The following is a 461,373-nucleotide window of genomic DNA, read 5'->3' as shown; positions in this document are numbered from 1 at the left end:
GTCTGGTACCCCGGCTTCGGTTCGGCGACATCGTGCGGGTTCGGCCGGGCGAAATGCACAGTGCGGGCGATGAATTCGAACTCCAGCGCACCTGGTCTTCCGGGATCCTCGATACCGCACTGGTGCGGTACACCGTGTGGACCAACCCGGCCGGTGACGTGTCCGGCCTCGACGTGCATGCGCACCACATCGTCGTCGACGGTGGCGCCACTGCGATCATCGAAGCCGACCTGGCCCGCCACCTCGCGGCCGGCGGCGCCGCGGAACTGCCCTTGCTGGCCAACGGTTTGACGAAGCTGGCGCAGGCGCATCGTCGTGAACTGGCGAAGACCGATGAGACGCTGCACCGCGCCGGTGCCGCCGTGCAGCGCGAGCTCGCCGAGGATGCGCGCCTCGCCGGGCCCGCTCAGAGCCCGCACGCCGCCGGGTCCGCCGCCAAGGGGGTCCTGCAGGAATCCGTGACGATCGCCGGGCAGGCCTTCGACGCGCTCCTGCGGCTCTCGGAAACCGAGCAGGTCCCGCTCAACGTCCTGGTGGCCACGGCGGCACTGGCGGTGGACGCAGGCCTGCGACACGACACCGGGGGCCTTCTCGTCCACGCCGTCGACAACAGGTTCGGTGATCCGGAACTCAATGTCGCCACGTGCCTGGTGAATTCGGTGGCGCACCCGGTCAGGTTCGCGCCGTTCGCCTCGGTCCGCGACGTCGTGCGGGCGGTCGACCGGGGATACGTCAGGGCGGTGCGACGCCGCTGGCTGCGTGAGGAGCAGTACCGGCGAATGTATCTGGCGACCAACCGGACCTCCCGCGTCGACGCGCTGACACTGAACTTCATCCGCGAGACATGCGCGCCCAGCCTTCGCCCCTACCTGAGCCAGGCGCCGATCGCGACGGATATCGGCCCGATCGAGGGCAGGACCGTAGCCAGCGTGCTGGACGAAGATCAGCGCGTCCTCAACGTGGCCATCTGGGACCGGTCGGACCAGCCGGAATCCCCTATCCCCGTTGCCAACCGGATCGCCGCGGCACTCGGGTCGATGGTGAGCCTGTGGGATCAACCGATCGCGAAGGCCGTTGAGGAATGGTTCGAACTCGGCCCGGACGGGTCCATCGGCTCAGACGCCACAGATATCGACACGCCCCGGCAGCGTGCCTGGTTTGTGGACGGGGCCGTAGCGGTCCGCGCGGCCCTCGCGGACCGGCCCGCGGTCCACCAATGGATCGGCTATCTGGTGCGCAGCGGCATCGCGCCCGGTGACGTCGTGGTGCTCACCGACGACGACACCGGCAACACCATTGACTGCATCATCGCGACCCATCTTGCCGGCTGCGGATACAGCATCTGCGATACGCCCGAACAACTTTCGGCGCGCGCACAGGCCATAGCCGAGCACCTGGAGGGCGCGACCGCGCAGGTGCTCGACGTGCGCGGTGTGGACCTGCCGGTGGCCTCGGATGAGGACGGCGGCGCGCTTGTCGCAGAACGTCTTACTCAAGTGGCACAGGACATGTCACTCGGAACCAGGACGGCCTACATCATGCCGACCTCAGGTTCCACCGGCCAGCCCAAGCTGGTGAGAGTCACCCATGAATCGCTCGCGCTGTTCTGTGCCGCGGCGTCCGCAGCCTACGGTTGGGGACCGCAGGACACCATGCTGCAGTGCGCGCCGCTGACCTCCGACATCAGCGTCGAGGAGATCTTTGGTGCCGCCGTCAGCGGAGCGGAGTTGGTGCGAACCACGGCAATGAAAGCGGGCGACCTCAACGGACTCGTCAAGGATCTGGTAGCCGGCGGCGCGACGCTCCTCGACGTACCCACCGCGGTGTGGCATCTGCTGTGCGAAGACGGTGACGCGGTGGACGCGATCCGGCGTTCGCGTCTTCGGCAGATCGTGGTCGGCGGCGAAGCGCTTCGCCCGGCCGCTGTCGACAGATGGCTGAGCTCGGTTGCGGGACAACGAGTCGAGCTGGTGTCGAGCTATGGGCCCACCGAGACCACCGTCGTTGCAACGTATTTGCCGATCGTTTCGGACGGCGCGGTCGAGGCACGGCGACGGCTTGGGCGACCGATAGTGCCAGGCACGGTGTGTATCGCCTTCGGTGAGGTTGTGATTGTCGGGGACCTGGTCTCCGCCGGATACCTCGGGACGGATGACCGCAGCTTCGGTACCGTCACCGCCGCTGACGGTACGCAACACCGCGCATTCGCCACCGCGGACCGGATGATCCTGGACGCCGAGGGATTCCCGCTCTTCGCCGGCCGCAAAGACGATGTCGTCAAGGTGGCCGGAAAGCGCGTCGACATCGCGGACATCGCCAGGCGCATATCCGCGGACCCCGCGATAGCCGATGTCGCGGTCGAATTGCACGACGGCCGCCTCGGCGTGTGGTTTCAAACCCTGCAGACCAGCGAAGCCGACGGCGACCCGGCCGGGCGGATCCGAAACATACTGGTGAGCAACGGGGTATCCGCGTTCTTCGTGGTCGCAGCGTCGACCATTCCGCGCAAACCCGGCGGGAAGGTCGACAGCGCCAACCTGCGAACGATGCCCGAGTTCGTGGATACGATGGACGACGACACCAACGAAACCGCCGAAATCGCAGCCGGTCTGGCGCGGCTGTGGAGCCGGCACCTGGGGACAGCCATTGAGCCCGACACGTCGCTGCTCGCCGCCGGCATCGGTTCGCTGGACCTCATCAGAATCCTTCCGGACACCAGACGGGTTCTCCAGCAACAGGTTTCGGTCCTGGACCTGATCAGTGCCGACACCGCCGCGAACCTCGTCACCGACCTGGCCGGTGCCGTGACGACCGGGTGGATGGACCTGGCGACCACCATCGAGATACAACGCGACCTCGAGGACCTGCGGTCACCCCGCGCCGGCAGTTGCGCCTCGCCCCACGCCGGCGGTGCGATCCTGGTGCTGGGTGCGTCAGGCATCCTGGGCACCGGATTCGCCGGTGCGATCCTCGACCTCAAGCGGTCCGGAGTCCGGTGCCCCGATGTGGTCCTCGCGAGCCGATCTCAACCGGAGCACGGCCCGTGGTCCGACCTTCACGATGTCGAAGGCGTTCGGATCAAACGGCTTTCGCCTGATTTCGGGCCGGCGGAACTGGACGCGCTGATCCGCGACACCGGCGCCGGAACCGTCATCAACTGCATCGGCAATACCAACGTGCTCATTCCCTACCGCGAACTTCGGACGGCGAACGTGGATCTGGTTTCCTCGATCGTCGGCGTATGCGCGGACCGCGGTGTCAGGTTGGTGCATCTGTCGACGTTCGTCGTCGATGCCGAGGTCACCGCGGCCCGCGTCACCGATCCGCGGACTGCGCCCTACCCGTACGCGGCGTCCAAGTCGCTCGCGGAACTGGCCGTGGCCGGCGCGCCAAATGGACTCGACTTCACGATCGTCCGGTTGCCCCGGGTACTGGGCGAGGACAGTCAGCTGCGGGACTCCGCGGACATCCTGGTATCGGTCGTGGATGCCTGCGTCGCGCTGGGTGCATACCCTGCCCTGACGCTGGTCGAGGAGGTCACCACCGGTCGTGCTGCCGCGGCCGCGATCCTGGGCCTGCTACCGGAGATTTCGGGTGCGCGGGAGCTGGGACGGGGCATCACCGTGGCGCGTGGCGAGGCCGTGGACTATGCAGACTTGCTCGGCGGGTTTGCGCTCGACGAACTCGACGTGGCCCAGTGGAAGCAGCGGCTCGATGACAGCGAGTGGGCGACGGCCAACCCGCGCCGGTGGTCGGTGGTGGATGCGTGGGTGAGCCTGGGCATGCGCCTGGGGGCGCGGTCGTACGCCGAGTACCTCGCGGAGTACCCGACCATCGCCCTCGACCTCGAATCCGTGACCGAACTCCCCGCACCACCTCCGTCGGTCCACACCCTGCTGGCGCGAGAATTCCAGGGTGTCTGATCGGCTCAGGCCTGAAAAATCATGATGCAGAACATGATTGCCATGCCTGCGGCCGTGGTCGCCTGAACCAGGGCGCCCAGTCTCGCACGCCACACCGGGCCCTCGCGGCGGCGGCGCAGCGTCATGAAGAGGTAGCTCCACACGAAGGCGGCCAGCACGAACACGGCGGCCCAGATCCAGTTCACCGTGGTGATCCAACCGTGCGAAGTGTCCGCCGACGCTGCCTGCATTTCCGGCATGGCGGGCATGCTCGGCATCGATGGGCGTTCGGGTGTCAGATGTCCACCCATTGCGGCGTACATCCATGCCATCGCCACCATCTTCAGCGCGTGGTAGCCGAGCGCCAGGCGTGCGCCGATCATCCGGGCGGCGAGGACGGCGACGATCAGGAACCACAACGCCGCGGCCAGAAAGAACGCCTCCGCGGGTGTCGGCGGCAGCCCGAGTGCCTCCGGCCAGGCCATCGCCGCCATGGCGATCGCCATCGTGACGTGCAGTGCGTGGCTGATCACCGAGGTCCAGGATTTCCGGTCGGTGACCAGGGCGAAGCCCACGGCGCTGAACAGGAACAGGCCCGTGACCACCCACCGCAGCGGCAGATCGTCGATCATGCCCGGTGTTCCTCGGCGATAAGCCCCACAGTGACCGAACCTTATGCGCTGCGGGCGGCCGGTGCTACGACGCACGGTCGTAAGCTGCAAGGGTGGATAGCGACGTTGCCCGCACGTCCCCGGCGAGGACGGCGGTACTGGCCGGCGGGTTTGTGGCGGTGGCCGTCGCGCTGGGTGCCTACGGCCTGGTCTCCGGGCCGCGCCGCTACGCCGAGGCCGGCAACCCTTATCCGGGCGCCTTCGCCGGCGCCGCCGAACCCGTCGGGTACTTCGTCGCGTCCTTGCTGGGCGCACTGTGCCTGGGCGCATTGCTCCTGGTCGTGGTGACGGCGCAGCCGGAATCCGACGGGCTGATCGATGCGGCGGCATTCCGGATTCACCTGTTGGCCGAGCGTGTGTCGCTCGCCTGGGTGCTGGCGGCCGCAGCGATGGTGGTGATCCAGGCGTCGCATGACACGGGTGTGCGGCCGGGGGCGCTGGTGAGCAACGGCGCGATATTCGACGCCATCGGCGTCTCCGAGGTTGCCCGGGCCTGGATCGTGGTGGCCGTTTTCGCCCTTCCGGTCGCGGTGACGTTGCGGTTGAACACCCGGTGGCTCGGCCACGCGGTGCTGCTGGTGCCCACCGTGATCGGCGTCGTGGCCACCGCGGTGACCGGCAATGCGGGTCAGGGTCCCGACCACGATTACGCGACCAGCGCTGCGATCGTCTTCGCGGTCGCCATGGCCGGGCTGACCGGGCTCAAGGTGGTCGCCGCGCTGACCGGGACCAGCCCCAACCGCGCCGTACAGGGACTGCAGGTGGGCTTCGGCGCCTTGGCGGTGACCTACGGCGCCGTACTGCTGTACCTGCTGATTCCGGCCTTGACGTTCGGGTCCGATTTCGCGCGCCTGGGGCTCCTCGCGGGTGCGCTGGTGACCCTGGTGTGGGCATCCGACTGCTGGGCGTTGCGTGGTGCGCTGCCCCGGTTCGCCGCCACGGCCGCCGCGCTGGCCGCGGCCGCCGCGTTGGCAGCGATCTCGGCGATGGCCGCTCAGATCGCGCCCCGGTTCCTCGCGCACCAGTTCACCGGTTGGGATGTGTTTCTCGGCTATCAGTTGCCGCACCCGCCGACCGTTGCCAGCGTGCTGACCCTGTGGCGTTTCGACAGCTTTTTGGGGACGGCCGGGCTGGTGCTGGGCGCCGCTTATGTGGCGGGCTACGTCCGGTTACGGCGCAACGGAAACGCTTGGCCGGTGGGCAGATTGGTGGCCTGGCTGGCCGGATGTCTGTCGCTGGTGTTCACCACCAGTTCGGGTGTGCGTGCTTACGGATCAGCCGTGTTCAGCATGCATATGACCGAACACATGATCCTGAACATGTTCATCCCGGTGCTGCTGGTGATGGGCGGTCCGGTAACCCTGGCGCTGCGGGTACTGCCGTCGGCCGGCAAGGGGCAGCCGCCCGGGCCGCGCGAATGGCTGACCTGGCTCCTGCATTCCCGGGTGACTGCCTTCCTGTCCAACCCGATCGTCGCCTTCGTCCTGTTCGTCGGCTCGCCGTACATCGTCTACTTCACGCCGCTGTTCAACACGCTGGTCCGCTACCACTGGGGCCACGAGTTCATGGCGGTCCACTTCCTGCTCGTCGGGTATCTCTTCTACTGGGCGATCATCGGCATCGACCCGGGCCCGCGCCGGCTGCCCTACCCGGGCCGTATCGGTCTGCTGTTCGCGGTGATGCCGTTCCATGCCTTCTTCGGCGTCGCGCTCATGACGATGGCCGAGCCGGTCGGGAACACCTTCTACCGTTCGGTGAACCTGCCGTGGCTGCCCAGCATCATTGCCGACCAGCATCTCGGCGGCGGAATCGCGTGGAGTCTGACCGAAGTGCCGGTCATCATCGTCATCGTGGCGTTGGTCACCCAGTGGGCACGGCAGGACCGCAAGGACGCGTCCCGCGGCGATCGGCACGCCGACAGCGACTACGCTGACGACGATCTGGAGGCATACAACGCGATGCTGCGGGAGTTGTCCCGGATGCGGCGCTAACCGACGACGGTGAAGTTGCCCTCACCCTTGAGTGCGGCCTGAACCTGTTCCGCGGTCAGCTCGGTGTTGGCCGAAACCCGCACCGCGGACGTGCCTTCGGTGTTCAGGTCGATACTGACCGCGGTCACCGGCTTCAGTGCGGTCAGCGCGGTGGTGATGGTCGCCACGCACCCTTCGCAGTGCAACCCGGTGACGGAGAATGTCTGTTCGGCCATGCGGGCCATCCTACCGGCGGTCGCATGGCCCGCCGACTGTGATTTCGGCGACGGTCAATCTGTGTGTCGTGTCGGGTGATTCACCCTCGGCGAAGAGGTCTGGGTGCCAAAGTTGCGTAGCCGCAGGCTGTTTGACACCACGAAGAATGACGAGAAGGCCATCGCGGCGCCGGCGATCAGCGGATTGAGCAGGCCGGCAGCGGCGATCGGAATCGCCGCCACGTTGTAGCCGAAGGCCCACACCATGTTCATCCGGATCGTCCGCATGGTCGCGCGCGCCAGGTCCAGCGACTGCGGGACGATGTTCAGGTCGTCGCGCACCAGGATGATGTCGGCAGCCCCGATCGCGACGTCGGTGCCCCGGCCGATCGCCAATCCCAGATCGGCACAAGCCAGTGCGGGTCCGTCGTTGATGCCGTCGCCGACCATCGCCACCGTCCGGCCTTCGGCGCGCAACCGCTCGATCGTCTCCACCTTGCCTTGCGGCAGGACCTCGGCGATCACCGTCTCGATGCCGACCCGGTTCGCGACGGCGCCGGCGGCGGCTTTGTTGTCGCCGGTGAGCAGGATCGTGCGCAGGCCGCGCTGGTGCAGCGCGGCGACCGCGTCCGGAGCCGAGTCCTTTACCGTGTCAGCGATCGCGACCGCCGCGCACGGCAGTCCATCGACGGCGATGAAAACCACGGTCTCACCGCGGGATTCGCCATCCTGCCGGGCCGATTCGAGAATGACGTCGCCCGGCGCATCCCGGGTGATCCAGGACGGCTTGCCGACCTCGACGCGCCGGCCGTCGACGAATCCCGCGACGCCGCAGCCGGCGACCGCGACAAAGTCCTTGACCGGCAACGGATCTGGTGATGACGACACGATCGCCGCGGCCACCGCGTGCTCGGAGGCCGCCTCCACCGCCGACGCGAGGCGCAACACCTGCTCGTCGTCGTGCCCGCCGGTGGTCGTCACCGTGCTCACGCTCAGTTGACCGACGGTCAGCGTGCCGGTCTTGTCGAAGACGACCGTGTCGATGCCGTGCACGGTCTCCAGGGCGCGGTAGCCCTTGATAAAGATTCCCAGCTGGGCACCCCGGCCGGAGGCGACCATCATGGCGGTCGGCGTCGCCAGCCCGAGCGCGCACGGGCAGGCGATCACCAGCACTCCCAGCGTCACCGAGAAGGCGCGCTCGGCACCCGCGCCGCTGATCAGCCACGCCGAACCGGCCAACAGCGCGATAGCGAAGACCGCCGGGACGAACACCGCCGAGATGCGGTCGGCGAGGCGCTGGGCGCGTGCCTTCTGCGCCTGGGCCTCCTCGACCAGGCGGACCATGGCGGCGAACTGGGTGTCGGCGCCGACGGCGGTGGCCTGGATGATGAGCCGGCCGTCCAGCACCACGGTGCCCCCGACCACCGCGGCGTCCGGAGACGCCCGCACGGGTCGGGATTCGCCGGTCATGGCGCTGGTGTCGATCGCGGCGGAGCCTTCCAGGACAACCCCGTCCGCCGCGATGGTCTCGCCCGGCCGCGTCACGAAACGCTGACGCTTCTTGAGTTCGCCGGCCGGGATGACCAACTCCGAACCGTCGTCGAGCAGTACGGTCACGTTCCTGGCGCCGAGGGCGGCCAGAGCGCGCAGCGCGCCGCCGGCCTTCGACTTGGCGCGCGCCTCGAAGTAACGGCCCGCCAGCACGAAGACCGTCACGCCGGCCGCGACTTCGAGGTAGATCGCGTCACTGTGCAGGATCGCCTGCCAGACGCCGTGCGTCTCGCGGGGCTGCCTGGGGACGAAGACCGTCGCCAGCGACCAGACGGTGGCGGCGACGATGCCCACCGAGATCAGCGTCTCCATCGACGCCGTCCGGTGCCGCGCATTGCGCAGCGCGACGGAGTGGAAAGGCCACGCCGCCCAGGTCACGATCGGGGCCGCCAGCGCGGCCAGCACGTAGCCCCAGCCGGGGAACCGGGCGCTTGGCACTATCGCGAGCATGCTCGACAGGTCGGCCAGCGGCACGAACAACACCGCGGCGATCAGCAGCCGGCGCAGCAGGCTGCGGGCATGCCGGGCGTCGGGATCATCCCCTTCGGACGGCGCGGAGGAGTCGGTGTGCGGAACCGCCTGGTAACCGGCCTGGTTGACCACCTCGCACAGTTCGTCGACGTTGGCGTCGACGGTGTCGATGGTGGCCACCCGGGTAGCGAAGTTGACCGATGCGCGCACACCGGGGACCTTGTTCAGCTTCGTCTCGACCCGGCTCGCACACGCCGCGCAGGACATCCCGGAAACGTCGAGCCGGACACGCTGCCGCTCGGAGTTCTCCACAAGCGGCGTCGCCACGGTTCTCCTCGGTGCTCGGTGCAATCGGTAAGCCCAGCGTACAAGCGGTATCAGGAGCTGACGGTGGCGTGCTCGCGGATGAGCGCGCACACCTGCCACTGCCCCGGCACGCCCTTGAGCTCGCGCTCACCGCGGCCGACGAACCGGTGCCGCGAACCGGTGACGATGTCGCGCACGGTCGAGGACACCAGCACCTCGCTGGGTCCGGCCAGGGCGCCCACGCGTGCGGCGATGTGCACGGCCATCCCGGCGACATCCGCGCCGCGCACTTCGACCTCGCCGGCGTGGATGCCCACCCGGATCTCGATGCCCAGCACGCGCACCGCCTCGATCACGGCGTCGCCGCAGGCCAGGGCGGCACTGGGGCTGGTGAACGTGGCGACGAAACCATCGCCGGCGGTGTTGACCTCCCGCCCGCCGAACCGCTGGATCTCGTGGCGGACGATGGTGTCGTGGTTGTCGAGCAGGTCGCGCCACCGGTAGTCGCCGAGCGCCGCGGCCCGCTGCGTCGAGCCGACGATGTCGGTGAACACGATGGTCGTCAGCACGCGTTCGGCATCCCCGCCACCGCGCACGCCGGTGACGAATTCCTCGATCTCATCGAGCATGGCGGCGGCGTCGCCCACCCAGTACAGCGTGTCCTCGCCGGGCAGCTCGATCAGGCGCGCTCCGGCGATCTGATCGGCGAGGTACCGGCCATGCTCGATCGGGCTGAAGCCACGGTTGTCGCGGTGCAACACCAGCGTCGGCGCGGTGACGCGGGGCAGGGTGTCGCGGACGTCGGAGTGCCGGACGGCGGTGATGATCGCCCGGGCCATGCTCGGCGAAGCAGCCCGGTTGCCGGCCATGTCCCACCATGAGCGGAACGCGTTGTCGGCGGCCACCGATGGAGCGATGATGCTCAAAATGTCGAAGCCCTGCTCGACGGCGTCGGGTTCGATGGCGACTGTGGTGAAGGGGTCCGCGGCATCGATCTCATGGCCTATCGGGTAGTCGGGCGCGCGTAGCGTCCGGGCCGCGCCGTTGATGCACACCAGGCTGCTGACCCGTTCGGGATAGTCGGCCGCAAGGACCAGGCCGGTCATCGTGGTGAAGCCAGGAGCCAGGATCGTCGCGCGCTCACAGCCGACGGCATTCATCACCGCGATGGCGTCCTTGGCCCAGTGCTTCGGGCCGATCATGTCCGGCGACGACACCCGCGACGACAGCCCGATGCCGCGCTGGTCATAGCGGATCACCCGGGCGAACGACGCCAGGCGCCGGTGGAACCGGTACATCGACGGCTCGGCGTCGACGGTGTCGATCGGGATGGACGGGCCGGGCAGCACCAACAGGTCGAGGGGGCCATCGCCGAACACCTGATAGGCGATGTCCACCTCGCCACAGGTCGCATAGCGAGTCCGGGGAGCCTGCGCCACAAATACAGGTTAGTAATCCGGGCCGACACTTTCACCTGAGGTCCCCGGGCGGACGCGAGACGAGGGGCCTCAGGTTCGGTCGGTCTTCTCGCCCGGCAGGTACTGCTGCACCTGCTGCTTGATCCCCTGCTTGATGAACCCGGCCGCATCCTCGTCACCACCGACCACCGCCTGGACCAGCGACTTGGCCTGCTCGAAGGTGGCGTGCGGTGGGATGGGCGGAACGTCCGGATCGCAACGCACATCGAGCACCGTGGGGCGGTCGGCGGCCAGAGCACGCTCCCACGCGGAACCCAATTGCCCTGCCTCATTCAGGTTTTCACCATGCAGACCCAGGCTGCGCGCGAATGCGGCGTAGTCCACGTCCGGAAGCGTCTGGGACGCCTCGAATTTGGGCGAGCCTTCCATGGCCCGCATTTCCCAGGTGACCTGGTTGAGGTCGTTGTTGTGCAGAACCGCGATGATCAATCGGGGGTCGGTCCACTGCCGCCAGTACTTGGCAATCGTGATCAGTTCGGCCATGTTGTTCATCTGCATCGCCCCGTCTCCGACGAAAGCGATGCCCGGCCGGTCGGGATGAGCCCACTTCGCCCCGATGACATACGGCACCCCAGGGCCCATGGTCGCCAGCGTTCCCGACAGCGACCCACGGACGCCCGCGGTGAACTTGAGGTGGCGGGCATACCAGTTCGCCGCGGACCCGGAGTCAGCCGTGACGATCGCGTTGGTCGGCAACCGCGTCGACAATTCGTGGAAGATCCGCATCGGATTGACGGGGTCGGCGTCGGTCATCGCCTGCCGCTGCGCGGTGTTCCACCATTTCGCAACGTGCTTCTCGACGGTCTCCCGCCACTCTCGGTCGGATTTGCGCTGAAGCAACGGAATCAATTGCTGTAGAGTCGTTTTGGCGTCGCCCACCAAGTTCAGCTCGTACGGGTAGCGCATGCCGATCCACTTGCCCGACCGGTCGATCTGCACCGCGCGAGCCTGGTCCAGTTTCGGCAGAAATTGGGTATAGGGAAAGTTCGATCCGACGGTGAGCAGGGTGTCGCAGCCCATCATCAGGTGCCAGCTGGCGGTGGTGCCCAACAACCCGATCGCACCCGTCACCCAGGGCAGATCATCGGGCAGCACGTCCTTTCCCAGCAGGGCTTTCGCGGCGCCGGCCCCCAACAGGTCGGCGACCTGGGTCAACTCGTCCACGCAATCGCGAGCTCCCTGCCCGACCAGCATGGCGACCTTCTCGCCGGCATTGAGCAGATCGGCGGCCGCGCGCACCGCTGCGTCATCCGGGCTCATGCGGGCGGGGCTCAGTCCGAGACTGGACGGAACCTGCTTGAATGCGTGCGTCGGCGGTTCGTACTTCAGCTCGAACACATCGGACGGGACGATGATGCAGGTCGGGCATCCTTCGCTCACCGCGATACGGATCGCCCGGTCAATGAGATTCGGCAATTGTTGTGGCACGGTGCACATTTGGACGTAATCACTGCAAACGTCCTTGAACAGGCTGAGTAGGTCCACTTCCTGCTGGTAGGCGCCACCCATCGCGGACCGCTCGGTCTGCCCGACGATGGCGACCACTGGGACGTGGTCAAGCTTGGCGTCGTAGAGCCCGTTGAGTAGGTGAATTGCGCCAGGACCACTGGTGGCCACGCATACGCCGACTCCGCCGGAAAACTTTGCGAAGCCGACCGCCTGGAAGGCGGACATCTCCTCGTGCCGGGCCTGCACGAACTGTGGCCGGTCCCCGGCTCGCTGCCAGGCAGCGAGTAAACCGTTGATCCCATCACCGGGATAACCGAAGACCTGTTTGACATTCCATTCGCGGAGCCGGGACAACAACACGTCGGCCACCGTCTGGGACACAGTCACTCTCCTACCTGCCGGAAAATTCGGCGACAACATTCGGGCGAGCATCGGAAGGAAAGAATCTGGCTCGCAGCCGATGCTGACGCCTTACCCGCTCAGGCCTGCCCGAAACGTCCGTCGTCTCGGGTACCAACCACCCCGGCCGCGGACTTACGCGCTGATGATCGGAACCAGGTAGCGCGCGGCGTAGTCGCGGACCGCTGCCTGATCGGAGGTGTCGAGCCGGTCGGTGGGAAACACGATGATGCCCACGGCGACCCGTAGCAGGATGTCCGCGACGTTGGCGAGATCCGCGTCCGGGATGGCGACGCCACAGCGCCGGAGGGTGTGGGCGATGCCGTCGGCGAACTGGCCGATCGGAAAGACGTCCGAACGCGAGAACATTCCGAACAGTTCGGGCTCACTCTCGGCGATGCGCGAGTACAACGGTGAGTCTTCGATCAGGCGGACCCCGAGGGTGAACGCCTCGATGACCGCTTCCTGCGGGCTGCAGCCGGTGGTGGCCTGGTCCAGCGTGGTGAAGAACAACGCCGCCTCGCGCCGCACCACGGCTTCGAACAGCTCGTCTTTAGTGGGGAAGCGCCGGTAGATGGTGCTGCGGCTCACCCCGGCCCGGACAGCGACATCTTCGATGTTCGCGCGTCGCACGCCGTAGGTCTCGAAGACCGAGCGTGCGGTGTCCAGGATGGTGTCCTCGACGGACGCGGTGCTGGTACCCGTAGCCCTCGTCGCCATGCTCAACTACTTTCCCCGCCCGGCAGTGATGCCGGGGATTTCCCGCTTCGAATGGTATCGTGAAACAAAAGTACGTTTTTGTGTCTCTGCTTCAACGGCGCTGGGGGGTGCCGGAGGGGGTTGTGATGAGTACGAGTTTCGAGGTCGGCGTCCGGGAAGCGACGCCGGTGGTGCGCGACGAGATCGACGACGCGGCGCCCGTGCTGGGCCCGGACTCGTTGATCTGGAAGTTCTACGGCGATTATCGGACCCAGTTGTTCGGATTCCAGCGCGTCGCGGGCACCGAGAACTGCATAGAACAGCTTGCCCAGGGCGTGCTTGACCATTCGGTGGTGTTCAGCGACACGCTGGGCCGGGCGAAGCGGACAGCGCCGCCGCTGATGAAAACCGTCTATTCCGAAGACCCGCACAAGTGGGGTCGTACCGTGCGGGACTTCCACAAGCCGATCAAAGGGACCGTCAGCGACGGTTCGCGCTATCACGCCCTGAACCCGGAGTTGTTCTACTGGGCGCACGCCACGTTCGTCGACCAGGTTCTCTACAACGCCGACACGTTCATCCGGCGCCTGTCGCACGCGGAGAAGGAACAGATCTTCGCCGAGAGCAAGGTCTGGTACTCCCTGTACGGCGTCAGCGACCGGGGTCAGCCGCAGACCTACGACGAGTTCGTCGAATACTGGGACGGCATGCTCGACCGGTTCGTGCCACACAAGACCGTTCTGTATGGGACGGGCTACATCCGCAAAGGGCTCCCGGGCCCGCGCCGAATTCCCCGCCCGATCTGGCGGATCCTGTCCGCGCCCGTGAACGCCTACGCCCGGTTGGTGATCGCGGGGACCTGCCCGCCGCAGATGCGCGCGGTATGCGATCTCGCCTGGGATGGCAAGAAGGAGAAGCGATTTCAGCGCTTCGCGGCCATCATGCGGGCGCTGAATCCGTTGATCAACCGGTTGCCCCTACGGTTCGTCTACGCATCCTGGGCGGCCGACGCGTGGCAGCGCGAGGGTGTCGACCCGCGCCGGATCAACAATTAGCGCGCAGCGACATACGGCAGCAGTGCCATCTCGCGTGCGTTCTTGATCGCATTGGCCACCTGGCGTTGTTGTTGGACGGTCAGCCCGGTGACGCGGCGAGACCTGATCTTTCCGCGTTCGGACAGGAAGAGTCGCAAGGTGTTTGTGTCTTTGTAGTCGACGGTCGCCATGCCGAGACTTGTCAGCAGGTTCTTCTTCGCCATCGGCTGCGCAGCGGTGCGCAGTTGCCTGTTGGGACGCTGCGCCATCACCAGCTCGACTTGCGCACGCCGGGAAGCTGGCCCCGGTGGGCGAGTTCGCGCGCGCGCACCCGGGATAACGCGAACTTGCGGAGATGTCCGCGTGGGCGGCCGTCGATCGAATCACGATTGCGCACCCGGACGGCACTGGCATCACGAGGCTGGCGTGCGAGCTCCCGTTGTGCGTCGACTCGCTGTTCGGGCGTGCTTTGCAGAGACCGGATGATCCGTTTGAGTTCGGCGCGCCGCTCGGCGTAGCGCGCCACCACCACGCGGCGCTGCTGGTTCTTGACGATCTTGGACTTCTTGGCCATTCAGCGTTCCTCCCGGAAGTTCACGTGCCGTCTGATCACCGGGTCGTACTTCCGCAGTGTCATCCGGTCCGGATCGTTGCGTCGGTTCTTGCGGGTGACGTAGGTGTAACCGGTGCCGGCCGTCGAGCGGAGCTTGACGATCGGGCGAATCTCATTGCGCGCCATCAGAAGTGCTCGCCCATGCGGCGCAACCGGACCACGACCGCTTCGATGCCGTCCCGGTCGATGACTTTGATGCCCTTGGCGCTGACCCGCAATGTGATGCGGCGGCCCTCGGACGGTAGGTAGTAGGTCTTACGCTGCAGGTTCGGTGACCAGCGGCGCCGGGTGCGCCGGTGCGAGTGTGACACCGCATTGCCGAAACCCACTGTGCGCCCGGTGACTTGGCATCGCGCTGACATGTCGGCCTCCCCTCGTGTTTAGACAAGCGACGCATCGGACTGTAGCCTTAATGAAAATGATTTTCAATAAGGAGCGGGTATGCGAACTCCGGTAGTGCTGGTCGTCGGTCAGGGAGCCACCGACGAGGTGACGGGGACGCTCCTGCGGCAGCCGGGCACTGCCGTGGTCGAGCACCGGTTCGACGGGCACGTGGTCCGCCGCACGGTCATCACCCTGGATCGTGGTGAGTTGCGCACCACCGAGGAGGCGCTGGAGTTGGCGCACGGTTGCCTTTCCTGCACCATCCGGAACGACCTGCTGGTGTTGCTGCGGAAGCTGCATCGACGCTCCAATGTGGCCCGCGTCGTCGTGCACGTGGCGTCGTGGCTGGAACCCGAACCGATCTGCTGGGCGGTCAATCACGTCCGGGTGCGGGTCGGTCCCGGCTATCCGGACGGACCGGCCGCTCTCGACGTGCAGATAGCCGCCGTGGTGACCTGCGTGGACTCCGTCAACTGGTTGTCGCAGGCGCTCGGGGAGGACCTGCTGCCCGACGGGCGCACGGTGGCCCAGGCGGCCGTCGGGCAAGCCGAGTTCGGCGACCTGCTGGTGCTGACTCAGCCGGAGCCGGTGACGCTGGCCGTCCTGCGACGCCTGGCGCCGCGGGCGCGGATCACGGTCGGATGCGATCGTGTCGAGCTGGCGTTGGCGAACCTCGACGGGCGTTCGCGGCGCGGCCGGACCGACCACCCGCACGCGCCGCTGTTGACGGGCCTACCGCCGCTGGACGCCGATCGCGGCGTGGTCATCCTCGAGTTCAACGCCCGCCGCCCGTTTCACCCCGAACGCCTGCACGACGCCGTGGACCTGCTCCTGGACGGAGTGGTGCGCACCCGCGGGCGGTTGTGGCTGGCCAACCGGCCCGAACAGGTGATGTGGCTGGAATCGGCCGGCGGGGGGTTGCGGGTCGCTTCGGCAGGAAAGTGGCTGGCGGCCATGTCCCCCTCGGAGCTCGCCTATGTCGACCCGGAGCGCCGGTTGTTCGCCGAACTGATGTGGGAGTTCCACCACGGCGACCGGCACACCGCGATGACCATGCTGGTCTGCGGCGCCGACCCGGTCGACATCACGAACGCTCTGAACGCGGCGCTGCTCACCGATTTGGAGATGGCCGATCCGGATTCCTGGACCGGGTATCGCGACCCCTTCGGCGACTGGCATCAGGATCCGTGTCACGAGACACCGGACGCGGCGGGCGAGTTCTCGGCGCACCGCAACGATGGTCAGCGCGGATGAAGCCCGGCACCCATCCCGACTATCGCCCGGTCGTGTTCCAGGACGCCAACACCGGCACGATGTTTATCACACGATCGACGATCCACAGCACCCGCACCATCGAGTGGGAAACCCCGGCTGGGCGGCACACGTACCCACTGGTCGTCGTCGAGGTGTCGGCGGATTCGCACCCTTTCTGGACTGGGACGCAGCGCACGCTCGACGCCGCCGGCAGGGTGGACCTCTTCCACCGCAGATACGGCCCTAGAACTCGATAGCGGCGGTACCCCGACGCGCCAGGGCTTCAGGTGGCGTTGTGACCGTGGGTCACACCTGTGTTTCGATAGGTGAAGACGGGTCGACAGCGATCGAGGGATACAGCCGATGAATCTTGTCTTGCAGGCGATTGATTCGGCTGCCAGCAGGTTGGCAAACCCGGCGCGGGAATCCGACCCGGACAGGTTGCGCGATGTCGTCACGGGCAAAACGGTGCTGGTCACCGGCGCGTCCTATGGGATCGGCGAGGCTACCGCCCGCAAGCTGGCGGCGGCCGGAGCGAAGGTGTTGATCGTGGCCCGTTCGGCCGATCGCCTGGAAGATGTCGCAGCCTCCATCAATACTGGTGGGGGACAGGCGGTCGTCTATCCGACCGATCTCAGCGATGAGGCCGCCGTCAGCGAGCTGACCAAGCAGATCACCGAGAATCACGGCCCGCTGGACATCATCGTGAGCAACGCCGGCAAGTCGTTGCGCCGGTCGCTGCACGAGCAGTACGACCGCCCTCACGACTTCCAGCGCACGATCGACGTCAACTATCTGGGACCGATCTGGCTGTTGCTCGGGTTGCTGCCGGCGATGCGCGACAACGGCCGCGGGCACCTGGTCAATGTGTCGAGCGTCGGCGTGAGGGTGGTCCCGGGGCCACAGTGGGGCGCCTACCAGGCGTCCAAGGGAGCCTTCGACCGCTGGCTGCGCAGTGTCGCGCCGGAACTGCACGCAGACGGCATCGACGTTTCGACGATCTACTTCGCGCTGGTCCGCACCCGGATGATCGAACCGACGCCGCTGCTCGGCCGACTGCCGGGCCTAACGCCCGACGAGGCCGCCGACGCCGTCGCGAAGGTCATCATCGAGCGGCCCCGAACCAACGAGCCGCCCTGGGTCTGGCCGGCCGAAATCGCTTCGGTGCTGCTGGCCGGACCCGCCGAGCGCGCTGCCCGGCTGTGGTACAGCCGGTTCTTCGCCGAATCCGGCTTGCCGCCGGTCACAAAGGAAGCCCGGTCGTGACGGACAGCGTGGTGGGTACGACGGCGCGCGCGGTGCTGTCATCGGGACTGCTCGGCCCGCCCGGTCCCGCCGGGGCGTTGCGTCTGGCCCGCGAATTATGCCGGGGTGGGACCAATCTTTTCACCCTGCTGGCTGTGTCGGCGGCACGCTGGCCGCAGCGGACCGCGATCGTCGACGAAGACGGTGCACTCAGTTACCACGACTTGCTGTCGATGACCGAGTCAATGGCCGTGGAGCTGCTCGATGCCGGTGTGCGCGCCGGGCAGCCGGTCGGCGTGATGTGCCGCAACGGGCGCAACTTCGTCTCCGCGGTTTTCGCCACGGCGCTGATCGGCGCCGATGTGGTGTTGGTGAACACCGAGTTTCGCTCCGACGCCCTCGCGGGCGCCCTTGCGGCACACCAGATCCGGACGATGTTCTGCGACGACGAGTTCACCCCTCAGATCGTCGCGACCGAGGAGCCGATCCGGATCATCGATCCGGCCGGCGTCGAACCGCGACTGGATGTTCCGCGGCCCAAGGTCGCCCCGTCGGGGCGGATGGTCTTGCTGACCTCAGGCACCACCGGAATCCCGAAAGGGGTGCCACGCACGCCCCACCTCAGTTCGGGGGTGGGCGTCAGCATGACCATACTGGCGCGTACCGGATTACGCGTCGGCACGCGAATCTCTCTGGCGGCTCCGATGTTTCATGGTCTCGGTTTCGGCATCCTGATGATGGCGATCGCACTGGGCGGCACGGTGCTGACCCGCCGCCGCTTCGATGCCGAGGGCGCCCTGGCCCAGGCTTCCCTGCACCGGGCCGAGGCGATGAGCGCGGTGCCCATCATGTTGGCCCGCATGTTGGATCTGCCGCAACGGGTGCGAGCGCGAAACCCCTTGTCCTGCTTGCGTGTTGTCATATCCAGCGGCGACCGCCTGGACCCGGGCCTGGCCCGCCGGTTCATGGACGCCTACGGTGACGTCCTCTACAACCTCTACGGTTCTACCGAGGTTGGTATCGGATCCCTGGCCACACCGCAGGAACTGCGCCGCTACCCCGAGACGGTGGGCAGGCCGGTCGCCGGTTGCCCGGTGCGTATCTACAACCGCAACGGGCGGCCCGTCGGGCCACGGGTCACCGGGCGCATCTTCGTCGGTGGCGGACTGGCCTCCGACGGATACACCGGTGGTGGCGGCAAAGCGGTCATCGACGGCATGACGAGCACCGGGGATATGGGTTACCTCGACGAGGACGGCCGCCTGTATATCGTTGGCCGCGAAGACGACATGATCGTCTCCGGCGGTGAGAACGTCTACCCGCGCGCGCTGGAGAACGCGTTGGCCGGGCACCCGGAAGTGGCCGAGAATGCGGTCGTCGGGGTGGCCGACGAGCAGTTCGGCAAGCGCTTGGCCGCGTTCGTCGTATTGCGGGAGGACAGCGCCGCCGATGAGCTCGCGCTGCGAGAATACTTGCGGGGCAGAGTTTCTCGCTTCGAGCAGCCCAGGGATATCAACATCGTCGAAAGCATCCCGCGCAATCCGGCGGGCAAGGTGGTGCGCCGGGAACTGTCCGGCTAGCGAACTGACCTGGCGTCAATCTGGTTCGCTGTCAACGTCATCGGTTTTCGGTGGTCGCACCGGGTGATGCATGCAGTTGGTGCGGGGCCGCCCGAAGTCTAGGTGCTTGGGTGCTATCCATTCGGTGTGGCCGCGGGCATTTCGGCGGGTGGTGTATTTGTGGAGTTCGACCAATCTGTTGTCTGGTGCACAGGCCAGGGCGAGTTCGTCGATGTGGGTGCGACGCTTGGCCATCCATCCCTCAAGGTGATGCACCTGGGTCCAGTAGCCCGGCACCCTGCAGCCCGGGCGGGTGCAGCCGCCGTCTCTGGCCAGCAGGGCCAGGCGTTGCTCGGGCGAGGCCAGGCGCTTGCTGTGGTAGAGCGCCAGTGTTTTGTCCTTGTCGAAGATCGCCAAATAGTGATGGGCCGGCGAGGCCAGTCGGATAACCTCCGACATGGGCAGCAGGGTGCCCCCGGCGGTCAGGGCTCGCCCGGCCCCGGCTTCGAGTTCGGCCAGGGTGGTGGTGACCACGATGGTAGTCGGCAGCCCGTGGTGGCGGCCTAACTCTTTGGAGCCCAGCAGCATCCGCAGTCCGGCCGCGATGGCGTCGTGGCTGCGCTGGGCGTGGTTGCGGGCGTCACGGTCGACCGCGTCCTCGGGTGCCTTGCCCGCGGTGACGGGGTGCTCGTCGTCGGGGTTGCACATGCCCGGGGCGCCGAGTTTGGCGACCACCGGTTCCAGGGTGGCCCGGAATTCGGGGGTGATCAGCCCACGGATCTCCGACATCCCGTCGGCCTGTTGTTCGCCCAGGGTGATGCCGCGTCTGCGGGCCCGCTCGGGTTCGTCGGGGCCGTCACCGTCGGGCATCAGGTAGTTCTGTAGCAGCTTGGCGTAGTCGGCCACTTCATCGGGCCGACATCCGGCGGCGACCTTGCCGGCCAGGTCAGCCTCGGCGAAGTCGCGGTCGGCCGCGGCGATGGTGTTGGGCAGTTTCTTGAAGAATCTGCGGATCACCTTGATGTGCCCGGCCCCGACCAGGCCTTGACGTTGTGCGGCAGCGGTGGCCGGCAGCAGCGGTGCCAACGGTTCTCCGGTCAGTGCGCGGCGCGGTCCCAGGTCGGCGGCGTCCGCGATGCGGCGGTCAGCCTCGTCCTTGACCACCCGCAGCCGATCGGCCAGCGCATGGCCGAGTGTGCCGCCCAGATCTGCCGGAGTCGCTTGGCTGGCAAGCTGATTGATCAACACGTTCCCGGCCACCGGCAGGCGCCGGCACTGCACTTCCAGCTCACCGAGCGTCGTCAGCAACTCGGGGCAACTCAACGTCTCCGCGGTGAGCTCCAACAGCCGCGACACCGACCCGCAAAGCGCGCCCAGCGCCTCGGCCCAGTCCTCACGCGTGCTGCAACTCACACCCCAATTCTATTGCGGGGCACCGACAAGCCGGATTTCGCGCGCTACTGGGAGTCCCCGTTCGGCGCCGGCTGCACCGCACCGACCGCCTTATTCAGCCAATGAGGCGCCAGCCACGAGATCGCGGTCGTTCCCGCCGTGGCGCCGATAACACCCGACCAGGCCACCGGCCCCAGTGGTGTGCAACCGAAAAACTGGCTCAATACCGGTGTTTGGATGATCCCGACCAGGACTCCCGCGCTGCCCAGTGCGGTTGCCACCACCAGCGGGCTGTGGCTGCGGGTCATTAGAGTCTGAGCCAGCTGCGTCGTCACCAGAGCGGTCAGACCCATTGTCGCCGTGCGCCTTTCGGTGCCCGGGGTCCACCGGCCGATGGTCCAGGCGGTGGTTGCGCCGGCCGCGGTGATGATGCCGCGGTTGACGATCTGACGCATCAGCGGCTCGTCCAGGGAGGGGGCGGGCTGGATCAGCAGGTCGCGTTGCAGGGTCCGGCGGGCCTCCTCGATCTGCTCGGCGGTCAGTTCCTCGTCGTCCTCGGGGTCGTCGTACTGGGAGGTGACGGCGACCGCGAGCGCGGGGAACATGTCGGTGAGCAGGTTCACCAGCAGCAGTTGCCGGGTGCCCACCGGCGCCCGTCCCTGCCCGAACGCCGTCCCCAGAATGGTGAACAGCACTTCGCCGACGTTTCCCCCGACCAGGATGGTGACCGCGTCGCGCACACCGGCCCACATGTTGCGGCCCTCGACCAGCGCGTCGATCAGCACGCCCAGATCGTCGTCGGTCAACACGATGTCGGCCGCGCCCCGGGCGGCCGAGGAACCGCGACCGCTGACCCCGATCCCCACGTCGGCCATCCGGATGGCGGCGGCGTCGTTGGCGCCGTCGCCGACCATGGCGGTCACTCGGCCCGCGCGCTGCAGCGCCGCGACGATCTGCACCTTCTGCTCCGGGCTGACCCGCGCGAACACCTGGACATCGGCCGCCAGCTTGGTGTGCCCCTCGGCGTCGATGCCGGCGAACTCGGCTCCGGTCACCACGCGAACATCCTCAGGCAGGCCCAGTTGCCGGGCGATCGCGCGGGCGGTGATGGGGTGGTCACCGGTGATCAGCACCACGTTGCGCTCGGCTTCCACCAGCGCCTCGATGAGCGGCCGCGCGGACGCCCGGGCCGTGTCGGCCAGTCCGACATAACCGATCAGTTCCAGGTCGTGCGCGGCGGCGTCGACGGAGTCGGAATCGGTGTCGCCGTCGGAGGTGGCGAGCTCCCAGGGGCGCTGCGCGACGGCGAGCACCCGCAACCCTTGTGCCGCAAGGCTGTCCACCAGTGCCTCGGCCTCGGAGTCGACCGATCGGCAGCGCGGCAGGATCGTCTCCGGCGCGCCCTTGAGCATCAGCACCGGCGTGGCACCGTCGAGCTCCGCGCCGATGGACGCGGCGTAGCCGCGGCTGGACTCGAAGGGCACCTCGGCCAGCACCGTCCACGGTGAATCGCCTTCGCCGTCAAGCGAATTGGCGGCAATGATGATCGCCTCATCGGTTGCGTGCGCGTGTCCCTCGCCATCGTGCGGCTGCGTCGATGCGCGGGCGGCGGCCCGCAACACCGCGATCGCCTCCGGGGCGCCGGACTCGGGGAACGGTCCATTCGGACCGATGCCCTTCGGCACCGCACGCACGACGCGCAGCTTGTTCTCGGTGAGGGTGCCGGTCTTGTCGAAGCAGACGGTGTCGACGCGGCCCAGGGCCTCGATGGCGCGCGGTGAGCGCACCAGCACCCCGCGGGTCGTCAGGCGCTGCGCGGCGGCCAGCTGGGACAGCGTCGCCACCAGCGGCAGACCTTCCGGAACCGCCGCGACCGCGATGGCGACGCCGTCGGCCACCGCCTGCCGCAAAGAGGTGCGGCGCAGCAGCGACAGGCCGGTCACCGTCGCGCCGCCGGCCAGGGTGAGCGGCAGCACCTTGCTGGTCAGCTCCCGCAGCCGCGCCTGTACGCCGGCCGAGGTCTCGACATTGGCCACCGCCGAGATCGCCCGCTGTGCGGCGGTGCCGACTCCGGTGGCGACGACGATCGCCCGCGCACGGCCCGCGACGATCGTGCTGCCCTCGAACAGCATGCTGGCCCGCTCCGGGTCGTTGACGGCGACGGGATCAACCTGCTTGTCGACCGGCAGCGACTCGCCGGTGAGGAAGGACTCGTCGACCTCGAGGTCATCGGCAACCAAGATCCGCGCGTCGGCGGGCACCACTTCGGGAGCGGCCAGGTCGATGACGTCCCCGGGCCGCAGCTTCTTGGCCGACACGGTGGCGGTGCGGGTGGCATGCTGGGCGGCCTCCAGCCGGCGCCGCGTGGTCGCGACCGCGGGCACCACCACGCGACGCACCAGCTGATCCTGCTCGGCGAACAGCTCTGCAGCCGCTGCCTCGGCCCGCAGCCGCTGTACGCCACCGGTTACCGCGTTGACCGCCATGACGCCGGCGACCAGCAGCGCGTCGACATTGCTGCCCACGATCGCCGACGCCGCCGCACCCACCGCCAGGATCGGAGTCAGCGGATCGCGCAACTCGACGCGGGTGGCGGCCGCCAACCGTCCCAGCGTATGGGCCGGACCGCGCAGCGGGGCCACGACCGGCTCGTAGGACAGGTCGTCGAGCCGCCGCCGCCAGGTCGGGGTGTCGGATTGGACCGCCAGCGGACGCGATCCGCCGGCCAGGCGCGAGTAGACGATCTCGGGGTCCAGTGCGTGCCAGGCGGTCAGCGGCTGCGGCGTGGGGTCGGGCTGCCGGAGCACCCGTGCGGCCGAGAGGGACCCGCCCAGCAGGGCGGTCAGCGCGGCGGCGTTGACCGGGTTGAGCCAGCGACGGAAGGAAGCCGGATTGCTGGTCCGGCCGTCTTCCCCGGTGACGAGCAGCAGCCCGGCCAATGTGGTCCCGCCCTGGGCCAGGTGCACGGCGGATTCGCTGGCAGCGCGCGCCACCGGGAGCGCGGACAGAATTCGCACCGCAGCGGCCAGGTCGGTCCCGGTGATGATGTCGGCGGTCCACGGCGTGGCCGCGCGTGGGTCGTCCAGGGCGACGCCGACGTCCGCGATGGCCAGCGCGGCCAGCGTGTCGGTCGATGCGAAGTCACGGTGCAGGGCGGTGATCAGCAGGACCGGTCCCCGGTCCGCCCGCAGTTCCCGGACCAGCTTCAGCAGCGGCGTGCCCGGGGGATGTGTGGAACCGACGCTGGCGGACAGGTCTTCTGTGCCGGCCACGTGACGCAGCACCACCCGGGCGCCGGTGCGGTGCGCGGTCTGCATCAGCGGGATCGCGAACGGGTCGACTTCCCACCCGACGTCCACACTGCCCACCCGGTCGCCGTCGTTGATCAGGTCCGCGTGTTCGAGGCCCTGCGCCGGCGTCGCCGACGGTCCCTGCGATCGAATCCATTTCAGCCGCGCACCGATGGCCGGCAGCTCGTCGGGGTCGGGCTCGGGTGCCTCCTCCCCGTGCAACAGAGCGTCGGCAACCTCGTAGACACGGTCGTCGTCCCAGCCGGGCTCGTCGCCCTGCGCGCGCAGCACCGCGCGGTGGTCGCCCCGCAGGGCGGCACCGTCGATGACGACCACCTGCACCCGGTCCAGGCGACGCAACGCACCCGGGTCGAGCAGCAGCAATCCGGCGTTGGCCAGACCGCGACCGAGGGTGGTGGCGAACGCCTCGCGACCCACGTGCGCGGCCTTGGGCACTCCGGCCAGGATCGCCTCGGCGGCCTCGGCGGAACCGCCACCTGCGAACAACGCGCCGGCCGCGGCAACTACCGAGCCGCTCGCGGCCTGATCCACGTAGTGCTCGATCGGGCCTTTCATGGAGCCCTTGCCGGTGTCGATCGCGGCGTCGATGGCACCGTCCACCACGACGTGCGAGGCTTCGCCCGCGGCGGCCGCGGCCCAGTTGTGCCGGGGCGTGTGCTCGTCCGCAGCGGAGGAGAGGATCGGCACCACCGGTGCTTGTGGCCGGGTAGGGGAGGCGAGTTCGGGTTCCCGCTCCCGCCACCGCTGCCGGTGCGCCGCGGCCTCGGACAGCTGCAGCCCGCGTTGCGTGAGGTTCAGCAGTGGCGTGCCGACCGACTGGCTCAGCCCGTACGCCAGCGCCGTGGAACCGCTGAGCGCGATGTCGGTTCCGACGCGGCCGAGCCTGGACTCCAGCACGGCGACCACCCGCGGCTGGTAGTTCATCAGCGCCGCGGCGGCCCGCGCGCTGCGCGGCGCTACGGGCAGCCGGGTGAACCAGCCCGTGACGGCGGCGCCGACCGCGACGGCGTCCATCGCCGCGGCGGTGAGCGGCACCAGAATCGCCAACGGGTTGCCCGGGTCGGCGAACGGCGCGGAATGCGGTGTGGGGCCGGTTTCGGCGGCAGCGAGGTCGGCGGCCACCGCCGCCGCCGTGTCGCGCACCTCGTCGAGGACGTCGTCGGCGTCGGCATCCGCGGTGATCTCGATGACCAACCGGCCCAGCGCGCCTTCGACGTGGGCTTTGTCGACTCCGGCAATCCGGCGGACCGGCTCCTCGATCACCGGGGCATATTCATGCCAGCGGGGGAAGGGCAGCAGCGGATCGAGGTCCAGGTGGAACCGCCGGCCGCTGTGCCAGCGCACCGGCGGCGTGACGGTTTCCGGCGCTCCGTCGAGCGAGCTCCCCAGGCCGATAGCCCGGCCGGTGGTGTGCGCCACGGACTGCACGACGGGGCCGACCAGTTCCGTCACCGGGCTGGTCAGTGTCTGGACCGCTCCGACGGCACCCGCCGCTCCGTTGACCCCTGCCTGTATCGCCTGAACCGCTCCACCGGTGAGAGTGCCGACAAGGTCGGCCACACCCGGGATCTTCATCCATCACCCTTCGATCACGTCTACCGCGCCAATCCTCCCGGCGCCTCGGTGACCTGTCCACACGGCCCGCGCGAACGCGGCCGGGTCACCGCGTGGGCGGCAACCCGAACGCGGCGAAAAGCGTCGGATCGAGGAAGACGGTCATCACCGCGATCCCGGGTGTCCCGGCCCCGGAACGGCAGGTCAGCACCTGAATGGAATGAGCTTCCATGATGTTATCCGCGTTGCGCCGATATTCGGCGACCGCAGGCTGTGCGTTGGCTGAGGTCGGGACCATTACGACGTCGCCCGCGGGCGCGAAAGCGCGCTCGGCCAGGAAGCGGAGCACATCATCGCGGCCGACGAACCATTCCGGCATCGGCGGCATCTCGAGCTTGACGTCCTCCCGCAGCAACTCGGTGAGGGCGGCCATGTCGGAGTTCTCGAACGCGGAGCAGTAGCGGTCGACCAGATCGCGGCGCGCAGTGTCGTCCGGCTCGGCGATCTCGTCCTCGTCGGGTGTGATCTCGGCGAGCCGGCCGCGGGCACGTTGCGGGGAACTGTTGACGGCCGCGGGCGTGGTTTCCAGTAATTCGGCGACCTCGGCGGCGCTGAACTGCACGACGTCGCGCAGGATCAGCACCGCTCGTTGCCGGGCCGGCAGCTCCTGCAGGGCGGTCATCACCGCCAGCCGGACACTCTGCCGCACGGCCAGCGCGTCCTCCGGAGTCTGGAAGAGGTAGCCGTCCGGGATCGGTTCCAGCCACTCGCTGTCACCGATCGGATCGTCGGCCGGCAGCGCCCGGCGCGCGCGGTTCTCCAGAGCCCGCAGGCAGGCCGTCGTCGCGATCCGGTACAGCCACGTACGCAGCGCCGCGCGCTCCTCGAACGCCGGATAACCACGCCAGCCACGAAGGTAGGTCTCCTGAACCAGATCCTCGGCGTCGTGCACCGAACCGAGCATCCGGTAGCAGTGCGCAATCAACTCGGCGCGAAATGGCGCCGCCCGCTCGATGAACTCCGACTGGTCCGTCATGTCTCTTTAGATACTTCCGCGCCGGAAAAATCATCGCCGACCTGGGCAGCGATGAATCGCGGCGGTGCTGCGTATCTGCATTGGTGACGTTGTGTCACATGAAAGGAAGCTTCACCGTGAATCGAACAATTGCCGGGACGACGGCGATCGTCACCGGCGCCAGCCGCGGCTTCGGCCGCGCCGTCGCCATCGCCCTGACTTCGGCAGGTGCGCGTGTCGTCGGCGTCGCGCGGACCCAGGCCCATCTGCAGCTGGTGCGCGACGAACTGGGCGACACCTTCACCGGCGTCGCCGCCGACGCCGCAGACGCGCAGACGGCTGCCGCGCTGATCGATGAATACCGTCCGGCCACCGTCGTGCTGGCCGCCGGACTGGCGCCCCAGATGATGCCGTTGACGGACCAGACCTGGGAAAGCTTCACCGAGAACTGGAACGTCGACGTCGCGCAGGCGTTTCACTGGGTCCGGTGCGCGCTGCGACGGCCGCTGGCGCCGGGCAGCGCGGTGATCGCCTTCTCGAGCGGCGCTGCGGTCAACGGGTCTCCCCTCAGCGGTGGTTACGCGGGCGCCAAGGCCGCCGTCCGGTTTATCGCCGGCTACGCGGCCGAGGAATCGAAGCGGGCAGGGCTGGGCATCAGCTTCGCGTCGGTGTTGCCGCGCCTGACTCCCGCGACCGACCTGGGCGCCAAGGCCGTCGCTGCCTACGCCGCACGGCAGGGTGTCGCGGTCGATGCGTTCGTGGCGGCCGCCGGGCCGGTGCTTACCCCCGAGCAGGTCGGGATCGCGGTGCGGGGCATCGTGGAACGGCGGGACGGCGGGCCCTATCTACTGACTTCCGCCGGGTTGTCCCCGGTGGCCTGAAAGAGCGAGGAGACCTCCATGAAGACACCTCCGATCGTGTCCGCGGCAGAGTGGGCCGACGCGCACCAGCGGCTGCTGGCCAGAGAGAAGGAGTTGACCCGTGCCCGGGACGCGGTGGCTGCCGAGCGGCGCCGGATGCCCTGGCTGGCCGTGGATAAGGACTACGTGTTCGAGGGACCAGACGGACCGATGAGCCTGCTGGATCTTTTTCAGGGTCGGCGCCAACTGGTGCTGTACCGCGCGTTCTTCGAACCCGGCGTGCACGGCTGGCCCGATCACGGATGCCCGGGCTGTTCGATGATCGCCGACCACATCGGTCACCTGGCGCACGTCAACGCTCGCGACACCACCCTGGCGTTCGCCTCGCGGGCACCACAGGCCGACATTCAGCGGTTGCGGCGGCGAATGGGGTGGCGGATGCCCTGGTACACGCTGACCGACGGGTTCGACGAAGATTTCGGCGTGCACGAATGGCACGGCACCAACGCCTTCATCCACGACGGTTCTCGGGTGTACCGCACGTATTTCGTCAACAACCGCGGCGACGAGGTGTTGGGCAACACCTGGAGCATTCTCGACATGACGGCGCTCGGTCGTCAGGAGGACTGGGAGGACTCTCCGGAGGGCTACCCGCAGACCAAGCCCTACGAGTGGTGGTCCTGGCATGACTCTTACGCCGCGCATATCCCGTCGCGCTGGTTCGGCGACCCGGATCCCGATGACCCGAATGATCAACGGCCGCCCCGTAGTTGATTTGTGGAATACCGGAATTGCGCGGTGGCCCCTGAATGGCCACGCGTGGAAAAGGGGTCTGGTTGAAGACCGCCCTACAAATATCGGTGGTTTGCCCTGCCGACGTGGTACCCGGCCGGGAATGACTTCTCGATGACCTGGAGGTGGTGGTCCACCCTGGACTCCAGCTCAAGGACTACGCAGCCGTCGCCGACGGCCTTGGATTCGAGAACGATGTACCGCTGGCCGCCATCGGTGATCGGGTCACCTGAATGCAAATTTTCGACGGGCACCAATTCGGGGGATCCGTGTGACTCCACCTTTGTCACAGTAGGTCAACTCGCCAGGCGAGGAAATAGTCTGGCCAGCGGGTCGCAATGTTCGGCGATCGTCAATTCGTGGCACCTGCGACACCCGGCGACGTACTCGTCTCTGCCTTCGATGACGTCACACCACGGTCCCTCCCGGACCAGGCCGTCATCGGCAAGGGTGGCAGCCACGCCGTCCCAGTCGTGGGCGGCCCGGCATGTGAGATAACGCTCGATCACGCCGATGCTTGGCTGTGTCATAGCGCCCAGTTCACGCCGATTCGGCGGGCGACCGCAACAATGGGTGCGTGACCAGCCCCAGCCCAGCGCAGCTGCCGGCCGACGCGCCGACGTGTTATCGGCATCCCGACCGCCAGACGTACGTTCACTGCACCAGGTGCGAGCGGCCGATCTGTGGCGACTGCATGCGCAGCGCCGCCGTCGGTCACCAGTGCGTGGAGTGCGTGCAGGCCGGCGCCCGCACCATCAGGCCCGAGCGGACGCGTTTCGGCGGTCGGGAGCGCTCCGGAGCACCGGTGGTCACCTTCGCGCTGATCGCGGTCAACGTGCTGGCGTTCTTGGCCGAGATGGCAGTCGCGAATGTGCAGCGGGATTTTGCGCTGTGGCCGCCGGCGGTCGCCTTCTACGACGAGTACTACCGGCTGGTGACCTCGGCGTTCCTGCACTACGGGCCGACACATCTGCTGTTGAACATGTGGGCGCTGTACGTCGTGGGCCCGCCGCTCGAAATGTGGCTGGGCCGTGTGCGATTCAGTGCGCTGTATGCGGTGAGCGGCCTGGGTGGTTCGGTGCTGGTCTACCTGTTGTCCCCGCTCAATACGGCGACGGCCGGTGCGTCGGGGGCGGTGTTCGGGCTGTTCGCCGCTACGTTCGTAGTAGCCAAGCGGCTCACCCTCGACGTCCGCTGGGTGATCGCGGTGATCGTGTTCAACCTGGTCTTCACCTTCGTGGTGCCCCTGGTCAGCTCGCAGCAGATCAGCTGGCAAGGACACGTGGGCGGACTGGTCGCCGGTGGGTTGCTCTCCGCGGCGTACGTGTACGCGCCGCGGCAGCGACGGGATCTCGTTCAAGCGTCGGCGACGGTCGCCCTGCTGGTTCTGTTCGCTGTGTTGATCTGGTGGCGCACGGCTTCGCTGCTCGCCCAATTCGGCTGACGGTTTCCTCGCGAGCAGACACAAAATCGCCCTTGGAGCGCCCGCTCCGGGGCGATTTTGTGTCTGCTCGCGGTAGGAGGTGAGGTGTCCGCACAGTAGGTTGTTCGCTATGAGCTGGTGGGTTGCTCACGCCGAGCGGACGTTGACCGAAGAGGTGCCCGCGCCGCCGAACGAGGTTCGCGACTACTACGTCGACCTGGACAACATCCGACTCGTGCACCCGCTGATCGTGTCGGTTGAGCTGCTGTCCCGCACCGAGACTCCCGACGGCTACCGGGTGAGTTATCAAGTGGTGGACCGGATTCCGTTGGGTCCGGTCGCGATGACGGTCACCTACCGGGCCCGCCTGCACGTCCCGGTGGATGGCGACGTGCACACTGAAGCCGACCAATCACCCGGGGTGCGGCTGCGCGCAACGGTGAGCTTCGAGCCGATCGAAGACGGCACCCGCGTCACCGAGCACATAAGGTTCGCCGCGCCCCGGCCGCTAGCCGGGTTCACCGTGCGCGAGGCGGTGAAGGCGCACGCCAAGATGCTGTACGGCATCCGGCATCATTTCGAATTGCGTTGACGGGGTTCAGGTCTGCCATTCGGAGTTCAGCGCGCGATCGGAAAGATACCTGGTGGCGCTCCACCCGCCGTCGACGACGATGGTCTGGCCGTTGATGAAGGCGCCGCCGGGTGAGCAGAGGAAGGCAACCGTGGCGGCGACGTCGTCGACTGTGCCCAGCCGCTGATGCGGCGTCATCTCGACGTTGATCCGCCGGAATCGCTCGTCGGCCAGCCGGTGCTCGGTCATCGCGGTCTGGATGACGCCGGGAGCCACTGCGTTGCAACGTATTCCATCGGCGCCGTACTGGCAGGCGATGTGCGTGGTCATCGCGGTGAGCCCGCCCTTGGCCGCCGAGTAGGCGCCACCGCGCATACCGCCCACTACCGCGAACGTCGAGGTGATGTTGACGATCCCCGAGCCGGGTTGCAGGTGCGGCAGCACCTCGCGCACCAACCGGAACGGGGCGCGCAACATCAAGCCCAGGAAAAGGTCCAGGGATTCGTCATCTGTCTCGTGCAGGGGACGGGGGCTGCCGATGCCGGCCGCGTTGACCAGGAAATCGATCCGGTCCCAACGGGACAGCGCGGCGTCCACGATCCGGCGCGGCGCGTCGTCATCGACGAGGTCGACGGCTACGGTCGTGACCCGCTCGGGATCACCGATGGCGTCAGCCAACCGGGCCAGCCTGCCCTCGTCCCGTCCGGTCGCCAATATCGCCATCCCGGCGTCGGCAAGCCTTGCCGCGCAACCGAACCCGATACCGCCGGTCGCGCCCGTCACGATCGCCACCCGCATGTCAGTGTTCCGTCTTCATCAGCGCCGCCTTGATCTGGTGCTTGAGCACTTTTCCCGCGTCGTTCTTCGGCAGGTCGCTCCAGATGACCACCTGCTCGGGGGCTTTGAACCGCGCGACGCCTGATGCTCCCAGAAAGTCCAGCAGGCTTGCCACATCGGGTTCCGGCGTACCGGTCGGGACGACGACGGCGCAGGCCCGTTCGCCAGTGCGTTCGTCCGGCAGCCCGACGATGGCGACCTCGGCGATGCCGGGATGGTTGGCGAGAACGTCCTCGACTTCCTTGGGTGAGATGTTCTCGCCGTTTCGGATGATGATGTCCTTGGCCCGTCCGGTGACCACGAGGTAATCGTCGTCGACCCAGCGCGCCAGATCACCGGTGCGGAAGTACCCGTCGGAGTCGAAGGATACGTCGTCGTCCTCCGGATGAAGGTAGCCGACGAGCATCTGCGGCCCCCGGACGCGGACTTCGCCGTCCACCAGTTTCACGTCGGCAAAACCGGGTCGCCCGTCGGTATCGGCCGCGTGATCACAATCGTCGGGCGAACCGACCGTCGTCACCGGAACTTCGGTCGAACCGTATACCCGGGTGACAACGGTGGACGCGAAATATGCTGCCGCCTTTCTGATCAACGCCGGGGCGACCGATGCTCCACCGCAGATGAACACCTTCAGCTGCGGCAGGCGGGTGTCCGCGCGCTGGGCCGCGGCGAGCAGTTGGTCCAGGAACGGTGTGGCACCGGCCATGTGCGTACAGTGTTCGGCCGCCATCAGCCGCACGGCGGTGTCGGCATTCCAGCGTTCGATCAGCACTGCGGTGACGCCCAGCAGGAGCGGGGCTTCGAAGGCGTAGATCGATCCGCCGATATGCGCGATCGGAGACGCCACCAGAAACACATCACCCGGCTCGACCAGCCAGTGTCCGCCGATCTGGCGTAGCAGCGCATGGATCGAATTATGGCTGTGCAGAACACCTTTAGGGCGACCGGTGGTGCCCGAGGTGTACAGGATCATGCGCACGGCATCGGCGTCCAGTGCAGGGAGCGGCCCGGCGGCGGCCACCAGCGAATCGAACGGGACCTGGCCGGCTCCACAATCCCCGCGCAGCACCACGACAACCGGTGGGGACTCCAGCTGCGCTGTGACACAGCGCAGCATCGCCGCGAAGTCGTGACGGCCGAAGACCGACGGAATGAACACCATCCTGCTGTCGGCGTCTTCGAGGATGAAACGGAGTTCCCGGTCCCGCAGGGACGGAAGAATCGGGTTGACCACCATGCCGGCCATCGTGGCGGCCAGGTAGATCACAGCGGCCTCATGCCAATTGGGCAGCATGAACGACACCACACTGCCCGGCGGCATGCGTGCCAGCAATGCCCGGGCCAGTGCTGTCGCCTGCCGGTGCAGGTCCAGGCACGTCAGACGGTGGTCGCCGTCGACCAGGGCAACCCGCTCGGGTGTTCGCTCGGCGGCCTCGCTCAGCGCATCCGCCAACGTGCCGTTGACCCACCATCCCTGTGCGTAGGCGGCTGCGGCCCGCTCGTCATCCCAGCGAAGCCATCGCCCGCCGACCAGTTTCCTATCCACGTACTCGCCGCATTGTCATCGAGTGCCGGAATCGCGATGCGGGGTGCGTGTTGATGGTCATCTGTGCCACCCGATCGTCCGACGCGCGGTAGGTGCGCTGCACCTGCAACGCCGGGGCTCCGGGTTCGACATCGAGGGTCGCGGCGAGTTCGGCCGACAGTAGCACCGCGATGATCTCCTGTTGCACCTCAACGATACTGAGGCCGAACAGGTCTTCGATCAACGGGAAGATGGGGCCTTCGTGGCGTTGCAGCAGGCGGCCTACCGCCGCGAACTCGCGGTTGATGTAGTACTCCGTGCGGCACAGCGCCGACCCGGAGTCGGGCTCGACGGGCTGGCGCGCGCCACGAACCGACAACCATTGCTCACCCACGGCCAGACCTGTTCGCCCGGACAGGTCCTCGTCGACGCTGACCATCGCGACCGACTCGATCACGAACCGGGTGCCGGACGCGAAGTCCAACAGGTCGTTGATCGACATCACATGCTGCACATAGGAATCCGCCGAAGGGCGCGGCACCACCAGCGTTCCGGTACGCGGCCGTGACGACACCAGGTTGTCGTCACGCAACCTGCGCAGCGCCTCCCTGACGGTGTAGCGACTGACAGCGAACCGCTCGCACAGCTCGTGCTCGGTCGGCAGCTGGGAGCCCACCGGATACACCCCGTCCACGATCTCCTTGCGTAGCGTGCGGGCCACCTGAAGGTAGCGGTGGTCGGCCACTTTGGCTTCGGTCAACGTTGTGGCCCTTCGTCATTCCGGCGCAGCGCCAGCACACTGCCCTCGGCGTCCGCGGAAACATAGAGTGTGCCGTCGGGTCCGGCGGCGATCCCCGCGAACGGGCCCTGTGGTCCAGAGAACGGGGGCATGCCGCGTAGCGGCTTGGGGATGACGCCGGGCGGCGCGCCGACCGGCAGGTCTGTCGCGACCGTGACCCGGGTCCCGGTGTCCAGATCGACGGCGACGAGTTCCTTTGCGCCGGAATCGACTATGTAGACCTGCCGGTCCATCACCAACAGACCCTGCGGTTGCTGCAGACCCTCGATCAGGGGCCTACCGCCCATCCGCCGCACCCGTCCCGCCCCAGCCTCGGAGACCAGGCACGTCCCGTCGGCGGCTATGGCCACACCGACAGGCTCGTGCAGGCCCGATGCCAGCACCTCTACTTCACTCGCCCGGATACTCAGTACCCGGCCGGTGCCCAACTCGGCCACCACTACGGTGCCGCCGGGCGCAATCGCGACACCGTAGAGCTGATCGAAACCTTCTGCGAGCAAATCGCTTTCGCCGGTCGCAGGCCGGTAGCGGGCAACCTCTCCGTTGGAGGTGGTGACGATGAACTCGCCGGGCCCCGCCGGTGCCAGGCCGCGCAGGAATCCGGGATAGCCGGGAGTGAACAACATGCCGGCGGTACGCAGCACTCCACCGGCAAGTTCATAGAAGTAAGTCCCGTCGGCGATGTAGAGGTTGCCGTCGGGGCCTACCGCCAGGTCCAGCGGCCAGTTCAATCCGCCACCGAGCACCGTTCGGGTCGCACCGTCGGCGAGGATCTCGGTGATCTCGCCGGTGAAGTTCGAGACGAGCAACCGGTTGCCTGCAAACGCCAGGTTGTCCAGGCCGGGATTCAACTGCGCCAGTACATCACGCTGGCCGGTGCGCGGGTCGATGCGCAGCACCTGGCCACTGTGGACCTGGGTCGACACGAGATAGCCCCCGGCATCGAACTTCACCGCATCCGGCACGCCCAGATCGCCCGCCACGACTTGCGGGTCGCCGCCGTCAGGGTCGACGCGCCAGATCTCGTTGGCGCCCATCACCGGGAAGTAGAGCAACCCGTCCGGACCGACTTCCATCGCGTTCGGTGACGGGACGTTCTCCAGCAGCACTCTCGGCGCGCCGCCCGCGCGGTCCAGCTCCAGCAGGCGTCCCCCCGCGCGGCATTCGCCGACGAACAACCGGCCCTGGTGAACGGTGATCCCGTTGGCGGACGGCAGGTCGTCGCGCAGTACCCGGATGTGCCCGGCGGTGTCACGCAGGCTCACCCGGCCGTCCATCACCTCGGTCGCATACAGGTTGCCCTCGGCATCGAAGGCCACGTCGTCGGGCGCGATGATGTCACCGCCCTTGGCGCTCACCGTGTCGAGTTGGCCGGTCTGCAGGTCGAGTGCGCTGATCTGACTGCCGGTCACCTGCGCGATGTAGACGCGGCCGTCAGGGCCGGTGCGCAGGCCGTTAGCCCCGAACAGGCGGCTGGGTCCGGTCACTCGCGTCAAGGTCCAGCCCTCCGCAACCTGCGGTGGCCGTGCGGCGCTGTAGCGAGCAGCCTTCACCGCTCGGACGATAGCAATGCCGTGCTGGTCCAGACAATAGTGCCCGGCAGATACACCGGTGGCCTTGACGTGCGGGCTGCGACGGGAGAATCATGCTCTCTAATGAGTGCACGTCATTATCATGTCCGGACAATTGGATGAGTGCGACCCAGTTGGGCCTGGCCGGGCGGGTCGTTGTGGTGGCCGGCGCCGCCGGCGGCGGTATCGGCACCACGGTGACGCGCGTCGCCGCGGAAGCCGGTGCGACCGTGGTCGCGGTCAGCCGTGGTCGCGCAAACCTCGACCAGCACGTCGGTCCGCTGATGGACGAGGGCCTGTCGGTGGTCCCGGTGACCGCCGACGTGTCCACCGATGACGGCGTGGCCTCCGTGATGGAGGCCGCCACCCGCGCCGAGGGTGAGCTCTACGGCCTGGTCAATGTCGCCGGTGGCGCGGACCCGTCGACCTGGATGCCATCCACCCGGGTGACCCGCAGCGACTGGCGAAATCTGTTCACGCAGAACCTCGAGACGATGTTCTTCATGAGCCAGGCGGTGGCCGCCGAACTCAAGCGCCGCAGGCTCCCCGGATCGATCGTGTCGATCTCATCGATCAGCGGAATGAATACCGCGCCGTTCCACATCGCTTACGGCACCGCCAAGGCCGCCATCGTCGCGGTAACCCGCACCATGGCAGCCGAATTGGCGTACGACCCGGGTGGGCAGGCCATCCGGGTCAACGCCGTGGCACCCGGCGTGACCGCCACCCCTGCGTCCCAGACCTACACCGACGACGATCCGGTCCGCGACCGTCAGGCCATCGCCGTGGGCCGGCGCGGCCGCCCCGACGAGGTGGCCGGCGCCGTGTTGTTCCTGCTTTCGGACCTTTCGACCTACGTCACCGGGCAGACGTTGCTCGTCGACGGCGGCCTCAATCTCAAGTGGGGGCATCTGGGTGCCGACAACACCTCGCTGTTCCTGAAAGACGAATCCTTCCGCATGGCGATCAAGCAGTGGGACTAGCAGGAGGTGCAATGGACGACGACCTGAGCGCTCCGGTCACCATCGGCGTGGAGGCCTACCTCTCGCGGGACTACGCCCGCGCCGAGCGGGACAAGCTGTGGCGCAAGGTGTGGCAGCAGGTGGGCCGGGTGGAGGAGCTACCCAGGATCGGCAGCTACCTGACCTACGACATCCTCGACGATTCGATCCTGGTGGTGCGCACCGGTCCTGACACCCTCAAGGCTCATCACAATGTGTGCGTCCACCGCGGCCGCCGCCTGGTCGACACGCCCGCCGGCGCCAAAAATGCCTGCGGGCAGAAGAAGTCGTTCGTCTGCGGCTTTCACGGCTGGACCTACGACCAGGACGGCACCTGCACTCACATCCCCGAGCGGGCCGATTGGCAGGGTGCGCTGACCCCGGAGAACACCCACCTGGGCATGGTCAACGTTGACACCTGGGGTGGCTGGATCTGGGTCAACATGGATCCCGCCGCCGAGCCACTGCGCGACTACCTCGAACCGGCCGCGACCATGCTGGATCCGTTCAATCTGCAGGACATGCGCTGCAAATGGCGGAAGTGGCTGCATTTCCAGTGCAATTGGAAGGTCGCGATGGAGGCCTTCAACGAGACCTACCACGTCGCGACCACGCATCCGCAGTTCAACAAGTTCGGCAACTTCCGGGGCTGGGCGGCAGCCCATGGCAAGCACAGCAACATCGGCTACGACGCGCCGAAGGATCTGGCCGAGACCAAGTCCAAGATCCGGCTCGGCACCGGCGCGGACCCACGGGTTTCGACCGCCGAGATGCAGCTCTACACCCTCGAGGAGACCAACGCGACCACCACCAGGACGCTGGTCGAGGCGGCGCTTCGGTTGGTTGACGAACTGCCGCAGGACGCGCCGGCCGACCAGGTGCTCAGTCACTGGCTGGCTTCGGCGCGCAAAGACGACGAAGCACGCGGTGTCACCTGGCCGACCATCGATCCCGAACACCTGGCCAACAGCGGGACCGCCTGGCAGATCTTCCCGAACTTCCAGATCGGCCAGGGCATGACCACCGCCCTGTGTTACAGCGCGCGGCCGCACGGCGATGACCCCGATCAATGCATATTCGAGGCTTCCTGCTACGAGCTCTACCCGGAAGGCGAAGAGCCGCAGACCGAATGGGTGTACGCACCACCGGATGACCCGAATTGGCGCAGCGTCCTGCCGCAGGACTTCTCCAACATGGCCGCGGTGCAGCAGGGCATGAAGTCGCTGGGATTCCGCGGGCCCAAGCCCAACCCGTATATGGAACGCAGCACCGCAAACCTGCACCGCAACCTCGCGAAGTATCTGGGGACCGGCGCCCCGCAACAATTGGCAACAGAGACGGAGATGCAACGATGAAGGTCAATCTCGGCTTCGGAGCGCACAATTCGCAGGACTGGGAGCGCGTGCTCGCCGGCGACTTCGGTCGGCCACCGGCCACTCCGGACTGGGAGTGTGTGCAGGGGACGCTGGCCATCGCGGATCTGGCTGAGCCACTGGGATTCGACGGCATCTGGATGCCGGAGCACTGCGGAACACCTTATGGCATGACGCCCAACCCGATCCAGGCGCTGAGCTATTTCGCGGGGCGCACCGAACGCATCAGCCTGGGCACCTTCGTCGTCGTGGCACCCTGGTGGCATCCGGTCCGTCTGGCCCATCAGATCGCCTATCTCGACATCATCTCCGCCGGGCGGTACAACACCATCGGGATCGGGCGCGGAGTGTCCAAGGGCGAGTTCGACGCCGTCGGCGTGCCCCGGGAGGAGAGCCGTCAGCGGTTCAACGAAACGTTGGACATCCTGCAACTCGCACTCTCGGGTGAGCGATTCGCCTACGAGGGCGAGATTTTCACGGTACCGGAGATGTCGCTTCGGCCCGAACCGCGAAGTGGCGACCTGTTCTCCCGCATCTACAGCTCGTCCTCGACCGCGGAGTCGCTCGAAATCCTGTCCCGGCGCGGCATGGTGCCGCTGTTCGTGGGAAACAAGCCGATCGAGGATGCCGGCCGGGAGGTGCAGCAGGTGAACATCTTCCGGAAGGAGGAGGGTTTGCCGCCGTGTCAGCCCAAGAATGTGATGTTCATGTACTGCACGCCGGACGCTCAAGAAGCCGCCAGATCGGAGGAGTGGATCTGGACTGCCAACCGCGATGTCACCGTCCACTACGGCTTCGCCGATGCGGCGAACTTCAAGGGCGTCAAGGGATACGAGGCATATGCGGCACGCGAGGCCACTGCCACCGCCGTCCTGGCCTCCTCGGTGACCGCCGATGCCAAGGGCGCCCCGAAGACTCCCGGGTATCACGCCTCCAACCTGTTGATCGGCACTCCGGAAGAGATCTACCAACGGATCGTCGCGGCGCAGGAAGCGTGCTCATTCTCCGAGCTGACGATCGTCCCGCAGTTCGGCACCATGCCCTACGACGAGGCGATGGACAGCACGCGCCTGTTCGCCGAGGAGGTGCTGCCCGCCGTGCACGAGATGGCCGCGCCACTGCATCCCGCTGCGTTGCCGGAGAACGCGCTGGCATGACCGAAGACTGCCCGCCCACCGCGACGCCGGACGACATCGACCTGCCCGCGCTGCGCGAGAAGTACCGGCAGGAACGTGCGAAACGATTGCGGCCGGAAGGTTCTCGGCAGTACATCGAACTGGTAGACGAGTTCGCCGGGTTCTACGAGATCGATCCGTACTCGCCGGACCTGGTACGTGAGCCTGTCTCCGCCGACATCGACGTGGCGGTCCTGGGCGGCGGCTTCGGGGGTCTGCTGTGCGCCGCGCACCTGAAGAAGGCCGGAGTTCAGGACGTCCGCATCATCGAACTGGGCGGCGACTTCGGTGGTGTGTGGTACTGGAACCGGTACCCCGGTCTGCAGTGCGACAACGAATCCTACTGCTACATACCGCTGTTGGAGGAGCTCGACTTCATTCCCAGCAAGAAGTTCGCCGACGGCGCCGAGATCTACGAACATTGCCGGCGCATCGGAAAGCATTACGGTCTCTACGATTCCGCCCTGTTCTCCACCCAGGTGCGGGCCCTGCACTGGGACGACGACATCAAACGTTGGCGGGTCAGCACCAATCGTGACGACGACATCCGGGCGCGGTTCGTGGTGATCGCTTCCGGCCCGTTTCACCGGCCGAAACTGCCCGGCATCCCCGGCATCAAAGAATTCGGCGGACACAGCTTTCACTCCTCGCGCTGGGACTACGGCTACACCGGCGGGGACGCGACCGGCGGGCTGGACGGCCTCAGCGACAAACGGGTCGCCGTCGTGGGCACCGGCGCCACCGCGGTGCAGATCGTGCCTTTCCTGGGCCGTGATGCCAAGCACCTGTACGTGTTTCAGCGCACTCCGTCGTCGGTCGGGGTGCGGAACAACACCCCGACCGACCCCGAGTGGGCGAAGTCCCTGCAGCCGGGCTGGCAGAAGGAACGCCAGCGCAATTTCCACAGCTGGACATTCGAGGGAATGGCACCGGGCCAGCCGGATCTGGTCTGCGACTTCTGGACGGAACTGGGCCGCAACACGGCCATCCGGGTCCTGGCATTGCCGGATCCCGCGGCGATGACCCCCGAGCAGTTCATGGCCATCCGCGAGGAGGAAGACTACAAACTCATGGAACGGTTGCGGCGCCGTATCGAGGACACCGTCGATGACCCCGAGACCGCGGAGGCCCTCAAGCCCTACTACCGGTTTCTGTGCAAGCGGCCGTGCACCAACGACGACTACCTTCCGACGTTCAACCGGCCGAACGTGACTCTGATCGACGTTTCCGGCAGCAAAGGGGTGGAGCGGGCGACGGCAAAGGGTTTGGTGGCAAACGGGATCGAATACGAGGTCGACTGCATCATCTACGCCAGCGGGTTCGAGATCACCACCGAACTGCGCCGCCGCTACTCCATGGAGGCGATCGAAGGTCGCGACGGGTTGTCGCTCTTCGACCACTGGCACGACGGGTACCGGACATTGCACGGGATGACCAGCCGCGGCTTCCCCAATCAGTTCTTCACCGGCTTCACCCAGGTCGGGATCTCCGCCAACATCGCCGCGAACTATGAACTGCAGGGCGAACACATCGCCTACATCGTCGCCGAAGCTCTCAAGCGCGGCGCGACGACGGTGGAACCCACCCAGGAAGCACAGGACGCCTGGTGTCAGACCATCCGCGAGACCGCGATCGACAACAGCCAGTTCGACTTGGAATGCACGCCAGGCTATTACAACAACGAGGGCGGCGGCACCGAGGGAATCCGGTCGCACCTGGGCGAACCATACGGGCCGGGCTTCTACGCCTTCGGTGACCTGCTCGAGCAGTGGCGGGCCACCGGCAACCTGGACGGCCTCGAGCTGAGATGACCGAACTCCGATACGACAACCGGGTCGCGGTGATCACCGGCGCCGGCCGGGGGCTGGGCCGCGCGTATGCCCTGATGCTGGCGGCCCGGGGGGCCAGGGTCGTGGTGAACGACACCGGCGGCACGCTGGCCGGTGACGGCGCGAATACCGCTCCGGCGCAGCAGGTTGCGGCCGAGATCGGCGCCGCCGGCGGCGAAGCGGTGGCCAGTTGCGAGTCGGTCACCACCGCCGCGGGTGGACAGGCGATCATTCAGGCGGCGCTCGATCACTTCGGGCGAATCGACATCCTGATCCACAACGCCGGCACGGTGCGGCGCGGGTCGCTCAAAGAGCTGAGTTACGAGGATTTCGACGCCGTCCTCGACGTGCACCTGCGCGGCGCCTTCCACGTGGTGCGCCCCGCCTTTCCGTTGATGTGCGCCGCCGGCTACGGCCGGATCGTGCTGACCTCTTCGATCGGCGGCATTTACGGCAACCATGGCGTCGCCAATTACGCCGCCGCCAAGGCCGGTCTCATCGGTCTGTCCAACGTCGTTGCGCTCGAGGGTGACTCAGAGGGAGTGCTGTGCAACGTCATCGTGCCGTCCGCGGTCACGAGAATGGCCGAGGGGCTGGATGTTTCGGCCTACCCGCCGATGGAACCCGAACTGGTGGCGCCCGTGGTCGGCTTTCTTGCGCACGAATCCTGTCCGGTCAGCGGTGAAATGCTGATCGCCATCGCGGGCCGCGTGGCCCGCGCGGTGGTCGCCGAGAGTCCTGGCGTGCAGCGGTTGTCGTGGACCATCGAGGACGTCGCCGAACAGCTGTATGCGGTACGGGACCTCAGCGCACCGCTGGTCTTCCCGGTGGTGCCTGACGGGCATGCCGAGCACATCCGGTACAGCTTCGAGTCAGCGGCGTGGGCGATCAAGGAGAATGCCCACCATGTCTAATTCGGGGTCTAGTTCGGGTTCGGGTCCCCTGGCGGGCGTACGCGTCGTCGACCTCACCGCCATGGTGATGGGTCCCTACTGCACCCAGATCATGGCCGACATGGGCGCCGACGTCATCAAGATCGAGCCCCCACAGGGTGACGACACCCGGTACGTCTCGGTCGGCCCGGCACCTGGCATGAGCGGCGTCTTCGTCAACGTCAATCGCGGCAAGCGCGGAGTCATCCTGGATCTGAAGTCCGATGCCGGCCGAACCGCCCTGCATGCTCTGATCGAAGGCGCCGACGTCTTCATCCACTCGATGCGCGCGGCGGCGATCGGCCGGCTCGGGCTCAGCTACGCCGAAGTCGCGGCCATCAACCCCACGGTCGTGTACACCAACTGCTACGGGTACAGCCGCCGTGGGCCCAATCGCGACCTGCCGGCCTACGACGACACCATCCAGGCCGCCTGCGGGTTGCCGTCCGTGCAGCAGCAGCTGACCGGCGAAGCCAATTACGTGGGGACGATCGTGGCCGACAAGGTCGCCGGTCTGACTGCGCTCTACGCCACGATGATGGCGCTTTTCCACCGGGAACGCACCGGTGAAGGGCAGGAAGTGGAGATCGGCATGTTCGAGGCGATGGCCTCGTTCATGCTGGTGGAGCACGCCAACGGCGCGATATTCGATCCGCCCCTCGGCCCTGCCGTCTATCCGCGCACGGTGGCGCCCAACCGGCGGCCGTACCGCACCAGCGACGGCTACGTCTCGGCCCTGATCTACAACGACAAGCACTGGGCCGCCTTCACCGATGCCGTGCGACCGGACTGGAACGACGAGCGCTACGCCACGCTCGAGGGACGGGCAAGCCAGATCGACACCGTATACGCGCTGCTCGCCGGGACATTTGCCCAGCGCACCACCCGGGAATGGCTGGACCTGCTCCGCGAGCTGGAGATACCGGCGTCGGCACTGTCATCGCCGGCGGCGTTGTTCGACGATCCGCAACTGGAGGCGGTGGGCTTCTTCGAGACGGTGGACAGCCCCCACGGGCCGGTGCGTTTCCCGGGGGTTCCGACGTGGTTTTCCCGCACCCCCGGTGGAGTCGCGGGGCCGGCTCCGGACTTGGGTGCACACACCTGCGAGGTGCTCGGCGAATTGGGATTGACCTGCATCGACGCCCGCTTCGACAGCGCAGCCGCCGGGCCGGGATAGAACCGTGACATCCGCTACATTGATGGATCGTATGCACTGATGTATCTTTCGGGCAGTGGCCTTCTGGCCGGGGCAGACGAAGGGACGACGGGCATGCGCAGCTATGGAGCGGAATTGACGACCACGGTGCAGGGACTGTCGGTCGGTCGCGCCGACGGTGTGCTGTCGGTGACCTTCGACCGGCCGGAGAGCCTCAACGCGCTCACCGTGCCGGTGTTGTCGGGTCTCGCCGACCTGTTGGAGGCCGCGGCCACCGATCCTGGTGTCAAGGTGGTGCGACTGGGTGGTGCGGGGCGCGCATTCTGCGCCGGGGCCAGCATGAATGTCGACGACTGGCACGGCGCCGGCTCGGCGATCAACTTCGGCGAGGAGGGCAATCGCGTGGTGCGCGCCATTACCGCGATGCCACAGCCTGTCGTCGCCGTCGTGTACGGCGCGGCCGCTGGTAACGGCATTTCGTTGATCCTGGCGTGCGACCTGGTGCTGGCGTCCGAGACGGCCTACTTCACGCTGGGAGTGACCCGAATGGGGCTGATGCCCGACGCCGGCGCTTCGGCCACACTGGCGGCGACGGTAGGCCGCGGCAGGGCGATGCGCATAGCGCTGCTCAACGAGCGGCTGTCAGCCGCCGAGGCACTGGCCTGCGGACTGATCAGCGCCGTTCACCCGGCAGAGCTGCTCGATCGGGAGGCGGCCAAGGTCATCCGGGCGCTGGTGGCCGGTCCCTCGGCCGCTTTCGCGGCCACCAAGGCGGCGATCAACGCCGCGAGTCTGGACGGGATCGAGTTTGCGTTCGAACGCGAGCTGCACGGTCAGGCGGTTCTGATGCAGTCGGACGACTTCATCGAAGGCGCCTCGGCATTCCACCAGCGCCGGCCTGCCGCCTTCACCGGCAGCTGAGCGGGGCGCGCGGGAAATCCGTTGCGGGTCTTCGGTATTTCCGCGTGTCGCGCCGCGATTCTGGCCGCGTCGCCCCTAAACTTTCTCGGATCAAGAGGAGGGGCAGCGACGTATCGGCATCAAATTCGGCGCCGGACGAGGACGTGGTCAGGGCGCGCTGACAGCGAACACCGAGCCGGGCGGAAAGAATCCCGCACCGGCACGTTCTGCACCCAAGCCTCGCTGGGTTGCACCGTTGCGGCGGACCGGGCGGTTGGCGGCGTGGGACCGGGGGGACCGGCCTAGCGGTATCCCCGCTCTCGATGGACTGCGTGCCGTTGCCGTTGGCCTGGTTCTGGTCGGGCACGGTGGCATTCCCGGTGTCAGCGGCGGGTTCATCGGCGTGGATATCTTCTTCGTCCTCAGCGGATTCCTGATCACCTCGCTGCTGCTCGACGAACTGGGTCGCGGCGGTCGTATCGACCTGACCGGCTTCTGGATCCGGCGCGCCCGCCGGTTGTTGCCGGCGCTGGTCCTGATGGTCCTCACCGTCGGCGTGGCGCGCGAATTTCTGCCCTACCAGTCGCTGGACGGCTTGCGCGGAGACGCGATCGCGGCTTTCGCGTGGGTGGCCAACTGGCGGTTCGTGGCCCAGAAGACCGACTACTTCACCCAGGGCGCCCCGTCGCCGCTGCAGCACACCTGGTCCCTCGGCGTCGAGGAGCAGTACTACATCGTCTGGCCGGTAGTGCTGATTGCGGTCACGCTGTTGTTGGCCGCGCGGGCGCGGCGCTACTTCGCCAAGATCACCGTCGGCCATGTTCGGCTGGCCGCCTTCGTGATCGCCACGCTCGGTGCGGTGGCGTCGGCCGCTGCCGCGATCGTCTTCACCTCAGACACCACCCGCGACCGGATCTATTTCGGTACCGACACCCGCGCGCAGGCTTTGCTGGTCGGTGCCGCGGCATCGGCTCTCCTGGTCAGGGACTGGTCGGCGCTGAACCGGGGCTGGTGTCTGATCCGGACCCGGTGGGGGCGCCGGATCGCGCGGGCGCTGCCGATTGCAGGCCTGGCCGCGCTGGCGGCCCTGACCCATTACGCGACCGGTAGTGCCGGCGAGTTCCGGCACGGCCTGCTGATCGCGGTGGCCATTGCCGCGGTTCTCGTGGTCGCACCGGTGGCACTGGAGCAGCGCGGGATACTGGCGCGCGCGCTGGCGTGGCGCCCCCTGGTCTGGCTCGGCGCAATCTCTTACGGCGTCTACCTCTGGCACTGGCCGATTTTCCTGGTGCTCAACGGCGAACGCACCGGATGGTCGGGACTCGGGCTGTTCGCGGCCCGCTGTGGCGTCACCCTGGCGGTGGCCGGGGTCTCCTACTGGGCGATCGAACAACCCATCCGGCGGTGGCGGCCGCAGCGCGTCCCCTTGTTGCCGCTGGCCGCGGCAACGGTCGCCAGCGCCGCCGCGGCGACGATCCTGGTGGTGCCCGTCGGGACCGGGCTGCACGAGGTGGGCCTACCGCCCGGCGTGTCTGCGGTGGCGGCGGTTTCCCCGTCGCCCCCCGCGGTGGGCCACCCCGTGCCGGGGCCGCGAGATCCCAACGCGCCGTTCACCGTTTCGGTATTCGGAGATTCGATCGGCTGGACGATGATGCACTATCTGCCGCCGACGCCCGGATTCCGGTTCCTCGATCACACCGTCATCGGATGCAGCCTGGTGCGCGGCACGCCCTACCGCTACATCGGCCAAACTCTGGAACAGCGACCGGAATGCGACACCTGGCCCGGACGCTGGGCCAACCAGATCGCCGCGGACCGGCCGGATGTCGCGCTATTGGTCATCGGCCGCTGGGAGACGGTCGACCGGGTGAACGAGGGCAAGTGGACTCATATCGGCGACCCGACGTTCGACGCGTACCTGAACTTCGAATTGAACCGGGCACTGGACATCGTGGGATCGACCGGGGTGCGGGTGCTGGTCGCCACCGTGCCCTACAGTCGCGGCGGTGAGAAGCCGGACGGACGGTTGTACCCCGAGGACCAACCCGATCGGGTCAACCAGTGGAACACCATGATGCGCAACGCCATTGGTCAGCGCCCTAACGTCGGCATCGTCGACCTCAACAAAAAGCTCTGCCCGGACGGCGTTTACACCGCCAAGGTCGACGGCATCAAGGTGCGCAGCGACGGCGTGCACCTGACTCCGGAAGGCGTCAAGTGGCTGCTGCCGTGGCTGGAAGAGTCGGTTCGCTAGCCGGTCCAGCAGCTCAGTTCCATGCTGTCGGTATCCCGTACCGGAAAATTGAAGCTCACGTAGCCGTTGCCGGGGTCTCGCACGTAGTCCAGATACGGCCTGAGATCCGGTGACTCGGTGTTGTCGGCGACCACCACCGCGCCCGGCGACAACGAGGGTTGAAGGAGTTCGATCACGGGCTGGTACAGGTCTTTCCAGCCGTCGAGCAGGACAAAGTTCACCGGACCGTCCAAATCGGCCAGGGTGGACAGCGCGTCTCCCGGCAGGATGGTGATGACGTCGTCCAGTGCTACTTCGGCGAAGGTTTGTTCGGCCGCGGCGATTTTGGTCTCGCTGAGTTCCGTGGTTATCACGCGCCCGCCGCCGTTGTCCCGCACGGCCGCCGCCAGGTGGATCGCGGAAATGCCGAAGGACATCCCGAATTCCACCACCGCTTGCGGGCGGGTCGCCCGCACCAGGGCATAGAGCAGTTGGCCGGCTTCCGGTGTCACCGGGATGTAGAACTCGCTCATCGCCTCGGTGCGCTCGGCCGGCGTCATCGGACGTTCGAAATCGGCTCGCCTCTCCCGCAACTGCGACATCTGTTCGCGCGCGGCGGTGTACATCCGCGCGAGCGTCGAGGCGACTGCGGGCTGCTGCAATGTGTTCGGCATACCGCCGACAGTAGGCGCTCTGCCGACCACCGCGTTTGACGTGCTGCGATCGCAGTGCCACCATGGGAAGCTGCAAGCACCTCGGTAGGTGAGGCGTCTGCACGGATACAGGCCACTGACCCCGAACGTCGAAAGACGCCCCGGGTCAGGACAGCTCTTCCCGGCTTAAGGGTTGAGCCCAAGTGGCTTCCGGTCTCCGGCCGGATACGCCGTGCAGTGCCAAAGCTCCGACGAGAGGGGTGCGCCCGAGAATCGGGCATTCGCTTCTCGCTGTGTGGATGTGGTGGCACCCCCGTGTGTCCCGGCTGTGAGGAGGTGAGGGCGTGATGAGTACCAGTCCAGGCGATAGTCCGTATCTGAAATCCATCCTGTCCCGATCCGGCTCCGGCACATCCGCCGGCTGATGCCCCGCTGCGTTTGACGCGAGCAGGTCGGGCTCCGACGTCAGGAGCGAACAATGACCATGCTGACCATGAACTTCGTTGTGCCGCAGGCCGATAACCGCACCGGTCAGCGGAAATCAATGCTGCGTGCCGGCCGCCGGGCGGTGGCCAGGCTGACCGCGCTGATCGACATGACCCCGCAGCAGCGGGCGGACCGGTACGTGGCAGGAATGCCGATCGCCGTGCTCGGCCGCTAGCTTCCGTCCCCACCCAGGGCGCGCGGCGGGCACACCTCGGTGCCCGCCGCGGGGCCCGACTCTGTTCAGATAGCGAGAGATTCGATGGCATCGATCACCACCCGTGGCCGCGGCAACCGGTCCGCGGCCGAGCCCGCGGTGCTGGACTCGGCCCACACCGGCGACATCGTCGGCGCTTTCGGCCGTATCGGGCACGACCGGCGCGACGGCGAGGGCGCCACCACACGCGGGCGTTGGCACCGACTGCGCACCCTGATGGTCATCAGCGGTCCCGGCCTGATCGTGATGGTGGGCGACAATGACGCCGGCGGTGTGGCCACGTACGCGCAGGCCGGCCAGAACTACGGCATGGCGCTGCTGTGGACGCTGAGCCTGCTGATTCCGGTGCTGTACGTGAACCAGGAAATGGTGTTGCGCTTGGGCGCCGTCACCCGGGTCGGCCACGCGCGCTTGATCTTCGAGCGCTTCGGGAAATTCTGGGGCGCCTTCAGCGTCGGCGACCTGCTGGTCCTCAATGCCTTGACGATCGTCACCGAATTCATCGGCGTGGCACTGGCACTCGGATTCCTGGGATGCCCGAAGATCATCGCGATCCCGGCAGCGGCGGTGCTGTTGTTCGCCGTGGTGGCCGGCGGGTCTTTCCGGCGCTGGGAATCGATGATGTTCCTGCTGATCGCGGTCAACGTGGTCATCATCCCGATGACGCTGCTGGTGCATCCCAGCTGGAAGGGGACCGTCGGAGGGTTGATGCCACAGTTCCCGGGCGGGCTCGACTCCACGCTGCTGCTGTTGATCGTGGCGATTGTGGGGACCACGGTCGCGCCGTGGCAGTTGTTCTTCCAGCAGTCCAACGTCGTGGACAAGCGGATCACCACCCGCTGGATCGCTTATGCGCGAGCCGATCTGGTACTCGGCATCGTGGTGGTGATGGTGGGAGCGACGGCATTGATGGCGGTGACCGCGTTCGGGCTGGCCGGAAGCGGCGCTGTCGGCAACTTCACCGACGCGGGCGCGGTGGCTACCGGTCTGGCGAATCACGCCGGGGGTGCCGTCGGTGTCCTGTTCGCGGTCCTCCTGCTGGATGCGTCCTTGATCGGGGCGAACGCCATCGGGCTGGCCACCACCTACGCCGTGGGGGACGCGCTGGGCAGGCGGCACTCACTGCACTGGAAGGTTTCCGAGGCACCCTTGTTCTACGGCGGTTACGCTGCCCTGCTTGCGGTTTCGGCCGCGGTTGCGTTCAGCCCGGACCATGTGCTCGGCCTGGTGACTCAGGGCGTCCAGGCACTCGCCGGTGTCCTGCTGCCGTCGGCGACGGTTTTCCTGGTATTGCTGTGCAACGACCGGGCGGTCATGGGCCCGTGGACGAACACCGTGCGGCAGAACATCGTTGCCTGGACCATCGTCTGGTCTCTGGTGCTGCTGTCGCTGGCACTGACGGTGGCGACGTTCTTTCCCCACCTGTCGACGGCGACCATCGAGATCGGCCTGGCGGCCGGCGCGGTGGCCGGGTTGGTGGTGGGCGCCGCGGTGATCATCGCCGGCCGCCGGCAGAACGACCGACGCGCGGCGAGGGCCGTGGCCCAGTCTTTGGGCGGTGGCCTGAATCCGGAGGATGTCGACGAACTCGAGGACGCCGCGGTGCTGACGCGCGCCGAGCGCCGCGCGGTCCGCCGGCAGGATCGCGCGAATTGGCGCACCCCTGAACTGGCCAGCCTGGCGCGCCCGGTGATGTCACCGGCCCGTCGCGCGGGCCTGTTCACTCTGCGTGGCTACCTGGTGCTGGCGGTGGCTCTGGTCGTCGTCAAAGTCGTCCAGGCAGGCTTGGCCTGACCCGCCGGTCGGTCAGATGATGCCCAGCAGTTGCAGGTCGGCGACGTACTTGTCGATCAGCGTCGCCGACAGATGCGGAATGTCGTTGTCGATACCGATTTTCGCGCTCCGCACCGCCGCGCGGAATACGTCGGTGGGCGCCGGCGCACCGTGCAGCGCATCCTGCGGGTGGCGGTAGGCATCGAGCAACGGCAGCAGCGAGAACTGACGTTGCCGGTCCGGCAGTGCCCGAAGAGCGGTTGCGAAACGGCCCAGCCACTCGTCGTAGTCGGCGATCCGCTGAATGTCGTGGCCGGCGTCGATCAGCCAGTCCACGAACACGTCCAGGGAGATGCCGTCATCGTGCGGGTTCATCACATCGAACGAGCGGAATCCCGGCGTCGCTTCGGCGGCCGTCAGCTCACCCAGTGTGGCGACGGCTTCGGCGACGAAGTCGGCCGGCAGCCCGTCATAGTGGGCTCGTGGGCGGCTGCCGTCCGCGCGGTAGAAGCTGCCGGGCGCGATGCCGGCGACCAGCAGGCTGAAGATCAACCGCGTGAACGCATCTGGAACGTTGAGCTGGCCGGCGAAGTGGCTGTGGGCAAGGATCATGTCCGAGCGGAAAACGGCGACCGGCAGGCCACACAGGTCGTGCGCGTAGCGCAGCAACACCTCACCCGCCCACTTGCTGTTCGCGTACCCGTTGGCGTAGCTGTCGTCCACGGGCCGGGCAGGACTGACGGTACGGATGTCACCGTCTTCGGCGAAGGCATCGACGGACATGGCGACCGCGACCGTCGACAGATAAGTGATCGGCTTGATGCGCCCGCTGATCGCGAGCCGGATCAGCTCCGCGGTGCCCACCACGTTCGGCCCGAACAACTGGTCGTAGGGCAGGACGTGGTTGACCAGCGCCGCGGGGTGCACGATCAGATCGACGCGATCGGCCAGCTGTCGCCAAACATCCCCACTCAGACCGAGATTCGGCTCACCGATGTCGCCGACAATCACGTCGAGGTGGTCGGCGGCCAATGTCTGGAATCGTTGCAGTAGCTGCGGATCACCGGAGCGGAAGACGTCTTCGAGACGCCGGAAGGCCGCCTGCGGGTCGGTGCCGCGCACCAGGCACACCAGACGTCCGCCGGTCTCGTTGAGCCGCTCCAGCCACTCCAGCGCGAGGAAGCGGCCGAGGTAGCCGTTGGCGCCGGTCAGCAACACCGTCTGCGGTGTCCCCGTCGCCCTCGGTAGATAACCGGCGGCGGACAAGGTGGCGGCATCGATGAACTTGTCCAGGGTCAGGTCTGCCGCCCGCACCCAGGTGGCCCCGCGGCCGTGCACGGCCGCGAATGACGGTCGCTTGGAGCCGGATTCGCGGTGTGTCGCGATGTGATCCGCGATGTGCCGCAGCGAGCTGGTGGGCCCGATGATCAGTGCGACGGGCACCTCTACGCCGAAGATGTCCTGCAGCAGATTGGAGAAGGTCAATGCCGACAGTGAATCTCCGCCGAGATCCATGAAGTGCTCGTCCGGTTCCGGAGCGCCGCCGACCAGACCCAGCAGTGCCTCGGCGGCACGTGCCACCGTGTCGAGGACCGGCCGGTCCGGCGCGCCGTGGCGCAGTGAGCGCAGTTGCGCGTCACGCGTGTCGGCGAGCTCCGCGTACAGCTGTTCCAGCTGTTCTCCGTAGCGCTCCTTGAGTTTCGGGCGCAGCAGCTTGCCCACCCCGGACAGCAGCCCGTTGTCGGTGCTGAACGGCTCGCGCTCGACCAGGAACTCCGCCGGCACCTCATAGGACTGCAGCTCGGCGAGTTTGGCTGTCTGGCGCAGGGATTCGCTCAACGCCGCGCGGATGGCGGCGTCGTCGTCCGGGAACCGGCCCAGCGCCTCGTCGGTCGGGACGACGACGGCAAGCAGATAGGGACGTTCGCTGTTGCCGTACAGGAAGATCTGCCGGACCAGGGGTGCGGTGGCGAATATCGCTTCCAGGCGGGCGACCGCGACGAACTCCCCCTGTGCCAGTTTCAGCACGTTGTTGCGCCGGTCGACGTAGGTGAGCCGGTCGGGACCGATCTGTGCCATCACGTCACCGGTGCGGTAGTAGCCCTCGGAGTCGAACGCGGCGGCCGTCACGTCGGGACGCTGGTAGTAGCCGGACATGGCGGTCGCCGACTTCACCAGCAACTCACCACGCGGATAGGGTTTGTCGGTGCGGAAGTAGCCGAGTTCGGGAACGTCGACGAGCTTATAGTCGATCACCGGCGGTTTCGTCACCACACCGTCCTTGGTGACCATGCCGACCTCGGTCAGGCCGTAGCCGTCCAGAAGATGTACGCCCAAACAGGTTTCGACGAACGTCTTCATCTCGGCGGCCAGCGGCGCGGTGCCGGTGAAGCTGGTGAGGACGCGCCCGCCGAGCACTTGCTCGCGCAACTCGACGTAAGCCTGTGCCTCGGCCTCGGCAACGGACACCCCGTCGAACACACGCCGGTCGACCGCGCTCTGGTAGCGCTGGTAGAGCATCTCCGCCACCCGGGGCACCAGACCCATCTCCGTGGGCCGCACCAGATTCCAGTCCTCGAACAGGGTGGACAGATCGCTCTCCGGCACGAAATAACTGGTGCCCCCGGCCTGGAATGCCGTGGACAGCGGTATCCGGCCGCCGAGGTGGTTCAGCGGCATGAAGTTCACGTTGAACACCGGCACGTCCTCGCGGTCCGGCATCAACTCGTTGGTCCAGATCTTGGCCACCATGCGCTCGGAATACATTGCCCCCTTGGGCAATCCGGTGCTGCCGGAGGTGTACATGATCATGGCCAACCGCTGGTCGTCGCCGCCGGTGTACATCGGTTGGGGCGGCAGGGTACGACCGCGGGCGATGACCCCGGCCAGTGTCTCGATGTGCACCGTCATGCCGGCGGCGGTCAGCTTCTGCCGCGCCCGGGCGAGGCTCTCGCGCTGATCGTCGATTTCGTCCCGGTAGTCGAAAACCACAAGACGGCGGACCGATGTGCTGCCTATGGCGGCGTCCACCGCCAGGTCGAGGTAGTCCGCGCCGGCGGCCAGGATCTGCGGCTGCACCTCGGCGAGGATGGGCTGTAGCCGCGCGGCCGTGGTGTTGTGTTGCAGCGGCACCGCGACCAGTCCGAGGTACCCACTGACCAGGTCAACGGTCAGGTAGTCCACGCTTGCGAAACCGACGGTGGCCACGAAGTCGCCCGGTGCTACCGGGTTGGCGGGGTCATCCCGCCAGGCCGCGGCGATAGCCGCAACGTCAGACCACAGTTCGCCGTAGGTGATGGTGTCGAACCGCGGCAGCAAGGTGCCGACGGTGCGGCCGGTTACGGGGTCGTTCGTCAGTCCGCGCGCACGCCAGCCCATCGCAGGGCGGTCGGCGTAACCCCGCACCAGCGTCTCGATCACTTGCGGTAAGCGCAGTTCGGGTTGCCGCGCGGCGGCCCGGACGCCGGCATCGGGCCGGGCCTGCCGGAACTGTTCGTCCTCGGTGAATAGCTGGGCGAGGCGTTCCTCGTGCGGACTGCTCATGGTCAGCCTTTCGTTCCGGAGACTCCCAAGGGGCAACCGGCGGGCAGCTGACCATCTTCCGCTCCGCGAGTGTGACCGTCACCACACCCGCGCCGGAGATCAGGCGACCACGTCGATGGGATCGCCGATGTTCACCTGGTTGAAGTACCAGGCGGCGTTGTCCGGGCTCAGATTGATGCAGCCATGGCTGACGTTGGCGTAGCCCTGCGAATTCACCGACCACGGCGCCGAATGTACGTAGACGCCACTCGATGTCACGCGCACCGCGTACTGAGCGGTGATCAGGTAACCGTCCGAGGAGTTCAGCGGGATGCCGATGGTCCGCGAGTCCATCACGACGGAGCGCTCCTTGGACATGGCGTTGAAGTTGCCGATCGGCGTGGGGCGGCTCGGCTTACCCATCGAGGCCGGCATGGTGCGCAGCACCTCGCCGTTGCGGCTCACGGTGAAGGTGTGTGCGGAGATGCTTGCCACACCGAGCAATTCGTCGCCGGTCTCGAAGCCCTCCGTCAGCTCCTGCACCCCGACCGAGATGTGGCTGTGTGCGGGCCAGTACCGGTCTGGCACCCATTGCACGATGTTGCCATCCAGCCACTGGTAGTGGCCGGTGAGGTTGCCCGGTGAGCCGATGTGGATGGACCGCTCCGCGGCCCGGTGGTCGACCACCGGCGCGGTGAACGTCACCTCCACCGGAGCTCCCACCCCGACCACCGCACCGTTCGACGGAAAGATCGAGGCCACCCCTGGCACCGGGTGCGGTACCGGGACAGCGCCGGTCGCGGGACTGCCCGACCCGGCCGCGGCCATCGTCGCGCTCGCCGCCAGAACAAACAGATAACGAACCGCTCGACGCATGGCCTTCACCCTTCGGGACGGTGCGATAAACAAGACTCCTCATTCTAGTGGTTATCCGGCGGGCGGGGGCCATAGCAAACAATTCCGGCCGATTTCGGCATAGCCGATGCGCTGCGAACACCTCGGACTGGTCTGCCCGGTGTGGACGCGTTAGCCTCAGCGGGTCGCGGCCCACGGCCCCAGGAGGTGCGGGTGCTCTTCCGTCAGCTCGAGTACTTCGTCGCGGTCGCCCAGGAGCGTCATTTCGCCCGCGCCGCCGAAAAGTGTTACGTCTCGCAACCTGCGCTGTCGGCAGCCATTGCCAAGCTCGAACGGGAACTCAACGTCACGTTGATCAACCGCGGGCACAGCTTCGAAGGCCTGACGCCCGAGGGGGAGCGGTTGGTGGTATGGGCCAAGCGAATTCTGGCCGAGCACGACGCGTTCAAGGCGGAAGTGCATGCGGTGCAGTCCGGCATCACCGGGACGCTGCGGCTCGGCACCGTGCCGACCGCCTCGACGACGGCGTCGCTGGTGCTGTCCGCCTTTTGCTCGGCCCACCCCTTGGCAAAGGTGCAGATCAGTTCCCGGCTGGCTGCCACGGAGCTGTACCGGCGGTTGCACGAATTCGAGCTCGACGCCGTCATCGCGCACCCGGCGGACGCGAAAGACAGCCAGGATGTGGCACTCGTGCCGCTGTACGAGGAGCAGTACGTGCTGCTGTCGCGGTCGGACATGCTGCCGCCCGGCGCGGCCACCCTGCGCTGGCCGGACGCGGCGCAACTGCCGCTGGCACTGCTCACGCCGGACATGCGCGACCGGCAGGTCATCGACGCGGCCTTCGCCGACCATGACATCACCGTCCACCCGCAGGTCGAAACGGATTCCGTCGCTTCACTGTTCGCGCAGGTGGCGAACGGCAACTGGGCGACCATAGTGCCGCACACCTGGCTGTGGATGACGCCGACGCGGGGCGAGATCCGGGCCGTGGAACTCGTCGACCCGGCACCCAGAGCGCTGATCGGGTTGGCCACCAACGCATCCGGTCCCGGATCGCCGGTGGCCCGTGCGTTGGTCGCCTCGGCGCAGCACCTCGGCCTCGACGAATTCTTCGCCGCGCAGCTGCGCAGTCTCACCCACTAGGATCGCGCGGCGCTCTTGGGGTTCAGGCTGGCCAGATGCCCGCTCTCCACCCCGGCGGCGGGGTCGAGTTGACAGTCGATCAGGGCGGGTGCGCCGGACGCTAATGCCTCGGACAGGGCCGTCTGTAGCTCGGTCGGTGTCGTGACGTGGTATCCCTTGCCGCCGAACGCTTCCGCGAGCAGTTCGTGACGTGCCCCGGAGTTGAGCACCGTGGGCGCCGGATCGGTGCCGGGCACCGATTCGTCGCCGCGGTAGACGCCGCCGTTGTTGAGGATGACGACGGTGACCGGCAGCCGGTACCGGCAGATCGTTTCGATCTCCATGCCGCTGAAGCCGAATGCGCTGTCGCCCTCGATGGCGACCACGGGCCGGCCGCTCTCGACCGCCGCGGCGATGGCGTAGCCCATGCCGATACCCATCACGCCCCACGTTCCGGTGTCGAGTCGGTGGCGCGGCAACTCCATGTCGATGACATTGCGGGCCAGGTCCAGTGCGTTGGCTCCCTCGTTGACCACGTAGACATCCGGGTTGCGTTGCAGCACAGCTCGAATGGCGCCGAGCGCATTGTAGAACCGCATGGGGTGCGGGTCCTCGGCCAGCCGCTCGGCCATCTTGGCGTCGTTGCGGGCCTTCCGCTCGGCGAGTTCGGCGGTCCACGACTGTGACGCACTGATCGGGTGGGTGGCCAGACCGTCCTGCAGCGCCGACACCACCGATTCGATGTCACCCGCGAGCGGTGCCTCGATCGGCTGGTTGCTGTCGAACTCCGTGGCAGCGATGTCGATCTGGATGAACTTGCTGTCCGGCGCCCACTGCGGCGAATCGCCATGTCCGAGTAGCCAATTGAGGCGGGCGCCGACCAGCAGCACCACATCGGCGCGAGCGATTGCCAGCGACCGGGCGGCCGCGGCCGACTGTGGGTGCGAGTCCGGCAGCAGGCCCTTGGCCATCGACATCGGCAGATAGGGCAACCCGGTGCTCTCCACGAAGTCCCGAATCACCTTGTCGGCCTGCGCGTAAGCGGCGCCCTTGCCCAACACGATCAGCGGTCGTTGCGCGGCCGCGAGCAGGTCGAGTGCCCGCTCGACCGCGTCGGGCGCCGACAGCTGGCGGGGGGCGGGATCCACCACGCGCCACACCGAAGCGGCGCCGGCAGCCACGTCCATGGCCTGTCCGAGCACTTCGCCCGGGATGTCCAGATAGACACCTCCCGGCCGACCGGATAACGCCGTGCGGATCGCCCTGGCGACACCGCGTCCGATGTCCTCGACGCGTGCGATCCGGTAGGCCGCCTTGACGAATGGGCGCGCGGCGTTGAGCTGGTCGATGTCCTGGTAGTCACCGCGTTGCAGGTCGACCACCGCCCGCCCGCTGGATCCGGAGATCTGGATCATCGGAAAGCAGTTCGTGGTGGCATTCGCCAGGGCGGGAAGGCCGTTGAGGAAACCCGGACCCGAGGTCGTCAGGCACACGCCGGGGCGCCGGGTCAGGAATCCGGCCGCGGCCGCGGCATTGCCGGCGGAGCCCTCATGCCGGAAACCGAGATACCGGATCCCCGCGTCCTGTGCGGTGCGTGCCAGATCGGTGATGGGGATGCCGACAACGCCGTAGATGGTCTCCACGTCGTTGGCCTTCAGCGCATCCACCACCAGGTGGAAGCCGTCGGTCAGCGGTTCGGTCACGGGGCCGCCCCTCTCTTCGCTGTTCTCTCGGCACTCACTGTCGTCCGCTCTGGCGACCGTGTCCAAGACGGGTCCGCTATCCGTTGATTCACGCTGTTTATCGACTGTTAGGGGATCAGTATTGGACAGCGGTTATCGGCACCGGCAGGGTTCTCGGTAAGCCCGGACAAAGGAGCGTCTGATGACTTCCGTGCAGAATTCACGCGTGACCGATCTGATCGCGGCAGCGGCCACCGAGGCGCCGGACGCGCGTGCGCTGGTCGTCACCGCCGACCGCGTCCCGATCACTTACCGCGACCTGCTGCGCCTGGCCGACGATCTGGCAGCGCAACTCGGTGGTGCGGGCCTGGCGCCGGGGGACCGGGTCGCCTTGCGGGCGGGCAGTAACGCCGAGTTCGTCGTCGCGTTGCTGGCAGCGTTGCGCGCGGGCCTGATCGTGGTCCCGCTGGACCCGGCCCTGCCGGTTGCGGACCAACGCGCGCGTAGCGAAGCGGCCGGTGCCCGGGCGGTGCTGGTCGACGGCGAGGGTTCCGAGTGGTGGCCGGTTGCGGTGACGTCCGTGGACGGCGAGTGGACGGCCCAACTGAAAGCCTCGAGTGAACCGGGGCCGGTGACGGACTCCCCGGCGGGACTGCACGACGACGACGCGATGATCATGTTCACCGGTGGCACCACCGGACTGCCCAAGATGGTGCCCTGGACGCACGACAACATCGCCGGCTCGGTGCGGGCCATCGTCGCCGGCTATCAGCTGAGTCCGCGCGACGCCACGGTCGCGGTTATGCCGCTCTACCATGGCCACGGGCTGATCGCCGCCTTGATGTCCACTCTGGCATCCGGCGGCACGGTGTTGCTGCCCGCCCGGGGACGGTTCTCGGCGCACACTTTCTGGGACGACATCGACGCGGTGGGGGCGACCTGGTACACGGCCGTGCCGACCATTCATCAGATCCTGCTGGAGCGGGCTGCCGCCGCGCCGGCCGAAAGCCCCAGAGCGACATTGCGTTTCATCCGCAGTTGCAGTGCACCGCTGACGCCCGAGGTCGCTCGGGCGCTGCAGCGGGAGTTCTCCGCGCCCGTGCTGTGCGCCTTCGGGATGACTGAGGCCACCCACCAGGTGGCCAGCACCGGTATCGATCAGGAGGTCAACCCCGCCGTCTCCACCGGTCTGGTGGGTCGCTCCACCGGGCCGCATATCCGCATTGCGGGGAACGACGGGGCGCCCCTGGAGCCGGGTGCCGTCGGCGAAGTGTGGCTGCGTGGCGCCACCGTGGTGCGGGGTTACCTCGGGGACCCGAAGATCACCGAGGCGAACTTCACCAACGGCTGGTTGCGGACCGGCGATCTGGGGACGCTGTCGGAGGACGGCGACCTCAGCATCCGCGGGCGGATCAAGGAACTCATCAACCGTGGCGGGGAGAAGATTTCGCCGGAACGCGTCGAAGGAGTTCTGGCCACCCATCCGAATGTGTTGGAGGTGGCCGTGTTCGGGGTGCCGCATCCGATGTACGGCGAAGCCGTCGCGGCCGTTCTGGTGCCGCGGGGTTCCGCCCCGGGTGCCGAGGAGCTTACCGCATTCTGTCGGGATCGGTTGGCGCCGTTCGAGATTCCCGCGACCTTTCAGGTGGCCGATGAATTGCCGCACACCGCCAAAGGCTCCCTGGACCGGCGTGCGGTGTCGGCCCGGTTCGGCCGGCCGGAGTGACGTCGCCGACGATCACACCGTCGTCTTCACCCGGGCCGCGGCGGATTCGGGCATCGGTTCGTAGCGGGCGAACGACCGGGTGAACGACGCGGCCCCGTGGGCCAGCGAGCGCAGGTCGATGGCGTAGCGGGTCAATTCGACCTGCGGCACTTCGGCCTTCACCAGCGTGCGCTCATGGCCGGCGGTGTCGGTCCCCAGCACGCGGCCCCGGCGGCCGGACAGGTCACCCATCACCGCGCCGACGTAGTCGTCGGGAACCAGCACGGATATCTCGTCGATCGGCTCAAGCAGGATCACTTTCGTCGCCGCCGCGGCCTCGCGCAGCGCCAGGGAGCCGGCCATCTGGAATGCGAAGTCCGAGGAGTCGACGCTGTGTGCCTTGCCGTCGAGCAGGGTCACCCGGATGTCGACCATCGGATAGCCGGCGTGCACACCCTTTTCCATCTGCGCCCGGACGCCCTTCTCCACGCTGGGGATGAACTGGCGCGGCACCGCGCCGCCGACCACCTTGTCCACGAACTCGAAGCCGGTGCCCTCCGGCAGTGGTTCCACCTCGATGTCGCACACCGCATACTGGCCGTGGCCGCCGGACTGCTTGACGTGCCGGCCGTGCCCTTTCGCCTTGCCGCCCAGCGTCTCTCGCAGCGGCACCCGCAACTCGACGGTGTCCACGGTGACCCCATAGCGGCCGGCCAGGGCTTCGAGCACGACGCCGACGTGCGCCTCGCCCATGCACCAGAGCACCACCTGGTGTGTCTCCGGGTTCTGTTCGATGCGCAGGGTCGGATCCTCGGCGGCCAACCTCCCCAACCCGACCGAGAGCTTGTCCTCGTCGGTCTTGGCGTGCGCCTGGATGGCGACCGGCAACAGCGGTTCGGGCATCGTCCACGGCTTGAGCACCAGCGGTTCGGACTTGTCCGACAGCGTGTCCCCGGTTTCTGCCCGGCTCAGCTTGCCGATCGCGCAGATGTCGCCGGCCACCACGGCGGACGCGGGCCGTTGCTGTTTTCCCAGCGGGAACGACAGCACCCCGATGCGCTCGTCCTCGTCATGGTCGGGGTGACTGGCGCCATGCCCGTTAGAGACGCCGAAGAACGACGAGAAGTGGCCTGACACATGGACGGTCGCGTCCGGCTTGATGGTGCCGGAGAACACCCGGACCAGGCTGACCCGCCCGACATACGGGTCCGACGTCGTCTTGACCACCTCGGCGAGCAGTGGTGCGTCGACGTCGCAGGCCAATTCCTCGTGGGTGGCGCCCTGCGGTGTGAACACGTCCGGAAGCGGGTGTTCGCGCGGCGACGGGAAACCTCGGGTGGCGACCTCCAGCAGTTCGTGGGTGCCCACCCCGGTGCTGCTGCACACCGGGATCACCGGGAAGAACGACCCGCGGGCCACCGCCTTCTCCAGATCCTGGATCAGGACCGATTCGTCGATCGCCTCGCCGCCGAGGTAACGCTCCATGAGCGACTCGTCCTCGGACTCCTCGATGATGCCCTCGATCAGGCTGCCCCGGGCCTCTTCGATGCGGTCGGCTTCGGAGGTGTCGGGCGCCGACTCGGTGCGCTTACCGTCGGCATAGTTGTACTGAGTCTGCGACAGCAGCCCGATCAGGCCGACACCGGCCGGCAGGTACAACGGTAAGACCTTGTCGCCGAACGCGTTCTGCGCGGCATCGAGCGCCTCGGCATAGTTGGCGCGGGCATGGTCGAGCTTGGTGACGACCACCGCACGTGGCATCCCGACCTGGCTGCACTCCTGCCACAGCGATTTGGTGGGTTCGTCGACACCTTCGTTGGCCGCGATGACGAACAGGGCGCAATCGGCGGCGCGCAGACCGGCGCGCAGCTCACCGACGAAGTCGGCGTATCCGGGTGTGTCGACGAGGTTCACCTTGACGCCGGCGTGCGACAGCGACGCCACCGCGACGCCGACCGACCGTTGCTGGCGGATCTCGGCGTCGTCGAAGTCGCAGACCGTGCTGCCGTCGGTGACCGACCCCGGCCGGGACAACACGCCGCCCGCAACCAGCAGGGCCTCGATGAGGGTGGTCTTGCCGCCGCCGGAGGGCCCGACCAGCACGACGTTGCGGATACCGTCCGGCCCGGTTGCGGTGGGGGCCGTACCTGCGCCCGGGGAACCACTCACTCTGTCGGCCATGACAATCCTCCAGTTCTCCCGGGGTGCCGCCGACTCCCGTACGCGGCGTGATCCAGCCCACAGGACGCAAGGGCAACTTTTCTCTCAACGGCGGCCCAGCACAAGGGTCGGCCGCGCTCATATCACTGCCAGGTCAGGCGTGCCAGCCCGACCAGCGCGTCGCGGTGACGGCGATCACCGGGCCGTCCAGCGAAACGGATTGGTACTGCGGGTATTTCGCGCTCAGCAACCGGTAACCGGCGCGCAGCGCGTCGCCGTCGGCCGCGACGGTGGCAACGCCGTCCACCCGAATCCACCACAATTGCGTCCAATCCGGCGCATAGTGGTCGACCAGGAGGCTCACCGCCGGGTTGTGCTCGATGTTGGCCAGCCGGCGCAGTTGCTTGGTCTTCTTGGGTTTGGCATCGACCGCGGTATAGATGACGTCTCCGTCGACGGCGAAGACCACCGGCACCAGGTGCGGCGTGCCGTCGGGCCGCACGGTGGCCAGCCGCGCTACCGGCGATCCAGCGAACCAGGCCCGGGTGTCCACGCGACCAGCCTAGAACCGCCGCAAAGGCCGGTGATGTGAGTCACCACCGGCCTTTTGGATTAGGCCGTCGGCGGGTCCGTCGGCTTAGGCTGCATTTGACTCGATGCCCATTTGACCCGGACCCGATCCGGCATTTCGCCGAATTGGTGCCTGACCACCGTTTAAATGGGTATCTGGATTACGGTGGTTACGACAACGGAGCCGCCGCCCGGACCTTACGGCTGGGATAATTGACTATTCACCCGACGCAGGAGGTATACCGGATGAGCAAATCGCGCCACCGTTCATTCAGGTGGTCATGGCTGGTTGCCGTCATGGCCGTCGTGGGAATGGTCTCCGGGCTGGGTCTGGCAACTCCGCCGGTGACCGCGCACGCGGCGCCGTACAAGCAGTACCCGTCTGTTCCGCTGGACCCGTCGGCGCTGGTCGGCCAGGTGGGTCCCCAGGTGGTCAACATCAACACCAAGCTGGGCTACAACAACGCGGTGGGCGCCGGCACCGGCATCGTCATCGACCCCAACGGCGTCGTGCTGACCAACAACCACGTCATCTCGGGAGCCACCGACATCAGCGCCTTCAGCGTCGGCGACGGCCGCACCTACGGCGTCGACGTGGTCGGTTACGACCGCACCCAGGACGTCGCGGTGCTGCAGTTGCGCGGAGCGGGCGGCCTGCCCACCGCGTCCATCGGCGGCGGCGTCAGCGTCGGTGAGCCGGTCGTGGCGATGGGCAACACCGGCGGCCAGGGTGGCACGCCGCGCGCGGTGGCCGGCAAGGTACTGGCCGTCAACCAGACCGTCCAGGCATCGGACTCGCTGACCGGGGCTGCCGAGACGCTGAACGGACTGATCCAGTTCGACGGCGCGATCCAGCCCGGCGATTCCGGCGGACCGGTGGTCAACGGCGCGGGTCAGGTGGTCGGGATGAACACCGCGGCCACCGAGAACTTCCAGATGTCACAGGGCGGCCAGGGCTTCGCGATTCCGATCGGAACGGCGATCAGCATCGCCAACAACATCCGGTCCGGTGGCGGTTCGCCCACTGTGCACGTCGGCCCGACGGCCTTCCTCGGACTCGGCGTCGTTGACAACAACGGCAGCGGTGCGCGCGTCCAGCGGGTCGTCGCAAACGCTCCCGCCGCGGCCGCCGGGATCTCCAACGGCGACATCATCACCGCACTCGACGGGACGCCGATCAACTCGGCCACCGCGATGTCCGATGCGCTCAACGGGCACCACCCGGGCGACATGGTCTCCATCAGCTTCACCTCCAAAACCGGCGTCGCGCGCACCGAGAACGTCACCCTGGCGGAGGGCCCCCCGGCCTGATCGAGTCAATTCATTTGGCGCGGGCCGTGATTCACGCTGAGGTTCGGAGTCAGGTGGCTTCGGGTGATTCTTAACCAGGTGCGTCGGGTACCCGTGGCATCGTGGATTTGATGAATGACGCGATAAGCGCCTCAAGGCAGGATCCCGCACACCATCCAGCGGAGGGCAGCCACGTCGAAGGGGGTGTGGTCGAGCACCCGACCGCCGAGGACTTCGACAACGCGGCTGCCCTGCCCGCGGATCCGACCTGGTTCAAGCACGCCGTGTTCTACGAGGTGCTGGTCCGGGCGTTCTTCGACTCGAACGCCGACGGCTCCGGTGACCTGCGTGGACTCATCGACCGGCTGGACTATCTGCAGTGGCTGGGGGTGGACTGCCTCTGGCTGCCGCCGTTCTACGATTCGCCGCTGCGCGACGGCGGTTATGACATCCGCGACTTCTACAAGGTGCTGCCCGACTTCGGCACCGTGGAGGACTTCGTCGCGTTGATCGACGAGGCTCACGCCCGCGGCATCCGCGTGATCACCGACCTTGTGATGAATCACACTTCGGACTCGCATCCCTGGTTTCAGGAGTCGCGGCACGACCCCGATGGCCCGTACGGCGACTTCTATGTCTGGAGTGACACCAGCGAGAAGTACACCGACGCCCGGATCATCTTCATCGACACCGAGGAGTCGAACTGGACCTTCGACCCGGTGCGCAAGCAGTTCTACTGGCACCGGTTCTTCTCGCACCAACCGGACCTGAATTACGACAACCCGGCCGTGCAGGAAGCGATGATCGACGTGCTGCGGTTCTGGCTCGGGCTGGGCATCGACGGGTTCCGGCTGGACGCGGTGCCGTACCTGTTCGAGCGCGAGGGCACCAACTGCGAGAACCTGCCCGAGACGCACGCCTTCCTTAAGCGGGTGCGCAAGGTCGTCGATGACGAGTATCCCGGTCGGGTGCTACTGGCCGAGGCCAATCAGTGGCCGGCCGACGTCGTCGAGTACTTCGGTGACCCCACCACCGGCGGCGACGAATGCCACATGGCGTTCCACTTCCCGTTGATGCCGCGCATCTTCATGGCGGTGCGCCGGGAGTCCCGCTTCCCGATCTCGGAGATCCTGGCCCAGACGCCCGACATCCCCGACCTGGCCCAGTGGGGGATCTTCCTGCGCAACCACGACGAGCTGACGCTGGAGATGGTCAGCGACGAGGAACGCGACTACATGTACGCGGAGTACGCCAAGGATCCGCGGATGAAGGCCAACGTGGGGATCCGGCGCCGCCTGGCGCCGTTGCTGGACAACGACCGCAACCAGATGCAGCTGTTCACGGCGCTGTTGTTGTCCCTACCCGGCTCGCCGGTGCTGTATTACGGCGACGAGATCGGCATGGGCGACGTGATCTGGCTCGGCGACCGTGACGGTGTGCGGACTCCGATGCAGTGGACCCCGGACCGCAATGCCGGGTTCTCCACCGCGAACCCGGGACGGCTGTTCCTGCCGACCAACCAGGACTCGGTGTACGGCTACCAAGCGGTCAACGTGGAGGCGCAACGGGACACCTCGACCTCGCTGCTCAACTGGACCCGCACGATGCTCGCGGTGCGGCGCCGGCACGACGCCTTCGCCATCGGGTCATTTCACGAACTCGGCGGGTCCAATCCGTCCGTGCTGGCCTATGTGCGGGAAGTGCCGCGTGAGAACGCCGAGAACGACGTGGTGTTGTGCGTCAACAATCTGTCTCGGTTCCCTCAGCCGATCGAATTGAACCTGCAGCAGTGGAACAACTACACCCCAATCGAACTCACCGGACAGGTGGAATTCCCGCGGATCGGGCACCTGCCTTATCTGCTCACGCTCCCGGGACACGGTTTCTACTGGTTCCAGCTGTCCGCTTCCGAGGAGGACCGATGACCCGCCCGACGATGCCCGCAAACCTGCCGTGGGCGGACTGGCTTCCGCAGCAACGCTGGTATGCCGGCCGCAACAGGCAGCTGTCCTCCGCCGATGTGTCAGTGGTGGTGCCGTTACGGGAGAACCTGGACCTGGTGCTGGTCGACGTCGGTTATGCCGACGGTTTCACCGAGCGCTACCAGGTGATCGTGGGCTGGGACACCGAGCCGGTCACCGAATACAGCACCCTGGCGACCATCGGTTCGGTCGAAGACCACACCGCCTTCGACGCGTTGTACGACCCGTCGGCCGCCCAGTTCCTGCTCTCGCTGATCGACTCCGCGGCGGTACGGGGCGAATCCGCCAACCAGGTCAGGTTCGCCAAAGAGCCCGACGTGAAACTGCCGCTGGACGCCTACCCCCGGGTGTCCGACGCCGAGCAGAGCAACACCAGCGTGATCTTCGACCGGGCGCCGTGCGCCATCTTCAAGGTGTTCCGCCGCGTCAGCCCCGGCATCAATCCCGACATCGAGCTCAACCGGGTGCTGGGCCGGGCGGGCAATGTTCACGTGGCCAAGTTGTTCGGTGCCTACGAGCTGGGTTCGCCCGGCGATCCGGACGCGTCGTCGCCGCTGGGCATGGTCACCGCGTTCGCGGCCAACGCTGCCGAAGGCTGGGCAATGGCCACCGCGAGCGTGCGCGACCTGTTCGCCGAGGGCGACCTCTACGCCCATGAGGTCGGCGGAGACTTCGCGGGCGAGTCCTACCGGCTCGGCGAGGCGGTGGCTTCCGTGCACGCCACGCTGGCCGAGACGCTCGGGACATCGCAAACCACGTTCCCGCTGGACCATGTGCTGTCGCGGCTCAGCGCGGCCGTTGCCGCGGTGCCCGAACTCGAGCAGTATGCGGCGACGATCCAAGAGCGGTTCGCCAAGCTCGCCGACGAGCAGATCACCGTGCAACGCGTGCACGGCGATCTGCACCTGGGGCAGGTGCTGCGGACGCCGGAGAGCTGGGTGCTGATCGATTTCGAAGGCGAGCCGGGCCAGCCGCTGGCCGAACGGCGGGCGCCCGACTCACCGCTGCGTGACGTGGCGGGGGTGTTGCGGTCCTTCGAGTACGCGGCGTACGGGCCGTTGGTGGAGAACGCCGCCGACAAGCAGAAGGCGGCGCGGGCCCGTGAATGGGTCGAGCGCAATCGCACCGCGTTCTGTGATGGGTACGCGGCCGCGTCCGGAATCGATCCGCGTGATTCGGCGCTGCTGCTGGCGGCGTATGAGCTCGACAAGGCGGTGTACGAAACGGGCTACGAGGCGCGGCACCGGCCCACGTGGCTGCCGATACCGCTGCGGTCGATCGCCCGGCTGACGACGGCCTGACCCAAGCTCGGCCGCGCCGTCGGCTCCGGTCTCTGGGAGCATGCTCGTGTGCAGAAAGAGATGTACGACAGCGAAGCCAGACTTGCCTGGGTGCTGGCCGCGTTGGCCGGGGTGCTCGGGGCCACCGCGTTCACCCACTCCGAGGGGTATTTCGTCACGTTCATGACCGGCAACGCACAGCGTGCCGTGCTAGGCGTGTTCCGTGACGACGTGACGTTGTCGTTGAGTGCGGGCACGCTGCTGCTGTGTTTCGTGGCCGGCGTGATCGTCTCCTCGGTGTGCCGCCGCCGGTTCTGGGCGGAACACCCGCACGGGCCCACCGTGCTGACCACGTTCTGTCTGGTGTTCGCCACCGGCCTGGACATCGTGCTGGGCGGGTGGGAGCAAACCCTGCTGGATTTCGTGCCGATCATGTTCGTGGTCTTCGGGATCGGTGCGCTGAACACTTCCTTCGTGAAAGACGGTGAAGTGTCGGTGCCGCTGAGTTATGTGACCGGCACGCTGGTCAAGATGGGCCAGGGCATCGAGCGCCACATGGCCGGCGGGAAAATCGAGGACTGGTTCGGCTATTTCATGATGCTCGCGACGTTCATGCTGGGCGCCGCGATCGGGGGCGCGATCAGTTTGGTGGTCAGCGGCACCCAGATGCTCGGTGTCGCCGCGTTCGTCTGTGCGGTGACGACCTGTTACACCTACCTGCACGCCGATCGGCGCGGGTTGCTGGATTAGCTGCGCTGCTACCTTCCAAAAAGGAACATCGGCAGCAGCGCTGGCCGTTGCGCTGCTGCCGATGTGGTCTCTGGGACTTCGGTGATCAGGTTCCCGCGGCCGGAGGGGTGGCCGGTGCCGGCGCGGGCGCCGGCGCGGCGTTGACCGCGTTGATCACTTGCAGCATGTCGGGCTTCATCGCCATCAGCTGCTGGTTCCAGTAGTTCCAGGAGTGGGTGCCGTTACCCGGGAACTGGAACACCCCGTTGCGACCGCCGTTGGCCGCGTAGGTCTGCTGGAACTGCTGGTTGGTGCGCAGCGTCAGGCCCTCGAGGAACTTCGCCGGCATGTTGTCGCCGCCGAGGTCGCTGGGGGTGCCGTTGCCGCAGTAGACCCAGATCCGGGTGTTGTTGGCGACCAACCGCGGGATCTGCATCATCGGGTCGTTGCGCTTCCACGCCGGGTCGCTGGACGGGCCCCACATGCTGTTGGCGTTGTAGCCGCCGGCGTCGTTCATCGCCAGCCCGATGAGCGTCGGCCACCAGCCCTCCGACGGGTTGAGGAAGCCCGACAGGGACGCGGCGTAGGGGAACATCTGCGGGTAGTACGCGGCCATCACCAGGGCAGAGCCACCCGACATCGAAAGTCCCACAACGGAGTTGCCGACCGGCGAGGTGCCCTTGTTGGCCTGCAGCCAGGCGGGCATCTCCCGGGTCAGGAACGTCTCCCACTTATAGGTGTAGTTCTGGCCGTTGCCCTGCGACGGCTGATACCAGTCGCTGTAGAAGCTGGACTGACCGCCGACCGGCATGATCACCGAAAGGCCGGAGTTGTAGAACTCCTCGAACGCGGGCGTGTTGATGTCCCAGCCGCTGTAGTCGTCCTGGGCGCGCAGGCCGTCCAGCAGGTAGACCGAATGCGCTCCGCCACCCTGGAATTGAACCCGGATGTTCCGGCCCATCGCCTGCGACGGGATCTGCAGGTACTCGACCGGCAGGCCTGGCCGGGAGAACGCGCCCGCGGTGGCCGACCCGCCGACCGCGCTGACGAGACCGGTCAGCAGCGCGGCGCCCATAACCGCGAATGCCAACCTGCGAGGCATGGTTGTCGCTGCGCCACACAGCTTTTCAACGAACTTCATCGTTTTACCCATCCCACTTTCATCTGCCGCTCGTGCGGTGGAATCTGTTCTTGGGCGAGTGAAACACAGTCGGCGGAGCCGGAAAGCCCGTCGCGGCCGTAGAATTTTGTCGCGGTCTGCTAACGATTGGGCTTCGGCCCCGAGACCCGTCGTCGTGGTCACTATCGGGTAACGATAAGCCCCCGAAAAGGCATCGCTGTCTTCCCGTCCGGCAACGAATGCACTAGGCGACGAGCCGACGCAAAAACGTTGACGCCGTGATGATCCCGACAATCGGCGCCAGCACCAGCACAACGACGTCCGCAAGGTGGAACGGGGTGCCGATCAACAGCGCGCGCAGCACGTCGACCTCGTAACTGAGCGGGTTGACCTTACTCAGTGCGCGCAACCAGCCGGGCATCACATCAACCGGATACAGCGCGTTGGACGCGAAGAACAACGGCATGGTGATGGCCTGGCCGATGCCCATCAATCGATCGCGGTTGCGCACCAGGCCGGCCAAAGTCATTGACAGGCAGGCGAAGAACGCGGCACCGAGCATGACGGCGGCCATCGCGCCCAGAATCCGCAGCGGATTGACCGTCAGTCCGATGCCCATCACGTAGGCCAGTGCGAGCACGCCGACGACCTGCGCCACCGACCGCACACCGGCCGCGAACGACTTGCCGGTGATCAGCGCCGACGCCGGCGCGGGTGTCACCATCAACTTCGCCAGGACACCGGAATCGCGGTCCCAGATGATCTGGATGCCATAGAAAATCGAGATGAACAGCGCCGACTGGGCGATGATCCCCGGTGCCAGAAAGGCCTGATAGGACACGTTGCCGGTGTCGATGACATGCAGGTGGCTGAACGTGGTGCCGAAGATCAGCAGCCACAGCGCGGGCTGCACCATCCGCATCACCAGCTCGGTCCGGTCATGCCGCAACTTCTGCAGTTCCACGATCGCGAACGCGCCGACGCGGCTCAATGTTGCTCTGGCTCTGTCCAATCCGTGCGGAGCGCGGACCAGATCGACGGTATGCGGGTGGGTGTGATCAACCGACACGGCGAGCAACCCTTCTGGCGGACCGGATTTGACGGATGTCGGCGGCGTCGTCGGTGAGGCCGGTTGCCGAGTAATGGCGGAAGACATCTTCGAGGGTGGCCTCCGGCGACACGGTCGCCTTCAACTCCTCGGGGGTTCCCACCGCCTGCAGCGCACCGTGATGCATCAGCGCGACCCGGTCGCACAGCGCGTCCGCCTCTTCCATGTAATGGGTGGTCAGCAGGACGGTCATGCCGAACTGCTCCTGCATCTTGCGGACCTGCGTCCACACGCCGTCGCGCGCGATCGGGTCCAGGCCTACGGTCGGTTCGTCCAGCACCAGCAGCGAGGGCCGGTTGACCAGGGCCTGGGCCACCTCGAGCCGCCGCACCATACCCCCGGAGTAGCTCGATGCCAGCTTGTCGGCGACATCGAGCAGATCCATTGCCGCCAGTGCCTGTTCAACGCGCTGGGTGCGCTCCGCGCGCGGGACGCCGTACAGCCGGGCGAACCATGTCACGTTCTGCCGGCCGGTCAACGCCGTCTCAATCGAAAGTTGTTGCGGCACATAGCCGATGTTGCTGCGGATGTCGATCGTCTGGCTCCGCGCGTCCAGCCCGAAGACCCGCAGTTCGCCGTGCTGGACCGGTGCCAGTGTGGTCAGCACCCGCACTACTGTGGTCTTGCCTGCGCCGTTGGGGCCCAACAGGCCCATCGTCTCGCCAGGGTGCACCGTGAAAGTCACATCGTCGACGGCCGTGTGCTGGCCGTAACGGTAGGTCAGGTGCCGGCAGTCAATCGCCTCGGTCATGTGCATCGCTCCTGCAGCTTCCTGGTCATCTCCTCGAGCACCTCCAGCCCCTTGGCCAATACCCCGATCTGGTGGTCGTCAAGCTCGTCGAGCAGGTCGTGGAGGACCACCCGGCGGGTGGCCGCAGTCGCGTCCATCACCTGCTGCGCCGATTCGGTCAGCCGCAACCGGCTCACCCGCCGATCCGCCGTGTCCGCGGTCCGTTCCAGCAGTCCCGCGCAGGACAGCTTGGACACCAGGGTGGAGGCGGTGTTGGGCACCAGGCCCAACTCGGCGGCTGCGACGCTCACCGACACTCCTGGGCGCCGCGAGACCAGACGCAACAGCTCGGCCTGCGATTCGGAGAGCTGGCCGGACGGGTACCCGGTGCCGGCGGCTCGCCGCAGTTGACGGCGGAACCTGCCCAGGATCCGCGGCACGTCAGCGGCCAGATCGGTTTTCGCGGTGTTCGTAGTCACTTCAGCCCATAATAGCTCTGTAGGCGAGCTATTTATTCCTGCGCATCGCCTGCCGCAAGGCCGATGCCGAGTTGTAGCCGACCATCCGGGCGGTCTGCTCCAGGCTCAGGGAGGTCGTCCGACGCAGGTGGCGGGCCTGTTCGACCCGGATGCGTTGCAGGAGCGCGTACGGGGAGACGCCCAGGTTCTGGCGAACCCGTCGCTCCAGCGTGCGACGGGTGATGCCCAGTTCGAGGGCGGCGGACGCGATATCGACGTTGCCGGCGAGGTTGTTGCGGACCCACGCCTCGAAGTCGACGACCAGTCGGTCGGTGGTCGCCAGATACGCTTGTGCGGCTCCGGCACTGGGTGCCGGGCGACGGTCGAAAAGCAGAATCGCGGCCGTCGCATCGGCCAGCTGGGGGCTGATGCCCGCGACGATGTGCATCGCGAGATCGATGTGCGCAAATGCGGCGCCCGCTGTAGTCACCGAACCGTCGGCGACCACCATGCGTGACATGTCCAGCCTGACCCGGGGGAAGCGGCGCGCAAACTCGTCGGCGAGCCACCAACTCGTCGTCGCCCGGCGCTCGTCGAGGACACCGGCGTCGGCAAGCACGAACGTCCCTGTACACGCCGCGGCGACCGGACGGCCGGACCGTGCCCAGTCGCGGACCAAGGCACGCGCTGCCCGGACTTCGTCGCGCATCAGGGCATCGACGACGCCCGCCGGCGTATTCATTGTGAGCGCAGGCACCACCAGCAGATCCAGCCCGCTCATCGCCTCATCGTCGATGGTGAGGTCCACCGGAACCACGAGACCGCCGGCGGTAGACGCTGGCGCGCGATCGATTCCGACGGTCGCGAGCCTGATCTCGGCGATCTCGGTATCCACCTGTTGCCGCGCGGTGTTCGCGCCGCGGATGACATCGGTGATGGTGACCAGTCCACTGGCCCAGCAGCCGGACAGAGCCATCACGCCGATAAACATGTCGCAAATGCTATGCGAGGTGTCGCAATCGTGGCTACCGTGTCGCTTAGCGTCGGACGCATGACCTTTCCGGAGAACCACGCGGTGATCGGCCGCGAATCACGCCACTATGAGCGACTTGGATTGAGCAGCAACAAGATTCAATCATGGGAGGACGGGTGGCGGACCGGCGCCGCGGTCGGCACCTTCGAATGGTGGTACTTCGACGCCCACCTGGATGACGGGTCGACGGTGACGGTGGAGATGCATACCAAGCCGCCCTTCGTCTCTCCCAAAGCCCCGCTGACGCCCTTCGTTCTGTTCACCATCACAACTGCCGACGGGGGACGGACGGACCGTGCCATGACCGCCGACGCCGATTCGTTCGCGGCGTCGGTGACCGACTGCGATGTCCGGATTGGCGCGAACACCTTCTGCCGCACCACCGACGGCTACCAGATCCATATCGAAATAGAGGACATACGAGCCGATTTCACGCTGTGTCCGAAAGTGCCGCCGTGGCGGCCGGCAAGTGGCCACGTCTTCTTCGGCGCCCGGGAGCAGCACTACATCGCCTGGTTGCCGATGGCGGCCCGGGGTGACGTGCGGGCGGCGATCAGCGTAGCCGGGCAGCTGCGTGAACTCACCGGCACCGGGTACCACGATCACAACTGGGGCAACGTGGCTCCGCGCAAAGTCCTCGATCACTGGTATTGGGGACGGGCCCGGGTCGGTGAATACACGGTGGTGTCACTGATGTTCGTCAGCCACCGTGACTACGACAACGCGCCGCTACCGGCGGTGATGGTGGCGCTGGGTGACGAGATCATCGCCTCGGCGGTCGGCGCCGACGCGATCGGCTTCACCGCAGCCGATGTCACGACTCATGCTGGGACCGGTATCCCCGTCGCCCACCGGCTCGAGTACTCCGTGGCGGCCGGTGCCCACGCCTTCCGGGTGACGTTCCGCCAGCGGCAGGAGGTGTCCACGCTCAACTTCGGTCCCGCGGGTGCGTACCTCCGCTTCCGGGGTGAGGTGACGGTCGAGCACAATCACGACGGCGTCGTGGACACCGCGAGCGACACGGCGCTGTGGGAACTGTTGTATTTCGGGGAACGAGCGGCGGCACCCGAGGTGCGTCCGGTGGGCGGGGCCGGGATGCTGATCGGGCATCAAGCCTGAACCGCTACAGCCGGCGCAACGTCACGTCCATGGCCGCGCGCTCGATCGTTGCGGTCATGTAGGTACAGTGCGGCTGCCTGCGGCGATCCGTCGGCGAACCCGGATTCAGCAGCCGCAGTCCGGTCGGTGTCGTGGTGTCCCACGGGATGTGGCTGTGGCCGAACACCAGCACGTCGGTGTCGGGATACAGCCGAGACATCCGCGCGTCGCGGCCCGCTGCGCCGCCCGTCTCGTGCACCACCGTGAAGCGCAGCCCGGCCAGGTCCGCGTCCGCGCGTTCGGGCAGCCGAGCGCGCAATTCGTCACCGTCGTTATTGCCCCAGCACGCGATCAATCGGCTGCACCGCGCCTCGAGCCTGTCCAGCAGGTCCGGCGTCACCCAGTCACCGGCGTGGATGACGACGTCAGCCGTGGCGACCTCGTCCCAGACCCGCGCGGGCAGGTCTTTGGCGCGTTTCGGGACGTGGGTGTCGGTGATCAGAAGGAGCCGCATAAGTTCTATGCATACCCGGGCGCCATCAGGATCAAAGGAGAGACCATGCGCACCTTCGAGTCAGTCGCCGACCTCGCCGCCGCAGCGGGGGAAACCATCGGCCAGAGCGACTGGGTGACGATCAGCCAGGAAGAGGTCAACCTGTTCGCCGACGCGACCGGTGACCACCAGTGGATTCACGTCGACCCGGAGAGGGCCGCCAAAGGCCCGTTCGGGACCACCATCGCCCACGGGTTCATGACCTTGTCACTGCTGCCGCGGCTGCAGCACGACATGTACACCGTCAAGGGCATCAAACTGGCAATCAACTACGGCCTCAACAAAGTTCGCTTCCCGGCGCCGGTGCCGGTGGGGTCGCGGGTACGTGCGACCAGTTCGCTGGTCAGCGTCGACGACGTGGGCGGCGGCGCCGTGCAGGCCGTGGTTACTACGACCGTGGAGATCGAGGGCTCACCCAAGCCGGCGTGCGTGGCCGAAAGCATCGTCCGCTACATCACCTAGGCGGCGCCAGTAGCTTGGCGCGAGCAGACACGAACTCGCACGCGGGAGCCCGAAATAGTGCGATTTCGCGTCTGCTCGCGGGGAACGGCGACCCCTAGAACTCGGCGATGGAGTGCTCCAGCCGGGCGGCCAGCCGGGCCTCCGCTTCCGCTTTGCGCGTCGGGATGTGCTGGGACGGGAAAGGTGTTGTCACGGGCTGATATTCGTGTAGGGTGCGACGGGCCACGGTCATCTTGTGCAACTCGGTGGCGCCGTCGGCGATGCCGAGCGACTCGGCGGCCACCAGCATCTTGACGAACGGCATCTCGTCGGACACGCCGAGCGCGCCGTGCAGGTGCAGGGCGCGCTGCGCGACATCGTGCAGCACCTGAGGCATCGCGACCTTAACCGCCGCGATGTCGCGACGCACCTTCTGGTAGTCGTGGTGCTTGTCGATCAGCCACGCGGTGCGCAGCACCAGCAGCCGGAACTGCTCGATCTGGATCCAGCTGTCGGCGATCTTCTCCTGAGTCATCTGGAAGTCGGACAGCCGCCCGTGCCGAGTCTGACGCGACACCGCGCGCTCACACATCATGTCAAAGGCCCGGCGCGCCAGCGCAATTGTGCGCATCGCGTGATGAATGCGGCCGCCACCGAGGCGGGTCTGCGCGATCATGAACGCCTGCCCCTCGCCACCGAGGACATGATCGGCTGGCACCCGCACGTCGCGATAGCGAACGTAGCCGTGGGTGGCGCGCTTGGATGATTCGGCTCCCACGCCGACGTTGCGGATGATCTCGATGCCGGGCGTCTCGGCCGGCACGATGAACAACGACATCTTCTCGTACGTGCGGCCCTCCGGGTTCGTGACGGCCATGACGATGAAGAACGACGCATGTTTGGCGTTGGTGGAGAACCACTTCTCGCCGTTGATGATCCAGTCGTCTCCGTCACGGGTGGCCGAGGTGACGAACAGCCCCGGGTCCGAACCGCCCTGCGGTTCGGTCATCGAATAGCAGGAGGTGATCTCACCGTCCAGCAACGGCTGCAGGTAACGCGCCTTCTGCTGCTCGGTGCCGAACAGTGCCAGGATCTCGGCGTTGCCCGAATCCGGTGCCTGACAACCGAATACCGACGGCGCCCAGCGGGAACGCCCGAGAATCTCGTTGAGCAGCGCCAGTTTGACCTGACCGAAGCCCTGCCCGCCGAGTTCGGGACGCAGGTGGGCGGCCCACAGTCCCTGCTCCTTGACCCGTTGCTGCAACGGCCGCAGGATCGCCATCATCTCGGCGTTCTGCTTGTCGTAAGGGTCCAGCGCAACGAGATCGAGTGGTTCGAGTTCCTCGACCATGAATTTCTCGACCCAGTCCAGCTTTGCCTGGTACTCCGGGTCCGTTTCGAAATCCCACACGGTTGGCCACCGTTCCCCGGCGCAGCGTCGCGCCGGCATCGTTGAGTCACACCATCGTAGGATCAGCGCAGTTTGGGCAGCACGCTGGTGCGGTAGAAATCGATCGCGGCCGCGGGATCTTCCTGCGGGAAGTGCAGAAACGGCACCGCACCCGCGTCGAGAACCGATTGCACCGCCTTGATGTGGGTGGCGGCGTCGGTGCCCACCGCCCAGTTGGCCAGCACCTTGTCTGTGGGGTTTGAGTCGGCGGCGCGCTGGATCTCGACCGGGTTGGGCTGATCGACGGCGCCGGCGGTGAATCGCCACAGGGCCGCGGCGCGCGCGGCCGTCGCACCGTCACCGACGACGGCGAACAACTCGGCACGCTTGCCCATGGTGGCCGGGTCGCGGCCGGCCTGCTGTGCGCCGGCGTTGAAAGCGGACAGCAGCTCGGCGTTCTCGATGTCAGGCGCCTGGGCGATCCACCGTCGCCGTATCGGCCGGCCAGGGTGGCGCTCCTGGGTCCGCCGGCTGCCACGAAGATCGGCGGCGGCGTGGCCGGCACGTCGTACAGCTTCAGGGCATTGGTCTGAAAATACTTTCCGGCGAACGAGATTCGCTCGCCGCTCCAGAGCTGGCGGATCAGTTCGATCGCCTCCACCAACCGGTCGTGGCGCTCGATGTAGTTGCCGTAGGTGTTGGTGGCTGCCTGCTCGTTGAGTCGCTCGCCGGTGCCCAAGCCCAGAAACACCCGCCCCGGACTCAGGATGGCCAGCGACGCGAACGCCTGTGCCACCGTTGCCGGGTGGTAGCGATAGGTCGGGCAGGTCACCCCGGTGCCGAAGGAGATCGCGCTTGTGCTGTTTCCCACCAGCGCCAGCGTCAGCCACGGGAACATGGAGTGGCCCTGGTTGTCCTGCCAGGGCTGGAGATGATCGCTGGCCCAGACATATTGGAAACCGGCCCGTTCGGCCGCCTGTGCCTGGGCGACCAGCTGATCGGTGCGGAACTGCTCATGCGACAACACGAACCCGACACCCTGCGCCGGACCCGTCGGGGCGTTGCCGCCGCGGGACTGGCAACCCGACAGGCCGGCGGCCGCGGCGATGCCGACCCCGGCGGCCAACTGCGCCATTCCCCGTCTCGAGATACCGGTCATCGCGTCCGAATACCCTTGCCCCTCGTCATCACACCTTCATGCAAGAGGCTGGCGCGCCCCGCGCGACGCACCTACCGTGAGTGACGTGACTCCACAGGCGCGTCCGGCGCAAAGAGCTGATGTCCGCGAGTTGGGCCGAACCCTGGGCCGCGCATTCTTCGACGATCCGGTCACGATGTGGATCCTGCCCGACGCTGACGCGCGGCGAAAGCACCTGGGCCGGGTGTTCGCCACCATGACCCGCCACCATCACCTGCGGCGCGGGGGCGTCGAGGTGGCCGGCGATGGACCCGGCATCGGTGCGGCGGCGTTGTGGGATCCGCCGAATCAATGGAAAGAGTCCCGGTGGGCGGAACTGGCTCAGCTGCCGACCTTCCTGTGGGCGTTCGGCGCAAAATCCCAGAGAGGCCGCACGCTGCAGGCAATCATGAAACGCGCGCATCCGGAAGAACCGCACTGGTACCTGGCGGTCATCGGCAGCGACCCGGATGTTCGCGGCCGCGGCTTCGGACAGGTGCTGATGCGGTCCCGGCTGCAGCGTTGTGACGCCGAGTACTGCCCCGCCTACCTGGAGTCCTCCAAGCCCGAAAATGTGCCCTATTACGAGCGTTTCGGCTTCCGGGTGACCGGGGAGATCACGATTCCCGACGGTGGTCCTACGCTGTGGCCGATGTGGCGCGATCCGCAGTGACCGCGCAGTTCGCCGACAAGACCGCGTTCATCACCGGCGCAGCGGCCGGACTCGGGCGTGCTTTCGCGCGGGCGCTGACCGCCCGCGGAGCCAACGCCGTGATCGCCGACATCGACGCCGCGAGTGCCGGCCAGGCAGCCGCAGAACTGACATCGCAAGGCGCCAGCGCGATCGCGGTGCCCTGCGACGTCGCCGATGAGCACCAGGTCGAGGCCGCGGTGGAGGTATCGGCCGAAACATTCGGCGGCGTAGACATTCTCATCAACAATGCCGGCCGGCACCTGATGAAGTACAACCAACCGTTCGGCGCCCTGTCCCGCGACGACGTGCGCGGAATGTTCGACGTGAACGTGATGGGCGTGATCAATTGCACTCTGGCGTGCCGTGATTCGATGCGCGACCGCGGCGGCGGGGTGGTGCTGAACATGTCGTCGACGGCCGGCTACTCCAGCAGCACGCCGTACGGGGTCTCCAAGCTCGCGGTGCGCGGGTTGACGGTCGCCTTCGCCTCCGAACTCTCGCCGGATCTGATCCGCGTCAACGCGATTGCGCCCGGGTTGACCAACACCGAGAGCGCACTTGCCGATGTGCCGCGCTCGCTGGTCCAGGATTACGTGCATGGTCTGCAGTTGGTGCACCGGATCTGCACGATGGACGACGTGGTGGCCGCCATGCTCTACCTGTGTTCGGACGCGGCGTCATTCATCACCGGCGAAACCCTCAAACTCAGCGGCGGTTACCCGCTGTCGGTGTGACCGGGGTTTAACTCGCAGGCCGCTGGGAAACTACCCGGCTATGGATACCGGCCCCGGCGACACTCTGGACCCGAGCGAGTCCACCGACTCCGACGAGGTGCGCAACGACGACGGCGACACCGTCGTCGATCCGCCCGAGGGCTGGACTGAGGCCGACAAATTCGGCATGACCGCGCGAGAAGAGCGGGAGGGGGAGTCGCTGGACCAGCGCCTCGCCGAGGAGGAGCCGGATGTCATCCCGGATGTCGAGCCACCGGACGTGACCCCTGGCCGCGCGCACCGTGGCCAGATCGACGGCACACCGGAAGACGGCGACTCGCTGTTCGAAGTCGTCGACGACTGATCAGGGTTCGCTCTTCCACGACGCAACGCCGATGGTGATCATGCGCAGCTGTTTGACCGCGATCCGGTGAATCTCCTCGAGGGCTTCCGTGCTCTGGGCATCTTCGATCGCCTCGGCGGTGACGATCATCGCGTTGACGAACAGACTCGCCAGGACGTTGAGATCCTCGGTGCTCCATTCATTGAGCCGCGGGAAGCGCGCCAGGTCGGTGGCCAGCTCCGAGACGATCAGCCGGATCTCGGTGCGGATCGCGTACCGCAGTACGGACACGCCGGTGGAGCGCTCGCGGGAGATGAAGCGCCAGTGCTCGCGCTGGTCCGCGACGCTGCCGATCAGGATCTCCACCGATGACTCGATGACCCGGCTGGGGTCCAGCTTGCCGGCGCGGGCGCCGCGCAGCGTGTCGCGCAGGCTGCGGAACGATTCGTCGATCAGGACCAGGCCGAGGGCCTCCATCGACTCGAAGTGGCGGTAGAAGGCCGCGGGGACGATCCCCGCTTCGCGGGTCACCTCGCGCAGGCTCAGCCCACTGAAACTGCGGTCGTTGAGCGCCTTGAGCGCCGCGGCGATGATCGCCCGCCGGGTCGCTTCCTTGCGTTCCTCACGCGAGGGCGTGTCACGGGTGCTTTCGCGGCCCCGTTCCCGGCTCGACCGCCGCGGGTGTGAGCTAGGAGTACGACTGTTCACTATGTGAACCGTAACACAGAACGGGTGAAAACCCTTGACCACCTGCGCCGATCGATGACACGGTGTACACATGTTCACTCAAACTTTCACTCGGACGATCGCCAAGCGAGTCCTGAGTTCCGACCTCGTTGATCTGCTCACCGGGCCGCACGGCGTCGACCGGTACACCGAGCTTGTCACGCCGACCTGGACCTCGGGGCAGGCCCGCGCGAAGGTGGTCGACGTGCGGCGAAGCACGCCGCGCAGCGTCACCCTGACGCTGGCTCCCAATGACGCCTTCACCGAGCGCTACCGTGTCCGCGCCGGCCAGTTCGTCAATGTGACCATCGAGATCGACGGCCGCATGCACTCGCGGTGCTACTCCCCGGCAAACGTCGAAGGCAGCGCCGAGATCGAGCTGACCATAGGCGTCCACGATGGAGGGCTGGTGTCGAGCTACCTGTACGAGCGGGCACGCCGCGGCATGGTGGTCGGCCTGGACGGGGTCGGCGGGGACTTCGTCCTGCCGGAGAAACTGCCCCGGCGCATCCTGTTCATTTCCGGTGGCAGCGGCATCACTCCCGTGATGGCGATGCTTCGCACGCTGGTGGCACGACGGTATGCCGGTGAGGTCGCGTTCGTGCACTACGCCCGCACCCCCGAGGAGGCGTGCTACCGGGAAGAGCTGGCGGCGATGCGCGGGGTTCGGGTATTGCACGGGTTCACCCGTTCGGGTTCGGGTGATCTAAAGGGCCGCTTCGGCGCCGGGCATCTGGCCGCCGCGATGGAGGCGCCCGACGCGGTGTTCGTCTGTGGGCCCGACGCTTTGGTCGATGCCGTCAAAGGCCTCTGTGAAAATGTGTTCACCGAAAGTTTCGTCCCGCCGGTGTTCGCGCCGCCGGCCGACCCGACGGGTGGACGGGTCAGTTTCGCGGACAGCAAGGTCGACGTCACCGACGACGGTCGGTCGCTGCTGGAACAGGCCGAAGCGGCCGGCCTGACGCCCCAGAACGGCTGCCGGATGGGTATCTGCCACACCTGCACGCGCCGCAAGACCTCCGGCACCGTGCGCAATCTGGTCACCGGCGCCGTCTCCACCGCCCCCGACGAGGACGTGCAGATCTGCGTCAGCGTTCCGGTCGGCGACGTCGATATCGCCCTCTAGCCAACACTCACCTCAAGGAGGAAAAGCCATGTCACAGAACAAGATCACGCTGACCAAGGAGCAGGCCGACGCCTTCGGCCGCGAGCTCGACGCCATCAGGGAACGGGTGTTGGCCGACCTCGGCGAACAGGACGCCGAGTACATCCGCAAGGTCATCAAGGCCCAGCGCGCCCTGGAAGTCGGCGGCCGCGCGCTGCTGTTCCTGCCCCCGACCTGGTTGTTCGGCACCGCGATGCTGGGCTTCGCGAAAATCCTGGACAACATGGAGGTCGGGCACAACATCATGCACGGCCAGTACGACTGGATGCGCGACCCGACGATCTCCGGTCGCGACTTCGAGTGGGACAGCGCCTGCCCGTCGGACCAATGGCGGCACTCGCACAACTACATGCACCACACCCACACGAACATCGTCGGGATGGACCGCGACATCGGCTACGGCATCCTGCGGATGAGCGAGGACCAGCGCTGGCAGCCGTACTTCCTGGGCAACCCGGTGTACGCGTTCCTGCTGATGGTGCTGTTCCAGTACGGTGTGGCGCTGCACGAGCTGGAGACCGAGCGGATCCGCGCCGGAGAAATCTCCATACGGGACAAGCGCGACACCCTGCGGGAGATCTGGCAGAAGGTCCGCCGCCAGACCCTCAAGGACTACGTCGCATTCCCGCTGCTGGCCGGACCGTTCGCGCCGTTCGTCTTCGCCGGCAACCTCACGGCGAACCTGATGCGCAACGTGTGGGCGTACACGATCATCTTCTGCGGCCACTTCCCGGAGGGCACCCAGGAGTTCACCATCGAGGAGACCGAGGGTGAATCACGCGGTCAGTGGTACTTCCGCCAGGTGCTCGGATCGGCGAACCTGACCGGCGGCAAGTTCTTCCACGTCATGTCGGGCAACTTGTCCCACCAGATCGAGCACCACCTGTTCCCGGACATCCCGGCCCGCCGGTATGCCGAGATCGCGCCTGAGGTGCAGGAGATCTGCGAGCGCTACGGCATTCCCTACAACAAGGGACCGCTGCTCAAGCAGTTCGGCACGGTGGTCCGCAAGATCGTCCGGCTGAGCGTTCCGGACTCGTGGCACCGCAAGGCAAAGGCCAAGCCGAAGGCTGCGGAAAAGGAGCTGATCGCCGCATAGCCTGACCCGCCCAACCGAAGCCCGGGGCTCGAGAAATCGATGCTCCGGGCTTTCGGGTGGAGAATGGGCCAAATGGAGTGGACCGGCGCGCGATACTCGGACAAACCGACGGTGGAATCCTGGACATGGGTGGACGCCGAGCCGCAGCGAGTCTGGAGTCTGATCTCCGATATCGAGTTGATGCCGACCCTGAGCAACGAGCTGCAATCCGTGGCCTGGCTGGACGGGGTCAGCGAGCCACGCGTCGGCGCCAGGTTCGTCGGGCACAACGAACACGATGCATTCGGACGCTGGAGCACGACGTCGCAGATCGTGTCGTTCGATCGGCCCCGCGAATTCGCCTGGGCTGTCGGCGAACCCGAATATCCCGCGGCCACCTGGCGATTCCGGCTGACACCGCGCGACGGCGGCACCGTGCTCTCGTTCTGGACGCAGATGGGTCCGGGCCGCTCGGGATTGTCCAATGCCATCGATGCGATGCCGGACAAGGAACAGAAGATCGTGTTCGTCCGGATGCGGGAGTTCGAGGCCGCGATCGACAAGACCCTGGCCGCGATCAAGAGGCTGGCCGAGCACGGGGTGCGGTGATGCGCACCGCGACGACGGTCGAATTGTCCGCTTCCCAAACCGCGCATTCGGCCGAAACAGTCGAGTTCGTGGTCGAGGCCGAGCGCCTGGGACTCGACATGTGCTGGGTCGCCGAGGCCTGGGGAGCCGACGCCCCGTCGGCGCTGGGTTATCTCGCGGCACGCACCGACGCGATGCTGCTCGGATCCGGCGTCATTCAGGTCGGCACCCGATCGCCGGTGCTCGTGGCCCAGACCGCGATCACGTTGTCCAACCTCTCGGGAGGTCGCTTCCTGCTCGGTTTGGGTGCGTCGGGGCCCCAGGTCATCGAGGGCCTGCACGGCGTCGCGTTCGACAGGCCGCTGTCCCGCATCCGCGAAACCGTCGAGATCGTCCGGCACGTCTTCGAAGGCGGCAGAATCTCCCATGCCGGCAAGGAGTTTCAAATTCCACGGCCGGGCGGAGAGGCCAAGCCGATGCGGTTGTCGACCCGCCCCGAGCATCCGGTCCCGATCTACCTGGCCACCCTGTCGCCGGCCATGCTGCGACTCACCGGCCGGCTCGCCGACGGCTGGCTGGGCACCAGCTTCGTGCCCGAGGGTGCCGATCAGGCCTACTTCGCCCATCTGGACGAGGGCTTGGCCGCCTCCGGTCGCACCCGCGCCGACCTGGACATCTGCCAGGGCGCTGAGGTCGCCTTCGCGGCCGATGAAGACGCGTTGCGCGAGATGGTGGCCGGACGCAAGGCGGAACTCGCGTTCAGCCTCGGCGGCATGGGTTCGGCCAGCACCAACTTCTACAACCAGGCCTATTCCCGGCAGGGCTGGAGCGAGGTGGCCGCCGCGGTGCGGGAACGGTGGCAGGGCGGCGACCGGCCGGGGGCCGCCGCGCTGATCACCGACGAGATGGTGTTGGCCACTACGCTGATCGGCACCGAGGAGATGGTGCGTGCCCGGCTCGGGGTGTGGCGCGACGCGGGTGTGAACACCGTGCGGCTCTACCCTGCCGGCGAGACGCTGGACGACAAACTCACCACGCTGGGTCGGGCGATCGAGTTGGTGCGCGCCACATAGCGCCGAACGTGAACTGAGGGCGGCTTTTTCGCGATTTTTCCGCCGCCATTGCACGCTCGCGAGGGGCTAGGATGGTGCGGCCGGCGCGTCGGAGATCTTTACCAGCTGAACCTCGGGACGCGCCGGTACCGCGTCGGTGAGGAACCACCGGAAGGCCAGGTTGCCGCGCGGATACCCCAGTGTCGTCAGCGAATTGGGATGAGCCGTTTGGGCAGCGGACAACACGATCGTCACCGAGCCGTCACTGTTGGCAACCGCGCTGTGCCCATTGACCGAACAACGCGCGTCGCCGGCCCCGTAGGTGGCCATGAACTGGTTCCACACCACCATGTTCCAGAAACGGCATGACGGCGGTCGGTGCGTGATGACCAGCGCTTCGTCCTCTTCGAGCACGAAGCTGCCGTAGGCGTAGCAGGCGTCCCGCGCCGACCAGCCGAAGTTGGCGTCCGGGACCTGATACGGTTCCGCGAATTCATTTGCGGCATGCGCGACTTCGTGCCCGAGCGCATGGGCGTCGTCGGCACGCGTCCCGACCGGCAGGGGAACGATGGCGAACATGGTGCGCAACCACGTGGCCGCCGCGCGCAGCCTGGCCGCGGTTTCGGAATCGCCGTGCCTGATCGGATCGGGCTCATCGAGCGTCTCGATGTTCCAGACGACGGGCCGGCCGGTCAGCGGGTCGGCCTGGTAGTCGCGCGTCATCAGCGCGGCCGCGTCCGGCGTCGGGGGGAACTCGAAGGAGAAGTTGCCGTCGGCGTCGATCTCGACGTCGGAGTCACGGATAATGGCGACCACGCGGTCCGACCAGGCCCCGGGCGAGGGCTCGTTATACGCCGTCACCGAAAAATACACGCTGTCACCCTTATTGCCGCTGATGCGATAGCGGCGGTCCGGATCGACGGGGCACATGTAGTAGTAGGCGTCGGTGTTGTCCCCACCCCACCGGCGATCGCGCCGGAACGGCGTGTTCACCGCGACGAACTGGGGACGACCCGGCTCGGGGAACAGGTAACTGTCGAGGGCCACCCCCAGGGTGGCGCCGAGCATGCGGTAGCCGTCGGCGACGTGCCGGTCGTCGGTGACCGCACGATCGCCCTCTAGGAAGGAAAGGTCGAGTTCACCGAGGGCGCTGAGCAATTCACGCCAGGCCACGGTCGATTCGTGCGTCGTCATGTGCTGATTCCTCTCAGGAGCAAAGTCGTCGTGCGGTCGATCCAGGCGTCATCGAGTGCCGCGGCACGGGTGAGCAGGCCCAGCAGTGTCACGCCCGCCAGGGCCTCGGCGAGTTCGGGAGCCGTCACGTCGGGCCGGACCTCGCCTCGCGCCGCTGCCTTCGCGAGCAGGTCGCTGAGCCCACCGCCGATGAGGCCGCTGAAACGTTCCAGCAACGCCGCGTGCAGGGTGGGGTCGGTCGCCATCTCGCCGATCAGGCCCGGCAGTGCCGCTCTGGCTGCCGGGGTGCTCAGAACTTCCATTGTGCGGCAGACCATTTCGCGCAGATCCTGACGCAGCGAGCCGGTGTCCGGTATGTCGGTAGCGGCGCCGATGGGGAACACCGCCTCGTGCACGAGGTGCGCCTTGCTCGGCCAGCGTCGGTAGATCGCGGGCTTGCTGGTACCGGCGCGCCGGGCAATGGCGGATACCAGTAGACCGGGATAACCGGTTTCGGCCAGCAGTTCGACCGTGGCGTCCAGCACCGCCGCGTCGATGCGCGGGTCACGGGGCCGGCCGAGCTCTTCTACCATTACGAAACTGAGAGTAACATAAGTCGCCGTGACCGAAACCGTAGTGCTCGACGACCTGGCCAGGCCCCGCTTCAGCGCCGAGGCGCAGCCGATCCTGGACATGATGGCGGGGCTGGCGCCGGACTGCCCGCTGGATGCTGATGCTCTGTGCGCCAAGGCAAGTGCCGACACCGGCCTGGATGACTTCGGCCCGGCGGACTACCGGGAACGACTCGATGTCTACCTGTCGGCGCTCCGCGACATCGACGGACTGCACCCGGCCGGCGTGGTCAACTTCTACGGCCAGCTGCTGCAGTTGCTGAAGAACCGGCTGCTGTTGGCCGACCTGCTGCGCCGGCATCCGGAGATCAACGACATCGAACTGCGCTCGCCGGTGGTGATCGCCGGGCTGCCCCGCACCGGCACCACCCACCTGCACAATCTGCTGGCCTCAGCGCCCACCTTCCGCACCATGCCCTACTGGGAGAGCAACGAGCCATTCCCACTGCCCGCCGAAGCCGGCATCGCGCCGGACCCGCGGCGCGCGCGCATGGATGTCGCGGTCAGCGTGATCAACCTGGTGATGCCGCATTTCGCGCTGATGCACGAGATGACGACCGATCATGTCCACGAAGAGATCCAACTGCTGGCCAACGACTTTTCGACGATGCTGTTCGAGACGCTCGCGCACGTGCCCGGCTGGCGTGACTACTACCAGGCCCACGATCAGACCCCGCACTACCGCTACCTGGCCACCCAGCTCAGGGCGATGCAGTTCCTGCGCGGCGGCCGGCGCTGGCTGCTCAAGTCGCCGCAGCATCTCGAACAGGTGCCCGTCCTGAACAGGGTCTTCCCGGACAGCATCGTCGTTTTCACCCACCGCGACCCGGTGCCGGTGGCGCTGTCGATGGTCGCGATGATCACCTATTCCGCGCGCATGCACCGCTCGCCGGTGCCGGTCGAGCAGATCGCCGGGTACTGGATCGACCGCCTCGAACAGATGCTCAACGCCCTGGTCCGCGACCGCGACGTGATCGGCCCGGACCGATCCGTCGACGTCCGGTTCGACGACTTCATGGCCGATGAGCTCGGCGTGGCGGAGCGGCTCTACGCCCTGGCCGGCGAACCTTTCACGGACCCGGCGCGTGCGGCGATCTCCGGCTACCTGGCCGGCCATCAGCGCGGCCGGCTGGGCACTGTGGCCACCTCTTTTGAGATGTTCGGACTCGCCGGGGACGACTTGCGGGCCCGGTTCACACCCTATGTCGAACGCTTCCTGAAGTAGGTTCTGTGACCATGACCATCTCCATTCCCAACCTGGACGGCGTCGAACACCGGTTCATCGATGTGGGCGGGGGAGTGACGATTCACGTCGCCGATGCCGGCCCGGCCGACGGACCGCCGATCATGCTCGTGCACGGTTTCCCGGAGAATTGGTGGGAGTGGCACGAGTTGATCGGGCCGCTGGCCGCTGACGGCTATCGGGTGCTGTGCCCCGACCTGCGCGGGGCGGGCTGGAGCTCGGCGCCGCGATCGACCTACACCAAGGACGAGATGGCCGGTGACCTGGCGACGGTGCTGGACAAGCTGGGCATCGCCACGGTCAAGCTCGCCGCCCACGACTGGGGCGGCCCGGTCGCCTTCATCATGATGCTGCGCCACCCGGACCGGGTGACCGGGTTCTTCGGGATGAACACCGTCGCGCCCTGGGTGAAGCGCGATCTGTCTTCGGTCCGCAATATCTGGCGACTCTGGTACCAGATACCGATCTCGCTGCCGGTGATCGGACCGCGGTTGCTCAGCGACCCCAAGGCCCGCTTCGCGCGCGCCCTGGGCGGCTGGGTCGGTGGCGGCTTCGACATCCCCGACGACGACATCCGTCTTTACATCGACTGCATGCGGCAACCCGGGCACGCCGAGGCCGGCTCGCGGTGGTACCGGTCATTTCAGACCGGGGAGATGCTGCGCTGGATGCGAGGGGAGTTCGCTGACGCGCGGGTCGAGGTGCCGGTGCGCTGGCTCTCCGGAGTCGAGGACCCGGTGATCACGCCCGACCTGATCGACGGATATGCGGACCACATAACGGATTTCGAGGTCGAGCTGGTCGACGGGGTGGGGCACTGGATCGTCAGCCAGCGCCCCGATCTGGTGCTCGACCGGCTACGGGCCTTCCTGCGCCTTTAGGACGGCTGGACCAGGATCCGGATCGGGTTGCCCTCCTGGCGCTCCAGCATCTCGATGCCCGCGTGGATGTCCCGTAACGGGACGATCTGGCTGATGGACCGCGAAAGATCAAGGCGACCATAGGAAACCAGCTTGGCCAGAGTCTCGATGTCGACGTTCTGATAGCCGAGATGCCCCAGCGCCTGCTTGCGGCTCAACCCGAACATGGCGGTGGGACCCACCGTCGGCGACTCCGCGCTCATGCCCACGCCCACCAGCCGGCCGCCCGCGGTCAGTGAGTCCAGCGCCTGTTCGAAGGTCACCTTGAGTCCGACGGCGTCGAACGCGACGTCGAGTTTCCGGCCGCCGGTGACTTCGGCGATCTTGTCCTGCAACCCGTCGTCGCGGGTGTCGAACGCATAGTCCGCCCCGATCTCCAGCGCGCGCTCCAGCACGGCCGGGTTGATGTCGAGAGCGATCACCGGAACCGCGCCGACCAGCTTGGCGAGTTGCACGATATGCGTGCCGACCCCGCCCACGCCCCACACCCCGACCGACTCCCCGATTGCGACCTTCCCGGTACGCACGACGGCGCCGAACGGCGTGGAGACCGCGTCGGCCAGGATTGCCGCCTGCTCGAGCGGGACGTTGTCGGGCACCCGGGTCAAACCGGCCGCCTGCGCCAGGGTGTATTCGGCCCACGCGCCGTCATAGGCGAACGCCATCAACTGAATTCGCAGGCAGTTGGTTACGTCGCCACGGCGACAGTTCGGGCACGTCTGGCAGGGGCGCCCCGCGGCGACGACCACCCGGTCGCCCTCGGCCCAGCCGGTCACTTCCGGACCGAGCTTGGCGATGGTGCCCGACGCTTCGTGGCCCTGGGTCACCACCGGCGCCTGGGAAGGGAACGTTCCGTTGATCAGGCTCAGGTCCGAGTGGCAGATCCCGCAGAACGCAACCTTGACCAGAACCTCGCCGGGCCCGGGTTCGGGAATCGGAACCTCTTCCAGCGCAACCGTTCTGGTGTCGGCGTAAAAACGCTCGGCGAGCATGGTGGCCGTCACTGGACGTCGATCGTGACTTCGGTGGACTTGATGAACACCGTCGCGGGCTGACCGGCCTCCAGGCCGAGGTCGACCTCGGTGATGGTGCCCTTGAGTTGGTTGCGGGTTGATAGGCGCATCGTTGGAGCGTAGCCCCGCGCCGCGATCGAGTGTGCGGGCACGGCTTCGGGTGTGTGTCTACCGCGGGATCTACGCGGTTTCAGCGCCGTAGGCGCCCACTCAAATGCGCTGGTGCACAGGTGAACTAGTGTCGTGGCCCGAGCAGGGCAACGGACGCGTCAACGGCCGGTTCGACGATGCTTCGCACCGGCCGGCCGTCCTCGACCGCCAGGGCCACCAGTTCCCGCAGGCCGCCCACCAGGATGACCGCCAGCGGGACGGTCAGGGGCGGGAGATCAGCGCGCCGGAAACCCGGGCTGCCACTGAGATTGACCAGCAGGCCGGTGAGCAGCTCGAGGCCCTGGCGCTGAACCGGGCGGGCGTAATCGCCCAGCGAGGGCAGCTCGCGGATCCAGCTCAGCGTGATGGCCGGCCGGGATTCGATGTTGCCGACGTAGCCCTCGACGGCCTGGCGGATCTGCTGGTGCCAGTCGGCCTCGGGGTCGACCGCTACGCGGATGTCTTCGGCCATGATCTTGATCTCGGAGCGCAGCAGGTCCAGAAAGCACTGTTCCTTGCTGGCGAAGTGGTCGTAGAACGTGCGTTTGGAGGTGCGGGCGTGGCGGACGATGTCGGCGACCGTCGTGGCCCGGTAGCCGCGCTCGCCGATCGACGCGGCGAGGCCGTCGAGCAGTCGCAGCCGGAACGGATCGGGTTGCGCCGCAACCGCGTCATCAGCCACTGCCGTCACGATCGGTCCTTCGCTTGTCAGGTTTGGTACCACAGAGTACCGTACGGGGAAAGCATTTGGTACACCGCAGTACCACCCCTGATCGAGGGGGCACAACGTAGGGAGTCACACCTCCGTGAGCCAAGCCATCGACGCGCCCGCCGTGCCCGAAGTCAAGCTGCCGCCGTCCACCCACATCCCAAAGCTGTTCCAGGGCCTCATCTTCGCGTTCTCCCGCAAGGGAATGATGCGACGCCTGACCGCCCGGTACGGCTCCGCCGTCACCATGCACATCCCCATGTACGGCCACATGGTGATGGTGTCTGATCCGCAGCTGGCCAAGCAGGTGTTCACCACCAGCCCGGACGAGCTGGGTAACATACAGCCCAATCTGAGCCGGATGTTCGGATCCGGGTCGGTGTTCGGGCTCGAAGGTGACGACCATCGCCGCCGGCGCCGGTTGCTGGCGCCGCCGTTTCACGGCAAGAGCATGAAGAACTACGAGACGATCATCGAAGAGGAGACTCTGCGCGAGAGTGCCGGGTGGCCGGAAGGGCAGTCGTTCGCGACGTTGCCGTCGATGATGCACATCACGCTGAATGCCATCCTGCGCGCGGTCTTCGGCGCCGAGGGGGCCGAACTCGACGAGCTGCGCCGGATCATTCCCCCGTGGGTCACGCTGGGCTCCCGTCTGGCGGCGGTGCCCAAACCCAAGCGGGATTACGGCAGGTTGAGCCCGTGGGGCAGGCTGTCCGAATTCCGGCGCCAGTACGACCTGGTCATCGACAAGCTGATCGACCGCGAGCGGTCAGACCCGAACTTCGCCGACCGCAACGACGTGCTGGCGCTGATGTTGCGCAGCACCTACGACGACGGTTCGGTTATGTCGCGCAAGGACATTGGTGACGAACTGCTCGCGCTACTGGCCGCCGGACACGAAACCACCGCCTCCACGCTGGCCTGGGCCTTCGAGCGGATCACCCGTCACCCCGCGCTGCTGGCCGACCTGGTACAGGAGGCGCAGAGCGGCGGCAGCGAGCTTCGGCAGGCGACGATTCTGGAAGTTCAGCGCGCACGTACCGTCATCGACCTCGCCGGACGGCACGTATACCCGCAGACCTACCGACTCGGCGAGTGGGTGATACCCCGCGGGTATTCGATCATCGTCAACATCGGCCGGATACACGACAACCCGGACGTGTTCCCGCATCCCGAGCGCTTCGACCCGCAGCGCTATATCGGCGGCAAGCCATCGGCCTTCGCCTGGATACCGTTTGGCGGCGGCACCCGCCGTTGCGTGGGAGCCGCGTTCGCCAACATGGAGATGGACGTGGTGCTGCGAACGGTGTTGCGTCAGTTCGTCGTTGAACCCACCACTGCCCCGGACGAGCGGTGGCACGGCCGGGGCGTGGCGTTCGTTCCCAAAGATGGCGGCCGGATTGTGGTGCGGCGCCGCATAACTGAAGGGCCTACTGAGTAGCGGAGGCCCGTCGCGGCAGCTTCCAGCCCGGCCGCACGTAGTGGCAGGTGTACCCGTTCGGGTAGCGCAGCAGGTAGTCCTGGTGCTCCGGCTCGGCCTCCCAGAAATCGCCCGCCGGGCTGACTTCGGTCACCACCTTGCCAGGCCACAGGCCGGACGCCTCGACGTCGGCGATGGTGTCCAGCGCCACCCGCTTCTGCTCGTCGTCGACGTAGAAGATGGCCGAACGATAACTCATGCCGCGGTCGTTGCCCTGGCGGTTCTTCGTGGTCGGGTCGTGGATCTGGAAGAAGAACTCCAGCAGGGTGCGGAAGTCGGTGGCCGACGGGTCGAAGACGATCTCGACGGCCTCGGCATGTGTGCCGTGGTTGCGGTAGGTGGCGTGGGGGACGTCGCCTCCGCTGTAACCGACCCGCGTGCTGATCACTCCGGGCTGCTTGCGGATCAGATCCTGCATGCCCCAGAAGCAGCCACCCGCGAGGATGGCCTTTTGTGTGCTCGTCATCGCTGTCCTCCTAACCGGCCCGGGGCCGGTGACGCCCCCAGGCTACACTCCGCCCGTGAGGTGTAACGGCTCGTGAGCGGCCCGGAATTCCCGAAAAGTGAACTGGCGGCGGCCTTCGCGCAGTTCGAGCAGACCGTGGCCAGAGCGGCCGAAACGCACGATTGGGACGCCTGGGTGCAGCACTACACGCCCGACGTCGAATACATCGAGCACGCGGCGGGCACCATGCACGGGCGTGATGAGGTGCGCACCTGGATCAAGCGCACGATGACCAGCTTCCCGGGCAGCCACATGGTGGAGTTCCCGTCGCTGTGGTCGGTCATCGACGAGCCCACCGGGCGCATCATCATGGAGCTCGACAACCCGATGCGCGATCCAGGTGACGGCAGCGTCATCACCGCGACGAACATCTCGATCATCACCTATGCCGGCGACGGCCTGTGGCGCCGCCAGGAGGATATCTACAACCCGCTGCGCTTCGTGCAGGCCGCGTTGAAGTGGTGCCGCAAGGCCCAGGAGTTCGGCAACCTGGACGACGACGCCGCGGCCTTCCTCAAGCAGTACGGGGGTGCGCAGTGAGCGGGCGGCCGAAACTGGTGATCGGCGCCAACGGGTTCCTCGGTTCACACGTCACCCGCCTGCTGGTCGAGGACGGCCACGACGTGCGGGTGATGGTGCGCCCAAATGCCAACACCCGCTCGATCGATGACCTGCAGGTGACCCGTTTTCACGGCGACATCTTCGACACCGCCACCGTGCGCGAAGCGATGGATGGTTGCGACGACGTCTATTACTGCGTCGTGGACACCCGCGCCTGGCTGCGTGACCCGGCGCCCCTGTTCCGCACCAACGTCGAGGGCTTGCGCAACGTCCTCGACGTGGCGAAAGACCTTGAGTTGCACCGATTCGTGTTCACCAGCACCTACGCCTCGGTGGATCGCCGGCACGGGCACGTCGCCACCGAAGCAGACCGGATCGGTGACCGTAAGGTCACCCCCTACGTCCAGTCCCGGGTGCAGGCCGAGGACCTGGTGATGCGCTACGTCGCCGACTTCGGTCTGCCGGCGGTCGCGATGTGCGTCTCCACCACCTACGGCAGCGGCGACTGGGGCCGCACCCCGCACGGCGCGTTCATCGCCGGCGCGGTCTTCGGCAAGCTGCCGTTCCTGATGAGCGGTATCCAGCTGGAGGTGGTGGGCGTCGACGACGCCGCCCGGGCCATGATCCTGGCTGCCGAGCGCGGCCGCAACGGTGAGAAGTACCTGATCTCCGAGCGCATGATCCCGTTGACCGACGTGGTGCGGATCGCGGCCGACGAGGCCGGGGTCGCACCACCACAGCGGTCGATCCCGGTGCCTGTGCTTTATGCGCTGGGCGCCCTGGGCAGCCTGCGGGCCCGGCTCACCGGTAAGGACGCCGAACTCAGCCTGGACTCGGTGCGGATGATGCGCGCCGAAGCCCCGGTCGACCACAGCAAGGCGGTCCGTGAGCTGGGCTGGAAACCGCGGCCGGTGGAGGAGTCGATCCGGGAGGCGGCCCGCTTCTGGTCCGGTATGCGAAAGGCTGCGAAGAAGGCTGCCGCACCCGAATAGGCTCGGGGTGATGGAACGTGTTCACGTTGACCTCAACGGGCCACCTCAGACCATGCTCGCGACGCTGTACGCCAAGGCACTCGACGCCGACGCGCCTGAGTCGATCCTGCGCGACCAGTACGCCAAGGCCGCGGTGCAGCAGATCGATTACGACTGGGCCGCAACGACTATCACCAAGCGGCGGGCGCCGTCGGTGGCGGTCCGCAGCGCGCACTTCGACAACTGGGCCCGCGAGTTCCTGGCCGCACACCCCGAGGCGACAGTGTTGCATGTCGGGTGCGGCCTGGACGCCCGGGTGTTCCGGCTCGACCCCGGCCCCGGGGTGCGCTGGTACGACATCGACTACCCGGAGGTGATCTCGTTACGCGAGCGGGTGTACCCCGCGCGCGAGCACTGCCGCACCATCGCGGCCTCGGTGACCGACCCGCAGTGGCTGGCCGACCTACCGGCCGACCGTCCCACGCTGTTCCTCGGCGAGGGGCTGACGATGTACCTGACCAGGGAAGCCGGTCTGGCGTTGCTGCGCCGGGTGGTCGACCGATTCCCCTCCGGTGAACTGCAATTCGACGCCTTCAATACATTCGGCATCCGCACCCAGGTGATCAACTCCGTCGTTCGCCGCTCGGGATCGACCTTGTACTGGGGGATCGACCGGCCGTCCGACATCCTCGACGAGGTGCCGGGCACGCGGCTGGTGGCCTGGGAGTCGGTGTTCGACAGCGAGACGTTCACACTCGTGCCGCCTGTCTTTCGGTGGATGGGCCGGGTGATGGCGCGGGTGCCGGCGCTGCGGAATATGGCGCAGTACCATCGCTACGCCTTCTGAAAACGGGAATGTGGGCGGCCCGAATGCGTTGAACGTCTCATGAGCCATCCGGAAATCAAGGAACCCAACGCGGGTCACCCGATCACGATCGAGCCGACGCAGGGGCGGGTCCAGGTCCGCGTCAACGGCGAGCTGGTCGCGGACACCACCGCGGCCCTGGGTCTGCAGGAGGCCACTTTGCCTCTGGTGCAATACATTCCACTGACCGACGTGGTGCAAGAGCGGCTCACGCGGACCGACACCAGTAGCTACTGCCCGTTCAAGGGCGAGGCCAGCTACTACAGCGTGACGACCTCGGCCGGTGACACCGTCAAAGACGCCATCTGGACCTACGAGCAGCCCTACCCCGCTGTCGCCGCGATTGCCGGGCACGTCGCGTTCTATCCGAACAAAGCCGAGATCACCGTCGGTTAAGAGGTCAGGGAAACACCCGGGCCAGCGCCTGGGTGTCGGTGTACTCGCGAAGCGACACGATCATGCCGTCCCGGGTGTCGAAGATGCAGACGAACGGGCTGTCGTACTCGGTGCCGTCGGCGGTGGCGCCGTAGACCTGGCCCTCGACCACCACGGTTTCGCCCTCGTTGACACACCGGCGCAGGTCGATGTTGATCTCGAAGACCTGCTTGCGCCGTTCGACCACACGGCGCATGGTCTCCTTGTTCCACTCTTCGCGCGTGATGATGGTCCAGTAGGTGAAGTCGTCGCTGAGCAGCTGGAAGCCTTCGTCGAGGTCCCCGCCTTCGCACATGCTCTGCAGGAACATCCACGCCAGTTCGGCCTGTGGGTCGTCGAACGGCGTCATCACGGCGTCATCACCAAGCCATCCTGTCTCGCGCGACAGTTGACGGTCAATTGACACGGCCGTCGGTCGGTGTGCTGCGGTAGGAAGAATCATCGAGGTGGAGACCGTCCGAGACGTCACGTTTGCCGGAGCCGGCGGCTTCGGGCATACGCTGGCGCCGTTACGGCGGGGCCGCGGTGACCCCTGCTTCCGGGCTGGTGGCGACGGCACCATCTGGCGGACCAGCCTGCTGCCCAGCGGGCCGGTCACCGCGCGGATCAGTCGCGTCGGTCGCGACGCCGCCCGCTGCCAGGCCTGGGGAGCCGGGGCGGCGGAGTTCGCGGAGTTGTTTCCGGCGATGATCGGAGCCGATGACGACGCGTCGGGCTTCCAGCCGCAGGAGCCGACCGTGGCCGCGGCCCACCGCAAGGTGCCGCACCTACGGCTGGGTCGCACCGGGCAGGTGCTGGAAGCGCTGATCCCGGCGGTGATCGAGCAGCGGGTGCCGGGCGCCGACGCATTTCGTTCGTGGCGGGTGCTGGTGAGAAAGTACGGCACACCGGCGCCCGGTCCGGCGCCGGAGGGCATGCGGGTGCTGCCGTCGGCGGAGGCGTGGCGGTACATCCCGTCGTGGGAGTTTCACCGCGCCAACGTCGACCCCGGACGCGCGCAGACGGTGGTGGTGTGTGCCCGGCGGGCGTCGTCGCTGGAGCGGCTGGTGTCGCTGCCGCCGGCTCAGGCGCGGGAGGCGCTGATGTCGCTGCCCGGAGTGGGGGTATGGACCGCCGCCGAGACCGCGCAACGCGCGTTCGGTGACGCCGACGCTCTGTCGGTGGGTGATTACCACGTGTCGAAGATGATCGGCTGGACGTTGATCGGCCGCCCGGTCGATGACGCCGGCATGCTCGAACTGCTGGAACCCATGCGTCCGCACCGGCACCGGGTGGTCCGGGTGCTCGAAGCCAGCGGGCTGGCCTACGAGCCGCGGCGCGGCCCCCGCCTTCCGGTGCAGCAGATCCACCCGCTCTAAGGGTTAGTGCCTGCCTCATCGGGTACACGTTCGGCAGGACATCAAGCGAATTTTTTGAGGGGAAATCGATGACGCAGTTCACAATTCCGGGACTCACCGACAAGCAGGGTGCCCGGCTTGCCGAGATCCTGCAGCGGCAGCTGAGCACGTACAACGACCTGCACTTGACGTTGAAGCACATTCACTGGAATGTGGTGGGTCCCAACTTCATTGGCGTGCACGAGATGATCGACCCGCAGGTCGAAGCGGTGCGCGGCTACGCGGACGACGTCGCCGAACGCATTGCGGCGCTGGGCGCGTCGCCGAAGGGCACGCCGAACGCAATAATCAACGACCGGGACTGGGACGACTACTCGGTGGGCCGCGACACGGTTCAGGCCCACCTGGCCGCGCTGGACCTGGTCTACACCGGTGTGATCGAGGACATCCGCAAGGCCATCGACGAGACCGACGAACTCGACCAGGTCACCCAGGATCTGCTGATCGGCCAGGCCGGGCAGCTGGAGAAGTTCCAGTGGTTCGTCCGGGCGCACCTGGAGAGCGCGGGCGGGAAACTCGCCCACGAGGGTGCCAGCAGCGAGAAGAGTGCCGCGGACGCAGCGCGGGGCTGATTGCATGCGCCGAGCGTGAACTCACGGCGCGAAAATCGCGAGAATCGCGCCGTCAGTTCACGTTCGGCGAATCACCCCGGGCGCGCTCGGCTTCGGCGGCCTCCCGATTGAGCCGTTGCGCCTCGTAGATCGTCACATTGGTCCGTGACATCAGCAGTGACGCGATGCCGACGGCCAGGATTGCGCCCGGCACCACCGAGAACGATCCCGTCATCTCCGCGACCATGATCATGATCGCCAGCGGCGCGCGGGCGACGCTGCCGAAGCAGGTCATCATGCCCACGACGACGAAGACGCCCGGTTGCTCGGGCACGCCGGGCAGCCCGGCCAGATCGCCCAGCCGCCAGATCGCGGCTCCGACAAACGCGCCGATCACGATGCCCGGCCCGAACAGGCCGCCGGATCCGCCGGATCCGATCGACAGGCAGGTCGCGACGATCTTGGCGAGCGGCAGCAGCAGGATGATCCACAGCGGGATCGACATCAGAGAATCGCGGGCGGCGGCCAGCTGCGCCCAGCCGTAGCCACTGCTCAGGATCTGCGGGATCACCAGGCCCAGTAGCCCCACCAACAGCCCGCCCCCCGCGGGCTTGAGGATCGGGCCGCCGGGCAACCGGCGCACCAGCGCCACCGTCGAATGGAAGAAGCGCGCGTACAGGTAGCCCACCGCGGCTGCTACCAGGCCGATCACCACGAACCACAACAGCGGCCAGGCGCGCTCGAAGCGGTACTCGGCGTCTATGTAGCCGAACAGCGGGTCGAAGCCCAGAAACGACCCCAGCACCGCATAGGCCGTGCCCGAGGTGATGAATCCGGGTAGCAAGCTGCGGTAGTCGAAGTCGTCGCGATAGGTGATCGACGCGGCCAGCACCGCCCCGCCCAGCGGCGCCGCGAAGATGGCGCCGATGCCGGCGCCGATGCCGAGTGCCACGGCGACCCTGCCGTCCTCGTCGGACAGCCCGAGGCGCCGGGTGAGCAACGAGGAGAAGCCCGCGGAGATCTGCGCCGTCGGACCTTCCCGCCCGGCCGAGCCGCCGGAGCCGATGGTCAGCGCGCTGGCCACCAACTTCACCAGGACGACCCTGGCCCGGATCGCGCGGGGATCGGTGTGCACGGCTTCGATCGCCTCGTCGGTGCCGTGGCCGGTGGCCTCGGGGGCGAACTTGGTCACGACGACGGCCGAGAGCAGCGCGCCGCCGGTCGTCACCAGGGGAATGGCCCAGGGCCGGATGAATCCGGCGGACCCGCGGCCGCCCCCTTCGCCCAGCGGGGTGGGGACGTGGTAGCCCGCGAGGTACCCCAGCAGGAATTCCCCGGTGTACTTCAGAGCGAGGTAGAAGACGACGGCGCCGAGACCGGAGATCACGCCGATGGTGGTGCCGAGCAGAAACCACTTCTGCAGGTAACCCGCGTTCCTGATGGAGGCTCCGAACCGGCCGCCGGCGGACTCTGGGGGCGCCTCGTTCGGCTCCTCCGGCATGTTCCGGAGGTTAGCAGTTCCACGCGCCGGAATAAACGGACCGCAGTCCGGTTAATAGGGATAACTCAAACAGAGGAGGCCCACATGCCCGCCATCACCGCAGACACGCTCACCCTGCCTCGCGTGAGCCCGGCCGGACCCGCAGACACCGAGCGGCCGGTCCGGTCGGTCACTACCGGCCCGCGGGGCTACGAGGGACTGGGATTCCCGGTGGTCCGCGCCTTCGCCGGGGTCAGCACCGCCGCGCTGGACCCGTTCATCCACATGGACCAGATGGGCGAGGTGGAGTACGAACCGGGCGAACCGCGCGGAACCGACTGGCATCCGCACCGTGGTTTCGAAACCGTCACTTACATGATCGACGGGAAATTCGCCCATCAGGACTCACACGGCGGCGGTGGCCTCATCGGCGACGGTGCGACGCAGTGGATGACGGCCGGATCGGGCATCCTGCACATCGAGACCCCGCCCGCGGAGATGGTCACCAGCGGCGGCCTCTTCCATGGCATCCAGCTGTGGGTGAATCTGCCGAAGCGCGACAAGTTCGCCGCACCCCGGTACCAGGCCATCGAGGGCACAGACGCGAAGCTGTTGTCCTCTGACGACGGCGGGGCGCTGATCCGTCTGATCGCCGGTGACATCGACGGCCACGGTGGGCCGGGAGTCACCCACACGCCGATCACGATGGCGCACGCGACGATCGAAAGCGCTGCGCGGCTTAATATTCCGTGGAGCCGCGACTTCAACGCGCTGATCTACGTGTTGTCCGGGCAGGGGTCCGTGGGCCCGGCCGGCCACCCCGTCCGGCAAGGTCAGCTGGCCGTTCTCGGGCCGGGCGACCGCATAACGGTGAACGCGCAGCCCGATCGCGCACAGCCGCTGGACGTGCTGCTACTGGGCGGGCGGCCGATCCGCGAGCCCGTCTTCCATTACGGACCGTTCGTGATGAACACGCGCGCCGAGGTCATCGAGGCGCTCGAGGACTATCAAGCTGGCAAGTTCCGTAGCATCCCGCCGAACGCTCTGATGCCGCACCGTGGCGGTGGCACACTCTAGTAATGCCTCAACTGGCAAGTCGGGGACCCGGGCGTCCCCCCGCCGCAAAAGCCGACGACACCCGTAAGCGCATCGTCCGGGCCGCACGTCAAGTTTTCAGCGAACGTGGGTATGACGGTGCGACGTTCCAGGCGATCGCCGTGCGGGCCGACCTGACCCGCCCGGCGATCAACCACTACTTCCCCAGCAAGCGGGTGCTCTACACCGAAGTGGCCGACCGAACCAACGAGCTCGTCGTCACCGCGGGTATCGAACGGGCGCGCTGCGAGTCGACCCTGGCCGGCCGGCTCGGTGCGTTCATTGCCGTAGCGCTGGAGGCGGATGCTCAAAATCCCTGCACTGCAGCGTTTTTGAGTACCGCTGTGCTGGAGTCGCAACGTCACCCCGAGTTGAAGCGGGACGACAACGACGCGATATCGACCACCCGGGAGTTCCTGGTCTCGGCGGTCGACGACGCCATTGCCAGCGGCGAGATCGCCGCCGATACCGATGCCGCCGTGCTGGCCGAGGCGCTGGTGATGATGTTGTGCGGCATCGGGTTCTACGCCGGTTTCGTGGGCAGCTACTCCGAAGTGGAGAACATCCTGGGGACGCTGCGGCAGTTGATCGCGGGCAGTCTGTGGCGGGCCCAGGTCCAGCAGCGGTGATCTGACACACATATAGCTTGCCTAACTTATTAGGTAAGCTGACCGGGATATGACTGATCTCGATTCGCCCTCGCTACGGACCGCCGGCGACAGCTGGCACATCACCGAGAGTGTCGGCGCCACCGCGCTGGCGGTCGCCGCCTCCCGTGCGGTGGAGACCGCCGGACCAGACCCGCTGATCCGCGACGAGTTCGCCGCCGTGCTGGTGTCCTCGGCGGGGCCGGCGTGGGCCCGGTTGGCCGACCCCGAGATGGCCTGGCTCGACGGCGACGAGCACGGCCGGCGTCTGCACCGCGTCGGGTGCGATTACCAGGCGGTCCGCACCCAGTACTTCGACGAATACTTCGGCTCCGCCACCGCCGCCGGCATCCGGCAGGTGGTGATCCTCGCGGCGGGTCTGGACTCGCGGGCCTACCGACTGCAATGGCCTTCCGGCACCGCGGTGTACGAGATCGATCAACCCAAGGTGCTGGACTACAAGGCCGAGATACTGAGTGCGCACGGCGCGCGTCCCGCGGCCACCCGGCGCGCTGTCCCGGTCGACCTGCGCGAGGACTGGCCCGCCGCCCTGAGCCGGGCCGGCTTCGACCCCGCCCTGCCCACCGCGTGGCTGGCCGAAGGCCTGCTGGCGTACCTGCCGAGCGACGCCCAGGACCGGCTTTTCGAGATGTGCACCGCCCTGAGCGCGCCCGGCAGCCAACTCGCCGTCGAGGCGTTCAACTTGAAGCTGACCGGCAACAAGCAGCGCTGGAACCGGATGCGTGATCGGCTGGGCCTCGACGTCAACGTCGAAGAGCTCACCTATCAGGAGCCGGACCGCTCCGATCCCGCGCAGTGGCTGACCGACCACGGCTGGCAGGTGCAGAGCGCAGACAACCACCAGGAGATGGCCCGGCGGGGCCGGCCGGTTCCTGCGGATCTCATCGACGAGGCCATCACCAGCAGTTTGATGCGAGGAGTACGCGAATGAGCACGCTGCGCAGCCACGACGACACCTGGGACATCCGCACCAGCGTCGGCACCACCGCGGTGATGGTCGCCGCCGCCCGAGCGGTCGAGACCGAACAACCCGACGCGTTGATCCGCGACCCGTTCGCCAAGCTCCTGGTCACCAACGCCAATGCCGGCGTGTTGTGGGAGGCCATGCTCGACCCGGCCGTCGCGGCGAAGGTGGAGACACTGGACGCCGAGGCCGCCGCGATGGTCCGGCACATGCGCGGCTACCAAGCGGTGCGAACCAACTTCTTCGACACCTTCTTCGCGGACGCCGTAGCTGCCGGCATCCGCCAGGTGGTGATCCTGGCCTCGGGCCTGGACTCGCGCGCCTACCGACTGGACTGGCCGGCCGGGACCACCGTCTACGAGATCGACCAGCCGCAGGTCCTCGAATACAAGTCCACGACGCTGGCCGACAACGGTGTGACACCGTCGGCGGACCGTCGCGCGGTGGCGATCGACCTGCGGCAGGACTGGCCCGCCGCATTGCGCGACGCGGGCTTCGACCCGAACGCCCGCACCGCGTGGCTGGCCGAGGGCCTGCTGATGTACCTGCCCGCGGAGGCGCAGGACAGGCTGTTCACCCTGATCGGGGATTTGAGCCCGACGGGCAGCCGGATCGCCGCCGAAACCGCGGCGTCGCACGCCGACGAGCGGCGCGAGCAGATGCGGGCGCGGTTCAAGAAGATCGCCGAGCAGATCGGTCTGGAGGAGACCATCGACGTCGGTGAGCTGATGTACCGCGACGAGCACCGCGCGCCCGTCGCGGACTGGCTCAACAACCACGGTTGGCGGGCCGTCGCCGTCAGCTCCGGCGACGAGATGCACCGGCTGGGCCGCTGGGTCGCCGAAGTGCCGATGGCCGACGACAAAGACGCGTTCTCGGAGTTCGTGACGGCGGAGCGGCGGTAATGCCACGCGCCGCGGACGACTCCTGGGACATCGCAACCAGCGTCGGCGCCACCGCGGTGATGGTCGCCCTGGCCCGGGCCGCGGAAACCGCGAGCGACGCCCCGTTGATCCGGGATGAGTTCGCCGAGCCGCTGGTCTCCACTCCGGAGTTGGCAGCTGTGCGGGAGCAGGTCGCCGCATGGTGGACCGCCGCGCCGGATGACGACGAGGAATACTCGGTCGACTCGCAGCAGATGATCAACTACCAGGCCGTCCGCACCCACTTCTTCGACGCCTACTTCGCCGAGGCCGCCGCATCCGGTATCCGCCAGGTGGTGATCCTGGCAGCGGGTCTGGACTCCCGGGCCTACCGGCTGGACTGGCCGGCCGGCACCTCGGTGTACGAGATCGACCTGCCCAAGGTGCTGGACTACAAGGCCGAGACGTTGGCCTCCCGCGGCGCCGCCCCGCGCGCGGACCGCCGGGCGGTGGCCGTCGATCTGCGTCACGACTGGCCGCAAGCGCTGCGCGACGCCGGGTTCGACGCCGCCCGCCCGACGGCCTGGCTGGCCGAGGGGCTGTTGCCGTTCCTGCCGGCCGAGGCGCAGGAGTCCATGTTCGCCTCGATCGACGCGCTGAGCGGCCCGGGCAGCCGGATCGCCGTGGAGATCTTCGGAGTCGACCCGCAGCGCCGCGCGGAGGCGCAGGAGCGGTGGGAGCAGTTGCGCGCCAGGCGTGCAGCGCGCGGTGAAGACACCTCCTTCGACCCGTTCGACCTGTGGTTCGACGACGAGGGACGGCCCGACCCGGGCGACTGGTTCGCCGCACACGACTGGGCGACCGAGTCGGTCAGTGCCCGCGAGGAAGCGGTCCGGCTGGGCCGGCCGCCGCACGGCGAGTCCGGGCCTTTTCTGAACGGATTCGTGGTCGCCGTCAAGTCCTGACCGGATCTTTCCGGTCGCCGTCCTATTGCTGTCCGGGGCGGATGACTAGGATCGCGGTTATCACCGATGAGCGACCGCGCGCGACAGGCTGCGGGCACCTCGGGGAAGGAAGGACAACGATGACCACCGATTCCCTGCCGAAGGCTGCAACCGGACCCGCCAACGGGCAAGCGGCCGCTCAACTGAGCGTCGCCGATACCGTGGCCCGGCTCCGCAAGACCTTCGCCACCGGGCGCACCCGCAGTTACGAGTGGCGCAAGCGTCAACTGGAGCAGTTGACCAAGCTGGTGGAGGAGAACGAACCCGCCATCGCCGCAGCGCTTGCCGAGGACCTGGACCGCAACCATGTCGAGGCGTTCATCGCCGACATCGCCACCACTGCTGGCGAGGCGAAGTTTGCGGCCAAGAAGCTCAAGAAGTGGATGCGGCGTAAGTACCTGCTGCTGGAAGCTCCCCAGCTGCCCGGCCGGGGCTGGGTGGAGTACGAGCCATTCGGCACCGTGCTGATCATCGGCGCCTGGAACTACCCGTTCTACCTGACGCTGGGCCCCGCCGTCGGCGCGTTGGCCGCAGGCAACGCCGTCATCCTGAAGCCGTCGGAACTGGCCCCGGCATCGTCGCACCTGATGGCCGAACTGGTGCCCAAGTACCTGGACAACGACGCGGTCGCGGTGGTCGAGGGCGACGGCATGGTCAGCCAGGAACTGATCAAGCAGGGCCTGGACCGGGTGATGTTCACCGGCGGCACCGAGATCGGACGCAAGGTCTACGAAGGTGCGGCCAAGCACCTGACACCGGTCACACTGGAACTCGGCGGCAAGAGCCCGGTGGTGGTGGCGGCCGACGGTGACGTGGACGTCGCCGCCAAGCGGATCGCCTGGCTGAAGATCCTCAACGCCGGACAGACCTGCGTCGCGCCCGACTATGTGCTGGCCGACGCCTCGATCCGGGACGAGCTCGTCGACAAGATCGGCGCCGCCATCACCAAGTTCCGCTCCCAGGACAACCAGGACGGCATGCGCATCGTCAACGAGCGCCAGTTCAACCGGTTGAGCGGCTACATCTCGGAGGCCGAAGCCGACGGGACGTCGAAGGTCGCCGTCGGCGGCAAATGCGATGCCTCGTCCCTGCGGATCCAGCCGACCGTGGTCGTCGACCCCGCTCAGGACGGGCCGCTGATGCAGAACGAGATCTTCGGACCGATCCTGCCGGTGCTCACCGTCAAGAACCTGGACGAGGCGATCTCCTTCATCAACGCCCGGCCCAAGCCGCTGTCGGCCTACCTGTTCACCAAGTCGAAGGCGACCCGCGAGCGGTTCATCAGAGAGGTGCCCGCGGGTGGCATGCTGATCAACCACCTCGCCTTCCAGGTGTCGACGGCCAAGCTGCCCTTCGGCGGTGTCGGGTCCTCCGGCATGGGCGCCTACCACGGGAAGTGGGGCTTCGACGAGTTCAGCCACCGCAAGTCGGTGCTGACCAAGCCGACCCGCCCCGACTTCTCCGCCATGATCTACCCGCCCTACACCGAGCGGGCCTTCAAGTTGGCGCGCAAGCTCTTCTAGCCCGACTTTCCCCGTGCCGGCACCAGGTCCCTGGTGCCGGCGCACAACCCTGATAGCCAGCAGAGAGGAACCTGATGCCCGGAGTGCAGGATCGCGTCGTCGTAGTGACCGGAGCCGGTGGGGGATTGGGCCGTGAGTACGCCCTCACCCTCGCCCGGGAGGGCGCCAGCGTCGTCGTCAACGACCTCGGCGGTGCCCGTGACGGCACCGGCGCCGGATCGGCCATGGCCGACCAGGTGGTCGCCGAGATCCGGGACGGCGGAGGTCGCGCGGTCGCCAACTACGACAGCGTCGCAGAGGCCGACGGTGCCGCCAACATCATCAAGACCGCGCTCGACGAATTCGGCGCGGTACACGGTGTGGTGAGCAACGCCGGGATTCTGCGCGACGGCACCTTCCACAAGATGACATCCGAGAACTGGGACGCTGTCCTCAAGGTGCACCTCTACGGCGGGTACAACGTCGTCCGCGCCGCCTGGCCGCACTTCCGCGAGCAGAGCTACGGCCGGGTCGTGGTCGCCACCTCCACCAGCGGGCTGTTCGGCAACTTCGGCCAAACCAACTACGGCGCAGCCAAACTCGGTCTGGTGGGGATGATCAACACGCTGGCGCTGGAGGGGGCTAAGTACAACATCCACGCCAACGCCGTCGCCCCGATCGCGGCCACCCGGATGACCGAGGACATCATGCCCAAAGAGGTGCTGGAGAAGCTGACGCCGGAGTTCGTCGCGCCGGTGGTGGCCTACCTGTGCACCGAGGAGAACGCTGACAACGGTTCGGTGTTCGTGGTCGGCGGCGGCAAGGTGCAGCGCGTGGCTCTGTTCGGTAACGAGGGCGCCAACTTCGACAAGCCGCCGACGGTCCAGGACGTGGCCGACCACTGGGGTGAGATCACCGATCTGTCGGCCGCCACCAAAGCTGGATTCAAGCTCTAACTTTAATGAAAGCCGCTGTTGTTCAAGAGCTTTCCGGGCCAGCCGGCTTAGTCTATACGGACATCGACGACGTATCCGATGGCGGTGGCAACATCGTCATCGAGGTACGCGCCGCCGGCGTGTGCTTCCCGGACCTGCTCTTGACCAAGGGCAAGTACCAACTGAAACTGCCGCCGCCGTTCGTCCCCGGCATGGAGTGTGCCGGTGTGGTTCGGTCGGCGCCTGCCGACTCGGGTTTCCGTGTGGGCGAACGGGTTTCGGCCTTCGGTGTACTCGGTTGCTACGCCGAACAGGTGGCCGTTCCGGTTTCTCATGTGATCCGTAGTCCCACCGAACTCGACGACGCCGAAGCGGTGTCGCTGCTGGTCAACTACAACACGATGTATTTCGCGCTGTCGCGGCGCGCGGTGATGCGCCCGGGCCAGACGGTGCTGGTGCTCGGCGCCGCCGGCGGCGTGGGCACGGCCGCGGTCCAGATCGCCAAGGCGATGGGGGCGAGCCAGGTGATCGGGGTGGTGCACCGCGAAACCGCGATGGACTACGTGGCCGCGCTCGGCGCCGACCGGGTCCTGCACCTGGCCGAGGGCTGGGTGGAGCGGGTGCACGAGTACACCAACGGCCAAGGGGTCGACATCGTGGTGGATCCCATCGGCGGCCGCACCTTCGACGACGCGATCCGGGCGCTGGCGATCGACGGCAAGTTGCTGGTGATCGGCTTCGCGGCGGGCAGCGTCCCCACCCTGACGGTCAACCGGCTGTTGCTGCGCAACATCGGCGTCCTGGGCGTCGCGTGGGGGGAATACCTGAACAAGGTCCCCGGTTCGGCCGTGCTGTTCTCCTCGGGCCTCAACCAGCTGGTTTCGCTTGGGCTCAAACCGCCTCCGCCGCAGCGTTATCCGCTGTCGGAGGCCCGCGCCGCGCTGCAATGCCTGGACGACGGCGGGGTGCTCGGCAAAGTAGTGCTGGAGCCTTAGGCCAGGCGTCCCTATCCTCTGTACCGGTATCTCTCGCCGGAGGAGGACAGGCCATGCCAGAACAGCAGCCGGAAATGCAGATCACTCACGAGGGGGATCGCCCCGCCATACACGGACCGGCGCAGTTCTTCACCGGCGACGTGACCATGAAGCAGCTCTTCGAACCGGCCGGTTCCTCCAAGGCCCATGCGGGACAACTGACTTTCGCCGCCGGGGCACGCAGTGTCTGGCACACGCACCCGGCGGGACAGCGGCTGATCGTCGTCGACGGCACCGGCTGGGTGCAGCAGTGGGGTGGCGACCGGCAGCAGATCAATCCAGGTGACGTGATCTGGACCCCGGCCGGCATCAAGCACTGGCACGGCGCCACGGCGACCACGGCGATGACTCATATCGCGATTCAGGACGAAGTCGACGGGCGTTTCGTCGATTGGCTGGAGCAGGTGAGCGACGAGCAGTATCTGGGCTGAGCATCATTGACGGGCAACGCTGTTCGCTCCTACACTGTCGCCACTCCGCTTCGTTCTTTAGCCAAAAGGAGCAAGGCAAATGGCGGCATTCACCGACGTCGAACTCGAGTATCTGTCCAGTCAGCGGCTCGGCAGGCTTGGGACGGTGACCCCCAAAGGATCCCCCAAGTCCGCCCGGTTCGGTTCACCTATAACGCCGAACTGGGCACCGTCGATATCGGCGGGAAGGCGATGGCGGGAAGCCGCAAACTCCGCAACGTGGAGAACAATCCCCGGGTGTCGTTGGTTCTCGACGACCTCGCCAGCATCGATCCGTGGCGGCCGCGCGGCCTCGAGATTCGTGGAGAGGGCGAAGCGTTGTCTACCGACGGCGGTGCGATGATCCGCATCCATCCGCGGCGGGTGTTGACGTGGGGCCTCGATCCGGAGTCTCCGAAGCTGCAAGCCCGCAACGTGTGATCGGCTCGCTGACAACATGATTCGGGCCGTGTGGAATGGCGCGGTACTGGCCGAGGCGCCCCGTACCGTCCGGGTGGAGGGCAACCATTATTTCCCGCCGGAGTCGTTGCGGCGCGAGTACTTCACCGAGAGCAAGACCTCGTCCTTGTGCCCATGGAAGGGAGTGGCGCACTACTACGACGTGAGCGTCGACGGACAGGTCAACGCCGACGCGGGTTGGTACTACCCGAAGCCCAGCCCCCTGGCGCGCAAGATCAAGAATCATGTCGCGTTCTGGCGCGGCGTCACGATCGAAGGCGAGCAGGAATAAGGCGGTCTGGCGCGCGCCGCTCGACCGCTTCGCGCGACCGACGACGGGCCAGGTTTATGCGGCGCCGGTGATGTCGCCGATCACGTCGCTGATCGCGCCGGCGACCAGGATCAACTCGAAACCGCCTGCGAGCGAACCGATTGCGACGTTAGCGGCGAGCGGCTTGCCGAACGCGTTGATCAACCCACCAGTCGGATCACCGTTGATGGTCTGCTGAATTCCGTCGAGGAACAGGTTCACGTCGTAGGACGGGACGGTGGTCACCAACGTGTTGAAGATGTCCGCCGTGGGCAGTGCGACGGCATAGGTGTCAGCCGCCGCACTGGTTATGGCCGTGGAGATGTTGGTGTTCGCAGCCTTCAGAGCGTCGAAGAAGCTGTTGACCGGCGAACTGGTCGCACCGGGCAGACCGAACGGCAGCGACAAGCCACCGGTACCGCCGCCGGCCGGCAGCAGGTCGGTGAGGCTGGCGGCCGACGGCAGTGCCGGGGTCCCGATCGCCGCCCTGAAGTCGTTGAATCCCTGTCCGGCGAGCGCGATCTGGTCGCCGATGAAGTTGGGCGGGATTGGCGGGAGCACCTCGAACGGGGTGGGGACATCGGCGTATCCGGTGCTGTACCCGAAGTGCGGGTCGCCGTAGCCCCAGTTGACCAGGTAGGTCAGGTTGGGCTTGAGCAGGGCAGCCAATGGCGCTCCGATCACCGGGATCGACTTGATCGGCGACAGCAGCGGCAGATCCGGGTGGGTGATCATGTAGTAGTGGTCGAGGCCGTTGGCGGCCGTCGTGGGCGAAACCGGCAGTTCGACGAGGTTGTAGCCCGGCGGCAGCGCGTTGATGTTCAAGTTGTCGTAGTTGCCGTGCACCGACTGAATGCCCAGGAACGCGTTGAGGTCCGAAAGGATGTTCAGTGGGTACCTGGGGAAGTCGGCGTATCCGTCGTACTGCAGGGTGAACGTGTTGACCGGGTAGCCCGAGTTCGCCGGCGTGGCCCCGTAGAAGTCCAGTCCCAGAGCCGGTAGCGACAGGCCCGGGAATCGGGCCAGCAGACCGCCATTGGGCACCATCTGGCTGCCCAGCAGGGTGAAGCTGAGGTCGGCGGTGTGCGGGCTGCCCAGAGCGATGAGGTTGCGCAGCTCGAGCGACGAGATGATGGCGCTCTGCGAGAGACCGAGGACGGAGACCTTCTGCCCCAGCGGGGTGATCAATCCGGTCCCCGGACCGAAGAGTGCGTTGTCCAGGATCTGAACGCCGGTCGCCACGGACTGGTTGAGCGGCAGGTCCTTGATCTGGGTGAGCGGGTACAGGCCCTCGGGGGTGTTCAGCGGAATGTTCAACGCACCGACATTGAAGCCCGCGTTGATCCAGGGACGGACGGCGTTCATGTACGCCTGTGTCGGTATCGCCGTACCGCTGCCGCTCATGATGAGCGCTGAGTTGTAGGCGCCCTGCGGTGTGATGGTTGCGTTGACCAGCGGTGCGCCGGTGCTGGACACCCCGAACAGCGACTGGAGCGGCGCCAGCAGGGGCTGGACCGGCGCGAGCAACGGCTGCAGGGGAGCAAGCACCGGAGCGAGCAGTGCCTCGATCGGTGAGGCGGCCGCGCTGAACGCACCGGCTCCGCCGAGGACCTGTGCCGCGTTCGCGATCTCTGCTTCGGCATAGGTGAGGCTGGCTGCCGCCAGGGCGCGGTTGAACTCCGCGTGGAACGCCGCCGCCTGGCCGATGACCTGCTGATATTCCTGACCGAATGCGCCGAACAACTGCGCGGCGGCCGCCGAGATTTCATCGGCCGCCGCGGCGGCCAGGCCGGTGGTCGGACCCGCGGCGGCCGCGCTGGCCTCGGTGAGGGTGGTGCGGATGCCGGCGAGGTTCTCCGCGGCGGCACTCATCAGTTGCGGTTGCGTCGTCAAATACGACATCAGCTAATTCCCTTCACGGCCAGGGTTTTCCAGCACAGCCGGTAATTGCGTGACACGGCTGGTGACAGAGTAGGCCGGTCCGGCCGACCGCATAGTGCTTTTCTGAGCTAAATATTTTTCAGACGGTCAGTCTCACGGGATCAGCGACTGAATATCTTTCAACGTGTTCACGACCGCTTCGGTGAGCACCAGGAATTCCACCGCCCCGGCCACCGTGGCCAAACCCACGTCGGCGGCGATGGGTAGACCGATCGCGTTGATCAGGTTGCCCTGCGCCAGTTGCTGGGTGAACAGCGCCGCGTTGTACGCGGGCAGCGAGGTCACCATCGACGTGGCGATATCCGCGGTGGGCAACAGGACGGCGTAGTTGGTCGAAGCGATCGATCCCACCGTGTTCGCGATCTGTTGCGGTGTCGGCAGTGCGGCCAATTTGGCCCCGACCTCGGTCGGCGAGGGTAGCGCGAATGTCGGGGCGGTGACCGGCTGGCTGGCCATGGCCTGCAGGTCGGCGCTGAAGTGATTGATGCCCTGCTGGGTTCCGGTGGCCAGGGCGTTGATGACAGTGCCTGGTGCGACATCGGGGAACAGGCCGAACGGCGTGGGGAGATCCGCGGGACTGGTGGAGTATCCGTAGTTCGGGTCGCCGTAGCCGAGGTTGACCAGCACCCTCATGTCCGGCTCGATCAGGTTGGCCAGCGGATTGCCGATGCCGGGGATGGCGCGCAGCGGTTGCAGCAGCGGCAGATGCTCGGTCGGCAGGATGTAGTAGCTGGTGTTGCCCGCGTAGCCCGGGGACGTCTGCAACGGAATGGCGGCATTGATCTGAGCCTGGGTCAGGTTCAGATACTGCGGGTGGACGAAGACGATGCCGGCTACCGCGTTCAGGTCGGAGATGAGGTTGAGCGGGTATTTGGGGAAGTCGGCGAAACCGTCGTATTCCAGTGTGTAGTTGCGGACCGGATAGATGGTGTCCGAGGGGGTGGAGCCATAGAACTCCAGACCCAGGCTCGACATGACCAGACCCGGGAACCGCGACAGCAGGCCGCCGTTGGGGTTCATCTCGTTGCCGGTCAGGACGAAGTTCAGCATGTTCGCCGGGGGTGGGGTGGCGCCGAAACTCGACAGACCTGCCGCGAGATTGCGCATGTACAGCGAGGAGATGACGGCGCTCTGCGAGACGCCGAACACGGTGACAGATTGGTTCAGATCGTGAACTTGGTGATAGACCGCGTTGTCCAGGGTGGTCAGTCCGATCTGGACCGACCTGTTGAAGTACAGGCTGCGCACGCCGGTGAGCGGGTAGAGCTCTTCCGGAGTGTTCAGCCCTTGCAACTTCGCAAGGGTCGTACCGATGTAATTGTTCGCCTTTTGCAGGAAATCATTCGTGACGATCGGGACGCCGGTGCCGCTCATGACCAGTGAGATGTCGTTGGGTACCCAGGGGATGGCCGCCGCGGTCGCCGCCTGGGCCGGCGGCGCGAACGCTGCGCCGAGGGCGGTGGCGGCGGCCGCCTCGGCTTGTACGTAGGCCGAACCCGCGGCGGCCAGGGTGCGCTGGAATTCGTTGTGGAATGCCTCGAATTGCGTTACGACGTCCTGGTATTCGAGCCCGAAGGTGCCGAACAGGTTGGCGATGGCCGCCGACACCTCGTCGCCGGCCGCGGCCAGCACGTTCGACGTCGGCACCGCGGCGGCCGCGCTGGCCGCGCTCAGTGTCGCCCCGATCCCTTCGATGTCGGTGGCAGCAGCCACCATCGCCTGTGGCTCCGCCAGTAAGAACGACATCAGCGCAGTTCCTCTCCCCACAACCCCGCAACGCTTTCGCGCAAGCGTAGAGGGGCGTTCCGAAACTGTCTGGCGTTTACGCCATTCGGCTGAAAAGTCAGGGAATGAGCGCGCTGATGTCCTTGATGTTCTCGGAGATGGCCTTGGCGATCACCAGGAATTCGACGATGCCCGCGATGGTGGCCAGGCCGACGTCGGCGGCGAGCGGATACCCGATGGCGTTGATCAGGTTGCCCTGCAGCAGCTCGCTCAGGAAGAGCTGAGAGTCGTACAACGGCATCGTGGTGGCGAAGGAAAGCAAGGTGTCGGCGGTGGGGAGCAGGACCGCATAATCGGTCGAGATGACCGTGGCAGCCGTGTTCACGATCTTCTCCGGCGACGGCAGCGCGGCCAGCGTCGCCATCAGGTCGGCGGGCTGCGGCGGCGTAAACGGCGGGAGCGTGATCGGCTGGGCGGCCAGCTTCTGCAGTTCGACGGTGAAGTCGTGGATGCCCTGTTGCGTGCCGGCGGCCAGGGCGTCGACGACGGTGCCCGGGCTGACGTCCGGGAACAATCCGAACGGGGTGCGGATGTCCGCCGGGCTTGTCGAGTAGCCGTGGTACGGATCGCCGTAGCCCAGATTGACGATCACCTTCAGGTCGGGCTCGATCAGAGCGGCCAGCGGGTTGCCGATGACGGAAGTCAGGCGCAGCGGCGCCAGCAGGGGCAGGTGCTCGGTGGGGATCATGTAGTAGTCGGTGACGCCGGTGTAGCCCGGCGAGGTCGCCAGCTTGATGGCGCCATCCACCTGCGGCACCGTGAGATCCAGATACTTGACGTGCACGGTCGCGATCCCCATCACCGCATTGAGGTCGGAGATGAAGTTGATCGGATACCGCGGAAAGTCGGCGAACCCGTCGTACACCTGGGTGTAAATGGCGGTGGGGTAGAGGGTGTCCGACGGTGTGCCGCCGTAGAACGTCAGACCCATAGTCGGCAACGTCAATCCCGGGAAACGCGCGAGCATCCCTCCGTTGGGGTTCATCTCGTTGCCGACGAGCACGAAGTTGAGCTTGCCCTGATAGGGCGAACCATTTAATGCCAATTTCTGCATCTCCAGCGAGGAGATGATCGCGCTCTGCGAGTAGCCGAAGATGGTCAGGGTGTTTCCGGGAATGGCCAGTTGCGCTTGAATCGCGCTGTCCATAGCCATCAGGCCCTCGGCCACCGATTGGTTCAGCGTCATGGTCTTCACGCCGGTGATCGGATAGAGATTTTCGGGGGTGTAGAGAGTCTGCAGGATTTGCGGTGGCGAGGGAAAGGAGCGGACGTACAGCTTGTTCGCCGCATCCACGTAACCCTGCGACGGGAAGGGGACGCCGGTCGGTCCGAGGAACAACGTGGTCAGGTTGGCGGCGAAGGGCGGAATGGCGGCCGCGCTTGCGCTCTCGGTCTGCACATAGGCGTTCGCGGCCGCCGCCAGGGTCTGCTGGAACGTCGTCTGGAAAGCCTCAACCTGCCCGGCGAGTGCCTGAAATTCCTGCCCGTGCGTGCCGAACAAATTCGCGATGGCGGCCGACACCTCGTCAGCGGCCGCGGCGAGTAAGCCGGTGGTCGGCGCCGCCGCGGCTGCGCTTGCCGCACTGATCGTCGAACCGATGTTCCCGATGTCCGCGGCCGCCGTCGTGATGATTTCCGGCGCGACAAGCAGATTCGTCATTGGCGTCTCTTCCCCCGTCAAGCGCGGTGGTCTCGGTCAGATTGGCCGTCAGCGTATGACGAGGCCGCGGAATCTGTCCGGGTTTTCGCGCCATCGGCAAGCGCCGGAAACGCTGTTAGGGAATGAGTGCCCGAATATCGCTGATGTTCTGCGAGATCGCCTTCGAGATGACCAGGAACTGGACGATGCCGGCGATTGTCACGAGACCGACATCGGCGGCGATGGGATATCCGATCGCATTGACGATGTTGCCCTGCACCAGTTGTTCCAGGAAGAGTTGGGAGTCGTACAGGGGCAGCGAAGTCGCGAAGGCGAGCGCCGTATCGGCGGCCGGAAGCAGCACGGCGTAGTCGGTCGAGATGACGGTGGCGGCGGTGTTCACCACTTTCTCCGGCGAGGGCAGGTTCGCCAACGTCGCAATCAAATCTGCCGGTTGCGGGGGAGTGAATGTCGGGAACTCGATCGGCTGCGCGGCCAGGGCTTGCAATTCGGTGTGGAAGTCCTGGATCCCCTGGCGGGTTCCGTTGGCGAAAGCGTCGATGAGGGTGCTCGGACTGACGTCCGGGAAGAGGCCGAACGGGGTCTGCACGTCGGCGTAGCTCGTCGAATAGCCGTAGTTGGGGTCGCCGTAACCCAGGTTGACGATCACTTCCAGGTTGGGTTCGATCAGCGCGGCGAGCGGATTCCCGATTACCGGTAGCGCACGTAGCGGCATGAGCAGCGGTAGTTCCTCGGTGGGAATCATGTAGTAGTACGACTTGCCGCCGTTCTCGTAATAGCCGGGAGAAGTGGGCAGTTGAACGGCGCTATTCACTTGAGCGGCAGTAAGACTCAGGTATTTCGTGTGCACGGTGGCGATGCCTACCACCGCATTGAGATCGGAGATGAAATTCAGTGGATACCGGGGGAAGTCGGCGAAGCCGTCGTACTCCTGCGTGTAGATCGCCACATCGTAGGGAGTGTTCGACGGCGTCGCGCCGTAGAAATCGAGACCCAGAGTCGGCAGGGTCAGGTTCGGGAAGCGGGCCAGCATGCCGCCGTTGGGGTTCATCTCGTTGCCGACCAGCACGAAGTTCAGATCCGCGGGCGAGATCGGAAAGCCTTGGGCCGCCAGCTGTTGCATATACAGCGAGGAGATGATCGCGCTCTGTGAGTAGCCGAAAACGGTAACGGGACCGCTTGTTATCTGATTCTGAACATAGTTTCCGAGGATGGTCAGGCCTTCGGACACCGACTGGTTCAGCGTCAAGCTCTTGACGCCGGTGATCGGGTACAACTCTTCGGGCGTGTACAGGATCGGCAGGGCCTGGTTCGGGTTGTTGGCATGCACATAAAGGAGATTCGCCAAAGTGGCGTATTCCGGCGGGGGTATCGGCACCCCGGTGGGGCCGATGAACACCGCGGTCGGAAATGTGCTGAAGGGCGGATTGGTAACCGGGAATGCGGGCGGCGGTGGCGTGAACGCCGCAGCGGCGGCGGGCAGGCCCAGGACGCCTTGCAATGCGGCAGCGGCCCCGGTCTCGGTGTACACGTAGGCGTTCGCCGCCGCCGCCAGGCTCTGCTGGAATTGAGCGTGATAAGCCTCTACCTGGCCGATGACAGCCTGGAACTCCTGTCCGTGCGAGCCGAAGAAATTCGCGACGGCCTCGGATACCTCGTCGGCGGCCGCGGCCAACAATCCGGAGGTCGGGGCGGCCGCCGCCGCGCCCGCGGTGCTCACGGTCGAACCAATGCCCGAGATGTCCGCAACGACCGACGTGATGATTTCTGGTTGCGCCAATAAAGACGTCATTTGCCCACCCCATCCCCCTGTGACCGAAAAACGGTCAGTTCCCGAAGTAAGGGTATGACGCCGAAGCGACGCCTGTCACGAATTCTGACTCTTTGACAATCGCCTAATAGCGCTCGCGGCAATACATTTGAGAATTATTAGAAGTCTTTGACCAATGCTCCCATGACGACCAGTGCCTCTAAACCGAGTCCGGCGCTCAGCAATGCCGTACTTGCCGCGATCGGTTTTCCGACGGCGTTGACCAATCCCATCGGGTCGCCATTGACGGCCTGCTCGATGCCATCGAGGAACAGGTTGAGACTGTAGGACGGCAACGAGGTGGCTCCCGCGTTGAGCAGGTCGGCGGTGGGAAGCAGGACCGCGTATGTCTGCGAGGTGACCGTGGTGAAGGTGTCGGTGATGTAGCTGTTCGCCGCCTGGAGGTTGCCGATGAATCCGGGTGCCGAGGTCGGGACGGTGAAAAGTTCAGCCGGCGGCGCCGGCAGCGCGCTGTACGTGCGCAACAGGCCCAGTGCCGAGAGGTCGAGTTCAGCCGGCGGTGGCGGCGTCATGAGAGTGTTTGCAGCAGTGGTTAAGCCGTGTTGGGTACCCACGGTCAGGGTCCCGGAGAGGCGGACCGGATCCACTGGCGGGAACAGCCCGAACGGTGTGGGCACGTCCGCAGCGGTGGTCGAGTAACCGTAGTTGGGGTCGCCGTAGCCGAGGTTGACGATCGTTCGCAGGTTGGGCTCGACCAGATCCGCCAGCGGGTTGCCTATGACGGGTATCGCCCGCACCGGGGTCAACAGCGGCAGATTGTGGTTCCGGATCATGTAATACGTGGTGTTGCCGGTGTAACCCGGGGATGTCGGCAGCTGGACCAGGTCTCCGGGCGGCAGCGAGTCGATGTTGATATAGGGGGTCTTGGTGTGCACCAGGGCGATGCCCGCAATGGCGTTCAGGTCGGAGACGACGTTGAGCGGATAGCGCGGGAAGTCGGCGAAGCCGTCGTATTCGTAGGTGTAGATGCTGGTGGGATAGATCGTGTCGGACGGTGTTGCGCCGAAGAAGTTCAGCCCGATGCTCGGGAGGGTCAATCCGGCGAAGCGGGACAGCAGCCCGCCGTTCGGGTTCATCGGATTGGCCAGCAGCACGAAGCCCAGTTGATCGGCACCGGGTGCGCCGGGCATCGTGGCGAGATAACGCATCTCGATGGAAGAGATGATGGCGCTTTGCGAATAACCCAGGGCGACAACGCTGTTACCCCGACCGATTTCGCCCATGATCGCTTGGTGCAGCATCGCGACGCCCTGGCTCACCGAGGTGTTGAGCGGCAGGCTCTTCGCGCCGGTCAATGGATACAGCTGTTCGGGCGTGAACAGGACCCGCGGGGCCGTGGCGCCGAACTGGGGGCTGATGTAATTCAGTACGCCGTCGACGAATTTGGCTGGGGGTAGCGGTGTTCCACTGCCACCCATCACCAGGCTCACGGTGGGACCGGTCAGGGGCGTCGCGGCGATCGTGGCGACGTTCGCGACTTCGGTTCCCGTGTAGGCGAATCCGGCAGCGGCCAATACCCGGCTGAACTCCTCGTGGAGTGCCGCGAGTTGTGCGACGGCGGTCTGGCCCTGCGCGCCGTAGACGCTGAAGAACCGCGCGACGGCCGCGGACACCTCGTCGGCGGCGGCCGCCAACAGGTTCGACGTCGGTGCCGCCGCGGCCCCGCCGGCCGTGTGAATCGCCGAACCGATTTCCGCGAGATCGGCCGCGGCGGCTGCGATGAATTGCGGCTGCGCGCTCACATATGTCATAGGACTGTCCGGCTATAAACCGATGCTCTGCAGGTCCTGAGCGATGTCCGCGGCGGCCTCCACCACCGCGATGAACTCGATCATGCCGCCCAGCGCCGCCAGGCCGGCCGTGGCCGCGAGTGGCAGTTCGATTGCGGCCCTGAGGTTGCCCTGGGCGAGCTGGCTCAGGAACAGCGTCAGGTCGTAGGCGGGCATGGTGGTCGCGAAGGCGGTGAGCAGGTCTGCCGTCGGTAGCAGCACCGAGTAGCCGGTCGAAACCACCGAGGCCACCGTGTTGGCGATGTTCACCGGCGTCGGTGGCAGCACCTGCGGTGGGGGTGTCAGGTAGGCCTGAATCAGCGGCGGGAAGGCGGGCGGCTGGATCACCGGCGCCGTGGTCAACGCGTGCGGGGCGACCGCCATGAAATCGTTGATGCCCTGCTGGGTACCCCGGACCAGAGCGTCGGCGATGACACCCGGCGGGACCTCCGGGAAAAGGCCGAACGGTGTGGGCACATCGGCGTAGCTGGTGGAGTAGCCGAAATTCGGGTCGCCGTAGCCGAGGTTGACGATGACCTTCAGATTCGGTTGTACCAGTGCCGCAATGGGTTCGCCGATGACGGGGATGGCCCGCACCGGGTCCAGCAGCGGCAGGTTCGGGTGGTCGATCATGAACCACCTGTTGGTGGTGGCGCCCGTGGTCGGCAACAGCGTGGCCGACTGGACTTGAGCGGGCGTGAGGTCGGCGTAAGTCGTGTGGACCGTGATGATGCCGAAGATGGCGTTGATGTCCGACACGATGTTGAGCGGGTACCGGGGGAAGTCGGCGAAGCCGTCGTATTGGAGCGTGTAAGTCGTTGTGGGGTAGAGGGTATTCGGCATCGCTCCGTAGAACGGCAGTCCGACGGTGGAGATGTCCAGGCCGGGGATGCGCGCCAGGATGCCCCCGTTGGGGTTCATCTCGTTGCCGATCAGCACGAAGCTGAGCGAGTCGAAGGGTGGCGCATACCCTGGCGGGAGACCGCTGTAGTACTGCATCAACAGTGATGAGATGACGGCGCTCTGCGAATAGCCGAAGACAACGGCATGGTTTCCGGCCGTGACCTCATTCATGACCGCGGTGTTGAGAATCTGCAGCCCCTGCTGCACCGAGGAGGCGAAGATCAAGGACCGCACACCGGTGATCGGGTACAGCTGCTCGGGGGTGACGAGCGACGTCAGAACGGTGCCTAGCGGCGAGTTGGGAATGATGAAGAGTTTGTTGACATTGTCCAGGTAGGTAGGACCGGGGATCGGAGTTCCGGTGCCGCCCATGGCAATTGAGAAAGTGTCTCCGGTGAACGGCGGGAACACCGGCGGAGTGCCCGGCAGTGGTAGCCCGCGCAGCACGCTCTGCTGGAGCTGAGCCGTGTTGATCGCCTCGGCGTTGACGTAGTAGTCGATCGTGGAGTTCAGGTTCTGGACCAGACCCTGGTACAGCGTCCCGAGCTGAGCGCTGACCGTCTGGAATTCCTGGCCGAACCCACCGAAGAAGTTGGCGATCGCCGTCGACACCTCGTCGGCGGCGGCGGTCATCAATCCGGTCGTGGGAGCGGCGGCGACCGCAGCGGCCTCACCGATCGCCGTGCCGAGCCCGGCCAACTCCGTCGCTGCCGCTGCCAACGCCGGCGGCTGCGCGAATACGTAAGACACCCCCGAAAGGGTAGAGCGATTGTGCGACGGTGTCCGGCCTTTGGCCCGACTCATAGAACCTCGGCTGAATCAGCCCAACAGAGCCGCTCGCAGTCGTGTCACATCGGTCCCGGTGATGCCCGCGTCGCGCAGGTAGGCGTCCAGTGACCCGAACGACTCCTCGATCGTTTGCCATGCCGCCCACAGGTATTCGGCACGGACGCCGAGCACGCCGTCGGACAGCCGCGCCTTGGTGAAGGTGACCACCTCGGGGGTCAGCTCGACGTCGGAGCGCTGCGCGATCATCTCGGTGATCTGGTGGCGCAGCTGCGGTACGGCTTCGTTACTGCGCAGGTAGTCGGCGACGATGACGTCGCGGTCCAGCCCGGCCGCTTCCAGCACCGTCGCGACCACGAAGCCGGTGCGGTCCTTGCCGGCGAAACAGTGGGTGAGCACCGGGCGTCCGGCGGCCAGCAACGTGAACACCCGCCGCACCGCGCGTTGGGCCCCGTTGCGCGTAGGGAATTCGCGGTATTCCTCGGTCATGTAGCGGACGGCGTTGGCTTCGATCGCTTCGTCAGACTCGTCGGCATTGCCTTCGGTCATCAAGCGCCGGAACGCGCTTTCGTGCGGGGCTTCCTTATCCTCTGAATTGTCTTCCGAGTCATCGGCCCCGTCGGTCCCGGATTGGTCGTCGTCGGCGAGGTCGGGGAACGGCAACAGGTGGACGTCGACGCCGTCGGGCACTCGTCCCGGGCCGCGCCGGCTGACCTCGCGGGTCGAGCGCAGGTCGGCGACGTCGGTGATCCCCAACTGGCGTAGCACCGCCCGGCCCGCGTCGTCCAGGCTGCTCAGCTCGCTGGAGCGGAAGAGTCGCCCGGGCCGAAGGTCCGCCGTCTGATCGGCGACATCACGAAAGTTCCACGCCCCGGACAGTTCCCGGGATACCTCAGCCATGAGTGGTGACCGCAGCGGCGAGAGCGGACTGCTCGCGGCCCAGCTCGGTGCGCGCGATGGTGCGCATGTGCACCTCGTCGGGGCCGTCGAAGATGCGCATCGCGCGGTGCCAGCCGTAAAGGCGGGCCAATACCGTGTCGTCGCTGACGCCGGCGGCGCCGTGCACCTGGATGGCGCGGTCGATGACGTCACACGCCACCTGCGGCGCCACCGCCTTGATCTGCGAGACGAGCAGATGCGCGGCCTTGTTGCCGTGCTTGTCGATGGTCCACGCCGCCTTCTCGCACAGCAACCTGGCCTGGTCAATCTCGTTGCGGGACTTGGCAACCGCATGCTGCACCAGTCCTTGATCGGCCAGTGGGCGGCCGAACGCGATCCGGTTGTTGGCGCGGGCGACCATCAGCGCGAGCGCGCGTTCGGCTCCGCCGAGTGCGCGCATGCAGTGGTGGATGCGCCCCGGGCCGAGCCGCGCCTGCGCGATGGCGAAGCCGGCCCCCTCCTCGCCGAGCAGGTTGGTGGCCGGCACCCGCACGTTGTCGTAGACGATTTCGCAGTGGCCGTGCTGGTCCTGCCAACCGAACACCGGTGTGGAACGCACGACCGTCACGCCCGGGGTGTCCATCGGCACCAGGATCATGGACTGCTGCTGGTGGCTGGCCGCGTCGGGATTGGTGCGACCCATCACGATGAGGATCTTGCAGCGCGGATCCGCCGCGCCCGACGTCCACCACTTGCGGCCGTTGATCACGTAGTCGGCGCCGTCGCGCACGATCGAGGTCTGGATGTTGCGCGCGTCGCTGCTGGCGACCGCGGGCTCGGTCATCGAGAACGCGCTGCGGATCTCTCCGTTCAGCAGGGGTTCCAGCCACTGCTTGCGCTGCGGTTCGGTCGCGAACAGGTGCAGGGTCTCCATGTTGCCGGTGTCCGGCGCCGCGCAGTTGAGCGCCTCCGGTGCCATCTCGAGACTCCAGCCGGTCAGTTCGGCCAACGGCGAATATTCGAGGTTGGTCAGCCCCGACTCGGCCGGCAGGAACAGGTTCCACAGGCCGCGCTCTTTGGCCTTGACCTTCAGGTCCTCGATCACCGGCGGCACCGTGAAGTTGTCCGGCCCGGCCTCGTGGCGATACTTGTCGTAGTCGGCCTCGGCCGGAAAGACGTGCTCGGTCATGAAGTCGGACAGTCGTTTGTGATAGTCACTGGCTTTGGCCGACATTGCGAAGTCCATGACCGCCACGATAGGACACCTGTCACCACCCGCCGCGAGCAGACGCAAAATCGCATGCAAGAGCACGGATTTGTGCGATTTTGTGTCTGCTCGCGGGGTGGATGGCCAGCGGGTTAGATGGGGTTATGCGCCCCCCGTTTCCGCCATTCACCCTTGAATCCGCGATGCGGAAAGTTCAGGCCGCCGAAGACGCCTGGAACACCTGTGATCCCGAGCGGGTGAGCCTGGCCTACACGGTCGACTCACAATGGCGCAACCGCGACGAGCACGTCGTCGGACGGTCGGAGATCGTTGCCTTCCTCACCCGCAAGTGGCAACGCGAACTCGACTATTCGCTACGTAAAGGTCTGTGGAGCTTTCACGACAACCGCATCGCCGTGCGCTTTCAATACGAATGCCACGACCCGAGCGGCCAATGGTTCCGCAGCTACGGCAACGAGTTGTGGGAGTTCACCGCGGACGGGCTGATGGCGCGTCGCGAAGCGAGCATCAATGATGTCGCGATCGAGGAATCCGATCGCCGGCTGTTCGGGCCACGCCCCGCGTCGGAGCACGGCGTGGACTTTCCGCTGTGGTGACCGGCGCTTAGACCGGCGGGTAACCGGGCGGCGGATATCCGTTTCCGGACTCGACGCCGCGCAGGCCCCACGTGAGATAGCTGAAGAAATACTCGATCTCGTCGCTGCCGTCGTAGTCCGGACTCGGGTCCATCACTCCACCTCTCGACTGCTGATCGACTCCCCCACTGGGTCTGTTTCGCGAGTCTAGTCCTATCCGCGTCGCCGCGACAGGCGCGGTGCTGCCTAAACTGTCCAACTAGTTGATTGATAATCAGTCGGGTGGGGGGTCGTCCGTGCCCCCACCGGCAGTGATGAGGGTGAGTAGAGATGGCATCCGGAACTGGCCTGACCCGGCGTGAGGAGTTGCTGGCCGTCGCCACCAAGCTGTTCGCCGCGCGCGGTTATCACGGCACCCGGATGGACGACGTCGCCGACGTGATCGGGCTGAACAAGGCCACGGTCTACCACTACTACGCGAGCAAAGCGCTGATCCTGTTCGACATCTATCGGCAGGCCGCCGAGGGAACGCTGGCCGCCGTGCACGACGACCCCTCCTGGACGGCGCGAGAAGCGCTGTATCAGTACACCGTCCGGCTGTTGACCGGCATCGCCGGCAATCCCGAGCGCGCGGCCGTCTACTTCCAGGAGCAGCCCTACATCACCGAGTGGTTCACCTCCGAGCAGGTGGCCGAGGTGCGGGAGAAGGAAGCTCAGGTCTACGAGCACGTGCACGGCCTGATCGACCGCGGCATCGCCAGCGGCGAGTTCTACGAGTGCGACTCGCACGTGCTGGCGCTGGGCTATATCGGCATGACCCTGGGCAGTTACCGGTGGCTGCGGCCCAGCGGCCGGCGCTCGGCCAAGGAGATCGCCGCGGAGTTCAGCACCGCGCTGCTGCGTGGACTGATCCGCGACGAGGCGATCCGCACCACCGCTCCGCTGGGGCCCTGACGGTCAGTTGAAGATCGGCGGGATGATGTCCAGCACATCGCCCAGCACGCCGCTGAGCATGGACAGCGCGGTCACCGGCGGCTGGCTGAGTTGCGGGCCGAAGTAGAAGTTCAGACCGGGGTTGGTCGAGGGCACCCACGGATAGGCGTTCGGGAAGTATTCCGGCCCCCACAGGCCCGCCTGCACCCCGATCTCGACCGCGGCGCCGTAGGGCGCCTGCAGAAGTCCCTGGCCCAGGTAGTAGGCGACGTTGAACGGGTTGGGAATGTTGATCAGCCCGGCGGGGGTGGGCAGGTCGGCGTAGCCGTAGTTGTAGCCGAGGTCGACCATCACCCGCAGCGGCGGCTGCAGAAGATCGGCGATCACCGGACCGGCATAGGGGATGTCCCGGATCGGCTGCAATAACGGCAGGTTCTGGGTCGGGAACATGTAGTAGTGCGTGTTGCCGGCGTACCCCGGCGAGGTGGGCAGCGGCACCGCGGTGCTGGACGACCAGATCGGGTAGTCGTGGTGGACGTAGAAATAGCCCATGAATGCGTTGACGTCGGCCAGCACGTTCAGCGGGTACTGCGGTACGTGGGCGATGCCGTCGTACTGGGCGGTGTAGACGTAGGTCTCGTACGGGTTGTTGGCCGGGAGCGCGCCGTTGAACGGCGCATCGAGAATCGGGATATAGAAGCCGGGGAAGCGGGACAGCAGACCGCCGTTCGGGTTGTTGCCCGCCGCGGCCAGGATGAACGCCAGCCGGTCGGTATTGGGCGAGCCGGCAGCCATCAAGTTGAGGATCTCGTTGTTGATGATCGAGGCGCTCTCCGAGTAACCGAAGACGGCAACGTGCTTGGTGGCATCGGCCAGTTGGGTGTTGATCGCCGTGTTGAGCAGGGACACGCCCTTGGCGACGGACTGGGCATACGTCATGTTGCCGAGGACGGGAGTCACCGGCCAGAACTGTTCCGGGGTGAACAGGCCCAGCGGGCCAGCGCCCGGGAAGATCTTCTGGATGTAGTTCTTGTTGATATCTGTGATGTACTCAGCGACCGGCAGCGGATTGTTGGTGCCGCCCATGATCAGCGCGGTGATCGGGTTCGCCAGCGTCGCAGCGGGACCCGCGGCGGTCGGCGGCTGTGTCAGCAGCGATTGAACCCCGTTGAGTAGCGCGCCATTCAGCGCTTCCGCCTGGGTGTAGGCGCTCGCGGCATTCGACAGGGTCCTGGTGAAATCGCTCTGGAACAGCGAAGCCTGCTTGACGACCGCCTGGTATTCGTCGCCGTACGCGCTGAAGAGGTTCGCGACCGCAGCCGAGACTTCGTCGCCGGCGGCGGCGAGCAATCCCGACGTCCGGCCCGCCGCGGCCGCGTTGGCGGCATGGATCGCCGCGGCGATTCCGTTCACGTCGGTGGCCGCCGCCGCGAGCGTCTCAGGGGCCGTGAGCAGGTACGACATCTCCCCGTCCTTCCCGTTGACCGGTCCCCATCCCGGTCCGGCACGAACTACCCGCAACCGCGGGTATTAGGTATGAACCAGAGAGTAGAACTGTGTGGGCGGGAATTCCGGCGTTTCGACAGTTAATTGCCGGCGGGCCGCAGGTGCTTGTCCAGAAAGGCGATCTGGTCGGTGACCACGCGCTCGAACGCGTCGTCGACATAGATGGCGAAATGGCCTTCGGGGTACGTTTTGATTTCGCCGCGGGGCGCCTTGCCGGCATACCGCAGCGTCGGTCCCGCCGGTGCCACCGAATCGGTTTCGCACACACAGAACAGAATCGGGCAGGAGATCTTGGCGGCGCTGCGGCCCGGCCGGTAAATAAGCACCTTCAACCCGATGCGGGCGGCCACTTCGTTGCGCAGCTCCACACCCTCGGGCACCAATTTCAAATAGCCCGGGTAGGCGTCGGGTGCCGTCATCAGGGCGACCTCGCCGGGCATGCCCGCGGTCGGAATCATCACCGGCGGCTTCCCCCGGCGGGCGCCCAGCAGGTCGCGTACCGCCAGCCCGGTGACGCGGGTGGCGGTCAGCGGGTTGATCGCCCCGATGGACGCCAGGCCGTCGGTGAACGGGCACTGTGCCACCGCGGCGGCGATGCCGGGCAGGCGGGCCGCGGACTCGATCACATGTCCGCCGCCGAAAGACGTGCCCCATAGGGCAATTCGTTCCGGGTCTATGCCGGGCAGGGTGCGGGCGAAGTCGACGGCCGCGGCCCAGTCGGCGAGTTGCATGTCGATGTCGAGGAGCTGACGGGGCTGCCCATCGCTGTCGCCAAAGTTGCGGTAGTCGAACACCAGGCAGGCGTAACCCGCCGCCCGGAACCGCTCGGCGTAGGCGTCCAGTCGCATCGTGCGCACCGCGCCGAGCCCGTGAGCCATCACCACCAGCGGGGCTGGGCCGTCCGTCTCGGGCCGGTACAACCAGGCGCTGATCCGGGTGCTGCCGGAAAGGAACGAGACGTCTTCGCGCTGCGGCATAGCGCAACAATAGTGCCGCCGAGACCCCCGAAAAATTATGGACTACTGTCTAGAAAAGCTACAGCGTTGTGGGGACGGAAGGACACTCATGGCGATTCGCGTCGCCCACGTGGGCACCGGAAATGTCGGCGGGCTGGCCCTTGCCCAGCTCATCACCAACCCTGCGTTCGAACTCACCGGAGTATGCGTGTCCAGCCCGGAGAAAGTGGGACGCGACGCCGGCGAATTGTGCGGAGTGGGTCTAGATTCAGCCGTGACGACTGGCGTGCGGGCGGTGAATGACCTCGATGCGCTGCTGGCCACGCGACCCGAGTGCGTTGTCTACTGCGCGATGGGGGATACCCGGTTGCCGGACGCAATGGCTGACGTGATGCGGATCCTGGCCGCCGGTGTCAATGTCGTCGGATCGTCGCCGGGGCTGCTGCAGTATCCGTGGGGCGTGATGCCGGAGAAATACATCGCTCGTGTGGAACAAACTGCGCAGCAAGGTAATTCGAGCATCTTCATCACCGGCGTCGACCCCGGCTTCATCAACGACCTCATCCCGTTCGCCCTCGCCGGCACCTGCCAGCGCATTGAGGCGGTGCGGTGCATGGAGATTCACGACTACGCGAGTTACAACGGCGCCGAGGTCATGCACTACATGGGCTTCGCCCGGCCTTTGGACGAGATCCCGATGCTGCTGCAGCCGGGGGTGCTCAGCATCGCCTGGGGAACGGCGATCAGGCAGCTGGCGGCCGGCCTGGGCATCGAGATCGACGAGATCACCGAGTCTTACCAGCGCGAGCCGGCACCGGAAGACTTCGACATCGCGGTGGGCCGCGTGGAAAAGGGCACCCTGGCCGTGCTGCAGTTCGAGATCCGCGGCATGGTCGACGGCCGCCCGGTGATCGTCATCGAGCACATCACCCGGTTGCGTCCCGATCTGCGCCCCGATCTGCGCCAGCCCGCGGCGGGCACCGGCTCGTACCGGGTCGAGATCACCGGGGAGCCGTCCTACGCGGTGGATATCGTGCCGAGCAGCCGCAAGGGCGACCACAACCATGCGGCGATCGCCGGTGCCGCCGGCCGGATCGTCAATTCCATTCCGGACGTGATCGCGGCACCGCCCGGCATCAGGAGCACGCTGGACCTGCCCTTGGTCACCGGAAAAGGGCTTTTCACACCCAACGACCTAGTGGTCACGTAAGCGAAGGGAACCGGCTGCGATGGAACGACCGGGACGGGTCGAGGGCAAGGTCGCGCTGATCAGCGGAGGCGCCCGCGGAATGGGCGCCGAGGACGCGCGGCTGCTGGTCGAGGAGGGCGCCCGGGTGGTCATCGGCGACGTCCGTGACGACGAGGGCAAAGCGCTGGCCTCCGAATTAGGTGACGCCGCACGCTACGTCCATCTCGACGTGACGCAACTCGACCAGTGGGAGGCCGCGGTCGCGACGGCCACCGGCGAGTTCGGCAAGCTCGACGTGCTGGTCAACAACGCCGGCATCGTCGCGGCCGGGCCGCTGCGCGAGTTCCGGATGGACAAGTGGCAGCAGGTGCTCGACGTCAACCTGACCGGCACCTTCCTGGGCATGCGCTCGGTGGTCGACCCGATGACCGAGGCCGGCGGCGGTTCCATCATCAACATCTCCTCGATCGAAGGGATCCGCGGAGCGCCGATGGTGCATCCCTACGTCGCGTCGAAGTGGGCGGTGCGCGGCATCACCAAATCCGCGGCCCTGGAACTCGCGCCGGTGAACATCCGGGTGAACTCGGTGCACCCCGGTTTCATCCGCACCCCGATGACCGCGCACCTGCCCGAGGACATGGTCACCATCCCGTTGGGCCGGCCGGCCGAAGCCCGCGAAGTCGCAACCTTCGTGGTGTTCCTCGCCAGCGACGAAGCCTCCTACGCCACCGGCAGCGAATTCATCATGGACGGCGGGCTGGTGACCGACGTGCCACACAAGCAGTTCTGACGATGGTGTCGAGCCTGCCCGGCCTCCTGACCGAGGTGGTGGGCTCCAATCACGTCGTCACCGACCCCGACGTACTGGCGGGCCGCAGCATCGACCACACCGGCCGGTATCGCGGCAAGGCCAGCGCGCTGGTGCGGCCGGGCTCGGCCGACGAGGTCGCTGCGGTGCTGCGGGTGTGCCGCGACGCCGGTGCCTACGTCACCGTGCAGGGCGGTCGCACCTCGCTGGTGGCCGGCACCGTGCCGGAACACGACGACGTACTGCTGTCCACCGAAAGACTTTCTGCCGTCGGCGATGTCGACGTGGTCGAGCGCCGGGTTCGTGTCGGGGCCGGCGCCACGTTGGCGGCGGTGCAGGGGGCGGCAACCGCGGCGGGCCTGGTGTTCGGTGTCGACCTGGCCGCCCGCGACTCCGCGACGGTGGGAGGCATGGCCTCCACCAACGCCGGCGGCCTGCGCACGGTCCGCTACGGGAACATGGGGGAGCAGGTCATCGGCCTGGACGTGGCCCTGCCCGACGGCTCGGTGCTGCGCCGGCACAGCCGGGTGCGCAGTGACAACACCGGCTACGACCTGCCGTCGCTGTTCGTCGGTGCCGAGGGCACCCTGGGGGTGATCACCGCCCTGGATCTGCGATTGCACCCGGTGCCGTCGCACCGGGTGACCGCGGTGTGCGGGTTCGCTGACCTCGAGGCGTTGGTCGAGGCCGGCCGGCTGTTCGCCGAGGTGGACGGGATCGCGGCGCTGGAGCTCATCGACGGCCGCGGGGTGGCGTTGACGCGCGACCAGTTGGGGGTCGGGGCGCCGGTCGACGGCGACTGGTTCCTGCTGGTGGAGCTGGCCGCCGATCATGACCAGACGGAGCGGCTGGCCGGTCTGCTGGACCGGGTGGGACTGTGCGGCGAGCCGGCGGTGGGCGTGGATGCTGCTGCGCAACAACGGTTGTGGCGGGTCCGTGAGTCGCTGAACGAGGTTTTGGGCGCGTACGGGCCGCCGCTGAAATTCGATGTTTCGCTGCCGTTGTCGGCCATTGGTGGTTTTGCCCGCGACGCGGTGGCGTTGATCGGTGAGCGGGTGCCCGAGGCGCTGCCGGTGCTCTTCGGTCATGTGGGCGAAGGCAACCTGCACTTGAACGTGCTGCGTTTCCCGACGGAGCACGAGCCCGCGCTGTACGCGGAGATGATGGCTCTGATCTCCGGTTGCGGCGGCAATGTCAGTTCCGAACACGGCGTCGGCACTTTGAAGAGGCCCTACCTCGGGATGTCCCGGCAGGCCGCCGACGTCGCCGCGATGCGCGCCGTCAAGGCGGCGCTGGACCCGACCTGCTACCTCAACGCGGCGGTGTTGTTCAGTCGGTAGGTCCTTTGATGCCGACGGCGTGACGCAGCTGGGCCAGGAACTGATCGGCGTCGTCACTGCGAACGACGTAGTGCGAGATCGCGATTCGGATCGCCGTCGCCGCTTTCACCGCAGCGTTGGGTCCCGGCAGGAGCCGTTGTAAGCCCTCCCGCATCTCGGGGATGACGCCGGACATCATCGGGATGACGTGCTCGGGCTCGATGTCGACCATCCGCACCCCGGAGTACGAGTACTGGTAGTCGACGATGAATCGCAGTGCGGCATCCAGCCTTTCGACGCCCTTGAGCCCCGCGGTCGCCTTCGCCAGTCCCTTCTCGAAATTCTCGCGTTCATATCGCGAGAAGGCGGACATCAACTCCTCTTTGGACGCGAACCAGCGGTAGAGCGTGGGGCGCGACACCCCGGCCTGTGTCGAGACCTCGGACAGGCTGAGTTTGGTCTTGCCGCTGCGGGCCAGCACCTCCGCGGTGGCCGCGAGGATCCGCTGACGGGTCGAGGTGTCGTTGTCGACGCTTTCGCTCACCGGCGATGGCTGGCTCATGAGTTGTTCTCTTCCAATGGGTTTGGGTCTGCGTTCGGCTCGGGCTTGGTATTGGGTTCGGGCTTGGTCTTGGCCCTGGGGGGCCTCGGGCGGACCAGCACCGATTGCTGGATGGCCCCGACCGCGCCCTGTTCGTCGAACAGTGTCCCGATCGTGGCGCCGATGCCGTCCGGGCCGTAACTGGTTTCCGCGCGGATGCCGACCCACTCACCTTCGGGAACCCGGAAGACGTGCACGGCCAGGTCGGTGTTGACGAAGGTGAACTTGGTGATGTCCAACTTGCTGCCGATGCCGTTGGCGCAATCGGCCACTGCGAACAACCGCTCTAGCGGCGTCATGGTCTCACCGGCGACAAGGTCCGCGATCGGCCTGATCCACGATTCACCCGGGCCCGGCGTCAGCGGCACGGTCAGCCACAGCCACTCCAGGCTGTGCACATAGTTGCGGTCCCAATTCCGCGCCTTGAGATCACGGTTGCGCGCCTTGGACACCGGGCGCGGCAGCGGCGCGGGTGAGTGCGCGACGGCGGCCGTGTCGACCTGCTGCAGCCGCCATCCGCTGGCCCGGGCCACCGGGCGCGGTTCGCCGTCGGGTCCGAGTGCCAGCATCTCCGCGGTGACCAACTCGATCTGCTTTCCGCCGCGGTCCAGGCTCGAGCGGACCCACAGATCCCCTTCCACCGGGACGGCGCCGAGTAGGTCGATGACTACCCGGCTCAAACGGGTGTCGTCGCGCCGCTCGCATCGTTCCAGCGCCCGGGTCAGCAGCGCGGACACCGGCGCGCCGTGCTGTATGGCGGACGACCAGGTGCCGCGGGCCAGATCGGTGGCCCGGAACTTCTCGCCCCGCGCGTCGGCACTGTCGATCAGCTCGTAGTACGAGTCGGTCATCTTCCCCCTCGGGTCAGGGCAGGCCGGCGCCCGGAATGTCCACCTGCACCGCGTCCAGCCTGGCCAGCCGGGTGCCCATCAGTCGCTTGGGATAAGCATCGGTGCTCGACAGCAGGAACAGCGTGCGCCGCTCCGGTCCGCCGAGCGTGCACGCGATGGCGACCCGGTCACCCATGTCGATGCGGTCCGTCACCTCGCCGCCTTCAGTGATCCGCTCGAACTGATGAGCCAGCGTCATCGCCGCCCACACGCCGCCCCGGGCGTCGAGCGCGATGCCGTCCGGCGGGCCGTCGAGATTGTCGGCGAACGGCCGGCGGTCGGTGAGCTCGCCGTCTTTCCCGATGGTGTATGCGGTGAGGCGGCGGCCCATCGACTCGGCCACGATCAGGGTGCCGCGATCGGCGGTGATGACCATCCCGTTGGGGAAGTCCAGATCGGTTGCCACCACGGTCGCGGTGTCGTCGGTGTCGAGCCGGACGATGGTGCCGCCGTCGAACGCCTGCGAGCCTATGTAGGCACGCCCGAGGTCGTCGATGACCATATCGCCGAGGCTGGCCGGTACGAGGTCGGACAGGTCGGCGACAGGTGACACGGTCTCGCCGTCATACCGGAGAACCTGCCTGTCCTCGGCGGAGACGATCAGCAGTGATCCGTCGGGACGGAAACCCAGCCCCGAGGGTGTGTGGCCGGGCAGCGGCAGGGTGGTAAGCGAGCCGCGCCAGTCGCAGGTGTGGACGGCTTCGCCGAGCATGTCGGAAAACCAGAGCAAGCCCTCGAACCAGCGCGGACCCTCCCCGAAGCAAAAGCCGTCGGCGAGCGGTGTCGGCGCCAGCGTGCCTTTACAAATCACTGCCAAAGTGTCATGCACCGCGGGCGTTGCTGTCAACGCGGGCGCGGCTTCGCGCGAGCTTTACAAATAATGCCTGAAATGTCACGCTGGGCCGTGAGCTGCCGGAACAAGGGGTGAGCGCGTTGACGACAGAGTCTGAACAGGTCCAGTGGTCGGTGGAGAGCCTGCTGGATCTCTTCGAGGTGCGGCCTGACGGGCCCGACCGGTTCATCGCCGGAACCGGACTGGCCGGCCAGGACGGCCGGCAGGTGGTGGAAGGCACCCAGGTCGTAGCTCAGGCGATTGTGGCCGCGGCGAACCGATTTGAGGGCAAGTCCGTGCGTTCGGCGCACGCCGTGTTCGCCCGCGCCATCATGGTGGGCCCGCCGATCGAGCTCGTGTTCGACGTGCTGAACGAAGGACGCTCCACCGCGACGGCGATCATCTCGGTGCTGCAGAACGGCAAGCGGTGCGTGAGCGTCACGGTGCTCACCGACGTTCCGACCGGCGACGTCATCCGCCACCACCTGACCCGGCCCGATGTCGCGGCGCCGGCCGACGCCAATGCCGTCGAGATGCCGATGACCGGCCGGGAACTGCGCCTGGTCGACGTGGTCGACGTGAACAGCCCCGACGAGGTCGGTCCGCCGGAGCTGTACGCCTGGCTGCATTACGACCCGATCCCCGAGCGCGACGATCTGGCCAAGGCCCTGATCGCGTATTTCACTGGACACCTGGGCATTTCGACGACCATGCGGGCACATTCGGGCATCGGCACCGCCCAGGCACACCTCACCGTGTCGACCGCACCGATGTCGATCTTCGTTTCCTTCCACGAACCGGTGCGCTGGGATGACTGGCTGCTCTACAGTCACGAGAGCACCCAGGTCGGTGCGGGAATGTCCTACGTGCGCGGAACCGTGCACACCGAGGACGGCGATCTGCTGTGTTCCTTCGCGCAGGAGGCGCTGATCCGCCCGCTGCGCACCACCGACACCTCGATCAACGCTGCGGCCCGGTTCTGAATCCCGTGCGCTTCACCATCACTCACCCGATGCACAGCCATCCGTACAACCCGGAGCTGGTCAGCGGGGACGGCATCGCGACAGTGGCGGCAGCGGCCGAGAAGGCCGGATTCCACGGGTTCGGGTTCACCGACCATCCGGCCCCGTCGCAGCGCTGGCTGGAAGCCGGCGGGCACGACGCGCTGGATCCCTTTGTGGCCCTAGGCTTTGCGGCGGCGCGGACTTCGGTGCTGCGGCTCATCCCGAATATTGTGGTGTTGCCCTATCGGAATCCGTTCGTGGTCGCGAAATCCGGTGCCACACTCGATCTGTTGTCCGGTGGCCGATTCACCCTCGCGGTGGGGGTGGGTTATCTGCGGCGGGAATTCGCGGCACTGGGTGTGGACTATGACAAGCGCGCCGAGTTGTTCGAGGAAGCGTTGCAGGCGATCCGGGCCATCTGGACGTCCGACGACGTCACATTCGAGGGGCAGCATTTCACCGCGCGGGGGATCACCGCGCATCCGCTGCCGGTGAGCCAACCGCATCCACCCATCTGGATCGGCGGCAATACCGGTATGGCTCGCCAACGGGTCGCGCAGTACGGAGACGGGTGGTGTCCGTTCCCCGCTCCGGCAGGGCTGGCGCGCACCGCGGGCACTGCGGTCATCGATTCGGCGGAGGCGCTGGCCGCCGGGATCGACGATCTGCGGCGGCGGTGCGACGCGGTGGGTAAGGACTGGTCGACGGTCGACATCACCTTCAGCAGTTTCGAGGGCGGCAATCCGGCCAGTGACGATTTCAATGCCGACGCCTACCTGGGCGGGCTGGAAAAGCTTGCCGCACTGGGTGTTACGTGGGTATCGGCGCACCTGCCCGGCGACAGTCTGGCGCACGCGCTCGAGGTGATGGACCGGTTCCGGTCGCTGGTGATCGATGTGATGTGAATGGACTTTTCCGCGGTGCCGTTGTCCGACGAGGATCGGGCATTCCATGACCAGACGCGCGCGTTCATCACCGAACACGTGACGGACGAGGTGCGTCGGCGCAACCGTGAGTTCGGTGAGAACTTCGATGAGCGAGTGCATTTGGCGTTGGGCGCAGCGGGCTATCTGGCCTCGGACTGGAAGCTGGAATCCGAGGGAGGTTTCAGTGCCGTCCGTCGTCGCATTTTCAACCTGGAGATCGCCCGGGCGCATACGCCGTGGTACCACTGGGGCACCACGTCGGTGGTCGCGCGCCTCGTGGAGCAGTTCGGGGCGCCCGAACTCGCGGAGATGGTGTTGCCCGGGGTGCTGTCCGGGGAGGTACGCCTGTGCCTGGGGTATACCGAGCCCGAAGGCGGCTCGGACGTGGCGACCTGCAAGACCCGCGCGGTACGGGATTCAGACGGCTGGATCATTAACGGCTCCAAGATGTTCACGTCGAATGCGCAGAACGCGAAGTACGTCTTCCTGCTTACCAACACCGACCCGCAGGGCCCGAAACACCGCAACCTGACCATGTTTCTGGTGCCGCTGGATTCGCCAGGCATCGAGATCCAGGGCATCCGCACCCTGGACGGCGACCGGACCAACATCGTGTTCTACAGCAACGTACGCGTCGACGACCTGTACCGGATCGGTGACGTCAACGCCGGTTGGACGGTGATGCGGTCTGCGCTGGACTCCGAGCACGGGTTGACCGAACGGGATGCCGAAGGCCTGCAGGATGTCGCCGCGATGTCCGGGCACGGCATGGTGATGGCCGAAGCGGTCGACCGGGTGGCCGCCCTGGCCCAGATTGACGACGAATCTGTGATGTACCGGCTGGGGCGGGATTTCGCGCGGACAGAGGCGGCTCTGACCACCCCCGGCATGTTCGGCCGCGTCGCGATCGGACAGACCATGCGCGACATCTCAGCGGACCTGATGGACATCCTGGGCCCGGCGGCGGCGCTGCCGACCGATACCGAGGGATCCGCCGACGACGGCTCGGCGGAGCATCTCTTCCGGCTGGCCCTGCCGATGGGGATCTACGGCGGCAGCCTCGAGGTGTTCCGGAACATGATCGCCCAGCACGAGTTGCGGTTGGGTCGGCCCAGTTACGGCAGCTGACAGCGTGGGGCGTCTCACAACGAAGCGTGGCGATTTACGGGTATCTGCCAGGGAATGACCAGAACTGCGCAGCGTCAGCTCGGAGCGTCAGACAGCCCGATCGAGGACGCGCTGGAGGACGCCTTCACCAGAATGGTGAGCGAGGGTGCGCAGCGTCTGCACCGCACCTGGCGCGAAGTATTCGTGACCGGGTTCTTCGGTGGTACCGAGGTGGCTATGGGTGTCCTTGCCTACCTGGCGGTTCTGAGTGCCACCCAGCGCCCACTTGTCGCGGGGCTGGCCTTCTCGATCGGCTTCCTGGCGCTGCTGTTGGGACGCAGCGAACTGTTCACCGAGGGTTTCCTGGTGCCGGTCGTGACGGTGGCCGCACGGCATGCGGGACCGGCGCAGCTGCTCAAACTCTGGGGCGGCACGTTGCTGGCCAATCTGATCGGCGGTTGGGTGATCATGTGGCTGATCATTGCGGGCTTTCCGCAATTGCGGACACAAGCGATCGAATCGGCCACCCACTTCGCCACGGCGCCGCTGTCGACGCAGACATTCGCTCTGGCGGTGCTGGGCGGCATGGTGATTACGCTGATGACCCGGATGCAGCATGGCACCGACTCGGTACCGGGCAAGATCGCGGCCGCGGTCGCGGGGGCTTTCCTGCTCGCAGGGTTGCAGTTGTTGCACTCGATCCTGGACTCGCTGCTCATCTTCGGCGCACTCATCACCGAACGGGCGCCGTTCGGTTATCACGACTGGTTGGCCTGGTTTGGATATACCCTGGCGGGCAATGTGATTGGTGGGCTGGCGCTGGTGACACTGTTGCGGTTGCTGCGCAGTAAGGACCGGTTGCAGGAGGAACGCGCCGAGGCGATGACGTCACCCGCTGACAGGTAGTTCGGCCACTACGTCGATGCGCGTGGGGTCGAAGCTGAAAAACCCTGCTATGGGCTGACTTTCGGGGTAAGGGTCGGGGTAGGTCCAGGCGGCGTCCCGTATGACGGTGTTGCCCACGACCGCCGACCAGTACGTCGCGTATCCCTTGTAGTTGCAGTAACTTGCGGTCTCGGTCTGCCTCAGCAGATCGGTGCGTACATGTCTCGGATGAACGTAAAGCCTTGGTTCAAGCGCGGTTTCGAAGAGAATCAGGGTGTCGTCGGTATCGACCAGCTGGGTGTCGTCGATTGACACCCGGAGCCTTCTGTTGGTCGGCCTGCAGTCGACGCGGTGGTAGGGGTTGGGCGGGTAGTGAACGAGCTCACGACCTTCCTCGAACCAGGTGTCCACCGCGTCCCAGGCCACGCGAACGAAGCCTGGTGCGTCTGGTTCGGGTTCGGTTGGGAGCCCGGTGATTACGTCTTCTGGGAAGGCGTAGCTGAGCGGTTTGTTCTGCCGGTGCACCATCAGCGCCCGTTCGGTGTCGATCACGGTGCGTCCGTTGCGTGTGGCCTGGATCCGACGCGGATGCGGCTCGATGTAGACGACGCCGTCGGGGATAGGGGGAGTGAATCGTCCGGCGGGATCGCTGCTGAGTGGGCCGCCTCCGGCTACCAGGCTCATCATTCGAGGGTACGGCGGGTGGCGGGACGCAGTTATCCACAAGTCGCGGCCCTACCAAAAAGTACGAGGCAGTAGATTCAGGTATGCTCGAACATGTGTTCGATATGCTGCGATTCTCGCAGGTGGACCCGGGTGCCACCGAAGCCGAACTGGTCGCGCGCATCACCGAGTTGGAGCAGGTGAAATCCGCCGCGGCCGCGGGGCAGGCGCGGGCGGCGGCCGCCCTGGATGCGGTCCGGCGTGCCGCGGAATCGGCCGCGGCAGTGCCGGCGGCCAAGCGGGGCCGCGGGGTGGCCAGCGAGGTCGCCCTGGCCCGCCGGGATTCCCCGGCCCGCGGGGGCCGGCACCTGGGGTTCGCCACAGCTTTGGTGCACGAGATGCCCCACACCCTGGCCGCGTTGGAACACGGCGCGCTCAGCGAATGGCGGGCCACCCTGATCGTGCGGGAATCAGCCTGCCTGGACGTTGAGGACCGCCGCATACTGGACCGCGAACTGTGCGCCGAGATGGACACGCTGGTGGGACTGGGCGACACGCGGATCACCGCCGCCGCCCGAAAGATCGCCTACCGCCTGAACGCGCGCGCCGTCGTCGATCGCGCCGCCCGGGCCGTGCACGACCGCACCGTCACCATCCGCCCGGCACCGGACACCATGACCTGGATCAGCGCCCTGCTGCCCCTGGCCCAGGGCGTCGGGGTCTACGCCGCACTACGCCGCGCCGCCGACACCACCTTCGACGGACGCAGTCGCGGACAAGTCATGGCCGACACTCTGATTGAGCGCATCACCGCCACCCCCGCCACCACCCCGGCCCCCATCGCCCTCAATGTGGTCATCTCCGACCGGGCCCTGCTCGGCCACACCGACGACGCCGCGACCCTCGAGGGCTACGGGCCCATCCCCGCCGAAGTCGCCCGCCGATGGCTCACCGCCGCGCTGGCCGAGAAGAACTCCCTGGCCACCCTGCGCCGCCTCTACGCCAACCCCACCACCGGCGCCCTAGTCGCCATGGAATCACGCGCCCGCACCTTCCCCCGCGGACTGGCCGAATTCATCAACCTGCGCGACCAAACCTGCCGCACCCCCTACTGCGACGCCCCCATCCGCCACCGCGACCACATCACCCCCGCCCACCACGGCGGACCCACCACCGCCACCAACGGCCAAGGCCTGTGCGAACGCTGCAACTACGTCAAAGAATCACCCGGCTGGCGCGTCACCGCACACGACGAAAACGGTGTGCACACCACCGAATACATCACCCCCACCGATGCGCGGTACCGATCCGTCGCGCCACCGATCTACGCCATCACCCATATCAGCGAGATGGAAGACGCCCTGGGCATCACCGTCATCGACTTCCATGCCGCCTAGCAATTCGTTCAAAAGAGAGATAATTGACGCTTGCGTAGGCGTAGGGTGCTCTCCGGGATCAGAGAGTTCCGTCTGACGGGGGGTCGATTGTGGCAAACTTCGTTACTCTGCCGCCGGAGATTAATTCTTTGCTGATGTTCAGCGGTGCGGGGTCGGCGCCGATGCTGGACGCGGCCGCGGCCTGGGAAGGCTTGGCATCGGAATTGGGGACGGCGGCATCGTCCTTTTCGTCGGTGACAACGGACCTGGTGGGCAGTTGGTGGCAGGGAGCTGCGTCGGCGGCGATGGCGGCCGCGGCCGCGCCCTATGCGGAGTACCTCGGCACCGCCTGCGCCCGGGCGGTCGGCGCGGCCGAACAGGCCCGCACAGTGGCCGGTGTATTCGAGGCCGCCCGCGCCGCGACCGTCCATCCGCTGGCGGTGGCGGCGAACCGCAGCGCTTTCGTGCAGCTGATCCGATCTGATTGGCTGGGGCTCAACGCCCCCGCAATCATGGCTGCGGAGGGGCACTACGAGCAGATGTGGGCCGCGGACGTCGAGGCGATGACGGGCTACTACGCCGGGGCGTCGGCCGCGGCCGCGCAGCTGCCCGGTGATCTGCAACGACTCCTGCAGAACCTGCCCAGCCTGGGTATCGGTAACCGGGGCAACGCGAACATCGGGCACGGCAACACCGGCACCGGCAACATCGGCATCGGCAACAGCGGCACCGACAACAGTGAACTGGTGCCTCCGCAGTCGGGCAACTACAACATCGGCGGCGGGAACAACGGCAACGGCAACGTAGGTGCCGGAAACAACGGCAACAGCAACGTCGGGTTTGGCAATTTCGGCAATGGGAACATCGGCTTCGGAAACGGCGGTCCGACCGATTTGTCCAATCCGAACCTCTATACCTTCCAGACAACCGCCGGCAACAACAACGTGGGCATGGGTAACACCGGTAGCAATAACGTCGGCCTCGGCAACCTGGGCGACGGAAACATCGGCGGCGGGAACACGGGCACCGCAAACTTCGGAGCCGGGAACACCGGCATCGGCAACTTCGGCTTCGGGAACAGCGGCAACGGGAACATCGGAATCGGGCTTGTCGGCAACGGGCGGGTCGGCGTCGACCTCGCCGGCGTGTTCAACTTCGGCAACGGCAACATCGGTCTGTTCAACTCGGGTGACCACAACGTCGGCTTCTTCAATTCCGGCAGCGGCAACGTCGGCATCTTCAGCTCAGGCGTCAATACCGTTTTCCCGGGCCACATCAACAGCTTTGGCTTCGGGAACTCGGGGACCGGCAGTCTCGGTTTCGGCAACTCGGGCGCCGGCAACGTCGGCTTCTGGAACTCCGGCCTGCTCAACACCGGCTGGGGGAACGCCGGCTCGATCAATACCGGCGGCTGGAATGGGAACAACCTCAACACGGGCCTGTGGAACTCCGGCGAGACCAACACCGGCTTCGGCAATTCCGGCCACGTCAACACCGGCGTCGGAAATGCGGGCAACGTGAACACCGGCTTCGGCTTCGCCACCGACGCCGGTGACGTAGGCATCGGTGCCGTCGACAACTCGGGATTCGGCAACACAGGCGCCGGAGTGTCCGGCTTCGGCAACAACGGCGGCAGCGACGGTCACGGGGTGTCCGGCTTCTTCAACACGATCGTTGCGGCGCTGCAGTCTTCCGGCGTGAGCTCGGGCTTTTTCAACACTGCCGTCACCGGCGCCGTGGGCCCATTCCCGAGCGGCGTGCTGAGTGGCTTCAACTCGGGCCTGTTCAATACGGGGACCGCCAATTCGGGCATCCTGAGCCTCGGTCAGTTGGTGATGAAGCTAGGCTGACCGCGATGGCAGGACCGGTGGAGGGCATCAAGGTCGTCGAACTCGGGGTCTGGGTGGCCGGTCCGGCAGCGGCCGCAATCCTGGCCGACTGGGGCGCCGATGTCATCAAGATCGAGCCGCCGGCCGGCGATCCGGGGCGGATGTTCGGCCGCATGCTGGGCTGCGACCTCGGTGTGAACCCACCGTTCGAGATGGACAACCGGTCCAAGCGCAGCGTCGTGCTGGACCTCACCACTGCGAGCGGCCGACAGATTGCGCTCGAATTGCTCTCGGACGCAGATGTTTTCATCACCAACGTGCGGCCCGGTGCGTTGCGGCGGCTCGGCCTGGACTACGAGACGCTGGCCAACGATCACCCGCGGCTGGTTTACGGTCTGATCACCGGCTACGGCGAATCAGGGCCGGACGCCGACCGCGCGGCCTACGACGTCGCGGCTTTCTGGTCCAGAGGTGGCATCGCCCACCTGCTCACCAGGCCCGGCGACACACCCCCATTCCAGCGTGGCGGCATGGGCGATCATTCGGCCGGCATGACCCTGGCCGGCGCCGTCTGCGCTGCGTTACTCGCCCGCGAGCGTACCGGCACAGGGCAATTGGTGTCGACCTCGCTGTACCGCCAGGGTGCATACACCGTGAGCTTCGACCTGAACACTTACCTGCTCACCGGTCAGCCGATCGCGATCGGCGAGCGCGCCACCATGGGTAACCCGTGTATGAACAACTACGCCGCCGCCGACGGACGCCGGTTCTGGATCGTCGGACTGGAAGTCAACCGGCACTGGCCGGCACTTTGTCGAGTGGTGGGCCGCACCGAGTGGCTGACCGACCCGCGCTATGCCGACGCCCGCGGCCGCGCGGCCAACGCCGCCCCGCTGATCGCCGAACTCGACGAGATCTTCGCGACCCGCCCACTCGACGAGTGGGCGGACCTGTTCGCCGCCGAGCCGGATTTCTTCTGGTCGCCGATCAACGCACTCGAGGACATTGTCGCCGACGAGCAATTCCATGCGGCCGGCGGAATCGTCGACGTACCCGACGGAGACGCGGTCGTGCCGATGGTGGCCACGCCCGCCGATTTTCACGGAACGCCCTGGTCACCGCGCTCTGCTGCACCGCAACTCGGCCAGCACACCGACGAGGTCCTGGCCGAACTGGACGCCCGCCGCCGGCGCTGAGGCCCCCGCGGAGCTTTACAAAATCGAACGGAAGTGTCACGCTGTCCGAGGAGCTGTGGCAACAGGAACGGATCGATGGTTACTCCAACGTTCGACTTTCATCCCGGCAGGGGCACGGCGCGCAGGGCTCACCTCGACGGCCAGGTACTGCGTCACCGCCTCGACGTCATTGCCGTCGGCACCGTCGACGTGGTGCACACCGTCGGTGGCTGGCTGTATGACCGGGTGACCGCCGGCTGGCAGGTCAACGTGCTGTTACCGCGGGGCTGCGACACCCGTCCGTTGCGCGTGTTGGGGGCGCGGGTTTTGGACGCGGCCGGAGATCTGGACGTCTCTGGACCGATGAGTCAGGGTCTGGCCGTCAGCGCCGAGGCGTTCGCCGCCGACGACCGCGTCCGTGCCCTGGTGCGCAAGGCCGTGGCCAGTCGGTTGACCGAGGTCGCGCTGTGGGGCGAGGGCTGGCCACTCGGTGCGGACCGCGGCCTCACCCGGACCCACTACATGCCGAGCGCCGCCGCCCGCGCGTTCAAAGCCGAGGCCCTGCGCGCGGCTGGAATGCATTACGAGGCAATAGCTTCCACGGAGTCTATGGTTACCGACTCGGCCTGGCCGGGCTAGCCGGACAGTATGAAGAAGTACCACCGCCACACGTTGCTCTACCTGCACGAAACGATCGATCTGGGTTCGGGGCGCAGCGACGACTTCACCGAGGTGTTCGTCGACATCTATCAGCCGATGATGGAAGAACTCGGCGCACGGCTGTACTCGATCTGGGAGACCACGCCCTACAACGGTCACTGGCCGCAGGTGACGATCATCTGGGAGATCGACGCATTCGCGGACTACGCCAGGATCGGCGCCGCGCAGGCGCGCGGCGGTAGTCACGAGGCGGTGGCCGGGAAGTGGTCGGCCTATCTGACCGACTTGGGCGCCTCTGGGGAGGGCCGGATCATGTACGCCGGTCCCAGCAACAGGAGCCTGGCCGCGTTGCGTGACGTGAATTTCGATGCGTCGCTGGTGATTCAGGAGATCATGCAGACCAAGCCCGGTCGGCAGGACGACTACATCCGCGAGCTGGAGCGACTCTACGTCCCCTGGTCGGAGAGCACCGGCAAGCATTGGCTCGGCTCCTTCACCACCACGTTCCGTTTCAACGAGGTCATTCACTACTGGGCTCTCGAAGGCGGCTGGGAGTGCTTCGCGAACCATTACCCGTCCTGGAAGGACAGCCCGCCAGCTGAGATCGTCACCTGGATGAGCGTCGCGCCGGCCCTGCGCGACGGCTGGGAAGACTCCATTCTGCAGGCCCTACCGCCGTCGCCACTGCAGTGACGCAGGACTTCTCCTACGATCCCTTCGACGCGGCCGTGATGGCGAATCCGCTTCCCTACTATCGCATCCTGCGCGACCAGTACCCGGTCTACTACCTGCCGCAGTGGGATACGTTCGCTATCTCGAGGTTTGAGGACATCTGGCAGGTACTGGAGGTCAACGACGGTACGTTCGTCGCCTCGGAGGGGACCCTGCCCGCGGCTTCGGTTCTGGCGCGGCACAATAACGGCCCGGTCGCCGACCCGCCGCTGCACCCGTTGCCGTTCCACGCGGTGTTCGACACCGATCTCTACGGCGAGATCCGCCGCGCCCACTCCCAGCCGCTGCGGCCCAGGTCGGTCACCGCTCTGCAGTCGCGAATCCGCGAACTGGCCAACGAACGGCTCGACCTGCTCCTGCCGCGGGGCACCTTCGACCTCACCCAGGACTACGGCGGCATCGTGGTGGCGTCGATGGTCTGTGAATTGCTAGGATTGTCAACGGATCTCGCCCCCCAGGTACTGGCGGCGGTCAACGCCGGCAGCCTGGCCGAACCCGGCGAGGGCGTCGACACCGCCGAGGCGCGGCCGAACTATCTGCAGTTCCTGGTGCCGGTCGTGGCGGGGCGCCGCGCCGGTGAAGCCGGCAAGCTACCGGTGGTCGACGGACTGCTCGACTATCGCCTACCCGACGGCAGCGCGCTCAGCGACGTCGAAGTAGCCACCCAGATGCTGTGCATCTTCATCGGCGGCACCGAGACAGTCCCGAAGATCGTGGCGCACGGGCTGTGGGAGCTCAGCCGGCGTCCCGGCCAACTTGCGGCCGTACGTGCCGACCCGGCCACCAACGTCCCGGTCGTCCGCGAAGAGATGATCCGCTACTGCGCCCCGGCGCAATGGTTCGCCCGAACGGCGCGTAGACCCTTCACCCTGCACGGCAAGACGATCGAGCCCGGACAGCGGGTGATCACGCTGCTGGCCTCGGCGAACCGCGACGAACGCGAGTATCCCGAACCCGACGAATTCATCTGGGACCGACCGATCCAACGGTCGCTGGCATTCGGCCGCGGCCAGCATTTCTGCCTCGGCTATCATCTGGCACGGCTGGAAGTTGCTGTGCTGCTGGAAGAATGGTTGCGCCGAGTGCCCGAATTCGCGATCGACGGCGACCAGGCCACCCGGCTGCCGTCCAGTTTCCAGTGGGGCTGGAACAAGATTCCGGTGGAGGTCTGAGGTGTGGTCGTATCGGGTCGTCGCGCCGTACTCGTTCGAGCGCACCTCGATTCCGGCCAAGACACCTGAGCGCCTCACGAACGGCCAAGTGCTGCTGCGGTTTCAGGCCGCCGGGGTATGCGGCAGCGATCTGCCCGGATTCCGCGGTGCGCAGGGACGGCTGCCGGGTGACGACGGCCGCAGCGCCGCGGAGAAGGACGGCTTTCCGATTCACGAAGTGTCCGGCGAGGTCCTTGCCAGCAGGCACCCGGACCACCGGCCCGGCGACCAGGTGGTGGGCTGGGCCTCCGGGTTCGACGGCATGATGGAGCGGGTGGTCAGCGACGGTGACGGCCTGGCGCCCTATGATCCGTCGCTCAGCGCGGCACAGGCGGTAGGCCTGCAGCCGTTGGCCTGCGTGCTGTACGCGTGCGAGCAGTTGCCCGATCTGGCCGGCCGGCACGTGGCGATCATCGGCCAGGGATCGATCGGCCTGCTGTTCTCCTACGTTGCCAAGGCCACCGGAGCACGACGAGTCACCGGAATCGACCCGGTCGACCGCGAAAAGCTCTCGCGCGCATTCGGTGTCGATGATGCCGTGCGTGCCACCAGCGATCGGTGGGTGAGCCGGCTTGCTCCGCAGGACCGGCCTGAGGTGGTCATCGAGGCGGTCGGTCATCAGGTGGCCACCCTGGGGCATGCGATCGGGGCGGCCGCCCCGGGCGGCACCGTGTTCTACTTCGGCGTGGCCGACGACGACGCATATCCCATCGACATGCGCGCCATGCTGCGCAAGAACCTGACGCTGAAATCCGGTGTCACACTGGACCGGCGGCGGATGCTGGACCTGGCCGGCGCGTTCGCTGCCGAGCACCCCGACCTGCTCGGCACGTATCTGACACACACCTTCGCCGTAGACGACGTCCAGGCGGCGTTCGAGTTGGCCTGCCGTCCGGATCCGGACCGCGTGAAGATCGCGATCGCCGGATGAGCGTCTTCCGAAATGACCTCAATAGACCCCGCTGGGGCGGCTGGGTCACCGGTCCGACACTGATCGGCCCCGACGAATTCGCCCGGGCCGGCTACGACTACGTCGGATTCGACGCCCAGCACGGCTATCTCGACGACGCCGGAGTCGCCGCCATGCTGCGCCACCTCGAACACGTCCCGATCGCCACCGCCGTCAGGCTGCCCAACGCCGACCCGGCGCCCATCGGACGGGTGCTCGACGCCGGTGCCGACGCCGTCATCATCGCCATGATCGAGTCGGCCGACCAGGCCGCCGCGGCGGTGGCTGCCACCCGCTATCCCCCCGCGGGCATTCGCAGCTTCGGGCCGTTGCGGGCGAGCCTGGGCCACGATCCCACAGCCCTGGCGGAGCGGGCCGGGGTCTTCGCCATGATCGAGACGGCCGCGGCTGTTTCCGGTATCGAAGACATCTGCGCGGTGAGTGGGTTGACTGGAATTTACGTCGGGCCGGCCGATCTGGCAATCTCGATGGGCGCCGACGTGGTCGGTGCGACACGCAACGACCTCGTTCTCCGGGCGATCGGCCGGATCCATCGCGTCGCCAGCGCCGCCGGACTAATCACCGGAATCCATGCCAGCGACGGATCGACGGGAAAGAGGATGGCCCAGTTGGGCTTTCAGATGATCACGCTGGCATCCGAATCGCATGCGCTGCGCCGGGGGGCCGCCGAACACCTGCGCGAGGCGACCGACCGGTGAGCCACACGAAGATCGCATTGGTGACCGGCGCGGCGGGCGGGCAGGGCGGCGCGATAGTGCAGACATTGCTCGGCAAAGGCTTTCAGGTCGCGGCCTGTGACGTGCGATCCGACGGAATCGACGTTGCGACAGAGGGATTGCTGATTCTGGCGTTAGACGTCACCGACCCCCGGCAGTGGGAAGCCGCCGTCTTTGCAACCGTCGAGCGATTCGGGGGACTGTCCACACTGGTCAACAACGCCGGGGTGCTGCACCGAGCGTCGCTTGCCGATGAGACGGCGGAGGGCTTCGAGAACTCGTGGCGGGTCAATTGTCTGGGTGCGTTCCTGGGTATGCGTGCCGCGCTGCCACACCTGCAAGCGGCCGACAACGCCGCGATCGTCAACATCTGCAGTACCGGAGCCATCCGCCCTTTTCCGCAGCATTGCGCCTACGGCTCCGCCAAATGGGCACTGCGCGGATTGACCCAGACCGCGGCGGCCGAACTCGCACCGGCCGGGATCCGCGTCAATGCGGTGTTCCCGGGGCCGGTCGCCACCCCGATGCTTGACGACGCCATTCAGCAGCGACTGGCAGCGGTGGCGATGTTCGGCCGGCTGGGCCGGCCTGCCGAAATCGCCGATGCCGTCGCGTTTCTGGTGTCGGAGGAGGCTTCGTTCATCACCGGATCGGAACTCGTCGTCGACGGTGGGCAATGCCTGCAGATCCGGTGAGCGTCCGACTGCGACTGGACCCGGCACTGCGTGAGGTTGCCGTCAACCGGACGGTGTTCACCGCCGAAGCCATCCCGTTGATCCGAGAGTCGATGGACCAGCGTCGCTCCGAGGCGCGTATGGACACAGCCGGGGTGTCAATCGACCAGGCTGCCGCGGCGGGCGTGCCGGTGCGCATCTATCGCGGCGGTGCGGGGCGGGTGCCAGCGGTCCTCTATTGCCATGCAGGCGGTTTCGCGCTCGGAAATCTGGACACCGACCACCGGCAATGTCTGGAACTGGCCCGCCGTGCCGGATGTGCGGTGGTGTCCGTCGACTACCGCCTGGCACCGGAACACCCGTACCCGGCGGCGCTGAACGACGCGCAGAAAGTGCTCAAATGGTTGCACAGCAACGCATCTGAGCTGAGCATCGACCCCGACCGGGTGGCAGTGGCGGGCAGCAGCGCCGGCGGCGCCCTGGCCGCCGGCCTGGCACACGGAGCCGCCGACGGCGAACTGCCACCGCTGGCGTTCCAGCTGCTGCACCAGCCAGTGCTCGACGACCGGCCGACCGCGTCCAGGAACGAGTTTCGCACCACCCCCGCGTTCGACGGTGAGGCAGCGGACCTGATGTGGCGGCACTACCTGGCCGGGCAGCAACCGACGCCGGGTGCCGCGCCCGCCCGGCGGGAAGCGTTGGCGGGACTGCCCCCCGCGCTGATCACGTGCGCAGAGGTCGACCCGTTTCGCGACGAGGCGGTGGAATACGCGCAGCGGCTGCGCAGCGCCGGGGTGCCGACCGAGCTGCACGTATTCTCCGGCGCCTGCCACGGATTCGACTCGCTGCTGCCCGAGTGGGCCGACTCGCAACGGCTGTTCGCGCTGCAAGGCGCCGCACTGGCGGCAGCGTTCAGAATCTGATCAACTGCCGGACCGCCACACCGTCGGCCAGGTGGTCCATCGCCTCGTTGATGTCGTCCAACCGGATCGTCGAGGAGACCAGGGATTCCACCGGCAGCCGGCCGGACTGCCACAGCGCGACGAAGCGGGGGATGTCGCGGCTGGGCACCGCCGACCCGAGATAGCTTCCGATCAGCGCGCGCCCCTCGGCGACAAAGCCTAACGGCGACAGGCTGATTCGAGCGTCCGGCCGCGGCAGTCCGACGGTGACGGTGCGCCCACCCGGGGCGGTCAGCCCGATCGAGGTCTCCAGGGCGAGGGGATGGCCGACGGCCTCGATCACCACGTCCGCCTTGACTCCCGCGGCCTGCTCCGGTGTGTAAATCTCGTGCGCGCCCAGAGCCTCTGCGGCACGGAGCTTTTCCGGGAGCTGATCGACCCCGATGACGCGGACACCGTCATAGGTCAACGCGGTGATCACCGCAGCCATGCCGACACCGCCGAGCCCGACGACCGCAACGGACTGGCCGGGCCGGGGGTCGCCGACGTTGAGCACGGCACCGCCGCCGGTCAGCACCGCGCACCCGAGCAGGGCGGCCACCTCCGGCGGCACATCGTCGGGCACGACGACGGCACTAGCCCGATTGACCACCGCGTGCGTCGCGAACCCGGAGACGCCGAGGTGGTGATAAACCGGTCCGCCGTCCCGGCTCAGCCGGATGCCCCCACCGAGCAGCGTCCCCGCGTTGTTGGCCGCGCTGCCGGGCTCGCACGGCGTCAGGCCGTCCGTCGCGCACGCGGGACAGCGGCCACAGCGGGGCAGAAACACCAGCACCACCCGCTGACCGATGGCCAGGTCGTCGACGCCGTCACCGAGCGCTTCGACGACGCCCGCCGCCTCGTGGCCCAACAGCATCGGCACCGGACGCACCCGGTTGCCGTCGACCACCGACAGATCCGAGTGACACACCCCGGCCGCTTCGACGCGCACCAGCACCTCGCCGGGACCCGGGTCCGCCAGCTCGAGATCGGCGATGCTGATCGGCCGCGATCGCGCGTACGGGCGTGGCGCACCGATCCGCTCCAGCACCGCGCCGCGGATGTGAATCATGTTGGAATACAACCATGAGCTCGATGCCACCAGCCCCGGACGGCCTCACCAGCGCTGATTTCCCGGTGCGGTGGCCGGTGCTCACCCGCTGGGCCGACAACGACATGTTCGGCCATCTCAACAACGCGGTCTACTACCAGCTGTTCGACACCGCGATCAACGCCTGGATCGCCACGGGGGCCGGTGTCGATCCGCTCACCATTCCCGAACTAGGCATTGTCGCGGAGTCGGGCTGCCGCTATTTCGCCGAGCTGGCGTTCCCGGAGAGTCTGGCGGTGGGGCTGGCGGTGACGCGACTCGGCCGCAGCAGTGTGACCTACCGACTCGGCGTCTTCAAAGAGGTCGACCGAGATCCGCAACCGGTCGCCGCGCTGGGCCACTGGGTGCACGTCTACGTCGATCGCGACACCCGCCGACCGGTCCCGATTCCCGACGCGATCCGGTCGTTGTTGTCGACCGCCTTAGTGAATTGAGCCCGCCTGGGCGCACGTATGCTTCGCCAATGGCAGTTATGAGCAAGACAGTCGAGGTCGATGCCGAGGCCGGCTCCATCATGGGCATCGTCTCCGACATCGAGCGGTACCCGGAATGGAATGAAGGCGTCAAAGGCGCCTGGATCCTCGCCCGCTACGACGACGGCCGCCCCAGCCAGGTTCGCCTGGACACCAATGTCAACGGTTTCGAAGGCGTCTACATCCACGCCGTGTATTACCCGGGCGAGAACCAGATTCAGACCGTGATGCAGCAGGGAGACCTGTTCGCCAAGCAGGAGCAGCTGTTCAGCGTGGTGGCCACCGGAGCGAACAGCCTGCTCACCGTCGACATCGACGTCGAGCCCAGCATGCCGGTGCCTGCGCCGATGGTGAAGATGTTGCTGGGCAACGTCCTCGACCAGCTGGCCGCCAACGTCAAGCAGCGCGCCGAGCAACTCGGCTAGGAGTTGAAGATCCCGGTCCGGTCCAATGTCTCGGTAAGCCGTTGGGCCGCGTCGGTGAACTGCCAGACCGTGTGCTCGACCACACCCGCCGCGTCGCGGTCCCGCAACGCGGCGATCAGCCGGCGGTGGCTGTCGACGGTGGATTCGCCCCACAGCGGGTCGGCGGCGTACAGCTGGGCGGGCATGTAGCGCGCGGCGTTGAGCAGGAACCAGGCCAGTTTGATCCGCCCGCTCGCCTGATTGAACACCCGGTGGAACGAGAACTCCAGCGAGGCGATCGCCTCGACGTCCCCGCCGCCGACCGCCGACGCCAACAGGTCGTTGATGCGCTCCAGCTCGGCGATCTCGCGTTCGGTGATGCGTTCGGTCGCCGTGCCGGCCAGCTCGCGGGCGATCGTGGACTGCAGCCAGAAGATGTCGTCGATGTCCTGGCGGGTCAGCGGGAGCACCACGTGACCACGGTGCGGTTCCAGCTGCACCATGCCCTCGCCGCGCAGCTTCAACAGGGCCTCGCGCACCGGCGTGATGCTCACCCCGAGCTGAGCCGCGGTTTCGTCCAGCCGGATAAACGTGCCCGGCCGCAGCGTCCCCGACATGATCGCGGTCCGCAGGTGCCCGGCGACTTCGTCGGACAGCTGCGCCCGGCGCAGCGGCCGGCGCCTGCGCGGCTCGGAACCTAAGGCCGATAACGGTGCATTCACGGGGCCTGCCAGGCCTTTCAGCGACATTGCGGTATTGGCTCAAGTCGTGGCTAAGGGCTTGTTAGCGACCTCAGCGGCCGTTAGTGTGACCCAGACAACACATGTTTTATCAAATATCAGCCTGACGCAAGCGGTGCGCGAGTGAAGGGAAGGCATATTGACCGCCCAACTGGCCGGCCACCCGACGCAGGCCCATTCCGAAGCGCTCGAACAGCCGTATCTTGCCCGCCGCCAGAACTGGGTGAACCAGCTCGAGCGGCACGCGATGATGCAGCCGGACGCGCCAGCGCTGAGGTTCCTGGGCCGCACGCTGACGTGGGCGGAGCTGCGGGCTCGCGTGACGGCGCTGGCCGGCGCGCTGCGTCGCCGCGGCGTCGGCCCCGGCGACCGGGTGATGATCCTGATGCTCAACCGTCCCGAGTTCGTCGAGTCGGTGCTGGCCGCCAATATGTTGGGAGCGATCGCCGTCCCGCTGAACTTCCGGCTCACCCCTTCGGAGATCGCCTTCCTGGTCGAGGACAGCGGGGCCCGCGTGGTCGTCACCGAAGCGGTCCTCGCCCCGGTGGCAACGGGCGTACGGAAGATCGCACCTCTGCTGGACACGGTCGTGGTGGCAGGCAACAGTGCCGATGACGACGTCCTCTTCTATGAAGACCTTATGAATGAGGCGGGCGATTCGCCCGCCCCGGTTGACATCCCGAACGACTCCCCGGCGCTGATCATGTACACGTCGGGTACCACGGGGCGGCCCAAGGGCGCGGTGCTGACCCACGCCAACCTCACCGGTCAGACGATGACCATGCTCTACACCAGTGGTGTCGACCTCAACAACGACGTCGGCTTCATCGGCGTCCCGTTGTTCCACATCGCCGGGATCGGCAACATGCTCTCCGGGATGCTGCTCGGTCTCCCGACCGTGATCTACCCGCTCGGCGCATTCGAGCCCGGGCAACTGCTCGACGTGCTGGAGGCCGAGAAAGTCACCGGCATCTTCCTGGTTCCCGCGCAGTGGCAGGCGGTGTGCGCGGAGCAGCAGGCAAGGCCGCGCGACCTGCGGTTGCGGGTGATGTCGTGGGGTGCCGCGCCGGCGCCAGATGTGTTGCTGCGCAAGATGTCCGAGATTTTTCCGGGCACCCAGATCCTGGCCGCGTTCGGCCAGACCGAGATGTCGCCGGTGACGTGCATGCTGCTCGGCGACGACGCCATCCGCAAGCGGGGATCGGTCGGCCGGGTGATCCCGACGGTTGCCGCACGGGTCGTCGACGACAACATGAACGATGTGCCGGTCGGCGATGTCGGCGAGATCGTGTATCGCGCACCCACATTGATGAGTGGCTACTGGAACAATCCGGAGGCCACCGCAGAGGCTTTCGCCGGCGGCTGGTTCCACTCCGGCGACCTGGTCCGGATGGACGCCGACGGCTACGTGTGGGTCGTGGACCGCAAGAAGGACATGATCATCTCCGGCGGCGAGAACATCTACTGCGCGGAGGTCGAGAACGTTCTGGCCGGCCATGAGCGCATCGTCGAGGTCGCGGTGATCGGGCGGGCCGATGAGCGATGGGGCGAAGTCCCGGTCGCCGTCGCCGCTGTAACGGAAAGTCACCTCCGGATCGAAGAGCTAGTTGAGTACCTGACCGAGCGGCTTGCGCGGTACAAGCACCCCAAGGCGCTCGAGATCGTGGACGCCCTGCCGCGCAACCCCGCCGGGAAGGTGCTCAAGACTGAGCTGCGTTTGCGCTACGGGGTCGGCGACGACTCTGGAAATCGTTCTGCCACAACGAAATCTGCCACCAGAGAGGAAAGCTGACGAGGTCGACATGTTTGCTGGGTGCTGACGTGATGTCAATTGTGGAGTTGCTATACACACCTGGGCGACCATCGGGTACATTCCTGTGGTCTCCGTTACTACCTGCGGGTAGGGAGCCGTTGGTCACACACGTAGGGTCGGGGCAAGGAGGAGGCGTGCGACACCAATCGCCGCGGCGCCGCGACACGAGCGGCCCCAATGTGAAGGGGCAATCGTGACGACATCCACTCGACCGCATCTGGTCGGATTCTTGCGCGATCGATTCGAGTCGCCACTGACTCTGATCGGCGGCTTCTTCCGGATGTGCGTGTTGACCGGCCGGGCCTTGTTCCGGCGGCCGTTTCAGTGGGGCGAGTTGGTCCTGCAGTGCTGGTTCATCATGCGGGTGGCTCTGCTGCCGACGATCATGGTGTCGATCCCGCTGACGGTGTTGCTTATCTTCACCCTCAACGTGCTGCTGTCGCAGTTCGGCGCCGCCGACCTATCGGGTGCGGGAGCGGCCATTGCGGCGGTCACCCAGCTCGGTCCCTTGACCACAGTGCTGGTGGTGGCCGGCGCCGGTTCGACAGCGATCTGCGCCGATCTGGGCGCCCGCACCGTCCGTGAAGAGATTGACGCGATGGAAGTGCTCGGCATCGACCCGATTCACCGGCTGGTGGTGCCCCGCGTGATCGCGGCGACCGTGGTCGCGACCCTGCTCAACGCTCTGGTGATCACGGTGGGACTGGTTGGTGGCTACCTGTTCGGGGTGTATCTGCAGAACGTTTCCGGTGGGGCGTACCTGGCGACGCTGACCACGATCACCGGTCTGCCGGAGGTGATCATCGCGATGGTCAAGGCGGCGACGTTCGGGTTGATCGCCGGGTTGGTCGGTTGCTACCGCGGGTTGACGGTGCGCGGTGGTTCCAAGGGGCTGGGCACGGCGGTCAACGAGACCGTGGTGCTGTGCGTGGTGGCCTTGTATGCGGTGAACGTCATATTGACCACGATCGGCGTTCGATTCGGGACGGGGCACTAACGATGTCGACAGCAGCGGTAGTCCGGTCGCGGTTCCCGCGGGCGACGGCCAACGTCAACAAGTACGCGGGTTCGGTGACCCGGGGTCTCGACGAGACCGGCCAGCTGGCTTGGTTCGTCCTGACCAGCCTGGGGCAGATCCCGCACGCGATTCACTACTACCGCAAGGAGACCCTGCGGCTGATCGCTCAGATCGGGATGGGCACCGGCGCAATGGCGGTCGTCGGCGGTACCGCCGCGATCGTCGGCTTTGTGACGTTGTCCGGCAGCTCGCTGATTGCCATCCAGGGCTTTGCCACGCTGGGCAACATCGGTGTCGAGGCCTTCACGGGATTCTTCTCCGCGCTGATCAACGTGCGAATCGCGGCCCCCGTCGTCACTGGAATCTCGCTGGCAGCGACGGTCGGAGCCGGCGCCACTGCCGAGCTGGGTGCGATGCGGATCAGCGAGGAAATCGACGCGCTGGAAGTGATGGGAATCAAGTCCATTTCCTACCTGACCTCCACCCGTGTGGTTGCCGGGCTGGTGGTCATCATCCCGCTCTACGCGCTGGCGATGATCATGGCTTTTCTCTCCCCACAGGTCGTTACGACGCTGTTGTACGGACAGTCGAGCGGCACCTACGAACACTACTTCCGGACCTTCCTCCGCCCTGACGACGTGTTCTGGTCGTTTCTAGAGGCGATCATCATCGCGGGAATCGTGATGGTGACCCACTGCTACTACGGGTTCAATGCCGGCGGCGGACCGGTCGGCGTCGGCGAGGCGGTCGGCCGATCGATGCGGTTCTCCCTGATCTCGGTTCAGGTGGTTGTTCTGTCCGCCGCGTTGGCGCTCTACGGCGTCAACCCCAACTTCGCATTGACGGTGTAGCGCCATGACGACTCCGGGGAAGGTCAACAAGGTAAAGAACCCGCCGTACAAGCTGATCGGCATCGCGGCCGTACTTGTTCTGCTTCTTGTGCTCTCAGTCGTCTACATACAGTTTCGCGGTGAGTTCACCGAGAAGGCGAAGCTGACGATGTACAGCGACCGAGCCGGGCTGGTGATGGATCCGGGCTCAAAGGTCACCTACAACGGGGTTCAGATCGGTCGGGTCGACACGATCCAGGAGATCAACCGGGACGGCAAGCCGGCCGCCAAGTTCACCTTGGATATCTATCCGGAATTCCTCGGCGCTAATGGGGTGGTTCCGGAGAACGTCGACGCGCAGATCAAGGCGACGACGGTGTTCGGCGGCAAGTACATATCGCTGACCACACCCAAAGATGACAAAGGCGACATCATCTCGCGAGGTCATCTCCGGCCGAACAGCGTGATCAACGCCTCCGGCGTGACGACCGAGATCAACACCCTGTTCCAGACTCTGACCTCGATCTCGGAGAAGGTCGACCCGGTCAAGCTGAACCTGACTCTGAGTGCCGCCGCGCAGTCCCTGACCGGACTGGGCGACCGCTTCGGCCAGTCGATCGTCAACGGCAACGCCATCCTCGACGACGTCAACCCGCAGATGCCGCAGGCCCGCCGCGACATCCAGCAGCTGGCGGCGCTCGGCGACGTGTACGCGAACGCCGCGCCGGACCTGATCGACTTCCTGAACAATTCGGTGCCGACGGCCCGCAGCATCAACGCCCAGCAGAAGGACCTGGATCAGGCGCTGCTGGCGGCCGCCGGGTTCGGCAACACCGGCGCGGACATCTTCGAGCGCGGCGGGCCGTACCTGGCCCGCGGAGCCGCCGACCTGGTGCCTACCGCGCAGTTGCTCGACACCTACAGCCCGGAGCTGTACTGCACGCTGCACAACTATCACGACATCGAGCCCAAGGCCTACCAGTTCCTGGGTGGCAACGGCTATTCGATGAACAGCCACTCCCAGATCCTGTCCGCCCTGGGCCTGATGCTGAACCCCGTATCGCTGGTTCCGCTACTGCTCTCGCAGGTCGGCGGACTGGCTGCCGGAGTGATCGGTGGCGCGCCGAACCCCTACACCTACCCGGAGAACCTGCCGCGGGTGAACGCCCACGGTGGACCGGGCGGGGCACCGGGTTGCTGGCAGCAGATCACCCGGCAACTGTGGCCGGCGCCGGAACTGGTGATGGACACCGGCAACAGCCTTGCGCCTTATAACCACTTGGAGGTCGGGTCGCCCTTTGTGAACGAGTACGTCTGGGGCCGTCAGGTAGGGGATAACACGATCAACCCATGAAAATCACCGGAACTCTCGTCAAGCTCAGCGTCTTCGCTGTGGTGCTGCTGATGTTCAGCATCATGATCATCATCGTGTTCGGTCAGATCCGCTTCGACCGGACCAACTCCTACTCCGCCGAGTTCAGCAATGTCAGTGGGTTGCGCGCCGGCCAGTTCGTGCGCGCATCCGGAGTGGAGATCGGCAAGGTCAAGGACCTGCAACTGATCGACGGCGGCAAGCGGGTGCGCGTCAACTTCGACGTTGACCGCTCGATTCCGCTGTATCAGTCCACGACCGCATCGATCCGCTACCTCGACCTGATCGGCAACCGCTATCTGGAGCTCAAGCGCGGCGAGGGCGACGGTCAGGACAAGGTCATGCAGCCGGGCGGATTCATCCCGATGGCGCGCACCACGCCCGCGCTCGACCTCGACGCGCTGATCGGCGGCTTCAAGCCGATCTTCAGGGCGCTGAACCCGGACAAGGTCAACACCATCGCCTCGGCGCTGATAACCGTGTTCCAGGGCCAGGGGGGCACGATCAACGACATCCTGCAGCAAACCGCGCAGGTCACCTCGCAGTTGGGCGAGCGGGACCAGGCGATCGGCGAGGTGGTCACGAACCTCAACAAAGTGCTGGACACCACCGTCCGTCACCGCAAGGACTTCGATCAGACCGTTAACAACCTGGAGGTGCTCATCACCGGGTTGAAGGACCACGGCGATTCCCTGGCCGGCGGGACGGCGAACATCAGTAACGCCGCCGGCACAGTGGCCGACCTGCTGAGCGAGGACCGGGCGCTGCTGCACAAGGCGATCAACTACCTCGACACCGTCCAGCAGCCGTTGATCGACCAGCGGGAGCAGCTCAGCGACTTCCTGCACAAGGTGCCCTCCGCGCTGAACTCGATCGGCCGCGCCATCGGCTCCTACGGCGACTTCGTGAACTTCTACTCCTGCGACATCAGCCTCCGGATCAACGGTCTGCAGGCTGGTGGTCCGGTTCGCACCGTCCGCCTCTTCCACCAGCCGACCGGGAGGTGCGCGCCGCAATGAGAACGCTGGAACCGCCCAACCGCCTCAAGATCGGACTCATGGGCATCCTGGTGACGCTCCTGGTCATCGGGGTGGGTCAGAGCTTCACCAGTGTCCCGATGTTGATGGCCAAGCCCAGCTACTACGGGCAGTTCACCGACACCGGTGGCATCAACAAGGGTGACAAGGTCCGCATCGCGGGCATGGATGTCGGCAAGGTCGAGGCCATCAGCATCGACGGCGACCACATTTTGATGAAGTTCTCCATCGGCACCGAAAGCATCGGCACCGAGAGCCGGCTGAACATCCGCACCGACACGCTGCTGGGCAAGAAGGTCCTCGAGATCGAGGCCCGCGGAAACCAGCCGCTGCGGCCGAACGGCACCTTGCCGCTGGGCCAGAGCACCACGCCGTACCAGATCTACGACGCGTTCCTCGACGTCACCAAGGCGGCCACCGGCTGGGACATCGACACGGTCAAGAAGTCGCTGCACGTGCTGTCCGAGACGATCGACCAGACCTACCCGCAGCTGAGCCCCGCACTCGATGGCGTGGCGAAGTTCTCGGACACCATCGGGAAGCGCGACGAGGAGATCAAGCATCTGCTGGCCCAGGCCAACCAGGTGGCCAGCGTGCTGGGTGACCGCAGCCAGCAGGTGGACCGGCTGCTGGTCAACGCCAAGACGCTGTTGGCTGCCTTCAACGAGCGCGGCCGCGCCATCGACGCACTGCTGGGTAACGTCGCCGCCTTCTCGACGCAGGTCCAGGGCCTCATCAATGACAACCCCAACCTGAACCACGTGCTCGAGCAGCTGCGCACCGTCAGCGACCTGCTGGTCGAGCGCAAGGACGACCTGGCCAACGGCCTGCTGATGGTCGGCGGGTTCTTGCCGTCGCTCAACGAGTCGATCGCCTCCGGACCGTTCTTCAAGGTGGTCATCCACAACCTGGTCCCCGGGCAGATCATTCAGCCATTCATCGATGCCGCGTTCAAGAAGCGCGGTCTGAGCCCCGAGGACTTCTGGCGTAGCGCCGGGCTGCCGGCCTACCGGTTCCCGGACCCCAACGGCACCCGGTTCCCCAACGGCGCCCCGCCGCCGGGACCGCTGGTCCTGGAAGGCACCCCGGAGCACCCGGGCCCGGCCGTGCCCCCCGGCTCGCCGTGCTCGTACACCCCGGCCGCCGATGGCATCCCCAGCCCGGCCAACCCGTTGCCGTGTGCGGGTACCGCGATCGGTCCCTTCGGTGGTCCGGGCTTCCCGGCGCCGCTGGACGTTCAGGTGTCACCGCCCAACCCGAACGGGGTGCAGGACGTGCCTGGCATCCCGATCGCCGGACGGCCGGGTGAGCCGGCCCCGAACGCGCCCGGTACGCCGGTTCCGTTGCCGCCCAACGCCCCACCGGGGGCTCGCACCGAGCCGCTGGGACCGGCTGGGCCGGTGGCACCACCATCGACATTCGCACCGGGGCTCCCCCCGGGTCCGCCGGCCCCGCCGGGGCCGGGGAACCAGTTACCGGCACCGTTCATCAACCCGGGTGGTTCGGGCGGTAGCGGCGCAGCGGGAGGTAGCCAGAATTGAGCACCATCTTTGACATCCGCAACATCCGGCTGCCGAGGATGTCCCGGGCCACGGTCATCATCGGGACGCTGATCGTGGTGCTGGCTCTCGTCGCCGCGTTCGTCGGCTGGCAGCTGTACAAGAAGCTGACGAACAACTACGTCACCGCGTATTTCTCGGCCGCCAACGCCCTCTACGCCGGAGACAAGGTCCAGATCATGGGCCTCAAGGTGGGCTTGATCGACAAGATCGAACCGGCCGGCGACAAGATGAAGGTCACCTTCCACTACGAGAACCAGTACAAGGTCCCGGCCAACGCCTCCGCGGTGATCCTCAACCCGACCCTGGTCGCATCCCGGGCCATTCAGCTCGAGCCGCCTTACAAGGGCGGCCCGGTGCTGGCCAACAATGCGGTCATCCCGATGGAGCGCACCCAGGTGCCGGTTGAGTGGGACGAGCTGCGTAACAGCATCACCAACATCATCTCGAAGCTCGGTCCTACCGAAGCTCAGCCGACCGGGCCGTTCGGTGAGGTGATCAACTCGTTCGCCAACGGCCTGGAGGGCAAGGGCAAGCAGCTCAACACCACGCTGGACAGCCTGTCGCGGGCGCTGACGGCGCTCAACGAAGGTCGCGGCGACTTCTTCGCGGTGGTCAAGAGCCTGGCGCTGTTCGTCAACGCGCTGCACCAGGACGACAAGCAGTTCGTCGCGCTCAACCAGAACCTCGCGGACGTCACGGGCCGGCTCGCCAGCTCGGACCAGGCGCTGGCCAGCGCGCTGCGGCAGCTCGACAGCCTGCTCACCACGGTCAGGCCGTTCCTGGACAAGAACCGCGAGGTGCTGACCCACGACGTCAACAACCTGGCGACGGTGACCAATACGTTGCTGCAGCCAGAGCCGTTGAACGGGCTGGAGACGGCGCTGCACGTGCTGCCGACGGCGGCCGCCAACGTCAACCAGATCTACCACCCGGCTCACGGTTCGGTGGTCGCCGTTCCGGAGATCACCAGCTTTGCCAACCCGATGCAGTTCATCTGCAGCTCGGTGCAGGCCGGCAGCCGACTGGGATACCAGGAATCCGCTGAACTGTGCGCTCAGTACCTGGCGCCGGTGCTGGACGCGATCAAGTTCAACTACTTCCCGTTCGGGTTGAACGCGTTCAACACCGCAGAGATCCTGCCGAAGCACGTCGCGTATTCCGAGCCGCGGTTGCAGCCGCCGCCGGGATACAAGGACACGACCGTGCCCGGCATCTGGGTGCCGGACACCCCGACGTCGCACAAGAACACCCAGCAGGGCTGGATCGTGGCGCCGGGCATGCAGGGTCAGCAGGTCGGCCCGATCACCGCGGGTCTGATGACCCCCGAGTCGCTGGCCGAACTGATGGGTGGACCCGACATTCAGCCGGTTCAATCCACCCTGCAGACTCCGCCGGGACCGCCCAACGCGTACGACGAGTACCCGGTGCTGCCGCCCGTCGGCCTGCAGGCGCAGGTACCGGTGCCGCCGCCGCCGCCTGGGCCCGGGGTGATCCCGGGACCGGTCGCTCCGGTGCCCGGTTACCCGGGTCCGGCCGCCGCGGTCGGCGCACCGCTGCCAGCTGAGGTAGGAGGGGGTCAGTGATAGGGATGCTGGGCAGGATCCGCCGCGGCACCTGGCAGGTGCTGGTGCTGCTGGTGGCCACCCTGATGCTGAGTTCCTGTGGCTGGAAAGGCATCTCGCAGGTCGCGATCCCGGGCGCACCCGGCAGTGGCAGCGACGCCTACACCGTCTACGCCCAGGTGCCGGACACGCTGGCGATCAACGGCAACAGCAAGGTGATGGTCGCCGACGTCGAGGTGGGCTCGATCCGCAAGATCGAGCTGAAGAACTGGATCGCCACCCTGACGCTGGGGCTGAAGAAGGACACCAAGCTCCCGAAGAACACCATCCTGAAGATCGGCCAGACCAGCTTGCTGGGGTCGCAGCACGTCGAGTTGCTGTCGCCGGAGAACCCGTCGAAGGAACTGCTTCGCAACGGCGACACCATCCCGCTGAAGAACTCGTCGGCCTATCCCAACATCGAGCAGACGCTGGCGGTCGTCTCGCTGATCCTGCGCGGTGGCGGCATCCCGAACCTGGAAGTGCTGCAGAACGAGATCTACGCGATCTTCCACGGGCGCGGTGACCAGATTCGCGGGTTCCTGAATCGGCTGGACACGTTCACCCGTCAGCTCAACGAGCAGCGCGATGACATCACCCACGCCATCGACTCGACGAACCGCCTGCTGAGCTACGTGGGTAACCGCAACGACGTGCTGGAGCGGGTGCTCACCGACTTCCCGCCGCTGATCAAGCACTTCGCGGACACCAAGAACCTGCTGATCAACGCGGTGGACTCGGTGGGCAGGCTGAGCGGTGCCGCTGACCAGTACCTGTCGGAAGCCCGCGGCAACCTGCACACCGACCTCGAGTCGCTGCAGTGCCCGCTGCGGGAACTCGGCCGCGGCTCGCCGTACCTGATCGGCGCGCTGAAGCTGATCCTGACGCAGCCGTTCGACATCGACGCGGTGCCGAAGATCTTCCGCGGCGACTACCAGAACGTGTCGGCGACGCTCGACGTGACCTACAGCGCCATGGACAACGCGGTGCTGACGGGTACCGGGTTCTCCGGAGCCCTGCGGGCCTTGGAGCAGTCCTTCGGGCGCGACCCGGAGACGATGATCCCCGACGTTCGCTACACGTCGAACCCGAACGACGCACCGGGCGGGCCTTTGGTTGAAAGGGCGGAGCGAGGCCAATGCTGACACCCTTCATCAAGCGCCAGCTGTGGCTGTTCCTGACACTGACAGTGGTCGCGCTGTCCGTGCTGGGCATCTACTACCTGCAGATTCCGACGCTGGTCGGGATCGGGCGCTACGAGCTGACCGCGAACCTGCCCGCCTCGGGTGGTCTGTACCCGACCGCCAACGTGACCTACCGCGGCATCACGATCGGCAAGGTCACCGAGGTGGAGCCGACCCCGTCGGGTGCGAAGGCGACGCTGAGCATCGACAGCCGATACAAGATCCCGGTCGATGCCACCGCGAACGTGCACTCGGTGTCGGCGGTCGGTGAGCAGTATCTGGACCTGGTCTCCACGGGCAACCCCGGAAAGTTCTTCGCCTCCGGCCAGACCATCACCAAGGGCACCGTGCCCAGCGAGATCGGGCCGGCGTTGGACACCGCCAACCGTGGCCTCGCGGTGCTGCCCAAGGAGAAGATCCCGAAGCTGCTCGACGAGACCGCGCTTGCGGTCGGTGGACTGGGACCGGCCCTGCAACGGCTGGTGGACGCGACGCAGGCGATCGTGGGCGACTTCCACACCCAGATCAACGACGTCAACGACATCATCCAGAACTCCGGACCGATCCTGCAGAGCCAGGTCGACTCGGGCAGCGCGATCGAGCGCTGGGCGCGCAACCTGAACACGCTGGCAGCTCAGAGCGCCCAGGAGGACCAGCACCTGCGCAGCGTGCTGACCCAGGCCGCTCCGACGGCGGACCAGGTGAATGAGGTGTTCACCGACGTCCGTGACTCGCTGCCGCAGACGTTGGCCAACCTCGAGGTCGTGTTCGACCTGCTGAAGCGGTACCACAAGGGCCTCGAGCAGGTCCTGGTGTTCCTGCCGCAGGGCGCTTCGATCGCACAGACGGTGGCCGCGCCGTTCCCGAACATGGCGGCCCTGGACCTCGCGCTGGCGATCAACCAGCCGCCCCCCTGCCTGACCGGCTTCATTCCGGCCGAGCAGTGGCGGTCGTTCGCCGACACCAGCATGCAGCCGCTGCCGGTCGGGACGTACTGCAAGATCCCGATGGACACCCCGGCCAACAGCGTGCGTGGATCGCGCAATATTCCCTGTGTCGATGTGCCCGGCAAGCGGGCCGCGACGCCGCGCGAATGCCGCAGCACCAAGCCGTATGAGCCGGCGGGTACCAACCCCTGGTACGGCGACCCGAACCAGCTGCTAACCTGCCCGGCGCCCGCCGCGCGGTGTGACCAGCCGGTCAAGCCGGGTCTGGTGGTACCCGCGCCGTCGGTCAACAACGGGTTGAACCCGGCCCCGGCCGACCGGCTCCCGCCGGGCGGCACTCCACCCCCGATCAGCGACCCGCTGACCCGTCCCGGCACCGGCGCGGTGCAGTGCAACGGACAGCAGCCCAACCCCTGCGTCTACACTCCGGGCGGGCCCCCCTCTGCGGTCTACAGTCCGCAGAGTGGCGAGCTGGTAGGGCCCGACGGGGTCAAATACTCCGTCGCAAACTCGATGAAAACAGGAGACGACGGATGGAAGGAGATGCTGGCACCAGCCGGCTGAACCCCATCAACGAGGACGATTCGCAGGGCACGGATGTCCTGACCGAGGATTCGCAGGAATCCGAGGCCGGAGCCGACCCGACTGACGCCGAGGTGACGGACGAGGATTCCCAGGAATCCGAGGCCGGAGCCGACCCTTCCAGCCTCGAGACCGCAGGAGAACCTGCCGTCGAACGGGGTAAGTCCCGGGTGGGCCGGGCCTGGGTGGTCGGGATCGCGGCAGTCCTGCTGATCATGGCCGGCGCCATCGCGGGCGGTGGCTATTACGCCTTGCGGTCCCACCAGGACATCGCTGCGTTGCAGCGCAACGACGCTGCGGCACTGAGCGTGGCCAAGGATTGCGTCGCCGCGACCCAGGCGCCGGACATCAGCAGCATGGCGGCCAGTGAACAGAAGATCGTCGACTGCGGCACCGACCAGTACCGCACCCAGGCGCTGCTCTACAGCAGCATGCTGGTGCAGGCGTACCAGGCCGCCAACGTGCACCTGAAGGTGTCCGACATGCGGGCGGCCGTCGAGCGCAACAATCCCGACGGCTCGGTCGACGTCCTCATCGCCCTGCGCATCAATGTCTCCAACGACCAGCAGCAGAACCAGGAGACCGGTTACCGCCTGCGGGTGCGGATGGCGCCGACCGAGGGGACCTACAAGATCTCCAAGCTCGACCAGGTGACGAAGTGACGGTGGTGGTCGAAAAGACCCGGACCGCCGCCCAGGACTTACCCGAGAAGGCCTTGGCGCCTTGGCATGTGCGCGTTGCGGCATTTGCCGTCGACGTGCTGGCCGGACTGGCCGTGGCAACCACCATGGCGCTGGTTTCGTTCACGCTGCCGCCGTACCGCGCGTGGTGGTGGGTGTGCATGGTCGTGTGCGCCCTCGCGGTCCTGGCGGTGCTGGTCAACCGGTTGTTGCTGCCGACGGTGACTGGCTGGAGTCTGGGACGCGCACAGTTCGGCATCGCCGTCGCCCGGCGCGACGGGAAAGACATCAGCCCGTGGTGGCTGCTGTTACGCGACCTGGCACACCTGATCGACACCGCCGCGCTGTTGGTGGGCTGGTTCTGGCCGCTGTGGGATTCGCAGCGCCGCACCTTCGCCGACATGCTGCTGCGCACCGAGGTGCTGCGCGTCGTACCTCACGAGCGGGCCGAGAAGGTACGGCAGTGGACGGCGGTGGCGCTGGCTGTCGCGGCACTGCTGTGTCTGGGCGGTGCCGGCGTGGGCTACGGGGTTGTCTACGCCCGGGCCCAAGCCACTGACCGGACCCGCACCGAGATCTCGACGCAGGGTCCCAAGATCGTCGCCCAGATGCTGACGTACGACCCGAAGAACCTGAAGGACGATTTCGCCCGTGCCCTGAACCTGACCACCGACCGATATCGCCGTGAGCTGGCCGCCCAGCAGGAGGCCGTGCAGAAGGGCCAGCCCGTCATCAACGAGTACTGGGGTTCCACCAACTCGGTACTGGAGGCCACCCCAAACACCGCGACGATGCTGCTGTTTCTGCAGGGCCGCCGCGGCGATGGCCCGGAGACCCGCTACATCACCGCCAGCGTCAGGGTGAAGTTCGTGAAGAGCGCCGACGGCCACTGGCTCGTCGACAACCTCACGGTGCTGGCCAAGCCGAAACCCGCGGGTGAAGGCAAATGAGTCCCCGGCGCAAGTTCGAACCCGGCGAGGAGTCGCTGCTCGTCCCGCAGTCCATCCCGCCGCGACGGTGGGCGCTGCCGGTGGTGTCCTCGATCGCTTCGGTGGTGATGGTGGCGGCGATCGCGTTGTCGACGTTCATGCTCGTCGACCATCAATCCCGCGACCATGTTGCGGAGCGGGAAACCCAGGCCGTCAACTACGTCAAGTGGTTCATGACGGGCTTCACCTCTATCGACCCGTTCCACGCCAACGAGTACATCGAACGGGTGATGGCCCAGGCGACGGGTGACTTCGCCAAGCAGTACACCGACAAGGCCAACGAAATCCTGTTCCAGGTCGCCCGCGCGGAACGGTCCACCGGGACGGTGCTGGAAGCCGGCGTGGAACGCTGGAACGACGACGGCAGCGTCACCGTGTTGGTGGCCACCGACGTCACCTCCAAGTCACCGGACGGAAAACAGGTCTTCGAGAACACCAACCGTTGGTCGGCGACCGCTACGCAGGAAGGGAATCAGTGGAAGATCAGCAACCTGCAGCAGGTGATCTGACCGACGAGGCCCGGGACGAACCCGAGGCCGCCGACTCCCAAGCCGAAACCGTCGAGGCCGCCGCGCCGGTGACGGAAACCGATGCGGCTGAGGGTGATTCGCCGGAAGAGGACGGGGCGGACTCCGAGGCCGCGCCGGCCGAGGACGCCGAGACGGCCGCGACCGAGGCCGCGCCGGTCAAGCAGGAAAAGCAGAAGAAACAGAAAAAGCCGAAGAAGCAGCGGAAGCGCAGGCCCGGCCGGGTGGCCGCGGTGGTCATCGCTCTGGTGGCCGCGTTGTTCGTCGGGTCCTCGGCATTCGCGGCCGCGATGGTGCAGCCCTACCTGGCCGAGCGGGCCACCATCGAAGTCAAGGTCAAGGTGGCCCGGGCCGCGGCCAACGCGATCACCACGCTGTGGAGCTACACCCCGGAGAACATGGACACCCTCGCCGACCGCGCGGGCAGGTACCTCACCGGCGACTTCGGCGCGCAGTACCGCAAATTCGTCGAAGAGAAGGTCGTCGGGCCCAACAAGCAACTGAAGATCACCAACTCCACCGAGGTCACCGGCGTGGCGGTCGAATCACTCGAAGGCCCGAACGCGACCGTGATCGTCTACACCAACACCACCGCGACCACCCCGCTGAAGAAGAACATCCCGTCGCTGCAGTACCTGTCCTATCGGATGTCGATGAAGCGCGAGGGAGACCGCTGGCTGGTCACGCGGATGACCACCATCACCTCGCTGGATGTGACGCCACAGCTGTAGCGCGCCCGCCATGGCCGTCATCTCTCCGGTCTCCGACCGTTCGACCGTCACGGCGTTACTGCTGCTGACGTTCGCGACCGGCCTGGCCGACGCGATCGCGGTCCTGAAGCTCGGGCATGTGTTCGTCGCCAACATGACGGGCAACGTCATTTTCTTCGGCTTCTGGTTCGCGCCGCGATCCACCGTCGATCTGACGGCCGTCGTCGTCGCCTTCCCGACCTTCGTCGCCGGCACGATCCTGGGCGGCCGGTTGATGCGCCACTTCGGGGTCCGGGTCCGGCCCTGGATCACCTTGTCCTTGGGCATCGAGGTGGTGCTGCTGACCGTCCTCTCGATCCTGGCCGGTGCGGGTGTCTGCCGGTACAACGACAACACCAAGCTGCTGCTGATCGGCGGCATGGCCATCGTCTTCGGCCTGCAGCACTCCAGCGCACGCCAGTTCGGCATCCAGGAACTCACCACCACGGTGCTGACGTCGACGATCGTCGGACTCGGTTTCGACAGCCGCCTGGCCGGCGGCACGGCCGATCGCGAAAAGCTGCGCTACGGCGTGGTTTTGACGATGGGCATCGGGGCGACGGTGGGTGCGACGATCACCCGGGTGGCGGTGGCGCCGGTGCTCTGCCTGGCGGCCGCCGTGATCGCCGTCAGCCTGCTGATCTTCCGGTTCGGGGCCGAGCCCACTAGTTGAAGGCGAGCCAGCTGGGCAGCGCCCGCTCGTGGGAGTCGCAGAGCACCTGCCGGGTGTCGCACGAGCCCTTCGGCGATCCCGCTCCGGCCCACATGCCCCCGGTGTCGCGGCGCAACACGATCGCCGACGAGCCGCCGCCGTCGAGCAGGATCGCGGTGTCGCTGCCCAGGCCGCGGAAGAGGTCCTGAATGTTGTCCGGGGTGTAGCTGCCGCCCTCGAAGATGTACATCTCGTCTTTCTGCTTCGAGTAGGCCAGTGCGGTGCGCGCCGCGCTGGGACCGCCGTCGTGCAACTGGGCGGTGTTGCCGGGCGACAGGAGGCCGATGCCGGCCACCGCCACGAATTTCGCGTTCTTGTTAAGCAGGTCGGCGATCACCGGCGTGGCCAGGTCATAGTCCTCTCTACCCTTGGGCCGCAGCACATATGGCGCACCACCGGCCGGCAGGATCATCGTCGTCAACGACGTCCAGGATTCGTCGCCGCCGGACAGACCCTGCTTGCCGGGGTAGGCGACGGTGCCGGTGACGGCCTGGTTGGCGCGGCCCTGGCCACGGGTGTTGTCTACGAAGGCGCCCAGCGGTGAGCTGCACCCGGTGTCGCGCCAGGAACCGGCTTTCTGGCCGCGCACGTCGAAGAAGTTGGCGTTGATCGCGATGGTCGGCTGGCCCATGCGCTGCCACGCCTGCAGCGGGGCGTAGACCTCGGACGCCTGCATCAGGCCCTCACTGGTGCGCGCACCGGCATTGTTCTCGCAACGCGCCTGGTCACCCTGGTGGCTGTCCACCAGCAGATGCGGCTGCAGTCGGCTCGACGCCTGTTTGATGATCATCAGGTGGCCGCCGTTGTTCATTTCGTACGCGCGGCCGGCGCCGTCCAACAGCGGCATGGAGTGTCCACCGCCGAAGTTGTAGACCAGATACGAGCCCTTGGTGTTGGCGATCGCCTGCTCCAGGAGTTCACGCGCATCGGCGGCGCGTGCTACCGGCTGGCCCGTGGTGCTCGCCAATGCGACGCATGACGCCAGCGCGGCACAGCTTGCCGTGAGTCTGCGCAGGACGGCAGCTGGCGTCGGCACGAGAAGCCCTTTCGGCCAATATCCGGGGAAGCAACTATCCCAGGATCAGCCACATCCGTCACACTGTCAACTTTAGTAACAGTGGGATGACGGTCCGGGCGCATTCGAATTACGTTTGCCCGCTTGCACTTTCAGAGGCAGGCTGGGGCTTCGGTGTGGGCTCGGGCTCCTCGTCCTGGGCTGCCGGCTCGGTTGTCACCTCGGGTTCGGCTGCTGTCTCGCTGACGGCTTCGCGTGCCTTCTCGCGTTGGTGGTGCGCCTGGTGCTCGGCGGCGATGGCGTGTTCGATCGCGCCGGGAATCCGGTGGAAGCCCTTGCGGTCGTACATGCGGGTGATGATGCCGCCGAGCAACAACCCGATCAGCAGGCCGATACCGGTCATGATCAACGCCTGCCGCAATCCGGCATCTCCATGTCCGTTGAGGTAGAGCAGCGAGCGCACTCCGAGGAAAACCTGGTGCATGGGTTCGAACTCGGCCAGCCAACGGAAGAACGGCGGTACCGCCTCCAGCGGCACCGTCGCGCCGGCCGACGGCAAGCCGAGGATCACAAACACCAGCATGCTGAACAGCAGACCCATCGAGCCGAGGATCGCGATCAGCGAACTCGAGGTGATGCCCACCGCGCTGATCGCGAAGACTCCGAAGGCCCACAGCTGCCAGCCCAGTGTGATGGGCATCCCCAACCCATGGGCTATGGCCATGTACACACCCGACGTGGCCAGCGCCAGGATCACCATCAGCCCCCACTTGACCAACAGCGTGCGGAATCGCGAGATGTTGACCTGCTCGGCGAAGCGGTAGACCGGGCCGAATTCGGCTGGCACATAACCCAGCATCGAGTCCACCAGAGTGCTGACCACGATGCTGCCGGTGAAGCCCGCCAGCAACAACAACAGCGCATAGTAGAAGGCCGACAACCCATTTCCGGTGCCGTTGGGCAGCGGGTTGTACACCGTCGACTTGATGTCGATCGGACTGTTCAGGGCCAGCACCGAAGCGCCGGCCAGTGGCGCACCACCGGTCTGCGCCGCCACATCGGCCGAAAGTCGTTCGCCGACTTTGCTGTTCGCGACTGAGGCGGCCTGGTTCAGGGTCTGACCGGCGATGCTGGAGCCCAATGTGCCCGCCCGAGGGTTGGTGGAGATCGTGATCGTCGGCCGTTCGGCACGGTTGGCGGTCACCGCGCTCTCCCCGAGGTCGCGCAGTTTCGACGAGAACCCCGGCGGAATCACCATCTCGCCGTAGAGTTGCGCCCGGTCCAGGAGTTGCTTGGCCTCGGCTGCGGAGACCACCCGGACGTCGAACTTGTCCTTGTCCAGGCCGGCCACCACGCCGTCGGTGATCTGCTTGCCGTAGGGCCCGGCGTCCTGGTTGACCACCGCGATCGGGAATTGGCGAAGGTTGGTGGTCGGATTCAGGATGCCGCCCAGGTACAGCGCCGACAGCGCCGACATGAGGGCAAGCGTGATCAGGATCGGCGCCAGCCAGAACCGCACCTTACGAAGTTGCCGGGTGTTCCGGTTCGGTTTGGGTGCTGCGTGGCGGGGCTGCTTCTGAGACATGGGAGCTCCTGTCTGTCGAGCCCACTCTAATGTGTCGGTCAGCCGCCCAGCTTCGCGTGCATCTCCCAGACCAGCACTTCGGAAGTCTGCCGCGCGGTGAGCCGACGGCCGTCCGCGTCGGTGCAGCGGGCCGCGTCTCCCTGGGTCAGCTCACCGCCTTCCTCGATGGTGAGGTGGCCGCGCGCCACGAATACGTGCAGGTAGGGCGCCGGCGGCAGCGAGATGGAGCCGCCCGCGGGCAGCCGTGCGACATGCAGCGCCGCGGCGCGGTTGTGCAGGGAGAGGGCGCCGTCACGTCCCGGAATGCCGGACGCGACAGTGACCCAGCCGACGTTGTCCAGCTGATTGCCGATTTCGTCCTGTTGGTAGCTCGGTGTGATGCCGGTCTCGTCCGGAACAACCCACATCTGCACGAAATGCACTGGCCGAGTGGGCGAACCGTTCTTCTCCGAATGCAGGATCCCGCTGCCGGCCGACATGCGCTGGGCCAGTCCGGGGTAGATCACTCCCTGGTTTCCGGCGGAATCCTGATGTGCCAGTTCACCTTCCAATACCCACGTCACGATCTCCATGTCGCGATGCGGGTGGGTGTCGAAACCTGTTCGCGGCGCGACGATGTCGTCATTGTTCACCAGCAGCAAGCCGAAATGTGTGTTGTCCGGCTCGTAATGGTCTCCGAAGGAGAAGGAGTGCCGGGATTGCAACCATGGCGTGGTCGTGCTGCCGCGATCGGCGGCTCGCCGGATATCTACGGTGGCAGGCACGGCGTCAGGTCCGCGGGTAGGTGGCGGCGGCCAACTGCAGGATCTCCACGCGGTCGGCCGCCAGAATGAACCCGGACTCGATCGCGGCGTCGAGCGCCGCGGTGAACTTACTCAGGTACTCGTCTTGGCCTCCCGGGTAGAGGCGCCGCACGGTGGCGTCGTCGAAGGGCTCGCCGGTGCCGAAGATCGACGCCATAATGCTCTCCTCGGCGGCGATGCCGGACGTGCGGGCGACCGGGACATCCACCCACGGGGTGCGCACTCCGCCGGCGGCTATGCCGTGGGCATCCAGCACCGGCTGCGGATGCGGGGCTTCGCGGACCCGCAGCGGCGGGCCACTGGGCGGCGCCGTTCCGGTGCGGACCCACGAGGTGAGCGCCGTCAATGCCGCCTGCACGACGTAGTGGTGCTGCGGTCCGAAGTTGATGTAATGGTCGAGTTGCTGACCCATCAGGTTGTCGATGGGTGTGTAGGCGGCCGCCAAGTCCTCGATGGGCGCGCTGCCTGAGTCGATCGGCGCTACCTGGATCGTGTAATTGTCGGCGTGCGCGGCGCCGGCGATCTCCCACACCCGCAGGAGGTCGTTGTCGGGCTGGCGGGCGGCGTAATAGCCCTGCCGCCCCGCGCCGTACAGGTCGGTTTCGGTGATGATCGTCATGAGCGGCACCCGTAGGTCCGGGCGGAACTTCACCGCTTGCGAACTGCTGGACTGCAATTCGTCGAAAATGGATCCGTCGTGCAGTGGCGCGGCCGGACCGAACCGCGAATGCACCAGGAACCCGTCGTAGCTTCGCGCGAGCGGGTCGACGGCGTTGATGTAGCTGGTGAGGAACATCGCAGATTGCGATTCGCCCACGGCGACAACATGTTCGGGGCTCAGATCGCCGAGGATGCCACCGGTTTCCCGGACCAGGCCGCCGATCTGCGAGAACAAGTCGTAGGCGAAAACGTCACCCGGGTGGCTGAGACCGGCATAGCGCTTGGGGTTCTGGCTCTTGAGTGACATGTCCATTCCGAGCAGGCTCACCCCGCCGTCCACACCGACCTTCTGGGCCGAGACCATCACGTAGGCGTAGCCCGCGCGGATCACCTCCCGGTGGGCCATCATCCACACCGCCGGTGCGTCGATGCCCCCACTGACATTGAGCCACTCGACCAGCGCCGTGCCGTTGAAATCAGCGGGATCGCCGGGGGTGAGGACTACCACCCGGGTGGTGTAATCGGCTGTGTCCGAAGCGGTTACGCACCACCGGCCATCCGGGCCCGGCGGCTGCTCCGGGGCGTAGGACGCGGCGCTGCCGGATACGAAGAACTCCTGCGCGCGGTAGCCCACGCCGCCGATGTCGAACGCGCCCAACAGGATCGAGGGCCGGCCCGGCACCGGCGTGACGGTGGGCGGGGCGGTCACAGCGCGTCCGGCAGGCCGAATCTGGCGAACAGCGACCCGTCGAGGAACGCGACCACATGGGACACCCCGTCCGGCCGGACGTCAAGGACGTGCAACTGGAACGGCACATGGCGGTCGCCCGCACGCATGTACATGGCCGCACCGGGCTGACCGTTGGCCGTGATCGGGATCATCCGCATGTCGCCGGGATGCTCGGCCGGGCACTGCGAATGGATGAGCGTGATGATGTCCGGCGCGCCCTGGTACCAACCGGTGTAGGGCGGCATCTCCCAGATCGCTTCCGCGGTGAAAAGATCCACCAACCGGTCGATGTCGTAGGTCTCGAACGCGTCCATGTAGCGGGCCAGCAGGTCCTGCGTCTCGGCGGAGTCCGGCGCGGCCAGCCGGTCATCGGCGCTGGGGGCGACGGCGTCCAGCTGCGTCCGGGCGCGTTGCAGCAGGCTGTTCACCGCGACGGTGGTGGTGCCGATCGCCTCGGCGACCTCGGCCGCCTTCCACTGCAATACGTCGCGCAGCAACAGCACCGCCCGCTGTCGCGGCGACAGGTGCTGAAGCGCGGCGATGAACGCCAGCCGCACCGATTCCCGGGACTCGGCGATCACCGCCGGGTCGGCGGGATCCTGGGCGTCGGGCAGTGGTTCCAGCCAGGGCACTTCGGCGCGCTCGATCAGCTCGGCCGTCGGGTCCGAACGGGTGTTTCCCAGCCCGGTCGGCAGCGGGCGCCGTCCGCGGCCTTCCAGGGCGGTGAGGCAGGTGTTGGTGGCGATCCGGTGCAGCCAGGTGCGGACCGAGGACTTGCCCTCGAACCGGTCATAGGACTTCCAGGCCCGCAGCAGGGTCTCCTGCACCAGGTCCTCGGCGTCGTGCAGCGACCCGGTCATCCGGTAACAGTGGGCGAGCAGTTCACGCCGGTACGGTTCGGCGTGGGCGGAGAAGTCTCCTCCGGCATTGGGCGGCGAATTTTCGGTGAGCACACTCACGCATTCGAGACTACGCAGAGAGTGCGACAACACGCCGCGAGGTGTGGCCGTGCAGGACGTAAGCTGCCCGTGATGACTACCACCCGCACTGAACGGAATTTCGATGGCGTCGGTGGCGTACCGATCGTCTATGACGTGTGGACCCCGGACGTCCCGCCGCGTGCGGTGGTCATTCTCGCCCACGGTTTCGGTGAGCACGCGCGTCGCTACGACCACGTGACGCAGCGGCTGGGCCAGGCCGGGCTCATCACCTATGCACTCGATCACCGCGGCCACGGCCGCTCGGGCGGCAAGCGGGTGATGGTGCGCGACGTCTCGGAGTTCACCGGTGACTTCGACACGCTGGTCGGCGTCGCCACCCGGGAGAACCCCGGCCTGACCCGGATCGTGCTCGGCCACAGCATGGGCGGGGCGATCGTGTTCGCCTACGGGGTGGAGCGCCCGGACAACTACGACCTGATGGTGTTGTCCGCGCCGGCCGTCGCGGCGCAGGACATGGTGCCGCGGGTGGTGGCGCTGGCCGCCAAGGTGTTGGGTGTCCTGACGCCGGGCCTGCCGGTGGAGGCGCTGGACTTCAACGCGATATCGCGCGACCCGGAGGTGGTCCACGCCTACAACACCGACCCGCTGGTGTACCACGGCAAGGTGCCGGCCGGACTGGGCCGGGCGCTGCTGCAGGTGGGCGAGACCATGCCGCAGCGGGCCCCGGCATTGACGACGCCGCTGCTGGTGGTGCACGGCACCGGTGACTCGCTGGTGCCGATCGAGGGCAGCCGCCGGTTGGTGGACTGTGTGGGCTCCGCCGACGTCGAGCTGAAGGAATACGCGGGCCTGTTCCACGAGGTCTTCAACGAGCCCGAGCAGAATCAGGTGCTCGACGACGTGGTGTCCTGGCTCAATCTGCGCCTGTGAATGGCCGGGCGGGATTGTCGTGTCGCTGCGCTAGTTTGGCCGCATGACCGACGACAAGATGCTGTCCCGTATTGCGGCACTGCTGCGTCAGGCGGAGGGCACCGACAACCCGCATGAGGCCGAGGCCTTCATGACGGCCGCGCAGCGGCTGGCGACGGCCTCCTCCATCGATCTTGCGGTGGCGCGCTCGCACTCCGCCAACCGCTCGGCGGCCCAGGCCCCCACCCAGCGCACCATAACTATCGGCGCCGCGGGCACCCGCGGACTCCGCACGTATGTGCAGCTTTTCGTGCTGATCGCGGCGGCGAACGACGTGCGCTGCGACATCGCCTCGAATTCGACGTTCCTGTATGCCTACGGGTTCGCCGAGGACATCGACGCCACGCACGCCCTCTACGCCAGCCTGGTGGTGCAGATGGTCCGGGCCTCGGATGCCTATCTCGCGACGGGCGAGCACCGGCCGACTCCCACCATCACCGCCCGGCTCAACTTCCAGCTGGCCTTCGGCGCCCGCGTCGGCCAGCGGCTGGCGGAGGCCCGCGAGCAGGCCAGGCAGGAAGTCACCAAGGACCGCCGGCGTGCCCCTGGAACCGCTATCGCATTGCGGGACAAAGAAGTCGAGCTCCGCGACCACTATCGCGAGGCGTCCAAGGCGCGCGGTACCTGGCAGGCTAACCGGGCCTCGGCCGGGTATTCGTCGGCGGCGCGACGCGCGGGCGACCGGGCCGGGCGGCGGGCGCGCCTGGGGAGCAGTCCCGAGTTGCCGGGGGCGCGGACCGCGCTGGGCCGTTGAGCCGCGATTCTCAGCGCGCCAAGGTCTATGCGGCTGAGGAATTCGTGCGGGTCATGTTCGACCGGGCCGCGCAACACGGGTCGCCCAGCGTCGACTTCTTCGGCACCCAGTTGACGCTGCCGCCGGAGGGACGGTTCGCCTCGATGGCCTCGGTGCAGCGCTACGTCGACGAGGTGCTCGCGCTGCCGGGGGTGCGCCGGCAGTGGCCGGACGTGCCGGGGCTGCGGGTGCGGGCGCGGCGCGGAGCCAGCTCTGCCCACTACGAGAACCGGGACGGGGCAGGCACTATCGCGGTTCCCGACCGCGACACCGCGGACTGGGCGATGCGTGAGCTCGTCATACTGCATGAGGTGGCGCACCACCTGTGCCGGGTACCACCGCCACACGGGCCGGACTTCGTGGCGACCATGTGCGAGTTGACGGAGCTGGTGATGGGTCCCGAACTCGGCCATGTGCTGCGGGTCGTCTATGCGAAAGAGGGTGTGCGATGAGCTCTCCCACGGATGATCCGGACGCGCGTGCCCGTGAAGTCGAGGAGCAGCTGACCGACGACGAGCGCTTCTCGCTCCTGGTCGGTGTGATGGGCGCCGGAGACATGTGGCCGCTGCACGACGAGCGGATTCCGCCAGACGTCCCGATGAGTGCGGGCTATGTGCCGGGGATCGCCCGGCTGGGGATACCGGCGCTGCGGATGAGTGACGCCGGCCTGGGCGTGACCAATCCCGGTTTCCGTGCGGGCGATACCGCAACGGCGCTGCCCGCGGGGCTGGCGATGGCCGCCAGTTTCAATCCCGGGCTGGCCCGCGCCGCGGGTTCGGTGATCGGGGTCGAGGCACGCAGTCGCGGCTTCAACGTGCAGTTGGCGGGCGCGATGAACCTGTGCCGTGATCCCCGCAACGGCCGCAATTTCGAGTACTTCTCCGAAGATCCGCTGCTGAGCGCCACCACGGCCGCCGAGCAGATCATCGGAATCCAGCAGCACGGCGTCATCTGCACCGCCAAGCACTTCTCGCTGAACTGCAACGAGACCAACCGGCACTGGCTGGACGCCGTGATCGATCCCGACGCTCACCGCGAATCCGATCTGCTGGCCTTCGAGATCGCCATTGAGCGGGGCCGGCCCGGGGCGGTGATGGCGGCCTACAACAAGGTCAACGGCGACTACGCCGCTGCCAACGGCGTCCTGCTCAACGACGTGCTGAAAGGTGCCTGGGGATACCCCGGCTGGGTGATGTCCGACTGGGGCGGCACGCCGAGTTGGGAGTGTGCGCTGGGCGGCCTCGACCAGGAATGCGGCGCCCAGATCGACGCCCTGCTGTGGCAGGCCGAGACGTTCGGCGCCCCACTGCGGGCCGCCTTCGCCGACGGTCGGCTCACCGGGCAGCGGCTGTCGGACATGGTCCGGCGGATCCTGCGGTCGATGTTCGCGGTCGGGATCGACAGGTGGGGACCGGCACCGGAACCGGATATCAACGCGCACAACGAGATAGCCCTGGATATCGCACGACAGGGAACGGTGCTGCTGCAGAACCGGGGCGCGCTGCCCCTGGAGGCGGGGCGGGTCGGCCACATCGCCGTCATCGGCGGCTACTCCCACCGCGGGGTTGCGGCCGGGTTCGGCTCGAGCACGGTCGTCCCGCCGGGCGGCTACGCCGGCGTGATCCCGATCGGTGGCTCCGGGCTGGAAGCTGGCATGCGCAATCTATACCTGCAGCCGTCGAGCCCGCTCGAGGGACTCAGGACGCTGCTGCCGCAGGCCCACATCGAATTCGATCCCGGTATCAGCCCGGCCGAGGCGGTGCCGGTGGCGCGCCGGGCCGAGGTCGCGATCGTCTTCGCGACCCGGGCCGAGGGCGAGGGGTTCGACGTTGCCGACCTGTCGCTGCCGTGGGGCCAGGACGCTCTGATCGCCGCGGTCGCCGCGGCCAACCCGAACACCGTGGTGGTGCTTCAGACCGGCAACCCGGTGGCGATGCCCTGGCGTGATTCGGTGAGCGCGATCGTCGCGGCCTGGTACCCGGGCCAACAGGGGGGCCGGGCGATCGCGGAAATTCTTACCGGGCAAGTCAATCCGTCGGGACGGCTACCGATCACCTTCCCGGTGGACATCGGTCAGACGCCCCGTCCGCAGCTGGGCTCGCCGACGACGATCGATTATTCAGAGGGCGCCGAAGTCGGGTATCGCTGGTTCGCCCACACGGGCCAGGCGCCGCTGTTCGCGTTCGGGCACGGGTTGTCCTACACCAGCTTTGAACACCGCGACCTCGAGGTGACCGGCGGTGACACGGTGCGAGCCGCCGTCACCGTCGTCAACAACGGTGATCGCCGCGGGGCGGATGTCCCGCAGGTGTATCTGGCCGGCGCACCGGGCGAAGGCCGGTTGAGGCTGTTGGGATACGAGAGGGTCGACCTCGAACCCGGGCAGTCTCGCCGGGTGAGCATCGAGGCGGATCCGCGTCTGCTGGCGCGCTACGCCGACGGAAGCTGGCACATCAGCCCCGGGCGCCACACCGTGGCCGTCGGTGCGTCGGCGGTCGCGCTGACGCTGGCGGCCGAGGTCGAGCTGACCGGCCGTACGTTCGGGCGCTGAGCGCGCGTCCGGACGCACGACCGGCCGGCGAACCTACTGGACGGGGACCAGGGCCTCGCCGCAGGTGCAGCGGTACGGCTCGGTGGCGCCGGAGCAGTGGCACGGGACCTCGATGCGCACGCGACAGCCACAACCCTCGTGGCCACAAGTCAATTCGGTTCCAGCTTCGTGAGTTGCCATGGGATTCCACCTTCATCTGAGTCGGACTTGCTTCCGCCACCAGCATATACCCCGTGGGGGTACGGGTAAATAGTGAAGTGGTGACCCGGCGCGTCGGCCGGGCCAGGAGTTAGCGTTGGTTATGCCTGCAGAAGCGAACCCGCAAGCCGTCGACGCTTTCCTGGACAGCACGCTGATCGGCCCGGACCCGGCACTGTCCGCCGCGGTCGCGGCCAGTGACGCGGCCGGCCTGCCGCGGATCGCGGTGTCGGCGCAGCAGGCAAGTTTCTGTGCCTGCTGGCCTCGGCCATGCAGGCGCGCCGCATTCTCGAACTGGGCACGCTGGGCGGCTACAGCACCATCTGGCTCGCGCGCGGTGCAGGGCCGGAGGGGCGGGTGGTCACGCTGGAGTTCGATCCGCGGCGTGCCGAGCTCGCTCGGGCCAACCTGGAACGGGCGGGTCTGGGCGACCGGGTCGAGGTGGTGGTGGGCGCGGCACTGGACACCTTGCCGACGGTGACCGGCGGCCCGTTCGACCTGGTGTTCATCGACGCGGACAAGGAGAACAACGCCGCCTACCTGGAGTGGGCGATCAAGCTGGGTCGTCCCGGCACCGCGGTCGTGGTCGACAACGTCATCCGCGGGGGCAAGGTGCTGACCGAGTCCGACGATGTCAGGGTCGCGGCGACCCGCGGGACGCTGCAACTGATGGGTGAGCATCCGCGCCTGGACACCGCCGTGTTGCAAACGGTCGGCGGCAAGGGGTGGGACGGGTTCGCGGTGGCGCTGGTGCGCTGAGTCGACTTTCGAGTGTGCGCTGGCCGCTTCGAGTGTGCGTCAGCTGCGCAAAATCGGCGGTTCCGCCGCGGCGGACGCACACCCGACGCGGTGGACGCACACCCGGCGCGTCAGCCGCAGACGGCTCCGTTTGCGGCCGATCCGACCAGCTTGACGTACTTGGCCAGCACGCCGGTCTTGTAGCGCGGCGGCGGGGGAGTGAAATCCTTTCGCCGCGAGGCGAACTCGTCGGGGTCGACCAGTACGTCGAGGGTGTGGTTGGCCACGTCGAGGCGGATCTTGTCGCCGTCGCGCAGGAAGGCGATCGGGCCGGCGTCGACGGCTTCGGGCGCCACGTGCCCCACGCACAGCCCGGTCGTCCCACCGGAGAACCGGCCGTCGGTGAGCAGCAGCACGTCCTTGCCCAGCCCGGCGCCCTTGATGGCGCCGGTGATGGCGAGCATCTCGCGCATGCCGGGACCGCCCTTGGGCCCCTCGTAGCGGATCACCACCGCGTCGCCGTGGGTGATGGTGCCGTCCTCGAGCGCGTCCAGGGCCGCCCGCTCGCCGTCGAAAACCCGTGCGGTGCCTTCGAACACGTCGGAATCGAAACCGGCCGACTTGACCACCGCGCCTTCGGGGGCCAGTGATCCGCGCAGGATGGTGATGCCACCGGTCGGGTGGATGGGGTTGTTCAGGGCGCGCAGCACCTTGCCGTCCGGGTCCGGCGGCGCGATGTCGGCCAGGTTCTGTGCCACGGTCTGGCCGGTCACGGTAAGACAGTCACCGTGCAGCAGGTCGGCGTCCAGCAGTGCTTTCATCACCACCGGCACCCCGCCGATGTGGTCGACGTGCGACATCACGTGCCGGCCGAACGGCTTGACGTCGGCCAGATGGGGCACCCGCTTGCCGATCCGGGTGAAGTCGTCGAGAGTCAGTTCGACCTCGGCCTCGCGGGCGATCGCCAGCAGGTGCAGCACCGCGTTGGTCGAGCCGCCGAACGCCATCACCACCGCGATGGCGTTCTCGAACGCCTCTCGGGTCAGGATGTCGCGGGCGGTGATGCCCTTGCGCAACAGCTCGATGACGGCCTGACCGCTGCGGCGGGCGAACCCGTCGCGGCGGCGGTCGGTCGCCGGGGGAGCGGCGCTGCCCGGCAGTGACATGCCCAGTGCCTCGGCGGCGCTGGCCATGGTGTTGGCCGTGTACATACCGCCGCAGGCACCCTCGCCGGGGCAGATCGCCCGTTCGATGGCGTCGACGTCCTCCCGGGGCATCAGGCCGCGGGCGCACGCGCCCACCGCCTCGAACGCGTCGATGATGGTGACCTCGCGTTCGGTGCCGTCCGACAGCTTGGCGACGCCCGGCAGGATCGACCCGGCGTAGAGGAACACCGAGGCGAGGTCCAGGCGGGCGGCGGCCATCAGCATGCCGGGCAGCGATTTGTCGCACCCGGCCAACAGCACCGAGCCATCCAGCCGCTCGGCCTGCATCACGGTTTCGACGCTGTCGGCGATCACCTCGCGCGACACCAGGGAGAAGTGCATCCCCTCGTGTCCCATGGAGATGCCGTCGGACACCGAGATCGTCCCGAACTGGAGCGGGTAGCCGCCCGCGGCGAAGACGCCCTCCTTCACGGCCTTCGCCAGCCGGTCCAGCGACAGGTTGCAGGGGGTGATCTCGTTCCAGGACGAGGCGACCCCGATCTGCGCCTTGGCGAAGTCTTCGTCGCCCATGCCTACCGCGCGGAGCATTCCGCGGGCGGCGGCCTTCTCCAGGCCGTCGGTGACGTCGCGGCTGCGGGGCTTGATGTCGGGTTCAGGCATGCAGCAAGTATGCGGTGCGCCGGCATCCCGCCAAAATCGTTTATGATCGAAAGGTAATACCCCGTCGGGGTATGCCATGGCGTTTGGGAGACTTGATGACGGCAGCACACGGGTACGCGCAGCAGAAGGACAATTACGCCAAGCGGCTGCGTCGCATAGAGGGTCAGGTGCGCGGCATCGCGCGCATGATCGAAGAGGACAAGTACTGCATCGACGTCCTCACCCAGATCAGCGCCGTCAACAGTGCCATGCGGTCGGTGGCGCTGAACCTGCTCGACGAGCACCTGAACCATTGCGTCACCCGTGCGGTGGCCGAGGGTGGTCCCGAAGCCGAGGAGAAGCTGGCCGAAGCCTCGGCCGCCATCGCACGCCTTGTCCGTTCCTGACCGGGCGTGTTGACACCCAATGTTTGGGTAAAGCCCGGATACGTTGCGTACGGTTATCACGGCGCAATCGTGTCGCCACCCCAACACCATGACTGCCGAATCGGGAACCATCGCCGCAACCGCACGAACGTGGACGCCACGGATCGCGGTTCAACTTGCGGTGCTCGCCGCGGCGGCCTTCATCTACGTGACCGCGGAGCTGCTTCCCGTGGGGGCGCTGTCGGCGATCGCGCGCAACTTGAACGTCAGCGTGGTGCTGGTGGGCACACTGCTGACCTGGTACGCCTTCGTGGCGGCGCTGACCACCGTTCCGCTGGTGCGCTGGACCGCGCACTGGCCGCGGCGCCGGACGCTGTTGCTGAGCCTGGTGTGTCTGACCGTCTCGCAGGTGATTTCGGCGCTGGCGCCCAGCTTCGCGGTACTCGCCGCCGGCCGGGTCCTGTGCGCGGTGACGCACGGCCTGCTGTGGTCGGTGATCGCTCCGATCGCCACCCGCCTGGTGCCGCCCAGCCACGCCGGACGCGCCACCATGTCGATCTACGTCGGAACCAGCCTGGCGCTGGTCATCGGTAGTCCACTGACCGCGGCCCTGAGTCTGATGTGGGGCTGGCGGCTGGCGGCTGTGTGTGTCACCGTCGCGGCCGCCGTCGTGACGGTCGCGGCCCGGGTGGTGCTGCCCCCGCTGACGCTGACCACCGACCAGTTGCAGTACGTGGGCCGACGCTCGACGCATCACCGCAACCGGGCGCTGATCATGGTGAGCCTGATCACCATGATCGGCGTCACCGGGCACTTCGTCTCCTACACGTACATCGTGGTGATCGTTCGTCAGGTCGTCGGCGTGCGCGGGCCCAACGTCGCGTGGCTGCTGGCCGCCTACGGAATCGCCGGGGTGCTTGCGGTGGCGTTGGTGGCGCGTCCGCTGGACCGGCGCCCCAAGGGCGCGATCATTGTCTGCATGGCGGGGCTGACGGCCGCGCTGGCGCTGCTCAGTGCGCTGGCCTTCGGCTGGCATCGCTCCGCGACGACGGCGCTGGTGGTCGGGACGGCGGCGATCGTGCTGTGGGGCGCCATGGCCACCGCGGTGTCTCCGATGCTGCAGTCGGCGGCGATGCGTGCCGGCGCCGACGACCCGGACGGCGCCTCGGGCCTGTACGTCACGGCGTTCCAGGTGGGCATCATGGCGGGATCGCTGGCCGGCGGCCTGTTGTACGAGCGCAGTGTGGCGATGATGCTGACCGCGTCGGCAGGACTGATGGGTGTCGCGTTATTGGCGATGGCAGCGATTCGCCCGATAGTCGATACACCGGATTCGGCAATTTCACAGAGCGACTAACGGCGCAGGTCAACGGCCTGAACTGGGCTTGGTAACGGTCGCGGCGGGTTCGCCGAATGGCTAAGCAGGGGTTCTGCTGTGCCACACTGGGGCCAGTTCAGGTCTTGAAGTGTGTGACCGGAGGGAAACAGTATGTCGCGCTCGATGAGGGGCCGCACGAGGGCTGGCCTCGTCGCCGCTCTCAACGCATTCGGAGTCGCTGCGGTGCTCATGATGGGCGCCGGACCGGCCCTGGCGGACCCGGACGAGGCGCCAGGGGACCCGGGACCGGTGGTGGCGCCCGTGGACCCGCCCGCGCCCGAGCCGTTGCCGATTGCTCTGCCGCCGCTGCCCGATCCGTTCGGCCTCCCGCCGGGTGACCCGGCCGCGGTTCCGGTGGCGTCCGGGCCGGTGGCCGGCCAGGACCCGACGCCGTTCGTTGGTGAACCGCCGTTCCGGCCGCCGTCGTTCAACCCGGTCAACGGGGCGATGGTGGGTGTGGCCAAGCCGATCATCATCAACTTCCAGGTGCCGATCGCCGACCAGGCGATGGCCGAGCGCGCCGTGCACATCTCGTCGATCCCGCCGGTGGCGGGCAAGTTCTACTGGATGACGCCGTCGCAGCTGCGCTGGCGGCCGCTGAGCTTCTGGCCGGCCAACACGGCGGTGAACATCGACGCCGCCGGCACCAAGTCCAGCTTCCGCACCGGTGACTCGCTGATCGCGACGGCCGATGACGCCACGCACCAGATGACGATCACCCGCAACGGCGTGGTGCAGCAGACCTTCCCGATGTCGATGGGGATGGCCTCCGGCGGGCACCAGACGCCGAACGGCACCTACTACGTGCTGGAGAAGATGCCGACGGTGGTGATGGACTCCTCGACCTACGGGGTGCCGGTCAACTCGCCGAACGGCTACAAGGTGACCGTGTCGGATGCCGTGCGGATCGACAACAGCGGCAACTTCGTGCACAGTGCCCCGTGGTCGGTGGCCGACCAGGGTAAGCGCGATGTCAGCCACGGCTGCATCAATCTGGCGCCGGCCAATGCCAAGTGGTTCTTCGACAACTTCGGCAGCGGTGACCCGATCGTGGTCAAGAACTCCGTCGGCACGTACAACAAGCCCGACGGCGCCTCGGACTGGCAGCTGTAACTTGTAACGCTGAGCAGACGCAAAATCGCCCTTTTCGATCCTGAAAAGGGCGATTTTGCGTCTGTTCGCGGGTGTGAATTATGTATAGCATCATACATATGCGAAGTCCCCGAGAGCGGATGGTGGTGTCCGCGGCCCTGCTGATCAGGGAGCGCGGTGCGCGGGCCACCGCGATATCCGACGTGCTGGCGCACAGCGGGGCGCCCCGCGGGTCGGCCTACCACCACTTCCCGGGCGGGCGCACGCAACTGTTGTGCGAGGCGGTCGACTTCGCCGGCGAGCACATCGCCGCTCTCATTGCCGAAGCGGACAGCGGGCCGGCGCTGCTGGACAGGCTGATCGAGAAGTACCGGGAGCAGCTGCTGGCGACCGAGTTCCGCGCGGGTTGCCCGATTGCGGCGGTCTCGGTGGAAGCAGGCTTCGACCAGGACGACCGGGACCGGATGGCCCCGGTGGTGCAGCGGGCGGCGGCGGTGTTCGACCGTTGGTCGGACCTGATCACCCAGCGCTTCATCGCCGATGGCATCGCCGCGGAGCGGGCCGCTGAGCTCGCGGAGTTTGCGACGGCCGCGCTGGAGGGTGCGTTGCTGCTGGCGCGGGTGCGACGCGACCTGGCGCCGCTGGATCTGGCTCACCGCCAGGTGCGCGAGTTGATCGAAAGGAATCTGCCCCATGAATGACTGGCAGCCCACCGCGTGCATCCTGTGCGAGTGCAACTGCGGCATCGTCGTACAGACCGAAGGCCGCACCCTCGCCCGTATCCGGGGCGACAAAGAGCATCCGGCGTCGCAGGGTTACACCTGCAACAAGGCGTTGCGGCTGGACCACTACCAGAACGGCCGGGGCCGGCTGACCTCGCCGCTGCGCCGGCGTGCCGACGGTAGCTATGAGGAAATCGATTGGGACACAGCGATCGTCGAGATCGCCGAGGGTTTCAAACACATTCGCGACAGCTATGGTGGCGACAAGATCTTCTACTACGGCGGCGGTGGGCAGGGCAACCATCTCGGTGGTGCCTACAGTGGCGCGTTCCTGAAGGCGCTGGGCTCCAAGTACCGGTCAAATGCGTTGGCGCAGGAGAAGACCGGTGAGGCTTGGGTCGACGCACAACTCTACGGCGGTCATACCCGCGGCGAGTTCGAGCACGCCGAGGTGTCGGTGTTCGTCGGCAAGAACCCGTGGATGTCGCAGAGTTTCCCCCGGGCGCGGGTGGTCCTCAACGAGATCGCCAAGGATCCGCGGCGCTCGATGATCGTGATCGACCCGGTCGTCACCGACACCGCAAAGATGGCCGACTTCCATCTGCGGGTGCGGCCCGGAACCGATGCCTGGTGCCTGGCCGCGCTGGCCGCGGTCCTGGTGCAGGAAAACCTTTGCGACGAAGCGTTTCTCGCCGAGCATGCGCACGGTGTGGACGCCGTGCGGGCGGTGCTGGCCGACGTGCCGGTCGGTGAGTACGCGGGGCGGTGCGGGGTGGACGCGGAGTTGTTGCGCGCGGCTGCGCGTCGGATCGGGACGGCCGGCAGCGTCGCGGTATTCGAGGACCTCGGCGTGCAGCAGGCGCCCAACAGCACGGTGTGCTCCTACCTGAACAAGCTGTTGTGGATCCTGACCGGCAACTTCGCGAAAAAGGGCGGCCAGCACCTGCATTCGTCGTTCGTGCCGCTGTTCAGCACCGTCTCCGGACGCACGCCGGTGACCGGAGCGCCCATCATCTCCGGTTTGGTGCCGTGCAACGTCGTCCCCGAGGAGATCCTGACCGACCACCCGGACCGGTTCCGGGCCATGATCGTCGAAAGCAGCAACCCGGCCCACTCGGTGGCCGACTCGGCCGCGTGCCGCGAGGCGTTCCGGTCGCTGGAGCTGCTGGTTGTCGTCGATGTCGCGATGACCGAGACCGCCCGACTGGCGCACTACGTGCTGCCCGCGGCGTCGCAGTTCGAGAAGTGTGAAGCCACCTTCTTCAACCTCGAATTCCCGCACAACGCAATGCAGTTGCGTCACCGGCTGTTCCCGCCGCTGCCCGGCACGTTGCCGGAACCGGAGATCTGGGCGCGGCTGGTGCGTGCGCTGGGCGTGGTCTCCGATGAGGATCTGCGGCCGCTGCACGAGGCCGCCGCGCGGGGGCGTCAGGCGTATACCGAGGCGTTCCTGGGGGCCGTCGCTGGCAACCCGACGCTGGCCCGGGTGCTGCCTTATGTGCTGTACGAGACGCTGGGCCCGACGCTGCCGGACGGGTTGGCCGGCGCGGCGGCGTTGTGGGGACAGGCGCAGAAGACGGCGATGACGTACCCCGACGCCGTCCGGCGGGCCGGGCACGAAGACGGCAACGCGCTGTTCGACGCGATCATCGGCAGTCCCTCCGGCGTGACGTTCACCGTCCACAACTACGAGGACGACTTCGCGCTGATCGGCCACAGCGACCACAAGATCGCTCTGGAAATACCTGTAATGCTCAGCGAGATAAAGGCTTTGGCGGATGAGCCGGAGCAGCTGACCAGCGACGAGTTGCCGATCGTGCTGTCGGTGGGGGAACGGCGCGCCTACACCGCCAACGACATCTTCCGCGACCCGTCCTGGCGTAAACGCGACGCCGACGGGGCGCTGCGGGTAAGTGTCGAAGACGCCCAGGCCCTCGGCCTGCACGCCGGCGGCCGGGCGCGCATCACCACGGCGGCCGGCAGTGCCGAGGCCACCGTCGAGATCACCGAGACCATGCTGCCCGGACATGCCGCTCTGCCCAACGGTTTTGGGCTGGACTACGTGGGCGAGGACGGTCGGACCGTTGTCCCCGGGGTGGCTCCGAACGCGCTGACGTCGACCAAGTGGCGCGACCCGTATGCCGGTACGCCCTGGCACAAGCACGTGCCCGCGCGTATCGAAACGGTCGGCGCACCCCGGCGATCAGACGCAAAGTCGCACGCATAGCCGCGGTTTCGTGCGACTTTGCGTCTGCTCGCGCCGGAAAGGTGCGCCCAGCTCGGGCCGGAAACGCTAATTCCAGATGCGGACGCGCCGCGGCGGCTCCAGGAACAGCTCGTCGGACTCCGAGACGTCGAAAGCCTCGTAGAACGCGTCCACGTTGCGGATTACCCCGTTGCAGCGGAACTCCGGGGGCGAGTGCGGGTCCACCGCGAGGCGCCGGATCGCCTCGGCATCACGGGACTTCGTCCGCCACACCTGGGCCCAGCCGAAGAACACCCGCTGCACGCCGGTAAGTCCGTCGATCACCGGCGCGGGTTGACCGTTCAGCGACAACTGGTAGGCCAGCAGGGCGATCGACAGGCCGCCCAGGTCGCCGATGTTCTCACCGACGGTGAAGGCGCCGTTCACGTGGTGACCGTTGTCCAGCCCGCGGGGCGTGTACGCCTCGTACTGCTCGATCAAAGCTTTGGTGCGGGCGCCGAACTCGGTGCGGTCGTCGTCGGTCCACCAGTCCACCAGGTTGCCGTCGCCGTCGTACTTGGCGCCCTGGTCGTCGAAGCCGTGCCCGATCTCGTGGCCGATGACCGCCCCGATACCGCCGTAATTCGCCGCGTCGTCGGCCTCGGCGTCGAAGAACGGTGGCTGCAGAATGGCTGCGGGAAAGACGATTTCGTTCATCCCCGGGTTGTAGTAGGCGTTGACGGTCTGCGGTGTCATGAACCACTCGTCGCGGTCGACGGGCCCGCCGAGCTTGGCCAGTTCACGGTCGTGGTTGACGGCGTAGCCGCGCTGGAAGTTGCCGTACAGGTCCTCGCGATCGATCACCAGCGCGGAGTAGTCCCGCCAGGTGACGGGATAGCCGACCTTGGCGGTGAACTTGTCGAGCTTGGTCAGGGCGCGCTGCCGGGTCTCCGGTGTCATCCAGTCCAGGTCGCTGATGCTGATCCGGTACGCCTCCTGCAGGTTGGCCACCAGCGTGTCGATGCGGTCCTTGGCCCCCGGCGGGAAATGCCGCTCCACGTAGAGCTTTCCGACGGCGTCGCCCATCAGGGTCTCCACCAGCGCGACCGCCCGCTTCCAGCGGTCCCGGATCTGCTCGGTGCCGGTGAGCCGCCGGCCGTAGAAGTCGAAGTCCGCCTCGACCATCGCACTCGTCAGCCACGGTGAACGGGCGCGGATCAACCGCCAGCGCGCCCAGCTCTTCCAGTCTTCGAGGTCTTCGCTGCCCCACAGATCGGCGAAGGCGGTGAGGTAATCCGGTTGGCGGACAACCAGTTCCGCGACGGCGTCGGGCGTGATGCCCAGCCCGGAGACCCAGCCGGACCAGTCGAAGCCCGAGGTGTTCTCCAGCTCGGTGAAGGTGCGCAGGTTGTAGGTGAGCTCGGCGTCGCGGCGCTTGACCACGTCCCAGTGGGCGGCGGCCAGTTTGCTCTCCAGCGCCACGATCCGGCCGGCGGTGTCGGCATGTTCGTCGGCGCTGCCCCCGAAGACCAGGCCGAACATGGTGGCGATGTGCCCCGGGTAGGCGGCGAGCACGGCGGCGTGCTGCTCGTCGCGGAAATAGGACTCGTCGGGCAGGCCGATGCCCGATTGCGAGAAGTGCACCAGGTACCGGCTGGAGTCCTTGGAATCGGTGTCGACATACAGTCCGACACCGCCGCCCACCCCGGTGCGTTGCAGCGCGCCGACGACCCTTGCCAGCGCGCTGCGGTCTGCGGCGCCGTCGATCACGGTCAGTTCGTCGAGCAGCGGTTGCAGTCCGCGGCGCTCGACGGCGTCCTCGTCCAGGAAGCTGGCGTAGAGGTCGCCGATGCGCTGCTCGTCGGTGCCCGATGCGGCCTGGCTCTGAGCGGCCTGCATGATCAGGTCGCGCACCTGCTCCTCGGCCCGGTCGAACAAAGTGCGGAAGGCGCCGTCGGTCGCGCGGTCGGCGGGGATGTCGTACTCGGTCAGCCAGCGGCCGTTGACGTGCCCGAAAAGGTCGTCCTGGGGGCGTGCGGCTGGGTCGACGTAGCTCAGGTCGATGCCCGAGCGGATGGCCTCTACTGTCACCCCGCCATCCTTCCATCTCTTTTCGGGTGCAACGATCGCACCATGCCTGACCAGGACGCCGAAGACATCGACGACACAGCAGACGCTGCAGAGACCGACGAAGCTGATTCGCGGGTGTTCTCCACCTACGGCATCGCTTCGACCGTGCTCGGCCTGATCTCGGTCGCGGCGCTGGTGCTGGGCGGGCTGATCTGGTTCGGTCATCGCGACGACTCCGCCGAGCGGGTCTACCTGTCCCGGGTGATGGCGGCCGCGGCCGACTGGACGGAAATCCTGATCAACATGAACGTCGGCAACATCGACGCCAGCCTGCAGCGACTGCACGACGGCACGGTCGGACAGCTCAACACCGACTTCGAGGCCGCGATCATGGACTACCGGAAGGTCGTAGAGAAGCTGCAGGCCCGCAGCGCCGGCCAGATCGAGGCGGTGGCGATCGACAGCGTGCACCGCGACCTGGACACGGTGCCCGGCTCCCCGCGGCCGGTGGTGACGACGAAGCTGCCGGCATTCGCCACCCGGACCGACTCCGTCATGCTGGTGGCCACCTCGGTCAGCGAGAACGCCGGTGCGAAACCGCAGGTGGTGCACTGGAATCTGCGCCTGGACGTATCGAACGTCGACAACAAGATGATGATCTCCAAGCTGGAGTCGATCCGATGAGGAACGCATGGCGGCTCGCGGCGTTCGACGTGCTGGCGCCGGTGGCGGCGCTGGTCGCGTTGTTCGGGATCGGCGCGGTGCTGGCCTGGCCGCGGTGGTGGGTGGCGGTGGCTGCCGCGCTCGCACTGCTGATCGTCGAAGGTGTCGCGATCAACTTCTACCTGCTGCGCCGCGACAGGGTCACCGTGGGTACGGACGACGACGCGCCGGTGCTGCGGTTGGCGGTTGTGTTCCTGGCCGCGGTCGCCCTGTGCGCGGCCGTGCTGACCGGATACACGCACTGGACGACCAAGGACGAAGACTTCAAGCGGGACTCGGTCGCGGTGGTTCAGGTCGCCACGGGCGTGGCCGAGGCGGTCGCGTCGTTCTCCCCGACGGCGCCCGGGGCGTCCATTGAGCGCGCCGCGTCGATGATGGTGCCGGACAAGGCGGGCAAGTTCAAAGAGGAGTACACCAAGACCAGCGCGGACCTGCTGCAGCGCAAGATCACCGCGCAGGCGTCCACGCTGGCGGCCGGTGTCGAGGCCATCGGGCCTTCGGCGGCCAGCGTCGCGGTGATCATGCGGGTCACCCAGAACGCGCCCGGCCAGCCCGCCAGTCAGGCCGCCCCGGCGGTCCGGGTCACCTTGACCAAACGCGGCAACGACTGGCTGGTGCAGGACATCGTCCCGATCAATTCCCGCTGAGCGCCGGTTGAGCGCTAGTTAGAGTTGGCCGAGCGCTCGTTCTTCACCCGGACGAACCGGTCGGACAGCCTGCGCATCCGGATCATCAGCGACGCCGACGGGCTGACGCTGCCATCGAGGTAGGTCGCGAGATCCTCCGGTGCTACCCCGATTCGGGAGGCGAACTCCTGCTGCACCAGGCCGGACCGCTCCATCAGGAGCTTGACGTGCCGGGCCACCTCGGCCCGCTCGTTGGCCTCCAGGTGGGTGCGAGCGCGCTCGAGTACCTCCCACAGCGCCTTGGCGATGCCGACCGGCCGCGACCCCCGCAGGATCTCTTCCACCTGGCGGGCGGTCCGGCCGTAGGGGTCGCGTTTGAGGGCGCCGGCGATGCGCTTCCAGGTGGCGATGTCCCCGCCCTGCAGGGCGGCGTGGATCGCGGCGGTGGACCAGAACTCCACCGGCTGATCAGGGTCCGGTCGCCGCACACCTTGGGTAGCAGGCGCAGGATTTCGCTGGTCGGCAGCCAACGTCACCTCGCCTCCTCCAGCATTGCCACGGCCACGGACAGGCAGCGCTGCCTGACCTCCTCCCAGTCTGCCCTCGCATCGGGCTCGGGCCAATCGTCGTCGAGGTCGGACGGGTCGGGATCCGCGAGCCGCCGAACCAACTCGGTGGCCATCCACTGCGATCGCGAAGACGAGCCGAGAGGCTGACAACAGTAATACCTATCCATCCCGGCCAGCACCACCGCGACCGTCTCCGGATCCATTGCGTCGACCATGTCAGCAAAATCGGCGTAATCGCGGCTGCTGTTACGGCTCATGATCAGGTAGCCCTTGAACCGCAGCGTTTCGGCCCCGGTGGGGATCAGCAAACGGTCGCCGGTCGGCAGCTGCACATTGGTGGTCTCCACCGGGCTGCTGCGCCGGAAACCGTTCCTGGTCCCCTTGCTTTCCAGCGCGTCCAGTGCGACGGAGAGGCGGCCGCGCCACAAGGTCACCGGGTGGATCGGGCGGTCGGCCAACGACATGGCGCGGGCGATGCCACTGCGGTACGCGAGACTGACTCTGCCGACCGGGCCGGTGGCCAGCGCCACCGTGTCGGCTTCGGCCGCTTCCGGCTCGTCCTTGCGCGCGCAACCGGAGAACGCCAGCGGGTCCGCTACGCAAATGGCATCGGGGGCAAGGTTTTTGAGCTTGGCCGCGGACTTGATCACCACCCGCAGATCGGCGCTGGGCGCGATCGCGGCGGTGATGTCCTCGGGGATGACGACGACACCGCCGAGATCGACGTCGGGCAGCGGGCGATCGAAGTCGACGGACGGCAGGATCCGGCCCAGCCAGCCCGGTAGCCACCAGTTCCACTTGGAGAACATCGCCATCAGCGCCGGCACCATGACCAGCCGCACCACCGTGGCGTCGACCGCGATCGCGACGGCGCACGCCACACCGATCTCGGCCACCAGTGGCATGCCCGCAAAGGCGAATCCACAGAACACCGCGATCATGATCAGCGCGGCGCTGGTGATGGTGCGGGCGCTGGTGCTGACCCCGTAAGCGACCGCGTCGCGGGTGTGGCCGGTCTGCAGGAAGCGTTCGCGGATCCGGGTGAGCAGGAAGATCTCGTAGTCCATGGACAACCCGAACGTCATCGCCAGGACCAGCGGCGGCACGGTGCTGTCGATCGACGTGAGATGCGGGAAACCGAGCGATTCGGCCCAGCCCCACTGGAAGACCATGACCAGGCTGCCGTAGGCGGCCGCCACCGACAGCAGCGTCATCAGCACACCCTTGAGCGCCAACAGCACCGAGTGCACCGAGAGCAACAGCATGATGAAGGCGATCAGTGCGACGAACGCCAGCACGATGGGCTGGGTCTGCGACACCTGGTCGTCGAAGTCCTTGATCAGCGCGGTCGAGCCGCCGACGGAGACCTGGGCGTCGCCGCCGACCCTGGGCAGCTGGCTGCGCATCCAGTCGACGGTGTGCCGGGCGCGCAGGTCTTCGGGATCGACCGACAACACCGCGTTGAGCACGGCGCTCTTGTTGTCGGCGGCGTATTGCGGCGGCCCCACCGACGCGACGTCGGGCGCCTGCGTCATCTTCTCGCGGATCGCCGCGAGCTTCTGGGCGCGCACCGGGACCGCGTCCTGTCCCTGTGGCCAGTCGGGGAAGTTCACCAGCACCTGAACGGGACCGAGCGCGCCCGGGCCCAGTGCCTGCGACGCCGAGGCCACGCCCGCCCGGATTTCGTGGGAGGAGTCGAACTGCCGCAACAGGCTGTTGCCCAGCACCATCGACAGCGCCGGTGCGGCCATCAGCAGCAGTACCGCCGAGGCCGCCACCGCGGAGATCCACGGTCGTCGCATCACCCAGGTGACCCACCGGGTCCAGAACCGGGACACCGTGCTCTCCGGCCGGCGCGACCAGTGCAGCAGCGGCGACCTCTTGGCCGCCGCCCGGGAGAACGTCGCCAGCAACGCCGGCGTCAGCGTCGCCGACGTCAGCATCGCGACCGCGACGGCGAGGATCGCGCCGGTGGCCATCGATCTCAGCGCCGGGGTGTTGATCACGTAGATGCCGCTCAGAGAGGCGATGACGGTCATCCCGGACAGCACGACCGCCAGACCCGAAGTGCCCATCGCGGCATCCACGGCCTCTTGCGGCTGTCGGCCGGTGCGCAGTTCCTCCCGGAAGCGCATCAGGATGAACAGCGAATAGTCGACGGCCAGCGCGATGCCGAACATCGACACCGTCGAGGTCACGAACACCGACATGGGCGTGTGCATGGACAGCGCATAGACCAGTCCCATGGTCACCACGACCGTGCAGACGCCCAGCGCCAGCGGGATCGCCGCGGCGGCCAGCGAGCCGAACACCGCCAGCAGCACGACCAGGATGATCGGCAGGTTCCATTCCTCGGCCTTGGCGATGTCGTGCTTGGTGTTTGCGGCGGCGGCGGCGCTCAGCGCACCCTGGCCGATGACGTAGAGCCGGACGCGGCCGTTGGCGGTCTGCCCGGACTGGTCGCCGTTGACGCCGACCCGTTCCCGCAGTTTCTTGGCGACGTCGCTGGTGCCGGGGTTGCGGGCGTCCAGGCGCAGGGTCACCACGTAGGGCCGGTCGGGTTGGGGCGGCCGCTGGGTCGGGTTGGGTGCCTCAGTGACGCCCGGAAGCTCGCCGGCGATGCGTTTGAGCTCTGCGACCGCGTCGTTGATGTCCTGATAGGTCGCGTCGGCACGGGGGGCGGCCACCAGCGCCAGTGGTGATGCTCCCAACTCGGGATATTGCTCGACGAGTTGGTCGTGCACGGCCAGCGACTGGGAACCGGCAACCTCGAACCCGCCGCCGGTGAGATTGCCCGACTGCGTCATAGCCAGATAAACCGCCGGCACCAGGGCGAGCAACCAGCCTGCAAAGACGAACCAGCGGAATCTGCGCAGGTTGCGGCTCAGCCGCATCATGAACTGCTGGATTTTCTATCTCCCCGTGTTTCTTGCGCAGCACGTGCCCGCGAGCCTACCCGAGTGCCCGGAGTCCTAGCTCTGCTTATCGGTTGCTGAGCTGCGACGACACCGGTTTGGCGGGATCGTTGTTAAGTCGTGATCGAGGTGGGCCGTCAGCTTGAGTTGGCGGCCCCACCGGGCGGGATGGCAGGATGTCTGTGGCCGCCGGTGGGGGGACTTCGGGCGGCAAGTCGTTAGGAGTCATTGATGCCAAGTACGCCCTTCCTGCGCCGGGGACTGTTCGCCGTCGTGGCCGCGACCGGGTTGTCCTGCGCCGGCAGCGCCGTTCTTTCGGCGCCCGCGGCGACCGGTTCGACGGACCCGTGCGCGGCCAGCGAGGTGGCCCGCACCATCGGTTCGGTGGCCAAGTCGACGGGCGACTACCTGGACTCGCACCCCGAGACCAACCAGGTGATGACCAGCGCCCTGCAGGATCAGGCCGGCCCGCAGTCCCTCGGGACGATCAAGACCTACTTCGAGGCAAATCCCAAGGTGGCCCTGGACATGCAGGGGCTGGCCAACCCGCTGAACAAGCTGGGCACCCAGTGCAAGCTGCCGATTTCGCTGCCGCAGGCGCTCAGCATGGTGCAGGCGGCCCAGGGCGGGGGCGGATTGCCGGGTCTGCCGGCCGGCGGTGCTCCCGCCGCGCCGCTGCCGGGCCCCGCGCCCGCCGCCGGCACGGCGCCGGTGCCGGGCGTGCCCGCCGTCGCGGCGCCGACCAGCGCGCCGAAGCCCGCGCCGAAGCCGGGCAGCTAGCCAGCCGGGTCCAGCGGCGGCAACGGTCCCTGCAGCGCCGAGTCGGCCGGGTCGGCCATGGCGTGCAGGTCCGGCACCCGTAGTTCGGGATCGGTGGGCGGGTCGTCGTCGCCGTCCGCGGCGAGTTTCTCGGTGCGGAACATGAAGAAGAACACCACCCAGCCGATCGCGGCGATGAACAGCCAGCTGATCAGGCGGTAGATCAGCATCGCCGAGATCGCGTTCGGCAACCCCATGCCGCTGGACACCAGCCCGGGGACGAGCACCGCCTCCACCACCAGCAGGCCACCGGGCATCAGCGGGATCGTCCCGACCGCACGGGCCGCCGCATAGGCGACCGTCAGGCCGGCGACCGAGGCGTGGTCACCGGCGGCGTAGGCCGCGAACCCCAGGCACGCGACGTCGGCGACCCAGTTGAACAGCGACCAGCTGAACGCCACGCCCAGGTCGCGCCGGCTCAGGCTCACCGACTCCAGCTGCATCAGGATTTCGCGCCATTTGTCCAGGCCGGTGTCTGCCGGTTTGCCGCGGATGGAGTTGACCCAGGACAGCACCTTGCTGCCGATACCCTCGATCAGCTCCGGGCGGGACGCCACCGCCTGCGCCAGCAACAACAGCGCGATGAAGCCGCCTAGGGTGAACAGCAGCGAGAACGGGTTGTTCCGGGCGCCCAGGAAGAACGCACCGCCCAGCCCGAGCACGGCCAGACCGACCGCCTGCAAGGCGCCCGACATCACCAGCTGCCAGGACGCCACCACCGTCGAGGCGCCCCAGATGCGCTGCTGGCGCAGCAGGAACGTCGCCGAGATCACCGGACCGCCGGGCAGCGTGGTGCTCAGGGAATTGGCCGCATAGAAGGCCGCTTCCGAGCGAAGTTGCTTGACATGCACGCCGGCGGAACGCAGCAGCGTGCGCTGAATCTGGGCGAAGCTGTGCATCGACGCCGCGGCGGCCGCCATCGCGGCGACCAGCCACCACCAGTTGGCCTCGAACAGACTCGTCCACGCCTTGGCCAGCTGGTCGCGCACCAGAATCACCTCGACGCCGAGCACGACCGCGACAACGGACAGCACCACCCACCGCAGCCACCAGTGTTTGCCGCGCGCCGGCTTCTCGCCGCGGGCGAGGCGTATGCCCGCAAACTTGCGGGCACCGGCGTCAGACGACATCGCATCAGGGTAGCCGGGCCGGCCGCCGGCGCATCGTTGCACGTCGCTGACGTGTCGGCGTTGTTCTGAGGTCGTAACCGGATCGTGGCGGCCGGGTTTGCCGGAGATCCCGATAGGCTGGCCCAATGTCGGCAACGTTGGACGACGAAGCGGTAAGCCCCCTGGTTCGCAAAGCCGCGGCATGGTCCTGGCGACTGCTGGTGATCGTCGCCGCCGCCGTCGCGTTGCTGTGGGTCGTCGACCGGCTCGAAGTCATCGTGGTGCCGGTGTTGCTGGCCTTGATGCTCAGCGCTTTGCTGGTGCCGGCGGTCGACTGGCTGGACGAGCACGGCCTGCCGCGCGGCGCCGCGGTGACGATGGTGTTGCTGAGCGGTTTCGCGATCCTGGGCGGCATCCTGGCGTTCGTTGTCAGCCAGTTCATCGTGGGTGTGCCCGATCTGGTCAAGCAGGTGGAGCACAGCATCGACAGCAGCCGTAGATGGCTGATCGAGGGCCCCGCGCACCTGCGCCGCGAGCAGATCGACAACGCGGGCAACGCGGCGATCGAAGCCCTGCGCAACAATCAGGCGAAGCTGACCAGCGGCGCGCTGTCCACCGCCGCCACCATCACCGAGCTGGTCACGGCGGCCGTCCTGGTGCTGTTCACCCTGATCTTCTTCCTGTACGGCGGGCGCAACATCTGGCAGTACGTGCAGAAGATCTTCCCGGCCCATGTCCGCGACCGGGTGCACGCGGCCGGTCACGCGGGCTACGGCGCCCTGACCGGATACATCCGGGCTACCTTCCTGGTCGCGCTGACCGACGCGGCCGGCGTGGGCGCCGGGTTGGCGATCATGGGGGTCCCGTTGGCGCTGCCGCTGGCCTCCATCGTCTTTCTCGGTGCCTTCGTGCCGCTGATCGGTGCCCTGGTATCAGGTTTGCTGGCCGTGGTGGTGGCGCTGCTGGCCAAGGGCATGCTCTACGCGCTGCTGACGCTCGGCCTGCTGATCGTGGTGAATCAGCTCGAGGCGCACATACTGCAGCCGCTGGTGATGGGCCGTGCGGTGTCCATTCACCCGCTGGCGGTGGTGCTGGCGATCTCCACCGGCGGCGTGCTGGCCGGCATCGTCGGTGCTTTGCTGTCCGTTCCGACGGTGGCATTCCTGAACAACGCGATGCAGGTGCTGCTGGCCCGCGATCCGGAGGCCGAGGCGGAAGAGCAGGCCAACGACGAAGAGGTGTCGGCGATTTTGCAGGCTAAGCCGGACAAGCCGGACAAGCCGGACGGCTAGGGCACCAGATCCCAGCCCTGGTCGACGTCGCCGCCGCAGAACCGGGTGGACACCCACGTCCCGGGGTTGGGACCGCCCAGGACGGTGAGGCACCCATCCAGGCTGATCATGATGTGGCCGTTGGGCTGGGGGCTCCAGTGCTGGTTGAACCAGTTCAGGCAGGGCCCGAGGTGCGCCGTCCACCGGTCCTCGTTCGGCGACGTCAGGCAGTTCCCGGGATACGCCACGCTCTCCAGCTGCTCGCCGTTCTGATTCCAGCGCTGGGAGTCGGCCCCGTTGCAGGGGTTGACCACCACCGCTGTCAACCAGCTGCTGTCCGGTGCATCCAGGCAGACGTCGCCCATGCGGCTCTTCACCTGTACCGGGCCGTCGGCGTTCGCCGGAGCAGCGCTGAGTCCGGCGGTGCCGAGCACTGCGGCGATTGCGACGAGGACACCGTTGACCGATCGAAAGTTGCGCATAGCCAACGATTCTCATTCAGCCGGGCCGCGAGGGCGCGCAAATGTACGGCGAATGCGGCGTGTCGCCGTACAAACGCGGGCACTCGCCGGGAGAAACGATCCCTCTAGAGCCGGCCCTCGCGACGCAGCAGGTCCTGCGCGGACAGCCCACCGCCGCCGGTACGACGCCGGCGGGACGTGTCCACCGTGCCGTCCTCCTGGATACCGCGGGCGTTCAGCTTCTCGGTGGCCGTCTCGGAATCGTCACCCTCGGGCCGCTGGGCCGGCAGGGCCGCGGTCTTGTCGGACGCGTCCGGTTCCGGGGCGGGCCCCGGGCGGCTGCCTGCCACCGGCATCTTGTTCGTCTCGCCGGCAGAGGGCGGGGTGGCGTTCTTGGGCGCCGGGCCGCGGCCGGCCGGACGGGGCGCCGGGCCGTTGCGGGTAGCCCCGGGCGCCGAGAGCCGTGTGGTGGGAGCCTCGGTGGCCTGTGGAGTGGCGCGCACCGGAACCTGCGGCGACGGCGACGGTGACGCGGGTACGGGCGCCAGTTCCGGCTGGGCCGCCCGGGTCAACGCGGCCGGGTGCGTCGGGTCGTGCGGCTTGCGCGGTGCACCGGCACCGGCCGCCACCAGTCCGGCCGTCACCGGCGGCCGTGTCTTGCTGGCGGGACGCTTGCGCTCGTCGGGCAGCTGGATCTCGCCCAGGCCGATGCGGTTCTGCAGGCGTCTCATCCAGCGCGGCGCCCACCAGCAGTCGTCGCCCAGCAGCTTCATCACCGACGGAACCAGGAACATCCGGACCACGGTCGCGTCCAGCAGCAACGCCGCCATCAGACCGAACGCCAGATACTTCATCATCACCAGGTCGGAGAACACGAACGAACCCGCAACCACCGCCAAGACCAGAGCGGCCGCGGTGATCAGGCGACCGGTGGTGGCCGTGCCGATCCGGATCGATTCCTGGGTGGACATGCCGTTTTCGCGTGCCTCGACCATGCGGGACACCAGGAACACTTCATAGTCGGTCGCCAGGCCGTAACCGACCGCGACCACCAGCGCGATGATCACCACCATCAACGGCGTGGGCGTGAAGTTCAGCAGTCCGGCGCCATGGCCTTCGATGAATATCCACGTCAGGATGCCCATCGTGGACCCGAGCGTCAGCACGCTCATCACCGCCGCCTTGATCGGCAGCACCACCGATCCGAACGCCAGGAACATCAGGACCATGGTCGTGCTGATCAGTACCAGCACCATCAGCGGTGCCTTGTCCACCAGGCTGTGAATCGAGTCCTGTTCCAGCGCCGGCGTCCCGCCGACGAGTATCTCGATGCCCTTGGGTGGCGTTATCGCGCGCAACTCCTCGAGTTTTTTCGACGAGTCAGCCGGGTTCTGCAATCCGTTCTGCAGCACCCGGACCGACGGGTCCTTGGACCCCCCCGGCGCCTGCGGGCGTTCCTGCCACATGTTCGACGGGTCGTTGTCCTGCTCGATGAACCCGCTGATCTGCATCGCTTTGCTGCGGACGTCCGCAACCTGCTGGTCGGTGACGGGCTGATGGTTGGTGGACTCGATCACGATCGTGAGCGGATTCGTCCGGTAGCCGGGGAAGAGCTTGTCGAAGTGCTCCTGCGACTGGCGCGCCGCGTTGTTGGGCGGCAGGTACTTCTCGCTCATGCCGCCCAGCGACATGTTGCCCAGCGGGATGATCAGCAGGATCATCCCCACGACGATCGGGATCGCAAACGCCAGCGGGCGCTTCATGACGAAGTTGGTCAGCTTGCCCCAGAACCCGGCCTCGACCTCTTCGCGGGTCTTGGTCTTCTGCAGGCGGTCGGCCAGCCAGTTCAGGTAGGCCCGCGAGACCTTCCAGTTCCGCAGGAAGGGAACCCGGAAGGCGGTCCGCACACCCAGCGCGTCCACATGCTTGCCGAGCACGCCCAGGCAGGCGGGCAGCAGCGTGATGGACAGGATCGCGGCCAACGAGACCGCCGTGATCAGGGCGTAGGTCAGCGACTTCACGAAACCTTGCGGCAGCAACAACAGGCTGGCACCCGAAGCGGCGATCAGCACCGCCGAGAACACCACCGTCCGGCCCGCCGTCATCACCGTGCGCCGTACCGCGGCCTCGGTGTCGTAGCCCTCGGCGATCTCTTCCCGGAACCGGCTCACCACGAACAACCCGTAGTCCACCGCGATACCGAGACCGATCAGCGAGACCACCGGTTGGGCGAAGAAGTGCACCGGCCCGAACATCGCGATCAACCGCAGGATGCCCAGCGAACCGGCGATGCTCAGACCGCCGACCATGACGGGAAGGCAGGCCGCGACCGCGCCGCCGAAGACCAGGAACAACACGACCGCCACCAGCGGCAGCGCCAGCACCTCCATGCGGCGCTGGTCGGTGGCGATGGTGCCGGTCAGCGCGCTCGCGACCGGTTGCAGGCCGGCCAGCTGAACGGTGCCGCCGTCGAGCTTCTGCAGTGCCGGCTCGATGGTCTTGTAGTTGGTCAGGATGGTGTCGTCGTCGTCGCCCTTCAGCGGGATCGACACGAACGTGTACTTCTTGTCGTCGGTCGCCATGCCCTTGATGACCGAGCTGGTGCTGTCGGGTGCCCGCAGGTAGCCGGCCCAGCCGAACACCTCTTTGGGATGGTCGGCAACGAACTGGTTCAGCTCGTCGGAGATTTTCTTCGACCACGCGGGGTCGGTGACGGTCTTGCCGTTGGGCGCGTGGAAGATCGCGACGACGTGCCCGGTACGGTCGCGGCCGTAGACCTGGTCGCCGAGCACCGAGGCCTTCACCGATTGGCTGCCGTCGTCGTAGAAACCGCTCTGCGTCACGTGCTTGCCCAGGCTGAGACCGAAGATGCCACCGCCCAGGCACAGAGCCACCGTGACCCCGATTACGATGTACCGGATCCGGTACACAGTTCGACCCCACCAGGCGAACACGTAAGCTCCTTACTGGATCCTCAAGATCTTCAAAGACCCGCGTTTTGATGTTTGGTTGTCACACACGCGAGGTCAACAGCGACGACAGCGGTCGGAACGGCTGCAGCCAAGCCCCCTGCTCAGGTAGCGAATCGAGGCCGATTCGCGGCAGTGGCTCCCGGAAAACGCCTGCAATGTCCTCCAGGTCGACGAACTCCAAGGTATCCGACGCTAGCGCCCAACTGGCGTGTTCACGAAATCCGAGCACCTGTACTGGGGTTCCGGCGCGGGCCACCGCCTCCAGCGGCAGGCGGAACGCCTGACCGTCGGCCGAGGCCACCACCAGGCCCGCGAGGCCTTCTCCGAACCGCTGGTCGATGTGTTCGAGCATGTCGCGATCGACGTCGCTGTCCTCGTCGATCTTGGGTTTGGCGAAGACGGCGAATCCGACGTTGCGCAGTGCGTCCACCCAGGGCCGCACCACTTCGGCGCTGCCTGGTGCGATGTTGGTGAATACCGTCGCCTCCGGCTCGACCCGGACGTCTTCGGCCGCCCCGATGGCGGCCGCGACCTCGGCGGTCCGGGTCAGCAACCAGCGCCCCAGCGCGTCGAACCGGGGCCGTTCCACGCCCGTGGGCCGCCGGCCCAGGATCGAGCCCAAGCCCATGTCCAGATTCGGGGCGTCCCACACCAGCAGAACCCGCTTGACCGGTTTGGCGATCGGTTCGGCCAGGCTCAGCATGGGTGCCAGCGAATCGGAGGACTCCGTTTCCACTTCTTCAGTAATGCTCATGTGCTCAGATCCGCTTCCATACGAACTCGCAGACGCGACTGCCCGCTTCTTGAGCCTTCGTCTCGTACTTGGTAGTGGGACGACTGATGGAGATCGGTAGTGACTCGGTGTCGGTGCCGACCCGGACGAGCCGGGACTCCGCGTCGCCGACCTCGCCGATGTGCTCCGCGTAGCCGGGATGATCGGTTGCGGCGTGCAGCACACCCCCGGGGAGTAGCCGGTCGGCGATGAGGGAAACCGTGCCGGACTGCAGCAGCCGGCGCTTGTGGTGGCGCGCCTTCGGCCACGGGTCGGGGAAGAAGACTCGAACCCCGGTCAGCGATTGCGGGGCGATCAGGTCTTTGAGCACGTCGACGCCGTTGCCGCGGACAAGCCGGATATTGCTCACCTGCTCAGCGTCGATGGCACACAGCAATTGCGCCAGGCCGCGGCGGTAGATCTCCACCGCGATGACGTCGATGTCCGGCTCGGCCTGCGCCATCGCCAGGGTCGACGTTCCGCTGCCGCACCCGATCTCCAGCACGAGCGGCGCGCTGCGGCCGAACCAGGCCCGGGTATCCAGAGGTGCGTCCGGGGTCTCGCCGGGCGGGGTGTCGGCCTGACGGCCGAGCTGCGGCCACAGCCGCTCCCAGGTCTGGCGCTGGGCGTCGGACAGGGCCGAACGCCGCGACCGGAAACTCGAGGCAGGCAGATAGCCCCAGGGCGCGTCGGGCCGTAACCCAACCCCGGGTTGCGCGTGCATCCGTCCATGGTGGCCCATGAAGGCCGGGTGTAGCCGCCTCTGGTCCAGATTGATACCCAACAGTTGCCTTCGGCTGGTATCAGGCGGGGACCTGGCTCGCGCGCCGGCGAGGTAGATGCCACCATTCGGTGCGGGTGCACATCGAGGGGACGGGGGGCAGCAGATTTTCGCCGACGAGCTCATGCGATTCGCCCGGGAGGCCGCTGACCAGCGTGTTATGGCGGTGGCCGAACGGGTTGCGGCGCCGCTGCGGGTGACGGTCCGCGGGCGACGGGGGGTGGGGCGCAGCACGGTCGCGCGCACCCTGAGCCGGTGGTTCACCGTGCTGGAAAGCGGCGCCGACCTCGAGGTTCAGGTCATCGCCGAGGCCGTCAAACCAGAGGACTCGGCGCCGGGCTCGGTGCTGGCGGTCCTGAACAAGGCCGACCTGACCGGCTTCGGCGGTGACGGCCCGATGGCCGCGGCGAGCGCACGGTGCCCCGAGTTCGCCGAACGTCTCGGGGTGCCGGTGCTCCCGATGAGCGGGCTGCTGGCCGTGGCCGCGTTCGACGCGCTCGATGACCCCGGCGCCGCGCGCTGGGCGGCGCTGCGCGCGCTGGCCGCGGAACCCGCGCCGGCTCCGATACCGCGAGAGCTGCTGGCCGGCCTGGATCTGTTCGGGGTCGCCCTGGCGGTCGCCGCGCTGCGGCAGGGTAGCGGACCCGCGCAGGTGCGGGCGCTGTGGCGACGCCTGAGCGGCGTCGATGAGGTGGTCGACCGGCTTGTCGCCGCCGGAGCTCCGGCGCGCTACCGCCGGGTGCTGGACGCCGTGACCGAGCTGGAGGCCCTGGCCGTCACGGATCCGGCCATCGGCGGATTCCTCAGCTCCGACGACACCGTGGTCGCCCGGATGGCCGCCGCGCTGGACGCCGCCCAGGCCTGCGGGCTGGAAGCCGGCCCGGAGGAGCCGCTGCAGCGTGCGGCGCACTGGCAGCGCTACCGCCGTTCGGCGGGCAGTGGCCTGCACCGCGCCTGCGGCGCGGACATTGCCAGGGGCGCGTTGCGCCTGTGGTCTCAGGGGCCGAGGTGACCCGCGACGATCCCGCGGCCCGCGTCGATGCCATGGTGGCGGCCGTCGGGCCGAACCTGGGTCCACCGGCGATCAACCGGCGTGACGTGGTGCTGGTGACGGGGCCGTGGCTGGCCGGGGTCAGCAGCGTGGCTGCCGCGCTGCGACAACGGATTCCGCACCGGACGTTCGTCGAGTCGGGCGAGCTGGGAGCCGGCGAGGCGCCGCAGGGGGTGGTGTTCGTGGTGTCGGCTTCGGCCCCGATGACCGCCTCCGATTGCCTGCTGCTGGACGCCGCGGCCGAGAACACCGACGCCGTGGTGGCCGTGGTGGCCAAGATCGACGTCCATTTCGGCTGGAGGGACGTGCTCGACGCCAACCGGGACACGCTGGCTGCCCACGCACCGCGGTACGGCAACGTGCCGTGGGTCGGCGCCGCGGCCGCTCCGGAGCTGGGCCGGCCGCAGGTCGACGACCTGGTCGTCATCGTCGCCGCCCAACTCGCGGACTCCGATCTGGTCCGCCGCAACCGGCTGCGGGCCTGGGAATCGCGGCTGCGGACGGTGGCCCAGCGGTTCGACCGGGACGCCGACGGCGCCGGCCGGCAGGCGCGGGTCGATGCCCTGCGCGACGAGCGCAGCGCGACCCTGCGGCAACGGCGCCAGTCGCGATCGGAGCGCACCATCACGCTGCGCGGACAGATCCAGCAGGCCAGGGTCCAGCTGTCCTACGGCGCGCGCAACCGGGCCGCCGCGCTGCGCGGTGAAATCCAGGAGGACATCGCGGGGCTGTCCCGGCGGGAGATCCCTGGATTCGCCTCAGCTGCCCAGGCCCGGCTCGATGAGGTGGCGGGGGAGAGCGTCGCGGCCGCCGACGCCCACCTTGCCGAGGTCGCGGCGACCATGGGGGCGCCGCTGGACCTGCCGCCGGTCAACATACCGACGGTCCCGGTCTCGCCACCTCAGCTCAAGTCACGCCGCCTCGAGATGCGGCTGATGATGGTCTTCGGCGCCGTGTTCGGGCTCGGGGTGGCGCTGACGCTGAGTCGGCTGATCGCAGGTCTGACCGCCGGTCTGCACCCGGGGTTGACCGCCGCGGGAATCGCGGCGTGCGTGGCGGTGGGGCTGGCGACGACGGCGTGGGTGGTCAGTGTGCGCAGTCTGCTCAGCGACCGCGCCGTGCTGGACCGCTGGGCGGACGACGCGACGGCATCGCTGCGCGCGGTCGCCGAACAGCTCGTGGCCGGCCGGGTACTGGCGGCCGAGTCGCTGCTCAGCACCGAGGTCACCGCCCACGATGAGGCGGAGAACGTCCGGGTCACCGACCAGGTCAGCGCGATCGACGGCGAGCTGCGCGAACATGCCCTGGCCGCGGCGCGGGCCGCGGCGGTGCGCGACCGGGAGATGCCGACCATCCAGGCCGCGCTCGACGCGGTGCGCGCAGAACTCGGCGAACCGGGTATACCGAAGCGGCGGGGAATCTCTCGGGCCGAAACCTCGACGCGGTACGAAAACAGACCTTTCTGAATCGGTCTTGTGAGCAGGCTTATACCCTCCTGGGACTTACGCGACAAGTGATGCGCGATAATCTGAATAAGAAAGCGCTAAGTGTGCTGAACACGCATGCCACTGGAACCGACGATTACCGAGCACCAGAATTCAGGAGAGTTCGATGACCTCAGCGACCATTCCCGGCCTGGACAACGCACCCACCAACCATCAGGGGCTGCTGTCCTGGGTGCAGGAGGTCGCCGAGCTCACTCAGCCCGACCGGGTGGTCTTCACCGACGGCTCCGAGGAGGAGTTCAACCGGCTGGCCGACCAGCTGGTCGAGGCCGGCACCTTCACCCGGCTGAATCCGGAGAAGCACCCCAACTCATACCTGGCCCTGTCCGACCCGTCTGACGTCGCCCGCGTGGAGTCGCGCACCTTCATCTGTTCCGAGAACGAGATCGACGCCGGTCCCACCAACAACTGGAAAGACCCGGGCGAGATGCGCTCGCTGATGACGGACCTGTACCGCGGTTGCATGCGCGGCCGCACCATGTTCGTGGTGCCGTTCTGCATGGGTCCGCTGGGTGCCGAGGACCCCAAGCTCGGCGTCGAGATCACCGACTCCGAGTACGTCGTGGTCTCCATGCGCACCATGACCCGGATGGGTAAGGCCGCGTTGGAGAAGATCGGCGACGACGGGTTCTTCGTCAAGGCCCTGCACTCGGTCGGCGCGCCTTTGGAGGAGGGCCAGGCCGACGTGCCGTGGCCGTGCAACGACACCAAGTACATCACCCACTTCCCGGAGACCCGCGAGATCTGGAGCTACGGCTCCGGCTACGGCGGCAACGCCCTGCTCGGCAAGAAGTGCTACTCGCTGCGCATCGCCTCGGCGATGGCCCACGACGAGGGCTGGCTCGCCGAACACATGCTGATCCTCAAGCTGATCTCGCCGGAGAACAAGGCCTACTACTTCGCCGCCGCGTTCCCCTCGGCGTGTGGCAAGACGAACCTGGCGATGCTGCAGCCGACCATCCCGGGCTGGCGCGCCGAGACCCTCGGCGATGACATCGCCTGGATGCGGTTCGGCAAGGACGGCCGCCTCTACGCCGTCAACCCTGAATTCGGCTTCTTCGGGGTGGCGCCGGGCACCAACTGGAAGTCCAACCCCAACGCGATGCGCACCATGGCCGCCGGCAACACCGTCTTCACCAATGTCGCGCTCACCGACGACCACGAGGTCTGGTGGGAAGGGCTGGAGGGCGAGCCCGACCACCTGATCGACTGGAAGGGCAACGACTGGTACATCCGAGAGACGGAAACCAAAGCCGCGCACCCCAACTCGCGCTACTGCACCCCGATGTCGCAGTGCCCGATCCTGGCTCCCGAGTGGGACGACCCGCAGGGCGTGCCGATCTCCGGCATCCTGTTCGGCGGTCGCCGTAAGACGACCGTCCCGCTGGTCACCGAGGCCCGCGACTGGCAGCACGGTGTGTTCATCGGCGCCACCCTGGGCAGTGAGCAGACCGCCGCGGCCGAGGGCAAGGTCGGCAACGTACGCCGCGACCCGATGGCCATGCTGCCGTTCCTCGGCTACAACGTGGGCGACTACTTCCAGCACTGGATCAACCTCGGCAAGAACGCCGACGAGTCCAAGCTGCCGAAGGTGTTCTTCGTCAACTGGTTCCGCCGCGGCGACGACGGTCGCTTCCTGTGGCCGGGCTTCGGCGAGAACAGCCGCGTCCTGAAGTGGATCGTCGACCGCATCGAGCACAAGGCCGGCGGGCGCACCACCCCGATCGGCACCGTTCCGGCGGCCGAGGACATGGACCTCGACGGCCTGGATGTCGAGGCCGGTGACGTGGCCGCGGCGCTGGAAGTCAACACCGAGGAGTGGCGCGCGGAACTGCCGCTGATCGAGGAGTGGCTGGAGTTCGTCGGAGAGAAGCTGCCGACGGGCATCCGGGACGAGTTCGACGCGCTCAAGGAGCGCTTGCGCGACGCGGAGTAGCCGCTGGTCCGGCGGTTTCTGCGGAAACGTCAATTCGGCGCGGTACTCCGTCGTAGAGTCCCGGCCATGAGTTTCGCGATGTTGGCGCCCGAGATCACGTCCGCGCAGATGTATTCCGGCGCGGGCTCCGGCCCGATGCTGGGTGCAGCCGCGGCCTGGGCCGGCTTGGGCGATGAACTGGGTTCGGCCGCGGCATCTTTCGGCTCGGTCACGGCCAACTTGGCGAGCGGGGCCTGGCAGGGGCCTTCATCGGTGGCGATGACGGCCGTGGCCGCTCGATACCGGGACTTCCTGAACGGCGCGGCGGTTCGAGCCGTGACCGCCGCCACCCAGGCCAAATCGGTGGCGGCAATTTTCGATGCGGCCAAGGCCGCGGTGGCGCATCCGGTCGCGGTCCGGGCGAACCGCCTGCAGTTCGTGTCGGCGATCCGGTCGAACTTCCTGGGCCTCAACGGTCCGCTGATCGCGGCAATCGAAGGCGCCTACGACGAGTTGTGGGCGCAGAACGTGTCCGCATTGGTGGGGTATCACGGTGCGGCGTCGGCCGCGGCAGCTCAGATCGCGCCGTGGCAGGAGGCACTCGGCGATATCGGCGCGCGCGTCGGGCAGGTGGTCGAGACCAACGGGTCCATGGTCAGTGCCAGGGTGGCGGCGAACGACGCCGAGGTCGCCGGCGCGGCGCGCTTCACCAGGGCCGCGCTGGATGCGGCGGCCGTCGAGGCGCGGTTCGGGCGACCGGGCGCGTGGTGGCACGTTGGCTCGGCGGTTGCGTATGACATACAGACCGCCGGGCGACTGCTCGCCGAGAATGCCGCTCTGCCCGGGCAGATCGTCATGAAGGACATCGAGATCCTGGCCGCGCCGGGCAGCAGGCCGCCGGCCACCGCGCCCGTCGCGCTACCGGCCGCGGCGGGCGATCTCGGCGCGGCGCTGAGAGGGTGACCCCGTGGCAGCGGCCAGAGACGTCGCTTCGGCGGTCGCCTACGACGCGGACACCGCCTGGCACCTGGTCGTCGAAGACGCGTCGCTGCCCGCGGAACTGATCCGGGAAGACATCGAGATTTTCAAGGCCTGAAGCCTTGGTGAAGGTTTGCCAAATCGATTTGTTTGGCTAGGCGAAGAATTATCTTCAGGCCATTGAGCAGCAAATAAAGGTTGGCGACACGCAAAAAATTGTAGCTTCGCTAAGTTGCCAGGCGTCCGAAATAAGGTTAGCCTCGGTGTAGCGAAGGGGAGTAGTTCCAGATCGTCGGCATCAAGTCGGCGGCTGCGGATGGTCGACATACTGGCGGTTCCGGATTCAGTTCGGACGCCCGGTCATCCACCGGGAAGTTTCCGGCGAGCGAGACCTTCGGCCGACATAACCGTCGGTCCGAAGTCTCGCCGACGCCGACGGGGCCCGGATCGCAGGAACCGAAGGACGCTAATGGCATTGATCGCCGAACGCCGTCGGACCCGGACCCCCGCAGACGCACTGCTGCGCTCGCTGCTGACCACCCTGATTTTCATCGCACCGGCGCTGGTCGTGCGCTGTGCCGGGCTGCACCCCACGCCGGTGGTGTCGCTGGTCGTCTATGGGGCGGCCGTCGTCGCGGCGAGTTTTCTGCTCGCCTGGGCGGCGGAGGCGGCACAAATCGACGTCTCCGGCGGTCTGGCCATCGCCGTCCTCGCCCTGATCGCGGTGCTGCCGGAATACGCCGTCGACCTGTACTACGCCTACCAGTCCGGCTCCCACGCCGAATACACGCAGTACGCCGCGGCGAACATGACCGGCTCCAACCGGTTGTTGATGGGCCTCGGCTGGCCGGTGGTGGTGCTGGTGGCGCTGTGGGTGGCACGGAAGGCGAGTGGGCCGACGGCTGCGCTGCAGCTCGAGCGCGGCAACCGGGTTGAACTGGGTTTCCTGCTGTTCGCGGGAATCGCCGCGTTCGCGGTTCCGGCGACCGGCCGTATCCACATCACGCTCGGCATCGCCCTGCTGGGCTGGTTCGGGTTCTATCTCTACCGGCTCAGCCGCGGCGTCGTGGAGGAGCCCGAACTGATGGGCACCGCCGCGGCCCTGGGCGCCCTGCCCGACCGGACCCGGCGCATCGCCGTCATCACCCTGTTCGCGGTTGCCGCCGGGGTGGTGCTGGCGTGCGCAAAACCGTTCGCGGAGAGCCTGATCGGGGCCGGCACCGAGCTGGGCGTCGACCGGTTCCTGCTGGTGCAATGGCTGGCGCCGCTGGCGTCGGAAGCGCCGGAATTCGTGATTGCGATCATCTTCGCCAGCCGGGGCAAGGGCACCGCGGCGATCGCCACGCTGATCTCGTCGAAGGTCAACCAGTGGACCCTGCTGGTGGGCTCGCTGCCGATCGCGCATCTGGCCGGCGGCGGTGGCGCCGCGCTGGTGCTGGACGGCAGGCAGATCGAGGAGATGTTGCTGACCGCGGCCCAGACCCTGATGGGAGTGGCGCTGATCCTGGCGCTGCGCTTCCACCGCTACACGGCGTGGGCACTGTTGGCGCTGTTCGTGGTGCAGTTCCCGGTCGCCTCGACCGAAGGCCGGTTGGCGCTCAGCGGAGTGTATGCGGTGCTGGCCATCGGCGCGCTGCTGGTGAACCGCCGGCATGTGTTGCCGACGGTGGGCGCACCGTTCGTTGGCTGACTTCGTAGCATTCAGCCATGCAGATTCGCCCGCACGCGCAGGCCCATCCCGACAAGCCCGCCGTCATCCTGTATCCGTCGGGCACCGTCGTGACTTTCGGGGAACTCGAGGCGCGCGCCAACCGGCTGGCGCACTACTTCCGTGCTCACGGGCTGCGCGAAGGTGACGCCGTCGCGATCCTGATGGAGAACAACGAACACATGCACGCGGTGATGTGGGCGGCCCGGCGCGCCGGGTTGTACTACGTCCCGATCAACACCCATCTGGCCGCGGGCGAGGCGGCCTACATCGTCGACAACAGCAACGCCAAGGCAATCGTCGGCTCGGCCGCGATGCGGGATCTCTGTGCGGAACTGGGTGAGCACCTTCCCAAGGGGTTGCCGGGGTTGCTGCTCCTTGCCGACGGGGACCTCGAGGGCTGGCAATGCTATCCGGATTGCGTCGCAGATCAACCGGATACCCCGATCCCCGACGAGATCGAAGGCGACCTGCTGCAGTACTCGTCCGGCACCACCGGCCGGCCCAAGGGCATCAAGCGCGAATTGCCCCATGTGCCACCGGAAGACGCGCCGGGCATGATGTCGGCGCTGGTCGGGTTCTGGATGGACCCCGACACCGTGTACCTGAGCCCGGCGCCGCTGTACCACACCGCGCCGTCGGTGTGGTCGCTGACGGTGCAGGCGGCCGGCCTCACCACCGTGGTGATGGAGAAATTCGATCCCGAAGGGACGTTGGACGCGATCCAGCGCTACCGGGTGACCCACGGCCAGTTCGTCCCGGCCATGTTCGTGCGGATGCTGAAACTACCTGATGCCGTGCGCAACTCGTACGACCTGTCCAGTCTGAAGCGGGTGATGCATGCGGCGGCGCCGTGTCCGGTGCTGATCAAGAAGCAGATGATCGAGTGGTGGGGCCCGATCGTCGACGAGTACTACGCGTCCTCGGAGGCCATCGGTTCGACGCTGATCACCGCCGACGAGTGGCTGGCCCATCCGGGTTCGGTGGGTAGGCCCATGGCGGGCGCGCTGCACATCCTGGGGCAGGACGGCAAGGAGTTGCCGCCCGGACATCCCGGCGAGATCTACTTCGAAGGCGGCTACTCCTTCGAGTACCTCAACGATCCGGCGAAGACCGCGGCCTCGCGTGATACACACGGCTGGATGACCGTCGGGGACATCGGCTTTCTCGACGAGGAGGGTTACCTGTACCTGACCGACCGACGCCACCACATGATCATCTCCGGTGGGGTCAACATCTACCCGCAGGAGACCGAGAACCTGTTGGTCACCCACCCGAAGGTGTTGGACGCGGCCGTATTCGGCGTACCCGACGATGAGATGGGCCAGCGGGTGATGGCCGCGGTGCAGACCGTCGACCCGGCCGACGCCACCGAGGCATTCGCCGAGGAGCTGTCGGAGTGGTTGCGAGAACGGTTGTCGCACTTCAAGTGTCCGCGCTCGATCGTGTTCGAGGCGCAACTGCCGCGGACCGACACCGGCAAGCTCTACAAGAACGAGTTGATCGAGAAGTATTCGGGGTGACCCTGCGGGTGGTCGATCTGTCCCTCGTGCCGCAGCCCGACACGGCTGCGCCGCCGGGGGTGATCGTCGCCTTCGGGTCGCCGCACAGCGAGTATTGGCTGGACACAGCGACTTTCACACTGTCCGAGAAACGGTGCGACGATCCCCGGGTGGTGGTCGTGGATTCGGTGCCGCGGGTGTTGGCCGAGCTGACGCAACGTTGCCGGCAGTGGCCGCTGGCCAGCGCGGTCTGTGACGACGTGCTGCGCTGCCTGGACCCCGCCGGGGCCACCCTGGCCGGCCTGATCACCGAGTCGCTGGCCTATTCGACGTTGCAGTCCGGGCCGGAGTTCGCCCGCTGGCTCGCGCAGCGCGGACCCGCCCGGGTGCCGGACAGCGTCAATCCCGTGACGGTGCAACGCGACGGCGACATCCTGCGGATCAGTTTCAACCGGCCGCAGCGGCACAACGCCTTCTGCACCGGGACCCGCGCGGCGTTGCTGGAGGCGCTGGCAGTGGCGCAGCTGGACTCGTCGGTGACCGGAATCGTGTTGAGCGGCAACGGTCCGTCGTTCTGCAGCGGGGGAGACCTCGCCGAGTTCGGCAGCTTCGCCGACCCGGCCAGCGCTCACCTGGCGCGCACCCGGCACAGCCCCGCGCTGGTGCTCGACGAACTCACCGCCCGGCTCGGACCGGCGTGCCGCGCGCAGGTGCACGGACGGGTGCTGGGCAGCGGACTGGAGATGGCGGCGTTCTGCGGGTGGGTTCAGGCGGCGCCGGACTGCGTGTTCGGCCTGCCCGAGCTGGGCCTGGGTCTGCTACCCGGTGCGGGCGGCACGGTCAGCGTCACCAGGCGCATAGGCCGTTGGCGCACCGCATATCTCGTGCTCTCCGGTCACACCGTCGACGCTCAGACGGCGCTGGCGTGGGGTCTGGTGGACGCGATCGGCTTTGCTCAGTAGCCGGAATAGGTGGTGTAGGTGGTCGACGGCGCGTTGGACACGGCCACCGCGATCAGCACCACGTACAGGATGATCGACACCACGATCACCACCGCACCGACGATGGCGCTGATGATGGCCCACTTCTTGGCGTTGCGCGAGGCGTCCTGAGCCTCCTGGTAGCGGCCCTGTGCCCACAGCCCGGAGACCTTGGTGGAGTAGACGATCGACACGATGCCGGCCGGCAGACAGCACAGCACGGTGCTCAGAATCGCCCACACCAGGTAGTTGTCCGGCTCCGGGCCGGCTCCGTAAGCCGGCGGCCCGCCGTAGCCCGGCGGCGGCTGGCCCTGCCAACCCGGGTTGGCGCCGTACGGGTCCGACGGATAACTCATGGCCGCTGCCTTCCCTTGGGTCGCCACTTTGCTGGTGCCTCGTGGCGAGTCAGGCAAATATAGCGCACCCATCGGTGTGCGGGCAGGCCGAAGCGGACCCGCGTTGCGCTCAGATTCCGCCGCGCGACACCAGCTGTGCGGCGATGACGTTGCGCTGGATCTCGTTGGTGCCCTCGCCCACGATCATCAGTGGCGCGTCCCGGAAATAGCGCTCGACGTCGTATTCGGTGGAGTAACCGTAGCCGCCGTGGATGCGAACCGCGTTCAGCGCGATCTCCATGGCCACCTCCGAGGCGAACAGCTTGGCCATGCCCGCCTCCATGTCGCAGCGCTGCCCGCTGTCGTAGCGTTGCGCCGCGTAGCGGGTGAGCTGGCGAGCGGCGGTGAGTTTCGTTGCCATGTCAGCCAAGTAGTTCCCGACGGCCTGATGCTTCCAGATCGGCCGGCCGAAACTTTCACGCTGCTGGGCGTATTCCAGCGCGTCCTCCAGCGCCGCGGTCGCCACGCCCAGCGCCCGGGCGGCCACCTGGATCCGTCCGGTCTCCAGGCCCTTCATCATCTGCGAAAACCCTTTGCCCATAACGCCGCCGAGCACGGCGGCGGCCGGAACCCGGAAGTCGTCGAACGAAAGCTCGCACGATTCCACGCCCTTGTAGCCCAACTTGGGCAGATCCCGCGACACCGTCAGACCCGGCCCGTGTTCGACCAGTAGCACCGAGATGCCCTGGTGCCGCGGGGTGGCGTTCGGGTCGGTCTTGGCCAACAGTGCGATCAGCCCGGAGCGGCGTGCGTTGCTGATCCAGGTCTTGGAACCGTTGACCACCAAGGTATCCGGGTCTGCGGCCGGCAGCGCGGTGGTGGTCATGTTCTGCAGATCGGAGCCGCCGCCCGGTTCGGTGAGCGCCATGGTGGCACGCAGTTCGCCAGTGGCCATGGGCGGCAGATACTTTCGCTTCTGCTCCGGGGTGCCGAACAGGGTCAGCAGCTTGGCGACGACGGTGTGCCCGCCCATGGCGCCGGCCAGGCTCATCCAGCCGCGGGCGAGTTCCTGGGTCACCTGCACATAACACGGCATCGAGACCGGTGAACCGCCGTAGTCCTCGTCGATGGCCAGGCCGTAGATGCCGATGCGCTTCATCTGCTCGATCCAGGCCTCGGGGTAGGTGTTGGCGTGCTCGACCTCCCGCACGGTGGGCCGCACATCGCGGTCGATGAACGCCCGCACGGTGGCCACCAGCATCGCCTCGTCTTCGTTGAGTTCAGTACTCACCCGACTCCTTCCCGCTGTCGGCCGAGCGTGAACGGGGCGACGTGCGACCGGCGTGTCGCGTCGTCATATTCACTCTCGGCGAAGCGCGTGTTTGACCCTCGCTGAGACAGCCTGCCAGCATGGCATTTCGTGACTGACGGGTATGCAGCGGTGCGCGAGGGCGGCCCCTACTTCGACGATCTCGCCGTGGGGCAGGTGTTCGACTGGGCGCCTTCGGTCACCCTGTCGCCGGGGCTGGCCGCCGCGCATCAGGGGATCGTCGGGGACCGGCTGCGGCTGGCCCTGGACGCCGATCTGTGCTTCGCGGTGACGGGCGCACCGGCCGCGCTGGCGCACCCGGGGCTGGTGTGCGACGTGGCGATCGGGCAGTCGACGCTGGCCACTCAGCGGGTCAAAGCCAATCTGTTCTACCGCGGGTTGACGTTCCACCGGTTCCCGGTGATCGGCGACACCCTCTACACCCGGACCGAAGTCGTGGGTCTGCGCGCCAACACGGCCAAGCCGGGGCGGGCGCCCACCGGGATGGCGGCACTGCGCATGACGACGATCGACCAGGCCGATCAACTGGTGCTGGACTTCTACCGCTGCGCGATGCTGCCGGCCGGGCCGGGCTGGGCGCCCGAAGACGCCGCGACCCGCGGCGACGACCTGTCCGCGCTCGAGGCGGTCCCACCGGCGGTGAACCCCACCGAAACCTGGGACGGCGAGGCCTTCCGCCGCAAGGTGCCGGGCCCGCACTTCGACCCGCAGCTGGCCGGTACGGTGCTGCACAGCACCGGCGACGTGGTCAGCAGCGCCCCCGAGCTGGCCCGACTCACCCTGAACATCGCTGCCACACATCATGATTCGCGAGTGGGCGGGCAGCGGCTGGTGTACGGCGGACACACCATCGGGCTGGCGTTCGCGCAGGCCAACCGGCTGCTGCCCAACCTCGCCACGGTGCTGGGCTGGGAGTCCTGCGATCACACCGGCCCCGTCCACGAGGGCGACACGTTGTACAGCGAACTGCACGTCGAATCGGCTGACACGGGTGTGCTGACGCTGCGGTCGCTGGTCTACGCGGTCGGCGAGCCGGACCGGCAGGTGCTGGACTGGCGCTACCGCGCGCTGCAGTTCTAGACCCGCCGGGCCGGTCAGTTGCCGGCTTTGCCGTTGTTGCCGTTGTCGCCGCTCTTACCGGCTGACCCGCCGCCGACCGCGACGCCGCCGCCGCCGCCGTTACCGGCGTTGCCGCCGCCACCGCCGTTGCCGCCGTTGCCGTTGCCGCCGGCACTGCCGCCGCCGCCCGCGTTGCCGCCGTTACCGACGGCGCCGGCGTTGCCGCCGTCACCGCCGTCGGGACCCTTGCCGCCGTTGCCGCCGTTGCCGTTGCTGCCGCCGCCGTTGCCGCCGAGGCCGCCGGTCTGGCCGAGGCCCGCGTTGCCGCCGGCACCGCCGCTACCTGCGTTGCCGCCCTTGCCGCCGTTGCCGGAGGTCGGGCCGCCGTTGCCACCCGTCCCGCCCGCGCCGCCGCTGCCACCCTTGCCGCCGGCGCCGCTGTTGCCGCCGTCGCCGCCGTCGGGGTGGCCCGCGGTACCGGCCGCTCCGTTGCCGCCGGTGCCGGGTGCTCCACCGGTACCGCCACCGCCGCCGTTGCCGCCGGCCCCGCCGTTGCCGGCACCGAGGGCGTTGCCGCCCGCACCGGCCGCTCCACCGGCTCCGCCGGTGCCGCCGTCCGCGCCCTCGCCGCCGGCGCCGTTGTTCACGCCGAAGGTGGGGTCGCCGGCCGCGCCGTTGCCGCCCGCGCCGCCGTTGCCGCCGGTTCCGCCGCTGCCGCCGGCACCACCGTTGCCGGCCACGGTGCCGCCGTTGCCGCCGGCGCCGCCCTTACCGCCGGCCCCACCGGACTGACCGAGCGAGCCGTCGTCACCGGGGTTGGTGCCGGCCGCGCCGGCCTTGCCTGCGGTGCCGTTGCCGCCGTTACCGCCGGTGCCGCCGGTGCCGTACTGGCCGGCATTGCCGCCGGCGCCGCCGTTACCGCCGGCCTTGCCCGGGTCGGTGGCCGCGTTGTAGCTGAAGCCGTTGCCGCCGGTGCCGCCGTTTCCGGTCTGGGTGGTGGGCGTGTTGCCGGCCGTGCCGTTGGTGCCCGCGCCACTGCCGTTGCCGTTCAGGCCGCCCTTGCCGGCCGCGCCACCGGCGCCGGCATTGCCGCCGTCACCGCCCCGGCCACCATCGGGGTTGGCGAAGGTGCCCGCCGCACCGTTGCCGCCGGCCCCGGCGGTGCCGCCGCTACCGCCGTTCCCGCCGTTGCCGCCGGCACCGATGGCGCCGTTGGTGCCGGTGCCCAAGGCGGTACCGCCCATGCCGCCGGCGCCGCCGTTGCCGCCGTTGCCGCCGGTCGCACCATTGGTGCCGTTGGTGCCGGCGCCGCTGTTCACACCCTGGACGCCGGTGCTGCCGTTGGTCCCGTTGCCGCCGGTCCCGCCGTTGGCGCCGTTCCCGCCGATACCACCGGCTCCACCGTTTCCGGAGATGGTGCCGCCGTTACCGCCGGCTCCGGCGCTACCGCCGCTGCCGCCGGCCTGACCGTTGACGCCGGTGCCGCCGTTCGACCCGGCGAAGCCGTTGCCGCCGTTTCCGCCGGTGCCGCCGTTGCCGTAGGTGCCGCCGTTACCGCCGGCGCCGCCGCTACCGCCGTTGGCGCCCGCGGTGCTGGTCTGGGTGAAGCCGTTGCCGCCGTTGCCACCGTTGCCGACCGGGCTGGCGAACCCGGCGCCGTCGCTGCCGTTGGCGCCGGGGGTGCCGGTGCCGCCGCTGCTGGAGCCGCCGGTGCCGCCCTTGCCGACGATCGCGGTGCCGCCGTCGCCGCCCTTGCCGCCATTGGGGTTGGTCGAGGTGCCGTCGGCGCCCTTGCCGCCGTCACCCGGGGTGCCGGCCTTGCCGCCGTTGCCGGCGGCGCCGCCATTGCCGTCGGCGCCGTTGGTGCCGGTGCCGAGCGCCTTGCCGCCGAGCCCGGCGTTGCCGCCGTTGCCGCCGTTGCCGCCGGTGCCGCCATTGCCGCCGTTCTGCCCGGCGCCGTTGTTGACACCGCTCTGCCCGGCCGACCCGGCCACGCCGTCGCCGCCGTTGCCGCCGGTGGCGCCGATGCCGCCGCTACCGCCCTTGCCGCCGTTGCCGAAGCCGGTGCCGCCGGTACCACCGGCGCCGCCGTTGCCACCCGCGCCGCCGGCCGTGCCGTCGGTGCCGCTCGCGCCCGCGCCGACGCCCGCCGTGCCGGCGGTGCCGGCCGAGCCGTTGCCGCCGTTGCCGCCGGCCCCGCCGTTGCCGTGGTTGCCGCCGCTGCCACCGGCACCACCGTTGCCACCGGCCGTGCCGGGGTTGGCGACGGTCTGGCTGTAGCCGTTGCCGCCGGCGCCGCCGCTGCCGGTCACGCCGCCGACGGTGCCGCCGTCGGTGCCGGCCGTGCCCGCCTTGGTGTTGGAGGTGCCGCCCGTGCCGCCCTTGCCCGCGGTCTCGTTGCCGCCGTTGCCGCCGTTACCGCCGTTCGGGTTGGTCACGGTGCCGTCGGCGCCCTTGCCGCCGTCGCCGGGGGTGCCGGCCTTGCCGCCGTTGCCGCCGTTGCCGCCGGTGCCGTCGCTGCCGGCGACGCCGTTGGTGGCGGTACCGCCGGCACCGCCGTTGCCGCCGTTGCCGCCTGCGCCGCCGACGCCGCCGTTGCCGCCGTTCTGGCCGCTCCCGATGCCGGTGCCGTACTGGTCGACGTCGGTCACGCCGTTGCCGCCGGATACGCCGTTGCCGCCCGCGGTGCCGTTGCCGCCGTTGCCGCCGGCGCCGCCCTGGCCGCCGTTGCCGGAGATGGAGCCGCCCTTGCCGCCGGCCCCGCCGGCACCGCCGGAGCCTCCGGCGCGGCCATTGCCGCCGGAGTCTCCCGACTTGGTGCCGTTCGCCCCGTTCAGGACGCTGTCGACGCCGTTGCCGCCGGCCCCGCCGTTGCCACCGTTGCCGATGTTGCCGCCGTTGCCGCCGGCCCCGCCGTTGCCGCCGCTGGCGCCCTTGGTGAGGGGGTTGTAGCCCGCGCCGCCCTGACCGCCGTTGCCGGCCGGCCCGGTGACCGAGGCGCCGTTGGTGCCGCTGGTGCCGGGTGTGGACCCGGTGCCGCCGGTGCCGCCGATGCCGGCCTTTCCGGCGTTGCCGCCGTTGCCGCCGTTGCCGCCGTTGGGGTTCAGAACGGTGCCCGCAGCGCCGGTGCCGCCGTTGCCGGGGGTGCCGGCCCTGCCGCCGTTGGCGCCGTTGCCGCCGGTGCCGTCGGTGCCCGCGGCGCCAGTTCCGTTGAGGAGCGCGCCGGCTTTGCCGCCGTTGCCGCCGGCCCCGCCGTTGCCGCCGTCGCCACCGCTGCCACCGTCCTGGCCGGCCCCGCTGTTGACCAGCGGGAGGCCGGATTTGCCGCTGACCCCGTTGCCGCCCTTGCCGCCGGCCGCGCCGTTGCCGGCCGCGCCGCCGCTGCCGGCGTTGCCGGCCAGGGTGCCGCTGGCGCCGCCGTTGCCACCGCTGCCGCCGGACCCGCCGGCCTGGCCGTTGGTGCCGCTGCTGCCGGGCAGGACGCCGTTGACGCCGGCCTTGCCCGCCGTTCCGTTGCCGCCGGCCCCGCCGTTACCGCCGTTGCCGATGGTGCCGCCGTTGCCGCCGGCGCCGCCGTCACCGCCGGTCTTGCCCGGGTCGGTCAGGGGGTTGTAGCTGAAGCCGGTGCCGCCCTTGCCGCCGTTGCCGGCCGTGCCCGCGGGGACGGCGCCGGCCTTGCCGTCGGCCCCATTGACGAAGCCGTTGCCGCCCTTGCCGAGGGCGCCGGCGGAGCCGATGGTGCCACCGTCGCCGCCCTTGCCGCCGTTGGGGTTGGCGTAGGTGCCGTTGCCGCCGTCGCCGCCGTTGCCGCCGAGTCCGGTGTTGCCGCCGTTGCCGCCGGCGCCGCCGTTGCCCTGCTTGTAACCGGGAGCCACGGGCGAACCGCCGTCGCCGCCCTTGCCGCCGGCGCCGCCGTTGCCGCCGCCGCCGCCTTTACCGCCGGTGCCGCCGTTGATCCCGTTGCCGCCGTTGCCGCCGGTGCCGCCGTCGCCGCCGTTGCCCGCGGCACCGCCGTCACCGCCGTCGCCGGCGATCGTGCCGCCCAGGCCACCCTTGCCGCCGTTGCCGCCGGCGCTGGCGTTGCCGCCGATGGTGCCGTCGGCACCCGGTGTGTTGCCGTCGCTGCCGGTGGTGCCCTTGGCTCCGCTGCCGCCCTTGCCGCCGGTGCCGCCGGTGCCGTACTGCCCGGCGTTGCCGCCGGCGCCGCCGTCGCCGCCGGCCTTGGTCGGGTCGGTGGAGTTCCAGCCCGCTCCACCGGTGCCGCCGTTGCCGGCGATGGTGGTCGGGGTGGCGCCGTTGCCGCCGTTGGCGCCCGGGTTCAGGCCACTGCCGCCGGTGCCGCCGGTACCGCCGCTGCCGGGGTTGGCGCCATTGCCACCGGCGCCGCCGGTCGGGTGCGCCGCGGTGCCTGCCGCGCCGGTGCCGCCGACGCCGCTGACGCCGCCGACCCCGCCGTTGCCGGCGTTGCCGCCGTTGCCGACGGTGCCGTTGGTGACACTGCCGGCGTTGCCGCCCGCGGCGCCCTTGCCGCCGGTGCCGCCGTTACCGGCGTTGCCGCCGGCGCCGTTGTTGAGGGCGAAGGTGGGGTCTCCAGCCCCGCCCTTGCCGCCGACGCCGCCCGCGCCACCGTCGCCGCCCTTGCCGCCGCTGCCGCTGTTGCCGGCGATGGTGCCGCCGTTGCCGCCCTTTCCGGCCGCGCCGCCGTCGCCGCCGGTGCCGCCCACTCCACCGGTGCCGCCCGTGGGACCGGTGGCACCCGTGACGCCCGTGCCGCCGGTGTATCCGTCGCCGCCGTTACCGCCGTTGCCGTAGGCGCCGGCGTTGCCGCCGTCACCGCCGGCGTAGCCGGTCTGGCCGGCGCCCGGGACGCCGAAGGCGTTGCCGCCGTTGCCGCCGTTGCCGGTCGGGGTGGCGGGTGTGGTGCCGGCCTTGCCGTTGGCGCCGCTGCCGCCGGGGCCGGTGCCCGGAGTGCCGGCGCCGCCGCCGGCGCCCGGGTCGCTGCCGTTGCCGCCCTTGCCGCCGCCGAGGTAACCGTTGCCGCCCTTGCCTCCGGCCGCGCCGAGGCCACCGTCGCCGCCGTTGCCGGCGTTGCCGCCTTCCCCGACGTTGGTGTTGAGGCCGTTGCCGCCGGCGCCACCCGAAGCGCCGCTGCCGGCGTTGCCGCCCGCGCCGCCCTTGCCGTTCAGGGTGCCGCTGTTGCCGCCGTCGCCACCGGCCCCGCCGCTGCCGCCGGTCTGGCCGTTGGCGCCGTTGGGGTCGTCGACGGTGCCGTTGGCGCCGGCCTTGCCCGCGGCGCCGTTGCCACCGTTGCCGCCGGTGCCGCCGTCGCCGTAGAGGCCGCCGTCGCCGCCCGCGCCGCCCTTGCCGCCGTTGGCGCCGGGGGTGGTGGCGGTGTAGCCGTCGCCGCCGTTACCGCCGTTGCCGCCGACGCCGGTCGGGGTGCTGCCGCCGCTGCCGTTGTTGCCCTTGGCGCCGGCGCCGGAGCCGGAGCCGTTGGCACCACCGGCACCGCCGGTACCGCCGCCGGCGCCGGTGCCCGGGTTGCCACCCTTGCCGCCGGCCCCGCCGTCGGGGTTGGTCACGGTGCCCGCCGCGCCGTTGCCGCCGTTGCCCTGCAGGCCGCCGTTGCCGCCGTTGCCGGCGTTGCCGCCGGCCGCGCCGGCGCCGGCCACGCCGTTGGTGGCCGCACCGCCCTTGCCGCCCGCGCCGCCGTCGCCGCCCAGGCCGCCGCTGCCGCCGCTGCCGCCGTTCTGACCGCCGCCGATACCGGTGCCGTACTTGTTGGAGTTGGCCACGCCGTCGTGACCGTCCACGCCGTTGCCGCCGTTGCCGCCGCTGCCGGCGTTGCCGCCCAGGCCGCCGGCGCCGCCGTTGCCGGTCGTGGTGCCGCCGGCCCCGCCGGCGCCGCCCGCGCCACCGGCGCCACCCTTGCCGCCGTTGGTACCGGAGTCGCCGGTGTTGAGCCCGTTGGTACCGGCCGCGCCGTTTGAGCCGCTGCCGCCGGCCCCGCCCTTACCTCCGTTGCCGTTGCTGCCGCCGCTGCCGCCCTGGCCGCCGGCGCCGCCGTTGAGGCCGTTGCCGTTGGCGTCGGTGGCGTTGGGCGCCCAGCTGTGGCCGACGCCGCCGTCGCCGCCGTTACCGGACGGGCCGGTGAAGGCGGCACCGGCGGTGCCGTTGGCGCCGCTCAGGTCGCCGCCACCGTCGAGGCCGCCGGTGCCGCCGCCGCCGGCGGTCCCGACCTTGCCGCCATTGCCGCCGTTGCCGCCGGCGGTGCTGCCGGCGATACCCGCGGCACCGTTGCCACCACTACCTGATGCGCCGGCCGCGCCGCCGTTGCCGGCGTTGCCGCCGGATCCGACCGTTCCGGCGGTGCCGTACAGGCCGGCCTTGCCGCCGGCGCCGCCGGCGCCGCCGTTGCCGCCCACTCCGCCGCTACCGCCGTTGCCGCCGTTCTGGCCGCCGCCCTTGCCGGTGCCGTACTCGTCGAGCCCGGAGACGCCGTTGGCGCCATCGGCGCCGGTGCCACCGCCGCCACCGTCGGCACCGGTTCCGCCGTTGCCGCCCGCACCGCCGTCACCCAGGTTGGCGCCGGCGTCGCCACCGGCGCCGCCCTTGCCGCCGGCGCCGCCGGCCTGACCGGTGCTGCCGTTGTTGCCCGCGCTGACGCCGTCCTTGCCGACCGCGCCCGCCACGCCGTTGCCGCCGTCACCGCCGGCGCCGCCACTGCCGTAATTGCCGCCCTTGCCGCCGGCCCCGCCGTCGCCGCCGTTAGCGCCGGCAGTGGTCGAGGTGAACCCGGTGCCACCCTTGCCGCCGTTGCCGACCGGGGTCTGCGGCAGAGCGCCGTCGATGCCGTACTTGCCGGTGCCGACGCCGGTGCCGTTGCTGCCGCCGGTACCGCCGGCGCCGACCGTGCCGGCGTTGCCGCCGTTACCGCCGACCCCGCCGTTCGGGCTGGTCGCCGTGCCGGCCGCGCCCATGCCGCCGTCGCCGGGCGTCCCGGCGTTACCGCCGTTACCGGCGTTACCACCGGCGCCGGAGGTGCCGGCGATGCCCTTGGTGGAACCGCCGCCGGCGCCGCCGGCGCCGCCGTTACCGCCGTTCGCGCCGTTGCCGCCGTTGCCGCCGGCCTGACCCGCGCCGTTGTTGACGCCGGCCACACCGTTGGCGCCGGTCTGCCCGGTACCGCCGTTGCCGCCGTTGCCGCCGCTGCCGCCGGCACCACCGGCGCCGCCGTTGCCGAAGTTCACGCCGGCCTTGCCGCCGCGGCCACCGTCGCCGCCGGACCCACCGGCCTGCGCGTTGCCGCCGCTGTCACCGGCCTTCACACCTGCGCTGCCGTCGTTGCCGGCCACACCGTTACCGCCGGCCCCGCCGTTGCCGCCGTTGCCGTAGTTGCCGCCGTCACCGCCGGCCCCGCCGTTGCCGCCGCTGGCGCCGGGAGCCTGCGGGTTGAAGCCGCTGCCGCCGTTGCCGCCGTTGCCGACGGGTCCGGTGACGTTGGTGCCGTTGGCGCCGTTGGCGGCGCTACCGCCGCCGCCGTTGGTGCCACCGGCGCCGCCCTTGCCGACGGCTCCGGCGTTGCCGCCGTTGCCACCCGCGCCGCCGTTGATGTTGGTGCTGGTGCCGGCCGCGCCGTTGCCGCCGCTGCCGGGCGTGCCGGCGTTGCCGCCCTTGCCGCCGATTCCGCCGCTGCCGTTGCTGCCTGCGACGGCGCCGGCTCCGCCGGCTGCCCCGCCCTTGCCGCCGGCCCCGCCGGCACCGCCGGTACCGCCGGCCCCACCGTCGCCGCCGGCCTGGCCGCCGCCGATGCCGTTGTTGTAGTTGTTCTGGTCGCTGACGCCGTTGGCCCCGGTGATGCCGGTGCCGCCGGACCCGGCCGCGCCGCCGGTGCCGCCGTTGCTGGCGTTGCCGCCGCCGGCGTTGGTGCCCGCAGTGCCCGCGGTGCCGCCATTGGTGGCGCCGGCAGCTCCGCCGGTGCCACCGGCTCCGCCGTTGCCGCCCTTACCGCCGGCCCCGCCGTCGCCACCGGCGTAGCCGGCGCCGTTGTTGAAGCCCGAGCTGCCGTTGGCACCCGCCGCGCCGGTTCCACCGTTGCCGGCGGTGCCCGCGTTGCCGCCCTTGGCCGCGTTGCCACCGTTGCCTGCCGTGCCCGCGCCGGCGCTGCCGTTGGCGGCGCCCGCGGCGCCACCGGCCCCGCCGCTGCCGCCGGCGCCGCCGTTACCGGCGTTGCCGCCGGCCGTGCCGGAGCCGCCGATTCCGGTGGTGGCCACGCCGTTGCTGCCGTCTATGCCGCTGCCGCCGGCGCCGCCCACGCCGCCGTTTCCGCCCAGGCCGCCGGTGCCGCCCTTGAAGCCGCTGCCCGCGCCCTTGCCGCCCGCGCCACCGGCGCCGCCGGTGCCGCCCGCAGTGCCGTCGGTGCCGTTGGGGTTGTTGGCGTTGACGCCGTTGGACCCGGCCGTGCCGGCCGCGCCATTGCCGCCCACGCCGCCGTTACCGCCGTTGGCCCCGGTGCCGGTGCCGCCGCTGCTGCCGTTGCTGCCGCCGGTGCCGCCGGTACCCGCCGCGCCGCCGGCGCCGCCCGTGCCGGTGGCCCCGGCGTTGCCGCCCGCCCCACCGACTCCGCCGTTGGGGTTGGCTGTGGTGCCGGCCGCGCCGTCGCCACCGCTGCCGGCCGCGCCGGAGGCGCCGCCCTTGCCGCCCGCGCCGCCGTTGCCGTTGGCGCCCGCGCTGCCACCGGTGCCGCCGGTGCCCGCGGCGCCGCCACCACCTCCGGCGCCACCCTTGCCGCCGGTGCCGCCGGCCCCGCCGTCTCCGCCGGCCTGGCCGCCGCCGATGCCGGTGCCGTACTTACTCGAGTCTGCGATTCCGTTGGCGCCGGTGATACCGGTGCCGCCGGAGCCGGCCGCGCCACCGGCGCCGCCGCTGCTGCCGGCGCCGCCGCTGCCGTTGACGCCCGCGCTGGCCCCTGAGCCGCCGGCCGCACCGGCGTTGCCGCCCTTGCCGCCCGCCGCGCCGGCACCGCCGGCCCCGCCGTTGCCGCCGGCATAACCGGCACCGTTGTTGACTCCCGAGACACCGTTGGCGCCGTTGGCGCCGATCCCGCCGGCCCCCGCCGTTCCGGCCGCGCCGCCGTTGCCGCCCGCACCGCCGTTGCCGGAGATGCCCTTGGTGATGCCAGTGCCGGGCGTGCCTGCGGCACCACCGGATCCACCGGCACCGCCGGCGCCACCGGCACCCGCATTGCCGCCGGCCTGGCCGGCGTTGCCGATGCCCGTGGTTGTCGTTCCGTTGCTGCCGGCCACGCCGGAACCACCCGTGCCGCCGGCGCCACCCTGGCCGCCGGCCCCACCGCTGCCGGTGGTGGTTCCGACGCCGCTCGCCGTACCGCCGGCGCCGCCGTCACCACCCTTGCCGCCGGCCGAGCCTGCGGTGCCGCTGTCGCCGGGGTTGACGCCGCTGACGCCGTTCGCTCCGGCCGCGCCGTTACCGCCGGCGCCGCCGCTGCCGCCATTGGCCCCAGCGCCGCCGGTTCCGTTCACGCCGCTACCGGCGGGACCGGTGCCCGCCGTGCCGCCCAGGCCCACCGCGCCGGCGTTGCCGCCCTTGCCGCCGGCTCCGCCGTCGACGAACGTGCTGGTGCCGTCGGCGCCGCGGCCGCCGTTGCCGGCGCTGCCCGCGTTGCCGCCCTGACCGCCGTTGCCGCCCTTGCCGCTGGCGCCGTTGGTCGCGCCCGCGCCGCCGGCGGACCCGCCGGTGCCACCGGTGCCGCCCGCTCCGCCCTTACCGCCGGCGCCGCCGTCGCCGCCGGCCACTCCGGCGCCGCTGTTGACGCCCGCCACACCGTTGGCCCCGGTGACTCCGGCGCCACCGTTTCCGGCCGCTCCGCCGGCGCCACCGCTGCTGGCGGCCCCGCCGTTACCGTTCGTGCCCGCTTTACCGCCGGTCCCGGTGCCGGCCGCTCCGCCGGTGCCGCCGCTACCGCCGTTGGCGCCGTTGCCGCCCGCGCCGCCGTCACCGCCGGCCGTGCCCGCGCCGCCGTTGACGCCGGCCAGACCGTTGGCGCCGGTGGCGCCTATGCCGCCCTTGCCCGCGAGGCCCGCGTTGCCGCCGGATCCGGCCGCTCCGCCGCCGCCCGCCGTGCCGGCCGTCCCGCCGCCGGTGCCGGCGCCGCCGGCATCGCCGCCCCTGCCGCCCGCACCGCCGTTGCCGCCCGCACCCGCGTTGCCGCCGGCCTGGCCGGCGCCGTTGTTGAGCCCGGCCACGCCGTTACCGCCGTCGACGCCCGACCCGCCGGTGCCACCGCTGCCACCGGCGCCGCCCTGCCCACCGGTGCCGCCGACGCCCTTGCCGCTGGCAGTGCCGCCGGCACCGCCGTCGCCGCCCTTGCCGCCGGCCGACCCGTTGGTACCGCTGTCACCCGGGTCGACGCCGTCTTTACCGGCCGCACCAGCCGTGCCGTTGCCGCCATCGCCGCCCTTGCCGCCATTGGCGCCCGTGCCGTCGGCGCCGTTGGCGCCGCTGCCGGCAGGCCCGCTGCCGGCCTTGCCGCCGGTGCCGACCGCGCCGGCGTCGCCGCCCTTGCCGCCGGCTCCGCCGTCGCTGAACGCGCTGGTGCCATCGGCGCCACGGCCACCGTCGCCGGCGATGCCGGCATTGCCGCCCTGACCGCCGTCGCCGCCCTTGCCGTCGCCGCCCGCACTGGCGCCGGCGCCGCCGGCCTTGCCGCCGGTGCCACCCGTGCCGCCGTCGCCGCCCTTGCCGCCTGCTCCGCCGCTACCGCCGGCCTGACCCGCGCCCGCGTTGACCCCGGCCTGCCCGGTGGCGCCGGTGATACCCGCACCTCCGTTGCCGGCCGCTCCGCCGGCCGCACCGCTGCTGGCGGCCCCGCCGTTGCCGTTGGCGCCGGCCTTGCCGCCGGCGCCGGTGCCGGCCGCTCCGCCGACACCTCCGTTGCCGCCGTTGGCGCCGCTACCGCCGGCGCCGCCATCGCCGCCGGCGTAACCGGCGCCGCCATCGCCGCCGGCGTAACCGGCGCCGCTGTTGACGCCGGAAATGCCGTCGTGACCGGCAGCGCCGGCGCCGCCCTTCCCGGCGGTACCCGCCGCGCCACCGCTGCCCGCCGCACCGCCGTCACCGGCCTTGCCGGCGGTGGGACCGCTGCCCGCCGCGCCGCCCTTGCCGCCGGCTCCGCCGTCGCCGCCACTGCCGGCGTTGCCGCCGGCCTGGCCGTTGCCGCCAGCGCCGCTGGTGGCGACGCCGTTGTTGCCGTCGACACCCGAGCCGCCCTTGCCGCCGGCCCCGCCGATGCCGCCGGCCCCGCCGTCGCCGCCGTGGGTGCCGACTCCGCTGGCCGTGCCGCCCGCGCCGCCGTCACCGCCCTTGCCGCCGGCAACGCCGTTGGTGCCGCTGCCGCCTGCGTTGACGCCGTTCTCGCCGTTGGCCCCGGCCGCGCCGTTACCGCCGGCGCCGCCGCCACCGCCGTTGGCGCCGGTGCCGTTGATGCCGTCCGCGCCCTTGCCCGCGGGGCCGCTACCGCCGGTACCGCCCTGGCCGACCGCCCCGGCGTTGCCGCCCGTGCCGCCGGCTCCGCCGTCGACGTACGTGCTGGTCCCGTCGGCGCCGCGGCCACCGCTACCGGCCGTGCCGGCGTTACCGCCCTGGCCACCGGCGCCGCCCTTGCCGTCGGCTCCCGCCGTTGCGCCGGCGCCGCCGGCCTGTCCGCCGGTGCCGCCGGTGCCACCGGCGCCACCCTTACCGCCGGCGCCGCCATCGCCACCGGCCTGTCCGGCGCCCGCGTTGGTTCCGGCCACGCCGTTGGCGCCGGTGATGCCGGCGCCGCCGGATCCCGCAGCGCCCCCGGCGCCGCCGCTGCTGGCGGCCCCGCCGTTGCCGTTGGCGCCCGCGCTGCCACCGGTGCCGGCCCCGGCCGCGCCACCGACGCCACCCTTACCGCCGTTGGCGCCATTACCGCCCGCACCGCCGTCGCCACCCGAGTAGCCGGCGCCGTTGTTGACGCCGGACACGCCGTCGTGGCCGATGGCGCCCGCGCCGCCCTTGCCGGCGCTGCCCGCCGCGCCACCGCTGCCGGCCGCGCCACCGCTGCCTGCCTTACCCGCGATGCCGCCGCCGGTGCCGCCGCCGCCGGCGTCACCGCCCTTACCGCCGGCTCCGCCGTCGCCGCCGCTGCCGGCGTTGCCGCCGGCCTGGCCGTTGCCGCCGGCGCCGCTGGTGGCGACGCCGTTGTTGCCGTCGACACCCGAGCCGCCCTTGCCGCCGGTCCCGCCGGTGCCGCCGGCTCCGCCGTTACCGCCGTGGGTGCCGGATCCGCTGGCCGTGCCGCCCGCGCCGCCGTCACCGCCCTTGCCGCCGGCGACGCCGTTGGTGCCGCTGGCCCCGGTGTTGATGCCGTTCTCGCCGTTGGCCCCGGCCGCGCCGTTACCGCCGGCGCCGCCGTCACCGCCGTTGGCGCCGGTGCCGTTGATGCCGTCTGCGCCCTTGCCCGCGGGACCGGTGCCGCCGGTGCCGCCCTGGCCGACCGCCCCGGCGTTGCCGCCCTTGCCGCCGGCCCCGCCGTCGACGTACGTGCTGGTGCCGTCCGCGCCGCGGCCACCGCTACCGGCCGTGCCGGCGTTACCGCCCTGGCCGCCGGCGCCGCCCTGGCCGTCGGCGCCTGCACTGGCCCCGGTGCCGCCGGCTTTACCGCCGGTCCCGCCGGTCCCGCCGGCGCCACCCTTACCGCCCGCACCGCCATCGCCACCGGCCTGCCCGGCGCCCGCGTTGGTTCCCGCCGAGCCGTTGGCGCCGGTAATCCCGGCACCGCCGGAACCGGCCGCACCTCCGGCAGCGCCGCTGCTGGCTGCGCCGCCGTTGCCGTTGGCACCCGCGGTGGCACCCGCACCGGCTCCAGCTGCACCGCCGACGCCGCCGTTACCGCCGTTGGCGCCGTTACCGCCCGCGCCGCCGTCACCGCCTGCGTAACCGGCTCCGCTGTTGATGCCGGTCACGCCGTCATGACCGGCAGCACCCGCGCCGCCCTTGCCCGCCGTACCCGCGGCGCCACCGTTACCGGCCGCGCCACCGTTTCCGGCGGTGCCGGCGACTCCGCCGCCGGTGCCGCCGCTGCCGGCGTCACCGCCCTTGCCGCCGGCGCCGCCGTCGCCGCCGCTGCCGGCGTTGCCGCCGGCCTGCCCGTTGCCGCCGGCGCCGTTGGTGACCTGACCGACGGCACCGCTGATGCCCGAGCCGCCCTTGCCGCCGGTTCCGCCGATGCCGCCGGCGCCACCGTTACCGCCGTGGGTGCCGGATCCGCTGGCCGTACCACCGGCGCCGCCGTCACCGCCCTTGCCGCCGGCGAGACCGTTGGTGCCGCTGTCGCCGGCGTTGACGCCGTCGGCGCCGTTCGCGCCGGCCAGGCCGTTACCGCCGGCTCCGCCGTCACCGCCGTTGGCGCCCGACCCGTTGAGCCCGTTCGCGCCCTTACCCGCAGGTCCGGTGCCGCCGGTGCCGCCCTGGCCCACCGTGCCGGCGTTACCGCCCTTGCCGCCGGCGCCGCCGTCGACTGCTCCGGTCACCCCGTCGGCGCCACGGCCGCCGTCGCCGGCCGTGCCTGCGTTACCGCCCTTACCCCCGGCGCCGCCGCTGCCGTCGGCGCCTGCGCTGCCGGTGACCCCGCCGGCCTTGCCTCCGGTGCCACCGGTTCCACCGGCGCCGCCCGTGCCGCCGGCCCCGCCGTCACCACCGGCGACACCCGCGCCGCTGTTCACGCCGGCCACGCCGTTGGCGCCATTAACCCCGGCGCCGCCCTTACCGGCCGCGCCACCCGCGCCACCGTTGCTGGCCGCGCCGCCGTTGCCGTCCTTGCCCGCGCTGCCGCCGGCACCGGAACCGGCCTGACCGCCGGCGCCGCCGTTACCGCCGTTGGCGCCGTTACCGCCGGCGCCGCCGTCACCACCAGCCGCACCAGCACCGTTGTTGACCCCGGCCACGCCGTTCGCGCCGCTCGCGCCGTTACCGCCCTTGCCCGCTGAGCCGGCGTCACCGCCGCTGCCGGCCGCACCACCGCTACCGGCCTTGCCCGCGACGCCGCCGCCGGTGCCGCCGCCACCGGCGTCACCGCCCTTGCCGCCGGCGCCGCCGTCGCCACCACTGCCTGCGTTGCCACCCGCCTGTCCGGCGCCGACCCCGGTTCCGTAGGCGTCTTCCCCGGCCACGGCGTTGCCGCCGTTGAGGCCGGAGCCGCCCTTGCCGCCCGCGCCGCCCTGGCCGCCGGCGCCACCGGCGCCACCGGCGGTGCCGGATCCGCTGGCCGTGCCGCCGGCACCGCCGTCGCCGCCCTTGCCGCCGGCGAAGCCACTGGTCCCGCTCTCACCCGCATTGAGCCCGTTGGTGCCGTTGGCGCCGGCCAGGCCGTTACCGCCGACGCCACCGTTGCCGCCGTTCGCGCCGGCCCCGGACAGGGCGTTCGCGCCGTTGCCGGCCGGCCCGAGGCCACCCGCGCCACCGGCGCCGACCGCGCCGGCGTTGCCGCCCTTGCCACCCGCGCCGCCGTCGATGGCACCGATCACCCCGTCGGCACCCCGGCCGCCGTCGCCCGCCGTGCCGGCGTTGCCGCCCAGACCGCCGGCTCCGCCCTTGCCGTCGGCACCTGCTGTGCCGGTGGCGCCACCGGCCTTACCCCCGGTGCCGCCGGTGCCACCGTCACCGCCCTTGCCGCCGGCGCCGCCGTCACCACCGGCGACACCCGCGCCGTTGTTGACGCCGGACTGGCCGTTGGCGCCGTTGACACCGGAGCCGCCCGCGCCGGCCGCGCCACCGGCACCGCCACTGCTGGCCGCGCCGCCGTTGCCGTCCTTACCGGCGGTGCCACCGGCACCGAGGCCGGCCTGACCGCCGGCCCCGCCGTTGCCGCCGTTGGCGCCCTTACCGCCCGCGCCGCCGTCGCCGCCGGTGTAACCCGCGCCGTTGTTGAACCCGGCGGTGCCGTCGTGGCCGTGGGCACCGATGCCGCCCTTGCCGGCCGAGCCGGCCCCGCCGCCGCTGCCGGCGTCACCGCCGCTGCCAGCCTGACCCGCGATGCCGCCGCCGGTGCCGCCGCTGCCGGCGTCGCCGCCCTTGCCGCCGGCGCCGCCGTCGCCGCCGCTGCCGGCGTTGCCGCCGGCCTGGCCGGCCTGCCCGGCACCATCGGTGGCGACACCGTTGCCGCCGTCGACACCGCTGCCGCCGCTGCCGCCCTGACCGCCCTTGCCGCCGGCCCCGCCGTTGCCGCCGTGCGTGCCGGATCCGCTGGCGGTGCCGCCGGCGCCGCCATCGCCGCCCTTGCCGCCGGCGAAGCCACTGGTCCCGCTGTCGCCGGGGTTGACGCCGTCGGTGCCGTTGGCACCGGCCAGGCCATTGCCCCCGGCGCCACCGTCGCCGCCGTTCGCGCCGGCTCCGGACAGGCCGTTCGTGCCGTTGCCTGCCGGCCCGAGGCCACCGGTACCGCCCGCGCCGACCGCGCCGGCGTTCCCGCCCTTGCCACCCGCGCCACCATCGACGGCACCGGTCACGCCATCGGCGCCGCGCCCGCCGTCGCCGGCCGTGCCGGCGTTGCCGCCCAGACCGCCGGCGCCACCCTTGCCGTCGGCGCCTGCCGTGCCGGTCGCGCCGCCCGCCTTGCCGCCGGTGCCGCCGGCGCCGCCGTCGCCACCCTTGCCGCCCGCGCCGCCGTCGCCACCGGCGACACCCGCGCCGTTGTTGACGCCGGCCTGGCCGTTGGCGCCGTTGAGGCCGGCACCACCGTTGCCGGCCGCGCCGCCGGCGCCGCCGCTGCTGGCCGCGCCGCCGTTGCCGTCCTTGCCCGCGCTGCCGCCGGCACCGGCGCCGGCCTGACCGCCGGCGCCGCCGTTGCCGCCGTTGGCGCCCTGGCCGCCGGCCCCGCCGTTGCCACCGGCGTATCCGGCGCCGCTGTTGACCCCGGCCACGCCGTTCGCGCCGCTGGCGCCGTTGCCGCCCTTGCCCGCCGTGCCGGCGTCGCCGCCGCTGCCGGCCGCGCCGCCGCTGCCGGCCTTGCCCGCAATCCCGCCGCCGGTGCCGCCGCTGCCCGCATCGCCGCCCTTGCCGCCGGCGCCACCGTCGCCGCCGCTGCCGGCGTTACCGCCGGCCTGGCCGGCCTGTCCCGCGCCGTTGGTGAGCTGCCCGTTGCCGCCGTCGACGCCCGAGCCGCCCTTGCCGCCCGCGCCACCGATGCCGCCGGCGCCGCCGTCACCGCCGTGGGTGCCGGAACCGCTGGCCGTGCCACCGGATCCGCCGTCGCCGCCCTTGCCGCCGGCCAGGCCGTTGCCGCCGCTGGCACCGGCGCCCACGCCGTTGGCCCCGTTGGAGCCGGCCAGACCGTTACCGCCGGCGCCACCGTCACCGCCGTTGGCGCCCAGCCCGCTGAGGCCGGTCGCGCCGTTACCCGCAGGTCCGGTACCACCGCTACCGCCGACGCCCACCGCGCCGGCATTGCCGCCCCGGCCGCCGGCCCCGCCGTCAACGGCGCCCGACACTCCGTCGGCACCGCGCCCGCCGTCGCCGGCCGTGCCGGCATTGCCGCCGCGCCCGCCGGCGCCGCCCTTGCCGTCGGCGCCCGTCGTCGCACCCGAACCCCCGGCCTGGCCGCCGGTGCCGCCGGTCCCGCCGGTACCGCCCTTACCTCCGGCGCCACCGTCACCGCCGGCCACCCCGGCGCCGTTGTTGACTCCGGCCTGGCCGTTGGCGCCGTCCACACCGGACCCACCGGCGCCGGCCTCGCCACCGGCGCCGCCACTGCTGGCCGCGCCACCGTTGCCGTTCGCACCCGCGCTGCCGCCGACTCCGGTGCCGGCCGCGCCACCGACGCCGCCCTTGCCGCCGTCGCCGCCCTTACCGCCCGCACCGCCGTCTCCACCGGCGTAGCCGGCGCCGTTGTTGACCCCGGCCGCGCCGTCATGTCCTATCGCGCCGACACCGCCGGCCCCGGCGAGTCCCGCGTCACCACCACTACCGGCCGCGCCACCGCTTCCGGCGGTACCGGCCGCTCCGCCCAGGCCGGTGCCGCCCGCGGCGCCACCTTTACCGCCGTCGCCGCCGGCGCCACCGCTACCGGCATTGCCGCCGGCCTTGCCCGCGCCGCCGTTGCCGTTGGTGGCAACCCCGTCGGAGCCATCCACACCGCTGCCGCCCTTGCCGCCGGCGCCGCCCTGGCCACCCGCTCCGCCGGCACCGCCGTGGGTGCCCGCGCCGCCCGCGGCGCCACCGGCGCCACCGTCGCCGCCCTTGCCGCCGGCCAGACCGTTGGTGCCGCTGTCGCCGGCACTGACGCCGCTCACGCCGGCCGCGCCCGCCGCACCGTTGCCGCCGGCGCCGCCGTCACCGCCGTTGCCGATGTTGCCGCCGGCGCCGCCGGCGCCGCCGCTGCCGCCGCTGGCACCGGCCACCGTGGCGCTGTAACCCGCACCACCGTCACCGCCGGAGCCGGCCGGACCCACCACTGCGGCCCCGTTGGCGCCCTTGACGCCCGTGCCGCTCCCGCTGCCGTTCAGGCCGCCGTTGCCGCCGGAGCCCGCCGTACCGGCGTTACCGCCCTTGCCGCCCGAAGCACCGTCGATGTGGTTCGCGTCGCCGGCGGCACCCACGCCACCGTCGCCGGGACGCCCGGCCGCGCCGCCGTCACCACCGGCTCCGCCGGCACCCGCGGCACCCGCGACGCCTTTGCCCAGCACCGTGCCGGCCTTGCCGCCGGCCCCACCGTTGCCGCCCGCTCCGCCGTCGCCGCCACTGCCGCCGGCCTGACCCACCTGGCCCGCGACCGCGCCGTCCTTGCCGTCGACGCCGTATCCGCCGGCGCCGCCGCCGCCGCCGTGACCGCCGGCCCCACCGGCGCCACTGTTGCCGGAGATCGAACCGCCGTTACCGCCGGCGCCGCCGCTGCCGCCGGATCCACCCGCGAAGCCACTGGTGCCGCTGTCACCCGGGTTGAGCCCGTTGACCCCGGCCTTGCCGGCCGCGCCGTTGCCGCCGGCGCCGCCGACGCCGCCGTTGCCGTAATTGCCGCCGTTGCCGCCGGCACCGCCGTTGCCGCCGCTCGCGCCGGCGACCGATCCCAGGGATGCGTCGTAGCCGGCCCCACCGTTGCCGCCGTTACCGCCGGCGCCGGTGACCGTGGTGCCCGCCTTGCCGTGCGCGCCGGCGACCGACCCGGACCCGCCGGTGCCGCCGGCCGCGCCGACGCCGTTGTTGCCGCCGTTACCGCCGTTACCGCCGTTCGGGCTGGCGGCGTTGCCCGCCGCGCCGTTGCCGCCGTTGCCGCCGAGGCCGCCGGTGCCGCCGTCGCCGCCGGCCCCGCCACGGCCGGTGATGCCGGACTCGCCGAACAGCAGGCCACCCCGCCCGGCGGCGCCGCCGTTACCGCCGTTGCCGCCGATGGCGCCCGTGCCGCCGTCGCCGCCGTTGGTGCCGTTGCCGCTGGGATACGTACCGTCCAGGCCGTTGGCGCCCTGGGTGCCGGTGCCGCCCTTGCCGCCGATGCCGCCGTTACCGCCATTGCCGCCGTCGCTGAAGAGCAGGCCGCCTCGGCCGCCGGCGCCACCGTTGCCTCCGGTGCCGCCGTTGACGCCGAGGGATCCGGCCCCACCGTTGGCGCCGTTGCCGCCGACACCACCGTTGCCGTACAGCAATCCGCCGTTGCCGCCGGCGCCGCCGTTGCCGCCGGGGTTACCGGCGCCACTCGATCCGCCGCTGCCGCCGGTGCCACCGGTGCCCAACAGCCAGCCCGCGTTGCCGCCGAGCCCGCCGGTACCGCCGGCCGCGGCGCCCGCGCCACCCGTGCCGCCCGCGCCGCCCGCGCCGTACAGCCCACCCGAGCCGCCGGCGCCGCCCAGGCCGCCGTTGCCGCTCTGGCCGATGCCGCCGACGCCGCCGGCTCCGCCCGATCCGCCGGACAGCCAGCCCGCGTCGCCGCCGGTGCCGCCGCCGCCCCCGGTCGCGCCCATACCACCCGCACCACCGGCGCCACCGGCGCCGGTGAGGAGTCCGCCGTGGCCACCGTGGCCGCCGAATCCGGCCTGGCCGCCGACGGTCGGACCGGCACCGCCGGATCCACCGGCGCCGCCGTTGCTGAACAGGTACGCATCTCCACCGCGGCCGCCGGTCCCGCCGATGCCGGTAGGACTGGTGTTGCCGCCGCCGGCCCCGCCGGTGCCGCCGTCGCCGTACAGGTAGCCGCCGTTGCCGCCGGCTGCACCCCAGCCGCCGTTCGCGCCGGTGCCTCCGGCGCCACCGGTGCCGCCGGCGCCGATCAGCCAGGCCCGGCCGCCGGCACCACCGGCGCCACCGGTTCCGAGGGCGTTGAGGTTGGCGCCGCCGGCGCCCCCGGCGCCGCCGCTGCCGTACAGCCAGCCACCGCTGCCGCCGGCGCCACCGGCCCCGCCGTTACCGGTGGTCGAGGCTCCGCCGGCGCCGCCGACGCCACCGTTGCCGATCAGGCCGGCGCTGCCGCCCGCGCCGCCGGCCTGTCCCGCCGCACCCGCCGCACCTGCGCCGCCGTTGCCGTACAGCAATCCGCCGGCGCCGCCGGCCGCACCCGGGGTGCTGCCGTTGGCCCCGTCACCGATCAGCGGCCGTCCGAGCAGCACCTGAGTGGGGGCGTTGATCGCCCCGAGAACCGCCTGCTCGAGCCCGGCCAGCGGCGCGGCGTTGGTGGCCTCGGCGAGGCCGTAGGCGCCCGCGCCGGTGGACAGGCTCTGCAGGAACTGGCTGTGGAAGGCGGCGGCCTGAGCGCTGACGGCCTGATACGCCTGGCCATGCGTGCCGAACAGCGCGGCGATGGCGGTCGACACCTCGTCCTGCGCCGCGGCCAGCAGCTCGGTCGTGGAGGCCGCGGCGGCCGCGTTGGCCCGCTCCAGCGTGGCCCCCAGGCCGGCTAGATCCGACGCCGCGGCTGAGAGCACATCCGGCGTTGCAAGTACGTATGACATCGGGAACCGCCCACTAGCTAGGTCACGACCTAAGAGGTCGCTTCATGTCCCCAGGTCATGCTGATCGGCCAGGCCGATACGGACGATAGCTGTAAAACCCTGAGACCATACTGACTTTTGTCCAAAAACAGCCTAAATCATCTAAATAGTCTCTAAAAAGTGGTCTGCGCCACACTGAAGACATCTAGTTGAGGGACAAGTGGCCGGCTGAGCACCGAATCTCGGGTTTGCTATGACACACGGTACCGACAGCCGTTTCGGTTCGCGGATACCGCCGACGCAGAGCGGATATTTCGGGCTATCCGGTGGTCCCCGGCTGGCCGAAGAAGCCGCCCCGGCCGCCACCGCCACCCGTTCCGGTGGTTCCGGGCGAAACGCCGGTACCGCCGCCGCCACCGCCGCCGCCGTTGCCGCCGTTGCCGATAAAGGTGGCGTTTCCGCCGCCGCCGCCGTTGCCGCCGGGTCCACCGGGCTGCGCGCTGAGATTGTCGCCGCCGGCGCCGCCGACGCCACCGGCCCCGCCGTTGCCGAAGATGAAGCCGCTGTTGCCGGCGGCCCCGCCGTATCCACCGGCTGCGCCCGCGCCGGTGGCGTTGGCCCCGTCACCGGCCGCCCCGCCGTATCCACCGGCCCCGCCGTTGCCGAGCAGGAACGTCGATGCGCCGGCGCCGCCGTTACCGCCCGCACCGCCGGTTGCGGCCACCCCACCGGCACCGCCCGCGCCGCCGACGCCGCCGGCGGCACCGTTGCCGTAGATGAATCCGCTACCGCCGGCGTTGCCGCCCTGGCCGCCGGCCCCTGCGGCCGCGCTGACGTTGTGGTCGCCGCCGCTGCCGCCCGCGCCGCCATTGCCACCGGTGCCGAAGATCCGCGCGGTGCCGCCGTTACCACCCGTGCCGCCGTGGCCCGCCGTCGCGAGGAAGGTGCCGCTGCCGCCGGCTCCGCCGGTGCCGCCGTCTCCACCGATGCCCCAGATCCATCCGGCATCACCGCCGGCGCCGCCGGCGCCGCCGTTGCCGGACCCGGCGATGGTGACCAGTCCGGCACCGCCGCTTCCGCCGTTGCCGCCGAAGCCGAACAGGAGCCCGGCGGCGCCGCCGTTGCCCCCGGTGAAGCCGTTGCCGTCGGCGACTGAGAGGACTCCGGCACTGCCCGCACCGCCGTGACCGCCGCTGCCCAGCAGCCAGGACCGGCCCCCGGCGCCACCGTCGGAAGGCAGTTCGACGCCGCCGTCGCCGCCGTTGCCGCCGTCTCCGAACAGCAGGCCGCCGTTGGCGCCGGCCCGCGCGGTGCCGCCGTCGCCGCCGTTGCCGATCAGGAACCCGGCCCGGCCCGCGGTGCCGCCGATCACGCCGTTCCCGCCGTGGCCGCCGTTGCCCAGCAGCCAGGAGTTGCCGCCGCCGCCGCCGATGCCGCCGCCCGCGCCGCCGGCTCCGCCATTGCCGCCGCTGCCACCGTTGCCGAGCAGGAATCCGGCATTGCCGCCCGCAGCGCCGTTACCGCCCAGGCCGCTGATGCTGCTCCCGCCGCTGCCGCCGATACCGCCCCGGCCGAACAGCCAGGCATTGCCTGCCGTGCCGCCGTTGCCGGCGGTGCCATTGAGGAAGGTCGTCGAGCCGCCGTGGCCGCCGGACCCGCCGGTGCCGATCAGGAAGCCGCCGTTGGCTCCGGCGCCGCCGGCACCACCGACCCCGCTCGCACTGTTGGCCCCGGACCCGCCGGAGCCGCCTTCACCCAGCAGATAGGCGTTTCCGCCGGCGCCGCCGGCGCCGCCCGCGCCGTTGCCGCCCAGGTTGGCGCCACCGTTACCGCCGACACCGCCGCTGCCGATCAACAGGCCACCGGCCGCTCCCGCGCCGCCGGCGCCGCCGAAGCCGGCCAGGCTGATGCCGCCGGTTCCGCCATTGCCGCCGTAGCCGATCAGCACCGCGGCCCCGCCGGCGCCACCGGCCCCGGCGTCGGCGCCGACGCTGCTGCCGCCGGCCCCGCCGTGCCCGCCCAGTCCGACCAGCCAGGCGTTACCACCGATGCCCCCGGCCCCGCCGGCACCCGTCCCGGCGGCGTCGCCGCCGGCGCCACCGGAGCCCGCGATGCCGAGCACGGCGTTGCCACCGGACCCGCCCGCGCCGCCCGCGCCGAGCAGGGTGCCGTCACCGCCGTCGCCGCCGAATCCTGCGTTGCCGAACAAACCGGCGTTGGCGCCGGCACCGCCGACTCCGCCGGCACCGGTGCCGGTGGCGTTGCCGCCGGCTCCGCCCGTACCGCCGTTGCCGTAGAGCAGGCCACCGCCGCCGCCGGCCGCGCCGGCCGCGCCGTCGGCGCTGACGCTGGATCCGCCCGCCCCGCCGGCGCCGCCGCTGCCGATCAGGCGGGCGGTGCCACCGACCCCGCCGAGGCCCCCGGCGCCCACGCCGCCGGTGTTGTTTCCGCCGGCCCCACCGGCGCCGCCGTTGCCGTACAACCAGCCGCCGTTGCCGCCGGCCCCGCCGGCTCCGCCGGCACCCGTCGCCGAGTTCCCGCCGGCGCCACCGGCACCGCCATGGCCGATCAACCCGGCCGAACCGCCCGCTCCGCCGGCCTGGCCGGCCGCGCCCGATCCGCCCTTGCCGCCGTTGCCGTAGATGTAGCCACCAGGTTTACCGGCGGCGCCCGTCCCGTCGACCCCGTCGGCGCCGTCACCGATCAGGGGCCGTCCGAACAGCGTCTCGGTGGGCAGGTTGATCAGATCGATCAGCGGCTGCAGCGGGGAGGCGGCGGCGGCCTCGGCCGCGCTGTAAGCACTCGCGCCGGAGGACAGGGCCTGGATGAACCGGGCGTGAAAGGCCGCGGCTTCCGCGCTGACGGCCTGGTAGGCCTGGCCATGGCTGCCGAACAGCGCGGCGATGGCGGCCGACACCTCGTCCTGCGCCGCGGCGAGCAGTTCGGTGGTGGAGGACGCCGCAGCGGCATTCGCTCGCTCCAGCGCGGCCCCGAGGCCCGTCAGATTCGACGCCGCGCCCGACAGGACGTCCGGTGATGTAGTCACGTACGACATGGGAACCGCCCACTCGCTAGGTCACGACCACAGAGGTCGTGTCAAGTCCCCCGGTCATGTTGATCGGCTAAGCCGATACGACGATAACTGGAATCCGCTCAAAACAAACTGGCTTCTGATCAAAAACCGGTAAACACATCCTAATAGTTTCTGGAATGTGGTCTGCGCCACATTCCCGCATCTAGCAGCCACGGCCCCCGCGGACGCCGATCACCGGCCGCGAGCAACCATGGTGGGGTGAGTTCGGTTGCGGAGTGGGGGCGCAGCGGCCTGGCCTATCTGACTGGTCTGCCCGGCGCCGCCCCCGACTTCTCGCGCGCCGGCGTGCTCGAACACGCCCGGCAACTCGCTCCCGACGCGGCCAGTTGGCTGACGGGGCGCGCCGGGCTGCTCGGACTGGGCCGGGCCGGCCAGGTGTCGGCCGGCGGCGCCACCCATCTGATGGCGGCACGCGACGGGTGGTGCGCGATCACCCTGTCCCGGCCCGACGACGTCGCCGCCGTCCCGGCGCTGCTGTCGGCCGACACGGTCGAAGCGGACCCGTGGCCCGCGCTGCACCGCTGGGTGGCGAGCCGGCCGGCGGCCCAGGCCGTCGAACGCGCGACGCTGCTCGACATCCCCGCGGCCGCGCTGGGTGAGGCCGCCGCGACGCCACCGCGGGTGCGCCGGACGGCGCCGCCGGCGCCGCTCGACGGACCGGCGGGCCTGCTGGTCGCCGACCTGTCCTCGCTGTGGGCCGGCCCGTTGTGTGGGCAGTTGCTGGCCCGGGCGGGCGCTACGGTCGTGAAAGTGGAAAGTCCCGCCCGGCCCGATGGCACCCGGGCCGGCGACCGCAGGTTTTTCGACTGGATCAACGCAGCCAAACTGTCCTACTGCCTGGACTTCGACCGGCAGGCCGGCGAGTTGCGCGACCTGCTGACGGTCGCCGACATCGTGATCGAGGGATCGCGGCCCGACGCGCTGGCGCGCCGCGGGCTGGGCCCTGACGACATTGCCCCGCGGGCCGGGCGGGTCTGGTTGCGGATCACCGGTCACGGGTCGCGATCCCGGCGGCCGGCGTTCGGCGACGACGCCGCGGTGGCGGGCGGCCTGGTCGGCGCCGGCCCCGTTTTCTGCGGGGACGCCATCGCCGACCCGCTGACCGGGTTGGAGGCCGGCCGGGCGGTGCTGGACTCGCTGCACCGCGGCGGTGGCGAGCTCATCGAGGTCGCCATGGCCGCGGTTGCCGCGACCTACGCGGCGTTGCCTGCCGGCCCGTCGGGGCCGGCGCAGTGCTCCGACCGGCCGGTGTGCCCGCCGCCGGCGCCCCAGGTGCACGGCGCGGCCTCCGTCCTGGGCGCCGACAACGATGCCGTGCGTCACCTGGTCACCGAAAGGCGCTGCCGGTCATGCTGATCAAGCGGGCCACCCTGCTGGACGGGACGACTGCCGACATCCGGGTGGGTGCGCGGATCGAGGAAGTGCGGCAGAGCCTGGCCCCGCGGCCCGGGGAAGGTGTGCTCGACGCCTGCGGCGGCACCGTGCTGCCGGGCCTGCACGACCATCATGTGCACCTGCACGCGGCGGCGTCGGCGCTGGACTCGCTGTCCCTCGGGCCCCCCGCGGTGCGCACCAGAGACCAACTGGCGCATGCTCTTTCGAGTGCGGTTCCGGGACCCGACGGATGGATCCGCGCCGTCGGCTACCACGAGTCGGTGGCCGGGGAGCTGGACCGGGCGGCGCTGGACGCCGTCCGCGCGCACGTCCCGGTGCGTGTCCAGCACCGCAGCGGGGCGCTGTGGATGCTCAACTCCGCGGCGCTGGGACGCGTGGGGCTCGCCGGTCATCCCGACGGCCGGCTACGTAGCGCCGACCCCTGGTCGCAGGCGCTGCAACGCAGAGAGACCGATCTGGCCGAACTGAGCCGGCGCATCACGGCCACCGGAGTCACCGGAGTCACCGACGCGACCCCCGACCTGGACGTCGAAGGCCTGGTGTCGCTGATGATGGCCCACCGCAGCGGCGAATTCCGGCCTGGCGTCAAGGTTCTGGTGCCCGGCAAGAGGATCCTGCACGACGACCGTCTCGACCTGGACGAGTTGATTCAGTGGATCGGTGACCGGCACCGGTCCGGGCAACCGGTCGCCGTGCACTGTGTGACCGCGGCGCAACTGGTCGTCACGATCGCGGCCCTGCGGGCGGCCGGCAGCCACCCGTTCGACCGTATCGAACATGCCGCGGTGGTGCCCGACGACAACCTGGCCGACCTCGCCGAACTCGGCGTCACCGTGGTGACGCAACCCAATTTCGTTGCCGAGCGCGGTGATCAGTACCTGGCCGACGTCCCCGCACACGAGCGGGATCAACTCTGGCGGGTCGCATCGTTACTCAGGGCGAATATCCCGGTTGCGCTGTCCACCGACATGCCGTTCGGCGACGGCGATCCGTGGGCGGCGATACGGGCCGCGGTGTCGCGCAGCACGCCCAGTGGGGAGGTTCTCAATGCCGGCGAATGTGTCTCCGCACGAACGGCTTTGACGATGTTCCTGGGCTGGTCTGATCGTCCGGACCGGCCGCGCACGGTCGAGATCGGCGAACCGGGAGACCTCTGTGTGCTGTCCGAGCCACCCGACACGGTGCTGGCCGAGCTGGATGCGGGGCTGGTGGCGGCGACGCTGATCCGGGGCGAACTCGTCTACTTCGCGATGTGACCGGACAGGGCCGGCCGCAAGGCATCGCACTGCATCCGGAAAAACTGTTGCGACACCGGCAGTTTCGCCGCGACAAGGTCGAACCCGTGAAACGCGCCCGGAATCCGTTCCACCTGGCACGGCACCCCGGCCTCGACCAGCCGACGCGCGTATTCGACGTCCTCGTCGTGGAACAGGTCATGGGTGCCGACCCCGACCCACGCCGGGGGCAGCCCGCTCAGGTCGGTGCGCCGGGCCGGCACCGCGACCGCCGGGTCCGCGCCGCCGAGATACGAGACCCAGCCGAATTCATTGGCCCTCGGATCCCACAGCCGGTGATTCGGGTTCGGCGGCGCCGACGAGCTGCGGTCATCCAGCATCGGATAGACCAACAACTGAAACGCCGGGGTGAGGGCAGCGCGGTCGCGCGCCAGCAGCGCCAGCGCTGCGGCCAGTCCGCCGCCGGCGCTGGCCCCGCCGATCGCCACTCGCGCCGGATCCACCGCGGGCAGGGCGGCCAGCCAGGTCAGCGCGGCATAGCAGTCCTCCAGCGGGGCGGGGTACGGATGCTCGGGCGCCAGCCGGTAATCGACCGAGGCGACCGTGATGCCTAACGCTTTGCTGAACCGCAGACACAGCGCGTCGTCCTGCTGGGCCGAACCGAACACGTATCCGCCGCCGTGAATCCACAACAGCGCGGCAGTCGGTTCGGCGATCCCCGCCGGCCGGTACAACCGAACGCCGGTGCCCGACGCCAGGGTCAGCACCTCGACTCCGGCGGGAGTCCGTCGCGGTCTCGTCAGCTTGGCCGCCCGCCGCATCACCGGCAGCAGCCGCGGACCGGCCAGCCGCCGCGGCGCAAAGCGCGCGATCCGTCGCAAGTCAGGGTGGACCTCGTCATTCACGATGTCGTTCGTGGCGGCCGGCATCGATCCAGTATCCAACCCGGGCCATCTGGGCCCGCTCCGGCACCGAATATCTGGCATGGACTTTCGCGTTCGCCGAGCGTAACTGTTGACACGGCGTGTGTAGCCAGCCCTGGAACGGGGTATCGATGGGTTTGATCGGTGGACGCGGTTTTGCCAGTGGCCGCTGCGCGCTCGCGCAACGTGGTCGATCACGATGTGCGAGGAGCGTGCGAATGCTGGGAAATCTGTATGACCGTGCCCTCGTCGGCGAGCGTTGTTGGATCCGGCACGACGACGGCGAGGTGCGTCCGCTCCCGGCCCACCGCTGGCTGGGAGCCGCAGACCGCGCCGCCGCCGAGAATGACGGTGAGCGAGCCTCCGACGAGGCATTCGACGAGGCCGTCGCCGCGATGTGCTTCGGCCCGACCATCGAACTGGGCTGCGGGCCGGCCCGCCTGGTCGCGCGCTTGGTGCAGCGGGGTATACCGGCGCTGGGCATCGACCGCTCGGTGACCGCGATTCAACTCGCCAGCCGCGGCGGCGCTCCCGCCTTACTCGGCGACGTCTTCGAACCGCTGCCCGGCACCGGCCGCTGGCAGACGGTGCTGCTGGTCGACGGCAACGTCGGCCTGGGCGGCGACCCGGGACGCATCCTGGGCAGGGCCGCGGAGTTGCTGGGACGCGGCGGGCGCTGCGTGGCCGAATTCGATACCCGCGCCATCGGCATCCAGGGCCGTTGGGTCCGGCTGGAGTCCGGACGCGAGGTGGGCCCCTGGTTCCGCTGGGCCTCGGTGGGCGTGGACAGCGCCGCCTCGCTTGCGGCGCAGGTTGGTCTTACGCTTACCGGCGTGCGGATGATCGGCGGGAGGGTGATCGCAACGCTGGCAGCGTTGTGAAAAGCCCTGCGAGTCGCTTCACCAGCCCGTTACGCGGCCCCTGGCTGACGTCGGTTTTCGGGCTGGCGCTGCTGGTTGCCCTGCCCGTCATCGTGCTCACCGGCCTGCTGTCCTACATCGCCTACGGGCCGCAACTGGGCCAGGCCATACCCGCCGACGTCGGCTGGCTGCGGCTGCCGCTGTTCACCTGGCCCACCCGCCCGTCCTGGCTCTACCGGCTCACTCAGGGTCTGCACGTGGGGCTGGGCCTGGTGATCATCCCGGTGGTGCTGGCCAAGCTGTGGTCGGTGATCCCGAAGCTGTTCGCCTGGCCGCCGGCCCGGTCCCTGGCCCAGCTGATAGAGCGGGTGTCGCTGCTGATGCTGGTGGGCGGCCTGCTGTTCGAGATCGTCACCGGCGTGCTCAACATCCAGTACGACTACATCTTCGGATTCAGCTTCTACGACGCGCACTACTTCGGAGCGTGGGTGTTCATCACCGGCTTCCTGATGCACATCGCGCTCAAGATCCCCCACATGATCACCGGCCTGCGATCGATACCGCTGCGAGAAGTATTGCGTACCAACGTTTCCGGCACTCGCGCCCAGCCACCCGATGACACCGGGCTGGTGGCGGAGGAGCCGGCCGCGCCGACCGTCAGCCGGCGCGGCGCACTGGCGCTGGTCGGCTCCGGCGTGTTGCTGCTCGCGGTGCTGACCGTCGGGCAGACCCTCGGCGGCCCGGCCCGCGGCGTCGCACTCCTGGTACCGCGGGGGAGGGGCCGGGACTTCCCGGTCAACAAGACCGCGTCCGTCGCCGGCATTACGCCCGAGGCGGTGGGCCCCGGATGGCGATTGACGCTGCGGGGCGGGCCGGCCGAGGTGGTGCTGGACCGCGCCGCGCTGGCCCGGCTGCCGCAACGCACCGCGCGGCTGCCGATTGCCTGCGTGGAGGGCTGGTCGACGGTGCAGACCTGGAGCGGCGTGCCGCTGGCGGAGTTGGCGCGGTTGGCGGGGGTGCCGGCGCCCGGGTCGGCGCACGTGCGGTCGCTGCAGCGGGGCGGCGCATTCGGCGAGGCGTTCCTGCAGGCCAACCAGGTCGCAGACCCGGATGCGCTGCTGGCGCTGCGGGTCAACGGCGAGGACCTGCCGCTGGATCACGGCTACCCGGCGCGGATCATCGTCCCCGCCCTGCCCGGTGTGCACAACACCAAGTGGGTGACCGCCATCGACTTCGGGCGGACTTGAAATGATCGCCAGGCCAACGCTTTTCGCACGATACTACGGCGCTCACCCGTTGCATCTGCTGACCATGGTGGCCGGGTTCGCGCTGCTGGGCTATGTGCTGATCGCGCTGCGACCGGCCGCTCTGTGGAATCCGGGCAGTTGGTGGCAGTCGGTCGCGGTGTGGTTGGCCGCGGCCGTCATCGGCCACGACTTGGTGCTCTTCCCGCTCTACGCGCTGGCCGACGCGGCCATAGCCCGACTGCCCGGGGTCCGGGCGCCGTCACCGAAAGTCCCGGTGCGCAATTACATTCGCGTCCCGGCCCTGGGTGCCGGGCTCACGCTGCTGGTCTTTCTGCCGGGCATCATCGAGCAGGGCGCCGACACCTACCATGCGGCAACCGGCCAGACCCAGCAGCCGTTTTTGGGCCGCTGGCTGCTGCTGGTCGCGGCGTTGTTTGCCGGCAGCGCGCTCGCCTACGCCGTGCGGCTTGTCCTGACGAGCCGGCGCATCCCGGAAGAGAATGCAACCGGATAATGCTGGGTTACTACCGGCCAGTAGGGGTACGCTCCCCAGCATGACGGCGACTGGACAGTCCAAATCCTGCGTCAAAAGGATGCTGCGGGCCGGTCCTGCTGACTATCTGCTGGCCATGAGCCGGGCCGGGGCTTCATTGCCGCTGGTGGGCAAGCGCCTGGAGCCATTGGGAACCGTCGCCGCGATGAGCCTGTGGGGCATGCGGTTCGCCCCCGAGTTGGTGTCCGCATCGGCCAAGGGGCGGTTCGCCCCGGGCAGCGGCGAGCTGCGCCGCCGCGAGCGGGACAGCACCAACGAGGTGTCGATCGCGGCGCTGCGTGGGACGGTGTCGCCGGAGGAACTCGACGCCGAGTGGCCCGCCGCCAACCCGACGCCGCCGTTCTGGGAGGCGCTGCGACGCAGCAAGTACCTGCACCGGCGCGGCGTGCACTACGGCGACCAGCCGGTTCAGACCCTCGATGTCTGGCGGCGCAAGGACCTGCCCGCCGAACCCGCCCCGGTGCTGGTCTTCGTGCCTGGGGGCGCCTGGGTGCACGGCAGCACCCAGATGCAGGGGACCGCCCTGATGTCGCGTTTGGCCGAGCAGGGCTGGGTCTGCCTGGCGATCAACTACCGGGTCTCGCCACACCACCGCTGGCCCCGGCACATCACCGACGTCAAGACCGCCATTGCCTGGGCGCGGGCCAACGTCGACAGGTTCGGCGGCGACCGCAACTTCGTCGCCGTGGCCGGTTGTTCGGCCGGCGGCCACCTCGCCGCGCTGGCCGGGCTCACCGACGACGACGCGACCTACCAGGCAAAGCTGCCCGACGGTGCCGACAGCTCGGTGGACGCGGTGGTCGGCATCTACGGCCGCTACTGTTGGGAGGACCGGTCGACCCCCGAGCGGGAGCGGTTCGTCCAGTTCCTCGAGCGCGTGGTGGTCCAGCGGTCCATCGCGCGGCACCCGGACGTCTTCCGGGACGCCTCGCCGATCGCGCGAGTGCACCGAAATGCGCCGCCGTTTTTGGTGATTCACGGCAGTCGGGACAGTGTGATCCCGGTAGCGCAGGCCCGCAGCTTCGTCGAACGGCTGCGTGCGGTATCGGCTTCCCTGGTCAGCTACGTCGAACTGCCGGGCGCGGGCCACGGCTTCGACATGCTCGACGGGCCGCGCGCGGGCGCCATGGCCCATGCCACGGCGCTGTTCCTCAACCAGGTGCACCGCACCCGGACACAGTTCGCCAAAGAGGTCATCTAGGCCCGGACCGCTTGTAAGGTCGCGCTATGGGTAGGGGACTGCGGTGAAGCGGCTCACCGGCTGGGACGCGGTGCTGCTGTACAGCGAGACGCCGAACGTGCACATGCACACCATCAAGGTCGCCGTCATCGAACTCGATCCGGAGAGCCGCGGCTTTACCATCGACGCGTTTCGTCAGGTGATCGCCGGGCGGATGGACAAGCTGGTCCCGTTGGGCTATCAGCTGATTGACGTCCCCTACAAGTTCCACCACCCGATGTGGCGGGAGAACTGCGACGTCGACTTCGAGTACCACATCCGCCCGTGGCAGCTGCCCGCCCCGGGTGGCCGTCGCGAACTCGACGAGGCCATCGGGCAGATCGCCAGCACACCGCTGGACCGCTCGCACCCGTTGTGGGAGATGTACTTCGTCGAGGGGCTGGCCGACGACCGTATCGCGGTGGTGCTCAAGATCCACCACGCCCTGGCCGACGGTGTCGCCTCGGCGAACCTCATGGCGCACGGCATGGATCTCATGCCGACGCCGCAGCTCAGCTCCTACACGCCCGATCCGGCGCCCACCAAACGCGAACTGATCAACACCGCGTTCGTCGACCACATGCGCCACATCAAACGCATCCCCGCGACCGTCCGCTACACCGCCCAGGGCATCCGGCGGGTGCGGCGCAGTTCGCGCAAGCTCTCCCCGGAGCTGACGATGCCGTTCACCCCGCCACCGACGTTCATGAACCACATGCTCACCCCGGAGCGCCGGTTCGCCACCGCCACCCTGGCGCTGGCAGATGTGAAGGAGACCGGCAAAAAGCTCGGCGCCACCATCAACGACATGGTGCTGGCCCTGTCCAGCGGCGCGCTGCACAAGCTGCTGGTGCGCTACGACGGCAAGGCGGTGCCGCTGCTGGCGTCGGTGCCGGTCAGCTTCAACTTCGACCCAGAGCGGATCTCGGGCAACTACTTCAGCGGCATGATGGTCGCGCTGCCGTGTGACCTGGACGACCCGCTGGAGCGGGTCCGCGCCGCACACGACAACGCCGTGTCCGCCAAGGAGAGCCACCAGTTGCTCGGGCCGGAGTTGATCAGCCGCTGGGCCGCCTACTGGCCGCCGTCGGGTACCGAGGCGATGTTCCGCTGGCTGTCCAGCCGCGACGGCCAGAACAAGGTGCTCAACCTCAACATCTCCAACGTCCCCGGTCCCCGAGAACGCGGCCGGGTGGGCGGAGCGCTGGTCACCGAGATCTACTCGGTGGGTCCGCTGACGGCGGGCAGTGGCCTGAACATCACCGTGTGGAGCTACGTCGATCAACTCAACATCTCGGTGCTGACCGATGGCGCCACCCTGAACGACCCGCACGAGGTGACCGAGGCGATGATCGCCGAGTTCGTCGAGATACGCAGGGCGGCAGGGCTTTCGGAAGATCTGACGGTCGTGGCCGAGGCGATGGCGCAGGCGTGATGCGACGTTACATCGACCGGCGGATTCGTCACGCGCGACGCCCGCTACCATCGGCACTGTGAGCGACGAAGCTAACAGCGAACCCGAGATCCTGACCGAAAAGCGGGACCGGATCCTGATCATCACCATCAACCGCCCCAAGGCCAAGAACGCGATCAACGCGGCGGCCAGTCAGGGGCTGGCCGACGCCATGGATCGTCTGGACGAGGATGCCGACCTGTCGGTGGCGATCCTGACCGGCGCCGGCGGATCATTCTGCGCGGGCATGGACCTCAAGGCGTTCGCCCGCGGCGAGAACGTCGCGATCGCCGGGCGCGGCCTGGGGTTCACCGAGCGCCCGCCCGCCAAGCCGCTGATCGCCGCGGTCGAGGGTTATGCGCTGGCCGGTGGCACGGAACTGGCGCTGGCCACGGATCTGATTGTGGCAGCTAATAATTCGGCTTTCGGCATCCCCGAGGTCAAGCGCGGTCTGGTGGCCGGCGGCGGTGGTCTGCTGCGGCTGCCCGAGCGCATCCCGTACGCGATCGCCATGGAACTTGCGCTGACCGGCGACCAACTCTCGGCCGAGCGCGCACACGAGCTGGGCCTGGTCAACGTGCTCGCCGAGCCGGGCGGAGCACTGGACGCGGCGATCGCGCTGGCCGAGAAGATCACCGCCAACGGTCCGCTCGCGGTCGCCGCCACCAAGCGCATCATCACCGAATCCCGTGGCTGGACACTGGAAAACCGGTTCACCAAGCAGATCGAGATCCTCGCCCCGATCTTCATGTCCAACGACGCGAAGGAGGGCGCGATCGCCTTCGCCGAGAAGCGTCCCCCACGCTGGACGGGCACCTGATCGCGGACCGGCGGTGACGCCCGAGCGGCATGGGTTACACTATCGGCAAGATTTGTAACGGTCGCGGGATCCTAGAGGGATCGAGGAATGAGCGTTTCGCTGCTGCTGGAGATGGCTGCGTCGGGCAACCCCGAGCGCACGGCGCTGGTGGCCGGGGACCTGCGGCTGACGACGCAGCAGCTCAGCGACCTGGCTGACGGTGGTGCGGGCGTCCTGGCTGGCTCGGGAGCTCGGCACGTCGTCTACGTCGGGGCCGGCGGCGCGTTGCTGCCGCTGCTGATCTTCGCCTCGGCGCGGGCCGGGTTGCCGTTCACCCCGATCAACTACCGCCTTTCCGCCGAGGGCATCCAGGCGCTGATCCAGCGGCTGCCCGAACCGCTGGTGATTGTCGACGACCGGTACCGGCACATGATCGGCGACGCCAGGGCGCTGGGCTCCGAGGAATTCCTCACGCTGGCCCGCAGCGCCGAGGCCGCCGCGGAGTTCGCCGATCCGGACTCGGTCGCCGTGGTGCTCTTCACCTCCGGCACCACCTCGCAACCCAAGGCCGTCGAGCTCACCCACAACAATCTGACCAGTTACATCACCGGAACCGTCGAATTCGACTCGGCCGCAACCGAAGACGCCGCGCTGATTTGCGTGCCGCCCTATCACATCGCCGGGGTCGGAGCCGCGCTGTCCAACCTGTACGCCGGCCGAAAGATGGTGTATCTGACTAACTTCGACCCCCACGAGTGGGTGCGGCTGGTCAACGACGAGCGCGTCACCACCGCCACCGTGGTGCCGACCATGCTGGATCGCATCGTCAACGTGCTGGAGACCGGTCAGCATAAGCTGGCCGCGCTGCGCAACCTCGCCTACGGCGGTTCCAAAGTGGGCCTGCCACTGGTCCGGCGGGCCCTGGAACTGCTGCCGGACGTCGGCTTCGTCAACGCCTACGGCCTCACCGAAACCAGCTCGACGATCGCGGTGCTCACACCCGACGACCACCGCGACGCGCACGCGGCGGCCGACGCCGCGGTCGCCAGGCGGCTGGGCTCCGTCGGCCGGCCGGTTCCGGGCATCGAGGTCGAGATCCGGGGCGAGGACGGCACCGTGCTAGGGCCGGGGGAGACGGGCGAACTGTTCGTCCGCGGCGAGCAGGTGTCCGGGCGCTATGCCGGGATCGGTTCGGTGCTCGACGAAAACGGTTGGTTCCCAACCAAAGACATCGCCATGATCGACGAGGACGGCTATCTGTTCATCGGCGGGCGCAGCGACGACACCATCATCCGCGGCGGCGAGAACATCGCCCCCGCCGAACTCGAGGAGGTTCTCATCGAGCACCCCCACGTGCGCGATGTCGCGGTGGTCGGTGTCGAAGACCCGCAGTGGGGACAGGCAATCGTCGCGGTGGTGGTGCCTCGCGACGGCGTCGATCCCGACCCCGACGAACTGCGCGAATATGTCCGAAAGAGTTTGCGGGGGTCACGCACGCCGGACCGGGTAGTGTTCCGCGACGAGCTGCCGACCACCGCCACCGGCAAGGTACTTCGCCGGGAGATCATCGAGAACCTAGCAGGGGCGCAAACATGATCAAGAACGGAACCCGCCTGGCCAGCCAGGTGTGTGACACCCAAGTCATCGTCGTCCGCAGCGCGGACAGCCTCGACGACCTGCGCTGCGGCGGCGCCCCGATGGTGGAGATGGGCGCCGAGCGTTCCGGTTCGCTCGACCCGGCCTTCGCCGACGGCAGCGTGATGGGCAAGCGCTACGTCGACGAAACAGGCGCCGAGGTGCTGGTGACCAAGCCGGGCGCGGGCAGCCTGAGCGTCGGCGACACCAAGCTTGCCCTCAAAGAGGTCAAACCGCTGCCCGCCAGCGACTGACCGACGCCGAGCCGCCGCTGCGGCCGGGTCAGCCGTTCGGCCCCTGTGTGCCGGCCTTGCCGAAGGGTCCGGCGGCACCGCCGGCCCCGCCGTTCCCGCCGGTCCCGGTGGTGAAGCCGGTGCCACCGGCGCCACCGCCGCCGCCGGGACCGCCATTACCGATGAAGAAGGCGACGCCGCCGTTGCCGCCGTTACCACCGGGACCACCGGAACTGCCGATACCGCCGGTATTCAGGCCACCGGCGCCGCCCCAGCCGCCCCAGCCGCCGCTGCCGAACAGCATTCCGCCGTCACCGGCGCCCCCGCCCTGACCGCCGGCCGCACCGGCCCCGACCACATCGCTGGCGCCGCCTGCGCCGCCGAACCCGCCGTCCCCACCCTGGCCGATCAGCTTGGCGTTGGACCCGTGGCCACCAACGCCGCCGGCGCCACCGGAAATGCCCGGAGATCCGATGCCGCCGTTGCCGCCGTTACCGCCGGCCCCGTTCACGCCGGAGATGATGCCGCTGCTTCCGGCTTGGCCGCCGTTGCCGCCATTGCCGCCACCGAACGGTCCTCCGCCGGCCCCGCCGGCACCGCCGTGGCCGCCGGTGCCGCTGTTGCCGAATAGGCTCGCGGATCCGCCGCGACCGCCGTCGCCGCCATGACCGGCCGCACCCAGCGGACTGCCGTTACCACCGTTGCCACCCGGCCCGCCCCAGCCGCCATTCCCGTACAGCAGGCCGCCGTTGCCACCGGCGCCGCCGGCGCCGCCGTTGCCGGGCAGGGTGGCAGAGGCGGCGACGGAGCCGCCCCACCCGCCGTTGCCGCCCGTGCCGATCAGCCCGGCGTCGCCACCGCGGCCGCCGAAGCCGGCGTTGCCGTTCGAACTGGTCACGGCGCTGCCGCCGTCACCGCCGTTACCGAACAGATAGCCGGCGTTAGCGCCTGCCTGTCCCACGCCTCCACTGCCGCCGTTGCCACCGTCGCCGATCAGGAACCCGGCCTTGCCGGCGAGGCCGCCCGTGCCGCTGACAAAGCCGGTGCCTCCGTCGCCGCCGCTGCCGATCAACAGTCCGGCGTGGCCGCCGTTGCCGCCGAAGCCCTGGGTGGCACCGATCCCACTGTTGCCGCCGCCGCCGCCGTTGCCGAACAGGAAGGCATCGCCGCCGTTTCCACCGATGCCCGCGGTGGCGGGGCTGCCGAGGGTGAGCGAGCTACCGCCGGCCCCGCCGGCGCCGCCGTTGCCCCACAGGAATCCGCCGGCCCCGCCGCCGCCGCCGTTCCCGGCGGGCGTCAAGACCAGCCCCGAGACGTCCCCGCCGGCCCCGCCGCCCCCGCCGCTGCCCAGCAACCAGGCGCGACCGCCACTGCCGCCACCGGCGGCCGCGGCGCCATTGTTGCCTCCCCCGGCCCCGCCGGCCCCGCCGTTGCCGTACAGCCACCCGCCGGTGCCGCCGGCGCCGCCGGCTCCGGCGGGTACAGCCGGCGCGCCGGTGTTGCCGGACCCGCCGCTGCCGCCGTTACCGAACAGGCCGGCGTCGCCGCCTCTGCCACCGGCACCGTTGAAACCGTTCCCGCCGTTGCCGTAGAGCAGTCCGCCGGCCCCGCCGTTGGGGTTCAGCGCAGTTCCGTCAGCACCGTTGCCGATCAACGGGCGGCCCAGCAGCGCCTGCGTCGGCGCGTTGATCACGTCGAGCAACGGTTGCAGCGGTCCGACGTTCAGCGCTTCTGCGGTCGCGTACGCATTGGCCCCAGCGCTCATCGCCTGCACGAACTGCTGATGGAAGGCCGCCGCCTGCGCGCTGAGGGCTTGGTAGCCCTGCGCATGGACACCGAACAGGGCCGCCACCGCCGCCGAGATTTCGTCCGCGCCCGCGGCCAGCACTTCCGTGGTCGGCAACGCCGCGGCTGCATTCGCCTGGGTGATCACTGAACCGATATTCGACAGATCGGCGGCCGCAGAATTCAGGAATTCCGTCGATGCGAACACGTACGACATCCGTTTACCTCCCGACAGGCAACCATGGACCTCGTCGGAGCGTAACCCGATCACGCAGCTTGTTGGAGCTTTCGAACAAAACGCGAGCAAATCCAATAAGCGTCCTATCCGGCGCGCTTATCGTCCAATCCATTGCGCCGAACGAATTCTCTTGCCTTGATCAGGAATTCGAGTTGGTCACCGACCTGACGCAGTGGGACTACACTGCGGGTCGATCTGCACAGCACGATTGCGCCTTCCAGCGCTGATATCGACATCACCGCCAGCGAGGCGGCGTCCGCGTCGTCGAATCCGTCGGTGACGAATGCCCGGCTCAGCGCGGTGCACCAGCGACCGAGGATCAGGCCGGCTTCGGTGGACAGTTCGAGTTCCTCGTCAGCCGAACCGATCGCGGCTGCGACCACCGGGCACCCCGCGGTGAAATCACACTCGGTCAGCAAACGTTCCCAGAATTCGACGAACTCGCGGAGCAACGCTTTGGCCCCGCGGTCGACCGCGTTGTCGATGGTGGCCGTGATGGAGTCACCGGCGTAGCGCAGCGCCTCGGCCAGGATCTGGTTACGGCCCTCGGGGAAGTGGTGGTACACCGAACCGCGCGGGGCGCCGCTGCGTGCCAGCACGGAGTCGATGGTCACCCCCGCGGCACCGCGTTCCCGCATCACATGGGCGGCGCTGATCAGCATCTTGTCCCGGGTGCCGACCCGCTTCGTGCTGCTGGGTGTCATGCCGCGTGCGACGGCTCGTGGGGGTGCCGGATGGCGGGCCAGTGCAGGTGGCGGCCGCTCAGCCGGAAGGGGCGGCGGCGCAGGTCAGGCATCTCGCGGGTGAAGGTATGGCCGGCGATATTGAGCTCGATGATCCACATGGCTGCTCCCCGCAGGTGTGTTGCGCCTCATGCGCCGGGGACCGGCCCATGAATATGCTAAGCATCATATATTACAGGGATTTAGTAAGCAACTGCTCGCTATCAACCTGTGATCTGGGTATGAGTTCGGGTTATGCACTATTGCATAATCCATATATTTGCGGTTCACTCAAGCCATGACCAACACGGTGTCCCTGGAGCGGGACGGACACGTCCTGCTGATCGGCCTGAACCGGCCGCACAAGCGCAACTCGTTCGATCGCGAGATGCTGGCCGATCTGTCCCGCGCCTACGCGGTACTGGAATCGGACCCCGATGTGCGGGCAGGTGTGCTCTTCGCCCACGGTGACCACTTCACCGCCGGTCTGGACCTGGTCGACGTCGGTCCCGGCATCGCGTCGGGTGAGTCGCCGATGCCGGAGGGCGGGCGCGACCCGTGGCGTCTGGACGGCGCCTGGACGACGCCGCTGGTCGCCGTTGCCCACGGCTGGTGCATGACGCTGGGTATCGAGCTGCTGCTGGCCGCCGACATCCGGATCGCGGCGGCCGGAACCCGTTTCACGCAGCTCGAGGTGCAACGCGGCATCTACCCGTTCGGTGGCGCGACCATCCGCCTGCCCCGTGAGGCCGGCTGGGGCAACGCCATGCGCTGGCTGTTGACCGGCGACGAGTTCGACGCCGCCGAGGCGCACCGGATCGGGTTGGTGCAGGAGGTCGCCGAAGATGGCGCGGCGGCGCTGGCGCGGGGCCGGGAGATCGCTCAGACCATCGCCGAGCGTGCCGCGCCGCTGGGCGTGCGGGCGACGCTGGAGTCGGCGCAGCTGGCCCGCGAGCAGGCTGAGGCGGCGGCGATCGAGCGGTTGCGTCCCGACGTCGCCGCATTGTTCGCCAGCGAGGACGCCGCAGAAGGCGTGCAGTCGTTCATCGAGCGCCGGCAGGCCAGGTTCTCCGGCCGCTGACGTCGGCCGCTGCGCTCCACCCCTCGAGCGGGAACCACACGACGCTCAATCAGCGTGTCGCGCCACCTAATTCACATTCGGCGGTGAACCGTCTGCTCGGCAGGCTTACTCGACCGTGTAGCCCATCGGCATCAGCACACTCTTCTGCTGGGTGAAGTGCTCGACGCCCTCGGGCCCGTTCTCCCGCCCGATGCCGGAGTTCTTGTAGCCGCCGAACGGGCAGCAGGGGTCGAATGCGTACCAGTTGATCGCGTACGTACCGGTGCGAATCTTCTCCGAGATCTCAATTCCCTTGGGCACGTTGGTCGTCCACACGCTGCCGGCCAGCCCGTACACCGAGTCGTTGGCGATCTTGATCGCGTCCTCCTCGGTGTCATAGGCAATGATGCTCAGCACCGGCCCGAAGATCTCCTCCTGTGCGATCGTCATCTTGTTGTCGACGTCGGCGAACACGGTGGGTTGCACGAAGAATCCGTTGTCCAGGCCCTCGGGACGGCCGCCGCCGCACACCACCCGGGCGCCTTCCTCTTTACCCTTGGCGATGTAGCTCTCGACCCGGGCGCGCTGCTTCTCCGAGATCAGCGAGCCGATCTGCGCGGCCGGGTCCGACGGCGGTCCGACCGGTAGCGCCTGCACGAAAGCGCTTACCGCATCCACGATTTCGTCGTAACGGGACCGCGGCGCCAGGATTCGGGTCTGCCCGACGCAGGCCTGCCCGGTGTTCATGATCCCGGAGAACACCATCATCGGGACGGCCGAGGCCAGGTCGACGTCCTCGAGCACGATCGCCGCCGACTTGCCGCCCAACTCCAGGGTGCACGGCTTGAGCATCTCCGCGGCCCGCTTGCCGATCTCCTTGCCGACCGCCGAGCTGCCGGTGAACGTGAACAGGTCGACGTCGGGGTTGGAGGTCAGCGCCTGCCCGGTCTCGATACCGCCGGGTACCACCGACAGCACCCCTTCGGGCAAGCCGGCGTCGGCGAACACCTCGGCCAAAGCGTTTGCGGTCAAGGGTGTTTCGGCGGCAGGCTTCAAAACCACCGTGCAGCCGGCCAGCAGCGCCGGGCCCAGCTTGTTGATCGCCAGGAACAGCGGCACGTTCCAGGCCACGATCGCGCCGACCACGCCGATCGGCTCCCGGTGCACGATCGTCTGCCCATAGGAGCCGTTGCGGACCTCGCGCCACTTCACCTGGTCGACGGCCGGGCCGGAGAAGAAGCTCAGCGCCCCCATCGACCCCATCCAGTGCATGGTCTCGATGGTCATCGGCGGCTGGCCGGTCTCATCGGCGAGCAGCTTGGCGAAGAGCTCCTTGCGCTCCTCGAGCAGTTGCTGCGCCTTGGCGATTATGGCCGCGCGTTCCTTGGGAGGAGTCGAGGGCCACGGACCGCTGTCGAACGCGGCGCGGGCCGCGGCCACCGCCGCGTCGACGTCCGCCGCTGTCGCCAGCGGGACCTTGCCGACATATTCACCGGTGGCCGGACAGTGCACCTCGATGACCTCAGAGGTCGCCGGCTCGGTCCACTTGCCGCCGATGAACAGCTTGTCGTACTCGGTCGTGTCGCTCTTCGTCATGGTCATTGGCCGCTCCTCCTCATCGCTCCGCCCTGCATCGTTGCCAGCGGGCTCATGGGCGCCACCCTACCCAAGGCGGCGCAAGATTAGAACATGTTCCATTATCGGGGCGAGAGGACCAGCACCAGATTGCTCACCCCGAACTCGCGCAGCACCGGCACCGAGGTCAGCCACCAGGCCCATCGCGGGTGGTACCGAGGGAAAGTCGCCACCGCGCACCCGGTGGCGCGGGCCCAGTCCAGACCGTCCGCGACGGACACCGCGAACAACGACGATCCGTAGTTGTTCTTGGCCGGCCGGCCGTGCCGGCGGGCATATATTGCTGCCGCCCGGTAGCCGCCGAGGTAGTGCGTCAGGCCCATCTCGTGCCCGCCGAACGGGCCCAGCCAGACGGTGTAGGACAGCACCACCAGTCCGCCCGGTTTGGTCACCCGCAGCATCTCGTTGCCCAGCTGCCACGGTCGCGGCACGTGCTCGGCCACGTTCGACGACAGGCAGATGTCGACGGAGTCGTCGGCGAACGGCAGTGCCATGCCCGATGCCCGCACCGCGACGCTCGAGCCGTCGCCGGCGACGGGTCCGGCTGCGTGCATCTCCGAAGGGTCGGGCTCGACTCCGATGTAGCGGACCCCGGCGTCGGTGAACGCCGACGCGAAGTATCCGGGGCCGCCGCCGACGTCGAGCAGTGTGCGACCGGCCAGGGATCCGCCCCCTGATCCCCGCCACAGATCGCCCACCATCACCGCGGTGTCGGCCGCCAGCGCTCCGTAGAACCGCCCTGGATCGGGCTGCTCGTAGCGGAACTCCGACAACAGCCGAACCGACCTGCGCAGGGTCGCCCGTCGCGCGAAGAGGTCGGTCGGCTGGACAGGACGGGCCACGCGGCACACCCTACGGGCGGGCCGCCGATCAAGGGCAGGTGAATTGGATTCGGAAGGTCTTCTTGACGTCGTCGTTGTGGGTGTCGAGGCCCCATGAGGTGCCACCGATGGTGTAGCGCTTGCCGTCCTTACTCGCCGACGCCTGTCCCTTCTGCGGCGGGTCCATCACGAAAAGCGTGTAACCGACCAGGTTTTGCAGAATCACCATCCGCACCCGCGGTGATTCGCGGTTGACGGTCAGCGTGATCTTGACCGCGACGGGTTCCTTGCCGATCGAGATCATCGTCTCCCCACCATCGAGGGCGATGCAGGCGATCTGGCCGTCAACTCTGTGCTCTTGGCCGTCGACGACCACTTTGGCGTCGTTGGTCGCCGCTATGGCGCCGCCGGTATAGGTGACGGTGGGTCCCTCGACCGTGGGGGAGAACGTCGTGTGGCTGCACCCGGTCAGGCTCGCGCTCAGCGCGGCGGCGCCGGCGAGAGCGGCCGCAAGTAGGCCGGCGTGACGTCGGCTGGTCGATGGCATCGGAAAGAGCCTTTCGTTTCGTTCGCCTATCCGCTGCCTGCGGGAGCGCGCTGAGCATGGCGACGGGCGAGGAAAGCGCCCCAGGATTTGACGTCGGGATACTTTCTGAGCAATGACCGGCGCTGCCGCTCGGTCAGTCCGCCCCAGACGCCGTACTCGACCTTGTTGTCGAGCGCGACGGTCGCACACTCCCGCTTGACCGGGCAGTTCCGGCATATCAACGCAGCTTGACGCTGTTGTGCTCCGTTGACGAACAGCAGCTCGGCGTCCGTGGTCCCGCACACGGCCCGTGAGCGCCAATCGAGGTCGGGTGCGCGGGTGGGCTGCGAGGCCAGCGCGGTTTCTGACACGATTTGCCCCTTTCTGAGCGTGCAGAGGTCGATGTCCTATATATGATACATGAACGCATCGGATGCTATAACGACTTCAACTGCGGGGGGCAACCACCGGCCGCTGCTGGGTACGGCCTGCGCCCGTTAGGCTGGTCATCAATGTCTGACCTGCGATCCGTGCTGCTGCTGTGCTGGCGCGATACCGGGCATCCGCAGGGCGGTGGCAGCGAGACCTACCTGCAGCGCATCGGAGCACAGCTGGCGGGCGCCGGCGTCGCCGTCACCCTGCGTACCGCCCGCTATCCGGGCTCCGCGCGGCACGAGGTCGTCGACGGCGTCCGCGTCAGCCGCGCCGGCGGGCCGTACACCGTCTACATCTGGGCGATGCTCGCCATGGCGCTCGCCAAACTCCGGATCGGTTCGCTGCGGCACGTCAAACCCGACGTCGTCGTCGACACGCAGAACGGACTACCGTTCCTGGCCCGGCTGATCTACGGCAGGCGGGCGGTGGTCCTGGTGCATCACTGCCACCGCCAGCAGTGGCCGGTCGCGGGCCCGGTGCTGTCCCGGGTCGGCTGGTTCGTCGAGTCGACGTTGTCCCCGTGGCTGCACCGAGGTAACCAATACGTCACGGTGTCACTGCCGTCCGCGCGGGACCTGGTGACGCTCGGGGTGGACGGCGAGCGCATTGCCGTGGTGCGCAACGGTCTTGATGAGGCACCGACGCAGACGCTGTCCGGCCCGCGGTCGGCCGCGCCCCGCGTGGTGGTGTTGTCGCGGCTGGTGCCACACAAGCAGATCGAGGACGCGCTGGACGCGATCGCCGACCTGCGCTCCCGCATCCCCGGTCTGCACCTCGACGTCGTCGGCGGCGGATGGTGGCGCGAGCGGCTTGTCGAGCGCGTGCAGCAGCGCGGCATCGCCGACGCTGTCACCTTCCACGGCCATGTCGACGACGTCACCAAACACCATGTGCTGCAGAGTTCTTGGGTGCAGGTGCTGCCGTCGCGCAAGGAGGGGTGGGGCCTCGCGGTGGTCGAGGCGGGCCAGCACGGCGTGCCGACCATCGGGTACCGATCCTCCGGGGGTCTGTCCGACTCGATCATCGACGGGGTCACCGGCGTCCTGGTGGACGACCGCGCCGAATTGGTCGACCGGCTCGAACAGTTGTTGTCCGACGAGGTGCTACGTGAGCAGCTGGGTGCGAAGGCGCAGGTGCGCAGTGCCGAATTCTCCTGGCGGCAGAGCGCCGACGCGCTGCGCCTGGTCCTGGACGCGGTTCAGGCGGGACAGGACGTCAGCGGCGTCCTGTGAGCGGGCATCTACGCGGTCGCGGCAGCGGGTTCTTCGACGCGCCGCGCTGATGCCGAGATCAGCGACGGCATCGTGAATGCCCGGCCCCGCACCCAGCTCATCGCCGCGACGGTCGCGCAGAGGGCCGCCGGCACCAGCAGGGCATAACCCTCGAGCGAAGTGCCCATCAACAGGCCAGCGGCGCCGCCCCCCAGGAATAGGACGAGAGTCAGCGACAGGACCGCCGCCTTCCACTTCTCGATGCCCTGCTGGCGGGCGCGGCCGAGCATCAGCCCCAGATCGGTCACCGTGCCGGTGAAGTGGGTGGTACGAATCGCCATCCCGCGGAAGCTCGACGTCAGTCCGTTCTGTAGTCCGAGGGCCGCGGCGGCGAACATCGCCTGTACCGCGGTCTGCTCGACTCCGAGCGCTTCGATGGCGGCCCTGACCTGAGTTTCTTCGACGCCGAGGGCGGCGAGTATCAGCAGGGTCGCCTCGACGGTCAACACCGCCGCATGCCGCGGGCCCGGTAGGTGCTGGCTATTGCCGAGGATGGCTCCGGCGGTGATGGCGCCGCCCCAGAAGCCCAGCAGGATCGCCGCCAGGATGTGCCCCTCGTAGAGCAACGGGTTGGCGGTGTTCATGCCGAGCTGGGTCGTCACCGCGGTGAGGTTGCCGACCGGGAAGGCCAGCAGCAGCAGGGCCACCGCATTGACGAAGCCGGCGATGAACGCCAGGACGCCGCTGTAGCCGAGCAGTACTCCCTGCGCTCGCTTGCTCGACGATTCGGGTCGAGTGGTGCGGTCGAGTGGCATCAGATTCCTTCGGGCACGGCGGTCGTCGTCGCTACCTAAAGAAGGCTATATAGCGAAATCTGCTTCATCAATAAGTTTTCGTATGAATTTGGCCAGAAGGCGGACTGTCACAGGAGCTGAAACGCATTGTCGCCGTAACTCATTGGTGATCTGGACCACTCACCCTGGCGCGTCGTGCGGCTCTCGTTTGCAACGCCAAACCCGTGCCGCCGGCCACCAGCAGTGCGAGCCACGCGAGATGCGCCAGCACCACAGGCCGGCGGCCGGAGGCGGCGGCGCTGGTGCCGCCGATCCGGAACAGTGTGATGTCGTCGTCCCGGTAGGCCGGTGTCAGACCGGCGACCGAGCGTGCGCTGGCACCCATGTCGCCGGGGCTGCCCGACTCGACCGCCAGCCATGCCACCCCCGCCTTCGAAAGGGCGTCAGCCAGCCTCGAAGGCTCCTCTCCTGACAGCAGTAGCCGCTGCACGTCCCGGGCATGATCGCCCTCTCCCGGCACGGTGACTCCCGAGATCACCAGGTCGCCTGTGGTCAACACATCGGCACGGACCCAGCGGGGCAACGGGTCGAGCACCGGAGCCGCCCCCGACCAGGCGAAGTGCCGCATGGTGCCGGCGGGTAACACCGCGACAGGGCCGGGGTCGGCGTTGATCCTGGCTGCCACCGCCGTCCACCCGGACGGATAGCGCACCGGCGCGACCCTGCCCCACACCCCCCAGGCAAGATCCGGCAACACCAACACCAGAGCCACGCAGCACGCCACCGCGGTGACCGCCGACGGCAACCATCGTCGCAGTGTCACCACCGCGCCCGCGACAGCCACGGCGTAGCCGGGCATGGCCAGCGCCACCCACTTCTGTCCGTCGCGCAACACGCCCAGACCCGGCACGGCATCCACCGCCGCACGCAGGACGTGCAATCCGGGGACGGTCGCCAGCGCGGCCGGCACCACCACGGCCACCGCCGCCAGCGCCAGCAGCGGGACCGCGGCCCTCAGGCGGACGACGCGGGGCAATCCCGCCGCCACCAGCCCCAGCAACACGACAACCGCCAGCACCGCGAAAAGCGTTGTCCGCGAGGCGGGAACCGCCGCACCGTTCCAGATCCCGCCCAGCCCGGCCAGGCTGAACAGGGTGCCCAGACCGGGCTCGGCACGGGGCGCGAAGGCGTCGACGCCGGCGCCGTTGCCCACGCTCAACGAGGACCCGACCAGCGACGCCGTCAGCCACGGCAGCGCGCCGACCACCGAGAAACCCAAGGACACCCCCGCGCAGAGCCAACGGGGCCGTCCCGTCCCGGGAGCGGCCACGCACACCAGCGCCACCGTCGCGGCGAGGATCAGCCCGGTCGGCGTCAGCCCCGCCAGCGCGATCCAGAAAGCCAGGCTGAAGAACCCACCCCCGGTGCGCAACCCCAGCATCGCCGTCGCCACCCACGGCAGGCAGCCATAGCCGACGAGCAGGCTCCAGTGGCCCTGCAGAAGCCGCTCTGCGACATACGGATTCCAGATCGCCAGGGTGATCGCGACGAACTGGCCGCCGGCCCCGGCATCGGGCAGCACCGCCGCGACCAACCGCGCCGCACCCCAGCCGGCCAGCCACAACCCCAGGACCAGCAGCGCCTTGACCACCACGCCACCGTCGAGCACGTGTGAGGCGAGCGCCACCGCGAAGTCCTGCGGCGTCGCGCGCGGCGCCGCGGTCAACCCGAGCGCGGTGTCGGACAGGTAGGACCGCGGGGTTGACACCGCGTCGCGCAGCAACAGATAACCGGGCGCCAACAGTGGTCCGACGACCAGTAGTGCCAGTGCCAGGGCGTACGCCGGCCGGGCCACCCGGGCCATTCTGGCCCGCATCGTCGCCGCGCTGAGTCTGGATTGCCCGGCTCCTCCTCGGGCCATTCTGGCCCGCATCGTCGCCGCGCTGAGTCTGGATTGCCCGGCTCCTCCTCGGGCCATTCTGGCCCGCATCGTCGCCGCGCTAAGTCCGTTCGGTCGGCGGCTCAGGGTCCGGCGGATCCTTGGGCGGATCCAACTCCGGCGGACTCGGATCGTCCTCATGCAGATCCGGTCGCTGGGTGGGAATCTTCTCGGTCTCCGCTTCCGCGCCCGGAGTCGGCGGTTCCAGCCCGGCGCGGCGCAGGAAGTCCGTGTCGTCACGGTCCAGGCTGGGGTCGGTCAGCGCACTCTCGGTGCGCAGGCTGAACGAGGCCAGCACCCCGCCGCCGATCAGGGCGATCAGACCGATCGCGGTGAACGTGATCGGCAGCACCCGCGACCACAGCGCCACCCGGTCGCGCTCGTCGCGCGCCGAGTTGACCTGCGACTCCACCGTCTCCTGGGTGGAGGTGAGCTTGTAGTCGACCAGCGTCACCTCGGGCTTGAGCCCGTCGCGGGCGTAGTAGTGGTGGGCCTGCTCGGTTTCCTTGACGATCGTCCCGGACACCGGGTCGACCCAGAAGGTGCGCTTCGCGGTGTAGTAGCGGGTCATGGTGATCTGCTCGTTCGGCTCCCCGGGCACGCCCCACATCGACGCGCTCGTGGTGATCTTGCCGTCCTCGTTGCCGCCGTACAGCGACGGATAGGTGATCGGAGCCACCGGTTTGCCCTCGCTGTTGACGCCCACGTTCTGCGTGAACCGGTAGGTGCTCAGACCGTTGACGTCCTCCTGGCCGTCATAGTTGGCATCGAACGGCTTCTGGGCGATCGGGTCGAAATAGGGGTACGTCTTGCGCTCGGTGTTGAACGGGAAGCGGTAGGCCAGGCCCTCGTGGCGCAACGGCATCGCGGTCGGCGGGTTCTCGTCGCCGATGCCGCGCGGCTTCTGCACGTATCCGCCCGGGTGCGAGTCGTCGGACACCGCCATCGCGGTCTTGCGGTTGATGGTGACGGTGTCGACGATGGCCAGCATCAACCCGCTGTCCTTCTGCTTGTCGCTGCGCCGCACCGACGATCCGACCTGCAGGGTGACCACGTCGGCATTGGCGGGCGCTTCGACACTGATCTGCTGCTGGGACACGAGAGGAACGTTCTGGTTGACGACGACCCGGTCGGTGGACAGGGAAGCCGCGTCGATGGCGGTTCCGTTGCCCTCGCTGATCAGCGTCGCGTCCAGATTGAGCGGGATCTTGGCGATCCTGCTGCTGGTATAGGTCGACAACAACAACGCGGCGATCAGCAGTGCGGCTCCGAGACCGATAGTTCCGCATGCGGCGATGCGCAACATGACTGCTCGGTTCACGTTGCTGTGACCTCCTTCTGGTCCATCAGTTCGTCCGGGGCACACCGGTCGCGACCCGCTTTGACCTGACCAAGCAGCGAGGCAAACCCGTTTGACCCTAACAGCAGAATGTCGTGCCCCGGTGGACGAACCTAGGCCCCAATGTACGGACGGGATGCGGGCCCAGGTGTACCCGCTGCCGCCGCGAACACGCACAGGCAGACTGGGACCGTGACTGAGGACCAGGAGGTAGGCGGCACCCGCAGCTTCCTGCCCGCCGTCGAGGGCATGCGCGCCTGCGCGGCCATCGGCGTGGTGGTCACCCACGTCGCCTTTCAGACCGGGCACTCCAGCGGGGTCGACGGCCGGCTTTTCGGCCGGTTCGACCTGGCTGTCGCGGTGTTCTTCGCGTTGTCGGGCTTTCTGCTGTGGCGCGGACACGCGGCCGCGGAACGCGATCTCAAGCCTCGCCCGCGCACCGGTCACTACCTGCGCTCGCGGGTGGTCCGCATCATGCCCGCATACCTGGTGGCGGTGGTGGTGATCCTGACCCTGCTGCCGGACTCCAACCACGCCAGCCTGACGGTCTGGCTGGCCAACCTGACGCTCACCCAGATCTATGTGCCCCTGACCCTGACCGGCGGCCTCACCCAGATGTGGAGCCTGTCGGTCGAGGTGACCTTCTATCTGGCGCTGCCGATCCTGGCCTGGCTGGCCCGGCGGATTCCGGTCGGCGCGCGGCTGCCCGCGATCGCTGCGCTGGGCGCGCTCAGCTGGGCGTGGGGCTGGCTGCCGCTGGCCGTCCTGGGCGGCGGCCCCGGCGCCAACCCCCTGAACTGGCCGCCGGCCTATTTCTCCTGGTTCGCCGCGGGAATGGTGCTGGCCGAGTTGGTGCACAGCCGGTTCGGGTGGGTGCACCGGCTGGCCCGCCACCGCCTCGTGATGGCGGTGATCGCGGTGGCGGCCTACCTGGTGGCGGCGTCGCCGCTGGCCGGGCCGGCGGGTCTGGTGCCCAGCAGCGCCGCCCAATTCTCGGTAAAGACCGCGATGGGTTCGGTGGTGGCGTTCGCGCTGCTGGCGCCGCTGGTGCTGGACCGGCCCGACACCCCCCACCGGCTGCTGGGCAGCACGCTCATGGTCACGCTGGGCCGCTGGTCGTACGGCCTGTTCATCTGGCATCTCGCCGCACTGGACATGGTGTTCCCGGTGCTCGGCATCTTCGCCTTCAACGGCCATATGCCGACGGTGCTGGCGCTGACCCTGCTCTTCGGCATCGCGATAGCCGCGGTGAGCTACGCCCTGGTCGAGTCGCCCTGCCGGGAAGCGTTGCGGCGCTGGGAGAAACGGGAAAAGCGCGCGGAGGACGCCGACGCCGAGGCGGACGCTGTCGCGCCCTGACGCCGCTACGGTGCCGGCGGTGCGACAACACCCCGGACGTCGACGTCCCGCCAGATCGCGATCTCACCGACATACTGCGGCGGGCGGCCGAACAGGTCGCTGAAGAACTCAATCAGCGCTTGATACTCCTGCGTCGGCCCGACGATGACATGCCGCACCTCCGCGCGCCGCAGATCGGCTTCGACCTCGTCACGGATGTCATCGCGGGCCACCAGCGGGGTGCCGCCCTGGACCGTCACCATGAGCGAGAACAGCCGCGTCGGCGGGGGACCGGGCCGGGTCCCTCCGTCCGGCTGCGGCATGTAGGCGTAGGCCTCGGGCATGCGTAGCCCGTAGTCGGTCTCGGCCGCCCACAGCATCGGTGCCGCCCGGCCTTGAGGATCGAGAAAGTAGGGCGCGACGAGGACGGTTTCGTCACGTCCGATGTGGTGGCTCGCCCACGTCCGGAAGTAGGCGGGGGTGTAGAACGGCATCCGCCCCAGCGGAGCGGGGAGGATCACGGCCAGGGCCACGCCCACCGCGAGCAGCCAACGGGCCTTCGGACGCGGCGGCAGCCGGGTCGCGCGTGCGATGACGAGCGCTACGGTCACCGCGACCGCCAGCCAGACGTACAGCGTGAAGCGCCCGGGCAGCACGTGGTTCAGCAGTGGCAGCTTGCCGAAGGGCAGCCAGGGCAATGGCACCGGCAACGCCTGCTTGCCGATGTGCAGCCACGGCCCCAGCGACAGCACGAGCAGCAGCCCACCGGTACTGGTCGCGACGCGGATCCGCAGGTCGTGCCGACCGCGGACGGCCACGACGACGAGGATGGCCAGCAGCGGCAGACCGAGGTAGCCCGTCGCCTCGTGGTACAGGCCGCTGAACTCCCGAGACGCCTGCGTGGCGGCGTGCGGGGCGATCAGCTGGTAGGGCGTCGGGACGACGAGATTCAACAGGTCGGTCGAGAAGGTCTTGGGGTTCTGAACCTGCCTGGTGATGCGCTGCGGCCCGACGAATTGGGTGAATAGGGGCCATGCGCAGAGCAGCAGGAACACCGGCGCGGCGACCGCGAGCGCGGACGCCAGCCGGGCCGGTGCCGCGCGCCACCGCCCCCGGCCTGCTATGGCCATGACGCAGATCAGCACTGCGGCCGCCACCACGCCGGTCGCCAGCATCTCCGCGGCGATCAGAAGCTGGGCGCTGGCCAGCAATCCGAGCGCGACTCCCGCCTGCCACGGCGGTCGCCGCCGGGTGACCAGCAGCTCGTCGACCACGATCAGGACCAGCGGCGGGACCCAGGCCGTCGCGAGATTGAGGTGCAGCGCCGCATGGGAGGCGACGTAGGGAGAGAAGGCGTAGACCGCGCCGCCGGTCACTGGGCCTGGTCCGTCGCCGGTCCAGCGCCGGATGGCCAGCCATGCGGTCCACCCGCTGAGCGCGACACCAAGGACCATCAGGGTGTTGAAGCCGAAGATAGGCCCGCCGACCTTGGCCGGCAGCCAGCCGACGAGCCCGAGCAGCGTCATCGGGGTGTTCCACATCAGGTTGACGCCGGCGGGCGCGCCGATCTGCGTCGTGAAGAACGGATTGAGGCCGTGCCCGAGCGCGTGCGGCGCCCAGCCCAGGTACCAGATCGTCTGCTCCTGGTCGCAACAGCCGCCGGCCCAGCCCGATCTCGGGTCGCGCCAGGCGCCGATGGTCAGCACGAGCGCGGCCAGCAGGTAGCAGACGAACACCGTGAGGCCACCGCGGCGCCCGGTGATCCACCGCCGTGTGCGGCTCACCCCGACTACGAGTCGGAAACGTCGACCACCAGCGCGGTCACGTTGTCCGGAGCGCCCTCGCCGCGAGCCGCCGCGATCAGCGCGGCACACACTTCGCCGGGGTCGTCGTACTTGCCGAGGATCCTGGTCATCGTCGGCTCCTTGACGATGCCGTGCAGACCGTCGGAGCACAGCAGGATCCGGTCGCCGTCGGCCAGGTCCTGTGCGCCGGAGTCGGCTTTGGCCGGCGGCTTCATGCCCATGTAGCGCGTGACGACGTTGCGAACCCGCAGATTGCCGGCGTCCTCGGCCTGGACCTGGTTCGCGTCCACCAGAGACTGCACCAGCGTGTGGTCGCGGGTGAGCTGGGTGAGCTGTCCGTCGCGCAGCAGATAGGCGCGGCTGTCGCCCAGATGGGCGACCAGCACCCGGGCGCCGACGATGACGACGGCGACCAGAGTGCTGTTGGCTCCCGCGTACCGGGCGTCCCTCTGGGCCTTGGAATGCAGATCGTCGGAGAGTTCGGAGATCGCCCGGCCCAGGCGTTCCGGGGCATCTGCTGCCTCACGCTGATCCGGCGGCAGGTGGTGGGCGACGTAGCGGGGCAGGATGTCGACCATGGTCTGAGCCGCCAGCGCCCCGTCGCGGCTGCCGCCCACCCCGTCGGCCACCATGAACAGGCGCTGGTCCGGGTCGGCGCCCCAGCGGTCCTGGTTGTCGGACCGTTCGCACCCGACGTCACTCAGTGCCGAATACCGGGTGGCATCCATTACGGCCCCCCAACCTGCAATCGCGCGATGACGGTGTCACGTACCGCCGTGCGACGCGCCTTGCCGGCGTCGTCGCGCAGAGGGGCGTCGACGAACTCAACGATACGGGGCACCTTGTAGGCCGCCAGTCGGTCGGCGACGAAGCTGCGCACGGCCGCGGCGTCCAGGGTCGACCCGCCCGCCGTGTGCACCAGTGCATAGGGCACCTGGCCCAGATCGCCGTCGGGGACTCCAACGACCAAGCAGGACAACACTTCCGGGTGCGCTGACAGCGCGTTCTCGATCTCCGCGGGGTAGACGTTGCGGCCACCGACGGTGAACATGTCGACGCGGCGGTCGGACAGGTACAAGAAGCCGTCGGCGTCGAAGTAGCCGAGATCGCCCAGCGAATCCCAGCCGTCACGCGACTTCGCGGTGGAGCCGATGTAGCGGTAGGTCGGCGCGCTGCCGGGGTTAGGGCGCATGTAGATCTCACCGACCACGCCGGGCGGGCATTCGTTGCCGTCGTCGTCGAGCACCTTCATCTCCCCGCTCACCACCTGCCCGACCGAGCCCGGGTGCGTCAGCCACTGATCCCCGGAAATGAAGGTCAACGCCTGTAACTCAGTGCCGCCGTAGAGTTCCCAGACCTTCTCGGGCCCGATCAGGTCGATCCAGGCCTGCTTGACCGCCGGAGGACACGGCGCGGCCAGGTGCCACAACCGTCGCAGCGAGGACAGGTCGTAGGAACCGGCCCGGTAGACCGGCAGCAAGCGCTGCATGATCGTCGGCACCGTCACCAGGAAGGTGACCCGGTGGCGCTCGATGGTCGCCAGGAATTCGTGCGGGTCGAACCGGCTCATCAGCACCAGGTGCTGGCGCATGATCAGCGCGATCAGGGCGGTGGTGAACCCGGTGTTGTGCGTCAGCGGCACCGGTACCAGCGTGGTGTCGCCCTCCTGCATGCCCAGCGGGTAGCCGATCGCCGGCGGGACCCGACTGTCGCCGCCGGCCTCGATGAGCTTGGGCCGCCCGGTGCTGCCGCCCGACGCCATCGACTTCCAGCACGGTGACACCGCCTCGGGCAGCGCGGCATCCGAGGTTTCCGGGACGAAACCGGCTGGGACGCTTGGCGTTCCGGGATGATCCCGGCCTACCAGCAACGCCGAGCGACGCAGCCCCAGCAGGCCTTCGAACTCGGACTCCGGCAGGCGCGGGGACAAGGGTTGCGGCACCGCCCCCAGCTTCCAGCACGCCACCGCCGCCTGGATCCATTCCACCGAATTGGGCAGCACGATCGTCACGTAGTCGCCGAGCCCCACGCCGCGTTCGGCGTACGCGCGGGCCAGCCGGTTGGTCGAGCGGTCGAGTTCGGCTCGGGTGATGGTCTGTCCGTCGCAGCTGACGGCCGGCTCGTCCGGGGCGAGCGCGGCCAATTGCGAAATCTGCGTTCCGATCGACGGGACCGTCACTGATAAGCGCCCTGCCGATCGAAGATTTTGCGCGGGTTCTCCACGAGCATGGTGTGGATCTGCTCATCGGTGACGCCGCGCTGCTTGAGTGCGGGGATGACGTCGTTGTGAATGTGCAGGTAGTGCCAGTTGGGCGCCATCTGCGGGACCAGCTGCTCGGGCAGCGCATCGAAGTAGCAGTTGGCGTCGTGCGAGAGCACCATCTTGTCGGCGTGCCCGCGCTCGCACATGGTCGCGACGATCTGCACGCGTTCTTCGAACGGCAGCAGCACGTCCAGTCCGAACCGGTCCATCCCCAGGTAGGACCCGGCCGAGATCAGCTCTTCGAGGTAACCGACGTCGGTGCTGTCACCCGAGTGCCCGATGATCACCCGGGTCAGGTCCACGCCTTCCTCTTCGAAGATGCGCTGCTGCTCGAGCCCGCGCCGCAGTCCGGCGTGGGTATGGGTGGAGATCGGCACCCCGGTGCGCTTGTGGGCCTGGGCCACGGCACGCAGCACCCGCTCGACGCCCGGGGTGATGCCGGGTTCGTCGGTGGCGCATTTGAGGATGCCGGCCTTGATGCCGGTGTCGGCGATGCCCTGCTCGATATCGCGGACGAACATGTCGGTCATGATCTCCGGGCCGTCGAGCATGCCGCCCGGTCCCTCGTAGTGGAACCGGAACGGAATGTCGTTGTAGGTGTAAAGGCCGGTCGCCACAACGATATTCAGTTCGGTCTGGGCGGCCACCCGGGCGATGCGCGGGATGTAGCGGCCGAGTCCGATCACGGTCAGGTCGACGATGGTGTCCACGCCGCGGGACTTCAGCTCGTTGAGTCGGGCGACGGCGTCGGCCACCCGTTTCTCCTCGTCACCCCAGGCTTCGGGATAGTTCAGCGCGATTTCGGTGGTCATGATGAACACGTGCTCGTGCATCAGCGTGACGCCGAGATCGGCGGTATCGATGGTTCCCCGGGCGGTATTTAGTTCTGACACGCCTCTGATGCTAGGGCGCTGCCGGGGCATTTTTAAGACCTAGCAATGCCGTGGTTGTTCCGGCTGCCGCAGGTATTGCAGTACGGTCTACCCGTCCTGAATCCGAAATCGCTCTGGAGCCACCGTCATGCTGCTCAACCCGAACAAATTGCAACGCAAGTACCCGGATGCCCGGTCGGGGGAGATCATGCAGGCCACCGTGGACTTCTTCGAGAACCGGGGCAAGGCGAAGCTCAAGCACGACGCGCACGAGCGGGTCTGGTACACCGACTTCCTCAACCACATCGCGGAGAACCGGATCTTCGCCTCGCTGCTCACACCCGCCGAGTACGGCGCCGACGACTGCCGCTGGGACACCTACCGCATCAGTGAGTTCGCCGAGATCATCGGTTTTTACGGGCTGAGTTACTGGTACCCCTTCCAGGTCACCGCGCTGGGGCTGGGGCCGATCTGGATGAGCGACAACGAGGACGCCAAGCGCAAGGCCGCCGCCCAGCTGGAACAGGGCGAGGTGTTCGCTTTCGGGCTGTCCGAGAAGGCCCACGGAGCCGACGTCTACCAGACCGACATGGTCCTGACGCCGTCTGAGCACGGCTGGGTTGCCAACGGCGAGAAGTACTACATCGGCAACGCCAACGTCGCCCGGATGACCTCCACCTTCGGCCGCATCGACGACGGTTCGGACAATCCCGAGTACGTCTTCTTCGCCGCGGACTCTCAGGACGACCGCTACGAATGCAAGAAGAACGTCGTCAACTCGCAGAACTACGTGGCGAACTACGCCCTGCACGACTACCCCGTCACCGAGGCCGACCTGCTGCACCGCGGCATGGGCGCCTTCCACGCCGCCCTGAACACGGTCAACGTCTGCAAGTACAACCTGGGCTGGGGCTCGGTCGGCATGTGCACCCACGCCTTCTACGAGGCCATCACGCACGCCGCCAACCGCCACCTCTACGGCACCGTCGTCACCGACTTCAGCCACGTGCGACGGCTGCTCACCGACTCCTACGCGCGCCTGGTCGCTATGCGGCTGGTGTGCACCCGCGCATCGGACTACATGCGCAGCGCATCCGCCGAAGACCGCCGCTACCTGCTGTACAGCCCGCTCACCAAGGCCAAGGTCACCAGCGAGGGCGAGCGGGTGATCACCGCGTTGTTCGACGTCATCGCGGCCAAGGGCGTGGAGAAGGACATGTTCTTCGAAACCGTCGCCCAGGAGATCGGCATGCTGCCCCGGCTGGAGGGCACCGTCCACATCAACATCGGGTTGCTGGCCAAGTTCATGCCCAACTTCCTGTTCGCCCCCGACGCGGCGCTGCCGCTGATCGGTCGCCGCGACGACGACGCCGACGACTCCTTCCTGTTCAACCAGGGCCCCACCGGCGGCCTGGGCAAGGTGCGCTTCCACGACTGGCGGACGCCGTTCGACAGCTACGGGCACCTGCCGAATGTCGCGCTGCTGCGTCAGCAGATCGACGTGCTGGCCGAGATGCTGGCCAGCGCCACCCCGGATGCCGCACAGCAGAAGGACATCGACTTCGCTTTCGGTGTGGGGCAGATCTTCGCCCTGGTGCCCTACGCACAGCTGATCCTGGAAGAGGCGCCGCTGTCCGGCGTCGACGAGGCGCTGCTCGACGAAATCTTCGGGCTGCTGGTCCGCGACTTCAACACCTACGCCGTCGAACTGCACGACAAGGCTGCCACCACCGATGAGCAGGCCGCGTTTGCGCTGCGGATGGTTCGCCGCCCGGCCAACGACCCGGCGCGCTACGAGACGGTGTGGAAGGAATTCGTGCTGCCCCTTAACGGGGCGTACGAAATGCGCCCGTAGGCCCGGCCCGGCCGAGAGCCTCCTTGACTGTGAGCTGCCTCACAGTACAATGACCAGTGGTCATTCATGGTGAGGGGAGGCCCATGCCGACGGTTACCTGGGCACGTGTCGATCCGGCCCGCCGCGCGGCGGTCATCGAAGCCGCGGAGGCCGAGTTCGGCGCTCACGGGTTCTCTAACGGCAGCCTGAACGTCATCGCGCGGCGCGCCGGCGTGGCCAAAGGCAGTCTGTTCCAGTACTTCGCGGACAAGCGCGACCTCTATGCCTACATCGCCGACGTCGCCAGCCAGCGGGTGCGGGGCTACGTGGAAACGACGATCCGCGACATCGATCCGGGCCGGCCGTTCTTCGAGTTCCTCACCGACCTGCTCGACGCCTGGGTCGCCTACTACGCCGAGCATCCCCGGGAACGCGCGCTGCATGCCGCGGCGACATTGGAGGTCGACACCGACGCCCGCATCAGCGTGCGCAACGTCGTCCACCGGCACTACTTGGAGGTGCTCCGTCCGCTGGTGACCGAGGCGCACCGGCGGGGCGATCTGCGCGAGGATTCGGACACCGACGCGTTGTTGTCGTTGCTGCTGATGATCTTTCCGCACCTGGCGCTGGCGCCGTACATGCGCGGTCTCGACCCGATCCTCGGTCTCGACGAACCGACTCCGGAGCAGCCTGCGCTCGCGGTGCGCCGGCTCGTTGCGGTGCTCTCGGACGCGTTCTGTGCGTCGCGCCCCGCCGTCAGCCCAGCCCGATCGAAGGAGATCACATGACGCGCACCCACACCGGCTCCATGGTGGCCGGCGGTCTCAACTGGGAGAGCCTGCCGCTGAAGCTGTTCGCCGGCGGCAACGCGAAGTTCTGGAACCCCGCCGACATCGACTTCTCCAAGGACCGGCAGGACTGGGAAAAGCTGTCGGATGCCGAGCGGGACTATGCCATTCGGCTGTGTGCCCAGTTCATCGCCGGCGAGGAAGCGGTGACCGAGGACATCCAGCCCTTCATGGCCGCGATGCGCGCCGAGGGCCGGTTTGGTGACGAGATGTACCTGACGCAGTTCGCGTTCGAGGAGGCCAAGCACGTCCAGGTGTTCCGGCTCTGGCTGGACGCGGTGGGCGTCAAGGATGACCTGCACGGCTACCTCGATCCGCTGCCCACCTACCGCGACATCTTCTATGACGAGCTGCCGGACTGTCTCAACGCGCTGACCGGTGACCCCTCACCGGCCGCGCAGGTGCGGGCATCGGTGACCTACAACCACATCGTCGAGGGCATGCTGGCGCTCACCGGCTACTACGCCTGGAACAAGATCTGCGTCGAACGCAACATCCTGCCTGGCATGCGGGAGTTGGTGCGGCGCATCGGCGACGACGAGCGGCGCCACATGGCCTGGGGCACGTTCACCTGCCGTCGCCACGTCGCGGCCGACGACGCCAACTGGTCCGTCTTCGAGAACCGCATGAACGAACTCATCCCGATGGCGTTGCGACTCACCGAAGAAGGGTTCGAACTGTACGGCGAGCATCCGCCGTTCGGCCTGCAGCCCGGTGAGATGCTGCAGTACTCCACCGACAAGGGCATGCGACGGTTCGGCACGATCAGCAGCGCCCGTGGCCGCCCGGTCGGCGAGATCGACCTGGACTATTCGCCGGTGCAACTCGAGGACGACTTCGCCGACGAAGACGAGCGCGCGCTGGCGGCCGTCTAAGTCAGTTGGGCGAGCAGACGCGAAATCGCCCAAAACAACGGCGTTTTGGGCGATTTCGCGTCTGCTCGGCGGGGGGTCGTTACCCCACCCAGACCGTCTTGGCGTTGCAGAACTCCCGGATCCCCAGACCCGCCAGTTCGCGGCCGTAACCCGAGCGCTTGACCCCGCCGAACGGCAACTCCGGATAGGACACCGTCATGCCGTTGATGAAGACCGCGCCCGCGACGATGTCGTCGATGAAGCGTTGCTGCTCGTCCTCGTCTTCGGTCCAGGCGTTCGAGCCCAGCCCGAAGGTGGTGGCGTTGGCGATCTCGATCGCCTCATCGATGTCGGCGGTCCGGTACACCGACGCGACGGGGCCGAAGACCTCCTCGGTGTAAAGCGCCATGTCCTTGGTGATGTCGCTGATCACCGTCGGCGGGTAGAACCAGCCCGGCCGGTCGGGAGTCTCGCCGCCGCAGCGGATCTTGGCGCCCGCCGCCGCGGCGTCCTTCACCTGCTGGGCGATCTCGTCGCGACCCGACTCGGTGGCCAGCGGTCCGACGTCCGTGTCGGGGTCGGTCGGGTCACCGACTTTGAGCGCCTCGAACCGCTCGACGAACTTTTCGAGGAACTCGTCATAGATGTCGGTGTGGACGATGAAGCGTTTGGCGGCGATGCAGGACTGCCCGTTGTTCTGCACCCGGCCGGTGACCGCCGTCTTCACCGCGGCGTCCAGATCCGCCGAGGGCATCACGATGAACGGGTCGCTACCGCCGAGTTCCAGCACGGTCGGCTTGATCTCGTCCCCGGCGATGGCGCCTACCGATTGTCCGGCCGGCTCACTGCCCGTGAGGGTCGCGGCGGCCACGCGGGGATCGCGCAGGATCTTCTCGACGGCGCCGGAGGCGACGAGCAGGGTCTGAAAGCACCCGTCGGGGAACCCGCCGCGCGCGATGACGTCAGCCAGGTACAGCGCGCACTGCGGGACGTTCGAGGCGTGCTTGAGTAGCCCGACGTTGCCGGCCATCAGGGCGGGCGCCGCGAACCGCACGGCCTGCCACAGCGGGAAGTTCCACGGCATCACCGCCAGCACGACGCCGAGCGGCTGGTAGCGCGTAAACGCCCGGGAGGCATTCACCTTGCCGGCGTCGGCCGGCTCGTCGGCCAGTAGTGCTTCGGCGTTCTCGGCGTAATACCGAAAACCTTTGGCGCATTTGAGTACTTCGGCTTTGGCGCTGGCCAGCGTCTTGCCCATCTCCAGGGTCATGATGGCCGCGGTGTCGTCGGCCTCGGCCTCCAGCAGGTCGGCGGTGGCGTTTGCCCACTCGGCACGCTGGGCATAGGTGGTGTTGCGGCGGTAGTCCTGGAAGCGTGCGTACGCGCGCGCTATCGCCTGCTCCACGTCGTCGTCGGTCGCGGGGGTGAAGGTTTTGACTGTCTCGCCGGTGGCCGGGTTGATGGTGGCGATGGGCACGTCGGCCCTCCTGTCAGGGTTGTCGTGAACCGTCCGACAACTAGCCTGCCACTATCGAGGAAACAGAGAGGTGGCGGATGTCCACAGCGGCTGAGTTGATCGTCAGGTGCCTGGAGAACGAGGGCGTTTCGGTCGTCTTCGGGATACCCGGTGAGGAGAACATCCGGTTCATCAAGGCGCTGGCCGCCTCTCACATCCGCTACGTGCTGACCCGGCACGAACAGGGCGCGGCCTTCATGGCCGAGATGTACGGCCGGGTCACCGGACGCGCGGCCGTGGTGTCGGCGACATTGGGTCCGGGCGCCATCAACATGCAGCTGGGGGTTGCCGACGCGACCACCAACAGCACCCCGATGGTCGCCATCTCGGCGCAGGTCGGCCAGGACCGCGAATACAAGGAATCCCACCAGTACGTCGACCTGGTGTCGATGTTCGCTCCCATCACCCGGTGGTCGGCCGGCATCCCCACCGCGCATGCCATACCGGAGATGGTTCGCAAGGCGTTCAAGGTCGCCGAGACCGAACGACCCGCGGCGGTGTATCTCGCCGTGCCCGAGCACCTGGACGCAGATGACGCCGACTACGAGTTGGGGCCGTTGCCGCGCAATGTGGTGCGGGCCGACGCCCCGGCGGCCCGCCAGGTGGCGCGCGCGGTCGATATTCTGCGCGCCGCGCAGCGGCCGGTTGTGCTCGCCGGGCACGGCGCCGCGCGCAGCGATGCGACCAAGGCGCTGATCCGGTTCTCCGAGGAGCTCGGCATCAAGGTGGCCAACAGCTTTCACGGCAAAGGTGTGATGCCCGACGATCACCCGAACGGCATCGGGACACTCGGGTTCATGCGGCACGACTACGTCAACTTCGGCTTCGACAACGCCGATGTCGTGATCGCGGTCGGATACGAGTTGCAGGAATTCGATCCGGTCCGCATCAACCCCCAGGTCGACAAGAAGATCATTCATATCCACCGCTTTCCGGCCGAGGTCGACGCGCACTATTCGGTCGAGGTCGGCATCATCGGCGATATCAGCGACTCGCTGAACGAACTGACCGAAGCGATGCAAGGACGCCGATTCGACGACGTCGAGGTGCCCGGTTCGGGACTGTTGGATGAAGAATTCGCCCGGGGACAACAGGATTCGCGGTTCCCGCTGGCGCCCCAGCGGGTAGTCGCCGATACCCGGGAAGCGCTGGGGCGCAGCGACGTGGTGCTGGTCGACACCGGCGCGACCAAGATGTGGATGGCGCGGCTCTACCCGACCTATGAGCGCAACACCTGCCTGATCTCAAACGGCCTGTCCACCATGGGTTTTGCGCTGCCCGGAGCGTTGGGCGTCAAGCTGGCTCAGCCGGAGTCGAAAGTCCTGGCGGTGGTGGGCGACGGGGCATTTCTGATGAACTCGCAGGAGATCGAGACCGCGGTGCGGGAGAAGATCCCGCTGGTCGTGCTGATCTGGGAGGACGGCGGGTATGGCTTGATCGAGTGGAAAATGGATCTCGAACTCGGCGAGCACCATTACGTATCGTTCGGCAACCCCGACGTGGTCAAGTACGCGGAAAGCTTCGGCGCCAAGGGATATCGGATCAGCAGCGCCGAGGAACTGTTGCCGACCTTGCGGGCGGCCCTGGACGACGACGGGGTGTCGCTGATTGCCTGCCCGGTCGACTACTCGGAGAATCTTCGGCTCACCGATCGGCTGGGGGAGTTGGACGAGACGCTGTAGTCATCGGTCGATTCTGGTAAGGGTAAAGCTGTCGCGACGGTCGGCGAGGCCACAGGGAGCCGCCTCGTTGAAGAAGTCCACTTCGCCGGTCAGCGTCACCGGGTCCCACCATTGCGTGACGGTGACCGGGTGCTCGCTGGCGGGGATCCAGCGGCCGAAGTCGCCGGCGGTATGACCCGGGCAGGTTATGCCCCCGGGGATGGTCCGGGTGTTGGTATAGCGGCCGTCGATCAGTGCAGCATCGAAACCGCGCCCGGAAGTGGTGGTGACGTGAGCGACGCAGTCCGGTGTGCAAGTGGTCCTGATGGTCCACATTCCGGTGTCGCCGTCCTCGTCTGCGTAGAGGTAGACACCGGTCGTCGTCGGGGCCTCGGCTCGGGCCGGCGGTGGTGTGACGCTGATTCCCAGGACGGCGGCGAACGCGGCGGCGGCCGCGATTGTCTTGGCTTTCATGCCTTGGCCTTTCGATGTCGGGCCCCCTGATACGAAGTGTAGATAACGAAACGCAGTTCGTTAATTGTTTGCCGGTATGACTTTGATATGAGGAGAACCGGCCCTTGTCACACCAGTAACGCGAGCCGGGTGGCACCAGGTCCTGAAAAGTGATATCACGTTTGATATCAAGATCTTTCGGCATTCGCGGCGTTCCGGACTTGTCGGTGGCCCTCCATAGAATTGGGGCATGGCATCGAGTACGCGTGAGGAGATCGTGGAGGTCTTCAACGCACTCGACGCCGCCGTTGATCGCCTGTGCGACTTGACGTTCGACGCGTTCACCACCCCGGAGTTCCTGCGCGGGATGGAGCGCCTGGAAACGGTGCACCGGCGGATGCGCACACCCCAGCACGCCCTGATCAACCACCTCAAAACCCAAGCGACCGAGGAAGAACTCGGCGGCAAACTGCCCGCGGCGCTGGCCGAGCGGCTGCGGATCACCAAAGCCGACGCCAACCGGCGCATCGCCGAAGCCGAAGACCTCGGCCCGCGCCGCGCCCTCACGGGAGAGCCGCTGGCGCCGCCGTTGACCGCGACCGCGCAGGCTCAACGCCAGGGCCTGATCGGGGACGGGCATATCAAGGTGATCCGCAACTTCATCGCCCATCTTCCCAGCAGCATCGACGTGGGCACCTGGGAGGCCGCCGAGAAAGACCTGGCCGGCAAGGCCTGTGACTTTCGCCCCGACCAGGTCGCCAGATACGCCCGCGAACTCATGGCGCTGCTGCACCCCGACGGCGACTACACCGACGAGGAACGAGCCCGTAAACGCGGCCTGATTCTGGGTCCCCAGCAGTACGACGGCATGTCGCGGATCAGCGGCCTGATCACCCCGGAACTACGGGCTCTGCTCGAAGCCGCCTGGGCCAAACTCGCCGCCCCCGGCGCCGGCGTCCCGGGCGGGGACACCGACACCCGCAGCCAACCCCAACGCAACCACGACGCCACGGTCACCGCCATCCGCGAACTCTTCGCCTCCGGCGAGCTGGGCACGCACAACGGCCTGCCGGTCTCCATCATCGTCACCACCACGCTCAAAGACCTCGAAGCCGGGGCGGGACGCGCCCGCACCGGCGGCGGTACCCGCATCCCGCTGCCCACCCTGATCGGCTGGGCCGCGACCTCGCATCACTATTTGGCGGTGTTCGACGGCGCAAAGCCGCTGGCCCTGTTTCACGCCAAGCGCTTCGCCAACCTGGCCCAGCGACTGATGCTGCTGGCCAAAGACGGTGGCTGCACCCGCCCCGGCTGCGACGCCCCCGGCTACCACTCCGAGGTGCATCACGTCAGCGGCTGGACGAATACCCACTACACCGACATCGCTGACCTCACCCTGGCCTGCGGCATCGATAACTGCCTCGCCGAAAAAGGGTGGATCACCCGCAAAAACGCCAAAGGCGACACCGAATGGCTACCGCCGGGCTCATCTCGACCACGGCCAACCGCGGATCAACACATTCCATCACCCGGAAAAACTGTTCGCACCCGAAGATGACGAAGACCCTTAGTTTCGGCGTACCTCGATTGGGCACGCGAACATGTCCCGTGTGCGAAAGCGGTATCACCGGCCACCACCCGGTGCGGCTCTGCGCCCCCGCAGCGTGATCCAGCTGGTTCTATGCGGTGACCCCGGCACTGTCGGCAGCCCGAGAATACCGACCACCGACGAAGGCAGGAAAAGAAGTGCGGAAGTCCTCGACCGGTACTGGAAAGTGTCCAAAGTTTTCCCGATCTGCGAGGACGAATAACGAGCTGCGAGTAATCTGACGCCCACCCCGTCGCCAATCGGCCCCGAAAGGAGGCAGCTGTGTCGTATGTCATTGCGACGCCTGACTTCCTGACTGCCGCCGCCGGGGATTTGGCCGCTTTGGGTTCCACGGTCACCGCGGCCGGGGCGGCGGCCGCGCACTCCACCACGTCGCTGCTGGCTGCCGCCGAAGACGAGGTGTCCACCGCCGTGGCGACGTTGTTCAGCGCGTTCGGCCGCGAATATCAGGCCGTGGCCGAGCGGGCGTCGCAGTATCAGGAACGGCTGATGCTCCGCCTGGCGGCAACCGCGAATGCCTATCAGGCAACCGAACTCGCCAACGCCACACAAGCACAGGCCATGCCGAACGCGGCGGCAGCGACCAGAATCACCGTCCCGGGAGCGGGCCCGCTTTACCTGCCCAATTTCATCACTCGGTTTCCGTACCTCGGCCAACTGTTTTACGCCGACAGCGTCCCCGGGCCCGGTTCGGTCTCGATCCTGCAGGGGTACGACCTGATCAACCATGCCATCGGACAGGACTGGTTTCCCGGCAGCCTCGCGCAGGTCCTCAACTACCCGGCGAGCATGGGCATCCTGAGCGGCAGTCTGGCAGCTCCCGACGTCAACGACGCCGTCGCCTTCGGGCAGCGTGCACTCAACGACCAGATCATCAACGCGGTCGTCAACGGCAACGGCTCACCGGTGCGTATCGCCGCCCTGTCGGAGGGAACCCTCGTCGTCAGCCGCGAGTTGGCCTACCTGGCCACCAATCCGGCCGCCGCACCGCCACCCGGCGCCCTGCAGTTCGCGCTGTTCGGCAGCCCGGAGCTAGGCGTGATGCGGACGTACCTGCCCGACGGGTTCACGTTGCCGATAGTGAACTACACGGTGCAGGGACTGCCGAGCACCCAGTACGACGTCAGCGTGGTGTTTGCCCAGTACGACGGCTGGGCCAACCCGCCCGATCGACCCTGGAACATTCCGGCGGTGGTGAACTCGCTGTTCGCGACCCTCTATAACCACAACACGTCGTCCCTGGCGTCAATGTCGAACGTGGTCGAGTCGTCCAGCGTCGGAACCTCGCTGGGCGGGACGATCACCACGTACATGATCCCGTCGCCGACCCTGCCGATGCTGGTGCCGCTGCAGCAGTTAGGTGTACCGCAGCCAATCGTCGACAACCTCAACACCTTTCTGCAGCCCCTGGTGAACAGCGGTTATTCGTCCCTGGCGCCCGATGCCGGTCCGTACTTTTCGCACGGATCACTGGTCCTGGGCTTCTAGCCGGCCCGGCAGCGAAATCGGCGGCACGTAACTGCCGATCAGGGTCCGGTGCCACCAGGCGTGGTCGCGGCGCAGCTCGGCCGGTGTGGTGAATCGGTACTTGTAGAGCTGTGCGCGCACATAGCGGGGCGGTGATTCCGGAAACGGGTTCCGCCGCAACAGCTTCAGCGTCGCCGGGTCGTTGCGCAGCAGTCGGTGCAGGAACGGCGTCATCCACGCCAGCGCGTAGCCCGGCGAGATGGCGGCGAACCACATCAGCCAGTCCAGCCGGAGGTGATATGGCGCGAACTGCCGTGGCAGCCGACGCAACGCGGTGGGCTTGCCCTTGAATTCGTACTCGTGCCACATCGTCTCGTCACCGACCGACGCGTCGGACGTGCCCTCGATCACCACCTCCTGCCGGATCCGGCTGATACTGCCGAACGCGCCGTAGGTGTTGCACAGGTGAAAGGCGTTGAACGACATGTTCATTCGCTGTCCTGGTGAGAGCATGTTGCGCGCCGGCCAGTAACTGAGCATCAGCATTACCGCCGCTACGACGATCACCGGAACGGTGAACCACAATGGGGGACTCGGCAAAGTCGCCGAAGGGTGGACGCCGACGTCGACGGCGCTGAACGCCAGAAAGATCGTCAGCCAGTTCAGCCAGGCGAAGTTACCCGAAGTCACCAGCCACAGCTGGGTGATGACGATCACGGCAGCCGCAATCCCGGCGACGGGTTGGGGAGCGAACAATCCGAAGGGCACCACCAGTTGCGCAAAGTGGTTGCCGGCCACCTCGATTCGATGCAGGGGTCGGGGCAGGTGGTGGAAGAACCAGCTCAGCGGGCCCGGCATCGGCTGGGTTTCGTGGTGGTAGTCAAGACAGCTGAGATCGCGCCAGCAGGAGTCGCCGCGCATCTTGATCAGCCCCGCGCCGAACTCGACCCGGAACAACAGCCAGCGCACCAGCCACAACGTCAGCACGGGCGGTGCCACCTGCCCGTTGCCGAGAAAGATCATCAGGAACCCGGCCTCCAGCAGCAAAGACTCCCAGCCGAACCCGTACCACGTCTGGCCCACATTGACGATCGAGAGGTACAGCACCCACAGGGTCGCCCACATCAACATCGCCGCCCACAACGGCACCAGGTCCAGACCGCCGACCATCGCGGCTGACAGCGCCGCGCCGAACCACGACACCCCGGCGAACGACCGATCGGAGTAACGCAGGTGAAAGATGCTCGGCGCCCGCCAGAACGACCGTTTCGCCAGATACGCCGGCACCGGCAGCATCCCGCGCTCTCCGATCAGCGGACGGAACTGCCGCGCCGCCGCCACGAACGCCACCAGGTAGATCGCTGCGACGCCGCGCTCCAGTACCGAGGCGCCCAGCCGGTATTCGGGTGCCGAAAACCAGTCCATGGCCACAACTCCTCGGATCATGGCGACTACGAGCAATTTCGCACATCGCGCCCCGATTCACCTGTATGGTCCTCGGCGTCGTGTCGTCCGCTCTCCCGGCGCCAGAAAGTTGAGCAGAGAATTGCACAAAGCTGAATTCCTAAACCGCGTTGTCGGCCGTCGGCGAATGTTGGCCCTGGCGGGATTGGGAGTGGCGGCCACCGCCGTGCCGCGAGCGGCGGCGGCGCCGGACATTCCGCCGCCAAGCTATGACGCCATGTTGTTGATGTGCATCGATCCTCGTTTCGTGCACCCCACCAATGAGTACATGCTGGGACGGGGCCTGGTGAACCGGTACAGCCAGTTCGCGCTGGCCGGTGCCGCCGCCGGCGCCGTTTCCCAGCACTGGGAGGCGTGGCATAACACGTTCTGGGACAACCTCGCTGCGTCCATCGAGCTGCACTCGATCAACGGTGTGGTCGTGGTCAATCATCGCGACTGCGGCGCGGTGCAGATCGCCTACGGCCCGGATGCGATCTCGACTCCGGAGCGTGAGACGGCCACGCACGAAAGAATTCTCGGCACCTTCCGTGAGGAGGCATTGCGCCGCCACCCGGGGATCGACGTCGAGACGTGGCTGATGGCGCTCGACGGCTCAGTCGAGCAGATCGGACCCCGCAGCCTCTGACCGGCCGCTCCGCGGGATCCCCACCACCGACACAGCGACGGCGGCAAGCGAAATCAACGCCAGCACTTGAACACTCGCGGAGTGGCCGGCATAGCCGTCGACCGAGCGCCACGGATGGCGTGACAGCGCCGCTCCGGCCAACACGATTCCGCTCGCGCTGAGCCCGACGGTCAACCCCTCGCGCCTCCGTGGAGGCGCAAGGTACTGCACGCCCAGCAACGCACCGACCACCAAAACGCCGGCAACGCCGGCGATCAGGCCCCCGGCTGCCAGCACCGCCACCCCGGCCCACGCTCCCGTCGGCCACGGGGCCGCGGCGGGGTCATCGTCAGAACCGTTGCGGCGCCGCCAAAATGCCAGCACCGCCAGCAGCGGCAACAGACTCAGTCCGATACCAAGTCCGGCGCGGTACAACGGGTTCGCGGCAAAGGTCAGCGTGATGGTGCCGGCGTCCCCGGCGGGCACCACCCAGCCCTGCTGCCAACCGTTCACCGCCACCGGTGTCAGGCGCGCGCCACCGCTGGTGCGGGCTACCCACCCCGGGTTGATGCTCTCCGGTATCACCAGCACCCGTGAGTTCGACGACGCCGGCGCTCGCACCTCCCGACGGGCCGGTCCCCACTCTCGGATATCGGCGGAAGTGGTTGCGGCACCTGCCGATTCAGGGGTAACCGAAAGTTGGGCGCCGTCCACGACGAATGCCGCTCCCGGGCTGATCAACAGCTCCTGCTGACCGGCCGGGAGCTCGATCGGGCCCGGTTCACAGGGCTGCGCCGCGACGGGTTCGTCGTTTAACAAGGCACCCGCGGTGGTCCGGATCGAGGTATGCAGGAACCGGCCGGCCACCGCGATGACCGGCCCGTGCTCGCAGTCGACGAAAACCTCCCGGGCGCGCGCGGCCTCAGCGCCCGCACCGGCCGCGATCGGATTGCCGTCGGCGCCCAGCGCCGTCACCTCAGCCAGTCCGGGCGGCTTGAGCTGGTCGAAGCCCAGCGCGTTGCGGTCGATGATGTCCTGCCAGTCGAGCAGGCTCACCGTGACGGTGTCGGTCACCCGCGGGTGCAACCGCAGCGTCTGCACGTCGCGAGCCGGGTCCACGGCCTGCACCTGTGGTCCGTCGCCCAGGTCGACAGCCACCATCGTCGGATGGGCGGGCAGCGTGGTCCGGCTGGGCGCCAGGCGCAGTCCGGCCACCTCGGTGGCCCGCGGCAGCCGGAGGGTGAGCGTCGCCGGTGTCTTGTACTGCACCACCCGCTGCGGCGCGGTCCACGCGGTAGCCGGATCGCCGTCGGTGGCCGCATACGCCGAGCCCAGGACCTCCACCAGGTCGGACTCGCCGTAGGCCCGCGCGGCGTCCGGCTCGGCGACCAGATCCGCCAGCTTGGGCCCCTGCCGCGGGCGCACCCACACCGCCGGGGTCACCGCCACCGGGCTCGGCACCGTCAGGGTGCGGCTGAGATTGACTGGCTCCTCGGGGGCCAAAGCCATCGACGCCGCACAGCGCACGCTGTTCGGCCCCGCCGCGCAACCTGGCCGGCCCAGCAGTTCGGCCCCCAGGTCCCAGCCCGCGATCGTCGCCCCGGCCGGCGGACCCGGCACCAACACCGTGTGCCGCAACTGCACCGGATGGGCGAAGCCCGACGCGTCGTACTGGGTGACCGTCAGATCGGTGATCCCGAACTGCACCCCGGCCGATCCGTCGTCGGTGCCGGCCGCCGTGACCCGTACCCAAGGCGTCTCACCGACCGGCAGAGCGGCGCTCAACGGTTTTCCGGACTCGTCGAACCTCAAGGTGGTACTGCCGTTGGCGGTTTCGATGAGGATGCGGCGCACCTGTGCGCCGACCGCCGACGCACTCGGTGTCAGCGTGAGCACCGCTTTCGTCACCGGATGGTCGAAATCCACCTGCAGCCACTGGCCGACGGCGGCCTGCAGGGCGTTGGACACCCAGGCCGTCGCCGGGTCACCGTCGACCGCTGCCGCGGGCGAGGTCGCGGCAGCCACGTCCGGCAGGGCGGTGGCATCCGACGACGAACTCGACACCGTGATACGGCCGCCGGTCCAGCTTCCGTAGACGGTGTCGGCGCCGGGGACGGGGTAATCGGGCACCCGGTTGTAGGTGTGGCGGGCGTCCCCGGGCGCGCGGATCGCCGACGAGTGCAGGTCGACGCGGCCGTAGTCCGTCTCGCGGGCCAGCGGGGTGTCGGTGACGGTCACTGACGGCGTCTGCAGCCCGGCCGCTCGGGCGTCCGCGGTCATCAGCACCGGGCCCAGCGGCGGCTGCCCCTGCAACCGGCGCCGTTCGTCCAGCCGCAGCAACACTTCGGGCCCACCGTCGACGCGCGGCAGCTGCGCCACGTCGGCGAAGTAGGGCGCGCCGAAATTGCCGCCCGCACCGACCCGGTAGATCTGCACCGCCGGATACCGCGGCCGCAACCCGGAGTCGCTGACGAAGCCGGCCAGCAGTCCCGGGCCCACCGGCGCACCGAACTCGGCCACTCTCGTCAGCCCCGGCGACCCCGCAATGGCGCGGTGCACCAGGATCGGCCGGGCCGACCGCGACGATTCAGGATCCAGATCGTTGCGCACCACCACATACGAAATGCCCTGTCGGGCAAGGGAATCAGCCAGGCCAGCGGACGGCCGTCCGGCCGCGAACAGGCGTTGCACCGAATCCAGCGCTCGAATGGTCTGCGGCGGTGTCAGCGGGATCGAGTCGCGCACCCCCCACGCGCTGCTGCCGAGCACCTGCAGCGGCTCGTCGTGACTGGTGCCCCACACCTGGGTGGCGAACGGGGCGCCTGGCACCACCAGTACCCGCCCTTCCCGGTGCGCGGTGAGCCAGTCGGCCGCTTCATGCCAGTAGTCCGGCAGCGCACTGAAGGTGCCCGGCGGGGCCAGCCGTGCGGACCAGGCCAGCGACGTGCTCACCAGCAGCCCGGTCAGCGCGACGATCCCGACCGCCACCCGACGGTCCCGTTCCGGATGGGCGAATGCGGCCAGCCACGTCGACTTGGGAGCGCTGCCAGGCAACGGAATGCGGCCCAGCAGGTGCGCGAAGCCGAGTGCCATCGGGATCCGGACGACCGGCCCGAGCTTGTGCACGTTGCGCAGCGGAGTCCCGCCGGCGTCCAGGAACGCCTGCACCTGATGCGCCACCGGGGATCCCAGCCCACCGCTGTAGCCGACGGCGAGCAACACGACGCCGACCAGCAGCATGGTCACCAGCCGGCCCCGGGCCGGCATCGCGGCACCTGTCAGCCCGGCCAACCCCGCCCCGGCGACCAGGCAGGTGCCCAGGATGGCCACCGGTCCGGTGACCAGTGGGGCGCCGGCCGTGGCCGTCGGCGCCACGAACGGGGTCCAGCTGTCGGTACCGCGCAACAGTTCCACCAGCGACGACCACTGCGTCGTCACGCCGGAGGACTCGATGAAGTCCAGGAACGGCGGGCTGACGTCGCGCAACTGGCTCAGCGCCACCACCCACCACAACACCGCCGGCACCAGCGCCAAGACCAGCCACCCGGCATAGCGCAACCACCGGCGATCAGGCCGGTGCGCGGCCAGCCAGATCGCCGCCGGCAGGCAACCGGCCACAGTCGCGATCGCGTTGACCGCGCCCATCAACGCCACCGCCAGGCCCGCCTGGCCTGCCAGGACGCGCGCCGAGCGCCCGGAGCCGCCCCGTAACGCGAGAATCGTCGGCAGCAGCACCCAGGGCGCGAGCATCATCGGCAGCGTTTCCGAGGAGATCGAGCCCAGCGTGGTCAGCACCCGCGGCGACAGCGCGAACGCGACTGCGCCGAGCGTCCGCGACGCCGGGTTGCCGATGCCCAGCGCCTCGGCGACCCGCAGCATCCCCCAGAACCCCACCGTCAACAGCAGCGCCCACCACAGCCGCTGGGTGACCCAGCCGGGCAGTCCGACCGCGTGGCCGATCAGAAAGAAGGTGCCGTGCGGAAACAGGTAGCCGTAGGCCTGATTCTGCGACTGGCCGAACGGCAGGTCGCTGTTCCACAGATTGGTGGCGCGGGCCAGGAAGCGCAGCGGGTTGGCGGTCAGGTCCAGCTTCGTGTCGGGTGAGACCTGGCCGGGTGACTGAAGGAAGGACAGGACCAGCGATACGGCTCCGACCAGCAGCAGCCAGCGACGCGACAGTGCCGAAACCTCGACCGTCGGATCGCTAGCTGCGGTTGCCGTACTCGACCCGGTTGAGCACCGATGACGATGGATCGCCCCCGGGCAGTGGCGGCTTCGTGTCCTGCTGGACCATCAAGGTGACGCCGAAGATCGCCGCCGCGCCGAGCAACAGGCCGACTACCACACTGGCGGCGGCGGGCGCGACGATCCGGTTCATGCCACCGAACCTAGCAGAACGAGGCCGGACAGCGGTCGGCGTACCGAAGCGCCGCAGGCGTCGCCGCCCGCACCGAGCGTGTCCTGTGGGATGGATTTCACCCGAATACCCGCCCTCACATCACGTTCGGCGAAGTGGGTCATGCCGGTACCCGCCCCCGAACCAGGCCTCAAAGTGCACGTGACAGCATGTCCGGATGGCTTTTTCGCGCACCCTGGCCGTCCTTGCCGCCGCATCGGTGCTGGTCGCCGCCTGCCACGGCGGTACCAAGCCCGGGAAGTCGTCGACCACCGGCAGTCCAAGCTCCTCCAGCACCAGCTCGACCCCGGCCGCGGCACCGGGCCCGCGGGTGTGCGCCAATCCGCCCGACGTCCCCGGCAAGATGCCCAATCTGCGTGACAAGCTGGCCCAGCTGCTGATGGTCGGTGTGCGCGACGCCGCCGATGCCAGGGCCGTGGTCACCGATTTCCACGTCGGCGGCATCCTCATCGGCAGCGACACCGACCTGTCCATGCTCCCGGGACCGCTGGGCGAGATCGCCAACGCGGCTGGACCGCTGCCGCTGGCGGTCGGCGTCGACGAAGAGGGCGGCCGGGTGTCGCGATTGCGGACACTGCTGGACGGCAGGGGCCCGACGGCCAAGGAAATGGCTGCCACGATGACCGCTCCGCAGGTCCACGATCTGGCCCTGACTCGCGGCCGCAAGATGAAGGACCTGGGCATCACCGTCGACTTCGCCCCGGTGGTCGACGTCACCGACGAGCCCGACGACAGCGTGATCGGCGACCGCTCGTTCGGCCCGGATCCCGCGAAGGTCACCGAATACGCCGGCGCCTATGCGCAAGGCCTGCGGGACGCGAAGCTGCTGCCGGTGCTCAAGCACTTTCCCGGGCACGGCCACGGCTCCGGCGACTCGCACACCGGGGGCGTCACCACGCCGCCGCTGTCCGAGCTGATCGCTAATGACCTGGTGCCGTACCAAACCCTGCTCAACGCCATCCCGGTCGCCGTGATGGTCGGGCACATGCAGGTCCCCGGGTTGACCGGCAGTGATCCGGCCAGCCTCAGCAAAGCCGCCTTGGACCTGCTGCGGACCGGCACCGGCTACGGCGGCCCACCGTTCAACGGCCCGGTCTTCAGCGACGACGTCTCCAGCATGGCCGCCATCTCCGACCGGTTCGGCGTGACCGAGGCCGTCCTGAAAACGCTGCAGGCCGGCACCGACATCGCGCTCTGGGTCACCACCAAGGAGGTGCCCGCCGTGCTGGACCGCCTCGAGCAGGCGGTGAATGCCGGCGACCTGCCGGTGCAGCAGGTGGACGCCTCACTGGTGCGGGTCGCGGCGATGAAGGGCGTCACCGCGACGTGTGGCCGCTAGCCGAATGTGCTTACCCTTGATTCGGATAGATAGGGGATAGCGTGGCAGGTAGTGGGGCGGGTGGTACCAAGCGGTTACCGCGCGCTGTCCGCGAGCAGCAGATGCTCGACGCCGCGGTGCAGATGTTCTCGGTCAACGGCTACCACGAGACCTCGATGGACACGATCGCCGCCGCGGCCGAGATCTCCAAACCGATGCTCTACCTGTACTACGGATCCAAGGAAGACCTGTTCGGCGCCTGCCTGAACCGGGAGATGAGCCGGTTCATCGACGCGGTGCGCGCCGACATCGACTTCACCCAGAGCCCAAAAGATCTGTTGCGCAACACCATTGTTGCGTTCCTGCGGTACATCGACGAGAACCGCGCATCCTGGATCGTGATGTACACCCAGGCCACCAGCTCCCTGGCATTCGCTCACACGGTGCGCGAAGGCCGGGAACAGATCATCGAATTGGTGGCGGGTTTGGTGCGCGCCGGCACCCGCAGCCCGCGGTCCGACGGCGAAATCGAGATCATGGCGGTGGCTCTGGTGGGTGCCGGCGAGGCGGTGGCCAGCCGGTTGAGCACCGGTGACATCGACGTCGACGCGGCCGCCGAGATGATGATCGACCTGTTCTGGGCGGGGCTGCGGGGCGCGCCGGCCGATCGGGACCTCGGCCCGAACGCTGCGACGGGTTAACCGAGCGCCGAACGGTCGATCGGGAAGTCAAAGTAGTTGTCGGGGTAGGGCTCCGGCTGATAGGTGTAGTGCCATTACTCGGCGGCGTAATTGACGAAGCCCTGGCCCTGCAGAACATCCTTGAGCAGCAACCGATTCGATAGTTGTTCGCCCTGAATGTCCAGCGGGTGCGCGATCGGGTCGAAACAGTCGAAGCCAGAGCCCATGTCGATCGAGTCGTCGGGAAACCGCTCCGGCGCCGGGGCCGTGCAATCCACCAGCGGCTGGTCGGGCTACCGGCGCGGCGACTGCCCACAGCGCGACGACCCCGACGACTGCGCGTGCCCGGGCGAACATGGGTCATCTTCGACCGCCGGCAACTCGGTGCGCAACCGCTTCGGTGTCCGTATTGTCGGCAAGCGTGTCCCGAAAGCCCCGCCGTGACGTCGATTTCTTCTGTGCCGTCGTCATCGTCGGCCTGCTGGCGGGGCTCGCCGGGTTGACCACCACTTTGGTGCTGCGGTCGGTCGAACACCTCACGTACCACTACACATTCGGCTCGCTGCTGGACGGGATCACCGGCAGTAGTCCGGTCCGGCGAGCCCTGGGCCCGATGGTCGGCGCGGCAGTGGCCGGTGCCGGCTGGTGGATGCTGCGGCGCCGCGCCGAGGTTCCTCCGCTCGCCGGCACCATCGCCGGGCACGAGCGGGTCCCCCGACTCACGTGGAGCATCGATGCCGTGCTTCAGGTCGTGCTGGTCGGGTCCGGGGCCTCGTTGGGGCGTGAAGGCGCGCCGCGCCAATTCGCGGCTGTGCTGGGCGATCTCGGCACCGCATGGCTGCGGCGGCTGTCCCCGGCCGACCGCGAGATTCTGCTGGCCAGCGCGGCCGGTGCCGGGCTCGGCGCGGTGTACGCGGTGCCGATGGCCGGTGCGCTCTTCACCTTGCGGATACTGCTGAACACCTGGCGGTTGCGCGCGGTGGGCGCTGCCTTGATCACCTCGAGCCTGGCCGTCGCGGTCGGCTCGGCGGTCACCCACGACCACAACGAATTGCATTGGCCCAGTGCAGAATCCGCTTATCTGCTGAGTGCCCACGGGCTGGCGCTGGCGCCGGTGGCATTCGCGGTCGGATGGGTCTTCAACAAGATCGTTGCCGCGGCCCGTCCGGCCACCCTGATCCGCTCCTGGGTGCTGGTCCCGGCGCTGGCCGGTGCCGGGTTGTTGACCGGCATCTGCTCGCACTGGTGGCCGGAGCTGCCCGGCAACGGAAAGAGCGTGCTCACCGTCAGTCTGGCCTCCGGTATGACCCTGGCATCGGCGGCCGTCATCCTGGCGCTCAAGCCGCTGCTGACGGCGCTGTTCCTGCGCGCCGGGGGCGCCGGTGGACTGCTCACGCCGTCGCTGGCCACCGGGGCGGCGGCGGGGACGCTGCTGGTGCTGACGCTCAATCAGCTTGCCGGAACCCACTTGCACGGGCCGGTCATCTCGTTGGGCGCCGCGGCCGGCGTGCTGGCGGTGACCCAGGGTTCACCGATCTGGGCGGCGATTTTCGTCTGGGAACTGGCCCGGCCGCCGATCTGGATGCTGCTGGTGTTCGCGGTCACCGCGGTCGGCGCGCACACGCTCGACCGGCTCGTGATCCGCCGCCGCTCCCTGCGTCTGGACCAGCGGGCCGGGTGATCAGAGCGGCCGCACCGAGCCGGTCAGGTGCGGGTAGCCCTTGGAGATGTGCCGCAGGGACAACTCCCAGCCCTCATTGCGCTCGTCGATGTACAGCCCCGCGGTCGCCGGCAGCAGCACCGGTTTGCCGAATCGCACCGAGTACTGCACGGCATCCGGGAAACGCGCTTCGATGTTCGCCAGAACCGCTGCGGCGCTGAACATTCCATGAGCGATCACGGTGGGGAAGCCGAACAGCTTGGCGGCCACCGAACTGGTGTGAATCGGATTGTGGTCGCCCCCCACCGCAGCGTAGCGGCGAATCTGCGACGGGGTGATCCGCAGCACCGCCGAGGGTGGTGGCAGCTTGGGCTGCTTCTGCGGCGGCGGCTTGGGCTCGCCGGACAGGCTGGTGCGCTGCTGGTGCAGAAAGGTGGTCACCTGGTGCCACGCCGGCTCGTTGCCGACGCTGACGTCGGTCACCAGGTCCACCAGAAGACCCTTGCGGTGCTCGCGCAGGTTCTCGGCATGCACCTTCACGCCCACCGTGTCGGTCACCGCGATCGGGCGGTACTGCGTGATCCGGTTCTCGGTGTGCACCGAACCCATTGCGGAGAACGGGAAGTCGAAACCGGTCACCAGCGACATCACCGACGGAAAGGTGAGTGCGAACGGGTACGTCAGCGGCACGTTGTTGCCGAACCGCAGCCCGGTGACCGCCGCGTAGGCGGCCACGTTCGCGGAGTCGATCGGCATTTCCTCAACGGTCACCGTCCGGTCGGACAGCTGATCGGACCGGGACACCACTGGCAGCGCCCCGGCCACCGCCCGCAGCATGTTGCGAAGGCCACTGGGTTGATTCACCGTCAGGCCCCGATCATCGCCTGGCCGCAGACCCGGATCACGTTGCCGGTCACCGCATTCGACGCCGGGCTGGCGAAGTAGGCAATGGTCTCGGCGACGTCGACGGGCTGGCCGCCCTGCAGCAGCGAGTTCATCCGGCGGGCCACCTCGCGGGTGGCCAGCGGGATGGCAGCGGTCATCTCGGTTTCGATGAAGCCCGGTGCCACGGCGTTGATCGTGATGCCCTTCTCGGCCAGTTGGGGGGCCAGCGCCTGGGTGATGCCGATCATGCCGGCCTTGGTGGTGCCGTAGTTCGTCTGCCCGCGGTTGCCCGCGATGCCGGCGATCGACGACAGCCCGATCACCCGCCCGCCCTCGCCGAGTGTGCCGTTGGCCACCAACCCTTCGGTAAGGCGCAGCGGGGCCAGCAGATTGACGGCGAGGACGGCATCCCACCGCGCGTCGTCCATGTTGGCCAGCAGCTTGTCGCGCGTGATCCCGGCGTTGTTGACCAGAATGTCGGCCTTGCCACCGTGATGGTCGCGCAGGTGCTCGGAGATCTTCTCCACCGCGTCGTCGGCGGTGACATCCAGCCACAGCGGTGTGCCGCCCACCTTGCTGGCGGTCTCGGCCAGTTTCTCGGCGGCGGACTCCACGTCTATCGCGACCACGCGGGCACCGTCGCGGGCGAATACTTCGGCGATGGTGGCACCGATGCCGCGGGCGGCGCCGGTCACTATGGCCACCTTGCCGTCCAGTGGTCGGTCCCAGTCGGCGGGCCGTGTCGAGTCGGCCGCGCCGACGTAGAACACCTGGCCGCCGACGTAGGCCGACTTGGCCGACAGGATGAAGCGCAGCGTCGATTCCAGGCCGGTTGCGGCGGGCTTGGCGTCCGGCGCCAGGTACACCAGCGCCGAGGTGCCGCCGCGGCGCAGTTCCTTGCCGACCGAGCGGGTGAAGCCCTCCAGCGCGCGTTGCGCGATCCGCTCGTGCGGGTTCTCGATCGCCTCCGGTGTGGTGCCCACCACCACCACCCGCGCCGAGGGGCCCAGGTTGCGCACGACGGGAGTGAAGAAGTCGTGCAGAGCCTTCAATCCGGTGGGCTCGGTGATGCCGGTGGCGTCGAACACCAGGCCGCCGAACGAGTCGGCCCAGCGTCCGCCGAGGTTGTTGCCCACCAGGTCGTAGTCGGAGTCCAGCGCGGTTCGCAGCGGCTCGACGACACGGCCTTCCCCGCCGATCAGCAGCGAGCCGGCCAGGGGCGGTTCACCCGGCTGGTACCGGCGCAGCGTCTCGGGCTGGGGGACCCCAAGTTGCTTGGCCAGGAACGATCCGGGGCCGGAATTGACAACCTGGGAGAACAGATCGGGCGAGACCTTGGGTGCCACTGAGCTTGCCTTCCGTGTCAGGGGTACGAACTTACTTGAGAGTAAGAACAGTGGGTAGTATTGCCTGCGAAGCGCTGATACCCCAAAACTAACCCCCCGCACTACCGGAGATCGACGGAGATAACTGTGGCCCCTGCCAGTGATCAGACCAAGCGACGCGTCGCAGTACTCGGCGGCAACCGCATCCCCTTCGCGCGCTCGGACGGCGCTTACGCCGACGCGTCGAACCAGGACATGTTCACCGCGGCACTGGGCGGGCTGGTGGACCGGTTCAACTTGCGGGGCGAGCGGCTGGGCGCGGTGGTCGGTGGTGCGGTGCTCAAGCACAGCCGCGATTTCAATCTGATGCGCGAATGCGTGCTCGGGTCCGAGCTGAACCCGCACACGCCGGCCTTCGACATCCAGCAGGCGTGCGGCACCGGACTGCAGGCGGCGATCGCGGCCGCCGACGGCATCGCCGCCGGGCGTTACGAGGTCGCGGCCGCCGGCGGGGTCGACACTACGAGCGACCCGCCGATCGGTCTCGGTGACGACCTCCGCCGCACCCTGCTCAAGCTGCGGCGATCCAAGTCCAACGTGCAGCGGCTGAAGCTGGTGGGCACGCTCCCGGCAAACCTGGGCATCGAGATTCCCGCCAACAGCGAGCCGCGCACCGGCAAGTCGATGGGCGAGCACGCCGCCGTCACCGCCAAGCAGCTCGGGATCAAACGCGTCGACCAGGACGAACTGGCCGCCGCCAGCCACCGCAACATGGCCGACGCCTATGACCGCGGATTCTTCGACGACCTGGTGTCGCCGTTTTTGGGTCTGTACCGCGACGACAACCTGCGGCCCAACTCCAGCCCGGAGAAGCTGGCCACCCTGCGCCCGGTTTTCGGGGTCAAGGCGGGCGACGCAACCATGACCGCGGGCAACTCGACCCCGCTGACCGACGGCGCTTCGGTGGCGCTGCTGGCCGGCGAGCAGTGGGCGGCCGACCACAACCTGCAGCCGCTGGCCTTTTTGGTGGATTCCGAGACCGCCGCCGTCGACTACGTCAACGGGTACGACGGCCTGTTGATGGCGCCCACCTACGCGGTGCCGCGACTGCTGGCGCGTAACGGGCTGAGCCTGCAGGACTTTGATTTCTACGAGATCCACGAGGCGTTCGCGTCGGTGGTGCTGGCGCACCTGCAGGCGTGGGAGTCCGAGGACTACTGCAAGGAGCGGCTGGGGCTGGACGGCGCACTGGGCTCCATCGACCGGTCCAAGCTCAACGTCAACGGATCGTCGCTCGCGGCGGGGCACCCGTTCGCCGCGACGGGCGGACGCATCCTGGCGCAGACGGCCAAGCAACTGGCGCAGAAGAAGGCCGAAACCAACGGCCCGGTGCGCGCGCTGATCTCGATCTGCGCGGCCGGCGGCCAGGGTGTGGCAGCGATCCTCGAGGCGTGACCAGGCGTGATGGTGTGCCCAAAATCACCGGGGCAATTTTTCCAATTGGTGGGTTAACGCGCCGCACATATGGGTAACCGCTCGTTCGGATAGCCCCGTGTTGGTGTCTGACCCCCCGACCCCGACGGCAACGCGGGGCAATCCCTGGATCGATTGCCGGTCAGAGTGGACGGGCGAACGAGAAGGGCCGCCGCTGGAGTGAGGGGATCCAGCGGCGGTCTTTTTGCTTTGTTCGCCGCGCTCCCACCCGCGCATCGCCGAGATTGAACGTGCGCACACCTTTCCCGGCGCGTCGTCTGCGTGGTGTCAGTGTCGCGCCGCCCGAAAGAAAAAATCCCCCCGCCGAAGCGGGGGGATTTTTTGACGTGACTACTCAGAAAGCGGCTTCGTCGAGCTCCATGATCTCGTTGTCCAGGGTCTCGATCACCTCGCGAGTGCTGGTCAACAGCGGCAGGAAGTTCTTGGAGAAGAACGACGCCACCGCGATCTTGCCCTCGTAGAAGGACCGCTCGGCACCGGTCGCGCCGGCGTCCAGGGCCTCGATCGCCACGGCGGCCTGACGCTGCAGCAACCAGCCGATGACCAGGTCGCCGACGCTCATCAGGAAGCGCACCGAACCCAGGCCCACCTTGTAGAGGCTGGTGACGTCCTCCTGAGCGGCCATCAGGTAGCCGGTCAGCGAAGCGGCCATGGCCTGCACGTCGGTGAGTGCCTTGGCGAGCAGCGCGCGCTCGGTCTTGAGGCGTCCGTTGCCGGATTCGCTGTCGACGAACTGCTGGATCTCACCCGACACGTGCGCCAGCGCCACACCCTTGTCGCGGACGATCTTGCGGAAGAAGAAGTCCTGCGCCTGAATGGCGGTGGTGCCCTCGTAGAGGGAGTCGATCTTGGCGTCCCGGATGTACTGCTCGACCGGGTAGTCCTGCAGGAAGCCGGACCCGCCGAAGGTCTGCAGGCTCTCGGTGAGCTTGGCGTAAGCCTGCTCGGATCCGACGCCCTTGACGATCGGCAGCATCAGGTCGTTGATCTTGGCGGCCAACTCGGGGGTCACCCCGTGCAGCGCTTCGGCGACCGGCGCGTCCTGGAAGGTCGCGGTGTAGAGGTACAGCGCCCGCAGACCCTCGGCGTACGCCTTCTGCGTCATCAGCGACCTGCGCACGTCGGGGTGGTGCGTGATGGTCACCCGGGGAGCCGTCTTGTCGGTCATCTGGGTGAGGTCGGCACCCTGGACCCGCGACTTGGCGTACTCCAGCGCGTTCAGGTAGCCGGTGGACAGGGTGGCGATGGCCTTGGTGCCCACCATCATGCGCGCCTGCTCGATGACCTCGAACATCTGCGCAATACCGTCGTGCACCTCGCCGACCAGCCAGCCGATGGCGGGCTTGTCGTGCTGGCCGAGGGACAGCTCACAGGTGGCGGAGACCTTCAGGCCCATCTTGTGCTCGACGTTCGTGACGTACACGCCATTGCGCTCGCCCGGCTCGCCCGTCTCGGGGTCGAACAGGAACTTGGGCACGAAGAACAGCGACAGGCCCTTGGTGCCGGGTCCGGCGCCCTCCGGGCGGGCCAGGACCAGGTGGAAGATGTTCTCGAACAGGTCGCCCGAGTCACCCGAGGTGATGAAGCGCTTCACACCGTCGATGTGCCAGGTGCCGTCCTCCTGCTGTACAGCCTTGGTGCGGCCGGCGCCCACGTCCGAGCCGGCGTCCGGCTCGGTCAGCACCATGGTCGAGCCCCAGCGGCGCTCGGCGGCCAGCACGGCCCACTTCTTCTGCTCCTCGGTGCCCAGGTGGTACAGAATCTGCGCGAAGCCGGCGCCACCGGCGTACATCCACACCGCCGGGTTGGAGCCGAGAATGTGCTCGTTGATGGCCCACATCAGGGCCTTGGGCATCGGCATGCCGCCGAGTGCCTCGTCGAGGCCGGCCTTGTCCCAGCCGGCGTCGATGACCGCGTTGACGGACTTCTTGAACGACTCCGGCAGGGTCACCGAGAAAGTCTTGGGGTCGAAGGTCGGCGGGTTGCGGTCGCCTTCGATGAATGACTCGGCGACGGGGCCTTCGGCCAGCCGGGCTACCTCCGCGAGGATCTCGCGGCCGGTGTCGGCGTCCAGGTCGCTGAATTCGCCCTGGCCTAACGCCTTGTCAACACCCAGCACCTCGAACAGGTTGAATTCCTGGTCACGAACGTTGCTCTTGTAGTGGCTCACTACGGTCCTCCTCGTTGAGAATGCCACCTGTGGTTGGGTACTAGGTCTAAGTTACCCACCAGTAACACCGTTAAAATATCGCGGCTGTGTTGTTCAACGCAAGTCGATGTGAGGAACATTTCACGGCCTAACTAACCAACCGGTTGGGATACTGCTGATTGCAGCCCTGGTATGCCTGCTCACCTGCGGCGATGATGGAGCAAATGACAAATGTGGGGAGCGTCACGGCCCTTCCGATAGTGGATCTGGGCGCCGATACCGGCCAACTGCGCCGCGGTCTGCGGCGGGCCGCCCACGAGGTGGGCTTCTTTTATCTCATCGGCCACGGCGTGCCCGCCACGCTGGTGACCAGGGTGCTCGACGCCGCGCGGCGGCTGTTTGCGCTGCCCGAGGCTGATAAGGACGCGATCGCGATGGTGCGCAGTCCGCACTTTCGCGGCTACACCCGGTTGGGCGGGGAATTGACCAGAGGCGAAGTCGATTGGCGCGAGCAGATCGACATCGGGCCCGAGCTCCCGTCCATCGGTGGGCCCGGCCGGCCCGAGTATCTGTGGTTGCAGGGTCCCAATCAATGGCCGCCCGCGATGCCGGATCTGCCTGGCCTCATCGCCGAGTGGGATGCCGAGATGTCCCAGGTGTCGCGCACCCTGCTGAGGCACTGGTCGGCCTCCCTCGGCAGCCCGCCGGAGGTCTTCGACGCGGCGTTCGCAGAGCGCCCAGCGACGCTGATCAAGATCATTCGGTACCCGCGCCGTGCGGAGTCTCGGCAGGGCGTCGGCCCCCATAAGGACTCCGGGGTGCTCACCCTGCTGTTGATCGAGCCGGGTAGCCGGGGCCTGCAGGTGCGGCGAGGGGAGCGCTGGGTCGACGTCGCGCCACTCGACGGGGCGTTCGTCGTCAATATCGGCGAGTTGCTCGAACTCGCCACCGGGGGTTACCTGCGGGCGACCGAGCACCGGGTGGACCTGGCCGGCGCCACCGCCGATCGCATCTCGGTGCCGTACTTCTTCAACCCCGCGCTGGATGCGCAGCTGCCGGTGCTGTCACTGCCCGCCGGCCTGGCCGCGCAGGCGCGGCGGGCGCCGGACCCGGCCGACCCGATCCACTCCGTCTACGGCCGCAATGCCTGGAAGAGCAGGGTGCGCGCGCACCCCGATGTGGCTGCTGCCCACGGATACGCGCCCGGTAGGCTCGAAAGCGAGAATCCCGTTCTCGGCTCGAGGAGCGAATAAAGTCCGGTGAGTGCGAATAACAAGCTGACGCCGACGTCCCTGCGTGAGGCTTTCGGACACTTCCCGTCCGGGGTGATCGCCATTGCCGCCGAGGTGAACGGCGTGCGGGAAGGCCTGGCCGCCAGCACATTCGTGCCGGTATCGCTGGAGCCGCCGCTGGTGTCGTTCTGCGTGCAGAACACATCGTCGACCTGGCCCAAGCTCAAGGGCGCGCCGATGCTGGGCATCAGCGTGCTAGGTGAGTCCCACGATGCGGCGGCCCGCACCCTGGCGGCCAAGACCGGTGACCGGTTTGCCGGACTGGAAACGGAATCGCGCGACTCGGGAGCGGTTTTCATCAAGGGCACCGCGTTGTGGTTGGAAAGTGCGATCGAGCAACTGATTCCGGCCGGCGACCATACCATCGTGGTGCTGCGTGTCAGTGAGGTCACCGTCGACGCCGAGGTGGCCCCGATCGTGTTCCACCGCAGCGTCTTTCGCCGCCTCGGCGTCTGAGGCCGAGGGCGGCTAGGGCCGTTGGCTCAGTTCTCTCCGGTACCCGTCGATCCGTTGCTCGATCTCGCTCGCGTCGTCGTGCCGTCCTTCTTTGTGCGCCAGCTCGGCGCGGACGGACAACTCCCGAATCGCCGTTCGAATCTCGTTGTCGCTGGTCGTTCCTCGCATGTCGACCGGATACCCGGTGCGGCGCCGGTTAACGCCTGAACAGCTTGTTACCCAGCCACACGACGGGGTCGTACTTGCGGTCGGCGACCCGCTCTTTCATCGGGATCAGCGCGTTGTCGGTGATCTTGATGTGCTCGGGGCAGACCTCGGTGCAGCACTTGGTGATGTTGCAGTAGCCCAGCCCGTGCTCTTCCTGAGCCTGCTTCTGCCGGTCCACCGTGTCCAGGGGGTGCATGTCGAGCTCGGCAATCCGCATCAGGAAGCGCGGCCCGGCGAACGCCTCTTTGTTCTCGTCGTGGTCACGGATGACGTGACAGACGTTCTGGCACAGGAAGCACTCGATGCACTTGCGGAATTCCTGCGAGCGCTGAACGTCGACCTGCGCCATCCGGTACTCGCCCGGCTGCAGTTCCTTGGGCGGGGTGAACGACGGGATCTCGCGCGCCTTTTCGTAGTTGAACGACACGTCGGTCACCAGGTCGCGGATCACCGGGAAGGTCCGGATCGGGGTGACGGTGACGACCTCGTTCTCCTCGAACGTCGACATCCGGGTCATGCACATCAGGCGCGGCTTGCCGTTGATCTCCGCCGAACACGACCCGCACTTGCCCGCCTTGCAGTTCCAGCGCACCGCCAGGTCGGGCGTCTGCGTCTGCTGCAGGCGGTGGATGACGTCGAGGACGACCTCACCCTCGTTGACCTCGACGGTGAATTCTTGGAGCCCGCCGCCACTCTCGTCGCCGCGCCAGACCCGCATGCTCGCGTTGTAAGCCATTACGCTCTCCGTTCCGGGTGCTCGGCCAGCTCTTCGTTCGTGTAGTACTTCTCCAATTCGGAGATCTTGAAGAGCTCCAGCAAGTCGGCCCGCATCGGGACCTGCTCCTGGCGGGTGATGGTGATGTGGTCGCCGGTGGTCTCGGCCTCATCCTGGGAGGCTTCCTTGCACACCAGCAGCGTGTTGCGCCAGCTGGAGTCCATGCTCGGGTGGTCGTCGCGGGTATGCCCGCCGCGGCTCTCGGTGCGGGTGAGCGCCGCCTTGGCGATGCATTCGCTGACCATCAGCATGTTGCGCAGGTCGATCGCCAGATTCCAGCCCGGGTTGTACTGGCGTCCGCCTTCGACCTGGACGTTCTGGTAGCGCGACCAGAGCTCCTTGAGCAGCTTGAGCGCCCGGGTGATCTCTTCCTCTTTGCGGATGATGCCGACCAGGTCGTTCATCACGTGCTGCAGATCCATCTGCAGCGCATAGGGATTCTCCGGCGCCGAGCCGTCGGTCGGACCGTTGAACGGCTTGAGGGCGAACTGCTCTGCGTCGCTGAGGGCATCATCGGAGACCGTCGGACGGCTGCTCAGGGCCCGCACGTAGTCGGCGGCTCCCAGCCCGGCGCGCCGGCCGAACACCAGCAGGTCGGACAACGAGTTGCCGCCGAGCCGGTTGGAGCCGTGCATGCCACCGGAGCACTCGCCCGCGGCGAACAGGCCCGGCACCTTGGCCGCGCCGGTGTCGGCGTCGACCTCGACACCACCCATCACGTAGTGACAGGTGGGGCCGACCTCCATCGGCTCCTTGGTGATGTCGACCTCGGCCAGTTCCATGAACTGGTGGTACATCGACGGCAGCCGGCGCTTGATCTCCGCCGGGGTCAGCCGGGACGCGATGTCCAGGTAGACCCCGCCGTGCGGGGTGCCGCGGCCGGCCTTGACCTCCGAGTTGATCGCGCGCGCCACCTCGTCACGGGGTAGCAGGTCCGGGGTGCGACGGGCCGAGTCGTTGTCTTTGAGCCACTGGTCGGCCTCCTGCTCGTCTTCGGCGTACTGCCCTTTGAAGACCGGCGGGATGTAGCCGAACATAAAACGTTCGTTCTCGGAGTTCTTGAGCACGCCGCCGTCTCCACGCACACCCTCGGTGACCAGGATGCCCTTCACACTCGGCGGCCAGACCATGCCGGTCGGGTGGAACTGGACGAACTCCATGTTGATCAAGGTGGCGCCGGCCCGCAGGGCCAGCGCGTGCCCGTCGCCGGTGTACTCCCAGGAGTTGGAGGTGACCTTGAACGACTTGCCGATGCCGCCGGTGGCCAGCACGACGGCCGGCGCCTCGAACAGCACGAAGTTGCCGCTCTCCCGCCAGTAGCCGAACGCCCCGGCGATCGCGTCACCGTCTTTGAGCAGCTCGGTGACCGTGCATTCGGCGAACACCCGGATCCGGGCTTCGTAGTCGCCGAATTCTGCGAAGTCCTCCTGCTGCAGCGAGACGATCTTCTGCTGCATGGTGCGGATCAGCTCCAGGCCGGTGCGGTCGCCGACGTGGGCCAACCGCGGGTAGGTGTGTCCACCGAAGTTGCGCTGGCTGATCCGGCCGTCCTTGGTGCGGTCAAACAGCGCGCCGTAGGTCTCCAGCTCCCAGACGCGGTCCGGTGCCTCCTTGGCGTGCAACTCGGCCATCCGCCAGTTGTTGAGGAACTTGCCGCCCCGCATGGTGTCACCGAAGTGGGTCTGCCAGTTGTCTTTCGGGTTGGCATTGCCCATGGATGCCGCGCAGCCACCCTCGGCCATCACCGTGTGGGCCTTGCCGAACAGGGATTTGGTCACCACCGCGACCTTCAGGCCGCGTTCGCGCGCCTCGATGACCGCGCGTAAGCCTGCGCCGCCGGCACCGATTACGACTACGTCGTAGGCGTGCCTTTCGACCTCAACCATGAAACCTCGCTCAAATTATGGAATTTCGTTCGCAATGTGGCTGAAGGGCTGATCAGCCAATGAATCTCAGGTCGGAGATGGTGCCGCTGGACACCAGCAGGATGTAGAAGTCGGTGAACATCAACGTCCCGAGGGTGATCCAGGCGTACATCTTGTGCCGCTCGTTGATCTTGCTGACCTGGGTCCAGATCCAGTACCGCACAGGGTGTTTGGAGAAGTGCTTGAGACGGCCACCAGTGACGTGCCGGCAGGAGTGGCAGGACAGCGTGTAGGTCCACAGCATGATGACGTTGCCGAGCAGAACGAGATTGCCCAAACCGAACCCGAATCCGCCCGGGCCGTCTTCGGAGTGGAAGGCGGCGATGGCGTCCCAGGTGTTGATCACCGAGATGATGCCGGCGATGTAGAAGAAGTACCGGTGGGTGTTCTGGATGATCAGCGGGAACTTCGTCTCACCGGTGTAGTGGACGCGCGGCTCGGCCACCGCGCAGGCCGTCGGCGACTGCCACACCGTGCGGTAGTAGGCGCCGCGGTAGTAGTAGCAGGTCAACCGGAACAGCAGCAGGAACGGCAGCGTCAACGCCGCGTAGGGCAACCACCACACATCCGGCAGGATCTGCGGCCAGAATTCGCTGGCCTCACCGCAAGCCTTGCTGACGCACGGCGAGTAGAACGGCGTCAGGTAGTGGTACTTGGGGACGAAGAAGTAGTCCTGCTGAAACGCGCGCACCGTCGCGTAGATGACGAAAGCGGCGAAGCCCAGGTTGATCCTCAGGGGCTGCAGCCACCACCTGTCGGTGCGAAGCGTTTTGCGCCCGATTTGGGCTCGGGTAGCTGAAAAGACGCCGGACTCAGAACGGCTCGCCGTTGGTGCGCTCATCTAATGTGTTGTTCCTCTTCGAACGGGCTGTAGCTCGAAGGGTACACAGAATGAACGCCCGCTCCTTAGTCGGGCTTCTCAGTCAGGCGCCGGTCAGTACCTGCTGTGACCCCCGACACCCTCGTCGTCGACATCGCGCCAGAAGTCGGTGTCGTACTGGGTGTCCGGGATCGCGATCTTCTCGCCGGACTGGTAGACGGTGGCGCGGGCGAGGTCCAGCTCGGCGACATCGTTGTCGAGTAGTTCGATGTCAGTGAGGATTCGCTCGGCGTCGATGACGATGCGGCGCGTCGCCGGGTTGTCTCCGTACCGCGACTTCAGCGAGGTCACGCACCGCCGCAGTCCCCGCATCAGATCGTGCAGTTCGGTGAGTTCAGTGGCAGTGGACAATCGATGCTCCCCGGGCCGAAGGTGTTACGGATCACAGTACGCCAGTCGATACTATCCGCTGTCGGAGCCGGACACCGGCCAACTTGGGTCCCGCCGCCAAGAAAGTGACTTTGTGCCCATGGCTCAGGAAACCGCCGAACTTGCCCGGGTGCTGCTGCAACTCCATCACCCTGGGAACCCCGTCGTACTGCCGACGGTGTGGGATGCCTGGTCGGCGAATCTGGCCGCGCAGGCCGGATTCGCGGCGCTGACGGTCGGCAGTCACCCGCTGGCGGACTCGATCGGCAAACCCGACGCAGAGGGCATGTCGTTCGACGACGTGCTGGCCCGCGTCGCGCAGATCACCGCGGCCGTCGACCTACCGGTCTCGGTCGACATCGAGTCCGGCTACGGGCTGCCGGCGCCGCGGCTGATCGACGGCCTGCTGGGCGTCGGCGCCGTGGGACTCAACATCGAAGACACCGTGCACTCCGAAGGCGGGCGGCTGCGGTCCTCCGCCGAGCACGCGGAGTTGGTGGGAGCCCTGCGGGCGGCCGCCGATGCGGCCGGGGTGCACGTGGTGATCAACGCCCGCACCGATGTGTTCCTGCGCCAGGAAGGCGACCCCGAGGGCCGGGTCGACATGGCCGTGGCGCGCCTGTCCGAAGCGGCCAGGGCCGGTGCCGATGTGCTGTACCCGGTGGCGCGTCACGACCCGGAGACGTTGCGGCGCTTGGCAACTGAGTTGCCACTGCCGGTCAATGCGATCGCGGCGCCGGATCAGGACGACCCGGCCTCGTTCGGCCCGCTCGGGGTCGCCCGGATCAGCTTCGGCCCGTTCTTCCAGTACGCGCTGTCAGCGCGGGCCACCGAACTGCTGGCCCGTTGGCGCTAGTGCCGAGCAGACACAAAAGTCCCCGACACGCCGTGCGTGCGGGGACCTTTGCGTCTGGTCGCGCTACTTGGTGATGGCGATGCGCTGCGGCTGGGCCCCGGCGTAGGCGCCGGCGACCCGTACGGTCAGCACGCCTGCGTCGTACGACGCCGAGATGGCCTCGCCGGTGACGTGCGCCGGGAGCTGGAACGACCGGCGGAACGACCCGTAGCGGATCTCCCGCAGGGTGCGGCCGTGCTCTTCTTCCGCGTGTTCGTCGCGGTGTTCGCCATGGACGACCAGGCGCCCCTTGTCGACCTCGACATTGACGTCCTTCTCGACGTCGACGCCCGGCAGCTCCAACCGGACTACCGCGTCATCCCCGTCCTTCAGGATCTCGGCCGCCGGATTGAAACCGCTGGTCGCAGGCTTGACCCAGTCGGCGGAAGCCGGACCGAAAAAGTCGCGCAGCCACCGGTCGGTGTCCCACGCCGGACGCGACCACAAGGCGAGATTGCTCATGGGTGACTCCTTGCTCTTCGTTGTGAGTTAGCTGTGTCCGACGCTGTGCTGGTCGGCTACCCCGTTAAACATGAGTGCCCCACGCTAAAGTTCCACCTGGTCGTTCGCTGGGAGCGAACATCGTCACACAGCCGATTGCCAGTTGTGAGGACGGCGTGATGAATGCGTCACATTCGGCGTCATTCGCCGCAACATCGGCTTCGTAGTCTCGTGACATGTCCTCTGCCGGAAGTACTCCCGCGCGCGCTGACGTCCGGCGTGTTGTCGTGGTCGGCCACGGCATGGTCGGTCATCGGTTCGTCGAGGCACTGCGCGCCCGCGACACCAGCGGCGCTTGGCGGATCACCGTGTTGGCCGAGGAGGCCGATGCCGCCTACGACCGCGTCGGCCTGACCTCCTACACCGAAAGCTGGGACCGCAGCCTGCTGGCCCTGCCCGGCAACGACTACGTCGGCGACCCGCAGGTGCAACTGCTGCTGAACACCCGTGTCACCGAAATCAACCGTGCGGCAAAGACAGTCGTCACTACCGACGGCCGGGTCCACGGTTACGACGCCCTGGTTCTGGCTACCGGGTCCTATGCCTTCGTGCCACCGGTCACCGGCCACGACCTGCCGTCCTGCCACGTCTACCGGACCCTCGACGATCTCGACGCCATCCGCGCCGGCGCCCAACGCGCCGTCGAGTCGGGTGGCGCCGGCGTTGTCATCGGTGGCGGGTTGCTGGGTCTCGAGGCCGCAAACGCTTTGCGCCAGTTCGGAGTAGCGACACACGTCGTCGAGATGATGCCCCGGTTGATGGCTCAGCAGATCGACGAGGCGGGCGGCGCGCTGCTGGCCCGGATGATCGGCGAGCTCGGCATCGACATCCACGTCGGAACCGGCACCGAATCGATTGAGCCGGTCACGCATTCGGATGGGTCCGAATCGATGGTGGTGCGACTCTCCGATGGCCGGGTGATCGACACGGGCGTGCTGATCTTCGCCGCCGGCATCCGGCCCCGCGACGAACTGGCCCGGGCCGCCGGCTTGGACATCGCCCCACGCGGTGGCGTGCTCACCGACTTGGCCTGCCGCACCAGCGATCCCGACATCTACGCGGTAGGCGAGGTAGCCGCGATCGAGGGCCGGTGCTACGGCCTGGTCGGCCCTGGCTACACCAGCGCCGAAGTGGTGGCCGACCGGCTGGTCGACGGCAGCGCGGAATTTCCCGAGGCGGACCTGTCCACCAAGCTCAAGCTGCTCGGCGTCGACGTCGCCAGCTTCGGCGACGCAATGGGCAGCACCGAGAACTGCCTTGAGGTCGTCATCAACGACGCGGTGAACCGCACCTACGCCAAGCTGGTGCTCTCCGACGATGCCAGGACGCTGCTCGGCGGCGTGCTGGTCGGCGATGCCTCGTCGTACGGGGTGCTGCGTCCCATGGTCGGCAGCGAATTGCCCGGCGACCCGCTCGCGCTCATCGCCCCGGCCGGGTCGGCTGGTGCCGCCGGTGCTCTGGGCATTGGGGCACTGCCGGATTCGGCCCAGATCTGCTCCTGCAACAACGTCAGCAAGGGCGACCTGAAGTGCGCCATCGCCGACGGCTGCGCCGACGTCGCGGCGCTGAAGTCCTGCACCGCCGCCGGTACCTCGTGTGGATCCTGCGTACCGCTGCTCAAGCAGCTGCTGGAGGCCGAGGGCGTGGAGCAGTCCAAGGCGCTGTGCGAGCACTTCGGGCAGTCGCGGGCGGAGCTGTTCGAGATCATCTCGGCCACCGAGATCCGCACCTTCTCCGGACTGCTGGAGCGCTTCGGCCGCGGAAAGGGTTGCGACATTTGCAAACCCGTCGTCGCCTCCATTCTGGCTTCCACTGGATCCGACCACATCCTGGACGGCGAGCAGGCCTCGCTGCAGGACTCCAACGACCACTTCCTGGCCAACATCCAGCGCAACGGCAGCTACTCGGTGGTGCCGCGGGTGCCCGGCGGCGACATCAAGCCCGAGCACTTGATCCTGATCGGCCAGATCGCACAGGATTTCGGTCTCTACACCAAGATCACCGGCGGTCAGCGGATCGACATGTTCGGGGCTCGGGTGGACCAGTTGCCGGCGATCTGGAAGCGCCTGGTCGATGCCGGCATGGAGTCGGGTCACGCCTATGGCAAGGCGTTGCGGACCGTGAAGAGCTGTGTCGGCAGCGACTGGTGCCGGTACGGCCAGCAGGATTCGGTGCAACTGGCCATCGACCTCGAATTGCGTTACCGCGGACTGCGGGCACCCCACAAGATCAAGCTCGGGGTGTCGGGCTGCGCACGGGAGTGCGCCGAGGCGCGCGGCAAGGACGTCGGGGTGATCGCCACCGAGCAGGGCTGGAATCTCTATGTCGGCGGCAACGGCGGAATGACCCCCAGGCACGCGCAACTGCTGGCCAGCGACTTGGACACCGAGACGCTGGTCCGTTACATCGACCGGTTTCTCATGTACTACATACGCACGGCCGACCGCTTGCAGCGGACCGCGCCGTGGGTGGAATCACTCGGCCTGGAACACGTGCGCGAGGTGGTGTGTGACGACTCGCTGGGCCTGGCTGAGGAATTCGAGGCCGCCATCGAGCGCCACGTCGCCAACTACCAGTGCGAGTGGAAGGGCGTGCTGGAGGATCCGGACAAGCTCTCGAGGTTCGTCTCCTTCGTCAACGCCCCCGACGCCGTCGACCCGACGGTTACGTTCACCGAGCGTTCGGGACGCAAAGTGCCTGTCCCCATTGGTATCCCGCGAGTCCGCGGACAGCTTTAGTTAGGGAGGGAATGAATTATGACTACCGTCAACGACATCCAGGCGTGGACCACTGCCTGCCAATACGACCATCTCATTCCGGGACGGGGCGTCGGGGTGCTGCTCGACGACGGTGCCCAGGCGGCGCTGTTCCGGCTTGACGACGGCGCCGTGCACGCGATCGGCAATGTCGATCCGTTCTCGGGCGCGGCGGTGCTGTCCCGCGGCATCGTCGGGGATCGCGCGGGCCGCGCCATGGTCCAATCGCCGATCCTCAAGCAGGCATTCGCGCTGGACGACGGTTCCTGCCTGGATGACGAGCGGGTTTCGGTGCCGGTCTACCCGGTGCGCGTGACCGCCGACGGCCGGATTCTGGTGGGGCGGTTCGCGGCGCGAATGGCTGCCTAGTCGATCTTGCCGACGAGATAACGCTGCATCGTCGGACCGATCGCGTCCACCAACTGTTCCACCGTCATCGAGTGCAGCGGCTCGGAACGCACGCCGTAGCGCATGATTCCGAGCCCGACCAGTTGCGATGCGCACAGCGATGCCCGGACGGCGATCTTGTCGGCCCCCAGCATCCTGAGCAGCGGGTTGAACACCGGGCCGATCAGCATCGACTGGACGATCTCGGCGGTCTTGGACAGACCCGTGGAAGCGATCGCACTCGCGGCGAATGGTCCGCCGCCGGCGGCATCCCACGTGGTGATCAGCATGTAGAGCGTGCGGCGGCCTACCTGGTTGACACTCCCGGTGAAGATGCGGTCGATGAACTCCGGTGTCCGGAACGGTAACCGGAGCATCTTCGCCACATCGTCGAGGAGTCCTCGCGAGGGCTCTTCGTTACGGGCCATGTTGCCAGGATTACCCGGGATGCCTACAAACATCAAGTGTCGTTGATCACGCCGTGCGCTGGTAGAGCCTTCCGGCCGAAGAAGCGGCGGCGTCGCGGAACCGGTCGGCGACCAGGCGGGCCACGCCGGGATGGGTGCCTAACGGCCGCGTCACGAGGTCGGCGCCACAGGCGTCCAGCCGCTCCTGGAAGAGGCCGTCGGCCAGCAGGTAGGAAGCCACCACGACCCGGCGTGCGCCGCGGCGACGGGCGTTGGCGACGGCATCGCGGATGGTAGGGGTGCCGGTGGCCGCGAATCCCAGCTCAACGGGCGACCCGGTCAGCGTCGACAGCAACGTCGCCGCGAGGTCCAGGTCGGCACGGGCCCGGCGGTCGGAAGTACCCGCCGCGGCCAGGACCACTGAATCCTCGTAATGCCAACCGGTTTCCAGCAGGTTCTGGTAGATGATCCGGGCGATGCCCGGTCCCGGGCCGAGCGCGGGGGTGACGAGGACATTCGGGTGTCCGCTGGCCTCGATATGTGCGGGCAGGTCGGCCCGGACGTGAAAGCCGCGAGAAAGGAACGCGGGCACCACGATTGCGGGGTCGCTCCTGGCGTGCACGGTCGAGAGCACTTCGCTGGGGGTGGGCCCGAGCACATCGACGAACGCCACCGCGATGTCGCGGTCGAGCAGCTCGCCCACCCGGGCGGCGAGGTCGCCGATCATCGCGACGCCGGCCGACCGGCGGGTGCCGTGGGCCGTCAGGATCAGGCTCATGCGGCGTCGTGCTCTCCGTCGAGGGCCAGCCGGTAACCCCGCTTGACCACGGTGGCGACGATGTTCCTGTCGCCCAGCGCCGTTCGCAGCCGAAGCACTGCGGTGTCCACCGCATGCGTGTCCCCACCGTTGCCGGGCAGCAGTCGCAACAGCTCCGCGCGTCCGACCACATCCCCGGGCCGGTGTGCGAGGGCATGCAGTATCGCCATGCCCGTGCCCGACACCGTCTTGACCGAGCCGTCGACCAGCACACAGGTACCCCGGATGTCCACCAGATGACCGGCGGCCCGCACACTGCACGAACCGAGCAGGGGCAGTTCCTCGGCGATATGGCGTGCCAAGGCGCCCAACCGCATTCGCTCTGGTGACGATGTCGGCACCCCGTGCCGGATCAACGGTCGCGACGTCACCGGGCCCACGCACATCGCGTGCACGCTGCTGCGGAACGCCGCCAGCACCTGGTCCTCGATGCCCAGGTCGCGGCTGCGCTCCAGCACCGCCACGGCCGCCGGGGCCGAGGTGAAGCTCACCGCGTCGAATTGGCGCCGGGCGATACCGGTGACCAGCTGATCGAACTCCCCGTCCAATGGCACTGGCTTCCAACGGTATACCCGGATCGGAACCACGTCGGCGCCCGCGGCGCGCAGACCACCGAGGAACTCCGGAAAGGGATCCCACCCGTCGGCCGCGCCGTGCAACTGAACGGCTATGCGCTTACCGTCGACTCCCGACTGCAGTAGGTATTCCAGCACTTCGTGCGAGGATTCGGATTCGGGTGACCATTCCTCGCGGAGTCCGGCGGCGCGCAGTGCGCCGGTTGCTTTCGGGCCGCGCGAGATGACCCGCGCTGATGACAACGAGTCGATGAGTTCGGTCGCCAGGCCCCACCCTTCGGCCGCCGCCACCCAGCCGCGAAATCCGATGCCGGTGTGGGCCACCAGAATATCCGCTGGATTGGCGATCAAAGCCTGTGTGTTGCCGTGCAATTCGTCGTCATCGGGAAGCGCGATCATGCTGATAGCGGGCGCGGCGAAAACCTCCGCTCCGTGACGATTAAGCAGCGCGCACAACTCTTCTGAGCGACGCGCTGAGGTGACTGCGATGCGGTAGCCAGTGAGTGGCGCAGACGTTGACTGGGCCATATGTCCTTTGTATGCCAGGCTCATTTCCGAAGCGTTACCTGGCAATTGCTGCAGCATTGCCCTCGGCTGCGTTCTTCATCACAGGTGTGCCGGGACGTCGCACGTACATTGCCCAGGTTAGCCACGCGGCGAAGACGTAGGACACCAGGAACGTCCAGTAGGCGGAGGTCTCGGTGCCGCTGTGCAGATAGGACTCGCGCAGCGCCAGGTTGATGCCCACCCCGCCCAGCGCCCCTACGGCTGAACAGAATCCGATCAGCGAACCGGACATGGCACGCGCCCAGTGGCGACGCTGGGCCTCGGCGACATCCAGGGAACGGCTACGTGCCTCGAAGATCGACGGGATCAGCTTGAACACCGAGCCGTTGCCCATCCCGGCCAGGATGAACAACGCGATGAAGCACGTCACATAACCGATCAGCGTGAAACTGCCCGTGTCCGGTGCGATGTCGTCATGGGTGCTGATGCCCACCAGCAAACCTGATGCCAGGATCATGCCGGCGAGAACACCCAGGGTGACCCGGCTCCCGCCGATGCGATCGGACAGGCGGCCGCCGTATATCCGTGCCAGCGAGCCCAATAGTGGCCCGACAAACGCGATCTGGGCCGCGTGAAGTGCCGCGTGCTTGACGGATTCACCGTGCTCTTCGAAGTTGACCTGCAACACCTGGCCGAAGGCGAATGCGAAACCGATCCAAGAGCCGAAGGTGCAGATGTAGAGCAGCGAGATCACCCAGGTGTGCCGCACGAACAGCACCGAGCGCAACGTGTTCAGCTGAATGCCGTGTTCCAGGTTGTCCATGAACAATGCCGCGGCGATACCGGCGATCGCCAGCAGCACAAGGTAAATCGCACACACCCAGTACGGTGCCCGGTGACCGGCGGTGGCCAGCGCCAACAGCCCGGCGAGTTGGATCACTGCGACTCCCAGGTTTCCGACACCGGCGTTGACGGCCAGCGCCGCACCTTTGAGCCGCTCCGGATAGAACGCGTTGACATTGGCCAGGGAGGCCGCGTAATTGCCGCCACCCAGGCCGCTCATGGCCGCGCACAACACATACGGCCACAGCGGCAGACCGGGATGGGCCAGCAGCGCGATGGTCAGGGCGGTGGGGATCAGCAGCACGAACGCCGAGAACGTGGTCCAGTTGCGGCCGCCGAACCTGGCGATGCCCAGCGTGTAGGGAATGCGCGCGCAACCGCCGGTCAGCGTGGCAACGGCACCCAGCAAGAGCTTGTCGCCGGCCGAGAAGCCGTACACGGATGCGGGCATGAACAGCGTCATCACCGACCACAGGGACCAGATCGAGAACGCGACGTGATCGCCGGCCACCGTGCAGAGCAGGTTGCGCCTGGCGATCTTGTCGTTCCCGGCTTCCCAGGCCGCGGTGTCCTCGGGATTCCAGTCTGCTATGCGATGGTTGCGGCCCATAGGTTATTCACCTTTCCGGGCACCTCGACGGGCACCACGAAGTGAAGAGGCTTGCGCCAAGGTCGGTTTCGATGCTCACATCGAGCGCTTGAGGCAGTCAACCCGAAACGGCCCACATCGACTGAAAGTTGTGTCCCAGTTGTCTGCCAGATACCTGTAAACCTCGAAACACCTTGAGGCCGACTGTGAATACCCCGACGCCACTGCGGGGTGTCGCGTCACCGAAGTCACACTCGGGGTTTCGGTCCACCAATTGGGGGAGGAAATTTCATCCCGTCAATCCACCGCTTGCCGTAGAGACGTGTGGCCGGCGCCACACCAGAGTGATCAGCGAGCCCGAAGTGGAAGGGAAATGGATCACCGTGTCATATCTAATGGTTGCCCCAGAAGCACTTTCGTCGTCAGCGGCGGATCTGGCCAGTATCGGTTCGGCGCTGCGGTGGGCCAATGAAAACGCTGCCGCTTCGACGACGGAGGTTTTGGCCGCGGGCGCTGACGAGGTGTCGGTGGCGTTGGCGTCGCTGTTCTCCGGGCATGGTGAGGCCTATCAGAGCCTGTCCGCCGCGGCGACGGCATTTCACGACCAGTTCGTGCAGGCCCTTGCCGCGAACGTGAGCTCTTATACGGACACCGAGGCCGCCAATCTGGCTCTTCTGCAACAACAAATCCTCGAAGCGGTCAATGCCCCCACCGAAGCTGCGCTGGGGCGGCCGTTGATCGGAGATGGCGCCGACGGCGCCGAGGGGTCGGGCGCCAACGGCGCAGCGGGCGGAATCTTGTTGGGCAACGGGGGCAATGGAGGCTCGGGTGCGACCGGTCAGGCAGGAGGTGCGGGTGGCGCTGCGGGTCTGATCGGCAACGGCGGGGCCGGCGGTGCCGCTGGTGCCGGCGCCAACGGCGGCGCCGGTGGGAGCGGGGGGTGGCTCTACGGCTACGGCGGGAACGGCGGCAGCGGCGGGGCGGCGACGTCGGTCGGCATGACGGGGGGCAATGGGGGCGCGGGCGGCAGCGCCGGACTGTTCGGCATCGGCGGCGACGGCGGGCACGGCGGTGCCGGCATGACCGGAGCAGACGCGGTGAACCCGGCGTCGGTTACCGACCCGAGCCTCAACGGCTTGGACAACCCCAGTAACCAGGTCGGACAAACCGGAGCCGCCCGGGGAGGCCTCGGCTCGCCCGGGTCACCCGGCACCGTCGGGGTGGATGGCGGCAACGGTGGAAACGGTGGCAGCGCCGATGTCACCCGTACCCCGGGCGTCACCGCGGAAGCGGACGCGATTTCCGGAAGCGGCGGCAAGGGCGGCACCGGCGGTCCCGGCGGCGCCGGCGGTGGCGACGGCGGTACGGCCGGTTACGCGCGCTCCGTGGACGGCGGGGCCCTCGCGGCATTCGGCGGCAAGGGTGGTGACGGGGGCGCCGGTTTGAACGGACAGGCCGGGAGCGCCGGCGGCGCTGGCGGGGATGGGGGCCGCGGCGGGTGGCTGGTGGGCAACGGCGGTAACGGCGGTCTCGGCGGCGACGGTGGGTTCGGCGGTAGCGGTTCCGCCGGCGGCAGTGGCGGTTCCGGCGGCGGGCATTACTACATCGATTCGTCCTCCACGAACGCCGCCTACAGCTCAGGCGGAAACTCGTTCGGCGGCAACGGCGGACGGGGCGGCAGTGGCGGCGGGGGCGGCCATGGCGGCCAGGGTGGCGCCGGTGGCGCGGGCGGAAACGCCGGGGCCGGCGGGATGCTGGTCGGCAACGGTGGAGCGGGTGGCTTCGGCGGGGCCGGTGGTGCCGGGGGGAGCGGCGGCCTGGGCGGCCACGGCGGCAACGGTGCCGCCGGCGGCAACGCCGGCGCCCCTTCGGGAACCGCGTTCGGCGGCTTCGGCGGCGCCGGCGGGGACGCCGGCCACGGCGGTGACGGCGGCAACGGGGGCTACGCGGGTACCGGCGGGACCGGCGGACGCGGCGGACTGATCGGGTGGGACGGCACGGGCGGCGGCTTCGGTGACGGCGGCGCGGGGGGAGCCGGCGGCTCCCGGGGTGACGCCGGCACCGGCGGCGCGGCCGGGCTCGGCCTGGGGTCCACTGGCTACGACGGCCTGGCCGGAGCCGACGGACTGAGCGGCCCGGACTTCGACGGGACCCCGGGCACCGCCGGCTACCCCGGCCCGACAGTCAAGCGCGCGTGATCTACACGTACGCCAGGCCGGTGCGGCCGGCAGCGGTTGCGCCAAGCGGCCTGCGCACGTAGATCGCCCAGGTCAGTACCGAGGCGGCGATGTAGAACCCGACGAAGACCCAGAACGCCGACGTCGCGGTGCCGTCACTCGAATAGGCCTGGCGCAGAGCGAGATTCACACCGACACCGCCCAGCGCGCCGACGGCGCCGGCGAACCCGATCAGTGCGCCGGACATCGAACGCGACCACTGCCGTCGTTCGGCCTCACTCACCGGCAGTGAATGGCTGCGGGCCTCGAAGATCGACGGGATCATCTTGTAGACAGAGCCGTTGCCGATCCCGGACAGGATGAACAGCGCCACAAAGCCCACCACGTAACCGATCATCGTGGAGGCCGGTGCGGGGCCGGTGCGGTGATCGCCGAAAGTGCTGACGCTGACCAGTATTCCGGCCGCGAGGATCATCGCGCAGAACGCGCCCAGGGTGACCCGCCCGCCGCCGATGCGGTCGGCCAGCCGGCCCCCGTACACCCGAGACAGCGAACCCAGCAGCGGTCCCAGAAAGGCGATCTGGGCAGCATGCAGGGCGGCTTGCCCCGTGCTCTGCCCGCCCGCGATGAAGTTGATCTGCAACACCTGGCCGAACGCGAACGAGAACCCGATGAACGAGCCGAAGGTGCCGATGTAAAGCGTTGAGATCACCCAGGTGTGCGGCTCGGCCAGCACCTTGCGCATGGTGTGCATCTCGATGCGGTACTGCTTGAGGTTGTCCATGTGCAACGCCGCGCCGATACCGGCCACTGCCAGCAGCACCAGGTACACCGCGCAGACCCAGTACGGCCTACGGTCACCGGCGGTTGCGATCACCAGCAGGCCGACCAGCTGGATCATCGGCACTCCGAGGTTGCCGCCGCCGGCGTTGAGTGCCAGCGCCCAGCCTTTGAGCCGTTGCGGGTAGAAGGCGTTGATGTTCGTCATGGAGGAGGCGAAGTTGCCGCCGCCGAGTCCGGCGAGCGCGGCACACACCAGATACGGCCACAGCGGCAGGCCCGGATTAGCCAGCAGCACAATGGTTCCGACGGTGGGGATAAGCAGCACCACCGCCGAGAAGACGGTCCAGTTGCGGCCGCCGAACTTCGCGGTCGCGAAGGTGTAGGGGAACCGCAGGCAGCCACCCACCAGCGTCGCCGTGGCGCCCAGCAGGAATTTGTCCCCGGCGGAGAACCCGTACACCGACGCCGGCATGAACAGCACCATCACCGACCAGATCGACCAGACGGAGAATCCGACGTGCTCGGCGGCCACCGACCAGATCAGGTTGCGCCGGGCGATGTCCTTGTTGCCCGCCTCCCACGCGACCACATCTTCGGGATCCCAGTCGGAGATAACGTGCGAACGGCGGGCGAACATGAAGACTCCTAACGTCATCGAACTTGCCGATCACGCTAGAAATCCATTGTTGCCCGAGCGCTTCCGTCACCGACCCGGGCGTGTGAACTTCCGATCACCCCGCCGCCCACCGTGGTGTGAGGCTTACCAGACGTCTCCGTCGCGCCAGTCGCACATCAACTCCGCGGAGGTGTCCAGGGTCACGCTCACCGGCAGGACGAATATCGAACCGTCGTCATCGGGAGTGCGGGCCGGACCGGTGGGAGCCAGCACCGAGGTCGGGCCGAGCCAGGGCAGCCAGCCCCGGGCCGCATACAACCCGCGGGCGTCCACCGTCGAGCTCAGCGCACCGAGTTGGTAGGCGCCACGCATCACCTGCTCGGCCCCGTCCAGGAGCGCGCGAACCAACCCCTGGCCGCGCCAATCCTCGCGTACCGCAACACCTTCCACATACCCACAGCGCAGCGCCCGGTCATGGTAGATCAGCCGCCGCTGCACCACCGCGGCGTGCGCGATGATCGCACCGTGGTGCCAGACCAGTGCGTGCATCCCGCCCAGGGTGTGCTCCCAGTCGGTGTCGGTGAACTCACCGGCGAACGCCGTGGTGACCATCTGGTAGATGCTCTGGCGCGTGTGAGTGTCCAGATCGGCGGTGTGGACCAAGCGTGCGGTGTGCACGGTGCTTGTTCTACCAGGCCCGGCCTACCCCGCTCGCCGTGGCCGTGCCCAGTGCAGCCGCACGTGCTGTCCGGGCCGCACCTGGGCGGCCTTGTCGATGTCCTCGTCGACCACCACACCGATCACCGGGTATCCGCCGGTGACCGGGTGATCGGGTCCCAGAATCACCGGCAGGCCGTTGGGGGGCACCTGAATGGCGCCGCGCGTGGCGCCCTCGCTGGGTAGCTGCCGGTCCGGCTCGCGGTGCTGCAGCGGACGGCCGACCAGGCGCATGCCCACCCGGTCGCTGCGGTCGGAGGCCACCCAGTCGGTGCGGACCAGGATGTCCGGGTCGACGAACCAGTCGTCGCGCGGCCCGGGTATCGCCAGCAGCTCGACGGCGTCCGTGGTGATGGCGGCCACCGGGGCCTGGTCCAGTTCGGGGTAGTCGTCGGTGTGGTCGCCGATCGGCAGCACGTCGCCGGCCTGTAACGGCAATGGGCCGATCGCCGACATCACGTCGTAACTGCGCGAGCCGAGTACCGGCGTCACGACGATGCCGCCGCGCACCGCCAGATACGTCCGCAGGCCGGCCCGCGGGGTGCCCAGCGATATCACCTGTCCATCACGAACATGGTGAATGCTGTTGGTGCCGAACATGATTCCGTTGACAGTGGGATCGGTGTCGGCACCCGTCACCGCGATGTCCAGGTCGCCGCCGCGCACCCGGGCGGTCAGGCCGCCGAACGTCACCTCGACGGTGGCCCGGTCGTCGGGGTTGGCGACCAGCCGGTTGGCCAGCGTGTGCGAGCGGCGGTCGGCGGCGCCGGACGGGCCGACGCCCAGGTGGGCGAGTCCGGAGCGGCCGAGGTCCTGAAGGATCGCCAGCGGCCCGGTGCGCAGGATTTCCAGGGTGGGGGTCATGACCGGCTCCCTAACCGGCCCTGAACCGGACCCACCGGCCCTGCGTGAGCAGCGCGGGCTCGGGTCGATCGATGTCCCACAACACCGCGTCGGTGTGGCCGATGATCTGCCAGCCGCCCGGTGACTGTCGCGGATAGACCGCGCTGAACTCGCCGGCGAGGGCCACCGCGCCGGCCGGCACCGAGGTTCGCGGCTCGGATCGACGCGGCACGCGAAGCCGCTCGTCGCCCCCGATCAGGTAGGCGAAGCCCGGGGCGAACCCACCGAATCCCACCCGCCACCGGGTGGCGGTGTGCGCGTTGATGACCTGCGCGGGACTCAGTCCGGTGTGATCGGCGACGTGGGCCAGATCCGGGCCGTCGTAGACGACGTCGATCACGATGTCGTCAGCCGGATCGCCGGGGCTGGGATGCGCCTCGTCGGCGACCACCCGCAACCTTCTGATGCGCTGCCTGGTGACGCCCTGGAAGCGCGGTCCCTCGAGTTTCACCAGGACCGTGACCGAGGCCGGGACGATGTCCACGACCCCGGGTAAGCGCGCCGCCCGTAGCGTCTGCGTCCACGCCAAAACCTCGGCGGTGCTGTCACACTGCATGATCAGTGCTTGGTCGCCGTAGTCGACCATGGTGGTTGCCAAGTCGAGGCCCCCCGAGAAATCGGTGATCTCCGTCGCACTCATCTTTCGACGGTAGCTCTGGCCACCAACGCCTTGCGAGCGAATTCGAGCACTGCCAGAGGTGCCTTAGCAAACGCTCAGAGCGTCATCAGCCCAGGATCTTGGCCAGCTGTGGAGGCAGCTGATCGGCGACCACGGGATAGCTCAGCGGCGACGCGAAGGCGATTGCTCCGGCCAGGTCTTTACCCGTGAAGATATGACGCTTCTGCGCGGTGGCCTGTGCCGCGGCCACCTCGGGGTCGGCCAGCAGCGCCTGCTCCTCTTCGGGGCTCTCCGTCGACCAGATCACCACGTCGGCGGCATCCAGCACGTCTTTGATGTGATCGCGGGGGATCACCGCCCGGTGGTCGCCGGCGTAGGGCTTGATGCTGTCGGCGACCACCAGCCCCATCTGGTTCAGAAAATCGGTGCGCCAGCCGGCCACGGTCGCCACGATCGTGCCCTGCCAGATGCGGCCCTGCATCAGCAGCGCCTTGCGGCCCTTCCAGGTCGGATTCTTCTGTCCGACCTCGGTGAACCTGCCGTCGACGGCGTTGACCAGCGTCTTCATCTGATCGGCCTGGAACACCGCCTGGCCGATCGCGGCAGCCTGGTCCTTCCATGGCTCGAAGAACGCGTCGCCGTCGGACTGGGCGATGGTCGGGGCGATTGCGGAGAGCTTCTGGTACGTGTCGGAGTCCAGGCCGGCGTTGGTCGCCACGATCAGGTCCGGCTTGAGGCCGGCGATCTGATCCACCTGGATACCGTTGTCCAGGTTCAGCAGAACTGGTTGTGCCGCAGCAAGTTTCGGCTGCGCCCAGGGCCATACCCCGAACGGCTGGTCGCCGAACCAGTTAGTCACCGCGATCGGCACCACGCCCACGGCCAGCAGGTCGTCCTGTTCGGTGTAGCCGGCGCTCACCACCCGCTTCGGCGGCTGTTTCACGACGGTCTGGCCGAACAGGTGCGTGACCGTCACCGAACCGCCGCCGGCCGATCCGGAGGCCGGCTTGGGGTCGGAGCACGCAGCAATCAGCCCGGCGACCCCCGTCACCCCGGCGGCCTGCAGAAACCCCCGCCGACTCCATCCCTGGTGCACAGCGAGAGAGTATCGCGTGTCTTACCGAACCGTCAGTTACGTGGCTTCTTTCCAGGGCTCGGCTTTGGGGTGTAGCCCGCCCAGGGGGAGTAATCGGCGATCAGTTCTTCCTGGGGCGGCCGCTGGTCGGCGGGTACGTGCTGCAGGTTGACCCGGATCCGGTACCAGATCGAACTGGGTCCGCGCATGCCGTCGACCAGCACGTCGACCGGCTGCAGCAGCGCGGACGCCGCGGGATGCCGCTCCCGCCAGGTGTCCAGTGCGGACATCGCCTCGTCTTTGGTCTTGGTGCGGGCCACCTCGATCAGCGGCATCACCGATTGCCGCCGGCCATCGGCGGACTTCTTGGCGCCGCGCGGCGCCTTCTCCGGGGGACCCAGTTCGTCGGCCAGTCCCAGCAATTGATCGAGGCTGCCGCTCACGTCGTCCATGCCGGCCCACGGGTCGCCCAGCTCGGCGAACCGGTCGGGCACCGTGGTGATGGTGAACTCCTCGGGCCGGCACCCGGGTACCTCATCCCAGCGCAGCGGTGTGGAAACCCGGGCGTCGGGGGTGGCGCGCACCGAGTACGCCGACGCGACGGTGCGGTCCTTCGCGTTCTGGTTGAAGTCGACGAAGACGCCCTCTCGTTCCTCCTTCCACCACCGGCTGGTCGCCAGGTCGGGTGCGCGCCGTTCGACCTCGCGTGCGACGGTCTGCGCGGCGAGGCGCACTTTGGCGAACGGCCAGTGCGGGGCGATCCGGGCATAGACGTGGAATCCGCGTGACCCCGACGTCTTGGGCCAGGGGGTCAGGCCATAGTCCTCGAGAACCTCCCGGGCCACCAGGGCGACGTCGACGATGCGCCGCCAGTCCACACCGGGCATCGGGTCCAGGTCGACCCGCAGCTCGTCGGGGTGCTCGAGATCGTTGGCGCGCACCGGGTGTGGGTTCAGGTCGACGCAACCCGTGTTGATCACCCAGGCCAGTCCGGCGGCGTCGTGGATGACGGCCTCGTCGGCGTAGGTGCCCGACGCATAGCGCAACGTGGCGACGTCCACAAAGTCCGGCCGGTTGGCCGGCGCGCGCTTCTGGAACACCGCCTCCTCGGTGATGCCCTTGACAAAGCGCTTGAGGATCATCGGCCGTTCCGCCACCCCGCGCAAAGCGCCATCCGCGACGCTGAGGTAGTAACGCACCAAGTCGAGCTTGGTGATGCCTTGATCAGGGAAAACAACCTTGTCCGGATGCGTGACGGTGACCTCGCGGCCGGCCACGTCCAGCGACACGGGTTTGGTCATAGAACTCGATGGTAATTCGGGGGAAACCTACCGATCGCTTTGCGACCTCCGTCACATATGGTGAGGAACATGCCTAATCTCAGCGACCTGCCAGGGCAGATCCCTGCCAAGATTCAGCAGTACGTCGAACGCGGCGCTGCAGAACTGCATTATGTGCGCAAGATCTTCGAAGCGGGCGCATTCAAGATCGAGTCGCCCCTCAAAACCGCGGCGATGGCGGCTGATATCGCCAAGTGGGGCGAATTCGGCATGCTGCCGTCGCTGAACGCGCGGCGCCATCCCGATGCCCGGGCGGTCATCGACGAGGAAGGCGAGCTCACCTACCAGGAGCTCGACGAGGCCGCCCACGCCGTCGCCAACGGCCTGATCGAGATGGGCGTCAAGGGTGGCGACGGGGTGGCCATCCTGGCCCGCAACACCCGCTGGTTCGTCATCGCCAACTACGGCGCCGCCCGGGCCGGTGCCCGCATCATCCTGTTGAACAGCGAATTCTCCGGTCCGCAGGTCAAAGAGGTCTCCGAGCGCGAGGGCGCCAAGGTGATCATCTACGACGACGAGTACACCAAGGTGGTCAGCAAGGCCGAGCCGGAGCTGGGCAAGCTGCGGGCGCTGGGCACCAACCCGGACAGCGACGAGGACTCGGGCAGCACGGACGAGACGCTGGCCGACCTGATCAAGCGCAGCAGCAAAGAGACGGCGCCCAAGGCCAGCAAGCACGCGTCGATCATCATCCTGACCAGCGGAACCACCGGTACTCCGAAGGGCGCCAACCGCAGCACCCCGCCGACGCTGGCGCCGGTCGGCGGCATCTTGTCGCACGTGCCGTTCAAGGCTAACGAGATCACGTCGCTGCCGGCGCCGATGTTCCACGCGCTGGGCTACCTGCACGCCACCATTGCGATGTTCCTGGGCTCGACGCTGGTGCTGCGCCGCAAGTTCAAGCCGCCGCTGGTGCTCGAAGACCTCGAGAAGCACAAGGCGACCGCCATGGTGGTGGTGCCGGTGATGCTGTCGCGTCTCCTGGACGCCATCGAGAAGATGGACAAGAAGCCCGACCTGTCGCACTTGAAGATCATCTTCGTGTCCGGGTCGCAGCTGGGCGCCGAGCTGGCGACGCGGGCGCTCAAGGACTTCGGACCGGTCATCTACAACATGTACGGCTCCACGGAGATCGCGTTCGCGACCATCGCCGGACCCAAGGACTTGGAGAAGAACGCCGCGACGGTCGGACCCGTGGTCAAGGGCGTCAAGGTCAAGATCCTCGACGACAACGGCAAGGAGAAGCCGCAGGGCGAGGTGGGCCGGATCTTCGTCGGAAACGCCTTCCCCTTCGAGGGTTACACCGGCGGCGGTCACAAGCAGATCATCGACGGTCTGATGTCCTCGGGTGACGTCGGCTACTTCGACGAGGACGGTCTGCTCTACGTCTCCGGACGCGATGACGAGATGATCGTCTCCGGGGGTGAGAACGTATTCCCGGCCGAGGTCGAGGACTGCCTCAGCGGGCATCCCGAAGTGGTGGAGGCCACCGCGATCGGTGTCGAGGACAAGGACTGGGGTCACCGGCTGCGTGCCTTCGTGGTCAAGAAGGACGGCTCCGACGTCGACGAGGACACCCTGAAGAAGCACGTGAAGGAAGAGCTGGCCCGCTACAAGGTGCCCCGCGAGGTCATCTTCCTCGATGAGTTGCCGCGCAACCCGACCGGCAAGATCCTCAAGCGCGAACTGCGTGAGCTGGATGTCGACGACAAGGACAAGGCCGCGGACAAGGCCAAGGACCTCGCCAAAGACGCCGAGAAGAAGGGCGACAAGGGCGAAAAAAAGGCCGACGAGAAGGCCGACGAGAAGGCCGAGTGAACTTTCCGCGTCGAGCGTGAACCTACGGCGGGAAAATCGCGGAAATACCGCCACAGGTTCACGCTCGATGAGGCGTTGGCTTACGGATCGCGGGGCAGTCCCAGCAGCCGCTCGGCGATGATGTTGAGTTGTACCTCCGAGGTGCCGCCGTAGATGGTGGTGGCCCGGCTGGACAGCAGATAGTCGCCCCACTTGCCCTGCGGGGTGTCGGGGTCGCCGATCACGGCATCCGTCCCGAAAGACGACACCGCGAACTCGGCGTAGCCCTGCCCGGTGCGCATCGACAGCAGCTTGGAGATGGCGGCCGACGGCATCGCGTCGCCGCCGGCCAGGGTCAACAGCGTGGAACGCAGGTTGAGCACCTTGGCGGCGTGGCCCTCGGCGATCAACTGGCCGGCGCGGTGCCGGGCGACCTGGTCGAAATGACCGTCCCGCACGAACTCGACGAACTGCGGCAGGCTCGCAAGGAAGTTCAGGTCGCTCCCGCCGATCGAAACCCGTTCGGCGGTAAGGGTATTGCGGCTGACTTCCCACCCCCGGTTCACCTCGCCCAGCACATACTCGTCCGGCACGAAGACGTCGTCGATGTAGACGGTGTTGAAGAACTCCTGCCCGGTGAGTTCGCGCAGCGGCTTGACCGTCACGCCCTCGCTCTTCATGTCGAGCAGGAAGTAGGTGATGCCCTGATGCTTTGGGGCGTTCGGATCGCTTCTCGCCAGCAGCGCACCCCACTGCGAGAACTGCGCGGCCGTGGTCCAGATCTTCTGCCCCGTGATGCGCCAGCCGCCGTCCACCTTGGTCGCCTTGGTGGACAGGCCGGCCAGGTCGGATCCGGCGCCGGGCTCGGAAAACAGCTGGCACCAGATCATCTCGCCGCGGAACGTCGGAGGCAGGAAACGCTGTTGCTGCTCCTCGGTGCCGAACGCGACGATGGACGGGATGATCCAGGCGGCGATGCCGACCTGCGGGCGTTTGACCCGCCCGGCGGTGAATTCCTGGGAGATGATCACCTGCTCGACGGGACTCGAGGCCCGGCCCCAAGGCTTCGGCAGATACGGCAGCACCCACCCGGCCTCGGCGATCGCGACGGTGCGCTCGGCGCGATCCATGTCTTTGAACGCCGCCACCTCGGCGCGAATCTCGGCGCGCAGCTTCTCGGTTGCGGGATCCAGATCGATGTCGACCGCGCGCATTCCGGTGGTGGTGGCGGTGTCGACCACCCGTTGCGGGTATTCCGAGGCGCGGCCGAAGCAGGCCGCCAGCAACAGGGCCCGGCGGTAGTAGACGTTGGTGTCGTGCTCCCAGGTGAAGCCGATGCCGCCGTGCACCTGAATGCAGTCCTGCGTGCACCGCTGGGCAGCGGCCGGTGCCAGCGTCGCCGCCACGGCAGCGGCGAACCCCAGGTGCTCGCTGTCCTCGTCCAACGCGCGGGCCGCGTCCCACACCGCGGCCGTGGCCCGCTCGGTATCGGCCATCATCTCGGCGCACTTGTGCTTGATGGCCTGGAACTGTCCGATCGGCCGGCCGAACTGTTCGCGGATCTTGGCGTAGGCCGATGCGGTTTCGGTAGCCCAGCGCGCCACTCCCACCGCCTCCGCCGACAGCAACGTCGTCATCAGCGCGTGCGCCTTCGTCATGCTCAAGTTGGCCAGTACCACGTCATCGCCCACTTCGATCGCGTTGGCGCAGACGTCGGCGATGGGCCGCAGCGGATCGATGCATCGCACCGGCGTTATCTCCAGCTGCTCGGCGCGCAGCACCACCCACTCCTCCCCGCTGTCGATGGCAACCGGCAGCACCAGGACGGAGGCCTGCGCGGCGGCGGGGACCGCGCGCACTTCGCCGCGGATCACGAGCACGTCACCCTGTCGGGTGGCCGTCAGTCCCGAATCAAGCGCATAGGCGCCGATCGCCGCCCCGGACGCCAGCTCGGCCAGTACCTTGGCGTCCGGGTCGTGCGCGGCGATCAGCGCGCTCGCGATCGCCGACGGCACAAACGGCCCGGGCACCGCGCCGTGACCGAATTCGGCCAGCACGATGGCCAGCTCGAGCAGGCCGAAACCCTGCCCGCCGACGGATTCGGCGAGATGCACGCCCTGCAGGCCCTGCTCGGCGGCGGCCTGCCAGTACGGCGGTGGATTGTCCACCGGTGTCTCCAGCGCGGCGTGCAGCACTTCCGACGGCGCTACCCGCGCCACCAGGGACCGCACTGAATCGGCCAGGTCTTGATGTTCAGGGGTGATCGCGATCGGCATTGGTCGCCTTCCCATCGATTCGCGGGTTCGCTTTCCAAGCTAACAACCAGTGGGTTGGTCAGCGACAGCTAGCCCCACCGTTGCCCGATCCACGCCGCGATGGTGTCGGCCTGCGCGTCGCGGGCGCCGGGGGTGGTGAAGTAGTGATCGGTGTCGATCGCGGCCTGTGATTTGTCGGAGCCGGCCAGTGCGTCGTAGATGCGCCGGGCATCCGACGGGAAGACTCCGGTGTCGGCTTCGGCGTTGATCACCAGCGCGGGGCAGGTGATGCGGCGCAGGTGCGGCTCGGCCCTCGTCTGGGCCACCCGCAGGCTCCACATGCCCAGCCAGTTGCGCAGGGTGCACGCGGCGGCGATCCCGAGTGCGGACCGGTTGGCCTTCACCGGCGGACCTGCGTAACACGAATTTGGTTGCCGCTTGGTGGGTTCGAGGGTCGGGTCGACCATGCGGGGGTCGGCCCAGGTGCGCATCACGGTGAATGGGCGATCGAAGAAGCCCGCGGCGCGAACGCGTTTGAGTTCGGCTTCGGCCCAATCGGTGATGACATGGTTACGCGCCTCCTGTGCCGCCCGGTAGCGCTGTACGAACTCCGGTGAATACGGCGGGCCGTTCTTCTCGTTGAACAGGTCCAGTTCGGGATCGGTTGCCACGGGGTCGTTCTCGTCGACGACCGCCCCGTCCATCCAGGCGGTGAGCACGTCGGGCCGCCCGGGATGGGCGGCGGTGGCGACGTATCCGTCGGCAGCGGGCAGGTCGGTGACGCCGGTGGCCGGACGCATGCCCTCCAGCGGCGTCACGTTCGGATCCACGGCCTGGGACTGATAGGCCGACATCAACGAGCCGCCGCCGGAATTGCCCAGCAGCACAACCGTTTCGACGCCCGCCTGCTCACGCAGCCAACGCACGCCCACCCCGATGTCGACCAGCGCGTGATCGAGCAGAAAGCTGCTTTCGAAGCCCCGAAAGCGGGTGTTCCAGCCCAGGAACCCGATGCCGCGGGCGGCCAGATACTCGGCGATGTAGTGCTCGGAGAAATCGATCTGGTAATGCGTGGCGATCATCGCCGTCTTCGGCCGCTGCCCGGCCGCGTGGTGATAGAGCCCCTGGCACGGGTGCCCACCGGCCCCCGCGCGTCCCGCGGTCGGCGACGGCAACCCGATGAATTCACGGATGATCTCGGTCAAGAGCGACGCTCCTCGCTGTAGATGGCCCGGTAGTAGATGTTGGCCAGCGTTCGGATGCAGGCCTGGTCGTCCGGGCTATCGGGGTCCCGGGTGAGCTGGATGTAGCAGAACTGGTTGAACATGGCGACTATCGCCTCGGCCAGCAACTGGGGATCGTCGTCGGGGCAGTAACCCTGCCGCTGGGCGCGTCTGACCGACTCGGCGATGAAAGATATTGGGATAGAGCACATCTCGGCCCAGTGATGGGCGAAGTCCGGGTTGACCATGGCCAGCTGCGAGACGCTGATCATCTCCGCGAGGCGATGCCGGTAGGTCTGCCAGTGCGCGGCGGCGGCCTGATGGGCACGCTCGCGCTCGGACAGGCCGTGCTCGATCACCGCTGCGGCGCGCTCGCCGGCCTCGTCGCGGAAACGCAGCGCCCATTGGCGCACCATCGCCTCTTTGGAGTCGTAGTAGTTGTAGAACGACGCGGCCGAGCGGCCTGCCTCCGCCGCGATGTCGGCGATGGTCGTCGCAAGTATTCCTTTGCGCGCGATCACCTTTCGGGCAGCGGCGTCGATCGCGGCCTGGGTGCGCCGGCCGCGGTGGGTGGGGCGCCCGGTCGGTACTGCCGTGCTCGTCACGCGCACCTTCCCCTGGAAACCAACCTGAATCTGATGTTAGATTCAGGTTTCGATCTTAGGTAGGAGTCGCGAAGATGATCAAGCCGCACAACACCAACAGCGAGTTCGAACTCGGCGGAATCAACCACGTCGCGCTGGTGTGCTCGGATATGGAGCGCACCGTGGACTTCTACAGCAATGTTCTGGGCATGCCGCTGATCAAGTCGCTCGACCTGCCTGGTGGCGCGGGGCAGCACTTCTTCTTCGACGCCGGCAACGGTGACTGCGTCGCGTTCTTCTGGTTCGCCGAGGCGGCGGACCGGGTGCCGGGAATCTCGTCGCCCGGTGCGCTACCGGGCCTCGGCGACATCACCAGCGCGGTGAGCACCATGAATCACCTGGCCTTCCACGTGCCGGCCGAGAAGTTCGACGCCTACCGGCAGCGGCTGAAGGACAAGGGCGTGCGGGTCGGCCCGGTGCTCAACCACGACGAGAGTCCGATGCAGGTGTCCGCTACGGTGCACCCAGGGGTGTACGTGCGCTCGTTCTATTTTCAGGATCCGGATGGCATCATGTTGGAATTCGCTTGCTGGGTAAGGGAATTCACCGAAGCGGACACTCCGGCGGTGCCCCGGACCGCCGCCGACCGCCGCCCGCCGGTGGCAGCGGCCCGCTAGCCGCCGATACTTTGAGGGTGACCGAGGGCATTCTCACTGACGAACAGATCGAAGCGCTGAGCGCCGAGCAGCGGCGGGAGCTGATCACCCGGCTGGAAAAGCCGCTGAGTGAGCTGGAAGATCCTGAGGTCCTGGCCCGGATGCGACGTATCCGACTCGGTCTGATCGTCGGCGGCCTGATCGTGATGATTCCGTGGATCGGCTATCTGTCGGTCACGCTGCCGCAGAAGTACGTGGCCCACAACTGGCCGGCCACCTGGATCGGCTTCGACATCCTGTTGCTCGGGTTCATGGGGGCCACCGCGGTGCTGGGGTTTCTGCGCCGGCAGTTGATCGTGCTCACCGGTTTCACCACCGGCGTGCTGCTGATCTGTGACGGGTGGTTCGACCTCATGACCGCCAAACCGGAGGACGCCGCCGTGTCGGTGCTCACCGCCATGCTGATTCAGGCGCCGATGGCTTTCCTGCTGATCTCCGGAGCCCTGCGGATCATGCGCCTGACGTGGCTGCGTCTGTGGCTGCATCCCGATATGCGGGTGTGGCAGGTTCCGCTGATGCCTTAGCCGGCCGGTAGAGGCTCGGCTCGGTGAGTTCGACCAGCAGCGAGGCCAGGTGATCGGCGAGTTCGTCGGGGGTCATTTTCACGTCGCCCTCCAGCCAGGCGCTGATGGCCTGCCCGACGCCGCCGACCGCGAAGTGTGCCGCTGCCGTCACATGCTGATTCGCCGGTGCCCCCAACATGTTCATCACATGCTGGCCGGATATGAACGCAAACAACGCGCTGGACTCGGCCCGTTTCCGCATCACCACAGCGTTGGCGAGTTTGGTGCTGAACACCAGACGGCCGATACGGGGGTCCTCCGCGACCGTGTCCACCACGACCGCCATCCCGGCACGGGCCTGGTCATATGTCGGTCCCGAAGCCGCGGCGGCCTGCATGTTGGTGGCGAGTTTGGCGATCACCCAGTCATAGACGTGCTCGACCAACTCGTCTTTGTCGCCGAAGCTCTCGTAGAAATAGCGGGCCGACAGGCCGGCGCGCTGGCAGACGCTGCGGACCGTCAACTCCGGGTCATCGGGAGAGCCGAGCAGGTCCAGTCCTGCCTGCAATAACTGGCTACGGCGCGCGGCCGACCGCTCGGCTGCCTCGATGCCGCGATACGGCCGCGCGCTCTGGGACGTCATGGCACCCATCTTGACATCGGGGGGCGGCAACAGACAATATCAGGAAACGTGTGTTTTCAAAATTATGGCGCAATTGCCGGGAGTCGACGATGACGATTGAACAGACCGCGCGCCGCCGCGTTCCTCATGTCGAGCGGCCGATCTCCGACCCGCCGCGGCCGTCGGGCAGGAGCCGTCGGCGGATCGCCAAGGACTACAGCCTGATGGGTTTGGCGCTGCTGGCCGGCCCGGCCAACGTGATCATGGAGTTGTCGCACCCCGGCGTCGGCCACGGCGTGGCCGAGAGTCGCGTGGAGAGCGGGCGCATCGATCGTCATCCCATCAAGCGGGCGCGCACCACGTTCACCTACATCGCGGTCGCCAACGCCGGCACCGAGACCCAGAAGGCGGCCTTTCGCCGCGCCGTGAACCGCGCGCACGCGCAGGTCTACTCCACGCCCGACAGCCCGGTGTCCTACAACGCGTTCGATCCGGAACTGCAGTTGTGGGTCGCCGCGTGCATCTTCAAGGGTGGTATCGACGTTTATCGGTTATTCGTCGGGGAGTTGGACGACGAAGAGGCCGACCGCCTTTTCCGGGAAGGCATGTCGATCGGCACCACCCTGCAGGTGCCGCCGGAGATGTGGCCGGCGGATCGGGCGGCTTTCGACAAGTACTGGCAGGAGTCGCTGGAGAAGGTGCACATCGATGACACCGTCCGGGAATTCCTATATCCGATCGCCGTAGCCCGGATCAAGGGCGTGCCGCTGCCGGAGTGGGTGCGTGCTCCCTTGGAAGGTGTCGCGCTGCTGATCACCACCGGCTTCCTGCCGCAACGGTTTCGCGACGAGATGCGGCTGCCGTGGGACGACGCCAAGCAGCGGCAGTTCGACGGGCTGATGTCGGTGATCGGTGCGGTGAACGGCCTGATGCCCAAGGTGGTTCGGCAGTTCCCGTTCAACCTGATGCTGTGGGACCTCGATCGACGGATCAAGAGCGGTAAGCCGCTGGTCTGATCGGAGTCGCCCGGACGCCGTATTGAAAACGATTGTCAAAATCAGTAACCTCCAAAGCCAGGGCTCGGCGGCAGAGGGGTGTTCGGCATGGCCACGTTGTGGATGGCAGCGCCACCAGAGGTGCACTCGACGCTGCTGAGTAGCGGGCCCGGCCCTGGCGCGTGGTTGGCGGGAGCCGCAGCGTGGTCGGCGCTCAGCGTCGAATACACCGAGGTCGCCGACGAATTGCTGGCGTTGTTGGCCGCCGTTCAGGGTGGGGCCTGGGAGGGGCCGACCGCGGCGCAGTATGTCGCCGCACACCAGCCGTATCTGGCGTGGCTGACGCAGGCAGGCACCATCAGTGCGGACGCCGCCGTCCAACACGAGACCGCGGCCGCCGCTTACACCACAGCCCTGGCGGCCATGCCGACGCTGGTCGAGTTGGCGGCCAACCACGCGATACACGGTGTGCTCGTCGCAACCAACTTCTTCGGGATCAACACCATCCCGATCGCCCTCAACGAAGCCGACTACGCGCGGATGTGGATCCAGGCGGCCACCACCATGGCTACTTACGACGCGGTGTCGAGTGCCGCCGCGACGTCGGTTCCGGCGACTGCGCCCGCTCCCGAGATCGTGGCGGCCGAAGACGACCACGGGGACGACGATCACGATCACGAGGAAGACGGGGACCACGACCACGGGGACGATCACGACCACGGCGAAGACGGCCACGAGGACCACGACCACGGGGACCCGACCCCGCTGGACTACCTGATCGCCGACGTGTTGCGCGCGGTGACCGGTGGGCAGATCGACTGGGATCCCCTTGAGGGCACCCTGAACGGCATCCACATGCACGACATCAGCGACGCCACCCAGCCCATCTGGTGGGTCGCGCGTTCTCTGGAGTTCGGCCAGCAGTTCGAGACGTTCGTCCAGCAGCTGTTCACCAATCCCGCGGGCGCGATCGAGTACGTCGTCCAACTCGCCGAATTCGACTGGCCCACCCACCTGGCCCAGCTCGTACCGCTGTTGCAATCCCCGCAGTTGCTGTCCTTCGCGGTGGGCGGCGCCGTCGCGAACCTGGGCGCGGTGAGCGGCTTGGCCGGGCTGGCCGGACTTGGGGGCATACCGCCGGCGACAGTCGCGGCGGTCGTGCCGCCGGTCGCTGCCGCGGCACCTGCCCTCGCCGTCGCCGGACCGGCTCCCAGCGTGGTGGCCTCGGCGGCCCCCGCCGCGCCGGCGCCGACGACGGTGACCGCGACGAGCACGGTGACCAGCGTCGGGACGGCGCCGCCGGCCGGTGGGCCCGCCGGCGGCTTCGGATTTCCCTATCTGATCGGCGGTGGGCCTGGCATCGGGTTCGGTTCCGGGATGAGCGCCAGTGCCGCTGCCAGCAGGAAGGCTTCGGAGCCCGACCTTGCCGCGGCGGCGGCTGCTGCGGAGGCGCGTGAACAGGCCCGCGCGCGCCGCCGCCGGCGCGCGGCGATCCGGGACCACGGCGATGAGTTCGCCGATATGAATGTCGGCGTCGACCCCGACTGGGCAGCGCCCCCGGGGTCGTCGGCGTCGGAAGCCGGTGCCGGGAGATTCGGTTTCGCCGGTACCGTGCGTAGAGAATCCGCCGGCGATGCGGCGGGACTGACCACGCTGACCGACGACGACTTCGGCGGCGGGCCGAAGGCGCCGATGCTGCCCAGCACCTGGGGCATAGCCGGGTCCTGACGGCGGCGACCCGCGGCGCCCGGCTGCGCCGCGCTTGCGATCGGCGAGTCCCCGTTGGCGGCGACCCGCGGCGCCCGGCTGCGCCGCGCTTGCGATCGCCGCGGGCCGCGTAGGGTCGGTTGAGTGCGAAGCGAACGCGACAGCTGGGACATCACAACGAGTGTCGGATCGACGGCGCTTTTCGTCGCCACCGCGCGGGCCTTGGAGGCCAAGAAGCCCGAGCCGCTGGTCGTCGACCCGTACGCGGAACTGTTCTGCCGGGCCGTCGGCGGATCCTGGGCCGATGTGCTGGACGGCAACGCCCCCGACCATGAGCTGCTCAGCGACGACTTCGGACAGCACTTCGTCAACTTCCAGGCCGCCCGCACCAAGTACTTCGACGCGTATTTCCAGCGCGCCGCGGCTGCGGGAGCGCGGCAGGTGGTGATCCTGGCCGCCGGCCTGGATTCGCGGGCCTACCGGTTGCCGTGGCCGGACGGAACCACCGTTTACGAGCTCGACCAACCGCAAGTTCTCGACTTCAAGCGGGAGGTGCTGGCCGAGCACGGCGTGCAACCGCGTGCCCAGCGCCGCGAGATCGCCGTCGACCTCCGCGACGACTGGTCGGCGGCTCTGCAGGACAATGGCTTCGATCCCACCCAGTTCTCCGCCTGGATCGCCGAGGGGCTGCTGATCTATCTGCCGGCCGCCGCGCAGGAGCAGCTGTTCACCGGCATCGACGCGCTGGCCAGCCTCGGTAGCCACGTCGCCGTCGAGGACGGTGCCCCGATGCCCGCCGACGAGTTCCAGGCCAAGGTCGAGGAAGAACGCGCCGCCGCCGAAGAGCGCCCGTTCTTCCAATTGGTCTACAACGAACGCTGCGCCCCGGCCGCCGAATGGTTCGGCGACCACGGCTGGACCGCTATCGGCACGCCGCTGAACGACTACCTGCGGGAGGTCGGTCGGCCGACACCCGATGCCGACTCCGAGGCGGCGCCGATGTTCGCCCGTAACACCCTGGTGAGCGCCGCCAAGCCGTAGCTCCGTCGGCGCGATTCTATGAGTCGCAAAAGAGCTTCCTATACATAGGGAACTTTTCCCGATGTCTGTCCGACCTATTCTCTGTGCCGGTAGTGCCGTGGGGGGCCTTGCCGCCCGAGGTCCATTCGGCCCAGCTCAGCAGCGGGCCCGGACCCGCGGGCTGGCTGGCGGCGGCCCAGGCGTGGCACTCGCTGAGTGCCACGTACGCCTCCGCCGCCGACGAACTCATCAGTGTCCTGGGTGCGGTGCAGGCCGACGCGTGGGATGGGCCGACTGCCGCGCGCTACGCGGCTGCTCATCTGCCGTATCTGCAGTGGCTGCTGCGGGCCGGCGCGCACAGCGTTGACGCCGCGGCACAACAGGAATCAGCTGCGGCCGCCTACGCCGCGGCGCTCGCCTCGATGCCGACTCTGGTCGAACTTGCTGCCAACCACGTGGTGCACTCCGCGCTGGTCGCGACAAACTTCTTCGGGATCAATACCATTCCCATCGCGCTCAACGAGGCCGACTATGTCCGGATGTGGATTCAAGCCGCCGACACGATGACCGCTTACCAAGCGGTCACCGACGCGACGATGGCGTCGGTGTCGCCGGAGGAGGCGGCGCCCCCGATCGTCGCCCAGGAGGACGGCGACGAAGGCGATAACGGCGACGGGATCATCGACAACGACGGTGGCGACCCGACTCAGCCGAGCTGGTGGGTCAACCGGGTCACCGAGGTCACCCAGACGGTGGCCAGGGATCTGGAGGAATTTCCCGAGAATCCGTCCGCGGCGATCTCAGAGCTGGAGAACGACCTGCCCCTGCTGCTGGCCGACGAGATCGATCACGTCGGTGAGGTGATCAGCACCTTTCCGCAGTTGCAAACTCTGGTCCCACTCGCGCTCGCAGCGCCGCTGGGCGGCGCCGGGTTCGCCGGGGCGGCGGGGCTGGCCGGCCTGGCCGCCATCGCGCCCGCCCCTGTCACGGTGCCCGCGGCCCCCGCTGCGCCGGCCGCCAACCTGCCCTCCGTCGCGAGCTCACCCGTCCTTTCCGCCACGGCTCCAGCTCCGAGCCCGACGCCGTCCCCGTCGTCACCAGCGCCCGCGGCCGCGACTCCGCCACCGGCGACGGCGCCACCGGCCCCACCCGGCGCAGGACCTGCCCCATTTCCCTATCTGGTCGGCGGGCCGGGCGCCGGATTCGGATCGACGACGGGTTCCATAGCCCGGCGCACGGCGGTTGCGCCGGATCAGGCCGCGGCGCCGGCAGCGGCCGCAGTGTCGCAACGCGGTCAGGAGCGGGCGCGCCGGCGGCGCCAGGCGACCCTGCCGGACCGGGGTTACCGTCACGAATTCGTGGACTCGGAATCCGAGCCGACGGCCGCGGGAGCGGGCACCATCGGCTTCGCCGGGACGCTGCCCCGGGGCTCTATCACCGACGCGGGAGGCCTGGCGAAGCTGACCGACGGTGGGCTGGGAGGCGCAACGGGGGCGCCGATGCTGCCCCACACCTGGGCGCCTGACGAAGAGAGACCTGACCCCCGGTGTTGTTAATGAAAACCATATTCAGTAAGCTTCAGTACCCTGGCCCCCCGTTGTTCTCTGTAGCGGAAAATGCCCAGGTCAAAGGCTTTCAGGCAGGAGTTCGAGTGATAAGTCGCGCGGAACGGGCCGCCTCGACAGTTAGCTTAGGGAATGCTAACTTCGTGAGGCTAACCTCAGGCGGAATTCGCCAATGGCGACCTTGACTTCAGGAGACGGCGCGGGCGTGGAACGCGGTGACGGCGGTATAGCGGGCATGCTGGCGGCAGCGCCCCGAGCATCCCGGACAGACGGCAGAGTAGACGGGGATGTCGTCAGCAGGTTTGCCACCTGCTGTCGAGCGCTCGGTATCGCGGTCTACGAGCGGCAGCGACCGGCGGACCTGAGCGCGGCGCGCTCCGGCTTCAGCGCGCTCACCCGTATCGCCCACGAGCAGTGCGACGCGTGGACGGGCCTGGCCGCCGCCGGCGACACGTCCAAAAATGTGCTCGAGCAGGTGTCGCGGACGGCCGCCACGGCCGGGGTGTTGCAGCGCCAGGTCGAACTGGTGCCCGGGGCACTCGGGTTCCGCTATGACACGGGGCTCTATCTGCAGTTCCGGGCCACCACGCCCGACGACTTCCACCTCGCCTATGCGGCTGCACTGGCTGCAGAACGTCAGTTCGCGGTGGCCGACGAGATCGTCAACCGCATCAGCGAGCGTCGCCCCAAGTTGCGCGAGGCCCGCTGGATCTCCGTCGTGATCAACTATCGCGCGGAACGCTGGTCGGACGTGGTCAAGCTGCTCACCCCGATCGTAAATGACCCCGATCTCGACGAGGCCTTCGCGCACGCGGTGAAGATCACCCTGGGCACCGCGCTGGCCCGGCTGGGCATGTTCGCTCCGGCGTTGTCGTATCTCGAAGAGCCCGAGGGCCCGATCGCCGTCGCCGCGGTCGACGGTGCGCTGGCCAAGGCGTTGGCGCTGCGGGCGCACGTCGACGAGGAAGCGGCCAGCGAGGTGCTGCACGAGCTGTACGCGGCCAACCCCGAGAACGAGGAGATCGAGCAGGCGCTGTCCGATCCGAGTTTCGGGATTGTCACCACCACCGCGGCGCGCATCGAGGCCCGCATCGACCCGTGGGACGCCGAAACCGAACCCAGCGACGCGGATTTCGTCGACCCGGGCGCGCGCGAGCGCAAGGCCACGCTGCTGGCCGAGGCCGAGGTCCAGCTCAACGACTTCATCGGTTTGGACGAGGTCAAGAACCAGGTGTCGCGGCTGAAGAGTTCCGTCGCGATGGCAGTGCTGCGCCAGCAGCGCGGCCTCACCGTCGCCCAGCGGACCCACCACCTGGTGTTCGCCGGCCCGCCCGGGACGGGAAAGACCACGATCGCCCGCGTCGTCGCGAAGATCTACTGCGGGTTGGGGCTGCTGAAGCGGGAGAACATCCGCGAGGTGCATCGCGCGGACCTGATCGGCCAGCACATCGGCGAGACCGAGGCCAAGACGAACGCCATCATCGACAGCGCCTTGGACGGCGTGCTGTTCCTGGACGAGGCGTATGCGCTGGTGGCCACCGGAGCCAAGAACGACTTCGGACTGGTGGCCATCGACACGCTGTTGGCGCGCATGGAGAACGACCGCGACCGGTTGGTGGTCATCATCGCCGGGTACCGGGCGGACCTGGACAAGTTCCTCGACACCAACGAGGGGCTGCGGTCCCGGTTCACCCGCAGCATCGACTTCCCGTCCTACCAGCCGTCCGAACTCACCGAGATCGCGAATCTGATGGCGCAGCAACGGGACAGCGTCTTCGAGCAGGCCGCCCTCGATGACATGCAGCGGCTGTTCACCCACCTGGCCGAGACGTCGTCGCCCGACAGCAACGGCATCGCGCGGCGCAACCTCGACATCGCCGGCAACGGCCGGTTCGTCCGGAACGTGGTGGAGCGCTCGGAGGAAGAGCGCGAATTCCGGCTCGACCATTCGGAGCAGGCCGGTACGGGTGAATTCACCGATGAGGAACTGATGACGATCACCGCACAAGATGTCGGCAACACCGTCGCACCGCTGCTGCGCGGTCTGGGACTGTCGGTGCCGGCATGAGCAAGACCGAGTACGACGACGAGCGGGACGAGCGGCGTTCCTTCGCCTCCCGCACGCCGGTCAACGAAAACCCCGAGCAGGTGCACTACCGCCGCGGTTTCGTCACCCGCCATCAGGTGACCGGCTGGCGGTTCGTCATGCGCCGCATCGCTTCGGGAATTGCGTTGCACGACACCAGGATGCTGGTCGAGCCGCTGCGTACCCAGTCGCGCGCCGTGCTCATGGGTGTGCTGCTGCTGGTCACCGGATTGCTTGGCTGCTTTGTGTTTTCGTTGATCCGGCCCAACGGGCAGGTGGGTAACAACACGGTGCTGGCCGACCGATCCACCGCAGCGCTGTACGTACGCGTTGGGGACCAGCTGCACCCGGTGCTCAATCTCACGTCAGCCCGGCTGATCGCCGGCCAGCCGGTCAACCCGACGACGGTGAAAAGTGCTGAGCTGGACCGCTTCCCGCGAGGCAACCTGATCGGCATTCCCGGTGCCCCGGAGCGCATGGTGCAGAACACCTCTCGCGACGCCGCCTGGACGGTGTGCGACGCGGTCAGCGGCCAGCCCGGGCGCGGCGCCCGCAGCACGGGCGTGACGGTGATCGGCGGGCAGCCCTACAGTGACGGTTCGCGCGCGGCCGCGATCAGTGCCGGCCAGGCGATCCTGGTCGATAACGGGAACAGCGCCTGGCTGCTGTGGGACGGCAAGCGCAGCCGGATCGATCTGGCCGACCACGCCGTCACCAATGCCCTGGGTCTGGGTACCGACGTGCCTGCGCCGCGGCCCGTCGCAGCGGGTCTGTTCAACGCGATCCCCGAGTCGCCGCCATTGGCCGCCCCGATCATCCCCAATGCCGGCGCGCCGGCCGGCTTTGCGGCGCCCGCGCCGATCGGCGGGGTGGTGGTGTCCTTTGCGGTGGACCGCAGTGCGTCGGACACCGTTACCTACTACGCCGTGTTGCCCGACGGTCTGCAACCGATCTCACCTGTGCTGGCGGCCGTCCTGCGCAACACGAATTCGTATGGGCTGCAACAGCCGCCGCGGGTGGGTGCTGACGACATAGCCAGGCTGCCGGTGTCGCGGATGCTGGACACCGGTCGTTACCCGGCGCAGCCCGTGACCCTGGTCAACCCGGCCAGCAATCCGGTCACCTGCGCATTGTGGAGCAAGCCCGCCGGGGCCGCGACCAGCTCGCTGAGCCTGTTGTCGGGATCCGCACTGCCGGTGCGTGACGGGCTGCGCACCGTCGAACTGGTCGGCGGCGGAGCCAAAGTAGCGCTTGCTCCGGGCACCGGATACTTCACCCAGACAGTGGGCGGAGGGCCGGCGGCGCCGCCCACCGGGTCGTTGTTCTGGGTCTCCGACACCGGGGTCCGATACGGAATCGACAACGAGTCCGACGGCCGCCCGGGAGCCACCGGTCGCAGCAAAACGGTTGACGCCCTTGGTCTCGAGTCGCCACCGCTGGGCATTCCGTGGTCGATCCTGTCCTTGTTCGCACCCGGTCCGACACTGTCGCGCGCCGATGCGCTGCTGGCGCATGACGGCCTGCCGCCCGACAGCCGGCCGGGCCACCCGGTAACCGCCGAAGGGGAGCCCCGATGAGCAGACTGATCTTCGAGGCCCGTCGGCGGCTGACGCCGCCGAGTGCCCGGAAAGGCACCATCACCATCGAGGCGCCGCCGGAACTGCCCCGGGCGATTCCGCCGTCGCTGTTCCGGCGCGCGATGCCGTACCTGATCGGGATCCTGATCGTGGGCATGATCGTGGCGTTGTTCGCCACCGGCATGAAGGTGATCTCCCCGCAGACCTTGTTCTTCCCGTTCGTGCTCCTGTTGGCCGCCACCGCGCTGTACCGGGGCAACGACAACAAGATGCGCACCGAGGAGGTAGACGCCGAACGGGCCGACTATCTGCGCTACCTCTCGGTGGTGCGGGACAACATCCGGGCCCAGGCGGCCGAGCAGCGCGCCGCGGCACAGTGGTCGCACCCGGCGCCGGAGGCGCTGTCCGCGGTGCCCGGGTCCCGTCGCCAGTGGGAGCGCGACCCGCACGACCCGGACTTCCTGGTGCTGCGGGCCGGGCGCCACTCGGCGCCCCTGGCCACCGCGCTGCGGGTTAATGACACGGCCGACGAGATCGACCTGGAACCGGTGTCGCACAGCGCATTACGCAGTCTGCTCGACACCCAGCGCACGGTTCGCGACATACCCACCGGCATCGACCTGACCAAGGTCTCCCGCATCACCGTGCTGGGGGACGCCGGACAGACCCGGGCCGCGGTGCGGGCCTGGATAGCCCAGGCGGTGACCTGGCACGACCCGACGGTGCTCGGCGTGGCGCTGGCCACCCGCGACCTGGAGGGCGACGACTGGTCGTGGCTGAAGTGGTTGCCGCACGTCGACGTCCCGGGTCGCCTCGACGGCGTCGGACCGGCCCGCTATCTCACCGACGATGCCGACCTGTTGGCAGATCTGCTCGCGCCGGCGCTCGACGACCGCCCGGCGTTCACCGGCCGTCCGGTAGATGCGTTGCGGCACATGCTGATCGTGGTGGACGACCCCGACTATGACCTGAACGTCTCGGCGCTGGGGGCGGGCCGCGCGGGCGTCACCGTCGTGCAGTTCTCGGACAAGGAGCCGCACCGGGAACAGTACTCCGACCCGGAGAAGCCGATCCTGCGGGTCGTGGGCGGCGCCATCGAACGGTGGCAGACCGGTGGCTGGCAACCGTACATCGATGCCGCCGACGAATTCAGCGCGCACGAGGCCGCCCACCTGGCCCGCCGGTTGTCGCGCTGGGATTCCAACCCGACGCACACCGGCCTGCGGTCGGCGGCTACCCGCGGCGCCAACTTCACGACGCTGCTGGGTATTTCGGATGCGTCGCAGCTGGACGTGCCGGCATTGTGGGCGCCCCGAAACCGCGACGACGAGTTGCGCGTCCCGATCGGCGTCACCGCCACGGGTGAGCCGCTGATGTTCGACCTGAAGGACGAGGCCGAAGGCGGTATGGGCCCGCACGGCCTGATGATCGGTATGACAGGTTCCGGCAAGTCGCAGACCCTGATGTCGATTCTGTTGTCGCTGTTGACCACTCACTCGGCGGACCGGCTGATCGTCATCTACGCCGACTTCAAGGGCGAGGCCGGGGCCGACAGCTTCCGCAATTTCCCGCAAGTCGTTGCCGTCATCTCGAACATGGCCGAGAAGAAGTCGTTGGCCGACCGGTTCGCCGACACCCTGCGTGGCGAGGTGGCCCGGCGCGAGATGCTGCTGCGCGAGGCCGGACGCAGGGTGCAGGGCAGCGCTTTCAACTCGGTCACCGAGTACGAGAACGCTCGCGACTCGGGAGCCGACGGCACATTCGACCTGGCGCCCATCCCAACGCTTTTCGTGGTGGCCGACGAGTTCACCCTGATGCTCGCCGACCACCCGGAATATGCCGAGCTGTTCGACTACGTGGCCCGCAAGGGCCGCTCGTTCCGCATCCACATCCTGTTCGCCTCGCAGACGCTGGACGTCGGGAAGATCAAGGACATCGACAAGAACACCTCTTATCGGATCGGTCTGAAGGTGGCCAGCCCCAGCGTCTCTCGCCAGATCATCGGTGTGGAGGACGCCTATCACATCGAGTCGGGCAAGGAGCACAAAGGCATCGGGTTCCTGGTGCCGGCCCCGGGCGCGGCCCCGATCAAGTTCCGGTCTACCTACGTCGACGGCATCTACGAACCGCCTCAGGCTGCAAAAACCATGGTGGTGCAATCCATTCCGGAGCCCAAGCTGTTTCCCGCCGGAGCTGTCGAGCCGGATCCCGGCACTGTTGTCTCCGGAGTCGATGAAGACGAGCCCATCGGGCCGCCGCGCAAGCTGATCGCCACCATCGGCGAACAGCTGGCCGGCTACGGGCCGCGGGCGCCGCAGCTGTGGCTGCCGCCGCTGGATGAGCCGATCCCGTTGACGGGGGCGCTGGCGCGCGCCGGTGTGCCGCCCCGGCAATGGCGCTGGCCGCTCGGTGAGGTGGACAAGCCGTTCGAGATGCGACGCGACCCGTTGGTCTTCGACGCCACGTCCTCGGCCGGCAACATGGTGATCCACGGTGGCCCCAAGTCCGGGAAAACGACTGCGCTGCAGACGTTCATCCTGTCTGCCGCCAGCCTGCACTCGCCGCGCGACGTCACGTTCTACTGCCTGGACTACGGCGGGGGTCAGCTCCGCGCCCTGGAGGGTCTGGCGCACGTCGGAGGCGTGGCAACGGCACTCGAGCCCGAACGCATCCGCCGCACGTTCGGCGAACTGGAGCAGTTGCTGCTGGCCCGCCAGCGCCGGGAGGCGTTCCGGGACCGGCAAGGCAACGGGCACGCCAACGGATCGGTCACCAACGACGGCTTCGGTGAAGTGTTTCTGGTCATCGACAACCTCTACGGCTTCGGCCGCGACAACGTTGACCAGTTCAACACCCGGAACCCGTTGTTGGCGAGGGTGACCGAGCTTGTCAACGGCGGTCTCGCCTACGGCATCCACGTGGTGATCACAACGCCGAGCTGGCTGGAGGTGCCGCTGGCGATGCGCGACGGCCTGGGGCTGCGACTCGAGCTCAAGTTGCACGACGCCCGTGACAGCAATGTCCGAGTGACGGGAGCCCTGCACCGTCCGGCCGAGGCGATCCCGCACGACCAGCCGGGGCGCGGCCTGACCATGGCCGCCCAGCACTTCCTGTTCGCCGAACCGGAATTGGACCAGATACCCGTGATCAACGCGCGCTACCCGGGCCAGACGGCGCCGCCGGTGCGGTTGCTGCCCACCAACCTGGCTCCGGAAGCCGTTGGCGCGCTGTATCGGGGTCCGGAACAGATCGTGATCGGCCAGCGCGAAGAGGATTTGGCGGCGGTGGTGCACGACTTCGCCGAGCATCCGCTGCTGATGGTGTTCGGGGACAGCAAGTCCGGCAAGACCACCCTGTTGCGTCACATCATCCGCACGGTCCGGGAGAACTCGACCGCCGACACGGTGGCCTTCACGGTGCTCGACCGTCGCCTGCATCTGGTCGACGAGCCGTTGTTCCCGGACAACGAGTACACCGCCAACATCGACCGGATCACTCCCGCGATGATGGGGCTGGCCAACATCATCGAGTCACGCCGGCCGCCGGCGGGCCTGTCACCGGCTGAGCTGTCGCGGTGGAGCTACCAGGGTCACACGCACTACCTGATCATCGACGACGTCGACCAGGTACCCGATTCGGCCGCCGTCAGCGGGCCCTACGTGGGACAGCGCCCCTGGACCCCGCTGATCGGCCTGCTCGGTCAGGCCAGTGATCTGGGGTTGCGGGTGATCGTCACGGGCCGTGCATCCGGGTCGGCGCACGCGTTGATGACCAACCCGTTGCTGCGCAGATTCAACGACCTGCAGGCGACCACCCTGATGCTGGCCGGCAATCCGCAGGACAGCGGCAAGATCCGCGGTCAGCGGTTCAGCCGGCTGCCGGCGGGCCGCGGAGTCTTGTTGTCCGACAGCGACACCCCGACATTTCTGCAGTTGGTCAATCCGATGGTCGGTGCGGCCGCGTTATTTGGTGATACGCAACAGGAGGGAAGTCAGTCATGACGTTGCGAGTGGTTCCGGAGGGACTGGCCAGTGCCAGCGCCGCGGTCGAGGCGCTGACGGCGAGGCTGGCTGCCGCGCACGCCAGCGCGGCGCCGTTGATCACCGCGGTTGTTCCGCCGGCTGCCGACCCGGTGTCGCTGCAGACCGCCGCCGGCTTCAGCGCGCAGGGCCAGGAACACGCAGCCGTTGCCGCCCAGGGTGTCGAGGAGCTGGGGCGTGCCGGCGTCGGCGTCGGTACCGCCGGTGCCAGCTACCTCGCCGGTGACGCGGCGGCCGCGGCGACCTACGGGATGGCCGGCGGCTGATGAGCTCCCGGGGCGTGGGGCCGAGAGGAAGGGGGAGCCGGAAGTCAGCGAGATGACTTGCCGAGCAGGGAATTCTGATTCAAGACAAGGGAAGGAAGATTTATGAGTTTGTTGGATGCTCACATTCCGCAACTGGTGTCGTCGCAGTCGGCGTTCAGCGCCAAGGCGGGGTTGATGCGGCACACGATCGGTCAGGCCGAGCAGGCGGCGATGTCGGCGCAGGCGTTCCACCAGGGCGAGTCCTCGGCAGCGTTTCAGGCTGCCCACGCCCGCTTCGTGGAAGTAGCGGCCCGGGTCAACACCCTGCTGGACATCGCGCAGGCCAACCTGGGTGAGGCCGCGGGCACTTACGTCGCCGCCGATGCAGCGGCCGCGTCGTCCTACACCGGTTTCTGAGCCCGGCTTCGAAGGAAAGGATTGATCATGTCGCAGATCATGTACAACTACCCGGCCATGCTCGCGCACGCGGGGGACATGTCGGGCTACGCGGGCACCTTGCAGGGCCTGGGCGCCGACATCTCCGCCGAGCAGGCCGCGCTGCAGAACGCCTGGCAGGGTGACACCGGGGTGACGTACCAGGCGTGGCAGGTGCAGTGGAATCAGGCGATGGAGGACCTGGTGCGTGCCTACCAGGCGATGGCCAGCACCCACGAAGCCAACACCATGTCGATGATGGCCCGGGACGCCGCCGAAGCCGCCAAGTGGGGCGGTTAGCCGCAGCTAGATGGACGCTTCGCCCAATGCCGTTGAGCTGACGGTAGATCAGGCGTGGTTCATCGCGGAAACCGCGGGGGCGGGCAGCTTTCCATGGGTGCTCGCCATCACCACGCCGTACCGCGATGCCGCGGAACGAACCGCGTTCTTCGACCGTCAGGCCGAGGAGCTGACCCGGATGGGAGTGATGACGCCGGGCAATTCGGGCGGTGTCATCAACCCGGTGATCGCCGGCTGGATCAAAGTCGTGTGCTTCCCGGACCGGTGGCTCGACCTGCGTTACGTGGGGCCCGGTTCGGGGACCGACGCCGGCGACATGCTGCGCGGCATCGTCGCGCAGCGTGCCGGCGCCACCGTGGTCGCGCTGCGCAGCGCCCAGCTGGTCACCTTCACCGTGATGGACATCGACGACCCCAGGGCGCTGGTTCCGGTGCTGGGCGTCGGGCTGATGCAACGGCCGCCGGCCCGGTTCGAGGAGTTCAGCATGCCGACCCGGGTGGGCGCCCGGGCCGACGAACGGCTGAGGGCCGGCGAGCCGCTGACGGAAGTCCTTGACTATCTGGGGATTCCCAACTCGGCGCGCACGGTGGTGGAGTCCGTGTTCACCGGTCCGCGCAGCTACGTCGAGATCGTGGCCGGGTGCAACCGCGATGGCCGGCACGCCACCACCGAGGTCGGCCTCAGCATCATCGACACCACCGCCGGGCGGGTTCTGGTCAGTCCCTCCCGGGCGTTCGACGGCGAATGGGTTTCCACGTTCAGCCCCGGAACACCGTTCGCGACCGCCGTCGCGATCGAACAACTCACGTCCTTGCTGCCGGGTGGGGACTGGTTCCCCGGCCACCGGTTATCGCGAGACTTCTCCACCCAGAGTTCATAGCAAGCAGAAAGAGAGCACGATGTTCCAGCAACGGCCCCAGCAGCTTTGGTGGGTTCAGTGACGTCCGGCACCGTCATGCCGATCGTCCGCGTCGCCATTCTCGCGGACAGTCGGCTGACGGAAATGGCATTGCCCACCGAGCTGCCGCTGCGCGAGATCCTGCCTGCGGTGCAGCGTCTGGTGGTTCCCGCCGCCGGCAACGGTGAGAGTGCCGAAGGCGCCCCGTACCTGAGCCTGGCCCCGATCGGTGGAGCGCCATTCAGTCTGGATGCGAGCCTGGACACCGTCGGCGTGGTCGACGGCGATCTGCTTGCGCTGCAGCCGGTTCCGACCGGCCCCGCCGCGCCGGGCATCGTCGAGGACATCGCCGACGCCGCCATGATCTTCTCGGCGTCGCGGCGTAACCCCTGGGACGCCAAGCACATTCAGCGTGGCGCGCTGGCTGCGGTGATCGGTGTGACGCTGCTGGCCACCGGTTTGTCGGTCGCTCACCGGGTTGCAACGGGCGCTCTCGCCGGACTGGTCGCGGTCAGTGCGCTCGCAGCGGTCGTCGCGATCGCCGGGTTGTTGAGCACTGGCCGGTCTGCGCGCACCGGCGTCGCATTGTCGATCACGGCGCTGGTGCCGATCGCGGCGGCACTGGCGCTGGCGGTGCCAGGCAGGTTCGGAGCCGCGCAGGTGCTGCTGGCCGCGGCCGGCGTCGCCGCCTGGTCGTTGATCGCCCTGATCGTCCCCAGCGCCGAACGAGAGCGCGCCGTCGGCTTTTTCACCACCTCGGCAATGGTCGGTCTCACCGTCGCGCTGGCGGCCGGCGCCGAACTGCTCTGGCGGCTACCGGTATTGACGCTTGGTTGCGGTCTGATCGTCGCGGCGCTGTTGATCACCATCCAGGCGGCTCAGCTGTCGGCGTTGTGGGCGCGCTTCCCGCTGCCGGTGATCCCGGCGCCCGGCGATCCCACGCCGTCGGCGCCGTCGATGCGCGTGCTGGAGGACCTGCCCCGCCGGGTGCGGATCAGCGACGCTCACCAGAACGGATTCATCGCCGCGGCTGTGCTGCTGAGTGTCCTGGGATCGGTGGCGATCGCGCTGCGGCCCGAGACGTTGAGCATCGCGGGCTGGTATGTGGTGGTGGCAGCCTCGTTGGCGGCCGCGCTGCGGGCGCGGGTGTGGGATTCGGCCGCGTGCAAGGCGTGGCTGCTGGCCCAGCCTTTCCTGGTGGCCGGTGTGCTGCTGGTGGTCTATGCCGCGACCGGGCGTTTCGCCGGCGCGTTCGCCGCGGTGCTGGTGCTGGCGGTGCTCGTGCTGGCCTGGATCGTGGTGGCGCTAAACCCGTCGATCGCCTCGCCGGACACCTACTCGCTGCCGCTGCGCCGGTTGGTGGGTTTCGTCGCGGCCGGTCTCGACGCGTCACTGATCCCGGTCATGGCGTTCTTGGTCGGTCTGTTCGCCTGGGTGCTCAATCGATGAGACGTGTCGCTGGATTGGGCTGCTGCACAGCGCTTGTGGTGCTGATGCAGGGCCCGGTGATCGCGACGGCGCCGCCGGCGCCGGCGATCAGCCCGCCGGTGGTGGACGCTGCAGCGCAACCACCGGGCGGGACGCCGGGACCGGTGCAGACGATGGAGCAGCGCGGCCCGTGCAGCGTCTCCGGCGTCATCCCGGGTACCGATCCGGGCACGCCGACTCCCAGTCAGAACCTGCTGAATCTCCCTGCCGCGTGGCAGTTCTCGCGCGGCGAAGGCCAGTTGGTGGCCATCATCGACACCGGTGTGCGCCCGGGACCGCGGCTGAACAACGTGGATGCCGGCGGTGACTTCGTGGAGTCCACCGACGGGCTGACCGACTGCGACGGGCACGGCACGCTGGTCGCCGGCATCGTGGCCGGCCAGCCCGGAGACGACGGCTTCTCCGGTGTGGCACCCGCGGCACGGCTGCTGTCGCTGCGGGTGACGTCGGCCAAATTCTCCCCGCGCACCCCTGGCGGTGACCCGACACTGGCGCGGGCGGCCATCGATATCGAGGCGCTGGCCCGCGCCATCGTGCACGCTGCCGATCGCGGCGCGCGGGTGATCAACATCTCCGCGATCACCTGCCTGCCGGCCGACCGCACCGTCGATCAGTCCGCTCTGGGAGCGGCGATCAAGTATGCGGCGGTGGACAAGGACGTGGTGATCGTCGCCGCCGCGGGCAACAGCGGCCCGACCGGATCGGTGGCCGGTGGCACGTCGTGCGAATCCAACCCGCTTACCGACCTGAGCCGCCCCAGCGACCCGCGAAACTGGGCCGGCGTCACGTCGGTCTCCGTCCCGTCGTGGTGGCAGCCCTATGTGCTGTCGGCGGCTTCCGTCTCTCCCGACGGCCGTCCGTCGAAGTTCACCATGGCGGGTCCGTGGGTCGGCATCGCGGCACCCGGGGAGAACATCGCGTCGGTGAGCAACGCCGACGGCGGCGGCCTGGCCAACGGCCTGCCCGACGACCATCAGCAGCTGATCCCGCTCAGCGGCACCAGCTATGCGGCCGGCTATGTCTCCGGCGTCGCGGCGCTGGTCCGCGCCAAGTACCCGGACCTGCCGGCCGCAGAGGTGGTGCGCCGCATCACCGCGACCGCCCAGAACGGCCCGCGGGATCCGTCGAACGTCGTCGGGGCCGGCACCCTGGATGCTGTCGCGGCGCTGACCTGGCAACTACCGGCGGCAGCCGGTGGGGCGCCGGCGCCGGCATCGGTGAAGCCGGTCGCCCTCCCACCGCCACGGGCGCCCGAGGACACCACACCGCGCAACATCGCACTGGCCGGAGCCGGCGTGCTGACCCTGCTCGTCATCATCACCGCAGCGACGGTGGCGGTAGTGCGCCGCCGGAAGGAGCCCACCTCGTGAGCTACTCGATTCCCACACCGGGGGCCGCCAGGATCACCCTGGCGCTGCTGGCCGTCGTGCCGGCCGTGATGGCCTACCCCTGGCAGTCCACCAGGGCCTACTGGTTGATCGGCATCGCCGTGGCGGCGTCGATCCTGCTCTTCGGGTGGTGGCGCGGGCTGCACTTCACCACGATCCTGCGCCGTCGGCTGGCCATCGTCCGCCGTGGCGGGCGACCGGTTCCGGAACCGGATGCAAACACCCGCACCACCGCGGTGGTGCGGGTGGGGCCGGCGTCCTCGGCCACCGGCACACTGCCGTTGCCAGTGATCGCGCGCTACCTGGACTGCTACGGCATCCGCGCGGACAGCATTCGGATCACCAGTCGCCACAACGGATCCGGTGCCGACGACAGCTGGATCGGGCTGACGTTGTCGGCGGTGGACAACCTGGCCGCGCTGCAGGCCCGGTCGGCCCGGATCCCGTTGCACGAGACGGCCGAGGTTGCCGCCCGCCGGCTCGCCGATCATCTGCGCGAGATCGGCTTCGACGCAAATACCGTTGCCGCCGAAGATGTTCCGGAGGTGCTGGCGATCGAGGCCGGCAACAGCAGCCGCGAAACGTGGCGAGCGGTACAGCAGGGTGAATCGGATCACGTTGCGGCATACCGGATCAAGGCGGATTCCGGGTTGCCGGAGACACTCGCCGAGGTGCGGGCGCAGCAGGCACGCGAGATCTGGACCGCGCTCGAGATCGCGGACCCGGGAACTCACTACACGGTTGCGGCGGCCTGCGCACTGCGCACCGACGCCGCCCCGGCCGGCACCGCCCCGGTGGCCGGCCTGACCCTGGAGCGAGGCAACCAGCGACCGGCGCTACAGGCGCTGGACCCGTTGTCCACCCGCCGCCTCGACGGTCATGCGCAAGCGCCCGCGGACCTGCTGCAGCGGTTGGACTGGCCGACCGCGCAGGGCCCCTCGGCGACCCTCAGTCGTACATGAACTGGTGCAGGAACGGCGTCATCCGGCGTAGGTAATCCAACTGGCTCACGTGCAGCACGTGGCTGCCGGGGAACCAGTGCAGCGCGCAGCGGTCCCAGTGCTTCCACAGGGCGACCGCATGCTCCGGTGGGGCCATCCGGTCGCCCAGACCGGTGATGATCATCCGGCGATCCTTGGACAGCAGCGGCTGATAGTTCAGCGGACCGTGATAGGCCAGCCCGGCCTGCAACTCCTCGTTGCTGATGCTGGTCAGCCACCGGCCGAACTTGATGAACGTGCTCGCCGGGAACCACTCGTCGAACAGATCGCCGGGCGTAATGACGGGACAGTTGGGGATGACGGCCTCGAGCCGGTCGTCGACGGAGGCGATCAGCGCCGAGGTGTACCCGCCGAGCGAAAGTCCGGTCAGCGCAATGCGTTCCACGCCGGTGCCGTGCAGATAGTCCACCACGGACCGGAAGTCGTGCACGGCCTGGGCCATCGCCTCGGCGAAACCGCTCAGCCCGCTGGCGAAGTAGCCGAAACCGCTGAACGGCGAATGCTTTTCGGCTCGCTTGCCGTGAAACGGCAACGTGTACAACAACACATCGTAGCCCGAGCGGAAATACCAGGGCAGCGAGAAGAACAGGCCGTTGAACAGATACGAAGACCCCATGAAGCCGTGGATCACGCACAGGGTGGGGCGGGGCCCGTCGTCATGGCGCCAATGTTGGGCCCGCACCACATTGTTGGCCGACAGCGCACTCCACCGCTTGCGCATGGCGGGGTTGACCGCCCGGAAGCTGCTCGGGAACGAAATGTTGTCGATGGTGGCCAGGGCGACACGCTGCGCGAGCGGACTGGCGTGCCGGGTCACCTTTTTCGGCGGTTCCAGCGGAGCCGGGAAGGACAGGCGCGGGTCGCGCTCGGCACCGAGCTCGGCGTAGAACCTCAGCTTGTCGCGCTCGCTGGCGGAGTCGCCGCGGCGCAGATTGCTGCCGACGACCACCGGCGCCACCGTGGCCGCCAGCAGGGCCGAGGCCGTGGTGCGCAGTGCGACATCGCTGATCGCCGAGGCTTCCACCACCAGGCGCTGGCGGGGAGACAGGGCAGAGCGGGCGGGCAGTCCCTCGACGCCGACGTCGCCGCCGGGTACGTCGGGAATGGGCAGGGGAGGGCTGATCGGGTCAGCGTCACCAACCAGGTCCGAAATCTCAGACATCCTCCTGATGGTAACGCGCTGATTGTGGCGAATGCTGGGGCTTTCGACAGGCTCGTCAATAATTTGGCACCCGGTGGACGCGCATTGCGGGGCCGTCCGGTAATACGGTTTGTTGATGACACCCCCAGTTCAGGTGTCGATCAGGAGGACCGACATGTGGGATCCGGACGTCTACCTGGCTTTTGCGGATCATCGCAGCCGTCCGTTCTACGACTTGTTGTCGCGGGTGGGTGCCGACCGGGCGCGCCGGGTGGTGGACCTGGGTTGCGGCCCCGGCCACCTGACCCGGTACCTGGCCAAGCGCTGGCCCGAGGCGGTGATCGAGGCGATCGACAGCTCTCCGGAGATGGTCGCGGCGGCCCGTGAACGCGGGATCGACGCCGCCACGGGAGACCTGCGGAACTGGAAGCCGCAGCCTGACACCGACGTCGTGGTCAGCAACGCTGCGCTGCACTGGGTTCCCGAGCACTCCGACCTGCTGCTCAAATGGGTCGGCCAGCTGCCCGGCGGATCGTGGATCGCCGTTCAGATCCCCGGCAATTTCGATACGCCGTCGCATGCCGCCGTGCGCGCGCTGGCGCGCCGCGAGCCCTACGCAAAAATCATGCGCGACATACCGTTTCGCGTGGGTGCCGTGGTGCACCCGCCCACGCACTACGCGGACCTGCTGATGGATGCCGGCTGCCGGGTCGACGCGTGGGAAACCACCTACCTGCATCAGCTGACCGGCGAGCACCCGGTGCTGGAATGGATCACCGGCACCGCGCTGGTCCCGGTGCGCGAGCGCCTCGACGACGACGGCTTCGACCAGTTCCGTCAGGAGCTGATTCCCCTGCTGGACGACGCCTACCCGCCCCGGGCCGACGGTACGACGATCTTCCCGTTCCGCCGGCTGTTCATCGTGGCGCAGGTCGACGGGCGCCGCTCAGCTGCCTAGCCCGGGCTCGGCCGCTTCTTCGATGCCGCGGTCCACGGCGATCGCCGAGCGGCTGGTCGGCGTCGAGCGGTGGATCTGCAGATACGTTTCGGTGTAGCGCACCGAGATCCGGGTACCGGCGAACTCGGACGGAATCACGTCGCCGGTGCGCTGACGCCAATCATGCAGCCGTACGGCGAGATCGGCCGCAATGGCGTCGGAGTCCCCGGTGGCGGCATCGAGCAGATTGCTGGTCTCGGTGGGGTCGGCCCGCAGGTCATAGAGTTCGCGCTGCGGCCGCGGCGCTGTGACGTAGGGGGCTACGGCGATTCCCGAGGGGCTCTCCTCGATGTCCCACGGCAGGTCCAACAGCGGCCGCGGCACGTAGTTCTCGATGTAGCTGTAGTCCTTGGTGCGGATGGCCCGGATCGGGTCGAAGGAGTCGTGATACGTCTTCGTGGTGTACACGTGGTCACGCACCGGCGCGATCGGCTCCGGCGTGAACAGCGCATCGGCGTGCGAGAGGCCGTCGACGTCGGGAGGCACCTCGATGCCCAACAGACCCAGCAGCGTGGGCAACAGATCTACGCCGCTGAACAACTCGTCATACACGCGGGGCGACATGCCGAGCCCGGTCGGCGGGCGGACGATCAGCGCGATGCCGGTCCCGGCGTCATACAGAGTGGACTTCGCCCGGGGGAACGCCGGGCCGTGGTCGGTGAAGAACACCACCCAGGTGCTGGCATCCAGACCGGTCTCTGAAAGCCGATCCAGCAACCTCCCCACCGCTGCGTCCGCGGTGGTGATGGAGCCGTAGAAGTCGGCGAGGTCGCCGCGCACCTCGGGGGTGTCGGGCAGGTAGTCCGGCAGCTGCACGGTCGCACTGTCGGCCGGTTCGTAGCGGTCGTGGGGATAGGGCCGGTGCGTTTCGAAGAATCCGGCGGTCAGCAGGAACGGTTGGCCGGACAGGTCAGCCGCACTATCTTGCAGCCATTCCTCGACCTTCTCCACCACATATTCGCAATACGAGTTCGAGACGTCGAACTCGTCGAACCCCAGCCGCTTCGGATAGGACGTTTCGTGCTGCATTCCGAAAAGGGCCGAGTAGTAGCCTGATTCGGAAAGCAACTGAGGCAGGGTGCGCACATCGGTGCGGTACTCCCAGCCGTGGTGGGCCAACCCGAGCAAGCCGTTGGTCTGCGGGTAGCGCCCGCTGAACAGCGAACCCCGCGACGGCGAACACAGCGGCGCGGTGGCATGGGCCCGGGTGAACAGGATGCCCTCGGCGGCGAGGCGGTCCAGCCGCGGGCTCGACACATCCGGGTGGCCGTAGACACCGAGGTACCGCCCGAGGTCGTGCCAGTGCACGAGTAGGACATTCTGCGCAGCCGTTCCCGCGTCACCCATTCACACCGTCCCTTTCGCTTCCAGGAGTCTGCCATTGATTCTCCGAGACGAACTCCCGCAGCGGTCGCGCCGAGGTCCAGCCGTCCAACTCGAGGGCGGGCCGGTCCGGGAACTCCGGGACCGGCCCCACACACAGAATCGCCACCGGTTCGGCACCGTCGGGCATCCCCAGCAGCGCCGCCAGCCGGTGCGGGTCGAACAGGGACACCCAGCCCACGCCCAGACCCTCGCAGCGCGCCGCCAGCCAGAGGTTCTGGATCGCGCAGGAGACCGACGCGAGATCCATCTGCGGCAGCGTGCGCCGTCCGAAGATATGCGATTCCCGGTCATCACACAGCGCCACCACCAGTAGCTCCGCGCACTCGAGAACGCCCTCGACCTTCAGTGCCAGGAATTCGGCCTCCCGTGCACCCAGTGCCGCTCCGGTCAGCAGGCGTTCGGCGTCGACCAGCGCGTGAATACGCCGTCGCAGGTCCCGGTCGGTGATCCGGATGAAGCGCCACGGCTGCATCAGACCCACGCTGGGCGCGGCGTGCGCGGCGTGCAGCAGACGCGCCAGCACCTCCTCGGGCACGCGCGCGCCCGGGGAGAAGCGGCGCATATCCCGTCGCTCCGAAATCACGCGGTAGACGGCGCCGCGCTGGGCAGCGGGGTACGCGTGATCGGTCATCCGGTCAATCGTAGAAACGCGGCGGTCACGGGCTGTAGGTGACGCCTACCGCCCGGAACACGTACTCGGGTGGCACATCGAAGGACACCGATCGCCGCGGCAGGCGGGCCAGCACATCTTCGTCGATGGTGTCCTTGAAATGCAGGGACAGGTGACCGTGGAAGCGCTCGTCGACCGCGGCCGTGTCCACGTCGACTCGCAATCCCGTCGCGGAAATCTCCGCGTTGGCCGCCCCGCCCTGCGCCTCGTCCCAGCGCACGTCCACCACCCGCCCGGCCAACTTGGGCACCACCGACAGCGTGGCCAGCACCCGCTGCTGGGTCAGTGCGAGCGAACCCACGTAACTGGCGACGCTGCCCTGGGACCGAAGGCCCGGGATGGACCCACTGAACCGCCTGGTGACCGCGACGAATTCGGCGAGGTGGATCAGGCCCTCGGATTCCACCTGGGCATGTAGCTCCGCGGGCAACCTACCGACGCCGAACAATCTCCGGAGAATCACGGGCATGACGCCAGTATGGGTCGGTTTGGCGTTCGGTGCATCGAGGCTGGTATCGATGTAGCCGATGAGCAGCCCACGAATTGCCTCCCGACTTTCGTGGTCTGCCGGCCTGGTAGTGGCCGCGGTCGCGCTCTACGCCCTGCTGTGGGTGGGGCATCGGCAGCACTGGGGCTGGTTGCACGCCTTCGACTGGGCGCTGCTGAACCCGGCGCACGAGATCGGCGTCAAGCACGCGGGCTGGGTGCGGTTCTGGGTCATCGTGTCCTTCGTGCTGGGCCCGATTCCGCTGCGACTGCTGGGCCTGGCGGCGATGGTGTACACGCTGGTGCGACGGCGGTTGCGGATGGCGCTGCTGCTGATGGCCTGTGGACCACTGAACGGGTTCATCACGCTGGTTGCCAAAAATCTGGCCGGGCGCCCGCGACCGGTGACCGCGCTTGTCTATGCGACCGAGACGTCGTTTCCGTCCGGGCACGCGCTGGAGGCGATGTGCAGTCTGCTGGCCCTGCTGGCCTTGTGCCTGCCGATGCTGACCAGCAGGCGGGCGCGGGTGGTCGCGATGGCGTCGGCCGCTTTCGGCGTCTTCATCGTCGGCGTGGCGCGGGTCGCGCTGAACGTGCACCACCCCTCTGACGTGATCGCCGGGTGGGCGCTGGGCTACGTGTATTTCATGGTGTGTCTCTGGGCTTTTCGGCCCGGGTCACAGCGCCGTGACTCAACTGGTTCTTAACCTTTACTTGACCCTCAGCTGCGGCGGGTCTGACGATTGACCCATGCGCCGACTGCTCGCTCAGCTTTGTGCTGTCGTGTGCGCGTTCGTGATGGCAGCCCTGTTCGCACCGGAAGCCGGGGCCGCCGGTAATCCCTGGTTCGCGAACTCGGTCGGCAATGCGGCACAGGTGGTTTCGGTGGTCTCGACCGGTGGGTCGAACGCGAAGATGGACATCTACCAGCGCACCGCGGCCGGCTGGCAACCACTCAAAACCGGGATACCCACCCATGTCGGCTCGGCCGGCATGGCGCCGCAGGCCAAGAGCGGCTACCCGGCCACTCCGATGGGGGTGTACAGCCTGGACTCGGCGTTCGGCACCGCGCCGAATCCCGGTGGGGGACTGCCGTACACGCAGGTCGGACCGAACCACTGGTGGAGCGGTGACGATCACAGCCCCACCTTCAACAGCATGCAGGTGTGCCAGAAAGCCCAGTGCCCCTTCAGCACCGCCGACAGTGAGAATCTGCAGATCCCGCAGTACAAGCATGCTGTGGTGATGGGCGTCAACAAGAACAAGGTGCCCGGAGGCGGCGCCGCGTTCTTCTTTCACACCACCGATGGCGGGCCCACCGAAGGCTGCGTGGCAATCGATGACGCCACGCTGGTGTCGATCATCAAATGGTTGCGGCCCGGCGCTGTCATCGCGATCGCCAAGTAGACGAACGCTATTCGCTCACGTCGGCACGGGCGCGGCCGGGCTTGACGTTGAACTTGAGATCCGCCACCGACATCGTCGCCTCGTAGGTGCGGTCGTAGCCGGTTGCGCTGATCCGCCACCCGTCGGGGGTGCGCCGGTACTGGTCGCGGTAGAACGCCGCACCGATCAGCATGAAGTTGAATTCGGCGACGATCACCCGGTCTTGCAGATACCAGATGCCCGAGGCGGTGTCGCCGCTGACGGTGATCTCCGGGTGAGTGACCCGGTGCTCGGTGACGACGCCGGGCCCCATTGCTGAGCTCAGGTACTCCACGAGGTCCTTGCGATTGTCGAAGTGCAGTTCCTTGCCCAGCGACGAGCCGTAGGCCCCGACGATGTCCTCGGTCATCGTCTCGGCGAAGTCGTCCCAGTGCTTGGTATCCATCGCGCGCAGGTAGCGGTACTTGACTTGCTTGATCGCTTCGACATCTGCCACGGGGTATTCGGAGAGGCTCACCGGCTCATTGCAGCACACCGGGCCGGCCGCGGCGCGGGAGGGCCGGGACAAACCAGGGCCGCACTCCTGCCGGATCGATTTGTCAATGGTGCCCAACATACCTTTTCGATGACGACACGGCATCGACCGGATACCAATGGCATTGTCGCCGAACCATATTCACCGACACGGCGGCTAAGGTAATCCCTGGCTACCGACCCCCTATCGACGAAAGCATGGCTATATGTACGACCCGCTGGGGTTGTCGATCGGGACCATGAACCTGGTTGCGGCGGCGAACGGAAGTTCTCCGGTCATCCGTCGCGCTGTGCTCACCCTGTATCCGCACTGCGCCCCGAAACTTGGTGTGTTCGGCGAGAATTCGGCCGATCCCGGCACTCTGATGAGTGCCTTTGTGGAACGAATCGGCGACTCCGTGGCGCTGATCTCGCCGGACGGATCCGCGCATGACCCGGACCTGCTGACGGTCGAGGCCCTGGACGCGATGGTGGTTGCCGCCGGCGCCGATGCGAGTTCCGCCGACATCACGATTGCCGTTCCCGCACACTGGAAACCGGGTGCGGTGCAGGCGCTGCGCAATGCACTGCGCACCCATGTCGGGTTCGTCCGCAGCGGCCTGCCGCCGCGCCTGGTCCCGGACGCGATCGCGGCGTTGACGGCGGTGAACGCCGAAGTGGGTGTTCCCACCGGGGGCGTGGTGGGGTTGCTCGACTTCGGCGGCTCCGGCACCTATGTCACCCTGCTGGAAACCAAGGACGAGTTCGAACCCGTCAGCGCCACAATGCGTTACGACGATTTCTCGGGAAACCAGATCGACCAGGCGTTGCTGCTGCACGTGATCGAAGAACTCGGTCACACGGACGTCGATGCGACCGGCACCGCCATGCTGGGTCAGCTCGGCACGCTGCGGGAGCAGTGCCGGGAGGCCAAGGAGCGATTGTCCACCGATGCCGTCACCGAACTGGCGGCAGAGCTCTCGGGCACCAGCATCGCGCTGGAACTCACCCGCGAGAAGTTCGACGATCTGATCGCCGACCGGCTGACCGGTCTCATCTACGCCTTCGACGACATGCTGGCGCGCAACAATTCGAGTTTCGCCGACCTGGCAGCGGTGGTGACCGTCGGCGGCGGCGCCAGCATTCCGCTTGTCAGCCAACGTCTTTCGTTCCACACCCGGTTGCCGGTGCTGACCGCGTCCGATCCGGTGAGCGCGGCCGCCAAAGGCGCGTTGCTGCTGGCGACCCGCAGTGAGCTGATGGATCTGCGGACCCGCACCTCCGTCGGCCTGCTGGTCGGCGGGGCGCAAGCGGCCGGAGCGTCCGGCGTCGGCGTCATCGACCTGCCTGCCGGGGACGTGCTGGTGATCGACCAGGACGCGTTGACCGACCGCGAACTGGCCTGGTCGCAGACCGAGTTCCCCGAGGTGCCGACCCGCTTCGAGGGCGACTCCTACAACGAAGACGGCCCGTGCTTCTCGATGCGGCTCAACATCATCGACCCCCCGAGGGCGCCGAAGCGCCGCATCCGGGTGTCGCAGCTGCTGATCGGCCTGTGCGCCGCGGTCGCGATGACCGCGGTGGGCGGGGTGGCGATCACGCTGACCGCCGTCGAGCAGCGTCACAGCCACCATCCCGCTCCGATCGTGCCCAGCGTCGCGCCGCCACCGGTGTCGCCCAGCGCCAAGTTGCCGAACCCGATTCCGACCAGTCCGGCGGCACCCAGTCCGCTGCCGCCGCCACCCAGCGAGGCGATGGCGCCCAGCGCGGCAGCGCCCACCAGCGTCGAGACACCCCCGCCCCCGCCCCCATCACCGCCGCCGCCACCGCCGTCGCCCGCGCTCACCACGACCAGGCCGGCCCCGGTCACCACCACACCACCCCCGGCCGCCACGACGACGCCGCTCACCTCCGAGCCGCCGTCCCCCACCGAGCCGCCCAGCGCGGCGGAGGCGCCCAGTGCGGCGGAGATACCGGCCACGTCGGAACCGCCACCGGTAAAGATGACGACCCAGTGGTTGCACGTCCCGCTGCTCCCGCTGCCGATACCGATCCAGGTGCCGGCCAACCAGGTGCCGGCCAACCAGGCACCGGTTAACCAGGCACCGGCCAACGCCAACCCGCAGAACCCCTTCTCCTCACCAGGAGGCCCCTGACCGGCGATTCACATTTGAGCTTCCTAGGAATTGCTCCCTACCTCGATGTGCGCGAGTAGGGTTTCAGCTGGCAAACTGCATACAGGCCAGCTGAATCGGTCGCTCCAGCAGTGGGGCGGATATGTTGTCGACGGCGGCCCGGGCGGTGGGCCGGTCCGCCCAGACCCCGTGGCTAGCTCGCACATGGCTTGGAGGGGTTATGGACATCGTGCTCGGGGTTTCGATGGAGCCCTCAGCTGTCCGGATGCTGCTGATCGAGGGGACGAACGCCGATGGCGCGACCGTCGAGGAAGAAAGCATCGAAGTAGCTGCCGCGAAAGGCGCAGCAGGCGCGGACGCCGGTGACGCGGCGACCGACCGGGTGATCGCCGCGCTGGTGGGCACCCGCGAAGGCGCGGCCGAAGGCGGCTATCAATTGACCTCCACCGGGGTCACCTGGACGGACCCCAGCGAGGTTGCCGCGCTGCGACTGGAACTCGCCGCCCGCGATGTCGGTGGCGTGATGCTGGTGTCGCCGCTACTCGCGGCCGCCGCGCTGGCGCAGACGGTGGGCGCCGCCCTCGACTACGAGCACATCGCGATGCTGTTCGTCGAGTCCGGCAGCGCGACGCTGGCCGTCGTCGAGGTCGCCGACGGCTCGATCGTCGACCTGCACCGGCAGTCCGTCCGGGACGAGTCGCTCGCCGCCGGCCTGGTGACGATGGTCGCGGGTCTGGACGCACCGGCTTCGCGCGCCGACGGCGTGTTCCTCATCGGTTGTGGCGTCGACATCGTCGGCGTCAAGCCCGCCCTGGAGGCGGCGACGTCGCTGGTGGTCAGCTGTCCCGAAGAGCCGGAGATGGCGCTGGCCAGGGGCGCCGCGCTGGCCTCGGCGAACGCACCGCTGTTCGCGTCGTCGACGTCCGCACTGGCCTACGCGCTGGACCCGGGCACCGGCGAGGTGAACCCCCGCGCGCTCACCCCCAGCTACCTCGACGTCTGCGCCATGGCCGGGGTCGGCGAGGGTGCGCTGGCCTACAGCGCCGTGGAGGACGACACCGAGCACGCCGTCCAACCTCAGACCGATCCGCGGCGCAGGCCGTTGGCGCTGGTGAGTGGGGCCGTCGTCGGCGTCGCCGCGGTGGTCGCCGGAGTGCTGATCGTCTCGCTGGCCTCCAACGTGCGCCCGACCGCGGCCCAGCAACCGAGCCCGCGTGAGAGCGTCCCTACGCCGGCGCTGCAGGCGCCCGCCACCGAATTGCCGGCGCAGGTCCTGTTGCCGGGGTCAAGCGCCGCCCCGCCGCCCAGTCCGGCGCCGCCGGTGGCGCCGCCGCCGGTGGAGGTCGCCGCTGCACCGGCGCCGCCGCCGGTGATTCGGCAGGCGCCGCCCCAGACCGTGACCCGGCCGGCGCAGGCCCCGGCGTATGTGGCGCCCGCGCCCCGTCGGCAGCCCACCCAGCAGGCTGCGCCGCCGGTCCAGACGCCGGTGCAGCAGGCGGTGCCGCCGTCGGCTCCGCCGCCCGCCGCGCCCGCCCCGGCCGCCCCGGCCCCCGCGGCGCCGCCGACCCCGGTCATGACGATGTACCTGCATTTGCCGTTCGTCTCGATCCCGATCCCGATCAACCCGCCACCGCCGCCGCCCCCGCCCGCGGAACCCGGTCCGTAGCGCATCTGCCAGGTTGAGCGCAGACTGGGCAGTATGAGCGATAAAGGTGGGTCGGGCGGCGGCTTCGGGTTCGATCCCGAGGACTTGGATCGGGTGATTCGGGAAGGCACCGAGGGGCTACGCGACGCGTTCGAGCGGATCGGCCGGTATGTCGGGTCCCCCGGCGGGCGCCCGGGCTGGTCGCTGCTGTTCGAAGATCTGTCCCGGCGCAGCCGCCCGGAACCCGAAACCGCCGGCGAGGCCGGTGACGGCGTGTGGGCCATCTACACCGTGGACGCCGACGGCGGCGCGCGGGTTGAACAGGTATACGCCAACGAGCTCGACGCCCTGCGCGCCAACAAGAACAACACGGACCCCAAGCGCAAGGTGCGCTTCCTGCCGTACGGCATCGCCGTCAGCGTGTTGGACGACCCGACTGATGGCCCGGCGAAAGACGCGATAGGCGATCCTGCCTAGGCCCGGCAGCGGCCTATGCTGGGCAGATTGTGGCCGCCACCCCATCCGTCTGCCATAACTGCGGTTCCGAGCCGCGCCAGGGCGCGCGGTTCTGCGATGCGTGCGGTGCGCCGCTGACGGTGGTCGTCCAGCCTGCCGAATACAAGCAGGTGACCGTTCTGTTCGCCGACGTGGTGCGGTCGATGGACATGGCGGCGGCGCTGGGGCCCGAGCGGTTGCGCGAGGTGATGACGGAGTTGGTCGATCGGTCGGCGGCGGTGGTGCAGCGGTACGCGGGCACCGTGGACAAATTCACCGGCGACGGCATCATGGCGCTGTTCGGCGCGCCAATCGCGTTGGAGGACCACGCTTTTCGGGCCTGCCTGGCGGCCATGGACATCCAGCAGGTGGCGCAGCGGTTGGCCGCCGAGGTGTCCCGCAGGGACAACATCGATCTGCGGGTGCGGGTCGGCCTGAACTCCGGGCAGGTGATCGCCGGCGAAGTCGGGGCCGCCCACCTCGGCTATACCGCGGTCGGCGAGCAGGTGGGGATGGCCCAGCGGATGGAATCCGTCGCACCACCGGGCGGAGTCATGCTCAGCGAGTCCACTGCCCGGCTGGTGGACGACCGGGTGGCCCTCGCGCCCGCGGAAACGGTGCGGATCAAAGGCTTCGAGACCGGCGTCCCGGCGCGGCGACTGTTGGGCGTCGGTGTCGAGGATCCCGGACGAACCCACAAGGTGCGGCACGAGTCCCGGCTGGTCGGGCGACACGTGGAGACTGCGGCCGCAGCGCACCTTCTGGACGAGGCGGGGCGCGGCCACGGAGCCATCGTCACGGTGTCGGGGCGGCCCGGTGTCGGGAAGACCAGGTTGGGTCGCGAGGTGGTGGCGACGGCCAGCGGGCGCGGATTCGAAGTCTTTGTCACCTACTGCGAATCCCACACCCGCGACATCCCGTTCCACGTGATCTCCCGGCTGCTACGCGCGGTCTTCGCTGTCGGTGCGCTACCGGCCGAGGCCGGCCGGGCGCGGGTCCGGGCCAGGATTCCTCGCGCCGGGGACCAGGATCTGCTGCTGCTCGACGACCTGCTGGGCATCCGGGACCCCGAGACCGTGCTGCCGGACATCACCCCCGAAGCCCGGCGTCGCCGGCTGGTGAAATTGATCGAGACCGTGGCGCTGACCCGGGCCGAGCCGGCCTTGTACGTCGTCGAGGATGCCCACTGGATCGACAGCGTCAGCGAAGCACTGCTCGCCGACTTCGCCGCGGCGGTACCGCGGATGCGCGCGGCGCTGCTGGTGATCTACCGGCCCGAGTATGACGGCGCGCTGTCCTCGATCACCGGTTCGCAGCATTTATCCCTGGTGCCCCTTGATGATTCGCACACCGCCGAACTGGTCGGCGCGCTGCTGGGTCCGGACCCCTCGGTGTTCCGGTTGGCCGCCGTGATCGCCGAGCGGGCGGCCGGTCTGCCGTTCGCCGCCGAAGAGATCGTGCGCGACCTGGCCGAGCGGGGTGTGCTGGAGGGGCTGCCGGGCAGTTATGTCTGTGTCCGTCCGCAAGCCGACATCCAGGTACCGGCCAGTGTTCAGGCGATCATCAGCGCCCGCATCGACCGCCTCACCGCAACGGCCAAACGCACACTGAATGCCGCGGCCGTCATCGGCCTCCGATTCGATCAGCAGCTGCTCGAATCACTGATGGATTCAACGGATTTGGCGGCGCTGATCGAGGCGGAGCTGATCGAGCAGATCGCTTTCACCCCGCACGCCAGGTACGCGTTCTGCCATCCGCTGATCCAGGCGGTGGCCTACGAATCGCAGTTGAAGTCCGGGCGGTCGGAGTTGCACCGGCGGGTGGCTGCCGTGCTGCAACGCACCCACGGCCGCTACACCGGCCAGGAGGCCGCCATCGTGGCCACGCAGTACGCGGCCGCCGGCGATCTGCGAGACGCCTTCGACTGGCACATGCAGGCGGCAACCTGGTACGGCACCCGCGACATCCGGGCGGCGCGCAAGAGCTGGGAATCGGCGCGGGACGTGGCCGACCGGTTGCCCGACGACGAACCCGACCGACTGGCCCTGCGGATCGCACCACGGGCAATGTTGTGCGGCAGCACTTTTCAGGTAGGAGGTACACCCTCGGACACCGGGTTCGACGAGCTGCGCGAACTCACCACCGCCGCCGGCGACAAGAGGTCGCTGGTGCTGGGGATGGCCGGACATCTGACCGCGCTGACTTTCAACTCCCGCAACTCCGAAGCCGCCGAGGTGGCCTCGGAGTTCACCACGCTGGTCGAGTCGATCGGCGATCCGGTACTGACTGTCGGGCTGTTCTACGCAGCGGCTCAGGCGAAGTGGGAAGCGGGCCAGGTGAGCGAGAGTCTGCGGTTGACCCAGCGCGTCATCGACATCGCCGACGGCGACGCCACCATGGGCGATTTCCTTCTCGCGTCGCCCCTGGCCTACGCGCTCGTCGTCAGGGGCGCGGCCGGGATGTTCGTCGGCCGCGGCGGCTGGCGCGACGACATCGAGGCGGGCATCGCACTGGCCCGCTCCGTCGACGCGGGCGCCGCGCCGTTCGCGCACCTGTACAAGTACCAGGCCGCGCTGCAGAACGGCGCCGTGCTGCCGACGGCGGCGGACGTGGCGCAGGCAGCCGAGGACCTGGAATTCGCCGAGCAGTCCGGCAACGACACAGCGTTGGCGTACGCGTTACTCAACAGCGCGACCACACTGATGCACACCGATCCAGGGGACAGGGCGACCGGACTGGATTGTCTGGCCAGGGCGCGGGCGTTGTTCGTGGCAGAAAAGCTCACCCTGTCGCTGCGGCGGATGGTCGACATCGAGTTCGCGCGTGAACAGGCCAGATCCGGCGATGTCGATGCCGCAATAGCTTTGGCGGCAACGGTTCTCGACGAACAGTTCGAGTGTGGTGAGGTGATCTTCCGCGGGCCGGCCAGCACGGTGCTGGTGGAGGCACTGTTGTCGCGAGGCTCGGCTGCCGACCTCGAGGCGGCCGAACGCGCCGTCGACCGCTTGGCGGCGGTGCCGACCGAGCCGGGACTCGTGCTGTTGGAGCTCCCGGTGCTGCGGTTGCGGGGCTTGCTTTCTAGGGCCCGCGGCGACGAATCCGGTTACCTGCGATGCACGCAGCGTTGCCTGGCTCTGGCGCAAGAGGCGGGCTACGAGGCTTACCTGGGCTGAAACGGCACTCAGCCCTGCTCCACCACGTTCCCGCTGCCGTTCTTGCTGATCTTCGGCGAACCGGAGTGATAGGTGACCTTGTTGTTGAGTCCGGAGGCCTCGATCGTGTCGACGTTGTCGACCGTGACGACGTTCTGCAGGCCGGAGACGTTCACCGTCGCGCAATGGCCGGTGAGTGTCACCGTGTTGGAGATGCCACTGATGTTGATGTCGTTGCCGTTGCAGGCGACGGTCTTGTTCTCGTTGATGCCCGAGATCGTGACCGGCTCGCCCGCCGGCGCGGTGGCCGACGGCGACGGACCGGTGCTGGGCGCGTGTGTCTTGCCGGTGGAGGGTGCGGTGCGGGTCGGCGACGTGCCGGGAGTCGCGATCGCCGAAGTGCTTTCGGTGGGGGACGGAACGACGAGGTCGCCGTGGGAGAACTGGCGCGCGGCATAAGCGGCGATGCCGCCCACCAGAACCAGCACGCCCAGGACGCCCACGGCGGCCAGGATCCAGAACCAGCGCATGCCCGACGACGACCGGGGCGTGGCGCCGGGATAAGGGCTGCTGTACCCGTAGCCGGGCGGAGTCGTGGTCGACGGCATGGGCGGAGGAACCGGCCCCGGTGGCGGCGGCGGGTAGTTGTAACCTCCGGCGGAGCCCAGGTCGGAGCCCGCCTCGGAGGCACGTGCCTGGTCGGCCAGGGGCTGCTCCAGTTCCCGGATCCGGGCTTCCGGGTCATCCTCTGGTTTCATGCCTGAGATGCTCCCATATCGGCAAGGACGCGGAATAGGCTCGGCGTCGTGCCCGCATTGCCGAATCGCCAGATCCTGTTGCGCCGCCGCCCCTCCGGTCTGGTGCAGCCCGAAGACACCGAGCTGATCACCCGCCCCGCCCCGGAACTCGCAGCGGGAGAGGCGCTGCTGCGCACCACCTACGTGGGCATCGACGCCGCCCTCCGCACCTGGCTCGACGACCAGCCCAGTTACCTGCCGCCGGTGCAGCTGGGGGAGGTGATCCGGGCCGCGGGAATCGGCGAGGTCGTCGAAACACGATGCGACGCTTACGCTGTCGGCGACATCGTCACCACGCTGACCGGGTTCCAGGAGTACGTGGTGATCCGCGACGACATCTTCAGCACACCCATCCCGGGTGAGAACGACCAGTTGGCGATCATGTCGGTGTACGGGCCGACGGGCGCCACCGCGTACTTCGGGATGACCGATATCGGCCGTCCGCAGCCCGGCGAAACGGTGGTGGTTTCCGCCGCGGCGGGTGCCACCGGATCGGTGGCCGGGCAGATCGCCAAGATCGCCGGCGCCCGGGTGGTGGGTATCGCCGGCGGTCCCGACAAATGCCGGGCGGTGGTCGAGGACTTCGGGTTCGACGCGTGCATCGACTACAAGAACGACGATTTGGCGGCCGCGCTCAAAGAGCACTGCCCGCGCCGCGTCGACGTCTACTTCGACAACGTCGGCGGACCCGTCCTCAACGCGGTACTGGGCCGGCTCGCGTCCAAGGCGCGCGTGGTGCTCTGCGGCGTCATCTCGAGTTACCTCACCGGCGAACACCCAGGACCGGCCAATTACGTCAATCTGCTGTCCAAGACCGCGTCCATGCAGGGATTCAACGCACTCGACCAGTGGGGCCGCTTCGACGAGGCGTTCGCCGACCTGCGCCAGTGGGAGTCCGAAGGGCGCCTGCGGCACCGGCAGACCATTTACGAGGGCATCGAACAGTGTGTCGACGCCCTCAACGGACTCTTCACCGGCGCCAACATCGGTAAGACACTCGTGAAGATCAGCGAGCCGGGTTCAGGCCACCGCGCGAAAAGCTTGCCGCACTGACCTGGAGCTACGTCGACACCGCCTCGCCAGAGTCCACGCGACCCCCGGCGGGCTGCTATCTTCCATGCCATGCCACAGATGGACCGTCGCCGCATGCTCATGATGGCGGGATTCAGCGCACTGGCGGCCGCGACGGCGGCCCCGACAGCAAATGCCAGCCCGTCTCGGCCGGCCGCACCCGCCGGGCCCGCACCGGTGCCGGCCGCCCCCGCGGCCGGGGCGACTGGTGGATTCATCTGGCACGACGAGTTCGACGGGCCGGCCGGTTCGGCGCCCGATCCGGGCAAGTGGGCGATTTCGAATTTCCGGACGCCGATCCGTAATCCGGTCGGGTTCGACCAGCCGCAGTTCTGGGGGCAGTACCGCGACAGCCGCCAGAACGTGTTCCTGGACGGCAATTCCAACCTGGTGTTGCGCGCCACACACGACGGCCACGGCGGTTACTTCGGTGGCCTGGTGCACGGTCTGTGGCGCGGCGGCGTGGGCACCACCTGGGAAGCCCGCATTAAATTCAACTGCCTGGCACCCGGTATGTGGCCGGCGTGGTGGCTGTCCAACGACGACCCTGGCCGCAGTGGCGAGATCGACTTGATCGAGTGGTACGGCAACGGCACGTGGCCGTCGGGTACCACGGTCCACGCCAACCCGGACGGCACCGCGTTCGAGACCAACCCGATCGGCGTGGACGGCGGCTGGCACAACTGGCGCGTCAAGTGGGACGTCACCGGCATGTACTTCTGGGTGGACTACGCCGATGGCATGGCGCCGTACTTCTCGGTCCCGGCCACCGGCATCGAGAACCTGGACGAGCCGTTCAAGGAGTGGCCGTTCAACGACCCCGACTACACCGTGTTCCCGGTCCTGAACCTGGCCGTCGGTGGCTCCGGCGGCGGTGACCCGGCCGCCGGCAGCTACCCGCAGGACATGCTCGTCGACTGGGTGCGCGTCTTCTGAGACTGCGGAGCCTGCCCTGATTCGACCTTAATTCGACAGGTGCAGGTACCAGAGCCCGTCGTCGCCCTGGCGGCAGTCCCAGTGCGTGTAGGCCGCGTCGTTGTGGGTGATCTCCACGTGCGGGCCGTCGGCCTGGCACGCCGCCAACGTCGCGTAGCTGCCCTCCACCTGCACTTCGTCGGCGTTGGCCACCGCTACCGCGGTGGTGAATAACGCAGCGCCTGCCGTCAGAATCCCGGCAGCGAACATGGTCTTCATCTCCGAGCCCCCTTCTGAAACCGTTGGCACTTGGATTGCCAGATTGCGCTTCAGCGAAACTATGAGCACCTTCCGTTCGAACGTATGATCGATCGATGGGGCGGCTCGCGTCGATCGGCTACAACGGGCAACCGCTCCGCGGGCCCTTTCGGCCGGTGCGTCCGCCCGTCCCGGTGCTGGTGGACCTGACCGTGCTCTTCCCGCGTGAGCCGCACCGCTCGGGCCGCTATCACCCGAACGGCCTGCAGTTGCACAAGGTCGTCGAGGGCACACTGAGTTGCTGGGGCCTCTGCGAACAGGGCGACTGGTGGGGGCTGGTGACCTACCCGGTGGAATTCGGGGCCCGGCACAAGGCGGTGACGCACTGGGTGCCGGCCTGGACCCTGCGCCGAAAGGGTGAGCGGCCGTGAGGTTCTGCGTCTGCCCACCGTTAGGGTGGACCGAATGAACCGACGGCCCGTGCGACCGCTGCGCAGTGTCAAGCAGATCACCCGGGGTTTGGGCGCTCTCGATCGCGAACTGTTCGAGGCGGTCGCCGAGAGTCCGACTCCGCTGCTCGACAAAGCGATGCCGCCGTTGACCCGGGCTGCCGACCATTCCAAGCTGTGGTTCGCCATCGGGGCGATCCTGCTCGCCTCGGGGAAGAACTCCGCACAGCGCGGCGCCACCCGCGGCCTGGTATCGCTGGGAGTGACCAGCCTGGTGACCAATCAGGTTGCCAAGCGTGTCCGGCGGCGTCCGCGTCCGCTCTACGATTCGGTGCCGCTGGTGCGGCGCGTCCGGCGCCACCCCACCTCCAACTCGCTGCCCTCCGGGCACTCAGCCAGCGCCGCCGCGTTCGCCGTCGGGGTGGGCCTGGAGAATCCGACGATCGGCTTCGGGCTGGCGCTGCTGGCCGGTCTCGTCGGGTTGTCCCGCGTCGCAGTCGGTGCGCACTACCCCGGGGATGTCGTCATCGGTTTCGGCATCGGCTCGGGCATCGCGGTCCTGGGCAGTCGCCTGGTCCCGCCGATCGTCGAGACCGCGCTGCCGAAAACCGAACCTCTCCGGGTCGAGACGCCCGAACGGCCCGATGGCTCGGGGGTGGTGCTGGTGATTAACCCGGCTTCGGGCAGCGGCACCGGCGCCCGCGTCGTCGACGAGGTTCGTGCCGCGTTGCCCGAGGCCGAAATCGTCGAACTGGATTCCTCCGACGACCCGCGCGAGGTGCTGCGCGGCGCAGCTGAGCGTGCCGAGGTGCTGGGGGTCGGCGGCGGCGACGGCACCGTGTCCGCGGCGGCCGCCGTCGCCCTGGAGGCCGGCCTGCCGCTGGCGGTTTTTCCAGCCGGCACGTTCAACCATTTCGCCAAAGACATCGGCTGCGACTCGGTGGCGCGGACCGTCGACGCGATCCGGCGGGGCAGCGTTGCATACGTGGACCTGGTGCGGCTCAACGAGAGTCAGATCGTGGTGAACACCGCCAGCATCGGCGCATACCCGGCGTTCGTGCGCCGGCGGGAGAAGTTGGAGAAAAAGATCGGTAAGCCCCTGGCGGGCATGTACGCCATGCTGCGCACGCTGCGCACCGAACGGCCGGTCCGGATCAGCTACGACAACAAGACGCTACAGACGTCGCTGTTCTTCGTGGGAAATTCGCTATACCTACCAACAGGATTCGCGCCCTCGCGGCGCACGCGGATGGACGACGGCCTGATCGATGTGCGGATTCTGGAGACCGGCCGACGGCTGGCGCGCACCAGAATTCTGGCCGCCCTGGCGCTGGGCCGTCTGCAGCGCAGCCCGTTGTACCACGAAATGCAGGTGCCCCAATTCAGTTTCGCGGCGGTGGACGGCCCGACGTTGATCGCGCACGACGGTGAGATCGGCGAGAAATACGACAAGGCGAGCTTCGCCGCGCAATACCGGGCCCTTCCGGTGTTTCGCCCCCTTCCTCGTCGGGTTTAATTCCCCTCGGTCAGTTCGCGAACATCGCAGTAGTGTTGCAGCACTGTAGGTTCGGAGGCGGTCATGAATTCCCGGGTCGTCGGCGGCATCCAGCCGGGCGGGTCAGGCGACCCGCTGCAGGCCCACGCCGCCTGCCGCGCCGCCCCCAGTGCGACGTATTCCGCGGGGTCAGGAACCAGTACGGGCATGCCGAACACGGTCGGCGCTATCTCGCACACCGCCCGCGACTGCGCGCCGCCGCCGATCAGCAGAATGCGGCGGACACGGACGCCGTGGGTGGCGAGCTGCGCGAGGCCCTCGGCCAGTGCGCAGAGCATGCCCTCCACCGCCGCCCTGGCCAGGTTTGCCGGCGTCGAATTCGAGACCCGGAGCCCGTGCAACGCGCCGGTGGCGTTGGGCCGGTTGGGTGTTCGTTCACCTTCCAGGTAGGGGACGAGTACCAGGCCCCCACTGCCCGGTGGCGCCGACAGTGCGAGTCCGGACAGCTCGTTGTGGTCAACCCGCAGCATCGTCGCCGCCGCGTCAAGCACCCGCGCGGCGTTCAGCGTGCACACCAACGGCAGGTAGCGGCCGGTGCCGTCGGCGAAGCCGGCGACAAATCCCTGGTCGTCGCGGACCGGATCGGCGGCCACGCAACACACCACGCCCGAGGTTCCGATCGAGACGATCACGTCGCCCTCGCCGACGCCCAGGCCGAGTGCCGCCGCAGCATTGTCGCCCAGGCCCGCCCCGAATAGCATTGAGCCACTGATTGCTTCGGAGGGACCGAGAACGCGTGGCAGGTCCGGACTGCGCCCGCGCAGGGCCAGTTCGAGAAGGTCGGCGCGGTACCGGTTCGACCCGGCGTCGAAGTAACCGGTGCCACTGGCGTCGCTGCGGTCGGTGGTCAGTGCCGCGATATCGGATTCGCCCCGGAGCCGCCAGGTCACCCAGTCGTGCGGCAGGCACACCGACGCCGTGCGGTCGGCATGGTGGGGCTCTTGGTCGGCGAGCCAGCGCAGTTTCGCGACGGTGACCGCTGCCAGTGGGACCAGCCCGACGGCCTGCGCCCACGCCTGCGGTCCGCCCAGGTCGTCGACCAGGTCGCGCGCCGCGCCGGCCGAGCGCACGTCGTTCCACAGCAGCGCGGGGCGCACGACCGCACCGGCGGAGTCGAGGCACACCATGCCGTGCTGCTGCGCGCCAACCGATACCGCTGCCACATCGTCGAACCCGCCCGCCGTGGCGATCGCCTGCCGGGCGGCCGATTCCCATGCTGCGGGGTCGATTTCGGTGCCGTCGGGGTGTGGGGCGCGGCCGCGCCGGATCACCGCACCGGTGCCGGCGTCGCAGATCAGCACCTTGCAGGACTGGGTCGAGCAGTCGATACCGGCGACCAGGGTCACGGTCGCAGCAGCTTCTCGACGGTCGCGCGGGCGCCGTCGCGGTGCAGCGAATCCAGCGCCCACAGATAGGGCTCCACGAAACGGGGCTCCTCGATCAGGTTGCCGAAGATGGACCGGTTGGCCAGGAACGCCGACGCGTCGGCGCGCTGTGACCGGGCGATCGGAATCAGGGTGTCAGCCCGCGGATCCACCACCTCGATGGGACGGCCTTCCTCGTCCACCCCCTCGGCGTAGCGGGCCCAACTGGCGACGATGGCTGCGGACAGGCGTACCGAGCCACCGGAGCGCAGGTTGTCGCGAACCACCGGCAGCAGCCACTTCGGAATCCGGTCCGACGATTCTGCGCAGAGCCGCTCCACCGTGTCGCGGACGTGGGCATTGGCGAAACGCGGCAGCAACCCATCCTTGAACTCCCGCAGTCCGGGCACCGGTGTGAGTGTCGGCATCGCCTCAAAATCCATGTAGCAGCAGAGTAATTCGGCGATCAGCGGGTCTTGCGCGGCGTCGTGCACCAGGCGGTAACCGGCTAGATACGCGAAATAGCACAAGCCCTGATGGCTGGCATTGAGCAGGCGGAGCTTCATCGCCTCGTACGGCGACACGTCATCGGCAAAGGTGACACCCGCGCGGTCCAACGGTGGTCGCCCGTCGGCGAAGTCGTCCTCGAGTGCCCACATCGCGAACGGTTCGGTGATCACCGGCCAGGCGTCGTGCACGCCGAATTCAGTTGTCAAGCTTTCGATCACGTCGGGGGTGGTGACCGGCGTGATCCGGTCGACCATCGAGTTCGGAAATCTGGTGTTCTCGTCCATCCACTGCGCCAGTGCGGGATTGGACTTTTGCGCGTAGGAGGTGAAAGCTTGCCGCGCGATATGGCCGTTCCCGACGATGTTGTCGCAAGACACGATTGTCGGCGATTTCACACCTCGTAGCCGGCGCCGGTCCAGCGCCTCGGTGACCAGCGCGAAGACGGCGCTCAGTGGTTCGTTGTAGCCGCCCTCGGTGATGGTCAGGGTGATGATGCGCACGGCAGGATCGGCCAGGAGCTCGATGACTGCCTCGGGATCGTCTGGTGCATAACGGAAGTCGACGATCGAACCGATGACCCGCGGTTCCCGGGTGCCGTCGGGGTGGGCCAGGGTCAGGGTATAGAGATGGTCCTGATCGCGCAGCGCGTCGCGCATTCGCCGGTCGCGGGGCAGCACGCCGACCCCGCAGATTCCCCACTTGCGGGCCATGCCCTGGCTGAGCAGCCGGTCGACGTACATGGCCTGATGGGCGCGGTGAAAGCCGCCGACGCCGAAATGGACGATGCCGACCTTGATCCGGGTGCGATCGTAGGTGGGTGTCGGTATCCGCAGCGTGTGCAGGTTTCGGGCGTTGAGCTTCATGCCGGTAACTCGTTGCCGTGCCGGCGGTAGGCGGACGGGGGCCGGCCCCAAGCACTTCGGAAGGCCCGGGTGAACGAGCTGGCGCTGTCGAACCCCACCCTGGTGGCGACCTGGAGCACGCTCAGTTGCGAGTCGGCGAGCAGCGCCGCCGCCCGCATCAGGCGGGCTTGTTGTGTGTAGTCGCGCCACGTCATCTGCAACTCGCGATGACATAACCTCCGCAACGACCGGGGCGACATGCCCGCGGCGGCGGCAGCTTCGTCAATGGTGATACCGGCCAACGTATTGCGGGTGTGTTTGAGCGCCGCGGCGAGCTGAGGATGAGTGGTCGTCGGCAGGCTGAAGGGGCTCTGCGATCCCAGCAGCTCGGCCAGCAACTCGGCGAAGCAGTGGAAATACGCCTCCGCCACCGCGTCCGGCGAATCCCGGTCGATAGGCCACCGACAGGCGTAGATGATCATCTGCCGGATCAACGGCGAGACCATCACGATCCCGGCGCCCGGACGGGCCGGTTGCAGGTGGATCGGATGCAGGAATATCGACACTGACCTCACTCGGGTGTCGATCGTGCTGATGTGTCCCAGCCCGGCCGGGATCCAGGCGGCCTGCCGCTCGGACAGTACGTACGCACCGGCATCCGTCTCCACTTCCAGAACGCCCTGCACGACGTACTCCAGCTGGTGCAAGTCGTGGGCGTGGCGCGCCGTGGTTACCCGCTGGCCTTCGTAGACAAACGCGCCCGCCGTACAGGCGCCACCCTGCCGCATGTCGATCAGCGCAGGCGTGTCCGCGCCGGACAAGACTGTGGCCGTTTGTGCAGAGAGTGTCATGGCTCTCCGATGGTACGACTGAGTGTCATGTCAGCGCAGTCGTTTACGCCCGCCGCGGGTGACCCGAAGTACACGAAGTACTACGACACGGTCATCGCGCTGTTGACCCGCGAAGACCGATGGCGTTCGGCCGCCATTGCGCAGCTGGGTCTGAAGCCCGACGATGTCGTCGTCGATGTCGGCTGTGGCACAGCATCATTGGCGATAATGATGAAGCAGTGGCAGCCGGGCGCCCGGGTCGTAGGCGTGGACCCTGACCCGCAGGTGCTGGCGATAGCGCGCGACAAGGTGCGCCGGGCCGGGGTCGAGGTCGAGTTCGTGCAGTCCATGGGGGACCGGGCCGTCGAGCTGATCGGGCCCGGGATCGCCGACAAAGTGGTGTCGAGCCTGGTATTGCATCAGTGCCCGGTGCCGATGAAGAAGGCCATCATCGGCAACATGTTCGCGCTGCTGCGGCCGGGCGGGCAGCTCCTTATCGCCGACTTCGGTGCGCAGCGGGACGCCCTGATGCGGCTGGGTTTCCGAATCGTCCAGTTTGCCGACGGCAAGCAGGACACCCAGCCCAACGCGGACGGAATACTGCCGGGATTGATCGAACAGGCCGGCTTCGCGAATGTCGCCGAAGTATCGGTGATCAGAACCGTTTCCGGTTCCATCTCTTTATACGTGGCAACGCGACCGGTTCCGGGTGGCCCGACGACCGGTTAATGTCGGACGATGTACTTTGTGCGGCCGGCAAAGGCGCTGGCGATCCTGTGTTCGGTGCTCACCCTGGTCGCCGGTTGCCACTCGAAACCGGCGACGTCGAGTTCGGACGCACCACCCGGGTCTCGTTCGCCCGGTTCGTCCCGTGCTACTGGCCCGGTGCCGGCCGGAGCCCTCTTCACCACCGCCGTGCCGTGGAACATCGACGTTTCGGGCGCCGCCAAGGCAGTCCGCTCGGATGCGATCATTCAGGCGCTGAGTGCTGCGGGCGGTTGGGGGACCGGAGCCCTACAGGCCGACTTCTCCATCCCGATCTTCTTCGCCGACGGCAACTCGCGAAAGACGAAGGTGGTCGGCATCGAGGACTATTGCGGCGGCGGACCGGACTGCGACTCAGTTCCCGCGCAGATGCCGTTGCCGGCCAAGGCATACCTCGAGGGTTCGTCGAACCTTAAGTGTGACACCACCGGCGCCACCGAGGGGCAGGAAGACTGTCACCTGCTCGTCGTCGACCGCGACCAACGCAAACTCTACGAGATCTATCACGGCAGCCAGTCCGGTGAAGACATCACGGCGCAGGCCTTCTTCGTCTGGGATCTCGCGAAGGCATACCCCGAGACATTGCGTGGTGATCAGTGCACCAGCGCCGACGCGGCCGGTTTCCCCATTGCCGCAATGTTGCCGACTGCCGATGAAGTGGCTTCTGGCGCAATCAATCACGCGATTCGCTTCATCCTCCCGAACGACCGGATGAAGGAAGGCGTCTACGTGCGTCCGGCCACCCATGCGGGAGGTCCGGCCAGCGCTGATCCCAATGCTCCGCCCTACGGCGTGCGATTCCGGCTGCGAGCAGACTTCGACGACTCGCACTTCTCCAAGTCCGAACGGGTGGTCATCGCCGCTCTGAAGAAGTACGGAATGCTGCTCGCAGACGGCGGTCAGGTGCCGCTCACCTTCGCCGACGACCGGGCCAGCACCAAGAAGTGGTCCGAATTGGGCATCAGCGCGCAGTCATTCAACGACATCGGCGTCGATCAGTTCGAAGTCGTCGATCTGGGTGAGGAGATCAAGCTCACCTACGATTGCGTCCGCAACAAGTGAGCGTGAGCTGCCTCAGGCCTTGGCGAGGGTGAACTGCGCGACGTCCGTGTAGCCCTCGCGGAAAAGGTCGGCACAGCCGGTCAGGTACTTCATGTAGCGGTCGTAAACCTCTTGCGACTGAACGGCGATCGCCTTGTCGCGGTTGGCTTCCAGCGCGGTCGCCCAGGTGTCGAGGGTGCGCGCATAGTGCGGGCGTAGCTGCTGAATCCGGTTGAGCGAGAAGCCGGCGTGTTCCGCGTGCTCCTTGACGGCCTTGGCGGGAGGAAGGTCTCCGCCGGGAAAGATCTCATCCATGATGAACTTCATGAACCGCAGCTTGGTCATGGTGATGGGCAGCCCGCGCTCGGCGAATTCTTCCTCGCTGGGCTGAATGATGGTGTGCAGCAACATCACCCCGTCAGCGGGAAGAGCCTCATAGGCCATTTTGAAGAAGTCGGGGTAGCGGTCCCGCCCGAAGTGCTCGAATGCGCCGATGGAGACAATCCGGTCCACCTTCTGATCGAATTGTTCCCAGCCCTGCAGCAATACCCGCTTGCTTCGCGGGCTGGGGTGCTCGTCGAGCCGTCGTTGGGTATGCGCCTGCTGATTGCGGCTCAACGTCAGGCCGATGACGTTCACGTCGTACCGCTCGAGCGCCCGAATGATCGTGGTGCCCCAGCCGCACCCGATGTCGAGCAGTGTCATGCCGGGCTCTAGTCCGAGCTTGCCGAGGGAAAGATCCACCTTGGCGATCTGCGCCTCTTCGAGGGACATGTCTTCGCGTTCGAAGTACGCGCAACTGTAGGTCCGGGTCGGATCCAGGAAGATCTTGAAGAACTCGTCGGACAGGTCGTAATGCGCTTGGACGTCCTCGAAGTGAGGCTGCAAAGTTTCGGATTGATTCTGGTTTTCAGGCATAACGGCAACTTTCGACTCGACTCCTGTCGAGCGTAGCGTCGCGTGATCCAAGCCCGATTGACCTAAGCCATGCTAGCCCGTCGGGAACACCGGTTCGGACGCGTGGCCGGTAAGCGGCTCCCGCGACACGAAGTGTTGCCTGGTGACACGCGGTCCACGCGGGGCCAGCGGGGTGGTTCCCGCCTGTAGCCGAAGGATCCGTCCGCCGATCTGGATGTAGCTGCCGGGCTGCCATGTAACCGGCTCCCAGGGGACGATCGGGGTCCAACCCTGCTGGGCCGGCTCGCGCAGGAAGACGCCGTTGGTCGAGCCGCGGTCGACGACGACCACCTCGCCGTTGACGATGCGGACCTCGACGTGGGCCCGGGACAGCAGACCGGCCGGGTCCTCCAGAGTCACCGGACGGAGTCCGCGCTGCGCGGCATCCGACCCGTGCGGGTCGCGGCCGACGACGCAGCCGCGGTCGATCTCGAAGTGGGAGCCGTCTTCAAGGACCACCCACCGCCCGGGCTGCGGCGAGGCGACCGCCGGCACGCGCCGGCCGGCGGTTTGGGTTGAACGCAGGACGGCGCCGTCGCCGGGCACGATGCCGCCGGTGATCCGGTAGACGCCGTTCGCCGGGATGCCGGCGCGTGACCGCTGTCCCAGCTCCTCGACGGCGACCACCGCGGCCACCGCCGGCATCGGCACCGAGTAGTGCACCAGGCGGCCGCGGCCGTGCAGCAACGTCCGGTCGTCGCCGTCATCGAGCGCGACGGTGACACTGCCGCACAGCAGGATTTCCAGGCCGGCCGAGGTGGGCGTAACGATGCCGACGTCGACCAGCGTGTGCGTCCAGGGCTGACGGGACAGCTTGGCGAAGGCGCTGACCAGCTTCTGCGGGTCGGTCCGCCGCACCATTTCGGCCAGGGCCGCCAGCTGTTGCGCGGCGACAGAGTGCTCGGTCAGCGCCGTCCGCTCGCGGTGGGCGACCACGATGACGGTGCCGTTGACGTTGGCCACCAGGTGTGCACCGGGGATGACCTCGACCTCAGTCGACGGCAGGGTCGACGGGGAAATCGACGGTCCGGCCTCGACGTATTCTTCGGCCGCCTGCACCGCTGCCGCCACGGCGAGGTCTTCGGCCGGCGCCGGGGAGTCGACGGCTTCCGGCGTCTGCGCCGGCTCAGGGGTGTGCTCCGGGGTCTCGCTGATCCCGATGCGCGAGTGCAACCAGCGCAACGGCTTGGGCGCCCACCAGTTGAGGTCGCCGGCGACCCGCAGGAACGCCGGGACGACGACGCCGCGGATGATCGTCGCGTCGATCACGACAGCGAGCGCCGTGCCGATGCCGAACATCTTCATGAACGACAACCCATTGGCGAACGAGATCAACGTGATCGTCAGCAGCAGCGCGGCGCTGGTCACGATCCGTCCCACCCGCCCCAGCCCGATGACGGTGGACGCGTCATTCGACAGGCCGGAGTCGCGGGCCTCCTTGATTCGGCTGAGCAGGAAGATCTCGTAGTCGACGGAGAGGCTGAACGCGATGGCGCAGAGCAGGACGACCATCGACGGGTTCAGCGGCGCGGGGGTGAATCCCAGCAGCCCGGAAAGGTGGCCCTGCTGGAAGATCCAGACCAGGACACCCAGCACCGCGCTGAGCACCAGCAGGTTCAGCAGCAGCGCCTTGACCGGCACCACGACGCTGCCGGTGAACAGGAACAACAGGATGAATGTCGCCACCGCGATCAGGGCGATGGCCAGCGGGAGCCGGTCGGCGATCGCGGCGCGGCTGTCGATCAGCGTGGCGGTCGGCCCGCCCACCTCGACCTGGTGGCCGGTGATCTTCGCGCGGATGTCGCGGACCAGGTGCTGGGCCTGGTCGGAGTCCGCCTGCACCGACAGGTAGACGAAGGCGTAGCCGGCCCCGGACGCGGCGGGCGTCGGACCGACCGGCTGGCCATGCTCGTAGCGGCCGATGGTGCCGTTGACCAGGACGGCACCGTCCATGCGGGAGACCTCGGCGGCGAGATTGGCGAGCACGCCGGCGTCGTTGCGGGTGACCAGGGTGATCGCTTGGGACGGGTCGAGGGAGAAGTCGTGCTGCAACGACTCGGCCACCAGGCGCGCGCTGGAGTCCGTAGGCAGCGCGCGCTCGTCGGGCGTGGCGTACTGGGCGTGCAGGAACGGGACCCCCAGTGCGAGCAACGCCGCTACGACGGGCACCGCGTACAGCAGCGGTCGGCGGGTGACGACTTCGGCGAAGCGCCGCCAGAACAGAGAGTCCGCCGACAGCGGCACCTTGCGCCGGATCACCGCCAGCGAGTCGACGCGCTTGCCCAGCAGAGCCAGCAGCGCGGGCAGCACCACGATCGCGCTGAACGCCGACAGCAGCACGGTGGCGGTGGCGGCGAGACCGACCGAGCGCAGGAAGTAGGTCGGGAAGACCAGCAGGCTGGTCATCGCCAGGGTGACCGTCGCCGCGCTGAACAGGATCGTGCGGCCCGCGGTGGTGACGGTCGCGATGATCGCCTGGTGGTGGCCCCGGCCGTTGGCGCATTCCTCCCGGAACCGGGACACCATCAGCAGCCCGAAGTCGATCGACAGCCCCAGCCCGAACGCGGTCGTGACGGTCAGGGCATGCACGGACACATCGGTGATGGTCGTCATCAGCAGCAACACCGACAGGGTGGAGACGATCGAGACGACCCCGACCACCACCGGCAGCGCCGCGGCGATGAGCCCGCCGAACACCACGACCAGCACCGCGAGCGAGATGGGCACTGCGATGCTCTCGCTCATCTTGAGGTCGTGCTTGACCTTGTCGCGGATCTCTTGCTGCACACCCAGGGAGCCGCCCGCCCGCACGGCGACGTTCGGGTCGGTAGGCAAGCTCGCGACGATCCGTTTGGCCGTCTCGGCAGCCTCGTCCGCGGTGCCGCCGACGTGGACGAGGATGAGGCCGGAGCGGCCGTCCTTGCTGCGCAGATCACCGGCGCCCTCATCGCCGAAGGCCCGGGTGACCTTGGCCTTCGGTTCGGCCGCGATCAGTCGAAGCACCCGGTCCCGCACCGGGGCGACATCGGCTGCGTCGACGGTGCCCTCGCGGGGCAGCAGCTGGATGACCAGGTTGGACGTGGTCCCGAAATGCTGGTCCAGGAACTCTTCGGCCTGCGACGACTCCGCCGCCGGGTCGGTGTTTCCGCCCGTGCCCAGCTTGTCGGACACCGAGCCGCCGAGTACGACACTGATGCCGAGAAGCACCAGGACCGCCGCCAGCACCGCCTTGGGGCGCCGCACGGTGAAGCTGGCCAACTGCCTCAACATTTCTCGCCTTTCCCCTGAACTCCCCTAACCGACGGCAGAAGTCTGTCGCGACGGCCTTGGGGCTTTCTAAAGGTTTGCTGCGTTCAGTTGCGGGGTTCGCCGGCCAGCCACAGGCGCACCAGGCAGCGTCGTTGCGCCGCCTCCGGTGCGTCGACGAAGCTGCGGCGGTTGTGCAGGGTGGCGTGGTTGTCGGCGAAGAAGACGTCGCCCGGGTCGAGGGTGAACTCGACGTGGTTGGCGGGGTCGTTCAGGGCCCGGTCCAGAGCGTCCAGAGCCTGGCGCTGCCGGTCGCTCAGCGGCTGACCGCTGCGGTAGTGGCCCAGCTCGATGTGCAGCCGGTTGTACCGGATGCGGACACCTTCCGGGGTGTCGGTGAAGATCGAGCCGTACGTGAACGGGTCCTCGCCCGGCTGGGTCTCGTGCGAGCGGTCGAAGCAGAACCGCCCGTAGAGTTCCTCCACGAGTTCGGGCTGTGCCGCCAGCACCGCGTTGTAGGCGGTGTGGCCACTGACCATGACCGACTCCCCGCCGGACACGGCCTTGCGCAGGCACAGCAGGCCGAGCACGTCGGGCCGGCTGCCGGCGTAGGCGCAGGCCGAGTCGGTGTGAAAGATCAACTCGGAGTTGGTTTTCGAGCCGCGGGCCTCCGCGACGGTCTGACCGGTGTCCTGCACCAGGTAAACCCGGTCGCCCTGGCGGTTCTGCGGCTGCGGCCCACCCAGGTACGTCCCGAGGCCCCAGTAGAGCATCGAGGCTTCCTCATCCGTCCAATCCTGCAGCGGCAGGCCGCGCAGCACGCAGAAGCCGGGACCCAGGCGCAGGCAGTGCCGGATGCCGCGGGCGATCTCGACCAGCTCCGGCTCCTGGAAGTCCGATGCCACGATCGTGTCCAGGCGCCGGCCCAGGCGGCGCAGCCGGTCGCGGATGCGCAGGCACGCCGCGGCGTGCTGCGGCTCGACGGCGATCATGTAGTCCCAGGCGTCCAGGCTGGCGTGGTCCCAGACCGTCGGTGCGGCGATTGACCGGCGCTGGCTTACCCGCTGCTGTGTGTTCTTCATCGTGAGCATCTCTTCATCTCCTCTCGTCCGGCTGAGATGCGTTTCTATGAGTTTGGCGAGAGGTACTTGAGAAATTCTTGGAGCTTGTAGGGCGGCTGTCAGCGGTTATATCAGCCAGTTCGGCTGGGCCAGGTGGGCGTAGCGCTTCATCTCGGCAGGGCTGGAATAGACGTGTTGACCCGCGGTGTGCAGATCCCGGAAGCACCGCTGATTGGGATGGCTCGCGTGTACCGCGCCGGCGCCGGTCAGTGAGAACGCCGTATCGACGGCTCCGCGTGCCGCGCGCATGGCCTGTTGCGCGGCGAGTGCAGCGGCCTCGTCGGGGACAAACGCCCGCGCGGAACGGAGATCGCCTTCCGCCCCGGCGGACGTGACCTGTGCGTCGGGGGGGGGGTTGGTCAGCGCCCCGCTACGGCGAGTTCATCACCGGGGCGCTCACCGATGCCCTGCTCAGGCGGTGACGGGAACCAGCTCCGGGCGCATCTGCACCGCCGGAGCGCTCTGCGGGGTGAACCGGATGAACAGCTTCGCCACGAACGGTGCGGCGACCAGCATCAGCACCACTCGGATGACCTGGGACGCCATCACAAACGTCACGTTCGAACCCGAGCCTGCAGCGGTGCCCAGCACCGCGTAAACGCCGCCCGGGCTGGTGGCCAGGTACCCGTCGAGCATGCTGAGTCCGGCCGAGTGTGCCAAGACCACGCCCAGCCCGGCCGCGACCACGTTCAGGACCATGATCAAAGCGAACGCGCCGGGCAGGATCCGGCGAATAGCCCGCAGTGACTCGCGGTCCAGCGTCAGTACCGTCTGCAGCACGATCAGCACGATTCCGGCCTGGAACACCAGCATCGGAACGGCGAGGCCCTTCGCAAGTCCGGCGAACTCCAGTCCCATGGTGATCGCCATCGGCCCGATCAACCCGCCGCCGGGCAGCCGCAGCCGGCGTCCGGCCACCGCGCCGACCAGCACGATGGCTGCGAGCAACGGAAGTGTGAAATACCAAGGCAGCAAGGTTTTTTCGCTCACCTGCTCGGCGTGGGAGGGAGTGCTGTGATAGAAGGCGGTGGCGACGATGGGCATGGCGGCCGTGATCATGGCAACGCGCAGGTACTGGACGGCCGCGACGACGCGATCATCACCGCCGAGTTCGCGCGCGATGGCGACCAGTCCGGCCGAGCCGCCGGCGACCAGTGCGAGGCCACCGGTCAGCGGCGTGATGTCGCGGTGCAGGCCGAGTAGCGCACCGCCCGCCACGCTCAGGACGAGGGTGCTGACGGCCACCGCTATGACGATCGGCCAGTGCGAGCCCAGGGCGGCGAAGGAGATGTCGCGCACCATCAGCCCGGTGTAAACGCCGAGCACGCCTTGGGCGGCCAGACCGATTCCCGGCACGGTCTTGGGCGCATACCGCGCCATCGACCAGGCGAAGGCCCCGCAGACAACGGCGACGATGAGAAGGTCAATCGGGTTCATGGTGTGAAGGGTTCAGCAACCGCCTTGGCGGATTCTTGAAGCGCAGAACGGCGGCGATGGGATTAGGTACCGGACTACTCAGTCGGGGCCGTCGTCACCGGGGCACGCTGGGCCGATGGCCGAGGAACTCACCGAGCGTGAGCACGCGCTGCGCAGGTTGCCGTTGCCGTACTCGCTGGCGCTGCGGTTGCGTGACGCGGGCGTCGCGGACGAGGTGATCTGCGAATACGTCGGCGTCGAGAACGACTTCCTCGACGGTTTCTATCGGGTCGCCGAAGCGAAACTTGCCGCACTCCGGCTTCGCGCGCTGTGACAAACCGTCTCAGCCGAAGAAAACGCAACGTGCGTCGACTCAGACAGGCCCCCGGCAGAACGCGGTTCGACTGCGAGGCTGTGCCGACTCTCCTACGCTAACCGGGTGCGTCTGACATGGCCGCTGGTCGGCCGGGCACAGGAGATCGCGGTCGTCCAGGCCGCGATATCTGATCCGCGCACGCCGGGGGTGCTCATCTGTGGTGCACCCGGCGTCGGGAAGAGTCGGCTGGCGGGTGACGCACTCACGGGGCTTGCCGGGTGCGTCACCCGTCGGGCTGTTGCCAGCGCGTCTGCCCGATCGATTCCTCTGGGGGCATTTGCCGCCTGGGTGCGACTGCCGGGGCCGGGCGACGGCCAGCTGGTTCACCTCGTCCGCGACGTGATCGAGTCACTCACGGCGACAACGGGACAAACCGCGGTCGTCATCGCCGTCGACGACGCACACCTGCTCGATGACCTGTCGGTGTTCGTGCTGCATCAGATCGTGCAGCGCCGGTCGGCGAAAGTGGTGCTGACGGTCCGCAGCGGTGAGCCGCTCTCCGCCGCCCTGCAGGAAGTGTGGAGCGACGGGTTCGAGCGGCTGGACCTGCAGCCGCTGTCTGCCGGCGAGACAGCGACGCTGTTATCGGAGACATTGGATGGTCCGGTGGATCCTGATGTCTCACAACGGCTTTGGAAACTGACCCGGGGGAATGTGCTCTACCTGCGCAACATCGTCGAGCAGGAGCGGGCCGATGGCCGATTGGTGCAACGCCACGGCTATTGGCGGTGGACCGGCGATCCCGTGGTGCCGCCCAGTCTGGCCGAGTTGATCGAGTCGCGGATGGGGACACTGCCCGCCGCGGTGGGCGATGTGGTGGACACCCTGGCGGTGGGAGAGCCGCTCGAACTGCAGTCCCTGGCGCGACTGGTGGACCCGGGCGCCATCGAGGAGGCCGACGTGCGGGGATTGATTGCGATCGGGCCGGTCGACGGCAAAGTGGAAGTCCGGCTTGCCCATCCGCTCTATGGCGAGCTGCGCCGGTCGCGAGCCGCGGCTACCCGGTTGCGCCGACTGCGCGGCCGGGTGGTCACCGAGTTGGCCGCGTGTGAGGATCGCGACGAGGTGCGAACGGTGGTGCGGCGCGCCGTGCTGACTGTGGATTCCGACCTGGTGCCGGACGGGGAACTACTCCTCCGAGCCGCGGAAGGTGCGATGTTCCTGGCCGATGCTCCGCTGGCGGACCGCTTGGCGGCAGCGGCGATTCGCGCCGGATGCGGCGTGCCGGCCTACAACATCCGCTCGTTCGCGCTGGCCTGGCAGGGCCGCGGTGCGGAGGCCGATGCCGCGGTGGCTGCGACACCCACCGAAGGTCTCTCGGAAGAGGATCGGCTGTACCTGCTTGGTCACCGAGGCTTCAACAGGCTGTGGGGGCTGGCCGATCCCGACGGCGCCAGGGAGCTGTTCGAGGAAGCCGCCGAATTGGCGACGGCTGCCACGCGTGGCTGGAGTGATGCCTACCTGACCGTCTACTGGGCATCGATGGCGCAGCCCGCCAAGGCGATAGCTCTGGGCGAAAACGTCGACCTGGAGTGCCTGCCCGGGATCATCAGTTCGGCCGCGGCTTGGGCGCTGGTTGTCGCACACGGCGATGCGGGGAACGGCACCGAGGCGGACCGGGTGGCCGAAGTCGGTTACGCCTGCGTGCAGCGGACGTCCACCGCTGCCCACATGAGGCTGATCCTCGCCGACCGGCACCTCGGCGCGCTGCTGCTCGCTGGTCGCTTGTCGAGCGCCAGTGCCCTTGCTCAGCAGGCGCGCGAGCAGACCGTCGACGTTCCCGGCGTCGCCCAGCTCCTGGGCGCCGCGATCATGGGCCGGGCCGCCGCCGGATCGGGACGTCTGGATGAGGCCCGGCGCCACTTACAGGCTGTCGTCGAGCTTTTCAGCGGCGATTCCAATGGTTTTCGGTACCGCTACCTGATCCCGCTCGCTACGACACTGGCCATGTGCGGCCTTGTCAACGAGGCGGACGCGGCGCTGCGGGCACTCGAGGCGGAACGCCATCGAAGTTGGGGATTCGTGAACTACGAGCGCGATCTGGCACGCGCGTGGGTGACCGCCTGCCGGGGTGCGCTCAGTGAAGCGATCAAGATCGCGCTTCAAGCGGCCGAAACCTGCCGTGAAAATCGTCAATTCGCCGCCGAGGTGCTGTGTTTGCAGACTGCCACGCAATTCGGCGCCGGCTCGTCGGCGGCACGGCTGGGCGAACTCGTGGGCTTGGTGCGGGGCCCGCGGGTCGGCGTGGCCGCCCGGTTCGCCGCCGCGCTGGCGTCCGGCGACGGAGCCGAGTTGATAGCTGTATCAGCCGCTTTCGAGGCGATCGGTGACCTCGTTGCCGCACTCGACGCGGCGGCGCACGCAGCGATTGCGTTCCGCAACAAAGACTTACGAGGATCGGCGTTGAGCTGCTCGACGCGTGCCGATGCGCTGGCCGAGCGGTGCGGCGGCGCGGTAACTCCGGTGCTTCGTCAAGCCAGCGTGCCCGTGCCGTTCACGTCGCGGGAACGGGAGATCGTGATGTTGCTCGGAGAGGGTCTGCCCAGCCGCGCGGTTGCCGAGCGCCTGACACTGTCGGTGCGCACGGTTGAAGGTCACATCTACCGGGCGATGACCAAAACCGGTGTCTCAAGCCGCGAAGAGCTCGCAGCGTTGTTGAAACCGCGAGCCTAGTCCCGTCCGCCCAGATGTTGTTCGAGGAACCGGTCCACGGCGTCGAACAAGTCAATGACGTTCTCAGGGTTGAGGAAACCGTGCCCCTCGTCTTCCTTGACCAGGTACTCCACGTCGACCCCGCGGGCGCGCAGCGCCTCCACCAGATTGTCGGACTCGGCCTGGACTACGCGAACGTCATTGGCGCCCTGCGCAACCAGCAACGGCGTCTGAATCCGTTCCACCTTGGTGATCGGTGAGCGCTCGAGCATGTCCGCCTCCTGCGCGGGATCTTCCGGGTCGCCGACGAACAGGTGCCAGTTGTTGGCGAGGTGGGGCCGTGCGATCGCCGGTAGTGTGCGCATGAAGTTGGCCAGGCTGGAGATCCCGACGTAGTCGATGGCCGCCGCGAAGACCTCCGGGGTGAAGGTGACGCCGACCAGTGCGGCGTAGCCGCCGTAGGAACCGCCGAAGATCGCGACCCGCGCCGGGTCCGCGTAACCCATCTCGACTGCCCAGTTCACCGCGTCGATCAGGTCGTCGTGCATTTTGCCCGCGAACTCCCCGACCGCGGCCTTGACGAATGCCTTCCCGAACCCCGTTGACCCGCGGAAGTTGACTTGCAGCACCGCATACCCGCGGTTGGCGAGGAACTGCGCCTCCGGGTCGAACCTCCACCAATCCCTGGCCCACGGTCCGCCGTGGACGAGCAGCACCATCGGCAGGTCCCTCGGTTCCAGTCCGACGGGCAGCGTCAGATACGAAGGCAGATCCAGTCCGTCGCGGGACGGGATCGTCACGGGCGTCATCGGCGCCAACTGCTCGGGATCCAGATGTGGGAAAGGCCGGAACAGCAGCCTGCTTCGGCCGGTGGAGTGGTCATAGAGGTAGGTGAGTCCGGCGTCCCGGTCGTGGTTGAAGCTGACGATCCATCGCTGACCGCTGTCGTCGGAGGACAGTGCTCCGATATCGCCGTCGGACAGCTTCTCCAAGCTCGCCAGTACCTCTGCGAACAGTGGGTCGAGCGGCCTGATGACCTGACGCGCACCCAGATAGCGTGCCCCGAGCAGCTCACCCGTGCGCCTGTGTTGGATCAGTGGCTGTGGCACGAGCGGCATGACCAGGCCCCTGGCGTCCAGGTCGAAGCTGGGGTGGCTGTCCACGGCCGTCTCCGTGCCGTTGACCACGTCAAGCCGGACCAGTCGGGTGCGGTCGGTGCCCTCGTTGGAGCCTATCCAGATTCCCGTTCCGTCAGGGGTGACGACCATCGGGAAAACACCCAGAGTGTAGTCGGCGCCGTCATAGGTGGCGATCGGCCGCAGCGACGCCGATCCGGCGTCCCATCGGTGGATTTCAACGTCGCCGGCGGCGGTCAGTGCCACGGCGAACAGATCGCCGTCACGGCTGCTGAGCCATCCTGCGACCTGCCCCGGATTCTCGGCGCGCATGGTGAGTTCGCCTGTGGCGATGTCTAATTGGTAGGCATCCAGCAACGCGGCGTTGCGCTTGTTGAGGTACACGATGGCCTTGCCGGACAGTCCGCCCGGGATCTCGAAGATCGCCTTGGTGCCTTCGAAGGGTGTCAGGTCAACGGCGGAGGCCTCCGGATCCTCCAGGTCGACCCGGAAGATGTGCCAATTCTCGTCGCCGCCACTGTCCTGCAGGTACAGCAGCCACCGGGGGTCGTCGGTCCATTCGTAGCTCAACACCGAACGGGTGTCGTCCGCGGTGACGCAGCGCGCCGGCTCGCTTTCGTCCAGCGGTTGGACCCACACGTTCAGGCGGTTACGCCACAGGGCGAGATACGCCATCCGCGTTCCGTCGGGCGATATGGTCGCTCCGGCGCGGACGGGTGGGCGGAAGAAGTCCTCGACAGAGATCGGTTCGGGCAGTGCCATGCGGCGACTCCTTTGGTCGTTGCGTCGTGAATTCTGTTGTCGTGCGCTTAATTTCGATCTACTGAGGGATGGGACCGCCGATGCGTCCGTTGGTCGCGTCGAGAATCGCCCGGTCGATCAGCGCGAGTGTCTGCTGCGGGCTGACCTTTTCGCCGTGCGCGACGACCGCAATGCTGACGTCCTCGTCGATCACCCGCAACGCACCGGTCACGGCCGCTGCGCACAGTCGCACGGTGAGATCGTCGCGGTTCATCCGGAGTCGCTTGGCGATGACCGGTATGAATCCTCGCTCGAGTTCGTCGTGGACCATCAGGTAGGCGGTGCGCAGCGCCGGTTCCGACGCCGTCATGCTGGCAATTCGCATCGCACTGACCTCGTCGGCGATGTCCTGTTCGGTGAACGGGTGCGCGACCGCGTCGGCGGCCATGTGTTCGCCCAGCGACAATTCACGCGGCCACCGGTCCAATACTGCGATGAACCGGTGCGTCGACTTGGCGAGCACCGGTTCGACGCAGCTCTCTTTCGACCGGAAGTACCTCCAGATTGTTCGAGTGGAAAGCCCTGCGGCAGCTGCGATGTCGTCGCCGGTCGTTCCCGATACCCCGTTCTGCCAGAACAGTTCGCAGGCGTGGCGGGATACCTGCAACCTGGCTTCGCCGTGCGCTATGTCCTCCACCCCCTGTCACTTAGTGACAACACCAATGTGTCACTAAGTGACAGGAGGCGTCAAGTTGCTAATCCTCGTCCAGGTATGCGTCGGCCCAGGCGCCGATGATGCGGGCGGCCCGGCGCGCCTGGCCCCGAGCGGTGAGCAGATGATCCGAGCCCTCGAGCGAGACGAAGCTGCGCGGGTGGCGTGCCAACCGGAAGATCTCGGTCGCGTTTCCGATGCCGACCGTGTTGTCGGTGGGCGAGTGCAGGATCAGCAGCGGCAGCCGCAGACCCTTGATCTTGTCGTGCAGATGCGCCGCGCGGACGTCCTCGACGAAGGCCCGCTTCAGGGTGAGCGTGCGCCCGCCGACCATCCACTCGGCACTGCCCTCGGACAGGCAGCGGTCAACCACTGCGTCGTAATGCTTTTCGACGTGACTCGGGTCGATCGGCGCGGCCACTGTGACGACCGCCCGCACCCCCGGCGACTGCCGGGCGGCGGCAAGTGCGGCCGCGCCGCCCCAGGAGTGCCCGACCAGTATGTCGGCCGGCGTTCCGCGCTCGGTCATGAACCTGCATGCCATGACGATGTCGTCGACCTTGACGGTGAACGACCCGTCGCCCCAATCTCCCTCCGAGCCACTGAGCCCCAGCGCGTCGAAGCGCAGCATGCCGATTCCGTCGGCGGCGAGTTGTTTACAGATGCGCGCAGCGGCCGGCGACTCTTTGCCGAGCGTGAAGCCGTGAGCGAACACTCCCCAGCCGCGTACCGCGCCGTCTGGCACGTCGATGATCCCCGCGAGATTCGGCCCCGTCGAGCTTTGGAACGTGACACGTTCGCCCATGCTGACGATCTAACACGGCGGTCGGCTCGAACGGTTCGACATTGCCGGCCAGATCCGTAGCATCGCTTCATGAGGCTTGTCGCGATGACGCCAGGCGCGCATGTTGCCCTCAGCCTGGCGACTGCCGTTCTGCTCGGTTTCGGATTGTCGGTCGGCCCGGGGCCGTTGCTTCCCAAAGCATCGGCGGCCTGTCCCGACGCGGAAGTGGTTTTCGCTCGCGGCCGAGAGGAGCCACCCGGCGTTGGAGCCGTCGGTGATGCCCTCGTGAATTCGCTGCGGGGCAAGACGCGGATGTCGATCGGTGTCTACGGCGTCAATTACCCCGCCAACATCACCACGGGCACCGGCGCCAATGACATGAGCGCCCACGTGCAATCGATGGCCAGAGACTGCCCGAATACGCGTATCGTCCTCGGCGGCTATTCGTTGGGCGCCGAGGTGGCCGACCTGGTGACCGGAGGCCGTCCACTGTTCGGATTCACCAATGTGCTGCCGCCGGGCGTCGACCAGCATGTCGCGGCCGTCGCGCTGTTCGGTAACGGCACCCGGGGACTGTCGCCGGCCTTCGCCGGAAAGACCATCGACCAGTGCGCGGCCGGGGACCCGATCTGCGGTAGGGGCACGAATTGGCCGTCGCATCTGCAGCCGTCGTATATCGACTCCGGTCTGGTGGATCAGGCCGCGGGTTTCGTGGCGGGCAAGCTGTAGCGCCGAACAGAATTCTCAGCTAAAACCTAACTGTTGAGTACAGCAACGAATCCGATGCGGTGATATTTTAAATCTGCGAGTGTCGCGGTTTCTGTGGTTGGACCGGGACTCGTTGGCTAACGCATTTGGAGATGAAGTGGACATCGTACTCGGGCTGTCGATGACACCTGGAACCGTCCGTATGGTGCTGGTAGAGGGACAAAACGCGGATGGCGTCGCCGTCGAGGAGCGGGAGTTCGCGGTTGACGTCAGGGTCAGCTCAGCAACCGATCAGCTGATGACCGCGATACTGGACGCCCGCGAGGCTGCGGCAGCGGCCGGCAACCAGGTGATATCCATCGGCGTCACATGGACCGACGAATTCGACGTGCGCGGCCTGGACGAGGCGCTGGCGGCACACGAGGTCTGCAACGTCACCCTCGCGCCACCGTTCATCGCCGCGACGACTCTGGCTCAGGCGGTCGGGCGGGCCGTCGGATATGAGCGCATGGCGATGCTCTTCGTCGAACCCGGGAGCGCCACCATGGCCGTCATCGAGGTCGCCGAGGGAGCGGTCGCCGACCTCAGGGACGAACCGCTGGACGGCGTCGATGTCGGGACGGCGCTGAGCGTGCTGGCCGGGTGGGCTGAGGCGCTCAGCGCGCGCCCGGACGGTGCTTTCGTCATCGGCTCCGGCGTGGACGTCGCGCCGCTCAAGCGTCATCTGGAGATGGTGACCTCCCTGGCGGTGAGCGTGCCAGAGGAACCGGAGATGGCGCTGGCGCGCGGAGCCGCGCTGGCGTCCGTCAGCGGATCGCTGTCCGCTCTGGCTACCGAGGGCTTCGCCTATGCACGGGTTGCCGATGTGGTGGAGGTGTGCCCCGATGCGGTGACGCTGAGTCGCATGGACGTTCCGACCGAGGGGAACTTCGCCTACAGCGTCTCGCCGGATGGAGACACGGACGCCCCTACGACGGTGCTTGCGTCGAGCGAAGAAGCCGGTATGAGCGAAACGCTCCAACAGCGCAGACCGGTGCTGCTGTTGGGCAGCGTCGGAGCGGTGACTCTGATTACGGCCGTTGTGGCACTTGAAGTTTCACTGGCACTCGGTATCCGTCCGGCAGCCGTTGGCCTGCACCACGTCCCTGGTCAGAATCGCATCATGCCGGCCCCGTTGCTGCCCTTGGCGCCGCTGGCTGTCGCATCCGCGCCTCGACCAGTCGCGATGCGCCCGTCGGGTCCGGTCGTCCAACTGCCACCCTCTGATGCTTCGATTCCCCAGCCCCCCGCCGGGATAGCCGGTGATTCACCGGGCGCACCGCCCGCGCTCCTTGCGTTGCCCGTCCTGATGCCCGACGCGTTGCCGCCAAGGATCCCGGATGCCGATTACCCTAATTACCCGCTGCTGCTGCCGCTTCCGGTGGTGCAGCCGCCGAGTGCTGTGCCGAGCATGCCGCCGCGCCAGCTTCCGTCTGCGCCCGTGACGCAGACCCCGACGACGGTGCCGGTGACGCAACCGCCGACGACGCAGCCGCCGTCAACCGTGCCGGTGACGCAGCCCGTGACGTCGCAGCCGGTAACCACCGCGCCGCCGGCGACCACGGTTCCGGTGACGCAGCCGCCGACCACGGTTCCGGTGTCGCAACCGGCGACGACGGTTCCGGTCACGCAACCGCCGACCACGGTTCCGGTGACGCAGCCGCCGACGTATGTGCCCGTCTCGCAGCCGCCCAGGCCCGCTCCGGTGGCTCCGCCGCCGGTCCATGCCCCCGAAATCCAACCGCCCGCGAACCTTCCAGCGCCCGAGGTGCCGGTGGCTCCGGGTTTGGAGACTACGACGGTTCGCGGTCCGATCCTCGAGGCCCCGACTATTCCCACCGCGCCGGGCGTCGTTGTACCGGCTCAGGACGGGCCGCCGGCAGCACCTCAGTTGCCGGGTTCGCTGAATGCACCGGCGCTGGAGCCGGCGCCCTCTACTGGCGGAGGCGGTGCACCATTCGGCGGGAGCGGGGGACCGCTCGGCGGAAGCAGTGCGGGCACCACCGGAACCGGACCGTCGGGGATAGGCGGCGGTTCATCGGGTGGCGGAAGTGGCTCACTCGGGGGCGGCTCGCTGGGAGGCAGCTCCACCGGAGGTGGCAGTAGCTCTATCGGCGGCAGCAGCTCCATAGGCGGAAGCAGCTCCATAGGCGGAAGCAGCTCCATAGGCGGAAGCAGCTCCAGCGGTAGCAGTGGTGGTTCCGGCGGCGGCAGCAGGTAGCTGCCGCGGCAATCCCTGGGGCGGCGGGCCACTGCGCCTCTGCACATGAATTCATGTATCCGCTTGTGGCGCAGCGTGAATCAGCCGACCTCATCGCCTTCAGGTGATGAATCGGCTGTTAGCATGCCCGCCTGTGTCCGCAAGGGGAAGATGGCCGAACTTCGTCGAAGGTATCTCGGCAGCAGGAGTTGATGAGCTGCGTTCTGTCGCAGGCAATTTCGCGGACTGGCAGCTGGCCGCGCCGATAGACACGTCACTTTCTACCTCGGAGGAGCTGGCCGCCGACTATCTGGCGAAGCTGCAGTATCCGCACCATATATTCGACGAGCTGTCAGCCGATGCGCAGGATCGTGTCGCCGTTGCTGTTGGCTGTCTGCCGCAAACCCAGTGGCACCCGCCGCCCGTCGCACCCGGGACGCCGTCGTACGCGCAACCGAGCTGGGAAGCGGAAGTCTATGACGTGGTGTTCAACCAGCTCCCACCGGAACAACCGGGACCGCGACCACTTTCTCAGCGTGCATCGGCCGCCGATCAGTGGCCTGAGTTCACCGCCGATGGACTCAACGACGGTGCGCTGTGCCGGCGCCTCAGTGCGGAGTTGGCGGCAGCCTTAGGTTCTGACTGGTCGCCGGTTCCCCCTGTAGGCGACGATGTGGTGCGCGTCCGCTTCGAGCGCGGCGATCTCATCTTCGTCGTCGTACCGGCCGGGCAAATGATTATGGGGATCACCGAAGACGAAGTGGCCGATCTCGCCGAACTCGGCGACGACGTTGCGGAGAGTGTGGAATCTTTCGCCCCTTCGTGGGCCCCGGCTCATGAAGTGAGGGTCGCGGCGTTCCTCTGCGCCGAAACACCCCTGTTGGACCGCCATGCCGCCATCTGGTCGATCGGGGGCGACGCCGCGAACGCGCACGGGGTACTGCGGCAAGACAGTTGGCAGGCAGCGCAGACAGTGTCGGCATCCGGAATGCGATTGCTGTCGGAGGCGGAGTGGGAATGGATCGCGCGCGCCGGGGGGCGGCAGTCATGGATCTGCGGGAATGAACCGCCCGACGCGTGGACGGAGCGGGTAGTCGATGGTCGGCCGGAGGAAGCTCAGACGCGGTTCGGTATCTCGGCTCCGGGCTGGGGCGAGTGGGTGGACGACGGATGGCACGACGACTACGTCGGTGCGCCATCGGACTCCGACGCGTGGGAGCCGAAGGACCGGCCTGACACGGTGCGCGGCGGCGCCTTCGCCTGCTGGCCGTGGCAGGGCGGCGAGGCGGTGTTGCTTCATGCCGCTTGCCGTGAACGCGGCACCAACGAGTCCATCCACGCAGTACGGCTGGCCGCCGATCTGCCCCCGCGCTGACTGCAACCGTCGCCGAATGAGCAGAGTCGCCGGTCACGCTTGACGACGTGCCGCAAGAGGTGCAGTGTGGTGTGATACTCGTCATATGACCACTGGTCACACCGGGCAGAGAGGTGGCATCTCATGACCACGCGGGACAAGTACACGGACGTGCCCACGCCTTATTCGTGGGATGTCCCCAGCGCCGGTAACGCGCACTTCACCTGGGAGTACGACGAGGGGCGCGCCCGACTGCTTTCCCTGTATCAAAAGGGCAAGGACAAGCAGTGGGATGCACAGTTGCGGATCGACTGGGCGCAGGACGTCGATCCGTACAACCCGGTAGGGCTGCCCGACGAGTTCCATCCGCTGTTCGGCAGCCCGATGTGGGACGCCGCGGACGAAGCGCGTCGCGCCGAGATGCGCCGACACTCCCAGGCCTGGCAGTTCTCCCAGTTCCTGCACGGCGAGCAGGGCGCGATGGTGTGCGCGGCCAAGATTGTCGAAGTCGTCCCGGACCTGGACGCCAAGTTCTACGCGTCCACCCAGACCATGGACGAGGCCCGGCACGTCGAGGCGTTTTCGCGGTTCCTGCAGGAGAAGGTCGGGATGGTCTACCCGATCAACAAGAACCTGACCGCGCTGCTTGACGACACCTTGCGCGACTCGCGTTGGGACATGCCGTATCTCGGCATGCAGGTACTCATCGAAGGACTCGCCCTCGCCGCCTTCGGGGTGTTGCGTGACATGGCAGCGCCGGATTCGCTGGCCAAGCAGGTGCTGGCCTACGTCATGCAGGACGAGGCCCGCCACGTCGCCTTCGGCCGGATCTCCTTGAAGGACTACTACTCCGAGCTGACCGAGGCCGAGCGCGACGAGCGGGAAGAGTTCGTCGTCGACGCCTGTTACCTGATGCGCGACCGGTTCCGCGGCGAAGAGGTGTTCGAGACCCTCGGCATGAACGTGAAGGAATGCGCCGAGTGGGTCGACCACTCCCCGTTGATGGTCCAGTTCCGTTCGCACCTGTTCAGCCGAATCGTGCCGATCGTCAAGGACATCGGGTTGTGGGGCGACAAGGTGCAGAAAGCGTTCCGGGACATGGGTGTTCACGACATGGCCGCCTTCGACATCGAGGCGCTGATGAAGGCCGACGAAGATCAGGCCGAGGCGTTGGACAAGGCTCACGCCGAGATGGCCGAACGGGCCCTCGAGGTGGACCAGGTGATCGCGGCGGGCGCCAACTAGTTGCTCCGACCACAACCATTGGGGCCGGAGTGACCGGGGTGCTAACTACGAAAGCCCGGGTGACCCGTCCAGGCCGATGAGTTGCCCGCCGGTGCCGCCGGCTCCGGCTTTGCCGGCTTTGCCCGGGTTGACGCTGAACCCGCCGTTGCCGCCGTTACCACCGTTGCCGATGAGCACGGCGTCGCCACCTCGACCGCCGTTGCCACCGACGCCGCCCGGGTTGACGGTGGTGTTGGTCCCCCCGTCGCCGCCTTGCCCGCCGTTGCCGATGAACCCGGCCGTGCCGCCGGCCCCGCCGTTCCCGCCGATGATGGCGCTGATACCGCCGGCACCTCCGGCCCCGCCATCGCCGAACAGCATGCCTGCATTGCCGCCAACTCCGCCGTCCCCTCCTATCGCGGCACCAGAGGCGGCACCACCGCCACCGCCGCTGCCGCCGGTACCGAAGAGCAGTCCGGCTCGGCCGCCGGCCCCGCCCTTTCCGCCAATGGCGCCAGCCGTGCCGCCGGCCCCGCCGGCCCCACCGGCGCCGGCGAATATGCCGGCGTTGCCCCCGGCCCCGCCATCCCCGGCGATCGAGCCACCGCCGCCGGCGGAACCACCGGCCCCGCCATCGCCGAAGAACATGCCGGCCGCGCCGCCGGCCCCCCCATTACCGTTGATCGCGCCGCCGCCGCCACCGGTGCCGCCGGCCCCGCCGCTACCGCCGAGCATGCCCCCTTGGCCGCCGGCCCCGCCATGCCCGCTGATAGCGCCGGCGCTGCCGCCGGCCCCGCCGAAGCCGCCGGTGCCGCCGGTGCCGATCAACCCACCGGAGCCGCCGGCGCCGCCGGGACCAGCTACGGCGGCAGCGGTGAACCCGCCGATGCCGCCGGTGCCGCCGACGCCGAACAGGCCCGCAGTGCCACCCGTACCACCGGCACCGCCATTACCCCCAGCGCCGTTGCCGCTGCCGCCGGCGCCGCCGGCGCCGCCGGGGCTGAACAGTCCGCCGGCCCCGCCGGCCCCGCCGTTCCCCCCGAGGCCGGCGGCGTTGAATCCGCCGGCACCACCCGTTCCGCCCGCTCCGAACAGCAGCCCGCCTGCCCCGCCGGCCCCGCCGGCGGTGGTGCCGGGCCCGCCGGCCCCCCCGGCGCCGCCAACGCCGAACAACCCTGCGGCCCCGCCCGCGCCGCCGTTCTGGCCGACCCCGCCAGACCCGCCATTGCCGCCGCTTCCGATCAAGATGCCGCCGGCTCCGCCGCTGGCCCCGCTGCCCGGGGTCCCGTTGGCGCCGTTGCCGATCAGCGGGCGCCCGGTCAGCGCCAGGAAAGGCGCATTGATTGCGGTGAGTAGAGGCTGCAGCGGCGTGGCGGCGGTGGCCTCAGCAACGGCGTACGACGCCGCACCCGTGGTCAATGCCCGCAGGAACTGCTCGTGCAAGGCCGCCGCCTCCGAACTGAGGGCCTGATAGCCCAGGCCATGACCGGAAAACGCCGCCGCGATGGCCTCCGATACTTCGTCGGCAGCCGCCGCCAGCACCACTGTCGTGTGGGCGCCTGCGGCCGCGGTGGCCGCGCTGAGCGCCGATTCGATATCGGTTAGGTTTGCCGCTGCGGCCGCAAGTGCTTCCGGCGATACAAATACAAACGACATCTGACACCTCCCAGTGCGCCATGACGTTTCCGTCATGCCCCCCCGGGGATCGCCGGGTATCACCACCTAGCGAATGAATACATCATCTCTCTCCAGGGCGTGGCGTCGTCTGGTTTCGTCGAGATTTTCCGGTTTTTATTGCCGGCTTGGCGGGCCGCGTCAACCTGCCGTCTGAACCGGCGCGCTCCTGGCGGCGTCCGCTGCGAAGAACCCGCGCAGTGCGTCGGCGATCTGGGCCCGGATCGGCGCCCCGGAGACGACGACGTCGACCATGGTCAGTGACAGGTGCGTGTGCCCGCGGGCCCGCAGGTGCTGGGTCGAAACCCCTTCTGCGGCAATCGCTTCGGCGTATGCGTCACCTTCGTCGCGCAACGGGTCGAACTCCGCTGTGACGACGATCGCCGGCGGCAGGCCGGACAGGTCAGGCGCGCGCAGCGGTGCGATGCGCGGGTCGCCGCGCACGTCCGGGTCGGCGTAGTAATCGAAGAACCACCGCATCAACGCGGCGGTGAGACCGTAACCGTCAGCGTTCTCCGCGTAGGAGCCGCGACTCAGATCCGAATCGACGACCGGCGTGATCAACGCCTGCCCGACAATGGTCGGCCAACCGGTGTCCCTGGCCAACTGGCACACCACCGTGGCGATCCCGGCGCCTGCGCTCCAACCGCACACTGCGAGGCGACCGGGAATGCCGCCAAGTTCCTGCGAGTGCTCGGCAACCCATCGCGCCGCCGCCCAGCCGTCCTCGAGCGCGGCCGGGAAACGGTGCTCGGGTGCGTGCCGGTAGTCCACCGACACGACGAGCGCGTCGCTGCGCGCACACAGATCCCGGCACAACGGATCGTCCGACGTGTGGTCGCCGAGAACCCAACCCCCGCCGTGGAAGTACACGACGACGGGATGGGGACCCGGGCTCGACGGCCGGTACAGCCGGTAAGCCAGGGGTCCCGCGGCACCCGGCAGGGTTCCGTCTACTACTTCGCCGACGTCCGGGCCCGGTGGGCGGGCCAGGTTCATCTCGGTCATGAAGGCGCGCGCCTGCTCGGCAGGCATGGACTCCAGTGGTGGCAACTCCAGCAGCGCCATCTGCTCGAGCACCATCTGGACGTCGGGTTGCAGGCGGCGCACCACACCGTCGTTGCACTGCGTGCCGGCTGGTCCGGACAGAGCGAAGCCCAGGTAGTCGCGGGCGATTACCTCATCACAGGCCACCCGGTAGAAGTCGACCCCGGCGGCATACGCCATGAAGGTACGTGGCTTGCCCGGAATGTTGGCGCCGACGTACCACGAATTCGCCTGTGGGAAAAGGGTTATGGATGAGGCGTCGTCGACGTGCTGCATCCAGCCCGCCTCGGCGAGCTTGGTGGGCTCGATCCGGTCGAAGCCGTGGTCGCGCAGATACGTCAATGCGTCGGCGACGAAATCGACGTGCTGCTCGATGGAGACCGCCATGTTCGACAGTACCGAGGGACTCTGGGGGCCGGCGATGAGGAACAGGTTGGGGAATCCCTCGGTCATCAGGCCGAGGTAGGTGTTCGGGCCCTCGGACCATTTGTCTTTGAGCGCGAGTCCGTCCCGGCCGACGATGTCGATCGCCGCGACTGCGCCGGTGATCGCGTCGAAGCCGGTGGCAAAGACAATCGCGTCGAACTCGAAAGACTCACCGACCGTGTCGATTCCGGTCGCAGTCACGCGGACCATCGGCTGATCCTGCAGATTCACCAGGCGGACATGGGGCAGGTTGAACGTGGCGTAGTAGTTGGTGTCCAGGCAGAGGCGCTTCGCGCCGACCGGATAGGTTTTGGGGCACAGTGCCTCGGCCGTCCGGGGATCGTGCACGATGTCGCGGATCTTGCCGTGAATGAAGTCGGCAAAGTCCTTGTTGGCCAATGGGTTACTCATCACATCGGCATATAGGTTGAGTACTTCCAGCAGTTCGCCACGTTGCCAGGCACGTTCGTAGCGCTGCCGGCGTTCGTCGGCGGACACCGAGAAGGCCGGGGTGATCGTACGCTCCACCGGGACGCCGCCGAAGGAGTATTTCGCCGCCTGGCGGTACGCCGGTTCGTCGGCCATCTCCGCGAGCTTGTCCGGCGAGATGGGACCGTTCTGCGCGGGAATCGAGAAGCATGGGGTGCGTTGGAAGACAACCACTTCCGACGCCTGCGCGGCGATCAGCGGAATCGACTGAATGCCCGACGACCCAGTCCCGACGACGCCGACGCGCCTGCCGGTGAAGTCGACGGGCTCATGGGGCCATCGACTGGTGAAATACGTCTCGCCGGTGAAGCTTTCGACGCCGTCGATGTCGAGATCCTTCGGTACCGAGAGGCAACCCGTCGCCATCACCAGGTAACGGCAGCCGATCTCCTCGCCGCGATCGGTGCGCACGCGGTAGCCGGACGAGTTGTCGTCCCAGTGAGCGTGGGTGACTCTGGTGCCGAACTGAATGTCGCGACGCAGATCGTGCTTGTCGGCGACGTGGTTCAGGTAACGCAGGATCTCCGGTTGCGTTGCGTACTTCTCAGACCACTGCCAGTCCCGCGCCCAGTCGGCATCGAAGCTGAACATGTAGTCGACGCTCGGGATGTCGACCCGCGCGCCGGGGTAGCGGTTCCAGTACCAGGTGCCGCCGACGTCGTCGCCGGCCTCGAATATCCGCATTGACAGGCCCGCGAGCCGAAGGCGGTACGCGGCGTACAGGCCGGCGAAGCCGGCGCCCACAACCACGACATCGGGGTTGGAGTGTTGATCAGCCATGTGAATCATCATGACCACTCGTAGGCGTTTTGTTTAGGGGTGAAATCGCCCGTTTTCGGTGACGACCGCGGTGATCAACTCGGCCGGCGTCACGTCGAAAGCCGGGTTGAAGGCATCCGCGTCCGGCGGGGTGACGGTGACGCCGGCGTACGTCCTGATTTCGTCGGGCGCGCGTTCCTCGATGGCGATGTCGGCGCCGCTGGCAAGCGAGCTGTCGACGGTCGACGTCGGCGCGACCACGACGAGGGGCACGCCGTGATGGCGCGCCGCGATAGCCAGGCCGTAGGTGCCGATCTTGTTGGCGACGTCGCCGTTGGCGGCGATCCGGTCGGCCCCGACGAGGACGCAGTCGACGAGGCCGCGTGCCATCGCCGCGGCCGCGGCACTGTCCGGCTGCACCCGGTAGGGCACGCCTGCCTGCGCCAATTCCCACGCCGTCAGTCGTGAGCCCTGCATCAGCGGCCGTGTCTCATCCACCAGCACCGATTCGACCAATCCGCGTTGGTGCAGATGCCAGACCACCCCGAGGGCACTGCCCCATGCCACCGTGGCGAGGTGGCCGGCGTTGCAGTGGCTGAGCAGGCGCAACGGTCTGCGTTCGCAGAGCCCCAGCACGATCTCCGCGGCGTGGCCCGAGGCGGCGCGGTTCAGGCGTTCGTCCTCGTCGAGAATCGAAAGTGCCTCGGCCAGTACGGCTTCGGCCCCTCCTTCGAGTTTCCCCAGGGCGCGCGCCACTCCCCAACTGAGGTTCACGGCGGTCGGTCGTGCCCTGGCGACCCGGTCGGCCGAGGCGCGCACGTCCCCTCCCTCGCGCGCCGCGAGTACGACGCCAAGCGCCCCCGCTGCACCGAGCGCCGGGGCACCCCGGACCGCCAGACGGCGGATCGCGTCGATCAGTTCGTCCACCGTGCGCAGACGTAGGACGCGGTAGTCAGCCGGCAGTGCGGTCTGATCGATGATCGTGACCGCGTCACTGTCCCAGTCGATGGTCCTGCGCACGTGTCGACCCTAGCTCCCGGGCCAGTTGGTGACCGCGGCCCTGTTGGGCACGGACTTAAGCCTCTATCCGCTGCGGCGGAGGTGACTGAGGATGGCAGCGGCAGTCGAGGAGGAAGGTTTCGCACATGCCAACGAAATTAGAGGCGGCTTCGCAGGCCGCGGCCGCGAAAGTCACCGGCGACGGCGCCGAGTCGCAGAACGGCGACCACCGCCGCAAGGAAATCGATGCGATCGTGGACAACGCCGCGGCCGCGGCCGCTGAGTTCCGCAAGCTCGATCAGGTCCAGGTCGACCGCATCGTCGAGGCGATGGTGCGTGCGGGGCTCCGGGCCGCTGCCGAACTCGCGGGCTTGGCGATCCAAGAAACGGGGTTCGGAGTCTTCGAGGACAAGGTCGTCAAAAACTATGTGGCGACCGAATTCCTGCATGACTACCTGCGTGACAAGAAGTCTGTGGGTGTCGTCGAGGAGGACATTGAGAACAACATCGTCCGCGTCGCCGAACCGATCGGCTTGGTGCTGGCGATCACCCCAGTGACCAACCCGACGTCGACGGTTCTTTTCAAAGCGATCGTCGCCGCCAAAACCCGCAACGCCATCGTGTTCCGGCCGTCGCCGTATGCAGTCCGGTCCTGCGAGCGCAGCGTTGAGATCATGCGTGAAGCGGCCGAAGCTGCCGGGATGCCAGTGGGTGCGCTGCAGGTCATTCCGGACGCAGCCCACGAGGTGACGCATTATCTCTTCAAACATCCCAAGGTCGACTTCATCTGGGTGACCGGCGGACCGAAGATCGTGGCGCTCGCGAGTGCGACCGGCAAGCCGGGGCTGTGCGTCGGCCCGGGAAATGCCCCCATCTATGCCCACAAGACCGCCGACGTGAAGGGTGCTGTCGTCGACATCCTCATCTCGAAAACCTTTGACTCGTCGGTGATCTGCCCCGCCGAGCAGACCTGCATCATCGACGACGAGGTGTACGACGCGATGATCGCCGAGTTCGAGCGGATGGGTGCGCGGCTGCTCACCGACGACGAGGCTGAGGCGATAACCCAGTTCGCTTTCGGCTGCGGCGACAAGATCTCGCTGGACGCGCTGGGCCAGAAAGCGCCGGAACTCGCTGCGCGAGCTGGATTTTCGGTCCCGCCGACGGTCAAAGTGTTGCTGGCCCCGTTGCCAGCGGACCTTGACGAACTCGCCGCGTACCCGCTGCTGCAGGAGAAGCTGATGCCGGTCCTCGGCGTGGTCCGGGCACGCGACGTCCAGCACGCCATCGATGTGGCGGTTATGGTCACCGAACACGGCGGCCTGGGCCACACCTCAGCGGTCTACTCCAACGATCAGGCGGTAATCGACGCGTACAGCGCGGCCGTACGTACCGGGCGAATCCTGGTGAACGCACCGACGGCGGTAGGGGCGCTGGGCGGGGTCTACAACAACCTGACGCCGACCTTCTCGCTGGGATGCGGAACATGGGGTGGGTCCAGTACGACCGAGAACGTCAACTACCGGCAGCTGCTCAACATCAAGACCGTGGCGAAACGTCGCACCCCGCCGCAGTGGTTCCGGGTGCCGTCCAACACATTTTTCAACGCCGGTGCGCTGGAGAATTTGCGCGACCTCGATTGCGACACGGTGGTGGTGGTTACCGATGCCGTGAGCGATGAGCGAGGTGTGGTCGATCTGGTGCGGGGCAAGATGCGCGCCCGCCACGTGCAAGTGTTCAGCGAAGTGACCCCGGAGCCGAACGAGACGACAATCGGGCGAGGTGTCGAGTTGCTGCAACGGGTGCAACCCGATGTCCTGATCGCCGTGGGCGGTGGTTCGGTGCTCGATGCCGGCAAGGCGATGCGCCTGTTCTACGAGCACCCGGAGAAGTCCCTCGACGAGTTGACCATGCCCTTCCTGGACCCCCGCAAACGGGTGGCCGACTATCCGACGGACCGGCACCGTCTCCAATTGGTGGCTATACCAACGACTTCGGGCACCGGTTCGGAGGTGTCGCCGGCAGCTGTGCTGACCGTGCACGGCAAGAAGGAGACGCTGGTCGATTACAGCCTGGTGCCTGAGCTGGCCATCATCGACCCGGAGCTGGCGTCGTCGATGCCGCCGGTGTTGACCGCGGACACCGGTATCGACGCGCTGACGCACGCGCTGGAGGCGGCGGTCTCCATCTTTGCGTCGCCGTACACCGACGCGCTGTGCGCACAGGCGGCACGCCTGATCTTCGACTCACTGCCCAGGGCGTATCGCGACCCTGACGATCTGCCTGCGCGCACCGACATGTCGAACGCGGCCACCCTGGCCGGACTCGCGTTCTCCAACGCGTTCGTAGGGACGAACCATGCGCTGGCCCATGCCGTCGGGGCCAAGTTCGGCATCGCGCACGGACGGGCGAACGCAATCTTCCTGCCGCATGTACTCCGCTACAACTCGGGCCTGCCAAGCAAATTCATGCCGGCTCCCGGATACTCGGCCTATATCGCCCCCGACAAGTACGCCCAGATCGGCCAGCTCATCTTCGGCGGCCACGAACCCGAAGACAGTCGCGCCCGGCTATTCCGGGGAGTCGAGGATCTGCTGCGTCGTGTCGAGATGCCGCGCTCGCTGCGGGACATGGGCGTCGCCGAAGAGGAGTTCCTCGCGGCACTGCCGGGTCTTGCGATGACGGCATTTGAGGACCTCAGCAACCGGACGAATCCCCGGATGCCTCTGGTCACCGAGATCACGGAGTTGCTGCGGCTGGGGTATTACGGAGCTCCCGACTGATGCCGAGCGCCAGTGGGTCATCGTGCGACGGCTCGCTATCGCCCTGATTACCGTGGCTTGCAGCGCAGGCTGCGGTTCGCCGGGAGGTGGTCCCGCGACGCCGGGTTCGACAACCGTCACCCCGGCTTCTGGTGCGACCGCGACCGGCTCCACTCCCGCATCCGCGACCAACGCCGTGCCCCCGGTTTCCCCAGAGGCGCGCGCAGTGGGATTCGTCGACGTTCGGACGGCCGTTCCCAATGCGATCATCGATCTCCGCTACGCCACATCGAACAATTTCTTGCATGCGCCCTTGTATCCCGCCGATGCCCGGTGCCTGGTGCACGAATCCATGGCGCCGGGCCTGGCCGCGGCGGCCGGGGCTCTGCGCCAGGGAGAAGCGTTGGTCTTCTGGGACTGCTACCGGCCGCACGACGTGCAGGTGCGGATGTTCCAGGCGGTGCCCGATCCCAATTGGGTGGCCCGCCCGGGCCCGTATTCGCGCAGCCACGAGGCGGGGCGCTCGGTTGACCTGACAATTGCGAACGCCCAAGAACAGTGCCCGCCAGGTAATCGCGTGGGCAGTCTGTGCCTGACCGACATGGGCACAGAATTCGACGAATTCTCCTCTCGCGCAGATGCATTCGCAATCCAGGGGATCAGTGATACCGAGCAGGCCAACCGCGCTCGGCTGCGCGAAGCCATGGGCAACGGTGGGCTGACCCCATACTCAGGCGAGTGGTGGCACTTCGACGGACCCGACGCGAACGTCGAGCGCGCGATTGTCAACGTTCCCGTGAACTGAGCCGGTTACCGGATCGCCGAACGGCGCATGGTCGCGTAAATCGTGAAGGTCCGGTGTTGCGACGCCGCGTAGTAAGTGGATGTGTAAGCGAGCGTGCCATCGTCGCGCGGGGTGAGAGTGACCTCCGCTGGCACGCAGCTGCCGCGCGTGATCCGTTCGGAGATCAACCGGGTCCCGTTGTCTCCGACACCATGCTGGGTCCACGTGCCGGCGCAGCCGAGTTGGGGATAGCTGACGGTGCCGGTGAGTTGTGTGCCGTCAACGATCTCGGCGGTCACGTCGAAGCCGGATTGATCGCCCGAGACGGGTCCAAACCAGTTGCCGCTCAGCGACATCGTCGCCTCGGTCGGCTCGTTGGAGGACGACGTGGGAGGCGTAGTCGCAGCAGGGTTGGAGACGGATGACGTTGAACCGGAGCCCGGCGTTGATGCCTCCACGCCGGAGTGCTTGCCGGCGCCGTTACGCCCCGCAATGACGGCGGTGGTCACAATCACGGCGGCCAGCACTGCGGCAGCCCCGAGGCCGATCGCAGCCTTGCCGCGCGTCGAGAACCCGCGGCGGCGACCACCCGCCGGCGGTGGCGGACCTTCCGGAGGCTGCACTGGCAGGCCCGGGTGGCTCGGCGTGCTCGGGCTGCCCAACTGGGTAGGCGCGGCGTCACCGATCACCCCAGCGGGCGGGCGCTGCAACTCGGTGTTCAGTACGACATGCGGTGCGGCCATGGTCGGTGCTGCGGGGAACGGGTTGGGCCGCAGCACCTGGGTGGTGATGGCGTCCTTGGCGGCGCTCGCCAACTCCAGGGTGGTGGCGTAGCGCTGGCCGGGGTCTTTGGCCATGCCGGTGGCGATCACCTGGTCGAGCTGTGGCGGCAGGCCCGCGTGCATTGTCGATGGCCGCGGCGGCGGCATGGTCAGATGAGCGGTGATCTGTTGCTCGATGCTTTTACCGGGAAAGGGCGGCAGCCCGGTCAGGCACTCGTACAGCACGCAGGCCAAGGCGTAGATGTCACCGCGGGGATCGTTCTGGCCAGTGCTGATGCGCTCGGGGGCCATGTAGGCCCAGGTGCCGATCACCGTGCCGGCTTTGGTCAGTGACGTCTCGCCGACGGCGCGGGCGATGCCGAAGTCGATCAGGTACGCGAAGTCGTGCTCGGCGACAAGAATGTTCGACGGCTTGACGTCGCGGTGCACCAACCCAATCCGGTGCGCCGCGTGCAGCGCCGACGCGATCTGGTCGATGATCGCCAGTGCCCGTGCCGGCGGCAGGGGGCCGTCCGCCAGCATGCTGTGCAGGTCGCGGCCCCTGATCAACCGCATGGTCACGAATAGGCGTCCCTCGATTTGCCCGAAGTCATAGATCGGCACCACATGGGGCTCGTCGAGTCCGGCGGCGGCGTGAGCCTCCCGGCGAAACCGCTCCTGATAGACGTCGTCGTTGGCGAATTCTTCCGGTAGCACCTTGAGCGCCACCGTCCGATCCATCACGGTGTCGTAAGCTCGCCACACCGCGCCCATGCCGCCGCGGCCCAGCAACTCGATCAACCGGTAGCGGCCGAATGGCGTGCCCTCAGCCAGGGACCCCGGCGGTGTCTGCGCAGTTTCCATCCGCTTGCCCCTTATCGACCGAGTACTTGCCCGGGCCTGTAATTCTGTCGCTGCATCGCGGATGGGTGTAGGGCCGATTGTCCCTGGCTGCGGTGGCCATCTGGCGCGAGCCGGTCCACGTGGCGCCCGCAGTCTGCAGCGGGTTGCCAATGGAAATCGTGCTCGCGAACTTCTGGCTCGAGGTTGCCCCGACGTGCGCCAAACACCGGTCACTCGGGCATGCTGCTGGGGTGCTGTTGCTCAGCCGGATCACCGGACAAAGAGTGCTGAGTCCCGACGGGGGTGTGGTCGGCCGCCTCGCCGACCTGACTGTCGAACTGGGCGAGCAGCCCGGGCCGTGCCTGGTTAAGCGACTCCTCGTGCAGCGCCACGGGGAGCCGGACCTGCTGTCGCCGTGGGCCGCGGTCGAGAGTTTGCGGCACACGGGGCTGGTGCTGGCGCACGGCACCGATGATCCGGCCACGTTCGCGATCACCTCGATCACCGAAACGCTGGGAGACGACGAGATCCTGCTGGGGCGCGACGTGCTCGACACCCAGGTCATCGACGTAGTGGGCCAGCGACTGGCCCGGGTCGCCGAAGTGGTGCTCGCCCGCACCAGCCAGAACCGCCTCGAGCTCGTCGGCGTGGAGGTCGGATTTGGCGGGGTGCTGCGGCGGCTCGGCCTTCGCCGACTCGCGGCGCGCGCCGGGGAGGACGCCATAGCGTGGACCGACCTGCACCTGACCTCGGAGCGAGGTCATGCCGTGCAGCTCGCCACCCCACGATCGGCGGTAAACCACCTCGACGCGCGAGGACTCGCCGCACTGGTGAGCCGACTCGACACCGAGTCGGCCACCGAGATCCTCACCGCCAGGGGCCCCCGCTTCGCCGCCGAGGTCATCCGCGCCAGCCACCCGGACGTGGGGGAGCGGGTGCTGCGGGCGATGCCCCGCACTGATGCCGCCGAAACCGTAGCCGCCATGCCCGCCGATCACGCGACCCGCTGGCGGGACCGCCTCGCAGGGTCGCCCACGCTCCTGGACAGACCCTTCTTGCGCTCGCAAGTTTGGCCTCGCCGGCGTCACGCACCTGCCGGAGGCAGGGGTGCCGAGAGGCCGAAGCCTTGAGACGGCCGGCCCGCAAACGGCTCGCCCTCGGCGGACTGCTGGCGGTAGTCGGTCCGGGGTTGCTCGCGGGGCTCTCCGACGACGACCCGGCCGGCATCACGACCTACTCGGTCCTCGGCACGAAACACGGCTACCAGCTGTTGTGGGTGCTGGTGCTCTCCACCGTCGCCCTGGTGATCTTCCACGGCCTGGCAGCACGCATGGGTGTGGTCACCGGACAGGGTCTCATCGGCCTGGTGCGCCAGCGGTACGGCGTGCGGTTGGGCGGTGCCGTGCTGGCCGCCCTTGTGATCGCCAACGTCGGCACGACCTGTGCCGAATTCGCCGGGATCGCCGCCGGCTCCGAACTGTTCGGCATCAGCCGCTACGCGAGCGTCCCCGCAGCGGCGGTGATCGTCTCCCTGCTGGTGCTACGTGGCAGCTTCCACCGCGTCGAGCACGTCCTGCTACTGCTGTCGACGATTTTCCTGGCCTACGTCGGGTCCGGGGTGCTGGCACACCCGGACTGGGCGGCCGCACTCCACGGCATGCTGGTTCCGAGCATGCCCGCCGACAGCGAAGCCATCGCCATCGTCACCGCCACCCTCGGCACCACGCTCGCCCCGTGGGGACTCTCCTTCATGCAGTCCTACGCGGTCGACAAGAAGCTTCGGACCGAGGACCTCCCCTTGGTACGGCTCGACGTGGTTACGGGGGCCGTGCTCACCGGGGTCATCGGGTTCTTCGTCGTGGTGGCGTGTGCGGCGACGCTCTACCGCGACGGCCGCTCCATCCAGGACGCTGCCGACACGGCAGTGGCTCTCGAACCCCTCGCCGGCCCCGCCGCCTCGACACTGTTCGCGGTGGGACTGATCGGGGCGGCGTTGCTGGCTGCCTCCATACTGCCGCTGTCGACGGCTTATTCGGTGTGCGAGTACGCCGGCATCGAAGCAGCCGTCGACGACTCTTATCGCGAGGCCAAGACCTTCTATTTAACGTTCGGAATCGTCACACTCCTCAGCGCGCTTGCCGTGCTCGTCCCGCACGCCCCGCTCGTGACGATCCTGGTGGCCACCCAGGTACTCAATGCCTTGCTACTGGTGCCGCTGCTGTTCGCGATGATCGGCATCGGGCGTGACCGCGACCTCATGGGACCGTTCACCATCGGCTGGGCCGGCACGATCGCGTACGGCCTCACGACCGCCATGGTGGTGCTTTGCGTCGCCGCGCTGGCGGTCACCTCGCTCACCGGATGAGCGGTCATACGATGGCGGCCCGATTAGTGCCCGGGGGCAGGACACGCGAATTGGGCGACGACACCGAAATGATCGCTGGGCCAGACACCGCGGCGTGGCGTGTCGCAGACGACGGCCGCGTCGAGCACCTTGCCCGCGCCGTCAGCGGTGCGCGGGCCAACGAAGATGTAGTCGATGCGCTGATCCGGTGTGGGGTCCCGCGCCGTGTACGGGTTGATGTTGTTCCAGGTGAAGCCAAGCTCGCCGGGATGGGTCACCTCGAAGGCGTCGATCAGGTGGCCGCCGACGAGTCGCACCTCGGTCGATTCCGGGCGGGCGTTGAGGTCGCCACAGACTATCGGGGGGAAATCGCCAGAGCCCGTGCCGACAAAATCGGTGAGCTGACGGACCTGTGCCTCGCGCACCCCGCCCTCGTCGAACCGGTAAGACAAGTGGGTTGAGGTGACCGACACCAGACGGTTGCGAACCCGGACATCGACGGTCAGCGCGCCGCGAGGCTCGATATTTGCCCCCGCCAGGGTCAACTGGAGCGACCGCGAGGCGACAATCGGCCAACGGCTCAGGACCGCGTTGCCGAAATCGCTTCGGCCGGAGCGGACGTACGCTGCGGCGTACACCGCGTCCATCCCGGTCTGTTCGGCCAGCCACGTCGCCTCACACAATTGCGGTGACCGAGTCACTTCCTGCAACGCGACCACAGCGGGGCGAATCTCGGTGAACCAGTCGACGAGCGCGTGCTTGCGCTCCTCCCAGAGGTGATCGCCCCAAATGTTCAGCGTCAGCACCGTCAGCACATCGGCCCGATCGGGTGACGTCACGCTTTGGATCCTATTTCTGCGAGACGGGGCATGGGCCCGTACAGATACGTTGAGGACATGAGCGCTGCCGGCATAGTTCTCGTAGCACTCGCGATCGCCGTCGGGATCATCGGCATCGTGCTGCCGCTGTTGCCGGGCACGCTGCTGGTATTCGCCGCGATCTTGGTGTGGGCCGTCGTCGAGAACAACATCACCGCGTGGGTGACACTCGGCGTGGTGGCCACGTTGCTCGGTGTCGCGACATTGATCAAATACACCTGGCCCGTGAAGCGGATGCGGGCCGCCGACGTGCGCACGTGGAGTCTGGTGGCAGGCGCGCTGGTGGGCATCATCGGTTTCTTCGTAATCCCGGTGATCGGCCTGGTGATCGGCTTCGTGCTAGGTGTCTATCTCGCGGAGCTGGCCGCCCGTGGAGACCAGCGGCTGGCATGGACCTCGACGAAGCACGCCGTCAAAGGTGTCGCGTTGTCGATGGGTGTCGAGTTGGCTGCCGCGTTGCTCGCCACCGCCGCGTGGGCGGCCGGGGTGTACCTGACCCGGTAGACGCCTCGCTGAGAGGGTTGTGTGCCAATGGTTTTCGATAGGGGTCAAACCCGCGTATTGCGCTCGCCGGTGCCGCACGGCTAGCTGCCGGCCGGGTATTTATCCGACTTCAAATCACGATGTGCAGCGAGCTAGGGATTGAAAACACCCACCGGGGTGCCCCGAGGCATCATGGCGACCGTTAGTCCGAGTTAGGCCAATAACTCGGACTTTGGTGCGCGCTAGTCCGGGTTGCGAGAGCGACCCTCTGGATATACGCCGTCACCTCGGGCCTCGCTCGCCGCGCCACGTGGGCAACGTGGTACGTGCACAACGAGCGGAGTCGCCGAGGATGATCGCAGACACCTGCGCCACGGCAGATGCCGATGTGACCCTGGCTGATCAAAGCGGAGGTCCACTCGTCGGAGTGATGAATGCGCTGTGTGAGCTGCAGTCACCGAGACGGCTTGCCTGCGCGCATGTCCTAAGCCGTCATGTGGAGCCGATGACGGGAATCGAACCCGCGTATTCAGCTTGGGAAGTCGAACGGCGGCGTCTGGTCGGCTCTGTCGAGGTTTGCGCTGGTCTGCCGAGCTGGGCGAATCGTCTGGTCCTGTCCGCCCAAGTCCGGGGTTGTGGGCCTCAGTTGTGACATCGGTGTGACAACGAGGTGCTGATTTGCGAGGGGCGTTGGGGTGGGTCGGAAGGAGCATGACCCGCATCCGGTAGCAGTATGGTTCCCGGTCTGGCGACTTCGCCGCTCATCCGTCCGTTCGACCGGCAACTGAGGAGAAACATTCCGATGCGAGTGCTCGTCAGTCACGAGGACGACGACAGAGTCGGCGTTGACCTGCTTGGTCGCGTCGACGGACTCGAGGTCGTCATCTACGACCCCAGCGGGCCACTCTCACCTGAGCAGTGCGACGCTGCGATCCTGATCCCGCCGTACCGCAGCAGCCATCGCCCGATCCCGCTGTTGAAAGAACTCCGCGGCCTCCGCATGGTTCAGCTTCTGTCCGCGGGGGCCGACGAGTGGGCTTCTGACGTGCCGCCTGACGTCATCCTGGCCACCGCCCGCGGGGCACATGCCGGACCCGTCTCTGAGTGGGTGCTGTCAGCGATCCTGTGCCTCTACCGTCAGTGGCCGGCGCTCGTGGATTTCAAGCGGGAGCACACGTGGGCGCATCGTCGCGTTGCCGCCGACACTCTCGCTGGGAGCCGGGTGTTGATTCTCGGAGCGGGTGCAATTGGTGGGGCCGTCGCCGAGCGACTGCGGGCATTCGACGCTCTACCTGTCCTTATTGCCAGTCGGGAACGCGCCGGCGTGCTCAGCCCGGAAGCAGTGCCCGAGATTCTGCCGACGTGCGATGCGGTCGTTATTACCGCGCCGCTGACCGACTCGACGCAGGGCATGGTCGACGTGGCATTCCTCGGTGCACTCCCGGATGGCGCCCTGGTCGTCAACGCCGCCCGCGGCAAGATCGTTGACACCGACGCACTCGTAGCGGAGTTGCAGACTGGGCGACTGCGGGCGGCCCTCGACGTCACTGAGCCTGAGCCGCTGCCGGAAGACCATCGCCTCTGGGATTGCCCAGGCACGATCATCAGCCCTCACATGGCGCGGACCGTGCCAGGAACGAACGCCCTCTGCTACGCCGTGGCCGCAGAACAGATACGCACGTTCCTGAGTGGAGGATCGCCGTCGAACGCGGTGGTTGCCGGTAGCTGACGCGTTGCTCTTAGCGGGGAAGCGTGGCCCAGTGCGCGAATCAGCGAGTACATCGACGCAGCGAAGGATCAGGTCGCAGACTTCATCGCGCCGGGTGTCGTGGCCGGCAACGGCCTGGACGACGGTCCCCACTGACGCGCCACGAAGGCCGACCGCGCGAATTTGGACCCCGCCGCCACGTAGTGGTGGTGGGGCGGTTCGTATCGGAGGAGGGTTGAGGGCGCGGCGTTCCGGCTGATCGGTGCCGAAGCGCAGCAGCGGCAATTGGACCCGGAGAGCAGCAGGCGTGCTGCGGACCGCCGTTGTGGGCGACGAATGCTCGGCGCGATGGCGGAAACTTTGGCCGCAGGTATGAGATGGCAGGAGTTAATGAAGACGCCGCGCCGCGCGGCCGAAGCGGAGCGGCAGGCCGCAGCGAGTGCGGCGGGCGGCGCGCCAGCGCCGCCGTCTTGATCTCTGAGAGCGAAATTCGGCAGACAATCGGTTAATGCGTGCGGTTTGTTCGGTTAATGGTAGATGGGCCGATTCGAAGCTCAGTTGTTTAGCGTCCTGAACTGCAGTTTCAATATGGAACCAATTATTTTGTGCCGTCGGCTGCTCGCACTTTCTTGTGCTCGACAGCACTTGGGTGTGCTTTGCGTTGGCTGCTTTGAGGGGCGAAATTCGCCGCATAAGCCTCGAGGGTGGCTAGGTCGGGGGTTGTGGCCGTTTATGACGTGGAGATTATTGATGAGGTCTGGCGCAGTAGGAGTTCCGTGCCGCGGTCGATCCGCTCTCGGGCTTGGGCTGCGGAGAGTCGGTGGCCACTGAAGGCGGTGAGGTTGGCCAGCCAGACATCAGTGATGAGTCCGGCGAGGTCATGGTGGTGCTCGGTGACGGTGCTGCCGCCCAATGCGTGGGCGAAGAGTTGTTGCAGGATGTCGGCGGTCTGGGTGACGGTGGGCGCGGCGGTCGCGTCGGCGACCACCAGGGCGCGCGTGGTGGCTTCGGTCAGGTTAGGGTCGAGCTGCCATTCGACGTGCAGTCGTGAGGTCAGGGCTGCGACCCGCTGGGCAGGCGTGGTGTCGTTGTGGTGCCATGCGCACTCGGCGGCCAGTCGGTCGAATTCGCGGCGCAACACCGCGACCAGCAGGTGCGGTTTGGACGGGAAATACCGGTAGAGCGTCCCCACACCGATGCCGGCGACATCAGCCACCGCCCGCATCTGCACCGCGCTATAACCGCCGCAGGTCGCTGCATGCAGGGTCGCATCCAGGATCTCACTCGCGTGGGGTGCCTCACCGGCAGGTTGCGCCGCGGTCATGACGTCCCGGCACCGGTTGCGCGAGCCCGCCCCGAGCAGCCCGCTCTTGACGGCGGCCATGCACCATCGGCCCGACAGTCACCCATACCGAACCCCCGCTACGAGCAGTATCCCTGCGCTACCGTTCGTACCACAACGGTGGGCGGTGCGGCGCGAATCCCCGGGTTGCCGACGACGTCGGACCCGGCCGGGCCCGGTGGGGTTTATCGGGTGCGGGCGTGGGCGTGCAGGAAGTCGTCAACGATGTGTTCGCAGTCCTCGCGGTTGATGGCGCGTAGGCCGGTCAGGCGGGCGAAGGCGATCGGGCCGACGAGCTGGCACATGGCGAGGTCGACATCGAAGTCGTCGAGTTCGGCGGCGGCGGCCGGGCTTTGCAGCAGCTCGGCGAAGGGCTGTCGGTAATGGGCGACGACGCGTGTGCGTAGCGCGTGGCGGTCGTGCACCTCGTCGGGGCGCTCCGGTGTCGGCCCGAGGGCGACCCAGGCCAGCGTGGTGGCGTGCAAGGGTGCGTCCTGAAACAGGATCGCTTGCCGGCTGAGCAGTTCGATGAGCTGTTCGCGCAGCGAGCCTTGCGCCGGCGGCAGGCTGACCTGGGGCAGGAGCCGCTCAAAAGTGGCGGCCAGCAGGTGGGTGGAGCTAGTGAAGTGGCGGTAGAGCGTGGTTCTGGCCACTTTGGAGGCCTTGGTGACCGCCTCGATGGTGACCGCTTCGACCCCGCCGGCGCTGAGCAGCTTGGCCGCGGCGTCGAGCAGCCGGGTCCGGGACCGCGCCAGGCGTGGATCCACCTCGTCGCCGTCGATATCGACAGCACGTTCCTCCGCGCCTGGCTCCACCTGTTCACCGTAATCCTCGCCGCCTGGCGTCGACGCCGATACCGCGGACGCAAGGCTGGCATTTAGCGAAACGATACTGTTAGTATCGGAGCGATACCGTTAGTACCTGTATCGCCGTGCAGGCCAACACCGAGGGGGTAAGGCCATGGTGAATCACCAGCAACGCCGGGAGCTCATCCGGCGCCAGATCCAGGACCCGACCGCGGCGACGCCACTGACGCGGCGGCCGGCGCGGGCTGTCGGGCGCACCGGCGCGGTGGTGGCGCGGGCGGCCAAGCGGCTGCTGCCCGGCGTCTTGTTCGAGGAGGTCCGCCACGTTCGCCATGATCTGGCCAAGCTCGGGCACGCCCGGGTTGCGACCGCGGGTGATCGTGTGCGTCCCCGCCACTATCCGCCGCGGTCGTGTTCCTATCTCGACGACGAGCTGATGGGCCGGGAGATGTTGGACTGAAGCTGTCGCGGCCGCTGGGGGCAGGCCGCGACCGGCGGGCGGGCGTATTGCGCTTTGCCGGATGCCGCACAAAGATACCGATAGTACTGTTGCGATACCGACAGTTTCTTTATGCCGCCGGGGGGGCCGGGATGGTAATCAAGGGCTGGGGCGATGCCGGCGTGGCGACGTTGAGTCGCCCCAAGGAGCAGCGTGGCGCCGCGGAAGCGGCACAGGGCCGCGACACCTACAGTGAGCGCCTAGCGCGGCTGTCGGGTTTCGCGATCCGGCACAAAGCGTTGGTGATCGGGTCCTGGATCGCCGCCGCGGTGGTGCTGGCGATCCTTTTTCCGCAACTGGAAACGGTCGTCAAGCACCAGTCGGTGCATCTGATACCGCCCGGGGCGCCGTCGCTGCAGACCGTAGACCGGATGGGCTCGGCGTTCGGTGAACAAGGCTCCAAGACCACGATCTTCGTGGCGATGGAGGATCCCAGCGGGCTGACCCCGCAGGTTAAGCAGCGCTATGACACGTTGATCCAGCGGTTACGGGCCGACACCAGCCACGTCCGGCAGGTCCAAGACCTCCTGGCCGACCCGGTCACCGCCGCGCAAGCTCTCAGCGCCGACCGCAAGGCATGGTACGTGCCGGTGGGGGTGGCCGGAACCCTCGGTGATCCCAGCACCGCGGAATCGGTGCGGGCGGTACGCGGCATCGTCGCCGAGGTTTTCGGGCACTCACCGACCACCGTGCGCGTCACCGGCCCACCCGCCACCTTCAGCGATCAAATCGATTCCGCTGAACAGGATCTGATCCTCATCTCGGTGGCCACCGCCGGGCTGATCGCCATGATCTTGCTGCTGATCTATCGGTCGGTGTTCACCGCGATGCTGCCGCTGCTGGTGATCGGTATCAGCCTCGCGGTCGGGCGCGGGGTGCTCTCCGGACTCGGCGAAGCCGGCATGCCGGTGTCTCAGTTCACCGTCGCGTTCATGACGGTGATCCTGCTGGGCGCCGGCACCGACTACTCAGTGTTCTTGATCAGCCGCTACCACGAACAGCGCCGCCAACAGGTCCCCGCCCAGACCGCGGTCATCCACGCCACCGCCACCATCGGGCGGGTCATCGCAGCCTCGGCCGCCACCGTCGCGCTGGCATTTCTGTCCATGACCTTCGCCGAACTGAGCGTCTTCGCCGCACTCGGCCCGGCCTGCGCCATCGCCGTGATCATCGGGTTCGCCGCCACGGTCACTCTGTTTCCCCCCGTACTCGCGCTGGCCGCCCGGCGTGGGATCGGTGAACCCAACACCGACCGCACCCGCCGTTACTGGAACCGGATCGCGGTGGCCGTCGTACGACGCCCCGTGCCCCTGCTGGCCGCCAGCCTGATCTTCGTCCTAGCTCTGTGCGCAGTGGCGACCACCATGCGCATCAGCTACGACGACCGCCAAGGCCAAACGACCACCTCGGCCAGCAACGAAGGGTATCGACTGCTGGATCGCCACTTCCGCAAAGACATCGTGATCAACGAGTTCTTGGTCGTGCAGTCACCCACCGACATGCGCACCAGCCGAGGACTGGCCGACCTTGACGAAATGGCCTCCCGCCTCGCCCAACTGCCCGGTGTCACCAAAGTCTCCGGAGTCACCCGCCCCGGCGGTAAACGGCTCGAACAAGCCCAACTGTCTTGGCAGAACGGCCAAATCGGTGACCGGCTCGCGGGCGCGGTCAACGACGGCCAATCCCGCCGTAGCGATCTGGGCCAACTCACCAACGGCGCCGACCAGCTCGCCGACGGGCTCACCCAACTCGACACCACCCTGGGCACCGCGCTGACCCCGCTGACTGGGCTCTTAGGCCAAGCTCAAACCGCGGGCATCCAAACCCAGCGATTGCGGCCGCTGCTGCAACAGCTTTCTGCCACCGCACCCGCCGTCGATCACGCCATTGCCGCCGGGCCCGCACTACGCCACCAAGCCGAACAAGCCCAAACCGCCATCACCACCCTTGAGCCCCTCATCGCCGCGATCAGCAACTGGCCCGCGTGCGCCGCCGCCACCGAATGCGCCCAACTACACGACCAAGCCCAACTACTCATCACGTTGCGCGACAACGGATTCTTCGACCACCTCACCACCCTCGCCGACCTCTACCAGCCGGCCACCAACACCGGCGGCGGCACCCTCGCCGACGTCACCCGGCTCATCACCACCCTGGACACCGCCATGGGCGCCGCAGGCTCCGGCGACCTCGCCGCCAACATCGGACGCCTCCAAACCGGCGTCCACCAACTCGCATCCGGTGCTCACTCGCTGGCCACCGGCGTCCACACCCTCGTCGACAGCAACCTCGAAATGCTTTCCGGCATGGGAAAAATCGCCGCCCAACTCCAACAATCCGCACGATCAGCAACCGGATCCGACACCGCCAGCGGCTTCTACCTCCCTAACGACGCCTTCGACAACCAACAATTCGCCGACGTCGCCAAACACTTCCTATCCGCGGACGGCAAAACCGCCCGCTACGCCATCGAGTCCAGCTACGACCCCTACAGCAGCGACGCGATGACCCTGGCCTACCGACTCACCGAAGTCGCTGACGCAGCACGCCCCAACACCTCACTGGCCAACACCACCATCGCCGTCGCCGGATTTCCCGCCGTCAACTCAGACATTCAACGCCTGCTCTCCGCCGACTTCCGCCTGATGGCCATCGCCACCCTGCTCGTCGTCGGCCTCATCCTCATCGTCTTGCTCCGCGCCCTGGTCGCACCGCTCTACCTACTGGGCACCGTCATCCTCAACTACGGGGCATCACTAGGAATCGGCACCCTGATATTTCAATACGGCCTCGGCAAAGAAATCGCCTGGCCCGTACCACTTCTGGCGTTCATCATCCTGGTCGCCGTCGGCGCCGACTACAACATGCTGCTCATCTCACGACTGCGCGAGGAATCCACCCGTAACATCCGCGTCGGCGTGCTCCGCACTATCGCCAACACCGGCTCCGTCATCACCTCCGCCGGACTCATCTTCGCCGCCAGCATGTTCGGCCTCATGATCGGCTCGATAGCCATCATGATCCAAACCGGACTCATCATCGGCTGCGGCCTCCTCTTGGACACCTTCGTCGTACGCACCCTCACCGTGCCTGCCATCGCCACCCTGCTCCGCGAAACCAGCTGGTGGCCACAACGAAACCCACTGCGCCACAAACCCTCTCCAACCCGAACCTAGACACACCCACCGGAATCGACCATGACTACCGCCAACCCCACACCCCCCACCCTCAGAGACCGCCGCCGCACCGAACTACTCACCCACATCCAAACCACCGCACACCAACTCTTCGCCCAACACGGCTACGCCGCAGTCACTACCGACGACATCGCCGCCACCGCCGGCATCTCCATCAGCACCTACTACCGCCACGCACCCAACAAAGAACACCTGCTGACCGCCCCGATCCAACATGCCATCGCCGAAATCATCACCACCTACAACACCCGTCCGCCCACCGAAACAGCAGCCACCTCACTCATCCACCTCCTCGTCGACCACCTCGGCGAAACAGCCGGCCAGCACTCCCCACACTGGAAACACGCCCTGCAGAGCGCACCACACCTGCTCAACAGCTCAACACTGCTCAGCGACAACCAAACCCGCCAACTCACCACCATGATCGCAACCCGCATGAACACCGACCCCACCACCGACATCCGCCCCACACTGCTCATCCACACAGCCCTGAGCACCGCACAAACCGTGCTCCAACACTGGCTCAACAACACCACCACCAACCCACCGCTGCGCACCCAACTGCAGCAAGCCCTGCACATCACCCTCGCCGGATTCCACTAAACACACCGCACTACCCCGGCCCACACCCACCAGGCCATGTGGCCACAGCCTCAGCAGATCAACTGCCGTACACCAACCCACCTCGCCAGCGCACCCCGCCGACCCCCAAAAACCACCTACCCGCGTCGACCCGACCGCCCGCAAGGCCAAATCAATCTCAACGAGCCAACGCCATCAGATACCGACCCACAGTTTACCGAGGCAGTGGAGAACGAGCGCGGTGAGCAAATGCCTTACTGCTGCCCGGCCTGTGCTCGGATGGATTTGATGAAGCTGCGGGCCTGAACCTGCAAGGGTTGGCTGTCGGGGTCATTCTGGATCAGCGTATGCGGCACCGGCGGGGCGAAAGTGGTGTCGACGCTGGCCAGGTAAGTGGGCCAGTTCGCGAGTTTCCATCGGTCACGTGCTGCGGCCCGGCGTCGTAGGTAGAGGTTCATGGTGTCGGCCGCGCAGGTTACCCACACGATGGACAGGTCGGCATTGAGGTCGTCGGCTCGGGCCTGGGTGCGGTCGATCCATGCCCTGTCGGTGAGCTCGTGCAGGTAGGGCGCAGTGGAGACAATGGAGTTGCCGCACTCGATGTTCTCTTCGATTGCCGCGTTGAGTGCTTCGTACTCATGGGGACGAATCTTGTTCATGTAGGTGGGGGATTCGCGGTCATCCAGTGAAGCGCCAAGGTCTTCGAGCCAACGCTGGACGAGCGGCCGGGTGATGGTGTCCTTGTCGAGGATTGTCCATCCGGTCTGGCGGGCTAGGACGCGACCGAATTCGGTTTTTCCGCTGCCGGCGTAGCCGCCGACAAGGACTAATTGCGGGGTGGGCAGCTGCAGACTTTTGGGTGCTGCCGCAGTGTCGGGAGCGGTGATGACGCGTGCCGAGCGGTCCTTGCTGCGCACCAGGCCTTCGGCAGTAAGCAGGTCCATCGCTTGAGTGATCGTGAAGACGCTGACGTTCCACTGCGACGCGAGCTCGCGTGTGGAAGGCAGCCGTTCACCGTCGCGGAGAATGCCGGCCTCGATGTCGTTACGAACGGCTTGGGCGATCTGGCGGTGCATCGCCTGCCGGGGCGTAGTCGGTGAGGTCATGACCATCCGTCCATAGCAGTTGAGATGCCCGACAATATCAGCCGCGATCAGTTGAAAACCAATCGCTCCAGTGCCTCATGGGGCGATTCACATTTTTTCTGACCTATCGATGCATAACAGTTGACCACCAAAAATATCAGTTGATATGTTGTCGTGGTCCAAGTCACACAGACAGGAGAAAGCTGACATGGCGATACAAAAAGGGCACCGGTTCCCGATGCAACACACAGAAGCGTTCCCGAGAGGGTTGATGTTGCTGGGTCCGATCGGCCCGGACATGGAATTTGAGCGTCCGAATGTGCAGAAGGCTGATCCGGCGACAGGTCTGCGGCAGTGGGCTGGCGCAGTGTCGGACCCCGATGAGCCGAAAGCCAAACGGGCGAGCTTCGTGGTGACATTTCTGGCCGAGGTACAGCCAGTGCCATCCACGCCGGAGCTGTTGGCGGGCAGCGGAATTCGCATGATCGAACTGGAAGGCCTGACCGCCGAACCGCGGCGGATGGGTCAGGGCGAATACACCTATGTGGGCTACGTCTACAGGGCGACCGGCATCAAAGGTGACGTGAATTCACCTGCGCCCGTGAGTAAGTCGTCGTCAGCGCCGCGCGGCGAGACCGTGAAGGCGGGTGCGTGATGGCCACCGGCAACTCGAAACCGTCCGGCAACAGCGGTCAGAGTTCGGCCGACCAGCTGGTCGAAGACATATTGCTAATGCTGGCCAAGCTCGCCGTGCTGCTCGGATCGTGGACGGTGCGGTTCCCGGTGTTGAGTTTGCCGATCATCATGATCGCATGGGCGGGCGCCTGGTTCGGGTGGGGCGGCGGGCTGATCGTGGCCGGGGTATACGCCCTCATCTACATCGCGTTGGCGCTGGTCGACCCGGCCGGATTTGGCGCTGCATCGTGGCTACCGGTCCGCACGGCTTACCTGACCTGGTGGCGCTACAAGCACGCCTGGGCGCAGGTGTGCACCCTGCACGGGTTGACCGCCACGCTGGGTGAGCGGACCATGGTCCCGCGGCTGCGGTCGGTGCGCATCGGCACCGCCACCGACACGCTGAACATCGGCATGGTGACCGGGCAGACCGCGACCGACTGGGGCAAGCAAGCCGACGCCCTGGCCCACGCCTGGGGAAGCGGTCGCGTGACGGTGCGGTCCCTGCAGCCCGGCCAGCTCACGGTCACCGTGCACCGTGATGACACCCTCGCGGCTGCGGTGCGGCTGCCCCGGCCCACCGACGCGACACGAGTGCAGCTGGCGGCGGTGACGGTCGGGGTCACCGACACCGGCACGCCGTGGCGGCTACCGATCCAGGGTCATCACATTCTGGTCGCCGGCTCAACGGGGTCGGGCAAAAGCAGCGTGGTGCAGTCCCTGGTCGCCGGACTGGCCCCCGCTGTGCGGTCAGGCCTGGTGCAACTCTGTGTGATCGACCCGAAGGGCGGGATGGAATTCGCCCGCGGCGCAGGGCTGTTCACCGCGTTCGCCGCTGACCGCACCGAGCAGACCTTGGAGTTGTTGCGAGGCCTGGTCAAGTTGATGGATGGCCGCACCCAGCTGTTGCGTGGCCACACCCGCACCCACACGCCGAGCGTCGAGGACCCGTTGACGGTGGTGATCATCGATGAACTCGCCGCCTTGACCGCCTATGGCACCGACCGCAAAATCCGCGCCGAAGTCGACCAGCTGCTCGGGCTGCTGCTCTCTCAAGGTCGTGCGGTCGGGATCACCCTGATAGGCGCCGTGCAAGACCCGTCAAAAGAAGTGGTGTCGTTGCGCCAGTACTTCACTGTCCGCGTGGGACTGCGCCTGACCGAATCGAACCAAACCACGATGATTCTTGGGCAGGCGGCGCGCGATGCCGGGGCAGTGTGCGACGAAATCCCCGAGTCCACACCGGGTGTCGGCTACGTCATGGTGGACGGCACCGCCGAACCACAACGGGTCCGGGCGTTTCATGTCACCGACGACGACATCGACTATCTGGTCACACATTTCCGGCCACCGAAACGCCGCCGACTCCCGCGCCGGCCTGACACTGCTTCCTCGCAGGGCTGAGCCATGCCGACCCCCTCACCTGCACCGGTCAGCCCCCACGCACCGCCACCGCCCGATCACTCCGCGGACCCCTTGCCCCGACGAGAAACCGCCGCCGAACGGCGAGCCCGGCCCTCCTTCCACGAAATCGCCGTCGCCGCCGCACAAACTCACGGGGTGTGCGTCCGCCCGCTGGTGATGGGAACGGTCAACCTGGACACCGGCGCCACCGACTACGCGGCGGTGCCCTGCAAATCGACCATGGAATCGCAATGCGCCCCGTGCGCGAAAAAAGCGCGCGCACTGCGCATGCAGCAGTGCCGCGAAGGATGGCACCTCGACCACGAACCGGTCCAACCAGCCATTGAACCCACCGAGCAGCAATCCGAGCTGCTGCGCTCCCGCGCTGATCTAGTCGCCGCTTACCGCGACGCCACCACCGACCGCGACCACGACCACGAAGCCGTCGCTGAGCTGCGGGCCGCGGTCGGTGAACTCGACACCCAGCTGCGTGCCACCGGGATGCGCGGCACCCTGCCACCACTGGACCCCCCGCCCACCCCGTTGCGCACTCGGTCGACGAAACGCCGCCACGACGTGATCGACCTGCCGACCCGGCAGGTCCGCAAAAACACCATCGGCCAGCAGTACGTGGGTAAGTACCGGCCGTCGATGTTCCTCACGTTGACCTGTGACAGTTACGGGCCGATCCAGGGCGGCGCCCCGATCGATCCCGGCGCCTATGATTACCGGCGTGCGGCCCGCGATGCGATCCACTTCGCCGCTCTGCTGGACCGGTTCATCCAGAACCTGCGGCGCGTCCTGGGCTGGGACGTCCAGTATTTCGCCACCGTGGAACCTCAGAAACGCGGCGCCCCGCACGTGCACATGGCGCTGCGCGGCGCGATCCCTCACGCCCTCGTCCGCCAAGTGGCTGCCGCCACCTACCACCAGGTGTGGTGGCCGAACCACGACCAGCTGATCTACACCGATTCCGGCAGGCTGCCGGTGTGGAATCCGACCCGGTGCACCTTCATCGACCCCGACACCCACACACCACTCACCAGCTGGCAGGACGCCCTACAGGCCGTCGATGACGACCCCGATGCGAACCCGGCGCATGTGGTGCGCTTCGGGGAACAGGTGCACTCCAAAGGCATCCTCGGCGGCGGCACAGAGGCGGGACGGCACATCGGGTATCTGACTAAGTACCTGACCAAATCGATCGGTGAAATCATCACACCCACCACCGCCGCCCAGCATGCCCATCACGAGCGTTTGCACACCGAACTGGCGATAACCCCATGCTCACCGCGCTGCCCCATCTGGCTGCGTTACGGCATCGTCCCCAAGGGTGCATCATCGAAAATGGTTGCCGGGCAGTGCAAATCGAAAGCGCACCGTCGAAGCACCCTCGGGCTGCCGGGCCGGCGGGTCTTGGTGTCCCGGAAGTGGTCCGGTAAAACCCTGCCTGATCACCAAGCCGACCGGCACAAATTTGTTCGGCAACTGCTCGCCGACGCCGGCATCACCCCGGACGCGCGAGACAATGTTCTTATCTACCGCCTCGAATCCGGCCAACGCACCCCACCCCGCAGCGAACTCATCATGCGAGCCATCTCCCAAAGACTCACTTGGAAAGCCCAATACACCAACGCAATCGCCGCCATCGGACCACCCGAAGGACAGCGAATCGGAGCAGGCGCATCACCGGGGCCGGGAAGTCGTGGACGTTGAGATGCTACAACTACTAACGGAATCACAAGTGCGGCAGATGATTCCGATCGGTCACAGCAAGTATTACGAGTTGATCGGGTCCGGTGAGTTGAGGTCAGTGAAGATCGGCCGACGTCGGTTCGTCACGGAAACTGCTGTTGCGGAATACATTGCGAAACTCGATGCCGAGTCAACCGGTGACACGGCGGCGTGAAATGTCCCGACAACAACTGCCGCCGCAGATCAAGAAGCTGACCGTTCGCGACCGGCGTACCGGCAAAGACGCGGTTCGGTATCAACTGACAGTCGACGTGGGCGAGGACCCTCAGACTGGCCGACGTCGACAGGTTCGGCGGCGTTACCGCACCGAGAAGGACGCACGTCGTGCACTGAGCGAAATCAGCGACGCGGCTGAGAAGAAAGTGTTCGTGCCGAGGCGCACACTCACAGTCGGCGAGATGGTCAAGAACTACCTGGCGGGTCGACACGACCTGCGTCCCACTGCGCGCGACAAGAAGGCCTACGACCTACAGCCGCTGGTGGAGCGCTTCGCCGATGTTCTGGCCCAGCGAATCACCAAGACAGATATCGATACGCTGGTTCGCGATCTCGCCGAGGGCGGCACCATGACTGCAAAGGGCCGGAAGCGCAGACCGTGGTCATCAGCGAGTGTTAACAAAAGCCTCCAGGCGATCACCGGGGTATTCGCAGATGCGGTGTTCCAAGGGCTTCTGGCTCGCAACCCGGCTGAGCTCGTCAAGCCGCTGCCGTCGGCCCACAAAGACGTGGATACCTACAGTGTCGCTGAAGTCGACATGTTGCGCGCCAGCTTCGCCGGTGACCGCCTGGCCCATGCATACGAGTTGGCCCTGGTTGGGCTGCGTCGGGGTGAGATCGCGGGGCTGCGCTGGTGCGATGTCGACCTCAAGTACAAAACCCTACGCATCGTGAACAATCGCGTGTCGGCTGGTGGCAGCGTCAGTGAGAACGATCCAAAGTCGAAGGCATCTCGTCGTGAGTTGCCATTGCCCGATCGCCTGGTCGGAGTGCTGCGCGCTGCACGTCGTCGGCAAGCAAAGGAGAGGCTGCGCCTCGGGGTCGACGCTGGCCCGTTTGACTACGTCGTGTCCAACGAGGCTGGACTGCCGTATGCGCCCCCGGTCGTGTACCGGTACTGGGTGGCTGCCGTGAAGAAGGCCGGGCTGCGACACTTGAAACTGCACGGCGCGCGGCACACGGCCGCCACCCAGTTGGCACTCGATGGCGTCGCTCCAGCTGTCATTGCCGCGTGGCTCGGTCACACGGATGCCAGTTTCACGATGAAGCTCTATACGCACTCGCAGCCTGAGGCGCTCAAGTCCGCTGGTGACACTTTCGATCGAGTTGTGACATCTCGTGACACTCAGCAGGGGTAATCGAACAATTCGAACACTGTTGATGCTGGTCAGGGCGGGACACGCCGACTCGTGTCGGATGGCGGTCGTACAGTGACCTCAGTCGCTCGAACGCATGAGCGAGCCGCGCCGTGCCGAAGGAACCCTGCTGTAATGATGATCCCCGACTACGACCAGGCCGAGATTCTCTCGTTTGAGTGGGGTGACATGCAGCTGCTCTCCAAGATCGTGGGTAACACGGTTAACCCGCTGACGGGGGACCGCAACTTGTCGATGGTGCCCTATGAGAACTCCGTCCAACCGGTTCAGTTGAAATTTGAGCCGCCCCTAATCGAGCATGCGGTGGGCGTGAACCACGGCTTTCGGCACCATTGGGAGCTACTTACGTACGCGTTCAACCTGCCAGATCCCGGGGCGTTCCCGGTGCTGCCGGGGTTGACGGACGACGACCGCCGGGTCCTCAAGCGCTATGCGCGGATGTGTCGTCAGCTTGCGGGATATTCCGCGCTGAACGAGGAAAGTGGTATGCGCTACAGCTTCAAGAGCGGCGGAGCCCCCGAAATCACGTTGGTGTTCCCGTCGCCCGAAGCTTTCGCCGGGACCTCGCTCGCCTTCCGTCAATTGCACAGCGACGACGAATTCGCGTCTTTCACTCGCACGCGGGGCAGGATCATGAAGGCCGTTAAGTTGCTGTCCGCGAGCGAGAAGGAGAGTGCGAGAAGGGTTGTAGCGCAGTGGGCAAAAGCGCGTGGCGCATTGATGAACAGAATGCTGAACACCATCGTGTGTGAGATGGCCGCCCCACCGGTTCCGCCGGATCGTGAGGTGCCGCCGTTCAGCTATGCGAACATCAACCCGCAGAAGCTGATCTTGACCTTCAACTATGGCGACACGATCCACTTCTCGGAAGACGAAGAAGCGAACCTGTCGACGCTGCTGGAAGCTGAACAGAACGCCTGCTATTACAAGCACTCGGTGCTGAGCGCCATAACGAATCTCAGTCACCTCTACTTCGGGTTCGCCGTGTTGGCTGAGTCCGCAATGGCAGACGGGGGTGGGCGAGGCGCAATGGCCTCCGGATCGGCAGCCGATTAGCAAACCAAAGTAAGTCCCGCCCGCGACCGGGCCGACTAGGGGCGTCTCCGGTGCCCGGTTCTACAGGGCGACCTGCTGGCCGGAGTAGGCGCGCGCCTCGCCGGGTGGACGGCGGTGCTGCCGGGGCCGACCAATCCGCTGCGCGGTGGGTCGACACGCGGGGCCTTCGGCATGTAGATGCCGCCTTGGGAGGGTGGCCGGCCGTTGAGGTGGGTCGCGACCAGCCCCGCGCCGAAACCCAGTTCGGTGTCGGTGTGGTGTTGGTCGCGGGCGAGCTGGAGCGGGTGTTGTGATCGCCGCTGGCGGGGCGCTGCTTCTGGTGGTGGGCCGCGCCACGGTTCGGGTGCGGTCATCGTCCTAGGTCTCGCCGCGACGGCGGCGGCCCCGATCGTGTACAGGTTACTGGCTGCCGTGAAGAAGGCCGGGCCGCGACACTTGAAACTGCACGGCGCGCGGCACACGGCCGCCACCCAATCGGCACTCGATGGCGTCGCTCCAGCTGTCATTGCCGCGTGGCTCGGTCACACGGATGCCAGTTTCACGATGAAGCGCTATACGCACTCGCAGCCCGAGGCGCTGAAGTCCGCTGGTGACACTTTCGATCGAGTTGTGACATCTCGTGACACTCAGCAGGGCTAATCGAATAACTCGCACACTGTTGATGCTGGTCAGGGTGGAGCCGATGACGGGAATCGAACCCGCGTATTCAGCTTGGGAAGCTGATGTTCTGCCATTGAACTACATCGGCGCTGTTGCCCAGAAAGGCTAGCATCGGCAAATGCCGAATGGTGTGCGGGTCGAACAATCCCGAACCCTTCCCGTGTCGCCTGAGCAGGCGTTCCGCGGGATCATCGAGATGGACGTCCCGACCATGTTCCGGCGTCGCTACGGACCGATCCCCCCGATCCTGAACGTCAGTGGTCGCGACGCCGGGGACTGGCGCGGAACCGCCGGCCAGACCCGGGTCCTCGAACTCGGTCCATGGGGCAGCATCCGGGAGACCGTGGTCAGCGTCGACCAACCGCACGCGTGGGTCTACCGCATCACGGATTTCAAGGGACCACTCGCCGCGCTGCTCGACAGGATCGAAGCCGAGTTCCGCTTCCGTCCGGCTGGGACGGGGACGCGAATCACCTGTGGGGCTACAACATGTTTCCGCGGTCGCGGGTGGCCGCCTCGGCATTGCCGGCGTTCGCTTGGTTCTGGCGAGGTTACGCGCGTCAGATGCTCGAGGAGCTGTCGAGCTGGCTGGTCGGATGACCGCACCGTCCGCGCGAATGACAAGCGTGTAATTCGCGAAGTCGTTAAGGCAGTGAATTAATGCAAATTCTAAAAATGTGATGTTTACCCTTTCGTTATCAACCGTGACCTCGTATTGTGACCTCCCGTGGGCAGGCATGAGTTAGCTAGAAAGCCGCGGAAATCGCCCGCAGTGCTGGCTGCGGGCCTCGCCTCTGTCGGCGTGTACTTCGCGGTAGCCGGAGACGTCAGCTCCCTGGGCGCGGCCCGGGCCGAAGTCAAGCCATTGCTCCCCGACACCGGGACGTGCTGCATAGAACTCGCCTCAGCCCCGATCGCTGCCAACATTGACACCTCCCACCTGAAATTCAGCATCGAGGAGATGGCCCCGGCGCAACGGTCGCGGGCCGACCGGTCGCGAGCCAACGCGGGATCCCGCGTTCTGCCCGTCGGCGTCGCTCCGGAAGCCGGCCTGCAGGTCAAGACCATTTTGGTCGAGCGCAGCATCAGTGCACTCTTTCCCGAGATCCACCAGATCGGCGGGGTCCGACCGGACGCGCTGCGGTGGCATCCCGAAGGCCTCGCGCTCGACGTGATGATCCCCAATCCGAGTTCCGACGAGGGGATCGAACTGGGCAACGCGATCGTCACTTTCGTGCTGCAGAACGCCGAGCGTTTCGGCATCCAGGACGCCATCTGGCGCGGTACGTACTACACACCCGGTGGCGGCGCCCAGTCCGGCGGCTACGGCCACTATGACCACGTCCACGTCACCACCTTCGGTGGCGGATATCCGACCGGGGACGAAATCTACGTCCGGTAACCCCGGCGACCACCGGCAGCTACGCTCGTCGGGTGCTGCTCTCTGACCGTGACCTCAGGGCCGAGATCGCCGCCGGTCGACTGGGCCTCGACCCGTTCGACGACGACCTCGTTCAGCCATCCAGCATCGACGTCCGGCTCGACTCGTTGTTCCGGGTCTTCAACAACACCCGCTACACGCACATCGATCCGGCTCAGCAGCAGGACGAGCTGACCAGTCTGGTGGAACCCGCGGATGGCGAGCCGTTTGTGCTGCATCCCGGCGAGTTCGTGCTCGGCTCCACGTTGGAGCTCTGCACTTTGCCGGACGACCTGGCGGGGCGGCTGGAAGGCAAGTCGTCGCTGGGCCGACTGGGTTTGCTGACGCACTCCACCGCGGGCTTCATCGATCCGGGATTCAGCGGTCACATCACCTTGGAGCTGTCCAACGTGGCCAACCTCCCGATCACCCTGTGGCCGGGGATGAAAATCGGCCAGTTATGTATCCTGCGGCTGACCAGCCCGTCCGAACATCCCTACGGCAGTTCGCAAGTAGGCTCGAAGTACCAGGGTCAGCGGGGGCCCACACCGTCGCGGTCTTACCTGAACTTCATACGGTCCACCTAGCTGGCGCATAGCCTCTGGGGCCACAATGGAATTCGGCGGCTCCGTGCCGCGTTTCCCTCCGCAGACCGATGAACCTTGGGAGGGGTTTTGGACGTCGTACTCGGGGTTTCGATGGCACCGTCGGCCGTGCGCCTGGCGTTGGTCGAGGGTGAGGACGCCGACGGTGTGATCGTCGACGAAGACAGCTTCAGGATGGCCCGCGACGCGGCCGCCACCAGCGCGACGGACCGGGTGATGGCGGCCATCCTGGGCACCCGTGAGGGCGCCTGCGACGCAGGCCTTCGGTTGTCTTCTATCGGTGTTAGCTGGACCGATCAGATGCAGGCGGCTGCGCTGCGCGACGCCCTGGCGGCCCACAAAGTCGAGAACGTCATGCTGGTCTCGGCGTTCCTCGCGGCGGTCGCGATGGGACAGTCCGTGGGCGCGTCGGTCGGCTACCAGCGCACGGGTGTGCTGTTCGTCGAGCCGGACAGCGCCACCCTGGCCGTGGTAGACAACCGCGACGGCTCGCTGTGCGACGTCAGACGCCAGTTCCTGGCTGAGGACGACGACGCCGCGGTAACCGAGTTGGCTCAGTTGGTATCGGCCGCGGAAACGATGCGCGCCCGGCCGGACGGCATCTACGTGGTGGGTTCGGGCGTCGACGTGCCGATGATCAAGCCCGCCCTGGACGCCGCGACGACGCTGACCGTCAGCGTGCCGGAGGAACCCGACATGGCGCTGGCCCGCGGCGCGGCGCTGGCTTCGGGGAGTTCACCGCTATTCGCGTCGACCACCGCTGCGCTGGCTTATGCGCAGGTGGGCGAGGAGCTTCCCGAACCGCCCGACTTCGAGGACGGCGACGTCACCGAGGAGGAGTCGGGCAGGCGCCGTCCTGCTTTGCTGGTCGGCAGCGGCCTGGCGGTGGTCGCCTGTGCGGCCGCGATAGCCCTCGAAGTGGCGCTGGCGATCAACATCCGCCCGACCGTCGCCCTGCAGCCGAAGCCCAACGAAAACCACTTCGTCGCGCCCATGCAGCCGGAGGCCGTTCAAACAGAAGTGGCCGCGCCGCAGCACAAGATCGACCTGCCGGCAGCGCCGCCGCGCGTTGCGGCCCCGCAACTGCCCAAGCCGGCCGCGGCGGCGCCGATCGAGCCGGCACAGGCGGCTCCCGCGATTCCGGCACCCGCAGCACCGGTCATGCCGGTAGCGCCAGTGCTGCCCGCCCCCGAGTTGCCCGCGCCCCGGCTACCCGACCCCGTCGTCGTCCCCCCGGTGATCCCGATCCTGGTGCCGCCCATCCAAGTGCCGCGTCAGCAACCCCAGCTACCTGTTCCGCGAGCGCCGATTCCGGCGTCACCGCCCCGCGTCCAGAACCCCATCCCGCAGGCGCCCGTTATCCAGGTTCCCCAGGCACCGGTCATTCAGATCCCGCAGGCGCCTGCGCCTAATCCGGGTCGCGGCCCGTTCGGTGGTGGCGGTAACAGTCCGGGTGGCCGCGGTCCGTTCGGTGGCGGTGGCATCCCCGGTGGCCCCGGTAGTCAGGGTCCCTTCGGCGGCGGTCGCATCCCCGGCATCCCCGGCGGCCCCGGTAGCCAGGGTCCCTTCGGTGGCGGCGGTCCCGGTGGGCGCGGGCCGTTCGGTGGCGGCGGCAGCCCCGGTGGTCAAGGTCCCTTCGGTGGTGGCGGCCCTGGCGGGCACGGCCCGTTCGGCGGCGGCGGCTCCGGTGGCGGTCATGGCGGCTTTGGCGGGGGCGGAGGGGGATTTGGCGGCGGCGGTGGCGGACACGGCGGCTTTGGTGGTGGAGGCGGCGGCGGGCACAGATAGCCGACCTCGGGGCCTGTGAGTTTCCCTACAAAGCAAATTCAAATGGGTATGAAACCGGTGCGTGGGTACCGTTATATAGCACGGGTTGGGGAATCCGATCATTCTATTTGGGGGAGCTTTGGACACCGTACTTGGCGTGTCGATGGCACCGACCGCAGTTCGGATGGTGCTGGTCGAAGGCGAAAACGGCGACGGCGCCCTGGTCGACGAAGACCGCATCGACGTCGGAGTTGAGGACGCGCCGACGTTCAACGCTGCCGATCAGGTCATCTCGGCGATACTCGGGACTCGCGAGGGAGCGACCGAGGGCGGCTACCAGCTGGCTTCGACGGGCGTGACGTGGCGGGACCCGGCACAGGCTGCTGAGCTCCGCGACGCGTTAGCCAGTCGCAAGATCGAGAACGTCATGCTGGTTTCGGCGTTTCTCGCCGCGGCCGCGCTGGCGCATTCGGTCGGTAACGAGACCAACTACGCGCAGACGGCGCTGCTGTTCATCGAACCCGACACCGCGACGCTGGCCGTCGTGAACAGCGCCGACGGATCGGTCGCTGACATTCAGACGCAGCCGCTCCCGTCGGACGATGACGCCGCGGTGGCCCGCTTGGCCGAGCTTGTCGCCACCGCCGAAACGCTGCAGACCCATCCCGATGCCGTCTTCGTCGTCGGCTCGGGCGTCGATGTCCCGATGATCAAGCCGGCCCTGGACGCCGCGACGACGCTTCCGGTGACCCTGCCCGAAGAGCCTGAGACCGCGTTGGCCTGGGGAGCGGCGCTGGCGTCGGCGAACACGCCGTTGTTGTCGGCGTCGACGGCAGCACGCGCCTACGCCCAGGACCCGGGCACCGGGGCCTACAAGCCGTTCGGGCTCGACCCCGCCTACTTCGACCACTCCGACGCGGCAGACGGCGCGCTGGCCTACAGCGCCGTCGACGCCGACCACGAGGAGCCGAGGGCAGAAGGTCGTCGCCCGCTGGGTTTGCTGGGCAGCGTTCTGTTGTCGATTTTCGTGGTGGGAGTGGCGTCGCTGGTGGTCTCACTGGCCGTCAGCATCCGAAGCACGTCGAGTACGCGCCCCGATCCGGGGCAGGCCCTCGTGCAACCCACGCCGGCGCCACAGGCTCCCGCACCTCAGGCGCCGGCTCCGCAGGCTCCGGCTCCGGAAGCCGTGCCCGAGCAGGCGCCAGCTCCGGCGCCCCAGGCTCCCGCCTCCGTCCCTGCGCAGGCTCCGGCTCCGCAGGCTCCCCAGGCGCCTGTCGAGGTGCCGCAGGCACCCGTGCAGGTACCGGTGCCCCAGGCGCCCGCCCCGGCCCCGGTTGCGCCCGCTCCGGTTCCGGTCCCAGTACCGGTTCCGCAGCTGCCGCAGATCTTCACCCCGCAGTTCCCGCTCGGCCCGGGTGGGGGCGGCGGTCGCGGCGGCGACGACGGCCGTGGTCCGGGTGCCGGTAAGGGCCCTGCTCCCAAGTTGCCCGGTGGCGGCGGTCCCGGTAGAGGCGGCAAAGGCGGCGGCGGGCGCGGCGGCTTCAACATCCCCGGGATCCCCGGTATCTAGCATCTGATCTCGCCGGGTAGCTGTCACCTGCCGTTAAGCGTCGCGACGCGGTCCGCTCATCGCGGGCACCTACACACGGTGGTATGCGATGCACCGTATTCGGTACCGGCTATCTCGGTGCCACCCACGCTGTCGGAATGGCAGAACTGGGACACGAGGTCGTCGGGGTTGATATCGACCCGGGTAAGGTCGCCAAGCTGGCTGGTGGTGACATCCCGTTCTATGAGCCTGGTCTGCGAAAGTTGTTGACTGCCAACCTTGCTGCGGGCCGACTGCATTTCACCACCGACTACGACATGGCGGCCGAGTTCGCCGACGTGCATTTCCTGGGAGTCGGCACTCCGCAGAAGAGGGGCGAATACGGCGCCGACATACGGCACGTGCACGCGGTGATCGACGCGCTGGTGCCGCGGTTGACCAGATCATCTGTCCTCGTGGGCAAGTCGACGGTGCCGGTGGGCACCGCGGCCGAACTGAGCCAGCGGGCCTCGGCGCTGGCCCCCGACGGAGTGGATGTGGAGATCGCCTGGAACCCGGAGTTCCTCCGTGAAGGCTATGCCGTCCACGACACGCTGCACCCGGACCGCATTGTGCTTGGGGTGCAACATGATTCCACCCGCGCCGAGGCTGTGGTGCGCGAGCTGTACGAGCCGCTGCTGAGCTCCGGGGTGCCCTTCCTGGTGACCGACCTGCAGACGGCCGAACTGGTCAAGGTCTCCGCCAATGCCTTTCTGGCGACCAAGATCTCGTTCATCAACGCGATTTCCGAAGTGTGTGAGGCCGCAGGCGCCGACGTCAGCGTGCTGGCCGACGCGCTCGGGTACGACCCACGTATCGGACGGCAATGTCTCAATGCCGGTTTGGGTTTCGGTGGCGGTTGCCTGCCGAAGGACATCCGCGCGTTCATGGCACGGGCGGGGGAGCTGGGCGCCGACCAGGCGCTGACCTTCCTGCGTGAAGTCGACAGCATCAACATGCGGCGCCGGACCCGGATGGTCGAACTGGCCACCGCGGCCTGCGGCGGATCCCTGCTCGGCGCCAACATCGCGGTGCTCGGCGCGGCATTCAAGCCGGAGTCCGACGACGTGCGGGATTCTCCCGCCCTCAACGTCGCCGGCCAGTTGCAACTCAACGGAGCCGCCGTCAACGTCTACGACCCCAAGGCGCTCGACAACGCCAACCGGCTGTTCCCCACGTTGACCTACGCGGTTTCGGTAGAAGAGGCATGCGAGCGCGCGGATGCCGTGCTGGTGCTCACCGAGTGGCGGGAATTCGTCGACCTCGACCCCGACGACCTCGCGGATCGGGTGCGCGCCCGCGTCGTCGTGGACGGCCGCAACTGCCTGGATGTGGCCCGCTGGGAGAGGGCGGGCTGGCGGGTGTTCCGGCTGGGAGCGCGGCGCCCTACGCGGTGACGGGCTGCGGCACGTTGCGCGGGCGGCCGTCGGCGCGCAGGAAGCCGCCGGTGCGTTCACGTCCGAGAATGTCGGTGGGCCGGCCATGCCGGAATACCTCTCGGCCCGACACGAAGACGGCTTCGACGGTGTCGTCGTTCCGGTTCACCATTCGCGAAAGACCATCGTAGGCATCGATTTTGGCCTCGTGATAGGCGTCCAGCGAGTCGTCGAGGCGTTCCGGGTCGATGACCACCAGGTCGGCCCAGTCACCGACCCGCAGGTGACCGGCATCCAGGCCGTACCAGTCGGCCAATTCACCGGTCAGTCGGTGCACCGCCTGCTCGACCGACAGGAACGGCCGGCCCTCGCGCTGAGCGTCGCGCACATGCCGCAGCAGTCGTAGCCCACTGTTGTAGAAGGCCATGTTGCGCAGGTGTGCCCCGGCGTCGGAGAACCCGACCTGCAGGCCGTGCATCTGGGCCAGCCGGCGCAGCATCTTAGGACGGTGATTCGAAATCGTTGTGCGCCAGCGGATCTTGGTGCCGTGTTCTAACACCAGGTCCAGGAAGGCGTCGACCGGGTGCAGGCCACCGCGTTCCACGCCGACCTGCCCGAATGATTTGCCGACCACCGACTCGTCGGGGCAGGAGACGATCTCCGCGTCGAAGAAGTCCCGGTGCCAGGCGCGCGGCCCGAACTTGGTGTCGTAGTCCTTGCGGAACTGCCTGCGGTACTCTTCGTCGCGCATGAGTTCGTTGCGCTCGACCTCGTCCTTGAGGTGCAGTGCGGCTGCCCCGGCGCCGAATTCCTCGAAGACGACCAGGTCGATCCCGTCGGCGTACACCTCGAAGGGCACCGGAAGGTGCTGGAAGCGGAAGTCGCCACCAAGTCGATTCACCAGGGCGGCCAACCCGCTGGTCAACCAGATGGTTCCCGGCGCCGACTTCATGTCCGCGGCCGCCAGCAGGCTGGTCTTCAGGTGACGCCGGCGGATCCCCAGCGACTGCAGTGCCTGGGAGACGATGTTCTGCGGGTGACTGATGTCGGGACCGGACTGCAGGACGCGACCGGTGCGCCGCAACAACGACTTCAGCCGCCGCAGTTCGCGGCCTTTCGCGTAGGTGGACGGCAGCGTGCGGGACCGGCAGGTGTCCCCGTCGATCTTGTCGAAAAGCAGTTGCTGCGAGGACATTCCGAGGAATCCGGCGTCCAGCGCCTCGTCCAGCATCTGCTCCATCCGCGCCTGTTCGGCGGCGGTGGGCTTGACGTCCTTGCGGGTGGCCCGATCCAGGCCCATCACCGACGTGCGCATGTCGGAGTGGCCTATGAAGGCCGTCACGTTGGGGCCGAGCGGCAGCGATTCCAGGGCGTCGATGTACTCCTGCGGGTTCGTCCACGACTTGTGCTCGCCGACGATGCGGACCACATGCTCATGCGGGATCGCCTCCACCCGCCCGAACAGGTCGGCGGCTTCGCCCGCGTTCACATGCACGGTCGACAGAGAGCACGAGCCCATCACGATGGTGGTGACACCGTGGCGTACGGATTCCGACAGCGCCGGTGCGGCCAGCACCTCGGCGTCGTAGTGGGTATGAATGTCGATGATGCCCGGCATCACCCATTTGCCCTCGGCGTCGATGACCTTCGGGCAGCCTTCCAGGGGGGCGGAGGACACGGCGGCCACGCGGCCGTCCCGTATCCCGATGTTGCGGATCGCCGACGGCCCTCCACTGCCGTCGAACCACCGGCCGTTGACGACCACTGCGTCGAAAGTCAATGCGACCACCTCACTCGACTGGACAGCTTACCGAATTCGTCAATTCGTGGCGGCGGCTGACCCCTTGTGGGCGATCTCCGCGGTCAGCACCGGTGCGATCCAGCGGCGCAGGTAGCCGCGCAGCACTTCGCCGGTGCGCGGCGGCCGGCCGGGGTCGATGGTGAAGGACTGCAGGATCCGCAACGTGTACTCGGCGAGGTCGTCGAGGTCTGCGTCGGCGAGATTCAACTTGGTCCAGTCGACGTCCAAGCCGGCCAGGATTCCGTGGCTGAACTTGATCCCGATGTCCGAGGTGATCCCCGCTGACGCCTTCGTGAAGTCGCGCAGCAGCATCAACTGGATGTGCTTGTCGCTGGGCAGCCATTCCAGGGTGAACGCCAGGCTCTCCACCAGCGCCTCGACCGGGTCGGTGATCCCGGCGAGGTGTCTCGAGAGGATTTCGCAGAACCGCAGGCCGGAACGGGTGGCCGCGGCCTCGATGAGGGTGTTGGTACCCGGGAAGTAGTTGTAGACCGTTTGCCGGGAGACGCCCAGCGTTCGCGCCACATCGGCAATCCGCATGTCGCCGCGTTGCTCGATCGCCTCGCTGGCAGCGTCGAGGATGCGTTCGATCGCCTCGTCATCGGTCGCGGGCCTCGCGCCGCTCCACCCGTGGGTGCGCATGGCTGAGAGGTTACGGTCTGAGCGAGGCTTCCACCGAATCCGTTGTGGGCCGGAGAGAGCGGCTGCGGTCACCGGCCCCGAGGTTGGTGGTTGAAAGCAAAAAAAGAGGGCGCGGGAAAAAACACAACAATGAGGGACCGAAAGCCTCGACCTCTGTGGTCCCTCGAAACGACCGCCCGAAGGCGGGGTCCGCGCCCTCGGGAAGAACTAATCACCTCGCGGCTGTCACCGCAAATTCCGCAGGTGGACCAGTGATACCAAGCCCATGTCGCGCCGCAGGACCGCCGGCGGCAGCACATGAAATCCGCGCACCCCCGGCCGTTCGGTGGCGACTTGCACGATCTTTCGTGCGATGCGGAAGTCCAGGTCTTTGAGGACCCCCCGATCGGTTGTCGTCTGAAGGAGACCGGGCAGGCCGGGAACCGCGAACGGGCTTGTAGCGTCCAGCATGACGTTGGTGGCCAGCACGAGATGACGCGCTCGCTCGCTGACCGGCAACGGCGCCAGGGCAGACGAGGCGGCATCGATCCGGGTGGCAATGCGTCTGACGAAGCGGCTCAGTCGATTTGGCGCCAGGGTCATCGTACCGGAATGGCTGACCGACAGTCCGAGACAGTCGATGCGGTCGCGCCCGCGGTAGGTGGGATCCGCTGCGCAGGAGAGCCCATTTCCGCCGAGGGCGGTGCGGAATTCTTTTGTGGGCTTTCGCTTGACTCCCAAGTCGCCGAGCAGTGCATCAATCCGTGCATCTGCCTCGTGAAGTGCGGCGAGGTCCGGATGGGCCACGATGAAGTCATCGTTGTAACGCGCGTAGAAAATTCCGTCAATCGCCACGATTGCGGCGTCCATGGGTATGACCGCCAAATTCCCGATGATTGGTACCAGCGGGGTTCCCATCGCGGTGCCGTACAGCCGGGTGAACTCGGTGCCGTCCCGATCCCGTACTACGGGACGAGCCAGCGATGTGATCAGATCCCAGACTTCCGCCCCTAGTTCACCGGCAGGATTTCCCAGTGTTGCGACTTCTCGCAGGATTCGCCACAGCGCCGCGCCGGGGCCGACGGGCAAATCATCGCCGTAGTGTTCGAAATCTGACTGGAGGACAAAAAGGGGCGGACCCTTCACCCCCACCCGCTTGCGATGAGCACGAACAAAACCGGCAAGTGCCCGCGCGGCTGCAACATTTGTCAAGCCGGGCAGGTAGGAATAAACGCCTGGGAGGCCATGGCAGCGCGCGTTGTGAGAAAGAAGCTGGAAGAGTGCCGAGCCGACTACGTGGTCGATGAAGGCTGGTAGATGGACCGCGCGACACTTACCGTTGTATTCGCGGAAACGAAGGTCCACGGGTTGCGGACGGTATTCGCCGCTGGCGACACTGCGGGCTATCGCCCTCGAAAGCGCCCGGCGCTCGGTTGCAGTGCTGAAATATGTGACACCCCAGCCCGCCTCGCTGAACGCCAAACCACGCTCGCGTCTCTTGGCGAAAATCCGCATGATGGCGTCGTCATATGTTTTCGGCTCCGCCAGTTGCTTCTCGATGTCGACCGGTTCAGCTATCACGGCACCCCGCGGTATCTGCGTTTGCCCGGCGGAGATACCAGTCCTTGACGATTTGCAGCCAGCTTTCGAAAAGTGCAGCTTCGGGATCGTGCGGCAGCACGAACAGCAAGCGCAATTTTCCCCGGTGAAAGACCGGAGTGAGAAAGTGCCCTGACAGCGCGACAACGCTCACACCGTCTTCGAGGCAATTTACCGCGGCTGGTAATGCCCTCGCCAGCAGTCCCGTTTCAAGTCTGCGCATGTCCTGTGTTCCCTCCAGCGTTTCCAGGTCGAAGACAATTCCGTCGGTGAAAAGTGTGCGAAATTTCAACGTCAGGCTCTGTGGGCTGTCCGGTACCGTTTGATCCAGGGTCGGTATCCATTCGTCGACGCGGAGCCGGTTCAGCGCGTCTCGTCCGCCGATGATCGGCGCCTGTAAAGATTTCCCGCGGTTTGCTGCGCCGCCAGTGGCCGCCTGGAGCGCCAAATGAGGGTGGGATTCACTGTCGCCGTAGGGATCTCGTTGGTAATAAAAAAGGGTCGTCGGTGACCGGAACGCACAGTATCCCCGGCCATCAAATGTTTCCTGCATCAGCTTGACCGCAGCGGATCTTTGTTTCGCCGGGATCCACTCGGGGATCGTGATCTTGCCGACAAGCAGTGGTCCCGGCTCGTGGCCGAGTTCCCGCATCCAGTCGCCCAACGCAAGCAGGGTGGGAAGCGGTGGGGCGCGGCGGTCCCGAAGGTGCTGCAGGTTGAGGAGGACGACGAGAACCGTGACCATGGCGGCCATTACCTCAAGGAAGTCGGAGACCGGGTGCGGGTCCAGCCAGACAAGCCCCAGCAACGCCGCCCACAGCGCGACGGTTGCGATGAGCGTTCCGAAATAGCCCTCGGCAAATAAGCGGATCTGGTATATGCCGACGACGCCACGAATGACGAAGAGGGGCAGGAGGGCCACCACGAAGCTGACTGGTATGTCATGCAGAACAATTAGTCCGACCGCAGCCGCGAGTGACCAGAAGTAAAAAGAGATAAAAGGCGTTGTCAATAACAGTTTACGAAAAAAGGCGAGTTGAAAGTCGCGGAGCGCCGGGATGTGCCGTAGCCGGGCGAAGTCGAAATAGAAGAGGCCGGTGCCCTCGTATGCGCCACGGAACAATGGCAGGATCAAATAGAAGAATTGCACGGTGTCGACATGTCGCCAGGCCGGCACGCCCGCAGTCAGGTCGAGGGCCCGGGCGTCGGTCCGGTATATGCCCAGTACGGTGAGGACGACCAAGGCGTCGAGACGTAGACCGAGTCCCGCCGTGGTTGTCTTCAACGCTAGCCAGGGCGGTATCCGCGGCAGGGCGCGGAAACCTTCCCGAGCCGCGCCGGATTTCGGCCAAAGGCCCATCAGCCGATAAATTCTGAGCGTGTAGTGAACGGTGATCCAAATACCAATCGCATTTGACGTGACGATCGCGATGATGATTGCCGCGGTCGGGTACCAATAGAAGCCGGTACTGAGCACCACCAGCTGCACGACAGTCGGCGCGAGCAACGACCAGAAAGGTCGGTAAATTCGGCGCGTGGCGTATATGCCGGAATGCAGCACCCGGACCGTCAAGCGCACCGCAGTTTCCACGATGATCAGGAAGGCATAGAAAAGTCCGACCGGATCGTGTCCGGACGGTAGCTGAACCGCCAGTGCGATGCCGCCAACGATTGTCAAGGCCGATGCCGCGATCATCGAGAGGACGACCCAGCTGCCGATCTCGCGCTCGGCTGCGTCCCGCTCTCCGGACTGGGAGAACGCTCTGAGCCGCTCCCGCATGATCTCAAGGAGCCCCCACCACCCGCCGCTGACGATCAGGCTGCCGACGCGCAGGATGACGACAGTGAACGCGGCGAGCCTGCCGAGGCTGGCGAGAAGGATCAGGAACTCGACGGCGTGGACGAGGAATCGCGCCGTATCGAGCAGCAGCGCGTAACGCAGACGGTAGCGGAAGTACGCGAAGATCGTGCCGGTGAGAAGGCTCGCGAAAAGAGAAACGGTGTGGTTTTGCCGGCGTGCCGTCCGGTCGAACCAACGGTCGATGCCGTTTGCCCGAGCTGTCGGACGGAGTTTCACGAACACGCGGGAACCCGGGCGGGACCTTTGGGCCAGTTCATGCAAATGGTGATTTTCAGACCTTTCTGCCGTCCATAACTGCGCCCCATGATTGTGGTGAGCCGTTTTGCGCATTGCATCAGGCCGGATCGCCCGTGTCTGACGTCAAGCCTTCTTGAGAAGATTGCAGCATGAAGCGGGGCGACGTAGCCGTAATTTCCGTATCGGCCGGATTGGCGGCGGTGGTCGCCGCGGTCATCGTTTTCAGGTTTGTGGCCGCCGATCGCTCGCCCGGTTCGTCGGTGAACGACCCCGGAACTAGCACCTCGAGCCTGCTGGTGATGACGTGGGCGCCCAGTCTTTGCAAGGTGTCGTCGTCCAGTCCGGGCTGCGCAAACGGGCACGTCAGCAAGATGGGGCGCACGTTGATTCTCCACGGACTTTGGCCGCAGCCGGCTAGCGAGCAATTTTGCGGCGTGCCAGGACGTGTCGCTGGGCGTCCCGGTGGAGAGCCCGCTGACAATTCGCCCACGCTGACTCTGCCTGAGGACGTTCAAATGCAATTGCAATCGATAATGTCGGACGCCACGACCGTAGCCCCACACGAGTGGTACCGGCATGGAACGTGTTCAGGTGTCACGCCGGCTGCTTATTTCGGCAACGCCATATCGCTCACCGAACAGGTCAGGAAAACCCTCGATCCGGTGTTCGAGGCGGCTGCGGGCGGGCATTTATCTGCCGGGGTGGTACGTGATCGCGTCGATGCCGAATTCGGCCGGGGGGCGGGCACTCGTGTTGGTTTGAAATGTCGCAGCGCTGATCGGGAAGGACTCGTAGTTTACGAGGTCCGTCTGTCGTTTCCGCCGGTCACCGAACTTGGACACGATGGCCGGACGGTGACGCTGAGGGACGCGCTGGGCAAAGGGCCGACCATACCCGCCGGCTGTCGGTCTGGACGCGTGCCATGAATTGGAGCAGCGCGAACTGTGCACCCGGGATCGCCGACTGCTAGCGCTTGACGCCCGAGGCTCGACACAAGGGCGAATCAGCTAGGGAAGGAATGGATTAAGAATCGGGGGGATGATTTTGTTGCCGGTCACTCCGGTGAGCCGGACCCAGATCTGCGCGGGGATGTTGAGCGATTGATAGACGCCGGCACCGATCCATGAGACCGGCACCTGCAGGAAACTGGGCACCGAGTGGACGATATTGGCTATCGGCTCGTATGCCAGATAGGGAATCGATGTTGCGATGGTCCGCGACACGAGAGTCGCATCGGTCAGAGGATCGGGGAAACCCTGTGCGGCGAAGTCGGCGACGAGCGCGCTGAACAAGTTGACCCCGGGATCGACGTAGGCGCCTTCGAAGGCGGGGGACGTCAGGGGTGCGCCCTGCATGTAGGGCAGCGGCGGAATGGCGAATGCATCCATGATCGTGGGCGTCGTACTGACGATCTGCCACGAGTTATTGATGAACCCGTCCCGCGCATCGTTGCCGGCTTGATCGAAGATGAGGAATGTTGCTGTCTCGCTCGGTGATTGGAAGCCGTGACCGCGGCCGAACTGGTCGGGCCCGATGTGACCGTGGTCAGTGACGACGAGGGTGGTCCATTCTTCGGTGGGATTTGCGTTCTCCCAGGCCCATACCGCTCCCAATAAGCCGCCACCGCCGTCGGTTTGGGAACCAAGATTGGCGTCCAGGTTCCGAAGAGCCAGCGCGTACTGCGGCGAGTCGCCACCATATTCATGTCCTACGTGATCGACACCTGCGAAGTACGAGAAAATGAGATTGCCCTTGTCCGGGTCGGCCAGCGAGATGGCGGTCCGGGTCTTCTGGCCGACGAGGTCCTGCGTCGCGAGCCAGTCCGTGTCGCCTGGAACCTGCGGAACGAATTCGATGTGGTCGGCGGGATGCGGTCCGGCGCCGGCGATCTCGGCTATGCCCCCGGTGCCATTGGCAATGACCGTGGTGACGACTTCGTCGCCATAGGCGGCCTCGAGCTGGTTATAGACGGTCGGCCAGTCGTCATACGTCCAGGGAGTGAAAACGTTGTTGCTCACGCCGGCTGTTTCGCCCCACACGCCGGTCTGAATGGTCGTCCACGAGGGGTTGGAGAAGCTGGTGTGTCCGATGATCGTCGACGCCGAGGTGACGCTCCGCTGCATTAACGCGTGGAAGTTCGGGGTCCCCAGGGGATCGGCCAGGATCTTGGCCAGGTTGGTGCCGTCGGTGCCGATCAGCAGGAAGTTCGCGTTCGGTGTGGCCAGCAGCAGCAGGGCGGCCTCTTCCGGCGAGGCGAACATCACGTTCGGGTAGTACATCCCGGGGTTGCCGGTCGAGCCCGGCGCACCGAACAAGGACCATGCCCGGCCGCCGATCCCGCCGGGCCCGGCGGCGATGGCGCCGCCGCCGACACCACCTGTGCCGCCCGCTCCGCCGCTGCCCCAGAACGACCCGCCCATGCCGCCGGTGCCGCCTGCCCCGCCCCGGATACCGCCGGTGCCGCCGACGCCACCGTTGCCAATCAATCCGGCATTACCGCCGCGGCCTCCTGCCTGACCCAGGCCACCGGAGGCACCCGTGCCGCCGTTGCCCCACAGGATCCCGCCGTCACCACCCGCTTGCCCGGTGCCGGGGGTGCCGTTGAACCCGTCGCCGATCAGCGGGCGACCCAACAACAAGTTCGTGGGCGCATTGATCGCATCAAGGACGTTGCCGGGCACGGCCTGCAGTGGCCTGGCATTGGCCACCTCGGCGAGCCCGTAGGCGCCGGCCGCTGCGCACATCGTGTGTGCAAACTGTTCCTGCAACGCCGCGATCTGTGCGCCGAGCGCCTGGTAGTCCCGAGCGTAGCCGGAAAACAGCGAGGCAATCGACGCCGACACCTCATCGCCGGCCGCGGCTGCCAGCGTGCTGGTCGGACCCAACGCCGCCATGTCCGCCGCCCGCAGGGAGGAGCTGATGCCCGCCGTATCCGCCGCGGCGGCTGCCAACCACTCAGTTGCCGCGACGAGATAGGACATGGTGGTCCTCCCACCCGATAGCTTCTTGGCGCATCGAAAGACGTGACGGAGCCCACACTCTACGCGATTGCGGCATTTCCCAGTGGCGACCGCAGCCCACTGTCGGCCCGCAAATTCCAGCTGTGGACACTCCCGCTAACTCTGACCCGGTGTGCTACCGCCTTCTGGCCGCGGAGTTGACTCGAATCTCAATGTCATCGGAATCCATTGCCATAGCGCCGTATTCATCGGTGACTCGCACACCAAGGGGCCGACCGGTTTCGGCATCGACGAACCGCAGCGGACCCCGGCCGCCCTGTAGGTGTTTGTCTCCCCACTGCGCCAGTGACAGGAGCACCGGCAGCAGTTCCTTGCCTGCCGGGGTCAGGTGGTACTCGTCGCGGGCGCGTCGGCCCGGTTCCTGATAGGGCACCCGTTCGATGATCCCGGCGGCTTCCAACTGCTTCACCGCCCGCGACACGGCCGGCGCCGAGGCGCCGATCCTCGCTACGAAGTCCTCGAACCGTGTTGTGCCGTAGAAGCATTCGCGGAGGACTAGAAAAGTGGTCTTGGTGCTCAGCAGGTCGAGTGTTTTCGCCATCGGGCACCCGTCGCCGACCGACCACTTGTCACGGTCGCGCAGCTTCTTCTCGAACTCCATGGCGCACCTCACATAACTAACGATTGCGTTATCCAGGATAGCGTGCTTCTATCTAAGTAACGAAAACGTTAGTCAGACGATCGGAAGGAAGTGCGAGATGGTTGCAGTAGCCGACAAGGTGGTTGTGGTGACAGGAGGCCGGCGTGGGCTCGGTGCGGCACTGGTCGACGAGGTGCTCGCGCGCGGGGCTCGCAAGGTCTACTCGACGGCGCGAAGCGCATTTACCGATGACCGCCCGCAGGTGGTCACCCGCGAACTCGAGGTCCGCGACACCGATTCGGTTGCTGCCCTGGCCCGCGCGGTCGGTGACGCCGACATCGTGATCAACAACGCCGGCATCCTCCTCCCCGGTTCACTGCTGACGGGCAGCTTCGACGACGTCACGGAAACGTTTGACATCAACGTGTTCGGGCCCTTGCGGGTGGTCCGGGCGTTCGCCCCGATTCTGGCGGCCAATGGCGGTGGCGCGGTGGTCAACGTCCATTCGGTGCTGTCCTGGCTTGCCGGCAGTGGAGCGTACGGCGCATCCAAAGCCGCGGTCTGGTCGGTGACGAACTCGCTGCGCCTCGAATTGGCATCGCAGAACACCCAGGTGGTCGGCGTGCATGCCGGATTCATCGACACCGACATGGTTGCAGACATCCCGATGCAGAAGACGACGCCGGCCGAGGTGGCCAAACGCATCGTGGACGGGTTGGAGGCCGGCGCCGTCGAGGTCCTGGTCGACGACGTCACGGTCAACGTCAAAGGCGCGCTCTCGGGCCCTGTGGAGAACCTGGCCTTCAGCCTGGCGCGTTAGGAATCATCATGCCGCTCTGGACGATTCACCATACGCCAGGTGTCTTCACCGACGAGGATAAACACGAATTGGCCACCCGGATCACCGACCACTACGAGAAAGCCGGGTTGCCCCGGTTCTACGTGATCGCGGTGTTCAAAGAGACCAGGACCGAGGACTTCTACGTCGGTGGGGAGCCGACTCAGGTCGGTGTCCGTATCGTCATCGATCACATCGCCCGGCATTCGCGCGGCACGGGTGATCGTCAGCGGATCACCCAGTGGATCAACTCCATCCTGACCCCGCTCGCCGCGGCGAAGCCCGGTCTGCACTGGGAGTTTCACGTCGATGAGACCAGCGAGGAACTCTGGATGATCAACGGTCTGGTGCCACCGCCCAGCGGCTCTGACGCTGAAAAGGCTTGGGCGCAAGCCAATGCCGCTTCACCGTACTGACGGTTGACGGTTAGGTGAGGAATGGATTGAGGATCGGTGGGATGATCTCGTTGCCGGTCACGCCGGTTAGCCGCACCCAGATCTGTGCCGGGATGTTGAGCGATTGATAGACACCGGCACCGATCCATGAGACCGGTACCTGCAGGAAGCTGGGCACCGAGTGGACGATGTTGGCTATCGGCTCGTATGCCAGATAAGGAATCGAGGCCACCAGTGTGCGCGATGTCAGGTTCGCATTGATCAGCGGATCGGGATAACCCTGTGCGGCGAAATCGGCACTGAGTGCGGTGAACAGGTTGGCTCCCGGATCAACGTAGGTTCCGGCGAATACGGGGGACGTCAGGGGTGCACCCTGCATATACGGCAGCGGTGGAATGTCGAACTGATCCATGATCGTTGGCGTCGTGCTCACGATTTGGTACGAGTTATTGATATACCCGTCGTACATGTCATTACCGGCCTGGTCCCAGATCAGGAATGAGGCTGTCTCTAACGGAGATTGGAAGCCGTGGGTGATGCCCCCCAACTGGGCGGGCCCTACCTGACCGTGGTCGGTAACCACAAGAACGGAGAATTCCTCGCCGTACATGGCCTCCCAGTCGTAAACCGCTCCCAACATGCCGCCACCGTTGAGTGTTTGGGAACCGAGGTTGGCGTCCATGTTCCGAAGCGCCAGCGCGTACTGGGGCGAATCGCCGCCGTACGCGTGCGCGTTGATGTCGGGACCCGTGAAGTACGAGAAGATGAGATTGCCTTTGGTTGGGTCAGCGGCCATGATCGCGGCTTGGGCCTTCTCGCCGACCAAGTTCGACGTCGCCAACCAATCGGTGTCGCCGGCGACCTGTGGGACAAAGTGGATGTTGTCGGCGGGGTGCGAGCCGGCACCGGCGATGTCGGTGATGACGTTCCAGTCGGCGATGACGGTGGTGTTGACCTGGTTGCCGTAGGTGGCCTCGAGTTGGTTGTACACGGTGGGCCAGTCGTCATACGTCCAAGGGGTGAAGACATTGTTAGCCACGCCCGCCGTTTCGCCCCACACACCGGTCTGAATCGTCGTCCATGACGGGTTCGAGATGGTGGTGTGCCCGACGATCGTCGACGCCGAGGTAACGCTTTGCGTCATCAACGCGTGGAAGTTCGGTGTGCCGATGGGATCGGCCAGGATCCTGCTCAGATTTGTGCCGTCCGTGCCGATCAGCAGGAAATTCGCATCTGGCGTGCTCAGCAAGAGCAGAGCGGCCTCTTCCGGCGTCGCGAAATTCACGTCTGGGTAGTAGACCCCGGTGTTGCCGGTCGCCCCGGGGGTGCCGAACAGCGACCAAGAGCGACCGCCGATCCCACCGGGCCCGGCAGCGATAGTGCCGCCACCGACTCCGCCTGTGCCGCCGAGCCCGCCACTGCCCCATAACAACCCGCCGGAACCGCCTACGCCGCCGGCGCCGCCGCGGATACCGCCGTCGCCACCGACTCCGCCGTTACCGATCAGCCCGGCATTGCCACCGCGTCCGCCGGTTTGACCCAGCCCGGCTGACGCGCCCCGGCCGCCATTGCCCCACAGGATCCCGCCGTCCCCGCCGGCTTGCCCCGTGCCGGACACGCCGTTGAACCCGTCGCCGATCAGCGGACGCCCCAACAGGAGGTTCGTGGGTGCATTGATCGCACCCAGGACGTTGTCGGCCACGGCCTGCAGCGGGCCGACGTTGGCCGCCTCGGCGACCGCATATGCCCCGCCCGCGGCACGCAGCGCTTGCGCAAACTGATCCTGCAACGCCGCCACCTGCGCACCGAGCGACTGGTATTCCCGCGCAAAGCCGGAGAACAGCAAGGAAATCGCTGCCGACACCTCATCACCAGCGGCAGCCGCCAGCCTGCTCGTCGGAGCCAGCGCCGCCAGGTTCGCCGCCTTCAACGACAAGTTGATGCCAGCCGCATCTGCCGCGGCAGTGGCTATCAATTCCGGTGCGACGAACAGATTTGACATGTTGGTCCTCGCTAACTACTTATCGGCCCTCACGGGTTGGCGGAGCCCACAATGTACAGCGATCTGCCGCACATGCTGATGTATCTAAGGGAACTCAGAGCAAACGCTTTCGCTGTCTACCGTCTACGCGAGTAGCGTCATCCTCCGTGGATTACACGGCTAGCTACCTTGCGGAGACCCGGGCTCTAGGGGAGTTGATCCGCGGCGCCGATCAGTCGACGCCGGTGCCGACCTGCCCGGGCTGGACCCTCGATCAGTTGTTCCGGCACGTCGGACGCGGCGACCGCTGGGCCGCGCAGATCGTGCGCGACCGCATGGACAGCTTCCTCGATTTCCGCAGCGTCGAAGACGGCAAGCCACCCCCGGATCTCAACGACGCAATTGAATGGCTCAACGTCGGCGCGCAGCTACTCGTCGACGCGGTCGAAGTGACCGGCGCCGACACCCCGGTCTGGACGTTCCTGGGACCCCGGCCCGCCGCGTGGTGGATCCGGCGCCGCCTCCATGAGAACGCCATTCATCGAGCCGATGCAGCCCTCGCCGTCGGCGCCGAAGTCACCCTCGACGCGGAGGCCGCGGCCGACGGGATCGACGAATTCCTGGAACGCATCGTGCTCCAGGCCGGAAAGGACGGAGCGGCGCTCCCGTTGGAGGGCGGCGACACTCTGCACCTGCACGCCACCGATCCCGGGTTGGGCGAGGCCGGCGAGTGGACGGTCGCTGTCGACGACGTCGTCGTCACGTGGTCGCACGAACACGGCAAGGGCACCGTCGCGCTGCGCGGTGGGGCCACCGAACTCCTGCTGGCGATGACACGCCGCGTCCCGCTCGCCGCCACGGGCATCGCCGTTTTCGGTGACCAAGCCGTATGGCAGAGATGGCTGGACCGCACACCTCTCTAGACTTGCACCTCATGACCACATCCGAGATCGCCACCGTCCTCGCTTGGCACGACGCTCTGAACAGCGTCGACATCGACACCTTGGTCGCTCTGTCCAGTGACGACATCGAGATCGGTGACGCCCACGGAGCCGTGCAGGGGCACGACGCGCTGCGCCGGTGGGTCAGTTCGCTGACGGCGAGGGCAGAGCTGGGCCGGATGTATGTGCACGACGGCATCGTGGTCGTCGAACAGCAGATCAGCGATCGCAACAAGCCCTTCAACGCATCGACGACCGCGTCGGCCTTCCGGGTGGTCCACGACCACGTCACTTCGGTGTTCCGGCACGCGGACCTGGCGTCGGCGTTGGCGGCGACCGAACTCACCGAAAACGACCGGGTCGACTGAGGCTGAGGAGTCAGTTATGCGCGGGATCATCCTGGCGGGCGGTTCGGGAACCCGTCTGTATCCGATCACGATGGGCATCAGCAAGCAGTTGCTGCCGGTCTACGACAAGCCGATGATCTATTACCCGCTGACCACCCTGATGATGGCCGGCATCCGTGACATCTTGATGATCACCACGCCCCACGACGCGCCCGGATTTCACCGACTCCTGGGCGACGGAACGCAATTCGGCATCAATTTGACCTACGCGGTGCAGGAACGACCCGACGGCCTGGCTCAGGCATTCGTGGTGGGCGCCGACCACATCGGCAGCGATTCGGTGGCATTGGTGTTGGGGGACAACATCTTCTACGGGCCGGGGCTGGGCACCAGCCTGAGCCGTTTCCAAACCATAAGCGGCGGAGCGGTTTTCGCCTACTGGGTGGCCAACCCGTCAGCCTACGGTGTGGTCGAATTCGACGCGGGTGGCATGGCGGTGTCGCTGGAGGAGAAGCCGGCCACCCCCAAGTCCCAGTATGCGGTCCCGGGTTTGTACTTCTACGACAACGACGTGGTCGAGATCGCCAAGGGCCTGAAGAAATCGCCCCGCGGCGAATATGAGATCACGGAGGTCAATCAGATCTACCTGAACCGCGGCCGGCTGGCCGTCGAGGTGCTGGCCCGTGGCACCGCGTGGCTGGACACCGGAACGTTCGATTCTTTGCTCGACGCAGCGGATTTCGTTCGCACACTGGAACTTCGGCAGGGACTGAAGGTCAGCGTTCCCGAGGAAGTGGCGTGGCGGTTGGGCTGGATAGACGACCAGCAGCTCGCGCAACGCGGGCAGAGCCTGATCAAGTCCGGGTACGGGAACTATCTGCTGGATTTGTTGGAGCGCAGGTGATTTAGCCCTTTCAGGGCTGGCCGGCCAACGGCCATCGCCGTCAGTGGTTGAGCGCCAAGTCGCGATGGCCGGCGATCGCATGCGAGGCCAGTTGGCTAGGCCAAGCCGTTCAACCCGTTCGAGCCCAACAGCACGCCGCCGGGGCCGCCGACGTTAGGGCTACCCTTCGTAGGGCCGGCCCCGCCATTGCCGCCATTGCCGCCGTCGCCGAACAGTCCGGCGGCGCCGCCATAACCGCCATTGCCGCCCGTCACCGTGCCGGTGCCGCCGGCTCCGCCGTTACCGCCGTTGCCGAAGAATCCGCTGTTGCCGCCCCTTTCGCCGGTCCCACCCGTCACGCCGGTCCCCCCGGCCCCGCCCGGTCCGCCGTTGTACAAGCCGCCACCACCTACCCCGCCGACTCCGCCGGTGCCGGTGACGCTGTCGCCGCCAGTCCCGCCGGCTCCGCCGTTGGAGAGCAATCCCAGTCCGCCTATTCCGCCACCCCCGCCGACGTTGCTGGTGCTGAAACCGCCGGTGCCCCCGGCCCCGCCGTTGTTGAACAGCCCGGTGCCGCCGTTCCCGCCGAAGCCGCCTACGCCCGTGGTCGTGGGCCCGCCGGTGCCGCCCGCCCCGGCGATGCCGAATAGTCCGGAATTACCCCCGTCGCCGCCGTTCCCGCCGGCGGTGACGCCGTACCCGCCGGGGCCGCCGGTGCCGCCGCTGGAGAAGGAGAACAACCCACTGGTCCCGCCCATACCGCCGTTTCCGCCAACCCCCGCCAATGCCATACCGCCGGCTCCCCCGGTACCCCCGGTACCCCACAGCCATCCCCCGACTCCGCCGGCGCCGCCCGTCGTCCTGCCGATTCCGCCGGCGCCGCCGGCGCCGCCAGTGCCGAACAGCCCGGCACCACCGCCATTGCCGCCGTTTTGGCCAGGTCCGCCGGACCCTCCGGCCCCGCCGTTACCGATCAGGATGCCGCCGTCGCCGCCGTTTGCCCCGGTACCCGGGGCCCCGTTGGCGCCGTTGCCGATCAGCGGCCGCCCGAACAGCGCCTGGGTGGGCGCGTTGATGAGGTCGAGGAGGGGCTGCAGCGGTGCTGCGGCAGCGGCCTCAGCGCTGGCATACGCGTTCGCGCCCGCCGTCAGGGTGGCCTCGAACTGGGCCTGGAACGCCGCGGCCTGCGCGCTCAATGCCTGATAGGCCTGGCCGTGCGCCGTGAAAAGCGCTGCGATGGCCGCGGACACGTCGTCGGCGCCCGCTGCCAGCACCCCGATCGTCGGGGCAGCCGCTGCGGCATTGGCCTCGCTGAGTACCGAACCGATATTCGCCAGATCTGTTGCCGCCGCTGCCACCATCTCCGGTGGCACCACCACATACGACATCGCTTCCTCCCGACCAGGTCGTCATCGACGCAGGGAATACGAGCGTCGCGCGAGGGGGTCGTGGGAGCTAGGGCATTTCGCCCCTACTGGGTGGCGCCTTTAGACAGGTTTTCCAGAGCGGAACTCAGAATGATCCGACGTTCCCGGGCTGGCCGAGCAGGATTCCGCCGTCGCCGGGATTACCTGGGGCGCCGGCGCCGGACTTACCGACATTGCCGGCGTTGCCGCCGTTACCGATCAGCACGGCGTTGCCACCGTTGCCTCCGTTGCCGCCAGTGACACCGTTCGGTCCGGCGCCGCCACCGGCGCCACCGGCACCTCCGTCCCCGATTGCGCCGCCCTTTCCGCCGTTCCCGCCGTTGCCCCCATCGCCCCCGCCATTGCCGTTGAACCCGGCGCCGCCGGTTCCACCCACTCCGCCGGTACCGAACAGCGCTCCGGCGTCGCCGCCGGTTCCGCCATTTCCACCGGTGGCAGAGCTGTTGGCGAGCGCCGTGTAACCGGCACCACCAACGCCGCCGGCACCGCCGTTGCCGAACAAGCCGCCGGTTCCGCCGTGCCCTCCATTACCGCCTGTCGTGGACAGGAGAGCGAAGGGCATCTGACCGGCCCCGCCGGCGCCGCCGGCCCCGCCGTCGCCCGAGATCAACCCGCCGTTGCCGCCGGCACCGCCGACCCCGCCCTGGAGCTGGCCCGTGCCGCCGACGCCGCCGGTGCCGCCGTCACCGAAGAGTGTCCCGCCAGAGCCGCCGTTGCCGCCTGCCCCGCCCGGTCCGTTGGTGCTGGTGCCACCGGAACCGCCGGTGCCTCCACCACCGCCGAAGAAACCACCCGCTCCGCCATTGCCCCCCGCTCCGGCGCTGGCCGCCCCGCTGCCGCCGCTACCGCCGACCCCACCGGCGCCGAAAAGTGTTCCGCCGTTGCCACCGATCCCGCCGTTGCCGCCGCCGCCGCCGTTCGTTCCGCTGCCGCCGGCGCCGCCGGCGCCACCGTTGCCGAACAACAGGCCCCCGGCCCCGCCGGCACCGCCGACGGCACCGCTGCCGGCAGAAGCGGAACCGCCGGAACCGCCTGAGCCGCCATTACCGAACAGTCCCGCAGCACCACCGTTACCGCCCTGCTGGCCGGTGGGTCCGGAGGCGCCGGACCCTCCGGCCCCGCCGTCGCCGAGCAACCAGCCGCCTGGCGAACCATTGAGTCCCGACCCTGCTGGTGCGTTGGCGCCGTTGCCGATCAGCGGGCGCCCGGTGAGCGCCTGGATGGGTGAGTTCACAAAGTCCAGCGCGGCCGCCTGCGCGTTGGCGGCTTCAGCGCCGGCGTATGCGTCGGCGTTGCCGCTCAACAGCTGCATGAATTGGGCGTGAAATGACGCCGCTTGTGCGCTGAGGACCTGGTAGGCCTGCCCGTGCAGGCCGAACATCGCCGAAATAGCCACAGATATCTCGTCGGCACCGGCCGCGAGTACCGAAGTGGTGGGAATTGCTGCGGCGGCGTTGGCTTCGGTGAGCACCGACCCGATGCCCGCCACGTCGGATGCCGCCGCGGACAGCAACTCTGGTGCGACATTGAGAAACGACACGTCAACCTCCCGATAGGTTGTCGCAACTGGTGGTACCGGTTGGCATTGACCGAATTACCACGAAGTGCGGATTCGCATCGTAATTCCATCGCGGTCACGATGCGGCGGGAATTTTAAAGGTTGTCAGGCTCTTAAATCCGGCGGCCGTTACTGCCGGTAGCCGGCAAGGAAGTTGCCGAGCCGCTCGATGGCCTTGGCCAGATCGCGTGCCCACGGCAACGTGACGATACGCAGGTGATCCGGTTCGGGCCAGTTGAATCCGGTTCCCTGGGTAACGAGGATCTTCTCCTGCAGCAGCAGGTCGAGGACGAGTTGTTCGTCGTCGGCGATGTCGTAGACCTCGGGGTCCAGCCGCGGGAAGGCATACAGCGCGCCTTCCGGCTTGGTGCACGAGACGCCCGGAATCTCGTTGAGTTTGTTCCACGCGACGTCGCGCTGTTCGAGTAGGCGGCCGCCGGGCAGCACCAGGTCCTCGATGCTCTGATGTCCGCCGAGCGCGACCTGAATCGCGTGCTGCGCAGGCACATTCGGGCATAGGCGCATGTTGGCCAGCAGGCTGATCCCCTCGATGAAGCTGCCGGCATGGTCCTTGGGGCCGGTGATCGCCAGCCAACCGGCCCGGTATCCGGCGACCCGGTAGGCCTTCGACAGACCGTTGAACGTCAGGCACAGCATGTCGGGTGCCAGGGACGCCACGCTGATGTGCTTGGCGTCGTCGTAGAGGATCTTGTCGTAGATTTCGTCGGCGAGCAGCAGCAGTTGATGCTTGCGCGCCAGAGCGACCATCTGCGTGAGGATTTCGCGGCTGTATACCGCCCCGGTCGGGTTGTTCGGATTGATCACCACCAGCGCCTTGGTGCGCTCAGTGATCTTGGACTCGAGGTCGGCGATATCGGGCTCCCAGCCCTGGGTTTCGTCGCACAGATAGTGCACCGGCGTGCCACCGGCCAGCGAGGTCGACGCCGTCCACAGCGGGTAGTCCGGCGCGGGAATCAACACCTGGTCGCCGTTGTCGAGCAGGGCCTGCAGCGTCATCGTGATCAGCTCGGAAACGCCGTTGCCCAGATAGACGTCGTCGACGTCGAACCGGGGGAAGCCGTCGACGAGTTCGTAGCGGGTCACCACCGCGCGGCGCGCCGGCAGGATTCCCTTGGAGTCGGAGTACCCCTGCGCATAGGGCAGCGCCTGGATCATGTCGCGCATGATTACGTCGGGTGCCTCGAAGCCGAACGGCGCCGGGTTACCGATGTTGAGCTTGAGGATGCGGTGTCCCTCGGCCTCCAGCCGCGCGGCGTGCTGGTGTACCGGCCCGCGGATCTCGTACAGAACGTCCTGCAGCTTGGACGACTGCGCGAATACACGCTGCCGGTGATGGCCGGAGGTGTGCGCGGGCAGTTGATGAGTGGTCACGTCAACCATGGTCCCATCGCTGTCCACCGAAATTTGCTGATCGGTGCAAAACCGTGATCAGCGCTTACCCGGCGGGCGCGCACCCTTAGCCAGGCCCAACCCCTTGACCGGCGCGGCGGGTGCGGCCGGCGCACCGGCGTCGCCGTTGGTATCGGCAGGTTCCGGCTTTGCTTCATCCTCCGCCTGTGGTTCGGCAGGTGCGGCGGGCGCGGCAGGTGCTGCGGGTGCGGCAGGTGCGCTCTTCTTCGCACCCGGCCGCTTGGCGCCGGCTGCAATGCCCAGCCCCTTCACCGGAACCTCGGGCTTGGCCGGTTCGGCAGGAGCTTCCGCGGGCGCTGCCTCCGCCTTTGCCGGCTCCGCCTTTGCCGGCTCGGCCTTTGCCGGCTCGGCTGCGGGCGCGGTCTTCTTGGCTCCGGGACGCTTCGCGCCGGCGGCCATGCCGAGGCCCTTGACGGGCGCGGCCGGAGTGGCCGATTCCGCCGGCGCGGCTTCTGCGGGTGCCTCGGTGGCTTTGCCGGCTTCGGCGGGCGCGGCCTTCTTGGCACCGGGGCGCTTGGCGCCTGCGGCCATGCCGAGCCCCTTGGTGGGGGCGGCCGGTGCGGCGGCTTCCTCCGTTGCCGGAGCTGCGGCGGCTGCCGGTGCCTTCTTGGCACCGGGGCGTTTGGCGCCACCCGCCACACCTAGGCCCTTCACCGGCGCAGCGGCCGCTGCGGGCTTCTCGGCGGGCTCGGCGGGCTTCTCGGCGGGTGCTTCCGCAGGCGCCGCTGCCGGGGCGGCCGCGGCGGCCTTGGGCTTGGCCTTCTCCACCTTGGCGGCTCGCTCCTCGGCTTCCTTTGCCGCCGTGCCCTTTTCCGGCAGCTTCACGCTGTCGCGGTCCAGCGATGCCAGCAGCACCTGGGCCACGTCGAGTACCTCGACGCCGCTACGCCCCGCTTCTTCCTGGCGGTCGCCGACGCCGTCGGTGACCATCACCCGGCAGAACGGGCATGCGACAGCGACGGTGGTGGCGTTCGTGGCCAGCGCCTCGTCGACGCGTTCGTGGTTGATGCGCTTACCGATGTGTTCTTCCATCCACATGCGCGCACCGCCGGCGCCGCAGCAGAAGCTGCGCTCGGCGTGGCGGGGCATCTCGGTGAGGTTGGCCCCCGCGGCACCGATCAGCTCCCGCGGCGCCTCGTACACCTTGTTGTGGCGACCCAGGTAGCACGGGTCGTGGTAAGTGATGTCCTGCGAGACCGAGTTGACCGGAACCAGCTTGTTATCGCGCACCAGTCGGTTCAGCAACTGCGTGTGATGCAGCACGGAGTAGTTGCTGCCGAGCTGCCGGTATTCCTTGCCGAGGGTGTTGAAGCAGTGCGGGCAGGTGACGACGACCTTGCGGTCGACGGTCTCCACACCTTCGAACACCCCGTCCAGAGTTTCGACTGCCTGCTGAGCAAGCTGCTGGAACAGGAACTCGTTGCCCGAGCGGCGCGCGGAGTCGCCGTTGCAGGTTTCGCCGGCGCCCAGCACCAGGAACTTGACCCCGGCGATCGACAGCAACTCGGCGACGGCCTTGGTGGTCTTCTTCGCCTTGTCGTCATAGGCGCCCGCGCAGCCGACCCAGAACAGGTACTCGAAGCCGTCGAAGCTCTCGACGTCCTGACCGTAGACGGGGACGTCGAAGTCGACCTCGTCGATCCAGGCGGTGCGGTCGGAGGCGTTCTGGCCCCACGGGTTGCCCTTGTTCTCCAGGTTCTTGAACAGTGCGGACAGCTCGGAGGGGAACTCAGACTCCATCATCACCTGGTAACGGCGCATATCGACGATGTGATCGATGTGTTCAATATCCACCGGGCACTGCTCGACGCACGCGCCGCAGGTCACGCAGGACCACAACACGTCGGGGTCGATCACGCCGCCCTGCTCGGCGGTGCCGACCAGCGGACGGGCGGCCTGCTCTGGTCCGTGCCCCGGGACCCGGCCGAAACCCGATTCCGGAACATGATGGCCCTCTTCGTGGACCGTCTCGAGGTCCAGACCTTCCAGCGGCTCCGCCTTCTTCTCGCCCAGGATGTAGGGCGCCTTGGCCATCCAGTGATCGCGGAGGTCCATGATCACGAGCTTGGGTGACAGCGGCTTGGCGGTGTTCCAAGCGGGACACTGCGATTGGCATCGCCCGCACTCGGTACAGGTGGCGAAGTCGAGCATGCCCTTCCAGGTGAAGTCCTCGATCTTCCCGCGGCCGAAAACGGCGTCGTCCGGCGGGTTTTCGAAGTCGATGGGCTTGCCGTCGGCCTCCAGCGGCAATAGCGGGCCCAGTCCGTCGGGCAGGCGCTTGAAGGTGACGTTGATGGGAGCCAGGAAGATGTGCAGGTGCTTGGAGTGCAGCACGATCAGCAGGAAGACGAGCGCCACGGCGATGTGGGCCAACAGCGCGATGGTCTCGATCCACTCATTGGCGGTGGTGCCCAGCGGGCTCATCAGCGTGCCCATGGCATGGGAGAAGAAGGCGCCGCCGCCGTAGGGGAGAGTTCCCGTGTTCGCCGAGGCGCCGCGGAAGATCGCGAACGTCAAGATGACCAGAAAGATCATGAACAGGATGAGCCACGCGCCTCCGGTGTGTGAGCCGTAGAACCGTGACTGGCGGCCGTATTCCTTGGGTTCGGAGCGCAATCGGATGATCGCGAATGTGACGATGCCGAAGACCACGCTGAGCGCGATGAAGTCCTGCAGGAAGCCCAGAGCGTCCCAACGGCCGACGATCGGAATGTGGAAATTGGATTGGAAAAGGGTGCCGTAGGCCTCGATATAAACGGTGACGAGGATGAAGAAGCCCCACATCGTGAAAAAGTGCGCCAGACCGGGGATCGACCACTTGAGCAACTTGCGTTGTCCGAAGACCTCGGCGATCTGTGTCCAGATTCGGGTGCCGATGTCGTCGGTACGTCCCGAGACCGGTTGCCCGGACATGACGAGCTTGTACAACCACCAGACACGCTTGAGCGCCAGTGCGCCCACCACCGCGGTCATGCCCAAGCCCACGATGAGCCGGATGAGGGTCTGCGTGGTCACCGAAGGCCACCTCGATTCGTCGTCATTCAGAAGCGATGAGGCGCGGAAGCGCCTTTGCTAGTCAACAGGTTCATACTGACATCTCCGGGACGTCGGCTGCGAGATAGGCAAACCTAAGTTTGCGCAGATCACCAGCCCAGCGCGGCGGGGTGTGATGAGGCGTACACCTCAGCTTTGCGGAGCAAGCATCGCCCGCAGCATCGAGAGCATCTCTGAGCGTGAGCCGGCACCGAGACGACGGCGGATGCGGGCGACGTGGTGCTCGACGGTTTTTGCCGAGATGAACAGCTGCGCTCCGATATCGCGGTAGGGCAGGCCGAGCAGAAGGAGTTCGGCGACTTCGCGTTCGCGGTCGGACAACGGTGTTCCCGAGGGCGGCTGACGGGGGGCTGCCGCAGGGGCTTCCACCTGACCCTCTGTATTGAGCGCCTCCACCGAGCCCATGCCGATTTTGAGGTCACGGGCCAGTTGCAGCATGGCACCGGACACCCGTGGATCCGACGTCTGCAGCGCTGCCTGACCAGCGAGCCGGGTGGCATCGGAGGTCAGCCCGACATGTGCCAGGGAACGTGCCGCGGCCCCGACCTCGTCGGCGTCCACCTGCCCGGCAAGAACCCGTAACCACGTCCGCCCGGCAACCGAAAGCGCTTGAGCGAGAACGCTTTGCGCGGCCGCGGCGCTGAGGGCCTGACCGTGGGGCGCGACGGATTCCGGTGAACTGGCCAGGATTCCTGCGTGCACACCCGCCCAGTGCAGCGGAACCGACCACAGCGGCGGGTTTCCGAGGGAATTGAGCAGCGCGAACGCCTGATCCAGGGCGTGTTGCAACTGGTCCACCTGGCGCATGCGGGCTGCCGCAACCCACAGCTCGCCGAGTGGTAGCAGCGCGAACAGGTCCAGGGAGTACTCGGAGAGCACCTCTACGGCCGCGTACCAATGCTTTTGGAGGGCACCGGTATCGCCGCTGCGCCGCGCGATTGCGGTCTGCAGGGCGGCGGCCCACAACGCGTCGCGGCGATGCAGGGCCGCGCCGGATACCGCGGCGACGTCTGCGCCGGCGGAAGGTAGTTGGCCGTCCTGCATTTTGATCCAGCCGCAGAGCAGCACATGGCGGTGCTTGAACAACGCATGAGCGTCGGCGCGCACGGCGCGCCCGATCACGCTATGGGCGCGGACAGGGTCCCCGCCGTGTATCGCGGCCAAGGTGGCGAGTGCGGCCGGGCTGTCGGGGAAGGCTTCGCTGATCGGTTGTTCCGCCGCGATGGATCCGCTCAGTTTGGCCATGGCAGCGGAATACGGCTGGTCCATGGTCAGCAGCAGGCCCTCGGCCAGGTTGCGGGATGCGCGCGCGGCGATTGTCGGCGGCCCGGAGTCCTTAAGTCGTACCGCGGCATGGGCGGTCGCGAGGTCGCCCGTCGCCGCAAGCACGATCGCACCCGCCGAGCCCACCACCGAATCCGGATACGGACCGAGCCAGCCGAACAATTCGGCCGCGTGGCCGGAGTTGCCGTCGTGCATGGCCACGCTGGCTGCGATCCGCACGGCGGCGGCACGCTCGGCGAAGTCCGGGGACCCGAGCAGGTCGTCGGCGAGCGACGCGGCGGCCGCGCACTCTCCGCTGAGGGCGAGCGAGTCTGCCAGTAGAGGTGCCAGGCTGGAAGCGCCGATGTTCACCGCTGCCTGGTAAAGGCGCGTGGCATAGGCTGCATCGCAACGAATTTCGGCTGCGCGACGGGAGAGGATCGCTGACAACCGTTCGTCGCACAGGCCGTGTTCGGCCAGTCGCAGCGCGAAGTCGGGCGTCACGGTTGAGATGTCGAGTTGTGAACGCAGTAGCGAAGTTTCGACTTCACGGTGGTGGGCGTTGCCGATGATCTGGGCGACGCAATCATGAACAAGCTGCAGGAACGCGGGCGAATGCGACGGCTCGATCAGCCCGGTGGCGTGCGCCCGGTCGACCAGTGCTCTGGCGTCAGGTGCCGAAATGCCAAGCGCGGCGGCAATATCGGCGGAACCAAGGGTGTGGGCCAGTGACATGATCAGCAGAGCGTCAAGGTCGGGTTCGTCGATTCGGCGCAATCGTTCGATCAGCGCGAGTTTGGTGGCATGTGCCTGGCCTCCGGTGGATGACGCGTGGACGAGAAACGGCAGACCTCCGGTGTAGGCGAGTTGATGTTCGGTGACCGGTAGCGGGCCAAGCACTATGCGCGGTCTGTCCCGCGCGATAGCCGTCGCCAGGGAGCGCAGAGCCGCGCGCTGCTCATGGGCCTCGGCGGCGGCAACGACCGTCGCGCCGGCGTCGCCGACGCGTTCGGCGAGCTTGAGCAGGTCGGCGTCATCGAGCAGGTGCGCGTCGTCGACGACGAATGCCGTTCCGGGCGGATCGTCGTTTCGCGGCGGTCGAGTCCGAACCGGGACGCCGGCGTGGCGCAGGCTCTCGCGGGCGGCAGTCAGAAAGGTGGTTTTTCCGGTGCCGATGCCACCGACGATGATGGCCTTGATCGGCGTCACCGCGGCATCAGCAAGATCGCCGAGGACATCCCGGGCAGCACGCGGGAACTCCATGCGCATACCCCCTGAGTTCCATAGGTGGCCACCAGCGGCTTTTTCACCATAGCCGTCCCTGCCCCGTAACCCCGTCATTCCCCTAACGTGCCACCCCCTAACAGGCGCCGGGGGTGGACGGGGTTCGCACCGAACACCGGTGTCTGCGCAGCGGATAGCATCTTGCTAGTGCTTTATTCGGCGGGCGTTTGCCATAGGGAGATGGGTGATGGCTAATTCGTTGCTCGACTTCGTGATCTCACTTGTGCGTGATCCGGAAGTCGCTGCGCGCTACGCCGCCAACCCCGCTCAGGCCATTGCCGACGCGCACCTTACCGACGTGACCAGCGTCGATGTCAACAACTTGATCCCGATGGTGTCGGATTCGCTGTCGATGGGCGGACCTACAGGGGCCGCCACCGGAATGCCTGTCGCTGATCACGGCAATGTGTGGGCGAGTGGTGCGGCAACGGCGGCATTCGATGCCTTCGCGCCACATCCGCCGGCTGCGGTGGTGCCTCAGCACGCGGCCATCGGTGGATTCGATGGCGTCATCAACCAACCCGCGGCGCATCTGCCGGCCGATGCGGTTGCGGGTCCGCCCGCAGCGGCGATTGGGCATCCTGAACCATCACAGCTGCTCATAGGTGGTGGAGCGCCAGAAATTGCGTTCGACCACGGCGGCTTTCCGGCCAGCGACCCGGGCATATGGGACCACTCCGTGATCCACCCGGACGCCCATCCGCACGAGGGACAGCCTGATCACCACGGCTTCGGCATCGACGGATTGCACGGCTGATCTTCGTTCCGTCACCCGATCCTTCTGGCGGCCCTGACCGTCGACGAGTAGTGTTTGACGTGCATAAATGCTGTAAACGGGGGTGGTTTCAGCGCTGGATTGGGGGTCCCACTTTTCCCCTAATCCCCTAATGGGGCGGCCCTAGCTATCCCGATAGGTGTTCCCCCGGCTGGGGGTACCGACCCCGATTTGGGGGAGCCGCTAAATCCATACGGTTTATGACAGAGCGCCGGTCACTTCGGCGAACAACTTCACGGTTTTGATCGAAGGGAAAAGAAGATGACCTCGCTAGTGGACTACATCCTGAGCCTGTTCCGCAGTGAAGAGGCTGCACAGTCTTTCGTCGCGGCTCCTGGACAGGCTATGACCAACGCCGGGCTGATCAACGTCTCTCCCGCCGAGGTCTCCTCGGCGGTCGCGAGCGCAGTCCCGGGCGCGGTCGTTTCCTCTGACGACCCGATCGGCGCCCTGCAGCAGGCGGTGGCTGATCAGCATGGTTTCGCGATCCCGTCGGCGGATCCGGGCGTCGTGTCCAGTTTCATCGCGCAAGACGCCGGTCCCATCATCGGCAACGCCGGACTGGTGGCCAACGACGCCGGTCTCGTTGCCACGGACGCGGGCCTCATCGCAGCAGACGCCGGCGTGGGATTGGCCGGCGCGGTTGCCTCCGACGTAGGAGTGGGGCTGGCCAGTGGTTTCAACGCCGGGTTGGCCGGTCAGACGGGATTGGGTGTGCAGACCGGTGTTGTCGGGGCGGCCCCCGGTCTGGCGTTCGTCGAGCCGACCGGTGGTGTGGGCGCCGGTGTCGGAGTCGGAGCCCAGGCCGGCCTCGGGGTCGGCTTCGGAGTGCAAGCCGGCATCGGTGCGCAGGTTGGTGCCGGACTTGGCGCCGGGATCGGAACCGGAGTGGGCGTAGGTGCGCAGGCCGGCGTTGAGTTCGGTGTTCAAGCCGAGATTGGTGCCCAGGCCGGCGTAGTCGGCGGTATCGGCGGCGGCGCTGGTGTCGGACTCGGCGGCGGGATTGGTGGTCAGGCTGGTATCGGTCTCGGTGGCCAGGTCGGTGTGGGCGGTGTCATCGGCGGCGGTGTAGGTGGCCAGGTGGGCGGTGGACTCGGTGGCGCCGTTGGCGCTGGTGTTGGTGGTCAGGTCGGCGGTGGTCTCGGTGGTGCCGTTGGCGCTGGTGGTCAGGTTGGCGGTGCGATCGGTGCTGGTGGTCAGGTTGGTGGGGCCATTGGTGGTCAGGTCGGCGGCGCGATCGGCGGTGGTGTTGGTGGTCAGGTCGGCGGTGGTCTCGGTGGCGCCGTTGGCGCTGGTGGCCAGGTTGGCGGTGCGATCGGCGGTGGTATCGGCGGTGGTGTTGGTGGTCAGGTCGGCGGTGGTCTCGGCGGCGCCGTTGGCGCTGGTGGCCAGGTTGGCGGTGCGATCGGTGCTGGTGGTCAGGTTGGTGGGGCCATTGGTGGTCAGGCTGGTGGCGCGATCGGCGGTGGTGTTGGTGGTCAGGTCGGCGGTGGTCTCGGTGGTGCCGTAGGTGCTGGCGGTCAGGTTGGCGGTGCGATCGGTGCTGGTGGTCAGGTTGGTGGGGCCATTGGTGGTCAGGCTGGTGGCGCGATCGGTGGTGGTGTTGGTGGTCAGGTCGGCGGTGGTCTCGGTGGTGCCGTAGGTGCTGGTGGCCAGGTTGGCGGTGCGATCGGTGCTGGTGGTCAGGTTGGTGGGGCCATTGGTGGTCAGGCTGGTGGCGCGATCGGTGGTGGTGTTGGTGGTCAGGTCGGCGGTGGTCTCGGTGGTGCCGTTGGCGCTGGTGGCCAGGTTGGCGGTGCGATCGGTGCTGGTGGTCAGGTTGGTGGGGCGATTGGTGGTCAGGCTGGTGGCGCGATCGGTGGTGGTGTTGGTGGCCAGGTCGGCGGTGGTCTCGGTGGTGCCGTAGGTGTTGGTGGCCAGGTTGGCGGTGCGATCGGTGCCGGGGGCCAGGTTGGCGGTGCGATTGGTGGTCAAGCTGGTGGCGCGATCGGCGGTGGTGTTGGTGGTCAGGTCGGCGGCGGTATCGGTGGTGCCGTAGGTGCTGGCGGTCAGGTTGGCGGTGCGATCGGTGCCGGTGGTCAGGTCGGTGGGGCCATTGGTGGTCAGGCTGGTGGCGCGATCGGCGGTGGACTCGGTGGCGGTATCGGTGCCGGTGGTCAGGTCGGCGGTGGCCTTGGTGGCGCCGTTGGCGCTGGCGGTCAGGTTGGCGGTGCGATCGGTGCCGGTGGCCAGGTCGGTGGTGCGATCGGTGCCGGTGGTCAGGTCGGTGGGGCCATTGGTGGTCAGGCTGGTGGCGCGATCGGCGGTGGACTCGGTGGCGGTATCGGTGCCGGCGGCCAGGTTGGTGGCGGTCTCGGTGGTGCCGTGGGTGCCGGTGGCCAAGTTGGTGGCGGTCTCGGCGGTGCCGTGGGTGCTGGCGGTCAGGTCGGTGGGGCCATTGGTGGTCAGGCCGGCGGCGCGATCGGCGGTGGCCTCGGGGGCGGTATCGGTGCCGGGGGTCAGGTTGGTGGTGGCCTCGGTGGCGCCGTAGGCGCCGGCGGCCAGGTTGGTGGCGCTGTCGGCGCCCAGGCCGGAATTGCGGCCGGCGGGCAGGCGGGCGCTGTTGCAGGTGCTCAAGCGGGAGTTGCCGGCCAAGCCGGACTCGCCAGTCAGGCGGCCCTGGGTGGACACGCCGCCGCGGCCGGCAGCATCGCCGGCAGCAACGCAGCACTGGGCGCAGGAAGCCAGGCCGGCCTCATCGCCAGCGAGGGCGCCGCGTTGAATGGCGCCGCTACACCGCACGTGGCGGGTCCGATCGGCGGAGTCGGCGTGGGCGGCCAGGCCGGTGCCGCCGGTGGCGCAGGGTTGGGTATCGGCGGCGGCGGAAACACCCCGCTGGCCGGTCACCCGGCCCCGCAGCCGGTCGGAGTGTCAGGTGCAGCCGGCGCCGGAGCCGGGGCGCAGGCCGGCCCCGGCGGTGTCGCGGCGGCAGGTGCGGGCGGGGGCACCGTCGCCACCGGACCCACGACCCCGGCTACTGGACCCGGAGGCGTGGCCACCGGGCCGGGGGCGCATGCAGGTGCGGGGGTCGGCGGTCACGGCGACATCCTGGGCCAGGAAGGCACAACCCTGGGCGGCGGTGTCGGTGCCGGTGGCGCAGGCGGCGTCGGGCCGACCGGCGTGGGGACCGGCGGCGGCGCGGGTGCTGGTGCGGGCGCCGGCGTCACTCCCGGCGATCACGGGCCGACCGTCCCCGCCGGGCAGGGCCCCGTCATCACCGGCGGCGGCGCCGGGACGGCTGGTACGACGCCTCCGGTGGGCGGCGGACACGGTCCCGTGATCCAGACCCCCGGCACACCTGCCGGCACGGGCGGCACCGGCGGCGGCGCCGGCGGAGCGAACCCGCCGGTGATCAACACGCCGCACACGCCGGCCCCGCAGGGGGACACGCCGGCTCCGACCCACCCGGCCCCGGCCGACCACGGCCCGGTGTTCACTCCGCAGCAGCATCAGCCGGTTGAGCAGCCGCAACCGACCCACCACGAGCCGCAGAGCCCGTCGGTGTTCGGTCACGACCCGGCGCCGCACACGCCGCCGGCGCACACCGAGCCGCCGGCGACGCACGGGCCGGCCGACCACCACGGGTTCTGATAACCAGACCCGGCTGCAAAACCGGCGGGGACCTTCGTGGTCCCCGCCGGTTTGTACGCATACCTTGATCTGACAGAGATCTGAGAGACCGCGATCGGAGAGGAGCAGCACGGTGGCACAACCCGATGACCCGCGTCGGGTCAGCGTGATCGTCGAGCTGATTGACCACACGATCGCCATCGCAGAACTGCATGAACGCGGCGATCTCGTGCACCGGCTGCGGCGGGCCCGGGAGCGGATCACCGATCCCCACATCCGGGTAGTGATCGCCGGGCAGCTCAAACAGGGCAAGAGTCAACTGCTCAACTCCCTGCTCAATCTGCCGGTAGCCCGGGTCGGCGACGACGAAGCCACGGTGGTGATCACCATCGTCAGCTACAGCGCCCAACCGTCAGCGCGCCTGGTCCTGGCAGCGGGACCCAACGGCGAAACAACGACGGTCGACATCCCGGTCGAGGAGATCAATGCCGATCTGCGCCGGGCGCCTCAGGCCAACGGACGTCATGTGCTGCGGGTTGAGATCGGCGCGCCCAGCCCCCTGCTGCAGGGCGGTCTGGTGTTCATCGACACCCCCGGCGTCGGCGGCCACGGGCAGCCGCACCTCTCAGCGACGCTCGGTCTGCTGCCCGATGCCGATGCGATGTTGATGGTCAGCGACGCCAGCCAGGAGTTCACCGAACCCGAGATGTGGTTCCTGCGCAAGGCGCACCAGATCTGCCCGGTCGGGGTGATCGTCGCGACTAAGACCGACTTGTATCCGCACTGGCGTCAGATCGTCAACGCCAACGCCAATCACCTCCAGCGAGGCCGGGTGCCCATGCCGATCATCCCGGTTTCGTCGCTGTTGCGCAGCCACGCTGTCAGTCTCAATGACAAAGAACTCAACGACGAGTCCAACTTTCCGGCCGTGGTGAAGTTTCTCAGCGAGAAGGTGCTGACACGGGAAGTTGATCGGGTGCGCGATGAGGTGCTCAACGAAATTCGTTCTGCTGCAGGGCAGTTGACTACCAAGGCGGGGTCGGAGCTGGCTTCGGTCAACGACCCAGGGCTGCGTGACCGGCTGGAAGGCGATCTGCAGCGCCGCAAGCGCGACGCCGAGAACGCGCTGCAGGCGACCGCCCTGTGGCAGCAGGTACTCAACGACGGCTTCACCGATGTGAGCAACGACGTGGACCATGACCTGCGGGCACGCTTTCGCGCCGTCACCGACGAGATCGAAAAGCGCATCGATTCTTGTGACCCCACCCTGCACTGGGCCGAGATCGGCGCCGAAGCCGAGGACGCGGTCGCCACCGCGGTCGGCGACAACTTCGTCTGGGCTTACCAGCGTTCGGCGGCCCTGGCGGACGACGTCGCACGATCCTTCGCGGACGCCGGTTTGAACTCAGTGATGTCGCCGGAGCTGACGTCGCGGCTGATGGCTACCGACTTCGATCAACTCAAAGCGCTCGCCGAGCTGGAATCCAAGCCGCAGGGAAAGGGACAGAAAGCCCTCTCGGGACTTCGCGGGTCCTACGGCGGTGTGGTGATGATCGGCATGCTGTCCTCTGTGGCCGGGCTGGGCCTGTTCAATCCGGTGTCGGTGGGTGCCGGGCTGTTGCTCGGCCGGATGGCCTACAAAGAGGAGAAGCAGAGTCGGCTGCTGCGGGCGCGCGCCGAGGCCAAGGCGAATGTGCGGCGCTTCGTCGATGAGGTGTCGTTCGTCGTCGGCAAGGAATCGCGTGACCGGCTCAAGACGATCCACCGCAAGCTGCGCGACCATTACCGCGATATCGCCAACGAGCTCAGCCGCTCGCTCAACGAGTCCCTGCAGGCCACCTTGACCGCTGCCCACCTCGAGGGCGTGGAGCGCGACACCCGGGTGCGTGAACTGGAGCGGCAACTGGACATCCTGCGCCAGGTCATCGAAAACTTGGACAAACTGCGGCCACAGGCGACCCTAGGACGAGCGTGAGCACAAGCGATCGGGTCCGCGCCATCCTGAACGGAACCATCCAGGCTTATCGGGGAGAACCGGCATACCGTCAGCGCCCGGACGTGTTCCACGAATTGGAGCGCATCGGCGCGCGGCTCAACGAGCCGATCCGCATCGCGTTGGCAGGCACCCTCAAGGCGGGTAAGTCCACGCTGGTCAACGCGCTGGTGGGCGACGATATCGCGCCGACGGACGCGACCGAGGCGACCAGGATCGTCACCTGGTTCAGGCACGGGCCGACACCGAAGGTCACCGCGATCCACCAGGGCGGAAGGCGCAGCAACGTGCCGATCACCCACCGCGACGGGCTGAGTTTCGACCTGCGCAACCTCAACCCGGCGGAGGTGGCCCACCTCGACGTGGAGTGGCCCGCCCAGGAGTTGATGCAAGCCACCATCATCGACACCCCGGGTACCTCGTCGCTTACTCGCGATGCCTCCGAGCGCACGCTGCGACTACTTGTCCCGCCGGACGGGGTGCCACGAGTAGACGCGGTGGTGTTCCTGTTGCGCACCCTCAACGCCGCCGACATCGCTTTGCTCAAACAGATCGGCGGTCTGGTGGGCGGGTCCGCCGGAGCGCTGGGGATCATCGGCGTCGCATCGCGTGCGGACGAGATCGGCGCCGGCCGGATCGACGCGATGCTGTCCGCCAGCGAAGTGGCCAGACGGTTCACCAGCGAGATGAATCAGACCGGCATCTGTCAGGCGGTGGTTCCGGTGTCGGGCCTGCTCGCGATGACCGCGCGCACGCTGCGTCAAAGCGAATTCGTCGCCTTGCAGAAGCTCGCCGGCTCGGACGCCGCCGAACTCAACAAGGCGCTGTTGAGCGTGGATCGCTTCGTGCGCCCGGACAGCCCGCTGCCGGTGGACGCCGCGACCCGTGCTCATCTGCTGGAGCGGTTCGGGATGTTCGGCATCCGGATCTCGATTGCGGTGCTGGCGGCCGGCGTCGCCGATGCCTCCGGGTTGGCCAGCGAACTGCTTGAGCGCAGCGGGTTGGCGACCCTGCGCAACGTCATTGACCAACAGTTCGCACAGCGCTCCGACATGCTCAAGGCCCACACCGCGTTGGTGTCGCTGCGCCGGTTCGTCGAAGCGCACCCGGTGCTGGCCACGCCATATGTGATCGCCGACATCGACCCACTGCTGGCCGACACCCATGCCTTCGAGGAACTCCGACTTCTGAGCCAACTATCTTCGCGCACAACGACTTTGAAAGAACCCGATGTCGTGCTGCTGCGGCGGATCATCGGCGGTTCGGGCACCGGCCCGGCCAGCCGGCTGGGCCTGGATCCCGAGGTCTGCCGGGCCAACCCTCAGGAGGTTTCCCGGGCGGCGTTCGCTGCGGCACAACACTGGCGCCGCCGCGCCGAGCATCCGCTGAACGATCCGTTCACCAGCCGGGCGTGCCGTGCCGCGGTCCGCAGCGCTGAGGCGCTGCTAGCTGAATTCGCCGTCTAGTAGCGGTGGTCAGCCCCCGGGCGCGGGCGCAGGGGCCGGCGCCGCGGAGGTGGGCGCCGCAGTGGGCGTGACCGGTGCCGCCGTCGTGGTCGGCGGTTTCTGCGTAGTCGTCGGCGGTGCCTGGGTGGTGGTCTGCTGAGTGGTGGTCGGTTGGGTCGTCGTCGTCGGCTGGGTCGTCGTGGTGGTGGGCTGGGTGGTCGTCGTGGTTGTCGTCGTCGACGAGGTGGTTGATGTGGTCGATGATGTGGTCGAGGTGCTGGGCGGGTTGGTGGTGGTAGAAGGCGTAGTGGTCACCGTGACGGGCGGTGGGGTGACCACCGTCTCGGTCGGGCTGTTGTCCGGCCCGGTCACGACGGTGGTGAAGGGCGGGGGCTGCGAGGTGGTCACTACCGGCTTGGCATTGGTCGGCCGCAGAGTCAGCGCCAGCACTACCGCGACGATGATGGCCGCGGCGGCGCCGGCGAGGCTGAGCAGGATGGCCGGACGCCGGTACCACAGTGGGACCTCGGGTTCGCCCGCGTAGCGGTCCTGTCGGGTCTCGGGGACCGCCGGGCCGGGAGGAGGCTCGACCGGACCGGTGTAATCGGCAGGCCCGGTGTAGGGGACCGGTTCCATGCCCGTACCGCTGTCTTCGGACCACGCCAGCGCCCGGTCGGTCTCCTGACGGGCACCGTCGGGAAAGGCCTCGGTGTCGACCGGCGCAGTCGGGGAAGCCAACGTCTCAGGACCGGCCGCGCCGATCATGCTTGTCGGCAGGCCGACTGCGGGGCCGATTCCGGTGGCCGCGCCCGCCGACGCCACTTGGGCGTCGCCCAGAGTGGCAGCGCCGACCGCTGCGGCGAACAGCGGTTGCGCGGTCGTGAAGACCGGCACCTGTAAGCGTTGCGACATCCTTGTGGAGATCAGTGGGATAGCGGCGCCGCCGCCGACGATCGCCACCCCGGCAAGTTGTCCAATTCCATTGCGCTGCAGCACTTCTGGAATAGAACCGAGGAACCTGTCCAACGGCGGTGCGATAAGCTCTTCGAATTCGCTGCGAGTCAGCCGCTGATCACTGGTGCCGGTAGCAACGGTCGCCACCGTAGCCGCGGAGAGTTGCTCCTTGGCGGTGCGGCAGGCGCTCAGCATCCGCGTCACCGAACCCATCGAAGTGGCGGTGTTGGATACGTCGGTGCTGTCGACGCCGGGGGAGGCGGCCAACAGGTGGTTGAGGATCAACTGGTCGAGATCGTCACCGGAGAACTCGCTGTAGCGGACCGTGCTGCCGATCTGCTGGAAGCCGGACCCGGCGTTGGCCAGTGTGACGCTGGTGCCGCCGGCACCGAAGTCACACAGCGCGACGACACCCTGCCTGGGGAACCCGGGTCGGGCATTGACCGCGGCCAGCGCCGCGGTCGCATCGGAGATCAACGTCGGCGTGCCGCCGTGAGCCGTCAGGTCGGGCTGCGCGAACAGTTCCTGGCGCAACGCGGCGACCTGGTTGTCTGACCAGTACGCGGGGACGGCGACCGTGATCGGCCGGCCGTAGCCCACGGTGCGCGCCATCGCTTCCAGAGCTTCGATGGTCAGCGCCTGTCCCAGGTATTTGGTCCCGTCGGCCGCCACCAGCGGCGCCGGGTCACCCACCCGTTCCACGAACCCGCGCAGAACCAGGCCGGGTTCGGTCAGATTCGGGTTCTCCTCGGGCAGCCCCACCTCGGATGGACGATTCTCGAACAACGTGACGATGGGTGTGCGAGAGACCGGGACGCTGCCGGAGCGGGCAGCCACCAGGTTGGCCACGCCGATCGACAACCCGAGCGGCTCGCTCATATCCACACCCTTCGTCGTCCCTTGTTCGCTGCGGTCGGGGCCGTTCCCCACCCTAGCCGTCGCTGGTAGGGCAGGACCGGCTCACAGTCCTGGCGGCAGATTGATGACGGTGGGTATGGCCGGCAACGTTATCTGCGACGGCAGCCTGGGAATCGCTCCGGGTCCCGGGGAATTGGCGGGCGTGGTGGTCGGCGATGCGCTCGTGGTGGTCGGCGTCGTCGTGGTGGGTGCGCTCGTGGTGGTTTCGGTGGTCGTCGTCGGGGTGGTCGTCGTCGTCGTTGTGGTCGTGGTCGTCGTCGTCGTCGTCGTGGTGCTCGGCGCTGCGCCGGAGGTGGTCGTAGTCGCCGGCGCCACCGTGGTCACGGTGGTGGTGACTGTTGCCGGGCTCGGCCGGCCACGTGCGAGCAGAACAATGCCATAGATGATCAGGGCGATCAGTACCGCTATCAGCACGCCCCAGCCGACCAGTGCGAGTGGTTTGCGCCAGCCCGGCGTGCGCTCGGGTTCCGGTTCGGGCGGGTAGCCACCGCCGGCCGGCTGCCCGTACCCGCCCCCGGTGGGCCCGTAGCCGTAGTTGCCGTAGGCGGTCGGGTCGTTGGCGCCGTATTCGGGCGGGTCGTACCTCGTCACGGGCGCCGACTGTATTCGTCAGCCCCGGTCACGTGGCTCAGCGCGCGCCGCCCGTGACCGATCAGCAACCAAACCTTGACCAAGTCCTAACGGGGCAGGTTGGGCAGGGTGATGGTGGGACCACCCGGAACCGTGATGGTCGATGGCAGCTGTGGCAGGTGCGGGCGATGGGTGGGTTGCTGGGTCGGCTGGGTACCCGGCGGCTGGTTTCGGGGCGGATTGGCCGGCGGAGCCGCGGTGGGCGTCGTCGGCGGTTCGGTGGTCGTGGTGGTGGGCTCGGTCGTGGTGGTGGTCGTGGTCGTCGCGGTGGTGGTGGAGCTGGTCGAGGTCGAGGTCGATGTCGTGCCGGGCGCCGGGCCGTTGCTCTTGTCGCCACCGAGGAGTTGGGTCACGCCGTAGGCGATCAGGGCGAGCAGGATCAGCACCAGGATGGCCCAGCCGATCAGCGTCACCGGCCTGCGGTACCACGGCCGACCCTCCTGGTCGGGATCCTCGGCTCCGAGCTGGTCGTACTGCTCCGGTGCGGCACCTTCCACCGTCGGCTGGTACTGCAGCGGCTGGCCGGGGTGACCGTGTTCCACGGTGGGCTGGTTCTGCAGCGGCGTGCCACCGGGCGGAGGCGGGCCTTCGACCGTCGGCTGGTGCTGGGGGCCCGGCGGCGGCCCCTGGGGAGGCCGGCCGTACGGCGGAGGCCCACCGGGAGGCGGGCCCTGCGGCGGTTGTCCGCCGTAGCCGCCGTACTGGGTGGGCTGATTGTTGAAGTCGTCTGGTGGGCCGTAACGTGCCACGGTTTCGATGTTATAGGTCGGGGCGAACATCGAGGGGCGGCGGGCGACGAACCCGGCGATGAATTTCACCAACCCCCGGTGTCTGTACGTGCAACCCATTTCCCGCAAATCCCGCGGGAAAATCCAGAAAAGGAAGGACCCGCCATGGAGTCGAGCGACTCACGCCCGCCGGTTCTGTTCATACACGGCGCATTCGGCCGTCCGGCACTGCTCAAGCCGTGGATCGACTTCTTCGGTCAGGCCGGATTCGATTGCGTCGCACCAGCTTTGCCGGGGCGCGAGCCGTCGGATGATGCGGTGCTGCGCCGCACCGGCATCGGTCAGCTCTTCGACACAGTCCTGCAGGCCTACGATCGCCTCGCCACGGCGCCGGTCGTCATCGGCCACAGCATGGGCGGGTTACTTGCCCAGAAGCTCGCGGCAGCGCGGGATCCGCGCGCTGTGGTGCTGTTGGCCTCGGTTCCGCCCGGCATCCTCTGGCCGCAGCTGAAACCGCTTCCGCACCTGGCGTCGCTGATGCCCAGCATCCTGGCAGGCCGACCGATTCTGCCGTCGCCCCGGACGATGCGCGAAGTTCCGCTGTGCACGCTGCCTTCCAGCGAGCAGGACGAGTTGATTCCCTTGCTGGTTCGCGATTCTGGGAAGGTCTACCGCCAGATGCTGGTCGGTGCCCCCGTCACGCGGGTCACCGCCGCAGATGTGACCTGTCCGGTGTTGTGCGTCAGCGCGGGCGAGGACCGAAATGTCGCGGCGCGGGCTTCACGGCAGATCGCCAAGCGGTACGGTGCCCAGCACCAGGTGCACCCCGGCCTACCGCACTGGATCATTGCCGAATCGGCGCTGAACGAGGTGGCCCCACCCGTACTCGAGTGGCTGTCGCAGACCCTCGACTCAGGCGGGTGACCTCCAGCCTCAGAACGTATCGACCTTCTCGATGCTGACGAACATGCCGTGGCCGGTGCCGTTGTTGGCGAAGCGGGTGCCCTCTTTGGTGGCCACGATGGTCCAGCCCTGCGCGTCGTAGGTCTTGTAGTCGATGGTGACGGTCGGGATGGCGCCGAGGTTGCCGAGCACCCACTGCACGTCTCCGGTCGACGTGATGTGGATTCCGTTGGCGTGCTCGCCGTCCTTGAGCGGTGAGTTGGTGAACGGCGCTTCGCAGCCCACGCTTTCCTGGTTGATCTGACAGCGCGTCATGCCCGACTTGGTTTCGATGAACACGTAGCCGTTCTGGTCCGGCTTGAGCGCAATGGTGCCGGGCGCCGGGTTGGTGGATGGCGGCTGCGTGGGGGGAAGCGCGATGGGCGTCGTCGGCGCCGCCGGCGCAGTGGCGCTGGGTCGGGGCGTCGGGAATGTCGGCTCGGCCGGACCCCGGCCGCCGGGGCTGGCCACCGGCCTGCCGTCGACGGTCGTACTGCATCCGGCGATGAGCACGGTGACGGCGAGTGGAACCCACCCAGCCTTGTGCAATAACCGCAACGTAATACTCCCGGGAATATCCGATATCAGCAGTCAGATTACGCACGGGAATACCCGACTCAGTGCAGTGACGCGCTCTTGGAACGACGCCGATGGCAAAGCGTTACGCGCTGGCTTCCGCCGCGGCGTCGCGCACCCGTCCGCGCACCACGAACCAGCCGCCGATGAGCGCCGGGATGCCGAACGCCATCGCGGCCAGCATCCAGCGGCCGTACACCTTGTCGAACATCATCAACACCAGCACACCGGCCAGGAAGGCCAGCGTGATCCATCCGGTGTACGGCGACAGCGGCATGCGGAATTTCGGGCGCTCCGCCTCCCCGGCTCTGGCGAGGTGATGGAACCGCAACTGGCACGCGACGATCGTCGCCCAGGCCACAATGACCCCGGTCGCCGCGATGTGCAGGACGATCTCGAAGGCGTGTTTGGGCGTCACGGCGTTGAGCCCGATGCCGAACAGGCCGATTCCCGCGGTGAGCAGGATGCCGCCGAAGGGCACGCCGTTCTTCGACATCGGCGCGGTGAACTTCGGGCCGCTGCCGTTGATCGCCATCGACCTCAGGATCCGGCCGGTGGAATACAGTCCCGCGTTCAGGCTTGACAGCGCAGCCGTGAGCACCACCAGGTTCATCAGGTCGTCGCCCCAGGAGATACCGAGCTTGTTGAAGAAGGTCACGAACGGGCTTTCGCCGTCCTTGTAGTCCGTGTAGGGCAGTAGCAGCGCGAGCAGGACCGTAGAACCGATGTAGAAGACCGCGATCCGGAAGACCACCGAGTTGATGGCACGCGGCATGACCTTTTCGGGCTCGGCGGTTTCCCCGGCCGCAATGCCGACGAGTTCGATTGCGGCGTATGCGAACACCACCCCTGACGTGACTAGGAGCAGGGAAAGTGGGCCGGTCGGCAACAGGCCGCCGTGGCTGCTCCACAGCGAAATCCCGGTGTCATGCCCTTCAATCTTGAATCGTCCCGCGAGGAAGACCGTGCCGACGATCAGGAACGTCACCAGCGCCAGCACCTTGACCAGGGCGGCCCAGAACTCCAGCTCGCCGAACAACTTGACCGAGATCAGGTTCATCGACACCACGACGATCAGCGCGACGAGGGCCAGCGTCCACTGGGGGACGACCTGGAACACCTTCCAGTAGCGGCAGTACTGCGCGATGGCGGTGGTGTCCACGATTCCGGTCATGGCCCAGTTCAGGAAGTACATCCAGCCGGCGGCGAAAGCCACCTTCTCGCCGAAGAATTCGCGCGCGTAGGACACGAACGAACCCGACGACGGGCGGTAGAGCACCAGCTCTCCGAGGGCCCGCAGGATCAGGAAGACGAAGACGCCGCAGATGCCGAAGACGATGAACAGCCCCGGCCCGGCCGAGGCGAGCCGGCCGCCGGCACCGAGGAACAGCCCGGTTCCGATGGCGCCGCCGAGGGCGATCATCTGTATCTGCCGGTTCTTGAGCGCCTTGTGGTAACCCGCGTCTTCGCGGTCCAACGCGCGCGCGGGCGCTGCCATCGCGTCAGGCTATCCCACGGTTGCCCGGTCGGCAGTTCACAGCCCCAGCAGTCGCTGCGCGTTGCGGTGGCTGATGGCGGCGCGCTCGTACCTGGTCAGCGGCAGCGCGTCGAGGAACTGCCGGGCCGCCGACATGGATCCGAAGGGATGGTCGGTGGAGAAGGCGACCCGATCTACGCCGACGTTGGCCACCAGGTTGGCGTAGGCGGCTTCATTGTTGAAGTTGGCGAAGGTGTACGTCAGGTTCTCGCGCAGGCAGGCACTGACCGGACGGCGCAGACCGGTCAGTTCCGGTCGCAGCGTGGCCTCGAAGCGCGGGATCATGAACGGCAGCGCCTCGCCCATGTGCCCGATGATGATCTGCAGGTCGGGGTGCCTGTCGAACACGCCGCCGAGGATGAGTCGCAGTACCTGGGTGCCGGTGTTGATGTGCCAGCCCCAGCCCACCGTCGCCAGCGCGAACGTCACCTCCTCGGAGAACCCGGCGTAGCACGACTCGATGACCGCCGCGGGCGGGATGGTTGGGTGCAGATAGATCGGAACCCGCAGCGCGGCGGCTCGTTCCAGGACGGGATCGAAATGCGGATCGTCGAGGTAGACGCCCCGGCAGTGGCCGTTGACCACCGCGCCGACGAAGCCATTCGCGATCGCGCGGGCGAGTTCGTCGGCCGCCGCGCCGGGCTCGCTGATCGGCAGTGCGGCGAATCCCGCCAGCCGCCCGGCATACCGCTGCACGGCGGCGGCGAGATCGTCGTTGCACCTGCGGGCCAGACGCACCGCCGCGGGCCCGTCGAGTTGCTCCACGCCGGGTGCGACCAATGACAGCACCGCCACGTCGACGCCGGCCTCGTCCATCTCCTTGATGCGGGTGTCTCCGAGATCGACCAGCGCCTCGCTGATGTCTGGCCGGGATTTCAGCCAGCCACCCGGGCCGTTGAGAAAATGTGTTGTGGCGTAATGCTCTTCGAGCGCGATGGTGCGCATCACGCCTCCAGGACCCGGGCGGCCGCGGCCCACCGGGGAGGTGCGTCGGCAGCCAGTCGAATGGTTTTGGTGTACCCGTATTCCGCCAGCGTCTCCTGTGCGTGCTCGCGGCCGAAACCGCTGTGCCCGATGCCGCCGAAACCGGTGCCGACGGCCACCCGCACATAGTTGTTGACGAAGACGGCACCGGCCCGGATCCGCCGGCTCACCCGGAGCGCGCGGTCGGAGTCCTGAGTGAAAACCCCTGCCACCAAGCCGAATTGGGTGTCGTTGGCAATCCGGACCGCGTCGGCCTCGTCGGCGAACGGGATGAGTACGACGACGGGGCCGAAGATCTCCTCAGTGGCCACCCTCATCTGAGGCGTGACGTCGGTGAGCACGGTCGGTGGCACATAGAAGCCGTCGGCCAGGCGGGGATCGTCGGGCAGGGGCGCCTGGGCGGCGACGCGGGCGCCCTCGGCGACGCCGATGTCCAGATAGTCCAGCACGCGCCGCTGCTGGGCCCGGGTGACCAGCGGCCCCACCTCGGTGTCCGGGTCCGCGCCATCACCCACCCTCAGGCGCTGTACGGCTGCGCACAGCCGCGTCGAGAACTGGTCGAAGATGCTGTGCTGCAGCAAGATTCGTGAGGAAGCCGTGCACGCCTCGCCCTGGTTGAAGAATCCGCCGTCGATCGCGGCCGGCAGGGCCCGGTCGATATCGGCGTCCTCGAACACCAGCAGCGGGTTCTTGCCGCCGAGCTCCATCAGCGTCGGTGTCAGGTTGTCGGCCGTGGTGCGCAGCACGGACACCGCCGTCGCCGGCGAGCCGGTGAAGGAAACCTTGCCCACCAACGGATGCGCGGCCAGCGCGGCTCCGACCTGCCCGCCGCCAGGTACCGCGTGTACCAGGTCGTCGGGGAGCGCCGAATTGATCAGTTCCACCATGCGCAGTACCACCGAGGGCGTCTGCTCCGGCGGCTTGAGCACGATTGCGTTGCCCACCGCCAGGGCTGGGGCGGTTTTGCCGGCGGTGTGGATGGGCGGCCAGTTGAACGGCACGATGCCCGCGATCACGCCGTACGGCTCCAGGGTCGTCACGTCGAACACCGGGCCGTAGTCGCGGGCCTGGCTCGGCAGCACCTCGACCACGCTGGCGAAATATTCGAAGATCGTTATGGCCGTCTCAACGTCGAACTGCCGCGCCTGGGTGACCGGTTTGCCCATCTCCCGGGATTCCAGCGCGGCGATCTCGTCGGCGTGGGCGCGAATGACGTCGGCGACCCTGCGCAGGTAGCGGCCCCGTTCGCGGGCCGGACGCTGCTTCCAGTGCTGCTGGGCGGCGAGGGCGGCCCGGACGGCCTGGTCCACCTGCTGGGATCCTGCACCCTGGATCCGGGTGACCGGTTGCCCGGTCGCAGGGTTGTCCACCACGAATTGATGCTCATCGCATTGCGATGACCAGCGGGTTTCGGTGACCTCCATCGGCCCGAAGGTACGCCGGCCGGCGTGATCACTGCCAGCGAAAGTTCTTGATCGGCGCCAGCACAGATGGTGATAATTCCTGCATGGAGCTGCGTCAGCTGGAGTACTTCCTGGCTGTCGCGGACAATCTGAGCTTCACCCGGGCGGCCAAGCGGCTGCATGTCGTGCAATCCGGCGTATCGGCGACCATCCGAGCGCTGGAACGCGAACTCGGCGCCGCTCTGTTCATCCGCGGGCCGGCCGGGGTTCGCCTGACGCCGGCGGGCGAACAGCTGCGACCCCACGCCCGCGCGACCCTCGACGCCGCCTCGGCCGCCAAGGACGCCGTCCACGCCACCCGGGGTGCGGTGCGGGGAACCGTCACCGTCGGCACGTTGACCTCGATCAACGTCATCGACCTGCCCAGCGTCCTGGCCGAACTGCACACCCGGCACCCCGAAGTGCGGGTCCAGCTGCGCGCCGCCCGCGCGGGAACGACGGGCCTGGAACGACAACTGCGCGACGGCGACCTGGACATCGCCTTCCTTGTCTTTCCCGGTGAGGTGCCGGCCGGACTCAACGCGCAGCAGGTGGCCGCCGTCAAGTTGCACCTGGTGGTGCCCGCCGAGCACCCGCTGGCCTCCGCTGCCTCGGTGACACTGGCCGAGTTGGCCGGCATGTCTTTCGTCGACGCCCCGCCGGGCTACGGCACGAGAATCGTCATCGACAGAGCATTCGCCGCCGCCGGCGTGGAGCGGACCGTCACCCTCGAGGTCGCCGATCTGGGGACGGCCGCGGCGTACATCCGAAATGGTCTGGGCATCGGATTCCTGAGCTGGACCATCCTCGACGACATCGACGACGACGGCCTGGTGACCGTCCCGGTCACCGATCAGGAGCTGTGTTGGCGGCTCTACGTCGCGACGTCGGCGACACGCCCGACCAGTGCTGCGGTGCGGGCGCTGCTGTCGCTGATCAAGGAGCGGACGTAGCCGATGCGCCATGGCGAGGTGCGCAACCTCGGTCCGATCGCTGGGACCGGTGCCCGCGGGGGCGTACCCGGCATCGGCGCGGTCGACCTCGGAGAGGTTGTGGAACTGCCCGACGGGTCGTATGTGGCCGTCTTCGGCGACTCGTTCGGCGGTGACAAGGTAGGCACTCACCCCCACTACCCGTCCGTCGCCGTGCCGGTGGCGTTCGACCCGGCCGGCCACCCGCGCTTCGGGATGCCGCTGACCGGGCCGAGGGGTAGCCGCAACCCGCTGTTCATCCCGCCACGGCAGGCGCGCGGCATGAACACGCTGCCGTCGGGCAGCGTCGTGGTCGGCGACCGGACCTACATGCTGGTGGTGGGCACCAAGGACCTGCGCACCGAGGGCGGGTCATGGTTGGTGGAAGTCACCGATCGTCCGGCGCGGGGCTGGAAACCGGTCAGAGGCTCGTGGCGTCCCGGCGACCATGCCAACGGCGGGCAGTCGCAGATCAGTGGCTACCAGGCCGCCGACGGCCGGGTCTACATCGTCGCCGATGCCTTCGACCGCAGCCGGCGCGTGACCCTGTACCGGACCGACCCCGCCACCTTCACCGACCGCTCCTCGTGGCGACCCTATGTGCGGCGGACCGACGGCGAGGCGGCCTGGGGGACGCCGGAAGAAACGGCGATCGCCCTCAGCGCCACCAATTTCGGTGAGCTCAGTTTCCGGGAGGTCGACGGTTGCGCCGTCCTCGCGGGATTCAACGTGCGCACCGGTCCCGATGGGGCGGTGGAGATATGGGTCGCGGACGGACCCACCGAAATCTTCAGCCAGGCCCCGCCTACGGTGCTCATGCAACAGAGCGATCCGGCGGGCCCGAACTTCGTGGCGCAGAACTACGGCGGCTATATCGTGCCCGGATCCACCCTGGCGCGAATGAAAATCTTTGCCAGTCAATGGAATACCCAAACCGACCGGCATGGTGTGCCGATCGGTGCGCCCTACAACACGCAGTTGGTCATCGCCAACGTCAGCCGTCGGCGCGCGCTGTGAGCGTCCGCGCCGCGACACCGAACATGGTCTGCTTGATCGCCCCCAGGGTGCCCGGGTCCTTGCTGCCCAGCGGGCGAAGCAGTTCCGTCGCGGCGGCAGTCACCGCGCCTTCGCCCGCGGTGGCGTCGACGATCCCGATGTCCGCTGCGTCGGCGCCGCCGAAGCGGCGCCCGGTGGTCATGGATGCCACCGCCGCCTGGGGCGTGAGCTTGGCCTGGATCAACGCGGCCATGCCCGGCGTGAACGGGATCCTGATGTCGGCCTCGGGAAAGCAGAAGAAGCCGCGGTCGGCGCGCATCACCCGAAAGTCGTGTGCGACGGCCAGCATTGCCCCGGCTCCGAATGCGTGGCCGACCAGCGCCGCCGCGGTGGGCATGGGCAGTGTGAGGACCCGTGCCAGCAGATCCTGCACCCTGCCGACGTACCACTGGGTTTGGTCGCCGTGCGCTCCGAGCCAGTCCAGGTCCAACCCGTTGCTGTAAAACTTGCCGGCAGCGGTGGTGACGAGCGCATGCGCACCGCTGGCTTCGATGTCGTCGAGGTGGGTGTTGATGTCGTCGAGAAAGCTTGGCGAGAAACGGTTCTCGTCGTCCCCGAGGTCGAGGACGGCGATCTTCTCGTCGTAGCTGAGGCTGATGGTCACAAATCTTCCCTTTCAGGTTGCCGAATCGGAGGCTCGATGTGCAGCACAGCACGCACCGCGGCGCGCAACTGTGCGCGTGCCGTCGCGCTGTGCAGGCGATCGCGACGCAGCAGGATCGCGGTCGGCAGGTCGACGATGCAGATCGTGATGGTGTCAACGGCGGCGGCGTCTTTGCGGTCCCAGACGCTACGGGCCAGCCGGATCATCAGGCCGACCAGCTGGGCCTCGAGATCCCTTATCTCAGTGCAGATGTCGTCGGGCAGATCGGAGCCGAGCAACTCTTGCCTGTCCATGGTCAGCAACAGCCGGCAGGAGTTCGGATATCGATCGGCAAAGGCGGCCGGGGTGTCTGCGGCGGCCGCGACGGCCTCGATGCCGGCGTCTGGGCCCGGTGCCGCGAGCGCCGCCTCGACCTGGGCGTTCTGCGCCTGCAGGAAGCGCCGGCCCGCTCTCAGCCAGGCCCGCGCCAGCAGTCCGGCCCGCGACCCGAATGTGTGATACAACGCCCCGTTGGAGACGCCGACGATCGAACTGATCGCGCGGATGGTCACCGCGGCCGGCCCGGACGCGACGGCCAGCGACTCGGCGGCATCGAGCACCGTGTCCGGGTCGTGGAGGCGAGGGCGCGGCATGGTCACGATAATAACAGAGCAATTGCTCTAAAATGTTCACGGCGAGTGTGACGCCCGCATCGGTTGTTCGCACCGGTAAAACGGGTAACCAAGGCCGACCATGACATGTCCATCGGGTGCTGCCGAAGACCACCCCGAGCCCATCACGCTCAACTTGCACGACGTCTCGCCGCCTCATCTCACCGAGGCGACGGCGCGGCAGGTTGAACTCGAATTGGGCTGGGGCAGGCTCATTTTCGGTCAGACGTTCGCCGACACCGGCGCACTCGTCGAAACGTTGCGCAACGAAGCGCCCGGGCGCCGTGACGTGTGCATCTACGCGCGCGAGTCCCACATCGTCGTGGCGCACGCACCGACCGAACTGTTCATCGACCCCAGCCACACCTATCGTCTGCGCTTTGACGGGGCGGCGGAACCAGCCCGGGTGCCGCAGGGCGTGACGGTGCGCACCCTGCGTTCGCCGGACGAGGCCGATGCCATGAACCGGGTCTTCGTGCGGTGCGGAATGATCCCGGCGCCGGTCGAGACGATCTGGGACAACCAACTGCACGTCGACGCCGTCACATACCTGGTCGCCGTGCGTGACGACGACGGCGCGGTGATAGGCGCGGTCACGGGCGTCGACCACGAGGTGCTCTTCTCGGATCCCGAGCGGGGCTCGAGCTTGTGGACGCTCGCCGTCGATCCCGCCGCCGCGCTGCCGGGCGTCGGGGAAGCGCTGACCCGCTCCATGGCCGACCGCTTTCGTCAGGACGGACGGGCCTATCTCGACCTGTCGGTCGCCTACGACAACGACGGCGCGATCGCCCTGTACGAGAAGCTCGGTTTCCGGCGCGTCCCGGTGCTGGTGGTCAAACGAAAGAACACGATCAACGAGCCGCTGTTCACGTCGCCGCCGGAAACCGTTGACGACCTGAACCCGTACGCGCGGATCATCGCCGAAGAGGCCCGCCGGCGGGGTATCCGGGTCGAGGTGCTGGATGCCGAGACCGGAGAGATGCGCCTTTCCCACGGCGGCCGCACCGTCGTCACCCGCGAGTCGCTGTCCGAGTACACCTCGGCGATCGCGATGTGCCGTTGTGACGACAAGCGACTCACCCGGCGTCTGGTCAAGACGGCCGGCATCGTGGTCCCTCCGGCGCGGCTGGCCACTTTCGACGAAGCCGACTACGCGTTCCTCGACGAGATACACGAGGCAGTGGTCAAACCGTGCCGGGGCGAGCAGGGGAAAGGCATCACGGTCGGGGTGACTGCCGACCAGGGGCCAGATGAGCTTGCCGCGGCCCTGGCGCGGGCCAGGGAGCAGGACCCGGAAGTGCTGATAGAAAAACGTGTACACGGCGACGACCTGCGGCTGGTGGTAATCGACGGCCGGGTGGTGGCGGCCGCGTTGCGGGTGCCGCCCGAGGTCATCGGTACCGGCAAGCACAGTGTCCGCGAATTGATCGAGGCCGAAAGCCGGCGGCGTTCTGCCGCCACCGACGGTGAGTCGCGTATTCCGCTCGATGACCTCGCGCGGGAGACGGTCCTCAAGGAGGGCTGGCAGCTGGACGACGTGCTTCCGGAGGGCACCCTGCTGCGCGTGCGTGCCACCGCCAACCTGCATCAGGGTGGGAAACTGCAGGACGTCACCGGCCGGGTGAACGAAGAACTGTGTCGGGTGGCGGTCAAGGCGGCCGAGGTCATCGGGATCCCGGTGGCCGGCGTCGACCTACTCGTCCCCGACGTCACCGCTGCCGATTACTCCTTCATAGAGGCGAACGAGCGGCCCGGACTGGCAAACCACGAACCCCAACCGACGGTGGCGTCGTTCGTCGACTTCCTGTTTCCCGGCCAGCCCCGGCCGCCGCTGCCGTGGA

Annotated in this window: 380 protein-coding genes, 1 tRNA gene, 7 pseudogenes and 1 riboswitch (2 of these 389 cut by a window edge); of the genes and pseudogenes, 217 read left to right on the top strand and 171 right to left on the bottom strand. The window is 67.8% G+C overall.

All coding sequences use genetic code 11. From position 1 onward, the window contains the following. Window positions 1-3,923: the 3' portion of an AMP-binding protein gene (locus ACNQS7_RS18555; RefSeq protein ID WP_418013675.1), read on the top strand. Its footprint begins 232 nt before the window's first position; only the last 3,923 of its 4,155 coding nucleotides appear in the window; its start codon lies beyond the left edge, outside the window; its stop codon occupies window positions 3,921-3,923. Between the two features lie 5 nt (window positions 3,924-3,928). On the opposite strand, the gene ACNQS7_RS18550 is transcribed toward ACNQS7_RS18555, so the two are convergent. After that, window positions 3,929-4,534, bottom strand: coding sequence for a DUF5134 domain-containing protein (locus tag ACNQS7_RS18550; protein WP_418013674.1), 606 nt, complete (start codon window positions 4,532-4,534; stop codon window positions 3,929-3,931). 137 nt (window positions 4,535-4,671) lie between these two features. Between ACNQS7_RS18550 and ACNQS7_RS18545 the strand changes: the two genes are divergently transcribed. Further along, on the top strand, window positions 4,672-6,564 hold the full coding sequence (locus tag ACNQS7_RS18545) for a cytochrome c oxidase assembly protein (RefSeq protein WP_418016051.1): 1,893 nt from the start codon (window positions 4,672-4,674) through the stop codon (window positions 6,562-6,564). Here the strand turns inward: ACNQS7_RS18545 and ACNQS7_RS18540 are convergent. From ACNQS7_RS18540 to ACNQS7_RS18520, 5 genes are all read right to left on the bottom strand, one after another. Further along, window positions 6,561-6,779 (bottom strand): heavy-metal-associated domain-containing protein, encoded by a 219-nt coding sequence (locus ACNQS7_RS18540; protein ID WP_418013673.1) that lies wholly within the window; start codon window positions 6,777-6,779, stop codon window positions 6,561-6,563. The genes ACNQS7_RS18545 and ACNQS7_RS18540 overlap by 4 nt on opposite strands. Window positions 6,780-6,833: 54 nt before the next feature. After that, the gene (locus ACNQS7_RS18535) at window positions 6,834-9,107 is read right to left on the bottom strand and encodes a heavy metal translocating P-type ATPase (protein ID WP_418013672.1); all 2,274 of its coding nucleotides are present in this window, start codon (window positions 9,105-9,107) and stop codon (window positions 6,834-6,836) included. Between the two features lie 50 nt (window positions 9,108-9,157). Continuing rightward, a complete protein-coding gene (locus ACNQS7_RS18530; RefSeq protein WP_418013671.1) occupies window positions 9,158-10,525 on the bottom strand; it encodes an adenylate/guanylate cyclase domain-containing protein in 1,368 nt (455 codons plus the stop codon). Between the two features lie 69 nt (window positions 10,526-10,594). Continuing rightward, window positions 10,595-12,394: a thiamine pyrophosphate-requiring protein gene (locus ACNQS7_RS18525; protein WP_418013670.1), complete on the bottom strand. Its 1,800-nt coding sequence runs from the start codon at window positions 12,392-12,394 to the stop codon at window positions 10,595-10,597. A 153-nt stretch (window positions 12,395-12,547) separates the two neighbouring features. Next, complete coding sequence (locus ACNQS7_RS18520) at window positions 12,548-13,132, bottom strand: TetR/AcrR family transcriptional regulator (RefSeq protein ID WP_418013669.1); 585 nt, start codon at window positions 13,130-13,132, stop codon at window positions 12,548-12,550. Between the two features lie 125 nt (window positions 13,133-13,257). Here ACNQS7_RS18520 and ACNQS7_RS18515 point away from each other — a divergent pair, with 125 nt between their 5' ends. Continuing rightward, window positions 13,258-14,166, top strand: coding sequence for an oxygenase MpaB family protein (locus ACNQS7_RS18515; protein ID WP_418013668.1), 909 nt, complete (start codon window positions 13,258-13,260; stop codon window positions 14,164-14,166). On the opposite strand, the gene rpsR is transcribed toward ACNQS7_RS18515, so the two are convergent. The 4 genes from rpsR to rpmB are packed head-to-tail and all read right to left on the bottom strand — an operon-like array spanning window position 14,163 to window position 15,120. Further along, window positions 14,163-14,414: a 30S ribosomal protein S18 gene (gene rpsR, locus ACNQS7_RS18510; protein WP_418013667.1), complete on the bottom strand. Its 252-nt coding sequence runs from the start codon at window positions 14,412-14,414 to the stop codon at window positions 14,163-14,165. The two genes, ACNQS7_RS18515 and rpsR, sit on opposite strands and share 4 nt — an antisense overlap. Beyond that, window positions 14,414-14,719 carry a 30S ribosomal protein S14 gene (rpsN, locus tag ACNQS7_RS18505; protein WP_418013666.1) on the bottom strand — a complete coding sequence of 102 codons (306 nt, stop codon included), beginning with the start codon at window positions 14,717-14,719 and terminating at the stop codon, window positions 14,414-14,416. Before rpsN ends, rpsR begins: the two co-directional genes overlap by 1 nt. Continuing rightward, window positions 14,720-14,884: a 50S ribosomal protein L33 gene (gene rpmG, locus ACNQS7_RS18500; protein ID WP_418013665.1), complete on the bottom strand. Its 165-nt coding sequence runs from the start codon at window positions 14,882-14,884 to the stop codon at window positions 14,720-14,722. Next, complete coding sequence (gene rpmB / locus ACNQS7_RS18495) at window positions 14,884-15,120, bottom strand: 50S ribosomal protein L28 (protein ID WP_418013664.1); 237 nt, start codon at window positions 15,118-15,120, stop codon at window positions 14,884-14,886. Before rpmB ends, rpmG begins: the two co-directional genes overlap by 1 nt. Before the next feature lie 79 nt (window positions 15,121-15,199). Between rpmB and mrf the strand changes: the two genes are divergently transcribed. The 4 genes from mrf to ACNQS7_RS18475 all read left to right on the top strand — a co-directional run bounded on the left by mrf (window position 15,200) and on the right by ACNQS7_RS18475 (window position 19,221). Next, on the top strand, window positions 15,200-16,396 hold the full coding sequence (gene mrf / locus ACNQS7_RS18490; RefSeq protein WP_418013663.1) for a ribosome hibernation factor-recruiting GTPase MRF: 1,197 nt from the start codon (window positions 15,200-15,202) through the stop codon (window positions 16,394-16,396). Then, window positions 16,393-16,653 carry a type B 50S ribosomal protein L31 gene (locus tag ACNQS7_RS18485; RefSeq protein WP_418013662.1) on the top strand — a complete coding sequence of 87 codons (261 nt, stop codon included), beginning with the start codon at window positions 16,393-16,395 and terminating at the stop codon, window positions 16,651-16,653. Before mrf ends, ACNQS7_RS18485 begins: the two co-directional genes overlap by 4 nt. Window positions 16,654-16,759: 106 nt before the next feature. Further along, complete coding sequence (locus ACNQS7_RS18480; protein ID WP_418013661.1) at window positions 16,760-17,662, top strand: SDR family NAD(P)-dependent oxidoreductase; 903 nt, start codon at window positions 16,760-16,762, stop codon at window positions 17,660-17,662. Then, window positions 17,659-19,221, top strand: coding sequence for an AMP-binding protein (locus tag ACNQS7_RS18475; protein WP_418013660.1), 1,563 nt, complete (start codon window positions 17,659-17,661; stop codon window positions 19,219-19,221). The genes ACNQS7_RS18480 and ACNQS7_RS18475 overlap by 4 nt, the downstream gene beginning before the upstream one ends. Window positions 19,222-19,236: 15 nt before the next feature. Here the strand turns inward: ACNQS7_RS18475 and ACNQS7_RS18470 are convergent, their stop codons facing one another. From ACNQS7_RS18470 to ACNQS7_RS18460, 3 genes are all read right to left on the bottom strand, one after another. Beyond that, entirely contained in the window at window positions 19,237-20,613 is a 1,377-nt protein-coding gene (locus tag ACNQS7_RS18470) for an HNH endonuclease signature motif containing protein (RefSeq protein ID WP_418013659.1), read from the bottom strand. Between the two features lie 44 nt (window positions 20,614-20,657). Beyond that, entirely contained in the window at window positions 20,658-25,478 is a 4,821-nt protein-coding gene (locus tag ACNQS7_RS18465) for an HAD-IC family P-type ATPase (protein ID WP_418013658.1), read from the bottom strand. 85 nt (window positions 25,479-25,563) lie between these two features. Next, window positions 25,564-26,493: a sigma-70 family RNA polymerase sigma factor gene (locus ACNQS7_RS18460; RefSeq protein WP_418013657.1), complete on the bottom strand. Its 930-nt coding sequence runs from the start codon at window positions 26,491-26,493 to the stop codon at window positions 25,564-25,566. A gap of 116 nt (window positions 26,494-26,609) precedes the next feature. Between ACNQS7_RS18460 and ACNQS7_RS18455 the strand changes: the two genes are divergently transcribed. Then, a complete protein-coding gene (locus ACNQS7_RS18455) occupies window positions 26,610-27,353 on the top strand; it encodes an SDR family oxidoreductase (protein ID WP_418013656.1) in 744 nt (247 codons plus the stop codon). A gap of 18 nt (window positions 27,354-27,371) precedes the next feature. Continuing rightward, complete coding sequence (locus ACNQS7_RS18450; protein WP_418013655.1) at window positions 27,372-28,106, top strand: DUF899 domain-containing protein; 735 nt, start codon at window positions 27,372-27,374, stop codon at window positions 28,104-28,106. A gap of 74 nt (window positions 28,107-28,180) precedes the next feature. On the opposite strand, the gene ACNQS7_RS18445 is transcribed toward ACNQS7_RS18450, so the two are convergent. Next, the gene (locus ACNQS7_RS18445; protein ID WP_418013654.1) at window positions 28,181-28,405 is read right to left on the bottom strand and encodes a hypothetical protein; all 225 of its coding nucleotides are present in this window, start codon (window positions 28,403-28,405) and stop codon (window positions 28,181-28,183) included. A gap of 15 nt (window positions 28,406-28,420) precedes the next feature. Then, entirely contained in the window at window positions 28,421-28,654 is a 234-nt protein-coding gene (locus ACNQS7_RS18440) for a hypothetical protein (RefSeq protein WP_418016265.1), read from the bottom strand. Between the two features lie 47 nt (window positions 28,655-28,701). Here ACNQS7_RS18440 and ACNQS7_RS18435 point away from each other — a divergent pair, with 47 nt between their 5' ends. Then, complete coding sequence (locus ACNQS7_RS18435) at window positions 28,702-29,568, top strand: rhomboid family intramembrane serine protease (RefSeq protein WP_418013653.1); 867 nt, start codon at window positions 28,702-28,704, stop codon at window positions 29,566-29,568. A gap of 109 nt (window positions 29,569-29,677) precedes the next feature. Then, window positions 29,678-30,139 (top strand): SRPBCC family protein, encoded by a 462-nt coding sequence (locus ACNQS7_RS18430; RefSeq protein WP_418013652.1) that lies wholly within the window; start codon window positions 29,678-29,680, stop codon window positions 30,137-30,139. A gap of 6 nt (window positions 30,140-30,145) precedes the next feature. Here ACNQS7_RS18430 and ACNQS7_RS18425 read toward each other — a convergent pair whose 3' ends face one another. The 4 genes from ACNQS7_RS18425 to ACNQS7_RS18410 are packed head-to-tail and all read right to left on the bottom strand — an operon-like array spanning window position 30,146 to window position 34,850. Then, window positions 30,146-30,916: an SDR family NAD(P)-dependent oxidoreductase gene (locus ACNQS7_RS18425; RefSeq protein WP_418013651.1), complete on the bottom strand. Its 771-nt coding sequence runs from the start codon at window positions 30,914-30,916 to the stop codon at window positions 30,146-30,148. A gap of 1 nt (window position 30,917) precedes the next feature. After that, complete coding sequence (locus ACNQS7_RS18420) at window positions 30,918-32,501, bottom strand: AMP-binding protein (protein ID WP_418013650.1); 1,584 nt, start codon at window positions 32,499-32,501, stop codon at window positions 30,918-30,920. Further along, entirely contained in the window at window positions 32,494-33,240 is a 747-nt protein-coding gene (locus tag ACNQS7_RS18415; RefSeq protein ID WP_418013649.1) for a GntR family transcriptional regulator, read from the bottom strand. The genes ACNQS7_RS18420 and ACNQS7_RS18415 overlap by 8 nt, the downstream gene beginning before the upstream one ends. Further along, entirely contained in the window at window positions 33,237-34,850 is a 1,614-nt protein-coding gene (locus ACNQS7_RS18410) for a gluconolaconase (RefSeq protein WP_418016050.1), read from the bottom strand. Before ACNQS7_RS18410 ends, ACNQS7_RS18415 begins: the two co-directional genes overlap by 4 nt. A gap of 119 nt (window positions 34,851-34,969) precedes the next feature. Between ACNQS7_RS18410 and ACNQS7_RS18405 the strand changes: the two genes are divergently transcribed. The 8 genes from ACNQS7_RS18405 (at window position 34,970) to ACNQS7_RS18370 (ending at window position 45,470) form a co-directional block, all read left to right on the top strand. Continuing rightward, entirely contained in the window at window positions 34,970-35,833 is an 864-nt protein-coding gene (locus ACNQS7_RS18405; RefSeq protein WP_418013648.1) for an SDR family NAD(P)-dependent oxidoreductase, read from the top strand. An 11-nt stretch (window positions 35,834-35,844) separates the two neighbouring features. Further along, a complete protein-coding gene (locus ACNQS7_RS18400) occupies window positions 35,845-37,206 on the top strand; it encodes an aromatic ring-hydroxylating oxygenase subunit alpha (RefSeq protein WP_418013647.1) in 1,362 nt (453 codons plus the stop codon). Beyond that, window positions 37,203-38,381, top strand: a complete 1,179-nt coding sequence (locus ACNQS7_RS18395) for an LLM class flavin-dependent oxidoreductase (protein WP_418013646.1) — start codon at window positions 37,203-37,205, stop codon at window positions 38,379-38,381. The genes ACNQS7_RS18400 and ACNQS7_RS18395 overlap by 4 nt, the downstream gene beginning before the upstream one ends. Further along, a complete protein-coding gene (locus ACNQS7_RS18390) occupies window positions 38,378-40,210 on the top strand; it encodes a flavin-containing monooxygenase (RefSeq protein ID WP_418013645.1) in 1,833 nt (610 codons plus the stop codon). Before ACNQS7_RS18395 ends, ACNQS7_RS18390 begins: the two co-directional genes overlap by 4 nt. After that, on the top strand, window positions 40,207-41,142 hold the full coding sequence (locus ACNQS7_RS18385; RefSeq protein WP_418013644.1) for an SDR family NAD(P)-dependent oxidoreductase: 936 nt from the start codon (window positions 40,207-40,209) through the stop codon (window positions 41,140-41,142). The genes ACNQS7_RS18390 and ACNQS7_RS18385 overlap by 4 nt, the downstream gene beginning before the upstream one ends. Continuing rightward, complete coding sequence (locus ACNQS7_RS18380) at window positions 41,135-42,337, top strand: CaiB/BaiF CoA transferase family protein (RefSeq protein ID WP_418013643.1); 1,203 nt, start codon at window positions 41,135-41,137, stop codon at window positions 42,335-42,337. The genes ACNQS7_RS18385 and ACNQS7_RS18380 overlap by 8 nt, the downstream gene beginning before the upstream one ends. A gap of 93 nt (window positions 42,338-42,430) precedes the next feature. After that, complete coding sequence (locus ACNQS7_RS18375; protein ID WP_418013642.1) at window positions 42,431-43,237, top strand: enoyl-CoA hydratase-related protein; 807 nt, start codon at window positions 42,431-42,433, stop codon at window positions 43,235-43,237. Between the two features lie 235 nt (window positions 43,238-43,472). Continuing rightward, window positions 43,473-45,470, top strand: coding sequence for an acyltransferase family protein (locus ACNQS7_RS18370; RefSeq protein ID WP_418013641.1), 1,998 nt, complete (start codon window positions 43,473-43,475; stop codon window positions 45,468-45,470). Here the strand turns inward: ACNQS7_RS18370 and ACNQS7_RS18365 are convergent. Next, window positions 45,467-46,123, bottom strand: coding sequence for an O-methyltransferase (locus ACNQS7_RS18365; protein ID WP_418013640.1), 657 nt, complete (start codon window positions 46,121-46,123; stop codon window positions 45,467-45,469). The two genes, ACNQS7_RS18370 and ACNQS7_RS18365, sit on opposite strands and share 4 nt — an antisense overlap. 73 nt (window positions 46,124-46,196) lie before the next feature. Beyond that, window positions 46,197-46,369: riboswitch (M-box (ykoK) riboswitch) on the top strand. A gap of 211 nt (window positions 46,370-46,580) precedes the next feature. Here ACNQS7_RS18365 and ACNQS7_RS18360 point away from each other — a divergent pair. Together ACNQS7_RS18360 and ACNQS7_RS18355 are read left to right on the top strand one after the other, a co-directional pair. Next, entirely contained in the window at window positions 46,581-46,763 is a 183-nt protein-coding gene (locus tag ACNQS7_RS18360) for a hypothetical protein (protein WP_418013639.1), read from the top strand. An 84-nt stretch (window positions 46,764-46,847) separates the two neighbouring features. Next, complete coding sequence (locus tag ACNQS7_RS18355) at window positions 46,848-48,596, top strand: NRAMP family divalent metal transporter (RefSeq protein ID WP_418013638.1); 1,749 nt, start codon at window positions 46,848-46,850, stop codon at window positions 48,594-48,596. A 12-nt stretch (window positions 48,597-48,608) separates the two neighbouring features. Here the strand turns inward: ACNQS7_RS18355 and car are convergent, their stop codons facing one another. Continuing rightward, window positions 48,609-52,118, bottom strand: coding sequence for a carboxylic acid reductase (gene car, locus ACNQS7_RS18350; RefSeq protein WP_418013637.1), 3,510 nt, complete (start codon window positions 52,116-52,118; stop codon window positions 48,609-48,611). A gap of 99 nt (window positions 52,119-52,217) precedes the next feature. Continuing rightward, window positions 52,218-52,973, bottom strand: a complete 756-nt coding sequence (locus ACNQS7_RS18345; RefSeq protein ID WP_418013636.1) for a L,D-transpeptidase — start codon at window positions 52,971-52,973, stop codon at window positions 52,218-52,220. A 192-nt stretch (window positions 52,974-53,165) separates the two neighbouring features. Between ACNQS7_RS18345 and ACNQS7_RS18340 the strand changes: the two genes are divergently transcribed. After that, window positions 53,166-54,095 (top strand): LysR family transcriptional regulator, encoded by a 930-nt coding sequence (locus ACNQS7_RS18340; RefSeq protein WP_310778439.1) that lies wholly within the window; start codon window positions 53,166-53,168, stop codon window positions 54,093-54,095. On the opposite strand, the gene oxc is transcribed toward ACNQS7_RS18340, so the two are convergent. After that, window positions 54,092-55,777: an oxalyl-CoA decarboxylase gene (gene oxc, locus ACNQS7_RS18335; protein WP_418013635.1), complete on the bottom strand. Its 1,686-nt coding sequence runs from the start codon at window positions 55,775-55,777 to the stop codon at window positions 54,092-54,094. The two genes, ACNQS7_RS18340 and oxc, sit on opposite strands and share 4 nt — an antisense overlap. A 181-nt stretch (window positions 55,778-55,958) precedes the next feature. Here oxc and ACNQS7_RS18330 point away from each other — a divergent pair, with 181 nt between their 5' ends. Beyond that, window positions 55,959-57,482, top strand: a complete 1,524-nt coding sequence (locus tag ACNQS7_RS18330) for a FadD7 family fatty acid--CoA ligase (protein WP_418013634.1) — start codon at window positions 55,959-55,961, stop codon at window positions 57,480-57,482. A 12-nt stretch (window positions 57,483-57,494) separates the two neighbouring features. On the opposite strand, the gene ACNQS7_RS18325 is transcribed toward ACNQS7_RS18330, so the two are convergent. Both ACNQS7_RS18325 and ACNQS7_RS18320 read right to left on the bottom strand, forming a co-directional pair. Further along, window positions 57,495-59,642, bottom strand: a complete 2,148-nt coding sequence (locus tag ACNQS7_RS18325; RefSeq protein ID WP_418013633.1) for an elongation factor G-like protein EF-G2 — start codon at window positions 59,640-59,642, stop codon at window positions 57,495-57,497. 133 nt (window positions 59,643-59,775) lie between these two features. After that, a complete protein-coding gene (locus ACNQS7_RS18320) occupies window positions 59,776-60,174 on the bottom strand; it encodes a TIGR03668 family PPOX class F420-dependent oxidoreductase (protein WP_418013632.1) in 399 nt (132 codons plus the stop codon). 263 nt (window positions 60,175-60,437) lie between these two features. Here ACNQS7_RS18320 and ACNQS7_RS18315 point away from each other — a divergent pair, with 263 nt between their 5' ends. From ACNQS7_RS18315 to ACNQS7_RS18300, 4 genes are all read left to right on the top strand, one after another. Further along, window positions 60,438-61,502, top strand: coding sequence for a S1C family serine protease (locus ACNQS7_RS18315; protein WP_055576046.1), 1,065 nt, complete (start codon window positions 60,438-60,440; stop codon window positions 61,500-61,502). A gap of 110 nt (window positions 61,503-61,612) precedes the next feature. Next, window positions 61,613-63,406 (top strand): maltose alpha-D-glucosyltransferase, encoded by a 1,794-nt coding sequence (gene treS / locus ACNQS7_RS18310; RefSeq protein ID WP_418013631.1) that lies wholly within the window; start codon window positions 61,613-61,615, stop codon window positions 63,404-63,406. Beyond that, window positions 63,403-64,764, top strand: coding sequence for a maltokinase N-terminal cap-like domain-containing protein (locus ACNQS7_RS18305; protein ID WP_418013630.1), 1,362 nt, complete (start codon window positions 63,403-63,405; stop codon window positions 64,762-64,764). The genes treS and ACNQS7_RS18305 overlap by 4 nt, the downstream gene beginning before the upstream one ends. 48 nt (window positions 64,765-64,812) lie before the next feature. Continuing rightward, on the top strand, window positions 64,813-65,493 hold the full coding sequence (locus ACNQS7_RS18300) for a YoaK family protein (protein WP_310778461.1): 681 nt from the start codon (window positions 64,813-64,815) through the stop codon (window positions 65,491-65,493). 85 nt (window positions 65,494-65,578) lie between these two features. Here ACNQS7_RS18300 and ag85C read toward each other — a convergent pair whose 3' ends face one another. The 5 genes from ag85C to ACNQS7_RS18275 all read right to left on the bottom strand — a co-directional run bounded on the left by ag85C (window position 65,579) and on the right by ACNQS7_RS18275 (window position 69,879). After that, on the bottom strand, window positions 65,579-66,613 hold the full coding sequence (gene ag85C, locus ACNQS7_RS18295) for a diacylglycerol acyltransferase/mycolyltransferase Ag85C (RefSeq protein WP_418013629.1): 1,035 nt from the start codon (window positions 66,611-66,613) through the stop codon (window positions 65,579-65,581). 223 nt (window positions 66,614-66,836) lie between these two features. Continuing rightward, window positions 66,837-67,661 carry an ABC transporter permease gene (locus ACNQS7_RS18290; protein ID WP_418013628.1) on the bottom strand — a complete coding sequence of 275 codons (825 nt, stop codon included), beginning with the start codon at window positions 67,659-67,661 and terminating at the stop codon, window positions 66,837-66,839. Next, window positions 67,651-68,457: an ATP-binding cassette domain-containing protein gene (locus ACNQS7_RS18285; RefSeq protein WP_156452251.1), complete on the bottom strand. Its 807-nt coding sequence runs from the start codon at window positions 68,455-68,457 to the stop codon at window positions 67,651-67,653. Before ACNQS7_RS18285 ends, ACNQS7_RS18290 begins: the two co-directional genes overlap by 11 nt. Then, a complete protein-coding gene (locus ACNQS7_RS18280; RefSeq protein ID WP_418013627.1) occupies window positions 68,448-68,909 on the bottom strand; it encodes a MarR family winged helix-turn-helix transcriptional regulator in 462 nt (153 codons plus the stop codon). Before ACNQS7_RS18280 ends, ACNQS7_RS18285 begins: the two co-directional genes overlap by 10 nt. 28 nt (window positions 68,910-68,937) lie before the next feature. Further along, window positions 68,938-69,879, bottom strand: coding sequence for a GlxA family transcriptional regulator (locus tag ACNQS7_RS18275; RefSeq protein ID WP_418013626.1), 942 nt, complete (start codon window positions 69,877-69,879; stop codon window positions 68,938-68,940). 60 nt (window positions 69,880-69,939) lie between these two features. On the opposite strand from ACNQS7_RS18275, the gene ACNQS7_RS18270 reads away from it, so the two are divergent. After that, window positions 69,940-71,040 (top strand): lipocalin-like domain-containing protein, encoded by a 1,101-nt coding sequence (locus ACNQS7_RS18270; RefSeq protein WP_418013625.1) that lies wholly within the window; start codon window positions 69,940-69,942, stop codon window positions 71,038-71,040. Between the two features lie 4 nt (window positions 71,041-71,044). On the opposite strand, the gene ACNQS7_RS18265 is transcribed toward ACNQS7_RS18270, so the two are convergent. After that, on the bottom strand, window positions 71,045-71,533 hold the full coding sequence (locus tag ACNQS7_RS18265) for a metallophosphoesterase family protein (RefSeq protein WP_418013624.1): 489 nt from the start codon (window positions 71,531-71,533) through the stop codon (window positions 71,045-71,047). A gap of 45 nt (window positions 71,534-71,578) precedes the next feature. Here ACNQS7_RS18265 and ACNQS7_RS18260 point away from each other — a divergent pair, with 45 nt between their 5' ends. Beyond that, window positions 71,579-72,034, top strand: coding sequence for a MaoC family dehydratase (locus tag ACNQS7_RS18260; RefSeq protein WP_418013623.1), 456 nt, complete (start codon window positions 71,579-71,581; stop codon window positions 72,032-72,034). A 94-nt stretch (window positions 72,035-72,128) separates the two neighbouring features. On the opposite strand, the gene ACNQS7_RS18255 is transcribed toward ACNQS7_RS18260, so the two are convergent. Together ACNQS7_RS18255 and ACNQS7_RS18250 are read right to left on the bottom strand one after the other, a co-directional pair. Next, a complete protein-coding gene (locus ACNQS7_RS18255; protein WP_418013622.1) occupies window positions 72,129-73,424 on the bottom strand; it encodes an acyl-CoA dehydrogenase family protein in 1,296 nt (431 codons plus the stop codon). A gap of 62 nt (window positions 73,425-73,486) precedes the next feature. Further along, a pseudogene (locus ACNQS7_RS18250) lies at window positions 73,487-74,562 on the bottom strand (F420-dependent hydroxymycolic acid dehydrogenase). Window positions 74,563-74,647: 85 nt separating this feature from the next. Here ACNQS7_RS18250 and ACNQS7_RS18245 point away from each other — a divergent pair. The 3 genes from ACNQS7_RS18245 to ACNQS7_RS18235 are packed head-to-tail and all read left to right on the top strand — an operon-like array spanning window position 74,648 to window position 76,351. Further along, the gene (locus ACNQS7_RS18245; protein WP_418013621.1) at window positions 74,648-75,253 is read left to right on the top strand and encodes a GNAT family N-acetyltransferase; all 606 of its coding nucleotides are present in this window, start codon (window positions 74,648-74,650) and stop codon (window positions 75,251-75,253) included. Then, window positions 75,235-76,008 (top strand): SDR family NAD(P)-dependent oxidoreductase, encoded by a 774-nt coding sequence (locus ACNQS7_RS18240; protein ID WP_418013620.1) that lies wholly within the window; start codon window positions 75,235-75,237, stop codon window positions 76,006-76,008. The genes ACNQS7_RS18245 and ACNQS7_RS18240 overlap by 19 nt, the downstream gene beginning before the upstream one ends. Window positions 76,009-76,048: 40 nt before the next feature. Then, complete coding sequence (locus tag ACNQS7_RS18235) at window positions 76,049-76,351, top strand: hypothetical protein (RefSeq protein WP_418013619.1); 303 nt, start codon at window positions 76,049-76,051, stop codon at window positions 76,349-76,351. Here the strand turns inward: ACNQS7_RS18235 and ACNQS7_RS18230 are convergent, their stop codons facing one another. Continuing rightward, complete coding sequence (locus ACNQS7_RS18230) at window positions 76,352-77,038, bottom strand: TetR family transcriptional regulator (protein ID WP_055576058.1); 687 nt, start codon at window positions 77,036-77,038, stop codon at window positions 76,352-76,354. 70 nt (window positions 77,039-77,108) lie between these two features. Between ACNQS7_RS18230 and ACNQS7_RS18225 the strand changes: the two genes are divergently transcribed. The 4 genes from ACNQS7_RS18225 (at window position 77,109) to ACNQS7_RS18210 (ending at window position 80,960) form a co-directional block, all read left to right on the top strand. Then, complete coding sequence (locus tag ACNQS7_RS18225; protein WP_418013618.1) at window positions 77,109-78,182, top strand: ferredoxin reductase; 1,074 nt, start codon at window positions 77,109-77,111, stop codon at window positions 78,180-78,182. 28 nt (window positions 78,183-78,210) lie between these two features. Then, window positions 78,211-79,320 (top strand): fatty acid desaturase family protein, encoded by a 1,110-nt coding sequence (locus ACNQS7_RS18220; RefSeq protein ID WP_418013617.1) that lies wholly within the window; start codon window positions 78,211-78,213, stop codon window positions 79,318-79,320. 72 nt (window positions 79,321-79,392) lie between these two features. After that, entirely contained in the window at window positions 79,393-79,908 is a 516-nt protein-coding gene (locus ACNQS7_RS18215; RefSeq protein ID WP_418013616.1) for an SRPBCC family protein, read from the top strand. Then, a complete protein-coding gene (locus tag ACNQS7_RS18210) occupies window positions 79,908-80,960 on the top strand; it encodes an LLM class flavin-dependent oxidoreductase (protein ID WP_418013615.1) in 1,053 nt (350 codons plus the stop codon). Before ACNQS7_RS18215 ends, ACNQS7_RS18210 begins: the two co-directional genes overlap by 1 nt. Window positions 80,961-81,026: 66 nt before the next feature. Here the strand turns inward: ACNQS7_RS18210 and ACNQS7_RS18205 are convergent, their stop codons facing one another. Both ACNQS7_RS18205 and ACNQS7_RS18200 read right to left on the bottom strand, forming a co-directional pair. After that, on the bottom strand, window positions 81,027-82,133 hold the full coding sequence (locus ACNQS7_RS18205) for a DUF1214 domain-containing protein (RefSeq protein ID WP_418013614.1): 1,107 nt from the start codon (window positions 82,131-82,133) through the stop codon (window positions 81,027-81,029). Next, entirely contained in the window at window positions 82,130-82,705 is a 576-nt protein-coding gene (locus ACNQS7_RS18200) for a TetR/AcrR family transcriptional regulator (RefSeq protein WP_418013613.1), read from the bottom strand. The genes ACNQS7_RS18205 and ACNQS7_RS18200 overlap by 4 nt, the downstream gene beginning before the upstream one ends. 100 nt (window positions 82,706-82,805) lie before the next feature. On the opposite strand from ACNQS7_RS18200, the gene ACNQS7_RS18195 reads away from it, so the two are divergent. Further along, window positions 82,806-83,969 (top strand): sulfotransferase family protein, encoded by a 1,164-nt coding sequence (locus ACNQS7_RS18195; RefSeq protein ID WP_418016049.1) that lies wholly within the window; start codon window positions 82,806-82,808, stop codon window positions 83,967-83,969. Window positions 83,970-83,980: 11 nt separating this feature from the next. Then, entirely contained in the window at window positions 83,981-84,868 is an 888-nt protein-coding gene (locus ACNQS7_RS18190; protein WP_418013612.1) for an alpha/beta fold hydrolase, read from the top strand. Here the strand turns inward: ACNQS7_RS18190 and ACNQS7_RS18185 are convergent. From ACNQS7_RS18185 to ACNQS7_RS18175, 3 genes are all read right to left on the bottom strand, one after another. Further along, the gene (locus ACNQS7_RS18185) at window positions 84,865-85,911 is read right to left on the bottom strand and encodes a zinc-binding dehydrogenase (protein WP_418013611.1); all 1,047 of its coding nucleotides are present in this window, start codon (window positions 85,909-85,911) and stop codon (window positions 84,865-84,867) included. The two genes, ACNQS7_RS18190 and ACNQS7_RS18185, sit on opposite strands and share 4 nt — an antisense overlap. Next, window positions 85,908-86,030, bottom strand: coding sequence for a hypothetical protein (locus ACNQS7_RS18180; RefSeq protein ID WP_418013610.1), 123 nt, complete (start codon window positions 86,028-86,030; stop codon window positions 85,908-85,910). Before ACNQS7_RS18180 ends, ACNQS7_RS18185 begins: the two co-directional genes overlap by 4 nt. 125 nt (window positions 86,031-86,155) lie before the next feature. Continuing rightward, the gene (locus ACNQS7_RS18175; protein ID WP_418013609.1) at window positions 86,156-86,761 is read right to left on the bottom strand and encodes a TetR/AcrR family transcriptional regulator; all 606 of its coding nucleotides are present in this window, start codon (window positions 86,759-86,761) and stop codon (window positions 86,156-86,158) included. A 115-nt stretch (window positions 86,762-86,876) separates the two neighbouring features. Here ACNQS7_RS18175 and ACNQS7_RS18170 point away from each other — a divergent pair, with 115 nt between their 5' ends. Next, complete coding sequence (locus tag ACNQS7_RS18170) at window positions 86,877-88,220, top strand: cytochrome P450 (protein ID WP_418013608.1); 1,344 nt, start codon at window positions 86,877-86,879, stop codon at window positions 88,218-88,220. Here ACNQS7_RS18170 and msrA read toward each other — a convergent pair. Then, entirely contained in the window at window positions 88,210-88,725 is a 516-nt protein-coding gene (msrA, locus tag ACNQS7_RS18165; protein WP_418013607.1) for a peptide-methionine (S)-S-oxide reductase MsrA, read from the bottom strand. The two genes, ACNQS7_RS18170 and msrA, sit on opposite strands and share 11 nt — an antisense overlap. 72 nt (window positions 88,726-88,797) lie before the next feature. On the opposite strand from msrA, the gene ACNQS7_RS18160 reads away from it, so the two are divergent. From ACNQS7_RS18160 to ACNQS7_RS18145, 4 genes are read left to right on the top strand one after another with little or no spacing between them, the layout of a single operon-like run. Continuing rightward, entirely contained in the window at window positions 88,798-89,304 is a 507-nt protein-coding gene (locus ACNQS7_RS18160; RefSeq protein ID WP_055576071.1) for a nuclear transport factor 2 family protein, read from the top strand. Beyond that, window positions 89,301-90,317, top strand: a complete 1,017-nt coding sequence (locus ACNQS7_RS18155; protein WP_418013606.1) for an NAD-dependent epimerase/dehydratase family protein — start codon at window positions 89,301-89,303, stop codon at window positions 90,315-90,317. Before ACNQS7_RS18160 ends, ACNQS7_RS18155 begins: the two co-directional genes overlap by 4 nt. A 10-nt stretch (window positions 90,318-90,327) precedes the next feature. After that, on the top strand, window positions 90,328-91,143 hold the full coding sequence (locus ACNQS7_RS18150; RefSeq protein ID WP_418013605.1) for a class I SAM-dependent methyltransferase: 816 nt from the start codon (window positions 90,328-90,330) through the stop codon (window positions 91,141-91,143). A 39-nt stretch (window positions 91,144-91,182) separates the two neighbouring features. Next, the gene (locus tag ACNQS7_RS18145; RefSeq protein ID WP_418013604.1) at window positions 91,183-91,557 is read left to right on the top strand and encodes a DUF427 domain-containing protein; all 375 of its coding nucleotides are present in this window, start codon (window positions 91,183-91,185) and stop codon (window positions 91,555-91,557) included. Window positions 91,558-91,561: 4 nt separating this feature from the next. Here the strand turns inward: ACNQS7_RS18145 and ACNQS7_RS18140 are convergent, their stop codons facing one another. Continuing rightward, a complete protein-coding gene (locus ACNQS7_RS18140; protein ID WP_055576075.1) occupies window positions 91,562-91,945 on the bottom strand; it encodes a nuclear transport factor 2 family protein in 384 nt (127 codons plus the stop codon). 91 nt (window positions 91,946-92,036) lie between these two features. On the opposite strand from ACNQS7_RS18140, the gene ACNQS7_RS18135 reads away from it, so the two are divergent. Together ACNQS7_RS18135 and dps are read left to right on the top strand one after the other, a co-directional pair. Then, window positions 92,037-92,954 (top strand): DNA-3-methyladenine glycosylase family protein, encoded by a 918-nt coding sequence (locus ACNQS7_RS18135; RefSeq protein WP_418016048.1) that lies wholly within the window; start codon window positions 92,037-92,039, stop codon window positions 92,952-92,954. A gap of 68 nt (window positions 92,955-93,022) precedes the next feature. After that, window positions 93,023-93,565, top strand: coding sequence for a DNA starvation/stationary phase protection protein Dps (gene dps, locus ACNQS7_RS18130; protein WP_055576077.1), 543 nt, complete (start codon window positions 93,023-93,025; stop codon window positions 93,563-93,565). A gap of 52 nt (window positions 93,566-93,617) precedes the next feature. Here dps and ACNQS7_RS18125 read toward each other — a convergent pair whose 3' ends face one another. Next, a complete protein-coding gene (locus tag ACNQS7_RS18125; RefSeq protein ID WP_418013603.1) occupies window positions 93,618-95,045 on the bottom strand; it encodes a chloride channel protein in 1,428 nt (475 codons plus the stop codon). Between the two features lie 84 nt (window positions 95,046-95,129). On the opposite strand from ACNQS7_RS18125, the gene ACNQS7_RS18120 reads away from it, so the two are divergent. The 11 genes from ACNQS7_RS18120 to ACNQS7_RS18070 all read left to right on the top strand — a co-directional run bounded on the left by ACNQS7_RS18120 (window position 95,130) and on the right by ACNQS7_RS18070 (window position 104,289). Beyond that, entirely contained in the window at window positions 95,130-96,101 is a 972-nt protein-coding gene (locus ACNQS7_RS18120; RefSeq protein WP_418013602.1) for a pirin family protein, read from the top strand. Window positions 96,102-96,103: 2 nt separating this feature from the next. Continuing rightward, window positions 96,104-96,748, top strand: a complete 645-nt coding sequence (locus ACNQS7_RS18115; protein ID WP_418013601.1) for a TetR/AcrR family transcriptional regulator — start codon at window positions 96,104-96,106, stop codon at window positions 96,746-96,748. Between the two features lie 49 nt (window positions 96,749-96,797). Beyond that, complete coding sequence (locus tag ACNQS7_RS18110; protein ID WP_418013600.1) at window positions 96,798-97,718, top strand: class I SAM-dependent methyltransferase; 921 nt, start codon at window positions 96,798-96,800, stop codon at window positions 97,716-97,718. Between the two features lie 5 nt (window positions 97,719-97,723). Then, complete coding sequence (locus ACNQS7_RS18105) at window positions 97,724-98,656, top strand: class I SAM-dependent methyltransferase (RefSeq protein ID WP_418016047.1); 933 nt, start codon at window positions 97,724-97,726, stop codon at window positions 98,654-98,656. After that, on the top strand, window positions 98,656-99,579 hold the full coding sequence (locus ACNQS7_RS18100; protein ID WP_418013599.1) for an SAM-dependent methyltransferase: 924 nt from the start codon (window positions 98,656-98,658) through the stop codon (window positions 99,577-99,579). The genes ACNQS7_RS18105 and ACNQS7_RS18100 overlap by 1 nt, the downstream gene beginning before the upstream one ends. A 119-nt stretch (window positions 99,580-99,698) precedes the next feature. Then, the gene (locus ACNQS7_RS18095) at window positions 99,699-101,141 is read left to right on the top strand and encodes an aldehyde dehydrogenase family protein (RefSeq protein WP_418013598.1); all 1,443 of its coding nucleotides are present in this window, start codon (window positions 99,699-99,701) and stop codon (window positions 101,139-101,141) included. A 74-nt stretch (window positions 101,142-101,215) separates the two neighbouring features. Continuing rightward, complete coding sequence (locus tag ACNQS7_RS18090; RefSeq protein ID WP_065048270.1) at window positions 101,216-102,076, top strand: SDR family NAD(P)-dependent oxidoreductase; 861 nt, start codon at window positions 101,216-101,218, stop codon at window positions 102,074-102,076. A 5-nt stretch (window positions 102,077-102,081) separates the two neighbouring features. Then, window positions 102,082-103,050, top strand: coding sequence for an NADPH:quinone oxidoreductase family protein (locus ACNQS7_RS18085; RefSeq protein WP_418013597.1), 969 nt, complete (start codon window positions 102,082-102,084; stop codon window positions 103,048-103,050). Window positions 103,051-103,103: 53 nt separating this feature from the next. Continuing rightward, the gene (locus tag ACNQS7_RS18080) at window positions 103,104-103,520 is read left to right on the top strand and encodes a cupin domain-containing protein (protein WP_418013596.1); all 417 of its coding nucleotides are present in this window, start codon (window positions 103,104-103,106) and stop codon (window positions 103,518-103,520) included. A 6-nt stretch (window positions 103,521-103,526) separates the two neighbouring features. Then, window positions 103,527-103,979 carry a PPOX class F420-dependent oxidoreductase gene (locus tag ACNQS7_RS18075; protein ID WP_418013595.1) on the top strand — a complete coding sequence of 151 codons (453 nt, stop codon included), beginning with the start codon at window positions 103,527-103,529 and terminating at the stop codon, window positions 103,977-103,979. Window positions 103,980-103,995: 16 nt separating this feature from the next. After that, window positions 103,996-104,289: a DUF427 domain-containing protein gene (locus ACNQS7_RS18070; protein WP_065048276.1), complete on the top strand. Its 294-nt coding sequence runs from the start codon at window positions 103,996-103,998 to the stop codon at window positions 104,287-104,289. 54 nt (window positions 104,290-104,343) lie between these two features. On the opposite strand, the gene ACNQS7_RS18065 is transcribed toward ACNQS7_RS18070, so the two are convergent. The 8 genes from ACNQS7_RS18065 to ACNQS7_RS18030 all read right to left on the bottom strand — a co-directional run bounded on the left by ACNQS7_RS18065 (window position 104,344) and on the right by ACNQS7_RS18030 (window position 117,095). Beyond that, window positions 104,344-106,209, bottom strand: coding sequence for a PE-PPE domain-containing protein (locus tag ACNQS7_RS18065; RefSeq protein WP_418013594.1), 1,866 nt, complete (start codon window positions 106,207-106,209; stop codon window positions 104,344-104,346). A 132-nt stretch (window positions 106,210-106,341) separates the two neighbouring features. Further along, a complete protein-coding gene (locus ACNQS7_RS18060; RefSeq protein WP_418013593.1) occupies window positions 106,342-107,994 on the bottom strand; it encodes a PE family protein in 1,653 nt (550 codons plus the stop codon). A gap of 97 nt (window positions 107,995-108,091) precedes the next feature. Beyond that, window positions 108,092-109,693, bottom strand: coding sequence for a PE family protein (locus ACNQS7_RS18055; protein ID WP_418013592.1), 1,602 nt, complete (start codon window positions 109,691-109,693; stop codon window positions 108,092-108,094). A gap of 115 nt (window positions 109,694-109,808) precedes the next feature. After that, window positions 109,809-111,485 carry a PE family protein gene (locus ACNQS7_RS18050; protein WP_418013591.1) on the bottom strand — a complete coding sequence of 559 codons (1,677 nt, stop codon included), beginning with the start codon at window positions 111,483-111,485 and terminating at the stop codon, window positions 109,809-109,811. 137 nt (window positions 111,486-111,622) lie between these two features. Continuing rightward, window positions 111,623-113,275, bottom strand: coding sequence for a PE family protein (locus ACNQS7_RS18045; RefSeq protein ID WP_418013590.1), 1,653 nt, complete (start codon window positions 113,273-113,275; stop codon window positions 111,623-111,625). A 12-nt stretch (window positions 113,276-113,287) separates the two neighbouring features. Further along, window positions 113,288-114,946, bottom strand: coding sequence for a PE-PPE domain-containing protein (locus tag ACNQS7_RS18040; protein WP_418013589.1), 1,659 nt, complete (start codon window positions 114,944-114,946; stop codon window positions 113,288-113,290). Between the two features lie 69 nt (window positions 114,947-115,015). Further along, window positions 115,016-115,882, bottom strand: a complete 867-nt coding sequence (locus ACNQS7_RS18035) for a tyrosine-protein phosphatase (RefSeq protein WP_418013588.1) — start codon at window positions 115,880-115,882, stop codon at window positions 115,016-115,018. Then, complete coding sequence (locus ACNQS7_RS18030; protein ID WP_418016046.1) at window positions 115,875-117,095, bottom strand: acyl-CoA dehydrogenase family protein; 1,221 nt, start codon at window positions 117,093-117,095, stop codon at window positions 115,875-115,877. Before ACNQS7_RS18030 ends, ACNQS7_RS18035 begins: the two co-directional genes overlap by 8 nt. 137 nt (window positions 117,096-117,232) lie before the next feature. On the opposite strand from ACNQS7_RS18030, the gene ACNQS7_RS18025 reads away from it, so the two are divergent. After that, window positions 117,233-117,685, top strand: a complete 453-nt coding sequence (locus ACNQS7_RS18025) for a DUF1348 family protein (RefSeq protein ID WP_418013587.1) — start codon at window positions 117,233-117,235, stop codon at window positions 117,683-117,685. Between the two features lie 7 nt (window positions 117,686-117,692). Here the strand turns inward: ACNQS7_RS18025 and ACNQS7_RS18020 are convergent, their stop codons facing one another. Beyond that, window positions 117,693-117,821, bottom strand: coding sequence for a hypothetical protein (locus tag ACNQS7_RS18020; RefSeq protein ID WP_172834767.1), 129 nt, complete (start codon window positions 117,819-117,821; stop codon window positions 117,693-117,695). A gap of 173 nt (window positions 117,822-117,994) precedes the next feature. Here ACNQS7_RS18020 and ACNQS7_RS18015 point away from each other — a divergent pair, with 173 nt between their 5' ends. Continuing rightward, window positions 117,995-118,618: a TetR/AcrR family transcriptional regulator gene (locus tag ACNQS7_RS18015; RefSeq protein WP_418013586.1), complete on the top strand. Its 624-nt coding sequence runs from the start codon at window positions 117,995-117,997 to the stop codon at window positions 118,616-118,618. Between the two features lie 3 nt (window positions 118,619-118,621). On the opposite strand, the gene ACNQS7_RS18010 is transcribed toward ACNQS7_RS18015, so the two are convergent. After that, a complete protein-coding gene (locus tag ACNQS7_RS18010) occupies window positions 118,622-120,061 on the bottom strand; it encodes a PE family protein (protein WP_156296224.1) in 1,440 nt (479 codons plus the stop codon). Between the two features lie 122 nt (window positions 120,062-120,183). After that, window positions 120,184-121,080 carry an alpha/beta hydrolase gene (locus ACNQS7_RS18005; RefSeq protein ID WP_418013585.1) on the bottom strand — a complete coding sequence of 299 codons (897 nt, stop codon included), beginning with the start codon at window positions 121,078-121,080 and terminating at the stop codon, window positions 120,184-120,186. Window positions 121,081-121,168: 88 nt separating this feature from the next. On the opposite strand from ACNQS7_RS18005, the gene ACNQS7_RS18000 reads away from it, so the two are divergent. Genes ACNQS7_RS18000 through ACNQS7_RS17990 form a run of 3 tightly spaced genes read left to right on the top strand, consistent with a single transcriptional unit; the run spans window position 121,169 to window position 124,396 of the window. Beyond that, entirely contained in the window at window positions 121,169-122,269 is a 1,101-nt protein-coding gene (locus tag ACNQS7_RS18000; protein ID WP_418013584.1) for a diacylglycerol kinase, read from the top strand. Between the two features lie 19 nt (window positions 122,270-122,288). Then, window positions 122,289-123,038, top strand: coding sequence for a glucose 1-dehydrogenase (locus tag ACNQS7_RS17995; protein ID WP_065048303.1), 750 nt, complete (start codon window positions 122,289-122,291; stop codon window positions 123,036-123,038). Window positions 123,039-123,040: 2 nt separating this feature from the next. After that, window positions 123,041-124,396, top strand: a complete 1,356-nt coding sequence (locus ACNQS7_RS17990; protein ID WP_418013583.1) for an FAD-binding oxidoreductase — start codon at window positions 123,041-123,043, stop codon at window positions 124,394-124,396. Here the strand turns inward: ACNQS7_RS17990 and ACNQS7_RS17985 are convergent. From ACNQS7_RS17985 to ACNQS7_RS17975, 3 genes and pseudogenes are all read right to left on the bottom strand, one after another. Further along, complete coding sequence (locus ACNQS7_RS17985; RefSeq protein WP_065163452.1) at window positions 124,386-124,937, bottom strand: TetR/AcrR family transcriptional regulator; 552 nt, start codon at window positions 124,935-124,937, stop codon at window positions 124,386-124,388. The genes ACNQS7_RS17990 and ACNQS7_RS17985 overlap by 11 nt on opposite strands. A gap of 71 nt (window positions 124,938-125,008) precedes the next feature. Beyond that, window positions 125,009-125,827: pseudogene (locus ACNQS7_RS17980) on the bottom strand (thioesterase family protein); the annotation flags it as partial. A gap of 13 nt (window positions 125,828-125,840) precedes the next feature. Beyond that, window positions 125,841-126,659 (bottom strand): SMP-30/gluconolactonase/LRE family protein, encoded by an 819-nt coding sequence (locus tag ACNQS7_RS17975; RefSeq protein ID WP_418016045.1) that lies wholly within the window; start codon window positions 126,657-126,659, stop codon window positions 125,841-125,843. A 131-nt stretch (window positions 126,660-126,790) separates the two neighbouring features. On the opposite strand from ACNQS7_RS17975, the gene ACNQS7_RS17970 reads away from it, so the two are divergent. Genes ACNQS7_RS17970 through ACNQS7_RS17955 form a run of 4 tightly spaced genes read left to right on the top strand, consistent with a single transcriptional unit; the run spans window position 126,791 to window position 130,641 of the window. Continuing rightward, window positions 126,791-127,681: an acyl-CoA thioesterase gene (locus tag ACNQS7_RS17970; RefSeq protein WP_418013582.1), complete on the top strand. Its 891-nt coding sequence runs from the start codon at window positions 126,791-126,793 to the stop codon at window positions 127,679-127,681. Window positions 127,682-127,686: 5 nt separating this feature from the next. Beyond that, entirely contained in the window at window positions 127,687-128,607 is a 921-nt protein-coding gene (locus tag ACNQS7_RS17965; protein ID WP_133448351.1) for an LLM class F420-dependent oxidoreductase, read from the top strand. Beyond that, entirely contained in the window at window positions 128,608-129,756 is a 1,149-nt protein-coding gene (locus ACNQS7_RS17960) for an acyl-CoA dehydrogenase family protein (RefSeq protein ID WP_418013581.1), read from the top strand. 54 nt (window positions 129,757-129,810) lie between these two features. Further along, on the top strand, window positions 129,811-130,641 hold the full coding sequence (locus ACNQS7_RS17955; protein WP_418013580.1) for a formate/nitrite transporter family protein: 831 nt from the start codon (window positions 129,811-129,813) through the stop codon (window positions 130,639-130,641). Here ACNQS7_RS17955 and ACNQS7_RS17950 read toward each other — a convergent pair. Continuing rightward, complete coding sequence (locus ACNQS7_RS17950; protein ID WP_418013579.1) at window positions 130,624-131,304, bottom strand: DUF427 domain-containing protein; 681 nt, start codon at window positions 131,302-131,304, stop codon at window positions 130,624-130,626. The genes ACNQS7_RS17955 and ACNQS7_RS17950 overlap by 18 nt on opposite strands. A 104-nt stretch (window positions 131,305-131,408) precedes the next feature. Here ACNQS7_RS17950 and ACNQS7_RS17945 point away from each other — a divergent pair, with 104 nt between their 5' ends. The 10 genes from ACNQS7_RS17945 (at window position 131,409) to ACNQS7_RS17900 (ending at window position 141,549) form a co-directional block, all read left to right on the top strand. Then, window positions 131,409-132,680: a DUF222 domain-containing protein gene (locus ACNQS7_RS17945; RefSeq protein ID WP_418016044.1), complete on the top strand. Its 1,272-nt coding sequence runs from the start codon at window positions 131,409-131,411 to the stop codon at window positions 132,678-132,680. 89 nt (window positions 132,681-132,769) lie between these two features. Continuing rightward, the gene (locus ACNQS7_RS17940) at window positions 132,770-134,509 is read left to right on the top strand and encodes a PPE domain-containing protein (protein WP_418013578.1); all 1,740 of its coding nucleotides are present in this window, start codon (window positions 132,770-132,772) and stop codon (window positions 134,507-134,509) included. A gap of 5 nt (window positions 134,510-134,514) precedes the next feature. Next, window positions 134,515-135,684, top strand: a complete 1,170-nt coding sequence (locus ACNQS7_RS17935) for a CaiB/BaiF CoA transferase family protein (protein WP_418013577.1) — start codon at window positions 134,515-134,517, stop codon at window positions 135,682-135,684. A 75-nt stretch (window positions 135,685-135,759) separates the two neighbouring features. After that, the gene (locus ACNQS7_RS17930; protein ID WP_418013576.1) at window positions 135,760-136,302 is read left to right on the top strand and encodes a hypothetical protein; all 543 of its coding nucleotides are present in this window, start codon (window positions 135,760-135,762) and stop codon (window positions 136,300-136,302) included. Window positions 136,303-136,311: 9 nt separating this feature from the next. Continuing rightward, window positions 136,312-137,016, top strand: coding sequence for an NIPSNAP family protein (locus ACNQS7_RS17925; RefSeq protein WP_418013575.1), 705 nt, complete (start codon window positions 136,312-136,314; stop codon window positions 137,014-137,016). Between the two features lie 38 nt (window positions 137,017-137,054). Then, entirely contained in the window at window positions 137,055-138,227 is a 1,173-nt protein-coding gene (locus ACNQS7_RS17920; protein ID WP_418016043.1) for a cytochrome P450, read from the top strand. 1 nt (window position 138,228) lies between these two features. Further along, window positions 138,229-139,197: a zinc-binding dehydrogenase gene (locus ACNQS7_RS17915; RefSeq protein WP_418013574.1), complete on the top strand. Its 969-nt coding sequence runs from the start codon at window positions 138,229-138,231 to the stop codon at window positions 139,195-139,197. After that, window positions 139,194-139,934 (top strand): HpcH/HpaI aldolase family protein, encoded by a 741-nt coding sequence (locus tag ACNQS7_RS17910; RefSeq protein WP_418013573.1) that lies wholly within the window; start codon window positions 139,194-139,196, stop codon window positions 139,932-139,934. The genes ACNQS7_RS17915 and ACNQS7_RS17910 overlap by 4 nt, the downstream gene beginning before the upstream one ends. A 20-nt stretch (window positions 139,935-139,954) precedes the next feature. Then, the gene (locus ACNQS7_RS17905) at window positions 139,955-140,647 is read left to right on the top strand and encodes an SDR family NAD(P)-dependent oxidoreductase (protein ID WP_418016042.1); all 693 of its coding nucleotides are present in this window, start codon (window positions 139,955-139,957) and stop codon (window positions 140,645-140,647) included. Then, window positions 140,629-141,549: an alpha/beta hydrolase gene (locus tag ACNQS7_RS17900; RefSeq protein WP_418013572.1), complete on the top strand. Its 921-nt coding sequence runs from the start codon at window positions 140,629-140,631 to the stop codon at window positions 141,547-141,549. Before ACNQS7_RS17905 ends, ACNQS7_RS17900 begins: the two co-directional genes overlap by 19 nt. On the opposite strand, the gene ACNQS7_RS17895 is transcribed toward ACNQS7_RS17900, so the two are convergent. Continuing rightward, window positions 141,539-142,639 carry an alcohol dehydrogenase catalytic domain-containing protein gene (locus tag ACNQS7_RS17895; protein ID WP_418013571.1) on the bottom strand — a complete coding sequence of 367 codons (1,101 nt, stop codon included), beginning with the start codon at window positions 142,637-142,639 and terminating at the stop codon, window positions 141,539-141,541. The genes ACNQS7_RS17900 and ACNQS7_RS17895 overlap by 11 nt on opposite strands. Before the next feature lie 23 nt (window positions 142,640-142,662). Here ACNQS7_RS17895 and ACNQS7_RS17890 point away from each other — a divergent pair, with 23 nt between their 5' ends. Together ACNQS7_RS17890 and ACNQS7_RS17885 are read left to right on the top strand one after the other, a co-directional pair. Then, complete coding sequence (locus ACNQS7_RS17890) at window positions 142,663-143,112, top strand: acyl-CoA thioesterase (RefSeq protein ID WP_418013569.1); 450 nt, start codon at window positions 142,663-142,665, stop codon at window positions 143,110-143,112. Between the two features lie 29 nt (window positions 143,113-143,141). Continuing rightward, window positions 143,142-143,576: an SRPBCC family protein gene (locus tag ACNQS7_RS17885; protein ID WP_055577068.1), complete on the top strand. Its 435-nt coding sequence runs from the start codon at window positions 143,142-143,144 to the stop codon at window positions 143,574-143,576. Here ACNQS7_RS17885 and ACNQS7_RS17880 read toward each other — a convergent pair. Continuing rightward, window positions 143,573-144,304, bottom strand: coding sequence for a GntR family transcriptional regulator (locus tag ACNQS7_RS17880; RefSeq protein ID WP_418013568.1), 732 nt, complete (start codon window positions 144,302-144,304; stop codon window positions 143,573-143,575). The genes ACNQS7_RS17885 and ACNQS7_RS17880 overlap by 4 nt on opposite strands. Window positions 144,305-144,434: 130 nt before the next feature. On the opposite strand from ACNQS7_RS17880, the gene fadD5 reads away from it, so the two are divergent. From fadD5 to ACNQS7_RS17810, 14 genes are all read left to right on the top strand, one after another. Beyond that, a complete protein-coding gene (gene fadD5 / locus ACNQS7_RS17875; RefSeq protein ID WP_418013567.1) occupies window positions 144,435-146,087 on the top strand; it encodes a fatty-acid--CoA ligase FadD5 in 1,653 nt (550 codons plus the stop codon). Window positions 146,088-146,301: 214 nt separating this feature from the next. Continuing rightward, the gene (locus ACNQS7_RS17870) at window positions 146,302-147,105 is read left to right on the top strand and encodes an MlaE family ABC transporter permease (protein WP_065048336.1); all 804 of its coding nucleotides are present in this window, start codon (window positions 146,302-146,304) and stop codon (window positions 147,103-147,105) included. A gap of 2 nt (window positions 147,106-147,107) precedes the next feature. Beyond that, on the top strand, window positions 147,108-147,977 hold the full coding sequence (locus ACNQS7_RS17865; RefSeq protein WP_055577065.1) for an MlaE family ABC transporter permease: 870 nt from the start codon (window positions 147,108-147,110) through the stop codon (window positions 147,975-147,977). A gap of 4 nt (window positions 147,978-147,981) precedes the next feature. Then, window positions 147,982-149,310 carry an MCE family protein gene (locus ACNQS7_RS17860; RefSeq protein ID WP_418013566.1) on the top strand — a complete coding sequence of 443 codons (1,329 nt, stop codon included), beginning with the start codon at window positions 147,982-147,984 and terminating at the stop codon, window positions 149,308-149,310. Continuing rightward, a complete protein-coding gene (locus ACNQS7_RS17855; protein ID WP_055577063.1) occupies window positions 149,307-150,347 on the top strand; it encodes a virulence factor Mce family protein in 1,041 nt (346 codons plus the stop codon). The genes ACNQS7_RS17860 and ACNQS7_RS17855 overlap by 4 nt, the downstream gene beginning before the upstream one ends. Beyond that, complete coding sequence (locus ACNQS7_RS17850; RefSeq protein ID WP_418013565.1) at window positions 150,344-151,906, top strand: MCE family protein; 1,563 nt, start codon at window positions 150,344-150,346, stop codon at window positions 151,904-151,906. Before ACNQS7_RS17855 ends, ACNQS7_RS17850 begins: the two co-directional genes overlap by 4 nt. Further along, window positions 151,903-153,510, top strand: coding sequence for a virulence factor Mce family protein (locus tag ACNQS7_RS17845; protein ID WP_310778668.1), 1,608 nt, complete (start codon window positions 151,903-151,905; stop codon window positions 153,508-153,510). Before ACNQS7_RS17850 ends, ACNQS7_RS17845 begins: the two co-directional genes overlap by 4 nt. A gap of 5 nt (window positions 153,511-153,515) precedes the next feature. Next, the gene (locus ACNQS7_RS17840; protein ID WP_055577061.1) at window positions 153,516-154,673 is read left to right on the top strand and encodes a virulence factor Mce family protein; all 1,158 of its coding nucleotides are present in this window, start codon (window positions 153,516-153,518) and stop codon (window positions 154,671-154,673) included. Then, the gene (locus ACNQS7_RS17835; protein ID WP_418013564.1) at window positions 154,667-156,223 is read left to right on the top strand and encodes a virulence factor Mce family protein; all 1,557 of its coding nucleotides are present in this window, start codon (window positions 154,667-154,669) and stop codon (window positions 156,221-156,223) included. Before ACNQS7_RS17840 ends, ACNQS7_RS17835 begins: the two co-directional genes overlap by 7 nt. After that, window positions 156,193-156,903, top strand: a complete 711-nt coding sequence (locus tag ACNQS7_RS17830) for an Mce protein (protein WP_310778674.1) — start codon at window positions 156,193-156,195, stop codon at window positions 156,901-156,903. The genes ACNQS7_RS17835 and ACNQS7_RS17830 overlap by 31 nt, the downstream gene beginning before the upstream one ends. Further along, window positions 156,900-157,871: an RDD family protein gene (locus tag ACNQS7_RS17825; protein WP_418013563.1), complete on the top strand. Its 972-nt coding sequence runs from the start codon at window positions 156,900-156,902 to the stop codon at window positions 157,869-157,871. The genes ACNQS7_RS17830 and ACNQS7_RS17825 overlap by 4 nt, the downstream gene beginning before the upstream one ends. Further along, window positions 157,868-158,419 (top strand): mammalian cell entry protein, encoded by a 552-nt coding sequence (locus ACNQS7_RS17820; protein ID WP_418013562.1) that lies wholly within the window; start codon window positions 157,868-157,870, stop codon window positions 158,417-158,419. Before ACNQS7_RS17825 ends, ACNQS7_RS17820 begins: the two co-directional genes overlap by 4 nt. Further along, a complete protein-coding gene (locus tag ACNQS7_RS17815; RefSeq protein ID WP_418013561.1) occupies window positions 158,386-159,168 on the top strand; it encodes a mammalian cell entry protein in 783 nt (260 codons plus the stop codon). The genes ACNQS7_RS17820 and ACNQS7_RS17815 overlap by 34 nt, the downstream gene beginning before the upstream one ends. Window positions 159,169-159,178: 10 nt before the next feature. After that, window positions 159,179-159,859 carry a YoaK family protein gene (locus tag ACNQS7_RS17810; RefSeq protein WP_418013560.1) on the top strand — a complete coding sequence of 227 codons (681 nt, stop codon included), beginning with the start codon at window positions 159,179-159,181 and terminating at the stop codon, window positions 159,857-159,859. Here the strand turns inward: ACNQS7_RS17810 and ACNQS7_RS17805 are convergent. The 5 genes and pseudogenes from ACNQS7_RS17805 to ACNQS7_RS17785 form a co-directional block, all read right to left on the bottom strand. Continuing rightward, window positions 159,852-160,934 (bottom strand): phosphodiester glycosidase family protein, encoded by a 1,083-nt coding sequence (locus ACNQS7_RS17805; RefSeq protein WP_418013559.1) that lies wholly within the window; start codon window positions 160,932-160,934, stop codon window positions 159,852-159,854. The genes ACNQS7_RS17810 and ACNQS7_RS17805 overlap by 8 nt on opposite strands. 109 nt (window positions 160,935-161,043) lie before the next feature. Continuing rightward, window positions 161,044-162,498: a YhgE/Pip domain-containing protein gene (locus tag ACNQS7_RS17800; protein ID WP_418013558.1), complete on the bottom strand. Its 1,455-nt coding sequence runs from the start codon at window positions 162,496-162,498 to the stop codon at window positions 161,044-161,046. A gap of 38 nt (window positions 162,499-162,536) precedes the next feature. Then, window positions 162,537-163,262, bottom strand: a complete 726-nt coding sequence (locus tag ACNQS7_RS17795; protein WP_418013557.1) for a pirin family protein — start codon at window positions 163,260-163,262, stop codon at window positions 162,537-162,539. A gap of 4 nt (window positions 163,263-163,266) precedes the next feature. Then, window positions 163,267-164,670, bottom strand: a complete 1,404-nt coding sequence (locus ACNQS7_RS17790) for an alpha/beta hydrolase domain-containing protein (protein ID WP_418013556.1) — start codon at window positions 164,668-164,670, stop codon at window positions 163,267-163,269. Then, window positions 164,667-165,775 (bottom strand): annotated as a pseudogene (locus ACNQS7_RS17785) (sigma-70 family RNA polymerase sigma factor). Before ACNQS7_RS17785 ends, ACNQS7_RS17790 begins: the two are co-directional and overlap by 4 nt. On the opposite strand from ACNQS7_RS17785, the gene ACNQS7_RS17780 reads away from it, so the two are divergent. The 4 genes from ACNQS7_RS17780 to ACNQS7_RS17765 are packed head-to-tail and all read left to right on the top strand — an operon-like array spanning window position 165,723 to window position 169,945. Further along, window positions 165,723-166,562, top strand: a complete 840-nt coding sequence (locus ACNQS7_RS17780) for an alpha/beta hydrolase (RefSeq protein ID WP_055577049.1) — start codon at window positions 165,723-165,725, stop codon at window positions 166,560-166,562. The pseudogene ACNQS7_RS17785 and the gene ACNQS7_RS17780 sit on opposite strands and share 53 nt — an antisense overlap. Window positions 166,563-166,605: 43 nt before the next feature. Further along, window positions 166,606-167,355, top strand: coding sequence for a DUF2786 domain-containing protein (locus ACNQS7_RS17775; RefSeq protein WP_055577048.1), 750 nt, complete (start codon window positions 166,606-166,608; stop codon window positions 167,353-167,355). Beyond that, complete coding sequence (locus ACNQS7_RS17770) at window positions 167,352-167,846, top strand: TIGR04338 family metallohydrolase (RefSeq protein WP_418013555.1); 495 nt, start codon at window positions 167,352-167,354, stop codon at window positions 167,844-167,846. The genes ACNQS7_RS17775 and ACNQS7_RS17770 overlap by 4 nt, the downstream gene beginning before the upstream one ends. Continuing rightward, on the top strand, window positions 167,843-169,945 hold the full coding sequence (locus ACNQS7_RS17765) for a beta-glucosidase (protein ID WP_418013554.1): 2,103 nt from the start codon (window positions 167,843-167,845) through the stop codon (window positions 169,943-169,945). The genes ACNQS7_RS17770 and ACNQS7_RS17765 overlap by 4 nt, the downstream gene beginning before the upstream one ends. Before the next feature lie 33 nt (window positions 169,946-169,978). Here ACNQS7_RS17765 and ACNQS7_RS17760 read toward each other — a convergent pair whose 3' ends face one another. After that, complete coding sequence (locus ACNQS7_RS17760) at window positions 169,979-170,125, bottom strand: metallothionein (RefSeq protein ID WP_065048380.1); 147 nt, start codon at window positions 170,123-170,125, stop codon at window positions 169,979-169,981. A 121-nt stretch (window positions 170,126-170,246) separates the two neighbouring features. Between ACNQS7_RS17760 and ACNQS7_RS17755 the strand changes: the two are divergent. After that, window positions 170,247-170,902 (top strand): annotated as a pseudogene (locus tag ACNQS7_RS17755) (O-methyltransferase). A 110-nt stretch (window positions 170,903-171,012) separates the two neighbouring features. Here the strand turns inward: ACNQS7_RS17755 and ilvD are convergent. Then, complete coding sequence (gene ilvD, locus ACNQS7_RS17750) at window positions 171,013-172,707, bottom strand: dihydroxy-acid dehydratase (protein ID WP_418013553.1); 1,695 nt, start codon at window positions 172,705-172,707, stop codon at window positions 171,013-171,015. 95 nt (window positions 172,708-172,802) lie between these two features. Here ilvD and ACNQS7_RS17745 point away from each other — a divergent pair, with 95 nt between their 5' ends. From ACNQS7_RS17745 to ACNQS7_RS17725, 5 genes are all read left to right on the top strand, one after another. Beyond that, window positions 172,803-173,093 carry a metal-sensitive transcriptional regulator gene (locus ACNQS7_RS17745; RefSeq protein WP_418013552.1) on the top strand — a complete coding sequence of 97 codons (291 nt, stop codon included), beginning with the start codon at window positions 172,803-172,805 and terminating at the stop codon, window positions 173,091-173,093. Between the two features lie 88 nt (window positions 173,094-173,181). Next, a complete protein-coding gene (locus tag ACNQS7_RS17740; RefSeq protein ID WP_418013551.1) occupies window positions 173,182-174,429 on the top strand; it encodes an MFS transporter in 1,248 nt (415 codons plus the stop codon). A gap of 132 nt (window positions 174,430-174,561) precedes the next feature. Then, window positions 174,562-175,563, top strand: coding sequence for a L,D-transpeptidase (locus ACNQS7_RS17735; protein ID WP_418013550.1), 1,002 nt, complete (start codon window positions 174,562-174,564; stop codon window positions 175,561-175,563). Window positions 175,564-175,661: 98 nt separating this feature from the next. Further along, window positions 175,662-176,243, top strand: a complete 582-nt coding sequence (locus tag ACNQS7_RS17730; protein ID WP_418013549.1) for a TetR/AcrR family transcriptional regulator — start codon at window positions 175,662-175,664, stop codon at window positions 176,241-176,243. Next, complete coding sequence (locus ACNQS7_RS17725) at window positions 176,236-178,491, top strand: molybdopterin-dependent oxidoreductase (protein WP_418013548.1); 2,256 nt, start codon at window positions 176,236-176,238, stop codon at window positions 178,489-178,491. Before ACNQS7_RS17730 ends, ACNQS7_RS17725 begins: the two co-directional genes overlap by 8 nt. 66 nt (window positions 178,492-178,557) lie before the next feature. On the opposite strand, the gene ACNQS7_RS17720 is transcribed toward ACNQS7_RS17725, so the two are convergent. After that, entirely contained in the window at window positions 178,558-180,540 is a 1,983-nt protein-coding gene (locus ACNQS7_RS17720) for a M13 family metallopeptidase (RefSeq protein ID WP_418013547.1), read from the bottom strand. A gap of 42 nt (window positions 180,541-180,582) precedes the next feature. Here ACNQS7_RS17720 and ACNQS7_RS17715 point away from each other — a divergent pair, with 42 nt between their 5' ends. Both ACNQS7_RS17715 and ACNQS7_RS17710 read left to right on the top strand, forming a co-directional pair. Continuing rightward, window positions 180,583-181,203 carry a hypothetical protein gene (locus ACNQS7_RS17715; RefSeq protein ID WP_418013546.1) on the top strand — a complete coding sequence of 207 codons (621 nt, stop codon included), beginning with the start codon at window positions 180,583-180,585 and terminating at the stop codon, window positions 181,201-181,203. After that, window positions 181,200-181,889, top strand: coding sequence for a hypothetical protein (locus ACNQS7_RS17710; protein WP_418013545.1), 690 nt, complete (start codon window positions 181,200-181,202; stop codon window positions 181,887-181,889). The genes ACNQS7_RS17715 and ACNQS7_RS17710 overlap by 4 nt, the downstream gene beginning before the upstream one ends. 14 nt (window positions 181,890-181,903) lie before the next feature. On the opposite strand, the gene ACNQS7_RS17705 is transcribed toward ACNQS7_RS17710, so the two are convergent. Further along, window positions 181,904-182,404 (bottom strand): XRE family transcriptional regulator, encoded by a 501-nt coding sequence (locus ACNQS7_RS17705; protein ID WP_310778726.1) that lies wholly within the window; start codon window positions 182,402-182,404, stop codon window positions 181,904-181,906. Continuing rightward, entirely contained in the window at window positions 182,401-185,334 is a 2,934-nt protein-coding gene (locus tag ACNQS7_RS17700; protein WP_418013544.1) for an MMPL family transporter, read from the bottom strand. The genes ACNQS7_RS17705 and ACNQS7_RS17700 overlap by 4 nt, the downstream gene beginning before the upstream one ends. 249 nt (window positions 185,335-185,583) lie before the next feature. On the opposite strand from ACNQS7_RS17700, the gene ACNQS7_RS17695 reads away from it, so the two are divergent. Then, complete coding sequence (locus ACNQS7_RS17695) at window positions 185,584-186,132, top strand: hemophore (RefSeq protein WP_418013543.1); 549 nt, start codon at window positions 185,584-185,586, stop codon at window positions 186,130-186,132. Here the strand turns inward: ACNQS7_RS17695 and ACNQS7_RS17690 are convergent. Beyond that, window positions 186,129-187,301, bottom strand: a complete 1,173-nt coding sequence (locus ACNQS7_RS17690) for a lysylphosphatidylglycerol synthase transmembrane domain-containing protein (protein WP_418013542.1) — start codon at window positions 187,299-187,301, stop codon at window positions 186,129-186,131. The two genes, ACNQS7_RS17695 and ACNQS7_RS17690, sit on opposite strands and share 4 nt — an antisense overlap. 125 nt (window positions 187,302-187,426) lie before the next feature. On the opposite strand from ACNQS7_RS17690, the gene ACNQS7_RS17685 reads away from it, so the two are divergent. Further along, entirely contained in the window at window positions 187,427-188,572 is a 1,146-nt protein-coding gene (locus tag ACNQS7_RS17685; protein ID WP_418013541.1) for an AI-2E family transporter, read from the top strand. Here ACNQS7_RS17685 and ACNQS7_RS17680 read toward each other — a convergent pair. From ACNQS7_RS17680 to trmB, 4 genes are all read right to left on the bottom strand, one after another. After that, window positions 188,569-189,033 (bottom strand): ricin-type beta-trefoil lectin domain protein, encoded by a 465-nt coding sequence (locus tag ACNQS7_RS17680; RefSeq protein ID WP_418013540.1) that lies wholly within the window; start codon window positions 189,031-189,033, stop codon window positions 188,569-188,571. The two genes, ACNQS7_RS17685 and ACNQS7_RS17680, sit on opposite strands and share 4 nt — an antisense overlap. A 104-nt stretch (window positions 189,034-189,137) precedes the next feature. After that, a complete protein-coding gene (locus tag ACNQS7_RS17675; protein ID WP_418013539.1) occupies window positions 189,138-191,966 on the bottom strand; it encodes an MMPL family transporter in 2,829 nt (942 codons plus the stop codon). A 58-nt stretch (window positions 191,967-192,024) separates the two neighbouring features. Further along, the gene (locus ACNQS7_RS17670; RefSeq protein ID WP_418013538.1) at window positions 192,025-192,738 is read right to left on the bottom strand and encodes an NYN domain-containing protein; all 714 of its coding nucleotides are present in this window, start codon (window positions 192,736-192,738) and stop codon (window positions 192,025-192,027) included. Window positions 192,739-192,742: 4 nt separating this feature from the next. After that, complete coding sequence (trmB, locus tag ACNQS7_RS17665) at window positions 192,743-193,498, bottom strand: tRNA (guanosine(46)-N7)-methyltransferase TrmB (RefSeq protein ID WP_418013537.1); 756 nt, start codon at window positions 193,496-193,498, stop codon at window positions 192,743-192,745. A 163-nt stretch (window positions 193,499-193,661) separates the two neighbouring features. On the opposite strand from trmB, the gene ACNQS7_RS17660 reads away from it, so the two are divergent. From ACNQS7_RS17660 to ACNQS7_RS17625, 8 genes are all read left to right on the top strand, one after another. Continuing rightward, entirely contained in the window at window positions 193,662-194,549 is an 888-nt protein-coding gene (locus ACNQS7_RS17660; protein ID WP_418013536.1) for a hypothetical protein, read from the top strand. A 32-nt stretch (window positions 194,550-194,581) separates the two neighbouring features. Continuing rightward, window positions 194,582-196,054, top strand: a complete 1,473-nt coding sequence (locus tag ACNQS7_RS17655; RefSeq protein WP_418016041.1) for a hypothetical protein — start codon at window positions 194,582-194,584, stop codon at window positions 196,052-196,054. A gap of 145 nt (window positions 196,055-196,199) precedes the next feature. Next, entirely contained in the window at window positions 196,200-198,029 is a 1,830-nt protein-coding gene (locus ACNQS7_RS17650; protein ID WP_418013535.1) for a phosphoenolpyruvate carboxykinase (GTP), read from the top strand. A 66-nt stretch (window positions 198,030-198,095) separates the two neighbouring features. Next, entirely contained in the window at window positions 198,096-198,971 is an 876-nt protein-coding gene (locus ACNQS7_RS17645; RefSeq protein ID WP_418013534.1) for a PPE family protein, read from the top strand. Between the two features lie 4 nt (window positions 198,972-198,975). After that, window positions 198,976-199,104, top strand: a complete 129-nt coding sequence (locus tag ACNQS7_RS17640) for a hypothetical protein (RefSeq protein WP_418013533.1) — start codon at window positions 198,976-198,978, stop codon at window positions 199,102-199,104. 351 nt (window positions 199,105-199,455) lie between these two features. After that, complete coding sequence (locus ACNQS7_RS17635) at window positions 199,456-200,676, top strand: sodium:proton exchanger (RefSeq protein ID WP_418013532.1); 1,221 nt, start codon at window positions 199,456-199,458, stop codon at window positions 200,674-200,676. Between the two features lie 17 nt (window positions 200,677-200,693). Continuing rightward, entirely contained in the window at window positions 200,694-202,217 is a 1,524-nt protein-coding gene (fadD4, locus tag ACNQS7_RS17630; protein ID WP_418013531.1) for a fatty-acid--CoA ligase FadD4, read from the top strand. Window positions 202,218-202,219: 2 nt separating this feature from the next. Continuing rightward, complete coding sequence (locus ACNQS7_RS17625) at window positions 202,220-203,158, top strand: enoyl-CoA hydratase/isomerase family protein (RefSeq protein ID WP_418016040.1); 939 nt, start codon at window positions 202,220-202,222, stop codon at window positions 203,156-203,158. Here the strand turns inward: ACNQS7_RS17625 and ACNQS7_RS17620 are convergent. Both ACNQS7_RS17620 and ACNQS7_RS17615 read right to left on the bottom strand, forming a co-directional pair. After that, on the bottom strand, window positions 203,152-203,532 hold the full coding sequence (locus ACNQS7_RS17620) for a CD225/dispanin family protein (RefSeq protein WP_055577021.1): 381 nt from the start codon (window positions 203,530-203,532) through the stop codon (window positions 203,152-203,154). The genes ACNQS7_RS17625 and ACNQS7_RS17620 overlap by 7 nt on opposite strands. Window positions 203,533-203,641: 109 nt before the next feature. After that, the gene (locus ACNQS7_RS17615) at window positions 203,642-204,802 is read right to left on the bottom strand and encodes an acyl-CoA dehydrogenase family protein (RefSeq protein ID WP_418013530.1); all 1,161 of its coding nucleotides are present in this window, start codon (window positions 204,800-204,802) and stop codon (window positions 203,642-203,644) included. 129 nt (window positions 204,803-204,931) lie between these two features. On the opposite strand from ACNQS7_RS17615, the gene ACNQS7_RS17610 reads away from it, so the two are divergent. Next, window positions 204,932-205,921 carry a MaoC family dehydratase gene (locus tag ACNQS7_RS17610; protein WP_418013529.1) on the top strand — a complete coding sequence of 330 codons (990 nt, stop codon included), beginning with the start codon at window positions 204,932-204,934 and terminating at the stop codon, window positions 205,919-205,921. 14 nt (window positions 205,922-205,935) lie between these two features. Here ACNQS7_RS17610 and ACNQS7_RS17605 read toward each other — a convergent pair whose 3' ends face one another. Then, window positions 205,936-225,876: a PE family protein gene (locus ACNQS7_RS17605; RefSeq protein ID WP_418013528.1), complete on the bottom strand. Its 19,941-nt coding sequence runs from the start codon at window positions 225,874-225,876 to the stop codon at window positions 205,936-205,938. 298 nt (window positions 225,877-226,174) lie between these two features. Continuing rightward, window positions 226,175-228,910 carry a PE family protein gene (locus ACNQS7_RS17600; protein WP_418013527.1) on the bottom strand — a complete coding sequence of 912 codons (2,736 nt, stop codon included), beginning with the start codon at window positions 228,908-228,910 and terminating at the stop codon, window positions 226,175-226,177. Window positions 228,911-229,147: 237 nt separating this feature from the next. On the opposite strand from ACNQS7_RS17600, the gene ACNQS7_RS17595 reads away from it, so the two are divergent. Further along, window positions 229,148-230,305 carry a CoA transferase gene (locus tag ACNQS7_RS17595; protein ID WP_418013526.1) on the top strand — a complete coding sequence of 386 codons (1,158 nt, stop codon included), beginning with the start codon at window positions 229,148-229,150 and terminating at the stop codon, window positions 230,303-230,305. Continuing rightward, window positions 230,299-231,600, top strand: a complete 1,302-nt coding sequence (locus tag ACNQS7_RS17590) for an amidohydrolase family protein (protein WP_418013525.1) — start codon at window positions 230,299-230,301, stop codon at window positions 231,598-231,600. The genes ACNQS7_RS17595 and ACNQS7_RS17590 overlap by 7 nt, the downstream gene beginning before the upstream one ends. Here ACNQS7_RS17590 and ACNQS7_RS17585 read toward each other — a convergent pair. After that, a complete protein-coding gene (locus ACNQS7_RS17585) occupies window positions 231,585-232,487 on the bottom strand; it encodes an alpha/beta hydrolase (RefSeq protein WP_418016039.1) in 903 nt (300 codons plus the stop codon). The genes ACNQS7_RS17590 and ACNQS7_RS17585 overlap by 16 nt on opposite strands. Window positions 232,488-232,720: 233 nt before the next feature. Between ACNQS7_RS17585 and ACNQS7_RS17580 the strand changes: the two genes are divergently transcribed. The 8 genes from ACNQS7_RS17580 (at window position 232,721) to ACNQS7_RS17545 (ending at window position 240,522) form a co-directional block, all read left to right on the top strand. Beyond that, window positions 232,721-233,383, top strand: coding sequence for an SAM-dependent methyltransferase (locus ACNQS7_RS17580; protein WP_418013524.1), 663 nt, complete (start codon window positions 232,721-232,723; stop codon window positions 233,381-233,383). After that, complete coding sequence (locus ACNQS7_RS17575; protein WP_418013523.1) at window positions 233,380-234,609, top strand: molybdopterin-dependent oxidoreductase; 1,230 nt, start codon at window positions 233,380-233,382, stop codon at window positions 234,607-234,609. The genes ACNQS7_RS17580 and ACNQS7_RS17575 overlap by 4 nt, the downstream gene beginning before the upstream one ends. 1 nt (window position 234,610) lies before the next feature. After that, window positions 234,611-235,123 (top strand): hypothetical protein, encoded by a 513-nt coding sequence (locus ACNQS7_RS17570; protein ID WP_418013522.1) that lies wholly within the window; start codon window positions 234,611-234,613, stop codon window positions 235,121-235,123. A 40-nt stretch (window positions 235,124-235,163) separates the two neighbouring features. Beyond that, complete coding sequence (locus ACNQS7_RS17565; protein WP_418013521.1) at window positions 235,164-236,363, top strand: alpha/beta hydrolase fold domain-containing protein; 1,200 nt, start codon at window positions 235,164-235,166, stop codon at window positions 236,361-236,363. Between the two features lie 43 nt (window positions 236,364-236,406). Further along, the gene (locus tag ACNQS7_RS17560; protein ID WP_055576563.1) at window positions 236,407-237,816 is read left to right on the top strand and encodes a WS/DGAT/MGAT family O-acyltransferase; all 1,410 of its coding nucleotides are present in this window, start codon (window positions 236,407-236,409) and stop codon (window positions 237,814-237,816) included. Window positions 237,817-237,874: 58 nt separating this feature from the next. Beyond that, entirely contained in the window at window positions 237,875-238,654 is a 780-nt protein-coding gene (locus tag ACNQS7_RS17555; RefSeq protein ID WP_055576564.1) for a crotonase/enoyl-CoA hydratase family protein, read from the top strand. A gap of 87 nt (window positions 238,655-238,741) precedes the next feature. Further along, window positions 238,742-240,229: a class I adenylate-forming enzyme family protein gene (locus ACNQS7_RS17550; RefSeq protein ID WP_418013520.1), complete on the top strand. Its 1,488-nt coding sequence runs from the start codon at window positions 238,742-238,744 to the stop codon at window positions 240,227-240,229. Further along, the gene (locus ACNQS7_RS17545) at window positions 240,226-240,522 is read left to right on the top strand and encodes a hypothetical protein (protein ID WP_418013519.1); all 297 of its coding nucleotides are present in this window, start codon (window positions 240,226-240,228) and stop codon (window positions 240,520-240,522) included. Before ACNQS7_RS17550 ends, ACNQS7_RS17545 begins: the two co-directional genes overlap by 4 nt. Window positions 240,523-240,550: 28 nt before the next feature. Here ACNQS7_RS17545 and ACNQS7_RS17540 read toward each other — a convergent pair whose 3' ends face one another. From ACNQS7_RS17540 to ACNQS7_RS17530, 3 genes are all read right to left on the bottom strand, one after another. After that, window positions 240,551-242,503 (bottom strand): PE family protein, encoded by a 1,953-nt coding sequence (locus tag ACNQS7_RS17540; protein ID WP_418013518.1) that lies wholly within the window; start codon window positions 242,501-242,503, stop codon window positions 240,551-240,553. Between the two features lie 104 nt (window positions 242,504-242,607). Next, window positions 242,608-243,228, bottom strand: coding sequence for a TetR/AcrR family transcriptional regulator (locus ACNQS7_RS17535; protein WP_418013517.1), 621 nt, complete (start codon window positions 243,226-243,228; stop codon window positions 242,608-242,610). After that, window positions 243,225-243,368, bottom strand: coding sequence for a hypothetical protein (locus ACNQS7_RS17530; RefSeq protein WP_197048015.1), 144 nt, complete (start codon window positions 243,366-243,368; stop codon window positions 243,225-243,227). Before ACNQS7_RS17530 ends, ACNQS7_RS17535 begins: the two co-directional genes overlap by 4 nt. Before the next feature lie 176 nt (window positions 243,369-243,544). Here ACNQS7_RS17530 and ACNQS7_RS17525 point away from each other — a divergent pair, with 176 nt between their 5' ends. Continuing rightward, the gene (locus ACNQS7_RS17525) at window positions 243,545-244,327 is read left to right on the top strand and encodes a crotonase/enoyl-CoA hydratase family protein (protein WP_418013516.1); all 783 of its coding nucleotides are present in this window, start codon (window positions 243,545-243,547) and stop codon (window positions 244,325-244,327) included. Window positions 244,328-244,432: 105 nt separating this feature from the next. Here ACNQS7_RS17525 and ACNQS7_RS17520 read toward each other — a convergent pair whose 3' ends face one another. The 4 genes from ACNQS7_RS17520 to ACNQS7_RS17505 form a co-directional block, all read right to left on the bottom strand. Continuing rightward, window positions 244,433-245,902: an aldehyde dehydrogenase gene (locus ACNQS7_RS17520; protein ID WP_418016038.1), complete on the bottom strand. Its 1,470-nt coding sequence runs from the start codon at window positions 245,900-245,902 to the stop codon at window positions 244,433-244,435. A 101-nt stretch (window positions 245,903-246,003) separates the two neighbouring features. Beyond that, window positions 246,004-246,783 carry a class I SAM-dependent methyltransferase gene (locus tag ACNQS7_RS17515; RefSeq protein ID WP_418013515.1) on the bottom strand — a complete coding sequence of 260 codons (780 nt, stop codon included), beginning with the start codon at window positions 246,781-246,783 and terminating at the stop codon, window positions 246,004-246,006. Window positions 246,784-246,811: 28 nt separating this feature from the next. After that, window positions 246,812-247,309 (bottom strand): lipoprotein LpqH, encoded by a 498-nt coding sequence (locus ACNQS7_RS17510; RefSeq protein WP_418013514.1) that lies wholly within the window; start codon window positions 247,307-247,309, stop codon window positions 246,812-246,814. Window positions 247,310-247,335: 26 nt separating this feature from the next. Then, window positions 247,336-247,659, bottom strand: a complete 324-nt coding sequence (locus ACNQS7_RS17505; protein ID WP_418013513.1) for a WhiB family transcriptional regulator — start codon at window positions 247,657-247,659, stop codon at window positions 247,336-247,338. 141 nt (window positions 247,660-247,800) lie between these two features. On the opposite strand from ACNQS7_RS17505, the gene ACNQS7_RS17500 reads away from it, so the two are divergent. Further along, window positions 247,801-248,955: a glycosyltransferase family 4 protein gene (locus tag ACNQS7_RS17500; RefSeq protein ID WP_418013512.1), complete on the top strand. Its 1,155-nt coding sequence runs from the start codon at window positions 247,801-247,803 to the stop codon at window positions 248,953-248,955. Window positions 248,956-248,963: 8 nt separating this feature from the next. On the opposite strand, the gene ACNQS7_RS17495 is transcribed toward ACNQS7_RS17500, so the two are convergent. The 3 genes from ACNQS7_RS17495 to ACNQS7_RS17485 all read right to left on the bottom strand — a co-directional run bounded on the left by ACNQS7_RS17495 (window position 248,964) and on the right by ACNQS7_RS17485 (window position 252,988). After that, window positions 248,964-249,749, bottom strand: a complete 786-nt coding sequence (locus ACNQS7_RS17495) for a YoaK family protein (protein WP_418013511.1) — start codon at window positions 249,747-249,749, stop codon at window positions 248,964-248,966. Window positions 249,750-249,888: 139 nt separating this feature from the next. Beyond that, window positions 249,889-251,592: a hypothetical protein gene (locus ACNQS7_RS17490; protein WP_418016037.1), complete on the bottom strand. Its 1,704-nt coding sequence runs from the start codon at window positions 251,590-251,592 to the stop codon at window positions 249,889-249,891. Between the two features lie 136 nt (window positions 251,593-251,728). Continuing rightward, window positions 251,729-252,988, bottom strand: a complete 1,260-nt coding sequence (locus tag ACNQS7_RS17485; protein ID WP_418013510.1) for a DUF3068 domain-containing protein — start codon at window positions 252,986-252,988, stop codon at window positions 251,729-251,731. Between the two features lie 141 nt (window positions 252,989-253,129). Here ACNQS7_RS17485 and ACNQS7_RS17480 point away from each other — a divergent pair, with 141 nt between their 5' ends. Continuing rightward, on the top strand, window positions 253,130-254,365 hold the full coding sequence (locus ACNQS7_RS17480; protein WP_418013509.1) for an acyltransferase family protein: 1,236 nt from the start codon (window positions 253,130-253,132) through the stop codon (window positions 254,363-254,365). A gap of 5 nt (window positions 254,366-254,370) precedes the next feature. Here ACNQS7_RS17480 and ACNQS7_RS17475 read toward each other — a convergent pair whose 3' ends face one another. From ACNQS7_RS17475 to ACNQS7_RS17460, 4 genes are read right to left on the bottom strand one after another with little or no spacing between them, the layout of a single operon-like run. Further along, on the bottom strand, window positions 254,371-256,128 hold the full coding sequence (locus ACNQS7_RS17475) for a DUF3488 domain-containing protein (RefSeq protein WP_418013508.1): 1,758 nt from the start codon (window positions 256,126-256,128) through the stop codon (window positions 254,371-254,373). Between the two features lie 5 nt (window positions 256,129-256,133). Continuing rightward, on the bottom strand, window positions 256,134-256,877 hold the full coding sequence (locus tag ACNQS7_RS17470; protein ID WP_418013507.1) for a PP2C family protein-serine/threonine phosphatase: 744 nt from the start codon (window positions 256,875-256,877) through the stop codon (window positions 256,134-256,136). Further along, window positions 256,877-258,328 carry an AMP-binding protein gene (locus tag ACNQS7_RS17465; RefSeq protein ID WP_418013506.1) on the bottom strand — a complete coding sequence of 484 codons (1,452 nt, stop codon included), beginning with the start codon at window positions 258,326-258,328 and terminating at the stop codon, window positions 256,877-256,879. The genes ACNQS7_RS17470 and ACNQS7_RS17465 overlap by 1 nt, the downstream gene beginning before the upstream one ends. Continuing rightward, the gene (locus ACNQS7_RS17460) at window positions 258,325-259,305 is read right to left on the bottom strand and encodes a phosphotriesterase-related protein (protein WP_310778860.1); all 981 of its coding nucleotides are present in this window, start codon (window positions 259,303-259,305) and stop codon (window positions 258,325-258,327) included. The genes ACNQS7_RS17465 and ACNQS7_RS17460 overlap by 4 nt, the downstream gene beginning before the upstream one ends. 127 nt (window positions 259,306-259,432) lie before the next feature. Here ACNQS7_RS17460 and ACNQS7_RS17455 point away from each other — a divergent pair, with 127 nt between their 5' ends. From ACNQS7_RS17455 to ACNQS7_RS17445, 3 genes are all read left to right on the top strand, one after another. Further along, a complete protein-coding gene (locus ACNQS7_RS17455; RefSeq protein WP_418013505.1) occupies window positions 259,433-261,139 on the top strand; it encodes an acyl-CoA dehydrogenase in 1,707 nt (568 codons plus the stop codon). Window positions 261,140-261,222: 83 nt separating this feature from the next. After that, complete coding sequence (locus ACNQS7_RS17450) at window positions 261,223-261,906, top strand: TetR/AcrR family transcriptional regulator (protein ID WP_418013504.1); 684 nt, start codon at window positions 261,223-261,225, stop codon at window positions 261,904-261,906. Continuing rightward, entirely contained in the window at window positions 261,903-262,841 is a 939-nt protein-coding gene (locus ACNQS7_RS17445) for a R2-like ligand-binding oxidase (RefSeq protein WP_418013503.1), read from the top strand. The genes ACNQS7_RS17450 and ACNQS7_RS17445 overlap by 4 nt, the downstream gene beginning before the upstream one ends. Before the next feature lie 79 nt (window positions 262,842-262,920). On the opposite strand, the gene ACNQS7_RS17440 is transcribed toward ACNQS7_RS17445, so the two are convergent. Beyond that, on the bottom strand, window positions 262,921-264,297 hold the full coding sequence (locus ACNQS7_RS17440; RefSeq protein WP_418013502.1) for an NADP-dependent succinic semialdehyde dehydrogenase: 1,377 nt from the start codon (window positions 264,295-264,297) through the stop codon (window positions 262,921-262,923). Between the two features lie 77 nt (window positions 264,298-264,374). Between ACNQS7_RS17440 and ACNQS7_RS17435 the strand changes: the two genes are divergently transcribed. Beyond that, window positions 264,375-266,018, top strand: a complete 1,644-nt coding sequence (locus tag ACNQS7_RS17435; RefSeq protein ID WP_418013501.1) for an acetolactate synthase large subunit — start codon at window positions 264,375-264,377, stop codon at window positions 266,016-266,018. Here the strand turns inward: ACNQS7_RS17435 and ACNQS7_RS17430 are convergent, their stop codons facing one another. After that, the gene (locus tag ACNQS7_RS17430; RefSeq protein WP_418013500.1) at window positions 266,019-266,471 is read right to left on the bottom strand and encodes a hypothetical protein; all 453 of its coding nucleotides are present in this window, start codon (window positions 266,469-266,471) and stop codon (window positions 266,019-266,021) included. Between the two features lie 229 nt (window positions 266,472-266,700). Between ACNQS7_RS17430 and ACNQS7_RS17425 the strand changes: the two are divergent. Together ACNQS7_RS17425 and ACNQS7_RS17420 are read left to right on the top strand one after the other, a co-directional pair. Continuing rightward, window positions 266,701-268,021 (top strand): annotated as a pseudogene (locus tag ACNQS7_RS17425) (HNH endonuclease signature motif containing protein). A gap of 299 nt (window positions 268,022-268,320) precedes the next feature. After that, window positions 268,321-269,547, top strand: a complete 1,227-nt coding sequence (locus ACNQS7_RS17420; RefSeq protein WP_418013499.1) for a PE-PPE domain-containing protein — start codon at window positions 268,321-268,323, stop codon at window positions 269,545-269,547. On the opposite strand, the gene ACNQS7_RS17415 is transcribed toward ACNQS7_RS17420, so the two are convergent. After that, complete coding sequence (locus ACNQS7_RS17415) at window positions 269,527-270,951, bottom strand: lipase maturation factor family protein (protein ID WP_418013498.1); 1,425 nt, start codon at window positions 270,949-270,951, stop codon at window positions 269,527-269,529. The two genes, ACNQS7_RS17420 and ACNQS7_RS17415, sit on opposite strands and share 21 nt — an antisense overlap. Before the next feature lie 166 nt (window positions 270,952-271,117). Here ACNQS7_RS17415 and ACNQS7_RS17410 point away from each other — a divergent pair, with 166 nt between their 5' ends. Then, complete coding sequence (locus ACNQS7_RS17410; RefSeq protein WP_418013497.1) at window positions 271,118-271,618, top strand: carbonic anhydrase; 501 nt, start codon at window positions 271,118-271,120, stop codon at window positions 271,616-271,618. Here ACNQS7_RS17410 and ACNQS7_RS17405 read toward each other — a convergent pair. Both ACNQS7_RS17405 and ACNQS7_RS17400 read right to left on the bottom strand, forming a co-directional pair. Then, the gene (locus ACNQS7_RS17405) at window positions 271,586-275,776 is read right to left on the bottom strand and encodes an alpha-(1->3)-arabinofuranosyltransferase domain-containing protein (protein ID WP_418016036.1); all 4,191 of its coding nucleotides are present in this window, start codon (window positions 275,774-275,776) and stop codon (window positions 271,586-271,588) included. The two genes, ACNQS7_RS17410 and ACNQS7_RS17405, sit on opposite strands and share 33 nt — an antisense overlap. 25 nt (window positions 275,777-275,801) lie before the next feature. Then, the gene (locus tag ACNQS7_RS17400) at window positions 275,802-275,975 is read right to left on the bottom strand and encodes a DUF2613 domain-containing protein (protein ID WP_064774890.1); all 174 of its coding nucleotides are present in this window, start codon (window positions 275,973-275,975) and stop codon (window positions 275,802-275,804) included. 196 nt (window positions 275,976-276,171) lie between these two features. Between ACNQS7_RS17400 and ACNQS7_RS17395 the strand changes: the two genes are divergently transcribed. Together ACNQS7_RS17395 and ACNQS7_RS17390 are read left to right on the top strand one after the other, a co-directional pair. Next, window positions 276,172-277,353 (top strand): glycoside hydrolase family 3 N-terminal domain-containing protein, encoded by a 1,182-nt coding sequence (locus ACNQS7_RS17395; RefSeq protein WP_418013496.1) that lies wholly within the window; start codon window positions 276,172-276,174, stop codon window positions 277,351-277,353. A gap of 101 nt (window positions 277,354-277,454) precedes the next feature. Continuing rightward, on the top strand, window positions 277,455-278,033 hold the full coding sequence (locus tag ACNQS7_RS17390) for a TetR/AcrR family transcriptional regulator (RefSeq protein ID WP_418016035.1): 579 nt from the start codon (window positions 277,455-277,457) through the stop codon (window positions 278,031-278,033). Between the two features lie 74 nt (window positions 278,034-278,107). Here ACNQS7_RS17390 and ACNQS7_RS17385 read toward each other — a convergent pair whose 3' ends face one another. Continuing rightward, window positions 278,108-278,290, bottom strand: coding sequence for a hypothetical protein (locus tag ACNQS7_RS17385; RefSeq protein ID WP_418013495.1), 183 nt, complete (start codon window positions 278,288-278,290; stop codon window positions 278,108-278,110). A gap of 77 nt (window positions 278,291-278,367) precedes the next feature. On the opposite strand from ACNQS7_RS17385, the gene ACNQS7_RS17380 reads away from it, so the two are divergent. Beyond that, the gene (locus ACNQS7_RS17380) at window positions 278,368-279,693 is read left to right on the top strand and encodes a chloride channel protein (protein ID WP_418013494.1); all 1,326 of its coding nucleotides are present in this window, start codon (window positions 278,368-278,370) and stop codon (window positions 279,691-279,693) included. Here the strand turns inward: ACNQS7_RS17380 and ACNQS7_RS17375 are convergent, their stop codons facing one another. Both ACNQS7_RS17375 and ACNQS7_RS17370 read right to left on the bottom strand, forming a co-directional pair. Continuing rightward, on the bottom strand, window positions 279,694-280,536 hold the full coding sequence (locus ACNQS7_RS17375) for a MaoC/PaaZ C-terminal domain-containing protein (protein ID WP_418013493.1): 843 nt from the start codon (window positions 280,534-280,536) through the stop codon (window positions 279,694-279,696). It lies immediately after the preceding gene. 2 nt (window positions 280,537-280,538) lie between these two features. Beyond that, window positions 280,539-281,903, bottom strand: coding sequence for a 3-oxoacyl-ACP reductase (locus tag ACNQS7_RS17370; RefSeq protein ID WP_418013492.1), 1,365 nt, complete (start codon window positions 281,901-281,903; stop codon window positions 280,539-280,541). A 126-nt stretch (window positions 281,904-282,029) separates the two neighbouring features. On the opposite strand from ACNQS7_RS17370, the gene ACNQS7_RS17365 reads away from it, so the two are divergent. After that, window positions 282,030-283,337, top strand: coding sequence for an acetyl-CoA C-acetyltransferase (locus ACNQS7_RS17365; protein ID WP_418013491.1), 1,308 nt, complete (start codon window positions 282,030-282,032; stop codon window positions 283,335-283,337). Between the two features lie 373 nt (window positions 283,338-283,710). Here the strand turns inward: ACNQS7_RS17365 and ACNQS7_RS17360 are convergent, their stop codons facing one another. Next, complete coding sequence (locus ACNQS7_RS17360; protein WP_418013490.1) at window positions 283,711-285,546, bottom strand: acyl-CoA dehydrogenase; 1,836 nt, start codon at window positions 285,544-285,546, stop codon at window positions 283,711-283,713. A gap of 203 nt (window positions 285,547-285,749) precedes the next feature. Here ACNQS7_RS17360 and ACNQS7_RS17355 point away from each other — a divergent pair, with 203 nt between their 5' ends. Continuing rightward, window positions 285,750-286,778: an isopenicillin N synthase family dioxygenase gene (locus tag ACNQS7_RS17355; protein ID WP_418013489.1), complete on the top strand. Its 1,029-nt coding sequence runs from the start codon at window positions 285,750-285,752 to the stop codon at window positions 286,776-286,778. Window positions 286,779-286,784: 6 nt separating this feature from the next. After that, on the top strand, window positions 286,785-287,273 hold the full coding sequence (locus tag ACNQS7_RS17350) for a flavin reductase family protein (protein WP_418013488.1): 489 nt from the start codon (window positions 286,785-286,787) through the stop codon (window positions 287,271-287,273). 12 nt (window positions 287,274-287,285) lie between these two features. Here ACNQS7_RS17350 and ACNQS7_RS17345 read toward each other — a convergent pair whose 3' ends face one another. The 5 genes from ACNQS7_RS17345 to ACNQS7_RS17325 form a co-directional block, all read right to left on the bottom strand. Continuing rightward, window positions 287,286-287,441: a hypothetical protein gene (locus ACNQS7_RS17345; RefSeq protein ID WP_197419959.1), complete on the bottom strand. Its 156-nt coding sequence runs from the start codon at window positions 287,439-287,441 to the stop codon at window positions 287,286-287,288. A gap of 28 nt (window positions 287,442-287,469) precedes the next feature. Next, the gene (locus ACNQS7_RS17340) at window positions 287,470-288,216 is read right to left on the bottom strand and encodes a succinate dehydrogenase/fumarate reductase iron-sulfur subunit (protein ID WP_055580711.1); all 747 of its coding nucleotides are present in this window, start codon (window positions 288,214-288,216) and stop codon (window positions 287,470-287,472) included. After that, a complete protein-coding gene (locus ACNQS7_RS17335; RefSeq protein WP_418013487.1) occupies window positions 288,216-290,141 on the bottom strand; it encodes a fumarate reductase/succinate dehydrogenase flavoprotein subunit in 1,926 nt (641 codons plus the stop codon). The genes ACNQS7_RS17340 and ACNQS7_RS17335 overlap by 1 nt, the downstream gene beginning before the upstream one ends. Before the next feature lie 52 nt (window positions 290,142-290,193). Next, window positions 290,194-291,021, bottom strand: a complete 828-nt coding sequence (locus ACNQS7_RS17330; RefSeq protein WP_055580709.1) for a hypothetical protein — start codon at window positions 291,019-291,021, stop codon at window positions 290,194-290,196. 93 nt (window positions 291,022-291,114) lie between these two features. Beyond that, window positions 291,115-291,411 (bottom strand): hypothetical protein, encoded by a 297-nt coding sequence (locus tag ACNQS7_RS17325; protein ID WP_418013486.1) that lies wholly within the window; start codon window positions 291,409-291,411, stop codon window positions 291,115-291,117. Window positions 291,412-291,529: 118 nt separating this feature from the next. On the opposite strand from ACNQS7_RS17325, the gene ACNQS7_RS17320 reads away from it, so the two are divergent. Further along, a complete protein-coding gene (locus ACNQS7_RS17320) occupies window positions 291,530-292,285 on the top strand; it encodes an isocitrate lyase/PEP mutase family protein (protein ID WP_418013485.1) in 756 nt (251 codons plus the stop codon). A 63-nt stretch (window positions 292,286-292,348) separates the two neighbouring features. Here ACNQS7_RS17320 and ACNQS7_RS17315 read toward each other — a convergent pair whose 3' ends face one another. Then, window positions 292,349-292,786 carry an Hsp20/alpha crystallin family protein gene (locus ACNQS7_RS17315; RefSeq protein ID WP_418013484.1) on the bottom strand — a complete coding sequence of 146 codons (438 nt, stop codon included), beginning with the start codon at window positions 292,784-292,786 and terminating at the stop codon, window positions 292,349-292,351. Between the two features lie 215 nt (window positions 292,787-293,001). On the opposite strand from ACNQS7_RS17315, the gene nirB reads away from it, so the two are divergent. Together nirB and nirD are read left to right on the top strand one after the other, a co-directional pair. After that, window positions 293,002-295,563, top strand: coding sequence for a nitrite reductase large subunit NirB (nirB, locus tag ACNQS7_RS17310; RefSeq protein WP_418013483.1), 2,562 nt, complete (start codon window positions 293,002-293,004; stop codon window positions 295,561-295,563). 18 nt (window positions 295,564-295,581) lie between these two features. Continuing rightward, complete coding sequence (nirD, locus tag ACNQS7_RS17305) at window positions 295,582-295,950, top strand: nitrite reductase small subunit NirD (RefSeq protein WP_418013482.1); 369 nt, start codon at window positions 295,582-295,584, stop codon at window positions 295,948-295,950. Here nirD and ACNQS7_RS17300 read toward each other — a convergent pair. From ACNQS7_RS17300 to ACNQS7_RS17285, 4 genes are read right to left on the bottom strand one after another with little or no spacing between them, the layout of a single operon-like run. Next, window positions 295,947-296,396: a hypothetical protein gene (locus ACNQS7_RS17300; protein WP_418013481.1), complete on the bottom strand. Its 450-nt coding sequence runs from the start codon at window positions 296,394-296,396 to the stop codon at window positions 295,947-295,949. The two genes, nirD and ACNQS7_RS17300, sit on opposite strands and share 4 nt — an antisense overlap. A gap of 46 nt (window positions 296,397-296,442) precedes the next feature. After that, complete coding sequence (locus ACNQS7_RS17295; RefSeq protein ID WP_418013480.1) at window positions 296,443-297,153, bottom strand: sirohydrochlorin chelatase; 711 nt, start codon at window positions 297,151-297,153, stop codon at window positions 296,443-296,445. Beyond that, window positions 297,150-298,295 (bottom strand): uroporphyrinogen-III synthase, encoded by a 1,146-nt coding sequence (locus ACNQS7_RS17290; protein ID WP_418016034.1) that lies wholly within the window; start codon window positions 298,293-298,295, stop codon window positions 297,150-297,152. The genes ACNQS7_RS17295 and ACNQS7_RS17290 overlap by 4 nt, the downstream gene beginning before the upstream one ends. Before the next feature lie 34 nt (window positions 298,296-298,329). Further along, on the bottom strand, window positions 298,330-299,727 hold the full coding sequence (locus ACNQS7_RS17285) for a nitrate/nitrite transporter (RefSeq protein WP_418013479.1): 1,398 nt from the start codon (window positions 299,725-299,727) through the stop codon (window positions 298,330-298,332). A gap of 362 nt (window positions 299,728-300,089) precedes the next feature. On the opposite strand from ACNQS7_RS17285, the gene ACNQS7_RS17280 reads away from it, so the two are divergent. After that, on the top strand, window positions 300,090-301,904 hold the full coding sequence (locus tag ACNQS7_RS17280) for a PE family protein (RefSeq protein ID WP_418013478.1): 1,815 nt from the start codon (window positions 300,090-300,092) through the stop codon (window positions 301,902-301,904). A 1-nt stretch (window position 301,905) separates the two neighbouring features. Here ACNQS7_RS17280 and ACNQS7_RS17275 read toward each other — a convergent pair whose 3' ends face one another. The 6 genes from ACNQS7_RS17275 to ligD all read right to left on the bottom strand — a co-directional run bounded on the left by ACNQS7_RS17275 (window position 301,906) and on the right by ligD (window position 307,897). After that, on the bottom strand, window positions 301,906-303,303 hold the full coding sequence (locus ACNQS7_RS17275; protein WP_418013477.1) for a nitrate/nitrite transporter: 1,398 nt from the start codon (window positions 303,301-303,303) through the stop codon (window positions 301,906-301,908). A 123-nt stretch (window positions 303,304-303,426) separates the two neighbouring features. Further along, window positions 303,427-303,960 carry a GNAT family N-acetyltransferase gene (locus ACNQS7_RS17270; RefSeq protein WP_418013476.1) on the bottom strand — a complete coding sequence of 178 codons (534 nt, stop codon included), beginning with the start codon at window positions 303,958-303,960 and terminating at the stop codon, window positions 303,427-303,429. Between the two features lie 24 nt (window positions 303,961-303,984). Further along, window positions 303,985-304,863 carry a 5-oxoprolinase/urea amidolyase family protein gene (locus tag ACNQS7_RS17265; protein WP_418013475.1) on the bottom strand — a complete coding sequence of 293 codons (879 nt, stop codon included), beginning with the start codon at window positions 304,861-304,863 and terminating at the stop codon, window positions 303,985-303,987. Between the two features lie 10 nt (window positions 304,864-304,873). Further along, window positions 304,874-305,542, bottom strand: a complete 669-nt coding sequence (locus ACNQS7_RS17260; protein WP_418013474.1) for a 5-oxoprolinase subunit B family protein — start codon at window positions 305,540-305,542, stop codon at window positions 304,874-304,876. Window positions 305,543-305,627: 85 nt separating this feature from the next. Further along, the gene (locus ACNQS7_RS17255) at window positions 305,628-306,617 is read right to left on the bottom strand and encodes an ABC transporter substrate-binding protein (RefSeq protein WP_418013473.1); all 990 of its coding nucleotides are present in this window, start codon (window positions 306,615-306,617) and stop codon (window positions 305,628-305,630) included. A 32-nt stretch (window positions 306,618-306,649) separates the two neighbouring features. Beyond that, complete coding sequence (gene ligD / locus ACNQS7_RS17250; RefSeq protein WP_418013472.1) at window positions 306,650-307,897, bottom strand: non-homologous end-joining DNA ligase; 1,248 nt, start codon at window positions 307,895-307,897, stop codon at window positions 306,650-306,652. A 69-nt stretch (window positions 307,898-307,966) separates the two neighbouring features. On the opposite strand from ligD, the pseudogene fadD2 reads away from it, so the two are divergent. Further along, window positions 307,967-309,634: pseudogene (fadD2, locus tag ACNQS7_RS17245) on the top strand (long-chain-fatty-acid--CoA ligase FadD2); the annotation flags it as partial. A gap of 200 nt (window positions 309,635-309,834) precedes the next feature. Here the strand turns inward: fadD2 and ACNQS7_RS17240 are convergent. From ACNQS7_RS17240 to ACNQS7_RS17230, 3 genes are all read right to left on the bottom strand, one after another. Continuing rightward, a complete protein-coding gene (locus ACNQS7_RS17240; protein WP_418013471.1) occupies window positions 309,835-312,009 on the bottom strand; it encodes an acyl-CoA dehydrogenase in 2,175 nt (724 codons plus the stop codon). 68 nt (window positions 312,010-312,077) lie between these two features. Further along, window positions 312,078-313,193: an alpha/beta hydrolase gene (locus tag ACNQS7_RS17235; protein ID WP_418013470.1), complete on the bottom strand. Its 1,116-nt coding sequence runs from the start codon at window positions 313,191-313,193 to the stop codon at window positions 312,078-312,080. Beyond that, window positions 313,190-313,816, bottom strand: a complete 627-nt coding sequence (locus ACNQS7_RS17230) for a TetR/AcrR family transcriptional regulator (RefSeq protein WP_418013469.1) — start codon at window positions 313,814-313,816, stop codon at window positions 313,190-313,192. Before ACNQS7_RS17230 ends, ACNQS7_RS17235 begins: the two co-directional genes overlap by 4 nt. A 74-nt stretch (window positions 313,817-313,890) precedes the next feature. Between ACNQS7_RS17230 and ACNQS7_RS17225 the strand changes: the two genes are divergently transcribed. Together ACNQS7_RS17225 and ACNQS7_RS17220 are read left to right on the top strand one after the other, a co-directional pair. Next, the gene (locus ACNQS7_RS17225; RefSeq protein WP_055580212.1) at window positions 313,891-314,472 is read left to right on the top strand and encodes a VOC family protein; all 582 of its coding nucleotides are present in this window, start codon (window positions 313,891-313,893) and stop codon (window positions 314,470-314,472) included. A 17-nt stretch (window positions 314,473-314,489) separates the two neighbouring features. Beyond that, window positions 314,490-315,035, top strand: coding sequence for a hypothetical protein (locus ACNQS7_RS17220; protein ID WP_418013468.1), 546 nt, complete (start codon window positions 314,490-314,492; stop codon window positions 315,033-315,035). Here the strand turns inward: ACNQS7_RS17220 and ACNQS7_RS17215 are convergent. Continuing rightward, window positions 314,962-315,666: a TetR/AcrR family transcriptional regulator gene (locus ACNQS7_RS17215; RefSeq protein ID WP_418016033.1), complete on the bottom strand. Its 705-nt coding sequence runs from the start codon at window positions 315,664-315,666 to the stop codon at window positions 314,962-314,964. The genes ACNQS7_RS17220 and ACNQS7_RS17215 overlap by 74 nt on opposite strands. 80 nt (window positions 315,667-315,746) lie before the next feature. Between ACNQS7_RS17215 and ACNQS7_RS17210 the strand changes: the two genes are divergently transcribed. From ACNQS7_RS17210 to eccE, 14 genes are all read left to right on the top strand, one after another. Then, window positions 315,747-316,652, top strand: a complete 906-nt coding sequence (locus tag ACNQS7_RS17210; protein WP_418013467.1) for an oxygenase MpaB family protein — start codon at window positions 315,747-315,749, stop codon at window positions 316,650-316,652. A gap of 87 nt (window positions 316,653-316,739) precedes the next feature. Further along, the gene (locus ACNQS7_RS17205) at window positions 316,740-318,359 is read left to right on the top strand and encodes a PPE family protein (RefSeq protein ID WP_418013466.1); all 1,620 of its coding nucleotides are present in this window, start codon (window positions 316,740-316,742) and stop codon (window positions 318,357-318,359) included. Between the two features lie 123 nt (window positions 318,360-318,482). Continuing rightward, window positions 318,483-319,379 carry a class I SAM-dependent methyltransferase gene (locus ACNQS7_RS17200; protein WP_418013465.1) on the top strand — a complete coding sequence of 299 codons (897 nt, stop codon included), beginning with the start codon at window positions 318,483-318,485 and terminating at the stop codon, window positions 319,377-319,379. Between the two features lie 92 nt (window positions 319,380-319,471). Then, on the top strand, window positions 319,472-320,914 hold the full coding sequence (locus ACNQS7_RS17195; RefSeq protein WP_418013464.1) for a PPE family protein: 1,443 nt from the start codon (window positions 319,472-319,474) through the stop codon (window positions 320,912-320,914). Window positions 320,915-321,128: 214 nt separating this feature from the next. Further along, window positions 321,129-322,991, top strand: a complete 1,863-nt coding sequence (gene eccA, locus ACNQS7_RS17190; RefSeq protein ID WP_418016032.1) for a type VII secretion AAA-ATPase EccA — start codon at window positions 321,129-321,131, stop codon at window positions 322,989-322,991. Then, window positions 322,988-324,586: a type VII secretion protein EccB gene (gene eccB, locus ACNQS7_RS17185; RefSeq protein ID WP_418013463.1), complete on the top strand. Its 1,599-nt coding sequence runs from the start codon at window positions 322,988-322,990 to the stop codon at window positions 324,584-324,586. Before eccA ends, eccB begins: the two co-directional genes overlap by 4 nt. Continuing rightward, window positions 324,583-328,587 carry a type VII secretion protein EccCa gene (eccCa, locus tag ACNQS7_RS17180; protein ID WP_418013462.1) on the top strand — a complete coding sequence of 1,335 codons (4,005 nt, stop codon included), beginning with the start codon at window positions 324,583-324,585 and terminating at the stop codon, window positions 328,585-328,587. Before eccB ends, eccCa begins: the two co-directional genes overlap by 4 nt. After that, on the top strand, window positions 328,584-328,892 hold the full coding sequence (locus ACNQS7_RS17175) for a PE family protein (RefSeq protein WP_055580203.1): 309 nt from the start codon (window positions 328,584-328,586) through the stop codon (window positions 328,890-328,892). Before eccCa ends, ACNQS7_RS17175 begins: the two co-directional genes overlap by 4 nt. A 102-nt stretch (window positions 328,893-328,994) precedes the next feature. Continuing rightward, window positions 328,995-329,288: a type VII secretion system protein EsxG gene (esxG, locus tag ACNQS7_RS17170; RefSeq protein WP_055580202.1), complete on the top strand. Its 294-nt coding sequence runs from the start codon at window positions 328,995-328,997 to the stop codon at window positions 329,286-329,288. Between the two features lie 27 nt (window positions 329,289-329,315). Beyond that, complete coding sequence (locus ACNQS7_RS17165) at window positions 329,316-329,606, top strand: WXG100 family type VII secretion target (protein ID WP_055580201.1); 291 nt, start codon at window positions 329,316-329,318, stop codon at window positions 329,604-329,606. A 10-nt stretch (window positions 329,607-329,616) separates the two neighbouring features. After that, on the top strand, window positions 329,617-330,486 hold the full coding sequence (locus ACNQS7_RS17160; protein ID WP_418013461.1) for an ESX secretion-associated protein EspG: 870 nt from the start codon (window positions 329,617-329,619) through the stop codon (window positions 330,484-330,486). Window positions 330,487-330,561: 75 nt separating this feature from the next. Beyond that, window positions 330,562-331,953, top strand: a complete 1,392-nt coding sequence (eccD, locus tag ACNQS7_RS17155; protein WP_418016031.1) for a type VII secretion integral membrane protein EccD — start codon at window positions 330,562-330,564, stop codon at window positions 331,951-331,953. A gap of 44 nt (window positions 331,954-331,997) precedes the next feature. Beyond that, window positions 331,998-333,362 (top strand): type VII secretion-associated serine protease mycosin, encoded by a 1,365-nt coding sequence (gene mycP / locus ACNQS7_RS17150; protein WP_418016030.1) that lies wholly within the window; start codon window positions 331,998-332,000, stop codon window positions 333,360-333,362. Continuing rightward, window positions 333,359-334,342 (top strand): type VII secretion protein EccE, encoded by a 984-nt coding sequence (gene eccE / locus ACNQS7_RS17145; RefSeq protein WP_418013460.1) that lies wholly within the window; start codon window positions 333,359-333,361, stop codon window positions 334,340-334,342. Before mycP ends, eccE begins: the two co-directional genes overlap by 4 nt. Here eccE and ACNQS7_RS17140 read toward each other — a convergent pair. Next, window positions 334,329-335,543 carry an alpha/beta hydrolase family protein gene (locus ACNQS7_RS17140; RefSeq protein ID WP_418013459.1) on the bottom strand — a complete coding sequence of 405 codons (1,215 nt, stop codon included), beginning with the start codon at window positions 335,541-335,543 and terminating at the stop codon, window positions 334,329-334,331. The two genes, eccE and ACNQS7_RS17140, sit on opposite strands and share 14 nt — an antisense overlap. Before the next feature lie 154 nt (window positions 335,544-335,697). Between ACNQS7_RS17140 and ACNQS7_RS17135 the strand changes: the two genes are divergently transcribed. Then, complete coding sequence (locus ACNQS7_RS17135; protein WP_310786554.1) at window positions 335,698-336,480, top strand: trans-aconitate 2-methyltransferase; 783 nt, start codon at window positions 335,698-335,700, stop codon at window positions 336,478-336,480. On the opposite strand, the gene ACNQS7_RS17130 is transcribed toward ACNQS7_RS17135, so the two are convergent. The 3 genes from ACNQS7_RS17130 to ACNQS7_RS17120 are packed head-to-tail and all read right to left on the bottom strand — an operon-like array spanning window position 336,469 to window position 339,044. Further along, window positions 336,469-337,866, bottom strand: a complete 1,398-nt coding sequence (locus tag ACNQS7_RS17130; RefSeq protein WP_418013458.1) for a sulfatase — start codon at window positions 337,864-337,866, stop codon at window positions 336,469-336,471. The genes ACNQS7_RS17135 and ACNQS7_RS17130 overlap by 12 nt on opposite strands. Beyond that, window positions 337,859-338,536 carry a 5,6-dimethylbenzimidazole synthase gene (bluB, locus tag ACNQS7_RS17125; protein ID WP_418013457.1) on the bottom strand — a complete coding sequence of 226 codons (678 nt, stop codon included), beginning with the start codon at window positions 338,534-338,536 and terminating at the stop codon, window positions 337,859-337,861. The genes ACNQS7_RS17130 and bluB overlap by 8 nt, the downstream gene beginning before the upstream one ends. A gap of 25 nt (window positions 338,537-338,561) precedes the next feature. Beyond that, on the bottom strand, window positions 338,562-339,044 hold the full coding sequence (locus ACNQS7_RS17120; protein ID WP_418013456.1) for a hypothetical protein: 483 nt from the start codon (window positions 339,042-339,044) through the stop codon (window positions 338,562-338,564). 58 nt (window positions 339,045-339,102) lie between these two features. On the opposite strand from ACNQS7_RS17120, the gene ACNQS7_RS17115 reads away from it, so the two are divergent. Continuing rightward, complete coding sequence (locus ACNQS7_RS17115) at window positions 339,103-339,768, top strand: phosphatase PAP2 family protein (protein WP_418013455.1); 666 nt, start codon at window positions 339,103-339,105, stop codon at window positions 339,766-339,768. A 43-nt stretch (window positions 339,769-339,811) separates the two neighbouring features. Then, the gene (locus ACNQS7_RS17110; RefSeq protein ID WP_418013454.1) at window positions 339,812-340,468 is read left to right on the top strand and encodes a L,D-transpeptidase family protein; all 657 of its coding nucleotides are present in this window, start codon (window positions 339,812-339,814) and stop codon (window positions 340,466-340,468) included. A gap of 7 nt (window positions 340,469-340,475) precedes the next feature. Here the strand turns inward: ACNQS7_RS17110 and ACNQS7_RS17105 are convergent, their stop codons facing one another. Then, window positions 340,476-340,982, bottom strand: a complete 507-nt coding sequence (locus ACNQS7_RS17105) for a nuclear transport factor 2 family protein (protein ID WP_418016029.1) — start codon at window positions 340,980-340,982, stop codon at window positions 340,476-340,478. Between the two features lie 205 nt (window positions 340,983-341,187). Here ACNQS7_RS17105 and ACNQS7_RS17100 point away from each other — a divergent pair, with 205 nt between their 5' ends. The 4 genes from ACNQS7_RS17100 (at window position 341,188) to ACNQS7_RS17085 (ending at window position 348,408) form a co-directional block, all read left to right on the top strand. After that, a complete protein-coding gene (locus ACNQS7_RS17100; protein WP_418013453.1) occupies window positions 341,188-343,116 on the top strand; it encodes an Hsp70 family protein in 1,929 nt (642 codons plus the stop codon). Window positions 343,117-343,315: 199 nt separating this feature from the next. Continuing rightward, window positions 343,316-344,761, top strand: coding sequence for a hypothetical protein (locus tag ACNQS7_RS17095; protein ID WP_418013452.1), 1,446 nt, complete (start codon window positions 343,316-343,318; stop codon window positions 344,759-344,761). 33 nt (window positions 344,762-344,794) lie between these two features. Further along, window positions 344,795-345,217 (top strand): hypothetical protein, encoded by a 423-nt coding sequence (locus ACNQS7_RS17090; protein WP_055578198.1) that lies wholly within the window; start codon window positions 344,795-344,797, stop codon window positions 345,215-345,217. Between the two features lie 29 nt (window positions 345,218-345,246). Then, on the top strand, window positions 345,247-348,408 hold the full coding sequence (locus ACNQS7_RS17085) for an adenylate/guanylate cyclase domain-containing protein (protein WP_418013451.1): 3,162 nt from the start codon (window positions 345,247-345,249) through the stop codon (window positions 348,406-348,408). Between the two features lie 8 nt (window positions 348,409-348,416). On the opposite strand, the gene ACNQS7_RS17080 is transcribed toward ACNQS7_RS17085, so the two are convergent. Next, the gene (locus ACNQS7_RS17080) at window positions 348,417-349,145 is read right to left on the bottom strand and encodes a DUF3060 domain-containing protein (protein ID WP_418013450.1); all 729 of its coding nucleotides are present in this window, start codon (window positions 349,143-349,145) and stop codon (window positions 348,417-348,419) included. A gap of 48 nt (window positions 349,146-349,193) precedes the next feature. On the opposite strand from ACNQS7_RS17080, the gene ACNQS7_RS17075 reads away from it, so the two are divergent. Beyond that, window positions 349,194-350,237 carry an NADP-dependent oxidoreductase gene (locus ACNQS7_RS17075; protein WP_418013449.1) on the top strand — a complete coding sequence of 348 codons (1,044 nt, stop codon included), beginning with the start codon at window positions 349,194-349,196 and terminating at the stop codon, window positions 350,235-350,237. 69 nt (window positions 350,238-350,306) lie between these two features. Further along, a complete protein-coding gene (locus ACNQS7_RS17070) occupies window positions 350,307-351,191 on the top strand; it encodes a glycoside hydrolase family 16 protein (RefSeq protein ID WP_055578202.1) in 885 nt (294 codons plus the stop codon). Between the two features lie 27 nt (window positions 351,192-351,218). On the opposite strand, the gene ACNQS7_RS17065 is transcribed toward ACNQS7_RS17070, so the two are convergent. Continuing rightward, window positions 351,219-351,449: a hypothetical protein gene (locus ACNQS7_RS17065; RefSeq protein ID WP_055578203.1), complete on the bottom strand. Its 231-nt coding sequence runs from the start codon at window positions 351,447-351,449 to the stop codon at window positions 351,219-351,221. A 95-nt stretch (window positions 351,450-351,544) separates the two neighbouring features. On the opposite strand from ACNQS7_RS17065, the gene ACNQS7_RS17060 reads away from it, so the two are divergent. Then, entirely contained in the window at window positions 351,545-351,859 is a 315-nt protein-coding gene (locus tag ACNQS7_RS17060) for a hypothetical protein (RefSeq protein ID WP_055578204.1), read from the top strand. 34 nt (window positions 351,860-351,893) lie between these two features. Next, a complete protein-coding gene (locus ACNQS7_RS17055; RefSeq protein ID WP_418013448.1) occupies window positions 351,894-353,393 on the top strand; it encodes a bifunctional phosphatase PAP2/diacylglycerol kinase family protein in 1,500 nt (499 codons plus the stop codon). Here ACNQS7_RS17055 and ACNQS7_RS17050 read toward each other — a convergent pair. From ACNQS7_RS17050 to ACNQS7_RS17040, 3 genes are read right to left on the bottom strand one after another with little or no spacing between them, the layout of a single operon-like run. Next, window positions 353,390-354,778, bottom strand: a complete 1,389-nt coding sequence (locus ACNQS7_RS17050) for a xylulokinase (RefSeq protein ID WP_418013447.1) — start codon at window positions 354,776-354,778, stop codon at window positions 353,390-353,392. The genes ACNQS7_RS17055 and ACNQS7_RS17050 overlap by 4 nt on opposite strands. Then, window positions 354,775-356,169: a mannitol dehydrogenase family protein gene (locus ACNQS7_RS17045; protein WP_418013446.1), complete on the bottom strand. Its 1,395-nt coding sequence runs from the start codon at window positions 356,167-356,169 to the stop codon at window positions 354,775-354,777. The genes ACNQS7_RS17050 and ACNQS7_RS17045 overlap by 4 nt, the downstream gene beginning before the upstream one ends. Then, window positions 356,166-356,999 carry an AraC family transcriptional regulator gene (locus ACNQS7_RS17040; protein ID WP_418013445.1) on the bottom strand — a complete coding sequence of 278 codons (834 nt, stop codon included), beginning with the start codon at window positions 356,997-356,999 and terminating at the stop codon, window positions 356,166-356,168. Before ACNQS7_RS17040 ends, ACNQS7_RS17045 begins: the two co-directional genes overlap by 4 nt. Before the next feature lie 27 nt (window positions 357,000-357,026). Between ACNQS7_RS17040 and ACNQS7_RS17035 the strand changes: the two genes are divergently transcribed. Together ACNQS7_RS17035 and ACNQS7_RS17030 are read left to right on the top strand one after the other, a co-directional pair. Further along, entirely contained in the window at window positions 357,027-357,707 is a 681-nt protein-coding gene (locus ACNQS7_RS17035; protein WP_418013444.1) for a class I SAM-dependent methyltransferase, read from the top strand. Window positions 357,708-357,716: 9 nt separating this feature from the next. Next, on the top strand, window positions 357,717-358,805 hold the full coding sequence (locus ACNQS7_RS17030) for a hypothetical protein (RefSeq protein ID WP_418013443.1): 1,089 nt from the start codon (window positions 357,717-357,719) through the stop codon (window positions 358,803-358,805). A 12-nt stretch (window positions 358,806-358,817) separates the two neighbouring features. Here ACNQS7_RS17030 and ACNQS7_RS17025 read toward each other — a convergent pair whose 3' ends face one another. The 5 genes from ACNQS7_RS17025 to ACNQS7_RS17005 all read right to left on the bottom strand — a co-directional run bounded on the left by ACNQS7_RS17025 (window position 358,818) and on the right by ACNQS7_RS17005 (window position 365,545). Continuing rightward, window positions 358,818-359,702 carry a cyclopropane mycolic acid synthase family methyltransferase gene (locus tag ACNQS7_RS17025; RefSeq protein WP_418013442.1) on the bottom strand — a complete coding sequence of 295 codons (885 nt, stop codon included), beginning with the start codon at window positions 359,700-359,702 and terminating at the stop codon, window positions 358,818-358,820. 72 nt (window positions 359,703-359,774) lie between these two features. Further along, entirely contained in the window at window positions 359,775-363,011 is a 3,237-nt protein-coding gene (locus tag ACNQS7_RS17020; RefSeq protein ID WP_418013441.1) for an MMPL family transporter, read from the bottom strand. 83 nt (window positions 363,012-363,094) lie between these two features. Next, window positions 363,095-364,069: a TauD/TfdA family dioxygenase gene (locus ACNQS7_RS17015; RefSeq protein WP_418013440.1), complete on the bottom strand. Its 975-nt coding sequence runs from the start codon at window positions 364,067-364,069 to the stop codon at window positions 363,095-363,097. A 105-nt stretch (window positions 364,070-364,174) separates the two neighbouring features. Then, window positions 364,175-364,471 carry a hypothetical protein gene (locus ACNQS7_RS17010; protein WP_418016028.1) on the bottom strand — a complete coding sequence of 99 codons (297 nt, stop codon included), beginning with the start codon at window positions 364,469-364,471 and terminating at the stop codon, window positions 364,175-364,177. Between the two features lie 48 nt (window positions 364,472-364,519). After that, the gene (locus ACNQS7_RS17005; protein ID WP_418013439.1) at window positions 364,520-365,545 is read right to left on the bottom strand and encodes an AbrB family transcriptional regulator; all 1,026 of its coding nucleotides are present in this window, start codon (window positions 365,543-365,545) and stop codon (window positions 364,520-364,522) included. 115 nt (window positions 365,546-365,660) lie between these two features. On the opposite strand from ACNQS7_RS17005, the gene ACNQS7_RS17000 reads away from it, so the two are divergent. Both ACNQS7_RS17000 and ACNQS7_RS16995 read left to right on the top strand, forming a co-directional pair. Continuing rightward, window positions 365,661-365,858: a hypothetical protein gene (locus ACNQS7_RS17000; RefSeq protein WP_055578213.1), complete on the top strand. Its 198-nt coding sequence runs from the start codon at window positions 365,661-365,663 to the stop codon at window positions 365,856-365,858. 105 nt (window positions 365,859-365,963) lie between these two features. Continuing rightward, window positions 365,964-368,573, top strand: coding sequence for a LuxR C-terminal-related transcriptional regulator (locus tag ACNQS7_RS16995; RefSeq protein ID WP_418013438.1), 2,610 nt, complete (start codon window positions 365,964-365,966; stop codon window positions 368,571-368,573). On the opposite strand, the gene ACNQS7_RS16990 is transcribed toward ACNQS7_RS16995, so the two are convergent. From ACNQS7_RS16990 to ACNQS7_RS16980, 3 genes are read right to left on the bottom strand one after another with little or no spacing between them, the layout of a single operon-like run. Beyond that, complete coding sequence (locus ACNQS7_RS16990; RefSeq protein ID WP_418013437.1) at window positions 368,570-370,450, bottom strand: S9 family peptidase; 1,881 nt, start codon at window positions 370,448-370,450, stop codon at window positions 368,570-368,572. The two genes, ACNQS7_RS16995 and ACNQS7_RS16990, sit on opposite strands and share 4 nt — an antisense overlap. Before the next feature lie 58 nt (window positions 370,451-370,508). Beyond that, window positions 370,509-371,126 carry a TetR/AcrR family transcriptional regulator gene (locus ACNQS7_RS16985; protein WP_418013436.1) on the bottom strand — a complete coding sequence of 206 codons (618 nt, stop codon included), beginning with the start codon at window positions 371,124-371,126 and terminating at the stop codon, window positions 370,509-370,511. A 58-nt stretch (window positions 371,127-371,184) separates the two neighbouring features. Then, on the bottom strand, window positions 371,185-371,946 hold the full coding sequence (locus ACNQS7_RS16980) for an alpha/beta hydrolase family protein (RefSeq protein ID WP_418013435.1): 762 nt from the start codon (window positions 371,944-371,946) through the stop codon (window positions 371,185-371,187). A 69-nt stretch (window positions 371,947-372,015) separates the two neighbouring features. Between ACNQS7_RS16980 and ACNQS7_RS16975 the strand changes: the two genes are divergently transcribed. The 4 genes from ACNQS7_RS16975 to ACNQS7_RS16960 all read left to right on the top strand — a co-directional run bounded on the left by ACNQS7_RS16975 (window position 372,016) and on the right by ACNQS7_RS16960 (window position 377,471). Beyond that, a complete protein-coding gene (locus ACNQS7_RS16975) occupies window positions 372,016-372,654 on the top strand; it encodes a cutinase family protein (protein ID WP_055578218.1) in 639 nt (212 codons plus the stop codon). A gap of 136 nt (window positions 372,655-372,790) precedes the next feature. Continuing rightward, window positions 372,791-374,893 (top strand): hypothetical protein, encoded by a 2,103-nt coding sequence (locus tag ACNQS7_RS16970; protein ID WP_418013434.1) that lies wholly within the window; start codon window positions 372,791-372,793, stop codon window positions 374,891-374,893. 103 nt (window positions 374,894-374,996) lie between these two features. Beyond that, window positions 374,997-376,247, top strand: a complete 1,251-nt coding sequence (locus ACNQS7_RS16965; protein WP_418013433.1) for a formylglycine-generating enzyme family protein — start codon at window positions 374,997-374,999, stop codon at window positions 376,245-376,247. Between the two features lie 123 nt (window positions 376,248-376,370). Next, a complete protein-coding gene (locus tag ACNQS7_RS16960) occupies window positions 376,371-377,471 on the top strand; it encodes a ferritin-like domain-containing protein (RefSeq protein WP_418013432.1) in 1,101 nt (366 codons plus the stop codon). A 45-nt stretch (window positions 377,472-377,516) separates the two neighbouring features. On the opposite strand, the gene ACNQS7_RS16955 is transcribed toward ACNQS7_RS16960, so the two are convergent. The 3 genes from ACNQS7_RS16955 to mtnA all read right to left on the bottom strand — a co-directional run bounded on the left by ACNQS7_RS16955 (window position 377,517) and on the right by mtnA (window position 382,865). Next, the gene (locus ACNQS7_RS16955; protein WP_418013431.1) at window positions 377,517-379,106 is read right to left on the bottom strand and encodes a PE family protein; all 1,590 of its coding nucleotides are present in this window, start codon (window positions 379,104-379,106) and stop codon (window positions 377,517-377,519) included. 159 nt (window positions 379,107-379,265) lie between these two features. Further along, the gene (locus ACNQS7_RS16950; protein WP_418013430.1) at window positions 379,266-381,866 is read right to left on the bottom strand and encodes an alpha/beta hydrolase fold domain-containing protein; all 2,601 of its coding nucleotides are present in this window, start codon (window positions 381,864-381,866) and stop codon (window positions 379,266-379,268) included. Between the two features lie 33 nt (window positions 381,867-381,899). Beyond that, window positions 381,900-382,865: an S-methyl-5-thioribose-1-phosphate isomerase gene (gene mtnA / locus ACNQS7_RS16945; RefSeq protein WP_418013428.1), complete on the bottom strand. Its 966-nt coding sequence runs from the start codon at window positions 382,863-382,865 to the stop codon at window positions 381,900-381,902. 125 nt (window positions 382,866-382,990) lie between these two features. Here mtnA and adhE point away from each other — a divergent pair, with 125 nt between their 5' ends. Together adhE and ACNQS7_RS16935 are read left to right on the top strand one after the other, a co-directional pair. Continuing rightward, a complete protein-coding gene (gene adhE, locus ACNQS7_RS16940; protein ID WP_418013427.1) occupies window positions 382,991-385,627 on the top strand; it encodes a bifunctional acetaldehyde-CoA/alcohol dehydrogenase in 2,637 nt (878 codons plus the stop codon). 22 nt (window positions 385,628-385,649) lie between these two features. Next, complete coding sequence (locus ACNQS7_RS16935; RefSeq protein ID WP_418013426.1) at window positions 385,650-386,411, top strand: M15 family metallopeptidase; 762 nt, start codon at window positions 385,650-385,652, stop codon at window positions 386,409-386,411. Window positions 386,412-386,416: 5 nt separating this feature from the next. Here the strand turns inward: ACNQS7_RS16935 and ACNQS7_RS16930 are convergent, their stop codons facing one another. Beyond that, window positions 386,417-388,015, bottom strand: a complete 1,599-nt coding sequence (locus tag ACNQS7_RS16930) for a serine/threonine-protein kinase (RefSeq protein WP_418013425.1) — start codon at window positions 388,013-388,015, stop codon at window positions 386,417-386,419. Window positions 388,016-388,164: 149 nt separating this feature from the next. Between ACNQS7_RS16930 and ACNQS7_RS16925 the strand changes: the two genes are divergently transcribed. Together ACNQS7_RS16925 and ACNQS7_RS16920 are read left to right on the top strand one after the other, a co-directional pair. Then, complete coding sequence (locus ACNQS7_RS16925; protein WP_418013424.1) at window positions 388,165-389,124, top strand: magnesium transporter MgtE N-terminal domain-containing protein; 960 nt, start codon at window positions 388,165-388,167, stop codon at window positions 389,122-389,124. Next, complete coding sequence (locus tag ACNQS7_RS16920; RefSeq protein WP_418013423.1) at window positions 389,121-390,359, top strand: NRAMP family divalent metal transporter; 1,239 nt, start codon at window positions 389,121-389,123, stop codon at window positions 390,357-390,359. The genes ACNQS7_RS16925 and ACNQS7_RS16920 overlap by 4 nt, the downstream gene beginning before the upstream one ends. Before the next feature lie 23 nt (window positions 390,360-390,382). Here ACNQS7_RS16920 and ACNQS7_RS16915 read toward each other — a convergent pair whose 3' ends face one another. After that, a complete protein-coding gene (locus ACNQS7_RS16915) occupies window positions 390,383-391,177 on the bottom strand; it encodes an endonuclease/exonuclease/phosphatase family protein (protein ID WP_418013421.1) in 795 nt (264 codons plus the stop codon). A 57-nt stretch (window positions 391,178-391,234) separates the two neighbouring features. On the opposite strand from ACNQS7_RS16915, the gene ACNQS7_RS16910 reads away from it, so the two are divergent. Together ACNQS7_RS16910 and ACNQS7_RS16905 are read left to right on the top strand one after the other, a co-directional pair. Continuing rightward, a complete protein-coding gene (locus ACNQS7_RS16910) occupies window positions 391,235-391,720 on the top strand; it encodes a DUF456 domain-containing protein (RefSeq protein WP_418013420.1) in 486 nt (161 codons plus the stop codon). 781 nt (window positions 391,721-392,501) lie between these two features. Further along, window positions 392,502-393,428: an NAD(P)-dependent oxidoreductase gene (locus ACNQS7_RS16905; RefSeq protein WP_205876083.1), complete on the top strand. Its 927-nt coding sequence runs from the start codon at window positions 392,502-392,504 to the stop codon at window positions 393,426-393,428. A 709-nt stretch (window positions 393,429-394,137) separates the two neighbouring features. Here the strand turns inward: ACNQS7_RS16905 and ACNQS7_RS16900 are convergent. Then, window positions 394,138-394,791: a TetR family transcriptional regulator gene (locus ACNQS7_RS16900; protein ID WP_230589182.1), complete on the bottom strand. Its 654-nt coding sequence runs from the start codon at window positions 394,789-394,791 to the stop codon at window positions 394,138-394,140. Between the two features lie 143 nt (window positions 394,792-394,934). Continuing rightward, entirely contained in the window at window positions 394,935-395,564 is a 630-nt protein-coding gene (locus ACNQS7_RS16895) for a TetR/AcrR family transcriptional regulator (protein ID WP_051754198.1), read from the bottom strand. A 145-nt stretch (window positions 395,565-395,709) separates the two neighbouring features. On the opposite strand from ACNQS7_RS16895, the gene ACNQS7_RS16890 reads away from it, so the two are divergent. The 3 genes from ACNQS7_RS16890 (at window position 395,710) to ACNQS7_RS16880 (ending at window position 399,854) form a co-directional block, all read left to right on the top strand. Then, entirely contained in the window at window positions 395,710-396,015 is a 306-nt protein-coding gene (locus tag ACNQS7_RS16890; protein ID WP_036443973.1) for a hypothetical protein, read from the top strand. Between the two features lie 131 nt (window positions 396,016-396,146). Next, window positions 396,147-399,230 carry an RND family transporter gene (locus tag ACNQS7_RS16885; RefSeq protein WP_036443976.1) on the top strand — a complete coding sequence of 1,028 codons (3,084 nt, stop codon included), beginning with the start codon at window positions 396,147-396,149 and terminating at the stop codon, window positions 399,228-399,230. Between the two features lie 21 nt (window positions 399,231-399,251). Next, entirely contained in the window at window positions 399,252-399,854 is a 603-nt protein-coding gene (locus ACNQS7_RS16880; protein ID WP_036443979.1) for a TetR/AcrR family transcriptional regulator, read from the top strand. Window positions 399,855-400,087: 233 nt separating this feature from the next. Here the strand turns inward: ACNQS7_RS16880 and ACNQS7_RS16875 are convergent, their stop codons facing one another. Then, window positions 400,088-400,909: a GntR family transcriptional regulator gene (locus ACNQS7_RS16875; RefSeq protein WP_273439965.1), complete on the bottom strand. Its 822-nt coding sequence runs from the start codon at window positions 400,907-400,909 to the stop codon at window positions 400,088-400,090. 217 nt (window positions 400,910-401,126) lie between these two features. Between ACNQS7_RS16875 and ACNQS7_RS16870 the strand changes: the two genes are divergently transcribed. The 7 genes from ACNQS7_RS16870 (at window position 401,127) to ACNQS7_RS16840 (ending at window position 407,820) form a co-directional block, all read left to right on the top strand. After that, entirely contained in the window at window positions 401,127-401,573 is a 447-nt protein-coding gene (locus ACNQS7_RS16870; protein WP_036444018.1) for a hypothetical protein, read from the top strand. Next, complete coding sequence (locus ACNQS7_RS16865; RefSeq protein ID WP_036443982.1) at window positions 401,573-402,997, top strand: FtsK/SpoIIIE domain-containing protein; 1,425 nt, start codon at window positions 401,573-401,575, stop codon at window positions 402,995-402,997. Before ACNQS7_RS16870 ends, ACNQS7_RS16865 begins: the two co-directional genes overlap by 1 nt. A gap of 3 nt (window positions 402,998-403,000) precedes the next feature. Further along, complete coding sequence (locus ACNQS7_RS16860; protein WP_080712103.1) at window positions 403,001-404,713, top strand: replication initiator; 1,713 nt, start codon at window positions 403,001-403,003, stop codon at window positions 404,711-404,713. A gap of 1 nt (window position 404,714) precedes the next feature. After that, entirely contained in the window at window positions 404,715-404,906 is a 192-nt protein-coding gene (locus tag ACNQS7_RS16855) for a helix-turn-helix domain-containing protein (RefSeq protein ID WP_036443988.1), read from the top strand. Next, window positions 404,875-406,107, top strand: a complete 1,233-nt coding sequence (locus ACNQS7_RS16850; RefSeq protein WP_273439962.1) for a site-specific integrase — start codon at window positions 404,875-404,877, stop codon at window positions 406,105-406,107. The genes ACNQS7_RS16855 and ACNQS7_RS16850 overlap by 32 nt, the downstream gene beginning before the upstream one ends. Before the next feature lie 132 nt (window positions 406,108-406,239). Further along, entirely contained in the window at window positions 406,240-407,181 is a 942-nt protein-coding gene (locus tag ACNQS7_RS16845) for a hypothetical protein (RefSeq protein WP_230589185.1), read from the top strand. A gap of 246 nt (window positions 407,182-407,427) precedes the next feature. After that, the gene (locus tag ACNQS7_RS16840; RefSeq protein ID WP_253875618.1) at window positions 407,428-407,820 is read left to right on the top strand and encodes a tyrosine-type recombinase/integrase; all 393 of its coding nucleotides are present in this window, start codon (window positions 407,428-407,430) and stop codon (window positions 407,818-407,820) included. Between the two features lie 35 nt (window positions 407,821-407,855). Here ACNQS7_RS16840 and ACNQS7_RS16835 read toward each other — a convergent pair. Continuing rightward, a tRNA-Gly gene (locus ACNQS7_RS16835) sits at window positions 407,856-407,929 on the bottom strand. 30 nt (window positions 407,930-407,959) lie between these two features. On the opposite strand from ACNQS7_RS16835, the gene ACNQS7_RS16830 reads away from it, so the two are divergent. The 6 genes from ACNQS7_RS16830 to ACNQS7_RS16805 all read left to right on the top strand — a co-directional run bounded on the left by ACNQS7_RS16830 (window position 407,960) and on the right by ACNQS7_RS16805 (window position 414,618). Continuing rightward, complete coding sequence (locus ACNQS7_RS16830; protein WP_418013419.1) at window positions 407,960-408,502, top strand: SRPBCC family protein; 543 nt, start codon at window positions 407,960-407,962, stop codon at window positions 408,500-408,502. A 66-nt stretch (window positions 408,503-408,568) separates the two neighbouring features. Next, window positions 408,569-409,243, top strand: coding sequence for a hypothetical protein (locus ACNQS7_RS16825; RefSeq protein WP_418013418.1), 675 nt, complete (start codon window positions 408,569-408,571; stop codon window positions 409,241-409,243). A gap of 32 nt (window positions 409,244-409,275) precedes the next feature. Then, window positions 409,276-409,848, top strand: a complete 573-nt coding sequence (gene dcd, locus ACNQS7_RS16820; RefSeq protein ID WP_055578230.1) for a dCTP deaminase — start codon at window positions 409,276-409,278, stop codon at window positions 409,846-409,848. Between the two features lie 111 nt (window positions 409,849-409,959). Continuing rightward, window positions 409,960-411,654 (top strand): hypothetical protein, encoded by a 1,695-nt coding sequence (locus ACNQS7_RS16815; RefSeq protein ID WP_418016027.1) that lies wholly within the window; start codon window positions 409,960-409,962, stop codon window positions 411,652-411,654. 118 nt (window positions 411,655-411,772) lie between these two features. Then, complete coding sequence (locus ACNQS7_RS16810; protein ID WP_418013417.1) at window positions 411,773-413,203, top strand: hypothetical protein; 1,431 nt, start codon at window positions 411,773-411,775, stop codon at window positions 413,201-413,203. An 83-nt stretch (window positions 413,204-413,286) separates the two neighbouring features. Beyond that, window positions 413,287-414,618: a UDP-glucose dehydrogenase family protein gene (locus ACNQS7_RS16805; protein WP_418013416.1), complete on the top strand. Its 1,332-nt coding sequence runs from the start codon at window positions 413,287-413,289 to the stop codon at window positions 414,616-414,618. Here ACNQS7_RS16805 and ACNQS7_RS16800 read toward each other — a convergent pair. The 5 genes from ACNQS7_RS16800 to ACNQS7_RS16780 form a co-directional block, all read right to left on the bottom strand. Beyond that, on the bottom strand, window positions 414,608-416,377 hold the full coding sequence (locus ACNQS7_RS16800; RefSeq protein WP_418013415.1) for an N-acyl-D-amino-acid deacylase family protein: 1,770 nt from the start codon (window positions 416,375-416,377) through the stop codon (window positions 414,608-414,610). The genes ACNQS7_RS16805 and ACNQS7_RS16800 overlap by 11 nt on opposite strands. A 39-nt stretch (window positions 416,378-416,416) precedes the next feature. Continuing rightward, on the bottom strand, window positions 416,417-417,040 hold the full coding sequence (locus tag ACNQS7_RS16795; protein WP_418013414.1) for a TetR/AcrR family transcriptional regulator: 624 nt from the start codon (window positions 417,038-417,040) through the stop codon (window positions 416,417-416,419). A 225-nt stretch (window positions 417,041-417,265) separates the two neighbouring features. Next, window positions 417,266-418,600 (bottom strand): hypothetical protein, encoded by a 1,335-nt coding sequence (locus ACNQS7_RS16790; protein ID WP_418013413.1) that lies wholly within the window; start codon window positions 418,598-418,600, stop codon window positions 417,266-417,268. Then, entirely contained in the window at window positions 418,590-420,701 is a 2,112-nt protein-coding gene (locus ACNQS7_RS16785) for a hypothetical protein (RefSeq protein ID WP_418013412.1), read from the bottom strand. The genes ACNQS7_RS16790 and ACNQS7_RS16785 overlap by 11 nt, the downstream gene beginning before the upstream one ends. Before the next feature lie 112 nt (window positions 420,702-420,813). Beyond that, entirely contained in the window at window positions 420,814-421,098 is a 285-nt protein-coding gene (locus tag ACNQS7_RS16780) for a hypothetical protein (protein ID WP_418016264.1), read from the bottom strand. Between ACNQS7_RS16780 and ACNQS7_RS16775 the strand changes: the two genes are divergently transcribed. Next, window positions 421,016-421,642, top strand: coding sequence for a ribonuclease T2 family protein (locus ACNQS7_RS16775; RefSeq protein ID WP_418016026.1), 627 nt, complete (start codon window positions 421,016-421,018; stop codon window positions 421,640-421,642). The two genes, ACNQS7_RS16780 and ACNQS7_RS16775, sit on opposite strands and share 83 nt — an antisense overlap. Window positions 421,643-421,723: 81 nt before the next feature. Here the strand turns inward: ACNQS7_RS16775 and ACNQS7_RS16770 are convergent, their stop codons facing one another. Both ACNQS7_RS16770 and ACNQS7_RS16765 read right to left on the bottom strand, forming a co-directional pair. Beyond that, complete coding sequence (locus tag ACNQS7_RS16770) at window positions 421,724-423,697, bottom strand: PE domain-containing protein (protein WP_418013411.1); 1,974 nt, start codon at window positions 423,695-423,697, stop codon at window positions 421,724-421,726. 154 nt (window positions 423,698-423,851) lie between these two features. Next, entirely contained in the window at window positions 423,852-424,337 is a 486-nt protein-coding gene (locus ACNQS7_RS16765; RefSeq protein ID WP_418013410.1) for a winged helix-turn-helix transcriptional regulator, read from the bottom strand. A gap of 97 nt (window positions 424,338-424,434) precedes the next feature. On the opposite strand from ACNQS7_RS16765, the gene ACNQS7_RS16760 reads away from it, so the two are divergent. Next, the gene (locus ACNQS7_RS16760; protein ID WP_418013409.1) at window positions 424,435-425,136 is read left to right on the top strand and encodes an SDR family oxidoreductase; all 702 of its coding nucleotides are present in this window, start codon (window positions 424,435-424,437) and stop codon (window positions 425,134-425,136) included. An 8-nt stretch (window positions 425,137-425,144) separates the two neighbouring features. After that, window positions 425,145-425,570: a tautomerase family protein gene (locus ACNQS7_RS16755; RefSeq protein WP_418013408.1), complete on the top strand. Its 426-nt coding sequence runs from the start codon at window positions 425,145-425,147 to the stop codon at window positions 425,568-425,570. Between the two features lie 10 nt (window positions 425,571-425,580). On the opposite strand, the gene ACNQS7_RS16750 is transcribed toward ACNQS7_RS16755, so the two are convergent. Further along, window positions 425,581-427,551, bottom strand: a complete 1,971-nt coding sequence (locus ACNQS7_RS16750; RefSeq protein WP_418013407.1) for a PE domain-containing protein — start codon at window positions 427,549-427,551, stop codon at window positions 425,581-425,583. Between the two features lie 146 nt (window positions 427,552-427,697). On the opposite strand from ACNQS7_RS16750, the gene ACNQS7_RS16745 reads away from it, so the two are divergent. From ACNQS7_RS16745 to rfbA, 3 genes are read left to right on the top strand one after another with little or no spacing between them, the layout of a single operon-like run. Next, window positions 427,698-428,453 (top strand): maleylpyruvate isomerase family mycothiol-dependent enzyme, encoded by a 756-nt coding sequence (locus tag ACNQS7_RS16745; RefSeq protein ID WP_418013406.1) that lies wholly within the window; start codon window positions 427,698-427,700, stop codon window positions 428,451-428,453. Window positions 428,454-428,464: 11 nt separating this feature from the next. After that, the gene (locus ACNQS7_RS16740; protein ID WP_055578239.1) at window positions 428,465-428,839 is read left to right on the top strand and encodes a nuclear transport factor 2 family protein; all 375 of its coding nucleotides are present in this window, start codon (window positions 428,465-428,467) and stop codon (window positions 428,837-428,839) included. Window positions 428,840-428,855: 16 nt separating this feature from the next. Then, window positions 428,856-429,722: a glucose-1-phosphate thymidylyltransferase RfbA gene (rfbA, locus tag ACNQS7_RS16735; protein ID WP_418013404.1), complete on the top strand. Its 867-nt coding sequence runs from the start codon at window positions 428,856-428,858 to the stop codon at window positions 429,720-429,722. Between the two features lie 95 nt (window positions 429,723-429,817). On the opposite strand, the gene ACNQS7_RS16730 is transcribed toward rfbA, so the two are convergent. From ACNQS7_RS16730 to iniR, 5 genes are all read right to left on the bottom strand, one after another. Continuing rightward, the gene (locus tag ACNQS7_RS16730; RefSeq protein WP_418013403.1) at window positions 429,818-431,089 is read right to left on the bottom strand and encodes a PE family protein; all 1,272 of its coding nucleotides are present in this window, start codon (window positions 431,087-431,089) and stop codon (window positions 429,818-429,820) included. A 124-nt stretch (window positions 431,090-431,213) separates the two neighbouring features. After that, entirely contained in the window at window positions 431,214-432,668 is a 1,455-nt protein-coding gene (locus ACNQS7_RS16725) for a PE family protein (RefSeq protein WP_418013402.1), read from the bottom strand. A gap of 147 nt (window positions 432,669-432,815) precedes the next feature. After that, the gene (locus ACNQS7_RS16720; RefSeq protein WP_055578243.1) at window positions 432,816-434,105 is read right to left on the bottom strand and encodes a pyridoxal phosphate-dependent aminotransferase; all 1,290 of its coding nucleotides are present in this window, start codon (window positions 434,103-434,105) and stop codon (window positions 432,816-432,818) included. A 30-nt stretch (window positions 434,106-434,135) separates the two neighbouring features. Continuing rightward, a complete protein-coding gene (locus tag ACNQS7_RS16715) occupies window positions 434,136-437,132 on the bottom strand; it encodes a heterodisulfide reductase-related iron-sulfur binding cluster (protein ID WP_418013401.1) in 2,997 nt (998 codons plus the stop codon). A gap of 168 nt (window positions 437,133-437,300) precedes the next feature. Beyond that, the gene (gene iniR, locus ACNQS7_RS16710; protein WP_418013400.1) at window positions 437,301-439,697 is read right to left on the bottom strand and encodes an isoniazid response ATPase/transcriptional regulator IniR; all 2,397 of its coding nucleotides are present in this window, start codon (window positions 439,695-439,697) and stop codon (window positions 437,301-437,303) included. Between the two features lie 208 nt (window positions 439,698-439,905). Here iniR and ACNQS7_RS16705 point away from each other — a divergent pair, with 208 nt between their 5' ends. The 5 genes and pseudogenes from ACNQS7_RS16705 to iniC all read left to right on the top strand — a co-directional run bounded on the left by ACNQS7_RS16705 (window position 439,906) and on the right by iniC (window position 447,561). After that, complete coding sequence (locus tag ACNQS7_RS16705; RefSeq protein WP_418013399.1) at window positions 439,906-440,475, top strand: Rv0340 family IniB-related protein; 570 nt, start codon at window positions 439,906-439,908, stop codon at window positions 440,473-440,475. A 279-nt stretch (window positions 440,476-440,754) separates the two neighbouring features. Continuing rightward, window positions 440,755-440,847, top strand: a pseudogene (locus ACNQS7_RS16700) (IniB N-terminal domain-containing protein); the annotation flags it as partial. 2,403 nt (window positions 440,848-443,250) lie between these two features. Next, complete coding sequence (locus tag ACNQS7_RS16695; RefSeq protein ID WP_418016263.1) at window positions 443,251-444,123, top strand: hypothetical protein; 873 nt, start codon at window positions 443,251-443,253, stop codon at window positions 444,121-444,123. 112 nt (window positions 444,124-444,235) lie between these two features. Next, complete coding sequence (locus ACNQS7_RS16690) at window positions 444,236-446,077, top strand: dynamin family protein (RefSeq protein WP_418013398.1); 1,842 nt, start codon at window positions 444,236-444,238, stop codon at window positions 446,075-446,077. Continuing rightward, window positions 446,074-447,561, top strand: coding sequence for an isoniazid-induced dynamin-like GTPase IniC (gene iniC, locus ACNQS7_RS16685; RefSeq protein ID WP_418013397.1), 1,488 nt, complete (start codon window positions 446,074-446,076; stop codon window positions 447,559-447,561). The genes ACNQS7_RS16690 and iniC overlap by 4 nt, the downstream gene beginning before the upstream one ends. 9 nt (window positions 447,562-447,570) lie before the next feature. On the opposite strand, the gene ACNQS7_RS16680 is transcribed toward iniC, so the two are convergent. From ACNQS7_RS16680 to ACNQS7_RS16670, 3 genes are all read right to left on the bottom strand, one after another. After that, a complete protein-coding gene (locus ACNQS7_RS16680; protein WP_418013396.1) occupies window positions 447,571-449,373 on the bottom strand; it encodes an Hsp70 family protein in 1,803 nt (600 codons plus the stop codon). 81 nt (window positions 449,374-449,454) lie between these two features. Beyond that, a complete protein-coding gene (locus tag ACNQS7_RS16675; protein WP_418013395.1) occupies window positions 449,455-450,003 on the bottom strand; it encodes an oligopeptide transporter substrate-binding protein in 549 nt (182 codons plus the stop codon). 86 nt (window positions 450,004-450,089) lie between these two features. After that, a complete protein-coding gene (locus ACNQS7_RS16670) occupies window positions 450,090-450,791 on the bottom strand; it encodes a hypothetical protein (RefSeq protein ID WP_418016025.1) in 702 nt (233 codons plus the stop codon). A 144-nt stretch (window positions 450,792-450,935) separates the two neighbouring features. Here ACNQS7_RS16670 and ACNQS7_RS16665 point away from each other — a divergent pair, with 144 nt between their 5' ends. Continuing rightward, window positions 450,936-451,694 (top strand): alpha/beta hydrolase, encoded by a 759-nt coding sequence (locus tag ACNQS7_RS16665; RefSeq protein WP_418013394.1) that lies wholly within the window; start codon window positions 450,936-450,938, stop codon window positions 451,692-451,694. A 9-nt stretch (window positions 451,695-451,703) separates the two neighbouring features. Here the strand turns inward: ACNQS7_RS16665 and ACNQS7_RS16660 are convergent, their stop codons facing one another. From ACNQS7_RS16660 to ACNQS7_RS16645, 4 genes are all read right to left on the bottom strand, one after another. Beyond that, on the bottom strand, window positions 451,704-452,276 hold the full coding sequence (locus ACNQS7_RS16660) for a hypothetical protein (protein ID WP_418016024.1): 573 nt from the start codon (window positions 452,274-452,276) through the stop codon (window positions 451,704-451,706). Window positions 452,277-452,373: 97 nt separating this feature from the next. Then, window positions 452,374-453,786 (bottom strand): amino acid permease, encoded by a 1,413-nt coding sequence (locus ACNQS7_RS16655; protein ID WP_418013393.1) that lies wholly within the window; start codon window positions 453,784-453,786, stop codon window positions 452,374-452,376. 36 nt (window positions 453,787-453,822) lie between these two features. After that, on the bottom strand, window positions 453,823-454,770 hold the full coding sequence (locus tag ACNQS7_RS16650; RefSeq protein ID WP_418013392.1) for an amidohydrolase family protein: 948 nt from the start codon (window positions 454,768-454,770) through the stop codon (window positions 453,823-453,825). Beyond that, complete coding sequence (locus tag ACNQS7_RS16645) at window positions 454,770-456,233, bottom strand: aldehyde dehydrogenase family protein (RefSeq protein WP_418013391.1); 1,464 nt, start codon at window positions 456,231-456,233, stop codon at window positions 454,770-454,772. The genes ACNQS7_RS16650 and ACNQS7_RS16645 overlap by 1 nt, the downstream gene beginning before the upstream one ends. An 83-nt stretch (window positions 456,234-456,316) precedes the next feature. Here ACNQS7_RS16645 and ACNQS7_RS16640 point away from each other — a divergent pair, with 83 nt between their 5' ends. Together ACNQS7_RS16640 and ACNQS7_RS16635 are read left to right on the top strand one after the other, a co-directional pair. After that, window positions 456,317-457,204: a LysR family transcriptional regulator gene (locus tag ACNQS7_RS16640; RefSeq protein ID WP_055581568.1), complete on the top strand. Its 888-nt coding sequence runs from the start codon at window positions 456,317-456,319 to the stop codon at window positions 457,202-457,204. Between the two features lie 3 nt (window positions 457,205-457,207). Further along, window positions 457,208-458,239: a DUF4185 domain-containing protein gene (locus ACNQS7_RS16635; RefSeq protein ID WP_418013390.1), complete on the top strand. Its 1,032-nt coding sequence runs from the start codon at window positions 457,208-457,210 to the stop codon at window positions 458,237-458,239. On the opposite strand, the gene ACNQS7_RS16630 is transcribed toward ACNQS7_RS16635, so the two are convergent. Together ACNQS7_RS16630 and ACNQS7_RS16625 are read right to left on the bottom strand one after the other, a co-directional pair. After that, window positions 458,217-458,882: an enoyl-CoA hydratase-related protein gene (locus ACNQS7_RS16630; RefSeq protein WP_418013389.1), complete on the bottom strand. Its 666-nt coding sequence runs from the start codon at window positions 458,880-458,882 to the stop codon at window positions 458,217-458,219. The two genes, ACNQS7_RS16635 and ACNQS7_RS16630, sit on opposite strands and share 23 nt — an antisense overlap. Continuing rightward, the gene (locus ACNQS7_RS16625) at window positions 458,879-459,514 is read right to left on the bottom strand and encodes a TetR/AcrR family transcriptional regulator (RefSeq protein WP_418013388.1); all 636 of its coding nucleotides are present in this window, start codon (window positions 459,512-459,514) and stop codon (window positions 458,879-458,881) included. Before ACNQS7_RS16625 ends, ACNQS7_RS16630 begins: the two co-directional genes overlap by 4 nt. A gap of 100 nt (window positions 459,515-459,614) precedes the next feature. Between ACNQS7_RS16625 and ngg the strand changes: the two genes are divergently transcribed. Further along, a protein-coding gene (gene ngg, locus ACNQS7_RS16620) for an N-acetylglutaminylglutamine synthetase (RefSeq protein ID WP_418013387.1) crosses the window boundary here: on the top strand, window positions 459,615-461,373 show its 5' portion. It continues 29 nt past the right edge of the window; 1,759 of the gene's 1,788 nt are visible here — the first part of the coding sequence; its start codon is at window positions 459,615-459,617; the stop codon falls past the right edge of the window.

The sequence above is a fragment of the Mycobacterium sp. 23 genome, from assembly GCF_048287075.1.
In the GTDB taxonomy this organism is placed as follows: domain Bacteria; phylum Actinomycetota; class Actinomycetes; order Mycobacteriales; family Mycobacteriaceae; genus Mycobacterium; species Mycobacterium gordonae_B.
This window is presented reverse-complemented; position numbering and strand designations above follow the sequence as displayed.

Coding starts and splice junctions, on each gene's coding strand:
- ACNQS7_RS17525 (WP_418013516.1), top strand. CDS start 243,545: ATGACCAACACGGTGTCCCTGGAGCGGGACGGACACGTCCTGCTGATC.
- ACNQS7_RS18210 (WP_418013615.1), top strand. CDS start 79,908: ATGCGCACCGCGACGACGGTCGAATTGTCCGCTTCCCAAACCGCGCAT.
- ACNQS7_RS18090 (WP_065048270.1), top strand. CDS start 101,216: ATGCCCGGAGTGCAGGATCGCGTCGTCGTAGTGACCGGAGCCGGTGGG.
- ACNQS7_RS17780 (WP_055577049.1), top strand. CDS start 165,723: ATGACTACCACCCGCACTGAACGGAATTTCGATGGCGTCGGTGGCGTA.
- ACNQS7_RS17240 (WP_418013471.1), bottom strand. CDS start 312,009: ATGCCGATCGCGATCACCCCTGAACATCAAGACCTGGCCGATTCAGTG.
- ACNQS7_RS17530 (WP_197048015.1), bottom strand. CDS start 243,368: ATGTGGATCATCGAGCTCAATATCGCCGGCCATACCTTCACCCGCGAG.
- adhE (WP_418013427.1), top strand. CDS start 382,991: ATGCCAACGAAATTAGAGGCGGCTTCGCAGGCCGCGGCCGCGAAAGTC.
- ACNQS7_RS17480 (WP_418013509.1), top strand. CDS start 253,130: ATGTACGGACGGGATGCGGGCCCAGGTGTACCCGCTGCCGCCGCGAAC.
- ACNQS7_RS17855 (WP_055577063.1), top strand. CDS start 149,307: ATGAAAATCACCGGAACTCTCGTCAAGCTCAGCGTCTTCGCTGTGGTG.
- ACNQS7_RS17650 (WP_418013535.1), top strand. CDS start 196,200: ATGACCTCAGCGACCATTCCCGGCCTGGACAACGCACCCACCAACCAT.
- ACNQS7_RS18100 (WP_418013599.1), top strand. CDS start 98,656: ATGCCACGCGCCGCGGACGACTCCTGGGACATCGCAACCAGCGTCGGC.
- ACNQS7_RS17120 (WP_418013456.1), bottom strand. CDS start 339,044: ATGCCCGTGATTCTCCGGAGATTGTTCGGCGTCGGTAGGTTGCCCGCG.
- ACNQS7_RS18095 (WP_418013598.1), top strand. CDS start 99,699: ATGACCACCGATTCCCTGCCGAAGGCTGCAACCGGACCCGCCAACGGG.
- ACNQS7_RS17570 (WP_418013522.1), top strand. CDS start 234,611: ATGATCGCCAGGCCAACGCTTTTCGCACGATACTACGGCGCTCACCCG.
- mycP (WP_418016030.1), top strand. CDS start 331,998: ATGCAGGGCCCGGTGATCGCGACGGCGCCGCCGGCGCCGGCGATCAGC.
- ACNQS7_RS17380 (WP_418013494.1), top strand. CDS start 278,368: ATGGGTCATCTTCGACCGCCGGCAACTCGGTGCGCAACCGCTTCGGTG.
- mrf (WP_418013663.1), top strand. CDS start 15,200: ATGCGAACTCCGGTAGTGCTGGTCGTCGGTCAGGGAGCCACCGACGAG.
- ACNQS7_RS18425 (WP_418013651.1), bottom strand. CDS start 30,916: ATGCGGGTGGCGATCGTGACGGGCGCGACCGGCGGTATCGGGTTCGGT.
- ACNQS7_RS17030 (WP_418013443.1), top strand. CDS start 357,717: ATGTACTTTGTGCGGCCGGCAAAGGCGCTGGCGATCCTGTGTTCGGTG.
- ACNQS7_RS16910 (WP_418013420.1), top strand. CDS start 391,235: ATGAGCGCTGCCGGCATAGTTCTCGTAGCACTCGCGATCGCCGTCGGG.
- ACNQS7_RS16770 (WP_418013411.1), bottom strand. CDS start 423,697: ATGTCCTATCTCGTCGCGGCAACTGAGTGGTTGGCAGCCGCCGCGGCG.
- ACNQS7_RS16760 (WP_418013409.1), top strand. CDS start 424,435: ATGGTTGCAGTAGCCGACAAGGTGGTTGTGGTGACAGGAGGCCGGCGT.
- ACNQS7_RS16625 (WP_418013388.1), bottom strand. CDS start 459,514: ATGCCGCGCCCTCGCCTCCACGACCCGGACACGGTGCTCGATGCCGCC.
- ACNQS7_RS17680 (WP_418013540.1), bottom strand. CDS start 189,033: ATGCGCAACTTTCGATCGGTCAACGGTGTCCTCGTCGCAATCGCCGCA.
- ligD (WP_418013472.1), bottom strand. CDS start 307,897: ATGACCAAACCCGTGTCGCTGGACGTGGCCGGCCGCGAGGTCACCGTC.
- ACNQS7_RS18110 (WP_418013600.1), top strand. CDS start 96,798: ATGACTGATCTCGATTCGCCCTCGCTACGGACCGCCGGCGACAGCTGG.
- ACNQS7_RS17395 (WP_418013496.1), top strand. CDS start 276,172: ATGGCTTTTTCGCGCACCCTGGCCGTCCTTGCCGCCGCATCGGTGCTG.
- ACNQS7_RS18520 (WP_418013669.1), bottom strand. CDS start 13,132: ATGGCGACGAGGGCTACGGGTACCAGCACCGCGTCCGTCGAGGACACC.
- ACNQS7_RS18325 (WP_418013633.1), bottom strand. CDS start 59,642: ATGGCCGACAGAGTGAGTGGTTCCCCGGGCGCAGGTACGGCCCCCACC.
- ACNQS7_RS17535 (WP_418013517.1), bottom strand. CDS start 243,228: ATGACACCCAGCAGCACGAAGCGGGTCGGCACCCGGGACAAGATGCTG.
- ACNQS7_RS16885 (WP_036443976.1), top strand. CDS start 396,147: ATGGTAATCAAGGGCTGGGGCGATGCCGGCGTGGCGACGTTGAGTCGC.
- ACNQS7_RS17080 (WP_418013450.1), bottom strand. CDS start 349,145: ATGAAACCAGAGGATGACCCGGAAGCCCGGATCCGGGAACTGGAGCAG.
- ACNQS7_RS17130 (WP_418013458.1), bottom strand. CDS start 337,866: ATGGGTGACGCGGGAACGGCTGCGCAGAATGTCCTACTCGTGCACTGG.
- ACNQS7_RS18515 (WP_418013668.1), top strand. CDS start 13,258: ATGAGTACGAGTTTCGAGGTCGGCGTCCGGGAAGCGACGCCGGTGGTG.
- ACNQS7_RS18190 (WP_418013612.1), top strand. CDS start 83,981: ATGACCATCTCCATTCCCAACCTGGACGGCGTCGAACACCGGTTCATC.
- trmB (WP_418013537.1), bottom strand. CDS start 193,498: ATGGGCCACCATGGACGGATGCACGCGCAACCCGGGGTTGGGTTACGG.
- ACNQS7_RS17865 (WP_055577065.1), top strand. CDS start 147,108: ATGTCGACAGCAGCGGTAGTCCGGTCGCGGTTCCCGCGGGCGACGGCC.
- ACNQS7_RS17110 (WP_418013454.1), top strand. CDS start 339,812: ATGCGCCGACTGCTCGCTCAGCTTTGTGCTGTCGTGTGCGCGTTCGTG.
- ACNQS7_RS17285 (WP_418013479.1), bottom strand. CDS start 299,727: ATGGGCCGCAACCATCGCATAGCAGACTGGAATCCCGAGGACACCGCG.
- ACNQS7_RS18395 (WP_418013646.1), top strand. CDS start 37,203: ATGAAGGTCAATCTCGGCTTCGGAGCGCACAATTCGCAGGACTGGGAG.
- ACNQS7_RS17635 (WP_418013532.1), top strand. CDS start 199,456: ATGGCATTGATCGCCGAACGCCGTCGGACCCGGACCCCCGCAGACGCA.
- ACNQS7_RS17315 (WP_418013484.1), bottom strand. CDS start 292,786: ATGAGCAATCTCGCCTTGTGGTCGCGTCCGGCGTGGGACACCGACCGG.
- ACNQS7_RS17410 (WP_418013497.1), top strand. CDS start 271,118: ATGTTGGCCCTGGCGGGATTGGGAGTGGCGGCCACCGCCGTGCCGCGA.
- bluB (WP_418013457.1), bottom strand. CDS start 338,536: ATGACCGATCACGCGTACCCCGCTGCCCAGCGCGGCGCCGTCTACCGC.
- ACNQS7_RS16765 (WP_418013410.1), bottom strand. CDS start 424,337: ATGGAGTTCGAGAAGAAGCTGCGCGACCGTGACAAGTGGTCGGTCGGC.
- ACNQS7_RS18225 (WP_418013618.1), top strand. CDS start 77,109: ATGTTCACTCAAACTTTCACTCGGACGATCGCCAAGCGAGTCCTGAGT.
- ACNQS7_RS16655 (WP_418013393.1), bottom strand. CDS start 453,786: ATGGCAGCGCCCGCGCGCGCGTTGGACCGCGAAGACGCGGGTTACCAC.
- ACNQS7_RS17215 (WP_418016033.1), bottom strand. CDS start 315,666: ATGGGTGCCATGACGTCCCAGAGCGCGCGGCCGTATCGCGGCATCGAG.
- ACNQS7_RS17495 (WP_418013511.1), bottom strand. CDS start 249,749: ATGCCACTCGACCGCACCACTCGACCCGAATCGTCGAGCAAGCGAGCG.
- ACNQS7_RS17355 (WP_418013489.1), top strand. CDS start 285,750: ATGACAAATGTGGGGAGCGTCACGGCCCTTCCGATAGTGGATCTGGGC.
- ACNQS7_RS17140 (WP_418013459.1), bottom strand. CDS start 335,543: ATGTCTGAGATTTCGGACCTGGTTGGTGACGCTGACCCGATCAGCCCT.
- ACNQS7_RS18080 (WP_418013596.1), top strand. CDS start 103,104: ATGCCAGAACAGCAGCCGGAAATGCAGATCACTCACGAGGGGGATCGC.
- ACNQS7_RS17990 (WP_418013583.1), top strand. CDS start 123,041: ATGGTGTCGAGCCTGCCCGGCCTCCTGACCGAGGTGGTGGGCTCCAAT.
- ACNQS7_RS17035 (WP_418013444.1), top strand. CDS start 357,027: ATGTCAGCGCAGTCGTTTACGCCCGCCGCGGGTGACCCGAAGTACACG.
- ACNQS7_RS18430 (WP_418013652.1), top strand. CDS start 29,678: ATGAGCTGGTGGGTTGCTCACGCCGAGCGGACGTTGACCGAAGAGGTG.
- ACNQS7_RS17935 (WP_418013577.1), top strand. CDS start 134,515: ATGGCAGGACCGGTGGAGGGCATCAAGGTCGTCGAACTCGGGGTCTGG.
- ACNQS7_RS17430 (WP_418013500.1), bottom strand. CDS start 266,471: ATGAAAGCCAAGACAATCGCGGCCGCCGCCGCGTTCGCCGCCGTCCTG.
- ACNQS7_RS18550 (WP_418013674.1), bottom strand. CDS start 4,534: ATGATCGACGATCTGCCGCTGCGGTGGGTGGTCACGGGCCTGTTCCTG.
- ACNQS7_RS17710 (WP_418013545.1), top strand. CDS start 181,200: ATGAGGAACGCATGGCGGCTCGCGGCGTTCGACGTGCTGGCGCCGGTG.
- ag85C (WP_418013629.1), bottom strand. CDS start 66,613: ATGAAGTTCGTTGAAAAGCTGTGTGGCGCAGCGACAACCATGCCTCGC.
- ACNQS7_RS16890 (WP_036443973.1), top strand. CDS start 395,710: ATGGTGAATCACCAGCAACGCCGGGAGCTCATCCGGCGCCAGATCCAG.
- ACNQS7_RS17880 (WP_418013568.1), bottom strand. CDS start 144,304: ATGTCGCTGAAAGGCCTGGCAGGCCCCGTGAATGCACCGTTATCGGCC.
- ACNQS7_RS17225 (WP_055580212.1), top strand. CDS start 313,891: ATGATCAAGCCGCACAACACCAACAGCGAGTTCGAACTCGGCGGAATC.
- ACNQS7_RS16960 (WP_418013432.1), top strand. CDS start 376,371: ATGACCACGCGGGACAAGTACACGGACGTGCCCACGCCTTATTCGTGG.
- ACNQS7_RS17070 (WP_055578202.1), top strand. CDS start 350,307: ATGCCACAGATGGACCGTCGCCGCATGCTCATGATGGCGGGATTCAGC.
- ACNQS7_RS17415 (WP_418013498.1), bottom strand. CDS start 270,951: ATGGACTGGTTTTCGGCACCCGAATACCGGCTGGGCGCCTCGGTACTG.
- ACNQS7_RS18355 (WP_418013638.1), top strand. CDS start 46,848: ATGGCATCGATCACCACCCGTGGCCGCGGCAACCGGTCCGCGGCCGAG.
- ACNQS7_RS18180 (WP_418013610.1), bottom strand. CDS start 86,030: ATGCGCCTATCAACCCGCAACCAACTCAAGGGCACCATCACCGAGGTC.
- iniR (WP_418013400.1), bottom strand. CDS start 439,697: ATGGAGTTCCCGCGTGCTGCCCGGGATGTCCTCGGCGATCTTGCTGAT.
- treS (WP_418013631.1), top strand. CDS start 61,613: ATGAATGACGCGATAAGCGCCTCAAGGCAGGATCCCGCACACCATCCA.
- ACNQS7_RS17820 (WP_418013562.1), top strand. CDS start 157,868: ATGAGTCCCCGGCGCAAGTTCGAACCCGGCGAGGAGTCGCTGCTCGTC.
- ACNQS7_RS17685 (WP_418013541.1), top strand. CDS start 187,427: ATGTCGGCAACGTTGGACGACGAAGCGGTAAGCCCCCTGGTTCGCAAA.
- ACNQS7_RS16925 (WP_418013424.1), top strand. CDS start 388,165: ATGGAAATCGTGCTCGCGAACTTCTGGCTCGAGGTTGCCCCGACGTGC.
- ACNQS7_RS17900 (WP_418013572.1), top strand. CDS start 140,629: ATGCCTGCAGATCCGGTGAGCGTCCGACTGCGACTGGACCCGGCACTG.
- ACNQS7_RS18125 (WP_418013603.1), bottom strand. CDS start 95,045: ATGCCGGAGGAGCCGAACGAGGCGCCCCCAGAGTCCGCCGGCGGCCGG.
- ACNQS7_RS16855 (WP_036443988.1), top strand. CDS start 404,715: ATGCTACAACTACTAACGGAATCACAAGTGCGGCAGATGATTCCGATC.
- ACNQS7_RS17620 (WP_055577021.1), bottom strand. CDS start 203,532: ATGAGTTATCCGTCGGACCCGTACGGCGCCAACCCGGGTTGGCAGGGC.
- ACNQS7_RS18365 (WP_418013640.1), bottom strand. CDS start 46,123: ATGCCGAACACATTGCAGCAGCCCGCAGTCGCCTCGACGCTCGCGCGG.
- msrA (WP_418013607.1), bottom strand. CDS start 88,725: ATGACGAGCACACAAAAGGCCATCCTCGCGGGTGGCTGCTTCTGGGGC.
- ACNQS7_RS18200 (WP_418013613.1), bottom strand. CDS start 82,705: ATGGTAGAAGAGCTCGGCCGGCCCCGTGACCCGCGCATCGACGCGGCG.
- ACNQS7_RS17015 (WP_418013440.1), bottom strand. CDS start 364,069: ATGAAGAACACACAGCAGCGGGTAAGCCAGCGCCGGTCAATCGCCGCA.
- ACNQS7_RS17920 (WP_418016043.1), top strand. CDS start 137,055: ATGGCGAATCCGCTTCCCTACTATCGCATCCTGCGCGACCAGTACCCG.
- ACNQS7_RS17390 (WP_418016035.1), top strand. CDS start 277,455: ATGCTCGACGCCGCGGTGCAGATGTTCTCGGTCAACGGCTACCACGAG.
- ACNQS7_RS18000 (WP_418013584.1), top strand. CDS start 121,169: ATGGCGATTCGCGTCGCCCACGTGGGCACCGGAAATGTCGGCGGGCTG.
- ACNQS7_RS16955 (WP_418013431.1), bottom strand. CDS start 379,106: ATGTCGTTTGTATTTGTATCGCCGGAAGCACTTGCGGCCGCAGCGGCA.
- ACNQS7_RS17565 (WP_418013521.1), top strand. CDS start 235,164: ATGACGGCGACTGGACAGTCCAAATCCTGCGTCAAAAGGATGCTGCGG.
- ACNQS7_RS18260 (WP_418013623.1), top strand. CDS start 71,579: ATGCGCACCTTCGAGTCAGTCGCCGACCTCGCCGCCGCAGCGGGGGAA.
- ACNQS7_RS17345 (WP_197419959.1), bottom strand. CDS start 287,441: ATGCGAGGAACGACCAGCGACAACGAGATTCGAACGGCGATTCGGGAG.
- ACNQS7_RS17745 (WP_418013552.1), top strand. CDS start 172,803: ATGACGGCAGCACACGGGTACGCGCAGCAGAAGGACAATTACGCCAAG.
- ACNQS7_RS17330 (WP_055580709.1), bottom strand. CDS start 291,021: ATGAGCGCACCAACGGCGAGCCGTTCTGAGTCCGGCGTCTTTTCAGCT.
- ACNQS7_RS16850 (WP_273439962.1), top strand. CDS start 404,875: ATGCCGAGTCAACCGGTGACACGGCGGCGTGAAATGTCCCGACAACAA.
- ACNQS7_RS18220 (WP_418013617.1), top strand. CDS start 78,211: ATGTCACAGAACAAGATCACGCTGACCAAGGAGCAGGCCGACGCCTTC.
- ACNQS7_RS17830 (WP_310778674.1), top strand. CDS start 156,193: ATGGAAGGAGATGCTGGCACCAGCCGGCTGAACCCCATCAACGAGGAC.
- ACNQS7_RS17590 (WP_418013525.1), top strand. CDS start 230,299: ATGCTGATCAAGCGGGCCACCCTGCTGGACGGGACGACTGCCGACATC.
- ACNQS7_RS17520 (WP_418016038.1), bottom strand. CDS start 245,902: ATGACGAAGAGCGACACGACCGAGTACGACAAGCTGTTCATCGGCGGC.
- ACNQS7_RS18385 (WP_418013644.1), top strand. CDS start 40,207: ATGACCGAACTCCGATACGACAACCGGGTCGCGGTGATCACCGGCGCC.
- ACNQS7_RS18195 (WP_418016049.1), top strand. CDS start 82,806: ATGATGGCGGGGCTGGCGCCGGACTGCCCGCTGGATGCTGATGCTCTG.
- ACNQS7_RS16980 (WP_418013435.1), bottom strand. CDS start 371,946: ATGGGCGAACGTGTCACGTTCCAAAGCTCGACGGGGCCGAATCTCGCG.
- ACNQS7_RS18015 (WP_418013586.1), top strand. CDS start 117,995: ATGGCATCCGGAACTGGCCTGACCCGGCGTGAGGAGTTGCTGGCCGTC.
- ACNQS7_RS17645 (WP_418013534.1), top strand. CDS start 198,096: ATGAGTTTCGCGATGTTGGCGCCCGAGATCACGTCCGCGCAGATGTAT.
- ACNQS7_RS17800 (WP_418013558.1), bottom strand. CDS start 162,498: ATGTCTCAGAAGCAGCCCCGCCACGCAGCACCCAAACCGAACCGGAAC.
- ACNQS7_RS17670 (WP_418013538.1), bottom strand. CDS start 192,738: ATGAGCATTACTGAAGAAGTGGAAACGGAGTCCTCCGATTCGCTGGCA.
- ACNQS7_RS17890 (WP_418013569.1), top strand. CDS start 142,663: ATGCCACCAGCCCCGGACGGCCTCACCAGCGCTGATTTCCCGGTGCGG.
- ACNQS7_RS18140 (WP_055576075.1), bottom strand. CDS start 91,945: ATGACGCCGTTCGACGACCCACAGGCCGAACTGGCGTGGATGTTCCTG.
- ACNQS7_RS18400 (WP_418013647.1), top strand. CDS start 35,845: ATGGACGACGACCTGAGCGCTCCGGTCACCATCGGCGTGGAGGCCTAC.
- ACNQS7_RS18440 (WP_418016265.1), bottom strand. CDS start 28,654: ATGACACAGCCAAGCATCGGCGTGATCGAGCGTTATCTCACATGCCGG.
- ACNQS7_RS18275 (WP_418013626.1), bottom strand. CDS start 69,879: ATGTTTATCGGCGTGATGGCTCTGTCCGGCTGCTGGGCCAGTGGACTG.
- ACNQS7_RS18035 (WP_418013588.1), bottom strand. CDS start 115,882: ATGGCTGAGGTATCCCGGGAACTGTCCGGGGCGTGGAACTTTCGTGAT.
- ACNQS7_RS17320 (WP_418013485.1), top strand. CDS start 291,530: ATGGCTCAGGAAACCGCCGAACTTGCCCGGGTGCTGCTGCAACTCCAT.
- ACNQS7_RS17450 (WP_418013504.1), top strand. CDS start 261,223: ATGCCGACGGTTACCTGGGCACGTGTCGATCCGGCCCGCCGCGCGGCG.
- ACNQS7_RS17840 (WP_055577061.1), top strand. CDS start 153,516: ATGCTGGGCAGGATCCGCCGCGGCACCTGGCAGGTGCTGGTGCTGCTG.
- ACNQS7_RS17930 (WP_418013576.1), top strand. CDS start 135,760: ATGGTTACTCCAACGTTCGACTTTCATCCCGGCAGGGGCACGGCGCGC.
- ACNQS7_RS17715 (WP_418013546.1), top strand. CDS start 180,583: ATGCCTGACCAGGACGCCGAAGACATCGACGACACAGCAGACGCTGCA.
- ACNQS7_RS18150 (WP_418013605.1), top strand. CDS start 90,328: ATGGAACGTGTTCACGTTGACCTCAACGGGCCACCTCAGACCATGCTC.
- ACNQS7_RS16750 (WP_418013407.1), bottom strand. CDS start 427,551: ATGTCAAATCTGTTCGTCGCACCGGAATTGATAGCCACTGCCGCGGCA.
- rpmG (WP_418013665.1), bottom strand. CDS start 14,884: ATGGCGCGCAATGAGATTCGCCCGATCGTCAAGCTCCGCTCGACGGCC.
- ACNQS7_RS16830 (WP_418013419.1), top strand. CDS start 407,960: ATGCCGAATGGTGTGCGGGTCGAACAATCCCGAACCCTTCCCGTGTCG.
- ACNQS7_RS17175 (WP_055580203.1), top strand. CDS start 328,584: ATGACGTTGCGAGTGGTTCCGGAGGGACTGGCCAGTGCCAGCGCCGCG.
- ACNQS7_RS17955 (WP_418013580.1), top strand. CDS start 129,811: ATGACCAGAACTGCGCAGCGTCAGCTCGGAGCGTCAGACAGCCCGATC.
- ACNQS7_RS16640 (WP_055581568.1), top strand. CDS start 456,317: ATGGAGCTGCGTCAGCTGGAGTACTTCCTGGCTGTCGCGGACAATCTG.
- eccCa (WP_418013462.1), top strand. CDS start 324,583: ATGAGCAGACTGATCTTCGAGGCCCGTCGGCGGCTGACGCCGCCGAGT.
- ACNQS7_RS17580 (WP_418013524.1), top strand. CDS start 232,721: ATGCTGGGAAATCTGTATGACCGTGCCCTCGTCGGCGAGCGTTGTTGG.
- ACNQS7_RS17455 (WP_418013505.1), top strand. CDS start 259,433: ATGCTGCTCAACCCGAACAAATTGCAACGCAAGTACCCGGATGCCCGG.
- ACNQS7_RS17725 (WP_418013548.1), top strand. CDS start 176,236: ATGAATGACTGGCAGCCCACCGCGTGCATCCTGTGCGAGTGCAACTGC.
- ACNQS7_RS18270 (WP_418013625.1), top strand. CDS start 69,940: ATGACCTTTCCGGAGAACCACGCGGTGATCGGCCGCGAATCACGCCAC.
- ACNQS7_RS17295 (WP_418013480.1), bottom strand. CDS start 297,153: ATGAGCCTGATCCTGACGGCCCACGGCACCCGCCGGTCGGCCGGCGTC.
- ACNQS7_RS17760 (WP_065048380.1), bottom strand. CDS start 170,125: ATGGCAACTCACGAAGCTGGAACCGAATTGACTTGTGGCCACGAGGGT.
- ACNQS7_RS16975 (WP_055578218.1), top strand. CDS start 372,016: ATGAGGCTTGTCGCGATGACGCCAGGCGCGCATGTTGCCCTCAGCCTG.
- ACNQS7_RS18285 (WP_156452251.1), bottom strand. CDS start 68,457: ATGCACATGACCGAGGCGATTGACTGCCGGCACCTGACCTACCGTTAC.
- ACNQS7_RS16845 (WP_230589185.1), top strand. CDS start 406,240: ATGATGATCCCCGACTACGACCAGGCCGAGATTCTCTCGTTTGAGTGG.
- ACNQS7_RS18330 (WP_418013634.1), top strand. CDS start 55,959: ATGACTTCCGTGCAGAATTCACGCGTGACCGATCTGATCGCGGCAGCG.
- ACNQS7_RS17060 (WP_055578204.1), top strand. CDS start 351,545: ATGGGGCGGCTCGCGTCGATCGGCTACAACGGGCAACCGCTCCGCGGG.
- ACNQS7_RS18235 (WP_418013619.1), top strand. CDS start 76,049: ATGGATACCGGCCCCGGCGACACTCTGGACCCGAGCGAGTCCACCGAC.
- ACNQS7_RS17735 (WP_418013550.1), top strand. CDS start 174,562: ATGTCGCGCTCGATGAGGGGCCGCACGAGGGCTGGCCTCGTCGCCGCT.
- ACNQS7_RS17860 (WP_418013566.1), top strand. CDS start 147,982: ATGACGACTCCGGGGAAGGTCAACAAGGTAAAGAACCCGCCGTACAAG.
- ACNQS7_RS17000 (WP_055578213.1), top strand. CDS start 365,661: ATGGCCGAGGAACTCACCGAGCGTGAGCACGCGCTGCGCAGGTTGCCG.
- ACNQS7_RS18060 (WP_418013593.1), bottom strand. CDS start 107,994: ATGTCGTTCTTACTGGCGGAGCCACAGGCGATGGTGGCTGCTGCCACC.
- ACNQS7_RS16900 (WP_230589182.1), bottom strand. CDS start 394,791: ATGGCCGCCGTCAAGAGCGGGCTGCTCGGGGCGGGCTCGCGCAACCGG.
- ACNQS7_RS17500 (WP_418013512.1), top strand. CDS start 247,801: ATGTCTGACCTGCGATCCGTGCTGCTGCTGTGCTGGCGCGATACCGGG.
- ACNQS7_RS17265 (WP_418013475.1), bottom strand. CDS start 304,863: ATGACCCCCACCCTGGAAATCCTGCGCACCGGGCCGCTGGCGATCCTT.
- ACNQS7_RS17545 (WP_418013519.1), top strand. CDS start 240,226: ATGATCAAGAACGGAACCCGCCTGGCCAGCCAGGTGTGTGACACCCAA.
- ACNQS7_RS17765 (WP_418013554.1), top strand. CDS start 167,843: ATGAGCTCTCCCACGGATGATCCGGACGCGCGTGCCCGTGAAGTCGAG.
- ACNQS7_RS17340 (WP_055580711.1), bottom strand. CDS start 288,216: ATGGCTTACAACGCGAGCATGCGGGTCTGGCGCGGCGACGAGAGTGGC.
- ACNQS7_RS16905 (WP_205876083.1), top strand. CDS start 392,502: ATGCGAGTGCTCGTCAGTCACGAGGACGACGACAGAGTCGGCGTTGAC.
- rpmB (WP_418013664.1), bottom strand. CDS start 15,120: ATGTCAGCGCGATGCCAAGTCACCGGGCGCACAGTGGGTTTCGGCAAT.
- ACNQS7_RS16775 (WP_418016026.1), top strand. CDS start 421,016: ATGACGTGGGCGCCCAGTCTTTGCAAGGTGTCGTCGTCCAGTCCGGGC.
- ACNQS7_RS17300 (WP_418013481.1), bottom strand. CDS start 296,396: ATGGCCCGTAACGAAGAGCCCTCGCGAGGACTCCTCGACGATGTGGCG.
- ACNQS7_RS17950 (WP_418013579.1), bottom strand. CDS start 131,304: ATGAGCCTGGTAGCCGGAGGCGGCCCACTCAGCAGCGATCCCGCCGGA.
- ACNQS7_RS18360 (WP_418013639.1), top strand. CDS start 46,581: ATGACCATGCTGACCATGAACTTCGTTGTGCCGCAGGCCGATAACCGC.
- ACNQS7_RS18485 (WP_418013662.1), top strand. CDS start 16,393: ATGAAGCCCGGCACCCATCCCGACTATCGCCCGGTCGTGTTCCAGGAC.
- ACNQS7_RS17165 (WP_055580201.1), top strand. CDS start 329,316: ATGTCGCAGATCATGTACAACTACCCGGCCATGCTCGCGCACGCGGGG.
- ACNQS7_RS17275 (WP_418013477.1), bottom strand. CDS start 303,303: ATGTTCGCCCGCCGTTCGCACGTTATCTCCGACTGGGATCCCGAAGAT.
- ACNQS7_RS17260 (WP_418013474.1), bottom strand. CDS start 305,542: ATGAGTGCGACGGAGATCACCGATTTCTCGGGGGGCCTCGACTTGGCA.
- ACNQS7_RS17550 (WP_418013520.1), top strand. CDS start 238,742: ATGAGCGTTTCGCTGCTGCTGGAGATGGCTGCGTCGGGCAACCCCGAG.
- esxG (WP_055580202.1), top strand. CDS start 328,995: ATGAGTTTGTTGGATGCTCACATTCCGCAACTGGTGTCGTCGCAGTCG.
- ACNQS7_RS18215 (WP_418013616.1), top strand. CDS start 79,393: ATGGAGTGGACCGGCGCGCGATACTCGGACAAACCGACGGTGGAATCC.
- ACNQS7_RS18025 (WP_418013587.1), top strand. CDS start 117,233: ATGCGCCCCCCGTTTCCGCCATTCACCCTTGAATCCGCGATGCGGAAA.
- ACNQS7_RS18380 (WP_418013643.1), top strand. CDS start 41,135: ATGTCTAATTCGGGGTCTAGTTCGGGTTCGGGTCCCCTGGCGGGCGTA.
- ACNQS7_RS18375 (WP_418013642.1), top strand. CDS start 42,431: ATGCGCAGCTATGGAGCGGAATTGACGACCACGGTGCAGGGACTGTCG.
- nirB (WP_418013483.1), top strand. CDS start 293,002: ATGTCCTCTGCCGGAAGTACTCCCGCGCGCGCTGACGTCCGGCGTGTT.
- ACNQS7_RS17040 (WP_418013445.1), bottom strand. CDS start 356,999: ATGACACTCTCTGCACAAACGGCCACAGTCTTGTCCGGCGCGGACACG.
- ACNQS7_RS17100 (WP_418013453.1), top strand. CDS start 341,188: ATGTACGACCCGCTGGGGTTGTCGATCGGGACCATGAACCTGGTTGCG.
- ACNQS7_RS16680 (WP_418013396.1), bottom strand. CDS start 449,373: ATGAGCGAGCCGCTCGGGTTGTCGATCGGCGTGGCCAACCTGGTGGCT.
- ACNQS7_RS17090 (WP_055578198.1), top strand. CDS start 344,795: ATGAGCGATAAAGGTGGGTCGGGCGGCGGCTTCGGGTTCGATCCCGAG.
- ACNQS7_RS16755 (WP_418013408.1), top strand. CDS start 425,145: ATGCCGCTCTGGACGATTCACCATACGCCAGGTGTCTTCACCGACGAG.
- ACNQS7_RS17095 (WP_418013452.1), top strand. CDS start 343,316: ATGGACATCGTGCTCGGGGTTTCGATGGAGCCCTCAGCTGTCCGGATG.
- ACNQS7_RS18045 (WP_418013590.1), bottom strand. CDS start 113,275: ATGACATATGTGAGCGCGCAGCCGCAATTCATCGCAGCCGCCGCGGCC.
- ACNQS7_RS16870 (WP_036444018.1), top strand. CDS start 401,127: ATGGCGATACAAAAAGGGCACCGGTTCCCGATGCAACACACAGAAGCG.
- ACNQS7_RS17205 (WP_418013466.1), top strand. CDS start 316,740: ATGGCCACGTTGTGGATGGCAGCGCCACCAGAGGTGCACTCGACGCTG.
- ACNQS7_RS17730 (WP_418013549.1), top strand. CDS start 175,662: ATGCGAAGTCCCCGAGAGCGGATGGTGGTGTCCGCGGCCCTGCTGATC.
- ACNQS7_RS17910 (WP_418013573.1), top strand. CDS start 139,194: ATGAGCGTCTTCCGAAATGACCTCAATAGACCCCGCTGGGGCGGCTGG.
- ACNQS7_RS17435 (WP_418013501.1), top strand. CDS start 264,375: ATGTCCACAGCGGCTGAGTTGATCGTCAGGTGCCTGGAGAACGAGGGC.
- fadD4 (WP_418013531.1), top strand. CDS start 200,694: ATGCAGATTCGCCCGCACGCGCAGGCCCATCCCGACAAGCCCGCCGTC.
- ACNQS7_RS18480 (WP_418013661.1), top strand. CDS start 16,760: ATGAATCTTGTCTTGCAGGCGATTGATTCGGCTGCCAGCAGGTTGGCA.
- ACNQS7_RS17810 (WP_418013560.1), top strand. CDS start 159,179: ATGGCCGTCATCTCTCCGGTCTCCGACCGTTCGACCGTCACGGCGTTA.
- ACNQS7_RS17600 (WP_418013527.1), bottom strand. CDS start 228,910: ATGTCGTACGTGACTACATCACCGGACGTCCTGTCGGGCGCGGCGTCG.
- ACNQS7_RS16795 (WP_418013414.1), bottom strand. CDS start 417,040: ATGCGCACCCACGGGTGGAGCGGCGCGAGGCCCGCGACCGATGACGAG.
- ACNQS7_RS16805 (WP_418013416.1), top strand. CDS start 413,287: ATGCGATGCACCGTATTCGGTACCGGCTATCTCGGTGCCACCCACGCT.
- rpsR (WP_418013667.1), bottom strand. CDS start 14,414: ATGGCGCAGCGTCCCAACAGGCAACTGCGCACCGCTGCGCAGCCGATG.
- ACNQS7_RS17660 (WP_418013536.1), top strand. CDS start 193,662: ATGCGATTCGCCCGGGAGGCCGCTGACCAGCGTGTTATGGCGGTGGCC.
- ACNQS7_RS17335 (WP_418013487.1), bottom strand. CDS start 290,141: ATGGTTGAGGTCGAAAGGCACGCCTACGACGTAGTCGTAATCGGTGCC.
- ACNQS7_RS16730 (WP_418013403.1), bottom strand. CDS start 431,089: ATGTCGTATGTGGTGGTGCCACCGGAGATGGTGGCAGCGGCGGCAACA.
- ACNQS7_RS18315 (WP_055576046.1), top strand. CDS start 60,438: ATGAGCAAATCGCGCCACCGTTCATTCAGGTGGTCATGGCTGGTTGCC.
- ACNQS7_RS17690 (WP_418013542.1), bottom strand. CDS start 187,301: ATGTCGTCTGACGCCGGTGCCCGCAAGTTTGCGGGCATACGCCTCGCC.
- ACNQS7_RS18005 (WP_418013585.1), bottom strand. CDS start 121,080: ATGCCGCAGCGCGAAGACGTCTCGTTCCTTTCCGGCAGCACCCGGATC.
- ACNQS7_RS17850 (WP_418013565.1), top strand. CDS start 150,344: ATGAGAACGCTGGAACCGCCCAACCGCCTCAAGATCGGACTCATGGGC.
- ACNQS7_RS18010 (WP_156296224.1), bottom strand. CDS start 120,061: ATGTCGTACCTGCTCACGGCCCCTGAGACGCTCGCGGCGGCGGCCACC.
- ACNQS7_RS17135 (WP_310786554.1), top strand. CDS start 335,698: ATGTGGGATCCGGACGTCTACCTGGCTTTTGCGGATCATCGCAGCCGT.
- ACNQS7_RS17835 (WP_418013564.1), top strand. CDS start 154,667: ATGCTGACACCCTTCATCAAGCGCCAGCTGTGGCTGTTCCTGACACTG.
- ACNQS7_RS17995 (WP_065048303.1), top strand. CDS start 122,289: ATGGAACGACCGGGACGGGTCGAGGGCAAGGTCGCGCTGATCAGCGGA.
- ilvD (WP_418013553.1), bottom strand. CDS start 172,707: ATGCCTGAACCCGACATCAAGCCCCGCAGCCGCGACGTCACCGACGGC.
- ACNQS7_RS17490 (WP_418016037.1), bottom strand. CDS start 251,592: ATGGCCCGGGTGGCCCGGCCGGCGTACGCCCTGGCACTGGCACTACTG.
- ACNQS7_RS17700 (WP_418013544.1), bottom strand. CDS start 185,334: ATGATGCGGCTGAGCCGCAACCTGCGCAGATTCCGCTGGTTCGTCTTT.
- ACNQS7_RS17005 (WP_418013439.1), bottom strand. CDS start 365,545: ATGAACCCGATTGACCTTCTCATCGTCGCCGTTGTCTGCGGGGCCTTC.
- ACNQS7_RS17945 (WP_418016044.1), top strand. CDS start 131,409: ATGCTGCGATTCTCGCAGGTGGACCCGGGTGCCACCGAAGCCGAACTG.
- ACNQS7_RS17960 (WP_418013581.1), top strand. CDS start 128,608: ATGGACTTTTCCGCGGTGCCGTTGTCCGACGAGGATCGGGCATTCCAT.
- eccB (WP_418013463.1), top strand. CDS start 322,988: ATGAGCAAGACCGAGTACGACGACGAGCGGGACGAGCGGCGTTCCTTC.
- ACNQS7_RS17655 (WP_418016041.1), top strand. CDS start 194,582: ATGGTGGCGGCCGTCGGGCCGAACCTGGGTCCACCGGCGATCAACCGG.
- ACNQS7_RS18265 (WP_418013624.1), bottom strand. CDS start 71,533: ATGCGGCTCCTTCTGATCACCGACACCCACGTCCCGAAACGCGCCAAA.
- car (WP_418013637.1), bottom strand. CDS start 52,118: ATGAGCAGTCCGCACGAGGAACGCCTCGCCCAGCTATTCACCGAGGAC.
- ACNQS7_RS18115 (WP_418013601.1), top strand. CDS start 96,104: ATGCCTCAACTGGCAAGTCGGGGACCCGGGCGTCCCCCCGCCGCAAAA.
- ACNQS7_RS16990 (WP_418013437.1), bottom strand. CDS start 370,450: ATGGCACTGCCCGAACCGATCTCTGTCGAGGACTTCTTCCGCCCACCC.
- ACNQS7_RS18205 (WP_418013614.1), bottom strand. CDS start 82,133: ATGACGACGCACGAATCGACCGTGGCCTGGCGTGAATTGCTCAGCGCC.
- ACNQS7_RS18390 (WP_418013645.1), top strand. CDS start 38,378: ATGACCGAAGACTGCCCGCCCACCGCGACGCCGGACGACATCGACCTG.
- ACNQS7_RS17400 (WP_064774890.1), bottom strand. CDS start 275,975: ATGAACCGGATCGTCGCGCCCGCCGCCGCCAGTGTGGTAGTCGGCCTG.
- ACNQS7_RS16650 (WP_418013392.1), bottom strand. CDS start 454,770: ATGCGCACCATCGCGCTCGAAGAGCATTACGCCACAACACATTTTCTC.
- ACNQS7_RS18465 (WP_418013658.1), bottom strand. CDS start 25,478: ATGAAGATCCCGGGTGTGGCCGACCTTGTCGGCACTCTCACCGGTGGA.
- ACNQS7_RS18450 (WP_418013655.1), top strand. CDS start 27,372: ATGAAGACACCTCCGATCGTGTCCGCGGCAGAGTGGGCCGACGCGCAC.
- ACNQS7_RS17025 (WP_418013442.1), bottom strand. CDS start 359,702: ATGCCTGAAAACCAGAATCAATCCGAAACTTTGCAGCCTCACTTCGAG.
- ACNQS7_RS17290 (WP_418016034.1), bottom strand. CDS start 298,295: ATGGCCCAGTCAACGTCTGCGCCACTCACTGGCTACCGCATCGCAGTC.
- ACNQS7_RS16950 (WP_418013430.1), bottom strand. CDS start 381,866: ATGGCTGATCAACACTCCAACCCCGATGTCGTGGTTGTGGGCGCCGGC.
- ACNQS7_RS17695 (WP_418013543.1), top strand. CDS start 185,584: ATGCCAAGTACGCCCTTCCTGCGCCGGGGACTGTTCGCCGTCGTGGCC.
- ACNQS7_RS16705 (WP_418013399.1), top strand. CDS start 439,906: ATGGCTAATTCGTTGCTCGACTTCGTGATCTCACTTGTGCGTGATCCG.
- ACNQS7_RS18070 (WP_065048276.1), top strand. CDS start 103,996: ATGATTCGGGCCGTGTGGAATGGCGCGGTACTGGCCGAGGCGCCCCGT.
- ACNQS7_RS18460 (WP_418013657.1), bottom strand. CDS start 26,493: ATGACGGACCAGTCGGAGTTCATCGAGCGGGCGGCGCCATTTCGCGCC.
- ACNQS7_RS16635 (WP_418013390.1), top strand. CDS start 457,208: ATGCGCCATGGCGAGGTGCGCAACCTCGGTCCGATCGCTGGGACCGGT.
- ACNQS7_RS18085 (WP_418013597.1), top strand. CDS start 102,082: ATGAAAGCCGCTGTTGTTCAAGAGCTTTCCGGGCCAGCCGGCTTAGTC.
- ACNQS7_RS17985 (WP_065163452.1), bottom strand. CDS start 124,937: ATGAGCCAGCCATCGCCGGTGAGCGAAAGCGTCGACAACGACACCTCG.
- ACNQS7_RS17885 (WP_055577068.1), top strand. CDS start 143,142: ATGGCAGTTATGAGCAAGACAGTCGAGGTCGATGCCGAGGCCGGCTCC.
- ACNQS7_RS17740 (WP_418013551.1), top strand. CDS start 173,182: ATGACTGCCGAATCGGGAACCATCGCCGCAACCGCACGAACGTGGACG.
- ACNQS7_RS17045 (WP_418013446.1), bottom strand. CDS start 356,169: ATGAAGCTCAACGCCCGAAACCTGCACACGCTGCGGATACCGACACCC.
- rpsN (WP_418013666.1), bottom strand. CDS start 14,719: ATGGCCAAGAAGTCCAAGATCGTCAAGAACCAGCAGCGCCGCGTGGTG.
- ACNQS7_RS16865 (WP_036443982.1), top strand. CDS start 401,573: ATGGCCACCGGCAACTCGAAACCGTCCGGCAACAGCGGTCAGAGTTCG.
- eccD (WP_418016031.1), top strand. CDS start 330,562: ATGCCGATCGTCCGCGTCGCCATTCTCGCGGACAGTCGGCTGACGGAA.
- ACNQS7_RS17020 (WP_418013441.1), bottom strand. CDS start 363,011: ATGTTGAGGCAGTTGGCCAGCTTCACCGTGCGGCGCCCCAAGGCGGTG.
- ACNQS7_RS18345 (WP_418013636.1), bottom strand. CDS start 52,973: ATGCGTCGAGCGGTTCGTTATCTGTTTGTTCTGGCGGCGAGCGCGACG.
- ACNQS7_RS16875 (WP_273439965.1), bottom strand. CDS start 400,909: ATGCACCGCCAGATCGCCCAAGCCGTTCGTAACGACATCGAGGCCGGC.
- ACNQS7_RS18050 (WP_418013591.1), bottom strand. CDS start 111,485: ATGACGTCTTTATTGGCGCAACCAGAAATCATCACGTCGGTCGTTGCG.
- rfbA (WP_418013404.1), top strand. CDS start 428,856: ATGCGCGGGATCATCCTGGCGGGCGGTTCGGGAACCCGTCTGTATCCG.
- ACNQS7_RS17540 (WP_418013518.1), bottom strand. CDS start 242,503: ATGTCGTACGTGTTCGCATCGACGGAATTCCTGAATTCTGCGGCCGCC.
- ACNQS7_RS16815 (WP_418016027.1), top strand. CDS start 409,960: ATGGCACCGTCGGCCGTGCGCCTGGCGTTGGTCGAGGGTGAGGACGCC.
- ACNQS7_RS16930 (WP_418013425.1), bottom strand. CDS start 388,015: ATGGAAACTGCGCAGACACCGCCGGGGTCCCTGGCTGAGGGCACGCCA.
- ACNQS7_RS18120 (WP_418013602.1), top strand. CDS start 95,130: ATGCCCGCCATCACCGCAGACACGCTCACCCTGCCTCGCGTGAGCCCG.
- ACNQS7_RS17895 (WP_418013571.1), bottom strand. CDS start 142,639: ATGATTCACATCCGCGGCGCGGTGCTGGAGCGGATCGGTGCGCCACGC.
- ACNQS7_RS17470 (WP_418013507.1), bottom strand. CDS start 256,877: ATGGATGCCACCCGGTATTCGGCACTGAGTGACGTCGGGTGCGAACGG.
- ACNQS7_RS16740 (WP_055578239.1), top strand. CDS start 428,465: ATGACCACATCCGAGATCGCCACCGTCCTCGCTTGGCACGACGCTCTG.
- ACNQS7_RS17775 (WP_055577048.1), top strand. CDS start 166,606: ATGACCGACGACAAGATGCTGTCCCGTATTGCGGCACTGCTGCGTCAG.
- ACNQS7_RS17210 (WP_418013467.1), top strand. CDS start 315,747: ATGACGATTGAACAGACCGCGCGCCGCCGCGTTCCTCATGTCGAGCGG.
- nirD (WP_418013482.1), top strand. CDS start 295,582: ATGACTACCGTCAACGACATCCAGGCGTGGACCACTGCCTGCCAATAC.
- ACNQS7_RS16880 (WP_036443979.1), top strand. CDS start 399,252: ATGACTACCGCCAACCCCACACCCCCCACCCTCAGAGACCGCCGCCGC.
- ACNQS7_RS18055 (WP_418013592.1), bottom strand. CDS start 109,693: ATGACGAATCTGCTTGTCGCGCCGGAAATCATCACGACGGCGGCCGCG.
- ACNQS7_RS17115 (WP_418013455.1), top strand. CDS start 339,103: ATGAGCAGCCCACGAATTGCCTCCCGACTTTCGTGGTCTGCCGGCCTG.
- ACNQS7_RS17160 (WP_418013461.1), top strand. CDS start 329,617: ATGGACGCTTCGCCCAATGCCGTTGAGCTGACGGTAGATCAGGCGTGG.
- ACNQS7_RS18030 (WP_418016046.1), bottom strand. CDS start 117,095: ATGTCGGCCAAAGCCAGTGACTATCACAAACGACTGTCCGACTTCATG.
- ACNQS7_RS17510 (WP_418013514.1), bottom strand. CDS start 247,309: ATGCCATCGACCAGCCGACGTCACGCCGGCCTACTTGCGGCCGCTCTC.
- ACNQS7_RS16645 (WP_418013391.1), bottom strand. CDS start 456,233: ATGGAGGTCACCGAAACCCGCTGGTCATCGCAATGCGATGAGCATCAA.
- dps (WP_055576077.1), top strand. CDS start 93,023: ATGACGCAGTTCACAATTCCGGGACTCACCGACAAGCAGGGTGCCCGG.
- ACNQS7_RS18065 (WP_418013594.1), bottom strand. CDS start 106,209: ATGTCGTATTTGACGACGCAACCGCAACTGATGAGTGCCGCCGCGGAG.
- ACNQS7_RS18305 (WP_418013630.1), top strand. CDS start 63,403: ATGACCCGCCCGACGATGCCCGCAAACCTGCCGTGGGCGGACTGGCTT.
- ACNQS7_RS16860 (WP_080712103.1), top strand. CDS start 403,001: ATGCCGACCCCCTCACCTGCACCGGTCAGCCCCCACGCACCGCCACCG.
- ACNQS7_RS17055 (WP_418013448.1), top strand. CDS start 351,894: ATGAACCGACGGCCCGTGCGACCGCTGCGCAGTGTCAAGCAGATCACC.
- ACNQS7_RS17605 (WP_418013528.1), bottom strand. CDS start 225,876: ATGTCATACGTACTTGCAACGCCGGATGTGCTCTCAGCCGCGGCGTCG.
- ACNQS7_RS18540 (WP_418013673.1), bottom strand. CDS start 6,779: ATGGCCGAACAGACATTCTCCGTCACCGGGTTGCACTGCGAAGGGTGC.
- ACNQS7_RS17445 (WP_418013503.1), top strand. CDS start 261,903: ATGACGCGCACCCACACCGGCTCCATGGTGGCCGGCGGTCTCAACTGG.
- ACNQS7_RS16665 (WP_418013394.1), top strand. CDS start 450,936: ATGGAGTCGAGCGACTCACGCCCGCCGGTTCTGTTCATACACGGCGCA.
- ACNQS7_RS18145 (WP_418013604.1), top strand. CDS start 91,183: ATGAGCCATCCGGAAATCAAGGAACCCAACGCGGGTCACCCGATCACG.
- ACNQS7_RS17925 (WP_418013575.1), top strand. CDS start 136,312: ATGAAGAAGTACCACCGCCACACGTTGCTCTACCTGCACGAAACGATC.
- ACNQS7_RS17065 (WP_055578203.1), bottom strand. CDS start 351,449: ATGAAGACCATGTTCGCTGCCGGGATTCTGACGGCAGGCGCTGCGTTA.
- ACNQS7_RS18405 (WP_418013648.1), top strand. CDS start 34,970: ATGAGTGCGACCCAGTTGGGCCTGGCCGGGCGGGTCGTTGTGGTGGCC.